The following is a 461,373-nucleotide window of genomic DNA, read 5'->3' on the forward strand; positions in this document are numbered from 1 at the left end:
CCATCGCCATCGTTGCCGAGCTGAAAAACCTGTCCAAGCCATGCGCCGACACCAAGGCCATCGCTCAGGTAGGCACCATCTCCGCCAACTCCGACAGCTCCATCGGTGACATCATTGCCGAAGCCATGGAAAAAGTCGGTAAAGAAGGCGTGATCACCGTTGAAGAAGGCTCGGGCCTGGAAAACGAACTGTCGGTTGTAGAAGGCATGCAGTTCGACCGTGGCTACCTGTCCCCGTACTTCGTCAACAAGCCAGAGACCATGGTTGCCGAGCTGGACAACCCGCTGATCCTGCTGGTCGACAAAAAGATCTCCAACATTCGCGAAATGCTGCCAGTACTGGAAGCCGTTGCCAAAGCCGGCCGTCCATTGCTGATCGTTTCCGAAGACGTTGAAGGCGAAGCCCTGGCGACCCTGGTTGTGAACAACATGCGTGGCATCGTCAAGGTTGCAGCCGTCAAGGCTCCAGGCTTCGGCGACCGTCGCAAGGCCATGCTGCAGGACATCGCCGTATTGACTGGCGGTACCGTTATCTCCGAAGAGATCGGCCTGAGCCTGGAAAGCGCCACCCTGGAAAACCTGGGTAGCGCCAAGCGCGTGACCATCTCCAAGGAAAACACCATCATCGTTGACGGTGCTGGCGTTGAAGGCGACATCGAGTCCCGTATCGCGCAGATCCGTGCCCAGGTTGCCGAAACCTCCTCGGACTACGACCGTGAAAAACTGCAAGAGCGCCTGGCCAAGCTGTCCGGCGGCGTTGCAGTGATCAAGGTTGGCGCTGGCTCCGAAGTTGAAATGAAAGAGAAGAAAGCCCGCGTTGAAGACGCCCTGCACGCAACCCGTGCAGCCGTTGAAGAAGGCGTGGTACCTGGCGGTGGCGTTGCGCTGATCCGTGCTCTGGAAGCCCTGACCAACCTGACCGGCGACAATGCCGACCAGAACGTTGGTATCGCTGTGCTGCGTCGTGCCGTTGAAGCACCGCTGCGCCAGATCGCTGCCAACTCCGGCGACGAGCCAAGCGTTGTGGTCAACGAAGTCAAGAACGGCAAAGGTAACTACGGTTACAACGCTGCGACTGGCGTCTATGGCGACATGATCGAAATGGGCATCCTGGACCCTACCAAGGTGACCCGTTCCGCGCTGCAGGCAGCAGCCTCCATCGGTGGCCTGATCCTGACTACCGAAGCTGCCATCGCTGACAAGCCGAAGGCTGAAGGCGCAGCTGGCGGCGGTATGCCGGACATGGGCGGCATGGGTGGCATGGGCGGCATGATGTAAGCCAGCCTTACCCGGCGCTATAAAAAGCCCCGCCTGCAGTGATGCAGGCGGGGCTTTTTTGTGCACGGCTTGCCTTCCTCTGTAGGAGCGAGCTTGCTCGCGAAAAACGTCAACGATAACGGCGTGCGTCCTGAATAAACGCGGCGCCTGTGCGTTTTTCGCGAGCAAGCTCGCTCCTACAGGAGAAGGCGATTAGGTCGGTACAGCAACAGGCAATACAACCCCAGGCAAATCAGCCAGCAAAAAATCGCTGTCCACACGTTGTGGGAAAAAAAGTGTGCCCCTTGCAGCATACGGCTGACTGAAAACACGCTGCCCAGGCTGACGGCGAATATGAAAGCGTAGCGCGCCAGCTTTGGTCGCCGATCCCTCAGGGCGAAGAACCAGGCGAACAAGGCAAACCCGGTGGCTGCATGTCCGCCGGGCCAACAGCGGCCAGGTTTATCGGTAGGTGGGCGCGGGCTGAGCAGTTCGCTGTAGGTTTCCTGGCCGCCGAACTCTTTGAGACTCCAGGGGCATTGCACGGCGGTGATGGTTTTCAACGGTGCCACGAAGGCCGTTGCCAATCCCAGGGAGAGTACCAGGCAGACCAGTTCGCGACGGTAAGGCTTGAGTCGTTGCAGAATGAAGCTGCCGAGCAGCCCCAGAATCGCCAACACCGAAAACAGGATCACCAGTTGCTTGGCCCGATCATGCAGGATGTCTTCAAGGAAGAAGCTATAGCGGCCGATGAAGCCGCCAGCCTCCGCGCTGTAGAAGCGCCTGGCCAGGTCCATGTCCAATGAGGTCAGTTCCAGCAACAGCAAGACCACTGCGGCGCCGGCAGGCAGGCCCAGGCACAGCCAGAAATTGAGCGGTTTGGAAACCGGTAAAGAGGAGGGGGATTTCATCACGAACCTTGGTGAGAAAGCCCCGTGCTCACCTGCACGGGGCTTTTTGATTAGCGTTTGCTTAAGACTGGCGCCTCTTCCTTGGGCGCTTTCCAGCTCAGCAGTTGCTGTTTGTAGCCGTAGCTGGCGGCCTGATAGTAGGTAATTGCCCGCTGGATCAATGGGTCATCGCTACCGACGCGCAACTCCTGGCTTTCTCCAAGGGCCTGATCGTGGCGACGCAAGCCTTGGCGCGGGCTGAGGATTGCCAGGTCCTTGCCGTCAAACAAGCCCAGATGCTGGTAGTTGCCCACCACGACTCGCGGTGGCAGCGGGTTGTCTTGCAACAGATTACGGCCGAAGAACGTCGACTCGTAGCTGAGGTTGATCAGGCCCAGCAAGGTCGGCGCAAGATCGATCTGGCTGGCCAGTTGCGCGGACTCCCGTGCGTCGATCAGCTTGGGCGCATAGATAAACAACGGGATCTGGTAGTTGGTGATCGGCAGGTCTTCCTTGCCTGCGCTGCCGGCCGTGTGGTCGGCGACGAACACAAAAATGGTGTTATCGAACCAGGGTTTCTGGCGTGCAGCCTCAAGGAACTGGTTGATGGCGTAGTCAGTGTATTTCACCGCACCATCGCGGCCCTTGCCGGATTTGATGTCGATGCGCCCATCCGGGTAGGTATAGGGACGATGGTTGGAAGTCGTCATCAGTTGCAGCAAGAACGGCTGTTGCTTGGCGTAGTCGGCGTCGGCCAGTTTAAGCGTCTGTTTGAACAGGTCTTCGTCGGCCATGCCCCAGGCATTTTTGAACGAGATTTCTGACTCGGGCACGCTGCTTTGGTCTACGACCCGATACCCGTTGCCGCTGAAAAACGCGTTCATATTGTCGAAGTAACCGCGACCGCCGTAGACAAACACACTGTCGTAACCGATGGCCGTGAGTTGTTGGCCGAGGCTCGCGAACCCGCTTTCACGGCCGATGCGCTTGACGATCGAGCGCCCTGGCGTGGGTGGGATCGCCAGGGTAATGGCTTCCAGGCCCCGGTCGGTTCGTGTACCGGTGGCATAGAAGTTATTGAAGTACAGGCTTTGTTTGCGCAATGCATCCAGGTTGGGCGTGAGGTTGCGTTGATCGCCGTTGCTGCCCATGTACTTGGCGCTGAAGCTTTCGATGGTGACCAGCACGATGTTGGGCTTGCGCAGTGTGCCCGGGTTGGTGATGGCGCGGCGAATATCCAGCGGGTCCGGGTCGATAAAGCGCGCGTTGGGCTCGCTGAGTTCGGCGCGCAGTTGCCGGGCGACCACATCGGTGGGCAGGCTCTGATAGAACTGGGTGTAGTCCAATTCGTTATTGCGGAACGCAGCGAAGAATTGATAAGGACCGTTGCTGGCCAGTTCGTTCTTGTAAGCGTTACCGCCCTGGGCACGTGGGCTGTCCTGGCTGATCAGTTGCAGGCTGAGGCCGGCGACCACCAACAGGCCCAGGGCATTGACCAAACGGCCACGCAGTGCCGGCAAAGGTGCCGCCATGGCGGCATTGAAGGGTTTACGCAGGGCCAGGCTCATGAGGATCGCCAGCATTGCCAGCAGGCTCAGCAGCTTGCCGATCGGGTAAGACTCCAGCAGGTTGTTCAGCACCTCATCGGAATACACCAGGTAATCGACGGCGATAAAGTTGAAGCGCACCCCAAACTCATCCCAGAACAGCCATTCGGCCACCGAGGTGAACAGCATGGCAAACAGGCTGATCGTCAGCAGCGCCTGCAAGAACCAGCGGTGGCCGCGGCGGCGCCACAGTGCGGGTGGGCATAGCAGCAAATACAGGCCCAGCGGCAAGGCCGCATAGGCGAGGAAGCCCAGGTCGTAGAGCAGCCCCACGCCAAACACCGGCAGCAAGTTGCCGCCCACTTCATTCAGGTGAGTCACGAGCAGCACGCTGCGAGTGAGCAGGAAAACCAATAACCAGGCACCGGTTATCAACAGCAAATAGCGCATTGGCGCTGTTTTGAAAAAACCCATGTCCAAGTTCCTTATATCAATGGGGGGCGATCTTCGCCCTGAAACTGTAGTCAGCTTGTGAAGCTATAGTGAAAAACTCGTTTGACCATACAAACAGTTGGAAACCCCTATCGACGCGCCTTTCAGCTCTATCCCTGAGCCTCGCTTGGCCTTAAGCTGCGTGAGCCAACAAGGCCGTTACCGCGTACGGAGACACTGCCCATGCGAATTCTATTGGTTGAAGACAACCGCGATATTCTGGCCAACCTGGCCGATTACCTGGGTCTTAAAGGCTACACAGTGGACTGTGCGCAGGACGGCTTGTCGGGCCTGCACCTGGCGGCCACCGAGCATTACGACCTGATCGTGCTCGATATCATGCTGCCTGGCATCGATGGCTACACCCTGTGCAAACGCCTGCGCGAAGACGCACGGCGCGATACGCCGGTGATCATGCTCACCGCACGCGATCAACTGGATGACCGCCTGCAAGGCTTCAAGTCCGGGGCTGATGATTACCTGCTCAAGCCATTTGCCTTGTCGGAACTGGCCGCGCGAATCGAGGCGGTGTTGCGGCGTGCCCAGGGTGGTGGCCGCCGCGCCCTGCAGGTGGGCGACCTGAACTATGACCTCGATACATTGGAAGTCACCCGCGAAGGGCGCCTGCTCAAGCTCAACCCCGTCGGCCTGAAACTGCTGGCAGTGCTGATGCAGAAGAGCCCGCACGTGCTACGCCGGGAAATTCTCGAAGAAGCCCTGTGGGGCGATGACTGCCCGGACAGCGACAGCCTGCGCAGCCACGTTCACCAATTGCGCCAGGTGATCGATAAGCCCTTTGCCAAGCCGTTGCTGCAAACGGTGCACGGGGTGGGTTATCGCTTGGCCGAGGGCCGTGATGGAGTTTAGACAAAGCCTTGCCCAACGGATCATCATCGCCTTTGCCTTGATGAGTGCGTTGGTGGCGGGGGCCTTCGCCATGGGGATCGTTGCGACGGTGCACCTGGTGGAAGAGAAGCTGATCTCGGCGGGCCTGGGCGGTGACCTGCAACGGCTGCTGTTGATGGACAGCATGGAAGACTGGCGACATCGGCCGGAGCCGGACCAGCTGTTTTACTTCAGCGGCGGGCAAGGCGATTTCGAGTTGCCCAAGGATCTTCGGCATCTGGACCCGGGCTTCCACGAAGTATTTCGCGAGTCTCTGTCGTACCACGCCATGGTCGAGGTGATCGACGGTCGGCGGTATGTGCTGCTGCAGGATCAAAGCGATTTTGAGGAGCGCGAGCGCGTGCTGTTTGCCGTGGTGCTGGTGGGGTTCGTGCTCAGCCTGGCGCTGGCGGTGTTCCTCGGCTGGGTGCTGGCCCGCAAGGTGATGGCGCCGGTAGTACGCCTGGCTCGCCAGGTACGGCATCGTGACCAGTTATTAGGGCTGGCGCCGCCCTTGGCTCCGGATTACGCAGCTGATGAAGTGGGCGAGCTGGCGGTGGCGTTCGATGCCACGCTGGGGCGCCTGCGGCAGGCGTTGTCCCGTGAGCAGTTGTTTACCAGTGATGTAAGCCATGAGCTGCGCACGCCCTTGATGGTGTTGGCCAGCTCCTGTGAGCTGCTGCTGGAAAACCCCGCCATTGATCAACGCGGCCGTAACCAGGTCCAGCGAATCGCGCGGGCCTGTGAGGAAATGCGTGAACTGGTGCAGACCTTCCTGATGCTGGCTCGTGCCAAGCACGATGATGCTGTCATGTCGGCTCAGGTCAACCTGACGCAGGTCGCCGAAGATTTGCTTGGGATCTGGCGTGGGCCCATCGAGCAAAAAGGCCTTGAGTTGATCTACTGCCCTGGCAATCCTCTGGATACTCGCTACAACACCACGTTCCTGCACGCAGTGATGGGTAACCTGTTGCGCAATGCACTGCATTACACCGAGCAAGGGTTTATCCGCCTCACGCTGGAGCCGAGTGGTTTTGTGGTGGAGGACTCTGGCGTGGGCATTCCTGAAGACAAGCGCGAAGCGATGTTCGAGCCTTTTGTGCGCGGCAGCGAGAACCGTGGCGAGGGGCTGGGGCTTGGTCTGTCGCTGGTGCAACGGATCTGCGAGAGCCAGGGCTGGAGCGTGAGCCTGACGACGATGGAGCCCAATGGCTGCCGTTTTCATGTCGAGCTGAGCCAGGTCAAAAGCTGACCGTTCAGTCTGTCGTTTTGCGGATGCAGACTGCCTGCTTTTCAGCGAAGATGGCCCGATGCTACTGAATGTTTCTGTAAAGTCTTGAAATGTATGCAGTTGGACAGGACAAGATTTTCACAATGAGTTGACCTGTTGATTACGTTTAGCTGCTTAAGGTTGCAGGCATCAGTTACCGGAGACGTACGATGCCTTCCCCAATCAAGTTGGAATTTTCCGAAAAGTACGACGATCAACACGCGCAACAATATTTGCTCAAACATCAGGACAATCTGGCTCGCCGGTTGTCCCACAAACGCGACGAGCAGCTGGCGCGTGGTGCACTGGCCATGGCCGGTGAGCCGGGCCTGGTGCTGGACCTGCCTTGTGGCGCTGGACGTTTCTGGCCGTTGCTGGCCGAAAAACCCAACCGTGTGATTATCGGGGCTGACAATTCGGCGTCGATGTTGAAGATCGCCACCACCGCTCAACCGGCGGAGGTGGTGAAACGGGTACGCCCTTTGCAGACATCTGCCTTTGATATCGATTTGCCAGATAACTCCGTCGACAGTATTTTCTGCATGCGCTTGATGCACCACATTGGTGAAGCGGAGCACAGGCTGACAATACTGCGTGAGTTTCAGCGAGTTACCCGCGACAGCGTGATTATTTCGCTGTGGGTGGACGGCAATTTCAAGGCCTGGAAGCGCAAGCGCAGCGAAGTACGTCGTCGCAAAAGAGGTGAGCAGGAAGGTTACCAAAACCGGTTTGTGTTACCGGCTGCTACTGTCGAGGCAGAATTCGAGCAGGCCGGTTTCCGTGTTCAGGAATCCCTGGACTTCATACCGCTCTACGCCATGTGGCGAGTGTATGTATTGCGCAAGAGGTAACAGATGGCAGTTGAGTGCGTAGCAGGCAGTCATGTAGCTCCCGAGGAGCGGTTTGATTATTTCTGGCGCCAGAAGGGTGAGTGGGTCGAAGAACCCAATCGCCGGCGTGGCGGTGAAAGTGGTGTGCAGCGAGTGGTCAGCCCTAATGGGCGTTTGCTGTATTGCAAGCGTCAGACCGGGCACATCTACCGCAGTTGGTTGCATCCATTCGGGCGTCCGACCGTGCTGCGTGAGCGTGATGCCTTGAAGGGCCTGCGTTTGCTGGATGTGCGCGTGCCGGAGTTGGTGTTTTGCGAGGCGCGACGCGACCCGGAGCATCAATGGAAAGCCCTGTTGGTGACCGCGTCACTGGACGGTTTCGACGAGATCGAAAACTGGTACGCCGCCGGTGGCCGTGAGCAGTACGGCGAGGCGGTCCACGAGCGTTTGCTCCAGGAGCTGGCCGGCACCCTGGCCCGTATGCACAAGGGTCGCTGGCAGCACGGTTGCTTGTATATCAAGCACATTTTCGTGCGGGTAACCGGTGAGCCTGATGCGGCGATTGTGGAAGTGGCCCTGCTGGATTTTGAAAAATGTCGCCAGCGTTTGACCGCTTATCGGGCCGCGTCCCATGACATGCTGCAATTGCGCCGCCATTCGTCGTGGAACGATACCGACTGGAAAAAACTCAGCTACTTTTACGAGACGGCGTTTGGCAGCGCTATCAAGGGTTTAACCAGATGAAGCTAGAAATAGCACGAGGTTTGTTTTTGGTCGGGGCGTTGGGCATTTCAGCCCTTGCCCTGGCAGCGTGGGAACAACCTCGCACACAAGTGCTCAGTGCGGTAGACGGTGGCGGGCAATGCCTGCTGCCGCGGATTGCCAAGGCAAGTGTGGCGGCCAGGCCTGATCATGATTTGCTGCTATTCATGTTCGGGATGTCTCAAGCAATGAGGCCGCAAAGTTGAAACGAGTAAAACTCCTGGAAAGGGCCTTGCGATGCGAGGCCCTTTTTTTACGCCTGACGCTTTAACGGTAGGAGCAAGCTCGCTCCTGCAGAGGGGCAATTTTCAGATCAGGTGCAGGTGGTTATCCCAAAACCCCGCCGGTAATTCCAATGGCTTGGCCATCAGTCGTTCCTGACGACAATCATAGAAGCGGCAACGTCCCTGTCCCGACGTAACCACAAACCCGTCCGCCACTGCACCCACACCGGCGCAGTCGGGCAACGGCCCATCCAGGCGCAGCTCGGCGCTGTCCATATCCCAGATGAAGAAACGATTGCCACGCGGCGCCGTGAGCGCTACCAGGCGCAGTTCGCTGTGCACCGCCACGCTGGCGGTGTAGTGCCCCATCGCTTGCAGTTGCTCATCGGCTACCGGGAACGCTATAAAAGGCTGGCCCGGGCGCTTGATTGCGAGCAACTCGGAACGCTCCTGGGACGGCCCCATGAACTGCTGCCCGGTGAGGATGGTGCCATCGCTGGCGATCCCCATATGGCGCACGCTGTTCATTTGCTGCCCCAACGTTTCCTTGCTGATCAAGGTGCCATCGCGCTGCATCAGCACCAGGCTCGGTTCCATGGCGTTGAGGTTCATCTCCACGCGGCTTTCGGCTTCGGTGCGAATGCCGCCGTTGGCCACCACCAGGGTTTCGCCGTCGGGCATCCAGGAGACCTGGTGCGGGCCGACGCCGTGGGTGGAAATCTCGCCGCTGTGTACCAACCGCTCGCCTTCGAACTTATACACACCCAACAACCCACGACCGGGATCTGAGGTGTCGTTCTCGGTGGCGTACAGCCAGTCGCCGCTCTTGTGGATCACCGCATGGCCGTAAAAGTGCCGGTTGGCCTTTGAGGTGATGGTTTGCAGCAGCGTGCCATCGCGCAGGTCGATCAGGTAGCTCTCGGTGCCCGGGCGACGGGCGACGAACAGCGCAATTGGCCGTGTGGGGTGGTTGATGATGTCGTGACAGCGCTGGCCGACCTGGGTGGCAAAGACGGGCTTGCCGTCCAGGCGATAGCCGACAGCGTAGTGCTTGCCGTCGGCATCATCGCGTGCCGAGAGCAGCAGCGGCCCCTTGTCTTTGCCTTTGAACAGCGTCCAGCCGCCCAACGTGAGGGCGCTGAGCAGCACGCTACCCAGCGCCAAAGCCTGTCGCCTGAGCATCATCAGTCACCGTCGTTGGCGTTGAAGCCCAGTTGGACGCCCAATGCTTTGGCCAGCTCGCCCTCGTGAAGGCGATGGACCACATTGAGGCTGTCGTAGATATCGTTGAGTTGCTGGCGCCCGGCGTCATCGTTCAACAGTTCATTGAGGGAGCGCTGGTTGCTGGCGAACAGTTTCAGCGACGCAGCATAGGCGGCGTCGATCTTCTCGGCCAACGGCTTCTGATCGCTCGGCAGCAGGCCGCGCAGGCCTTTGTTGTCGACACCGACCCATACGGTCTGGGCGGCGGCGAGGCTGGCCTCCAGGCTTTGCAGGGAGGACTGGCTGCGCCATGCATCGGCCTGGAAGGGTTGCGGGATGCCCTTGGTCTGGCGGCCCATCGGCGTGCCGAGTTTTTTCTTCAGGGTGTCCAGTGCGGTTACTTGCACGCGCAGCAGATCGGCAATGGCTTCGTGGGAATCAGCGTAGCGCTGGTTCGGAAACTTGGTCATCTGCGCGAGCATACCGTCGGTGCTGTTCCAGCTGGCGAGGATCTCTTCAGCCAGGGCTTTCTGACGCTCGCCGATGGCCATCAGCAGCGGGCAGTAGCGGGCTTTCTGGGTTTCGTCGGCAACGTCGGGCTTGGCGTCGTAGAGGATGTATTCGTAGGCCGACAGGCCCTGCACCACCACGCTCGATTTGGCCAGGGCGGCCGCATCGATCTGCGGCTGGGCGCTGACCAGTTGCTCGACCTGGCGACCTACCAGGTTCTTCTTGTCCGGCCAGAACTGTACCTGCCAGGCGCGGTTGCCTTCGGCCAGTGGGCCGATCAGCAACGGTTGCAACTCGGCCCAGGCTTTTTGTGCGTGCAGGAAGTCGGCGCGGGCGGTGTCCAGGCTTTCCTTGCCCTGGCAGTAGGCCAGGGCGCTGACGGCCAGCTGGCGGTCGGCTTCAACCCAGCGGCTGTAGGTCGGCAGGATCACCTGCTTGGCGATCGCCGCCGAGGTCACTGCTTGCGGGTCCTGGGGCGAGCACGCGCCCAGGGCAAGGGCGGCGAGGCTGGTGAACAACAACTTGGGACGAAACATGTCGAGCTCCCTTCTGTGAGTGGGGCAAAGCTTATAAAGAATTCAGGAACGCCAGCAACGCGGCCCGCTGTTCGGCGTTAAATGACAACACATGTTGCTGCGCCGCTTGTGCTTGCCCGCCGTGCCACAGCACGGCCTCAAGCAGGTTGCGGGCGCGGCCGTCATGCAAGAACTGGGTGTGACCACTGACGGTTTGCGTCAGGCCAATGCCCCACAGCGGCGGGGTGCGCCACTCGCGGCCGGAGGCTTTGAATTCGGTACGGTTGTCGGCGAGGCCTTCGCCCATATCGTGCAACAACAGGTCGCTGTAGGGGTGTATCACCTGGTTGGCCAGCTCGGGTTCGGCGGCGTTGGCGGCCGTGGTGAATGTCGGCTTGTGACAGCCCTGGCAGCCGGCCTCGTAGAACAGGTTCTTGCCGGCCAGCACCTGCGGCGTGTTGACGCCTCGGCGTGCAGGCACTGCGAGGTTGCGGGTGTAAAACAGCACCAGGCGCAGGATGTTGTCGCTGACTTCCGGCTCGCCGTCAGGGCCATTGCCGTTTGGCGCCTGCTTGCACGCCACTTGGGCGTCGGTGCAGTCATCAAAGGGTCTCAGGGAGGTCGTGAGGCCCATATCACCCGAAAACGCGTGAACATTTTGTTGGTTGAGGTTGGGTTGCCCGGCTTTCCAGCCAAAACGCCCGAGTACGGTTTTATGCTGGGCGTCATCCCAGACCCAATTAGCGCGGCCGACGATGGCGTCTCTGTCGGCGGTCTTGGGGTCGGTGTTGCGCAGGATATCGGCGTCGCTGATCGCTTCGAGCAGGCCCAGGCCGATCATCGGCGGCGCGATGCGTGCCGAGAAGCGTGTGTCGGGGTGCATCGGGCCGTAGCCGAGCTGGGTGATTTGCAGGTCGGGTTTGCGCAGTTCGACGACGGTGCCGTCCTTGAAGCTGACCTGGACAGGGCTGTAGTCGACCCGCACCTTGCCTTCCGGCGTTACGCCAGGCACGGCCATGTCTTGCAACTGCCCGCCGTAGACCGGCTCGGGCACCACGCCGAGCTGTTCGATCAGCTTGGCGTAGGGGGGCTGCTCTGTAATGGAGAGGGGAATGGAGAGGCGCACCAGCATCGACACGGCATTGGGTGCATCGGGCAGCGGCGGGTGGCCACGGCCGTCCTTGATATGGCAGTTCTGGCAGGCGTTGGTATTGAACAGTGGGCCCAGGCCATCCCGTGCCGTGGTGGTGGCCGGCGCGATCACCCAGGGGTTGCGAAAGAAGCTGTTACCGACGCTGAAATCCAGGCGACGGCTGGGTGCCAGGTTGGCCGAGGGCAGGGAAAAGGCGTTCTGGTCGCGCTTGTTTACCGTCGTCGCGCCACCGGATCGCGATTCACCCGGCTCGGCCTTGGTGAAGCGAGGGGCGTCGTCGCAAGCCGTCAGGCATAGAGCCAGCAACGCTGCAGACAGGTAGGAAAGCGAACGGAACATCGAGATTCCTGGACGAGGGGGCAAAATCTGGTCGCAAAGTCTAACAGGGCCGGGCGGTTTGAATAAGAGCAATTATCGTTTGGTGGCATCGCGATTCTTTCCCGCTAGAATGACCGCACATTTTTTTCTGGAGGTGGCCAATGCAGGCTCTCGACGCTTTGCTCAACCGTGTTTCCGTGCCGCGTTTACTCGACCCGGCACCGACCCAGGAGCAGCGCGACCTGTTGTTCGCTGCCGCCATGCGGGCGCCCGATCACGGTCAATTGCGCCCTTGGCGTTTCCTCACCGTAGAAGGCGCAGCCCGTGAGCAAATGGGCACGCTGTTGGCCGAAGCCGCCCGGCTGCAGGACGCCGACGCACCGCAAGCGGTCATCGACAAGGCGCAGAACGGCCCGCTGCGTGCGCCGTTGGTAGTTGTGGTGATTGCGCGTTTGCAGGAGCACTTCAAAGTGCCCAAGTCCGAGCAATTGCTGGCGGCGGCCTGTGCGGCCCACGGCATCCTGCTGGCGGCGTATGCCCAGGGGATTGGTGCAGTGTGGCGCACCGGTGAACTGTCTTACTCGGCCCACGTCGCCAAAGGGTTGGGGCTGACGGCGGATGAGGAGGTGATTGGCTTCCTTTATTTGGGTACACCGCAGAACCCGCCGCGTACCGCACCGAAGGAAGACCTGACGCCGTTTGTCCAGGCCTGGACCGGCTTTCAAGACAAAAAGTGATCTAAATGTGGGAGGGGCGGTGCGACGTTTCCACATTTTGACCCCAGTGTCTTTGAGATCGATTACACCCTGAACTGATCCATCAACTTCATCTGCTGGCTGGCCAGGGCATTGAGCTGGCTGCTGATCGCCGCCGACTCGGTGGCCTGGCCGGTGAGGGTTTCGGTCACGGTGCGAATCGCCGAGACGTTGCGGTTGACCTCTTCGGCCACCGCGCTCTGCTCTTCGGCAGCGCTGGCGATTTGCAGGTTCATGTCGCTGATCACCGTGACCGCGTCGCTGATCTTGCCCAGCGCCTGCACCGCCTGATGGATCTGCCCGGCATTGCTCTGGGCCTGGTGCTGGCTGGAGTGCATGGTCGCCACTACCCCACGGGTACCGCTCTGGATGCGTTCGATCACCACGCGGATTTCCTCGACCGAATCCTGGGTGCGTTTGGCCAGGTTGCGTACTTCGTCGGCCACTACCGCAAATCCACGCCCGCTTTCGCCGGCGCGTGCTGCTTCGATCGCGGCGTTCAATGCCAGCAGGTTGGTCTGTTCGGCAATGCTGCGGATCACTTCCAGGACTGAACCGATCTGCTCGCTGTTGACCGCCAGGGCTTCGACTTCGGTCACGGCTTTGCTGACTTCCTCGGCAAGGGTGGTGATGTCGCGGGTACTCTGCTCGATGATCGACATGCCTTCACGGGCCGACTGATCGGCGCCACGTGCCGCGCTGGCGGCATTGGAGGCGCTGTTGGCGACGTCGTGGGCGGTGGCGCTCATTTCATTCGACGCCGTGGCGACCTGGTCGATTTCACGGAACTGCACCTGCATACCTTCGCTGGTCTGGCGTGCAATGGCCGAGGATTGATCCGCCGTACCCCGGGCTTCGGTGATGCTTTGTTTGATCTGGGCGATGGTCGGTTGCAGCTTGTCGAGGAAGCGGTTGAACCAGTTCACCAGCTCGCCCAGTTCGTCTTTCTTGGTGTAGGCCAGGCGTTGGGTGAGGTCGCCGTCGCCGCTGGCAATGTCCTTGAGCATGGCCGCCACGCTGTTGATCGGACGGGTCACGCCGGTGGCGGTCAGCCAGATCAGCAACAGGCCCAGCAAGCCGGCGGCGGCTGCCACCAGCAAGGCTTTGACGGTGCCGGTAGCCTGGGCTTCGTCGAGCACGGCTTGCAGCTTTTCGTTATCAGCCAGCATCACGCTTTTAGGCAGTTTGATCACCACACCCCAGGATTTGGCATCGGCAATCGGCTTGACCGGGTACACGGCGCGAATCGTGTCGTCCTGTTCGCGGATCATGGGCCGATCATTGCCCAGCAGTTGCACGATCTCCTTGCCTTCGGCGCCGAGGGTGTCGACCAGGTTCTTGCCGACCCTGGCCGGTTCGCCGCTGTAGGCTGCAATCAGGCCGGTGCTGGACAGGATTTCCAGGTGAGCAGCACCGTTGAACACGTCCTTTTGTGCCGCATCGGTGGTGGCTTGCAGGGCAGTGAGGGCGATGTCGACACCCACGACGCCGATGACTTTGCCATCGACGATCAGGGGCAGGGAAATGGTGGTCATCAGCACAGGTTTGCCGGCCACCGTGTCTTCATACGGGTCCAGCAGGCAGGTGCTGCGGGTGTCCCGTGGGCAGGTATACCAAATGTTGTAAGGCGTGCCGCTGAGGTTGAGGGTGGTCTTGGTCAGGTCATCCTCGACCATGATGGTGTTCAGGCTTTCGCCGCCGGCACGGCTCCAGTAGCTGGAAAAACGGCCTTTTTCGTTGGAGACGCGGGCCTTGTCGTCAACGAATTCACTGTCCTTGCCATCCAGGCCGTTGGGCTCGAACGACAGCCAGATGCCCAGCACCTTGGTGTTGCGCTCGAACGCGGTTTTCACGCTCTGGTTGATTTCTTCGCGCAGGGCGCCGGCTTCAATGGAGCGCTTGGTCCCCAGCTGACGCAGGTCCTTGATCTGGTCGGCGAGGGCGGTAACCGCCAGCAGGTTTTCACCGAAGGTCTTTTGCAAGTGCCCGGCCTGTTCAGCGGCCTTGGCTTGCAGCAGCTGTTCCACGCTGGCGGTGAGCATTCGTGAGCTTGAATCACTGACCAACCGATCGTTCTGGTTGGTGTTGTAGATATTGATGCCGACCACCAGTGCGATCACTCCCAGCAGGCAGAGGCCGGACAGCAGCACGATTTTCAAGCGGATAGAAAGGGTGTCGAACATAGGTTCACTCACGAATGGACTTGTGGGTATGCACGCAGCAGAGCCAAGTCCATTCGGCGCCGTTCCTGAAACATCGGCGTCACAAATCAATTCATGAGTAATAGGCGATGAGCGGTAGGAAAATGCCTACGCCGGGCGTTATACGGGCCGTGCGAGCTGCTCGGGGCGGGACCAGATCCACAGATTGCCCAGGCTCATTCCGGCGATGGCCAGGTACACCGGCCAGCCATGATCAAGCATCACCAGCATCAAGACTGCACACAGGACCATGCTTACGGTGGCGCTGACCTTGGCCCGGCGCGCAATGATCTTGCCGTTGCGCCAGTTGAACAGGATCGGCCCGAACAGGCGGTGGTTTTCCAGCCAGGCGCTTAAGCGCGGTGAGCTTTTGGTGGCGGCCCAGGCGGCCAGCAGGATGAATTCGGTGGTCGGCAAACCCGGTATGACAATCGCGACCAAGCCAATCCCCAGGCTGACGTAGGCCAGCAGGCCATAGAGAAGTTGGGCGATCTTTGAGGTGGATTGGGTTTTGCCGGTCATGCTGCAGTTTTCTGGTGGGAGGGTTTACACATTATCTGCCATGAAATGCACTCAAATGTGGGAGCTGGCTTGCCTGCTCCCACATTGAGCCGATGTCTACCGGAACATTTACGCCATTTCTGGGGCGCTAGCGTACGCCTGTTCCAGCAACACGGTGAAGCGCACAAACGCATCGATCGCGCCTTTTTCTACCGCAGCTTCTTCTTCGGCGCTGAACTCCAGGCTGTCGAGGGTGCGGGTGAAGCTTTTCCAGCCTTCGGCGCGGCCACCGGCCGGTTCGCCCAGGTGGCGGGCCCCGAAGGTTTCGCTCAGGCCCAGGCCCACGGCGCGCTTGATCAGAAACGCGGCGCCCAGCTTGGAGCCTTCGGACACGAACAACCAACCCAGGGCTTCGGCCTGGCTTGGGTTTTTCACCGCGCCGGCGACCGGAGCCGGAACGTCGGTGTCCAGGTCAGCCAGGTCGAGCTTGGCGGCTTCGGCGCGGCAGCGGGCGGCCAGGTCGGGAATGATCGTGTTCAGCGCGGCATCGTTGTACAGCGCCACCAGTTCCGACTGGAACAGGTACTGGGCCACCACGAAGCGGGCGAAGTTGGCTTGGGTTTCGAACGGCGCATGAGCCTTCACCAACGCATCCAGCTTGGTGTGCGGTTCATTGGTGATCTGGTTCAGGCGCTGGGAGCGCAGGCTTGGGCGTTCTGCGGTAGGAGAAGCGGTCATGTAAAAAATCCTTGAAAGAGGGAGCGCCTGGGTGCCCTTAAAGAGAGCTGTTATCAACTAGACGAACAAGAAGACGTGGCACAGTAAAAAATCCTCACCCCGCCGCTGATGGATTCCGGCGAGGTGAGGCGGGTGGATCAGATGTCCCAGATCAGGTTGATCGCAAAGTTGCGTCCGGGCTGGGTCAGGCGGTCGAGGTTGGCCGGGCCGGTTACGCCAGCTTCGCCGACGCTGTCGTAACTGCGCACGTCATCCCAGTTCCAGTACTTCTTGTCGGTGAGGTTGTAGAGGCCACCATTGATGGTCACGTCGTTGGTGACCTTGTAGTAGGCGGTCAGGTCGAGGATGCCGAAGCCCGGGGTCTTGAACGGGCCGTCAGTGCTGCCGTCGGGAGCGTGGAAGGTGGTGCTGTCGACGCGGTTCTGTTTCTTCACCAGAGTCCAGCTCAGCAGGCCGCCGTAGTTGTCCTGGTCGTAGCCCAGGCCAAACACGCCCTTGAGCGGGTTGACGCTGTTCAATGGTTCGCCATTGTCGTCGTTGCGACCGTGGGCGTAGGCAATCGAACCCTGGGTGTACAGGCCCTTCGGCGCGCCGAACGCATCCAGGTTCAGGCGGCCCTTGGCTTCCACGCCCTTGATGGTGGCGCGCTTGATATTGACGGCCCGGAACTGCTCCACGGTGCCGCCGACCACGGCGTTGTCTTCGTCGATAAAGTCGCGGTACTTGTTGTAGTACACCGCGATGTCGAAGGAGCCTTCGTCAAACTTGCCGCGTATCCCGGTCTCGATGCCTTTGCTGGTCTCCGGCTTGAGGTCGGGGTTGGGTTCGACGGTGTAGCCAATGTTGAGGTTTTCGAAGCGGCCATACAGGGCCTTCGCCGAGGGGGTGCGGAAGCCTTCGGCGTATTGGCCGAACCAGGTGTAGTTATCGGTCAGGGCGTAGGTCAGGCCGAACTTTGGCGTGACGCGGTGCCAGGTTTTGTCCTTGCCATCGACGGCATATTCGCCAGTTGGGTTGACGGTGTTGAGGAACTCCTGGGTCAGCTTGGGCTTGAGCCGGGTGTAGTCATACCGCACGGCGGGCAGGAAGGTCCATTTATCCCAGCTGATCTGGTCCTGGGCAAACAACGAGTAAGTGTTGATGGTCGGGTCGGGGAAGTCGCTGGCCTTCTTCACGCTATCGCTTGCTTGCGGGCTGGGCGCGCCGATGGCGGTGCAGCCGCCACCAATGGCCAGGCACGAGGCCGAGCCTTCGCGCGAGCCGGTGACTTTCTGCTGCTTGAGGGTGGTGCCGTAGGTCACCTGGTGGTCGGTTTCGCCGACGCTGAACGCCTTGTCCAGTTGAGCGTCGAAGACCCACTGTTTTTCTTCGTAAAGGGTGTCGCGGGTACGCAGTACGCGGCGACCAGCCTGGTAGATCTCGGCGGTGGTCTGGTCGGTCTTGGCGATCTGGTAGTTGAGGCTGGTCTTGATGCGATCAGCGATCGGCGACTCCAGGGCGAAGGTGTTTTCCAGGCCGAAGCGCTCGCGGGTGATGGTGTCGTTGCCCGAGCGGGCACGGTAGAGGTTCATGCCTCGACCGCCGATGAACGGGCCGCCTACGGCATTCTTCAGGTTGACGTCGCGGTCATCCTTGAACTTCTCGTAGGTCAGGCCCAGGCGGTTGTCATCGCCATAGTTCCAGCCCAGCTTGGCCAGCACGTTGGTGGTGCGCGCGTCTTCCGGGTTGGCGCCGGTGCGGGCCAGGCCGGTGGCGTTGTTGCCGTCGTAGGATTCGGTTTCATGACCATTGCGCTGGCTTAGGTGCAGCAAGCCATCGAAGTCCTGTACCCGCCCGGCGAAGGTGCCGGAGGTCAGCCAGCTCTCGTCGGCGGAGCTGTAGCCGGTCTTCAGGCGGGCACCGACGTCCTTGCCGGGCTTGATGATGTCGTCCGGGTCGAGGGTGAAATAGCTCACCGCGCCGCCGATGGCGTTGCTGCCGTACAGGGCCGAGGCCGGGCCGCGCAGGATCTCCACGCGCTTGACGATTTCCGGGTCGACGTAGTTGCGACGGGTCTTGGCGTAGGGGCCGTTGAAGAAGTTGTTGGGCACTTCGACGCCGTCCACCTGGGTGAGGATGCGGTCGCCGTCGATACCACGGATGTTATAGCCCGCGTTGCCTGAGCGGGTGCCGGCGCCGCCGACGGAGACACCGGGCTCGTAGCGCACCAGTTCGCGGATGTTGTTGGTGTTCTGGCGGTCCAGTTCCTCGCGGTCGTGCACGCTGACGGTGCTGGGTACGCTGTTCACATCCTGTTCGTTACGGGTGGCGCTGATGGTCACCTGTTGCAGGGCGAGGGCGCCGCCCGCGGCGCGTTTCTCCAGTACGATGCTGTTATTGCCCAGTTTGCGGTAGCTCAGGTTGGTCCCCACCAACAACCGCTCCAGGGCTTTTTCCGGCGACAGCGGGCCGCGCACGCCAGGGGACGACACTCCCTGGCCCAGCTCTGCCGGCAGGCCGACTTGCCAGCCGGTCACCGCGGTAAAGGCGTTGAGCGCCGACACCAGCGGTTGCTGCTCGATGCTGAAGTTGTAATTACCGTGGCTGCGAGGGGCGGGTTCGGCGGCGGTGGCGCTCATGACGGGCGCGCCAGCCAGCAGGATCGCAGCGGTCAGCAAGGACAAAACGGGCGAAGAACACCGGCGGTTGAAACGAGAGGACATCGAGAGCGCTCCGGGATACGAATCTTATAGTTGCGAACTGAACCAAATAGGAATCAGTTGCATTGGCTATAACGAGACGTATCGCCGGTTAACATCGAGTAAAAATAATTCTCATTTAGTTCAGGATTACCAGCGCCGGGTATTCCGACAGCTTGGCCGAGGTGATGTGGGCCAGGGAGCGCACCACGTCCAGGGGCTGGTCGAGGCGATAGTTGCCGGTGACGGCGACGCTGGCCAGTTGCTCATTGTTGTTGACGATCCAGCCAGGGTAATAGCGGCGCAGTTCAGCCAGGACTTCGCTCAGCGGGCAATTTTCGAACACCAGACGACCCTGCACCCACGCCAGATCCTTGCCGACATCGAGCTTGGCCGGTTGGCCGAAACCCTTGGGGCCGATGCGGATGCTTTGCCCGGCACTCAGGCGTACGCGGGCATCGTCGAAGGTGTTGCTCAGGTCGACATCGCCACGCTGCACCTGTACCTGGGCCTCGCCATCGAGGTAGCGCACGGCGAAGGCGGTGTCGCGCACGCTGGCACGCACGGGGCCGGCGTCGATTTCCAGGGCCAGACCGCGGCTGGGGGCTATGTCGAAGAACGCTTCGCCCTGGTACAAGCGCGCAATGCGCTGGTGGTCGGTGATGCGGCTGGAAAATGCCGAGTTGGTGTTGAGCAGCACCTTGGACCCATCGTCAAGTTGCAGGCGCTGGCGCTCGCCGACCACGGTGAGGTGATCGGCCTGCAAGCGCATCGGCAAGTTGCTGAAGCTGAACAGACCGATCAACAGCACGGCCGCAGTGGCCAAGGGCTTCCAGTGCGGTTTGATCCGGCGCCAACCGCTTGGCTTGCGTGGCACCGCCAGGGCCACGGCGGCGCTGTGTACCGGTGCACCTGCCCAGGTCGCCTGGGCCTTGCTGAACGCGTGGACATGCGCCGGGTCCTCGGCCAGCCAGGCGTCGAACTCGGCCTGCTGCCCGGGTTGCGGGCACTGCAAGGCGATCAGCCAGTCGAGGGCTTGGTCCATGGCCGTGTCTTGCAGCACCTCATGAGCCAACGCATGGGGGCGCAGTTTATTCGGGTCCGTCACGGTGTTCCTCGGGTCTTCGCCACGTTCTATTCATTTTTTCGTACAGCGTGGATCGATAGCTCTGTCGGATGGAGCTTAAGGCTGATCCAGTCGTTCGGCCACACCTACACAGATGGCCATGATCAATTTCAGTTCCTTTTGTACGGTGCTCAAGGACACGTTCAACTGATCGGCAATCTCCTGGTAGCTGCAACCGTGCAGGCGGCTGAGGATGAAAATCCGCTGCTGACGAGCGCTCAACTGGCCGAGGCTGACGCTCAGATGCTCCAGCAGTTGCTCGGCCTGAATGGCTTCTTCAGGTGTGCTGGCAGGGGCGGCAACGCTTTGCAGCACGTCCAGCGGCACGTCTTCCTGCAACGTGCGGGCCTGGATCCGGCGCGAGCGCAGGTGATCCAGCGCCAGGTTGCGCGCGGTCTGGTACACAAAGGGTTCAAGGTGGTCGATCGGCCGCTCGCTCAGGGCCCGAGTGACGCGCAGGTAGGTTTCCTGCAACAGGTCCTCGGCAGTGCTGTGGTTATTCACCATCCGCTGCAAGGTGCGTAGCAGAATCACCCGTTGGGTGAGAAAGACTTGGTTGAAGCGAGATTGGCTCACAGTGATACCAGACCGATTTGCAGCGAATGATAATGCTTATCATCAACTGAAATGGCAAGTGGCTATTTCCCTGAACCTACTCTGGACAAAATGTAACTGTGGGAGGGGGCTTGCTCCCTCCCACAGTTGGGGTTACTCGGCGTTGCACAGCGCCAGGCAGTTATCCAGCATACGGTTGGAGAAGCCCCACTCGTTGTCGTACCAGGCCAGCACCTTGAGCAACTTGCCGCTGACCTTGGTGTGATTGGCATCGAAGATCGACGACAGCGGGTTATGGTTGAAGTCACTGGAAACCAGCGGCAGGGTGTTGTAACCGAGGATCTTCGAGTGCTGGCTGGCCTGTTTCAGCAGGGCGTTGACTTCATCGGCCGTGGCTTCTTTCTTCAACTGCACAGTCAGGTCCACCAGAGACACGTTGATCACCGGTACCCGCACCGCCATGCCGGTCAGCTTGCCCGCCAGTTCCGGCAGTACCAGGCCAACGGCTTCAGCCGCGCCGGTTTTGCTCGGGATCATGTTCTGGGTGGCCGAGCGCGCGCGGTACGGGTCGGTGTGGTAGACGTCGGTCAGGTTCTGGTCGTTGGTGTAGGCGTGAATGGTGGTCATCAGGCCGCTTTCGATACCCAGCTCACGGTGCAGCACCTGCGCGACCGGCGCCAGGCAGTTGGTGGTGCACGACGCGTTGGAGATGATCTGGTGGGATTGACGCAAAATGTCATGGTTTACCCCGTAGACCACGGTCGCATCCGCGCCCTTGGCCGGAGCCGAGATGATCACCTTGCGTGCGCCGGCGGTAATATGGGCGGCAGCCTTGTCGCGGTCGGTGAACAGACCGGTGCATTCGAACACCACGTCGATCTTGTGTGCAGCCCACGGCAGGTCGGCGGGGTTGCGGATGGCACTGACGGCAATCCGGTCACCATTGACGGTCAGGCTTTCCTGATCGTGGGCGACCTCTGCATCGAAAGTGCCGTGTACGGTGTCGTACTTGAGCAGGTGGGCGTTGATCGAGCTGTCGCCCAAATCATTGATGGCGACGATCTGCAAATCCTGGCGATAGCCTTGGGTATACAGTGCGCGCAGGACATTACGGCCGATACGACCAAAACCATTGATTGCGATACGTAGAGTCATTGGAAAAGTGCCTGTCGTCGATTTGTTGTAAGAATTACAAGATTATTCGCATAAAAATAGAAAACAAGCCTTTTTAGTGGCAATATTTTGTTCAATCTACAACGAGTGACCTGAATCAACTGGTCCGATGATCCAAACGACCCTCTGCCATCCCGTGAGCCGTGGGCGTTTGATCAGCATAGACACTCAGGTCGCCACATCCGTTAGCCTGGAGTTCTATACATGCATCCCCGCGTTCTTGAGGTCACCGAACGGCTTATCGCCCGCAGCCGCGCCACCCGCGAGGCTTACCTTGCGCTCATCCGCGGCGCAGCCAGCGACGGTCCGATGCGTGGCAAGCTGCAATGCGCCAACTTCGCCCACGGTGTAGCCGGTTGCGGCACCGAAGACAAAAACAGCCTGCGCATGATGAATGCCGCCAACGTGGCAATTGTTTCTTCTTATAACGACATGCTCTCGGCGCATCAGCCCTACGAACATTTCCCTGAACAAATAAAGAAAGCCCTGCGTGAAGTGGGCTCGGTCGGCCAGTTCGCCGGCGGCACCCCCGCCATGTGCGACGGTGTGACCCAGGGCGAGCCGGGCATGGAACTGAGCCTGCTCAGCCGTGAAGTCATCGCCATGTCCACGGCGGTAGCGCTGTCCCACAACATGTTCGACGCCGCGCTGATGCTGGGGATCTGCGACAAGATCGTCCCCGGCCTGATGATGGGCGCGCTGCGCTACGGCCATCTGCCGATGATCTTCGTGCCGGGCGGCCCGATGCCGTCGGGTATCTCCAACAAGCAGAAAGCCGATGTGCGCCAGCGCTACGCCGAGGGCAAGGCCAGCCGCGAAGAGCTGCTGGAATCGGAGATGAAGTCCTACCACAGCCCCGGCACCTGCACCTTCTACGGCACCGCGAACACCAACCAGTTGTTGATGGAAGTGATGGGCCTGCATTTGCCGGGCGCGTCATTCGTCAATCCGTACACGCCGCTGCGTGACGCGTTGACCCGCGAAGCGGCGCACCAGGTCACGCGCTTGACCAAGGCCAATGGCAACTTCACGCCGATCGGCGAGATCGTCGACGAGAAATCCATCGTCAACTCCATCGTTGCGCTAAACGCTACCGGCGGTTCCACCAACCATACGCTGCACATGCCGGCCATTGCCATGTCGGCGGGCATCATCCTGACCTGGCAAGACATGGCCGACCTCTCCGAGGTGGTGCCGACCCTGTCCCACGTGTACCCAAACGGCAAGGCCGACATCAACCACTTCCAGGCGGCGGGTGGCATGTCGTTCCTGATCCGCGAACTGCTCGAAGCCGGCCTGCTCCACGAAGACGTCAACACCGTGGCCGGCAAGGGCCTGAGCCGCTATATCCAGGAACCGTTCCTGGTGGACGGCGAGCTGGTCTGGCGCGATGGCCCGATCGAGAGCCTCGACGAAACCATCCTGCGCCCCGTGGCCCGTGCGTTCTCGCCGGAAGGCGGCTTGCGCGTGATGGAAGGCAACCTTGGCCGTGGCGTGATGAAAGTTTCGGCTGTCGCGCCCGAGCATCAGGTTGTTGAAGCGCCGGCGGTGGTGTTCCAGGATCAGCAAGACCTGGCCGACGCCTTCAAGGCGGGCCAGCTGGAAAAAGACTTCGTTGCGGTGATGCGCTTTCAGGGGCCACGTTCCAACGGTATGCCGGAATTGCACAAGATGACCCCGTTTCTCGGCGTGTTGCAGGACCGTGGTTTCAAAGTGGCGTTGGTAACAGATGGGCGAATGTCCGGCGCCTCGGGTAAGATCCCTGCCGCGATCCACGTCAACCCCGAAGCCCAGAGCGGCGGGCCGCTGGCGCGGGTGCAGGATGGCGATATCATCCGCGTCGATGGCGTCACCGGCACCCTGGAGCTTAAAGTGGACGCCGAAGTATTTGCAGCGCGCACGCCTGCCACGGGCCTGTTGGGCAATAACGTGGGGGCAGGTCGCGAGCTGTTTGCATTCATGCGCTTGGCCGCAAGCTCCGCAGAGCAGGGCGCCAGCGCCTTTACCTCTGCCTTGGAGACGCTTAAGTGAAGCTTGCGCTGGTCGGTGATATCGGGGGTACCAACGCCCGTTTTGCGTTATGGCGAGATCAGGAGCTGCATTCGATCCGCGTGCATGCCACAGCGGATCACCAAAGCCCTGAAGAAGCGATCAAGGTCTATCTCGCAGAGGAAGGCCTGGAAATCGGGGACATCGGTGCGGTGTGCCTGTCGGTGGCCGGGCCGGTGAGTGGCGATGAGTTCAAGTTCACCAACAATCACTGGCGCCTGAGCAAGACGGCGTTTTGCCAAGCCCTGCAAGTGGATGAACTGCTGCTGGTCAATGATTTCTCGGCCATGGCCCTGGGCATGACGCGTCTTAAGCCCGACGAGTTCCGCGTGGTCTGCGAAGGCACGCAGGAGCCGTTGCGCCCAGCGGTGGTGATCGGCCCGGGCACTGGCCTGGGCGTTGGCACCTTGCTGGACCTTGGCGCCGGGCGTTTCGCGGCATTGCCGGGGGAGGGCGGGCACGTCGACCTGCCCCTGAGCAGCCCGCGGGAAACCCAGCTGTGGCAGCATATTTACACGGAGATCGGCCATGTCAGCGCCGAGACCGTATTGAGCGGCGGCGGGTTGCCGCGTCTGTATCGCGCTATTTGTGCGGTGGACGGGCACGAGCCGGTGCTGGACACGCCCGAAGCCATCACCGCAGCGGGCCTGGCCGGTGACGCGGTAGCCATGGAAGTGCTGGACCAGTTCAGCATCTGGCTGGGCCGGGTCGCGGGCAATAACGTCTTGACCACCGGTGGGCGCGGTGGCGTGTACATCGTGGGTGGGGTGATACCCAGGTTTGCCGACTTCTTTATCGCCAGCGGTTTCGCCAAAAGTTTTGCGGATAAAGGCTGCATGAGCGACTACTTCAAAGGTATTCCGGTGTGGTTGGTGACAGCGCCGTATTCGGGGCTGACCGGGGCTGGCGTGGCGCTTGAGCAGGCTTTTGCATAGGCTGTGATGGCCTCTTCGCGAGCAAGCCCGCTCCCACATTTGACCCCGTTCCAACTTTGGAATGCAGGCAAATATGGGAGGGGGCTTGCCCCCGATGAGGCCCTACAGAACACCCCATAACAACAAGGAGGCCCCCGTGAGCGTAATCAGTAAATCCATTCTCCTCGTCGACGACGACCAGGAGATCCGCGAATTGCTGCAAACCTACCTCAGTCGCGCCGGCTTCCAGGTCCGTGGCGTGGCCGATGGTGCGGGGTTCCGCCAGGCGATGAACGAGGCGCCGTGCGACCTGGTCATCCTCGATGTGATGTTGCCGGATGAAGACGGGTTCAGTCTGTGCCGCTGGATCCGCCAGCACCCGCGCCAGGCGCAGGTACCGATCATCATGCTCACCGCCAGTTCCGACGAAGCCGACCGCGTGATCGGCCTGGAACTGGGCGCTGACGACTATATCGGCAAGCCGTTCAGCCCTCGCGAGTTGCAGGCGCGGATCAAGGCGCTGCTGCGCCGTTGCCAATTCGGCCAGGAGCGCAGCACTGGCGGTGATGTACTGGTCTTCGATGAATGGCGCCTGGACATGATCAGCCACCGCTTGTTTCACGTTGATGGCGAAGAGGTCATCCTTTCCGGCGCGGACTTTGCCTTGCTCAAGTTGTTTCTTGATCACCCGCAACAGATCCTCGACCGCGATACTATCGGCAACGCTACCCGCGGCCGTGACCTGATGCCGCTTGACCGTATCGTCGATATGGCGGTCAGCCGCCTGCGCCAACGCCTGCGCGATACCGAAAAACCCCCGAGGCTGATCCGCACCGTGCGCGGCAGCGGTTATCAACTGGCAGCCAGCGTGGTTGCCGGCAATGCCCACTGAACCTTTGACCGAGCGCCGCCGCCGCTTTCCGGTGCCACGTTCGTTGCTGGGGCGCATGTTACTGCTGACCTTGCTCGCCGTGCTGTTCGCCCAGGCGCTGTCCAGCGTGATCTGGGTGTCGCAATTGCGCGCCACCCAGCTTGAGGGCCTGGTGACCAGCGCCCGCAGCCTGGCGCACTCGATGACCGCCAGCGTGAGTTATTTTCGTTCGCTGCCGGTGGCCTATCGGCCTTTGGTCCTTGATCAGTTGCGCAGCATGGGCGGTACCCGCTTTGTAGTGACCCTCAATGATCGCCCGCTGGATATGGCGATCCTGCCGCAGACGCCACGCAAGCAAGCGGTGCTGGAGGCGGTCGATGAGGTGCTACGCCAAACCCTGGGCGCCGATGTACATATCTCGGTGGAGTTCGTCAGCGCCGAAGACCTGCGCATCTTCAATGCCGGCCTCAAGCTCGACGAACTGCCACGCTCCTGGGCTCATTACGCGTTAACCCTGGAGCCGGTTAACCCACCGGTATTGGTCACCCAGATTCAACTGGCTCCCGGCGAATGGCTGTACATCGCCTCGCTGTTGCCAGAGCCGTACACCAGCCTTGAAGAACAGGGTCTGCCGTCCCAGCAGGTGTGGTTTATCGTGCTGACCAGTGGTTTTTTGCTGCTCTTTATCGGTTTGCTGGTGCATTGGCAAAGCCGGCCGCTCAAGCGCCTGGCGCGGGCGGCGCGGGATATGTCGCTGGGCGCCGATGTAGAACCGGTAGCCGAAGGCGGCGGCAGTGAAGTGGTGGAGGTGGGCCGCGCATTCAACGCAATGCGCGAACGCATCAGCCGTTACCTGACCGAACGCAGCCAGTTGTTCAGCGCAATTTCCCACGACTTGCGCACCCCGATTACCCGCCTGCGGTTGCGTGTGGAATTGCTCGAAGACGAGAACCTGCAAACCAAATTCGGCCGCGACCTGGATGAGCTGGAACTGCTGGTCAAAGGCGCGCTGCAATGCGTGAAAGACACCGACATCCACGAAAACATCCAGCCGGTGGACCTCAACCACGTACTCGAATGCCTGGTGGAACCGTACCTGGCACCCAACGGCAATGGGCGGGTAACCCTTGATGGCGCGGCCCTGGCGGCCTACCCGGGCAAGCCGCTGGCGCTCAAGCGTTGCATCGGCAACCTGATCGACAACGCCTTGAAGTACGGGCAGAACGCACATCTGCATATCGAAGATGATGGTGTGCAGTTCGTCCTGCATGTGGATGACGAAGGCCCCGGTGTGCCGGAGCAGCGTCTGGAGCAGGTATTTGAACCGCACTTTCGCCTGGCCGGCCAGCAGCAGGGGTATGGCCTGGGGCTGGGGATCGCGCGCAACATTGCCCATAGCCATGGCGGTGAAGTGAGTTTGCAGAACCTGCGCGAAGGCGGACTGCGCGTCACCCTGCAACTACCAAGAACCTTGGACTAACAAACACCTGAGCTCAAATGTGGGAGCTGGCTTGCCTGCGATAGCGGTGGTTCAGTTGACTCATTAGTGACTGACACACCGCCATCGCAGGCAAGCCAGCTCCCACATTTTGCTCTGCGTACATCAGATGCTTTGGCGCAACCGGGCCAGGTCGCGCAGCGGCGGCGCCCCAAACAACCGGCTGTATTCCCGGCTGAATTGCGACGGGCTTTCATACCCCACCCGATACCCCGCAGCCGAGGCTTCCAGTCCTTCGGCAATCATCAAGCGCCGGGCTTCCTGCAAGCGCAGCTGCTTCTGGTACTGCAGCGGGCTCATGGCCGTAATCGCCTTGAAGCGATGGTGCAAGGTCGAGACGCTCAGGTTCACTTCCTTGGCCAGGTCGTCGATGCGCAGCGGTTGTTCGTAGTTGCCGTTCAGCCATTTGATCGCCTGGCTGACGCGATGGCTCTGGCTGTTGGCCACGGCAATTTCATACAGGCGATAACCCTGTGGGCCCCGCAGCAAACGATAGAGAATTTCACGGTTGATCAACGGCGCGAGCATGGCGATGTCTTTGGGCGTGTCCAGCAGGCGGGCCAGGCGCAGCACGGCGTCGAGCAACGGGGTGTCGATGCGGTCCACATACATGCCGCGAGAGGTGGGACGCGACGGCACACCCATAGGCCCGGCTTCGGCAATCAGCGCGGTGAGCTGGGCCGGATCGATATTGATGCGGACCGACAGGTTGGGGTCTTGCGGGGTGGCATCGATGATTCTGCCGGCTACCGGCATGGCGACCGAGAACACCAGATAATTGAGCGGGTCGTAGGCAAAGATTTCGTCGGCCAGGCGCACTTCCTTGCTGCCGCTGGCGAGGATGCACAGCGCAGGTTCCACCAGCACCGGCATGAAATCCCGTGGCGTGTTGTGGCGGTTCAGATACAGCGAGGTGATCGCCGTGCCGTAGGAGCCATCTTCCCAGGTGTGGCGGTGCACGATACTGGCCAGCTCGGCGCGTTGTTTCTCCATCTCGGCATCGACGGGGATGGGCTTTGGTTCGGGCGACGACATGGGGCGTCCTCTACACGCTGCTTTGATGGGCTCAGCTTAGCGGCAGCTTTTGAAAAAGTGTTACGTCGATTCTGCAGGATCCTTGCCTGATCCTGCGATAGGTAGTGAATCAGGCAAGCAGGCCGCCTGTCATCTCCCTGAAACACTGGACCGGTGCATGGAATAAATCCCGGGGGCCAAACGTCCTCTCTATGTTTCTCGCAGGATTGTGCAATAAGCCTGCAGGAATCGACTAACGGCATCCTCAGTCGGGCCGCTATCTTTGATCCTGTGGCAACACACCCTCACCGTGCTTGCCGAGCATCACTTCTCAACGGGAGAGTCGAACATGTCCACCCCCATTCCCGCGAGCCACATGGCCTTTATCCGCGCCCGTAGCGGGTGCAGCACCGAACTCGGTGCACGCTTGAGCAGTTTGATCGAACCGGGTCGCCAAGCCCCAGGTTGCCTGCAATTTTCGTTGCAGCATTCCCAGGTCGATACTGATGTATGGCTGGTATCAGGTTTTTGGAGCAGCGAAGAGGCCATGAGTGCCTACTTCAGCTCACCGGCCCTGATGATCTTTACCGAGCTGTTGAACGACATGGTGGTCCGCAGCATGGACTTCCAGACCTTCACCGATGCATCCGCCGCACACGCCTACGGCGAGTACCTGCAACTGGCCGGTTGAACCGGTTTACAATGGCCGACTTTTCCATTGGCCAGGACCTGCAATATGGCACGTAAAGAGTTTGCCCACCACGAAGCCGTTTCCGCCTTGGTGCGTGAAGAAGAGGGTGGCTATAGCGCTGCCATCGCCGTCAAGGCACTGGATGGCATGGGCGCCCCCAAGTTCCACAAGATCCTCGACGGGCAGAAGTTCAAGACGGCTGCTGACGCTGACGATGCGGCAATGCAGCAACTTGATCTGTTGAATGATGTGAATGCTGACGGCGAACTGAGCTGGGCCCCCGCCGTACTGTAGGAGCGAGCTTGCTCGCGAAAAACTCAAGAGCACCGCGTTCAGCCTGGTGCCCGCGTTATCGTTAACAATCTTCGCGAGCAAGCTCGCTCCTACAGGGGTTATTGAGGTCTGTGCATTTTGAACAGCGCTTGCGGCCCCAACTGGAAGTAATCCGCCGGGCCGCCGCCGCGCAAAATCGGCTCGGCGGCTGCGGTGTCGTAGATGCCATCCTTGAGCAACCACTTGGCGATATGCACCGCAACCACTTCGCCTAGCACCAGCCAACTTGGCACCAGCTCCTTGTCGGCGCGTTGCAGTTGGATGATCTGCGTCACTTTGCATTCAAACGACACCGGGCTCTCGCCGACGCGGGGTACAGCGACGACTTTCGAAGCCACCGGCGTCAGGCCGGACAACTCGAATTCATTCACATCCGCCGAGACCGCCGCGCAACTCTGGTTCATCTGCTCGGCCAACGGGCGAGTGGCCAGGTTCCACACAAACTCGCCGGTCTGCTCAATGTTATTCAAGCTGTCTTTGCGCCCGACACTGGAAAACCCAATGATCGGTGGGATGTAGTTGAATGCATTGAAGAAACTGTAAGGCGCCAGGTTCAGGCGGCCTTCGCTGTCGTGTGAGGAGATCCAGCCAATCGGGCGCGGGCCGACGATGGCATTGAACGGGTCATGGGGCAGGCCGTGGCCATTGGCGGGTTCGTAGAAGTGAATATCGTCGGACATGACCTGTTCTGCTCTCGATTCTGGGGCCCACATCATATCCAATGTGGGAGGGGGATTGTCCCCTCCCATATTTTTTAGTCCGTGGTAATCCGCGAGTGCTTGCGGGTGTCTTTCATGGTCACGTAGACCATCAGCGACACTGCGATACACGCGGTCACGTACCAGTAGTAGCCAGTTTCCATACCGATGCTCTTGAACCACAGAGCGATGTATTCAGCGGTACCGCCGAAGATCGACACCGTCAGCGCATACGGCAGGCCCACGCCCAGGGCGCGGATTTCGGTGGGGAACAGTTCGGCTTTCACCACGGCGTTGATCGAGGTATAGCCGCTGACGATGATCAGCGCTGCCATGATCAGGAAGAACGCGCCCCACCAGCTCTGGATGGTGTGCAGGGTGGTGAGGATCGGCACGGTGAACAGGGTACCCAGGACACCGAAGGCAATCAGGATCGGGCGACGGCCGACTTTATCCGAAAGCCCGCCGATGATCGGCTGCAGGCACATGAACAGGAACAGCGTGGCTGCCGAAATGGTGGTGGAGTCGGAGATGCTCATGCCGACCGTGTTCACCAGGTATTTCTGCATATAGGTGGTGTAGGTGTAGAACGCCAGGGTGCCGCCCATGGTCAGGCCGACCACGGTCATCAGTTCCTTGGGGTGGCGCATCAAGGTGCGCATTGCGCTTTCCTTGGCCTTTTCCTTCTTGGTGAACGACTCGGTTTCTTCCATGCCACGACGCAGATAGAGCGCGACCACTGCACACAAGGCGCCGATGGCGAACGGGATACGCCAGCCCCAGGCGTACAACTGTTCGGTAGTCAGCAGTTGTTGCAGCACGATCAGCACCGCCAGCGCGATGAGTTGGCCGGAGATCAGGGTCACGTATTGGAAGCTGGAGTAGAAACCACGACGTTCCTTGGTCGCCATCTCGCTGAGGTAAGTGGCGGAAGTGCCGTATTCGCCACCGACCGACAGGCCCTGCAGCAAACGGGCAAACACCAGCAGGATCGGCGCACCGATACCGATGAGTTCATAGCCAGGGCTCAGGGCAATCAGCAGCGAGCCGAAGCACATCAGGTAGACCGAGGCCATCAGGGCTTTTTTACGCCCGACCTTGTCGGCATACAGGCCCATCAGCCAACCACCGATAGGGCGCATCAGGAAGCCCACGGCGAAGATCGCGGCGGTGTTGAGCAGTTGGGCGGTGGTGTCGCCTTTGGGGAAGAACGTCTTGGCGAAGTACAGCGAGAAGGCGGCGTAGACGTACCAGTCGTACCACTCGACCATGTTGCCGACCGATCCACTGAAGATCGACTTGATGCGGCTGGAAGTGGTGCGTTCTTTTGCCGGCGCAGACGCCGATCCCAGAGGCAGGGAGTTGGAGTTATCCATTGAAGGATCCTTCATCTAGTTGTTTTTATGGAGCGTGCTTGAGCACTGCCTGGCTTGGGCTATAGCAGAAGCTGTGCCAAGTGGATGAAGGCCCGGAATAGAAGGGTCGCGAGGTTTTTTTGAGCGGAAAGTTGCCGATGATTTTTGGGGGATGAGCGGAAATCCGCTTATGGCTGCTCGCGAAGACGTCCTTACAATCGCTACATAAGCAGGATCAGAGGAACATTTCCCGCACCAACCCATGCCGCTGCATCTTTTCATTGAGGGTCCGTCGCGGCAGTTGCAGCTCGGCCAGCACCGCTTTGATATCGCCTTTATGCCGGGTCAGCGCGGCTTTCAGGCAATGCGCCTCGAAAGCCTCCTGCTGCGCGGCCAGCGATTGCCCAGGTTCAATACCTTCAGGTTCAGGCTCGCCAAGCCCCAGCACCTGGCGCTCGGCGACGTTGGCCAGTTCACGTACGTTGCCCGGCCAGTCATGGCTGAGCAGGCGACTCAGCTGCGGCCCACTCAATGGCTCAAGATGGCGGCCCAAACGCTCGGCAGCGCTTTGGGCGAAATGCTCATACAACAACGGAATGTCTTCGCGACGCTCGCGCAGGGGCGGCAGGCGCAGTTGTGCGACGTTCAGGCGATAAGCCAGGTCCTCGCGAAAACGCCCGGCGCGTGCTTCTTCGAGCAGGTCCGGCTTGGTAGCGGCGATGATGCGCAGGTCGACATTGATGCTCTGGTTGGAACCCAATCGCTCCAACTTCTGCTCTTGCAACACGCGCAGCAGTTTTACCTGTTGCGCCAGGGGCATGCTTTCAATTTCGTCGAGGAACACGGTGCCGCCATGGGCGTACTCCAGCTTGCCGATACGCTTGCCTTGGGCGCCGGTGAAGGCGCCGCTTTCGTGGCCGAACAGCTCGGCTTCAAATAATTGTTCGGGGATAGCCGCGCAATTGAGCGCCACAAACGGCTTCTTCGCTCGTGGGCCGAAGTCATGCAGGCAGCGGGCAACCAGCTCTTTACCGCTGCCGGTCTCGCCACGGATCAACACATTGACCGGCAGTGTCGCCAGGTCCAGCACCTGGCGACGCAGGGTTTGCAGGCCCTTGGACACCCCCAACAGGCTGGATTCCAGTTGTGCACGGTGATCGGCCTGTTGGTGCAGGCGGCGGTTTTCCAGGATCAGGCCGCGCTTGTCCAGCGCCCGGCGCAGGCTGTTGAGCAGGGCATCCGGGCTGAAGGGTTTTTCCAGGAAGTCGTAGGCGCCGTCGCGCATGGCTTCGACAGCCATTGGCACGTCGCCGTGGCCGGTGAGCAAAATCACCGGCAAGTCGGCATCGCGCCGCTGTACCTCGGCCAGCAATTCAAGGCCACTGAGCCCGGGCATACGCACATCGCTCAAGATCACCCCAGGGAAGTCCTTCGGCAGGTGCGCCAGGCATTCCTCGGCACGGCTGTACAGCTGAACGTCAAACCCCGACAGGCTCAGCCACTGTTCGACGGCCGTGCGAATGCTGGCTTCGTCATCCACCACAATCACTGCGTTCAACATAGGTCAGGTGTCTCCAGCGCGACGGGCAGGGTCAGGGTAAAGACTGCGCCGTCCCCATGATTGCCGGCGATCAGGCGCCCGCCCAATTCATGCACGATAGCGTAGGACACCGCCAGGCCCAAGCCGAGCCCGTCACCCACCGGTTTGGTGGTGAAGAACGGGTCGAATACGTTGTTCAGATGTTCTTCGGCAATCCCGCCACCGCTGTCGCTGACGCTTAACTGCCACAGCTGCTGATCGGCGTGCAGACGGATTTCCAGGCGTTTGCGCGGCTTGTCGGCCATGGCGTCCAGGGCGTTGCGCAGCAGGTTGATCAGTACTTGTTCCAGGCGGATCGCGTCGCCGCGTACCCAGGCCGGGCGGGCCAGGTCCAGCACCACGCCGATGGCCTCATCGCGCAGGCGCGCGTCGAGCAAGTGCAGGGACTGGTCGACCACGGTGGCCAGATCCAGGCGTTCGCGCAGGCCGCTGGGGCTTTTGCGCGCGAAGGTCTTGAGGTGGCCGGTCAGCGCGGCCATGCGCGTCAGCATGTCATCCAGCGGCGTGAGCGCCTTGTAGGCGTCGTCCACACGGCCATGGTCGAGCAACAGCCGCAGCGTGGCCAGCTGCATCCGTTGGGTGGTCAGCGGTTGATTGATCTCATGGGCAAGGGCGGCGGACATCTGCCCCAGCGCCGCCAGTTTGGCTGATTGAACCAGGCCATCCTGGGCGGTGCGCAGGGCCTGGGTGCGTTCTTCTACCAAGTGTTCGAGTTCTTCGCGGCTGCGTTGGCGAAGGCGAGCCAGGCGCCAGCGTTGACTCAGGAACAGCACAAGAAACACCAGCGCCAGCCAGGACCCGGCGGCGGCGAGGCCGGCGTTGCGTTGGTCTTCAAACGGGAACTGCGGTTTGCGCAGCAGGTGCAGGGTCCAGCCTTCGGCTTTCAGCGGCAGGGATTCCCAGATGTAGTTGGCGCTGCCGTCCGGGCCGTTGACGCGCATCAGGTGGCTGTTGTCGTCGAAGCGCTGCAGGGTCTGGGTATCCAAGGGTTGCAGCTGCTTCTTGTCGTATTGGCGGGTGGCCTTGAGTTCAGCCAGGTCACTCTCTGACAGCGGCCGCAGGTTGCGATAACGCCAGCCCGGCTGGTTGGCGATAAACACAATGCCGCGTGCATCGCTGACCAGCAGCAAGTCATTGCCCTGGGCCCATTCGCGTTCCAGTTCGGGAAACTCCAGCTTGACCACCATGGCGCCGAGGAACTGCTCGTGTTCATCGACCACCGCGCTGGACAGGAAATACCCCGGAATGCCGGTCGTCACCCCCACCGCGTAAAAGCGCCCGGTGCCTTGGCTCAAGGTCTGGCTGAAATACGGACGGAACGCGTAATTGTGGCCGACATAGCTGCTGGGCAAATTCCAGTTGCTGGCGGCCACGGCCAGGCCGGTGCGGTCCATCAGCTCCAGCGTGGAGGACTGGGCCGCGCCGTTGATGCGTTCGAGCTTGCGATTGAGTACATCCTGGGTGGCACTTTCGAGTGGGCCCTTCAGCGCGCTGATCATTTCCGAATCCAGCGCCAGCACGGCGGGGAGGGCGCGGTAGCGTTCGATCAAGGTATGCAGCGAGTTGGCATACAGCGCCAGCTGTTGATTGGCGCGAGCGGCTTCATCCACCAGGGCCTGACGCTCGGCGTGGCGGGTGGCCAGGGCGGCGGCCAGCACTGCGCCGGCGATGATCAGCAACGAGTAAAACGTCAGACGCAGAGGGCGAGGGATCACGATCATACGATGATGAACAGGCACAGTGAGGGGCGAGCACCATAGCATGAGCTGTCTGGATCTTGTGGCGAACGAGCTTGTGTGGGAGCTCCCACATTTCACAGCGTTCGCCATGGCAATCGCTTCAGGTATAAAAAAGGCGACTGGGCCATGGGCCGCAGTCGCCTTTATGCTTGTGGAGAAAGTGCTTACTGCACTTCCACCGCCAGGCTCTCACTGATCTTTTTCTGCCAGATGGCAGGACCGGTGATGTGTACCGATTCGCCTTTGCTATCGACTGCAACGGTGACCGGCATGTCTTTCACGTCGAACTCGTAGATGGCTTCCATGCCCAGCTCGGCGAACGCCACCACGCGGGATTTCTTGATCGCTTGGGCCACCAGGTAAGCGGCGCCACCCACGGCCATCAGGTACACGGCCTTGTGGTCCTTGATCGCTTCGATAGCGGTAGGGCCGCGCTCGGACTTGCCGATCATGCCCAACAGGCCGGTCTGCTCGAGGATCTGACGGGTGAACTTGTCCATCCGCGTCGCGGTGGTCGGGCCCGCTGGGCCAACCACTTCTTCGCGCACCGGATCAACCGGGCCGACGTAATAGATAAAGCGGCCCTTGAGGTCTACCGGCAGGGTTTCGCCCTTGTTCAGCATCTCGACCATGCGCTTGTGCGCCGCGTCGCGACCGGTGAGCATCTTGCCGTTGAGCAATACGGTTTCGCCCGGCTTCCAGCTCTGCACTTCTTCCGGGGTCAGGGTATCGAGGTTGACGCGGCGAGCCGATGGGCCGGCTTCCCAGACGATTTCCGGGTAGGCGTCCAGCGATGGCGCTTCCAGCGACGCCGGGCCCGAACCGTCGAGCACGAAGTGCGCGTGACGGGTGGCGGCGCAGTTGGGGATCATGCACACCGGCAGGGAAGCGGCGTGAGTCGGGTAGTCCATGATCTTCACGTCGAGCACGGTGGTCAGGCCACCCAGGCCCTGGGCGCCGATGCCCAGTTGGTTGACCTTCTCGAACAGCTCCAGGCGCATCTCTTCGATACGGTTCTGCGGGCCGCGCTTTTTCAGCTCGTGGATGTCGATGGATTCCATCAACACTTCCTTGGCCATCACCGCGGCTTTCTCGGCAGTGCCGCCGATGCCGATACCGAGCATACCTGGTGGGCACCAGCCGGCACCCATGGTCGGAACGGTCTTGAGCACCCAGTCGACGATCGAGTCGGACGGGTTGAGCATGGCCATTTTCGACTTGTTCTCGGAACCGCCGCCCTTGGCCGCCACGTCCACTTCCACGGTGTTACCCGGGACGATGGAGTAGTGGATCACCGCAGGGGTGTTGTCCTTGGTGTTCTTGCGCGCGCCTGCCGGGTCGGCGAGGATCGAGGCACGCAGAACGTTTTCCGGCAGGTTGTAGGCGCGACGCACGCCTTCGTTGATCATGTCGTCCAGGCCCATGGTGGCGCCGTCCCAGCGCACATCCATGCCTACGCGCACGAACACGGTGACGATACCGGTGTCCTGGCAGATCGGGCGATGGCCGGTGGCGCACATGCGCGAGTTGATCAGGATCTGGGCGATGGAGTCACGGGCCGCCGGCGATTCTTCGCGCAGGTAGGCTTCGTGCATGGCCTGGATGAAATCAACGGGGTGGTAGTAGGAAATGAATTGCAGGGCGTCGGCAACGCTCTGAATCAGGTCGTCTTGCTTGATCACGGTCATGAGTCGCGCTCCTCTATAAGGGAACATTCAATAAAGGTGGGCTCAGTGCTGCATCGGTCGGCTGAGCCCACCTTTCCAAGGCACGCCAAAGTGGTGCAGGCGCGACGCTAAAAAGGCGCGGCAGTATAACCCGGCACGGTGGCCGATACACCCGACTATGGTCAAACTGTCGCAGGCATGATTCCCTGTGCGCGCTCCTTATGCTTGAGACCCTGATATGCCTGAACTGTACGTCGGCGAACGCCACTGGTCGGTCACCACCGGCAGCAACCTGCTGGATGCCTTGAATCAGGCAGGTGTGGCCGTGCCCTACAGTTGCCGGGCCGGCAGTTGCCATGCGTGCCTGGTGCGTTGCCATGGCGAAGTCGACGACCAGCAGCCTGACGCGCTGAGCTCGGCGCAACGCCAGGACGGCTGGCGCCTGGCGTGTCAGTGCCGGATCAGCGCTGATCTGAGGGTCGAGGCGTTTGATCCGTTGCGTGATGGCCTGCCTGCGCGGGTGGAGGGTGCCGATTGGTTGAGTCCGACGGTGCTGCGCCTGCGCCTTCAACCTGAGCGTGGCCTGCGGTACAGCGCCGGGCAGCATCTGGTGTTGTGGGCAGGGCAGGTGGCGCGCCCCTATTCCCTGGCGAGCGTGCCCCAGCAGGACCCGTACCTGGAGTTTCATATCGATTGCCGTCAACCCGGGGAATTCAGTGATGCTGCTCGCCACTTCAAGGTCGGTGAGCCGTTACGCCTGGGCGAATTGCGCGGCGGGGCGTTGCACTACGACCCTGACTGGCAAGCCCGGCCCTTGTGGTTGCTGGCCTCTGGCACTGGGCTGGGTCCGTTGTGGGGAGTATTGCGCGAAGCGCTGCGCCAGGATCACCAGGGTGCCATCCGCGTCATTCACCTGGCCCATGATGCCCAGGCTCACTACCTGGCCGAACCCCTGGCGGCGCTGGCCGCGCAGCATCAGAACCTTGTGGTGGAGTTATGGACCGCAGATGAGTTGGCCCAGGCATTGGGGCAACTGCGGCTGGCTTCGCGACAAACCCTGGCCCTGGTCTGCGGGCATCCTGCCAGCGTCGAAGCCTTTTCCAAGCGCTTGTTTCTGGCGGGGCTGCCGCGTAATCAACTGCTGGCCGATGTGTTCCTGCCCCGTGGTTGAGTGCTGACTGTCGAGTACAGGCTTTGCGGGTGTACGCGATTAACTGTGGGAGGGGGCTTGCTCCCGATGAGGCCCGACGGTTTAACACCTGAGCCGGCATTTGAAATGCAAAAAGCCCCGCCATTCTCATGGCGGGGCTTTTGTTTTTTCAGCCTGTCACTCAGACCTGTGGGTCGCCCACATGCAGGATCTTCATGCCATTGGTGCCACCGGTGGTGTGGTAGCTGTCGCCCTTGGTCAGGATGACCCAGTCGCCTTTCTCCACGACGCCGCGCTTGACCAGCTCGTCGATAGCCTTCTGGCTGACTTCGTTCGGTGCCAGCGACGCCGGGTCGAACGGGATGGTGTATACGCCACGGAACATGGCCGCGCGGGCCTGGGCTTCGCGGTGCGGGGTGAACGCGTAGATCGGCACCGAGGAGCGAATGCGCGACATGATCAACGGCGTGTAGCCACTTTCGGTCAAGGCGATGATCGCTTTAACGCCCGGGAAGTGGTTGGCGGTGTACATGGCTGCCAGGGCGATGCTCTGGTCGCAGCTTTCGAAGACCTTGCCGATGCGGTGGCTGGAGGTCTTGCTGGTCGGGTGCTTTTCGGCGCCGACGCAGATGCGTGCCATGGCCTGGACGGCTTCCAGCGGGTACGGGCCGGCGGCACTTTCAGCCGAGAGCATCACGGCGTCGGTGTAGTCGAGCACGGCGTTGGCCACGTCGGACACTTCGGCGCGGGTCGGCATCGGGTTCTGGATCATCGACTCCATCATCTGGGTCGCGACGATCACCGCCTTGTTGTGGCGGCGTGCGTGCAGGATGATCTTCTTCTGGATACCGATCAGCTCGGCGTCACCGATTTCCACACCCAGGTCGCCACGGGCAACCATCACGGCGTCGGAAGCCTTGATCAGACCGTCGAGGGTTTCGTCGTCGGCCACGGCTTCGGCACGTTCGATCTTCGCTACCAGCCAGGCGGTACCGCCGGCTTCGTCGCGCAGTTTACGGGCGTATTCCATGTCGGCGGCGTCGCGAGGGAAGGACACCGCGAGGTAGTCGACTTCCATTTCGGCGGCGAGCTTGATGTCGGCCTTGTCTTTTTCAGTCAGGGCCGGTGCTGTCAGGCCGCCACCGCGGCGGTTGATGCCTTTATGGTCGGACAGCGGGCCGCCGATGATCACGGTGCAGTGCAGCTCGGTCGGGGTCGCAGTGTCGACGCGCATGACTACGCGACCGTCGTCCAGCAGCAGTTCGTCACCGACGCCGCAATCCTTGACCAGGTCGGGGTAGTCGATACCGACAACGTCCTGGGTGCCTTCGGTCAGCGGGTGGCTGGTGGAGAAGGTGAACTTGTCACCGATCTTCAGCTCGATCCGCTTGTTGGCGAATTTGGCGATACGGATTTTCGGGCCTTGCAGGTCACCCAGCAATGCGACGAAGCGGCCATGCTTGGCGGCCAGGTCACGCACCAGCTTGGCGCGAGCCTTGTGCTCGTCCGGGGTGCCGTGGGAGAAGTTCAGACGGGCGACGTCCAAACCAGCCAGAATCAGCTGTTCGAGGACTTCCGGCGAGTTGCTGGCCGGGCCAAGGGTGGCGACGATTTTGGTACGACGGACGGACATGCACAGACTCCTGAGTTCAAGCGCTGGGGAAGGCTACTATGCTCTTTCGTTGTAGTCATTGTTCGTTTGCACTACTTATCGACGATTGCCTTTGTTTTTGCTGCAGTTGGATGGGTAAACAGCCTTGAAGATTTTCGCCCGGGGGTCGATACACTGCACAAGACAGGAGAACCCCCATGCGAATTTTGCTTGTTGCTGCCCTGGCCGTCAGTGTTGTCGGCTGTACCCGCTGGTCGATGGACCACCATTTGAACAACGCCTACCGTGCCTATGGGGTGGGCGACTGCGCACGTGTCACCCTGGAGTTGTCCCAGGTCGATCGCGAAAGCCGTACCCGTCGCTATGTGCAACCGGAGGTTTCGATGTTGCGCGGGCAGTGCCTGGAGCGGCAGAAACTGTTTGTCGATGCCGCACAAACCTATCAGTTCATCATCAGTCAATACCCGTCGAGCGAGTACGCCTACCGCGCTCGCGCCCGGCTCGATACCTTGCAGCAGCTGGGGCATTACCAAGGCGGGAGCGCTGTAAAACCACGGCCCGCGTCTTTGTAATGATATTTGTCATTTCATAGCTGGCCCGTCGCCAGTCTTGGGCTATTCTTTGGAGGTCTGTTTGTATAGGTTTCCATTTGAACGGATGCAAGGCCCGGGTTCGGCAGCCGTCTGGTGAAGAGCGGTACCTGTTGTCAAACCGGGATCCAGGGAGAGCGAGCGGTTGCTCGTTCCGAATCACTGGCACAGTCAGACTCTTGGCTATTGGATGGCGACTTTCATCATGTTTACTGCGCGACGGATCGAACGGCATCAATTGCCTTATTTTTTGCAGGTGTTCAACCGTATCACCGACAAACCAATCGGTTTTTTGGGCAATGTGTCTGAAAACGGGCTGATGTTGATCAGCCAATTACCCATGATGATCAATGTGGATTTTGAGCTGTGCCTGAAAGTACCAACGGCACAAGGCGAATTTCAGACGATTGATCTCACTGCGACCTGTTTATGGAGTCATGAGGATGTCAATCCTCAGCACTATGACTCCGGGTTCCGGGTGCAGAATGCACCCGAAGAGTACGGGCAATTGATTGATGCCCTGTTGCAGTACTTCAGCTTTGACCCTCAACAGGCCTCCGTCTGAACACAGCAGTTAGAAAACCCCGGCTTTTTTCCATCCCAGGTAGCGCGTCACCAGCGTGGCGCCCATTTCTGAAGGCAACGTGTCCAATACTGAAAGCCCATGAGCGCTCAAGCGATCATGGAGCTGGTTTCGACTGTTGAGGTAATCGACGGTGCCACTGTAGGCCAGTGCTTCGGGCAATGTTTGCACAGGGGCCTGGCGCAGTTGATCGAGGATTTCCTCTCGCAGGCTGGCTACCAGTACGCGGTGTCGCCTACCGATTCGTTTGACGGCGCTCATCAGCGCTTCATCATCCTCATCCCGCAGGTTTGTGACGATGATCACCAGTGCCCGGCGTTTTTGGCGTGCCAGCAATTGATGGGCGGCAGCCTCATAGTCGGCGGTGTTTCGGGTGGCCTCCAGATCGTAGACAGCATTGAGCAAAGTGTTCAACTGGCCACTGCCCTTGACCGGCTTCAGGTAACGCGGTTGGTCGCTGGCAAAGGTGCACAACCCCACGGCGTCGCCCTGTCGCAGCGCGACGTAGCTCAAGAGCAGGCAGGCGTTGAGGGCGTGGTCGAAATGAGATAACTCGGCATCCTGGCTGCGCATGCGCTGGCCGCAATCGAGCATGAATACAATTTGCTGGTCGCGCTCGTCCTGGTATTCCCGGGCGATCGGTGTGCGTTGGCGGGCGGTGGCCTTCCAGTCGATCTGGCGCAGGCTGTCACCTTCACGAAACTCGCGCAGTTGATGAAACTCCAGGCCTAAACCCCGGCGTTGATGTTGGCGCACGCCCAACTGGCTAAGCCAGTTATCCACACCCAGCAACTGCGCGCCGTACAAGCGGGCGAAATCCGGGTAGACCCGGGTGGCGTCGTGGGTTTCGATGCATCGCCGTGCCGACCACAGCCCCAATGGGCTGGGCAGCCAAAGTTCGCAGCGGCTGAAGCTGAAATGCCCGCGTCGCAAGGGACGAACGCGATAGCCCAACTCGCCGCGCTCGCCAGGGCGCAATTCAATGGATTGAGGCAGGTTATCCACACTCAGGCCATCGGGCACGTGATCGAATACCTGCACGGTCAGTGGCTGAGGATAGTCGTGCTCCAGGCACAGGCGCACTTCTTCCCAGCGCCCCAGCGCCAGGCTGCCGGGCAGTTTCCTGTGGACGCGGGCCGTGGGGCGACGGTGCAAGCGTGCGGCATCCAGCAGCGCCAGCAGCAGCAAAGCCAGGAGCAGGCCCCAGGCCACTGAATGCAAGGTTTCAGGTACCTTGAGCTGCAACGCGACCGAAGCGCCCAACAAGGTGTTCAGGCCAAGCAGCACACCCAGCCAGATCAGGAGCAGACGGGTCGGTTTCATGGGCGTGTCATTGCCTTGGCGCCGCTACTTGATCCAGCAACTGCTTGAGCACCTGATCCACCTCCAGGCCGTCGATGTCCAGTTCCGGCGCAATGCGTACCCGATGCCGCAGCACTGCCAGGGCACAGCCCTTGATGTCATCGGGTGTCACGAATTCTGCACCACGCAACAGAGCCCGGGCGCGGCCGCCGCGTACCAGGGCGATAGAGGCCCTGGGCCCGGCACCGATGGTCAATCCTGGCCAACTGCGTGTGGCGCGCGCCAGGCGCACAGCGTAATCGAGCACCTGTTCATCCAGGGGCACGTCACTGGCGATCTGCTGCATCAGCACCACATCCTCGGCTTGCAGCACGGTGCGCAACGGCTGTACATCCAGCATGTCTGCCCTGGATGAGCGCGTCACTTCGCGGACCATGTCCAGTTCTTGTTGGGCGTCGGGGTAGTCCATGCGGACCTTGAGCATGAACCGGTCCAACTCGGCCTCGGGCAACGGGTAGGTGCCTTCCTGCTCGATGGGGTTCTGGGTCGCCAGCACCATGAAGGGCTCGCCGATGGGCAATGCCTCGCCCTCAAGGGTGACTTGGCGTTCCTGCATGGCTTCGAGCAACGCTGCCTGGGTCTTGGCCGGGGCGCGATTGATTTCGTCGGCCAGCAACAGGTGGGTAAACAATGGCCCCTTGCGCAGTTTGAACTGTGCGGTCTGCAGGTCGTACACGGCGTGGCCGGTGACATCGCTGGGCATCAGGTCCGGGGTGAACTGGATACGGGCGAAATCACCGCCAAAGCATCGGGCCAGGGCACGTACCAGCAAGGTCTTGCCGAGCCCGGGTACGCCTTCGAGCAGTACATGGCCGCCTGCGATCAAGGCGGTGAGCACATCGTCAATCACCTGATCCTGGCCAATCACTGCCTTGCGCAATTCCACACGCAGGGCCTGGGCTTGCTGGCTGGCACGTTGCAGGTTCTCGGCGGTCAGGGCGGTGACCATTGGAGAGTCGCTCATAAGGCATTCCTGAGGGTTTGCAGGCACGCAACCTGTCGGCTGAAGTCGGCGCTGGAGAGCCGTTTCTGCGTCAGTGGTTCGAGCGCCTGGCTGATGATATGAGGGGGTTGTCGCGTCAGGTGTTCCAGCACCTGCCACTGCTCTGCTGTATCGAGATGCTCAAAGCCTGGATGGCGTCGCCGGGCGGCGCGCAGGATGTCGTGCTGCAAGGCTTGCAGCAAGGTGCCCTGGCCGCTGCGGCGCAGCAGGAAATCGGCGCTGGCCTTCAAATGTTCCTGGAGCTGCCGACGTGCCTTGGGCGCCGGTGCCTGGATCGGGCCCTGGCGCATGGCGGCCTGCCATAGCGCCAGGGCAACCAGTGCCGCAAGGGCGACGAGGGCTTGTGGGAAATATCGAATCAACAGGGTAAACAGATCGTCCGTTTCACTGTTGAACAGCAAGGTGACGTCAGTCTCCTGGGTCAGGTACCACAGCAACCAGGCGTTATCGTGTTGACCGATGCTCGGGGTTTTCCACAGGTCGCTATCGGTAATCACAGTGACGCGGCCGTGCCCCAGGTTGAGTTGCATCAGGTGGCTTGAATGGGCGCTGTTGGCGGAAAACTGCGCCAGGTGTTTGGGGTCGATGAGGTTGAAGTCGGTGTCAAAACTGAAATACGCCGGGGCGGTTTCGTTGTCGACATAAAGCCTGGTCAAGTCTGCCGCAGGCTTTTTACGGGCAGGCGCCGGTTCGTCGAAGGTTTCGCTCAAAGCCTGGTGGATATCAAGGCGATCAAGCAGCAGGTCGCCGCTCTTGCTGGTCTCCTCGTCCCACAATGCCTCGGCGACCAGCAGCAAGTGCCCGCCGGCGTTTGTCCAACCCAGCAGTTGCTCGACCTGGCGCGGGGTCATGTTGCTGCGTTCCCCCAGCAGCAACAGGCTATGACCTTTGGCGGGTAGGTCCGCGAGCCGTTCAAGGCCGTTGGCGCGTTCCACCACCAGGCCTTGCTGGTGCAGGAAATGCTCGGCAGCCAGATAAGGATTGGCGAGTGCATCCGGCGATGGGCCGCGGTCCACCACTTCGTCATAGGGGATTGCCTTGTGCCAGGCGTACAAGCCACCCACGCCCAGCAGGCATACCAGCAGCAGTGCCACCCACAATAATGGCCGGTTCATTGGCTGGCTCCGTCATTGAACAGAGCGCGCCAATCGCTGCACAGCTTTTGTTGGGTCGAGGAGGGCGGCAGGCGATGACCATAGGCGAGGTTTTGCCAGTGACGCGTCAGTTCGTCACTGAAAGCCAGCAACTGCGGTTGTTGCAAGTGTCGAACGCGCTCCAGCACCTGGCCTTCGGTGTCGGCGCTTTTGAGCGGCAGGTCGAATTCATGCAGTAGCCGGCTGAGCAGGCCGCGATACAGCAGGCCAAGGGCTTGCCTTGGCTGAGTGGGCCATAGTTGTTCGGCGGCACTGGCGATATCTTGCGGCAATGTATCGAGCCCCAGCTCCAGCCCGAACAACTGAGCGGGGGTAGGGGTGGCGGTTGCAGGGCGGGCGCGCCGGCTGCGGCTGACAAAGGTGCGTAGCCACTCACGGTAACGCCACACCACCAGGGCCAGCCCACCAATCACCAGGCTCCACAATAGTATTTCCAGGGTTTTGGCGAGGGGTTTGAAGGTGTCGCTGTTGAGATTGTCGAGTAAGGCCTGGAGCCAACCGGGTAATTTACCGTCGCCACGGGCTGTGCTTTTAACCGGTGTTTTTTCTTCACCAAACCGATAACGGGTGACGGTTTCCGGGTTCTTGAAGGGCGGCTTGTCCAGCAGTGCCTTGATGGACTGACTGGCAGCCTGGGTATTGAGTGGCTTATGGCCCGTTGATTCATCGGCCATGGCGGGTGGGCTGAACGGTATGAGCGTCAGCCCGACGACCAGCAACAACAGCGACGCGGCACTGCTCAGGCGCTGACGCAAACGGCGGAATACCAACTCCAGGTCCCAGGCTTCCAGAGCCGTACGACGATTGAGGTACAGGCTGAAACCACAGGCAACGTAGATGGGTTCCCAGAACACCAGGATCAGCGCGTAAAAGGCATTGCCCAGGTGCTCCAGCCACAGCACGTTCGGGCTGGTTGCCAGTGCCAGGCGTTGCCAGTCCCAATCCATTTCCAGCTGCTGCGGGATGAATAAATAGAACAGCGCCATGGCGCCGAACCACAGGCCGATTTCCAGGTGTACGCCGATAATGGTCAGCCAGCGGGCGGCACCAGCGTTACGTTGCAGCAATATCCCCAGGCGCTGTTGCCGCGCCTGACCCTCGAGGCCTTCAAGTTGACTTACCGGCAACGTAAAGCTGCGGCTCATGCTCAGGCGTCGCCAGGTCAGGCTGGCGAACAGTTGCCCCTTGAGCAGTTGCGGCCACTGGCGAATGGCCTGTTTGAGACGGGGGGGGTCGCCAAACAGGGCTTTGGAAAGAATGTACAGCGGCAAGCGGTCAAAGGCCGGCTTGAGCCACCAGAACAGAAACATGGCCAGCGACGGGTAATTCCACAGCAGTACGGTCAGCGAGATAAACACCGGCAGGCTCACCATCGCCCAACTGCCCATCAGCAGCAAACGATGTTCCCTGGCCATCAGTACGCCCAGGTCCATGGCTTCCCAGGAAGTACGCGGGCGAATCACCACGCTGGCGTCAGTCAGGCGCATGGCGATTCCGTCCGGCGAAGATCAGGTAAACGGCCACCAGCAGCCAGAGCGCGGTGCCTACCAGGTATTTGAGCCAGGGCTCGATGTGGGTGGTGGAGGACCAATAGGCTTCGATGAACGCCGCGATCAGCAGAAACACCATGACGCCGCAAAGTATCCGCACACTTTTGTGGGCTGCCAGGCGCAAGGCTTCGCTGCGTGCCAGCCGCCCGGGAGCGATCAGTGACCAACCCAATTGCAAACCCGCGGCACCGGCCAGCGCAATGGCGCTCAATTCGAATGCGCCATGACCGATGACGAATGACCAGAAGGTTTGACCATAGCCAATGTCGGTCAGGTGCCCTGAGACCGCGCCGATGACCAAACCGTTGAAAATCAGGAAGAACACGCTGCCCAGGCCAAACAACAGGCCGGCGGCAAACGTCTGGAAGGCGATGCCGATGTTGTGCATCACGTAATAGCCAAACATCATCCAGTCCTCGCTGGCTGCACGCTCGGCGGCGCGCCCCAGACGACTGGCGGCGGGGTCGTACATGCCCTGCATCTCGGCCACCTGTTGGGCGCTGACGATGCTGTAGATAAGGTCGGGGAACAGGTAGACCAGCAGTGCAATGCCCACCAGGCTGCCGAAGAACAGCAGACCGGAGATCAGTACGAAGCGCCACTGTTCACGTACCAGGCATGGGAAATCGGCGAGCAGGAACGCCAGCATCTTGGCCGCCAGTTGGCTGCGATGGCGATACAACTGTTGATGGCCGCGCAGCGCCAGTTGCTGCAGCCGGTCTACCAGGTAGCTGCTGTAGCCACGCTGTTGGGCCAGGGCCAGGTGTTGGCACAGGCGTCGATACTGGTGAGGGAAGTCAGCCACTCCGCCAGCCTTGGCTTTGCCTTGCTCCAACTGCTCAAGTTGTTGCGCGAAGGTTTGCCATTGCTGCTGGTGGCGGCTTTCAAAAAGACTCTGCTTCATGTCGGCCCCAATAAGCCACGGGCCACACCGTTGAGTTGCTCCACGGCGCGTGCCGGAGGCACTTGCAGGGGCGTGGCGAGGATCGCCGCCAGTTCATGCACGCGTTCGGCAGACAGCTCGGCCTGGCGCTCGGCAAAACCGAGGATGGCCCGCTGTTCGCTCAACTCCAGTGCAAAGGGCAGCCGCAGCGCGGCGGCTTGAGGGATACGCGGGCGCACCAGCGGTAGTTCGCGGTAGACCACCAGTGTACCGGCGGCCAGATCGCCCAGACGCTTGAAGTGCGGGTGTTGCAGGCAGCTGATCGCACCGAGGAAGTAACCAAAAGGCAGCATGTCGACAAAGCGCAGCAGGTTGCGGATCAGCGACGCCGACCAGCCAATCGGGGTGCCGTCATCCTGCACCACTCGCAGGCCCATGACCTGCTTGCCCGGCGAGCAGCCCTGGTTGAGCACTTCAAACAGCACCATGTACCACCAGCTCACCAGGAACAGCAGAAGCGACCCCAGCCCGAGGCCAATATTGCCCAGCAGCGCCAGGGGCACCAGCAGGATGCCCATGATGATGCCACGCACACCCAGGTCGAATGCAAAGGCCAATGCCCGGGATGGCAGGCCGGCAGGGCGCAAGGGCAGGTCGATCCCCTCCGGGGTCTCGATTTGGTAATGGGTATCCAAAGGAGCTGGCGGCATTGCGATCCCTGGCAGTGCAAAGCGGTTAGGAGACACGGATGCTAGCAGTGTCGACGCTGGAAGCAACCATTCAAGGTTTTACTGGATATTTATACAGTAAAGGTATCGCTGGCCCCAGACACCTTGCAGCGCCTAGACTTTGTCGGTCTTCAGCACAGGAATAGCCCGTGACCTCGATTTTCTGGTACGACTATGAAACCACCGGCATCAACCCGCGCAACGATCGCCCGCTCCAGGTTGCCGGTATTCGCACCGATCTCGAACTCAACGAGGTCGGCGAGCCGATCAATCTTTATTGTCAGCCCGGCGACGATATTCTGCCCCATCCGGCTGCGTGCGCGATCACCGGTATCACGCCAGGCGTCCTGGCACAGAAGGGCCTTGCCGAAGCCGACTTCATGACCCGGGTGCACGCCGAGTTGGCCGCGCCAGGCACCTGCGGCGCCGGTTACAACACGCTGCGGTTTGACGATGAAATGACGCGCTACAGCCTGTACCGCAATTTTTTCGATCCTTACGCGCGCGAGTGGCAGGGCGGTAACAGCCGTTGGGATTTGATCGACGTGATGCGCACTGCCTACGCGCTGCGGCCGGAGGGTATTATCTGGCCTGAGCAGGACGGGCGCGTGACGCTCAAGCTGGAGCGGCTGACCCACGCCAATGGTATCGACCATGGTCAGGCACACGATGCGTTATCTGATGTGCGTGCAACCATCGCCCTGGCGCGATTGGTTCGGCAAAAGCAGCCCAGGCTGTACGAGTGGTTATTTCAACTGCGCAGCAAGCAGCGAGTTATGGATGAGGTGCGGTTGTTGCAACCGATGGTGCATATCTCCGGGCGTTTTTCCGCCGAGCGCCATTACCTGGGCGTGGTCTTGCCCCTGGCCTGGCACCCGCGCAACCGCAATGCGTTGATCGTCTGCGACCTTGGGCTCGACCCACAGGGGTTGCTGGAGCTGGATGCACAGACCTTGCGCGAGCGCCTCTATACGCGCCGTGATGAGTTGGCGGACGGTGAACTGCCGGTGCCCCTCAAGTTGTTGCATATCAACCGCTGCCCGGTGGTAGCACCGTTGAAGGTGTTGCGTGCGCAAGATCGCGAGCGTCTGCAATTGGATATGAGCACCTATCAGGCGCGGGCGCTGCGGCTAACTGACGCACAGGAAGTTTGGCGCGACAAGTTGGCGGCCATTTATGCCGAGGAGGACTTTGCCTCGAATGCAGACCCGGAGCAGCAGCTCTACGATGGCTTTATTGGCGATCGGGATCGCCGGTTATGTGAACAAGTTCGCATGGCAGAGCCCGCTCAATTAGCACATCAATCGTGGCCGTTCGATGATCATCGTTTGCCGGAATTATTATTTCGCTATCGTGCACGTAACTTCCCTGAAACCTTGAATACAGAGGAGCAACAACGCTGGAGACTTTTCTGTCAGCAACGTTTGTCAGATCCGCAGTGGGGAGCACCGAATACCCTGATGGCATTTAAGCAGGCGCGCGAGGAGTTGGCGCTTAGTGCCACCTCATTTCAGTGCCAGGTGCTGGATCAATGGCAGGAGTATGCCGATTCTTTAGCGGCCCGCCTGAGCCTGTAGGCTGGTAATTGCTGAGTATTCAGACAATAAAAAACGCCAGCAAGCTGGCGTTTTTAATGTGTAGCGTATCGGGTGAACGTCCGACCAGGCTTAGCCCAGCAGAGTCGCCCAACCTTCAACTACGTCACCGCCCCACTTGGCTTTCCACTCTTTCAGAGTTTTGTGGTTGCCACCTTTGGTTTCAATCACTTCGCCGTTGTGCGGGTTTTTGTATTGCTTGACTTTGCGAGCACGCTTGGTGCCAGTAGTTTTTACAGCGCCGCGCGGCGCTTTAACTTTCGATTCTGGATCCAGCAGCGCGATGATGTCACGCAGGGATTTGGAGTATTCACCCATCAGGGTGCGCAGTTTGCCTTCGAATTCCAGCTCGGTTTGCAGCTTGTCGTCTTGGGACAGGTTCTTCAAACGGGCTTGCAGCTCTTTGATTGCTTCTTCGGTGGCGCGGTATTCGTTGATCAGGGACATGTGGACTACCTTATGTAGAACGCTGATTGACAGGGTGAGTGGCCTAATAATAGTCAGGCAATTTCACCAAGTAAACATTTAAGAAGATATTTATGTGAAGCAGATTGAATGTTTGTGGCAACGCGATGCAAAAGTGTTAATTGGCAGCCGTTACGTCGAAAGATAAATACCTTAATTTTTCGCTAACTGTCTGGGCGTACCGTTGTACGGTCATATAGCGATGGTAAAGCCTTACGCTATTAAGGGCTGTTGCCACCAGGCGGCTGCAGAATAAGGCGCAAGGAATACTGCAGTTTTTCTGCGCAATCGCTAGAATAGCGGCCTTTGCGAAGTTCTGGAGTTTCCCCCTAATGCGCACTTTTCGGCTGGTGATTGCTTGCCCGGACCGGGTTGGCATCGTTGCCAAGGTCAGTAACTTTCTGGCTTCCCACAATGGTTGGATCACCGAGGCGAGCCATCACTCGGACGATCTCAGCGGTTGGTTTTTCATGCGTCACGAAATTCGTGCCGATACGCTGCCCTTTGGCCTGGAAGCTTTCCGCGAGGCGTTTGCGCCCATCGCTGAAGAGTTTTCGATGACCTGGCACATCACCGACACGGAACAGAAAAAACGCGTGGTGCTGATGGCCAGCCGCGAATCCCACTGCCTGGCAGATCTGCTGCACCGTTGGCACAGCGACGAGCTGGACTGCGAGATCGCCTGCGTGATCTCCAACCATGACGACCTGCGCAGCATGGTCGAGTGGCATGGCATCCCGTACTACCACGTACCGGTCAACCCGCAGGACAAGGAGCCGGCATTCGCCGAGGTGTCGCGCTTGGTCAAGCAGCACGAAGCGGATGTGGTGGTGCTGGCGCGCTATATGCAGATCCTGCCACCTGAACTGTGCCGCGAATACGCCGGCAAGGTGATCAATATCCATCACAGTTTCTTGCCATCGTTTGTTGGGGCCAAGCCGTATCACCAGGCTTCCCTGCGCGGCGTGAAATTGATTGGCGCGACGTGCCACTACGTCACCGAAGAGCTGGACGCCGGCCCGATCATCGAACAGGACGTGGTGCGTGTCAGCCACAGTGACAGCATCGAAGACATGGTGCGGTTTGGCCGGGACGTCGAGAAGATGGTGCTGGCGCGTGGCCTGCGTTACCACTTGGAAGATCGGGTATTGGTACACGGCAACAAGACCGTGGTGTTCTGATCGTTCGGGTTTGGTTGAATAAAAAAGGGCCTGGGAGTAAAACTCCTCAGGCCCTTTTTTATTCCTGCTCTCAAGGAGGCCTCTATGACCGATCCACTCGATAAAGCCACCTCCAGGGCGCCCGCTACGGTGGGCGAGGGTTGTCTGAGTCGCTACGACCCGCAGGCGCTGGGCGCCGAGGATGGTACTGAGTTTCCCGATGCGGCCCGTTTGTGGGAACAGCTGCAGGCGCAGGACGAGCCGCCTGTCGACCGTGTAAAAGACGCTTGAGCAGCGGTTTGCCGACCATCAGCACAAAGACCGGGGCGCCGGCCAGCAGATAGAAGTAATAGGTGACCGCCCGCCAGATCAGGATTGCCGCTGCCGCAGTGGACTTGCCGACCATGGGGGCCAGTAAGGCCGCTGATGTCAGCTCTGCTGCTCCCGCCCCGCCCGGCAACAGACTGAACTGCCCCGCCGTCAGGGACAGCATCTGGATCAGGAAGCTCAAGGCCCACTGCACATCCCCGCCCAAACCGCGCAGCGCCAGGTACAACACGCTGTAGCGCAACAACCAATGCAGGCTGGTCAGCGCGAACACTCCGAGCAACAAGGGCCAGGGTAATTTCAGTGTGGCAGTGAACGCCGCGAGAAAACGCAGCAACCTGCGAGCCCAGCGCCGACGGGCGGGGGCCCTTACCCTAATGGCCTTGAGCATCGCGCCGGCCAGGCGAATCAGCCGACGATGAAAACGCACCACCGCCAGGCCACTGATGATCCCGCCGATCATCGATATGACACTGAGCCCCAGCAACCATTCCAGGCGCGGGTTGAGGCTATGGAACAGCGCATACAAAACGATTCCCGCCAAGGCGCACAGAAAAAACAGCAAATCGCTCAACTGGTCCATGGCGAATACCGCGCTCGCACGGGCAGGGCGTATGCCATTGCGCGCCAGCAACGCCATCAGGGTCAGCGGTCCGCCGCTGCCGCCGGGCGTGGCGCACATGGCGAACTCGGTCGATATCACTGCCCCCAGGCTTTTGAGCCGTCCCAGTTGGCTGCCTTGCTCGCCCAGCAACAGGCGCAGACGCAGGCTGTTGATCAGCCAGCAGCCGATAATCATGGCAAACATCCCCACTAGTTGGGGTAAGGGAAACTGCCGCAGGCGCGTAACCGTTTCGCCGCCGCCCAGCCATACGGGTATCAACAGTGCGACCAAGAGGGCCAACAGCAGCCAGATCAGTCGGCCCATGACTGCGTCTTCAGCCAGGCGGCCTTGGTGTGGGGGCGACGACCCGCGTTGAGCAGGCGTTGCAGGGTTTGCAGCCAATAACCACGGGAAAACTCGTGGCGCATGTCCACCGGGTGCAATCCCAATCGGATCAACGGGGCCTCGCGCCAGCGCTGCTCGCGCCGGTCGCTGAGCACTTTGGACAGCCCGCGGCGCCAGGCGCTGCGAGCGCTCCAGACCAGACCCGGGGCATCGATAGGGGTGAAGTCAGGCAGGCGATAAAGATGCTGCGGGTCGCTGGTGTAGCAAAGCGGTAACTGGCGCAACGCCTGGCGGGTGCCTTCGCTCATCAACCAGGCCGGGGCGACAAAGCCGTGCAACGGCCAGTCATTGCGCTGGAATATTTCGATGCCGGCAGTAAGACGCCGCAACGCCTCGGCCTCGGACAACTGGTAAAACTCGCCTTCATGGGTGTAGATGCGCCGCATGAACCACTCTTTCGGCGAACGCGGCGCAGGTTGGTCGTCGCAGTGGTAATAGCCGTGCAAGGCGAGTTCGTCGCCCTTGGCGATGCGGCTGTCGAGCAGTTGGCGAAAATCGCGGTGGGCTGCCAGGGCATCATGGTGATGGAAGTCTGGCACCACCAGCCAGGTGATGGGCACGTTGCCCAAGGCATCGACGGCCTCGACAAAAGGCCGGTAGTCGGCCCAGGTGCTCGGTGCCACGTCGTGCAGCACCAGCATCAGCGCAGGTTCAGCCATGGGCGAGCATCGGCTTGTGACTGCCCAGCACCGCGTGGTAATGCCCCAGCAGGCTGTCGACCACCGTGTCCCACGCGTAATGCTGCTCGACATGGCGCCGAGCCTGGGCGCCCAAACGCCGGCTGTCGGTGCTGAACAGTTCGCGCACCGAATCGGCCATCGCCTTGGGGTCGTTGGGGGCACACAGCAGGCCACAGCGCTCATCGACAATCTCGGTAAAGGCCCCGGCCGCGACGGCGACGACCGGGATGCCACTGGCCATGGCTTCCAGAATCACCAGGCCGAAGGTTTCCTGGTCGCCACCATGCAACAAGGCGTCGGCGCTGGCCATCAGGCGGGCAACATGGTGGGCGGGGCGGAAACCATCTATCACAGTGACATTGTCCGGCACGCTGGCTGGCATACCGGAGCCCACCAGCAACAAGTGGTAGCCCTCGCCCAGGCGCTTCATGCAGTTGAGCAGTACCGGCAGGTTCTTCTCCTTGGAACCGCGTCCGGCGAAGATCAGCAGCCGTGTATCCTGGCCAATCCCCAGTTCGGCGCGCAGGCCGGGGTCGCGCACATCCGGGGTGAAGGTGTGCAGGTCAACCCCCAGAGGTTGGACGAAGACGTTTTTTACCCCGAGTCCACTGAGTTTGTCGGCCATTACCTGGCTGGGGGCGAGCACCCGGTCAAAATTCCCATAGAGTTTGCTTACATAGGCTTCAACGTTGGGAGTAAACCAGGGTCCCATGCGGTTGCTCACCAGCAGCGGCAGGTCGGAGTGGTAGAAGCCGATGACCGGCACATCCAACTGACGCCGGGCATCCAGCGCGGCCCAGGCAGTCAGGTATGGATCGCCGACCTCGATCAGATCGGGCTGTAAATCGTGCAGGACATTTCGCCAGGGCGCCAGGCGAAGGGGGAAGCGGTAACCCTTGCCAAAGGGCAGGGCAGGGGCCGGTACTTTGAAGACCCCGTCCTGTTCGCTCAAGTGCGCGCCGGGGATCAACAGGCTGTGGCGAATCCCGGGCTTGAGCGCCAGACGTCGATGCTTGGCATCGAGGTAAGTGCGTACGCCACCGCTTGCCGGGGCGTAGAACATGGTTATGTCAGCGATATGCACGATGAACATCCCTCCGATCCATTGCTCTCCCTAGATGGACCTGAGGTAAGGATAGATGTTCGGTTTAGATTCGCAGGATGAAGGTGGCGGGAGCGGACAAATGCACTGTGTAGGAGCGAGCAAGCTCGCTCCTACAGGTGGATTAAGGTGGGGGACCTCAGATCCGGAAGCTACCCACCAATTGCTTCAGGCGCGAGGCCTGTTGTTCCAGGTCCGAGCAGGCGCGCAGCGTCGATTGCAGGTTTTCCACCCCTTCCTGATTGAGGGTGTTGATCTCGGTGATGTCCATGTTGATCGACTCCACTACCGAGGTCTGTTCTTCAGTGGCGGTGGCGACCGACTGGTTCATACCGTCGATCTCGCCAATGCGCTGGGTCACGCTGTTCAAGCGCTCACCGGCCAAGTTGGCGATTTCCACGCTGTCCAGGCTGTGACGCTGGCTTTCACTCATGGTACTGACCGAATCGCGCGCGCCCACTTGTAGCTCCTCGATCATCGTTTGCACCTGTTGCGCCGATTCCTGAGTGCGATGGGCCAGGTTGCGCACTTCATCGGCCACTACCGCAAAGCCACGCCCGGCTTCCCCGGCGCGCGCCGCTTCGATAGCGGCGTTGAGCGCCAGCAGGTTGGTTTGCTGGGAGATGCTGGTGATCACTTCGAGGATCTGGCCGATATTCACCGTCTTGTTGTTAAGTGCTTCGATATTGCTGCTGGAGGCGCTGATCATGTTCGATAACTGCGTCATTGCCTTGATATTGCGCTCAACCACTTGCTGGCCGTCTTCAGCCAAATGCCGGGCGTCGCTGGCCTGATTGGAGGCTTGCGCGGCGTTGCGTGCGATCTCCTGGGCGGCGGCACCCAACTGGTTGATGGCAGCGGCGACGCTGTTGGTGCGGTTGGCCTGTTCGTCGGAGTTGACCATCGACGAATTGGAGGCGCTGACCACGCGCAGCGCCACTTCATTGACCTGCTCGGTGGCTGACGACACTTCGCGAATCGAGGTGTGGATGCGCTCGACGAAGCGGTTGAAGGCCGTACCCAGGGTGCCGAACTCATCGTTGTTCTGGATGATCAGGCGCCGGGTCAGGTCGCCCTCGCCGTCGGCGATGTCCTGCATGGCCCGGGTCATCAGGTGCAGCGGTTGCAGCAGCACGCGGATCAACATGCCCAGCAAGGCGATGATGATCACCACCGCGATGATCGTAGCGATCACGGCTGATGTGCGGAACTCACTGAGCATGGCGAACGATTTGGCTTTATCCACCGAAACACCCAGGTACCAGTTCACCGATGGCAGACCCTTGATCGGGGTAAACGTCACGATGTTGGTTTTGCCGTTGGCTTGTACTTCGCTGAAGTCGCTGCTGATCTTCGGCGTGTCCTTTGGATACACGTCAGCCAGGGTCTTCATCACCAGGTTTTTGTCCGGGTGCACGAGCACCTTGCCGTCGGCACTGACCAGAAAGGCATAGCCCATGCCGCCAAAATCCAGCGCGCCAATGTTATCCACCAGGGTTTGCAGGCTCAGGTCGCCGCCTACCACGCCGACACTTTGGCCGCCCTTGGCGCTGGGGGTGGCCACGGAGATGATCAGTTGCCCGGTGGCCGCATCTATATAAGGTTCGGTCAGGGTTGAGCCATTGCTGGCCTGGGCGCCCTTGTACCAGGGGCGAACACGCGGGTCGAAGCCGTCGGGCATCTTGGTGTCAGGGCGAATGGTGAAGGTGCCCTGGCTGTCACCCACGTAGGTCGCCATGAACGAAGACGTCAGCGCTTTCTGTTCCAGTAGGCCGGCAACCACAGACGGTTCAGGATTGATGGCAATGTTTTGCGCAGCGTTTTCCACCAGGGCGATACGCCCGGTGAGCCAGGTCTGGATATTGCTGGCGGTAACGTCGCCCATTTCGTGCAGGTAGTTATTGAGGTCGTCACGAATCGCATTGCGCTGCAGGTAGTCGTTGTAAAGGGTGAACAACGCGAAGGCGGCGATGACGATAAGGGAGGCTGCAAGCAGGATCTTGTGGCTGAAGCGCAGATTTTTATTCATGGCTTGTAGGGTCCGCTAAGGTCTTAATATCCGAGGCGCGTCCTATAGGGGAGGCGCAAAATGGCAGCGTTAAAAAAGGTGTGGTATTTCTGGTGATAGCTCCGTTGGTCCATATCGGAATTATCTGACCGTTTTTTAGTCTTTGTCGGGCTTACATCCGTCTATATCGACCTCGCGGCACTAAAGATTAACCATAGGTGACGAAATGCCTGACTCCACACAACTGCTTATCGGTGCCGGCCTTGACGGCCAGCCCATCGCCCAGTCCATGCGCCTGGCCAACCGTCATGGGTTGATCGCCGGCGCCACCGGCACCGGCAAGACCGTCACCTTGCAGCGCCTGGCCGAAGCCTTCAGTGATGCGGGCGTGGCGGTGTTCGCCGCCGACATCAAGGGCGACCTCTGTGGCCTGGGCGCCGCCGCCAACCCTCAGGGCAAAGTGGCCGAGCGCATTGCCGGTATGCCGTTCCTGGACTACACGGCCCAGGCGTATCCGGTCACCCTGTGGGATATCCACGGGCAGTCCGGTCATCCGCTGCGCACCACCATCAGCGAAATGGGCCCGTTGCTGCTCGGCAGCTTGTTGGAGCTGACTGACAGCCAGCAATCGGCGCTCTATGCGACCTTCAAGGTGGCCGACCGTGAAGGTCTGTTGCTGCTGGACCTCAAGGATCTCAAGGCACTGCTCAATCACCTGCGCTATCACCCGGAGCTGCTGGGTGACGACGCGGCGTTGATGACCACCGGTTCCAGCCAGGCGCTGTTACGGCGCCTGGCGGTGCTGGAGCAGCAGGGCGCCGAAGCCTTGTTTGGCGAGCCGGCCCTGCAACTTGAAGATATTCTGCAACCGGCCAGCGATGGCCGCGGGCGCATTCACCTGCTCGATGCCAGCCGGCTGGTGCATGAAGCGCCGAAGGTCTACGCGACCTTCCTGTTGTGGCTGCTGGCAGAGTTGTTTGAGCAATTGCCGGAGCGTGGCGATGCCGACAAACCGCTGCTGGCGCTGTTTTTCGACGAGGCGCATTTGCTGTTCGCGGATACGCCAAAAGCCTTGCAGGAACGTCTGGAGCAAGTCGTACGCTTGATCCGCTCCAAAGGCGTCGGCGTGTACTTTGTCACCCAATCGCCGGGCGACTTGCCGGATACGGTGCTGGCGCAATTGGGTTTGCGCATTCAGCATGGTTTGCGCGCGTTCACCGCCAAAGAGCAGAAATCCCTGCGGGCGGTGGCCGACGGTTTCCGGCCCAACCCGACCTTCGATACCTTGTCGGTGCTCACAGAGTTGGGGACGGGTGAGGCGTTGGTGGGAACCTTGCAGGAAAAGGGCACCCCGGAAGTCGTCCAGCGCGTACTGGTTGCTCCCCCGCAATCGCGGATCGGACCGCTCAGCGCAGCAGAGCGTGCGGCGTTGGTCGCCAGTTCGCCGCTGTTGGGCCGCTATGACAAGCCGGTTGACCGGGAGTCGGCCTATGAAGTGCTGATGGCTCGCAAGGAACTTGGGCCCACCGAGGAAACCGCACCGACCGCCGAAGAACCGAGCTTTACCGACAAGGCCGGTGCGTTCCTGGGGACTACTGCCGGCAAGGCGCTGAAGTCAGCCATGCAGCAGGCGGCCAATCAAATGGGGCGCCAGTTGGTACGTGGCCTGTTGGGCTCGTTGCTGGGCGGCAGCAAACGCAAGTAGTGTTCAGGCTTTGGGCCGGGCATGGGCGGCCAGCCGTTCCAGGGCTGCGCGCAAGCCTGGGTCGCTGATCCCTTCGGCGGTTGCCTGGAGGGTTTCGGCCGCATTTTCCGACAGGTCCATCGTATGCCCCACTGCGCCTTGCGGCACGGTGGGCGGCTGTACCTTGAACTGAATGCGCGTCAAACCGGCGAACTCATCAAAGACCATCAACTGGCGCTGCAAGCGTTTTTGCTGATAGCGCAAGCGTGTGGCCCAATGGCCATCAGTGACAATTAATAGCAGATTGCCTTCTCGCCAGGACGCCACATGACAATGCTCACGTGCGGCCGGTTGCAACTGGCTTTCAAGCAGGCGCTGCAAACGGCCCAAGCGTTGCGCATGGCCAAAGATGGCTTTCAACGGCTTGGCTTCGCGAAGCAACACGCCGGGAGCGCGGGCTGTAAGAGGGCGAAATGCCATGTTTAGACACCTTAGGTAACAGAGCGGTTATCTTACCAGAAAGCGCCGGTACGCCCCGCAGCCATGCGTTGGCTGGGCTTTACCCATGAAATCAATAAGTAACTTCTGCGCTCTATGGGTTGAAGTTCGCGCAAAAGCCCTTATTTTAAACAAGCCCTCTCATAGCGCCGCGCCTGCATCGGGAAACAACGTTACTTTCCTCACCCACGATTCCGGGTAGAATGCGCGTTCGCAATGCGGCCGTGAGGGCTGCTCGGGCCACTCACGGTGCGCCCTCCATCCCTATGTGTGGAAGAACCTGCCGATATGTTTGCGCCTTTGTTAAAGAAACTTTTTGGAAGCAAGAATGAGCGCGAAGTCAAACGCATGCTCAAGACGGTGCAGCTGGTCAATGCCTTCGAGGAGCAGATGGTTGCTCTGTCGGACGAGCAATTGCGCGCCAAGACCCAAGAGTTCAAGGCCCGCATAGCCAAAGGTGAAACCCTCGACAAGCTGCTGCCCGAAGCCTTCGCGGTCGCCCGCGAAGCCGGTAAGCGCGTTATGGGCATGCGCCACTTCGACGTCCAGTTGATCGGCGGCATGACCTTGCATGAAGGCATGATTGCCGAAATGCGTACCGGTGAAGGCAAGACCCTGGTGGCAACCCTGGGCGTTTACCTCAACGCACTGTCCGGCAAGGGCGTGCACGTTGTGACGGTGAACGACTACCTGGCCCGCCGGGACGCCAACTGGATGCGCCCGCTGTATGAATTCCTCGGCCTGACCGTCGGCGTGGTAACGCCGTTCCAACCGCCGGAAGAGAAGCGCGCTGCCTACGCCGCCGATATCACCTACGGCACCAACAACGAATTCGGTTTCGACTACCTGCGCGACAACATGGCGTTCAGCATGGAAGAAAAATTCCAGCGTGAACTCAACTTTGCCGTGATCGACGAAGTCGACTCCATCCTCATCGACGAAGCCCGTACGCCGCTGATCATCTCCGGCCAGGCCGAAGACAGCTCGCGCCTGTACACCGAGATCAACAAGTTGATCCCGCGCCTGGAGCAGCACATCGAGGAAGTCGAAGGCGTGGTGACCAAAGAAGGTCACTTCACCATCGACGAGAAGACCCGCCAGGTCGAACTCAACGAAGCCGGTCACCAGTTCGTCGAAGAGATGCTGACCCAGATCGGCGAGCTGGCCGAGGGTGAAAGCCTGTACTCGGCGCACAACCTGGGCCTGTTGACCCACGTGTATGCTGGCCTGCGCGCCCACAAGCTGTTCCATCGCAACGTCGAATACATCGTGCAGGACGGCCAGGTCGTGCTGGTTGACGAACACACCGGTCGTACCATGCCCGGTCGCCGTCTGTCCGAAGGCCTGCACCAGGCCATCGAAGCGAAGGAGCACCTCAACATCCAGGCCGAAAGCCAGACGTTGGCGTCAACCACCTTCCAGAACTACTTCCGTCTGTACAACAAACTGTCCGGCATGACCGGTACGGCCGACACCGAAGCGTTCGAGTTCCACCAGATCTACAACCTGGCCGTGATGGTCATCCCGCCGAACAAACCGTTGGCGCGTAAAGACTACAACGACCTGGTGTTCCTGACTGCCGAAGAGAAATACGCGGCGATCATCAATGACATCAAGGATGGCATGGCCAAGGGCCGCCCGATCCTGGTGGGTACCGCCACCATCGAGACCTCCGAGCACGTGTCCAACCTGCTCAACAAGGAAGGCATCGAGCACAAGGTACTCAACGCCAAGTTCCACGAAAAAGAAGCCGAGATCATCGCCCAGGCCGGTCGCCCAGGCGCACTGACCATCGCCACCAACATGGCCGGTCGTGGTACCGACATCCTGTTGGGCGGTAACTGGGAAGTGGAAGTGGCCTCGCTCGACAACCCGACCCCTGAGCAGATCGCCCAGATCAAGGCTGACTGGCAGAAGCGCCACCAGGCCGTGCTGGAATCCGGTGGCTTGCAGGTGATCGCCTCCGAGCGTCACGAATCGCGCCGTATCGACAACCAGCTGCGTGGCCGTGCCGGCCGTCAGGGTGACGCCGGTTCCAGCCGTTTCTACCTGTCGCTGGAAGACAGCCTGATGCGCATCTTCGCCTCCGATCGGGTGAAGAACTTCATGAAGGCCCTGGGCATGCAGTCCGGTGAAGCGATCGAGCACCGCATGGTGACCAACGCCATCGAGAAAGCCCAGCGCAAGGTCGAAGGCCGCAACTTCGACATTCGCAAGCAACTGCTCGAGTTCGATGACGTCAACAACGAACAGCGTAAAGTGATTTATCACATGCGTAACACGTTGCTGGCCGCCGACAATATTGGCGAGACCATCGCTGACTTCCGTCAGGACGTGCTCAACGCTACCGTCAGCGCCCATATCCCGCCACAGTCCCTGCCTGAGCAGTGGGATGTTGCCGGCCTGGAAGCCGCGTTGAAGAGCGACTTCGGTGTCGACTTGCCGGTTCAGCAATGGCTGGACGAAGACGACCACCTGTACGAAGAAACCCTGCGCGAAAAACTGATGGCCGAACTGCTGGCCGCGTACAACGAGAAAGAAGAGCAGGCGAGTGCCGAAGCACTGCGCACCTTCGAGAAGCAAATCGTGCTGCGCGTGCTGGACGACCTGTGGAAAGACCACCTGTCGACCATGGACCACCTGCGTCACGGCATCCACCTGCGCGGTTACGCCCAGAAGAACCCGAAGCAGGAGTACAAGCGCGAGTCGTTCACGCTGTTCTCCGAGCTGCTGGATTCGATCAAGCGCGATTCGATTCGCGTGCTGTCCCACGTTCAGGTGCGTCGCGAAGACCCGATCGAGGAAGAGGCACGCCTGCGTCAGGAAGCCGAGGCACTGGCTGCGCGCATGCAGTTCCAGCATGACGAGGCTCCGGGCCTGGAAGCGCCTGAAGCGTTGGGTGAAGAGGTCGACGTGGCCCTGGCTCAAAGCCCGGTTCGCAATGATCAGAAACTGGGCCGCAACGAGCTGTGCTTCTGCGGTTCGGGCAAGAAATACAAACACTGCCACGGCCAGATCGAATAAGATTTTCGCCTGACGCTGCAACACCCCCGCGCCGCGACCGGCACCAGCCGTCGCGGCGTTTTGCCATTAATTCCCACCGTCGATAGCGACGGCACAGACATCATCTATATTCAAGGAGCGCATACATGGCTGTTGGTCTTGGTCCTTTGCCCACATTGCACCCGGTCGCCGGTTTTGAACTCGGTATCGCTTCGGCCGGCATCAAGCGCCCGGGGCGCAAGGATGTGGTAGTGATGCGCTGTGCCGAAGGCTCGACCGTGGCAGGTGTATTCACCCTCAACGCCTTTTGCGCCGCGCCAGTGATCCTGGCCAAGCAACGGGTGGCCGGGTCGATTCGCTACCTGCTGACCAATACCGGCAACGCCAACGCCGGCACCGGCGAGCCTGGCCTGGTGGCGGCTGCGCGCACCTGCGCCAAGCTGGCGCAACTGGCCGGCGTGGACGCCAGCCAAGTGCTGCCGTACTCCACCGGCGTGATCGGTGAGCCGCTGCCAGTGGAAAAAATCGAAGGCGCCCTTCAGGCTGCGCTGGATGACCTGTCTGTGGATAACTGGGCGGCTGCGGCCACCGGCATCATGACCACCGACACCTTGCCAAAAGGCGCGAGCCGCCAGTTCGTGCATGACGGCGTGACCGTCACCGTGACCGGTATCAGCAAGGGCGCAGGCATGATCCGTCCGAACATGGCCACCATGCTCGGTTATATCGCCACCGACGCCAAAGTCTCCCGCGATGTGCTGCAGCGCCTGATGCTCGATGGCGCCAACAAGTCGTTCAACCGCATCACCATCGACGGCGATACTTCCACCAACGACTGCTGCATGCTGATCGCCACTGGCCAGGCCAACTTGCCGGAAATCACATCCACCGAAGGCCCGCTGTTCGCGGCGTTGAAACAGGCCGTGTTTGAAGTGTGCATGGAGGTGGCCCAGGCCATCGTGCGCGACGGCGAGGGCGCGACCAAGTTCGTCACGGTTGAAGTCAATGGCGGCGGCAACCATCAGGAATGCCTGGATGTGGGTTACACCGTGGCTCACTCGCCGCTGATCAAGACTGCATTGTTTGCATCGGACCCGAACTGGGGGCGTATCCTGGCCGCCGTTGGCCGTGCCGGCGTGCCGGACCTGGACGTGAGCAAGATCGACGTGTTCCTGGGCGACGTATGCATCGCCAGCCGCGGTGCCCGTGCCGAAACCTACACCGAAGCCCAAGGCTCGGCGGTGATGCAGCAGGAAGAAATCACCATCCGCATCGAACTGGGCCGCGGCGAGTGCAGCGAAACCATCTGGACTACCGACCTGTCCCACGAATACGTGAAGATCAACGCGGAATACCGTACCTGATACCAAGAGGAAACTGGTGGTGAAACGAGTGCATGTAGCAGCAGCGGTGATCCGCGGTGTCGACGGCAGGATCCTGTTGGCGCGCCGTGCCGATACCCAGCATCAAGGCGGCCTTTGGGAATTTCCCGGAGGCAAGGTGGAGGCCGATGAGTCGGTCGCCACGGCCTTGTCCCGTGAATTGCAGGAAGAGCTGGGCATCCAGGTCACCACGGCGCGGCCGCTGATCAAGGTGCAGCACGACTACCCGGACAAGCAGGTATTGCTGGATGTCTGGGAAGTCTCGGCTTTTACCGGCGAGCCTCATGGGGCCGAAGGGCAGCCGTTGGAATGGGTGTCGCCGCGGGACTTGCTCAACTACGAGTTCCCGGCGGCGAATGCGCCGATTGTTGCTGCTGCGCGCCTGCCCGCCGAGTACCTGATCACCCCCGGTGAGCTGGAAACCCCGATGTTGTTGCGCGGTATCCAGAAGGCCATCGCCGGTGGCATCAAGCTGGTTCAACTGCGTGCGCCCAACGGTTATGACCCCAAATACCGCGATCTGGCGGTGGACGCGGTGGGCCTGTGTGCCGGCAAGGCACAACTGATGCTCAAGGGGCCGTTCGAATGGCTGGGGGATTTCCCTGCCGCCGGCTGGCACATGACCTCGGCGCAACTGCGTAAGTATGCGAGCAAAGGCCGACCGCTGCCGAAGGATCGCTGGTTGGCGGCTTCTTGCCACAACGCCGAAGAGCTGGCACTGGCAGAGATGATGGACGTGGACTTTGTCACGCTGTCGCCGGTACAGCCGACCCAGACGCATCCGGATGCGCAGCCTTTAGGTTGGGAGCAGGCGGCTGAGTTGATCGCCGGCTTCAGTAAGCCGGTGTTTCTGCTGGGCGGGGTTGGGCCTGCGCAGCGGGAGCAGGCCTGGGAAGCCGGGGCGCAAGGCGTGGCTGGGATTCGGGCGTTCTGGCCGCAGGTTTGATGTTGCGCTGATGGGCCCTATCGGGAGCAAGCCCCTCCCACACTTGAATGTATTCACAATTCAAAATGTGGGAGGGGGCTTGCTCCCGATGAGGTCTTGCCAGTCACTCGATCAATCTCAGTGTGGCTTGGCAGCGGCCTGCCACAACACTTCAGCAACACCTTGGCGCCGGGCAATCACCCTGGCCGCCACAAACAGCAAGTCCGACAACCGATTGATATACGCCAATCCCACCCCCTCCAGCGGCTCCAGCGCATTCAGGTGCTGACACCGCCGCTCCGCACTGCGCGCCAGGCTACGACACACATGGGCTTGGGCGATCAACGCCGAGCCGCCAGGCAGGATGAAGTTCTCCAGCGGCCCAACCTCCTCATTCCAGCGATCAATCGCCGCTTCCAGCCGATCCACTTCCGCCGCATTCAATGCCTTGTACACCGGCATCGCCAGCTCGCCGCCCAGGTCGAACAGGCGATGTTGGCAAGGTGTGAGCACCTCAATCACATCCATTAGCGCCGGGTGCTTGCCGCTTTGCTCTTCAAGGTTGGCCAGCAGCAAGCCCAACTGGCTGTTCAGCGTATCCACCTCGCCAATCGCCTCCACGCGTGGGTGGTCCTTGGGTACGCGGCGGCCGTCGCCGAGGCCGGTCTCGCCCTTGTCGCCGGTACGGGTGTAGATCTTCGACAGGCGAAAGCCCATGGTCAGTGCTCCAGTTGGGTAAGTTCAGTGGGGGGCAATTGGCTGCCGGCAAGCGGCAGGCGCAAGGTAAAGCACGTGCCCTGGCCCAGGGTGGAATGCACTTCCATCTGGCCCTTGTGGTTGTTGGTAATGATGAAATACGACACCGACAGCCCAAGCCCGGTGCCCTGACCGATTTCCTTGGTGGTGAAGAACGGCTCGAACGTGCGTTTGCGCACGTTTTCGCTCATGCCGATGCCGTTGTCTTCCACCTGGATTTCTGCCCACGGCGGGTTGAGGCGGGTGCGCAGGATAATGCGCCCCGGTTCGCTGTCGTCTTCACGCAGGTGAATGGCCTGGGCGGCGTTCTTCAGCAAATTGAGCAGCACTTGTTCCAGCTCGTTGGCGGTGCCGGGCACGGGGCCCAGTTGCGGGTCGAACTGGCGGATGATCGCTTGGCCCTTGAAGTCGAAGCCGATGGTGAGGTCGAAATCGTTGCCGGCAATTTCCACAGCCTGGTCGATCAAGGCCGGCAAGTCGCAGGGGGCCATCTGACGATTACTGCGCCGGCTGAAGCTGAGCATGTGGGTGACGATTTTCGCGGCGCGGGCGCCAGCTTGCTGGATGCCGTCGAGCAACTGCGGGACTTCGCGGCCTTGCAGGTAGCGATTGACCGTGTCCAGTTCAATCCCCACTTGTTCGGCGAGCTCCAGGTTCTTGGGCAGGTCGGGGGACAGTCGGCGGCGAATGTTCTGCACGTTATGCAGGATGGCGCCCAGAGGGTTGTTGATCTCATGGGCCATACCGGCCGCGAGGCCGCCGACCGAAAGCATCTTCTCAGATTGCACCATCATTTCTTCCAGGGACAGGCGCTGGGTGATGTCGTCGATCCGGATCACCACGCCGCGCCCGGCACCGCCCATCAACGGATAGAACGTCAGGGCGTAATGCTTGGGCTCGTCGTCCTTGATCCAGGTGACCCGTTCTATCCGCTCCACCGAGTGTTGCTCTACCGTTGCCTTGATTTGTGGCAGGTACGGCTTGAGCGGCTGGAAGGCCAGAAAGATCGGCTGGTTCAGAGCTTCGTCCAGGCGCGTGCCGGAAAGGGCAGTGGCTTCCTGGTTCCACTGAGTGACGTAGAGCTGTTCATCCAGGGCGATCAGCGCCGAGGGCATCGAGTCGATGATGCTGTTGAGGTAGTTCTGGAAACCGGTGAGTTTTTTCTCGATTTTGCTGCGCACCTGAACTTCCAGTTCGAGCTTGCGGTTGGTATGCCGGGTTTCTTCGGCCAAACCCTGGGCCTGGTCGTAGGCGGCCTGGGAGTCGTCGCGGGCGCGCTTGAGTTGCTGCTCGCGGGCTTCGATACGCGACAGCATGGTGTTGAAAGCTTCGGCCAGGCTGCCGATTTCATCATGGTTGCCGGGCCCTGCGCGCAGGGCGTAGTTCTCTTCGCGGGTGACCTGGCGCGAAAGCTCTTCCAGTTCATGGATGGGGCGGGTAATCAGGCGTTTGATCTGCCGGGCGATGACCAGCCACAGCAACACACTGAAAATCAGGATGCCCAGGCTCGCGGTCAGCGTGCCGGTATAGAAGGCCACCGGCAGCTCACTTGTGGCCACCAGCAGCAAATGCCCGGAAGGCTGGTTGCCGCGGGGCAGGGTGATGACCTGGTTGCTGCGAAATTCGGTAACACGCCACGCTTCAATATGCCGGTAGTGGTCCGGCAGGTGCAGGCGGTCGCCGTGTTGCATCTGCGCCAGGCGGTTGCCTTCGCCGTCATACAGGGCGGCGGCGCGCAACGGTGAATAGCTGGTCAGTTCGTTGAGCAGTGCCTCGGCCTTGGCCGGGGATTCAAGCGCCTGTGCGGCAAGCGACGGGTTGGACACCAGCCGACCGATGGCCTGCAAGGCCTGGGGGGCCATGCTTTCCTGGGAGATCCAGTAAGCAGCGCTGATAAACGTCAGGTTGGCCACCAGCAATACGGTGGTCAACAGTACTAGCAGGGCCGCCAGCAGTTTCTGCCCTACCGGTAGATTTTCAAGACGCTGGCGCAATGGCATCAGGGTTTTCCCAGGTGATAGACAGGTAGGCAGGGTAGCGCGTGCCTCAGTCGCTGGCCAATCCGCGTGCGAGCAAATGCGTCACCAGGCGCGCATGCACCTGTTGCAGATGCGGTACTGCCAACTGATGGCGGGCCGCGGCCTGGCAAGCGTAGCCCAGCAGGTAGCTGATCTCGGTACGTCGGGCGTTGGCGACGTCCTGGTACATGGAGGAATAGTTGGCGGCGGTGGCCTGGATCACTCGCTCGACTTCGCTGTGCAAGTCCTGTGCAGCCGCAGGCTGGCCGCAGCGCTCCAGCAGTTCGGCCAGTTCGGCGCAGAGCGTGGCGACCTCGCAGTGGTGGGCGCTCAAACCGCCGTTGCGGCAGTGGTACAGCACGGTCAGTGGGTTGATGGCGCAATTGAGCGCGAGCTTGCGCCACAGGCGCGTCAGGATATCGGTGGCCCATTCATGGGGAATGCCCGCCGCTTGCAGATCATCCAGCCACAGCGGTGGGGTGGGATGGCTCGCGTCACCCAGCCAAGTGTAGCCATGGCCGGCGAATACCACGCGCCAATCGCCATCGCGAAATGCACCTTCAGTACTGGAGGCAAAGATGCAGCGCGCCGACGGCCATTGCGCAGCCACCGCGTCCTGGCTGCCGAGGCCGTTTTGCAGCAGGATCAATTCGGCGTCCGGCGCCAGCCGATGCTGCAACTGGGCGATGGCGCTTTGAGCGTCGTAGGCTTTGCATGCTACTAGCAGACGCCGAATCGGCTCCGGGCTGTCAGGCGTTTCGCCGATGACCGGATAAGTCTGTTCCACACCGCGTTCCACCAGGGTCAGCCCTTGGCTGGCGCGATAGCTGGCCAGGCGCGCCTGGTTACGAAGAATCAGCCTGACAGGCACGCCGGCGCGCGCCAATCGCGTGGCCCAGAGGGTGCCCAGGCTGCCGGCGCCAAGAATATGCCAGGGGGTCGACATCAGTGTGTGCTCCATAAGGTCGCCAGCGGTGAACGGCGCGAAAGAACCGCTATAATGCCCCGGCATTTTAGCTCGGGCGCGCTCCATCTCTACTGAGCCTGCCCCTTATATTGGAGAAATCACATGCCTTCGTTCGACGTGGTATCTGAACTGGACAAACACGAAGTCACCAACGCCGTCGAGAACGCCGTCAAGGAACTGGACCGTCGCTATGACCTGAAAGGCAAGGGCAGCTTCGAATTCAAGGAAAAGGAACTGACCGTCAACCTGACCGCTGAAGCCGATTTCCAGCTGGAAGCGATGATCGAGATCCTCAAGCTGGCCCTGGTCAAGCGCAAGATCGACGTGCAGTGCCTTGAAGTCAAGGACGCCTATGCTTCTGGCAAGCTGATGAAGCAGGAAGCCGTGCTCAAGGAAGGCATCGACAAGGAACTGGCGAAGAAGATCGTCGCCCACATCAAGGACGCCAAGCTCAAGGTCCAGGCCGCCATTCAGGGCGAGCAGGTTCGCGTCACCGGCAAGAAGCGCGATGATCTGCAAGAGGCTATTGCGGCCCTGCGTGCCAAGACTTTCGATATGCCGCTGCAGTTCAATAACTTCCGCGACTGATGGCACTTTGGGGAACCTGTGGGTGTTTTTGACGTCCCACGCCCCAGAATCAGTGCCTACAATTGAGCCCTTCGGGGCTCAATTGCGTTTTCAGGCAGTCAATAGAGCCCTATCGCCGCACCACAGGAGAAAGTAGATGGATTTGAACGCTGAAATGGATCACCTGATCAAGACCTCCCAGTCTTGGATCCCCATGATCATGGAATATGGCAGCCGGGTATTACTGGCAGTGATCACCCTGGCCATTGGCTGGTGGCTGATCAATGTCTTTACCCATCGTGTAGGCCGTTTGCTGGCCGTGCGCAACGCCGACCTGGCGCTGCAGCACTTCGTCACCAGCCTGGCGAACATTGCGCTGAAAGTCATGCTGATCGTCAGCGTGGCCTCGATGATCGGCGTGGCAACCACCTCGTTCGTCGCTGCCATCGGTGCGGCAACCCTGGCGATCGGCCTGGCATTGCAGGGCAGCCTGGCGAACTTCGCTGGTGGTGTGCTGATTCTGCTGTTCCGTCCGTTCCGCATCGGTGACTGGATCGAAGCCCAGGGCACCTCGGGTACCGTCGATAGCATCCAGATCTTCCACACCGTGATCCGCACCGGCGACAACAAGACAGTGATCGTGCCGAACGGCATCCTGTCCAATGGCATCATCACCAACACCAACCGCCAGCCAACCCGCAAAGTAGTGTTTGATGTAGGCGTGGACTATGAGGCCGACCTGCAAAAAGCCCGTGAAGTGTTGCTGGAGCTGGCCAAAGACCCACGCGTGCTGGCTGATCCTGCGCCTGTAGCGGTGGTATCGACCCTGGGCGACAGCTCCATCACCGTTTCGCTGCGCTGCTGGACCAATACCCCGGATTATTGGGACGTGGTGTTTATGTTTAATGAACTGGCACGTGACCGTTTGAAAGCGGCAGGGATTGATATTCCGTTCCCACAACGGGTTATTCGCGTGATGCAGGAAAGTGCGCCGAAATAACTTGGCGTACTGCTATCGAAGTTGGCCGAAAGGTCAGCTTTGATAAACTAGTTACTTAGCTTGCTAGTTGTTTTGCTGATTGAAATAAAACTGCAATAAAAAAGCCGCTCCCTGTTTAAACAGAGGAGCGGCTTTTTGTTTAAGGCCGAAGCCTCAAGCCATCGTTGTAATTAAACCGGCAATTACAAGATGTTCAGCGGGTAGTTCGCGATCAGACGCAGCTCGTCGATCGACGGCGAACCGTAGTACACGCCATCCCCGGAACGATAAGTCGCTTGACGCAGGCGCAGGCTCAGGTTTTTTGCCGGGCCGCTCTGGATCACGTACTTGGCTTCGATGTCGCGTTCCCATTCTTTGCCGTTGCTGGTAGTGCCGGTGTTGGCGCCGCTACCGGTAACGTAACGCGTCATGAAGCTCAGGCCAGGAATGCCGAAGGTTGCCATGTTGATGTCATAGCGCGCCTGGTAGGACTTCTCGCCTTCGGCGTTGAAGTCGGAACGGGCGATGGAGTTGGCCAGGAACACCGTGCCGCCGCCGTCTACGCCGTAGCCGTAGTCGCCGTCACCGGTAACCTTCTGGGCTGCCAGGGTGAAGGTGTGTGCGCCGATGGTGTAGGCACCCTGCAAGCTGAACGCGCGGTTGTCGAGCTTGGTCACGCCATCCTTCTCTGCACGTTGCAGGCCGGCGCCATCGCTCTTGGTGTCGTAGATGTTGAAGTCCAGCGCGAACGACTGGTCATCGCTCAGGGCGTGGGTCCAGTTCAGGTTGCTGTAGTACTTGCGGAAGTAATCTTCGGTTTTCGCGTAGTACAGGCTACCGGTGACTTCTGGAGTGAAGGCATAGACGCCGCCGACAAAGTCGGTTTTGGTCAGGCCCAGGCTGTCGTGGTAGGTCTGCGCCTGCGCGACGCTTGAGGTGAAGTGGCCGCCCTCAAGCTTCAGGCCCTTGATCTCGTTGCTGGTGATCGAGATACCTTGTGGCAGCTCCGGCAACAGACGGCTGTCATCAGAGGCGAACACCGGTGCGGTGGTGTATTGGTCACCCACTTTCAACACGGTATTGGAGATGCGGAACTTAACCGCGCCGCCGCCTTTGGAGTAGTCGTCCTGGGAGCGACCGTCGGAACCGGTAGGGAACAGACCCGTGCCGGCGCGACCCTTGCCGCTGTCGAGCTTGAGGCCCATCAGGCCGATCACGTCCACACCGACACCGATGGTGCCCTGGGTGAAGCCCGATTCGTACAGGGCATTGAAGCCCAGGCCGGTTTCTTCGGCGCGGCTTTTACGCTTGCCGTTGACGGTGCTGTAACCGCCCCCTGGCTCATTACGGAAGTCGCGGCTGAAGTACAGAGCGCGAGTATTGATGCTGAAAGTACTGTCTTCAACAAAGCCCTTGGAATCGTCCTGGGCGGACGCCATTGCGAACTGCGAGGTGCCTGCTGAAACAGCCAGGGCGATCATGCTCCACTTCATCACGCGCATCGTGATTTGCTCCTTTGGTTTTAGGAAGAGTACTGCCGTCCCACCTGTATTTTTATCTGGGCGGCTCTTTCTTTTTGTGCCGGCGCAAAGTTATCTCACGCAGGCTCTATTGACGATACTTACTCAATTATCCTTTCAGCTTCTTTACGAGGCTGTCGTAAATCGCTAGATCCATGTCGCAAATTCACAGCCCAAAATGTATCCAGGCTGACAACTTCAATGCTGTTTTCAGACTTCTTTCAAAGTTTGAACACTTCCTTGATACACACTGAAACGCCACTACTTTTATCGCGAAACACCTGCTTCCAGACGGGTGCCGTTGCCGACGATACGGGGGTGAATGCAACAAGCGTGCTCAAACCTGCGACCGAATGTCATTTTTTCGTGAAAAACGTGATGGGAATGTAAAAACCGCATAAGCACGGGCCTTTTACGCCGTTTGGTTTGGGCTTGACGTCCAGGGTGTTACCACTGTCGGGTGCCGCGCAAAACCTTCACTTGGGTAAAACGTTACCGGTTCACCCCCATCAGTGGGTAATTGGCGGATCCCTTTGACGCACGAATGGGTCATTTTGGTGCGTGCCGTAAAGGCCCGGTCTAGCGTAGATCAACTGTTTTTCTGCCTCCAAAAGGTGCATTTTTTACCCGCCTGCCTCAACAGTGCCAGGATTGGCCGTGAAGCCTTGGGCGTTCAAAGGTATGCTGGGCGCCTGTCCCGACCTGCCGAACGGAGTGTCCACGTGTTCGCCTTAGATCAACGCCTGCAACAAGACACCTTGGCCATTGGGGACTTCCCGCTCTGTCGCCTGCTAATGTCCAATGACGCCAATTACCCCTGGTTCATTCTGGTGCCACGCATCGACGGTATCAGCGAAGTGTTTCAACTGGATGTCGCAGATCAACAAACCTTGTGGCAAGAAACAACGGCCCTGGCGCAACTGCTTAACGAGGGGCTGGCCGCTGACAAGATGAACATCGGTGCGCTGGGTAACGTCGTCAGCCAATTACACGTGCATGTGATTGTGCGCAAACGCGATGACGCCGCCTGGCCGGCAGCGGTGTGGGGCAAGCACCCGGCCCGGCCCTATACCCAAGAGCAAGTGGCGGCGATTCGCGCTCGATTGCGTGCGCTGTTGCCTGCCGACTTCATCTTTACCCAGGACTGAATCATGGACCTGCAAGAGCGCGTTACCGACCTGGAAAGCCGCCTGGCCTTCCAGGACGACACCATCGAGACCCTCAACGACATCCTGGTCACACAGCAGCGGGCGGTTGAACGCCTGCAATTGCAAATGACGGCCTTGCTCAAGCGCCAGGAAGAAATGGGCGGCCAGTTCGAGTCATCTGAAGAAGAAGCGCCGCCGCCGCACTATTGAAATGCACAGGCCATAAAAAACCGCGATCCAGCCAACGCCGGATCGCGGTTTTTTTTGCTGCGAAGGCTTGGGATCAGCGACGCGGCAGGGCAGCGATGACGTCTTCGGCTTGCAGGCCCTTGTCACGGTTCATCACCGAGAACTCCACGCGCTGGCCTTCGACCAGCACGCGATGGCCTTCGCCACGGATAGCCCGGAAGTGGACGAAGATATCGTCGCCCGAATCGCGGGAAATGAAGCCGAAGCCTTTGGAGGTGTTGAACCACTTGACGGTACCGGTATCCCGGTTGGTCATGTCGTAGTTTTGCGACGCGGCCGCCGGAGACGAACGGTAGAAGCTGATGGCCAGGTGAAGAACAATGGCAACCACCGCAATCACCAGGCTGAGCAGGATAGCCGGATGGCCACCCACTTCAGGCATGGGCGCCAAAAGGGTGAGGGTTTGTACCACAACAGTCAGCACCAGCAGCGCACTGACCAGGTTTTGCAGTTGATGACGCGTGCCTTTGTTCCAGTAAGGGATTACCGGTGCGAGCGTCAGGTTAAGAAGGCCGAACAAGGCCAGGTACAGAGCGTCATGTTGTTGCAGGTAGGGCAGGCTTTCAGGCTGCAGGCTCGGGATAAAGGACAGCAGCAAAGCTGCAACGCCCGTTAGCAGGTGGACGATTTTCAACATTTTGATTAACTCACGTTAAGACGGATCACAAGGAAGAGCTGACTGGCACGGTTCGCTTCTGAACAATGGGAGGCGTTGAGCACGTGCGCGGGTATCAGCCTATGTGAAGTGCCGCAGAAATAAACGGCAGCCACACGGCGTCTATTTAACAGCAAAGGCTGTGCCTACTCAAATCAAGCATTTCGGGGTGTTGCGACGGCAACGGCATTTATGCGGCAAACGCTTGTCCTAGACAGGTGCAGGATTTTTGGGCGGGCATTGCGAGACCGTTCCTACGGCTAAAAAGGCTTGCCAATTCGCGAGTTGCAAGCGATGCGGGGCGATTTGCCGCAGGTCGCCTGGGTGTGACGGGCTGCATGCGGCTCGCTCTCTTGCTAGAGTGGTCCTGCACCTGATCAATGAATACTCGTCAATTGAAGGGGAAAAACATGGCAATCGATATTGGTATCAGTGAAGAAGACCGTAAGTCCATCGTCGACGGACTTTCACGACTGCTGTCCGATACCTATGTTCTGTATCTGAAGACCCACAACTTCCATTGGAACGTCACAGGCCCCATGTTTCGTACGCTGCACTTGATGTTCGAGGAGCAGTACAACGAATTGGCGCTGGCGGTGGACTCCATTGCCGAGCGCATCCGTGCCCTGGGTTTCCCGGCACCGGGCGCCTATTCGATCTACGCCCGTCTGTCTTCGATCAAGGAAGAAGAGGGCGTGCCGAGCGCCGAAGAGATGATCAAGCAACTGGTGGCCGGTCAGGAAGCGGTTACGCGTACCGCCCGAGGCATCTTCCCGCTGCTCGACAAGGTCAGCGATGAGCCGACGGCCGACCTGTTGACCCAGCGTATGCAGGTACACGAGAAAACCGCGTGGATGCTGCGTTCGCTGCTCGAAAACCAGTAACTGTCGAACCCGGGCGGCGCTGTTTCAGCGCTGCCTGCTTGTTTCCCTGCGCTTCCTGGCGTTGTCCTACGACTAACGACTCCCCGTCTTCTGGCTGCTGCACGCTGGGTGCTGTTTTATAGGCCCATCGTTCAATGGGAGAAGCCCATTGGCTGCTGTTTGGCAATGGAGTGTCGGGTGTATGTCACGTGGAATGGGTAAAGGAGTGATGGAAACCTGTGGTTTTCACAAGATAAAGGTCGACCCTTTTGCAAAAGGGTTCGATATGGGACTGGCCAAGCCGTTGTCGCGGTCGGTCAGGCTCAATGGGTTTTCGACCTGCCTGCGGCTTGAGCAGATCTACTGGAACATCCTGACGGAGATCGCCAGGATCAATGCCTGTTCGGTCAGTGCCTTGTTGTCCTATGTCGATCGGGAAGTGCATTTGCGTTACGGAGGCGTGAAGAACTTCAGTGGGCTGGTGAGGGTGGTGTGCGTGGTTCACGTGCTCAAGGGCCGGGTTGCTCCCGCCGCTGAGGGCACCTTTGCGTCGTAGCCCGGCGGCCCTGGGCCCGGCCTTCATCCTTGTGGGCCGGCCCCGGGGCAGAAAGCCGGCTGCGCTGTGTCGATTTACCAGATATAATCCCGCGCTTTGCTGCGCATGCCGGGCTTTATGCACAGGGCAGGGCGTGGCGCTGTAACGATCTGATCGCCGAGACATCTCCATGCCCATGTACGACTATCAATGCGCTTCCTGTGGTCACCAGTTGGAAGCCATTCAGAAGATCAGCGCAGCGCCGCTGGTCGATTGCCCTGCCTGCCAGGCACCTGAGTTGAAGAAGATGTTGTCCATGCCGGGCTTCCGCCTGAGCGGCAGCGGCTGGTACGAGACTGATTTCAAGACCGGTGCCAAGAAGAACCTGGCCGGCGGCGACAAAGCAGACTGAGTTGAACTCTACGCGCAGGCTCCTGCATTATCCGTCCCCTGCTTTAATGTACGGTGACGAGGCGGGCCTGCCACCGAATTTCGAATTACGAGAAGTGAAACCACGACCATGATGCGCAGCCACTATTGCGGCCAACTGAACGAGACCCTGGAAGGTCAGGAAATCACCCTTTGCGGATGGGTTCACCGTCGCCGCGACCACGGCGGGGTGATCTTCCTCGATATCCGTGATCGCGATGGTCTGGCCCAGGTAGTGTTCGACCCGGACCGCGCCGAGAGCTTCGCCGCCGCCGACCGCGTGCGCAGCGAATACGTCGTCAAGATCACCGGCAAGGTACGCCTGCGTCCGGCGGGTGCCGTGAACAAGAACATGGCGTCCGGCGGCATTGAAGTGCTGGGCTATGAGCTGGAAGTGCTGAACGAGTCGGAAACCCCGCCGTTCCCACTCAACGAATACTCCGACGTTGGCGAAGAAACCCGCCTGCGCTACCGCTTCCTGGACCTGCGTCGTCCGGAAATGGCCGAGAAGCTGCGCCTGCGTTCGCGCATGACCACCAGCATTCGTCGCTTCCTGGACGAGAACGGCTTCCTCGACGTCGAAACGCCGATCCTCACCCGGGCCACCCCGGAAGGCGCGCGCGACTACCTGGTGCCTAGCCGTACCCACGCCGGCAGCTTCTTCGCCTTGCCGCAATCGCCGCAGCTGTTCAAGCAACTGCTGATGGTGGCCGGCTTCGACCGTTACTACCAGATCGCCAAGTGCTTCCGTGACGAAGACCTGCGCGCTGACCGCCAGCCGGAATTCACCCAGATCGACATCGAGACCAGCTTCCTCGATGAAAAAGAGATCATGGGCCTGACCGAGCAGATGATCCGCAACCTGTTCAAGGAAGTGCTGGACCTGGAGTTCGGCGAATTCCCGCACATGACCTTCGAAGAAGCCATGCGCCGCTACGGTTCCGACAAGCCAGACCTGCGTAACCCGCTGGAACTGGTGGACGTGGCCGACCAGCTCAAGGATGTCGACTTCAAGGTGTTCAGCGGCCCGGCCAACGACCCTAAATGCCGCATCGCCGCCCTGCGCGTGCCTGGCGGCGCGAGCATGCCGCGCAAGCAGATCGACGACTACACCAAGTTCGTCGGCATCTACGGTGCCAAGGGCCTGGCGTACATCAAGGTCAACGAGCGCGCCAACGGCGTTGACGGCCTGCAATCGCCGATCGTGAAAAACATCCCTGAAGCCAACCTGAACACGATCCTTGATCGCGTCGGTGCGGTTGACGGCGATATCGTGTTCTTCGGCGCCGACAAGGCCAAGATCGTCAGCGAAGCCCTGGGCGCGCTGCGTATCAAGCTCGGTCACGACCTGAACCTGCTGACCTGTGAATGGGCACCGATGTGGGTCGTCGACTTCCCGATGTTCGAAGAGAACGACGACGGCAGCTTCAGCGCATTGCACCACCCGTTCACCGCGCCGAAGTGCTCCCCGCAGGAGTTGGAAGCCAACCCGGCAGGCGCACTGTCCCGTGCCTACGACATGGTGCTCAACGGTACTGAGCTGGGTGGCGGTTCGATCCGTATCCACCGCAAAGAGATGCAACAAGCGGTGTTCCGTCTGTTGGGCATCAACGAAGCGGAACAGGAAGAGAAGTTCGGCTTCCTGCTCGACGCCCTGAAATACGGCGCGCCGCCGCACGGTGGTTTGGCGTTCGGCCTGGACCGTCTGGTGATGCTGATGACCGGCGCCCAGTCGATCCGTGAAGTGATTGCCTTCCCGAAAACCCAGAGCGCTGCGGACGTCATGACCCAGGCCCCGGGTGTGGTGGATGCCAAGGCCTTGCGCGAACTGCACATCCGCCTGCGCGAGACGCCGAAGGCTGAGTAAGGCTGCAGCGTGAAAGCGCGATAAGGTTGTACGCAGTCAAAAAGGCGCATCTTCGGATGCGCCTTTGCGTTTAAAAGAGGGAAATCCCGCCGGGGGCGGGATTGATAAGGTTTCTAGAGAATTTCGGAGTTGTGTTATGGCTGGCCATTCCAAGTGGGCGAACATCAAGCACCGCAAAGAGCGTCAGGATGCCAAGAAGGGCAAGATCTTCACCAAGTGGATTCGCGAACTGACCGTCGCAGCCCGTCAGGGCGGCGGTGACCCGGGCTCCAACCCGCGTCTGCGCCTGGCGCTGGACAAGGCGCTGGGTGCCAACATGAGCCGCGACATCATTGACCGCGCCGTGGCCCGTGGTGCCGGTGCGGCCGACACCGACGATATGGTCGAACTGACCTACGAAGGTTATGGCCCGGGCGGCGTGGCGGTGATGGTCGAATGCATGACCGATAACCGCAACCGCACCGCCGCAGCCGTGCGCCACGCGTTCAGCAAATGCGGTGGCAACCTCGGCACGGATGGTTCGGTGGCCTACCTGTTCGAACGCAAAGGGCAGATCACCTTCGCGCCTGGCACCGATGAAGACGCGCTGATGGAAGCCGCGATGGATGCGGACGCCGACGACGTGGTCACCAACGAAGACGGCTCTATCGATGTGTTTACCTCGTTCGCCAGCTTCTACGCCGTGCGTAATGCCCTGCAAGCCGCCGGTTTCAGCGGCACCGACGCGGAAATCGTGATGCTGCCGACCACCAGTGCCGAGCTGGACCTGGAGGGGGCGCAGAAGGTGTTGAAGATGCTGGATATGCTTGAAGATCTGGATGATGTGCAGAACGTCTATTCCAATGCCGACATCCCTGAGTCTGTGGCCGAACAGCTTGCCTAAGCACGATGAGACCCGATGTGGGAGCTGGCTTGCCTGCGATAGCATCACCTCGATTTGACAGAAGTACCGAGGTGCCCGCATCGCAGGCAAGCCAGCTCCCACAGGGGTTCTATGCTGTTACACAAATGTGTGCCTGGCACATACCGTTGTAAATCCAACCCGCAGGCGTTATGACTTTAATCCTAGGTATCGACCCCGGTTCGCGCATCACCGGTTTTGGCGTGGTGCAGCAGACCCCGCGCGGCTGCATCTATGTTGCCTCGGGCTGCATCCGCACCGGCGCGGGGGAATTGGCCGAGCGGCTGCAGATCGTCTATCGCGGCGTACGTGAAGTCATCCAGACCTACGGCCCGGTCACCATGGGCATCGAAAAAGTCTTCATGGCCAAGAACGCCGATTCGGCGCTCAAGCTCGGCCAGGCCCGTGGCGCTGCCATCGTGGCGGGTGCCGAGGAGGGCATGGAGATCGCTGAATACACCGCGACCCAGGTCAAACAGGCCGTGGTCGGCACCGGTGCAGCCAACAAGGAACAGGTGCAGATGATGGTCATGCACATGCTCAAGCTCACTTCAAAACCGCAGATCGACGCCTCCGACGCCCTGGCCATCGCCATTTGCCATGCACATACCCGTTCCAGCCTGCTGCCTCACGGCTTGGGAACGGCACGTAGTCGTGGCGGGCGGCTGCGTCTCTGATAGCATCAGCGCATTGGTTATTTGCGGTCAGGCCCTGATCTGACCCCCAAGCTTTAAGGATCTGAACCGTGATTGGACGCTTGCGCGGCACCCTGGCCGAAAAACAGCCGCCGCACCTGATTCTGGATGTGAATGGGTTGGGTTATGAGCTGGAAGTGCCCATGACCACGTTGTACCGCTTGCCGTCGGTCGGCGAGCCGATAACCTTGCACACGCATTTGGTAGTGCGTGAAGACGCGCAACTGCTCTATGGTTTCATCGGCAAGCGCGACCGCGATTTCTTCCGCGAGCTGATTCGTCTCAATGGCGTGGGGCCCAAATTGGCCCTGGCCTTGATGTCGAGCCTGGAAGTGGATGAATTGGTGCGTGCGGTATCCGCCCAGGATACCTCGGCCCTGACCAAGGTGCCGGGAGTGGGCAAGAAAACCGCCGAGCGCCTGTTGGTGGAGCTCAAGGACCGCTTCAAGGCCTGGGAAGTGGTGCCGAGCATGTTCGCCCTGGTACCGAACCAGCCGGATATGCCGGCAGGCCAGATCGCCAGCGCCGAAAGCGATGCCGTCAGTGCGTTGATCTCCCTGGGCTACAAGCCTCAGGAAGCCAGCAAGGCGGTATCGGCCATCAAGGACAAGAACCTGAGCAGCGAAGACATGATCCGCCGAGCCCTGAAGGGAATGATTTAAGTGATTGAAGCTGATCGTCTGATCGCGGCCACCGGCCCGCGTGACCGTGAAGAAGTCCAGGACCGGGCCATCCGCCCCCTGAGCCTGGCCGAATACATCGGCCAGCCTACCGTGCGCGAGCAGATGGAGCTGTTTATCCAGGCCGCGCGCGGGCGCAGTGAGTCCCTGGACCACACCCTGATCTTCGGCCCGCCGGGTTTGGGCAAGACCACCCTGGCCAATATCATCGCCCAGGAAATGGGCGTGTCGATCAAGTCCACCTCCGGCCCGGTGCTGGAGCGTCCCGGTGACCTGGCGGCGCTGCTGACCAATCTTGAACCCCATGACGTACTGTTTATCGACGAGATCCATCGGTTATCACCGATTGTCGAAGAAGTGCTGTACCCGGCGATGGAGGACTTCCAGCTCGACATCATGATCGGCGAAGGCCCGGCAGCCCGTTCGATCAAGCTCGACCTGCCACCTTTCACCCTGGTGGGTGCGACCACGCGTGCGGGTATGCTGACAAACCCGCTGCGAGACCGTTTCGGCATTGTTCAACGTCTGGAGTTCTATAGCACCGCTGATCTGGCGACCATCGTCAGCCGTTCGGCGAGCATCCTTGGCTTGCCCCTGGACCCGGAAGGCGCCTTTGAAATCGCCCGGCGCGCCCGCGGCACGCCACGTATCGCCAACCGTTTGCTGCGCCGCGTGCGCGATTTTGCCGAAGTGCGTGCCAAAGGGCACATCACCAAGGCGGTCGCGGACCTGGCCTTGAACCTGCTGGACGTGGACGAGCACGGCTTCGATCACCAGGATCGACGTCTACTCTTGACCATGATCGAGAAGTTCGACGGTGGCCCGGTCGGCGTGGACAGCCTGGCGGCGGCTATCAGTGAAGAGCGCCATACCATTGAGGATGTGCTGGAGCCGTACCTGATCCAGCAAGGCTATATCATGCGTACACCGAGGGGCCGGGTGGTGACGCGCCATGCCTATTTGCACTTTGGGCTAAACATTCCGTCACGATTGGGCGAGATGCCTGCGGTAGACGAATTCCTTGATGCAGTGGACGATTAAAAAGCTGACGCCGGACGATTTATCCGAGCTTTGTGCTGTCCCAGTGTCTGGCGTCGTCATTTGAGTCACTGCAAAAGCGTTCAGGAATGAAAAAACAGTTGTCCAGCCGGATTGGCAACCTGAGGAGTAAGCACTAGAGTATGCGCGCGCAAAACGGGGATCAGTCGTTCGCACATCGCTGTCGCGTTTATTACGAGGACACCGATGCCGGCGGCATCGTGTATTACGTCAACTACCTGAAATTCATGGAGCGGGCTCGAACCGAGCGGCTACGGGAGCTGGGCTTTGCCCAATCCACGCTGGCAGGGGAGGACCTGTTATTCGTCGTGCATTCCAGCGAGGCGCGTTATCACGCACCGGCGCGACTGGACGATGAATTGCTGGTCAGCGCTGAGGTCATCGAATTGAACCGTGCCAGCCTGCGATTCAAACAGCAGGTCAGGCGGGCAACGGATGCAACGCTGCTCTGTGAGGGGCAGTTCCTGGTGGCATGTGTACGCACCAACAGTTTGAAACCTCGGGCCATTCCCGAAACTCTACGCGCGGCCTTTGCCGCCGTGAGCGGCGCGGGTAAACAATCAAAGCAGGAGATTTAGCGTGGAACCTACCGTCGTCGACCATTCCTCCATGTGGAGCCTGGTCAGCAATGCCAGTGTCGTGGTTCAACTGGTCATGCTGACCCTGGTAGCCGCATCGGTTACCTCTTGGGTCATGATTTTTCAGCGCAGCAACATGCTGCGCGCCGGTCGACGTGCCCTGGAGAGCTTCGAAGAGCGCTTCTGGTCGGGTATCGACCTGTCCAAACTGTACCGCCAGGCCGGCAGCAACCCGGACCCGGATTCGGGCGTCGAGCAGATCTTCCGTGCCGGTTTCAAGGAGTTTTCGCGCCTGCGCCAGCAGCCGGGTGTCGATCCTGAAGCGGTGATGGAAGGCGTGGCCCGCGCCATGCGCGTGGCCATCTCCCGCGAAGAAGAGAAACTTGAGCAGGGCCTGCCGTTCCTTGCCACCGTCGGTTCCGTCAGCCCGTACATCGGCCTGTTCGGTACCGTATGGGGGATCATGAACTCCTTCCGCGGCCTGGCCCAGGCCCAGCAAGCCACACTGGCCACCGTGGCCCCGGGTATTGCCGAAGCCCTGATCGCCACCGCGATCGGCCTGTTCGCCGCTATCCCCGCAGTAATCGCCTACAACCGTTTTGCCGCAACCAGCGAAACCTTGATCGGCCGTTACTACACCTTCGCCGATGAATTCCAGGCGATCCTGCACCGTAAAGTGCACACCAGCGAAGAATAAGCAGGTAATTCCCAATGGCTTTAATCGCTCGAGCTCGCAAAAAGCGCAAGCCGGTCGCCGAGATGAACGTAGTGCCCTACATCGACGTGATGCTGGTGCTGCTGGTGATCTTCATGGTGACCGCGCCGATGCTCAACCAGGGCGTGAAGGTTGATCTGCCCAAGGTTTCCAGTGAAGCCTTGCCGCAGGACAACAACACGCAGGTCCTGACCATTTCGATCAAGGCTGACAAGACCTATTACTGGAACCTTGGCAGCGAAGTCGACACCCAGAAGCAGCAGGACAAGGCCCTGACCTTGCCGGCGATGACCGATGCGGTGACCAAGATCATTCGCTCCGGCAACGAAGGCGGCAAGCACACCCAGGTATTTATCCGCGGCGACAAATCGGTCGACTACGGCTCCGTCATGGGTGCCATGGGCGGGCTGCAGAAAGCCGGCGTCGGTAACGTTGGCTTGATTACCGAGGCGCCCTGATGCAGCAACAGCGAGAGCCGTCCGCCTCGGAAAGCTACTTCTGGCCTGGCGTGTGGGCGATAGCCCTGCACGTCCTGGTGTTCGGCATGCTGTTTGTCAGCTTTGCCATGACCCCGGACCTGCCGCCAGCCAAGCCGATCGTGCAGGCGACCCTGTATCAGCTGAAATCGAAAAGCCAGGCCACCACCCAGACCAATCAGAAGATTGCGGGTGAAGCCCAGAAGTCGGCTGCGCGCCAGACTGAAGTCGAGCAGATGGAACAGAAGAAGGTCGAGCAGGAAGCGGTGAAGGCTGCTGCGGAACAAAAGAAAGAAGAGGCGGCTCAAAAGGCCGAGGAATCGAAAAAGGCCGACGAAGCCAAGAAAGCCGACGAGGCGAAAAAGGCTGATGAAGCCAAGAAAGCCGAGAAAGCTGCCGAAGCCAAAAAGGCTGAAGAGAAACAATTGGCTGATATAGCCAAGAAGAAATCTGAAGAAGAAGCCAAGAAGGCTGCCGAGGAAGAGGCCAAGAAAAAGGCCGCTGAAGAAGCCAAGAAAAAGATAGTCGAAGACGCGAAGAAGAAAGCCGCCGAAGACGCCAAGAAAAAAGCTGAAGCAGACGAGGCGAAGAAGAAAGTCGCCGACGAAGCGAAGAAGAAAGCTGCCGCCGACGCCTCCAAGAAAAAGGCCCAGGAAGCAGCACGCAAATCCGCCGAAGAGAAAAAGGCCCAGGCCCTGGCAGATTTGCTTTCCGACACGCCGCAGCGTCAGCAAGCCCTGGCCGATGAACGTGGTGATGAAGTCGCGGGCAGTTTCGACGACCTGATTCGGGCGCGGGCAGCGGAAGGCTGGACACGTCCACCTTCGGCACGCAAAGGCATGACAGTAGTGCTGCAGATCGGCATGTTGCCGGACGGTACGGTGACTTCGGTCAGCGTGGCCAAGTCCAGTGGTGACGGTACGTTCGACAGTTCAGCGGTTGCCGCGGTCAAGAATATTGGCCGGTTGACCGAGATGCAGGGAATGAAACCAAGTGACTTCGCTCCCTATCGTTCATTCAAGATGACATTCACACCTGAGGATCTAGCCTTGTGAGAAACCTTCTTCGAGGAATGCTTGTCGTTATTTGCTGTATGGCAGGGATAGCGGCGGCGGATGAAAAGAACATCCTGGTAACCAGCGGCAGCGATCGGGCTACTCCGATTGCGGTAGTACCGTTCGGTTGGCAGGGCGGCAGCGTGCTGCCGGACGACATGGCCCAGATCGTCAGCGACGACCTGCGTAACTCCGGTTACTACGCGCCGATTCCCAAAGGCAACATGATCAGCCAGCCCAACCAGGCCAGCGAAGTCGTGTTCCGTGACTGGAAAGCCATGGGCGCGCAGTACGTGATGGTCGGCAACATCACGCCGGCCGGTGGTCGCCTGCAGATCCAGTACACCTTGTTCAACGTGGCCACCGAGCAGCAGGTATTGACCGGCAGCGTATCGGGTACCGCCGAGCAACTGCGCGACATGGCCCACTACATCTCGGACCAGTCGTTTGAAAAGCTCACCGGTATCAAAGGGGCGTTCTCGACGCGCCTGCTGTATGTCACGGCTGAGCGTTTCTCTGTAGACAACACCCGCTACACCCTGCAGCGTTCGGACTACGACGGTGCACGTGCAGTGACCTTGCTGCAGTCCCGTGAGCCAATCCTGTCGCCGCGCTTCGCGCCGGACGGCAAGCGTATTGCCTACGTATCGTTCGAACAGCGTCGTCCACGTATCTTCGTGCAGCATATTGATACGGGTCGTCGTGAGCAGATCACCAACTTTGAAGGCCTCAACGGTGCGCCAGCCTGGTCGCCGGATGGTTCGCGCCTGGCTTTCGTGCTGTCCAAGGACGGCAACCCGGATATCTACGTGATGAACATGGCCTCGCGCCAACTGAGTCGCGTGACCAGCGGCCCGGGCATCAACACCGAACCGTTCTGGGGCAAGGATGGTTCGACCATCTACTTCACCTCCGACCGTGGCGGCAAGCCTCAGGTCTACAAGGCAAACGTGAACGGTGGTGGTGCTGAGCGTGTGACCTTTATCGGTAACTACAACGCCAACCCCAAGCTTTCGGCCGATGAAAAGACGTTGGTGATGATTCACCGTCAGGATGGTTTCACTAATTTCCGGGTTGCGGCCCAGGATTTGCAGCGCGGAACCGTTAAAATCCTTACAGATACCAACCTTGATGAGTCAGCCACTGTTGCGCCCAACGGCACCATGGTAATCTACGCCACCCGCCAGCAGGGCCGGGGAGTCTTGATGCTCGTGTCCATCAATGGACGCGTAAGGCTCCCACTTCCTACCGCACAAGGCGAAGTCAGAGAACCATCCTGGTCCCCTTACCTGAACTGACGCGGCGCTACAAAAAGAAGTACTTAACACACTGGGGTTCATTAGGAGTTTCACGATGGAAATGCTGAAGTTTGGTAAGTTTGCTGCTCTGGCTCTGGCTCTGTCCGTAGCCGTTGGTTGCTCCTCTAAAGGCGGCGACAATGCCGGTGAAGGCGCAGCTGTTGATCCAAACGCTGGTTACGGCGCTAACACTGGTGCGGTCGACGGCTCCCTGAGCGAAGAAGCTGCTCTGCGCGCTATCACCACTTTCTACTTCGAATACGACAGTTCGGACCTGAAGCCAGAAGCCATGCGCGCTCTGGACGTTCACGCCAAGGACCTGAAAGCTAACGGCGCTCGCGTTGTTCTGGAAGGTAACACTGACGCCCGTGGTACTCGTGAGTACAACATGGCACTGGGCGAGCGTCGTGCGAAAGCCGTTCAGCGCTACCTGGTACTGCAAGGTGTTGCTCCAGGCCAACTGGAACTGGTTTCCTACGGTAAAGAGCGTCCAGTTGCAACTGGCAACGACGAACAGTCGTGGGCTCAGAACCGTCGCGTCGAACTGCGTAAGTAATTCGTCATGCGAACGTGCCGTCGTGCTCTGACTGTATTGGCTCTCAGCCTCGCCCCGCTTGCGGTGTGGGCTGCGGTTCCTGTAACGGATAGCAACTCAGGCTATAACAATAGCGGGAGCAGTTATCCGCCAGCAGGTTATGGCACGAACGGCGCCTATGCGGGGGGAGCGGCTACGTCCGCTCCCTCGGCACAGGGCGAGCTGTTCAACCAGCTGCAACGCATGCAGGATCAATTGTCGCAGCAACAAGGCGCCATTGAAGTGCTGCAGAACCAGGTGAACCAGCTCAAGCAAGAAGGCCTGGAGCGTTACCAGGATCTTGATCGTCGTATTGGAGCCGGTGTTGCACCTGCCGCTACTCCTGATAATTCTGCTGCCGGTGGCGCGCCAAGCGCTGCTGCCGGTGGTGCTGCAGCTGGGGCCGCCGCGGCTGCCCCTGCCGCCAGCAGTGAACCGGGTGATCCGGCGAAGGAAAAACTGTATTACGATGCAGCCTTCGACCTGATCAAGGCCAAGGATTTCGATAAGGCCAGCCAGGCCTTTACCGCATTCCTGCGCAAGTACCCCAACAGCCAGTACGCGGGCAATGCCCAGTACTGGTTGGGTGAGGTCAACCTGGCAAAGGGTGATTTGCAGGGGGCAGGCCAGGCTTTCGCCAAGGTCAGCCAGCTGTACCCCAAGCACGCCAAGGTGCCGGATTCGCTGTACAAGCTTGCTGACGTAGAGCGCCGCCTGGGTCACACCGACAAGGTCAAAGGCATTCTGCAGCAGGTGGTTGCCCAGTATCCGGGTACCTCCGCCGCTCAGTTGGCCCAGCGCGATCTGCAACGCTTGTAAGCAATACCGCCCGTTTAGAAGAAACCCGCGCCTGGCGCGGGTTTTTTCGTTAGAATCCACGCCCTTTTATGAAACACGCTTCCTGGGGTTGGCGCGTTGGCGCAATCCCTTGAAGTGCCTGACGGAGGCGGACAGCCTGTTTAGCTGTTACGCCCGTGGCGACTATGCAAGACACATTACGTATTACCGAAGTCTTTTACTCGTTGCAGGGTGAAACGCGCACTGCTGGCCTGCCCACCGTATTTGTACGGCTCACCGGCTGCCCATTGCGCTGCCAATACTGCGACAGCGCCTACGCCTTCAGCGGCGGCACCGTGCGCACCCTCGACGACATCCTGGAACAGGTTGCCGGCTACCGGCCGCGCTACGTCTGCGTGACGGGCGGTGAGCCGTTGGCGCAACCCAATGCCATTCCCTTGCTCAAGCAGCTGTGTGACGCCGGTTACGAGGTCTCACTGGAAACCAGTGGCGCCTTGGACATTTCCGCTGTCGATCCGCGTGTAAGCCGGGTGGTCGACCTCAAGACCCCCGACTCCAAGGAAGCCCACCGCAACCGCTACGAGAACATCGACTTGTTGACGGCCAACGATCAGGTCAAGTTCGTCATCTGTTCCCGCGACGATTATGACTGGGCGACTTCCAAGCTGATCCAGTATGGCCTGGAGCGTCGCGCGGGCGAGGTGCTGTTCTCGCCCAGCCATCACGACCTGAACGCCCGTGAGCTGGCTGACTGGGTAGTGGCGGACAACCTGCCGGTACGCCTGCAATTGCAGCTGCATAAGTACCTGTGGAACGACGAGCCGGGGCGCTGATCCGGCGGCTGCGAGAGGCGTTCTGCTCACCGAATTACCGTTCAAATGCGTTTTTTCTGATTTATTTCAAATAAGGTGTTGAATAATCCTTAGAAATCAGTATTATACGCGCCACCACACAGCGGGTCGTTAGCTCAGTTGGTAGAGCAGTTGGCTTTTAACCAATTGGTCGTAGGTTCGAATCCCACACGACCCACCATTTTTGGCGGTTTAGAAAATCCGGAAGGCCCACGCAAGTGAGGATTTCCGGGTTTTTTTTTGCCTGTCATTTGGCCTGGCCGAGTCGACCTTGGGTCAGCGTCTGCTCAGATTTCCGTTGTCGTCCAGACATTCCTTAAATCAATCAAATACTCATACGCGAACCGGTGTTGGCCGAATAGTCCGATCGTTTGTGTGTGTTCAATGTGTATCAAATCTGATACCGCTGGTCGGAAAATCCTTCAAGAATTCAGTCGATATTTATTGCTTTTTAGTATTTACGTTAAAAATCATAAGGTTAGTAACGTGCAGGAAAATTCCTACGGTTTAGTCAGTTTGTTGGCGCGCCATTCCCACGATGTTAGTTTGCCATCCTTCGTCACGCGATGGATCGAACATGTCTGCCTCACTGCCACGGACTCGGTATTCACTGAGCATTGCCCTGCTTGCCTGCCTCGCTTCCCACTGCGTGATGGCGGCAACCCTGCCGGGGGATCAGGACCTGATCCGCGAGCGGCAAAACCGCCTGCTGGAAGACCAACAGCGCCGCCTTGAGCAGCTCAAGGAACTGCCTGGCAAAGAGGCCCGGCCCGAAGCGCCCGTAGCCCCGGTGGACAGCCGTTGCTTCCCGATCCAAACCATTGAACTCCAGGGTGCCGACCACCTGCCTGCCGCTGAACGCGAGCGTCTACTCAAACCGTACGCCGGTCAGTGCCTGGGCGTTGCACAACTCAATGCCCTGCTCAAAGACATCACCAACTACTACATCGACAAAGGCCTGGTGACCAGCCGCGCCTACTTGCCGCAGCAGGATATGTCCAAAGGGCATCTGCAAGTCCTGGTAGTGGAAGGCAAGCTTGAAGGCCTGAAGGGCGCCGGCACCGGCAAGCTGTCGGACCGCGAACTGGCCATGGCCTTTCCCGGCAAAAGCGGAGAGATATTGAACCTGCGAGAAATCGAGCAGGCTGTCGATCAACTCAACCGTTTGCCGTCCAATCAGGCACAGATGGAGCTGACGCCGGGCGAGGCCGTGGGCGGCAGCTCGGTATTGGTCAAAAACAACCCGCAAAAGCCATGGCGTGCCAGCCTGTCGCGCAACAACGATGGCCAGAAAAGCACCGGCGAACAGCAGTGGGGCACCGGCTTTGAATGGGACAGCCCGCTGGGCCTGGCCGATCAGCTGATTCTGCGCGGCGGCCACGACGCCGTCAGCGATCACCAGAAAACCTCCAGGAACGCGATGCTGTATTACAACGTGCCCTGGGGCTGGTGGAACTTTAGCTACAGCTACAACGAGAGCGACTATCGCTCGATTGCCCAAGGCGACGGTTTCAATTTCAAGCAAACCGGCGATAGCCAAAACCACCAACTGCGCGCTGAACGGGTGATCCACCGCGATGCCGTGAGCAAGACGTCGGTCAACGTCGGCCTGTCCCACCTGCGCACCAATAACTACATCGAAAGCAGCCGTATCAGACAGAGCAGTAATCGCCTCAGTGAACTGCAGCTGGGTATTAACCACGGCCGACGTATCGGCAGTGCGTTCGTCAACTTCGATATCGGTATGCAAAACGGCATCGGTGCCTTCGATGCCCAGAGCAACGATCAACAGCGCGACCGGCAAGGCAATCTCACCCCCACCCCGGACTACCGCAAATACACCGCCACCGTCAGCTACCTGCAGCCGTTCAAGCTGTGGGGTGAGTCGTTCAGTTTCACCAGCCTGGCCACTGGGCAGCGCAGTGAAGATGTGCTGTTCAGCCCTCAGCGTTTGAGCCTCGGGGGCTCCTCGTCGGTGCGCGGTTTCAAGGACCAGCAACTCTATGGCGACAGCGGCGGCTACTGGCGCAATGACCTGCGCTGGAGTCGCCCGGTGACCCTCGGTTGGCTGCGCCCGGTGTTCGGTGAATACGGTGCCAGCGTGGGCTACGACCAGGGCGTGATCCGCAACGGTCGCTACAACGGCGAAGTGCACGGCCGCGTCTCAAGCAACTCCCTTGAGCTGTTCGCCCGCGGCAAACACGTCAGCACCAGCGTGACCTTTGCCCACTCGCTGGAACGACCGGCTGCGCTGCTTGAGCGTGAAGCACCGATCTACTTCCGCATGGATTTCTTCCTGTAATTCAACGCCCAGTTGCAACGAGAATTTGAAATGGATGTTCGCCAATTTGCCTTCCTGGTTCGCCAGCCATCTGCTGCCCTGAAAAGCCGTGACGCGTTCCTCGGCCTGCCCAAACGTGGCCTGGCGCTGATCCTGGCCAATGCGCTGTTCTGGCAACCGCTGCTGGCCCAGGCCGAAGGCATCGTGGTCAGCGCGCCCGGCACCTCGGTCGGCCAGGCGGGCAATGGCGTGCCGGTGGTGAACATCGCCACCCCCAATGGCAGTGGCTTGTCCCACAACCAGTTCAAGGACTACAACGTCGGCACCAACGGCGTGATCCTCAACAACGCCACCGAACGCACTCAATCGACGCAACTGGGCGGCATCATCCTGGGCAACCCGAACCTGCAGGGCCGCGCTGCCAATATCATCCTCAACGAAGTCAACGGGGGCAGCCCGAGCCAATTGCGCGGCTACACCGAAGTGGCGGGCCAGTCGGCCAAGGTCATCGTTGCCAACCCCTACGGCATCACCTGCAGTGGCTGCGGCTTCATCAACACCCCCAACGTTACCCTGACCACTGGCAAACCCATCCTCGATAACGGCCGCCTGGATCGCTACCAGGTCGATGGCGGTGCCGTGACTATCGACGGCCAGGGCTTGAACGCCAGCAACGTCGACCGCTTCGAAATCATCACCCGTTCGGCCAGGATCAATGCGCAGATCAATGCGCGCAACTTGAGCGTGGTTGCCGGGCGCAATGATGTAAATGCGCAGACCTTGAACGCCACCGCCCGCGCCGATGACGGCAGTGCCAAGCCGGAGCTGGCGATTGACTCGATGGCGTTGGGTGGGATGTATGCCGGTGCGATCAGGCTGGTAGGCACCGAGGCGGGTGTGGGGGTGAAACTCGACGGTACGCTCATTGCCAGTGGCGGTGATATTCAGCTCGATGCCAAGGGTCAGTTGAAGATGGCGCAAGCCAAAGCCGAAACTGGCGCGATCAACATCAAGGCCGCCAGTGTGCAGACGCAAGGGCATGTACATGCTGGCACGACACTGGATGTGCAAAGCCTCGGTGACTTGAATAATCAGGACAAACTCAGTGCCCGCGACCGCATCACGCTGTCCAGCGGCGGCCAACTGACCAACAGCGGCATTGTCGAGTCCGGGGTCAACCTGGACCTCAGTCGCAATGCCACAGGAGATCTCAGCCTCAGTGGGCAGACCGTCAACAACAACGGCGGCAGCGTGGTCGCCAGCCGTAACCTGACCGTCACCGCCACACAAACCCTGAACAATCAGGGCGGAACCTTGAGCGCCAAACAGGCCGCCAATGTCAGCGCTGGCACCCTGGACAACCAGAACAATGGCCGAGTGTTGAGCACAGGCAGTCTTGAGCTGAACGCCAGCCAATTGCTCAACGCCCAAGGTGGGCTGGTCAACAGTAACGGGCCGCTGACCGCAACTGTCGGCCAGTTGAGCAACCGCAGTGGCGAGGTGTCCAGCCTGGGCGCCGCTACGCTGAATATCGCCACGCTGGACAACGTCGCAGGCTTAGTGACCGCCAATCAGGGGCTGCGCATCACTGCCAGCGGCGACATCAATAACCAGGGCGGCAAACTCACCAGCCTCGATACATTGAACCTCACCGCCAAGGCCGTGGATAACAGTGCCGCAGGGCGCATTACCAGTACTCAGGCCCTGACCGCCAACGTCGCCAGCTTGAACAACAACGCCGGACACTTGACCAGTACCACATCGCTGACGCTGGACGTAAACAAGGGCCAGTTGAACAACCAGAAAGGTTTGGTTCGTGGCCCGACCTTAGTCTTGAACAACTTGGCCGACGTCGATAACCAGGGCGGTGAAATCTCCAGCACTCAGGGCTTCACCGTCGCCGCGAAGAATGTGAACAACAGCGGCGGCAAACTGCTCAGTGAGCAGGGTTTGACCCTGCGGCTGGATGGGGCGTTGACTAACACAACAGGCGAAGTGGCCAGCGCCCATGCCACTGAACTGCATGCAGCCAGCCTGGATAACAAAGGTGGCAAGGTCACGGGCGATACCGGGTTGACGGTCGATGTAAGCGGTGCGCTGAACAACCGCCAAGGCGTGCTCCGTAGCGGTCAAGCGGCATCGATCAGCGCCGCCAGCCTGGATAACAGCCACACCGGCAAAGTGATCAGTGACGCCAGCCTTACCACGCGTATCGCAGGCCTGCTGGACAACCAGAGCAGCGGCTTGCTTAGCGCCAAAGCCAAGATGGATGTGCGGGCGGGCAGCCTCGATAACCGTGGCGGCAGTTTGAGCGGTAAAGACTTGCTGACCCTGACCACCGCCAGCCTCGACAACCGAGGTGGCAATGTCCGCGCTGACAAGGACATGCAACTCAACGTCGCCCAGTTGAATAACCAAGACAAAGGCCTGCTCATCGGGCAGGCGGCGGTCCGTTACCAGGGGGCGACCCTGAATAATCAGGGCGGCCTGCTCAGCGCCGTCGGGCCGGTGCGCCTGGACACGACGACCGTAGAAAACGCCCGCGGGCGTATCTCCAGCAAAGGCGATCTGATCGCCAATGTCACTCATTTCAATCAGCAAAAGGGCGAGTTGGTTGCGTCAGGCACCATGATGCTGACTGGCAGCACACTGGATAACAGTAACGGTGGCACGATAGGTGCGACACAAGCGCTGACGCTCACCGTCGATGACATCAATAACCAGGCCGGAGCAATCTCCAGCGCCATAGACGTCAACCTGGCGGGCACTTACCTCAACAACAGCCGTAACGGCAAGCTGCTGGCTGGCACTGACTTGGGTCTCAAGGTGGCGCAAGTCATCAACCAGAGCGAAGGCCTGTTGTTCGGTAAAGGCAAGGTGACCCTGCAAGGTAAGAGTCTGGACAACAGTGGCGGCACAGTATCCGGTGTACAAGGTCTGACCCTGACCCATAGCGGTGACGTGGATAACACCAGTGGTTTGCTCACCAGCGAAAGCGGCATCACCGCCACAACCGGCGGACTAAATAATACGTCAGGCAAAGTATCGAGTACCGGAGCTGTGGCACTGAGCGCCACGGGCGCGCTGACTAATCACAATGGGGCAGTGACTACCGATAAAGGGTTGACCCTCAACAGTGCCAGTCTGGACAACCGCAGCGGCACACTCAGCGCCAAGGGCGCGGTCAAAGTGACCACCGGCGCTTTCGACAATACCCAGGCCGGTAGCCTGATCAGCAAGGACACGCTGACCCTGACCGCTGGCCAGGTCAGCAACGGTGCGAATAGCCGCATCGTCAGCGACAACGCACTGACCGCCAGTGTCACCGGTTTTGACCAGCAGGGCGGGAAGCTTACCAGTGTGACGTCACTGAGCCTTGACCTGAACAACGGCCAACTGAATAACCAGCAAGGCATGATCAATGCTCCTTTGTTGGTGCTGAAAAACCTCAACGGGGTTAATAACCAGAACGGCGAGATTTCCAGTACCCAGGCGTTCACCCTGGCCAGCAAAAGCCTGGATAACAGCAACGGCAGGCTCATCAGCAACCAGGCACTGACCCTGCGCATCGACCAGGCCCTTAGCAACATCAAAGGCCTGGTTTCTGCGGCTGCGCTGCAGGTGCATAGCGCCAGTCTGGATAACAGCAGCGGCCTGCTCAGCAGCCGTGGCGAGTTGGGTATCACCGTCGATGGAGTGCTCAAGAACCAAGATGGCACGATAGTAGGCGACGCGGGCATGAAGCTGACGGCGGCCAGCCTGGAGAACAATGACGGGGAGATTTCCAGCAAGGGCGACCTCACCGCAGACATCACCAATATCACCAACCAGAACGGTAAGTTGATCGCACAAGGCGCGTTATCCCTTGACGGCCAGACGCTGGATAACCAACGAAAAGGCTACGTGAGCGCCACCCAAAAGACCGACGTCAAAATGACCAAGGTGGACAACCGGGGCGGCGAGATCTCCAGCAAGGCCGCTGTTCAGATAACCGGTCAAGGTTTGGATAACAGTGACGGCGGCATGGTGCTCGCCGCGACCGACTTGACGCTGAACGTCGATGACGTACTCAACCGTAACAAGGGCCAACTCAGCGGCCAGAGTGGTGTGACCCTGGAAGGCACCACGCTGGACAACAGCGGCGGCAGCCTTATCAGCCAAACAGACCTTGGCCTTGAACTCAGCGGCGAGCTGAATAACAACCAAGGTCGACTGAGCAGTGAAGGTCTTTTGACCGTCGAAGCTGGGAGTCTGAACAACCGTAAAGGCAAGCTGTCCAGTGCTGGGGCATTGGACGTCACCGCCCACGGCGCCGTCGATAACCAGGGCGGTGAGATGGTCACCGACGCAGGTCTGACCCTGAACAGCACCAGCCTGGACAACAGCCAGAAAGGTACGTTGAGCAGCAAAAGTGCGTTGGTCATCACCACCGGCGCATTCGACAACAGCCACTCCGGCAACGTCAGCACCCGCGACACGCTGAATATTACCGCAGGGCAATTGACCAACCACGACGGTGGCCGCCTGACCAGCGAAAAAGCGCTGACTGCCAATGTCACCGGCCTGGATCAACAAGGCGGGAAGCTGTTCAGCAACACGTCTGTCGCACTGGACCTGAAAAACGGTCAGTTGAATAACCAGGGCGGCCTGATCAACGGCCCGCTGTTGATGTTGAAAAACCTCAAGGGCGTGAACAACCAGGGCGGTGAAATCTCCAGTGCCCAAGCCTTCACATTGACCGCTGACAGCCTGGATAACAGCAGCGGTAAATTGCTCAGCTACCAGGCCCTGACCCTGCGCATCACCCAGGCCCTGAATAACGTTAAAGGCCTGATTGCCGCCCAGTCCGTCGACGGCCGCGCCGCCACCCTGGACAACAGCGGTGGCACCCTGACCAGCCGTGGCGACACGTTGCTTAATGTCGACGGCCAGCTCACCAACCAGGATAAGGGGTTGATCAACGCGGCTAATGCTCTAACCCTCAACAGCGCTGGTGTGAACAACCAGGGCGGTTCTGTGTTGGGCAAGTCGATTGCCATCGACCTGGGCGGCGGTGACCTGAACAACACCAAGGGCCTGATCACCACCGAAGGTCAATTGACCATCAAACGCCTGCGCGACCTGAGCAACCAGAGTGGTGAGATTTCCACCGCGCAAAACCTCACCCTCAGTGGCCGCACGCTGGATAACAGCTCAGGCAAACTGATCAGCAACACTGTGCTCACTCTGGACGGCACCCAGCTGACTAACCAAGGTGGCCTGATCTCGGGTTGGCAAGGTGTCAGTGTCAATGGCGTGGACTTGGACAACCGCAACCAAGGCACCGTCTCCAGCCGTTTTGGCAACGTCGATGTAACGCTGAGCAACAGCCTGCTCAACAGCGGCGCCGGTGCGCTGGTCAGCCAAAAAGCGCTGACCGTCAAAGCTGACAGCCTCGACAACAGCGACAAAGGCATCCTCTCCAGTGCGGGCGGGCAAACCCTGACTGTCACCGGGGTGCTCAAAAACGCCGGCGGTGGATTGATCGACAGCGGCGCGGCCCTCGATCTGAACGTGCATACACTCAACAACGCAGGCGGCACGGTCAATGCGCAACAGGCCCTCAGCCTTATCGGCACCAGCCTCGACAACAGCGCTGGCAACCTGATCGGCAACGGCAGCGTAACCCTCGACCTGCTCGGCGCCCTGACCAACACCGACGGCAAACTTGCCAGCGCCGGTGCGCTGCTGCTCAAACGCGCCACTGAGGTCAACAACCAAGGCGGCCAACTGGTCAGCCAAAGCTTGCTGACCCTGTTCGCGGGCAGCCTGGACAACCGCAAACGCGGCACCGTCGCGTCCAACGGCACGCTGCTGGCCACCACCACTGGCGCCATCCAAAACGATGGCGACGGGTTGATCTACAGCCAGAACGCCGACCTGAAACTCAAGGCCGCCAGCCTCGACAATGCCAAGGGCTCGATCCAAAGCCAGACCGCCCTGAACCTCGACATCAGCGGAGCCCTCGACAACCAAAGCGGCAAAGTCATCGCGCAAAACGGCGCTGTCGACATCAAGGCCACAACCATCGACAACCGTGGCGGCACCCTGGCCAGCCTCAAGGGCACTCTGCAAGCCAAAGCGCTGGGTGGCTTGCTGCGCAACGACTTTGACCTGAACAACAACCGTCAGGCCGGCATCATCCAGGCCCAAAGCCTGATCCTCACCAGTGCCAGCCTCAACAACAACGGCGGCCGCATCGCCGCGCAAACCGGCGACACCGACATCACCACCGGCGCCTTCGACAACCGCGATGGCGGGCTGTACGCCAAAGGGACGGTCAAGGTCATCGGCAGCAGTTTTGATAACAGCGGTGATGTACGCGGCCAGGTGGCAGGCGGGCAGGTTGACCTCAAGCTCAGTGGCGGGGCACTGAACAACCAGAAAGGCATTATTGAAAGTGACACCACGCTGAAGGTCGAGGCGGATAGCGTGGATAACCAGGGCGGGCAACTGCGGGCTTTGGGCAAGAACGGCAAGACTGACTTTCAGATTGGGGGTGTGTTTGATAACCGCAATGGTGTACTGGAAACCGCCAACAGCGATTTGACGTTGAAGGCCAGTGGCTTCCAGAACGTGGGCGGCAGTCTGTTGCATGTGGGCGCCGGTGCGTTTGACATCAGCACGGCCAACCTGACCAACGTGGGCGGCAACGTTGTCACCCGAGGCGGCCTGACCCTGACTGCTGATGACTGGACCAACAGCAGTGTAATCCAGGCAGGGCGGTTGACCGTTAACGTCAAGACACTTAACCAAACGGCAGAAGGGCAGTTGCTGGCTTCCGATAGTTTGGTGGGCAAAGGTATCAACTGGTCCAACGAGGGGTTGATTGCCAGCGATGGCAGCCTCAGCGTGACGTTGGACGGGACCTATAGCGGCGGTGGCCGAACCACCAGCCAGGGCATCTTTGGGTTAAGTGCGGCGCAGGTAAATCTGGCCAGTACCGGGCGCCTGGCAGGTGGTGGTATTACGTCGATTGATGTGGGGCAGCTCACCAACTACGGGCGGTTGACGTCCAATGAGGTAATGACCGTCAAGGTCAATACCTTGAGCAACTTCGGCACCCTGGGCGCCGCTCAGGACTTGACGATCAAGGCGTCGACGCTTGGCAATGAAGGTGGATTGATATTCAGCGGCCGTGATATGGATCTGCTGGTTAACGACTTCACCAACCAAAAAAAAGGCGCTGTGTATAGCTTCGGTGATTTGGACATTGCCGGGGTAAGCGGTGGGCGCGCGAATGAAGTTAATAATCTGGCGTCATCGATTAACGTTGATGGTGACTTCTCATTGTCTGCCAACAGTTTCAACAACAAAACTGACGGGATCTTGGGGGCAGAAAAATTTTTGTCAGGTGATATCCGATTCAGACTTTCTGGCACCTTTTACGTCGATGAGCGTTATGAGTCCCAATCGTCGATCACGGGAGAGCGGGCTACGGTTTCTGTGGCGGGGAGCTTGGGGGCAAATGTAGGACGATTTACAAATACGGCTTCGCTCATTTCTGCAGGCAAAAATATTACGCTAAACGTTGATACCTTCGAAAACTTAGCGTTGCAGTCGGGTAGTTTTACACGGTCCCGTGTATTTGACGGCGTTCGCAACATTGACCGCTTGGTAAGCGAGCGAGGCGAGGGGCCGCTGGAGGCGTATGCAAGGAGAAACTCTCGTAACTTATATTCCTACGGTGGAATGCGCCACGAGATCGACAAAGGCGGTACAAAGTTTGAGCTGAATGATTTTGATAGACAGGCGACCACTCGCCCCAATTCGCAGTTTGGGATTGGTGCCGAAGTCGCTGTGCCTGCACAGATACTCTCGGGCAGCCTGAAAAGTGACGTTAAAGTCTTCACGGATGGCGGTGGCAGCGTGCCGTCGATCATTCAGGCGGGGCAAACGATCGACATAAACGCCAAAACCACTATCAATAACAGCAGCCTGCAAGCCCATGCGGAGTTTGTGGGCACGGCCAAAGGGGTTGTCGATACACAGGTGGGCAAGGCCACCAGCGCGACTGTTATTCACTTAAATGCTCAATTGCCTGCTGACTTGGCGCAACAACAAGTAAATCCGCTGGCTCTGCCTGGGTTCAGCTTGCCAGAAGGTCAAAACGGACTGTTCCGCCTGAGTGGGCACGGTGCATCCCAAGCGAGCTCGAATGCACCGCAGAGTTGGGTGATGGGGGCTTCAGAAATCAGTGTTGAGCAACGCGAAAAAGAACTACCTCTCAGCAAAGGCGCTGATATTAGTGCTCTGAGCGCCTCCCGGTTGTTGGCGGCCACTACTGGCTTGAACACCGCTGCGCAGCCGGTGGAGAGTGTGGCCGGTGAAGTCAACATTATCCAGATAGATGCTCCCGCCTCCGGTGCAGTAGACCCTGAGATTCCTAATCGTAATCCGGGGAATATCGGAAGTACTTTGACACCAGTTGCGGCGCTTGCCAGTGCGGCTGATAGTCAGGCCATCAATCGTGTTCAAACCCTTCCGGACAGCCAGTTCCGCAGTCATCCAAATAAATACCTGATTGAAACCAACCCGGCCCTGACTGACCTCAAACAGTTCATGAGCTCGGACTACCTGCTGTCCAAACTGGGCTACAACCCCGATGACAGTTGGAAGCGTCTGGGTGATGGTTTTTATGAACAAAAACTTATCCAGCAAGCAGTGGTAGCACGCACGGGTCAACACTTCCTCGCCGGCATGAACACCGACGAAAAGCTGTTCAAGTACTTGATGGACAACGCCATCCAGAGCAAGCAACAGCTGAATCTGGCGGTCGGTGTCAGCTTGAGCGCTGCGCAGGTAGCGGCCTTGACCCATGACATTGTCTGGCTTGAAAAAAATGAAGTAAACGGCGAGCAGGTCCTGGTACCGGTGCTGTACCTGGCTCAAGCCAACAACCGTCTTGGCCCCAACGGCGCATTGATTGCAGCGAACGACATCAACCTGATTGCTGGGGAAAACCTGACAAGCGGCGGCACGTTGCGTGCCAGCCGGAATTTGTCGGCTGCTGCGGGACAAAATTTGGTCAATAGCGGCCTTATCGAAGCAGGCGGGCGTATCGACCTGCTCGCGGGTAACAACCTTGTAAACAAAGCCGGGGGCATCATTTCCGGGCGTGACGTCAAGATGACGGCGATCAACGGCGACGTGATCAACGAGCGCACGGTCAACCAGTATCAGACGATCTACAACGGCGTTAACCAGTTGAATGGTGTTGTAGATAGCGCAGCGCGAATTGAGGCGGCTAACAACCTGAGTATGGGAGCCGGACGCGACGTCAGCTCCGTGGGCGGCGTGATCAGGAGTGGCGCTGACACCGTTATTCGCGGTGGTCGTGACGTCAATGTGGCCTCTGCTCAGCAGGTCGATAGCTTTAATCCGGGCAGCAGAAACAGTAGTCAAACCATTACTCAATATGGCTCCACCCTTGAGGTCGGGCGCGACCTCAGCGTAGTCGCGGCCCGTGATATCAACGCCATCGCCAGCCAGATCGATGCCAAACGCGACGTGGCCATGGCAGCTACCGAGAATTTGCTGCTGTCCTCGGCGGCTGACGAACAGCACTCCTACAGTAAGAAAAAGAAAGTCACCCGCCAGGAAGACCATGTCAGCCAGGTGTCCACCACTGTTACCGCTGGCGGTGATGTGAGCCTCAGTGCAGGCAAAGATATGGCGCTAATTTCCAGTCGAATCACGGCGGGCGATGAGGCGTATCTGGTCGCGGGCGGCAATCTCGAACTTTTGGCCGCGCAAGACAGCGATTACTCACTCTACGACCGAAAGAAAAAAAGCGGTTTGGGAGGCAAGCAAACCAAGCGTGATGAAGTGACCGATGTGAAGAATATCGGCAGCGAAATCAAAACCGGTGGTGACCTTACTCTTGAGAGTGGCGGGGATCAGAAGTACCAGGTGGCGACGCTGGAAAGTGGCAAGGACTTGAGCATTGCCAGTGGTGGAGAAATCACATTTGAAGGCGTCAAAGATCTCCATCAGGAGAGTCATGAGAAAAGTAAAAGCAGCTTGGCCTGGAACAGTTCCAAGGGTAAGGGCAATACCGATGAGACGCTGCGTCAAACGCAACTGATTGCCCAGGGTAACCTTGCGATCAAAGCTGTCGATGGCCTGAAAATCGACATCAAACAGATCGACCAGCAAACCGTTAGCCAAACCATCGATGTAATGGTCAAGGCCGACCCGCAATTGGCGTGGTTGAAAGAAGCCGAGAAACGTGGGGATGTGGATTGGCGGCAAGTGCGAGAAGTGCATGAGTCGTTCAAGTACAGCAACTCCAGCCTCGGGCAAGGGGCGATGCTGGCGATCATCATCGTGGTGACGGTACTGACAGCCGGGGCCGCGAGTGCCGGAGTTGGCACCCTTGCAGGCGCGACCGCAGGATCGGGCTCAGCCATGGCCGCCGGTACCGCTGCTACAGCCGCAACGGCGGCTACGGCGACCACAGCTGCGACTGCGGCAACCTCTGCGGTGGCGGCCGGTTGGGGCAACGTCATGGCTTCGGCGGTGCTCACCTCGGTGGCGAGCAACAGCGCCGTCAGCTTTATCAACAACGGCGGCAATATTGGCGCGACGTTCAAGGACATTACTTCCAGCGATAACCTGCGCAGCTATGCCACGGGCGCGTTGACCGCAGGGTTCACTGCAAGTGTCCTGGACCCGGCATTTGGCGTGACCGGTGATAACGTCAACAAGGTCACGAAAGGCTTTAATCTCAGCTCGGCATCGGATGTCGGCAAGTTTGCGGCTTATTCAGGGGCTCAGGGCGCAGCACAGGCGGGCTTTGGTACCGCGCTACAAGGTGGCAGCCTTGGTGACAACCTCAAACAATCGCTGGTCTCCCAGGCGCAAGGTGTTCTGCGCGGGGTTGCCTTCAATGCGGTCGGCGACTTTGCGGATCATAAAGAATGGGATAACGCGAGCGTTGAGAAAACGACGCTGCACGCGCTGGTCGGTGGCTTGCTCAGTGAGGCGGCAGGCGAAGGGTTTGTCACAGGGGCGATGGCCGCGGGGGCAAACGAGGCGTTAAGCGAGCGTCTAAGTGCGTTGGTGAAGGGTGACAAACAGCTGGAGCTCGCTGCGTCGCAGTTGGTGGGGCTTACGGCCGCAGCGATAGTTGACGGTGATCTGCAAACCGGGATCGATATTGCCAAAGACGCCACGGCGTATAACCGTCAACTGCATCCTGAAGAAAAGCGTCTGTTAAAAGAAAAAGCCGCTCAACTTACCCGCGAGCGACAGCAGCCAACGCTGTCGGGATTCAGTTGGGAAGAGCTTCTGACACTGGCCAGCGACAGCCAACTGGATAACGCGACGGCACATAAATACGAAGCTTTGCGTGCCCAACTGAGCCAAGGTAATCAGCAAGGAAATCCACTGGTTGGAAAGTTCTCCGACGATATGGCTGTTGCCCAAGCCGTTGTAAACCAGATGAGCGCCCAAGGCACGCCGCTGCGATGGAAAGACGGCTCGGTTGTGACTGCGTACGGCAAACCGGTAATAGCTTTCCAGGCTACCGCCCAGCAAAAGGCCGACAGCGGATTATTTGCCGCTAACGGTGCCGGGTCTTATGGGCCGACAGGCGGAACGCTTCAGGCGGATGCCAATCGTTTTGGTGTTAATGCCGCAGTCAATCGTCATCCGGAAATCAGTGTGTTTGATGGATCAAGTGATGCATCGGATAGCACTCGCGAGCGTGTTAAGGATGCGACTGTCGGAGGGCTGAAGGACGTTACTTTACTCGACGTCATGCCGATTGGTCGGGCTGCTGTGGTGGGTCGCAAGGTCGCGGCTACTGTTGAGGCTGAGCTCGCCGAACAAGCGGGTGGTGCGGTATTGCGTGGTAGCGCGACTTATGTCGAGAGCAAGGTTGTGCAGGCCAATACCACGGTGCAATTGAGTGAGACGGTGACATTAGCCAGTGGCAATATTTTGCCGAAGGGGAGTGTCGTTACCGTTTCTGATGATGCTATGAAGGTTGTTTACCCGGATGGGGTAAGTGAAGTAGGCTCTTATAGCAAGGCGTTTTCTCAACCTCTGTTGCTTCCTGGTGCGGGTGCAAAAGCGGCAGGTGAAGTCGTGCCTCCCGCGCCTGTGGTTACTTCTGGTACGACTCGGACAGGTGTTGTTCGTACAAATGCCGCAGACTGGAGAGTACTACGTGATAACTGGGATGACCTTGGATATGGCCAAATCTTAAGTACTGAAAATCGGGCCGCGATTGCTAAAGGGAAGACTCCGAAGGTCGACGATGCATGGGTTAAAGTTTTTCCTGAAGATGCAGGGCTAAAGGGTGAGAGAATACCTATGCATCATGTTCAGGGTTCGCCACTTACTGTGCCCCTGCCTGATACACGGCATTTGGACGCGCATATGCCAGGAGGATTTAGATATAATCCGGGCGGTCCAGGGTCAGCTCTCCCGGCATACCCTCCGAAAAAAGGAGCTGAGTAATGCACTCCATACCGCTAGAGCTTGCGAAGCAAAAGTTAATTTTTTACGTGGCTCAGGATTTGGATCAGTCTATTAGATCTAATGTGCAGCAGCTTGTGAATGAGGTTGCTGCGTCAAGAATATGGAGCGTTACTCCGCCAAGCTTTATTGACGAGATAGACGAGAGTGGTACGGAAGTAGTAGGTGGGATTTTGGAAATTTATTCGGCTTTGCCGCCAAACCTACTTCCTATTGAGATGGACTCGAAAAACCTAGATGACGTAGAGGCGCTGGTAGGTGCCGTAAAAAAATTATCTGAAAATGAAAGTCTTTCCTTTGAGTTTCAGTTAGATACTACTTATGTTGGCGCTATTGAGGACGGTGTTATTGATCGAGTCCTGCTGGACGGTTTGCTAGTACCGTGGCGAAATCACCTCAAAGGGAAAATTTGAGTTGGTGCAAAAGAGGTGCTCGCTGTTAAATGGAGTGCTCAAGAGAAGCACTTTCCAGGTCATAATTCGTACACGCCAGGCCGTAGTGTTTTGAGCAGTGACCCCCGCAAGCTTGCCGAAAGTGCTGGAACTGGACAGCAGGTTGGTAATATTCCAGTTGGCATGCCAGGCTCGAAAGAAAGGGTGAATTTTGGTGGGCCTATAGGGACGTATATAGATGGAGCAGGCGTGGCAACACCTACAGCGAATGGAATAATTCACTACTCTAAGGATGGTATCCACATTGTGCCAGCGAGGCCGTGAATAATGTGTTCTCTTGATGATGTGATCGTGATGGCCCGTCTAAATATTCAAAGAGCATTGTTAGGTGAGGTTTCAGGGAAGCTTCGTGCTGTTATATTTTCAGTATCGGGACTGATTCTGAATATTAGATTCTATTTTGACGGAGAAATCGATGATGATGATTTTGAGTCTGCCTCCTGTGTTGAAACTGAGGTGATTGCTGATTACGAGGATGACTGGACGGTTATAGTGAAGTGCTTGCGGCTAGATGCCTCGGAGCCGATACTTGATCAGGGGATTTGGGTATTTAAGCGGCGTGAAATTTAAGAGTAATTAGGTTGGTGCAAAAGCGACAGGTGCCTCGCTAGGCAACGTAGCTAGTAGTATCCATGCAGGCCAGCAAGGCAAGCATATCCTGGGGCATAACAATTTTCTTCCAAAACGCAGTTATCTTAATGAGGGAGTCGATCCTCAAAAACTGTTGAATGGCGCTCATGCGGGAGAGTTTCCTGTCGTAGGTTATGGTTCAAGAGGGCAGCCAATAGTTGATTTTGGCAAAAATATTGGTGTTGATGGCACAACGGGCTTAGCGACAAAATATGGAACAATACATTCAGGTAAAAGCGGAGCGCATATTGTTCCAATAAATCCTACTACTGTCGGAGCGAAACCATGAAAGCTTTACCTGATTGGTTAGTTTTATGTATTTGGCATGCTCTGATTGGTGAGATATATCCGGCAATAAGGGCGATTGCTATTTCCCTGTCAGATGATAGGGAATTATTTATTCGTTACTATCTTGACAGGCCGTCTACAGCCTTTGACTGGGAAAGCTTAGAGGTTATTGCCACAAATATTTCAGCCTCAATTGGTCAAGACAAAATTTCTCACGTAGATTTAGATTGTAAATTTTTGCTTGATTCAATAGGGCGTCTTGAATGTCTCGACGGCTTCATCTACTGTCGCCGAGAATATGATTTGTAGGTGCAAAAGCGACAGGTGCCTCGCTAGACAACGTAACTAGCCGATAGGCAAAAGTAGGGGTTTGTTTTTTACTGTGTTAGTGGATCGTTCTTTAATAATGTGGCTTTGTTTTTGTGTGCTTGCATAGCTCGATGCTTAGCCAAGCTGGGCGGCTATAAAACGCCCATTTTATTTATGAAAACTCAAGTGTTTCACATATAAATGATGGATGGGGTAGGTCACGATTTCGTATAGAAGCGTGGTGGTCTACCCTCATCTACTTTCCTCTATTAATAATCAGATGGCTGCTGGGGGCGTTTTTCTCAGAGCATCGTTTACTAGAAGTTGCGCGTTTTCAATTAGCTGGGCCAGGCCGAAGGTTTGAAGCCGCTGTGATCCGCTTGAAGCAAATGCTTGTTCATTAGCCATGACTGACGCCGAAGCTAAAAGCTCACTTGCATTTACTAATGCTTCTTCGGAGCTCAAGCCAGGCCTCACATTGAAAACACTGTTAGTCATATCGTAATCATCTATTTGTGTTTTCATGAGCAACACTCCAATGCACCACACATTGAATGAGCGTTAACGGCAGAGTACAAACACCTCACCACGACCTTTACTTCAATATCTCGACAGTTTCGATTTGTAGAAAACATCCACTCGATCCTCAGACAGTTAAGAGGCCACCACCTTCGTTGCGACACGAGTGGGTGGTGGACCGTGCGAGGGTCGCAAACCGGTGTCCGAGGGTACCGGCCGGGCAAAAGCCCGCCTCACACGGTCCACCATAGATGCGGTAAGCAGGCATAAAAAAGCGCCTGCTACAGAGCTATGGCGCTACCGCGCCTCAGACTACTTCAGGTTGCGACACCCGGCCACAGGATTTACTGCGACGGCGAATCTTAGCCAAGTTAGTTCCTAAGGCTCAACCTCGTCAGGCCGTGGGAAAGTTCCGAAGCTCGGTAATACGGTAGAAAGGCTTCGAAAAATTCAGTTTCTAATCAACCATAACGATTTATTCCGCTTCTACGGAGGCTAGGCCGCAAAGGCTGGTCACCCAGGTTCGGCATCGGATGTCGGCAAGTTTGCGGCTTATTCAGGGGCTCAGGGCGCAGCACAGGCGGGCTTTGGTACCGCGCTACAAGGTGGCAGCCTTGGTGACAACCTCAAACAATCGCTGGTCTCCCAGGCGCAAGGTGTTCTGCGCGGGGTTGCCTTCAACGCGGTTGGCGACTTTGCGGATCATAAAGAATGGGATAACGCGAGCGTTGAGAAAACGACGCTGCACGCGCTGGTCGGTGGCTTGCTCAGTGAGGCGGCAGGCGAAGGGTTTGTCACAGGGGCGATGGCCGCGGGGGCAAACGAGGCGTTAAGCGAGCGTCTAAGTGCGTTGGTGAAGGGTGACAAACAGCTGGAGCTCGCTGCGTCGCAGTTGGTGGGGCTTACGGCCGCAGCGATAGTTGACGGTGATCTGCAAACCGGGATCGATATTGCCAAAGACGCCACGGCGTATAACCGTCAACTGCATCCTGAAGAGAAGCGTCTGCTAAAGGAAAAAGCGGCTCAACTTACCCGCGAGCGAGGGCAGCCAACGCTGTCGGGATTCAGTTGGGAAGAGTTTCTGACACTGGCCAGCGACAGCCAACTGGACAACGCGGCGGCACAAAAATATGAGGCTTTGCGTGCCCAGTTGAGTCAAGGCGCTCAGCAGGGAAATCCACTGGTTGGAAAGTTCTCCGACGATATGGCTGTTGCCCAAGCCGTTGTAAACCAGATGAGCGCCCAAGGCACGCCGCTGCGATGGAAAGACGGCTCGGTTGTGACTGCGTACGGCAAACCGGTAATAGCTTTCCAGGCTACCGCCCAGCAAAAGGCCGACAGCGGATTATTTGCCGCTAACGGTGCCGGGTCTTATGGGCCGACAGGCGGAACGCTTCAGGCGGATGCCAATCGTTTTGGTGTTAATGCCGCAGTCAATCGTCATCCGGAAATCAGTGTGTTTGATGGATCAAGTGATGCATCGGATAGCACTCGCGAGCGTGTTAAGGATGCGACTGTCGGAGGGCTGAAGGACGTTACTTTACTCGACGTCATGCCGATTGGTCGGGCTGCTGTGGTGGGTCGCAAGGTCGCGGCTACTGTTGAGGCTGAGCTCGCCGAACAAGCGGGTGGTGCGGTATTGCGTGGTAGCGCGACTTATGTCGAGAGCAAGGTTGTGCAGGCCAATACCACGGTGCAATTGAGTGAGACGGTGACATTAGCCAGTGGCAATATTTTGCCGAAGGGGAGTGTCGTTACCGTTTCTGATGATGCTATTAAGGTTGTTTACCCGGATGGGGTAAGTGAAGTAGGCTCTTATAGCAAGGCGTTTTCTCGACCGCTGTTGATTCCTGGTTCAAAAACAACCTTGCCTGTGGCAACCGATCTTGGGAAAGTTTCATTTGATGCTGCTAATGGGGTCGGAACCATATACTCCCCGAAAGTGACAATGAATGCCGGTGAGGTTATATTTGACGACTTTGCTGTAGGTACATCGAAAGGTTTTATTGGCTATGGTCCGGACGGGGCTTCCGAATTAGTGGGGCCGCTTAAGAAACTTCTAGAATACACTCAGTCTCAGGGAGCCAAGACAGTCACCCTTAAAGGTTATTACGCGTCAGAGGAAGGCGCAGCATTAGGGGCGGGGAAAGTGGGCGAGCAATTCTCTTTTAGTTTTCCTGCTACCAAGGAAGGACTTAGAGATTTTTTGAAGGGGCTAAAGTAGTGAGCCATCCAAAGTCAGTGAGCAAGCATCTGAAAAGCCTTAATGTATCTGGTTATGGAGGCTTTATACCTTTCAGTAGTGACCCCGAACTGGGTCAGGGCGTATATGAGGTTTATTTAGATGGCTGTGCCTTAAATATTTTTGAAAAGGGTGTGGTTATAAAATTTGAGGGGAAAAGTGTTGGTATTCTTTATTCTGATATATTAAATATTACTAGTCATCTATCTGCGGCGGTGTTTTCGCAGGCTTCGGCGACCCAGAATGTGAATATTTCAATTCCTTTAGAAATTCATCTTTCGGAGGGTGTTGTGGTTTTTGAGGTTCAGTTGCTTATCTATTCTAGGGTGTTGATTATTTTAAATGATATGCGGCAAAGTTTGAAAAAGTAAAGAGTCAGCCAGGAATAGCACTTACTTAGCAGTTAGCTAGCTGGCTGATGTAGCTGAAAACAATGAAAAAATTTTGACTTATTCTACGGTGGTAGCTGCGAGCGCACACCCTGTCTAGTCCTAAAATAGGTTTATGTCTCATCCTGAATAAAGTTTACGACTTCTGATCTGCCTTTCAGATGGATCAATGGAATCAAGTAAAAAGCGTAGTCAGCGTGACTACACGCTGAGTTTTAAATTGTCGGTCGTCGATCAGGTAGAAAAAGGGGCGTTGAGAAAAGGGGGCAGATTTGAATGGCACATGCTTAACGTCCACGATTATCCACGTTTCTAAAATCGACCCCTTCTGTCTATAAAAGCTGCACATACAGAGAGTATGGCATCCCCCGGCGTACCTCTTATTCCGCTTTCCCAAAAGTCACATTCAGACCAACCAGATCCCCCCAATAAGGACATTCCGTGCTCCAAACCCTCTTCAAAACCGCCGCACTCCTCACGGCATTGTCCCTGACCGGCTGCGTTTCCTACACCGTCACCGGTCCATTGAGTGCTCCTCCCCACCCCGCGAAAGTCAGCAGTCCCCGTACCGCACAAATCGCCGACGTTTCCGTCGCAATCCTAGACGCTGACGAGGCCACACGCACCGCCATCAGCCGTTCACTCACCCATCAGCTCAACCAATACGTCAAGGCCGGTGGCTATTTCAAGGACGTCACCGAATACCCCGTGCGCCTGGGCGAGAACGACGTGGTGCTCAAGTTCAACATGACATCGCTCAAGGGCCATCGCGCGCCGCACCCTGCTTACATCCCGGGGGCTTTATTGACCCTGACGATCTGGATTTGGGTAAACGGGCCCATCTACGTCGACAGTTTCGATATGGCCGGTGATCTGGTGATCGTTGACCGTAACGGTAAAGAACTGGCTGCCGCCAAGCAGCAGATCAAGTTTGAGCACAACGTGGGGCTTTACGGGCGGGAGTATTGGTCGCCGGTGATGGGGGTCAAGAAGTTGAATGAACTGGTGTCAACCCTGCTCGATAACGCCACGGCAAAGTTGGCACAACCACAACTTAAGGAAGAACAAAAATGATCGGTTCAATAAAGCACTGTGTGGTGCTCGCTGCGGTTCTGTTGTCTGGCTGCGTGACGTATTCGCAAAACGAGTTGCCTCCCGTGCAGAAGTGGCCACCCACGGCCAATGCGCCGCAGCAAAAGCCGAAGGTGTTCGTGCGCACCACGGTCATGAATCAAGTCAACGGTGGGCCGGCCAATACGGCTGCGGGAGCTGCGGCAGCGGTTGGGGAAGCGACGGTTACCGAGGGCTTTCGTGAATCTGGGCGTTTTGCGTGGGTGAGTACGGATAAGGCCGAGGCGGATCTCTATGTTGAGGCTACTTTGTACAACAACGAACAGTTCAGCATGGCGTCGGCCATCATTACCGGGGTGACGTTTTTCATAATTCCTTCTACCGCGAAGAACACCTTCACCCTGGAGACTGTATTCAAGGACAAGGACGGCAAGGAGCTTGGCCGCGTGCGCAAGAGTGAATCACTGCGTACCTGGATGCAGTTGCTGTTGATCGTTGCCGTGCCTTTCCGCCAGGACACCCATGAGGTGGTGCAAGCCCTGACCCGCAGCACGTTGGATGAGGCGGTGCAGCGGCGCTTGTTGTAGTCGATTGTTTTATACCTCTAATCGCCAGGGTTCATGGCGATGCCATCTGTCGTACATGGAGTTTTCAAATGAAGCGAAATCCGTTCAAGCAAAAACTGTTGGCCGTAGTGGTCGGTGCAATCAGCGGCCAGGCGTTGGCGGTTGAAGTGGATATTGGTCAAGGCAAGACTAATTGGATAAGCGAGACGTTCAATGAGTCATTAACGCTCACTGGAACACTGACTCAGCCCACGAATCTGACCGCCAACCAAGGCATTAGTAATTGGAGAGGGGTGAGTGTCGCCAATACCAATATCCAGGGATCTTTGGTCAGTCGCGCAGATATTGTGTTGGACGCCGAAAATCGTTTCATTCAAGCGTTTTCCGTGGATCCGGAGATAGTTCAAACCGTCAACCCTGGCCCCAGCACCATCACGGGTGACGTGATCCAGGCCGGAAAAATCACGATGAACAACGGTGGTTATGAAGGTTTTGAAGTCGGTGGGGCCACCATCGGTGGGAGCATTATCAATTCCGGCACCATTCAATCCACTCCGCCAGCCCCCGGCTTACTGGGCGGCGGCAATGGCATTTATTTGCATGGCACCAAGGTGGCGGGCGATGTCTCCAACACCGGTGTCATCGCATTGGTGGGAGATGACGCGCTGGGTATTGCTCTGGACCGGCGCGGTTCGCAGCAGACCAGTATTGCCGGCAAGATACTCAACTCCGGCACGGTCTCGGTGACCGGTAAAGAGGCCTGGGCGTTTGAGGTAGAAACTGCCACCACGCCTTTACGAATCGAAAACAGCGGCTTGATGTCAGCCTCTGGGGCTGACGCCAAAGGCATCGCTTTTTTTGATGGCAGCGTCGACTACATCCTCAATACCGGCACGCTCCAAGCCCAAGGCGCCGACGCCAAAGCGATCGATCTCCTGGGCGCCACCTTCACCCAAAACAGCCCCACCGGCTCCCGCGGCATCATCAACCGCGGCACGATCATCGCCGATGGCACGGCGATTTCCGTCGACGCAGCCGAGCAAACTTCCATCTTCGAAATCAACCAACAAGCCGGTGAAATCCGCAGCAACTCCGGCATCGCCATCGACGCAGCCAACCGCGCCACCCTGAACTGGACCGGCGGCAAAATCGTCGGTGATGTGCTCAACGTCAACGCGATCAACATCGCCGGCCAGGCTGACTTTTCCGGCAGCCGCATCATCGCGCCGGTGTCGATCAACTCGGGCTCTCTGAACCTGTCGGCCCCTGGCACGGCGCTCACCGGTGACCTCAACGTCGCCAGCGGTGCAGGCATTGATATGCGTCTGGCCAACAGCGTGGTACCAACCACGCCATACCTGACGGTCAACGGTGCGGCGAATTTCGCCCAGGCATCAAAAGTGACCTTGAGCGCCACCCCTGGCGATTTCACTGCCGTGCCGAGCGGCACCGAGTACACCTTGCTGCAAGCCAGCAGTGTGCAGAACAACGGTCTGTCGGTTGCCAGCACTTCGTCGTTGCTGGACGTGCTCAGTTACTCGGCCGATGCACAAACGGTCAAGGCCGTGGTGGGCTTGAAGAGCAATCAGCAGGTGCAAGAGGAGCTGACTAGCGCGGGCGCCACTGACCCTGTCGTGACTGTGGTCAACGAAGCAAAAAATGACGTGCTCGGGCAGTTGGCAACGGATGATCCGGTGTTCCAGGCCCTGGCCAACGCGGGCACGGCGCAGCAGTTGGCGCAGGTGGGCGAGCAACTCAAGCCGGACGTCAACCGTGGTGCGCTGGACGTGGCCTTGTCGGGCCAGACGGTGATCAATGGCGCGATCCTCAATCGCCTCTCGGGCCAGCGTGATAATCGCGAAGCCGTGGGTGTGTGGTTGCAAGGCTTGAGCAGCAACATGGATCAGGATGGCCGTAGCGGCGACAACGGTTATTCGGCCAACAGCAGCGGTATGGCGGTGGGTGTGGATGGTCGGTTGAACGACAGCACCACGGTGGGTGTGGCTTACAGCTACCTCAATTCCAACATCCATTCGGACCTGGGTACCAAGACCGACGTGCAGGGCCATGCGCTGTCGTTGTACGGCAACTGGTCGCTGCAGAACTGGTTTGTCGACGGCAGCCTGAGCTACGGCCATAACGACAATGACAGCAAGCGTCGTGTGGCGGGTACTACCGCCAAGGGCAGCTACGACAGCAATGTGTTGTCGGCCAGCGTATTGGGCGGCTACAGCTTCAAGCTGTCGGATGCTGCCGTGATAGAGCCGCGAGTGGCGGCACGTTATTCCAACGTGCGCATGGACAGCTTCACCGAGAAGGGCTCTTCGGCGGCACTGAGCACCGGCTCGCAACGCTATGAAGTGGGCGAGTTGGGCGCGGGTGTGCGCTTGGCCGGCAACTTCCCGTTGGCCACTGGCAGCCTGCAACCGGAAGCCACATTGATGGCCTACCACGACCTGATGGGCGACCGCGTGGCGCAAACCTCCAGCTTTGTGCTGGGCGGTTCGGCGTTTACCGTCACGGGCGCTTCGGTCGCACGTGACAGTTACGAAGCCAGCCTGGGCCTGAATTATCAGGTGTCGGCGCTGACGGTGGGCGCCAGCTATACCCGCCAGGCGCGTAGCGGGTTTGATGCTGATGGGGTGATGGTCAAGGCGCGTTACGCGTTTTAGGGTTCAACCCGAACAGGGGCTCTTTGCGAGCCCCTGTTATCCCCAAAAGCAATAATCTTTTTTTCTTGAAATTTGCTCGCCGATATTTTGTTTTTTTTAATTTTTACTCGACGTTTTTTCACAGTACCCACCCTAATACGCAATTCCCCGCACCCTTTCTTTGTTTAGTATTGGACCCAGTGGCCACTGAGGCCCAATGGGTCACTCTGTTCAAAAAAAGGAGAAGCGACATGATGCCCAAGGATCCTTCCAACAGTGGCCGGCCTGACCTGCTCGCGGCTTGCTGAAATGAACGCGCATACCCCATTGGCGGCCCTCGCCGGTAACTATCTTCACGGCGACATCGTGGCTGCTCACCGACATGACGAGGGCCAGTTGGTCTATGCCATCAACGGTGTGATGCTGGTGTCGGTGCAGCAGACAACCTGGGTGCTGCCTTCTGGGCACGCGCTGTGGGTGCCCCCGGCGATGGAGCATCAGATCCGCATGACCGGCGAGGTGCGTATGCGCACTTTGTTGATCTCGCCGGGGGCGCACGGTCGGTTGGCGCAGGCGTGTGAGGTGATCAGGGTTTCGCCCTTGCTGCGCGAGCTGATTGTGGCTGCGGGCGATGAGCCTGGCAGCCAGCCGGCGTCGTTGCGTCATGTGCAGATTGTCGAGCTGATTTTCTCGGAACTTGACCGTGCGCAAAGGGTGCTGGCGCATGTGCCGATTCCGGATGAGCCGCGGCTCAAGGCGCTATGTGCCGACTTTATCGACAACCCTTCCCAGGAATCGACACTGGAGAGTTGGGCGGCGCAACTCAATATGAGTTCACGCACCCTGGCTCGGTTGTTCCAGAAAGAACTGGGCATGAGTTATGGCGAATGGCGCAAGCGCACGCGCTTGTTGCTCAGCATGCAGCGGCTGGCCAGTGGCGTGTCGATCCTGGAAGTGGCGTTGGAGCATGGCTATCAGAGCCCGAGTGCGTTTACTGCAATGTTCAAACGCACCATGGGTTACACCCCGAGTAACTGTCGATTGGTGTGATTTGATTTGGCGATAGGCTTCCCTGTCAGCCTCGGTCCAAATGTGGGAGGGGGGCTTGCCCCGATGGCGGTGCGTCAGTTACAGATTTGCTGACTGATACTCCCTCATCGGGGCATAGGTATCTACACAACTTCGGTACGACCCTAAACCTGTGGCGAGGGATTTTTGAGGTTCACTCCGCCAGACAAACCACAGGCATTTGTCAAAAAAAAATGCACCAATGCATTAATGAGTTTGCGTATATGCATATGCGCGTCTAGGGTTACCTCGAGCCAGATCGCAACGCCCCCATCAAATATGGGCCACCTTGAACGTCGAAAGCTCAGCAACACCGCTACGCGCTTACCAGCAGGACGCTGGTTTTCATTCATGGAGGATTGAAAAATGTTATCCACTGAAACAACCCGACTCACCGGCGACACACCGCCCAATTGCCTGGTCGGCCATCTGCTCGATCCGCAACTGGTCGAAGTCAAAGCGGCTGCACAGCCCCAAGCAATGGCTGCCGCCAGTCTCAATTTCAGCATGCAGAGACAAACCCAGAGCAATTGGTGCTGGGCGGCGCTCTCTGCCTCGGTCGGCAACTACTATGGCACCGGGTCCTGGACCCAGTGCGGTGTAGCCAGCAGCGAGCTTGACCGCAACTGCTGCAACCAACCTGGACCGTGCAACGTCTACGGCTATCTGGATTCCGCCTTACGAACCACGCGCAGCTATAACGGCATGAATCAAGGCTCGTTGCAGATGTCGGCCATCCAGAACCAGATTAACAGGGGCCGCCCCATCGGTTTGCGTTGTGCCTGGTACGGTGGCGGTGCGCACTTTTTGGTGATCTATGGGACCAACGGCAACTACTTGTTGATCGCAGATTCGATCTACGGTTACTCGACCCGTGCGTTGAACGCGTTCCCCGGTTCGTACAACGGCGGCGGCAATTGGACCAACACTTACTTCACCGTAAAAAACTGAGGAGGGCTGCATCATGCAACTGATTTATCCAAAGGCGCCCTCAAACGGCGTACAGACACTGCGTCCGGCGTTGCAAGCCGCGCTGCAAACCCAGGGCCTGGGGCGCAATCACTCATTCGCGGCCGCCGCACCGGGCAACATCAGGCTGAGCGAAGCCTATCGTGGCTACTCGCTCACCCTCGAGGATTTGACTCACGGTAAAGGTCTGAAAGACGCTGAGGTCGGCGATTGGCATTACTTGGTGTTTGCCGATGGCGTGACGATTGCGGATGCGCAATTGGCCGACGTAGGCGGGCATGTCGAGTTCGCCTCGCTCAACCACGGGCCCCTGGCCGCGGCGACGGTGGATGCGCTGAAAATGGCGGAACAGTCCCCGCAATTGCAAGGTAAAACCGTTGAGCTGCGAGTGCTGTTCATCTCGGCATTGCACGTTGTGGCAATCTGGCTGCACGCAGACAGCGAAGATGTGCTGATCCCGATTGAGCCGACCCCCAAGGAACTGGCGGTCACTCAGTTGTACAGTGAGGCGGCGCTGCTCATGCTGCTCAAACCGGCGGCTGATCAGGCCCGCAAGCGCTTCGAGGCGGACACCAGTGGACTGTTGGGCAGTTGATCAACTCTTAGGTAATCACCGGACACTGTCCGGGTTTGCCTTGTAAATAAAGGCGCCGCCTGTAAAAAGGCGGCGTTGAATGGAGTTTTTCCATGATTCGTGCACCTTGGGGAAGTAAGCAGTATTGGGATGATCGTGAGGCAAAAGATCTGCAATGGATTGAGCGTGCCGGCAAGATTCTGTCGGAGCCTTCGGCTAATCCCGTATATAGAGCGCAATTTACGTTTGACTTTGCCAAAGATAATTTGCGCGCGGCTATACGGGGCTACTCGAGTGGTGGAAATATTACGACGATTGCAACATTCTTCCCCGGCGTTCTGGATGCATGGGAAATTTCCAACCGAGAGTCCGACAAAATATGCGCTGAAAATGATCTTAAGACTTGCCGAGACTGGACCTTCGAACTGACCGATTTAAACCATTACATCTATTGTTTCTGGCTGGTGGGGCTAGCGCTTGCTCTGGAAATTCCCGATGAGCAGTGGCTTCGATTGGTTGCGTTAATAGGTGATGGGGGGCAGGACATTCTGCTGGATCGGATCATTGCGTACCGCCAACCAGAGCGGGAAATTGGGGAGAAGCTGCTACACGCCAAGCCATATGCGAGACTGCTCAAGGCAATTGATGCGCAACAGGCGCAGCAAGCAACTCTACTGCTGGCGTTCGTGGAGCATTGGTATCCAGAGCTGAACAGGCGCGGTAAACAGCAACCGTGGTGGTACATTTATGGTGATCCGGTAATGCACCCACTTGAGATGGGAAGCTACTTCGGCCGCTGGTGTTTTGAGGCGGTCGCCGCCGTGAAAGTATTTGGGCTTGAGGACAGCGATTGCATTGGGCATGAGCACTATCCGGGTGATTTGCTACATCCCAATGAGAAAGTGATACCAACACCTGATTCAAGTGCCGAGTCTGGGTGGTGGGGGCGGTTGCTGGGGCTGAAAAGCCGTAAAGACAGCAAAGGGCACTAGTATTGGTGTGGCAGTGGGAGAAGGGGATATGGTCTCCAATCCGAAATAGGCTTACACCTGTTTCGGGACTAAATATCCTTTTATCCGTCATCTTGCTATATGGCGTGAAGCTAGTGCTGTTTATTCTTTTTTATTAAAAGTCTCGGTATGTATAATAAGGAGAAGTATGAAATCAAGGTAATAAAGTAAATAATAAATAGCACGCCCGAAGAGAATATTGCATATGTGAATATGTGTGTGCCAAACAATCGCCATTTCAAGTTGTGAGTCGCCAGATCATGCGGGTAAAAATAGCTCACGGATATGATCATATAGATAAAGCTCGATAAAACTATCAGGCCGAACAGATATTTGCTGATGGTCATGTTTGCATATTGATCGGCATCGATGATCATCCCCTTGCGGACCTTCAAGAAAAAGATCACCGCAAATATCGGTCCGAACAAGCCAATGTAGTTTGTTATGACTGTGGAGCTGAAAGGGAAGTTAGACGACCAAAACCCTACCACGCCGAGCAGGTAGGTGTTTATGAAGCTTTCAATATTTGTATAGGGCGCGGATGTGGCCTTTGCAGGAAATAAAAAAGCTATGAAAAATATAGGTGCCATGGTCATTGCAATGAATAAATAGGGCAGAGGTATGCACTGTTTGATTGACTTGTTCATTGCTCGGAAATCCTGTTGTACGATTTTTAATCCTAACACGCTGGGCCCGGACAAGACTCGGCTCGCCCGGACCCTTTGTTTTAGTTAAGAATCAGGTTGTTGATCTCATCGACTTTGGCTGCATCAAAATAGGCAGCGGTGGCTGCCATCATCAAGGCCACCACGACGACTCCAGCGGCAGCCGACGCAAAAACAGGAAAGAAGAACGCCATGCTGGTGGCGAGCAAAATTCCAGCACCTGTGCCGACTGCCATCGCTTCAAGTTCAAGCATCAGAGGCTTCCAGTCGCCGGTTTGAAAACCGGAAACGGTTTTCTCGCGGATGGCTTCTGCTTGTACGACTTTACCGACCACACCGAATGCTTTGCCCAAACGGGTGATGTTATCCGCAAAGCTCGCCTTATCCAGTGCATTCAGCGCATCAACCACTGCTTGGGTGTCCAACGCATTCAGTTTCATAGCGGGGTTAGCGCTGATTTTCTCAAAGGTCGCCATTGCTTCCGCATAACTTCTGACTTTCTTGCCAGCGATCTCAGCCTGCATGTCTTGGGCGACTTTGCTCAAGTTGGCACCATATTTTTGAAGCATTTGTTCGTTGGCGGTCGATACGAAGCTGACAGCGTCTGTATAGGCAGCCTTTTCATCGGGTGTGAGCTCTTTGGTAACGGTAACTGCGGTTTCGCCTTTGATCACGACCTCAAAGGGCATAGCGCCATGAGCGTCAAATACGCTTTGAAGCGTATTTGCAGCCGCTTCGCCGATGGCCGCTTTGAAACCGGCAGGCATCGAATCGTAGGTGTGGTTGGCGGCGGATACAGAGCCGTTAAATTGATAACTACCGTCTTGACCCTTATTGAGGGTGCCTTGCAAGGTCAGGGAAAGATTGTCTATCCACGTTGCAAGCTGCCAGGACGTGGCGTCTGGCGTAAAAGGAATATTGCCAATGGAAATCGGCGACGTTCCAATTGGCGCTGAGGCTAGAACATCATTGAACACAGCGCTTGAGATGCTCGGTGAGTTCAGCCCGAATAGGTTGATTGAGGTTTCGGTTGGAGTACCTTTGCCGTAAAGAAAGTGCCCAACGGCCGCGACCGGAGTCAGGTCACCGCCCGAGAGGCCTGGAGAGGAGGTTACGCCACCTGATTGGAAATATTGCTGGGCGTAATTCAGACCATGGCCAGAAGTCAGGCCCGGATTAAAGTAAAGATAGCTATCTGCAAACGGCACCGATTGCAAATCATGGACGATCCCTGGCGCTGGCCCCCCTGTCATTCCCCAGGTGACCTGTTCGTTGGCGATTTTGATTAGCATCTCGCGCCACAACCCCTGGCGATAATAAGCAAAGCGCTCCAGCATCTGCCCTTGGAACACAACTGCCGGGTTCGGCGCGGGAAACGGCAGGCCTCCAGGATTTGCCGGGTAACCGGGCTCGGTGGCAGTGACGACGATGGGTGGAAGAACGATAGTCATGAGTCGATATCCTTATCGATATATATTTCGGTCAATTGTTGGGAATTACCCCTCTGGCTCGGCCTCGCCGCGCTGCTCGTCGGTAGCGATGAATCGGCATAAGATGAGGCCTACTGATACTGTGTATTCATACAGTGAAGTTTTCAAGGAAAAATATGCATTTGTGCATTTTTTCTGATGTGCGGGTTATTTGCGCACTCAAGACGCGCCGAACGCTCCTGGCGGTCTGCCCTAAAAAGGAGAAACGATATGATGCCCACAACCTCTTCCTGCAATTGCCGACATAGCTCGCTTCCCCCAAGACGAGCAAACCCCGCGATGGCCTGCTACAGCGCCATGCCAGGAGTTGTGTAGAGACCTATGCCCCGATGGCGTTGGGGCAGTTACAGATTTGCTAACTGACACTCCCTTATCGGGGCATAGGTCTCTACACAACTTTGGCATGGCCCTGAACCTGTGGCGAGGGAGCTTGCTCCCGTGGCGGCCTGACAGCCACCGACTATCTAAATGATGCGACGCGATCCAAATGTGGGAGCTGGCTTGCCTGCGAAGGCGGCCTGACAGCCGACCAGGATGTTGGATCAGACCGAGTACATATCCGTTGCTGCGGTAACGGCCGCTTATGGTTTCGCTCTTACAGCGACTCACTTTTGGAGACGCCCAAAAGTAAGCAAAAGGCCTTCGCCCCACCACTCGGCACCTCGCTCAGGCTCGGTGTGCCCGTAATCCGACAGGGATTTGGGGGGCCGCCGCCACGCGCCATCCATGGCGCGGGGCGGCTAAACCGGCATCCCTGCCGGTTTACCCCCCAAATCCCTGTCGAATTCCGGCCAGCGTGGTTTGACGGGGCGCCTGAGATCAAAAGCAGATCAAGATCAAGAGCGGCTCGCTTCGCATCGTGGTTACTGATGGTTGCTACGTCAGAGTTGTGTAGATACCCATGCTTATCGGGGGCAAGCCCCCTCCCACATTTGGATCGAGTACTGCCAAGCCACCTCGCACCTTGTCCCAATCAAAACGATGGTTGTCCAGAACTCGGGAGATGCGCACCCCGCTGCGCTTTTACCCTGCGTCTCTACTTGGCCTTCTGGATTTACTCGATGGGTTCGCCTTCTTTTTCCCCACGGCATGGCCGTCTCTCGCTGCTCGGCGTGGCGGTGGCGTTGTTGGCGGGTTGTTCATCCTGGGTCGCGCATACGCCGGCACAGCCACATCCCGAACGAATCAATGCCCTGAGCCATCTGCCGCAAGGTGTTTCGGCCCAGGCATTACCCGAGCGCTGGTGGCAGTTGTACAACGATCCACAGCTCGATGGGCTGGTGCAGCAGGCATTGCTGCACAACCGTGACCTGGTAGCGGCCCAGGCCCATGTGCAGGCGATGCTGGCCGGGATCATGCAGGCTGATGCCGAGCGCTGGCCGTCCACCCAAGCGTCATTGGGTGCCGCTTACGGCAAGACCGCCGATGACCAGACCCTGGCCAAGGCCACCGATAGCCATGCACCGTCGGAATGGGCGTTCAACCCAGGCATGGAATTGGCGTATCAAGTGGATGTGTGGGGCCAGGTCCAGCGCACGATCGAACGAGCCCAGGTGCAAGCCGCGGCGGCGCAGGACGCCGAAGACCTGTTGCGCATCACGGTCGTGGCGCAAACCACCCGCGCCTATGTGAATGCTTGTGCCCTCGGTGTTCGTGCCAAGGTCCAGCGTCATTCGTTGGACGTGGTCGGGCGCAGCCTGGCGTTGATTGATCGCCAGCGCCAGGCCGGTGTGGTGACGGACCTTGAATACACGCGTATGCAAGCCTTGCAGGGCGAAACCCAAGCCTTGCTGCCGATGCTGGAGGCGCGTCGACAGGCTGCGCTGTACGAACTGGCAATGCTGACCGGCGTGGCTGATTTGGAGCAAGGCGCTGGCGCTGCGAGCTGTGAGGTGGTTCCACACCTCAATGCCGAACTGCCGGTGGGCGATGGCTGGCAATTATTGGCGCGCCGCCCCGACATCCGTCAGGCCGAGAGAGCGTTGCAGGCGGCCACGCTGCAAGTGGATATCGTCCAGGCCGACCTGTACCCCAAGGTCACCTTCGGCGCTTCAGTGTCTTCCTCAGCCAACAAATTCCATGAGCTGGGCGATAGCAGCGCGGTGATGTTCGGCATTGGCCCGCTGATCACCTGGCAGTTCCCCAATTGGCGCGCCAACCGCGCGCGGGTCAAGCAGGCCCGGGCGCTTGAGCAGGTAGAGGTGGCGCAATTCGAGGCCAGCGTGCTCAAGGCCCTCAAGGAGGTGCGCCAGGCCCTGGCGTTATACGACGGCGAACGCCAGCGCCACGCGGCCTTGAGCCAGGCACTGGACAGCAGCCGCCACGCCTACAGGTTGGCCCAATTCAACTACGCCGCCGGGTCTATCGACTTTCTGGACGTGCTGGACAGCGAGCGTGAACTGATCCGCTTGCAGGCCACTCGCGCCGACGCCGACGGCCAGTTGCTGCAACGCCAGATCAGCCTGTTTCGGGCGCTTGGCGGTGGTTGGCAGCCTTCAGCGCCCACCCACGCTCACACCACTTTTTCCGGTACCCAGCCATGAATATCGCCGTTGATGAAAAAACTGCTGTCCAGGATGAACAGGCGCATACGCGCAAGCAACGTCGCAAAAGGCATCTGCTCTTGCTGGGCGGCGCCGCGCTGTTGATCGCTGCGGTGGTGTTCGGCGTGTACTGGATGACGGTCGGCCGCTACCTGGAACAGACCGATGATGCCTATGTGCGGGCCGACTGGATTCCCATCAGCCCGAAGGTCTCAGGCTATGTGGCCGAGGTGGTGGTGGAGGACGATCAGCCCGTCAAGGCCGGGGACGTGCTGGTGCGCATCGAGGACCGTGACTACCAGGCGCGCTTGGCACAGGCCCGCGCACAACTGGCCGAAACCCAAGCCTCGGTGGCGGCGCAAGAGGCCAACCTGCACGTCACCGACAGCCTGATCGCCCAGCAGAAGGCCGGCGTTGCCCAGGCTGAGGCTCACGCCCGCAGTGTGGCCGCAGAATTGCGCCGCGCAAGCCTCGACCAGCGCCGCTACGAAGGCTTGGTGCGCGACCACGCCGCCAGCGCCCAGCGTCTGGAAACAGCCGCCGCCAGTTACACCCAGGCCAATGCCGCGGTGGAAATTGCCAAGGCCATGCAACGCCAACAGGAAACCCGCTTGACCGTGGCCGTCACCCGACGCCAATTGGCCCAAGCCTCGCTCCAGCAACAGATAGCACGGCGCAGCCAGGCCGAGGCGCAGTTGAACCTGGCGGCTCATGCCTTGGAGGACACCTTGATCCGCTCGCCCATCGACGGCGTGGTAGGGCAGCGCAAAGTGCGCACCCGCCAGTACGTCGCGCCAGGCTTGCCGCTGCTGGCAGTGGTGCCCTTGCAGCAGGCCTACGTGGTGGCCAACTACAAGGAAACCCAATTGCGTGACATGCGCGCCGGCCAACCCGTGGACATCAGCATCGACAGCTATTCAGGACGCAAGCTCAAAGGCCATGTGGTGAGTTTCTCGCCAGCTTCCGGGGCGGTGTTCGCACTGTTGCCGTCGGACAACGCCACCGGCAACTTCACCAAGATCGTGCAGCGCTTTCCAGTGAAGATCGTCATTGATGAGCATGACGAGGGCGGGCCAGTTTTGCCGGGCATGTCGGTGATCACCACGGTGGACACCCGCCCAGATGAGCAGGGCGCTGCACATGACTGAAGCCGCTGAAAAGAACGTCTCCTTTCGCGCCTGGGTGGCGGTAATCGGCGGGCTGTTCGGTTGTTTCATGGCCGGCATGAACGTGCACGTGACCAGCGCCGCGCTGCCGGAGATCGAGGGTTCCCTGGGGGCGACGTTCGAGGAAGGCTCGTGGATCTCCACCGCCTACCTGGTCGCGGAGATCGTGATGATCCCGCTCACCGCGTGGCTGGTGCAGGTGTTCTCCCTGCGCCGGGTGATGCTCGTCGGCTCGTTTGTGTTCCTGGTGGCGTCGATTGCCTGTTCCTGGGCGCCCAACCTTGCGGTGATGATCATCATTCGGGTGATCCAGGGCGCGGCCGGCGCCGTGCTGATCCCGTTGTCATTCCAGTTGATCATCACCGAGCTGCCGCCCGGCAAGATCGCAATGGGCATGGCCCTGTTCGCCCTGTCCAACAGCGTCGCCCAAGCCGCCGGGCCGTCCATTGGCGGCTGGCTGACCGATGCCTATTCCTGGCGCTGGATCTTCTACTTGCAACTGGCTCCCGGCATTCTTTTGCTGCTGGCGGTGGCGTGGTCCATCGATGCCAAACCCATGCAGTTGAGCCTGCTCAAGCGCGGCGACTGGAGCGGCATCATCGCCATGATCGTCGGCCTGGGGGGCTTGCAGATTGTGCTGGAAGAGGGCGGGCGCAAGGATTGGTTCGGCTCCGATTTCATCGTGTGGATGTCGCTGGTCGCAGGCGTTGCCCTGGTGTATTTCGTACTGTCGCAGCTGTATGGCACCCGCGCTTTTATCAACCTGCGCCTGCTCAAAAGCTACAACTTCGGAGTGGCCAGCGCGGCGATGTTCATCTTCGGCGGGGCCACGTTCGGCCTGGTATTCCTGGTGCCCAATTACCTCTCCCAGTTGCAGGGTTACAACGCTCGGGAGATTGGTATCAGCCTGATCGCCTACGGCATGGTGCAACTGGTACTGGCGCCGTTTATGCCGCGCCTGATGAAGTGGCTCAATCCGAAACTGATGGTCGCCAGTGGCTTTTTCATCATGGCGCTGGGGTGTTATCTGGGGGCGCATCTGGATGTGGATAGCGCCGCTAACGTGATCATTCCTTCCACGGTGGTGCGCGGTATCGGACAGCCGCTGATCATGGTGGCGCTGTCGGTACTGGCGGTGTCCGGGCTGGCCAAAGACGAAGCCGGCTCTGCCTCGGCGTTGTTCTCCATGCTGCGTAACCTTGGCGGTGCCGTGGGTACGGCGGGCCTGACGCAGATCGTCGCCCTGCGCGAACGCTTTCACTCCGAGCGGGTAGGGGAGTCGATCACACTGTTTTCCCCGTCCTTGCAGGAACGCCTGCGCGCCAGCATGGCTGACAGCGAGGGCTTTATCTTCAACCAACTGTTGCCCGCTCAACAGCAGGTTATCGAGGGCTTGATCCACATCGTGCGTCGCGAGGCGTACCTGATGGCCTATAGCGATGCGTTCTATGTGTCCTGTATCGCGTTGATCTTGTGTGGTGTCGCGGCCTTGGCATTACGGCAGTCAGCCAAGAACGCTTAACCACGCCAAGGAGGTGTTGAACTTGTACAGCCCACTGCGTTTGGTTGGAGCCCACTATCCGCCCCCCGGAAAAGAGGAGCTCTCTCATGCAACAACCCGATACCCTGGTCCGTAACCCGCTCGGCAATCCTGTAGTCGCCCGCGTCACCGTGAATGGCGATGCGCGCAGCGTGTGGAGTATCGTCGGAGATTTTGCGGGGTTCGCGAAATTCATTCCGGCGTTGTCCCATATCGAAATGACGGGCGAGGGCGTGCGTTCGGTCCGCAAGAAACTGTTCAAGGACGGCAACGTGGTGATTGAGCAACTCAACACCCGTGACGACCAAGCCATGACGATGACCTGGTCACTGATTTACACCTCACTGAATATCGGCAACCTGTGGGCGCTGATGGAAGTGGCGCCGCAAGGCCCGAGCCAGAGCCTGGTGACCTGGACCATCATTGGCCAGCCCTGCACTGGCGGCAAGGAGGATATGCCGGCGTTCGAAGCGTTCCTGCAAGGCTTTGCCGATGATGCGATGAAGAACCTGCAGGCGCTGTTCAACTGACATAGAACGAGCAGGCAGTGGCTGATTCCGTGGCGAGGGAGCTTGCTCCCGTTGGGGCGCGAAGCGGCCCTGAGAATAGGACTGCTGCGCAGTCCAGCGGGAGCAAGCTCCCTCGCCACTGAAGCATTCTGCTGTTTTAAGCGTTAGTTGACGGCCTGATCAATCCCCGCCTGCAAGGCCTGGCTCTCTCGATGGCCACCGGCGCGCAGAAGGCCCAGGTTCAAGGCTTGATCCTTGCGCGTGGCGTCGTCCTGTTTCTGGGTCAGTTCGTCCTTGGCCCCGAGTGCGAGGTTGACCGGTGATTTGGAGACATTCAGCCCGACATCGGCGCGGTAGTCGCTGCCTGCCAGTGTGGTTGCGGTGACCCTGGAACCGCCCAGCTCGACCTTGCCATGCTCGGCACTGATCCGCGCACCCGTGAGGCGCGTATCACCACCGACCTGCAGGCTGACGCCCTGGCTGCCGCGAATACCTGACGCCTGAGCGACGCTGTCCTTGATCACATGGCTGACGTCCAGGTTCAGGGTCGGGGTGTAGTTGGTGTTGCCACTCTTGTCACCGAACAACACGCTTTCAGCCGTATCGGCCACCTTGCTGCCGGTGGTGTTCTTGCCGCTGACAACGTAGCTGTCGCTGGTTTTTGGCCAGACCTTGTCCTTGAAGCCCGACAGGCGCGTGCCCAGCGCATCCGTCTTGTCTGCCAGGTAAGCCTTGGCCTTGTCCACGCGGGTGCCGAAGGCGCCGCGGGGCTCGGGGTTCACGTCGTAACTGGCGCTGCGGGTGAGTTTTTCTTCCAGGCGTTCCTTGACGTTGACCACGCTGTCGAGCACTTTGTCCTTGGCCGCAGCCAGGTGCCCGGTGCCCTTGTCGACCACGTTCTCCAATTTGTCGCGATGCTTGTCGAACGCGCCTTCGGCCTTGGCTTTTACGGTGTCCTTGAGTGGGCCGCTGGCTTTGGCGAGTTTATCGACCACGCCAGGCTGGTTTTTCTCGACATCCAGTTTGGCATCGACATGAACCTGGGTGCTGGTGACCTGGTCCTTGCGGCTTTCGACAACGAGGTCGCCACCCACCTTGCCGCTCACCTGCTCGGCGTCGATGCGTGCGCCCGCCAGACGGGTATCGCCGGCACTGTTGATGACCACGGTATCGGCCTTGATCAGGCTGTCGTGCTGGGTGGTGCCTTGCACGTGATCCACATCGACCTTGGCCCGCGCATTGATGCCGCGTTGGGTCTTGGGTGTCTCGTGTTCACCGGGGTCGGCCAAGGTGGTCTTGCCCACGCTGGCGCCCGCGCCCAGGGTCACGCCCCAGCTGTCATGAGCCTGGGTCGACTGTGCCGACTCCTGCAGGACGCCGCCGTTTTGTGCGTCGAGGTTGACGCTGGCCGCGCTGACCTGAGTACCCTGCAAGTGAATGGCATCGGCTGCATCGGCACCGCTGGCGAGGCTGACCTTGCCGGTGCTGTGCAGTTGCCCGACGACTACGGCCTGGTCATCTTCGGCCACCTTGCCGATGTTGAAATTGGCGCTGAGGTTGCCGGTCTTGCTGCTGCTTTCGGCGCTGCTGGTTTTGCCGGCGCCAAGGGTCAGGCCGCCGCCCAGGTTGCTGCCGTTGCTGACGTGGCGGTGGGTGGCGGCTTGCAGGTCCAGCTTGCCGCCGGCATTGAGGCTGATATCGCCGGTCTTGGCGGTGTCGGTACCGATCTGCGTGCCTTGCAGGGTCATGTCGCCGCCGCTACCGAGTTGGATCGGCCCGCTGCCCTGGAGCGTCGCGACGCGGGCCTGGCTGTCCTGGGTGTCGAGGCGCTGGTTATCCAATTGCACACCGGCACCGAGGTTGATGTTGGTGCCATTGGCGCCGGGCGCTGTGCCCACGGTCAATGACGCGTTACCGCGCAACGTGCTGCTGGTGTTGCTCTGGGTGTCGTTGGCCTGGTTGAGCGCCAACTCACCGCCGGTCTTGAGGTTGACGCTTGCCTGGCCGCCGTTGAACTGGCTGCCTTCATAACTCGCATCGCCCTTGGTCTGGAGGCTCACGCCCTGGGTGCCCGCGTAGCTGCCGACCAACGCCGTGCTGCTGGCTTGGCTTACATCACGGCTGCCGCCGCTGCCGCTGCCACGTACATTCACGTCCTCGCCGGTGGTGGTGTAGACCCGCACGCCGACCTTGGCGTCCACGCCTTGCTCGCTGCTGCTGTGGGTATTGGCTGCCGCCTTGGCGATATGCTCGCCGGCATTGATGGTCAGCCCGCCATCGGTGGCGCGGTATTGCGTGCCCTCATCCTGCAACTTGCCGACGCTATCGACCTGCACCGTGGCGCCACTGAATTGGCTGACCACGGCGGTGCTGTCCTGTTGTGTGCGGGTGCTGTGGGTATGCCCGACTTCCACATCCAGCCCGACATTGGGTTGTTCGAATGCGTCCAGCAAACCCGGCTGATGGAACTTGGCCTGGGCCACGCCTTCAACAGCTTTTTCGATCGGGCGGGTAATGCCTTTGTATTCCACATTGGCGCCGACATCGGCGGTCCAGCCGTTTTGCTTGTGGGTACTGGTCTCGGTGGAATGGGCGGCCAGGTTGTCGATCTGGCCCGCGTTGACGCGCAGCTCGGTGCCGGCCTTGGCCTGTGCACCCTCGCTGGTGAAGGTGTTGCCAGCATTGATGGTCAGCTTGCCGGTCGCGGCCACGGTGCTGGTTTGCGCGGTGGTTTTTTCAGCGGTGTCGTGGCTGCTCTGGTGGCTGAACTGAGCACCATTGCCTGCCCGATCAATGCCGCCGGTGTAGTAGAAACTGCCGCCGGTGGTGGTCTTGTCTACGGCTTCGGTGCGCTGGTCGTGGGCGGCCAACAGCTCGACGTTTTTGCCGCTCAGGCTCGCATCGCCATCGGTGGCCTGGAGGTTGGAGCCGCTGATGCTGACGTCACCACCGGCGTTAATCGCCACACTGGCGCCGTTGATGCTTGAAGCCTGCTGCCCGGTGGTGTCGGTCTGGCGGGTTTGCTGCTGGTCTTCATAGCTCAGGCCCGCACGGTACTGGCGGCTGACACCTTCAGTTTCCTTGGCGTAGCCATCGAAGCCGCGGGTATGGGTGCTGGTGGTGTCGTGGGCGGTGTTCTGCTCCGCAACGACCTTGATATCGCCCTTGGCATTCGCTTGCAGTTCACCCGCGGCGGACACCTGGGAGCCACTCACCGTGATGTCCTTGGCGCTTTGCAGCTTGAGGTTGCTGTCCGAGCGCAGGTTACTGGCAACCACGGTGCTGTCCTTGAGGTTCTTGCGGCTTTCATCCTTGGAGATGCCGAAGAACTTGCTGTCGTTGCTGTAGCGGTTGTCGTGGGAGGTGTCTTGTACGCCGTCGATCACCAGCGAGCCTTTGTCGCTGATGACACTGGCCTGCTTGCCGCCTCGGGCCTGGCTGCCGCTGATGCGCACGTCGTCGGCCTGGACGATCAGCTTGCCGTCGGCATTCACCTTGCTGGCGGTGTTCAAGGTCTTGCCCTGGTTGCCGTCGCCGTTCTTGCCGAAGAAGCTGCCGCCGGTGAGGTCGCCTGCGTAGGTATTGTCGCTGCTGCTTTGGGTGCGGCTGGCGCTGGTGATGTCCACTTGGCGGCCTGCCAATTGGATGTCCCCTGGGGTTTTCAGCTCGGCGCCCTGCAATTGCAGTTTCTGTTTACTGGTCAGCTCCAGCGTGTGGCCGGCCTTGAGGCTGCTGGTGATGCTGCGCTGTTCGCTGCTGGATTTGTCCCAGTTGGCTTTCCACAGGTGCTTGCGGTGGTTGCCCTGGTCGCGGGTCTCATGGGTTTCGGTAGCGGCGGTCACCTGCAGGTCGGCGCCGCTGTTGACGCGCAAGGCGTGGCCCGCTTCGACGTGGCTGGCTTTGATGTCGGCCTTGGCGCCGGAAGACAATGCCGCGTCCTGTTGGGCGACGAGCGTGTTGCCGTGCTGGCGGGAATCCTTGTCGGTGGTGGTGCGGTCGTAGGTTTCGTAGGTGAACAGGAAGTTGCTGTTGTCCCACTGTTCACGTTTTTCCTGAAGCTTGCGGCTTTCCAGGCTGCTGAGGGTCAGGTTGCGCCCGGCATCCAGCTTGACGTTGCGCCCGCCTACGTCAGTGGCGGCCAGGTTCAAGTCCTTGGCGCTGCGCAAGTCGACGTCGCCCTGGCGGCTCTGCACCCCGGCGCGGGTGGCGTCGAGGCTGTTGGCGTGGACTTGGCCGCTGATATCGAGGTCGCCGGCCGAGCTGATCTTTACACCGTCAGTGCCTTGCACCTGCACACCACCCACACGTACCCCGGCCCCCTCAGCGGTGCTGATGATATTGATGCGCCCGGCCTGCATCGCGCCGAACAGGCGTGCGTCGATGCGTTGCTCCTGGGTCTTGCCGGCCGGGTCGACCTGGCGTACTTCGCCGCTGGCGAAATCCACCTGGTTGCGACCGACTGTGAGGTTCAATTGATCACGGGCACTGAGGCGACCCTCGCTGTCGATGCGTGGCGCGATCAGCTTGATGGAGCCCTCGCGGTTGTGCAGGCCCTGGCCCTGGATCGTCAGTTGGCCGTTGGCATCGCGGGTGCTCAAGGCTTGCAGCTTGCCGTCGTTGAGTTCCGGGCGGCCCACCACCAGGTTGGCATTCGGGGTGTTGATGAAGCTGCCGCCATTGACCGAAATGCCGTTGGGGTTGGCCAGCACATAATCGGCGGCCTGGCCGAAAATCTCCTGGGCGCCGTTGAGGGCCGAGGCATTGCGGCTGATCACTTCGTTGAGGATCACGCTCGCCGCCTGGCCCTGAAACTGCGGGTTGGCCGCCAGTTGCCCGGCCAGTTGGGATTGGCCGGCCTGCAAGGCGTTGTTCAACACCAGGCCCTGGCGGTCGACGTTGTAGTCCAGAAACTGGTTATGGGACAGGCCGCCGGCATTCGGCGCGACAATGTTGACGATGGGTACACCGCCCTGGTCTTGCAGTTGCGGCGTGCCGCCTGGGCCTGTGACGACGGTCACGCCGCCAGCCAGTACCAACTGTGGCAGCAGAAACAGGCTGGCAATGGCCCAGCGCAGTTTGCCCTGGGGTGAAAGGTGAAAGCTGTGTGAAGTAGTCGGCATAAATAATTTCGCTCTGTGTTGGCTGATCCGCGACGTGCGTTGTTCGTTGCAACGCTGCTGTGGTGGTCAGGTACGGCGGTTGTCTCAGGCTAAAAACAGCGGTGGTTCATATTTGCAGGCTCAGGCGTGTCAGCCAGACCTCCGGCTCCTGGCGAAAACCTGTGGGGGTGTTGAGGTTGCGTTGGTAATCGATGTCCAGTTGCACGTTCTTCCAGCTCAGGTTGAGCCCAGCACTGGCACCGCTCAGGCGTTGGCTCTGGGCGCCGTGTTCGCGCTTGACCCAGCCGTTGTCCACGCCCAGGCGCGGGGTGATCTTTACCGGTAAGTCGCTGTTAAGCGGCAGGCGCAGGGTGTTGCGCCACACCGCGCCAAGCGCGCCGGAGCTGCTGTTTTCGCGGTAGCCACGCACGGCCGAGTCATCGGTGATCAGCAGTTGTTCGATGGCAGGCAGTGCATCCTCGCTGTATTGCACCGACAGCTGGCTTTGCCACTGCCACGGCTGCGCTGACCATTGGCCGTTGCGCCATTGGGTGAGGTTGGCGCGGTACTTGTGGAACTGCGCCTTGGGGTGTTTTTTTTGCACCTGGTCGGCATCCCGATCGGCGCCGAACCACGTCAGGCCCTGGGCGTAATTGACGTCCAGGTTCCACACCGCACTGTTGAGCCAGAACAGGTTGAGGCCCGCTTCGGCCACCGTCAGCGTCGGGCTCTGAATGTCCAGATGAACCTTTTGCAGGTAACTGTCGACGTCCTTGTAGGCCAGTTGCAGGTTGGCGCTCAGTTGGTGGCTCTGGTCGCGCCACAGCACGCGGTCGCTGCGCAGGCTGAGCTGATCGGTGCGGCCACTGTTGTAAAGCGTCGTGCGGCTGAGCTTGAACGGTGAGCGGTATTCGGCATGGCTGGCGAACAGGCTGTAGGTCCAGTAACCGTAAGGGATGGAATAGAACAGGCTGTGGCTGCGGCTGTAGCGTGGCCCATGGTTGAGCGTGTCACTGAAGCTCAGGTTGAGCGAGTCGTTGATTTGCAACGGGCTGTCCAGGCTCACGCTGATGGCGTTGCGATCACGCCCGGTGCCGGCGCTGCCGAGGTTATCGACCCCAAGCCCGAGCGCCCAGCGCGAGGCACTGCTGCGCGAGCGCAGGATGATGCGTGAGGCGCCGGGTGTGCTGCCGGGGGCGATGTCGGCGGTCAGGTCCACCGAGCGCAGGCGGTTGAGCTGGTCCAGGCCCTGCTCCAGGTCGCGCAGGTTCAGCGGTTTGCCGAGCATCCCGGGGAATGCCCCGCCCAGCGCCACCGGCAGGCTCTGATCGGCCAGCTCGATGGCCTCCAGGTAGCCTTCTTCGACATGAATATCCAACGGCTGCCCGGCGGCCGGCGCACTGATCAGGTACGGGCGGCTGGCGATGTAACCGGCCTCGACGTACAGCTGGGTGATCTGCGCCAGCAGGCGGTTGATCTGCGTGACGCCCATGCACGGGGCCAGGTAGGGTTCGATGTGTTTGTCCAGCTCGCTACGGGTGAACAGCGTAACTCCGGCCAGACGCGTACCGCTCAGGGGCCAGCAACCTTCATCCTTGGCAGTCTCTTTTGGCATGGCCGGCGTGGCCGGTTGCGTGCCGAAACTGCCGCGCTGCATTTGGCGCTGGCGTTGCTCCAATTGTAATTGCTGCAAATCGCGCTGCTGTTGCTGCTGCAAGCGCAGGGCTTCCTGGCCGGGCTGTGGGCCATCGGCGGCAGCCACTGGCAGTGCCCACAGGCAGAGCAGGGCGATGCCCAGTTTTCGGGTACAACACAGGTGTGCGGTTGAGAGCTGATGTGGCACTCGACTTCCTTAAACGTAGAAATACACGCGATGCATCCGCCCGAGCCAAACAGTGAACTCAGCGGGACTTGCCACACTTGAGTGAGTGGTAGACGGTTTGTTACATCACTGTAGGATTTATCACACAATACGTAAGAAAGGTCGCGTAATTAAGTGCTTTTATGCACATTTTTGGTGCGGCTTGAGGTGTGCAGGCCCGTCATTCCTGCGTTTAAAGGCGTTTAAGTGGCAGAGGGATGGTTTGGATTGTTGTCAAGACTTCGCCTAATCGGCTGGACCCGATCAAGGGACGGCAGCTCGCCTCGTTGCCAGATTAGGCTTTTGAATCCATTGGATATTCTGTAGCCTTGCGCAGCTTCAGCTTTACCCGTGCTTGATGAACAAAAACACTTCGTCCGGCGGCGCCCGAAGGGCTCCCGAGCCGGTGGTACACTCGACTTTCGCGCTACTGCGCCTGCAGGTCTTGCGAACATGACGCACATTTCCGAACGCCTACTGGTTCAAGCCCACCTCGACGCCAAACAGCCCAAGGTTCTCAGCGTTGCTGAAGAGGCAAGCTTGCGTACTGCCATCGCCGCCGAGCTCAAGGCTCAGGACGCGGTGCTGGTCGCCCACTTTTACTGCGACCCGGTGATTCAGGCCCTGGCCGAAGAAACTGGCGGCTGTGTTTCCGACTCCCTGGAAATGGCCCGCTTCGGCGCAGCCCACCCAGCCAAGACCGTGCTGGTGGCCGGTGTGCGATTCATGGGGGAGACCGCCAAGATCCTCACCCCGGAAAAACGCATTCTGATGCCTACCCTGGAAGCGACGTGCTCCCTGGACCTGGGGTGCCCGGTGGATGAGTTTTCTGCATTTTGTGATCAGCATCCCGAGCGCACCGTGGTGGTGTACGCCAACACCTCGGCCGCGGTCAAAGCCCGCGCCGATTGGGTGGTGACCTCCAGTTGCGCGCTGGAAATCGTCGAGAGCCTGATGGACAACGGCGAGACCATTATCTGGGGCCCGGACAAACACCTGGGCACCTACATCCAGCGCCAGACCGGCGCCGACATGCTGCTGTGGGACGGTGCCTGCATCGTGCACGAAGAGTTCAAGTCCAAGCAGCTGGAAGACATGAAGGCGCTGTACCCGGATGCGGCGATCCTGGTGCATCCGGAGTCACCGACTTCGGTGATCGAATTGGCGGACGCGGTGGGTTCCACCAGCCAACTGATCGCTGCGGCGCAGCGCTTGCCGAACAAGACCTTTATCGTGGCGACTGATCGCGGCATCTTCTACAAGATGCAGCAGCTGTGTCCGGACAAGATCTTCATCGAAGCACCCACCGCCGGCAACGGCGCCGCGTGCCGCAGCTGCGCGCACTGCCCGTGGATGGCGATGAATACGCTGGAGCGTACATTGCAGTGTTTGCGTGAGGGCAGTAACGAGATTTTCGTCGAGCCGTCGGTGATTCCGCAGGCGGTGCGGCCGCTCAAGCGGATGTTGGACTTTACCCAGGCTGCACGGTTGAAACTGGCCGGCAACGCCTGAACACAAATCAAAATGTGGGAGCTGGCTTGCCTGCGATAGCGGTCTTGCAGCCAAGCACCTGTGACTGTTACTCCGCTATCGCAGGCAAGCCAGCTCCCACAGTTGATCGGCGATGTGCTTGAGTTACTTCTTTTGCTTCGGGATCCGCACCAGTTGCGTATCCGAATAGATGTCATGCCAGCTGCGTTTGTGTTTATCGAACAACGACCAGATAAACCCCAGCCCCACGCACAACCACGACGCAATCGACACCACAAAACGCAGCAACGCCTGCCACAGGCTGATCCGCGAGCCGTCGGCGTTTTGCACGCGTACGCCCCACACCTGCATGCCCAGGGTTTGCCCCGAATGGGTCCAGAACTTGGCGAAGAAACCAAACAGTACAAACAACAGGATCGTCGACAACAACGGGTCACCGTCCAGCGCGCCGGACTCGGTGAGTGTGCGCATCTTCGCTTCGCCGATGAAGGCGATCCACACCAGCTTGTAGATGAACGCCGTGACGATCAGCAGGGCGGTGCATAACAGGAAGTCATAGAACATCGCTGCCAGGCGACGGCCCAGGCCAACGGCGGGGAATTCGCCCTGGGGGCTCAACAGGGGTTTGGACATGGCAGGGCTCTCTGGAGAAAGCACGCAGTTTACGCAATGGCGCCCATAAAAAAGCCCCTGATGTCATATCAGGGGCTTTTTGTCGCAGTAGGGATCAGCCTTCTGCTTGTACTTCGTCAGCCTGCAGGCCTTTTTGGCCTTGTACTGAAATGAAGGTGACCTTCTGGCCTTCCTTCAGGCTCTTGAAGCCATTGCCCTGAATAGCGCGGAAATGCACGAACAGATCCGGGCCGCTCTCAGGAGTGATAAAACCAAAGCCTTTTTCGTCGTTGAACCACTTGACGGTACCGCTCTGACGCTCAGCCATTTTCTTCTTTCCTTTGACGCTAAAAATTAATGACAGCCCCTTTCACACGAAAGAGTACTGGGCTGGGTTGCAGGAAAGTTAAGAGACGTCGAACGGGTTGTAGCAACTACTTCAGCTACTGCCCAGGTCCAGGTTCCAAGCGACCCATGCAAACACAGTGAGCAAACTCTACGCCAACTAATATGAAAAAAACAAGCCCCGCGCAAGGCCCCGGTTTTGCTGGGGTGCATGACACTTTGTTGAATGCTGAACGGCTGGCTTATTCGATAGAGTAGTTCACTTGTTATAGGGCTATTCCTATAAAAATGACTATCGTAAATGCACTGTTTTATGGCGGTTGCGTTACAGTTTAGTGCACGTTAACGCAACCGCGTTACTTATAGAAACAATCCCTCAGCCGCGATAGTAACGTTGCGGCACAAATGGCATTTTACTTACACGTAATGGCACCTTTTTCCCACGCACCAACGCAGACACTTCGGTATCCAGTGCAGTGAAGGCCGTGTCCAGGTAACCCATGGCCAGCGGGCCCCCCAGGCTCGGGCCAAAACCGCCGCTGCACACGGTGCCGATCACGGTGCCGTGTTCGTCGACAATCTCTGCACCTTCACGCACCGGGGTGCGCTCCTGAGGCAGCAAGCCCACGCGCTTGCGGCTGACGCCGGCTTGTTGCTGGGTGAAGATCCGGTCGGCGCCGGGGAAAGCGCCGGCACGCGGGCCATCCGCACGCCGGGCCTTGGAGATCGCCCACAACAGGCTGGCTTCGATCGGGGTGGTGTCGGTGTTCATGTCGTGGCCGTACAGGCACAGGCCGGCTTCCAGGCGCAGCGAATCGCGGGCGCCCAGGCCGATAGCCTGTACTTCGGCTTCGGCCAGCAGGCTGCGTGCGAGGCTTTCGGCATTTTCAGCCGGCACGGAGATTTCGAAGCCGTCTTCACCGGTATAGCCGGAGCGGCTGACATAGCAGTCCACGCCCAGCAAACGCAGGGTGGCGAATTGCATAAAGGTCATCCGGGTGACTTCAGGTGCCAACCGCGCCAGCACCTTCACCGCAGCCGGGCCTTGCAGGGCCAGCAGGGCGCGTTCTTCGAACAGCGGTTCGATGGTGCATTGGTCGCCGATGTGTTGACGCAGGTGTGCCAGGTCCTGGTCCTTGCAGGCGGCATTGACCACCAGGAACAGTTCGTCGTTGCCCAGGTTGGCCACCATCAAGTCGTCGAGGATGCCGCCTTGCTCGTTGGTGAACATGGCGTAGCGCTGCATGCCCACCGGCAGGTCGATGATGTCGACCGGCACCAGGGTTTCCAGGGCCTTGGCGGCATTGGCACCGGTCAGGCGGATCTGGCCCATGTGCGACACGTCGAACAACCCGGCCTGATCACGGGTGTGCTGGTGTTCTTTCATAACACCCAGCGGGTACTGCACCGGCATGTCGTAGCCGGCGAAGGGCACCATGCGTGCGCCCAGTTCGAGGTGCAGGGCGTGCAGAGGGGTTTTCAACAGGGTTTCGGTGGACATATTCAGCTCCTGAAAAACGTGCCGACGCGCTTGTGGGCGTCAGCACTCGATAATGTTGACCGCCAAACCGCCACGGGCGGTTTCCTTGTATTTGCTTTTCATATCGGCGCCGGTCTGGCGCATGGTGCGGATGACCTTGTCGAGGGATACAAAATGCTGCCCGTCGCCGCGCAGGGCCATGCGCACGGCATTGATCGCCTTCACCGAGCCCATGGCATTGCGCTCGATGCACGGCACCTGCACCAACCCGCCAATCGGGTCGCAGGTCAGGCCGAGGTTGTGTTCCATGCCGATCTCGGCGGCGTTTTCCACTTGGGACACGCTGCCGCCCAGCACTTCGCACAGGGCGCCCGCGGCCATGGAACAGGCCACGCCCACTTCACCCTGGCAGCCGACTTCGGCGCCCGAGATCGAGGCGTTTTCCTTGTACAGGATGCCGATGGCGGCGGCGGTGAGCAGGAAGCGCACCACGCCGTCTTCGTTAGCGCCCGGGATAAACCGCATGTAGTAATGCAGCACCGCCGGTACGATCCCCGCTGCACCGTTGGTGGGCGCGGTGACCACGCGCCCGCCATTGGCGTTTTCTTCGTTGACCGCCAGGGCGTAGAGGTTGACCCAGTCCAGCACCGACAGCGGGTCGCGCAGGGCGGACTCGGGGTTCTTGCACAATTGCCTGTGCAGCGCCGCCGCCCGGCGCTTGACCTTCAAGCCTCCGGGCAAGATGCCTTCGTTGCGACAGCCGGCGTCGACGCAGTCCTGCATGACCTGCCAGATTTTCAACAGGCCGCTGCGGGTTTCCGCTTCCGGGCGCCAGGCGCTTTCGTTGGTCAGCATCACCTGGCTGATGGACAGCCCATAGGTGGTGCAATGGCCGAGCAGGTCCTTGGCGTGCTTGAACGGGAAGGTCAAGGGCGTTGCATCTTCGACGATCCGGTCGGCGCCGGCAGCGTCTTCATCCACCACAAACCCACCACCGACCGAGTAGTACTCGCGGCTGCGAATCTGGATGCCGGCGGCGTCAAAGGCGCGGAAGATCATGCCGTTGGGATGGTAGGCGAGGGGTTTGCGAATCATCGCCAGGTGTTCTTTCTCGTTGAACGCAATGCTGTGTTCTCCGAGCAGGTTGAGGCGCCCGTCGCTGCGCATCTGCGCCAGGCGTGCAGCCACGGTTTCGGTATTGACGGTGTCCGGGTGTTCGCCTTCCAGGCCCAGCAGTACGGCCTTGTCGCTGCCGTGGCCTTTGCCGGTGGCGCCGAGCGAGCCATAGAGTTCCACTTTGATGCCGGTGGTGGCGCTCAGCAGGTTGTCACGCTTGAGGCCCTCGACGAATCGAGCCGCCGCACGCATCGGGCCGACGGTGTGGGAGCTGGAGGGGCCGATGCCAATCTTGAACAGGTCGAACACGCTTAAAGACATGAGTTGTTCTCCGGTTTCTTATTATTTTCTGAATACCGACTCGGTCAGTGTGGGAGCCGGGCTTGCCCGCGATCGCGGTGGCTCAGGCAACATCGCTGTCAACTGATACACCGCTATCGCAGGCAAGCCAGCTCCCATAATGACCGCGTTTCTCCAGTCAGATCAGGCGTAGCTCTCGATCGATGGGCATGCGCAAACGAGGTTACGATCGCCAAACACATTGTCGACCCGGCCAACCGGCGGCCAGTACTTGCCTTCGATCAGCGAAGCAACCGGGTACACCGCTTGCTCACGGCTGTAGGGGTGGCTCCATTCGCCCACCAGTTCAGCAGCGGTGTGCGGCGCGTTCTTGAGCGGGTTGTCGTCCTTGTCCAACGTGCCGTTTTCCACTGCACGGATCTCTTCGCGGATGGCGATCATGGCGTCGCAGAAGCGGTCCAGTTCTTCCTTGGATTCACTTTCGGTCGGCTCGATCATCAAGGTGCCGGCCACCGGGAACGACATGGTCGGCGCATGGAAACCAAAATCGATCAGGCGCTTGGCCACGTCGTCCACGCTGATGCCGCTGCTGTCTTTCAACGGGCGCAGGTCGAGGATGCATTCGTGGGCCACCAGGCCGTTGCTGCCGGTATAGAGCACGGGGTAATGCTCTTCGAGGCGACGGGAGATGTAGTTGGCATTCAGGATCGCCAACTGCGACGCGCGCTTGAGGCCGGCGCCGCCCATCATGCTGATGTACATCCAGGTGATCGGCAAAATGCTCGCGCTGCCGAACGGTGCGGCGCATACCGCGCCTTCCTTGCGTTCCATGGCCGCGTGGCCGGGCAGGAACGGCGTGAGGTGCGACTTGACGCCAATCGGGCCAACACCCGGGCCGCCACCGCCATGGGGGATGCAGAAGGTCTTGTGCAGGTTCAGGTGGGACACGTCGCCGCCGAACTTGCCCGGTGCGCAGAGGCCGACCATCGCGTTCATGTTGGCGCCGTCGATGTACACCTGGCCGCCGTTGTCGTGGATGATCGCGCAGATTTCGCGGATGCCTTCCTCGAACACACCGTGAGTGGACGGGTAGGTGATCATCAGCGCGGCGAGGTGCTCACGGTGTTCGATGGCCTTGGCGCGCAGGTCTTCGATGTCCACGTTGCCGCGCGCATCGCAAGCGGTTACCACTACGCGCATACCGGCCATGTTGGCGGTGGCGGGATTGGTGCCGTGGGCCGACGACGGGATCAGGCAGATGTCGCGACGTTCTTCGCCACGGCTCTGGTGATAGGCGCGGATGGCCAGGAGGCCTGCGTATTCACCCTGGGAACCCGCGTTGGGCTGCAAGGAGATCGCATCGTAGCCGGTCGCCGCGCAGAGCATGGCTTCCAGTTCGGTGGTCAGTTGCAGGTAGCCGGCGCTTTGCGCGGCGGGGGCGAAAGGGTGCAGGGCACCGAACTCGGCCCAGGTCACCGGGATCATTTCGCTGGCGGCGTTGAGCTTCATGGTGCACGAACCCAGCGGGATCATGGTGCGGTCCAGTGCCAGGTCCTTGTCGGCCAGCTTGCGCAGGTAGCGCATCAGCTCGGTTTCGGAGTGATAGCGGTTGAACACCGGGTGGCTGAGGATCGGCGACTGGCGCAGCAGGGCGGCCGGCAGGGTGCTGTCGGTTGCAGCGAAGGCCGGCAGGGTTTTGCCGTCGGCGAAGATGGCCCACAAGGCCTGGATATCAGCCTGGGTGGTGGTTTCGTCGACCGACAGGCCAACACGCTCGGCGTCCACGACGCGCAGGTTGATGCGCTGGGCGCGGGCCTTGTCATGCAGGGCGGCGGTGTGGGTGCCGGTGTTGATTGTCAGGGTGTCGAAGAAGTGTTGCTGCTCGACTTTCAAGCCCAGGGCCGTCAAGCCCTTGGCCAGGGTCGCGGTCAACTGGTGAATGCGCTGGGCGATCTGGGTCAGGCCCTTGGGGCCGTGGTACACGGCGTACATGCTGGCGATATTGGCCAGCAGCACTTGGGCGGTGCAGATATTGCTGGTGGCTTTCTCGCGGCGGATATGTTGCTCGCGAGTCTGCATGGCCAGGCGCAGGGCCGGCCTGCCGAAGCGGTCTACCGACACGCCGACCAGACGGCCTGGCATATCGCGCTTGAACGCATCCTTGGTGGAGAAGTACGCCGCGTGCGGGCCACCGAAGCCCAGCGGCACGCCGAAGCGTTGTGCGCTGCCAATAGCGACGTCGGCGCCGAATTCACCCGGCGGGGTCAGCAGGGTCAGGGCCAGCAGGTCGGCGGCCACGGCTACCAGTGCGTTGGCGGCGTGGAAGCGCTCGGTCAGTTCGCGGTAATCGAATACATCGCCGTTGCTGGCCGGGTATTGCAGCAGGGCGCCGAAGAACGGGCTGACGTCGGTCAGTTCGCGCTCATCGCCCACCACCACGTCGATGCCCAGTGGCTCGGCACGGGTGCGCAGTACGTCGAGGGTTTGCGGGTGGCTGTGCACCGAAGCGAAGAATGCGTTGCTGCCTTTGTTCTTGCTCAGGCGCTTGCAGAAGGTCATGGCTTCGGCGGCGGCGGTGGCTTCATCGAGCAGGGAAGCGTTGGCAATCGGCAGGCCGGTGAGGTCGCTGATCAGGGTCTGGAAATTGAGCAGCGCTTCCAGGCGGCCCTGGGAAATCTCGGGTTGATAGGGCGTGTAAGCGGTGTACCAGGCCGGGTTTTCCAGCAGGTTGCGCAGGATCGGCGACGGCGTGTGGCAGTTGTAATAGCCCTGGCCGATGTAGGTCTTGAACAGTTGGTTCTTTCCGGCAATGGCCTTGATCTTGGCCAGGGCCTCTGCTTCGCTCAAGCCGTCTTCCAGGCCGAGCACGCTGGTACCCTTGATGCTTTCCGGGATCACGCTGGCGCTGAGGGCTTCGAGGGAATCAAAGCCCAGGCTGGCGAGCATTTGCTGCTCATCTTCCTGGCGCGGGCCGATGTGGCGGGCGATGAATTCGTTGGCGGTGGTCAGATTAACGGTCATGGCGCGCTCCTCAGGCTTCTGCGTTGGCTTTGATCAGACGGTCGTACGCATCCTGATCCAACAGCTTAGCCACTGCATCGGCGTCGGCGGGTTTAAAGCGGAAGAACCAGCCTTCGCCCATCGGGTCTTCGTTGACCAGTTCCGGGCTGCCATCGAGTTTGTCGTTCACTTCCAGCACTTCACCGTCCAGCGGCATGTAGACGCCGCTGGCGGCTTTGACCGATTCCACGGTGGAGGCTTCGGCGCCCTTGTCGTAAGCCTGCAACTCCGGCAGTTGCACGAAAACCACATCACCCAGCGCGTTCTGCGCGAAAGCGGTGATGCCCACGGTGACGCTGCCATCGGCTTCGGCGCGCAGCCATTCGTGATCTTCAGTGAAACGCAACTCGCTCATGGAAACTCCTCAGGGCCAGAATCGTCTGGTGGACGGGATTGGAATAATGGGGAGTTGCTTAGCAATATTGCGGCCAAGGTTATTAAATCTTTATAAATCAGATACTTGATGAAAATAGCTATAACGTTGGCGTGTTTGGGTGTAGCGATTTCGCTACAGTCGAGTGCGTTAAAAAAAGCCTATGTGGATCAAAGCCTTGCATGGCGCGTAGAAAACAGGGTTGTAGCGATATCGTTACGCTGTAGCGCTTTCAGTACACTGAATGTCGTTCCTGGACCAAATTTTGGAATGCTCTCCAAATGTGGGAGGGGGCTTGCTCCCGATAGCGGTGTATCAGTCAAAGATTCATGGCTGACACACCGCTATCGGGAGCAAGCCCCCTCCCACATTTGTTTGTATTCCAACTTGAATCAGGGTTTGTTGGGGATGCCGTATTTGCGCAAGCGATGGGCAATTGCGGTATGTGAGGTCTGTAGGCGGCTGGCGAGCTGGCGCGTCGAGGGGTAGCTGGCGTAGAGCTTTTCCAGCAGATCGCGCTCAAAGTCTTCCACCGCCTGTTCCAGGCTGTCGACTTCGCCATCGCTCTGGCGCGCCACCGACGTACCGGCGATGTCCAGGTCGCCGATATCTACCAGGCTTCCTTCGCAGATGGCCGCAGCGCGGAAGATCACGTTTTGCAGTTGCCGCACGTTGCCCGGCCAGCGGTTGCCCAGCAGCGCCGGGTAAGTGCCGGGCGCCAGGCGGCAGACCGGGCGCTGGATCTGCGCGCAGGCTTGCTGCATGAAATAGCGGGCCAGCAGCAGGATGTCCTGGCCGCGTTCGCGCAGCGGCGGCACTTCAACGTTAAGCACATTGAGGCGGTAGAACAGGTCTTCGCGAAAGGTGCCCTCACTGACCATTTTTTCCAGGTCGCGGTGGGTAGCGCTGAGGATGCGCACATTGACCTTCACCTCACGGTCACCGCCCACCCGACGAAAGCTGCCGTCATTGAGAAAACGCAGCAACTTGGCTTGCAGGTACGGTGACATCTCGCCGATCTCATCGAGAAACACCGTGCCCTGGTTCGCCAGTTCCATCAGCCCTGGCTTGCCACCGCGCTGGGCGCCGGTAAAGGCGCCAGGGGCGTAACCGAACAACTCGCTTTCGGCGAGGTTTTCCGGCAGCGCCGCGCAGTTCAACGCCAAAAACGGCGCACTGTGGCGCGTGCTGATCGCGTGGCAGGCGCGGGCCACCAGCTCCTTGCCGGTGCCGGTTTCGCCCTGGATCAGCAGCGGTGCATCCAGCGCCGCCACCCGTTGTGCCCGGGCCTTGAGGGTGCGGATCGCCGGGGATTCGCCCAGCAGCGCATCAAAACCTTCAGCATGGTCGTGGTGCAGCGCCGATAGCTGTTCGCCGATGCGGTTGGGCTGGTAGAGGGTGAGCAGGGCACCGGCGTCGGTGATCGGCGTGGCGTCCAGCAGCAGGGTCTGGCCATTGACGCTGATCTCGCGCAACGGCAAGCGAAAGCCATGCTCCAGCAAGGTCTCCAGCAGCGCAGGGTCGTTGAACAACTCGGCGATGCTTTCGCCGGCAGGTTCGCGCCCGTACAGCGCGATCAATGCCGGGTTGGCCAGCAAAATCTTGCCCGCGCTGTCCAGGGCCAGCACCGGGTCGGTCATGGCTGCCAGCAGAGCGTCCAGTTGCAGGTGGCGGCGTTGGCCCGGGAGGATGTCGACCACCTTCACCGCTTGCACGCCGTGCACGCTGAACAACGCATCGCGCAGCTCTTCGAGCACCTCGGCGCTGAGGGTGGGGGCGTCGATATAGACGTTGGGCGGCACCATCTCCACCGCATCCAGGTTGAGATTGCGCCCACCGAGCAAGGCCAGGACTTCCTGGGTAATGCCGACGCGGTCGATGAAGCTGACGTGGATACGCATGGGGCGGTTGGCAATTCTGGAGAGCAGAGGTGGCAAGTATGCCTGAGAGGTGATGGAGATCAAAAATGTGGGAGGGGGGGTGCCTGCGACGGCGAACGATCAGTCAATACTTGCGGCGACTGATCCACCGCTATCGCAGGCAAGCCAGCTCCCACACTTGATCTGTTTTGGCTGTGGGGGCGGGGTTACTCCAGGTGTTCGGGTTTGACTGGATCACCTGATTTCACATCCAGCTGATGCCGCACATCCTCGAACATCAAGTCGTACTGCTTGTGCATCGAACCGTTCAACACCGCGACCTTCGGCATGCCGTATTTCTGCGCGATGTTCATTGCATGCCGCGCAAAGTCGAATGCCTGGTCCTTGGGCAGGAAGAACTCCTCCTTGAGGTCCTTGCCCTGCACCGAACCGTGCAGTTTGAATAACATGCCTTTGCCTTCCTTGGGGTCCTGGCTGACTTCATAGTCGATGCACAGGTTGTAGCTGTAGTCGTCCTTGTTGAGCGCGTGACGTTCGACGTGCAAGTGACCGGGTTCAAAGATAGCCATAGGCGTTTCTCCTCTACTTCACAGATAGGTGATGCCAGGTGTGGCCGTGCTGATGCGGGTGCCGGCGCTGCCCTGGACGATGGCTTCGATGTCCGAGAGTGAACCGATCACCGCGGTTTTGCCAGTCTGGCGGGCGAACTCGCAGGCTGCCTGTACCTTGGGGCCCATGGAGCCCGCGGCGAAGCCGAGTTTTTCCATGTCGTCCGGGTGGGCCTGGCCGATGGCCTTCTGGGTTGGCTTGCCGAAGTCGATAAAAGCGGCATTGACGTCGGTGGCGATTACCAGCAGGTCGGCGTCCAGTTGCGCGGCCAGCAGCGACGAGCACAGGTCTTTGTCGATCACCGCTTCAATGCCGCGCAGCTTGCCGTCTTCGCCATACATCGTCGGGATGCCGCCGCCGCCGGCGCAGATCACGATGGCTTTTTTCTCCAGCAGCCATTTGATCGGGCGGATTTCAAAGATGCGTTTGGGGCGCGGGCTGGCAACCACACGGCGGTATTTGTCGCCATCGGGGGCGATGGCCCAGCCTTTTTCGGCGGCGAGTTGTTCCGCCTCGGCTTTGGCATACACCGGGCCAATAGGCTTGGTGGGGTTCTGGAAGGCCGGGTCCTTGGCGTCCACTTCCACCTGGGTGAGCAGAGTGGCGAACGGCACTTCAAAGTCCAGCAGGTTGCCAAGTTCCTGTTCGATGATGTAGCCGATCATGCCTTCGGTTTCAGCGCCCAGTACGTCCAGCGGGTAGGGTGAGACGCTGGTGTAGGCCGCCGCCTGCAACGACAGCAGGCCGACTTGCGGGCCATTGCCGTGGGCGATCACCAGCTCGTTGCCGGCGTGGATCTTGGCGATCTGTTCGGTAGCGATGCGGATATTGGCGCGTTGGTTGTCTGCGGTCATGGGTTCACCACGGCGCAGGAGGGCATTGCCGCCCAGGGCTACGACGATGCGCATAGAGAATGTCCTTTCAGGGAACGCATGAACACCTTGGTCAATGTGGGAGCTGGCTTGCCTGCGATGGGGGCCTGGCAGGCGACCTGCTGTTGCCAGGCCCACCGCTATCGCAGGCAAGCCAGCTCCCACACTGACGGTGTTCACACCGTGGAAATTAAATGTCTGCCAACGCCGACACCAGGATCGCCTTGATGGTATGCATGCGGTTTTCCGCCTGCTCAAACGCGATATTGGCCGGCGACTCGAAGACTTCCTCGGTCACTTCCACGCCGTTGGCCAGGTGCGGATAGCGCGCAGCGATGTCCTTGCCGACCTTGGTTTCGCTGTTATGGAACGCCGGCAAGCAGTGCATGAATTTCACCCGGGGGTTGCCCGAGGCTTTCATCATCTTGGCGTTGACCTGGTACGGCAGCAGTTGCTCGATACGCTCGTCCCACGCTTCCACCGGCTCGCCCATGGACACCCAGATATCGGTGTGGATGAAGTCCACGCCCTTCACTGCTTCTTTCGGGTCTTCAGTGATGGTGATGCGTGCGCCGCTTTCCTCGGCAAACGCCTGGCATTGCTTGATGAAATCCTCGTGCGGCCACAGCGCTTTCGGCGCGCCGATGCGCACGTCCATGCCGAGCTTGGCGCCGATCATCAGCAGCGAGTTGCCCATGTTGTAGCGGGCGTCCCCGAGGTAGGCGTAGCTGATGTCATGCAGCGGCTTGTCGCTGTGTTCGCGCATGGTCAGGGTGTCGGCGATCATTTGGGTCGGGTGGAATTCGGCAGTGAGGCCGTTGAACACCGGCACACCGGCGAACTTGGCCAGCTCTTCGACGATTTCCTGTTCGAAGCCACGGTACTCGATGGCATCGAACATCCGGCCCAGGACACGGGCGGTGTCTTTCATGCTTTCTTTGTGGCCGATCTGCGACGACACCGGGTCGATGTAGGTGACGTGGGCGCCCTGGTCATGGGCCGCGACTTCGAAGGCGCAGCGGGTGCGGGTCGAGGTTTTTTCGAAGATCAACGCGATGTTCTTGCCTTGCAGGTGCGGACGCTCGGTGCCGGTGTACTTAGCGCGCTTGAGGTCGCGGGACAGGTCCAGCAGGTAGTTCAGTTCGCGAGTAGTGTGGTGCATCAGCGACAGCAGGCTGCGGTTGCGCATATTGAAAGCCATGATGGAATCTCCTTAATAGTCGATAGGGTCGCGGATGATCGGGCAGGTCATGCAGTGGCCGCCGCCACGGCCACGGCCGAGCTCACCGGCGCTGATGGTGATGACTTCTACACCGGCCTTGCGCAGCAGGGTGTTGGTGTAGGTGTTGCGGTCGTAGCCAATCACCACGCCCGGTTCCACGGCCACCACGTTGTTGCCGTCATCCCATTGCTCGCGTTCGGCGGCGAAGCTGTTGCCGCCGGTCTCGACCACGCGCAGTGCCTTGAGGTTGAGCGCTGCGGCGACGGTTTCGAGGAAGTTGGTTTTCTCCCGTTGAATGTCGATACCGTGAGGCTTGCTTTCGTCAGGGCGCAGGGTGAACGGCACGATCTGGTTGACCACTTCCGGGAAGACGGTGACCAGGTCGCGGTCGCAGAAGCTGAACACGGTGTCCAGGTGCATCGCGGCGCGGGATTTGGGCAGGCCGGCCACGATGACGCGCTCCACCGCTTTGTTCTTGAACAGGTTGCGCGCCAGTTGGCCGATGGCCTGGTGGGACGAGCGCTCGCCCATGCCGATCAACACCACGCCGTTGCCAATCGGCATCACGTCGCCGCCTTCCAGTGTGGCAGCGCCGTGCTCCTGGTCGGGGTCGCCGTACCAGATCTGGAAATCTGCGTTGGTGAACTCCGGGTGGAACTTGTAGATGGCGGAGGTCAGCAGGGTTTCCTGGCGTCGCGCCGGCCAGTACATCGGGTTGAGCGTTACGCCGCCGTAGATCCAGCAGGTGGTGTCGCGGGTGAACTGGGTGTTGGGCAGCGGCGGCAGGATGAAGCTGGCGTGGCCGAGGAAGTCGCGGAACATCTCGATGGTCTTGCCACCGAAACTGCTCGGCAGGTCATCGGCCGATACGCCACCGATCAAATACTCGCTGATCTTGCGCGGCTCCAGGCTACGCAGCCACGAGCCGACTTCGTCGACCAGGCCCAGGCCCACGGTGTTGGCGGTGATCTTGCGTTGCAGGATCCAGTCCAGCGCTTCGGGGATGGCGACGATATCGGTGAGCAGGTTGTGCATTTCCAGCACATCAATATCCCGCTCGCGCATCTTGGTCACGAAGTCGAAGTGGTCGCGTTTGGCCTGGGCCACCCACAGCACGTCATCGAACAGCAGCTCGTCGCAGTTGTTGGGGGTCAGCCGCTGGTGGGCCAAACCTGGGGAGCACACCATGACTTTGCGCAGTTTGCCGGCTTCGGAATGTACGCCGTACTTAACTTTTTCCGTGGTCATTACAGATCCTCCAGTGAACATACAATTACAGAGTCAGGAAGCCGTCGTAGAGCCCATAGGCCGCCACCAGGGCGCCAATGACCACTGCGGCGAAAATCAGCTTCTCGACGTTGGTGAAAATCGGTTTGCCCAGTTCACGCTTGGCCTTGGCGAACAGGATCGCGCCAGGGGCGTAGAGCAGGGCGGAGAGCAGCAGGTATTTGGTGCCGCCGGCATAGAGCAGCCAGATCGCGTAGATCAGGGCGATGGCGCCGATGAACAGGTCTTTCTTGCGCTCCTTGAGCGCGTTTTCGTAGGTCTCGCCGCGCACCGCCAGCAGCAGGGCGTAGGCCGCCGACCACAGGTAAGGCACCAGGATCATCGAGGTGGCGAGGTAGATCAGCGACAGGTAGGTGCTCGCGGAAAACAGGGTGATCACCAAAAATATCTGCACCATCGCGTTGGTCAGCCACAGGGCGTTGACCGGCACATGGTTGGCGTTTTCCTTGCGCAGGAACTCCGGCATGGTGTGGTCCTTGGCGGCGGCAAACATGATCTCCGCACACAGAAGCACCCACGACAGCAACGCGCCCAGCAACGAGATGATCAGGCCGACGCTGATCAGCACCGCACCCCAGTGGCCCACCACATGCTCAAGCACGGCAGCCATCGACGGGTTCTGCAACTTGGCCAGTTCCGGTTGGGTCATGATCCCCAAAGACAGCACGTTCACCAGCATCAGGAACAGCAGCACAGTGATAAAACCAATCACGGTGGCCTTGCCCACGTCGCTGCGTTTCTCGGCACGGGAGGAAAAGATGCTCGCGCCTTCGATGCCGATGAACACCCACACGGTGACCAGCATCATGTTGCGCACCTGGTTCATCACACTGCCCAGGTCGGGGTTTTTCACACCCCAGATGTCAGCGGTGAAGATGTCCAGCTTGAACGCGAACAGGGCGATGAGCACGAACAGCAGTAGCGGCACGACCTTGGCGACCGTGGTCACCAGGTTGATGAACGCTGCTTCCTTGATGCCGCGCAGCACCAGAAAGTGCACCGCCCACAGCAGTACCGAGGCACCTATCACCGCCGCTGGCGTGTTGCCTTCGCCAAAGATCGGGAAGAAGTAACCCAGGGTGCTGAACAAGAGTACGAAGTACCCGACGTTGCCCAGCCAGGCACTGATCCAGTAGCCCCAGGCTGATGAAAACCCCATGTAATCGCCGAAACCGGCCTTGGCGTAGGCGTACACCCCGCCGTCGAGATCGGGCTTGCGGTTGGCGAGGGTCTGGAACACGAATGCGAGGGTCAACATGCCGATGGCGGTGATCACCCAGCCAATCAACACGGCGCCTACGTCGGCACTGGCGGCCATGTTTTGCGGGAGTGAAAAGATCCCGCCGCCAATCATTGAGCCCACGACAAGTGCAACCAGCGCACCAAGCCTAAGTTTTCCGGGAGAATCAGACATTGCGTGACTCCAATGCAGGAGAAGAGAGATCACAGAATAATTCCGTGCGCTAATAAAACAGCTGACTCAGATCACTTCATTGGCACATTCCATTGTGAATTAACGACTTAGGGTGGCAGTTGCGGGGCGACACGGCCTGTGCAAAGGCGCTCGCTAGAGCGGTCTCCTACAATGTGGTTAATCATTTGGTCAGGGGCATGGATGTTGACGCTAGTTCGTATTTGCGGATGTGCAAACTTTTTGTACGTTGTCTGACGAGCGCTTCATAATTGCCGTATTTAAATTCTAAATAAGCCTAAACTTCCCGCGTTTACATACCCATATGTTATGAAGCGCTAGCGTCATTAAATTGAATTAGTTGAGTGCGCGGTGGTCGGCTCAAACATTTATTGCGAGGAACCTGCATGTCTCAACCAGCCCAGAAACTTCGGCTCAGTGCCCTGATCGCCCTGGTAGTAGGTTCGATGATCGGCGGCGGGATCTTCTCGCTCCCGCAAAACATGGCAGCCCGCGCCGAAGTGGGAGCAGTGCTGATCGGTTGGGCCATTACCGCGGTTGGCATGTTGACCCTGGCGTTTGTGTTCCAGACCCTGGCCAACCGCAAACCGGAACTGGATTCCGGGGTGTACGCCTACGCCAAGGCCGGCTTCGGCGATTACATGGGGTTCTCCTCGGCCTGGGGCTACTGGATCAGTGCGTGGATGGGCAACGTCGGCTATTTCGTGTTGCTGTTCAGCACCCTGGGTTACTTTTTCCCGGCGTTCGGTCAGGGCAATACACCACTGGCCATCGGTTGTGCATCGCTGTTGCTGTGGGCGGTGCATTTTCTGGTGATGCGCGGGATCAAGGAAGCGGCGTTCATCAACCAGATCACCACCGTGGCGAAGATCGTGCCGCTGCTGATGTTTATCGTGATTGCCGCCGTAGCGTTCAAGGCCGACATCTTCACCCGTGATATCTGGGGCCTGGGCAATCCGCAGATGGGCAGCGTGGTCGAGCAGGTGCGCCACATGATGCTGGTCACGGTGTTTGTGTTTATCGGTATCGAAGGCGCCAGTGTGTACTCGGCGCGGGCCGAGAAACGCTCGGATGTGGGGCGCGCGACGGTGATTGGTTTCCTGGGGGTGCTGGCGCTGCTGGTGCTGGTGAATGTGCTGTCGTTGGGCATCATGGGCCAGCCGGAACTGGCGCAGTTGCAGAACCCGTCCCTGGCGGGCGTGCTGGAACACATTGTCGGGCCCTGGGGAGCGATATTGATCAGCCTCGGCCTGGCGGTTTCGCTGCTCGGGGCATTGCTTTCGTGGGCGTTGCTCTGCGCGGAAATCCTCTATGCCACTGCCCATGACAAGACCATGCCGGCGTTCCTGAAAAAGGAAAATGCCAATCAGGTGCCGGTTAACGCGTTGTGGCTGACCAATGTGATGATCCAGGCATTTCTGGTGATCACGCTGTTTTCGGCCAGTACCTACACCACCCTGATCTACCTGGCGTCGTCGATGATTCTGGTGCCGTACCTGTGGTCGGCGGCCTATGCGGTGCTGTTGAGCGCGCGTGGCGAAACCTATCAAGGCGCTCAGCGCCGACGCATGAAAGATCTGCTGGTAGGCTTGATTGCTCTCGGTTACGCGGTGTGGCTGCTGTATGCGGGCGGTTTGAAATATCTGCTGCTGTCGGCGCTGCTGTATGCACCGGGTGTGATCCTGTTTGCCCTGGCCAAGCGGGAGCAGGGCCGCCCGTTGTTTACCTCGCTTGAAAAAGGCATTTTCGGTTGTGTGATCGCGGGCGCCGGGTTAGCCGCGTATGGGCTGTATAGCGGGGTATTGTCGCTGTGAGGTTGGCGTATCAACCGCCTTATGACTGGGCGGCGATGGTGGCGTTCTTATCGGCCCGGGCAATCACCGGGTTGGAAACCGTGGTGGCCGGAGTGTATCGACGCAGCATCAGTGTGGCCGGGCGACATGGCTGGATCAGCGTCGAGCCGGGGGCGGGGGATTGGCTGGAGGTGACGGTCGACTTTCCCGAGCCGACCGCGCTGCCCGAGATCGAGCGGCGCCTGCGCAGGATGTTTGATCTGGACGCCGTGCCCGCCGTGATCAACCTGCAATTGGCCAGGGACCCGTTGATGGCGCAACTGGTTGCGGCTCGACCAGGGCTGCGGTTGCCGGGTACATGGGACGGCCTGGAGTTGGCCATTCGCGCAGTGCTGGGCCAGCAGATCACGGTGGTGGCGGCGATCCGGTTGGCGGGCAAGCTGGTGGCTCAGTATGGCCAGCCGCTGCACACCCCCCACGCCGGTATTACTCACCTGTTCCCGGCACCCGAGGTGCTGGCAGCGGCGGACCTGGCGGCCCTGGGCATGCCCAAGGCGCGGGGCCGCACCTTGTCCGGTGTGGCCCAGGCGTTGTTGGATGACCCTCGGATTTTCGAGCCCAAGGCCAGTCTCAAGGACGGTGTTGCACGGTTGGTGGCGTTGCCGGGGATTGGCGACTGGACCGCGCAGTACATCGCCATGCGCCAGTTGCGCGAGGCGGATGCGTTTGCGTCGGGGGACATTGGCTTGATCAATGCGCTGACGGCGCTGGAAGGCGAGCCGGTGTCGGCACGGCAGTTGCTGGCGCGGGCCGAGGCGTGGCGGCCGTTGAGGGCGTATGCGGCGCAGCATTTGTGGACGTCTTTGGGGCGGGGGGATTGATGGGGGCTGTACTGGCCTCATCGGGGGCAAGCCCCTCCCACATTTGATGTGTGAATACATTCAAAAGTGGGAGGGGGGTTGCCCCCGATGGCGGTCTTCAGTTCACCACTGAGGCCGGTGCGCGCCCAATTCCCCTGCCGGCAAATCCCACTGCAACGGCGTGCCACTGATGCTCAGCGGCGCCAGTAACCGATGGGCCTGGCCCCAGGCGGTCTGCTCTACCACCAAGCCTTGATCATTGATGTCTTCGCCGCGCAACGCTGCCTGCTGCGGCACCTGTCCTGGGTCCACCAGCAACTTGGCCGTGCGCGCCAGTGACAACCGCGCCGAACCGCCCCGGCCTGACGCAAACCGCTCGCTCAAGGCCTGGATCGCACTGGCGGCCATCAGGTAACCGGTAGCGTGATCCAGCGCCTGCACCGGCAGCGGCACGGGCTTATCCGCTTGCTCGCAGGCCATGCCCGCCTCGGCGATTCCGCTGCTCATCTGCACCAGGCTGTCAAAACCGCGACGGTTGCGCCACGGGCCACTCCAGCCGTAGGCGTTGAGGCTGACGTCGATCAGCCCGGGGGCGAGGTGTTGCCGTTCGCCGAGGGTGTAACCCAGCTGTTCCAGTGCATCGGCGCGGTAACCATGGAACAGTACGTCAGCGTCCTTGAGCAAGGCTTCGAATACCTGCCGGCCTTCAGGGCTTTTCAGGTCGAGGCGGGCACAGCGCTTGCCCAGGGTCATTTCCGGTACCACGCCCGGTTCGTTCCAGGTTGGCGAATCGATGCGCAGTACATCTGCACCCAATCCGGCGAGGAAACGACTGGCCACGGGGCCGGCCAATACGCGGGTCAAGTCCAACACCTTGATACCCGCCAGCGGGCGCGCAGGTGAGCCAAGCCAGGGTTTGTCGATACCAGTGTCGAAGACCTGACGCTGTATCAACTCTTCGGCATTCACCGCCAAGCCTTGCGGATGCTGCTGCCAGGCTTGCCGCGTACGCATCTGCGCCGCACAACCGCCGGCGTCGACAATGGCCTGTTCCAGTTCTGCGGCGTTCCATGTAGCGACTTTGGTCGCCATCTCGGCGCGGTGGGCCACAGGCCCAAGCACCCGCTCGGCCGCTGCACGGTGATGGGGCGCGTTGGTGTGCAAACGAATCCAGCCATCGGCGCTGGCGTAGTCACCGGCCACCGGGTCCCACAGCGGCGGCACTTGCCAACCCACGGGGCGAATCGACGACGAAAACCACAGCGAGGCGAGACGCCGATCCACGCTGACGCTGGGCAGCCGCCCGGTCTGTTGCTGGATCAACTGGGCAACAGCCTGGCCAGCGGCGCCGATGCTGGCGACGGCCAGGTCGGTCACGGCGAAGGACGAGGGCAGCGCGCCTGCCGAGGTCTCGGGCAGCGCAATGTGCGGTAAATCGAGTGCAGCTTGGATGGGAGTCAGCAGGTCAGTCATCTAAGGCCCTCCGTAAGAGAAGGGCCACTATAGAAGAACATCACACCGCTGTGGCAGCCCCTGGGACCAAGGGCAGTTCGATGCTGGCGACAAAACCGCCGTCGGGATGATTGGCCAGGATCAGGGTGCCGCCATGGCGCTCGGCAGCACGGCGGGCAATGGCCAGGCCCAGGCCATGACCTTGCGCAGTCTGGCCCGGCGCACGGTAAAACGGCTCGCCCAGTTGGCCCAGGTGCTCGGCATCAACGCCGGGGCCGTGGTCGCGTACGCTGATCAGAATGCGCCCGTTTTGATGCTGGGCCTGCAATTGAATCGGTTGGCCGGCCGGGTTGAAGCGTTGGGCATTGCGCAGAAGGTTATCCACGGCGCGCTCGATCATGGTCGGCCAGCCCTTGAGCCGCAGGTCGACGTCGGTGCTGAGGTGCACCACTTGCTCCGGTGCGCCGAGTTGGGCGTCCTTTTGCAGGGTCTTGAGCAATGGGTTGAGGTCAATGTCTTCGGCGCTGGCGTTATCGGCGTCGACCCGCGCCAGTACCAGGATTTCGCTGATCAAGGCTTCCAGGCGGTCGCATTCGCGGGTCAGGCGCGGCCAGAGTTTTTCCCGCTCTTCGGGGCTGGCGCGCTCGGCCAGGGCCAGGGCGATACGCAAGCGTGCCAGGGGCGAGCGCAGTTCGTGGGACACATCGCGCAGCAACTGGCGCTGGCTACCGATCAGGCTTTGCAGGCGCGCGCCCATGCGGTTGAAATCGTTGGCCAATACACCGAACTCGTCGCGCCTGTTGGCCAGTTGCGCCAGGCTGTTTTGTTGATAGGTGGTTTGCCCCAGGTCATGCACCGCGCCGCGTAGACGGCTGAGCGGGCGGGTGATGGACAAGGTCACCAGCAGGCTGAACAGGGTCAGCACCACCAGGGTGATTGCCAGGGCACTGAGCGGCCACAGCAGGCTGCTGCGGTGCCACGCTTCCAACTCCGGGTGGGGAATACGGTAGATCAGCAGGTAGGTGTCGCCGGTTTTTTCGCTGGTGTACTCGGCGGTCAGGCGCCGCCAGGGCAGGTGGCCGTCCTGGCTGTCATTCTGCCGGGCTTCAAAGGCGGCGGCGCGACGCGGGAAGGTACCGCGCACTACCGGCTCGCCGCTCTCGTTAAGCACTTGCACATCGATGTGGTACTGGCGTTTGCGCTGTTGCAGCAAGTCCTGGGCGGCTTCCTCACCCTGGGCTTCGTAGAGTTGCGTCCACTCTTGCGCCAGGTTGTTGACGCCGGGGTGGCGGCTGAGAATCCAGGCGTCCTGGTTGAGCATATGCCCAAGCAGAATCGACAACCCGCCAACCAGGGCGATGGCCAGCCAGAAACTCGCCAGGATACGCCAGAACAATGAACGCACAGGAAACCCTCAAACAGGAAAAGCCCAGTGGTGTGAACCACTGGGCCGTAGGCATTACGTTCGCATTATTGCGCTTTTTGCGCTTGCTGGGCTTTCCATTCCTGGAATTGCTTCCACTCGGCACGGCGCTCGGCTTGCTTTTTGACGATCTCGTCGTATTGCTTCTGCTGGTCAGGCTTGAGCACGGCGCGGATATTGGCCTGGGTTTTCTGCTTGCCGGCGGCGATCTCGTCCTGCATGGCTTTCTGGTCAGCGGCCGGGAGTTTGTCCAGGTACTTTTGGGTCAGGTCTTTGCGAGCGTGCCATTGGTCACCCATCAGCTTGCGGATCTGCTCACGCTGTTCCTTGCTCAAGTCCAACTGGCTGAACGGGCCGCCTTTACCACGCGGGCCGTGTTCACCGTGGCCTGGGCCGCCCATCATGTGGCCTTCGTGACCGCCCATCGGGCCCGGGCCTTCAGGCATGGCCATGGCGACGGTAGGCAGTGCAGCGGCGAGCATCAAAGCGATAAGGGTCTTGCGCATGGTGATTCTCCTGTCTCTATTCCGGTGAGTCCGGATGTGAGTAGGTTACGCAGAGCAAGGTCAGCGGCGGTCAGGGGAGAGTAAAGCTTCGGTAAAGACGGGTTTGACAGGAGCTGACAAAACCCTTGAAGGTGATGAAATCAATGGTGGGAGCTGGCTTGCCTGCGATAGCGGTGTGTCAGTCCACCGTTATGCTAACTGGCCCACCGCTATCGCAGGCAAGCCAGCTCCCACAGGGTTAAGCGTGATGTTTAGAGGCTGTAGTAGTAGCCGCGACTGCGCAGCGCCACGATCCGCGGCCGGCCATCCGGGTGCGGGCCGATCTTTTTGCGCAGGTTGCTGACGTGCATGTCCAGGCTGCGATCGTAAAGGGTCAACTTGCGACCCAGGGCGATCTGCGCCAGTTCCTGTTTATCGAGGGGCTCGCCGGGCTGGCGCAGCAAGGCTTCGAGCAGGCGGCTTTCGGAGACGGTCAGGGTGAACTCCTGCTCATCGATACTCACCACGCCGCGCACCGGGCTGAAGCACAGGTCGCCCAGCTCAAGCTGGGTCGAGACCGCGGTCGGGTGGCTGCGGCGCAATACGGCACGCAGGCGGGCGGTCAGTTCGCGCGGATCGCAAGGCTTGGCCAGGTAGTCGTCGGCGCCCAGTTCCAGGCCGAGGATGCGGTCCAGGGGTTCGCCCCGCGCCGAGAGCATCAGCACCGGCAGTTCCGGGTGGTCGTTGCGCAGTTGCTTGAGCAGTTCCAGGCCGCTGCCGTCGGGCAGCATCACGTCGAGCACCACCGCCGCCGGGGCGGCTTCGGCCAAGGCTTTACGGGCGCTCAGGCCATCGTGGCAGGCGCGCACCTGGAAGCCTTCCTGGCTCAACCAACTGGTCAGCAGCTCACAGAGCTCCTGGTCATCATCTATCAGTAACAGCTCGCTCATGACTCACTCGATTTAGCCATTGTCGACGGCGACGACCCCACCGGTGACGCCGTGAGCCATTAGGAGTGCGCCGAAACGATTAGGTTCGACGCAGCCGGGTTCAAGGCAGGACTTGCTTGAACGGCTTGATCACCACATCAGCGTAGACGCCTGCTGCGACATAGGGGTCGGCCTTGGCCCAGGCCTGGGCGTCGGCCAGGGAGGCGAACTCGGCGACAATCAGGCTGCCGGTGAAACCGGCGTCGCCCGGGTCATTGCTGTCGACCGCCGGGTGCGGGCCGGCCAGTACGATACGGCCTTCGGCTTGCAGCTGTTTAAGGCGCTCGACGTGGGCCGGGCGTACGCTCAGGCGTTTTTCCAGCGAGTTGGCAATATCGGTGGCAATGATGGCGTAGAGCATGTCAGTCCTCGGTTTTCGGCGTGGTAGGCGCGGTGTCATGCAGGTGACGCGACAGGTAGATCCCCTGGCCGATCAGGAACAATACGGTCATGCCCAGGCTGCCGAACACCTTGAAGTCGACCCAGTAGTCCTGGAAGGTAAAGGCTACGAACAGGTTGGCGGCACCGCAGAACAGGAAAAACACGATCCAGGCCACGTTCAGGCGTACCCACACCGGTTCCGGCAAGGTCAGCGCGTGGCCCATGATCCGCTTGATCAGCAGGCGGTCACCGATGAAGTGGCTGCCGATAAAGACCAGGGCGAACAGCCAGTTGACCACCGGGGCTTTCCATTTAAGGAAGGTTTCGCTGTGGAAGGCCAGGGTCAGTCCGCCAAAGACCAGGCAGGCGATAAGGGTCAGCCATTGGCTTTTTTCCAGCTTGCGCTGGGAGATGAAGATGGCGCCGTAGACCACGATGGAGCTGATGATCAGTACGGCAGTGGCACTGTAGATACCCCCGAACGACAGCTCGTGACCGGCGATTTCGATGACCCTGGGGTCGAGTTTGGTAACGATGAAAAACAGCAACAGCGGGATGAAGTCGATGAATTGTTTCACAGTAAGAGCCAGAAGCTGGATGTGGCGGCATAATAACAAACATCCTTGGTTGCGATAGCGCCAGCTGACTTGAGGTTACATACCCACGTGAATGTTGATTTGCACTGCCACAGCACGGCCTCCGACGGCGCCCTGGCGCCCGCGGTACTGGTTGCGCGTGCGTTTGAAAAAGGCGTGCAAGTGCTGGCGTTGACCGACCACGACACCCTCGAAGGTCTCGATGAGGCCCGCGTAGCCGCGCATTCTTTGGGCATGCAACTGGTCAACGGGGTGGAATTGTCCTGCACCTGGGGCGGCGCCACCATTCATGTACTTGGCTACGGTTTCGATCAGAATGCCCCGCCGTTGGTGGCGGCCATTGCCCAATTGCACGATGGCCGCTGGCTGCGGTCCGAAGAAATAAGCCGCAAGCTCAGCCTTAAAGGTATGCCCGGCGCCCTCGACGGCGCCCGTGCCATCCAGCAGGAACTGGGTGACAGCGGCAACGCACCGGCCCGTCCGCACTTTGCCGACTGGATGGTGCGCGAAGGCTATGTCAAGGATCGCGCCGAAGCCTTTCGCAAATGGCTGGGGGCCGGCAAGTTGGGCGATGTGAAGCTGCATTGGCCGACCCTGGAAGACACCGTCCAGACCTTGCGGGCTTCCGGGGCCTGGGTCAGCCTGGCGCATCCCTGGCATTACGATTTCACCCGCAGCAAGCGCCGCAAGCTGATCAGCGACTATATTGGTGCGGGTGGCCACGCGATTGAGGTGGTCAACGGGCATCAACCGGCGGAACAGGTCGGCAGCCTGGCGATCCTTGCTCGCGAATTTGGTCTGCTGGTCAGTGCCGGCAGTGATTTTCATGGCCCAGGCGGCTGGTCCGAGATTGGCGAGTATCGCCAGGTCCCGGAAGATCTGCCGCTGTTGTGGGGGCGATTCAAGCATGACCCCATTATTGCCACCGTCTGAACAGGTAGAGCACGTGAGTCAATTCTTCCAGATTCATCCGGAAAACCCTCAGGCGCGCCTGATTAAACAGGCCGTGGAGATTATCCGTGCCGGCGGCGTGGTGATCTATCCAACTGATTCGTCCTACGCCATCGGTTGCCAGATCGGCGACAAGGGCGCGGTCGAGCGTGTAAGGCGCCTGCGCCAGCTGGACGACAAGCACAACTTCGCACTGATTTGCAGCGACTTGTCTCAACTGGGCCTGTTCGCCAAGGTCGACACCGGTACGTTCCGCCTGCTCAAGGCCCATACGCCGGGGCCTTATACCTTCATTCTCAATGCCACCCGCGAAGTGCCGCGCCTTTTACTGCACCCCAAGAAGCGCACCATCGGCCTGCGCGTGCCGGAACACCCGATAGCCCTGGCGCTGTTGGCCGAGCTGGGTGAGCCGCTGATGAGCGTGTCGTTGATCCTGCCCGGTGAAACCGAACCGTTGTACGACCCTTACGAAATGCGGCGCCTGCTGGAAAAGCATGTCGACCTGATCATCGATGGCGGCTACGGCGGCAACAAAGCCTCGACGGTGATCAACCTGGCTGACGGCGAGCCTGAAGTGGTGCGTGTGGGCTGTGGCGATCCGGCGCCATTTATGGTCGAGGCCTGAATGTCGGCCGTGGAAACCGCTGATCCCCAGGCCGGCGCCCAGCAGGAACTGCCGTTCGCCATGGTCTATGGCCAGGCGGTCATGGAAATGCCCCTGGACCTGTACATTCCACCGGATGCCCTGGAGGTCTTCCTGGAAGCCTTCGAAGGCCCGCTGGACTTGCTGCTGTACCTGATCCGCAAGCAGAACATCAATATCCTCGACATCCCGGTGGCAGAAATCACCCGTCAGTACATGGGCTACGTCGAGCTGATGCAGTCGGTGCGCCTGGAGTTGGCCGCCGAGTACCTGGTGATGGCCGCCATGCTCGCCGAGATCAAGTCGCGCATGTTGTTGCCGCGTTCGGAGACCGTCGAAGCCGAAGAGGATGACCCGCGCGCCGAACTGATCCGCCGCTTGCAGGAGTACGAACGCTTCAAGGCCGCCGCCGAAGGCATTGACGGCCTGAGCCGCGTGGGCCGTGATGTGGTGGTGCCCAAGCTCGACGCACCCGAGGCCCGTGCGCGCAAATTGCTGCCGGACGTGAGCCTGGAAGAATTGCTGATGTCCATGGCCGAGGTGCTGCGCCGTGGCGATATGTTTGAAAGCCACCAGGTCAGCCGCGAAGCGCTGTCTACCCGCGAGCGCATGAGTGATGTGCTGGAGCGCCTCAAGGGTGGTGGGTTTGTGCCGTTTGTCGAGCTGTTCACCGCCGAAGAAGGCCGACTAGGTGTGGTGGTGACCTTTATGGCGATCCTCGAACTGGTCAAGGAATCCTTGGTCGAGCTGGTGCAGAATGAGCCTTTTGCGGCTATCCACGTGCGGGCGCGAGCCGAATAACGAGCTGAATCGATGAATCTGACTGAACCCCGCGAACTGGCACCCTTGCTGGAGGCCTTTCTCCTGGCCTCGGGTAAACCGCAATCCCTGGAGCGCCTGTTCGAACTCTTTGAAGAAGCTGAACGCCCGGAGCCGCCGGTATTCAAGAAGGCGCTGGAGATCCTGCGCAAGTCCTGCGACGGCCGTGCCTTTGAGTTGCGCGAAGTGGCGTCGGGTTATCGCCTGCAGATCCGTGAGAAGTTTTCGCCGTGGGTGGGTCGCTTGTGGGAAGAGCGGCCGCAGCGTTATTCGCGGGCAATGCTGGAAACCATGGCGCTGATCGCCTATCGCCAGCCGATTACCCGTGGCGAAATCGAGGACGTGCGTGGTGTGGCGGTCAACAGCCATATCGTCAAGACCCTGCTGGAGCGCGAGTGGATCCGCATCGTGGGTTACCGCGACGTGCCCGGCAAACCGGCGATGTTCGCCACCACCAAGGTGTTTCTCGATCATTTCAATCTGAAGAACCTCGACGACCTGCCGCCCCTGGCTGAACTGCGCGAAATGGAAGCCGAGCCGGTGCTCGACTTCGACGATGCGCCGGTGCCGCAAAGCCTGCAGGAGCTGGCCGATGCCAGCGCCGAGCCGGAGGAGCCCAAGGACGAAACCAGCTTCCATACGCTGTTGTTGGAGCTCGATGATATGGAGCAAGGGATCAAGACTGATTTTGACGACCTCTTGCGTGATGCTGCCGACGAGCCGCAGACCGAGGTGAACGTTGAACCCGAGCCCGAAGTCGAAGCAGACATCCTCGGCGTCGCCGATGCCCGGGAAAAACTGCTGGCCGCCGTCGCCGCCCTGGAACAGCCGCCGCTGAGCGACGAAGAAGACGAAGCCCGGGCGCTGGCCGAAGCCATCGAAAACGAACGCCGCCAACTCGAAGACTGACGCAATAAAAACTGTGGGAGGGGGCTTGCTCCCGATAGCGCAGTGTCAGGCAGCAGATGCATCAACTGATCCACTGCTATCGGGAGCAAGCCCCCTCCCACATTGGATCTCCATTGGTCTGGATTGTCTGGGAGAAAACATGAGTTCCACCAAAGACCCCTGCATCAGCATCTGCAAGTTCAGTGACGACATCTGCGTCGGCTGTGGCCGCAGCAAGCGCGAAATCCGTGCCTGGAAGAAGCTCGACAAAGTCGACAAGCGCACGGTGCTGGCTGAAGCCGAGCTGCGATTGCTGGCGCTGGGTGCCACCGGTCGGCGGAAAAGCAAATGACTTGGGCGTTATCGACTAGTCTGTGATGCGCAACACGCGTCATGCGCGTATGATTCGCGACCCCTTGCCGACCTATTCGGCCAAGGCCCCGCTTTCAAGACCCCTCAGGCCACGCCTGAATCGACCCACCGGGAGGTGCTTACGATGAATGACCAAGACCAGAAAGACCAGGAAATCGGCCCAGCAGGCGAAAAGCTGCAAAAAGTGCTGGCGCGTATCGGTGTGGGCTCGCGCCGCGACGTCGAAGCCTGGATCACCCAGAAGCGCATCAAGGTCAACGGCGTCGAGGCTACCCTCGGCCAGCGCGTCGACCTGCACGATGCAATCACCATTGATGGCAAGGTCATCAAGCGTGAAGAGGCCGCCGAATCGGTGCGCCGCGTGATCATGTACAACAAGCCCGATGGCGAAATCTGCACCCGTGACGACCCGGAAGGCCGTCCGACCGTGTTCGACAAGATGCCCAAGCCCAAGGAAGGCCGCTGGATCAACATCGGTCGTCTGGACATCAACACCACCGGCTTGCTGATGTTCACCACTGACGGCGAACTGGCCAACCGCCTGATGCACCCGTCCTACGAGATGGACCGTGAATACGCCGTGCGTGTACGCGGTGAAGTCGATGACGAGATGATCGAACGCCTCAAGGCCGGCGTGGTGCTGGAAGACGGCCCGGCCAAGTTCACCGACATCAAGCAGGCGCCAGGCGGCGAAGGTTTCAACCACTGGTACCACTGCGTGGTGATGGAAGGGCGTAACCGTGAAGTGCGTCGCCTGTGGGAATCCCAGGGGCTGGTGGTCAGCCGCCTCAAGCGCGTGCGTTTCGGCCCGGTGTTCCTGAACTCCGACCTGCCGATGGGCCGCTGGCGCGAAATGAGCCAGTACGAAGTCGACATCCTCAGCGCCGAAGTCGGCCTGACGCCGGTCGCCATGCCGCAGATGAATGCCAAGAGCAAAGACAAGCTTGAGCGTATGCAGCGTAAATCGTCGCGCCCTGTTGCGCGTACCGAGCGCGTGGCTCGCACCCTTCGCCCGGCGCTGAATGCACCGGCAACCGGCGGTCGTATCTCTCGCGAGCCGCAGATCGAAGGTGAGCGTCGCCCAACCGCACCGTCCCGCCAGGAAGGTGATCGTGCGCCACGCACGCCGCGCCCTGCTCGTGGCGAAGCGCCAAGCGGCGGTCGCAGCAACCGTGGTGAAGCCGATCGCCCGGCCGACAATGCCAGTACCAAGCGTCCAGCCAAGCCGGCGGCGAACAAGCGCCCTGGCCCGAAACTGGTAGCTGATGAGCCGTCGGGCAAGCGCCGTGGCGCACCGGCAGGTTCGGGGCAGCGTCCTGGTTTTGGTCGCAAGAAGCCGCAGTGATGCGTTAAGCGCTGCATAAAAACGCCAACCCTAGGGTTGGCGTTTTTTTTGATCTGAATTTGAAATGCAATCAACTGTGGGAGCTGGCTTGCCTGCGATAGCGGTGTGCCAGTCACCTTTGTGCTAACTGACCCACCGCTAACGCGGGTAAGCCTGGCTCCCACAGGGATATCTACACGTCTGATGATCTTTTAAAAGGCAAAGGAGCCATCAAACACCGGCTTGTCATCCAGCGCCAACACCCCACTGGCAAAGATCAAATCCAAGTGATGACTGCCTTTCTGCCCGCCGCCCAGGCCCAGGTGCAGCCCGCAATGGCGCTCCTCGAACCCGGCATTGCGCGCATAAAGATCCTTGACCCCTTCGTTGGTGCCAATCCCTAGCTCCTCCACCCGACGGTTGGACGGGTTGGCATTCAGGTACTTGTTGAAATCATCCGCCAGCCCCGGCACGTCGCTGGCCACGCTGCAAATGGTCGAGTTCTCGATCCACAATTCCAGCGGTGATTGCAGCACGCCGTATTTGCGCGCAAACGGAATAGTGCTGAGGAAGGTACCCACAAACCGCACCTGGCCGTTGATGGCTTCACTGTGGGTGGCGATTTCGCCGGGGGCCAGGTCGTGGTTGCCGACGCCGTTGATATTGGTCCACTTCTTGATGCTGCTCATCGGCGCTTCAAGACGTGAACCGTGCTTGTCGGTAAAGCTCAGTACATTGGCCTGGGACATGCGTCGGATCAGCGTGGCGTTAAGGTCGGCAATACGCTGTGGCTCGACGCTGAAGGTGTCGTAGAAGTAATCACCATAATCCTTGAATAGCAGGGATTTCTTCCAGTGCTCGGCCATCACGCCGTGCAGGGCGCGGATAAAGTCCGGGCCTTCGGCGCGTGGGTTGGGCAGGGTGGAGGAGTCGTAGAGAAACAGGTACAGGTCACAGGCTTCGATGGCTTGCACCAAGGCTTCGCTGGGAGCCAGGTCCAGGCGTTGCAACTGGAAGTTGAAGCGGGCGGCGCTGCCGTGGGTGATTGCCTGGGCGATGGCGTCGTAGCGTTCGGTATGGCCCAGCAGCACGTTGGGGCGACTCAGGCCCTGGAGGGCCGGATGGTGAGCAAGATAGTAGAGAAAGTGTTCGACGGCGCGGGCCTTGTCCATGACGGGTGTCCTTCTGTGCCTTGGGTAAGGGGGCAGGTGCCGTGCACAGCACCTGCCGGATGCCTGCCGGGTATTAGAAAGGCCACATCGCGGTGCCGAAAGGCACAACGGCATCGGCTTGCATCATTTCAACGGCGGCCTCATGGGTCGGCGCTTCAAACCAATCGTCGAGTTGCAGTTCGGTTTCCAGGTCTTTTTCCAGTGCTTGCATGGTGTATCTCCTAGAGGACGTTGATTGAGAACGGCTTGCCCGCGGGCTTCGCGGGCAAGTGGAAAGAACCTAGAAGAGAGTGTTTCAAAATGCAAAAAATTTATTGACACGGTTTCATTTGGATTTTTTCTTCTGTTTTTGGCGAGCTATTTTTTATTCAGAAAAAACAGCTAATTGGCTGAACCGTTTATTCAGAAAATTCACACTGACAATTTTCCGTTGGCTGTCCGTAAAACCTGGCTGTAACGCAGCATTTCCGCATCGTAACGATAAGTTTACGCATTTGCCCCGAGAGTCTTGGGCGACCTGTAGCTGTAAGGATTAGCTGACAGTTTGTCGCGTGCACTCTGTTGGGGCGTGCCGAAGCTGTCGAGCGGTGTACAATGCGCCGCGTTTTACTGTGACTCCCCTTGCGTACCCACGCAAAAGGCCAAGACCTCAGGGTTCGATCCCCCTGATCATTCCGCCTGGCCACGAGCCGGACGGGTTCGATTTCGTCACAGATAAAAACAAACAGGTGACGCATGACCGTTAGAAAGACGCTGTACTCCTGGTGCCTGCGCCGGGGTTTGAGCGGCGCTGCTTGAGTCGGTAATTCAAGGCAGCAACCTGCATTCATATCCTCAAACCTTGCGTGAGACCCTTTCATGAGTGGAACCCATTCCTCTTCAGGCGAGCTGAAACGCGGCCTGAAAAATCGGCATATCCAGTTGATCGCCCTCGGTGGCGCCATCGGCACCGGCCTGTTCCTGGGCTCGGCCGGGGTGCTCAAATCCGCCGGCCCGTCGATGATCCTGGGCTATGCCATCTGCGGCTTTATCGCCTTCATGATCATGCGCCAGCTCGGCGAGATGATCGTCGAGGAGCCGGTAGCCGGTTCGTTCAGCCATTTTGCCCACAAATACTGGGGCGGTTTCGCCGGCTTTCTGTCGGGCTGGAACTGCTGGATTCTTTACATTCTGGTGGGTATGTCGGAGCTGACCGCTGTCGGCAAATACGTGCACTACTGGTGGCCGGAGATCCCGACCTGGGTGTCTGCGGCGGCCTTTTTCGTGCTGATCAACGTGATCAACCTGGCCAACGTCAAGGTCTTCGGTGAAGCCGAGTTCTGGTTTGCCATCATCAAGGTGGTGGCAATCGTTGGCATGATTGCCCTGGGCAGCTATCTGCTGGTCAGTGGCAGCGGCGGCCCGCAAGCCTCGGTGAGCAACCTGTGGGACCACGGCGGGTTTTTCCCCCATGGTGTTGGCGGGTTGGTGATGGCCATGGCGATCATCATGTTCTCGTTCGGCGGCCTGGAAATGCTCGGTTTTACCGCTGCCGAAGCCGATCAACCACGCACCGTGATCCCCAAGGCGATCAATCAGGTGATCTACCGTATCCTGATTTTCTACATCGGCGCTCTGGTGGTGCTGTTGTCGCTGACGCCGTGGGACAGCCTGCTGGCGACCCTCAACGCCTCCGGCGATGCCTACAGTGGCAGCCCGTTCGTGCAGGTGTTCTCGATGCTGGGCAGCAATACCGCCGCGCATATCCTCAACTTCGTGGTGCTGACGGCGGCGCTGTCGGTGTACAACAGCGGCACCTACTGCAATAGCCGTATGTTGCTGGGCATGGCCGAGCAGGGCGACGCGCCCAAGGCCCTGGCGAAGATCGACAAGCGTGGCGTGCCGGTGCGCTCGATCCTGGCCTCGGCAGCGATCACCCTGGTGGCGGTGCTGATGAACTACCTGATGCCCCATAACGCGCTGGAACTGCTGATGTCGCTGGTGGTGGCCACGCTGGTGATCAACTGGGCGATGATCAGCTTCTCGCACTTCAAGTTCCGCCAGCACATGAACCGCACCGGCCAGGTGCCGCTGTTCAAGGCGCTGTGGTATCCGTATGGCAACATTATCTGCGTGGCGTTCGTGGTGTTTATCCTGGGCACCATGTTGATGATTCCGGGCATTGACCGCTCGGTGTACGCGATCCCGGTGTGGGTGGCGTTCATGGGCGTGTGTTACTGGGTCAAGAACAAGCGGGCGCAGCAGTCCATGGATATGGCGGTCCCTGCGGTGAAGTAAGCGTCAATGTTGTTAAGCAGACCCGGCCTTGTGCCGGGTTTGTTGTTTGAGGGGATGGCCAAGGTGCATTCGCGTATCCTAGGGCTTCTTCCGGAGGACCGTGTTACTCATGCTGGTGATTTCCAACAACGTACAGTTGCCCGATGCCGAGATCGAGCTGACCGCGATCCGCGCCCAGGGCGCCGGTGGTCAGAACGTCAACAAGGTGTCGAGCGCAGTGCACCTGCGTTTTGACATTCCAGCCTCGTCCTTGCCGGAGTTCTACAAGGAGCGCCTGCTGGCGCTGCGCGACAGCCGTATTACCAGCGAAGGTGTGCTGGTGCTCAAGGCCCAGCAATACCGTACCCAGGAGCAGAATCGTGCCGATGCGTTGGAGCGCCTGGTGGAGTTGATCCAGAGCGCCACCAAGGTCGAGAAAAAGCGCCGTCCGACCAAGCCCACCCTGGGGTCCAAGAAGCGCCGCCTGGAGTCCAAGACCAAGCGCGGCAGCATCAAGGCCGGGCGAGGCAAGGTCGACTTCTAGGCGTCGCGCGTTTCCCGGGCCTTGGGTGCCTGGCGGTACAGGTACAGACTCAGCAGCAAACCGGCGGCGGCGGCGAGGGCGGCGAACAGGAAGATCGATGCAAAGCCGAAACCTGCTGCCACGGCGCCCGCCAGTGGCCCGGTGATGCCCAGGGACAAGTCGATAAACAGCGAATAGGCGCCTACCGCCGAGCCACGGCTGGAGGCGGGCACCAGGTTGACCGCCTCCACGCCCAGCGCCGGAAATACCAGGGAAAAGCCGAAGCCGCTCAACGCCGCGCCAGCCAGCGCCAGTTGGGCATCCGGCGCCAGCCACAGCAACAGCAGGCCGAGGACTTCTACCGACAGGCAAGCAATCGCGACACGAAAGCCGCCAATACGGTTGATCAAATTGCCAAACAGCAAGCGTGCGCCGATAAAACTGGCGCCGAACAGGCTCAAGGCCCACACCGCGTTATCCCAGTGCTGGGTGGTGTAATACAGGGTGATAAAGGTGGCGATGGTGCCAAAGCCGATGGAGCCCAGCGCCAGCGCGCAACCGTGTGGCAACACGCGGCCCAGCACATTCATGAACGGCAGACGTACGCCGGGCACAATCGGCGCGGCTTGTTTTTTCCAGGCCAACAACACGCCCAGCACGGCGAGCAGAATGATGCTCACGCCCATGCTCCACAGCCCGAAACGACTGACCAACAGCACCCCCAGTGGTGCGCCGACCGCCAGCGCGCCGTAGCTGGCAATACCGTTCCAGGAGATGACTTTGGCGGTGTTCGCCGCGCCGACGCGGCCGATGCCCCAGCCGATTGCGCCGGACCCCACCAGGCTTTCGGCGCTGCCCAGCACCAGTCGACCGATCAACAGGCTGCCCAGGCTCACTGCCGGCAGGCTGGAGAACCACGCCGCCAGCAACATGAACACGCCACTTGAACCGCAGCCCACCAGGCCAATCAGCACGGCGCGCTTGCTGCCCAGGTTGTCGATAATCTTGCCGGCATAGGGGCGGCTCAACAGGGTCGCCAGGTATTGCACGCTGATGACCAGCCCGGCGATCACGGCGCCATAGCCCAATTGGCTATGCACGTAGCCCGGCAATACAGCCAGGGGGATGCCGATATTCAGGTAGCCGATAAAGGTAAACAGCACGATGGAAACGACTTGCAGCGTGACGGCCATGGGTCGCTGGGTATCTGGCATGGGAGAGGTCCACTGTCGCAGCAGGTAAAGATAGGCTGCTAATGATACCGGCGCGCAGGCCGGGCAGGGCGGCAAAAATGTAAAACCTCGGAGCAAAGATGCATCAGGCGTGGGCGGGAGCCAGCAATTGAGTCGTCACCAGGGCTGCCAGGGCGTTTTCCTGGGTGCCGAAGCGCTTGAGCAGTGCCGCTTGCTTGTCGGCACTGAGGCGGTTCCAGACTTCGACCATCTGCAAGGCAGCGTCGAGCACGGCGGCGTCCGGCGTATCGGGAAGGGTTGTGGTCATGATGAGCGTCTCGAATGATTCAGGCAGTGTGGAAAGCGCTCAAAGGTGCGCTTTCCACACGGTCTGGTACGGCGTCAGTCTTGGCGTTTGCTGTCGACTGGTTTTGCTTCTTTGGTCGCAGGCTGCTTGTTGCTGGCCTGCTGCGGTGTTGGCTGCTCGGTTGGGTGCAGGCTTGGGAAGGGGAGATTAGGTATCTCGTGCATCGTCGTCGCTCCTCGCAAGGTCTGTTTTCAATCGCAGGTGATTGCGCGCTCTCAAAAAGCCTTGGCAGGATACAGCACCGTAAATGACAAAAAGACTTTTATCTCGGCGGATGCATAATTTTTCATGCTTGCGACGCAAGTGACATGAGGTCACACCCTAGAACGGTACCTTGCCCAGGATCATGTCGCGGTACATCACGAAATCCCCCAGCAAGCTATAGAACGGGTGCTGAAAGGTCGCCGGGCGGTTCTTTTCGAAAAAGAAGTGGCCTATCCAGGCAAAGGTGTAGCCTGCGATTGGCAGGGCCAGCAACAGGAGCAGTGACCCCCGGCCGATGGCGTATGCGAGGATGCCGATCACCAGGGTGGTGCCGATGAAGTGCAAGCGCCGGCAGGTGCTATTGCCATGTTCGCTCAGGTAGTACGGGTAAAACTCGGCAAAGCTGTTGAATTTCCTGGTGTTTTCCACGGTGCCCGGCCCTCTGGTTGTTGTGCCGCCCAACAGGTGTTCGGCGGGGAGCTTATTTGAGTCTAGAGTGATCACTGGTATCAGCCAGTGACAATAGATGCCACTTTAGTATCCTTGGCTTCCTGGCTGCCGTTTGAGCCTGCTTTCAATAAGAAGACGCCATGAGCGAACGAACAACTTCTGCAAGCTGGGCGATGGGGATAGTCAAGGCGTTGGAAATGGACGGCCTGGATTGCCGTGCGTTGTTCAAGCAACTGGGCCTGGACTATGCCGCCCTCAGTGACCCGGACGCGCGTTTTCCCCAGGATTCCATGACCCGCCTGTGGCAGCGGGCGGTGGAGGTGTCAGGCAACCCGGCGATTGGCTTGAACATGGGCAAGGTGGTGCGGCCGGCCTCGTTCCATGTGGCCGGTTATGCGCTGATGTCCAGCAACACCCTGGCTGAAGGCTTTATGCGATTGGTGCGCTACCAGCGCATCATCGCCGAAAGCGCCGACTTGAGCTTCCGACTCTTACCCGAAGGCTATGCGTTGATTCTGACAGTGCATGGCGATCATCTGCCGCCGACCCGGCAAAGCGCCGAAGCCTCGCTGGCCAGCGCGTTGGCGCTGTGCGGCTGGCTTACCGGGCGCACCCTGCAACCGCGCAAAGTGCTGCTGCAGGGCGATCAACCAGCGGACCTGGCGCCGTACAAACAGGCCTTCCATGCGCCGCTGCAATTCAATGCGCCCTATGACGCGCTGATCTTCGAGCAAGCCGACATGGATGCGCCGCTGCCCACGGCCAACGAGGCCATGGCGCTATTGCACGATCGTTTTGCCGGTGAGTACCTGGCGCGTTTCTCCGAAAGTCGCGTCACCCACAACGCGCGACAGGTGTTGTGCCGCCTGCTGCCCCAGGGGGAGCCCAAGCGCGAAGCGGTGGCCCAGACACTGCACCTGTCCCAACGTACCTTGCAAAGACGTTTGCAGGAGGAGGGCACCAGTTTCCAGGCCTTGCTCGATGACACCCGCCGCGAGCTGGCCGAGCAATACCTGGCGCAGCCGAACATGACCTTGCTGGAAATTGCCTACCTGCTGGGGTTCGCCGACCCGAGCAACTTCTTCCGCGCGTTTCGCCGCTGGTTCAATGCCACGCCCGGCGAGTACCGGGCACGGCTGCAGGAAATGTCGTCGGTCAGTGGCGCCAAAATGCCGGAATACACAGCACGAACACGGTAATGATCTCCAGTCTCCCCAGCAGCATGCCCAGCGACAGAATCCATTTGGCCGCATCCGGCAGGGTGGCGAAGTTACCGGCCGGGCCGATGGTTTCACCCAGGCCCGGGCCGACGCCGGACACGGTGCTGGCGGCACCGGTCAGCGCGGTCATCCAGTCCACGCCCAGCAGTGACAAGGCCAGGGCGATAACGCAGATGGTGATCGCGAAGAAAAACGAAAAGGTCAGAATCGACCGCACGATTTCTTCATCCAGGCGATGGCCGTTGTACTTCTGTTTGATCACCGCTCTGGGGTGGATCAGTTGGTTCAAGTTGGCCTTGAGCAGGATATAGGCGACCTGGAAACGGAAGATCTTGATGCCGCCTGCGGTGGAGCCCGAGCAGCCGCCGATAAAGCCCAGGTAGAAGAACAGCATCAGTGAGAAGTTGCCCCACAGGCTGTAGTCCCCCAGCGCAAAGCCGGTAGTCGTCACCACTGACGTTACGTTCAGCGCCACATGGCGCAAGGCATCGAGCCAATGCAGGTTGGTGGTCCACCAATACCAGGTGCCGAGTACCAGCCAGGTCACGATTAACAGGCCGAGCAAGCCTTGCACCTGCTGGTCCTTGATCAGCGCCCGTCGGTTGCCGCGCAACGTCGCCACATACAGGGCAAACGGCAAGCTGCCGAGGATCATCACCACCACCGCGACCCAGTGCACCGCAGGTTGTTTCCAGTGCGCGAGGGACTCATCCGAGGTCGAAAACCCACCCGTGGAAATTGCCGACATCGCGTGGTTGATCGCATCGAATACGCCCATCCCGGCCCACCAGAAGGCCAGGCTGCCGAAGATAGTGATGCCCACATACGCCGCCACGATCAGCCGCGCCACCATGTGCGAGCGGGGCATGACCTTTTCCGAGCGGTCCGAGGATTCGGTCTGGAACAGGCGCATACCACCAATACGCAGCAGTGGCAGGATCGCTACCGCCATGCCGATAAAGCCGATACCCCCGAGCCAGTGCAGCAACGAGCGCCACATCAGGATGCCCGGTGACATGCTGTCCAGGCCGCTCAGCACGGTGGAGCCGGTGGCGGTGATGCCGGACATGCTTTCAAAGAACGAGTCGGTGTAGCTGATGTGCTGGGTCAGCAAAAAGGGCAGGGCGGCGAAGATGCACACCACCACCCAACTGCTGACCGTCAGCAGGTACATGTCCCGGGGGCGCAAGTGCACATGCTCCGGGCGACCGGGGATGACCAGCGCCAACCCGGCGATAAAGGTGATCAGGCTGGCCCACAGGAATGAGGGCAGGTCGCTGGTGCGTTCGAAGATCACCAGGGTGGCCATCGGGATGACCATGGCGACGGCAAGGGTGATCAGGAAGATGCCGATGATGAAACCGATGATGCGTAGGGTCGGCAACGCCATGAAGTTCGCTCGGGTGATTGGGCAGAGGCGCCATTCTACCGACGGTACAGGGCATGTAAACCAGAGTGCTTCAGGTTATACGCAGCAAAATGTGGGAGGGGCGGTGCGACCGCCCCTCCCACGCGGGATCAGAACTCGTGATCAGCGCTGTCCGGGTTCAGGTCACTGATGCCCAGCTTGCCGGCAGCGGCCTCGATCGAACCGGTCTGCTTGACCAGGGCGGCAATCGCGTCGCGTACGATCTGGTTGCCCTTGTCGTTGCCTGCGGCGATCAACTGGTCGTAGTGCTCGCCGGCGTTGGCGCGGTCGACCATGACCTGGATCTTCGCTTCGGTTGCCGCCAGGTCCGCCTTGAGAGCGGCATCGGCAGCCGGATCGGCCTTGGCCACCAGGGACGACAGGCTGGCGCCGGTCAGCTTGGTGCCGTCAACGCGGGTGTATTCACCCAGATAAACGTTGCGGATGCCCTTGGCGTCGTAGAACTGCGAATTGTGGGTGTTATCGCTGAAGCAGTCATGTTCGTCTTCCGGCGAATTGGCTTCCAGGGACACCTTCATGCGCTCGCCGGCCAGCTCGCCCAACGACAGGCTGCCCATGCCGAACAGCATTTTACGCAGGCCGTCGGTAGCCGGATCCGACTCCAGGGTGGCGCGGTAGTTGTCTTCGACGTTGGGTTTCCAGTTGCCGACCATTTCTTCCAGGTCGCTGACCAGCAGTTGAGTCACTGCGCGCAGGTAAGTGCGGCGGCGCTCATTGTGACCGCCGGTGGCACCGTCACCCGTCAGGTAGTCCGAGGCCGGACGGTTGCCCGCGCCTGGGCCGGTGCCGTTGAGGTCCTGGCCCCAGAGCAGGAATTCGATGGCGTGGTAGCCGGTGGCAACGTTCGCCTCGGAACCGCCCAGCTCATTGAGGCTGGCGAGTTTTTCCGGGGTGATTTCCTTGACGTCGATCTTGTCTTCGCCGACCTGGATCTCGCTGTTGGCAATGATGTTGGCGTTGGCGCCCGGGTTACCCAGGGCGTGCTCGTAGGACTTGTCGACGTAGTCGATCAAGCCTTCGTCCAGGGGCCAGGCGTTCACTTGGCCTTCCCAGTCGTCGATGATGGTGTTGCCGAAGCGGAACACTTCACTTTGCAGGTACGGGACGCGCGCGGCGATCCAGGCGGTACGGGCCGCTTTCAGGGTTTCGTCGTTCGGGTTGGCGAGGAAGGTGTCGACCGCAGTCTGCAGGGTTTTCGCGGTGGATTCGGCATCGCTGTATACCGCAAACACCATGTCTGCGTAGTGCGCGACAACCGCCTTGGCGGCTGCTTCGTCGACCTGGCCGGCAGCCGGTGCGGTTGTGCTGGCGGCGGCGGGTGCTTGAGGCGCGGCGGCCTTGTCTTTACCTTCGCCACAACCGGCGAGAGAAATGGCAATGGCCAGCAGACTGGCGGTGGCCAGGGGCATACGAATCATGGCGAACATCCTGCTTCGAGTGTGAATAGGGCGCGCGGGGAGCGCAAAAGCTGCGACATAATGCGAAAGATTTGCATTTTGTGTAAAGGCTTATACGCGGGAAATATTTGGTATTGGTTGGTTAATTCACAGACTCACTGCGTTATTACGCTCGGACTGCTTCAAATAAGCCGCCAGCTCCCGCGCCTGCAGCGGTTTGCTGTAGTGATAACCCTGACCCTCATGGCAGCCTTCGGAGATGATGTACGCCTCTTGTTCGGCGGTCTCCACGCCTTCGGCAATCACCTGCATACCCAGGCTTTTGCCCAGTTGGATGATGGCGCGCACGATCGTTGCGTCATCGTCATCATCCTGCAGGTCCTGGACGAAGCTTTTGTCGATCTTGATCTTGTCCAGCGGCAAGCTTTTCAGGTAGCTCAGGGATGAATAACCGGTGCCGAAGTCATCAATGGCGATCAGCGCCCCGGAGCGACGCAGGCTCAGCAGGTGCTGGGCGGCGGTGCTGATATCTTCCATCAGGCCGGTCTCGGTCACTTCCAGTTCCAGGCTGCGGGGCGGCAAGCGATAGATCTGCATCAGGTTGTTGACCACCCGCGGCAACTCGGTGTGGTGCAGTTGCACGGTGGACAGGTTGACGGCGATGCGCAGCGTGGTGAAGCCCTGATCGTGCCATTCGCGCAGTTGCCGGCACGCCTGGTCCAGCACCCATTCGCCGATCGGGATGATGGTGCCGTTCTGTTCCGCCAGCGGAATAAACAGATCCGGCGGTACCAGGCCGTGTTCCGGGTGTTGCCAGCGCAACAGGGCCTCTACGCCGACTACGCGATGGTCGCGGTAGCTGATTTGCGGCTGGTACACCAGGTGGAACTGGTCGCGGCTCAGCGCATCGCGCAGGTCCTTTTCCAATTCGCGGCGCCGGCGCATTTCGCTGTCGACGCTGGCGATATAGAACTGATAGCGGTTGCGCGAGCGGCTCTTGGCCAGGGTCATGGTCTGCTCGGCTTTTTGCAGCAACTTCTCGGTGCTGTCGCCATCTTCCGGGAACAGCGTGATGCCGATGGTGGCACGCAGCCTGATCAGGTCATGCTCAAACGCGAACTCCGCCTCCAGGTCATCCAAAATGCTTTGCGCCAGTTCGGCGGCTTCGTAGGGCTGGTCGATATCGGCCTGCACCAGGGCGAACTGGTCGCCGCCCAAGCGGGCAAGCGTGCCGAGGCGTCCGCTGTGGGCGCGCAGGCGATCGGCCAGGGCCAGTAGCAGTTTGTCGCCGGCCTGGTAGGTGAATTGTTCGTTGACGCTCTTGAAATCATCCAGCCCAACGCACAACACCGCCACCCGGCGCTGCCTGCGGCCGGCGTCAGTGAGGATCTTGTCCAGCTGTTCCTGCAGCTTCTGGCGGTTGGGCAGGCCGGTCAGGAAGTCATATTGAGCCATGCGCAACAGGCTGGATTCGGCCTCGTGGCGCAGGTGGGTATTGCGCTCGATGGATTCGAGCAACTGGTTGGCGGTGTTTATCCACTGCCCCAGTTCGTTGCGTTCGTGGCCCTTGAGCTGAGGGATCTTGTGTGCGCTGGGGCGGTCCGGGTTGATCGAGGTCAGGTGCTGGATAATCCGTGACAGCGGTTTGGTCAGCATCCAGTGATACACCAGGTACAGCACCAGCCCCATGGCCAGGGCGCGCAATACGCCCGAGATAAAGATGATGACCGAGCTGACCAGAAAACCTCTGCCATAGGTGGCGGTATCCAGGGTGATACTGAGGTCGCCGTAATATTCGCTGTAGGGGCCTTTGCCGACCAATGCGGTGGTAAAGGAGCGTTCCTGGCCGAGAATCAGGTCGGTCAGCCAGCGGCTGGGGGATTGCTGCAACGCACGGCTTTTTTCCGCCAGCATGGTCTCGTTGGGATGACCGATGGAGGCCATGCGCACGGCGTCGTCCTGGAACAATCCTTCGATCACCTGCATACCCATCTCGCGGTCCAGGCTGTAGACGGCCTGGGTCGAAGGGTCGCGAAACATGTCGAGGATGCGTTGCGCATCGCCAGCCACAGCCTGGCGTGTCTTGTAGGCATCAAAAACGATCTGCGCCACGCTCAACGCCACGCCGACGATCAAGGCCGACAGCAGCACAACCCGTAGCAACTTCACCGACAAGCTGTTTTTGAGTTCCAGCTTCAAAGGGGCATTCCTTGTCTCATGCGGGTGGCCGTCAATATGCCATGAGTATTGGCAATCTGAGGATGGCAGTCAAAGGGACATTGGGGCCGCAGCTTAATTGAGGTTTTGGCCGGATAAACGCAGGAAAGGTCAGGGGGCTCAAAGCCCTGCAGCGGAGAAGGCGGAGGAGGTCCGCCTTCGAGTGGGTGACGATTTAAGAAAAATCGATTTTACCCTGGGGCTTTGGCGCTTCCCCACCGATCTTGGAGCTTTCACCGGCCATGTCCAGGACTTTGCTTGCCATGTCCAGGACTTTGTTTCCGGCATTCATTGCACCGTTTGCCAGATCCAGCCCTTTATCAACAACACCCGCGACCATTGGGATCGCACCTGCAACCCCTGCTGCCATCGAAATAGGATCCATCGTTATTCTCCACATTGAATTAGAACCAGGAGGTTTATTCCTCCTGGCGTTTGTGTGGTGAATTGTTACTGTTGAGTTCCGCTATTTCTGGGCGGTCTGCCTGGCGCGCACAAAAAAGCCCGGCAATCGCCGGGCTCTCTTTACTGAACGCGCTGCTTAGGCAGTGAAGGTCTTGCCTTCGAACTGCTCAGCCACGAACTTCCAGTTGACCAGGTTCCAGAACGCTTCCACATACTTTGGACGCACGTTGCGGTAGTCGATGTAGTAGGCGTGTTCCCATACGTCGCAGGTCAGCAGCGGGGTGTCGCCGCTGGTCAGCGGGTTGCCGGCACCGATGGTGCTGGCCAGGGCCAGGGAACCGTCAGCCTTTTTCACCAGCCAGCCCCAACCGGAACCGAAGGTGCCGACGGACGTTTTGGTGAACTCTTCCTTGAACTTGTCGAACGAACCGAACGCAGCGTTGATGGCTTCAGCCAGTGCGCCGGTTGGTTGGCCGCCGGCGTTTGGCGCCAGGCAGTTCCAGTAGAAGGTGTGGTTCCAGACCTGAGCGGCGTTGTTGAAGATGCCGCCCGAGGAAGACTTGACGATTTCTTCCAGGGTCTTGCCTTCGAACTCGGTGCCAGGCACCAGGTTGTTCAGGTTCACGACATAGGTGTTGTGGTGCTTGTCGTGGTGGTATTCCAAGGTTTCCTTGGAGATGTGCGGCTGCAGGGCATCGTGTGCGTAGGGCAGCGGCGGCAATTCGAAAGCCATGATGATTCTCCTAATCAGGTCAGTTGCGGTGAGCGCAAGGCCGATCACGGGCGGCCAAACATGCGCCGGGGAGTTTGTACTCTTTGCGGCGCAGGGGTCCGATCATAGCACCGGGGGTGCGGCATAACCACGCAACAACTGTGTGGGATAGAGGTTCCAGCGCGTTTTCAACTATTGGTCAGGCGCTGATCAATTGGTAGGCCACCGAGAACATCATCACCGCCACCAGCAAGTCCAGCAGGCGCCAGGTGGCCGGGCGTGCCAGCCAGGGTGCCAGCCACGCCGCGCCGAGTGCCAGGGTGGTGAACCAAAGGAACGAAGCGCTGGCTGCACCGGCCACGTAGGCCCCCGGTTCGGTTTGTTGCGCGCCCAGGGAACCGATCAGCAGCACGGTGTCCAGGTACACATGGGGGTTGAGCAGGGTCACCGCCAGCGCGCTCAACAGGACCGCGCGCAATGAGCGGGTCTTGAGACTGGCATCCTGATCCAGGCTTTGTTTCGAACAGGCCCGGCGCAGCGCACATGCGCCATACCACAGCAGAAACGCCGCGCCGCCCCAGCGTGCCACCGCAAGCAGTATCGGGCTTTGTGCCAGCACGGTGGCCAGGCCGAACACCCCGGCGGCCACCAGCAGCGCATCGCAGATCACGCACAAGGCCGCGACGGGCAAGTGATGCTCGCGGCGCAGGCTTTGCGCGAGGACGAACGCGTTCTGGGTGCCGATTGCCATGATCAGCCCGAGGGCCACCAGCAAGCCATTCATATAGCTCTGCCACATACTGAGGAATCCTTGTTGATGCTTAAACGATGCTGGCTATGGTGCGGGTCGGGCCTGTATAAGAAAAACCAATATTGCTGATCGCTCATTAGGAAAACTGATGTTCGACTATAAATTGCTTTCTGCCCTCGCGGCGGTGGTGGAACAAGCCGGCTTCGAGCGTGGTGCGCAGGTGCTGGGGCTGTCGCAGTCGGCGATCTCCCAGCGCATCAAGCTGCTGGAGGCACGTATCGGGCAACCGGTGCTGGTACGGGCCTCGCCTCCAACCCCGACCGACATCGGCCGACGCCTGCTCAACCATGTGCAGCAGGTGCGTTTGCTGGAGCGTGACCTGCAAAGCCAGGTGCCGGCGCTGGACGAGGAGGGTATGCCCGAGCGCTTGCGCATCGCCCTGAATGCCGACAGCCTGGCCACCTGGTGGGCCGAGGCCATCAGCGACTTCTGCGCCGAACAGCACTTGCTGCTGGACCTGGTGGTCGAAGACCAGACCGTGGGCCTCAAACGTATGCGCGCCGGTGAGGTCGCGGCCTGTATTTGTGCCAGCGAGCGTCCGGTGGCTGGTGCTCGCAGTCTGTTACTGGGCGCCATGCGTTATCGGGCGCTGGCCAGCCCGGCGTTTATTGCCCGGCATTTTCCGGCGGGCGTGCGCGCCGATCAATTGGCGCGCACGCCGGCGCTGGTGTTCGGCCCGGATGATTTCCTGCAACACCGTTACCTGGCTTCCCTCGGGGTGGACGGAGGTTTTGAGCACCATCTATGCCCGTCGTCCGAAGGTTTTATTCGCCTGACGGAAGCCGGTCTTGGGTGGGGCCTGGTGCCCGAATTACAGGTGCGCGACCAGATGGAAACCGGCGTATTGGTCGAGTTATTGCCAGATAAGCCCATCGATGTGCCGCTGTACTGGCATCATTGGCGCAGTGGCGGGCAACTGTTGAGCTTGTTGACCGACCATCTGGCCCAGGTTTGTGGCCACTGGTTGGTGCCGTTGAAGTGATGGCGGGCGTCAAGGCCACAGCGATGAAAAACGAAAGAACACGGAGTACTACATGAAAATTCTGGTCACCGGCGCAAGCGGCTTCATCGGCGGGCGCTTTGCGCGTTTTGCCCTTGAACAGGGCCTGGATGTGCGGGTCAACGGGCGACGCGCCGAGGGTGTCGAACACCTGGTCCGGCGCGGTGCCGAGTTTATCCAGGGTGACTTGAATGATGCCGACCTGGTGCGTGACCTGTGCCGCGACGTTGAAGCCGTGGTGCATTGCGCCGGCGCCGTCGGGTTGTGGGGCAAGTATCAGGACTTTCACCAAGGCAATGTGCTGGTCACTGAAAACGTGGTCGAAGCCTGCCTCAAGCAGCGCGTGGGGCGCCTGGTGCACCTGTCGTCGCCGTCGATCTACTTCGACGGCCGCGACCATTCAGGCATCACCGAAGAGCAGGTGCCCAAGCGTTTCAAGCATCCCTATGCCGCCACCAAATATCTGGCCGAGCAGAAGGTCTTCGGTGCCCAGGAGTTCGGTCTTGAAGTGCTGGCCCTGCGCCCGCGTTTTGTCACCGGTGCCGGCGACATGAGCATCTTCCCGCGGCTGTTGAAGATGCAGCGCAAGAACCGCCTGGCCATTGTCGGCGACGGCCTGAACAAGGTCGACTTCACCAGCGTGCACAACCTCAATGAAGCGCTGCTCAGCAGCCTGCTCGCACCCGGTTCGGCGCTGGGCAAGGCGTACAACATCAGTAACGGCGCACCGGTGCCTATATGGGATGTGGTCAATTATGTGATGCGGCAAATGGAGCTGCCCCAAGTGACCCGTTATCGGTCTTACGGTTTGTCCTACAGCGTGGCAGCCTTGAATGAGGCGTTCTGTGCGATGTGGCCGGGGCGGCCGGAGCCTTCGTTATCGCGTTTGGGCATGCAGGTGATGAACAAAGATTTCACCCTCGACATCAGCCGTGCCAGGCATTATCTGGACTACGAGCCCAAGGTCAGCCTGTGGGCCGCACTCGATGAGTTCTGCAGTTGGTGGAAAGCCCAGGATCCGGGCCTCAAGTAAGCTCATAACCAGCAACACATCGGGAACCGAATTCGCCGGACCGTGTCGACCTATGCGTCTGGAGCACGGTTTATACTTGCGCCGCTCGGCCTCTGAGCAGCCACCTCATTGATTCAAGGTAGATTCATGCGTAACGATGCGAAAGACGACTTCGACAACGTGCCCAGCCTGCGGGCAGACCTCGGGGACGACGATGATTTCGTGCCGACTGCCGCCACTTCGGTGCGCTCGCGAACCACACCAGTGGTCAACGTTAAAAGTGCCAGCACCGGCCCGTTGTGGGCGTTGGTAGGCGCATTGCTGATTGCTTTCGCCGGCCTGGCCTGGTGGAGCTTCCAGCAGATTTCCCTGATGGGCCAGCAACTGGTCGCCACCCAGGAAAGCTTCGCCCGCATCAGCGAGGAAGCGGCGGGGCGCCTGCAGGATATTTCCGGCAAGGTCGTGGCCAGCGAAGCCAGCGTGAACAACGGCAGCGAGGCGCTGAAATTGCAGATCAAGCAGTTGCAAGCCCAGTTGCAGGAGCAGGGCAAGCAACAGTTGGGCGTCGCCGGCCAAGCCACCGAGCTGGACAGTCGCCTGGCCCAGATGAGCGCCAGTACCACCGAACTGACGGCTGCCAATGCCAAGCTGCAAGGCCAGGTGCAGGCCCTGACCGACGCTGTCGCCAGCCTCAAGGCGGCCCAAGGTGAGATCAAGGACTTGTCCACTGATGTGGCAGCCTTGAAGAAGCAGGGCAATCCAGGCGCCGCCATCGCCCGTCTTGAGCAGGATTTGCTGGTACTCAAGAGTGCCCAGGAAAACCAGCCTGCCAACGTCGATGCGCCGACCAACAAGGAGTTTGATGTGTTCCGCATCCAGACCACGCGCAATATCACCACCTTGCAGAGCCAGGTGCAGAATCTGAACCAGCGCCTCAATGCGCCTGCTGCGGCCACACCGCTGGGTCAATGAACGAAGTTATGGTCTTTGAATGAGATCTAAATGTGGGAGGGGGCAAGCCCCCTCCCACATTTCGGATTTTCACTTGGAGATTGATTGTCACCGGATAGTGACATTTCTTCTCTCCTTCGTTACTTGCCCTTGCCGCGCCCTTGTTTAGACTCCGGTCATCCCAAAAAAACAATAAGGGCCACCCATGACCACCCATCCACTGCCTGCCAGCAGTTGGCTGAACGCACCTGCCCACCACGCCTGGCTCGCCGCTGAAGGCCAGCGCCTGTTGGCGTTCGCCAAGGCATCGCGCCTGCCGGACGGGTTCGGCAACCTCGACGATAAAGGCCAGTTGCCCGCCGATGCCCGCGCCGAAACCATGAACACCGCCCGTATGACCCACAGCTTCGCCATGGCCCATGCCATGGGGCTGCCAGGTTATGCCGAGCTGGTGGCGCATGGCGTGACGGCTCTCAGCGGCCCGCTGCACGACAGTGAGCAGGGTGGGTGGTTCGCCGCGGCTCAAGCCCTGGATGGCAACACCGGCAAAGCGGCGTACCTGCATGCATTCGTGGCCCTGGCCGCCAGCTCTGCGGTGGTGGCTGGCGCGCCGGGTGCGCAAACCTTGTTGAACGACGCCATTCATATCATCGACCAGTTCTTCTGGAGCGAGGAGGAGGGCGTCATGCTTGAATCTTTCGCCCGGGACTGGAGTGGTGTCGAAGGCTATCGCGGCGCCAACAGCAACATGCACGCCACCGAGGCTTTCCTGGCCCTGGCCGATGTCACCGCTGACAGCCGTTGGCTGGACCGTGCGCTGCGCATCGTCGAGCGGGTGATCCACACCCACGCCGCCAGCAACCAGTTCATGGTGATCGAGCACTTTGACGCGCAGTGGAAACCTCTACTGGGCTACAACGAAGATAACCCCGCTGATGGGTTTCGCCCCTACGGCATCACCCCTGGGCACGGTTTCGAATGGGCGCGGCTGCTACTGCACCTGGAAGCAGCGCGCCTGCAGGCCGGGCTGGATACGCCGGCTTGGTTGGTTGACGACGCCAAAGGGCTGTTTGCCAGCGCCTGTGAATATGCCTGGGCCGTGGATGGTGCACCGGGCATTGTCTACACCTTGGATTGGAGTCGGCGCCCGGTTGTACGCGAGCGCTTGCACTGGACCCACGCAGAAGCCAGCGCCGCTGCTCAGGCACTGCTCAAACGTACGGGTGAACTGCATTACGAGATCTGGTATCGACGCATCTGGGAGTTTTGTGAAACCCACTTCATCGATCGGCTCCATGGCAGTTGGCACCACGAACTCAGCCCGCACAACCAACCCAGCAGCAAAATCTGGGGCGGCAAACCTGATCTGTACCATGCCTGGCAAGCTGTGGTGCTGCCTGCGTTACCCTTGGCACCCAGCCTGGCCAGTGCATTGGGCAGCGGACGTTATGTCACCAAGTGGTGACATTTGTGCGTCCCTTTGTTACCTGCGCCTGGAAAATCCCTGTTTAAACTCCGTGCAGCGCAAGCTCTAGACTTGCATGCATAACAACAAGAAAAGGTACTCAGATGAACGCGATTAATCGCCTCGCCGTTGCTATTTCCATTGCCTCGTTGTTTCCCCTCAGTGCATTTGCCGCCGACTCCAAAGGTACGGTGGAAGTGGTGCATTGGTGGACTTCCGGTGGTGAAAAAGCAGCTGTGGATGTCCTGAAGGCCCAAGTTGAGAAAGACGGCTTCACCTGGAAAGACGGTGCCGTTGCAGGTGGCGGTGGCGCCACCGCCATGACCGTGCTGAAAAGCCGTGCGGTTGCCGGCAACCCACCGGGCGTAGCCCAGATCAAAGGCCCCGACATCCAGGAATGGGCGTCCACTGGCCTGCTCGACACCGACGTGCTCAAAGACGTCGCCAAAGAAGAAAAGTGGGATTCCCTGCTCGACAAGAAAGTCTCCGATACCGTGAAGTACGACGGTGACTACGTGGCCGTACCGGTGAATATCCACCGTGTGAACTGGCTGTGGATCAACCCGGAAGTCTTCAAGAAAGCCGGTATCACCAAGAACCCGACCACCCTCGAAGAATTCTACGCAGCCGGCGACAAGCTCAAAGCTGCAGGCTTCATTGCGCTTGCCCACGGCGGCCAGCCTTGGCAGGACAGCACCGTTTTCGAAGCGGTAGTGCTCTCGGTCATGGGGGCTGATGGTTACAAGAAAGCCCTGGTCGACCTGGATAACGACGCCCTGACCGGTCCGCAAATGGTCAAGTCCCTCACTGAGCTGAAGAAAGTCGCGACCTACATGGACGTGGACGGCAAAGGCCAGGACTGGAACCTCGAAGCCGGCAAGGTCATCAACGGCAAGGCCGGTATGCAGATCATGGGTGACTGGGCCAAGTCCGAGTGGACTGCCGCCAAGAAAGTCGCTGGCAAGGACTACGAGTGCGTAGCGTTCCCTGGCACCGACAAAGCCTTCACCTACAACATCGACTCCCTGGCGGTGTTCAAGCAGAAAGACAAAGGCACTGCCGCAGGTCAGCAGGACATTGCCAAAGTCGTGCTGGGTGAAAACTTCCAGAAAGTGTTCAGCATCAACAAGGGCTCGATCCCTGTGCGTAACGACATGCTGACCAAGATGGATTCCTACGGCTTCGACTCCTGCGCCCAGACCGCCGCCAAGGACTTCCTGACCGACGCCAAGACCGGCGGCCTGCAGCCAAGCATGGCGCACAACATGGCCACTACCCTGGCGGTGCAAGGTGCGTTCTTTGACGTAGTGACCAACTACATCAACGACCCGAAAGCCGACCCGGCCGACACCGCCAAGAAGCTGGGTGCTGCGATCAAGTCGGCCAAGTAACACTTGGTAGCGGATTTTTGTGGGAGCCGGGCTTGCCCGCGATGCAAGCAACTCGGTGTACCGGTTACACCGAGGTGATGCCATCGCAGCGGTGCGACGAATCGACAAGCCAGCTCCCACACAAACCGCGTTCGACAAGAGACTCACCTTGTAGTCCTTTTTCCCTGTAGTGGATTTTCCCATGAGTTCTGTTGCTGTGTTCAGCAAGGCCTCGCCGTTCGATGTGCTGCAACGCTGGCTACCCAAACTGGTGCTGGCGCCGAGCATGTTCATCGTGCTGGTGGGCTTTTACGGCTACATCCTGTGGACGTTCGTGCTGTCGTTCACCACTTCCACGTTCCTGCCCAGCTACAAGTGGGCGGGCCTGGCTCAGTATGAGCGGTTGTTCGACAACGACCGTTGGTGGGTGGCGAGCAAAAACCTGGCGCTGTTCGGCGGCATGTTCATTGGCATCACCCTGGTGATCGGCGTGACGCTGGCGATTTTCCTCGACCAGAAAATCCGCCGCGAAGGCTTTATCCGCACCATTTACCTGTACCCGATGGCGCTCTCGATGATTGTCACCGGTACCGCCTGGAAATGGCTGCTCAATCCGGGCATGGGCCTGGACAAACTTCTGCGGGATTGGGGCTGGGAAGGCTTCCGTCTCGACTGGCTGATCGACCCCGACCGCGTGGTCTACTGCCTGGTGATCGCCGCTGTGTGGCAAGCCTCGGGCTTTATCATGGCGATGTTCCTGGCTGGCCTGCGTGGGGTTGATCAATCGATCATTCGCGCCGCCCAGATCGACGGCGCCAGCCTGCCACGCATTTATTGGAGCGTGGTGCTACCAAGCCTGCGTCCGGTGTTCTTCAGTGCGGTGATGATCCTGGCGCACATTGCGATCAAGAGCTTCGACCTGGTGGCGGCGATGACCGCGGGTGGCCCGGGCTATTCGTCCGATCTGCCGGCGATGTTCATGTACTCGTTCACCTTCAGCCGTGGCCAGATGGGCATGGGCTCGGCCAGTGCAATCCTGATGCTCGGTGCGATCCTCGCGATCATCGTGCCGTACCTCTACTCCGAGCTGAGGACCAAACGTAATGACTAGTCTCGCCTCCAAACCTGCCATCAGCCTGAGTCGTATCGCGATCTATGCGGTGCTGATCCTCGCCGTGCTGCTGTACCTGGTGCCGCTGGTGGTGATGCTGCTCACCAGCTTCAAGACTCCCGAAGACATCAGCAGCGGCAACCTGCTGAGCTGGCCGACCGTGGTCAGTGGCATCGGCTGGGTCAAGGCCTGGGCCACTGTGGATGGCTACTTCTGGAACTCGATCAAGATCACCGTTCCAGCCGTGCTGATTTCCACCGCCATCGGGGCCTTGAATGGGTATGTGCTGTCGTTCTGGCGCTTCCGAGGTTCGCAACTGTTCTTTGGATTGTTGCTGTTCGGCTGCTTCCTGCCGTTCCAGACCGTGCTGCTGCCCGCGTCGTTCACCCTCGGCAAAATGGGTCTGGCGAGCACAACCACCGGCCTGGTGTTTATCCACGTGGTCTACGGCCTGGCGTTCACCACGCTGTTCTTCCGTAACTACTACGTAAGCATCCCGGATGCGCTGATCAAGGCGGCACGCCTGGACGGTGCGGGTTTCTTCACCATCTTCCGGCAGATCATTCTGCCGATGTCGACGCCGATCATCATGGTCTGCCTGATCTGGCAGTTCACGCAGATCTGGAACGACTTCCTGTTCGGCGTGGTGTTCTCCAGTGGCGACTCCCAGCCCATCACGGTGGCGCTGAACAACCTGGTCAACACCAGCACCGGGGCCAAGGAATATAACGTGGATATGGCGGCGGCGATGATCGCCGGGCTGCCGACCCTGCTGGTCTATGTGATCGCAGGCAAGTATTTCGTGCGCGGCCTCACGGCCGGCGCGGTCAAGGGGTAATCATGGCTACGCTTGAACTTCGCAATGTAAACAAAACCTACGGCGCCGGCCTGCCCGACACCTTGAAGAACATCGAACTGTCGATCAAGGAAGGCGAATTCCTGATCCTGGTCGGCCCTTCGGGGTGCGGCAAGTCCACGCTGATGAACTGCATCGCCGGCCTTGAGACCATCACCGGCGGCGCGATCATGATCGGTGATCAAGACGTGAGCGGCATGAGCCCCAAGGACCGCGACATCGCCATGGTGTTCCAGTCCTATGCGCTGTACCCGACCATGAGCGTGCGCGAGAACATCGAGTTCGGTCTGAAGATCCGCAAGATGCCGCAAGCCGACATCGACGCCGAAGTCGCACGCGTGGCCAAGCTGCTGCAGATCGAACACCTGCTCAACCGCAAGCCAGGCCAACTGTCCGGTGGCCAGCAGCAGCGTGTGGCCATGGGCCGAGCGCTGGCGCGGCGGCCGAAGATCTACCTGTTCGACGAACCGCTGTCCAACCTCGACGCCAAATTGCGCGTCGAGATGCGCACCGAAATGAAGCTGATGCACCAGCGTCTGAAAACCACCACCGTCTATGTCACCCACGACCAGATCGAAGCGATGACCCTGGGCGACAAGGTGGCGGTGATGAAGGACGGCATCATCCAACAATTCGGCACGCCGAAAGAAATCTATAACGACCCGGCGAACCTGTTTGTGGCAAGCTTTATCGGTTCACCACCGATGAACTTCGTGCCTTTGCGCCTGCAACGCAAGGACGGTCGTCTGGTCGCGCTGCTGGACAGCGGCCAGGCCCGTTGCGAGCTACCGCTGAGCATGAACGACGCCGGGCTTGAAGACCGTGATGTGATCCTCGGCCTGCGCCCGGAGCAGATCGTGCTGGCTGCGGGCGAGGGCAACGGCTCGTCGAGTATTCGTGCCGAAGTCCAGGTCACCGAGCCGACCGGCCCGGACACGCTGGTGTTTGTGCAGCTCAACGACACCAAGGTCTGCTGCCGCTTGGCGCCGGACGTCGCGCCGCAGGTGGGCGAGACCCTGACGCTGCAATTCGACCCGGCCAAGGTGTTGCTGTTTGACGCCAAGACCGGTGAGCGATTGGGGACTGCTGGCTCACTGGGGGCATCTGTGGGAGCCGGGCTTGCCCGCGATGGCGTCACCGCGTTGTAACTGCAGGACCGAGGCGCCTGCATCGCAGGCAAGCCCGGCTCCCACAGGAAAAAGAAGATAACCAGTTGTTTTAATTAAAAAATGTAACCCGCGTTAGATAAAAACAGTTTAATAACAATAAAGACGAGGATGTAGGGATGAAAAAGCAACACAACAACACCCGGCTGATCTGCCAGCTGTCAGCGGTAGCAGCCCTGGTTTTGTCCGCCAATGCGATGGCGGATGAAGCCTTCAGTGCCGATTCCAAGTGGATGACCGGCGATTGGGGCGGCGAGCGTACCAAGCTGATCGAGCAAGGTATCGACATCAAGGCCGACTACGTTGGGGAGATGGGCTACAACGCTCACGGTGGCTACAACGACGACAAGACCGGTCGCTACTCTGACCAGTTTGGTCTTGGCGTGGCACTGGACCTGCAAAAACTGTGGGGCTGGGATAACACCCAGGCCAAGATCCAGTTGACCAATCGTAATGGCGAGAACATCTCCAACGACCGTATTGGCGACCCGCGTGCCGGCACCTTGAGTTCATCGCAGGAAGTGTATGGCCGTGGCCACATGGTGCGTCTGACCCAACTGTGGATCCAGCACCAGTTCCTCGACGGCAAACTGGACGTCAAAGCCGGTTACTTCGGTGAAGGCGAAGACTTCAACACCTTCCCCTGCGAGTTCCAGAACCTGGCGTTCTGCGGTTCGCAAGTGGGTAACTGGGCCACCAACATCTGGTACAACTGGCCCGTCAGCCAGGCCGCTCTGCGTGTGAAATACCACATCACGCCTGAACTGTATGCGCAAATTGGCGCGTACAACCAGAACCCATCGCAAACCGAAATGGGCAACGGCTTCAAGCTCAGCGGTAGCGGCACCAAGGGCACCGTGTTGCCAGTTGAATTGGTGTGGTCGCCGAAGGTCAATGGCCTGCCGGGCGAGTACCGCGTGGGTTACTACAAGAGCACGGCTGACGCTGATGATGTGCGCGAAGACGTCAACGGCGGCGACGCTGGCGCCACTGGCGATGCCCTGCGCGTTCGCAACAGCAAAAGCGGCTACTGGGGCGTGGTGCAACAGCAACTCACCACCCACAACGGTGATGCCTCCCGTGGTCTGAACGTTGCGGCTAACGTCACCTTCCACGACAAGGACACCAACTTCATCGACAACTATCAGTCGCTGATGTTTGTGTACAAGGGCCCGTTCGATGCGCGTCCAAAGGATGACATCGGCATCGGTTTTGCCCGTATCCATGTCAACGATGACGTGAAGAAAACCGCAGAGCTGCGTAACGCGGCGGGTGGTTTCACTGACTACAGCCAGGCCGGTTACATGCCGCTGCAAGGTACCGAATACAACTACGAAATCAACTACGGCTTCCATGTCACCAATTGGCTGACCGTACGCCCTAACCTGCAATACATCACCCACCCAGGTGGTGTGGATCAAGTCGACAACGCCTTGGTCGCCGGCCTGAAAATTCAGTCTACCTTCTAACGCTGTTGCGATAAGCTCCTCTCTCTGTGCGCATTTGCGGGTAGCCATGGCTATCCGCTTTTTTTTGGCTTGCACTGTGATATTCGGAACCTGTGCACATGCATGAGCAACCGCTGCAACGCTTTTTCAAATCCCTGCGCGAGCGGCCGGTGTTCGCCTGGGAGCGCTTTCAGATGCGCGATGTGTTGGTGATCGACCACCCCCTGTGCCAGGCGGTGTTCAGTCGCCAGGGTGCGCAATTGCTGCACTTTCAACCGACGGGCCAGAAGCCGTGGCTGTGGTGCGCCGCCAGATGGCCGCAAGTCGGGGCTATCCGTGGTGGCGTACCGGTGTGCTGGCCGTGGTATGGCCGTCACCCCAGCGAAAACGCATGGCCGTCCCATGGCTGGGCGCGCTTGATCGACTGGAAACTGCTCGATAGCAGCACCGATGACGATGGCGTGCGCCTGCACTGGCAATTGCAATTGTGCGACTGGCAGGTGGACTTGCACGCACACCTGGGTGAAACCCTGGAACTGCGCCTGAGCACCGAGCATCAGGACGAGTTGCCGTGCCAGTTGAGCCATGCTTTGCACGCTTACTGGCGTATTGGTCACGTTGACGAGGTAGCGCTGTCTGGGCTCGACGGCGCGCAAGGTTATGATCAGCTCAACCGTCAGGTCTGCCAGCAGGAAGGTGAACTGCGGGTCGATGGCGGTTGCCAGCGGGTGTTCCAGCATGAGGGCGAACTACAGCTCAAGGACCACGCCTGGCAGCGTGAACTGTGCATCGACACCGGCGACAGCGCCGACACGGTGGTGTGGCATCCGGGGAGCCGGCCATTACTGGGCGTGAGCTTTAACGAGGCGTCGGGGTTTGTGTGTGTGGAGTCGGCGATGGCCGGGGCGAGCCTGGCGCCGGGGGAGAGGGCGCATTTGAGTCTGCAGGCTCGGGCTGGAGCTTAGCGGTGTGGCTGATGGCGCTATCGCAGGCAAGCCAGCTCCCACATTTGAAGGTATTCACACATCAAACTGTGGGAGGGGGCTTGCTCCCGATGGGGCCAGTGCAGCCACCACAGGTCCAGTCTTAGTTGAACTCATCCCCTACCGGATACCGGCTGTCATTCAAGCTCTCTTTGATCTTGCGCAAATGCGGCTGGAAATCTACCCCACGGCGCAACGTCATGCCGGTCGCCAACACATCCAGCACCGTCAATTGAATGATCCGCGAGGTCATCGGCATATAGATGTCGGTGTCTTCCGGCAGCGGGATGTTCAGGCTTACCGTACTGGCCTTGGCCAAAGGCGAGTTCTCGGCGGTTACGCCCAGCACCGACGCACCGTTTTCCCGGGCGATACGCGCCACTTCCACCAGCTCGCGGGTACGCCCGGTGTAGGAAATGATCACAAACAACTCACCGGTATGCGCCACCGAAGCGATCATGCGCTGCATCAGCACATCCGCATGAGCGGTCACTGCCAGGTTGAAGCGGAAAAATTTGTGCAGCGCATCCATGGCCACCGGCGCCGAGGCGCCCAGGCCGAAGAAGTGAATCTGGCGCGCCTGGATCAACAAATCCACGGCTTTGCTGATCAGCGCCGGGTCCAGGGCCTGGCAAGCGCTGTCCAGGGACGCGATGGCGCTGCCAAAGATCTTCTGGGTGTAGGCCTCGGGGTTATCATCGGCCTCCACGGCACGGCTGACATACGCGGCGCCACTGGCCAGGCTTTGCGCCAGCTGCAATTTAAGTTCAGGGTAACCGCTGACGCCGAACGAACGGCAGAAGCGGTTGACCGTCGGTTCGCTGACCGAGGCGGCCTGGGCGAGGGCGGCGATCGAGAAGCGTGTAGCCTGCTGCGGGTTGAGCAGGATGACTTCAGCGACTTTGCGCTCGGCCTTGTTTAATTCTTCGAGGCGGTTCCGGATCTGTTCCAGAAGATTTCGCACGCGGTCCATTCAGTCTTTCCTTCGGGCGACGATGCAAATAAAGGGCGGCAACCAATCGACGACTGGCTTTTCGCGGTGGCCTATCCTACTGAGGGTAGCTGAACACCACCACTCGCAATGCGTATTTCCGGAAAATGTTGTGGTTATTACTACATTTTTCCTTGAGTGATGCCTTGAAAAAAGGTATTTGTAGCTTAACTTGATAAAAGAACAAACATCATGCCTTCGATAACCGTAGAACCCTGCACCTTTGCCCTGTTTGGCGCCTTGGGTGATCTGGCGCTGCGCAAGTTATTTCCTGCCCTCTATCAACTCGATGGCGCCGGGCTGCTGCACGACGATACGCGCATCCTGGCCCTGGCCCGTGAAGCCGGCAGCGAGCAGCAACACCTGGCCCATATCGAAAAAGAATTGCGTAAATACGTCGGCAAGGAACTCGACGAAGCCGTGGCCGTGCGCTTCCTTGCGCGCCTGGCCTACGTGCATGTCGACTTCATGAAGGCTGACGACTACGTCGCCCTTGCCGAGAAGGTCGGCAGCGAGCAACGCCTGATCGCCTACTTCGCCACCCCTGCGGCGGTGTACGGGGCTATCTGCGAGAACCTGTCCAAGGTGGGCCTGGCGGAAAACACCCGCGTGGTCCTGGAAAAGCCCATCGGTTCGGACCTGGAATCCTCGCGCAAGGTCAACGACGCCGTGGCGCAGTTTTTCCCGGAAAACCGCACCTACCGTATCGACCACTACCTGGGCAAAGAAACCGTCCAGAACCTGATCGCCCTGCGTTTCGCCAACAGTTTGTTCGAAACCCAGTGGAACCAGAACTACATTTCCCACGTGGAAATCACCGTGGCCGAGCAGGTCGGCATCGAAGGCCGTTGGGGTTACTTCGACAAGGCCGGCCAGCTGCGCGACATGATCCAGAACCACCTGCTGCAGTTGCTGTGCCTGATCGCCATGGACCCGCCGGCCGACCTGTCCGCCGACAGTATCCGCGACGAGAAGGTCAAGGTGCTCAAGGCCCTGGCGCCGATCAGCCCCGAGGGCCTGACCACCCAGGTGGTACGCGGCCAATACATTGCCGGCTACAGTGCGGGCAAAGCCGTGCCGGGTTATCTGGAAGAAGACAATTCCAACACCCAGAGCGACACCGAAACCTTCGTCGCCCTGCGTGCCGATATTCGCAACTGGCGTTGGGCCGGGGTGCCGTTCTACCTGCGTACTGGCAAACGTATGCCGCAAAAGCTGTCGCAGATTGTCATCCATTTCAAGGAACCGTCCCACTACATCTTCGCCCCCGAGCAGCGCCTGCAGATCAGCAACAAGCTGATCATTCGCCTGCAACCGGACGAAGGTATTTCCTTGCGCGTGATGACCAAGGAGCAGGGCCTGGACAAGGGCATGCAACTGCGCAGCGGGCCACTGCAACTGAATTTTTCCGACACCTATCGCAGCGCACGCATCCCGGATGCCTACGAGCGGTTGTTGCTGGAAGTGATGCGCGGCAATCAGAACCTGTTTGTTCGCAAAGATGAAATCGAAGCCGCGTGGAAGTGGTGTGACCAGTTGATCGCCGGCTGGAAAAAGTCCGGTGATGCGCCCAAGCCGTATGCGGCGGGGTCCTGGGGGCCGATGAGCTCGATTGCACTGATTACGCGGGATGGGAGGTCGTGGTATGGCGATATCTGAATTGAAACTGCCTCAGGGCGTTACTGCCCATGAGTACCGTACGCCCACGCTGCTGGCCGATGGCCTGGCCCATGACGTGGCCGAACAACTGCGCGCTGCCATCAGCGCCCGTGGCGAGGCGACGCTGGTGGTGTCCGGTGGACGCAGCCCCGTGGCGTTTTTCCAGAACCTGGCCAAGCAGGGCCTGGACTGGTCCAAGGTCACCATCTCCCTTGCGGATGAACGCTGGGTGCCGGTAGAGCATGCCGACAGCAATGCCGGCTTGTTGAAGAAGCACCTGCTGCAAGGCCCGGCGGCCAAGGCCCAGTTCCTCAGCCTTTACAGCGCCACGGCCAATCTTGAAGACGCTGCCGAGCAGGCCGATCGCCTGCTGGCCGAACTGCCCGGCATTGATGTGCTGGTGCTGGGCATGGGCGATGACGGCCACACCGCCTCGCTGTTCCCCAACAGCCCCAACCTGGCAGAAGCACTGAAGGCCGACGGTACTCGCCGTTGCTGGCCGATGCTGGCGCCAACCGTGCCGCACCAGCGCCTGACCATGAGTCGTGCGCTGCTGGCGACGGCCAACTACACCGTGCTGTCGATTTCCGGCAGTTCGAAATTGACCACCTTGAGCGCAGCGCTGGCCAGCGACGATGTTGCTGCCATGCCGATTCGCGCGTTTTTGCAACCTACTCTCGAGATTTACTGGTGCCCATGAGCCAAGGATCAGCCGCTATGAAAAGCCCTCAACCGACCGTGTCCATGGCGGATAAAGTTGCCTTGATCGACAGCCTCTGCGCCAAGGCGCGGATCCTGCCGGTGATTACCATCGCCCGCGAGCAGGACATCCTGCCGCTGGCCGATGCCCTGGCAGCTGGCGGTTTGACCGCGTTGGAAGTGACCCTGCGTTCCGAGTTCGGCCTCAAGGCCATTCAGGTCTTGCGTGAGCAACGTCCTGAGCTGTGCACCGGTGCCGGTACCGTGCTTGATCGTCACATGCTCGAAGCGGCCGAAGTGGCAGGTTCGCAATTTATCGTTACCCCTGGCATTACCCGCGACCTGCTGGAAGCCTCGGTACACAGTCCGATCCCGCTGCTGCCAGGCATCAGCAACGCCTCCGGCATCATGGAAGGCTACGGCCTGGGTTATCGCCGCTTCAAGTTGTTCCCGGCCGAAGTCAGCGGCGGCGTCGCGGCCATCAAGGCGCTGGGCGGCCCGTTTGGCGAAGTGAAATTCTGCCCGACCGGCGGCGTTGGCCCGGCCAATATCAAAAGCTACATGGCGTTGAAAAACGTGATGTGCGTGGGCGGTAGCTGGATGCTTGATCCTGAGTGGGTCAGGAACGGCGACTGGGCACGCATCCAGGAAGTTACCGCACAGGCGCTGGCGCTGCTGGACTGAGCGGATTTACAGAATCGTTGTTGCTGTGCTTAACGGCATTTTTGCGGTGCACTTGGTCGGTGTGCCGCTTTTTTTTGCCTCTGGAAAATCCCCCGGCTCACCAAAAAACAGTTTAATCCTTGCTCAGCTCGGTAATGGCGTTGACCAGTACGCCGATATCCGCCGCCGTTGTCACCAACCCCGGCGTCACCCGAATACAGGTGCCAAACGCCGCTCCTGTTCGCGTGGTGGTGAACAGGTCGTATTCCTTGAGCAGCCTGTCCACCATTAACTGCTGATCGCGCCCGATGAACTTGAATGCAGTGATGCCGCAATACAAGCGCGGATCATCCGACGTCAGCACTTCAATCCCCGCCAATGGCCTCACCTGGCTTACCCACAGATCTCGCAGGTAATTGACCCGTGCGCCCTTGGCCGCCGCGCCACCCAGGTCTCGATGCTCTTCAAATACCAGCGGCAAAGTCATCAGCGCTGGGAAGTTGGGTGTGCTGTAGGACGTACGAGCGCGCACGTCAGTGGCGGGGTAGTGAAACTCGCCCATGTCCGGGTCGATATCGGCCAGGCGCTCCGGGGCGATGTACATAAAGCCCAGCGTCAGCGGTGCGCCAATCCATTTGTGCAGGTTGAAGCCCGCAAATTGGATGCCCAGTTCGGCGAGGTTGAACTCGATCTGGCCGAGGGCGTGAGCGCCGTCGAGGATCACGTCGATCCCCTGTTCCCGCGCAGCCTGGGCGATGGCCGCAACGGGCATCACCAGGCCGGTGCGGTGAGTGACATGCGTCAGGGCCATCAGTTTAAGGCGCGGATACTGCGCGAACGCCTCGTTATACGTCTGCACCAGGCTGTCGAAACTGGCCGGGTGGGTGTGTGACACCTCGATCACCTCCACGCCGCGAACATCGGCAAGCCAGCGCATGGCGCCCTTGACCGTGTCGTACTCCAAATCGCTGATCAGCACCTGGTCGCCGGGTTGCAGGCGGTTGTAGTTGCGGATCAGCGACTGTAAGGCTTCGGTAGCGTTGCGCGTGAAGGCGATCGACTCGGGGTCGACGTCAATCAATGCCGCCAGCGTGCGGCGAATCTCGACGTTTTCACCTTGCTCGAAACGTTGGCGCACATGTACCGAGTTGCTGCGGTTGATAAAGCTGATGTGCTCAAGGTATTGCGCTTGCACTGCACGGCTCATACGCCCGAAGTAGCCGTTTTCCAGGTTGATCGGCCCGGGTTGCAGCTCATAGCGCTGGGCGATGGTGTGCCAGTGGCGTTCGTTGTCGGCATTCCTTGGCATGGCGAGTCTCTCAATGGCGGGGGGCGGGTTTGCCGTGTTTGGCACGCAGTGGTTCGAGCAGTTCGGCCAGGCCGTTGTGGTCGATTTCCTGCATCAAGGCCAGCAGACCGCCCAATTCGCCATGGGGGAAACCTTCACGGGCAAACCAGTTCAGGTAGGGGCCGGGCAGGTCGGCGATGATCCGGCCCTTGTATTTGCCGAAGGGCATTTCGCGGGTGATCAGCAGTTCGAGTTTTTCAGGATTCATGAGCTTCGCGGGATTGAGGCGAGGTCTTCGAAAATACAGGCATTCTGCATGAAGGCCAAATGACAGATCATGCAAATAACGCACATACAGATGGTTCAATATTTCTTAAGTTATTGAAATTAATAGATAAATTTGTTTTTTAAAACCTGGCACGGGCGCTGCAATAACCAAGACACCCTTCTAACCCGTACAAGGAATTGAAAAATGACTGACATCAATAAAGAATCGATCTCCGTACTGAACGACCTGATCGAAACCAGCATCGACGGCCAAAAGGGTTTCAAGGAATGCGCTGAAGATATCAAGCATCCGGAACTCAAGGCTCTGTTTGCCAAGCGCTCTGCTGATTGCGCCACTGCCGCCGCTGAATTGAAAACCGCCGTGCGTGCCCTGGGTGGCGATCCGGAAGATTCCGGCAGCGTAGCAGGTGCTCTGCACCGTGGCTGGGTCGACGTGAAGTCGATGGTCACTGGCAAGGATGAAGAAGCGGTATTGAACGAAGCCGAGCGCGGTGAAGACCACGCACTGAAGGCTTACCGTGAAGCGATCGAGAAGATCAACAAGCACAACCTGCTGGGTATTCGTGACCTGGTGGAGCGTCAGTACCACGGCGTACAGCGCAACCACGACCAGGTAAAAGCCCTGCGTAACCAGGCTCGTGCTCAGTCCTGAGACCTGCACAGTAACAATTGTGGGAGGGGGCTTGCTCCCGATAGCGGTAAGTCAGTCGACCTATTGAGTGACTGACTCACCGCGATCGGGGGCAAGCCCCCTCCCACATTTGTATTGTGTAAATGCTGAGATTGCAGTTAGCCTCAGCCGATGCTGATCGGCGGCAACTCGGTCAACGTCACCACCTGCTGCTTGCGCGGCGCCAGAATCTCTGCCTCGCCATCTACCACCAACTCATCACGCTGGTTGAATACGCGTGTAGCGATGCGTACGCGAAACTTCGGCAGTTTTTCAAGGATTTCCAGGCGCACGGTAAGGGTGTCGCCAATCTTGACCGGTTTCTGAAAGGTCATCTGCTGGCCGATATAAATCGTGCCCGGCCCAGGCAGCTCGCAGGCTACGGCCGCACTGATCAGCGCACCGCTGAACATGCCGTGGGCGATGCGCTCCTTGAACATGGTTGCCTTGGCGTATTCGGCATCCAGGTGCACCGGGTTGTGGTCGCCGGACATGGCGGCAAACAACTGGATATCACGCTCTTCGACGGTCTTGCTGAAGCTGGCGGTCTGGCCCACTTCGAGCGCCTCGTACGGGGTGTTGGTTACCTGGGTCATCTAAAGGTGCATCCTGTGGCTTATCGGTAATTAATCGGCTGATTTTAAAGCAAAAACTATTCGCAGCGGGTTGGCCTGCGCAACGTCAGCGCCTGTTCCAGCCAGCTCAGAAGGTCGGCGGTGACTTCATCACGGTTGGTTTCGTTGAATACTTCATGCCGCGCCTGCGGGTAGAGGTTCAATTGTATGTTCTGGCAGCCGGCCTCACGCAGGGCATGGGCCAAGTCCTTGAGACGCTTGCCTTCGCTTACCGGATCACATTCGCCGCCCATCACCAGGATCGGCAGGCCCGGGTCGATCTGCGCGAGATTGGACGCTTTGCTGATTTGCTGCAAGCCGCCCAGCAGGTCGATCCACAACTGGTTGGTGCAGCGAAAACCGCAGAGCGGGTCGTTGATGTACTTGTCGACTTCGTCCGGGTCGCGGCTCAGCCAGTCGCAGGCGGTGCGGTTGGGTTTGAACGCTTTGTTGAACGAGCCGAATGACAGGAACTCGATCAACGCACTGCGGCCGCGCAACCCCTGGCGCATTCGTTCGATACGTGCGATCAGGCGTGCCGCGCTATACAGCGCTACCGGCTGGAAATTCGAACCGCTGAGAATCGCGCCATGCAGGCTGGCGCTGTGGTGCAGCAAATAGCCCTGGGCGATGTAGCTGCCCATGCTGTGGCCGAGCAAAATAATCGGCAGGTCCGGTTTTTGCTGGCCGATATGCTGGTTGAGGCTGGCCAGGTCGCCGACCACTTTGTTCCAGCCATCCTTTTCAGCGTACAGCCCCAGGGTGCCCTCATCGGCAGTACGCCCATGGCCGCGCTGGTCCAGCGCATACACCCCGTAGCCGGCGCTGCACAAGGCGTCGGCCAGGCGAGCATAACGACCACTGTGCTCGGCCATGCCGTGGGAGAGCATCACCACCGCCTTGGGCGGGGTGTCTGGCAGCCATTGGTTGACGTACAGGCGGCTGTGGTCATTCGCGGTCAGCCAGAAGGTGCTGTGGGTCATGGCGGCTTCCTTTGCTCAGGGTCGTTGGAGTGTATAGCTCATTCGCAGAGTTGCGGGGTATCTGCCTACACGTTAGACGCAAGATTCATACAATCAATGACACGATTTAGCGTATTTGCCTGTTTGCTCATAGCTGCTAACGTCCCCAAAGCTCCGCTTTTTATAAACGCTTAAAGCGGCCGGACACACTCAGGTAAGAGGACAAGAATAATGCAACCTGATTTCTGGAATGACAAACGCGCGGCGGGCGTTCCCAATGACATCGACCTCACGACCTACAAGTCGGTGATCGAAGTTTTCGAGCGTTCCTGCAAGACCTTTGCCGACCGTCCGGCGTTCAGCAACATGGGCATTACCCTGACCTACGCCGAGCTTGAACGCCAAAGTGCGGCGTTCGCCGGTTACCTGCAACAGCACACCGACCTCAAGCCTGGCGAGCGCATCGCGGTGCAAATGCCTAATGTGCTGCATTATCCGGTTGCGGTATTCGGCGCATTGCGCGCCGGGCTGATCGTGGTCAATACCAACCCGCTGTACACCCCTCGCGAGATGCGCCACCAGTTCAAGGACGCAGGTGTGCGGGCGCTGGTGTACCTCAACCTGTTCGGTTCGCGAGTGCAGGAGGTCTGCACCGACACCGAGATCGACTACTTGATTGAAGCCAGGATGGGTGACTTCATGCCCGCCGCCAAAGGCTGGCTGGTCAACACTGTGGTCGACAAGGTGAAGAAGATGGTCCCGGCCTACCACCTGCCACGGGCCGTGTCGTTCAAGCGTGCGTTGCGCATGGGCGCGGGCCTTGGGGTGACGCGCCATCCGGTAACCCTGGAGGACATCGCCGTGCTGCAATACACCGGCGGCACCACCGGCCTGGCCAAGGGCGCGATGCTCACCCATGGCAACCTGGTGGCGAACATGCAGCAGGTGCGGGCGTGCATGTCGCAACTGGGTGAAGACGGCCACCCGCTGATCAAGGAAGGGCAGGAGGTCATGATCGCACCGCTGCCGCTGTACCACATCTATGCATTTACGGCGAATTGCATGTGCATGATGGTGTCCGGCAACCACAACGTGCTGATCACCAACCCACGGGACATTGGCGGCTTTATCAAGGAGCTAAAGCAGTGGCGGTTCTCCTGCCTGCTTGGGCTCAACACCCTGTTTGTGGCGTTGATGGACCACCCGGATTTCAAGAGCCTGGATTTCTCCCATCTCAAGATCACCAACTCCGGCGGCACCGCTCTGGTCAAGGCCACGGCGGAACGGTGGAAGGCGCTGACCGGTTGCTCCATCGGCGAAGGCTACGGCCTCACCGAAACCTCACCGGTGGCCAGCACCAACCCTTACGGCGGTCTATCGCGCCTGGGGACCGTAGGTATTCCGGTGCCGGGTACGGCGATGAAGGTGATTGATGATGCAGGGCAGGAACTGCCGTTGGGCGAACGTGGCGAGCTGTGCATCCAGGGCCCGCAGGTGATGAAGGGATACTGGCAGCAACCCCAGGCCACCGCCGAAACCCTGGACGCTGAAGGCTGGCTCAAGACCGGTGACATTGCCGTGATCGACACCGACGGCTATGTCAGCATTGTTGATCGCAAGAAAGACCTGATTATCGTCTCCGGCTTCAATGTCTATCCCAACGAAATCGAAGATGTGGTGATGGCCCACCCGGCCGTAGCCAGCTGCGCGGTGATCGGCGTGCCGGACGAGCGCACGGGGGAGGCGGTGAAGCTGTTCGTGGTAGCGCGAGCCCAAGGGGTGAGCCTTGAGGAGCTGAAGGCGTACTGCAAGGCCAACTTCACGGGGTACAAGGTGCCCAAGCACATTGTGCTGAGGGAGTCTTTGCCGATGACGCCGGTGGGGAAAATTCTGCGGCGTGAGCTTCGCGACATCGCCTGAATTGAAATAGGGTACAAAACTGTGGGAGCTGGCTTGCCTGCGATAGCAGTGTTTCAGTCACCTGTTGAATTGACTGATCCACCGCTATCGCAGCATGGGTATCTACACAACTCTGACGTAGCAACCATCAGTAACCACGATGCGAAGCGAGCCGCTCTTGATCTTGCTCTTGATCTGCTTTTGATCTGAGGCGCTCCGTTAAACCACGCTGGCCGGAATTCGACAGGGATTTGGGGCACACCGAGCCTGAGCGAGGTGCCGAGTGGTGGGGCGAAGGCCTTTTGCTTACTTTTGGGCCTCTCCAAAAGTGAGTCGCTGTAAGAGCGAAACCATAAGCGGCCGTTACCGCAGCAACGGATATGTACTCGGTCTGATCCAACATCCTGGTCGGCTGTCAGGCCGCCTTCGCAGGCAAGCCAGCTCCCACATTTGGATCGCGTCGCATCATTTAGATAGTCGGTGGCTGTCAGGCCGCCACGGGAGCAAGCTCCCTCGCCACAGGTTCAGGGCCATGCCAAAGTTGTGTAGATACCCATGGCTATCGCAGGCAAGCCACACACAGTGTATTTTTCGCCCTTGAGAGCCTGTTCCAGAGCCATTTCTGGCGTTATAGAATTTTTGCTCTAAAAGTGACCATTGGATATTCTTGAGTCATGTTTATGACTGTAGGGCCCTCTTTTGGCTCTAGGCGGCCCTCGGCAAAGCTGCTACTCTCGGCGCGCTTTGTGACGTCTCGGCCTGCTTGAAAGCGCCAGATTCACCTAAAAACATACACCAATAATAATCGCATCAAATGCGATGATGAATTCGCGTCGCTGAGGAGTGGGCTTCCATGAATGAAGACTTTTGGAAGGATAAGTACCCCGCCGGGATTGCTGCACAGATCAATCCAGACGAGTATCCGAATATTCAGGCGGTACTGAAGCAGTCCTGCCAGCGCTTCGCCAACAAACCGGCTTTCAGCAACCTGGGCAAGACCATCACCTACGGTGAACTCTACGAATTGTCCGGGGCATTTGCCGCGTATCTGCAACAGCATACCGACTTGAAGCCTGGCGATCGAATCGCCGTGCAACTGCCCAACGTCCTGCAATACCCGGTCGCCGTGTTCGGCGCCATTCGTGCCGGCCTGATCGTGGTCAACACCAACCCGCTGTACACCGCGCGGGAAATGGAACATCAATTCAATGATTCCGGGGCCAAGGCCCTGGTTTGCCTGGCCAACATGGCGCACCTGGCTGAAAAAGTCGTGCCCAAGACCGCCGTCAAGCATGTGATCGTCACTGAAGTCGCCGACCTGCTGTCGCCGTTCAAGCGCCTGCTGATCAACAGCGTGATCAAGTACGTGAAGAAGATGGTCCCGGCCTATCACTTGCCCCAGGCCATCACGTTCAATGACGTGCTTGCCAAGGGCCATGGCCAGCCGGTGAATGATGTCAGCCCGGCCAGCAGCGATGTGGCAGTGTTGCAATATACCGGCGGTACCACCGGTGTGGCCAAGGGCGCGATGCTGACCCACCGCAACCTCGTCGCCAACATGCTGCAATGCAAGGCGCTGATGGGGTCCAACCTCAACGAAGGCTGCGAGATCCTGATCACACCGCTGCCGCTGTACCACATCTATGCCTTCACCTTTCACTGCATGGCGATGATGCTGATCGGCAACCACAACATCCTGATCAGCAACCCGCGTGACCTGCCGGCGATGGTCAAGGAACTGTCGAAGTGGAAGTTCAGCGGGTTCGTCGGCCTGAACACCCTGTTCGTGGCGCTGTGCAACAACGAAGCCTTCCGCAAACTCGATTTCTCCGCGCTCAAAGTCACCCTGTCGGGCGGCATGGCCCTGCAATTGGCGGCCGCCGAGCGGTGGAAGGCCGTGACCGGCTGTGGTATCTGCGAAGGCTACGGCATGACCGAAACCAGCCCGGTGGCCACGGTGAACCCGATCCAGCATATCCAGATCGGCACCATTGGCATTCCGGTACCGTCCACAGTGTGTAAAGTCATCGCCGACGACGGTACCGAGCTGGCGCTGGGCGAAACCGGCGAGCTGTGCGTCAAGGGCCCACAAGTCATGAAGGGCTACTGGCAGCGCGAAGACGCCACCGCCGAGATGCTCGACAGCGAAGGTTGGCTGAAAACCGGTGACATCGCGATCATCCAGCCAGACGGCTATATGCGCATTGTCGACCGCAAGAAGGACATGATTCTGGTCTCGGGCTTCAACGTCTACCCTAACGAACTGGAAGACGTACTGGCAGGCCTGCCGGGCGTGTTGCAGTGCGCAGCCATCGGCGTGCCGGACGAGAAGTCCGGAGAGCACATCAAGATCTTCATCGTGGTCAAGCCAGGCGCCACCCTCACCAAGGACCAGGTGATGGAGCACATGCGCGCCAACGTCACCGGCTACAAGGTGCCCAAGGCTGTTGAGTTCCGTGATGCGTTACCTACAACTAACGTCGGCAAGATCCTGCGGCGTGAATTGCGTGATGAAGAACTGAAAAAGCTGGGTGTGAAGAAATAGCCCGGTAAAGCGTGTTTGCCACAATTGAAAAGTACCCCTCGCTGAGGGGTATTTTTTTGCCTCTGGCGCGGCGTAATGCCCGGCTTGTCACTCCACGGGCTTGTGTGATATCGACTAATAACGACGCACGCTCGCTGAATACGCGACGCTTGCAAGTTGACGGCTGATCGAGGAGTGATGATGGACTTAGGGATTAGAGGTAAATGGGCTGTCGTCTGTGCTGCCAGTAAAGGGTTGGGTTATAGCTGTGCCCAGGCGCTTGCGGACGAGGGTGTAAACATCGTGATTAACGCACGGGGCGCGCCTGACTTAGAGGCTGCCGCACAGCGCTTGAAACTCGGAAATCCTGAGGGAGAAGTCATCACGGTGGTAGGTGATATTACTGACCCTTCGATTCGCCAGGCATTGGTCGATGCTGCCCCGCAAGTTGATATATTGATCAATAATGCCGGGGGGCCCAAGCCTGGGAACTTTCGTGAGTGGACCGATCAAGAGTGGCGTGCAGCAATTGATACCAATATGTTGGCACCTATCGAACTCATCAAGTCAGTGATCGATTCCATGGCAGGTCGAGGCTTCGGCCGGATAATCAATATAACTTCCGGCGCGGTTAAATCGCCCCTGGATGCATTGGGGCTTTCAACCTCAGTCCGATGCGGGCTTACCGGTTTTGTGGCGGGCTTGGCGCGTCAGAAAGACTTCGCATCGAGAAACACCACGATCAATAATATTCTGCCCGGTGCGTTCAAAACCGAGCGATTGGAAAATACCTTTCAAGTGGCGGCAGAGCGTTCAGGAAAAACAGTGAACGCTATGGCTGAAAGTCGACTGGCAACCATTCCGGCGGGGCGCTTTGGTGACCCGGCTGAGTTCGCTGCATTGTGTGCTTTTTTATGCAGTCATCAGGCTGCCTATGTGACCGGTCAGAACATCCTTATCGACGGCGGCGCCTACCCGGGTATCTTCTAATGGTTAGCCAAAGATGTCGTTGTGCCATATGAAATAGTAGAATTTTTAAAATTTAAACCGCCAGCGATGGCGGTTTTTTTATGGGTTTCGCTTTTTTTTGTGTGCCGTAACGGATTGAAGTAAAACGAAAAAATTCAATGAGTCATAGATTGGATCCAATCTTATTCCATTTTGTTATTTGAAACGCGTTAAACCCTAGGATAGGTTTTTAGTGGTTGTAACAAGATATTTCTGTCGCGTCGGTGAGCGTAATGCCCGCTCGCCGATCACATTGGATCTACTGTCTTAGGGAGCAATGCATGTCGACCCAAAAACGCTTGAAAGTCTTTCCTACCTCATCGATCGGCACTATCGCCACCATCCCCTCCTCAAAACCTGAAACACAACGGGCAATTATTGCCGCCAGCCTCGCCTCGGGAACTTCTTATATTTACAATGACCTTCGTTGCCTTGAAACCGAAACAATGAAAAAGGCATGTCGTAGTATTGGTGCAATTATCGAGGAGCAACCAGGCAGGTTAGTGGTAACTGGCACAGGCGGCTTGATCAAGCCTGAAAAGAAGGTGATCGACGCTCTAGGCTCCGGGTTGGTATTTCGAGTGTTTGCTGCGTTGACGTGCTTTACAACGACGCCGGCGGTTATTACCGGCGATGAAGTTCTGCGGGGGCGTGTCATGGAGCCTTTGTTTGTCGCCCTGGAAGGGCTGGGGGCTCATATTTCATGCATCAACCACAGTGGCAAGGCCCCGATTGTGAACTGGGGTGGTTATAAAGGGGGAGAGTGTACGATTGAGGGCAATATCAGCTCGCAATTCATCACCGCGATTCTGTTCTGCGCCCCCCTCGCCAAACAACCTACGGTGGTGAATATCCGCGGTGAAATTCTGTCGCTTTCGTATATCAAGCAGACTTTGGAAACCCTCAGCACTGCGGGGATCAGCTATGACGTGAACGCTGACTATTCACAGATTACGGTGTATCCCGGCCACTATCGCAGCGCGAACTATACGATCGTCGGTGACTACACCTCATCGTCCTATCTGATCGCGGCCGGCATCATCTTTCCGGGCGAGTTGACGCTCAAGAACATGAACAGCAAGAGTTTGCAGGGCGAGCGTGCGATTCTCAAAGTGGCCGAGGCGCTGGGCGTCAATGTTGAGTTCAATGACGCTGCCAATGAAGTACGCATTGTTAATAAGTTGGCTGAGTTAAAAGGCAAGTATCATTTCGATGCGAGTGATTACCCCAATATTGTGCCGACACTGGCGGCGATCGGTGCTTATGTGCAGGGTGAGTTCAAAGTGACCGGCGGCTCCATTACGCGCTTGCACAAGTCGCCACGCATTGAGGCGATGGTGACCGAGCTGGTGAAAATGGGTGTGGACATACAGCCGTTGTTTAAAAACGGCGTCTACGATGGCTTCGTTATTCGTGGTGAACCGAGTTACGCCGGTGATGCAGTGTTGTCAGCCTGGGGTGACCATCGAATTTTCATGTCATTGTTTGTGGCTTCCTTGCGGTGCCAACAGCTTAATGAGTTGGATGGTTATCAGGACGTTCATTGTTCCTTTCCGGATTTCTTCCAGGAATTTGAACGTCTGGGCGTGTCGTTTGAAGAAAGCTCGACAGCCGCCAAGCATGTTGAAGTCTGACTTACTATCTTTGAATTAAAGGGAGGGTGGCCTGGGTCACCCTCTATATAACGGATTATAGATCATGAACTTTCGAGAAAAGCTTGAACGGGATGGGTACGTCGTTATTCCAGGAGTACTCTGCAACGAGCAGGTGGAAAAGTTGCGTAAAACGTATGTCAATAGTTTGGCAGAGACCGAGCAGAGCACGCTGTTGCCAACGGCGTTTCTGCAATTTAGTGATATGGTCAATGCACTGCTCCATCCTGGTGCTATTCAGGCGATAAAGGATATTTTTCAGTCGGATTTTTCGCTGTTACCGAATTTTACGGTGCGCGAGAGCGTTTATATACCATGGCACAATGATGCGTACTTTCTTCCCGACGAAGTGATTTCGCCTAGCGCATTTCCCGAATTCTTACAGTGTGCTTATTATCTTCAAGATAATGATCCTGTGTCGGGCGGCGGCATCACCTTACTGCCGGGGTCGCACAAGCTCAGTAAAGATGAAGTCAAGATCAGGCTCGCCGAACCGGTAAAATTCGAGCGCACGATCATGAGTAAGGCCGGCGATCTGGTTATTTGGGATAATCGAGTAACTCATCGCAGCAGTGCGCCGGATCAGACGCCTGTGGAAACAAAGCTGGCCATTCAATGGACTGTTTCTGCTTCGACCAAACATAACGCATCCTACATTACCTACCTGCGTGCCCGGGCTGAGCGCAGCCTGCATGTTTCGGACTATTTGCCCAACAGCCCCAAGCCATATTTTGCCGATATGCCCAATGTGCGCTACCCCTCTTCTTTTTCACAAGATGCCGTGTTGAAGATGAAGGGCGAGAACATCACATTTATCGAGATCTGAACAGGGGGTTTGCAATGGAATTGCAAAGTACTGGCGAAACCGGTGCACATTACATTCTTCGCCAACTTCAGTCTTTGGGGGTTACGCACTTCTTCATGGTGCCTGGCAAGTTGATCAATGCGTTTATGCGTTGTTATCCCAGTGATGGCTCTACAACGCTTGCCATTGAACCGGTGGTTACAGCGTGTGAAACAGGCGCGTCCTATATGGCCGAAGGCTATGCGCGTGCCAGTGAAACATTCGGGGTGTGCCTGGTGATAGGCGGGCCGGGTGTTACCAACGCGCTGACCGGGATCGCTTCCGCTTACACGGACCACCAGTCGGTCTTGCTCTTGTCGGGCCAGATTGCGTCATCGCTGGAAATGCAAAACGTGCTGCAGGACGGGAGCCAAACCGGCGTGAATCTGTGTGATGTATTCAAACCCATCACCCGCAGTGCCCTCGAGGTCAAGGCAGGGCAACCCTTGTCGGCGTTTTTGCGCGAATCGGTGCGGTTGTTGAAAGGCATGGAAAAAGGCCCGACCTACTTGGCCGTCAGCAAGGAAGCACTGTACGAGAAATCCACGAGCCGCGCCGATATCGCTGCCAACGTACTGGAGTCGTGGAGCAACCAAGCGCTTGCCGTTGAAAAGATCAAAAGCGCGGCGATCAAGGCCGTGTTCAAGCGCTCGACCAATCTCGTCATTCTCGCGGGGCTACGTTGCAAAAACTCCAAGGTTGGCGCTGCGCTCCTGGCATTTTCCGAGCGCTTTTCGATTCCGGTCGCGACCACCTTGAGCGCCAAAGGACTGTTCCCGGAGGACCATCCCAACGCCTTGGGCGTTTACGGTTATTCGGGAAACAAGCGCGCTATCGAGGCGTTCAAGGGCGGTGTGGACGGTGTGATTCTCCTTGGGCTCGATACCACTCAATGGAGCACCATGCTCTGGTCCCATGAGCTAAGGCCTCAATTTGGCGCGATCCAGGTGGATGAGAACCCAGATTATCTGGGACGGTATCTTGGTATTGATCACGGCGTGGTGGCGACGGGGGAGGGTTTCCTGAGGCTGGTCAGCGAGGTTCACGCACAAGAGCTGGAGGCCAGCCAGGAGAGTCGCTCCAGGTGGTCGAATGATCTTCAACGGGTGCCGCTGCATTACCCCGTCGATGCCAAAGCTACGGGCAATCTTGCCGACCATCCCGCCGCCTATATCCCGGTGCTGCAAGCGTTTTTCCCCAGTGATGGCGTGGTGTGTGTCGATTCGGGCTCCCATCGATCCTTCTTCGGCCACTACTGGACTGCGCGGGGGGCGGCGGCCTATTTATCGGCAACCACATTAGGCCCGATGGGCTGGAGTATCCCGGCAGGCATCGGTGCAAGTTTCGCCCGCCCCGAGGGCAAAACCATGGTGATTACCGGTGATGGCTGCATGCTGATGCAGGGCCTTGAGCTATCGACCGCCGCGAAACATGGGTTGAATATCGTCTTCGTCGTTTTCAATAACCGGTCCTATTCGGCAAGTTACTTCAATAACAAAGACAACTTAGCCGCGCTGACGCAAATTCCCGATTACAACTGGTGCCTGTTTGCCCAGAGCCTGGGCGTGAGTGCGACGTGCGTGGACTCGCCACAGGCCTTGCAAGATTGTATTGAAAGCATCATGAGCACCGCCGCCCCTCATCTGATTGAAATCAAATGCGACGGGCGACATACCACGCCCAACAGCGAATACGGCACACGCTTGAAAGACCATCCATTACTGTAAGGAGCCTGTCGTGAATTCTAGAATGGTGATCACCAACTCCTGCCTGATCCTGGTATTGGGGTTGTTTTCCATTGACTTGTACAACCCCGCCTTGCCGGAGATTGCACGGGTATTTTCGGTAACTGACGCGCAGTCCCAAAACCTGGTGGTCTTCTATCTGGCAGGCTTTGCACTGTCCCAGTTGGTGTATGGGCCGATCTCCGATAGAAAAGGGCGGGTACCGGTGATTATGGTCTCCCTTGCCCTCGGCGCCTTGGGCAATTACCTGACGTCGACGGCGGACAGTATTCAGGCGCTCTATCTGTTTCGTTTGTTAACAGGCATCGGTGCTGGCGGTTGCCCCGTGATAAGCCGGGCAATATTGAGCGATACGTTCAAAGATAAAACCGAGTTGTCCAAATCGCTGACGGTGTTCTCCATGGCGTCCCAGGTCTCGCCTGCGCTTGCGCCGGTACTGGGTGGTTTTATAACTGCTGCACTTCCTTGGCAATATAATTTCTACGCATTGACCCTGATCACGCTGCTCGGCGCCGTATTTATCAAGGCCACACTGGTTGAAACAGCTCCGCTGCAGGGCGTGCCTTCCAAACGGCTTGAGGGTTTCAAAGTGCTGCTGCGCGACTTCAACTTCATGGTTTACAGCCTGGTCTCTGCGGTACTGTTTGCGATCACCATCGGCTACTTCACCGCGAGCCCATTCATCTATCAATTGCAGTTCCATCTGCAGAGCCAGGAAAATGGCCTGCTGTTCGTTGGCTACTCTGCGGGTATCGTCTTGGGTTCTTACCTGACCAAGCGTTTTTTGAATCGTTACTCGCCTGAGCGCATCCTGATGACGTCCTTGGTGGCGCTGACGGTGTTGGCGGCGCTCGCTCCGCTGGTTCTCCAGGCATTCAAGTTGGTCACGGCCCCGGCGCTGGTGGCGTATGGCTTTTTGGTAGCTCTCGGCTGTGGCCTGTCCTCACCCTTGTTGTTGGGGATCAGTCTGCATGGCCAGGCAAAACATGCCGGTACCGGGAGTGCGCTGCAAGGCGCGATCAAGATGGCGGGTGCGGCACTGGCGCTGTTCTTTTTCTCTGAGGGGCACACCAGCACCGCCATGGGGCTGATGATGGGGATACTGGTCATGTCGCTGTTTTGCCTGTTCGCCATCGCCCTGGCTCAGCGTATTGCCGGCCGGTCAGTGGCAACCGCCTGAAAGTGCGCGAGAGTGTGACTGCTGGTATAGCAGTCACGCTCTCGCCGGTTAGGGGCGATGGTTACAGAGTGAACTGGGCAAAGCTCACGCCGGCACCCGCCGGGCGCACATCCTTGAGGAACGAGTCCTTGTCGGCACTCAGTTCCAGGGTAATCTCCGGCTTGCGCTTGCCCGCATTGCGTACCACCAACCCTTCCAGCTTTTCGCGCAGAAACACAGTCGGCACTTTCAGGTGCAACAACTGGTCCGTCTCGGCGTTATGCATCAGCAGATGGATCCACTCGTACTGGCCCACGGCAATCCGCGCAACGGGCAGGTCGAACCACCAGATATTGCGCTTGTGGTCCAGGTCGGTGAAATGGCAGTTGTTGACGCCGAGTACGGCACCGCCCAGTTCCTGGTTTCTGCGGGCGATAGCCTGTGCTTTATTGAGTTTCATAACCTTCCTACGGGATCTGTTATTCAGCGTTGCAGCCTGAATGTGCCGGGCATTCTCGTGGGTTGGCCGCAAAACATAAAGCCAAACCTGCGGCAGGCGATAAAATGCCTCGCGAAAATAATTGAAACTCTGCCGAAGCGTCCTGGGTCAACCTCTACGTAATGACCAAAACCCTCGATTGTTCCAGGAGAAATACCATGAGCAGCACATCGGATAAGGCAAAAGGTTTGGCGAACGAAGCGGTCGGCAACATCAAGCAGGGTATCGGCAAAGTCACGGACAACGACAAACTGCGTGCAGAAGGCGTGATCCAAGAGAAAAAAGGTGAAGCGCAGCAAGCAGTCGGGAAAACCAAGGACGCGGTGAAAAAAGCCACCGAATAAGGCGTTCTGCTGGTTTTGCCCAGCAGTATGGCGGCCATCCACGGATGGCCGTTTTTGTGTGAACTGTTGCAACTAAATTTTGGAAATTGTTTCAAAGTCGCCAAATGGGCTACTTTGATGTAGAAAACGGCCCCTGAGTCGCCCACGAACTCAACCTCTTTGCGGCGAAAGGAGACGCTATGATTTTTCCGGTACTCGATGGTCTCAAGCTGCATAAGGTGCTGATACGCACCGTCACGGAATTCGTCGATGACGAGATGCCTACCTACGCCTCGGCACTGGCCTATCAGATGCTGTTCTCGTTGTTTCCCTTCCTGCTGTTCCTGATTGCCCTGATCGGTTTCCTGCATCTGCCGGACTTCTTCACCTGGCTGCGCTTGCAGTCGGAGCTGGTGTTGCCGCCCCAGGCGCTGGAGCAGGTCAACCCGGTCATCGACCAGTTGCAACAGTCCAAGGGTGGCTTGCTCTCGGTAGGTATCGTCATCGCGCTGTGGACCGCCTCTGCGGGCGTACGTTTGATGATGAGCGCGATGAACGCCGCGTACGACGTGGTCGAAGGCCGGCCGATCTGGAAGCGTTTTCCGCTGTCGATTTTCTACACCGTCGGCATTGCCGGCATGTTGCTGGCCGCCGCTGCGCTGATGGTGCTTGGCCCGCAGGTCATGGAATGGCTGGCCGGGCAGATCGGCATGCAGGAGTTCGTCGTCACCCTGTGGACCATCCTGCGCTGGCCATTGATCGTGATCCTGCTGATGTTCGCCGTGGCACTCATGTATTACGTGATGCCGGACGTCGAGCAGAAATTCCGCTTCATTACCCCAGGCTCGGTGTTGGCCGTGGTGGTGTGGATTGTGGCTTCCCTGGGCTTTGGTTATTACGTCAAAACCTTCGCCGACTACAACGCCATGTATGGCAGCATCGGCGCGATCATTGTCCTGCTCCTGTACTTCTATATTTCCGCCGCCGTGTTACTGCTGGGTGCGGAGATGAATGCCGTGATCGAACACATGTCAGCCGAAGGCAAGGACCCAGGTGAAAAGGAGTTTGACGAACCCGGTCATACCGATGAAAAACAGCACGTCTCGGGCCTAGGCCGGGACCACTCCAAGCCCACCCCTGAAGAAGTGCCACGATGATCCGTGAAATCCTGAAAATGGGCGACGAGCGCCTGCTGCGTATCGCTCCGCCGGTGCCGCCGGAAATGTTCGACAGCCCCGAGTTGTGGCAACTGATCGACGACATGTTCCAGACCATGGAACATGTGGGCGGTGTTGGCCTGGCTGCACCGCAGATTGGTGTCGACCTGCAACTGGTGATCTTTGGTTTCGAAGCCAGCGAGCGCTATCCGGAGGCGCCGCCGGTACCGCAGACCATCCTGATCAACCCGCTTATCACGCCCCTGAGCCCGGTGCTGGAAGAGGGCTTCGAAGGCTGCCTGTCGGTGCCCGGTTTGCGCGGCGCCGTGAACCGTTACCAGCAGATCCGCTACGAAGGTTTCGATCCCAAGGGCGAGCCGATTGTGCGTTTTGCCGACGGCTTTCATGCGCGGGTGGTGCAGCATGAATGTGACCATTTGATCGGTCGGCTGTATCCGTCGCGGATCACCGATTTCAGCAAGTTCGGGTTTATCGAAGTGATGTTCCCGGAGTTGGATCCGACAGCTGACGAATAAACACCAGGCTTCCTGAGGTCCCAATGTGGGAGGGGGCTTGCTCCCGATAGCGGTGGACCGGTCGACATTTCAGCGACGGACACTCCGCTATCGGGAGCAAGCCTCCTCCCACATGTTTATCCGGCATCATTCAGGTGATTGAGAACCCCATCGCAATCATCGGCTTGTTCCGTTTGTAGCGCACCAACCGCTCGCTGAGGGACTGCGGCAGCAGCGTGTCCTGACTGAACCCCATACGCTGATACAACCCCTCCAGGTCCGGATGGCACAGCAGCCACACCGTACCCTCCACTCCGGCTACCGCCTGTTCAATCAAGCGCGCCGCCAACCCCTGGCCGCGATAGGCCGGGTCGACAAACACCCCCGTCAGCCACTGCCCACCCACCACCGGGCTCAAGCATAAGCCGGCCACGATCTCGCCATCGCGAGCTACCCACAAACGGCCGCCCTTGAGGGCCTTCATCGAAGAGTTGTGGCTGCGGTAAAACTTGTTCAGCAGCGGCCACAGGGGCTCTGCCAGCGGTTCGATGTGCAATGGGGGCATGGGGTTCAGACAAGCGTTATCCAGGGCCGGGGATTATAAGCGCCTTCTGCCGGGCAATAGGTGGTATACCCAGTGCTACATCCCCTGTTAGTGGAGCACGCATCATGGCCAAAGGTATGGATTCAAAGAAAGCCGCGAAGAAAAAGCCGGCAAAAACCGCGGATGAAAAACGCGCCGACAAGAAGACCAAGAAATCCGAAGCCGGCCTGTTCGGTCACTGAGTTACAAGCTTAGAACCAAACAATCTGCAAGATTTTCCCGCCTCATTGCACAGAGCAGGAAACACCTGCTCTGAGCTGCCGATGGCCAACTACCTTGATCTGACCCACCGCCGGGAAATCGAAGCCCTGGCGACGACCTTTGCCGCAAGAACCGAATGGCCGACCTGGTTGCTGTTGATCGGTGTATATGCCGGTTGGTTCGCCGTGATCCTTGGCAGCCAGTGGCTAGGCCTGTTGCTGAGCACACTGTTGCTGATCCCGATCGTCACGCTGTGGCTGTCGGTGCAACACGAACTGCTCCACGGCCACCCGACCCGTTCGTTGTTGCTCAATAAACTCCTCGGCTATGCCCCTTTCGCGGTGTGGTTTCCCTACACGCTGTACCGCGACAGCCACCTGTTGCACCACAACGACGACGACCTGACCCTACCGGGCATCGACCCTGAAAGCCGCTACCTCAATCAGCAGCAATGGGACAACAGCTCGCTGTTCGAACGTGGCGTGCATTGGTTGACCAAGACCGTGCTTGGCCGCTTCCTGCTGGCTGCGCCGTTGGCCATTGGCCGGTTGGCCCGTCACGAGTTTCAACGCCTGCCCCAGGCATGGCCGATGTGGCTGGCCCACGGCGCCATCACTGTGCTGATGCTGAGTTTCATAGCCTGCTACAGCGCGCTTGCGGTGTGGCATTACTTGCTGCTGGTGAGTGTGCCGGCCTTGTCCCTGGCGTCGATCCGTTCCTACTATGAACACCGCCCACACCTGCAACCGGAGCAGCGCACCGTACTCAACGAAGCGTCCTGGCCATGGTCCTGGTTATTTCTCAACAACAACTTGCACCTGGTGCACCACGACTTGCCGAAACTGCCCTGGTACTTGCTGCCCACGGTCTACCGCGCCCGGCGCGAGCAATGGCTGATGCGTAGCGGCGGCTTCCTGGTGCAAGGCTACGGCCAGTTGATCAGCCGTCACGGCTTCAAGGCTATCGATAGTCCCCGGCATCCTTTTGCGTGAGAGATGTTCATGAGTGACCACTACGCCGAACTGCTGATGTATGTCGCGCCCGAACCTATCCAGCAGGCCAACCAGCAGTGGCTGACGCGCATCCTCGAACGCCTGGGCGTGCAGCGGCTCAATGCCGATCACCTTGACCTGCCCAGCCTATGGCTCGCGCCCGAGTTGCTCGTGACCCAAACCTGTGGCTATCCACTGATGACCCAACTGCGCGGCCAGGTCAGCGTGATTGGCCGCCCGCGCTATGAACTGCCCCACAGCAGCCACGGGCAACATTGCAGCCTGCTGCTGACTCGCGACGACAACCCACGCCAGACCCTGGCACAGTTCTACAACAGCCGCGGCGTGATCAACGGCCACGACTCCAACAGTGGCATGAACCTGCTGCGTGAGCGTCTGGCGCCGCTGCACCGCGATGGGCGTTTCTTCGCCTCTGTTGCCATCAGCGGCGCTCACCGCGAGAGCCTGCGCTGGCTGCGCGAAGACCGTGCCGACCTCGCTGCCATCGACAGTGTGACCTACGACTACCTTGCCCGTTTTGCCCCACAGGAAGTGGCGGGGCTGCGCATCATCACCCGCAGCGCGCCGAGCCCGACCTTGCCCTACATCGGCCCGCTGGGCATGAGTGACAAGCAGGTGGCCGAGATTCGCCAGGCAATGAATCAGGCGTTGCTGGCGTTACCGGAGATTGCCCAGACACTGGGCGTGCAGACCGTGCTGCCGGCCAGTGAAGACGACTACTACGTGCTGCTGGACTACCAGCAACAGGCAGCAAATGCTGGCTACGTGAAAATTCAATAAAGTTATATAAGGAAGACTTTTAAGTATTATTAAAGAATAAGAGGCTTTGCTAGGATCGCTCCACCGGAACACCGGACATAACGCGCAACCTACTCAAGAAGGAGCCACTATGTCCGGCGCCGACACTGCTCACAGCGACTACGTGGGCACATTGTTCCGCAGTCATTACGCGTGGCTGTGCAGCCGCTTGCACGGCCATCTCAAATCGCGTGCACACGCCGAAGACATCGCCGCCGACGCCTTCGCCCAGCTCCTGGGTGCTTCCGGCTTAGCGCCGATCCTTCAGCCCCGCGCCTTGCTGACCACCATTGCCCAGCGCCTGATCTACCAGCTTTGGCGTCGCCGTGACCTGGAGCGCGCCTATCTCGACTGCCTGGATTACGACGAAACCGCCAGCACGCTCTCTGCGGAAGACCTGGCGCAACAGCTCGAAACCTTGCAGACCATCGACCAGTTGCTCGATCGCCTGCCGGCCAAGGTCAAGTCGACCTTTTTACTCTCGCGCCTCCATGGTCTGACTTACCCCGAGATCGCCGCCGAATTGGGGATATCCCAGCGTTCGGTCAGCGACTACATGGCCCGCGCCGTCAACCGATTCTGAATACCGCATCGATCACGTGTTGTGACCGACTGACCAAGAGGCAATCGATGAAAAAACTGAAAAACCTGCTGGGTAGTTCGCTGCTGGCACTTACCGCCCTGGCCCAGCCGGCAATGGCCACCGAAGCCGGCAAACCCATCCACTTCGGCGATATCACTTGGGAAAGCGGCAGCCTGATCACCGAGCTGCTGCGCCTGATCGTCGAGAAGGGCTACGATCTGCCCACCGACACTTTGCCCGGCAGTACCGTGAGCCTGGAGGCGGCTCTGGCCAAGGACGATATCCAGGTGATCGGCGAAGAGTGGGCCGGGCGTAGTCCGGCGTGGGTCAAGGCTGAAGGTGAAGGCAAAGTGTTCGGTCTGGGTGACACGGTCAAAGGCGCCACCGAAGGCTGGTGGGTGCCCGAATACGTGATCAAGGGCGACGCCGAGCGCGGTATCAAGCCGCTGGCGCCGGACCTCAAGTCGGTGGCCGACCTGGCGCGCTATAAGGACGTGTTTCGCGACCCCGAAGACCCAAGCCGTGGACGTTTCCTCAACAGCCCCACCGGCTGGACTTCGGAGATCGTCAACAGCCAGAAACTCAAGGCGTATGGCCTGACCGACAGTTTCGTCAACTTCCGCACCGGGTCCGGCGCGGCATTGGATGCCGAGGTGGCGTCGTCGATCCGGCGCGGCAAACCGGTGTTGTTTTATTACTGGTCGCCTACACCGCTGCTGGGCCGTTTCAAGCTGGTCAAGCTGGAGGAGCCCGCGTTCAACGCCGAGGCCTGGAAAACCCTGGCTGACGCCAACCATCCACACCCCATTGGCACTCGCTCGTTGCCCGCGCACCTGGCCATTGGCGTGTCGGCGCCGTTCAAGGCGCAGTATCCGCAACTGGTGGCGTTCTTTGAAAAAGTCGACTTGCCGATTGATCTGCTCAACACCACCTTGGCGCGGATGAGCGAGAAACGTCAGCCGCCGCGCCAGGTTGCGCTGGCGTTCCTCAAGGAACAGCCGCAAGTCTGGCAGCCGTGGGTGCCGGCGGATGTAGCTGCCAAGGTAAAGGCTGGTCTGTAAGCGAGATTTGCGCTGCCAGCGCCCTGCTGGCAATGCTGGCTGATTAGTGGCCTTGCATAGCGCCAACCCCTGTCTATGCTCACCCAGGACCGTTAATGATGCTTGGCCTATAAAGCGTTTTGAATGGTTATTTCCCCGTGAAGGTTTACCAACACAAGAATGGAATGCGCCGTTCAGGCGCCGGGACTCAAGGGTGATCTGACCATGTTCAACCGCCAGCACAAATCCGACCTTCAAGAAATCCAGCGTTTTTCCTGTGCCCTCACCGAAGCCAATGCCAAGCTCGCAGCCATCAGCCGTTCCATGGCGATGATCGAGTTTGATCGCACAGGCGTGATCCTCGAAGCCAACGAAAATTTCTGCAAGAGCATGGGTTACAGCATCGATGAGATCCGCGGTAAACATCACCGCATTTTTTGCGATGAGGCCTACACCCACACCGACGAATACAGCAAATTATGGCGCGACCTGGCGCGGGGCGAAGCGCTCAGCGGCACCTTCATGCGTTTGAACAAGCACGGTGAAGAGGTATGGCTTGAAGCTAGCTACATGCCGGTGCTGGATAGCGACCATCAGGTGCGAAGTGTGATCAAGGTGGCGTCGGATATTTCCGCGCGAGTACACCATGAACACGAGAACCAAAGCCTGATCGACGCCATCAGCCGCTCCATGGCAGTGATCGAGTTCACCCCACAGGGTCAGATCCTCAACGCCAACGACAATTTCCTGCGCACCGTGCAGTATTCACGTGAGGAAATCATCGGTCAGCACCACAGCATGTTCTGTCATCGCAATGAAGTGGAGTCGCCGGCCTACAAGGCATTCTGGGCCTCGCTCAATCGTGGCGAATACCACTCCCATCGCTTCGAGCGTAAAAACAAATACGGCAAGACCCTGTTTCTGGAGGCGTCCTACAACCCGATCTTCGATACCAATGGGCGCCTGTACAAAGTGGTGAAATTTGCCAGCGACATCACCGACCAGGTCACCACCCTGCGCACCGCCGCTGATTCGGCCCACGCCACCTCCGTACAAAACGACGCCTGCGCCCGCAAGGGCTCGCAGGTGGTGCAGCAAACGGTACAGATTATCGAGGCCATCTCCAGCGACTTGAACCAGGCTGCCCACAGCATCGATGCGGTCAACAAACAGTCCGACATCATCGGCGCCATCGTGCAGACCATCCGCAGCATTGCCGAACAAACCAATATGCTGGCGCTCAACGCCGCGATTGAAGCGGCGCGGGCTGGTGAGCATGGACGTGGGTTCGCAGTGGTGGCCGATGAAGTGCGCAGCCTCGCGGCCCGCACCAGCCAGGCGACGGTGGAGATAGTGGAGGTGGTGCGCAAGAACCACGACCTGTCATTGAGTGCGGTGACGAGCATGCAGTCGAGCTTGAGCCGCACGGGGCTTGGGGTGGAACTGGCCAACGAAGCGGGGCAGGTGATCCTGGAGATCCAGGAAGGCTCGCGGCATGTGGTGGATGCAATCAGTCAGTTCAATTCGACGCTGCAACTGCAATAGCAGCAAAGCCGTCTGTAGGAGCGAGCTTGCTCGCGAAAAACTCAAGAACGCCGCGTTCATTCTGGATGTGCGCGTCATCGTTGACGACCTTCGCGAGCAAGCTCGCTCCTACAGGGGATGGCCTTAGATTGCAGCCAGGGTTTCTTTGACTGCCTGTGCCTGCGGGTCAGCCGTCTTCGCCGCTACCTGTTGCTGTTGCTGCTGCTGGAGCCGCTCGGACACTTGCTTGGCAAACGCGTTTTGTTCCTCCACCGGCAGGGCGTTCAGTTCCTCCAGGGTCAGGCCCCGTTCTTTGAGCAACTGGTCGCGGATGCGCTCGGCCGGGGTCTTGGTCATGTAGTCGGTGAACTCACTGCGTGCTGACCCGGCAGCGTTGCTTGCCGGTACATCGCTATTGGGCGCCGTGGCTTGCAGTTGCACACGGGTCTTGGCGAAGGCCTCGTCGATACGGTCGCCGGCCTTGTCCAGCGCCTTCTGCGCTGCCGGTAGCGTGACGCTTTGCTGCGCAACTTGCAGGGCACCGCTGTAAAGCGCGCTGGCGGCGGCGTTGGCGGGGTCCATGTCGGGGCGCTTGAGTTGCTGGACGGTCGATATGGCTTGAGTGTTGTTGTTAACCAGCATGATCGGTCACCTGTGCAAATGGTCGGTGCGACAGCTGGAGCAAAAAGTGTGCCGACGATCCAACACAGTAGCGGCGGGTAGGCGGACGCTTCAGGCGGCAAGCGATGACCGCGTAGAGACCAATCGTTGCCGCTGGCTAGCTGTTTTGTACGGTGCGAATATCAAACGAGCCATTGAACGAATGGTCCGTGCCTTCGACATCAGCAGTGATTTCGAAAGTGCCGGCTGCATAGCCTGTATTCCCGTCATAGCTGCGCAAGTCAAGCGTGCCGCTCTTTGCACGGTAGGAGGTGCGATGGCCGAAGGCTGTTTCTCGGAAATAGCTGACGTTAACGTCTCTTGGCCAAGGTTGAGGCACGGTAATCGGACCTGGGGGCTGATCCTTGGGAAAGTCGATTTGAATGCCAATAAAGTCGCCACCCTGACTGGGCTGGCGTCCATCCAGGGCGATCCAGCGTCCGGTACTGGATTGGCGATACACGACGTTGCTGGTATCTATTTCACCTTCGAACCCTGTGGATTTAAGCCATCCTGCTGAAGCGTGTTCGCTCTGGTCCATGTTCAATCCGGGTTACCTTCCAATGGCGGCCCACCACGGGAACGCCTGGTCATCAGTAAAGCGGCAATGGGGCATTACGATCTACTGTCAAAGTTGACAGTAGAGTCACTCCACTGACGGACGGTATCGAGCGCCGACGGTGGTCAATGGGCAATATTTTCCAACGCCAGATTACGCGTACGCGGCCCGAACCAACTGATGGTGATCATCACGATCAACATGCTGCTGGCGATAAATGCCAACACCCCCGGCGTGCCTAAGTGTTCGAGGATGAAACCGATCAGCAAACTGCTGAACACCGTAGACAAGCGGCTGAACGAATAGCAGAACCCCACCGCCCGTGCGCGGATATTGGTGGGGAACAATTCGCTCTGGTAGGAGTGGTAACTAAAACTCAGCCAGGCATTGCAGAAGGTGATCATCACCCCGCAGAACACCAGCCCCAGCGCGGTGGTTTGCAGGGCGAACAGGCTACCGAATATCACGGCGCCCATGGCCGAGCCAACGATCTGCCATTTGTTTTCAAAGCGGTTGGCCACCTTCACAAACAGCAACGGCCCCAGCGGGTAGGCGAGGGTGATGATAAAGGCGTACATCAAGCTGTGCGTCACGCTCACGCCCTGGCCCGACAGCAGTGCCGGCAACCAATTGCCAAAGCCGAAAAAACCGATGGCCTGGAACACATGGAACACGATCAGCATCAAGGCGCGGCGCCGGTAGGGCGGTTGCCAGATATCGGCGAAACGCCCGCTGCCCTGAACGCTGATGGCTTCGGGTTGCGGCTCATCCAAGGGCTTGCCGTGATCTTTCAGGCAGCGTACTTCCAGTTTGTCCATGATCGCACCGGCTTCTTCGAAGCGGCCTTTCTGCGCCAGCCAGCGGGGTGATTCCGGCAGGCGCTTGCGCAGTTGCCAGATAAACAGCGCAAACACTGCGCTGCTCAACACCACCCAGCGCCAGCCGGAGATGCCGAACGGCGCCTGGGGCACCAGCCACCACGACATCAAGGCCACAGCCGGCACCGATAGAAACTGGATAAAAAACGCGAAGGCAAACGCCGAACTGCGCATGCGCTTGGGCACCAGTTCCGAGAGGTAGGCGTCGATGGTCACCAGTTCGATGCCCAGGCCTATGCCCACCACAAAGCGCATGCAGATGATGCCCAGGGCGGAGGTTTGAATACCCATCAGCACCGTGGCGACGGTGTACCAGATCAATGCAAAGGTGAAGATTGCCCGGCGTCCGAAGCGGTCGGCGATGGGGCTGAGCAGGCTGGCGCCGAGGAACAGGCCGAGGAAGGTCGCCGAGGCGAACGCGGCCTGGTCCGAAAAACCAAACACGCCCTGGCTGCCGGTATGGAAAATGCCGTCGCTGATCAGCCCGGGGCTGATATAGGCGGTCTGGAACAGGTCATACAGCTCGAAAAAACCGCCGATGGACAGCAGCGCCACCAGGCGCCACACGGTGGCCACGGCGGGCAGGCGATCAATGCGTGCGCTGATATGCGCGGCGCGGAGTGGGTCGAGGCCGTCGGTGGTGGATTGGGCGGGCATGGTGAAAACTCAGTAAGTGATGGGGATTTCAAATACCTGGAACGCATCATCCAGCGGTTGATAGCCCAGCACACGTGTGGTTTCGCTCAAATCCAGACGCTTGAAGCGGTTGTTGGAAATACCGTGGGCGATCAGGTGCTTCACGCCGACGGCTTCCACTGAGCGTTGCAGCAGTTGCACGGCATCCCGCGGGCTGAGCCAGGCGCTGAGGTCGCGGGCGTTGTTCAGGTCGTGGGTTTCGGAGAGTTCAAAGGCACCGATACGCAGGGCGATGGTCGACAGCGGCGTCTTGGCTGCGTAGTAGCCACACAGGGCCTCGCCGTAGCATTTGCTTACGCCATACAGGTTGGCGGGCATCACCGGCATACCGGGGGTGATCTGGCGATCCACCGGGTAGCCTTCGATGGTTTGCGCGCTGCTGGCAAATACCAGACGCTGCACGCCGGCGGCCACGGCGGCTTCGAACAGGTAGGTGGTGGCGAGGATGTTATTGGGCAGCAGTTCGTCGAACGAGGCGCTGGCATGGGGGATGCCCGACAGATGCACGATCACATCGATGCCTTCGAGCAGGGTCGCCAGGCTGGATTTATCGCTGAGGTCGGCGTGTACGAAGCGGTGTTCACCCAGGTCGAAATCCGGCGCGATGCGGTCAGTGAGCGTGAAGCAGTAGCGATCTTTCGAGGCCTGGAAAAATGTCTTGCCGATTCTGCCGCAGGCGCCGGTGAGTAGTACGTTGAGTCCGTTCACGTGGTGATCCCTGTGCTTAGTTGTGGCCGTCGAGGGCAAAGGTCTTGAAGCCGGCGTGCTGGCTGAGCCGCTGATAGTAGGCGGCAATGGCGGGGTAGGGTGGACGCTGCATGGGCGTTGCCTGCCAGCGGTGTACCGAGAGGCCGATGAGGATATCGGCGAGGGTGAATTCCTCCCCGGCCACATAGGCACCGGTCCTGGCCAGTTGTTGTTCGAGAATGCCCATCTTGTCGTTCCAGAGCTGCACTGCGGCGGCGATTTGCGCTGCGTCGAGACCGTCGGGGTTGTTGCGTACCAATGCGGTGAAAGCGTCGCTCCAGGCGCGATTGAGTTCCACGGCTTGCCAGTCGATCCATTGCTCGACACGCGCCCGGGGGGCGGGTTCGACAGGCAGCAGGTCGTGGCGTTGGTACAGGCCGACAAGGTAGCGGCAGATGGTGTTGGATTCCCACAGCACGCCGTGGTCGTCGATCAAGACCGGGATCTGGGCGTTGGGGTTCAGGGCGAGGAACTCGGTGGACTGCGTGGGCTTGAAGCCGATGCCCCAGTCTTCACGCACGTAGTCGATACCCAGTTCCTGGCAGGTCCACAACACTTTGCGCACGTTGATGGAGGAGGTGCGGCCCAGGATTTTCAGTGAGTGTGCCATTGAGCTTCCCTGCGATCATGAGTGCCAGGGGCCAATTTACCAGACGTTTGGGAGCTATAGCGAGGATAGGCAGTGATCAGAAAAGGCAGGCACTTGCCTGACTATGCGCAGTGCTGCCTTGAGGTGGACGGATGTGTAAGCGGTTATGGAGTCGCATTGAAATTTTTAATGTAGTACTCACCGCGTTCGACGGTAATAATTTTTTCTCGGTCGTCGGCTTTGGCGGCTATGAAGGCAAATTTTGCTTCAAGGATATTATCTTCGTTGCTGACAATTTCAAATGTTCCCGAGATGGCCGGATATGGATCCGAACCCCCGTTAGGGTTAGGCACGTTATAAATAACTTGAACATGCTCCTCCTTCTTGGAATGGGAAAGTTTATAGCGGCCTGGTGTGAAGCTCTTGTCTATTTCGAATGCAATAAAATGGCTGTTTTGTATGAATGCCAGTGTGGTGTTTTTTGTGCCAGGGAATGTATTCAGGTGGAGAATGTTGTGAGAATCAAAACTCTCGTTAGTCTCTTTCAGGAAGCCAGTGATTTTATTGGGTAAATTCATAATGAGTCTCCTTGAGGGCAATGAGTATGCGAGGGGGCTGCCCCTGATATTTAGGCCGCATACACCATGCAGGTCTACTGTCATTTATGACAGTTCTCTGGAGCGACCGATGAGCGGTAAGCGTACGTTGAAAACCGCCGGTTGAAAGGCGCTGGTGATTTGGTCGACGTTTGTCTGTCCTCTGAGTCGACAGATACAGGGAGGCTGCTTTACATCAGGCTGACGTGCTTATTGGGCCGAGCCTCCCCTTACTACTAGGCCAGCGGTACTTGTTGGTTCATGGCTTTGCCTACCAGCAATACACTCAGCTCGCTCAATTGATGCATGGCCAGCGCTACATCACGGTGCTTGCCGGTGAGGTCATCGGACAGGTCAAGCAGCAAGGCACTTGCCGCGATGTCAGCCGCTTCCTACAGCCGTCCTACGTACTCTCGCGCACCTGCAACTCAAACCCCATATCCACCACCGGTTTGGCAATCTTGTTGCCCGCCATGATCGTCAGCAAATGCTCCGCCGCACGTCGACCAATCGCCTCGCGTGGCGTGCTGATGCTGCTTAGGCGCGGCACCATGAATGACGACGCGGGCAAGTCGTTGAAGCCCAGCACCGCGACTCGCTCCGGCACCTTGATGCCGTGGCGCAGGGCTTCGAGCAGGGCGCCCTGGGCCAGGTCGTCGTTGCCGAAGAAGATCGCATCCACATCCGGATGCGCTGCCAGCAATTGCAGGAACAGTTCGCCGCCCAGGCCCACGGAGGAGGGGCGGGGTGTCAAAAGCTCCAGTGCCGGATCGTACATACCCGCCTGCTGCAAGGCGCGGCGGAAACCTTCACCGCGCAACAACGTGCGCTGATCCAACTGCGCGCCGATGTAGGCCAGGCGCTTGCGCCCACGGGACAGCAAATGCGCCGCCGCCGTTTCGCCTGCGGCCAACTGTGAGAAGCCCACGCAGTTCACCCCGGCATTGGGGTCCAGATCCATCATGTACACGCACGGGACATTGCTGGCCTCGACCATTCGTCGCGCGCTTTCGGTGCGGTCGAACCCGGTCAGCAGCAAACCCCGTGGCTGGTAGGCCATGTAGTTGCGCAGCAGGTTTTCTTCTTCATCGCGCGAATAATGGGAGTTGCCGATCAGCACTTCAAAGCCCTTGGGCCGCAGTACCTGATGGATGGCTTCCAGTGTTTCGATAAACAACAGGTTGGACAGCGACGGCACCAGCACCACCACCGATTGGCTCTGGGCCGACGCCAGGGCACGGGCGGCGGGGTTGACCACGTAGCTGAGTTCGGCGGCGGCCTGCTGGACTTTTTCCACCAGTTCGGTGGCCACGGTGCTGATACCGCGCAGGGCGCGGGAGGCGGTGATTGGGCTGACCCCGGCCAGGCGTGCAACTTCATTGAGGGTAGGGCGGCCCGTCGTGCGGGTATTTTTATCGTTCTTGGAGGTCATCAGGCGGCTTGCCAAACAAAAATCGAGGCACTAAGGTAGCGCTGTCTCCAAAGGGCTGCAAATTATTGAACCCAGGGTTGCCTGATCCGGTTCGAATGATTGGAGCAGATGCACGCGTCACTCCATAAAAATGACAAGTCGGCGCGGGAAAAGCCTGTTTTTGCACTAGCCTTATGCTGTGCAAAGGTAGCGCTATCTGCGTCCTGAGGTGTTTCATGAGTCAACCTGTTACCGCCCTGGTCATCATGGGTGTTTCCGGCTGTGGCAAGTCCAGCGTCAGCGAAGCCCTGTGCCGCCTGAACGGCGCCACTGCCATTGAAGGCGACAGCTTTCACCCCGCCGCCAACATCGAAAAGATGAGCGCCGGCTACCCCCTTAACGACGACGACCGCGCCGGCTGGCTCGACATCCTGTGCGATGAACTGCGCCGGTCGCTCACAGCGGGCGAGCATCCTGTGCTCACCTGTTCAGCCCTGAAAAAGAAATACCGCGACCACTTGCGCGAAGCCGCGCCGGGCCTGGGCTTTGTGTTCCTGGAGCTGACCCGCGAAGTGGCCGCCGACCGCGTGTCCCACCGCCCCGGCCATTTCATGCCGGCAAGCCTGATCGACAGCCAGTTCGCCACCCTCGAATCGCCCAAGGGCGAACCGCTGACCCTGGCCCTCAATGCCAGTGAAGACAGCGTCGAGGAGCTGGCCGAGCAGACCAACGCCTGGTGGCGCAAGCACGGCTTTGAACCTACTCATTAATTTTTTGCCGGAAAAGATAGCGCTATCCCCGGCAGAAAATTCAACACCCGCTTTAATAACAACAACAAACAGGAGAGACCCCCCATGTTTGGCATGTCCCACGAGTCTTACCTGCTGCTAGATGCAGTAGTCACTATCATCGGGTTGATCGTACTGATCACCAAGTTCAAGGTGCACCCGTTCATTGCACTGATCATCGCGGCCGGTTTCCTGGGCCTGACCTCGGGCATGCCCGTGGACAAGATCATCAAGGCGTTCCAGGACGGTTTCGGCGGCGTGCTCGGCTTTGTTGGCATTATCCTCGCGCTGGGCACGATGCTCGGCAAGATGATGGCCGAATCCGGCGGTGCCGATCAGATCGCCCAGACCCTGATCCGCGCCTTCGGCAAAGAGAAGGTCCAGTGGGCCATGATGTTCGCCGCGTTCCTGGTGGGCATCCCGCTGTTCTTTGAAATCGGCTTTGTGCTGCTGATCCCGCTGGTGTTCATCGTGGCACGGCGTACCGGTGTATCGCTGATCAAGATCGGCATCCCGCTGCTGGCCGGCCTGTCGGCGGTACACGGCCTGGTGCCACCGCACCCGGGCCCGCTGCTGGCGATTGGCGTGTTCGGCGCGGACATCGGCAAGACCATTCTGTACGGCCTGATCGTCGCACTGCCGACCGCCATCATCGCCGGCCCGATCTTCGGTACGTTTATCGCCAAGTACATTCCGGGCAACCCGTCCCAGGAACTGGTGGATCAACTGGCCCGCGAGACGGATAACAAGTCGCTGCCAAGCTTTGGCATCACTCTGGTCACCGTGCTCTTGCCGGTGTTCCTGATGCTGCTCAAAACCTTCGCCGACATCGCCTTTGCCGAAGGCAACGTGGTGCGCAACTGGATGGACATGATCGGTCACCCGATCACCGCCTTGCTGCTGGCATTGCTGCTGTCGCTGTACACCTTTGGCCATCGCCAGGGCATCCATTCCAAGCAGATCCTCAAGCTGCTCGACGCCAGCCTGGCGCCGACCGCCGCGATCATCCTGATCATCGGTGCCGGTGGTGGCTTCAAGCAGATGCTGGTGACCAGCGGCGTGGGTGACGTGATCGGCCATATGGCAGTGAACGCACAGATCAACCCGATCCTGCTGGCGTGGCTGGTGGCGGCGGTGATTCGTATCGCCACCGGTTCAGCGACGGTCGCGACCATTACCGGTGCAGGCATTGTGGTGCCGGTGGTCGGCATGATCCCGGGCGTCAACCGCGAGTTGCTGGTGCTGGCGACGGGCGCGGGTTCGTTGATCCTGTCGCACGTCAACGATGCCGGGTTCTGGCTGGTCAAGCAGTACTTCAACATGACCGTGGCCGAGACGTTCAAGACCTGGACGGCGATGGAGACCATCCTGTCGATCGTGGCGCTGATCTTCATCATGTTGCTGTCGTTGGTGGTGTAACAGGCACCGCAAAACACATGTGGGAGCTGGCTTGCCTGCGATGGCGATGGTGAATCCAACACCGCTATCGCAGGCAAGCCAGCTCCCACATTGATTGGCTTTCTTCAGGTGGATCAGGTCAGGCTTTGCTGACCAACCCATCCGCCCTGAACATCCCGCGAATCCCGCGCACCGCCTGGCGAATCCGGTCCTGGTTCTCGATCAGCGCAAAGCGTACGTGATCATCGCCATACTCGCCAAAACCGATCCCAGGCGACACACACACCTTCGCCTCCAGCAGCAACTTCTTGGCAAATTCCAGCGAGCCCATGGCGGCATACTGTTCGGGGATTTTTGCCCAGACGTACATCGACGCCTTGGGGTTCTCCACCATCCAGCCCAGCTCATGCAAGCCCTTGACCAGCACATTGCGGCGCTGGCGGTACTGCTCGGCGATGTCTTTGACGCACTGCTGATCGCCTTCCAGCGCAGCAATCGCTGCGACTTGCAGCGGTGTGAAGGTGCCGTAGTCGTGGTAGCTCTTGATCCGCGCCAGGGCGTTGACCAGTTCGGGGTTGCCCACCATGAACCCGATGCGCCAGCCGGCCATGTTGTAGCTCTTGGACAGGGTGAAAAACTCCACTGCGATGTCCTTGGCGCCGGGTACCTGCATGATCGAGGGGGCTTTCCAGCCGTCGTAGACGATATCGGCGTAGGCCAGGTCGTGCACCACCAGCACGTCGTATTGCTTGGCCAGGGCGATCACTCGCTCGAAGAAATCCAGCTCCACGCACTGCGCAGTGGGGTTGGACGGGAAGCCCAGGATCATCATCTTTGGCTTGGGGATCGAGCCGCGAATTGCCCGTTCCAGCTCGGCGAAAAAGTCCACGCCCGGCACCAGCGGCACTGAGCGTACCTGGGCACCGGCAATCACCGCACCGTAGATGTGAATCGGGTAGCTGGGGTTGGGCACCAGCACGGTGTCACCCTGGTCCAGGGTGGCCAGCATCAGGTGCGCCAGACCCTCTTTGGAACCGATGGTGACGATGGCTTCCGACTCGGGGTCGATATCCACTTCATAACGGTCCTTGTACCAGCGCGAAATCGCCCGGCGCAGGCGTGGAATGCCTTTGGAGGTGGAGTAGCCGTGGGTGTCTTCACGCTGGGCGACGGTGACCATTTTTTCCACAATGTGCGGTGGCGTGGGGCCGTCGGGGTTACCCATGCTCAAGTCGATGATGTCTTCGCCGCGCCGACGCGCAGCCATCTTCAGCTCGGCAGTGATATTGAAAACGTAAGGGGGGAGTCGATCTATGCGCGCAAAGCGGCGCGGCGAACCTTGGTCGGCCATTGTTGCCTCGAGAGTACGTAAGCGCCCGGAACCGTCCGAGCGACGTCGGCCACTGCGGTGGCCTGCGAGGCAGACAATACGGGCGATGATGGCAAGTTGTCCAGATGCGTAGGAAAAATTTCTACATGGAGTGTGGCGCGGATATGCCCCTATACTCGTTGCGGGTTTGTTCCCTCATAAGAAGGAGACTGTTCGTATGGATCAGCAGACAAAACAACCGTTGGAGCCACGCATGGAAGCCGGCAAAGCGCTGGTGATCGCCGGTGTGCAAGGGCGGTATTCGAAGGCCACCGTGGGTGATATCCCACGGTTGTGGGAGTTGTTCGACACCTGTATCAAGGACATCAAGAAGCGCGTGGGTGGGGTGACCTATGGGGTATGCCACAACCCCCATCAAGGCGAATTCGATTACATGGCGGGGGTTGAAGTCCCGGCCAAGGGCGATGTGCCCAGCAATTTCGAGTTCATCGAAATCCCGCCGCTCAACTATGCCGTGTTCGCGCATTACGGGCCGGTGCAGGCACTTGAGCAAACCTACGAACGCATCATGTTCGAATGGCTGCCGCATTCGGGCTACAAGGTGATGGGGGCGGATTTCGAGCGCTATAGCGCGGATTTCGATGGGAAGAAGGGCACGGGGACGGTGGAAATCTGGCTACCGGTTGGAGAGCGGGGCTGACTGCGCATTCGATGTCACGTAAACACGACAGGCACGCGTGAAAGTCCTGTTTACGTGACATTACCGTTATGAACTGAATATCCAGCGCAACCGGCGCTCATACCCGACCCGTCCCTTGTAGGCCTCGCCGCTGTCCACCCATCCCGCCCCGAGATACAGCCCCATCGCCGCCAGGTTGTGCGTGTCCACAGACAACTCCAACCCTTTGATCTGCGGCCACGTCTCAAGCGCCATGGCCGGCAGCGCCTGCAAACACGCTTTGCCGAACCCACGCCCTTGCCGATGCCGATCTACTTGCAACGCATGCAGCGTGGCGCTGTGTTCATCGGCCCAATGGGGCAGGCACGGTGGGCGCTTGAGCAGGAGGAAGGCGACGGGAATGTCGTTGGCTAAAAACGCAAAGCCCTTGACCCCAGGGCTTGGGTTGGCCAGCAAGGTATTAAGGGCGCAGTACATATCCCCGCAAAACGGCAATTGTTCAGGATGAACTTCGATGGCGCTCACTTGCTGTTGTTGCACAGGGTTGAGCGCCTCGTAGGCAACAAGGCGGGTTTGCATCGGGCTATCCGAACGGTTGCAAATAAGGGCGCAGTTTATCGGGTTTGAGGTATGGGAAATTATTTTTCCGAGGTGTGTCGATTGGTGCGACGGCCATTCGACTAAGGGTGACCTACGTGATTTTCCACCCCAAGGAGTCATCGCCATGAGCACTGCCATCAACCACCTGATCGAGCAATGGAAACACGCTGTCGTCAGTCGCGATATCGACAAGATTGTCAGCTTTTACGCCGACGATATCGTCTCGTTCGATGCCGTAACCGCTTTGCAATTCAAAGGCAGGGCTGCCTACCGCGCACACTGGGAAGAATGCATGAAGCATTGCCCCGGCCCCGGTATCTTCGAGTTTCATGAACTGCATATCGTCCAAGCTCCAGACAGCGCGTTCGCTCACTGGCTGGCCCACTGCGGCGGTGCCGGGCCCGATGGTGAGGTGAAAGCCTGCTGGATGCGCGTGACCGCCGGGTACCAGCGCATCAATGGCCAATGGAAGGTGGTGCATGAACACTGGTCGGCGCCCTTTGATATGCAAAGCGGCACAGCGTTGTTCGATCTACAACCCTGAGCGCCGCGAACTATAGTCAGTCATCCGAACACGGAGAACGCCATGAAATACCTGTGCCTGATCTACAGCGACGAACAGGTGCTGCACACCTCGCCCGACAGCCCCCACGACTCGGAGTGTTTCGCCTATGCCCAGGCCATCCAGGCCAGCGGGCGGATGCTGGCCGCCGAGCCGCTGGAGCCGGTGGCCACCGCCACCACCGTGCGTATGCGCAATGGCAAGTTGTCGATCACCGACGGGCCGTTTGCCGAAACCAAAGAGCAGCTCGCCGGGTTCTACCTGATCGACGCCAGGGACCTTAACGAAGCGATCCAGGTGGCAGGTGACATTCCGGCGGCCCGAGTCGGCAGTGTGGAAGTGCGCCCGGTGCGCGAACTGAACGTGCCGCAATGACGCTCAGTGGTCAGGTCGAAGCCATCTACCGCAGCGAGTCACGGCGTGTGCTTGCCACGCTGATTCGCGTGCTGGGTGATTTCGACCTGGCCGAGGAGGCGTTGCACGAGGCGTTTTTTGTCGCCGTGCAGCGCTGGCCCGAGGACGGCATACCGGATAACCCACGAGCCTGGCTGGTATCGACCGGCCGCTTCAAAGCCATCGACCGCCTGCGCCGCCAGGCGCGGTTTACCCCGTTGCTGCAAGAGCAGGCCGACACGCTGCAAGCAGCTGACTGGAGCGATGACGACGTGGAAGATGACCGCCTGCGCCTGATCTTCACCTGCTGCCATCCGGCGCTGGCCCCTGATGCCCAGGCCGCGCTGACCCTGCGTGAGATCTGCGACCTCAGCACCGAGCAAATCGCCCACGCGTTCCTGGCCACACCTGCCACCATCGCCCAGCGCATCGTGCGCGCCAAGGGCAAGATCCGCGATGCGAAAATTCCTTACCAAGTGCCGTCCCGAGCCGAATTGCCCGAGCGATTGGACAGCGTGTTGCGCGTGATTTACCTGGTGTTCAACGAGGGCTACACGGCCTCCACTGGGGCGGACCTGACCTGTGCAGACTTGACCCTGGAGGCCATTCGCCTGTGCCGTTTGCTGATGCAATTGCTGCCGGAGCCGGAGGTGATGGGCTTGTTGGCGTTGATGCTGTTGCATGAGTCGCGAAGGCCCGCACGCACCTCGGCCAACGGCGAACTGGTGCTGCTGGATGCTCAGGACCGTGGGCTGTGGGATACATCGTTGATAGCTGAAGGCTGCAACCTGGTGGAGCAGGCGCTGAGCACCCGGCGCTTCGGGCCCTATTGCTTGCAGGCGGCGATTGCGGCGGTGCACGCCGAGGCGCCTAACGCAGGGGAAACCGATTGGCGACAGATTATCGGGCTCTACGATGTACTGCTCAGAGCGGTACCCTCGCCGGTGATCGAATTGAACCGGGCAGTTGCGGTGGCGATGGAGCAGGGGGCACTGGCGGGTTTGGCGCTGGTGGAGGGCATTTTGCAACGCGGTGACTTGCACGATTACCACTTGGCGCATTCGGCCCGCGGGGAGTTTTGCCGGCAGTTGGGACGGGTTGAAGAGGCCCGTGCAGCTTACGAAAAAGCTCTGTCGCTGACCCAACAAACCCCGGAAAAGCGCTTCATCATGCGCCGCCTCGCCGAACTCAATTCCCCCAGACAATGACTATCCAAATATGGGAGGGGCTCAGTCGAGCATCTTGCCCAGCAACCAACTCCCAGCAGGCCCCGGTGGGTGTTGGCGCGACCATAGAGCATCCACCGCCACCGAGCGCGGCCAGCTGCGAACCTTGAGTTCAACCAGCTGATTGCCGCCAAAACGTTCCACCAGCCAGCGTGGAATCGGTGCCCAGCCAAAACCCAGTTGCGCCATCTCCATCAACATCAGGTAACTCGGTGCCGACCACACACGCTGAGTGCTGCGGCTTTCATTGGGGTTGATGATGCTCGCCAGCCGCAGCTCCCGGTGTTGCTGCAAGACGTGCGGGAGCACCCTGTCCAGGCCAGCCAACGGGTGTTCAGGCGAAACGAACAGCGCGATTTCAGTACGTTCTTCCACGCAGGAGAAGGTCAGATCCGGCGGGTAAATCTCTTGTTTCTCGATAAACGCAATCTGTGCCCGGCCGCTTTGTACCAGCGCGATCAGGTCTTCGCATTCGGCGATCAGGCATTCCAGCTCAAGGTCCGGATAGCGTTGCTCGAAGGCTGTGAGGGCGATTTCGAATCGATCCGATTGGTAAGTATCGGACATGGCGATACTCAACTTCGGCTCCAACCCTTGGGATAGCTGACTGGCGGCCAACTCCAGGCGACTGCTGGCCTCCAGCACCTGTTCGGCCCGTTGCAGCAGTACCTGTCCCGCCGCAGTCAAGGTGGGTTTGCGGCTGCTGCGATCAAACAGCACAACGTCCAGGTCAATCTCAAGGCTGGCCACCGCCGCGCTGACAGTCGACTGGCTTTTGCCCAGCTTGCGCGCAGCGGCGGAAAACGAGCCTTGGGTGGCGGCCTGGACAAACGCCTGGAGCACTTCGTGGGAGGCCATACTATCGCCTTGGTCGATGGTTATTGGTTATGAAGTATCGAGACAAAACCTGATCATGGCAACCATCGTCATTCACGGAGCCGGGTCATGAACCCTACCAAGTCGATTACTGAACGTGTTTTCCAAGCCCTGGGTTTTGAAGGGTTGGCCTTGTTGATCTGTACGCCGCTGCTGGTTTGGATCACCGGCAGGCCGGCACTGGAGATGGGCGCAGTGACCCTGGGCATCAGCCTGTTGGCCCTGAGCTGGAACGTGGTTTTCAACAGCCTGTTCGACCGCCTCAAAACACACCTGCAACTGGCCAACAGTGGCTGGACCCGGGTGCTGCACGCGCTGCTGTTCGAGGGCGGCCTGATCCTGCTGGCAGTGCCGTTGATTGCGACCTTGATGAAGATCAGCCTGTTGGAGGCGTTCATCCTCGACATTGGTGTGCTGCTGTTCTTCCTGCCGTACACCTATGTGTACCACTGGGGTTATGACGTGTTGCGCGAGAAAATCGTCGGTAAAACCCCAGTAGCCCTGTAGGTGGGCGCCTACAGGAACATCCCGCCCGACGCCTCGATCCGCTGGCCGGTGATCCAATGGCTGCCATCGGCCAGCAATGTCGAAATCGCACCGCCAATGTCGTCCGGCAAACCGGCGCGGCCCAGGGCCGTGTTATTGGCGACCATGGCATTCACATCGCTGTTGTCGCGCACCGCGCCGCCGCCGAAGTCGGTGGCAATCGCGCCCGGTGCCAGGGTGTTCACGGTAATACCGCGTGGGCCCAGCTCTTTGGCCTGGTAGCGCGACAGCACTTCGACCGCTCCCTTCATCGACGCATAGGCTGCATACCCCGGCAGGCTGAACCGCGCCAGGCCGCTGGAAATGTTGATGATGCGTCCGCCATCGCTGATCAACGGCAGCAGTTTTTGCGTGAGAAAAAACGGCGCCTTGACGTGGATCGCCACCAACTGGTCGAACTGGGCTTCGGTGGTCTCGGCGAAGCTGGCGTGGGCAGCGATGCCTGCGTTATTGATCAGAAAGTTGAAATGATCCTGAGCGAAAACATCCTTGAGCAGCGCGCCGACCTGGCCGACGAACCCATCGAAGCTTGCGCTTTGGCTGACGTCCAGTTGCAGCATGGCGGCGCGGCCACCCAATGCCTCCACTTGGGCAACTACGGCTTGGGCCTCGCCTGCGGCGCTGTGGTAGGTGCCGATAATGTCTACGCCTTGCGCAGCCAGGTGCAGCGCAGCGCTTTTGCCCAGGCCACGGCTAGCGCCGGTGATGAGTGCGATTTTACGGGTCATGGTGCAGTCCTCAGTGATAGTTAGTGGAACTGAGTGTATTTGTCCGGTCATGACGTGATAAACAGGCTGATATCGGAATCACTGGCCGGATAAGGCGAACAATCCAATGAACAAGCTTGAGCTGCTGCGCACCTTCGTACGCGTCACTGAGTTATCGAGTTTTACCCAGGCCGGCCAAAGCCTGGGTTTGCCACGCTCTACGGTATCCGAGCATGTGCAGGCGTTGGAGGAGTTGCTCGGCGCACGGCTGTTGCAACGCACCACGCGCAAGGTGCAGGCGACCCAAGACGGGCGTGTGTTGTATGAGCGCAGCAAGGATCTGCTGGCGCATATGGAAGAACTGGAAGGGTTGTTTCGCCAGGATGAAACCCAACTGGCCGGGCGCATACGGGTGGATATGCCCAATGTCATGGCGCGGGGTTTGATCGTGCCGAATTTGCCCACGTTCATGACGCGCCATCCCCTGATCGACATCGAGATCAGCGGCTCGGACCGCCAGGTGGACCTGATCGCCGAAGGATTTGATTGCGTCGTGCGCGTCGGTGCCCAGCCAGACCAAACAGTGGTGGCGCGACGGGTGTGCAGCATGCCGATGGTCAACTGCGTGAGCCCGGCGTATCTGCACCGTTACGGCATGCCTGCGACATTGGCTGACCTGGCGAATCACCAATTGGTGCATTACGTGCGGCCCCTGGGCGCACGCTCGGCAGGGTTCGAGTACCTGGTGGGCAACAAGGTGCAACGGTTGCCGATGGCAGGAAGGGTGACCGTCAACAGCACCGATGCGTATCAGTCGGCGTGCCTGGCAGGTTTTGGCATTACCCAAGTGCCCCAACTCGGGATTCGCGATTTATTGGCCAGTGGCGAGTTGGTAGCCGTGCTGCCGGATTACCAGGCACCGCCTCTGGACGTGTATTTACTGTACGCCGGCCAGCGGCATTTACCGCTGCGGGTGCGGGTGTTCATGGACTGGTTGACCGCCACCCTGCAAGCCCACCTTTAACGGCGCGCCGACAACTGCTGCGGCGCCAGGAACGCATCGTGGAAGTAATCGCGGAAGGCTTGCATCGCCGGGGTAAACGCGCGCTCGCGGTGCCAGGCCAGGCCGACGCTCATGGGCGTGACCGGGTCGGTGACGGTCAGGGTTTCGATGCGCTTGCCTTCCAGCGACCAGGGCCGGTGCACCAGGTCCGACAGAATCGCCACGCCGCTGCCATTGGCAACCATGCTGCGCACCGCTTCCACCGAGCTGGTGCGCAGCCGCACCCTGGGGGTTTGCCCGGCCTGTTCCCAATAGCGCATGGCACTGTGTTCGGCTTCATCGACGGTCAGCAGGATGTAGGGCTCTTGCGCCACGTCCGCTAGGCTGACGGCGCCGCGTTCACACAATGGGTGATGGCTGGGCAGCCACAGGCGGCGTTCGGAGTTGAACAGGATTTCAGAGACGATATCCGCGTGGGTGAGGTTGGCGGTAAGCACCACGGCCATGTCGAACTGGCCATCGAGCAGGCCCTGTTCGATGGCCTGACGTTCCTGCTCGAACACCTCGATGGTCACGTCCGGATGCCAATGCTCCATGCGCTGCAAATGGTGCGGCAGGAAATAACCCAGCACGGTGTAGCTCGCCGCCACCCGCAACACGCCGCTGGCGCGGTAATCCGGCAGCGGGCTGTTCAGGGCGTCTTCTACGCTGCGCACAATCACATAGGCGCGGTTGAGAAAATGCCGACCGGCGTCGGTGAGGTTCATGCCCTGGGCCGAGCGCACGAACAACTGTACGCCGAGCATGGCTTCCAGCTCCTTGATCGCCGTGGTCACCGCCGACTGGGAAATGTTCAGGTGAATCGCCGCCTGGGAAATCTGGCCGATTTCAGCGGTGGCGACGAAGTAGCGAACCTGGCGCAAGGTAAGGGACATGGTCGGTATCTGATTTTCAGAAGATGGGTCATCTGATAATAGATCTTCCCAAGGGGTCAAGCCCCAGCCTACTTTCCTGGCATCACTTATGGCGGAGCAACCTTGATGCGGGCAGTGGATTTCAATTCGGACATGGGCGAAAGCTTCGGCCCCTGGACTATCGGCGACGGCGTCGACGCAGAGCTGATGGCTCACATCAGCTCGGCCAATATCGCCACCGGCTTTCACGCCGGCGACCCTGGCACCATGCGCCGCACTGTTGGGCGCGCCAAGCAATTGGGCGTGGCCATCGGCGCTCACCCGGGTTTTCGCGACCTGGTGGGCTTCGGTCGTCGGCATATCCATGCATCGGCCCAGGAGCTGGTGGACGATATGCTCTACCAGCTTGGCGCGCTGCGTGAAATGGCTCGTGCCCAAGGCGTGACCTTGCAACACATCAAGCCCCACGGCGCGCTCTACATGCACCTGGCCCGCGATGAAGAGGCTGCGCGGCTATTGGTGCAAAACCTGCAAATCATTGAGCCGACGCTGTTGTTGTACTGCATGCCCAATTCGGTGATCTGGCGCATTGCCAGGGAGCTGGGGCAGCCGGTCGTGCGCGAGTTCTATGCCGACCGTGAGTACGATCTGAGCGGCTCCATCGTGTTCACCCGCAATGTGCGTGCCCTGGACGCAGCCACTGTTGCGGCCCGTGTCCTGCGCGCTTGTCAGAGCGGGCGGGTACGTACCGTAGAAGGCGAAGACCTGGTGATTGAATTCGATTCCATCTGCCTGCACAGCGATACCCCTGGCGCCCTGGACTTGGTGCAAGCCACCCGCGAAGCGTTGGATCAGGCCGGTATCGAAGTCCGGCCCCCCCAATAAGAGCCTTACCTCACTTTTTTGCCTGCCTTTCTACAATGATTCCAAGAGGAACAGACATGGCTGAAACGTCCCCCATCCGCTACAGCTTCGGCGGTGATGAACACCTGTTTGCCGAGGTCAGCGACAGCATGTCCCTGGAGGCTTTTTTCAAGGGCATGGCGGTGACCCGCGCCGTGGAACGCCTGGCGCTGGAAGGCGTGCTGGATGTGTGCCTGGCCAATGCATCCTTCCAGATTCGCTTCGACCCCGACCGCATCGCGCCTCACGTGCTGCTCGACGCGGTGCAAAGCGCCGAAGCCCAGGCGGTGGCCGAGCGCACGCTGCACACGCGCATCATCGAGATCCCGGTGCTCTATAACGACCCCTGGACCCACGAAACCCTGATGCGTTTTCGTGACCGCCACCAGGACCCCGGCGGCACTGACCTGGAATACGCCGCCCGTATCAACGGCCTGGCCGACGTGGACGCGTTTATCGCCGCCCACAGTGGCGCACCCTGGTTTGTGTCGATGGTCGGCTTTGTCGCGGGGCTGCCGTTCATGTTCCAGATGGTCGAGCGCGACCGGCAATTGCAGGTGCCCAAGTACCTGCGGCCGCGCACCGACACGCCGAAACTGACCCTGGGCCATGGCGGCTGCTTTGGGTGTATCTATTCGGTTCGCGGTGCCGGCGGTTACCAGATGTTCGGCGTGACCCCGGCACCGATCTACGACCCGCAGCAGCAGTTGGCCTACCTCAAGGAGCACATGGTGTTCTTCCGTCCTGGCGACATTGTGCAGTTCAAGCCGATGGACCGGGAGGCTTACGACCTGGCCGTCACCGAAGTGGAAGCCGGGCGTTTCGATTTGCGCATTCGCCCGGTGGAATTTTCCCTCGATGCCTTTCTCGCCGATCCCATTGGCTATCCGCAAACCCTGCAGGAGGCGCTGGCATGATCAAGGTGCTCAAACCCGGCCTCGCCACCTCCGTGCAGGACCTGGGCCGCGAAGGCTATTACCACCTGGGCATTCCGCCATCGGGGGCGCTGGACCAATACGCGCTGAGTGCAGCCAACCATCTGGTCGGCAATCCCGTGGGCGCGGCTGGCCTGGAATGCACGCTGATCGGGCCTGAGCTGGAGTTCCAGCAAGACGCGCTTATAGCGCTGAGCGGCGCCTTGATGTCGCCGCGCCTGGACGGTGAAGTGGTGCATCAGGACACCGCCTTTAGCGTGCGTGCCGGGCAGGTGCTGCGCTTCGAGTTTCCCGTGGCCGGCGCGCGGACTTACCTCGCCGTTGCCGGGGGCATCGACGTGCCGTTGGTGCTTGGCAGCCGCTCCACCTACACCCTTGGTGCTCTCGGTGGGTTTCACGGGCGGCGCTTGCAGGAGGGCGATCTGTTGCCTATCGGCACGGCCAGCGGTGCGGGGCGTGCGGGCAACAGCTTGCCGATGGCGTTGCGTCGTTCGGTGGGCGGTGATGTCACGTTGCGCGTAGTGCCGGGGCTGTACTACGAGCGCTTGACCGACGCGGCAAAAAGCAGCTTTTTTGCCGAGCCGTGGACGGTGGGCTCCGAGGCTGATCGCATCGGCTATCGCTTCAAGGGCGGCAGCGCATTGAGCTTCCAGCCGCGGGAACAGCCGTTTGGCGCGGGCTCCGACCCCTCCAACATCGTCGACAGTTGCTACCCGATTGGTTCGATTCAGGTACCGGCGGGGTTGGAACCGATTGTGCTGCATCGCGATGCGGTGTCGGGCGGTGGCTACGCGATGATCGGCACGGTGATCAGCGCCGACCTGGACTTGATCGGGCAGATGCAGCCCAATCAGCGAGCGGGGTTCGTGGCGGTGACATTGGAGCAAGCGCTGGAGGCGCGGCGGGTCTACAAAAAGCGCCTGAAGGCCATGGCCGGACTCTTCACACCCTGAAGAAACACAAAACCGAATGTGGGAGGGGGCTTGCTCCCACATTTTGATTTTCTGTGTGTCAGAACAATTGGGTAAAAAGCCAGTAGAGGCTACCCGACAGCAATATCGCCGCCGGCAAGGTCAACACCCACGCCATCAACAAATTGCGGATGGTCTTCATCTGCAACCCCCCGCCATTGGCGACCATGGTCCCGGCTACACCCGAGGACAATACATGGGTGGTCGACACCGGCAGCCCGAACATATCCGCCGCGCCGATGGTCAGCATCGCCACCGTTTCGGCTGAAGCGCCTTGAGCGTAAGTCAGGTGAGTCTTGCCGATTTTTTCGCCCACCGTCACCACGATGCGCTTCCAGCCGACCATGGTGCCCAGGCCAAGGGCAATGGCCACGGCGATCTTCACCCACAGCGGGATAAAGCGCGTGGCGTTGTCGATCTGTTGCTTGAACAGTTGAAGCTTGCCCTGGGTGTCGGCGTCGAAGTTGCCGACCTTGTCTTTGTCCATCAGGCGAATGGTTTCGCTGGTCAGGTACATGTCGTTACGCACGTTGCCGACGGCTTCGGCCGGTACGGCGGCGAGGGAACCATAGCTTTTCACTTCTTCGCCGATATGGCCGGTGATGGCGGCGAGTGCGGGCACCAGTTCCGGCGTGGCCTCTTTGGTGCGAACGTAGGTCGACAAGGTTGCACGTGAATCGCCCGGTGCCGGCTGCGGCGCTGCTTTGACCAAGGCAGCCTGGGTCACTTCAGCGACGGCGGCAAATTGCAGCGACTGATCGGCAGGCATGGTGCGGTTCAGCGCGTAGGCCATCGGCAAGGTGCCCACCAGGATCAGCATGATCAGGCCCATGCCCTTTTGCCCATCGTTGGAACCGTGGGCGAACGACACGCCGGTGCAAGTAACAATCAGCATCCCGCGAATCCACCAGGGCGGCGGCGTGTCGCCTTTGGGCGCCTTATACAGCGCACGGTTTTTGACAAAGGCGCGCAGGGCCAGCAACAGCAAGGCGGCAAACGCAAAGCCAATCAGCGGCGACAGCAACAAGGCATAACCGATCTTGATCGCCTGGCTCCAATCCACACCGCTGGTGCCGTCACGTCCGTGCATCAGAGCATTGGCCACGCCTACGCCGATGATCGAGCCGATCAGGGTGTGGGACGACGAGGCCGGCAGCCCCAGCCACCAGGTGCCCAGGTTCCACAGGATCGCGGCGATCAACAGGGCGAAAATCATGGCGAACCCGGCCGATGATCCCACCTGCAAAATCAGCTCCACCGGCAGCAAGGCGATGATGCCGAATGCCACCGCGCCACTGGAAAGCAACACGCCGAGGAAGTTGAAGAAGCCCGACCACACCACCGCAAAATGCGGTGGCAGCGAGTTGGTGTAGATCACCGTCGCCACCGCATTGGCGGTGTCATGGAAGCCGTTGACGAATTCAAACCCCAGGGCGATTAACAGCGCCACGCCGAGCAACAGGAACGGCGTCCAGGTAGTGAGCTGGGCGCCCATTTCGTGCATATCGTGCATCAGGCTGTAAGCGGTGAACAACAGACCCATGGCAAGTACGGCGAAGAACATGATCACCGTCAACAAGCCTGGTTTTGTGTCCAGCCGGGGTTGGGAGGAGGGTGAAGCGTGGGGGGAGGCAGTCAGGGAAGGGGTGGCCATGCCGGAGCATCCAGTGTGAGGAGGATGGCCTTAATGATCATTGCAAAATATTACAGCGATGCTGCGGCAGGTCAGTGTTTTCGGAAATCGAGTGCACCGCCGGTCTACCAAACGCAGAAGAACCAATGTGGGAGGGGGCTTGCTCCCGATGGCGGAGTGTCAGTTAATAAATTATTGACTGACTACCGCTATCGGGAGCAAGCCCCCTCCCACGTTTTGACCGCATTTCAGGTCAGTAGTCTTTGCGTTTTCGGAAGGCCCACCGCCCGGCAATCAAGGTAAAGGTCGCCACCAGCGCCACTAATATCCAGAAGCCTTCCGGGTCCTGTGACAGCGGCACTCCACCCACGTTCATGCCAAAAAAACCGGCAATGATATTGATCGGCAACGCCAGCACTGTCACCACAGTAAGGGTGAATAACGTGCGGTTGCTTTGCTCATTGAGGTTGGCGGCGATTTCCTCCTGCAACAGCTTGATGCGTTCGCCCAGGGCCGTCAGGTCGTTGATGATCAACGCAAACTCCTCGGTGGATTTGCGCAACTCCTTCACGTCTTCCTTTTGCAGCCAGTGCGGCGGACGGTTGAGCAGGCGTAACAACGAGCCTGGCTCCAGCGCCAGCAGGCGTTGCAGGCGCACCAATACGCGGCGTGCAGCGCCCAGTTCGGCGCGGTTGGTAGACAGGCGTGAGGACAGCAACTGATCTTCGATATGGTCGACGCTGATACTGGTCTTGCGCACGATCTGGGTCAGCACTTCGCCTTGGTCGCGCAGTAAATGCACCAGCAGTTCCAGAGGCGAGCGAAAGTGTTCACCGGCTTTTACCGACGAGCGCAATTTGTCTACCGAATGCAGTGGTTGCAGGCGCGCACTGATCAGCAAGCGGCTGCGCGCGCACACCCACAGCGTGGAAATATCCGACGACACCATGCTGCTGAAGTTGAACACCACATCGTTGACCACCGCCAACAAGGCCGAGTCCACATGCTCGATGCGTGTAGAGCGTGAGCCCTCATGCAAAGCTTCAAAAAACTCTTCCGGCAGCGACAAATGCGCCTGCATCCAGCGCTCGCACGCAGCGTGGGCGAGGTTCAAGTGCAGCCACAGAAACTCTTCCGGATCTTGTGGTTGCTGCAAGGCGGCGAGGGCGGTGGCTGAGTCAATTTGCTGGCCTTTTTCGCCGGGGCGAAAGCGGAAACCGTAAAGCAGGCCAAACAGGTCGGGGTCCTGATGGGCGTGGTCGATGCTGTGGTTCATGGCGGCTCGCAGGGAAAGGGCCTGTAGGACGTTTCATAGGCACTCAGGCGCGAATCATTGCAAGGTGGGATGACGGTTATGTGACGGTTGGGTGTCGCGCATAAAAAAACGCGCCACCCGAAGGTGGCGCGTTTTTTGGGAGATTCGACTCAAGTGTCGAGCTTGTCTGCGAGCACTGCGCCAGTTTTGGCGTCGAGCTTCACTTCGAATTGCTTGCCGGCAGTGTCGGTCAGTTCAACTTCGTAGACCAGGACGCCGCTATTGTTGTGGTCCAACTCGGTGTCATTGATAGTGGCGCCCGCGTGCTTGTCCAATGCGGCAGCGTTGAGTTTGTCGAAAGGCATCACGGCGCCAGACTTGAGCAGGCTAGGAATCTGGTCTGGACGAACATCCGCCTGCGCCAGGCCGGCAGTCAGGGTCAAGGCAGTGGCGGCGAACAAAGCGGTCAAGGTTTTCATGGTGTGTGTCCTTCTTGGGTTGAGCTGTTTAAGTGGCGCCAGATTAACCGGCGCAACTTAACTCATCCTTAATGGCTCACTGACACCAATGCCCTTAGTACTTATGGTCGTTGAGCAGGTCCTGAACGCTGGACGACGGCCAGCGTTTGTAGAACTTCAGCAGCTCGGCGGCACGGTTGGTGAAGATGCCATCGACGCCGGCCTTCATGACTTTCTCGAAATCCACCGGCTCATCCACGGTGTATACATGCACCAACAGGCCCTTGTCGTGGGTCAGCTTGTTCATTTCAGGTTTCACCAGATCGGTGTAGCTCTGGTCGCCGTGGTCGGTCAGCTCAGCCGACGGGCCGGTGCCGATGGCGCCAAGGCTTTTGGCCTGGTCGACCCATTTTTCAAATTCGGCGGCGTCCTTCGGTTCTTGCTTGGCGTAGTAGGCGGCCTTGGTCGGTTCACCGGATTCGGCGAAGGTGACTTTGGATTTGGGTTCGATGCTGCCTTCGCCGACCCACAACAGCAGGATCTTCGGGGTGTTGGGCATTTCTTTCTGCAACTCTTGCAGGCTTGCAACTTCAAAGGTTTGCAGCACCACGCGGCCACGGCCTTGGCCGACGCCGGTGTTGCTTTTGCCCAGCTTGGAGCCGGCGGAACTCAGCCAGCCCTTGTCCAGCAGCTTGTTTTTCAGGTCGGCTTCGATCCCCGGGAACTGCTTGGGCTCCTTGGTTTCGATGTACAGGCCGGGTTTGTGCGAGGGGTTGCCTTCGGCGATCTTGATGATGTCGTCCAGGCTCAGGATCTTCAGGCCAACGAAGCCTGGGCGCGCGCGGTCCGGGTAGGCGGCGTTGAACCAGCTGCCGGCGTCGAGGGTTTGCAGTTCTTTCCAGGTGAACTCGTTGGCAGGCGCGTCTTTGCGCTCGGGGAACTTGGTGGCCACGTCGGTGGTGCGCTGCAGGTTGTTGTCGTGCAGGGCAAACAGCACGCCGTCCTTGCTGCGTTGCAGGTCCAGTTCCAGGTAGTCGGCCCCCAGGTCGCGTGCCACCTTGTAGGCGGCGGCGGTGGATTCAGGTGCGTCGTAGGAGGCGCCACGGTGAGCGATCACGGCAGGGTAGGGTATGCCTTCGTTTGTCGCCAATTCAGCCGGGCTGACCGGGTCGGCAGCCTGTGCCTGGCCAAGGCCGAGCATCAACGCCAGCAGCAAGGCGCTCTTGGTAAACGTGACAGGCATATGCGAAGTCCTTTCGTGGAGGTAACTTTGAGAAGGTGTCCTTTTTAACAATTGATTGCGAAAGGCGCTATCACCAAACCGACATTAACGTGCGCGCGAGCCAATTTTGTCGGTTTTTTTGTGCTGCATTGCAGTATTCTTGGCCATAGCTGCCCCGTCAGAGGGCAGTATTTTTTGCCACGCGTGTAAACCATCTTTCCAGTCCCGATGGGACTTTTCAGTGAGGTTTACCATGCGCATCACTTCAGAACTTATCTGCCAGGCCGCCGACCAACTCCAGGGTTTTGTCGGCCTCAATCGCAAGACCGGCCAGTACATCGTGCGTTTCAGCGAAGATGCCTTCGGCATGGACGTGGCCGATGACGGCATCATCCCCACTGCCGAATTCGTCTGGCTACCGGCCGCCGACCACACCATGACCCTGTGCCGCGAACGCATACAGTTGCTGCTGGACCAGAACATCGATGACCGCATCAACATCACCGAACCGTTGCGGGTGTATATGCGCCGGGTGGAGATCCCGCAGATCAGTGCGTTGCGCAGTTTGGTGAGCTAGCCCGCAGCTTTTTTCTGGTCGGTGAGGGGCAAATGAGGGTTAGTGTTTCAACGAGGGTAGGTGTACGCCCGCTCTACCTTGCATACCCGCGTGTGAAACGCGGTGTACCAAGTGGCCCGCCCTCGCTCACGCGCCTGCCGATGCTCGGCCTGCTGTTTCCAGGCCAGGATCGCCGCTTCGCTGGTCCAGTAGGACACTGTGATCCCCAACCCATCTTCTCGCGCGGACTCCACCCCGAGAAACCCAGGTTGTTCCGCCGCCAGTGCCAGCATCCGCGAGGCGGCCTCGCCATAACCCTGGTCGCCATCGGTACGCAGTGAGCTGAAAATCACCGCGTAATAAGGCAGGGCCGGTGTCTTGGCGATCATACCAATGCCCCTCGACACGCCTTGAGCAGGGCCAGTGCCAAGGGCGGGGTGATGCCGTTCAGCGCAGCGCGTTCAGGCTGGAACAGGGTGGCGACGAAGAACGGATGGTCGAGCAACTCCACGGCGCGCAGATCGCCCGCTGAATCGTGGCCGGTGGGAATCAGGTTGCCTTCAAGCAGTGCACCAGCAAACGTGGGGTTGATGCCGTAGCGGCATCGATAGCCTTCGTGGATATCCACGCTGGCGTAGGCTTGGGCAATACGGGTGTAAGGGGCCAGGCGCACGGTGTCGTTCACTTCTACCAGGGAGCAGCTCAGTGGCGTGATGACGGCGCGTTCAGCGTCTGGAGCCAACTCGCCATGCTCTGCATCGGCCCAACCCAGTACGTTGCGGGCATATTCCAATACAGCATGTTGAAAACCACCGCATGTGCCGAGAAAAGGGCGTCTTTGCTCGCGAGCAAAACGGATTGCCCGCAGCGCGCCCTCGGTGTCGCGGTAGGGGCTGGCGGGGACGCACCAGAAGCCGTCAAAACCGTGCAGGGCAGAGGTGCAGGTGAGTGTGTCGGTGTCGAGCCATTGTACCTGGGCGCTCAGACCCAGGGCGGCAGCGGCCTGCTGTAGCGCCAGCGGGATAGCCCGGTGGGCGATCACATCAGGATTGTAGTCGCCGATCAGGGCGAGGTGCAGGGCGGGGGCTGTCATCGTGTATGTCCCATGGCTTGTGGTGTGCTGATACCCACTATAAATTGGCGTTTGCGCAATCAATATTGGCATTTACGCACATGCTCAATGCAGCCACGCACTATCAACTTGACTACCCCGACCTGTCATTGATCCTTGCCCTGGTGCGTGGCGGCACCCTGGCGCGGGCGGCAGCGTTGCTGCGGGTGGACGTGTCCACGGTGTTCCGTGCGGTGCGGCGGTTGGAGTCGGCCCTGGGCCAGACCTTATTTGAAAAAAGCCGCGCCGGATACTTGCCCACCAGCCTGGCGAGCAACCTGGCGCAACAGGCCGAACGCGCAGAACTCGCATTGGAGGCAGCGCGCATTGGTGTGGAGCAGGGTGGAGAAGTGATCAGCGGCACCGTGCGCTTGACCTGCACCGACTCGGTGTTGCAAGGGTTACTGCTGCCGGCCCTGGCGCAGTTCATGCCGGCCTATCCAGCACTGGTCCTGGAACTGAGCACGTCCAATGACTTCGCCAACCTCAGCCGTCGTGATGCGGATATTGCCCTGCGCCTGACCAGCAAACCGCCGGAGCATCTGGTCGGACGTTGCCTGGGGACTGTGGCGTACCAAGTGTATGCCAGTGCCGACTATGCTCATCGGCATGCAGGCCAGGCGCTGGCCGACCTGGCCTGGATCGCTCCGGACGACTTTTTGCCCGACCACCCCACGGTAGTCTGGCGCCGTGAACAATTGCCAGGCGTGCGTCCCAGTTATTGCTGCAACAGCATGCAGTCGGTGACTGAACTGGTGCGCGCCGGGCTGGGTGTGGCGGCGTTGCCGGATTTTCTAATGGGCGAAGGCTTGCAAGCACTGAGCCCTGCATTGGTAGGGTACGACACCGCGCTGTGGCTGTTGACGCGGCCTGATTGCCGGGCGTTGCGCTCGGTGGTGACGCTGTTTGATGAACTGGGGCGGCATGTGCGCGGGCTGCGAGATTAGGCTTTACGCACAAACTGTGCATGCATTTCGCACGTCAGGGTCTCGATGCGCTCGGTCAGTTGCTTGGTCATTTCCGTCAGCCGGGTATTCTGCTCCAGCAGTTCCATCAATTGCTTGGTGGTCTGGGCCGCCTGGGCCTGGCGTTCGGTGTTGGCGGTGGCGAGGGCTTCGCGATGCTGTGCGTCGGCGTCGGACTGAGCTTTATCCCGCGCAGCCTGGCGCGTCTGGGCCAGCAGGATCAGCGGCGCGGCATAAGCCGATTGCAGGCTGAAGGCCAGGTTGAGCAGGATGAACGGGTAGACGTCGAAGTGGGTGACGCCGGTCATATTCAGCACCACCCACAACACGACGATCGCGGTTTGTGCGCCCAGAAAGGTCGGGGTACCAAAAAAGCGTGCGAAGGCCTCGGCTTTGAGGGCAAAGGTGTCGTTGCCAAAGGTCGGCGCCAGGTGCGCGTGACCACGGTGGAAACGCAAGTGGTCAGTGGGGGCGGATTCGGGTTTGTCTGGGGTCATGGCGGGCTCGAGTGCTTAGCGTAAAGACAACCAACACTATAGACCGAGCCCACCAGCCACCGACATGAAGAACCGGTCAGCGATTGCCCCGGTCGTTGGCGAACGCGCTCACCGCCTGGACCGCTTCGCCGGTGCCTTCGCGAATCTGCAGGATCACTGTGCCCGCCTGGTTGGCCAGTTCTACGCCGTGGGCGGCACGGTCGCGGGTGGCGTCCATGCTGTCGATGGCTTGGCGGGTTTCGTCCTGGATCATGGCGATCATGCCGGAAATTTCGGCGGTGGAGCCGCTGGTGCGCGCCGCCAGCTGCCGCACTTCATCGGCAACCACGGCAAAGCCACGGCCCTGCTCGCCGGCGCGTGCGGCTTCGATGGCGGCGTTGAGAGCCAGCAGGTTGGTCTGGTCGGCGATGCCGCGAATGGTGTTGACGATGGCGGTGATCTGCTGCGAGCGCTCGCCGAGCTTGGCGATCAGTTGCGAGGATGTGTCGATATCCCGAGCAATTTCGCGCATACCGGTGGCGGTTTTCTGGATCACCTCGGCGCCTTTTTCGGCCATCTCCTGGGTGCTCAATGACAGGTGATAAGCCTGGGCCGCGCTCTGTGCCTCGGTGGCATGTTGTTGTACCCGGGCGGTAACATCGGAGGCGAACTTCACCACTTTGCACAGGCGCCCGCTGGCGTCGTACACCGGGTTGTAGTTGGCTTCCAGCCACACCACCTGGCCGTTTTTATCCACCCGCTCGAACTGGCCATTGAACAGCTCGCCCTGGTTCAAGCGTTTCCAGAACTCGCTGTAGGCTGCACTGTTGGCCAGTTCGGGTGTGCAGAACAGGCGGTGATGCTTGCCCTGGATCTGCGCCAGGCTGTACCCCATGCGCTGCAGGAAGTTTGCGTTGGCTGTGATAATGGTGCCATCGAGGTTGAACTCGATCATCGCCATGGCGCGGTCGATGGCTTGCAGCTTGGCGTTGGCTTCACTTTCAGCTTGCAGGCGTGGGGTGACATCCATGGCGTACTTCACCACTTTGGTCACGTGACCGGCTTCATCGCGTACCGGGTTGTAGCTGGCTTCCAGCCACACCGAATCACCGTTGGCACCCACCCGCTCAAAGGTGCCTGACTGAAATTGGCCGTTGCGCAGCTGCGTCCACAGTTGGTTGTACTCGGCGCTGCGGGTGAACGCCGGGGTGCAGAACATCCGGTGGGACTGGCCCAGGACCTGTTCTGCGCGGTAACCCATGGTCTTGAAGAAGTTCTCATTGGCCCGCAGCACAGTGCCTTGCAGGTCGAATTCGATGACGGCCATGGAGCGCTCGATGGCATCCAGCAGGCTGGCCTGTTGGGCAATGCTGTGTTGCAGGGTGCTGATGGTTTTCTTGTGGGTGTTAAATAGCATGTTAGAGGGCTCGGGCATGCAAGCATATGCGGTATCCATGTATTTGCGCCTGACCCCGTAGGGCCCCAGGCCTTACGGTTGACTTGCTCATTGCCAGCTTCCTGATGCTGACAGAGGGGGTGGAACAAGGGGTTCAGAGTGATCGGCCGGTCCAGAAGTTCGCTGCTTGAGCAGGGGCATTTTCGGGTAGCCGACCAATGGCGGCATTATGCTATTGCGGCAGGCTCGCCGACGAAGATTCGGACGAGGTGTTATCAGACAACTGCGGCTGAACAGGCGATCTTCGATCGCTGGTCCTGACGCGGTTGCGGCCGCTGTTCTTGGCAGCGTACAGCGCGCGATCCGCAGCGTTGAGCCACATGACCGCATCCTTGAAGGCCGGTTGAAAATCCGCCAGGCCGATGCTCAGGCTCACGCGTAATTCGGGGATCTGCGCAGTGCGGTAGTTACTGAATTTTTCGCGTATCTGTTCCATGAGTCCTGCAGCATCTTGCAAGGGCATTTTCGGAAGGATCACACAGAACTCGTCACCTCCGTAGCGGCCGGCGAGGTCTTCTTCGCGCAGGTGCTGGCGTAATTCCTGGCTCAACTGGCGCAGTACCGCATCCCCGACGGTATGGCCGTGCATATCGTTGATGCGCTTGAAGTGGTCGATATCGATCAGGGCAATGGTCGCCTGGCTTTGTTGCTGTTGACACTTATGGAACTTGAGGTTCAGCAGGTCTTTCCATGAGCCATGGTTGAGTAGGCCGGTCAGGCTGTCGATACGGCTCAGGGCGCTGAGGGCGCGTTTATGTTGCGACAGTTTGATTGCCAACTGATAACAGACCATGCCGATGGCCATCGGGTAGAGCGTCAGCATCGGCAAGCAGGTGTAGACCTCGGAAAGGCTGACGCTGGAATCGAACTTGACCCCGAACAGGCTCCAGGCTATCGCGATGCCGGCGGCTTGTGCGAGCAGCCCATGCAGGAGCAAGTGTGTGCCACCGGCAGCGACGTTATTCATGGCCATCATCGACAGAATGGTGACGGCCGTCAGTGGCGAAAACTGGGTGGCCGCTGCCCAGAAACCGCCCGACAATGAGTCATACAGCAGATTGCGCCGTTCGGCCTGATAGGGAAACGGCGAATGGGTCGAGATCAGATAAGCCACGTGCGGCCAGGCAAGGCCATTGAACAACAACAACGCCCATACCCAGCCTGGCATTGACAAGGGATACAACGCGCCGATTACGCTGATGCTACCGATACCCAGGCCGATGATCCTTGGCTTGTAGATACGTCTGGCAAATGAAAGCCCTTTGCCTCGTCTGTTTTCCATAGTGTCCTGGGTCAGCTGTTTTTTGCAGATGCGACAGCGTGCGTCAACGGTCGGCGTCGATGATCGGATAATAGCGGCCAATATTGTCGATTATTCCCGTAGGAATAATCAGTGTCCTTTCAGGCCATTTGCGCAAAACAGCGGGTGAATGCGCCAAAAGCGACCTTTAATGTCGCCCCGGCAACAGGTCCTAATACAGGGGTGGGGTGCGCACTTCGTAGCCGGCGAGGAACAGGTCGATTGCAGATTCGATGACGTTGGCCTGGGCGGCCACATCGAGGGTGGGCTGGCCGAGCGTGATTTGCGGCCAGAAGGCAAAGGCCTTGAGCAGGCTCTGGATCTGGTGAGCCGCGAAAGCTGGATCGGTACAGTTGAGGCGGCCGTCTTCCTGGGCGGCGCGCACCCATTGGGTAAAACCTTCTTCCCGTGCGCTGAGGCGATTGACCATATCTTGCGCACGTTCGGGCGAATGGATGGTGGCAGCAATGGCCACGCGCGCCAGGTCGAGGAAGTTGGCGTCCGACATCATCTTCATTTTTGCTTCCAGCAACTTGCGCAGTTGATCGCGCAGCGGCTGGTCGCTGGCGTAGTTCACGTCCAGTTGGGCAACGCTACTGGCCCACAGTTGGCTCAGGATCTCGGCGAACAGCTCTTCCTTGCTGGGAAAGTGGTTGTACACCGTGCGCTTGGAAACGCCGGCGGTGGCGGCAACTCTGTCCATGCTGGTGACCTCGAAACCGTTCTCGCGAAATTCGGCAATCGCCGCCGCCACGATGGCGTCGCGTTTACGCTCGGTGAGGCGCTTGGGGGCAGTCATGGATGGCATTCGACTCAATCAGGAAATTACACTCAGAAGTTTACTTGCTCCGGATTTTGTTGCAATCTAGAAACTACACTGTGCAGTGTAATTCTTCTTCGTACTGTAGGAGTCACTCGGTAATGGCCACGATTTCAACCCGTGTCGACCCTGCGCCTGCAGCGCTCCAGCCTGCCGGGCAGGACCAGGGGCACTTCACCAATGACGCCCCGGTACAACACGGCGGTTTTGGCAAAACCTTGCGCATTTTCTGGAACATGTTGTTCAACAAACCACGCACTACGCGGCCAGTGGGACCGATTCCGGTGCAGCCATTGACCCGCGAGCAGTTGTTGGCGGCACCCGACCACACGGTGTTCCGCCTTGGGCATTCGACGGTACTGCTGAAGATGCGTGGTAAATTCTGGGTCACCGACCCGGTATTCGCCGAGCGCGCGTCACCGTTCAGTTGGGCAGGCCCCAAGCGTTTCCACGCCCCACCTATCAGCCTTGAAGCGTTGCCACCGCTGGAGGCGGTGATTCTTTCCCACAACCATTACGACCATCTTGATCGCGAGGCTGTGGTGCAACTGGCTGACAAGACACGCTACTTTTTGGCACCCCTGGGCGTGGGCGATACGTTGGTCAAATGGGGGGTCGACGCCAATAAAGTCCGTCAGCTGGATTGGTGGCAGGGCACGGAGGTCGATGGCATCCGTTTTATCGCCACCCCGGCACAGCACTTCTCCGGGCGTGGCCTGTTTGATAGCAACCAGACCCTGTGGTGTTCCTGGGTGATGATCGACGATGCGCGGCGCATCTTCTTCAGTGGCGACACTGGCTATTTCGATGGTTTCAAGCGCATTGGCGAGCAGTACGGCCCGTTTGACCTGACTTTGATGGAGACCGGCGCCTACAACGTCGATTGGCCCCATGTGCACATGCAACCGGAGCAAACCTTGCAGGCGCATATCGATCTCAAAGGGCGCTGGTTGTTGCCGATTCACAACGGCACCTTCGATCTGGCATTCCATGCCTGGCACGAACCCTTCGACCGCATCATGGCCCTGGCCTGGGAGCGCAATGTATCGATCACCACCCCGGCGATGGGGCAGGCGTTTCGCTTGAACCAGCCCGAGCGCGGCCATGCGTGGTGGTTGGAGGTGGAGACTGAGGGTACGCAGGAGCGCCTCGCCAGCTGACAGCAACGGCCGCGGAAAAAGGATTTTTCAAGCTGTTTCAAGGCTGCGACAGGCGCCAGTCAAGGGTGCGATGATCTCCGAGAATCTATTTTCGGGGTAGTTCCGATGGAAAGTAAATGTAGTAAGTATTGGCGAGTCGGCATGGCGTGCCCAGCCAAGCAACTGGCGCCTGGGCTTGAGGAGCCCGCTGCGAGTATCCATCCTGCTGCTGGCCCTGCAAACTCACGCAGCATCGCTTTTGGTGCCGATCCTGCTTCGGCCACCAGCATACCAATCCCCGGCTATAACGCACCGGCTCTTCCCCTGAAACCTACGCGCGATCCCTCTTTGTCGTTGATTGCCTTGAGCGGCCTGGAGCCCTCAGGGCCGGTGATGGTCGAGGTGCCGCTGGTACAGAACAACAGCACTTTCAGCGCTGCCTCGACGTTGAGCGGCAGGCGCGTGGGGTTCGCCCAGCGGTGGGGGCATGATCAAACACCGATCGAACACGGGGTGACATTCTTGCGCGCGTTGGATGTTCTGTGCCGGGCCGGAACCAACTTGGTGCCGGTGCCTGCGCGCCACGCCGATGACCCGCGCCCTGGCGGCAATGAAATCGATGAGCTTGTGCACGCGTACCAACTGGACGCTCTGGTGGCCGATAGCCAGAACGTCGCCTTCCACGACGCATGCTGGAGTGGCTACCCAAGGCTTAACGAACCGCTTGAGGATGGTGCAGTGTTGTGGTTCTACGGTGCGCGGTGGTCGAAGGACTCCCTTACGGCACTCGTACTGGGGTACCGCAGTGCTCGACGTCTGGGAGTACAGAAGGTGCTGAACAATCCCACGGGATGAACTAACTATGTCGTGCTTCTTGGCGGGAGGGGAGTTTTTAGACTGGCGCCTGGATCAACGAGGATCCTTCGCCATTTCTTCCTCTCGCAGGAGATGTTTCATGTTTGGTATCGGCTCTGGTGTAAGTTTTTTTGTTAACTACTCGCATAACACTTTACCTGTTCAATCGTCGCCAGCGATTTCAAAACCGATCCCCGCCGGGACGGAATATGCCAGTGTGCGCGAACTGGCTGAGCAGATGTCGCGACCGGGGGGCATCACCTCGCAAGGGCTGGTCAATTATTTGCAGGAGCGCATTCGCACGCTGGATCCGCAACTGAGTTCTGTTATTGAACTCAACCCGCAAGCGCTTGAAAGCGCCCGCGCGCTGGACCAGGAACGGGCCAATGGCAAAGTGCGCGGACCACTGCACGGAATACCTGTCTTGCTCAAAGACACCATTGAAACCGCGGGCATGCAAACCAGCGCAGGTGCCTTTGCTCTGGTAGGGGAGGCGGCGGGTAAAAACGCTCCATTAGTTGAATACCTGATCAGCCAGGGCGCCGTGATTCTCGGTAAAACCAACATGACGGAGCTGGCCGGTTTTCGCGGCGCTCCCGATGGCTGGAGCACCCGCGGTGGTCAGACTCGCAACCCACATCATCCGGACGCGCAGGTGGGTGGTTCCAGTTCCGGCTCTGCCGCAGCCGTCGCCGCAGGGTTGGCACCCTTGGCGGTGGGGGCCGAAACCAACGGCTCGATCATCGTGCCCGCTGCATTCAATGGTGTGGTTGGGCTCAAGCCGAGCGTCGGTTTGTTGGACCGCAATGGCATTATCCCGGCTAGCCAGCACCAGGACACACCGGGCCCGATGGCACGGTCGGTGTTCGATGCGGCGCTGATGCTCAACGCCATGTCTGGCCGCGACCCTCACGATCCGGCGAGCGTGGGCGCTCCCGAAGGGGTTGATTACACGCAGCTATTGGTACCTGGTGCGTTGAAGGGCAAGCGTATTGGATATCCCGCGACGTTTTCTGCAAACGGTGAAGTTCAGGCTGTGGAAAATAGTGCGCAATTCAGCAAAGCACTGGAGGTGCTTGAGGCACAAGGGGCGGTTTTAGTGCCGATTAACCTGCGTATGGCAGATGAGTCACGCTATGAAGAACTGTTGTTATCGGATGTAAAGGAAGAGTTGAATGGCTATTTGGCCAAGCGCACGGGATTGCCAGTCAAGTCACTGGCTGAGCTGATCAAGTTCAACGAAGACCGTGACGGCACGGATACCGATCATCAGCCCCTGCTCAAGCAGATCAATGCCTCCACACTGGCGCCAGAACAGCGCGAAACGGCGTGGGAAAAACTGATCGAGGATTTTCGCAGCAGCGTGGATGAGCCGATCAAGAGTTACAAACTGGACGCCATAGTGTCGGATTTTGATACCAACAGTTACTTCGGCGTAGCAGCGGCCGGCTACCCAGGTATCACCGTACCCTCCGGCACGAACGAAGACGGTTTACCCACGGCCGCCCACTTCTTCGGCACCCGTTGGAGCGAGCCCACGTTGTTGGCGGTGGCCCACGGATATGAGCAGGCCGCACAAACGGCAACCAAGCCTGGGCTTTGATCGGTCAGGTCATTTTGCGTCGCAAAAGGAGTGTCGGGCACTGAACCTGCCGGCCTGAAACTTCACGGTTTACACTCAATGCCATGGAGGGACGCCATGGCATACAGAATTCATATCCTCGGCGCAGCGGGCACCGGTTGCACTACCTTGGGCAAGGTATTGGCCGAGCACCTGAATATTGCCTGTTTCGACTCCGATTTCTATTACTGGCAGCAAACCCTCGAACCCTTTTCCATCTCCCGGCCCCGGGACGAACGCCTCCACCTGCTGCAGGAACACACCGCCGGCCATCAAGGCTGGGTATTGTCGGGGTCACTCTGCGGCTGGGGCGACGCGATGATCCCGCTATTCACCCATGTGGTGTTCCTGCGCGTGGAACCGCAAGTGCGCCTGCAACGCCTGCGTCTGCGAGAAGCGCAGCGCTACGGGGAGCAGATCCTGGAAGGTGGCAGCCGCCATCAAAACAGCGTCGCCTTTCTCACCTGGGCCGCACGCTACGATACTGGCAATCACAGCCTACGTAGCCTGCGTCGGCATGAAACCTGGTTGAAGCCGTTGAGCTGCCCGGTGATCCGGCTGGACGCTACGCACCATTCGGTTGAGGAGTTGGTGAATCAACTGACGCCGTTGTTGAACCCATCAACCGAGAAATGAGGCCTGGTGCTGTGGGCTCGGCGGTTACGGTGTCAAACCGGCGTACACTCATGCCCCACCCCGGCGCAAACCCCGGGAAGAACACCAGCCCTTGCGCCTCCAGGCAAAACGCCAGGATCAAGCGGGTTTCATCGTCGACTTCGCCGTGGGCCTCCAATTGTTGAATCGCCTCTACCGCCACGCCCGCCTGGCGAGCCAGATGTTCGCGGCTCCAGCCCAGCATAACGCGAGCCTGTGCGCAGTGTTTGGCGGTGAATTGGTGCAGCACGATCTGCTGTTCTACGAAAGAGCTCATTGCCAGAGAGGACATGGGGGTTCTCCAGGTTCGACGGGGGAGGCGCAACTATACTGTGTTTTTGTACAGTTGTTTATACCGCTCATCATCTGGATTTTTTCGTCGCGGTTTCAATGCCCGGTTATTCCATCCCCGACGCCTCCCGGATAATCAGGTGATCCAGGTTCTCGATATTCGCACTGAATACCCCGAACGTTTGCTCGGGGTTTTTCTTGCTGGGCACCTGCTTGAGTTCCGGTGTCACTCCGTAGAAGAAACAATACAGCGGTCGCTCGCTGCTGGCCGCCGCCTTGATCTGCTCCAGGAAAACCGTGCGCTTGCGGTAGCTTTCGATGAGCTTTTTGCTCAGGTATACATTGACTGAATAGGGCTTTTTATCGAGCCACACCTTCTTTTCGAAGTCGATGCGAAAGCTGCTTGTGTAGTCTTTGATTTCCTTGATCTTGCCCCAGTAGATCAGGCCCTTGTTGTCTTGCAGGTATTCGATTTTCTTGAAGAACGACCAGTAAGTCGCCGCGTGCTCACCAATCTTCAAGGGCATGGCCTTGAGCTTGTCCTTGTCATCGATGTTCGACACATAGCATTCCACCGGATGGGCGAACACACTGGTTTTGTCCGGGGTTGTGTCGCTGCTGACATGGGATTTCTCAACGCGATTTGAAGGCGTTTTCGTTGGCTCTTGTGGGGCGCCTCCATCGATGCCGGCAGCAGGTGTTTTACGTTCGTACTGACGGCGTGTCAGTACCAATTCCGATGGGAAGTTGTCCTCGCGCTCGTCGTCACTTTCACCGGTCGCAGTCTTTTGGCTGCTGGCATAGCGACAGCCTTCGATATGCCGGGTGCCGGGTTTGTTCTTGAAGTGTGGGGTGCGCAGGTAATTGACGTTCTTGGCGTTGAAGGTGCTCAACACATTGCCGGCATCGAACGCTGCGCGGCACGCGTCGTTGGGGCAGAGGAAGCGGTCCTTGTCGGAATCGAAGTTGGTGGTTTCGTCGAAATTCAGCTCTCGTACGTCGTAGATCGACAACTTGTCATCGAGAGCCAGGCTGTAGGCCGTGTCGAATTTCATGGGCATCGGTCCGTGGGGATTTGGCTATTAATAGCCGGATCCTGTGTAAATATCAGCAAGAACCTGCAACGCGTCGTCCGCTCAAGAAGCCTGACGGTAAAAGCGTCTGCAACGGCTCTCGGCGTAGGCCTCAAAACCACGACGTAAACACCATTCCACTGAGATGCACGGATCAAATGTGGGAGCTGTCGAGCCCCAGCGAGGCTGCGATGGGATCGACTTTGTTCCCAGTCGATTCCCACCCACCCGCATCACCGCTGCAACCGAGCCCGCTTTTTCTTCTTCGCATGAAAGTGCCGAAAATGCGCATCCTGCGCCGCCGCCAACAATTCCCTATCCCCCCGCGTATCGCCCCAGGCCCGCAGCCGATACTCGCCCAAATCCCCATACACCGCCTCAAGCCGCAGTACCTTGTTCTCACAACGGCAATTATTCCCGGTGAGCTTGCCGGTCAACACCCCGTCGACCACCTCAAGCTCAGTCCCAATCAACTTGATCCCAAGGCGATTGGCAAACGGCTGCAACACCAACGCCGGCGACGCCGAACACAGCGTCACCACCGCCCCTGAGCCCAACTCCTGCTCCACCGACAACACCCCCGCCGGGCGCATCAACCGCGCCCAATTGCGCTGGCAATACTCCTCGGCCTTCTGTTGCACCCACGTCTTCTCAACACCGGTCATAAAGGTGCGGATCAACTGCGCCTTCAACTCATCCCGGCTGATCTGCCGCACCAAAAAGCGCAGCCCAGGCACTGCCAGCTTGACCATCCGGCCATAAAACTCACCGGGGCCAAAGGCAAACTTGAGGAAGGGCACGAAACTGTCGTGGTGGGTGAGGGTGCCGTCGAAGTCAAAGACGGAAAGTACTTTGGCGTCTGCGGGGCCGGCTTCGAGCATTTCTGGGTTCACGGGTTGGCCTCGGTCCTATCTAATAGTTTTAAGCGTGCATCAGCTGTGACAGCAGGAGTCTGCTCCCGTGCCCGATGAGAACACTGATGGCAATTGCGGCACAAGGCTACAGCATTGGTGATGCGATCCGAACCCTTCTGGGCAAGGTGCTTGACGCGATATGCTTCAAAAAGTGGCAATTCACCGTGCATAAAAAAGCCCTGAACAAGTCAGGGCTTCATCGTGTTGCTTGGCTTAGGGATCAATCCCAGCTCAGCGCGCCGCCGGTCTGGTACTCGATCACACGGGTCTCGAAGAAGTTTTTCTCTTTCTTCAAGTCCATGATCTCGCTCATCCACGGGAACGGGTTGGTGGTGCCTGGGTACTCTTCCTTCAAGCCAATCTGCGACAGGCGACGGTTGGCGATGAACTTGAGGTAATCCTCCATCATCGCCGCGTTCATACCCAGAACACCGCGAGGCATGGTGTCGCGCGCATATTCAATCTCCAGCTGCGTGCCCTGCAAAATCATCTGGGTCGCTTCTTCCTTCATCTCGGCATCCCACAAGTGCGGGTTTTCGATTTTGATCTGGTTGATCACATCGATACCGAAGTTCAGGTGCATCGACTCATCGCGCAGGATGTACTGGAACTGCTCGGCCACGCCAGTCATCTTGTTGCGACGACCCATGGACAGGATCTGGGTGAAGCCGCAGTAGAAGAAGATGCCTTCCAGTACGCAGTAGTAGGCGACCAGGTTACGCAGCAGTTCCTTGTCGGTCTCGACGGTGCCGGTTTCGAACTTCGGATCGGAGATCGAGCGGGTGTACTTGAGGCCCCAGGCTGCCTTTTTGGCGACCGATGGAATCTCGTGGTACATGTTGAAGATCTCGCCTTCATCCATGGCCAGCGATTCGATGCAGTACTGGTAGGCGTGGGTGTGGATCGCTTCTTCGAAGGCCTGGCGCAGGATGTACTGGCGGCACTCCGGGTTGGTGATCAGGCGGTACACGGCCAGCACCAGGTTATTGGCGACCAGGGAGTCGGCGGTGGAGAAGAAGCCCAGATTGCGCATGACGATGCGGCGTTCGTCGTCGGTCAGGCCTTCGGGGTTTTTCCACAGGGCGATGTCGGCGGTCATGTTGACCTCTTGCGGCATCCAGTGGTTGGCGCAGCCGTCGAGGTATTTCTGCCAGGCCCAGTCGTACTTGAAAGGCACGAGTTGGTTGAGGTCGGCGCGGCAGTTGATCATGCGCTTTTCGTCAACGGCGACGCGGGCGGCGGAGCCTTCCAGCTCGGCGAGGCCTTCGGCGACGTCAAGTTTGTCCAGGGCGGCCTTGGCGCGCACGATGGCGGCCGAATCACTGGCGGTGACGGCGCGGGCTTCGATGGCGGCAGCGGCGCCGGCACCGTCGAGGCGGTCCATGTTGGCTTCGGTGGCGTGGCCGGCGTTGGCGCCTTTGGTGGCTACTTCGCCTTCTTCTTCTTTGTCGAATTCGTCCCAGCTCAGCATGACGTGTCGTCTCCTGCGTGAGGGCTCAAAGGTGCCCGTGTGAAACCGGATGGTTGGGTGTTCACACGGCCCTTGGGCCGCGGTGGATCTTAAGGAATCGTTTGTTGCAGCTAGCGCACGCATTAAACGGAATAGGGCTACGGGTGCTCTGCGTGAGGCTTGAGGTGCGCAGCGGTAGGTGCAAGCTCGCGCGGGATGCCTCAGGTCTGGCTCTTCGTCCCAGTGTAAAGGGATATTGCAGGCCCGATTTACCCGCGCATTATAGGGAAAAATTTGGGTTTGTGTTGCGGCGGATGGTCACTTGAGCGCGCCAAAATGACGTGGTTTTCGGCCAGAGCGAGTGTTTGCAAGGCTTTGCTGGGGATGGAAATTTCTGGCGGGTGTTGGGAGAAATTTTATGGGGAGGGGAGGGAGCAGGTGAGAAGGGCTGTATGGGACGTCGTGGCTGAAACCGCCATCGCAGGCAAGCCAGCTCCCACATTTGATTTGCGGTGTATTCGAGGTGGGTTCTTGGCCGCAAGATTGATTTCTTGCGGCGACCAAGATCCGGGTTGAATCTAAATAACCAAGTTGTTATCCGTTAGAGCAACCATTGCCCATCACTTGATAGTTGAGGATGTGTCGTTGACCTTGGGAGTCTTCATATTCCATCTTTACCGGAACAACTTCACAGACTTCCGGAATACTGCTCATGGACAATACTTTAGCCACATCCAAGTGAGTGCTGTAGGTGTAATCCTCAACAATCGGGGCGTTGTGGCCGGCCAGCTCAGTCGGGGCTTCGTCGGCCAGGGCGGCGGTGGCGCACAAGCTGCTGAGGGCCATAACTAATAGAGCTTTCATTTCTTCATTACCTTCTTCAGGGCGAAAGGGGTCACGGGGCCCTTGTGAGGCCGCGTGTGTAACTTAAAAGTTGGGAAGTTCGGATTAACCTGCCTTCGTGGGGGCTGTTACGTTGTTAATCACAGTGCCTTGGTTGGCGGAAGTGATTCTAAGCCTGCGCGTTATATTCATATACCCGTGCTTTTGATAAACACCTTTGGCGGTTTTTGTAACAATCGGTCGATCAAAGTTTTTTCAGTTACCCGCAACGCACCGCAGACCGCGGGCCAGAGCAGCAAGCAGGCATAGCAGGGCAATTTGTAGGGTCTTGTTACTACCATCGTCGAATGGTTCTATAGGTCCACCCCGGCTACAACAGGGGCCATACAACAACAACTATTGTCACCGAGGTAAGAAAGATGAGTGCGGCTTCCCTGTACCCTGTTCGCCCCGAAGTAGCAGCCAACACGCTGACCGACGAGGCGACCTACAAGGCCATGTACCAGCAGTCGGTGGTCAACCCCGATGGCTTCTGGCGTGAGCAAGCCAAACGCCTTGACTGGGTCAAGCCTTTCACCGCGGTGAAGCAGACCTCGTTCGACGACCACCATGTCGACATCAAATGGTTTGCCGATGGCACCTTGAACGTTTCCTACAACTGCCTGGACCGTCACCTTGCCGAACGTGGCGATCAGATCGCGATCATCTGGGAGGGCGATGACCCAGCCGAGAGCCGCAATATCACCTACCGCGAGCTGCATGAGGAAGTCTGCAAGTTCGCCAACGCCTTGCGTGGCCAGGATGTGCACCGCGGTGACGTGGTGACTATCTATATGCCGATGATTCCCGAAGCCGTGGTCGCCATGCTGGCCTGTACCCGCATCGGTGCGATCCATTCGGTGGTGTTCGGCGGTTTTTCCCCGGAAGCCCTGGCCGGTCGCATTATCGACTGTAAGTCGAAAGTGGTGATCACCGCTGACGAAGGCATACGTGCGGGTAAGAAGATTCCGCTTAAGGCTAACGTCGACGACGCCCTGACCAACCCGGAAACCAGCAGCATCCAGAAGGTTATCGTGTGCAAGCGCACCAATGGTGCGATCAAGTGGAATCAGCATCGCGACATCTGGTACGAAGACTTGATGAAAGTGGCGGGCACCGTGTGTGCGCCAAAAGAGATGGGCGCCGAAGAAGCGCTATTCATCCTCTACACCTCCGGTTCCACCGGCAAGCCTAAAGGCGTGCAGCACACCACCGGCGGCTACTTGCTGTATGCCGCCCTGACCCACGAGCGTGTGTTCGACTACCGCCCGGGCGAAATCTACTGGTGCACCGCGGATGTCGGCTGGGTCACCGGCCATACCTATATCGTCTACGGCCCGTTGGCCAATGGCGCGACTACGCTGCTGTTCGAAGGCGTGCCGAACTACCCGGACATCACCCGGGTGGCGAAGATCGTCGACAAGCACAAGGTCAACATCCTCTACACCGCACCCACTGCGATCCGCGCCATGATGGCCTCCGGCACTGCTGCCTGCGAAGGCGCCGACGGCAGCAGCCTGCGCCTGCTCGGTTCGGTGGGCGAGCCGATCAACCCGGAAGCCTGGGACTGGTACTACAAGAATGTCGGCCAATCCCGATGCCCGATTGTCGATACCTGGTGGCAGACTGAAACCGGCGCGACCCTGATGAGCCCATTGCCGGGCGCCCACGCGCTCAAGCCAGGCTCGGCCGCGCGGCCTTTCTTTGGTGTAGTGCCGGCGCTGGTGGACAACCTCGGTAACATTATTGAAGGCGCTGCCGAAGGCAATCTGGTGATCCTCGATTCGTGGCCTGGCCAGGCGCGTACCCTGTACGGCGACCATGACCGTTTTGTCGATACCTATTTCAAGACCTTCCGCGGCATGTACTTCACTGGCGATGGCGCCCGTCGCGATGAAGATGGCTACTGGTGGATCACCGGTCGTGTGGATGACGTGTTGAACGTGTCCGGCCACCGCATGGGCACTGCCGAGATTGAAAGCGCCATGGTTGCCCACCCTAAAGTCGCCGAAGCGGCGGTGGTGGGTGTGCCGCACGACATCAAGGGGCAGGGCATCTATGTGTATGTCACGCTCAAGAATGGCGAAGAGCCCAACGAAGCGCTGCGCCTGGAGCTGAAAAACTGGGTGCGCAAGGAAATCGGCCCGATTGCTTCACCGGATGTGATCCAGTGGGCGCCGGGGCTGCCTAAGACACGGTCGGGGAAAATCATGCGCCGCATTTTGCGCAAGATCGCTACGGCTGAATACGATGGGCTGGGGGATATTTCCACCCTGGCGGATCCAAGTGTGGTGGCGCATTTGATTGAGACGCACAAGACCATGAACGTCGCGTAAGCGCGGATAGTCAAATAAAGCCCCATCCGGTTTAAGCCGGATGAGGCTTTTCTACGGGATCTAACAATCACCAGATATCCAGTGGGAGGGGGCTTGCTCCCGATAGCATCAGGTCTGTGCCAAATATACTGGCTGACCCGCCGCTATCGGGAGCAAGCCCCCTCCCACATTTGGAGCGCACTTCAACCACCAAGCCAATAAATATCGGTTTTTGCTGTGGGACGTTTCAGAATGTTACCGGCTGGTGCAAATGTGTAACCCCGCCCCCAAACCTGAGGCAATGGACCACGCTCGCGCCCCTGAAAACCGCGTTTTAGACCCCCTGATAAATTAGATTAAACGCCACACTTGCCGTGCTAGAAGGGTTTGCGAATAATAGGCCCGCAATTTGCAGCATCATCAGGTTTAATATCTTTTGTCTCTGCATAAAACTCAGAGGCTGTCAATGAGCTGGAACCGCTTTCTCAGTGCTTCTGTAAATAGTTGTCGCATTGAGGAAATATCGGCTTCCGGCCTGTCGTTAGAATGCCGATCACTCGCTCGTCGTCGCAGGTGTTGCCCGCGCAGGACGCAGCCCCGCTATTCGGTTACACCTTCGCGCATCGTGGGCCATGGCTCATACTGCTGTTTTTGCCCTATACCGATGGAGTCCCAAGATGAAGAAACTCGTGCTGTTGGGCGCCCTGGCGCTGTCCGTGCTGTCCATGCAGGCTTTCGCCGAAGGCAAGCCACTGAAAATTGGTATCGAAGCGGCTTACCCTCCATTTGCTTCGAAGGCACCGGACGGCAGCATCGTCGGGTTTGACTACGACATCGGCAATGCGCTGTGCAAGCAGATGGACGTCAAGTGCACTTGGGTCGAGCAAGAGTTCGACGGCCTGATCCCTGCGCTGAAAGTGCGCAAGATCGACGCGATCCTGTCGTCCATGTCCATCACCGAAGACCGCAAGAAGTCCGTGGACTTCACCACTCGCTACTACCTGTCCCCAGCGCGCCTGGTGATGAAGGAAGGCACCACCGTCAGCGACAGCCTGGATGAGTTGAAGGGCAAGAAGATCGGTGTGCAGCGCGGTTCGATCCACGACCGTTTCGCCCGTGAAGTCCTGGCGCCAAAAGGTGCGGATATCAAGGGTTACAGCACCCAGAACGAAATCTACCTGGACGTGGCCGCCGGTCGTCTCGACGGTACCGTGGCTGACGCTACCCTGCTGCAGGACGGCTTCCTGAAAACCGACGCCGGCAAAGGCTACGCGTTTGTAGGCCCGTCGTTCACCGAAGCCAAATACTTCGGCGACGGTATTGGTATCGCAGTGCGCAAAGGCGACAAGGAAAACCTTGACCGCATCAACGCAGCGATTACCGCGATCCGTGCCAACGGCGAATACAAGAAAATCCAAGACAAATACTTCGATTTCGATATTTACGGCGCTGATGCCAAGTAAATAGTCGCAGCTGTCTGTCCGAAATGGCGCAAGCACCAGTCATCCTGAAGTTTGCGCCATTTTTTCATCCCCCTTTTCGAGGACCTGAATCATGTTGAAAGGCTACGGGGCCGTTATCCTCGATGGCGCATGGTTGACGCTTCAGCTCGCCTTGTCGTCCATGGCCTTGGCCATTGTTCTGGGTCTGATCGGGGTCGCGTTACGCCTGTCGCCGGTGCGCTGGTTGGCCTGGCTGGGTGACCTGTACTCCACGGTGATCCGCGGGATCCCCGACCTGGTGCTGATTTTGCTGATTTTCTATGGCGGCCAGGACTTGCTCAACCGCGTCGCGCCGCTATTGGGCTTTGACGACTATATCGACTTGAACCCCTTGGCCGCCGGTATTGGCACATTGGGTTTCATCTTTGGCGCCTACCTTTCGGAAACTTTCCGTGGCGCCTTCATGGCCATTCCCAAGGGCCAGGCTGAAGCCGGCCTGGCGTATGGCATGAGCAGCTTCCAGGTGTTTTTCCGGGTGATGGTGCCGCAGATGATTCGGCTGGCGATCCCCGGGTTTACCAACAACTGGCTGGTATTGACCAAGGCCACCGCGCTGATTTCGGTGGTGGGTTTGCAAGACATGATGTTCAAGGCCAAGCAGGCGGCAGATGCCACCCGCGAACCTTTTACCTTCTTCCTCGCAGTGGCGGCGATGTACCTGGTGATCACCAGCGTGTCGTTGCTGGCCTTGCGTTACCTTGAGAAGCGCTACTCGGTAGGCGTAAGGGCGGCTGATCTATGATCTTCGACTACAACGTCATCTGGGAGGCCATGCCGCTGTACCTTGGCGGCCTGCTGACCACCCTGAAACTGCTCGCCATCTCGCTGTTCTTCGGCCTGCTTGCGGCCTTGCCCCTGGGCTTGATGCGGGTGTCCAAGCAGCCGGTCGTCAATGGTGTGGCCTGGCTCTACACCTATGTGATCCGCGGCACGCCGATGCTGGTGCAGCTGTTTTTGATCTACTACGGCCTGGCCCAGTTCGAAGTGGTGCGCGAGAGCTTCCTGTGGCCGCTGCTGTCCAGCGCGACGTTCTGTGCGTGCCTGGCGTTTGCGATCAACACCAGCGCCTACACCGCCGAGATTATCGCCGGCAGCCTCAAGGCCACGCCTAACGGTGAGATCGAGGCGGCCAAGGCCATGGGCATGTCGCGCTACAAGCTGTACCGCCGCATCCTGTTGCCGTCGGCCCTGCGTCGTGCGCTGCCGCAGTACAGCAACGAAGTGATCATGATGCTGCAGACCACCAGCCTGGCGTCCATCGTCACGCTGATCGACATCACCGGTGCCGCGCGTACGGTCAATGCCCAGTATTACCTGCCGTTCGAAGCCTATATCACCGCCGGCGTGTTCTACCTGTGCCTGACCTTCATTCTGGTGCGCCTGTTCAAGTTGGCCGAGCGCCGCTGGCTGAGCTATCTGGCTCCACGGAAGCACTGATATGGAACGTATCGATCATCTGCTGCCCTGGGGGCACCTGGGCTGTGAGCGCCAACTGAGCGTATTTCGCTTCGGCAGCGGCGAGCGCAAAGCCTATATCCAGGCCAGCCTGCACGCTGATGAGTTGCCGGGTATGCGTGCCGCATGGGAACTGAAAAAACGCCTCACCGAGCTGGAACAGCAGGGCGCCCTCAACGGCGTGATCGAGCTGGTGCCGGTGGCCAACCCGATGGGCCTTGGCCAGCTGTTGCAAGGCAGCCACCAGGGGCGTTTCGAAGTGGGCAGCGGCAAGAACTTCAATCGCGACTTCGTTGAGTTGAGCGAGCCGGTCGCTGCATTGCTGCAAGACAAACTGAGCGATGACCCGCACGCCAATGTGCGCATGATTCGCCAGGCCATGAGCGATACGCTCACCGCCTTGCCCGAGCCGAGCAGCCAGTTGCAAGGCATGCAGCGCATTCTGCTGAGCCATGCCTGCACCGCCGATGTAGTGCTGGACCTGCATTGCGATGCCGAAGCCGCGCTGCACATGTACGCTTTGCCGCAGCACTGGCCGCAGTGGCGGTCGCTGTCAGCGCATTTGAATGTGCAGGTCGGCCTGCTGGCGGAAGATTCCGGCGGCAGTTCGTTTGACGAGGCGTGCTCGTTGCCGTGGTTGCGTTTGTCGCGCCTGTTCCCCGAGGCGCAGATTCCGCTGGCCTGTCTGGCGACAACGCTGGAATTGGGCGGCCAGGCCGACACAGGCCGTGATGAAGCGATCTTCCACGCCGAAGGCATTCTGGCATTCCTCGCCGAACAGGGCTTGATCAGGGGCCAATGGCCCGCACCGCAACATGAACCTTGTGAAGGCATGCCCTTCGAAGGCACCGAGTTGCTGTTCGCCCCCCATGCCGGAGTGATCAGTTACCTGCGTAAAGCTGGCGACTGGGTAGAAACCGGCGACGAGATTTTTGAAGTGATTGACCCCCTGACCGACCGCGTAAGCACCATTTGTGCGGGCACCTCGGGGGTGTTGTTTGCCGTTGAACGGCTACGTTATGCCCAAGCGGGTTTCTGGCTGGCCAAGGTGGCGGGGCGCGAAGCGCTGCGTCACGGGCGCTTGCTCAACGACTGACCACCTGTTTTTGTGAGAACCGACCGCATGTACAAGCTTGAAGTCCAAGACCTGCATAAACGCTATGGCAGTCATGAAGTGCTCAAAGGTGTGTCCTTGGCCGCAGCGGCCGGTGATGTGATCAGCATCATCGGTTCCAGCGGTTCGGGCAAAAGTACCTTTTTGCGCTGCATCAACCTGCTGGAGCAGCCCCACGCCGGCAAGATTCTGCTCAATAACGAAGAGCTGAAACTGGTGGCCAACAAGGATGGCGCCATGAAGGCTGCCGACCCCAAGCAACTGCAACGTATGCGTTCACGCCTGTCCATGGTGTTCCAGCATTTCAACCTGTGGTCGCATATGACCGCGCTTGAAAACGTGATGGAAGCCCCGGTGCACGTGCTGGGCATGTCGAAGAAAGAAGCCCGTGAAAAGGCCGAGCATTACCTGGCCAAGGTCGGCGTGGGCCATCGTAAGGACGCGTTCCCGGGCCACATGTCCGGTGGCGAACAGCAGCGTGTGGCGATTGCCCGTGCGCTGGCGATGGAGCCCGAGGTAATGCTGTTCGATGAGCCTACTTCGGCGCTGGATCCGGAGCTGGTGGGCGAAGTGCTCAAGGTCATGCAGGACCTGGCCCAGGAAGGCCGCACCATGGTAGTGGTGACCCACGAAATGGGCTTTGCCCGTGAAGTGTCGAACCAGTTGGTGTTTTTGCACAAAGGCGTTGTTGAAGAGCGTGGTAATCCGCGGGAAGTGCTGGTGAACCCGCAGTCCGAACGGTTGCAGCAGTTCCTCTCTGGCAGTTTGAAATAGTCAAGGCTGCTTTTGTGCACCGGGATAGTGCATGCTCCGCAGTCTTGAGGTTAGCCCCGATCTCCTGTGGGAGCTGGCTTGCCTGCGATAGCGATGCATCAGTCAATGATGTGTTAACTGACCCACCGTCATCGCAGGCAAGCCAGCTCCCACTTTTGATCTCTGTTTGTTTTGGGATTTGTAGTTGATTACGGGCTAGCATTGGCCCACGGCTTCTTTCACTGTTTTCGCTCCGGATAGCACTCCATGACCGCCCACAAAATTGGTTTCCTGATTTGGCCCAGCACAAAAGCACTCACGCTTGCGCTGGCTGAGGAGGCCTTGCGCGTTGCTCAGCGGGTGCATCCGGATGTGGTCTACGAGTTGTCTTTTCTGCAGGCCGAGCCGCAAACCGAGGGGGCCTGGCAGTTGCCGGGCGAGCCGTGGGCCGGCAAGTTGGAAGGCTTTCAGAAACTGTTCCTGTTGGCGGATGAACCGCCTACCGTCATCGCGTCGCAGCTCAGCACTGCGCTCAAGCAGCTGGTTCGGGCTGGGTGCGTGATCGGTGGGTTATCGGCGGGTGTGTACCCGTTGGCCCAGCTTGGTCTGTTGGATGGTTATCGCGCTGCCGTGCATTGGCGCTGGCAGGACGATTTTGCCGAGCGCTTCCCCAAGGTCATCGCCACCAGCCATTTGTTCGACTGGGACCGTGATCGCCTGACCGCTTGTGGCGGCATGTCGGTACTCGACCTGCTGCTGGCGGTGCTGGCCCGCGATCACGGCGCGGAGTTGGCCGGTGCTGTGTCCGAGGAATTGGTGGTGGAGCGCATCCGCGAAGGCGGTGAGCGCCAACGTATTCCACTGCAAAACCGCCTGGGCTCCAGCCATCCCAAGCTGACCCAGGCGGTGCTGTTGATGGAAGCCAATATCGAAGAGCCGCTGACCACCGACGAGATCGCCCAGCACGTGTGCGTGTCGCGACGACAACTGGAACGGATCTTCAAGCAATACCTCAATCGCGTCCCCAGCCAGTACTACCTGGAACTGCGCCTGAACAAGGCGCGCCAGATGTTGATGCAAACCAGCAAGTCGATCATCCAGATCGGCCTGTCGTGCGGCTTCTCCTCGGGGCCGCATTTCTCCAGCGCTTACCGCAATTTCTTTGGCGCCACGCCGCGCGAAGACCGCAACCAGCGGCGCAGCAGCAGCCCCTTCGAGTTGTCGTCGGTGCCCTCAGAGCGCGGCTGATTAAACAGTTAGTCTTCTTCTGGTACTGGCAGAGCTGCTACCAGCGGCGTGCCTTGGGAGTCCACGGTGGCGGCCGCGACCTGGAAGTCCACACCTGTGCGTTGGTAGTACTGACGCAAGCGCTCCATGCTTTGCGCCGACAGTGGGTTGCCGCTCAAGTCGCTGTCGCCATTGAAGGTTGCTGACGTCTCCAGCAAGTCCTGTGGTATCTCCCGGATCGCGTTATTGCTCAGGTCCAGCGTTTGCAGTTGATCCAGGCCAAATACGCCCTCTGGAACTTCGCTCAGTGCCGCGTTGCTCAGATACAGCACAGCCAATTTTTGTGTTCGAAGTTATGCAAGGCGGCGTCAAGCAGCGAGACGGTCCAGGTACGTGTGGCGCCCGAACGTATCGGGAACCATGGGATGTTGAGGGCAATACACAGGCGCAAATAGGTGGCCTCGACATCCAGCTCCAGGCCGAAGTTGGCTTTCAGGGCCTGTTCAAGCAGAGGCGTGGCGAACGCCTTGACGTCCTGCAGGCATTTGTAATGCCTGGTCTACCGTATTTGCGCATTCCAGTGGGCGCCCGTCAGGCGCTTGAGTGCGGTTGAGCATTTTCTATTCATCCCCCTCTTCTTCGGACGGAGTGTCGTCGAGTGTTGGAGGGGGCTGTCGGGCTTCAGGCACGCCAAAGTCCACGGCCGTACGACGGTAGTAACGGCGCAGTTTGGCTATCGTTTCTGGCAAGAAGGGGTTGCCGCTGAGATTGAAGCCGTCAGCCATGTCCGCGTCTAATTCAAACAGGTCGTCGGGAAGCTCGGTCATTCGGTTGTTGCTCAAGTTCAGGGCATCGAGCCGTGGCAGGTTGAACAGCTGGTGAGGGGGCTCGGTAAGGCCGGCGTTTTCGATCATCAAGGTTTCTAACCTGGACATTTTGCTGACGTCGGGGGCGATTCCCAAGTTGGGGTTGTGACTCAGAACCAGGTATTCAAGATTGTGCAGGTCGCTCAATTCTGCGGCGCTCGTTGGTGTCAATCGGATATTGCTTTGCGTCAGGTTGAGTGCCTTTAGCTTCGGTAATTTGAATACGCCCGGGGGAATGTCTTGCAATGTATACCGGTGGATAAACAGGCTCTCCAGGTTGGGAAAACGTTCGAGAAATCCCTCGGGGATTGATGTGGTGTCCTCTCCCTCGAGTTCCAGCTTTGAAATATGGTCGAAATTGGCCCTCGGTACCGGTAGATCGCCGAGCAGTGGCGTCGTTAATTTCATTTGATGGAAGTTTGCCGGTGGCACATGTGCTAAATCCTGGCTGGTTTCCCGTCGCCAGCCTTCCTCCAGTAACGTCTTGAACTGGTCTCGAAGGATTTGTTGTCGTGCCCGAGTGTCCTCGTCCAGGGGGGCGCCCGAGTGCTGTTCAGGGACGTTTGCCACCCATTCTCCCAAGCCTGCTTGCAGGCTCTCGTAGTCTGCTTTCAGGCGTACAAGTATTGCCATTGAGTCATCCAGGCCACCGGGCAGCCGGTAAATAAAGTTGTTGGCCTTATCGACGGTGAAGGTGGGGTAGAGCGCCTGGGCCAGCGAACGTTCGGTAGGAAGGGCGTCTGCACCAAAATGTTCGCTGGTCCTCTGGCAATAGCTTTTGATGTGCTCCCGTGCCGTGCGGGAGAGTTCATTGCCTGACAAATTAATCGTTCTGGCGGTTGCTTTGGACACGTTGAAGAGGTTGGCGGGCAGTCTGCTCAAGTAGTTGTTGCTGAGGTTGGCACTCGTCAAAAGAGGGCGACCGATCAAGCCTTCGGGGAACAGGGAGATGTTGGTGTGGCTCAGGTTCAGCGTCTGCAAGTTGGCCATGCGCCTAAGGTCGGGGCTGAGTGACAGTTGGGGGTTGTTAGAGAGGTCCAGATGTCGAAGCCCGGTCAATGTGGCAAGGTCTGCACGGTTTTGAGCGGTCAGGTTGAGGTTGCAATTGCGCATCGTCAGGCTGTTGAGATGGGGAAGCCCTATGACCTCAGAGGGGATTGTGTTGAGGGCAATATCGCTAATCTCCAGCGTGCGCAGGTTGGGGAAGTGAGTCAGGAAGTCGGGTGCGCCTCGGGTGGTGTGGTAGCCCGCCAGTTTCAGGTTGGAAATGTGAATGAAGCGCATATTCAGTGTCGGGAGCTCGCCATATACGGCGTCGAGCTGCAATAGGTGGCCTTCTCTGAAGCCAGGGTCCGGGGGCAGTTCATGACGCCAGGCGCTGATCAGCTGGCGTGTCCATTCCCCGCGAATGAGTTGCTCATCCGCGATTCTCGAGGGAGGGAGTGGGACTTGGGTATCAATAAGGGTTTGCGGGGTGTTGAAATACCAGGCCGAAAGGCGATTTTCGAACTGTGAAAACTCCATCTTCATGGATTGAAGCGTTCGTAGGGGAGAGCCGGGCAGAGTTCGCAGGAAGTTCAGTGCACCGCTCACTTGTGTCGGGAGCAGGCGGGGGTATAGCTCATGTAATAACTGAGCCTCCAGGCTGTTACCTGGGGTTGCCGGGGTGGCACCGTAGCCCTCCATGCCGCCGGGCAGGCGCATCAGCGTCGGGTCGTAAAAGGGTTTGCGCACGGGGTGCTCGGCCAGCAGCGCGCCAAGCGCTTCACGCGTCAATGTGTGCTGACGCAAGGTTTGCCTCAGCAGCGGGCCTTGGCCGATATGAATGCCCAGTGCATCGCGCTGCGCGTCAGGTAGCGCCTGGAGGACGGCAGTGTAGAAGTCGGTTTCTCCAAACAGGGTGCCCTTGCCGTCTTCGGGGATGTAACCACCGTCGACAGCCACGAGAATGCGTTGGATCGGCGCTTGGGGGCTACCGATAGCATCTCGTACCTCGCCGGTACGGCTGAAATCGGTGACTACCAGGCGTACCTGTGGCGACCATCCCGGCAGGTTTTCCAGCGAATGCAGGGCGAGTCGATGTGTATCGCTGCTTTGCAGGGCGTCCATGTACAGCCCTTCATGGGCCCGGCTGATTCGCGCCTCATGGGCGGCCCAGCGTGCGCGATCAATCACCGGTCTGGGCACGCGGCCTTGATCGATATCCAGCAGCTCTTGGCCGGTGGCGCCGCGTAATACTTCTTCGGCAACACTCGTTGGCAGGCCATCGGTGGTGTCGATGATTTTTTGCAGGCGTGCGTTATCGGTTGTTTCAGCTTTTCGATAGCGCGAGTCAAACATGGAGGCACGTTTGTCTTGGGCTTGGCGTGCCAAGCGTTTGCGCAGTGTGGCGGTGCGCACGTGCATTTGGGGAGTAGTGCCGAACTCTTCCTCAAGCAAGGTTTTGCGCTCTGACTCGTCCAAGGTTTCCAGCAGGGTTTTCAGCAGGTCGCCATTGTGCATCTGGGCTTCGTGTATTTGCGCCACGGCGGCGTTTTCCCGGCCTTTATGCTCCCAGACAGTTTCACCTTTTGCATTGAGAAACCGCAGCGTCTTGGATTCGGGCCACAGATGGGTCTGGCTCAGTAGCCACAATTGGGTCTGGGGGTCGGCTTTTTGATAAACCAGGGGGGCGTCACTGTTCATCTGGTCGATGAAGTCTTGTAACTGCTCATCAATCTTTATGCGCTTGAGTGTGTCTACCAGCAGTGGGGGCGGCGGTTGGCGGTCCATGTACGTTTTGCGCAGGACGCCTTCGTCGGTTCCGCTGATGCGATAGGCTTGTTCAAGGCCCGCCTCACTGATGGTGTCGGCCGGCGGGCCGAGGCGGCGCAGCAGGGCGGTGCGATCCCACGTCAGTGGGCGATCCAGTGGTGTCAGCCAGGCGCCCTTGCCATTGCCGATTATCTGCGGACGGTAGGCATGCGCACGGGTGGGATGCGCAAGGTAGGCGTTGCCCGACTGTTGCTCGACAGAAAAATGCAGCCCATCGAGTGGCAGGATCTGTTTGTCTTCATGGGCATGCAATCCCTGCGGGTCGGGGCGTGACCCGGCGACGAGTTGAATGTCATGGGCGTAGGGCGCCAGATCTGGCTTCCACAGGCGGGTTTTGCCGGTGGTGGTGACCGGCAGGAGCGAGTCAAAAAAGTCCCACACCTCCTTCGGTAGCGCCTGTCGCAGCAGGTCTCTGGCAATTGGTATGCCGACCACAAACATGCCCAGTTGAATCATTTGTTCAAGGAAAGACATCAGATGCCCGAATGCCTGCTTCTTGAGCCCTTCGGCCCAATCGATGATGCCTTCGAAAGCATCATCGAGCATTTGATAGGCGGTATAGCCGAGCATCGCCAACCCCAGCGGTGGAATGAAGGGCGCGGCGATGAACGCGGCGATTTCAAGAATGGCTTCACCGATTTTTTGCGCAATACCCCAGCGCTTCCATCGTGCGTTGCTATCGGCGTCGGCGGTGGGTATAGCTGTCACCCGTGCGTCATTGAGCAGTTTGTTGAGCTTGTTCTCATACAGATGCTCGTACAGGTCGCCAGTGATTTTTGTCGCGTAAAATTGCAGGTTGGGTTTGGTCACCGGCTCGTCGCGCCAGGTGGGGCGTGGGTCGCCGGCGACCTGCTCGTGCCACACCACTTCTGACAAGCGGTTGTTGAGGTCGGCGAAGAAGTAGCCTCGATGTTCATGGTTGACGAAACGGCTGAAAAACGCCTGGTAGTCGGCGCTGCGCAGCTTGTTTGCCAGGTCCTGCATGAATATTGTGCCGTTGGCGTAATACTTGAGGGGGGACTGCGGATCGCCGGGAATATAGGCCACCACCGGGACTGCGCTTCGGTGTAACTCCAGGTCGGGGGCGAGCAGTGCAATGCCGGTCAGTGGCGCGTTCATCAGGCTAAGGTCATGGCTGAGCAGCGTTTTGCCATCGAGCTCGCCGTTAAAGTCTTTTAGAAAGCGGCTAAGTGTATAAAAGTCCGGGCGTGTCACATCCTTTTTCAGAAGTGCCATCTGAAGGCTGGCTTGCGCTTCGGCTTTCAGGCTTTTGATGACCTTATCGCGCAACCGGGCTTTGAGAACGGCGTCGTTGAACCCGAAAAACTGCTTCAGGTAGCTTTGATATTCCTTGCCGATATCCAGCTTGCGGCACAGCTCGATGAATTGCGCGATGCTGATTTTGTCGCGCATCTGAGGTAGCGTGTCGAACGGTCCAGTGAGGGACGATTGGGTGATGCCGTTCGACTTTGCAGTACACGCCGTTGTTTCGCTGTCCGGGGTCAGAGTGTCGGGCTGCTCTGTGACGGGCGATTGGATGAGGTAGGTCGACTCTGTGGTATGCGCCGCTGGTTTGCTTTCATCCGCATCGAAGTTGTGCAGCGCCGCCTCCACCAGTGACACGGTCCAGGAGTCGGCGCCCGTCTCGATGGGGAGCCCGGGCAGGGTCCGAGGGGTATACAGGCGCAGATAGGTGGTGCTGACATCGGACTCAACGCCAAACTGCTTTTTGAGGGCTTGTTGCAGTAACGGGGCCGCAAATGCTTGCGGCGACTTGAGCGTTGCCAGGGCCGCATCGACTTGGTTTTGCGCCTCCCAACTGGTCTGCACTGCATTTTTGAGGGGCGCATGTTGCGAGCGATCGGCTTCGCCATACCAATCGGCGAATTCAAGCTTGATGTTTTTCAAGGCTTGGCGCTTATCGCATGAGGCGTTTCCAAGCCATTTCGGAAGGTTGGTGTAGGCCCCGGCGGGCACTCTGCGTGCTGCATCTGTAAGGGCTAGGTTGATAGGCGTTAACGTAGGTGTGTGCACGTGGCTGATCCTTCAGTGAATAACGTCACCGTCATCACAGCAAGCTTGAGGGGCACAAAGGTCACAGATAGTTAAGGGCGTGAGGAAAAATCAGCGCGTCGTACCTCTGCCTCTCAAATGGCGCAGCGTTTACACTGCGCCATTGCGACGCAATATGTCGCATTGCCGTAAACCCGCGTAAAACCGGGGTTGGCGCTATAAGAAGTTGTCGCTTGGCGACAAGGTGGCGCTGAAAACTGTCCTTACAATCCCTGCATCGCCCGCCAGTTCCAGGCAGGCGTTCCTCTTCAGGAGACTCCGATGTCCGTTGAGCAAGCCCCGGTGCAACGTGCCGATTTCGACCAAGTAATGGTGCCTAACTATGCACCTGCCGCCTTTATCCCTGTGCGTGGCCAAGGTTCGCGCGTGTGGGATCAAGCAGGTCGTGAGCTGATCGACTTTGCCGGCGGCATCGCGGTCAACGTATTGGGCCACGCCCACCCGGCGCTGGTCGGTGCACTGACTGAACAGGCCAACAAGTTGTGGCATGTGTCCAACGTCTTCACCAATGAGCCGGCCCTGCGCCTGGCCCATAAGCTGATCGACGCAACCTTTGCCGAGCGTGTGTTCTTCTGCAACTCCGGCGCTGAAGCCAACGAGGCCGCGTTCAAGCTGGCCCGTCGTGTGGCCTTTGACCGTTTCGGCAGCGAGAAATACGAGATCATCGCCGCGCTGAACAGCTTCCACGGCCGTACCCTGTTCACCGTCAACGTCGGCGGCCAGTCCAAGTACTCCGATGGTTTCGGGCCTAAAATCACCGGCATCACCCACGTTCCTTATAACGACCTGGCAGCGCTGAAAGCTGCTGTGTCGGGCAAGACCTGCGCCGTGGTGCTGGAACCGATCCAGGGCGAAGGCGGTGTACTGCCGGCTGAACTGGCTTACCTGCAAGGTGCCCGCGAACTGTGCGACGCGAACGATGCGCTGCTGGTGTTCGACGAAGTGCAAACCGGCATGGGCCGCAGCGGCCACCTGTTTGCCTACCAGCATTACGGTGTGACGCCGGACATCCTCACCAGCGCCAAGAGCCTGGGCGGCGGTTTCCCGATTGCGGCGATGCTTACCCGTGAAGACTTGGCCAAGCACCTGGTGGTCGGCACCCACGGCACCACCTACGGCGGCAACCCGCTGGCGTGCGCAGTGGCCGAAGCGGTGATCGACGTGATCAACACGCCAGAAGTGTTGGCCGGTGTTAACGCCAAGCATGACGTGTTCAAGGCGCGCCTGGAGCAGATCGGCAAGCAATACGGCATCTTCACCGAGGTGCGTGGCATGGGCCTGTTGATCGGTTGCGTGCTCAGCGATGCCTTCAAAGGCAAGGCCAAGGACGTGTTCAACGCGGCCGAAAAAGAGAACCTGATGATCCTGCAAGCTGGCCCGGACGTGGTGCGTTTTGCGCCGAGCCTGGTAGTGGAAGAGGCGGACATCAACGAAGGCCTGGATCGTTTTGAGCGTGCTGTGAAGACGTTGACCCAAGCCTGATACAAATCTATCTGCCGGACCGGATCAAATGTGCGAGGGGGCTTGCCCCCTCCCACATTAGGAACAGTGTTGTTCCTGACCTGTCCGGTATTTTTTTCCATGAGTTTTTCGAGTTAAGGAGTAACACCATGCTGGTGATGCGCCCCGCGCAAATGGCTGATCTGGGCGAGGTACAGCGTCTGGCTGCAGACAGCCCGATTGGTGTTACTTCCTTGCCGGACGATGTTGAACGCCTGAGCGACAAGATCGCCGCCAGCGAAGCTTCTTTCGCGGCCGAGGTAAGCTTCAACGGTGAAGAGAGCTATTTCTTCGTGCTCGAAGACACCGATACCGGCAAGCTCGCCGGCTGCTCGGCCATCGTTGCTTCAGCCGGCTACTCCGAACCGTTCTACAGTTTCCGTAACGAAACCTTCGTGCACGCCTCCCGAGAGCTGAAGATCCATAACAAGATCCACGTGCTTTCCCAGTGCCATGACCTGACCGGTAACAGCCTGCTCACCAGTTTCTACGTGGTGCCGGAATTGGTCGGATCGCCCTGGTCGGAACTCAACTCCCGTGGCCGCCTGTTGTTCGTTGCCAGCCACCCCGAGCGCTTTGCCGATTCGGTGGTAACCGAGATTGTCGGCTACAGCGACGAAAACGGTGATTCGCCGTTCTGGGACGCCATCGGTCGCAACTTCTTCGACCTCAACTATGCCGCCGCCGAGCGCCTGTGCGGGCTGAAAAGCCGCACCTTCCTCGCCGAGCTGATGCCGCATTACCCGATCTACGTGCCGCTGTTGCCGGACGAAGCCCAGGAAGCCATGGGCCAGGTGCACCCGCGTGCGCAGATCACCTTCGACATCCTGATGCGCGAAGGTTTCGAGACCGACCACTACATCGACATCTTCGACGGTGGCCCAACGCTGCACGCACGGGTTTCGGGTATTCGCTCGATCGCCCAGAGCCGCGTGGTACCGGTGAAGATCGGCGAGATGGTCAAGGGCGTCGGTCGCCAGTACCTGGTGAGTAACGCGCAGTTGCAGGATTACCGCGCGGTGATGCTGGAGCTGGACTATGCGCCAGGCAAGCCAGTAACCCTGGACCTGGCGGCGGCCGAAGCCCTGGGCGTTGGCGAAGGCGCGAGCGTGCGTTTGGTAGCGGTATAAAAACAGAGTTTCGCGGGTGGCTGACAACAGCGGCCCGTTCGAGGAGATAGCATGATCGTTCGTCCCGTACGCAGCAGCGATTTACCGGCCCTGATTGATCTGGCGCGCAGCACCGGCACCGGCCTGACCACCTTGCCGGCCAACGAAGAGCGCCTGACCCACCGGGTTGGCTGGGCGGAAAAAACCTTTCGCGGCGAAGCCGGGCGCGGCGATGCCGACTACCTGTTCGTGCTGGAAAACGATGAAGGCCGCGTGGTCGGCATTTCTGCCATTGCCGGTGCCGTGGGCCTGCGTGAGCCCTGGTACAACTTCCGGGTCGGGCTGACCGTCAGCGCCTCTCAGGAGCTGAATATCTACCGCGAGATTCCGACGCTGTTTCTGGCCAACGACCTCACCGGCAATTCCGAATTGTGCTCGTTGTTTTTGCATGCCGATTATCGCAACGGTCTTAACGGCCGCATGTTGGCCAAGGCGCGCATGTTGTTTATCGCGGAGTTCCCGCAATTGTTCGGCAACAAGATCATTGCCGAGATGCGCGGCGTATCCAACGACGCCGGGCGTTCGCCGTTCTGGGAAAGCCTGGGTCGACACTTCTTCAAAATGGAGTTCAGCCAGGCCGACTACCTTACCGGTGTGGGCAACAAGGCGTTTATCGCCGAGCTGATGCCGAAGTTTCCGCTGTACAGCTGCTTCCTGTCCGAGGATGCGCGCAACGTGATCGGCAAGGTCCATCCGGACACCGAGCCGGCCCTGAGCATGCTCAAGAGCGAAGGGTTCAGCTATCAGGGCTATGTCGATATCTTCGATGCGGGCCCGGCGGTGGAGTGTGAAACCAGCAAAATCCGTGCGGTGCGCGACAGCCAGTCGCTGGTGTTGGCCATTGGCACGCCGGGGGACGACGCCACGCCGTTCCTGATCCATAACCGCAAGCGCGAGGAGTGCCGTATCACTGCTGCTCCGGCCCGGCTGGCGGCAGGTACCCTGGTGGTCGATCCGCAGACCGCCAAGCGCCTGCAACTGGTGGTGGGTGATCAAGTGCGTGCCGTACCGTTGTCCGCTGCTCGGGAGTCCAAGTAATGAATTCGCTGTATATCGCAGGTAGCTGGCTGGCTGGCCAGGGTGAGTTGTTCGAATCGCGCAACCCGGTGACCCAGCAGGTATTGTGGGCCGGCAATGGCGCCACCGCCGAGCAGGTCGAGTCCGCCGTGCAGGCGGCACGCCAGGCATTCCCTGCGTGGGCTCGTCTGCCGTTGGAAGAACGCATCAGCGTGCTGGAAGCCTTTGCCAACACCCTGAAAAGCCGTGCCGATGAAATCGCCCGCTGCATTGGTGAGGAAACCGGTAAGCCTTTGTGGGAATCGGCTACCGAAGTCACCAGCATGGCCAACAAGATCGCCATCTCGGTGCAGAGTTATCGTGAGCGCACCGGCGAAAAGAGCGGCCCATTGGGTGATGCCACCGCGGTATTGCGTCACAAGCCTCACGGCGTGGTGGCGGTGTTCGGCCCGTACAACTTTCCGGGGCATTTGCCCAACGGCCATATCGTCCCGGCCTTGCTGGCGGGTAATACCGTGCTGTTCAAACCCAGCGAGCTGACCCCGAAAGTTGCCGAGCTGACCGTGCAATGCTGGGTCGAAGCCGGCCTGCCGGCGGGCGTGTTGAACCTGCTGCAAGGCGCGCGGGAAACCGGCATCGCCCTGGCCGCCAACCCCGGCATAGACGGCTTGTTCTTCACCGGCTCCAGCCGCACCGGCAATCATCTGCATCAGCAGTTTTCGGGGCGCCCGGACAAAATCCTCGCTCTGGAAATGGGCGGCAACAACCCGCTGGTCGTGGATGAAGTGGCCGATGTGGATGCGGCGGTCTACACCATCATCCAGTCTGCGTTTATCTCGGCTGGTCAGCGTTGCACCTGCGCCCGTCGCTTGTTGGTACCGGAAGGCGCCTGGGGCGATGCATTGCTGGCGCGGCTGGTGGCGGTGAGCGCAACGATTGAAGTCGGTGCGTTCGACCAGCAACCGCCGCCGTTCATGGGCTCGGTAATCTCCCTTGGCGCGGCGAAAGCCTTGATGGACGCCCAGGAATTGATGTTGGCCAATGGCGCCGTAGCGCTGCTGGAAATGACCCAACCACAGGATCAGGCCGCATTGCTGACCCCAGGCATCATCGACGTGACCGGCGTAACCGAGCGCGAAGACGAAGAACTGTTCGGCCCGCTGTTGCAGGTGATTCGCTACGCGGATTTCGCCGAGGCAATCGCAGAGGCCAACAACACCCAATACGGCCTGGCCGCTGGCCTGTTGTCGGATAGCGAAGCGCGTTACCAGCAGTTCTGGCTGGAAAGCCGTGCCGGTATCGTCAACTGGAACAAGCAGTTGACCGGCGCCGCCAGTACCGCACCGTTTGGCGGGGTAGGGGCCTCGGGTAACCATCGGGCCAGTGCGTATTACGCGGCCGATTATTGTGCGTATCCGGTGGCGTCGCTGGAAACGCCGAGCCTGGTGGTTCCAGCCACGCTAACCCCCGGCATTACACTGATCTGAATGTAGGAGGGGGCTTGCGCCCGATGGCGGTGTGTCAGTCACCTGATTAGTCAACTGACACCCTGCTATCGTGAGCAAGCCCCCCTCCCACATTTGAACTGTGGTGTGTTCAAGTAATTTGATGCCTATAAAAACAGATGTTCGTGGAGCCTCGCCGATGAAATCCTGTGAAGTCAATTTTGACGGTCTAGTGGGGCCGACCCATAACTACGGCGGTTTGTCCTTTGGCAACGTCGCCTCCCAAAGCAACAGCCAGCAGTCTTCCAACCCGAAGGAAGCGGCGTTGCAGGGCCTGCAGAAAATGAAAGCCCTGATGGACATGGGCTTTGTGCAAGGCGTATTGGCGCCCCAGGAGCGCCCGGATGTGGCCGCCTTGCGCAACTTGGGTTTCAACGGCACCGACGCCCAGGTGATCCAGCAGGCGGCCAAGCAGGCCATGCCGTTGCTGGTAGCCAGTTGCTCGGCATCCAGCATGTGGGTAGCCAACGCGGCCACGGTCAGCCCAAGCGCCGACACCGCAGACGGCCGCGTGCATTTCACCGCCGCCAACCTCAACTGCAAGTACCACCGCAGCATCGAACACCCCACCACCAGCCGCGTGCTGGGGGCGATGTTCGCTGACGGCAAGCACTTCGCTCACCACGCCGCGTTGCCGGCGGTGGCGCAATTTGGTGATGAAGGCGCAGCCAACCACACGCGTTTCTGCCGTGAGTACGGTGAGGCGGGCGTCGAGTTTTTCGTGTTTGGCCGCAGTGCCTTCGACCCCCGTTACCCGGCCCCGCAGAAGTACCCGGCACGCCAGACCCTCGAAGCCTCCCAGGCCGTTGCGCGCCTGCACGGTTTGAAAGATGACGGCGTGGTCTACGCCCAGCAGAACCCGGCGGTGATCGACGCAGGCGTGTTCCACAACGATGTGATTGCAGTGGGCAACGGTGAAGTGCTGTTCTATCACGAGGATGCATTCCTCAATACTGAACAGATGCTCGCCGAACTGCAGGGTAAGTTGGGCAAGCTGGGCGGCAACTTCCAGTCGGTGTGTGTGCCCCGCGCGCTGGTCAGTGTCGAAGACGCGGTGCGTTCCTATCTGTTCAACAGCCAGTTACTGACCCGCGCTGACGGCTCGATGCTGCTGATCGTGCCGGAAGAATGCCGTGCCAACGAGCGTGTGTGGCACTACCTGCAGGGCCTGACCAGCTCCGGTGGGCTGATCCGCGAAGTCAAAGTGTTCGACCTCAAGCAAAGTATGCAGAACGGCGGCGGCCCGGCGTGCCTGCGTTTGCGCGTCGCCTTGAACGAAACCGAACTGGCGGCGGTGAACCCAGGCGTTATCATGACCGCGCCGCTGTACGAAACCCTGACCCAATGGGTTGGCAAGCACTACCGCGACAGCCTGCGCGAAACCGACCTGGCTGACCCGCAGTTGCTGCTTGAGTGCCGGACGGCACTGGATGAACTGACGCAAATCCTTAAACTGGGCTCGGTTTATCCTTTCCAGATCAATTAACGCCATACGGCTGAGATATTTTATTTATGACCGACACCCTGAAGCTGATCCTTGAAGACACCGACGGCACCCAGCTTGAAACTTCCTGCACCCGCGTTGCCGTGGTCTGGCAGGGCAAGGAGATCTGGATCCAGCACGACGGCCGTGGCCAACTGCTGATTGGTGTGGACGTCGAAGAGGGCGACGCCGAGTACGCCAACCTGCTGATGCGTCCCTTGGCGACCAACCTGATGAGCCTGCAACTGGAAATGGAACCGGCCGACGTTGAGGGTGATGACGACGATCACGTCCATGGTCCTGGCTGCAACCACTAAGGAAGCTGCTTATGCTCGCCCTCGGCAAACTGCTTGAACTGACCCTCGCCGGTCGCGAACCGGCGCAAAAAATTCAACTGACTGTCGACGGCGTGCAGATGCGCTGGCTCAGCGAGGGCGCGCTTGAAGTACGTCCTCCTGAAGCTTTGGACAACGGCAGTGACTTGCTGCTGTCGTCCGGCATCCATGGCAACGAAACCGCGCCGATCGAACTGCTCGACCGCCTGTTGCATTGCATCGCCCGTGGGGAAATCAAACCCCGCTCCCGTATTCTGTTTCTGTTCGGCAATCCCGAGGCCATGCGCCGCGGCGAGCGTTATCTCGAACTGGACATCAACCGGCTGTTCAACGGCCGGCATGAACAAAACATCGGCCCCGAGGCCATGCGCGCCGCCGAGCTTGAGCAATTGGCCCGCAGCTTTTTCAGCCTGCCTGGCCGCTCGCGCCTGCATTACGACCTGCATACCGCGATTCGTGGTTCGAAAATCGAGCAGTTTGCGTTGTACCCGTGGAAGGAAGACCGACAGCATTCACGCCGAGAGCTGGAGCGCCTGAACGCTGCCGGCATGCAGGCGGTACTTCTGCAGAACAAAACCTCGATTACCTTCACCGCGTTCACCTACGAGCAACTCGGCGCCGAGGCTTTCACCCTGGAGTTGGGCAAGGCGCGCCCGTTCGGGCAGAACGAGGGCGTGGATGTGTCGCGCCTGGAAGCGCGTTTGAAGCAGATCATCGAGGGCAACGAGCCTGAGACCGGCAGCCTGGACGGCCTTCAACTCTTCGCCGTTGCACGCGAAGTGATCAAGCACAGCGACGCCTTCGTGATGCACCTGCCGGCGGACGTGGAAAACTTCTCGTCGTTGCCCAAGGGGTACCTGCTTGCCGAAGACGTGGCCAAGACACGCTGGGTGATCGAAGAAGAGGGGGCGCGCATTATCTTTCCCAACCCGAAAGTGAAGAACGGATTGCGCGCAGGCATATTGGTCGTGCCGAGCGATGGTAAGGAGCTGGTCTAGTTACATCAGGTTGTAATGCTGGCGCAGTGGAAGTCCTAGCTCCTGGCGTAACCTGTTTTCACTGAACAGCGGGGGCTCGAAGGGCGCAGGCGGGGCCGAGGGCGCTGAATTGTCATCCGCATCGGCAGACGTTGTCGCTACAGGCACGATGGGTAAGCCTGTGGCTTGCACCTCCGCATTGGACACTTTTCGATTGCGGCTGCGTGGATAATTTTCTTCGCTGAGCCCGCTTTCCACCATGCCAGTAACGTAGTAGTAGGCGTGGCACAACTCGTGAAATAGGCTAATGATGCTCGGGGTTGCTTTAAATAGAACGCCTGTGTTGTACCAGATATCTCCACCGTAAGAGGGTGTGCCCGGTTTGTCCCCCTTCATCAAGGCGTCTGGGGCGGTGTCTGGGTCTGGAATGAACTCGCTGTTGTTACGATCAATCAGCTCATGGATGATGATCGGTCGCCCGCTTTTGCGCTCTGCGCGGGTGAGTTCAGCCAGGAGTCGCTTGCCGGTAGGCGAACAGAGCAGCAGGCGTAGATCGTCATTCACCCGGCTGATAAATGAAGGGCTACCCTGTACCTCAACTCCGGTATGCAACAAGCCGCCAGGCTCACTGTGGACAATGTGGGAGGCGAATTCATTAGAGGCGGGTATTTGCGGTGTGTCGGCGTGCGTCATCACGGCACAGTCAGCGGTGAGTGTGGTGTTCTGGCTGTAGTAAGTGGTGTCTTTAGCCTTTAGCCGAGTGACGTCGTCAAGCCCGCGGCCGGTATAGATAACGTTTGTTCCGCGGCCTGCCTCAATTCGGTCGCCGTCCTCGGCACCACTGAGAATGTTGTGCCCTTCGCCGCCGATAATATGGTCCTGGCCGTCTCCACCGTCGATAAACGTATCGCCGTCACCACTGAGTATGTCGTTGCCAGGCCCTCCGTAAATGAAGGTGTAACTGCGTTTGTGAACATGCACCTCGTCATCGCCATCGCCGGCCTCAACATGACTGTTGCCGTCGAGAATAGTGACTAAATCGTCCCCTGGGCCGGTATCTATGCGTGTGAAATGACCTGCGCTGAGGATTCGATCCTTGCCATCACCGCTGCGGACAGTGATATGGGTTGTCACGTCATCATCGATGTGAATGCGGTCATCGCCACCCTGAGTGATCAACATCAGTGTCTGGAGTGGGGCAAGACGGATCAAGTAAACCGTCTCGTTGATACGCATGGCCAGGGACGGTAAGCGCGGAAGTTCGATAGGTCGACGAGGTTTTAAAATCGTCGGCTGGTTCACTGATGAATGCAACGCGCTATGCAGATGTGCGAGCGACCTGATGCTGATAGTGTCAGGCTTGTCGGAAGTGGTGAACCACAATTGATCGAGTTGGCTGGGGCTAAAGATCTGCCGTTCGATAACGACGTTTTCGTCCTTGAAGATCGGATGGATTTCGATTACGCCGTCACCGGCGGGGTTGTCATAGGGGACTTGGCGCACATGTTGCGAGTGTCGCTCGCCGTCGACGCCTTTGTGAACTTGTGCATCCCATGCCTGTGAACTGGCCTCCAGGTCGGGTGAGCGTGGTCGCGGGAATGTGGAGGCCGAAGTGCCTTCACTCTCTATCGTTTTGGTCATGATTCAATACCTGATCGTTTAGGTTAAGAGAGACCCAATGAGGTCTGCGCTTTAACTAAACCAGATACGCGTGTTGCCAAAACGGTAGATATGCACGGAGGGAGTAGGACGCCTTGGGCAGGCTTTTTCACATGTTGAAATGCTATCTGTTCAGGCAAAAAAATGCCCCGCCAATCGAAAATGGGCGGGGCAGATTTTCTTGCGCTTAAACGGCTCGTTTGTGCTGCTCTTCACTGCGACGGATCGCCCGTACTTTATGCAGAGTATCGGCGCAGGTGCGCGCAGCTTCCTGACCCTTGTGCACAAAGTGCTCATAGAAGAACGTGGTGTGCTCGCTGCCGGCGTGGAAGTGATGCGGCGTCAGGGACACCGAGAACACCGGCACTTCAGTTTCCAGTTGAACCTGCATCAAACCGCTGACCACTGACTGGGCGACGAATTCGTGCCGGTAGATGCCACCATCCACCACCAGCGCGGCGGCGACGATGCCGGCATAGCGACCGGTCTTGGCCAGCAACTTGGCGTGCAGGGGCAATTCAAAGGCACCGCCGACTTCAAAGAAGTCGATGTCTGACTCCTGATAGCCCTGGGCGATCATTTCGGCAAGAAAGCCTTTGCGCGATTGGTCGACGATATCCTTGTGCCAGCAGGCCTGGATAAACGCGACGCGCTCGCCGTGATGGTTTTTGCTTTTGCTGTCGATTGCGGTGGGTTGCATGTTCTGACTCCTGTTTAAGAAAAAAACAGGGCGTTATGAATCGAATGGGATTTAAGGGTACGCAAGCACGCCTGGTGCGCGGCCCTTAGGTGCCAATCCCGTTCTCTCTTCATCCGGACTATGACCGTCGGCCCCGGGATCACACCGGGTCTGCTGACCTTGTCGCCGTCCTGCCGGAGCAGTTCGAGACGCCAAGCGCTCGCGGGCTATGCACATTGCGTGCAATTACCGCCGGTGGGGAATTGCACCCCGCCCTGAGAACGTTGCCGCCAGAACCCTGGCGGCGGAGAGTTTTTAACACGGTTTTTCAAAAACTGCACGACTGCCGTATCGATAAGCTATATCGGTTTGTTTGGTTGGTATTCGATTGAATGCAGTGGGGGCTTGATATTGCGTGGCTTTGCCCGCAGTAATCACACACGAAAGGACTTATCCATTCCGTTAGAGGCCCCCTTCATGACCGTGATTGACCTGCGCAGCGACACCGTGACCCAACCCACCCCCGGTATGCTCGACGCGATGGCCGGCGCCGTCAGCGGTGATGACGTCTATGGCGAAGACCCCAGCGTCAACAAGCTGGAGGCAGAACTGGCCCAGCGTCTGGGCTTCGCCGCCGCGCTGTTCGTGCCCACTGGCACCATGAGCAATTTGCTGGCATTGATGGCCCACTGTGAGCGCGGCGAGGAATATATCGTCGGCCAGCAGGCCCATACCTACAAATACGAAGGTGGCGGGGCGGCCGTGCTGGGTTCGATCCAGCCGCAGCCGCTGGAAGTGCAAGCGGACGGTTCCCTGGACCTTGACCACGTGCTGGCGGCGATCAAGCCTGACGATTTCCACTTTGCCCGCACGCGCTTGCTGGCGCTGGAAAACACCATGCAAGGCAAGGTCCTGCCGATGGAGTACCTGGCCAAGGCGCGTGCGTTTACCCGTGAGCATGGCCTGGCCTTGCACCTGGACGGGGCGCGGATCTACAACGCAGCGGTCAAGCTGGGGGTGGATGCGCGTGACATCGCCAAGCATTTCGATTCGGTGTCGGTGTGCCTGTCCAAGGGCCTTGGCGCACCGGTCGGCTCGGTGCTGTGCGGTTCCACGGCGTTGATCGCCAAGGCCCGGCGCCTGCGCAAGATGGTCGGTGGCGCAATGCGCCAGGCTGGTTCGTTGGCGGCAGCGGGGCTGTATGCCCTGGATCATCAGGTACAGCGCCTGGCCGAGGACCACGCCAACGCGCAGTGGTTGGGGGATGAACTGCGCAAGGTCGGTTACACGGTGGAGCCGGTGCAGACCAACATGGTCTATGTGCAAATTGGCGAGCAGGCGCAGGCGTTGAAAGCCTTTGCCGCAGAGCGCGGGATCAAGTTGAGTGCCGCGCCGCGCCTGCGTATGGTCACGCATCTGGATGTCAGCCGGGCACAGATCGAGCAAGTCGTGCAGACATTCGTCGCATTTTCGCAGAAATGACAGTGCAGACCGTCTAATTGACTGTTTCTATCACATAAACACGCTGTACCACCGGCGAAGGGCCGATATAATGCGGCCCTTTGCCGTCGCTCCGTCTGATGATGTTGCGCACTGGCCTTTGGCCGCAGCCTCCGTGGAAGAACCTAATGAAAAGCGCAGAAATCCGTGAAGCCTTCCTTCGCTTCTTCGAAGAGCAAGGTCACACCCGTGTAGCCTCCAGCTCCTTGATCCCAGGCAATGACCCCACCCTGCTGTTCACTAACGCGGGGATGAACCAGTTCAAGGACTGTTTCCTGGGCCAGGAAAAGCGCGCCTATACTCGCGCCACCAGCAGCCAGAAGTGCGTACGCGCCGGCGGCAAGAACAGCGACCTGGAAAACGTCGGTTACACCGCGCGTCACCACACGTTCTTCGAAATGCTGGGTAACTTCAGCTTCGGCGACTATTTCAAGAAGGATGCGATTACCTTCGCCTGGACCTTCCTGACCGGCGTGCTGAAACTGCCCAAGGAAAAACTCTGGGTTACCGTCTACGCGACGGACGACGAAGCCTATGACATCTGGACCCAGCAAATCGGTGTACCTGCCGAGCGCATGATTCGCATCGGCGACAACAAGGGTGCACCTTACGCTTCCGATAACTTCTGGACCATGGGCGATACCGGCCCGTGCGGCCCTTGCACCGAGATCTTCTACGATCACGGTGCGGACATCTGGGGTGGCCCACCGGGCTCGCCGGATGAAGACGGTGACCGCTACATCGAAATCTGGAACAACGTGTTCATGCAGTTCAATCGCACCGCCGATGGCGTGTTGCATCCGCTGCCGGCGCCGTCGGTGGACACCGGCATGGGCCTGGAGCGGATCAGTGCGGTCATGCAGCACGTTCATTCCAACTATGAAATCGACCTGTTCACCAACCTGCTGAGCGCTTCGGCTGCGGCCATTGGTTGCACCAATGAAGGTCAGTCGTCGCTCAAGGTGGTATCGGACCACATCCGTTCCTGCGGCTTCCTGATTGCCGATGGTGTGTTGCCGTCCAATGAAGGGCGTGGCTACGTGCTGCGTCGCATCATCCGTCGTGCCTGCCGTCACGGTAACAAGCTGGGTGCCACCGGCAGCTTCTTCTACAAAATCGTGGCTGCACTGGTTGCCGAGATGGGCGATGCCTTCCCGGAACTCAAGCAGCAGCAGAGCAATATCGAGCGCGTACTCAAGGCCGAGGAGGAGCAGTTCTCCAAGACGCTGGAGCATGGCCTGAAGATTCTCGAGCAGGACCTGGCTGAACTCAAAGGCTCCGTGGTACCGGGCGACGTGGTGTTCAAGCTTTACGACACCTACGGTTTCCCAATGGACCTGACCGCCGATATCGCCCGCGAGCGCGAGCTGACCATCGATGAAGCCGGGTTTGAGCGTGAGATGGAAGCCCAGCGTGTGCGTGCGCGTTCCGCCAGCTCCTTTGGCCTGGACTACAACACCCTGGTCAAGGTTGACGTGCCAACCGAGTTCATCGGCTACAAGGCTACCGCCGGCTCGGCCAAGATCGTTGCCATCTATAAAGACGGCAAGTCGGTCGATGTATTGAATGAAGGCGAAGAAGCCGTGGTGGTGCTGGACCAGACCCCGTTCTATGCTGAATCGGGTGGCCAGATTGGTGATTGTGGTTTCCTCAGCTCGACGTCCGGCCGTTTCGAGGTACGCGACACCACCAAGACCGGCGGTGCTTTCCTGCATCACGGTGTGTTGGTGCTGGGCAGCCTGACCGTCGGCGCGCCAGTGGATACCCAGGTCGATGCCGACGTACGGCACGCAACTGCGTTGAACCACTCGGCCACTCACTTGCTCCACGCTGCCTTGCGTCAAGTGCTGGGCGAGCATGTTCAGCAAAAGGGCTCGTTGGTCGACAGCCAGCGCCTGCGGTTTGACTTCAGCCACTTTGAAGCAATCAAGCCTGAGCAGATCAAGGCGCTGGAAGATATTGTCAATGCCGAGGTGCGCAGGAACACGCCGGTAGAAACTGAAGAAACCGACATCGAAACCGCCAAGGCCAAGGGCGCCATGGCGTTGTTTGGCGAGAAGTACGGCGACGAAGTTCGCGTGCTGAGCATGGGTGGTAGCTTCTCGGTCGAGTTGTGTGGTGGTATCCACGCTAACCGTACCGGCGATATCGGCCTGCTGAAAATCATCAGCGAAGGCGGTGTGGCGTCCGGTGTGCGTCGTATCGAGGCGGTGACCGGTGCTGCGGCCCTGGCTTACCTCAATGCCGCCGAAGAGCAACTCAAGGAAGCGGCCAGCCTGGTCAAGGGCAGCCGTGACAATCTGATCGACAAACTGTCTGCCGTGCTGGAGCGTAACCGTGCGCTGGAGAAGCAACTGGAGCAGTTGCAGGCCAAGGCGGCCAGTGCTGCGGGCGATGATCTGTCGGCCTCGGCGGTTGACGTCAAGGATGTGAAAGTTCTGGCGGCGCGCCTGGACGGGCAGGACGGCAAGGCGTTGTTGGCCTTGGTCGATCAGTTGAAGAACAAGCTCGGCCGCGCAGTGATCCTGCTCGGCAGTGTCCATGAGGATAAGGTCGTTCTGGTTGCCGGTGTAACCAAAGACCTGACTGGCCAACTCAAGGCCGGTGATTTGATGAAGCAAGCCGCTGCGGCAGTGGGCGGCAAGGGCGGTGGTCGTCCGGACATGGCACAAGGCGGTGGTGTAGACGCCGGTGCCCTGGACGCGGCCCTGGCCTTGACCGTGCCGTTTGTCGAGGCAGGTATTTAAGGCACTGTTAATCGGCCCGTGGTCTAGTCACGGGCTTGTTCAGTGCGGGTGGATTGGATATTAGGCGCCCCTTTACGGGCTGAGGCGGCTTGGAAATGGCTTTGATCGTACAGAAATTTGGAGGCACCTCGGTCGGCTCTGTAGAAAGAATCGAGCAGGTCGCCGACAAGGTTAAGAAATTCCGCGATGCCGGCGATGACCTGGTAGTGGTGCTGTCAGCCATGAGCGGCGAGACCAATCGCCTGATCGACCTGGCCAAGGCTATCAGCGGGGATCAACAGCCGTTGCCACGTGAGCTGGATGTGATTGTGTCCACGGGCGAGCAGGTGACCATTGCGCTATTGGCCATGGCTCTGAACAAGCGTGGCGTGCCAGCGGTGTCCTACACGGGCAGCCAGGTGCGCATTCTCACCGACAGCGCGCACACCAAGGCGCGCATCCTGCAGATTGATGATCAGAAAATTCGTACTGATCTGAAGGCAGGGCGCGTGGTAGTTGTAGCGGGTTTCCAAGGTGTGGACGAGCAAGGCAACATCACCACCCTCGGGCGTGGCGGTTCTGACACCACGGGTGTGGCACTGGCGGCAGCGCTCAAGGCTGACGAATGCCAGATCTATACCGATGTGGATGGCGTCTACACCACTGACCCGCGCGTCGTGCCAGTGGCCCAGCGCCTGGACAAGATCACCTTTGAAGAAATGCTGGAAATGGCCAGCCTTGGTTCCAAGGTGCTGCAGATTCGCGCGGTGGAGTTCGCCGGCAAGTACAACGTTCCGCTGCGCGTATTGCACAGCTTCAAGGAGGGTCCGGGCACCCTCATTACTATTGATGAAGAGGAATCCATGGAACAGCCGATCATTTCCGGCATCGCTTTCAACCGCGATGAAGCCAAGCTGACGATCCGTGGCGTGCCAGACACCCCGGGCGTGGCTTTCAAGATTCTGGGTCCTGTCAGCGATGCGAATGTTGAAGTCGACATGATCGTGCAGAACGTTTCGCACGATAACACCACCGATTTCACCTTCACCGTGCACCGCAACGAATACGATGCGGCATTGAAAATCCTGCAGAACACTGCGAGCGAAATTGGCGCCCGTGAAGTGGTTGGCGATACCAAGATTGCCAAGGTATCGATCGTAGGGGTGGGCATGCGTTCCCATGCCGGCGTTGCCAGCCGTATGTTCGGGGCCCTTGCCAAGGAAGGCATCAACATCCAGATGATTTCCACTTCGGAAATCAAAGTCTCGGTAGTGCTCGAAGAGAAGTACCTGGAACTGGCTGTACGCGCGCTGCATACCGCTTTTGAGCTTGACGCTCCGGCCCGACAGGGCGAGTGATGTATTGCCAGGAAGGCGCGGTTTACCGCGCCTTTCATTTTTTTGTGGGGCGCATGTTCTTTTGCGTGGGCTCGACAATACTTAGGTGTGTAGGGCTACGGCTTTTGGGTTGTAGGTCGAATGCCTTTTTTTTGCAGACTGTTGTTCCTGAACTGAAATGCGTGAGGAGAAAGGCATGCTGATTCTGACTCGTCGTTGCGCAGAAAGCCTGATTATCGGTGATGGCGAAATCACCGTGACCGTGCTCGGCGTCAAAGGCAATCAAGTGCGTATTGGGGTTAACGCTCCAAAAGAGGTAGCGGTTCACCGCGAGGAAATCTACCTGCGGATCAAGAAAGAGAAGGACGAAGAACCAAGCCTTTAATTTTTATCGTTTTTTATGTTTGCAAACGGGGATGAACGTGGTTAATATACGCCCCGTGTTGCGGAGAGCTGGCCGAGTGGCCGAAGGCGCTCCCCTGCTAAGGGAGTACACCTCAAAAGGGTGTCGGGGGTTCGAATCCCCCGTTCTCCGCCATTATTTGCTTAGTACGTTGCAATCTGGTTTTTTCGGTAAGTTGTTGAAAATACTCGAAAAAATAGCTTTACATAGAGATTGAACGGCCTATAATGCGCGGCAACAAATGCACTCGTAGCTCAGCTGGATAGAGTACTCGGCTACGAACCGAGCGGTCACAGGTTCGAATCCTGTCGAGTGCACCATTTAAGAGTTAGTTGCAGCGATGCAGGTAACTCGGCTTCAACCAGTTGTGATCTGGTCTAAAAACACAATCTGCACTCGTAGCTCAGCTGGATAGAGTACTCGGCTACGAACCGAGCGGTCACAGGTTCGAATCCTGTCGAGTGCACCATACAAACAAAAAGCCCGCCTAGTGCGGGCTTTTTGCCGTCTGGGGTTTATGTAGGTTTTATCCTGGTGTGGGTCTTTTTATCTTTCCCATGTGTTTTCCCTCTCGTGCGTGTCGTCGCATTTCTATAGGTGCAGCCAATACTGAACATTGGCTCGCAAGCGCTTGTTCTTTCCAGTTTTTTAACGTTTAAAACGGCCGGGCGGTGTATCATGCGCCCGTCAGCCCCGTCGGGGCTTGTGGAATACCTCCATGGACTTACCCAGTAGTGACTCAGTACCCCGTTTTACCAATCATGAATTGACTGATTGATCCTTCCGGCGTGCCCCGCTGCTGGGAGTGGAGTTCGCCTATGACCGAAGTAGAAGTAAAGAAAACACAAGAAAGCCTGCAGGATCGTCTGGCTCAAGTCATCGAGCTGCTGCAGCGCCAGCGCGTGGTCGAAGACCTCACGCACCGCCAGGAAGGTCCGAACCACGACCGCGTTGAAAACCTGGTTCACCGGCAAAACCTCGTGGAGTTACAACGCAAGCTCGATGACCTGCACTCCGCCGACGTTGCCTACATCCTCGAAGCTTTGCCGCTGGATGATCGACTGACACTTTGGCAGTTGGTCAAGGCTGATCGCGACGGTGACATCCTTCTGGAAGTGTCTGACTCGGTTCGTGAGACTCTGATCGCCGACATGGATGATCATGAGCTCCTGGCCGCCGCCAAGGAGATGGATGCCGACGAACTGGCCGACCTGGCACCTGAGCTGCCCCGGGATGTTGTCCATGAGTTGATGGAGGCGCTCGATACGCAGCAGCGTGAGCGCGTGCGATCGGCGCTGTCCTATGACGAGGACCAGGTCGGTGCGCTGATGGATTTCGAGATGGTCACCATCCGCGAAGACGTCAGTCTGGAAGTGGTACTGCGTTACTTGCGTCGCCTCAAAGAGCTGCCGGGCCATACCGACAAGCTGTTCGTGGTCGACTACGAGGGAATTCTCAAGGGCGTGTTGCCGATCAAGCGTCTGCTGGTCAATGATCCCGAGAAGAAAGTAGCTGACCTGATGGCCAGCGATACCGTCAGCTTCCATCCTGACGAAGATGCCTACGACGCGGCCCAGGCTTTTGAGCGTTACGACTTGATCTCGGCTCCGGTGGTCGACAAGAACGGCAAGTTGATCGGTCGTCTGACCATCGATGAAATCGTTGACTTGATCCGTGAAGAGAGTGAAACCGAAGTCCTCAACATGGCGGGTTTGCGTGAAGAGGAAGATATTTTTGCGTCAGTCTGGCGTTCTCTGCATAACCGCTGGGCCTGGCTGGCGGTTAACCTGATCACGGCATTTATCGCATCTCGTGTAATCGGGTTGTTTGAAGGCTCAATCGAAAAGCTGGTGGCATTGGCGGCGTTGATGCCGATTGTTGCGGGTATCGGCGGTAACTCCGGCAACCAGACCATCACCATGATCGTGCGGGCCATGGCGCTGGATCAGGTGAGTACGGCCAACTCTTCACGCTTGCTGCGCAAAGAGCTGGCTGTGGGCCTTATCAACGGTCTGGTGTGGGGTGGAGTGATTGGTGTGGTGGCCTATCTCCTGTATGGCAGTTGGTCTCTGGGTGTGGTGATGACGGCCGCCATGACCTTGAACTTGCTGCTGGCTGCCTTGATGGGGGTATTGATCCCTATGACCCTGGCGCGCCTTGGTCGCGATCCCGCCATGGGAGCCAGCGTGATGATTACCGCCATGACTGACAGTGGTGGCTTCTTCATCTTCCTGGGCTTGGCAACGATTTTCCTGCTCTGATCCTTTCTGCGGGGGCATGTCTGCCCCCGCTTTGCGCCCCATCTCCAAAATTCAGGCAAAAAAAAGCCAGCACATGGCTGGCTTCGGCTTTCAGTGTCAATCAATTGGCTTCTGCGGCCGCCTCAACATCGTGAGCGATAAGCGAGACGAGGGCGTTTTGCTGGCGGTGGGAGAGCTGACGAAAACGCTGCAGCAGTTCGCGTTCGTGCAGTGACAGCTCTGGGCTATCCAGTCGCATGCTCAACTCTTCACCCAAGGCACCTTCCTGAATAAGGCTTTGTTCCAGGCGTGCGATGATTTCAGAGTTCATGCTGCGGTGATGATTGCGAGCCACCTCGGCAATGCGTTCCCGCATTCCGTCTGGCAGACGTACGACGAATTTGTCAGCCGTACGGCTGGAATAAATTGCCTGTTTCAATGGGCGCATATATTTAACCGGTTAGTTCAGGGGAGCGGTTTCTGGAATTGGCCGCAAGATGAGTGTTAAGACAAGGCTCACGACCAAAGTTCAACCCGAATTGCAAAGAGGCCGCATCATGCCTCAGATTTGCCATTTCATTGGCGTCAATTCTGTGACAAATATTGAACCGCCTAAAGGCTTTGTGCCAGTACTGATTTGCATTTTTGCGGACTGGTTTGAAAACTTTGGCGCTGATGCAGTGCTAGTCCATCAACGCGCAGGGCTGCGGCGCATCTGGGTTGAAGGGCGCAGTGCAATATGGCCTTTTGCCCTCAGTCTTAAGCCTAGTGGCAGTTTGCCGATTTGCTAGGGTGATTCGACATAAGGTAGGGGAGGGGGTCAGCGAAGCAATGGATCGAACTTGATTCGGCGACCGGCGATGAGTGCCAACATCAATAGGCTACCAAACACGGCGCTGACGATGAAGGCGGTGGCTTGAGCTCTAGGGCAGTCAGTAGCTAGGCCCAGAAAGCCTGCCATCAGGGTCAAACATAGAAAAAACCAGGCAGGTTTGGACATTGATAGCTATCTCAGAAAACCCAGTACTCGGATGTAGGTGCAGCTTGTGTATCTTGGGTCAGGAGGACGGGCGACTGCTGGGTAGCAGTGACTACCGCCAGCTGGGGGCGTTGTTGCAGATGATGGGGAACTGCTTGGCTGATCAGTGCGGCATCTTGAGTATTGACTGGCTGGAAATGAAATATCACCAGTGCGGCCAGGGCCACGGCATTGAGAGCTAATAGTAGTACGCTATTCATGGTCATGTTCTCCGTGGTGCTTGGTTCGCTTGGTTTATGCAAAGAGCATTGCAGATGCCGTGCCAAACTATTTTACCTTTAAAATCAATTAGTTGATTTGCCTGCGAGGGGGCTTTGGGTTGCAGTTTGCAATGATGGCATTTTGAGGTAGTGCAATTTGCACGATCCCTGCAAGTGCCCGTGTTTGCTGGGTGAAGCTATAAAGGTATGTGCAGGGATCGCCCTACAAGCAAAATGCCTAAGGACGACATGACAAAACCTACCTCGGCCGTTAAGATGCACGCCGTCTGTCGCTGGTCTTATCCGTGACGCGCTTGTCATTTGTCCCAGTAGCTCAATTGGATAGAGCATCCCCCTCCTAAGGGGAAGGTTGGCCGTTCGAACCGGCCCTGGGACACCATCTTTATAGGCTGAACGCCTGCCATGGCGTTTACTGCTATCTACAAGCCATCCGCCTTTCTCTCTGCTGCATTTCCTTCGATCTGAATCCAGCTATCTGTTGATAGCCTGGCATTTGTTGCAGGTTGTTTTTTGCGTCAGGAGGATCCAGTGCGGGCAATGCGCTGGCTCCCTTCTTTATATGCAGAGATTCACAGAGGGCTCCAGGCCTGGTGCACGGCAGGCCAAATGGGCGTTTTGAGTTTTTTGATTTAAGGGGTTGACGCACATGCAAATCCCTGTAGAATTCGCCTCCCGCTTCGGAGAGATCTTAAGCGCAAGTGGTTGAAGTTGTTGAAGAAATCTTCGAAAGCTTCTGAAAATAATCACTTGACAGCAAATGAGGCTGCTGTAGAATGCGCGCCTCGGTTGAGACGAAAGATCTTAACCAACCGCTCTTTAACAACTGAATCAAGCAATTCGTGTGGGTGCTTGTGGAGTCAGACTGATAGTCAACAAGATTATCAGCATCACAAGTTACTCCGCGAGAAATCAAAGATGTAACCAACGATTGCTGAGCCAAGTTTAGGGTTTCTTAAAAACCCAAAGATGTTTGAACTGAAGAGTTTGATCATGGCTCAGATTGAACGCTGGCGGCAGGCCTAACACATGCAAGTCGAGCGGTAGAGAGAAGCTTGCTTCTCTTGAGAGCGGCGGACGGGTGAGTAATGCCTAGGAATCTGCCTGGTAGTGGGGGATAACGTTCGGAAACGGACGCTAATACCGCATACGTCCTACGGGAGAAAGCAGGGGACCTTCGGGCCTTGCGCTATCAGATGAGCCTAGGTCGGATTAGCTAGTTGGTGGGGTAATGGCTCACCAAGGCGACGATCCGTAACTGGTCTGAGAGGATGATCAGTCACACTGGAACTGAGACACGGTCCAGACTCCTACGGGAGGCAGCAGTGGGGAATATTGGACAATGGGCGAAAGCCTGATCCAGCCATGCCGCGTGTGTGAAGAAGGTCTTCGGATTGTAAAGCACTTTAAGTTGGGAGGAAGGGTTGTAGATTAATACTCTGCAATTTTGACGTTACCGACAGAATAAGCACCGGCTAACTCTGTGCCAGCAGCCGCGGTAATACAGAGGGTGCAAGCGTTAATCGGAATTACTGGGCGTAAAGCGCGCGTAGGTGGTTTGTTAAGTTGGATGTGAAATCCCCGGGCTCAACCTGGGAACTGCATTCAAAACTGACTGACTAGAGTATGGTAGAGGGTGGTGGAATTTCCTGTGTAGCGGTGAAATGCGTAGATATAGGAAGGAACACCAGTGGCGAAGGCGACCACCTGGACTAATACTGACACTGAGGTGCGAAAGCGTGGGGAGCAAACAGGATTAGATACCCTGGTAGTCCACGCCGTAAACGATGTCAACTAGCCGTTGGAAGCCTTGAGCTTTTAGTGGCGCAGCTAACGCATTAAGTTGACCGCCTGGGGAGTACGGCCGCAAGGTTAAAACTCAAATGAATTGACGGGGGCCCGCACAAGCGGTGGAGCATGTGGTTTAATTCGAAGCAACGCGAAGAACCTTACCAGGCCTTGACATCCAATGAACTTTCCAGAGATGGATTGGTGCCTTCGGGAACATTGAGACAGGTGCTGCATGGCTGTCGTCAGCTCGTGTCGTGAGATGTTGGGTTAAGTCCCGTAACGAGCGCAACCCTTGTCCTTAGTTACCAGCACGTCATGGTGGGCACTCTAAGGAGACTGCCGGTGACAAACCGGAGGAAGGTGGGGATGACGTCAAGTCATCATGGCCCTTACGGCCTGGGCTACACACGTGCTACAATGGTCGGTACAGAGGGTTGCCAAGCCGCGAGGTGGAGCTAATCCCATAAAACCGATCGTAGTCCGGATCGCAGTCTGCAACTCGACTGCGTGAAGTCGGAATCGCTAGTAATCGCGAATCAGAATGTCGCGGTGAATACGTTCCCGGGCCTTGTACACACCGCCCGTCACACCATGGGAGTGGGTTGCACCAGAAGTAGCTAGTCTAACCTTCGGGAGGACGGTTACCACGGTGTGATTCATGACTGGGGTGAAGTCGTAACAAGGTAGCCGTAGGGGAACCTGCGGCTGGATCACCTCCTTAATCGACGACATCAGCTGCTCCATAAGTTCCCACACGAATTGCTTGATTCATTGAAGAAGACGAAAGAAGCAGCCCGAAATTGGGTCTGTAGCTCAGTTGGTTAGAGCGCACCCCTGATAAGGGTGAGGTCGGCAGTTCGAATCTGCCCAGACCCACCAATTTTGTGTGGGAAACGCCTGTAGAAATACGGGGCCATAGCTCAGCTGGGAGAGCGCCTGCCTTGCACGCAGGAGGTCAACGGTTCGATCCCGTTTGGCTCCACCACTACTGCTTCTGTTTGTATAAAGCTTAGAAATGAGCATTCCATCGTTGTGATGGTGAATGTTGATTTCTAGTCTTTGACTAGTTCGTTCTTTAAAAATTTGGGTATGTGATAGAAAGATAGACTGAACGTTACTTTCACTGGTAACGGATCAGGCTAAGGTAAAATTTGTGAGTTCTCTTAACTGAGAAATTCGAATTTTCGGCGAATGTTGTCTTCACAGTATAACCAGATTGCTTGGGGTTATATGGTCAAGTGAAGAAGCGCATACGGTGGATGCCTTGGCAGTCAGAGGCGATGAAAGACGTGGTAGCCTGCGAAAAGCTTCGGGGAGTCGGCAAACAGACTTTGATCCGGAGATGTCTGAATGGGGGAACCCAGCCATCATAAGATGGTTATCTTGTACTGAATACATAGGTGCAAGAGGCGAACCAGGGGAACTGAAACATCTAAGTACCCTGAGGAAAAGAAATCAACCGAGATTCCCTTAGTAGTGGCGAGCGAACGGGGACTAGCCCTTAAGTGGCTTTGAGATTAGCGGAACGCTCTGGAAAGTGCGGCCATAGTGGGTGATAGCCCTGTACGCGAAAATCTCTTAGTCATGAAATCGAGTAGGACGGAGCACGAGAAACTTTGTCTGAATATGGGGGGACCATCCTCCAAGGCTAAATACTACTGACTGACCGATAGTGAACTAGTACCGTGAGGGAAAGGCGAAAAGAACCCCGGAGAGGGGAGTGAAATAGATCCTGAAACCGTATGCGTACAAGCAGTGGGAGCCCACTTTGTTGGGTGACTGCGTACCTTTTGTATAATGGGTCAGCGACTTATTTTCAGTGGCGAGCTTAACCGAATAGGGGAGGCGTAGCGAAAGCGAGTCTTAATAGGGCGTCTAGTCGCTGGGAATAGACCCGAAACCGGGCGATCTATCCATGGGCAGGTTGAAGGTTGGGTAACACTAACTGGAGGACCGAACCGACTACCGTTGAAAAGTTAGCGGATGACCTGTGGATCGGAGTGAAAGGCTAATCAAGCTCGGAGATAGCTGGTTCTCCTCGAAAGCTATTTAGGTAGCGCCTCATGTATCACTGTAGGGGGTAGAGCACTGTTTCGGCTAGGGGGTCATCCCGACTTACCAAACCGATGCAAACTCCGAATACCTACAAGTGCCGAGCATGGGAGACACACGGCGGGTGCTAACGTCCGTCGTGAAAAGGGAAACAACCCAGACCGTCAGCTAAGGTCCCAAAGTTATGGTTAAGTGGGAAACGATGTGGGAAGGCTTAGACAGCTAGGAGGTTGGCTTAGAAGCAGCCACCCTTTAAAGAAAGCGTAATAGCTCACTAGTCGAGTCGGCCTGCGCGGAAGATGTAACGGGGCTCAAACCATACACCGAAGCTACGGGTATCACGTAAGTGATGCGGTAGAGGAGCGTTCTGTAAGCCTGTGAAGGTGAGTTGAGAAGCTTGCTGGAGGTATCAGAAGTGCGAATGCTGACATGAGTAACGACAATGGGTGTGAAAAACACCCACGCCGAAAGACCAAGGTTTCCTGCGCAACGTTAATCGACGCAGGGTTAGTCGGTCCCTAAGGCGAGGCTGAAAAGCGTAGTCGATGGAAAACAGGTTAATATTCCTGTACTTCTGGTTATTGCGATGGAGGGACGGAGAAGGCTAGGCCAGCTTGGCGTTGGTTGTCCAAGTTTAAGGTGGTAGGCTGAGATCTTAGGTAAATCCGGGATCTTAAGGCCGAGAGCTGATGACGAGTTAACTTTTAGTTAACGAAGTGGTTGATGCCATGCTTCCAAGAAAAGCTTCTAAGCTTCAGGTAACCAGGAACCGTACCCCAAACCGACACAGGTGGTTGGGTAGAGAATACCAAGGCGCTTGAGAGAACTCGGGTGAAGGAACTAGGCAAAATGGCACCGTAACTTCGGGAGAAGGTGCGCCGGTGAGGGTGAAGGACTTGCTCCGTAAGCTCATGCCGGTCGAAGATACCAGGCCGCTGCGACTGTTTATTAAAAACACAGCACTCTGCAAACACGAAAGTGGACGTATAGGGTGTGACGCCTGCCCGGTGCCGGAAGGTTAATTGATGGGGTTAGCTAACGCGAAGCTCTTGATCGAAGCCCCGGTAAACGGCGGCCGTAACTATAACGGTCCTAAGGTAGCGAAATTCCTTGTCGGGTAAGTTCCGACCTGCACGAATGGCGTAACGATGGCGGCGCTGTCTCCACCCGAGACTCAGTGAAATTGAAATCGCTGTGAAGATGCAGTGTATCCGCGGCTAGACGGAAAGACCCCGTGAACCTTTACTATAGCTTTGCACTGGACTTTGAATTTGCTTGTGTAGGATAGGTGGGAGGCTTTGAAGCGTGGACGCCAGTCTGCGTGGAGCCAACCTTGAAATACCACCCTGGCAACTTTGAGGTTCTAACTCAGGTCCGTTATCCGGATCGAGGACAGTGTATGGTGGGTAGTTTGACTGGGGCGGTCTCCTCCTAAAGAGTAACGGAGGAGTACGAAGGTGCGCTCAGACCGGTCGGAAATCGGTCGTAGAGTATAAAGGCAAAAGCGCGCTTGACTGCGAGACAGACACGTCGAGCAGGTACGAAAGTAGGTCTTAGTGATCCGGTGGTTCTGTATGGAAGGGCCATCGCTCAACGGATAAAAGGTACTCCGGGGATAACAGGCTGATACCGCCCAAGAGTTCATATCGACGGCGGTGTTTGGCACCTCGATGTCGGCTCATCACATCCTGGGGCTGAAGCCGGTCCCAAGGGTATGGCTGTTCGCCATTTAAAGTGGTACGCGAGCTGGGTTTAGAACGTCGTGAGACAGTTCGGTCCCTATCTGCCGTGGACGTTTGAGATTTGAGAGGGGCTGCTCCTAGTACGAGAGGACCGGAGTGGACGAACCTCTGGTGTTCCGGTTGTCACGCCAGTGGCATTGCCGGGTAGCTATGTTCGGAATAGATAACCGCTGAAAGCATCTAAGCGGGAAACTAGCCTCAAGATGAGATCTCACTGGAACCTTGAGTTCCCTGAAGGGCCGTCGAAGACTACGACGTTGATAGGTTGGGTGTGTAAGCGCTGTGAGGCGTTGAGCTAACCAATACTAATTGCCCGTGAGGCTTGACCATATAACACCCAAGCAATTTGACTACTCTAACGAGCATCAGATTGCGGTGTGTGAAGACGCAATGAACCGAAAGTTCGACGCTCACAAAACACCGAAAGCTGTCACATACCCAATTTGCTGAAGCGAGGCCAACTGGTCACGACTCAGTACCCGAATTTCTTGACGACCATAGAGCATTGGAACCACCTGATCCCATCCCGAACTCAGCAGTGAAACGATGCATCGCCGATGGTAGTGTGGGGTTTCCCCATGTGAGAGTAGGTCATCGTCAAGATTAAATTCCGAAACCCCTGTTTGCTAACGCAAACAGGGGTTTTGTTTTGGGCGGTTGAAAAGTACCGAGCTATTCAATACCCACAGCTTTTTGCAAAGCCTCAAAGATCAGTCGAACCTTGCAGCGCTTCAGGGTTCACAGCAGGGGCGTCATGTATTTATCTCTACCGTTGTGTACCTACAGACACAGGTGCAACGTCTGAGCTCTTATGCAAAATAATCCCCGGAAACAGGCCGCACCGCCTGTCCGGACCCGACCACCCGGACTATCATGCCGATAGCCCAATCCCTTACCGCAAGGAGCCGCTCGGAACGCCGATGCGCCAGATCTGGAAATCTTTTCGAGCCCTTTATTTCGCCTCTTTGATGATGCTGATTGGCTCCGGCCTGCTCAGTACTTACCTGGCCTTGCGCCTGGCGGCAGACAATGTCGACAGTTTGTGGGTCGGTGCGCTGATGGCCGCCAACTATTTTGGCTTGGTACTGGGCGGCAAGATCGGGCATCGCCTGATAGCCCGCGTTGGACATATTCGTGCCTACGCGACTTGCGCCGGAATCGTCGGCGCGGCAGTGCTGGGTCATGGCTTGATTGATTGGCTACCTGCCTGGATCGTGCTGCGGATAATCGTCGGCCTGGGGATGATGTGCCAGTACATGGTTATCGAAAGCTGGCTCAATGAACAGGCGGATGCCAAGCAGCGTGGCGTAGTGTTCAGCGGCTACATGATCGCGTCCTACCTCGGGTTGGTACTGGGGCAGTTGATCCTGGTCATGCATCCTCACCTTGGGCTTGAACTGCTGATGTTGGTCGCGTTGTGTTTTGCGTTGTGCCTGGTGCCTGTGGCCATGACCCGACGCATTCACCCCGCGCCCCTGCACCCGGCCCCGATGGAGCCCCGTTTTTTTATAAAGCGTGTGCCACAGTCTCTCAGTACGGTGCTGGGCGCGGGCTTGATCGTTGGGTCGTTCTACGGTTTGGCGCCGCTCTACGCGTCTCAGCAGGGGCTGACGACTGAGCAAGTCGGCTTGTTCATGGGTAGCTGCATTTTTGCCGGCTTGGTCGTTCAGTGGCCGCTGGGATGGCTATCGGACCGCTATGACCGCGCGCTGTTGATTCGCTGCTTTGCGTTGTGCCTGGCCGTAACAGCGTTGCCGCTGGCGATCATGACTCAAGTACCGCTGGAAGTGCTGTTTGTGGCAGGCTTCTTCTGTTCGCTGGTGCAGTTCTGCCTTTACCCATTGGCAGTGGCTTTTTCCAACGATCATGTAGAAGGTGATCGTCGGGTTTCGCTGACGGCCATGTTGTTGGTGACCTACGGCATAGGCGCCAGTATCGGCCCACTGTTGGCGGGTGTCGTGATGAAGTTGTTCGGCAGCCAGATGCTCTACGCGTTTTTCAGTTTGTGTGCGTTGATCCTGGTATGGCGCATCCGTCCCAAAGCAGTGACCAACCTGCACCAGGTCGACGACGCCCCGCTGCATCACGTAGCGATGCCTGACAGCATGTCCAGTTCACCGCTGGTAGCAGCGCTCGACCCACGGGTGGATGAGCAAGTGGTGCAGGAGCAGATGCAGGTCACTGTCCCTGACCCGGAACCCGAGCCAGACCCGGTAACTGATGAGCCAGCCAATGAAGAGCCGCAGGAGCCGGTAGACCCGGATGAACATCCCCATGACTTGAGCAGGGCACGCCCCTGAATGAAAACGGGCAGTTCCTATCAGGAACTGCCCGTTTTTTATTTCAGCGTCTAAACCTTAAAGATCATCGTCCTTGTCGAAGCGCCGAGCCTCGCGCTGCAGCTGGTAGACAAAACGCTCCACCTGGCGCTGCACCAAACCACTCATGTTGTGAAAACGCACGCCAGCAAAGGTCGTGTTGATCTTGTCTTCGAAGTGCAGGTAGCGCAGTTCGACGGAGGTGGTCATGCTGCCAAAGGGCAGGGCGGCGATAAAGCGGTCATAGACCTGGCCCAACTGAAGGCGCTCGGAGATATCGCCTTCAAAGCGCAATTTGCAGCCAGTGGCGGAAATGTCCAGAAGTTTGCCGCTGATCGGTGCCTTGAGCTTCTCGCCGCCCAGTTCGATATTCACCAATTGCGCAAGTTTCAGTGCGGCGCGAAATGCATTGCGCCGCTGATGATAAACCACCTCGTCAGGCATGCTGCCGCTATAGATACGGTGGCCGTCTTTTTCGCTGATGTTCAGCGTGCCATTGCTTTCCCAGGCAACCCGTACACCTTCATGGAAGCCTTCGATACGAAAGGGTTCGCCGTTCTCGAGGTAGCGCTCACCGTCTCGGGGGATCATTTCATCCAGGGCCAGCGTTTTGCTGTCCCGATCAATATCCACCAAATAGCTCTGAAAGCGCTGGCTGCGTTCGTGGAAAGTGATGATCAGCGGATCATGGCTTTCTTGCAGCATCCGTAATGTGCTGGCGACTTCCAGAGGCGTAGTGAGCACCTTCGGTGGCTGCGGTGCATCTTCCGCATTAGGGGCGTTGAACACGGTTCTTCCATCTCCAGACAAAGTACGACTACACGCAAGAACCGGCATTTTGCCAGTATGTAGCGCTCCTTGGATAGGTCGCGCTGTAAACCGGTGTCAGGCTTGGCTGCGGGTACTTGGCTTGACCAGGCGAGAGGTGGAGCCTTGGGCGTTGTACAGGGCCGGAGGCTCACCACCGTGCAGTATGCGCAACTGATTGGCGGTCGTGGCTTGCTGAAGCTGGATTGATTGGCCGTTGAGCAGGTTGGCTTCCTGGCACTGGGCAAGCAATTGATTGAGTTCTTTGCTTTGCGCCAGTAATTGATCACCGACCGAGGAGTGGCTAGCCAGTTGTGCCAGGCCTTCGTGATCGGCAGGCAGGCCCAGGCTGATGAGTATCTGGCTGCGCTTCTTGCCGTGTTGTTCGAGCAACACAATCAGCGACTGCTTGCGCGCCAGGATTTCTTCGAGCAAGGGCATGTCCCGGCCGTACAGGGCCAGGGATTCTTCCTTGAGCAGCTCAAGCAACTGGTGCGTTGGCGCCAGATCATCAATGATCAGTTGAAGCAGATGTTCGTCGGGGTGCATGGCTGGCCTTGGGTTTTAAGCGTCCAAAAGCCCTGCGCAGGCTTTTGCCTAGCGCTCGGCTTCGAAGTTAAGCAGCTTATTGGCTACACGGCTGCTGTCGACTTTATAGCTGCCGTCGGCGATGGCCTGTTTCAACTCAGCCACGCGAGCTTTATTGACAACCGGCTGATCACGCAGCGAGTCAGTGACCTTCTGCAACTGTTGAGCCTCATTGCTCAGGTGTACCGATTCCCCGCTCTGGCTGGCGCTGGCCTGCTCTGCCTTGGCGGGCAAGGGCTGGGACTTGGCTTCTACGCTGTCCTTGACACCGTTGGTGCGCGTATTGCCCGGCAAAGCCTGGGTGTTATTCAAACGACTGAAATCAATGACCATGGTGAAAAAACCTCTGGGTATTTGGACGCTTGCCATGTTTTCGGCCATACCCGGGCAAACTTTAGGCTCGATTGACAATAAACCTGTACCGCTCGACATCCAACACACAGTGTAGGAAAAGCCGGCCTGTGATTCCAGTGATCTATAAAGCGACCTCGACCTGACCAGGCGCCGTGACCCGCGCCTTGATCACGCGATTGGAGTTGAGATTCTTGACGCGAATCTGCTCGCTCATGCCGCCATTGGACAGTGCCTCCCCTGGCATCCTTACGTTCAGCCCGCCACTGCTGGCCGAAATCACCACCTGGTCACCCTTGCGAATCACTTCAGCCTGTTCCAGGTGAACCAGTGTGATGACCTGATCGGTGACCATTGGTCGGGTGAGTCTCTGCCCGATAGCCTGATCCACTGAGGTCAGGTAGCCCTGGTTGATCAGGCTGATATCGCGCTCGCGCAGGGCCACATCCTCGTAGCCGATGATGCCGGTGCGTTTCAACGGCCGCGCGACCACTACCACATCGCGGAACAGCTTGACCTGAGCCGGCACGAATACCGTCCAGGGCGAGGCGCCTTCACAGCGAACTTTTACCGTTACGCGTCCGATGGGCTGGGCAGGGCTTTCCAGCGTGGCTGTCAATTCCTTGTCGCACATCGGCATGCGCAAGCGCGGGTCCAACTGGCTGACCTGAATTTCATAACGTCCCGGCGTCTGCGTGGTCGCCAGATAATCTTCTACAGTGAATTCAAGAAAACCTTGGGTGACGCCGATAAGGAGATCAGGCAGGGTGACATTGTCGGCGCGTGCGGTAGCGCCAATGCTCAAGGCAAGCAGCGCCATCACGGCGCAGAACAGCCTGCGGTGGCTAGGGCGTCGGGAAACTGTCGTTTTAATATCCATATTTAATAAATAGCAAAGCTCGTGCCGTTTAGTGTTGGGTGCGCGTCGTACCCCCAGGATTTAGGAGTCAGGGCATGGCAGGTGTAATGGATTCAGTAAACCAGCGCACACAGCTGGTAGGGCAGAATCGCCTGGAGTTGTTGCTTTTTCGCCTGGATGGCAAACAGTTGTATGGCATCAACGTATTCAAAGTGCGGGAAGTGCTGCAATGCCCAAAGCTGACGATCATGCCCAAGTCCAGCCCAGTGGTGTGTGGTGTAGCCAACATCCGTGGCGCAACTATTCCCATTCTTGACCTGGCGATGGCCACGGGCTCGGCGGGTTTGCAAGACCGCCAGAACCCCTTTGTGATCATCACCGAGTACAACACCAAGACCCAGGGTTTCCTGGTGCGCTCGGTGGAGCGTATCGTCAATATGAACTGGGAAGAGATCCATCCGCCGCCCAAGGGCACCGGGCGCGATCACTACCTGACGGCGGTGACACGGGTCGATAACCAGTTGGTCGAAATCATCGACGTGGAAAAAATCCTCGCCGAAGTGGCACCCACCTCGGAAACCATCTCTGTGGGTGTGGTGGATGCCGAGACTGCACACAAGGCGGTGTCCCTGCGCGTATTGACTGTGGACGACTCCTCAGTGGCGCGCAAGCAGGTCACACGCTGCCTGCAGACCGTTGGTGTAGACGTGGTGGCCCTCAATGATGGTCGTCAGGCCCTGGATTACCTGCGCAAACTGGTGGACGAAGGCAAGAAGCCCGAAGAAGAATTCCTGATGATGATCTCCGACATCGAGATGCCGGAAATGGACGGCTACACGCTCACGGCCGAGATACGCAACGATCCACGCATGCAAAAACTGCATATCATCCTGCATACTTCGTTGTCGGGGGTATTCAATCAGGCAATGGTCAAGAAGGTTGGTGCTGATGACTTTCTGGCCAAGTTCCGTCCTGATGACCTCGCATCCCGGGTAGTCGACCGGATCAAGGCAGCAGATCACGGCTAGGGGATTTCCCCCGGCGATCACACGATTTAAGAGGCGGTATCATTGTCTACGGGTAATTTGGATTTCGAACAGTTCCGGGTCTTCCTGGAAAAAGCCTGTGGCATATTGCTCGGTGAAAACAAGCAGTACCTGGTATCCAGCCGTCTCAACAAACTGATGGAACAGCAGGGCATCAAGTCCCTGGGTGAGTTGGTCCAGCGGATCCAGGGGCAGCCGCGCAGCGGGCTCAAGGAAATGGTGGTCGATGCAATGACCACCAACGAAACCCTGTGGTTTCGCGATACCTACCCCTTTGAAGTGCTCAAGAACAAAGTGTTGCCGGAAGCCATCAAGGCCAGCCCGGGCCAGCGCCTGCGCATCTGGTCGGCGGCCTGTTCGTCGGGGCAGGAACCCTACTCGATCTCGATGTCCATCGACGAGTTCGAGCGAACCAACATGGGCCAGTTGAAAGCCGGCGCGCAAATTGTTGCTACCGACTTGTCCGGCACCATGCTTACCAACTGCAAGACCGGTGAGTACGACAGCCTGGCCCTGGGCCGCGGTTTATCCCAGGAGCGCCTGCAGCGTTACTTCGACCCCAAAGGCGCCGGGCGCTGGGCGATCAAGGCACCGATCAAGAACCGCGTGGAGTTTCGCTCGTTCAACCTGCTCGACAGCTACGCCAGCCTGGGCAAGTTCGACATGGTGTTCTGCCGCAACGTGCTGATCTATTTCTCGGCCGAAGTGAAGAAAGACATCCTGCTGCGCATCCACGGCACGCTCAAGCGCGGCGGTTACCTGTTCCTCGGCGCTTCCGAAGCCTTGAATGGCCTGCCGGACCATTACCAGATGGTGCAGTGCAGCCCGGGGATCATCTACCAGGCCAAGTAAGTCGCACGCAGTTAAAGTGTGGGAGGGGGCTTGCTCCCGATAGCGGTGGTTCAGTTGATGTCTTTATCACTGATACACCGCTATCGGGAGCGAGCCCCCTCCCACATTTGTTTCTGCGGCAACGTTGAAGAAAGCGGCAACTCCCCATTGCCGCTTTACTGGCGCCACGCGGAAACCCGTTGCCGCTTTTCTGGCATAGTCGCCGGCACCTACCCTCGAAACCCTTGATATACGGGCTCCTGAAAGACTGGCACGCACCTTGCTATAACCCTGCTAACGAACAGCAGGTCAGCCTAAAGGTTTCCGCCATGAGCATCAGCTTCGATAAAGCGCTCGGTATCCATGAACAAGCCCTGGGCTTTCGCGCCCAGCGTGCCGAAGTCCTGGCCAATAACATTGCCAACGCCGATACCCCGAACTACAAGGCTCGGGACCTGGACTTCTCTGCCGTGCTCGCCGCACAGCAAGACAAGACCAGGAACGGCACCTTCGCCTTGAACATGACCAACAGCCGTCATATCGAAGCGCAAGGCCTGAGCAAGGGTGACGAGTCGTTGCTGTATCGCACGCCGATGCAGCCGTCGATCGACCAGAACACCGTCGACGCGCAGTTGGAGCAATCGAACTACGCCGAGAACTCGGTGAATTTCCAGGCCAGCTTTACCCTGCTCAACAGCAAATTCAAAGGGCTGATGTCAGCCCTGCGTGGAGAATAAGCCATGTCCCTGTCCAGTGTTTTCAATATTGCCGGCAGTGGCATGAGCGCGCAGACCACGCGTTTGAACACCGTCGCCAGTAACATCGCCAACGCCGAGACCGTCTCTTCGAGCATTGACCAGACTTACCGTGCCCGTCACCCGGTGTTTGCCACCATGTTCCAGGGTGGCCAGGCCGGTGGCAGCGATTCGTTGTTCCAGAACCAGGACGCAGCCGGCTCCGGCGTGCAGGTGCTGGGTGTGGTCGAAGACCAGAGCAACCTGGAGGCCCGTTACGAGCCCAACCATCCGGCCGCGAACGAAAAGGGTTACGTCTACTACCCCAACGTCAACGTGGTCGAGGAAATGGCTGACATGATCTCCGCCAGTCGTTCGTTCCAGACCAATGCGGAAATGATGAACACCGCCAAAGCCATGATGCAGAAGGTCCTGACCCTGGGTCAGTAATAAGGGGCGCCAAATAATGGCCATCGTTGATACGTCAAACAACACGGCAGTCCAGGACCTGTTCAATTCCAAGGTCAAGGACGCTTCGAACAATGTCTCGAATGTTTCCAAAGCAGCCACTGGCAACCAGGCGTTGGGCAAGGACGCATTCCTGCAGTTACTGGTAACCCAGCTGAAAAACCAGAACCCGCTGTCGCCCCAGGACAACGGCGCGTTCGTGGCCCAACTTGCCCAGTTCAGCAGCCTGGAAGGCATCAACACCCTGAACGACTCGGTGAATAACATCTCCAGCAACTTCAGCTCTTCGCAAGCGCTGCAGGCTTCATCGCTGGTGGGGCGGTCGATCATTATCCAGACCGACAAAGCCATGGTTGATACCAGCAAGAGCATGAACGGTTCGGTAGAGGTGCCATCGGCGGTGGGCAACGTTTCCGTCAAAATCACCGACAAGGACGGCAACGTCGTGCGCACCGTGGATATGGGCGCGCAGAGTGCCGGCAGCCAGAGCTTTATCTGGGACGGCAAGAACGACAAGGGCGAGGTCGCCCCCGCCGGCACTTACACCTTCAATGCCAGCACCAAGAACGACAAGGGTGACTCGGTTTCCCTGGCCACCTCGCTGCCAGCCACCGTAACCAGCGTGACCTTGAGCAAGACCGGCGGCGAAATGCTGCTCAACCTTGCAGGCGGCATGGGCAGCGTCAAGCTGTCGCAAATTCAGACTATCGGTACATAGAGCCGGCTAAATACGGCAGAGGGAGAGAAACATGTCTTTTAATATCGGCCTTAGCGGCCTCTATGCGGCCAACAAACAACTGGACGTGACCGGCAACAACATCGCCAACGTTGCGACCACCGGCTTCAAGTCATCTCGTGCGGAATTTTCCGATATTTATGCGGCTTCCAAACTTGGCACTGGCCAGAACACCATCGGCAACGGTGTGAACCTGGCGGCGGTGTCGCAGCAGTTCACCCAGGGCGACGTCAACGGCGGTGGCGGCATCCTCGACATGGCGATCCAGGGCGGTGGTTTCTTCGTGCAGAAGGGTGGCGACGGCTCGCTGGAATACACCCGAAGCGGTGCTTTCCGTGCGGACAAGGACGGCTACATCACCAACAACACTGGCACTTCGCGTCTGCAGGGTTACGCTGCGGACGAGAATGGCAAGATCAACAAGGGTGGTCTGGTCGACCTGCAACTGAACCTGGCGAACCTGCCACCGAAGGCGTCCACCAAGGTGGATTCGGCCAGCAACCTTAACTCCTCGTCGCCGGTAATCGACCAGACCAAGAACCCCTTTGACCCAACCAAGTCAGAAACCTTCACCACGCAATACGGCACTACATTGTATGACTCCCAGGGCAACGCGCACCCGATGGTTCAGTACGTGGTGAAAACCGGTGCCAACGAGTGGCAGTCCTACACCTTGATCGATGGCCGTAACCCTGACGGTTCGCCTCCGACCGGTACCGGGCCTGATGTGAAAGCGCCAGTGCCGTCGACCCTGGCTTTCGATGGTGCCGGTAATCTCAAGAGCATCGTGACCGGTGGTGTTGCCGGCAACACCCTGACCATTAAGGATTGGGTACCCGGTACAGTGACCGACGGTGTCTGGAAGGCCAACGATGCGTCAGCGAACAAGGATGGCATCGCTATCAACATGGGCAATGTCACCCAGTACAACTCGGCCAGCTACCGCAACCCGCCGGTCACTGACGGTTATGCCACTGGCCAGATCACTGGCCTGAAAGTCGACGGCAGCGGTGTATTGTTCGCGACCTTCAGCAACCAGCAGAGCAAAGCCATCGGCCAGATTTCCCTGGCCAGCTTCAACAACGAGCAAGGCTTGCAGCCGGCTGGCGGTACTACTTGGAAAGAGACCTTCGCATCGGGCCAGCCGGGTTACGACGCGCCGGAAGCTGGCACGCTGGGTTCTATCAAGGGCTCCTCTCTGGAAGCCTCCAACGTCAACCTGACCAACGAGCTGGTTGACCTGATCAAGGCCCAGAGCAACTACCAGGCGAACGCCAAGACCATCTCCACCCAAAGTACCATCATGCAGACCATCATTCAGATGACCTGATACCGTCGCTCAACACGCGCACAAAAAAAGCCCCTCGATCGAGGGGCTTTTTTTGTGCGCGTGTTATTTGTTTACCGCCTGTTTCATCTCGCCTTGCTGCTGGAACGCCCAACGCCCATTGCGCCACGGACGAGTCACGGGCGCATGCCGCCCATGGATCAGCAGGGAGAGATGCATGGCGATTTACGAGCAGTGGGAAGGGGCACCATCAGGAAGTTATTGGTTTGTCCTGAATAACGATAGTGCGGGCTTATACGGACGCACGAGTCAGCCGGATGATCCCGGAAAAACCCAAGACACCGACGCTGAGTCAGTCAGGCAACTACTCAGCGAATTGATGGATGCCGAAAAAACCTCCAAGAGCCAGACCGCTCAAGACCTTCGCGACAAGCTGAACGATAAGCGCGAAGAACTCGGTGACGAAAAATTCAAAGAGATCATGAACGAGCTGATGGAGAAGGCTGACGTCTCTTGGTTGGACTTTCTGCGGCGCTTGATGAAATTGTGGTTCCCGGAACAGGATGATGCATCGCCAACTCCCTCACCGCCTTCCCCTGGCCCATCGCCAGGTGGTGGAGGTGGCGGCGGTAGGCCGAACCCCGACAATTTCGGCCCCAGCGAGCCCATGAGTAATCTGCCGATTACCGAAGGCTCCAAGCACTTCAACTACAAGCCTGATCAAAGTAACCCAGGGAAAAAACCATACAATATCTGGAGTGGCTTCAGCCAGGGGCCGGACGGCAATTGCGTCACCGTTTCAGCGATCAAGGGCGCAATGATGAAGTTTGGTCAGAAGCCCACTGACGTTTTCAAAGAGGTTAAAGAAACGGCGGATGGCTATCAGGTGACCATGCGCGATCAGTTCAAACTTGATTTGTCCAAGGATGAGTTGAAGCAGGCGGCCAGGTACGCACAGTTCAAGGGCGATAATCCGCAGATGTTGACTGATGCTAACTTCATGTTTGCTGCAAGTGCCAAGCGTGCACAGCTGGAAGGGAATGGCCTGGATGACAACCCGAATACCTCGAAGTTAAGTTTCGCCCATGCGATGCAAAGTCTGAATAACGGCGAAATGCCCCACGAAGCGTTGAATCGCCTGGGGTTGAAAGGGCTTTACAGGCAGTCTTCGAGCAGTGAGCTGGCGAGCGGTAAGCTCGGTGTCGTGGCCTATGATCGCCACTCGATGGCGGTCATCGATGGGCGAGTGGAGTTGTGGGGAAGACGAGGTGGCGCGCCGAAGCAGGGTATTGCCTACGCCTTTCTCTAGGGCGATAAACGAAAAAGCCCGATAAACCCTGTGCAGTCGGGGTCTATCGGGCTTTTTCAATCCAGGGCGTTCAAGCCCTGGACTGATTCAGCTTATTGGCAAGCTTCGCAATCCGGCTCGTCAATCGCGCAGGCCTTTGGCACAGGTGCCGGACCGGCAGGAGCTGCGAGAACCGAATCATCACCATGGTTGCCGCTGGAAACAGCGTTCAACTTACCGGTGTTGATGGTCGACTTCTCGGTGCTGGTCGCGGCCAGGGCACGGAGGTAGTAAGTGGTTTTCAGGCCACGGTACCAAGCCATGCGGTAGGTCACATCCAGCTTCTTGCCCGAAGCGCCGGCGATGTAGAGGTTCAGCGACTGAGCCTGGTCGATCCACTTCTGACGGCGGCTGGCGGCGTCAACGATCCACTTGGTATCCACTTCGAAGGCGGTCGCATAGAGCTCTTTGAGTTCTTGCGGGATGCGTTCGATCTGCTGCACGGAACCGTCGTAGTACTTCAGGTCGTTGATCATGACCGAGTCCCACAGGCCGCGGGCTTTCAGGTCACGAACCAGGTATGGGTTGATCACGGTGAATTCGCCCGACAGGTTCGATTTCACATACAGGTTCTGGTAGGTCGGTTCGATCGACTGCGACACGCCAGTGATGTTGGCGATGGTGGCGGTCGGTGCGATGGCCATGATGTTGGAGTTACGAATACCTTTCTGCACGCGGGCACGAACCGGCGCCCAGTCCAGGGTTTCGTTGAGGTCAACGTCGATGTACTTCTGGCCACGGGCTTCGATCAGGATCTGTTGCGAGTCCAGCGGCAGGATGCCTTTGGACCACAGCGAACCCTGGAACGTCTCGTAGGCGCCGCGCTCGTCGGCCAGGTCGCAGGAAGCCTGGATCGCGTAGTAGCTGACCGCTTCCATGGATTTGTCGGCGAACTCGACCGCAGCATCGGAACCGTAAGGGATGTGCTGCAGGTACAACGCGTCCTGGAAGCCCATGATGCCCAAGCCAACTGGACGATGCTTGAAGTTGGAGTTCTGCGCCTGTGGCACCGAGTAGTAGTTGATGTCGATCACGTTATCGAGCATGCGTACGGCGGTGTTGACGGTGCGTTCCAGCTTGGCGGTGTCCAGCTTGCCGTTGACGATATGGTTCGGCAGGTTGATCGAGCCCAGGTTGCAAACGGCGATCTCGTCCTTGTTGGTGTTCAAGGTGATCTCGGTGCACAGGTTCGAACTGTGGACCACGCCCACGTGCTGCTGCGGGCTGCGCAGGTTGCATGGGTCCTTGAAGGTCAACCATGGGTGGCCGGTTTCGAACAGCATGGACAGCATTTTGCGCCACAGGTCTTTGGCCTGGATGGTCTTGAACAGCTTGACCTTGCCTGGGTACTCGGTGAGGGCTTCGTAGTACTCGTAGCGCTCTTCGAAGGCCTTGCCGGTCAGGTCGTGCAGGTCCGGTACTTCGGATGGCGAGAACAGGGTCCACTTGCCGTCATCGAAGACGCGCTTCATGAACAGGTCAGGGATCCAGTTGGCGGTGTTCATGTCGTGGGTACGACGACGGTCATCACCGGTGTTCTTGCGCAGCTCGATGAACTCTTCAATGTCCATGTGCCAGGTTTCCAGGTAGGCACACACAGCGCCTTTGCGCTTGCCACCCTGGTTAACGGCGACGGCGGTGTCGTTCACCACTTTCAGGAACGGTACAACGCCCTGGGACTTGCCGTTGGTGCCCTTGATGTAAGAACCCAGTGCGCGCACCGGGGTCCAGTCGTTACCCAGGCCGCCGGCGAATTTGGACAGCATGGCGTTGTCGTGGATCGCGTGGTAGATGCCCGACAGGTCATCCGGCACGGTGGTCAGGTAGCAGCTCGACAGCTGAGGACGCAGGGTGCCGGCGTTGAACAGGGTCGGGGTCGACGACATGTAGTCGAAGGACGACAGCAGGTTGTAGAACTCGATCGCACGGTCTTCTTTGTTCTTCTCTTCAATCGCCAGGCCCATGGCCACGCGCATGAAGAACACTTGCGGCAGTTCGAAGCGGATACCGTCCTTGTGGATGAAGTAACGGTCGTACAGGGTTTGCAGGCCCAGGTAGGTGAACTGCTGGTCGCGCTCGTGGTTGATCGCCTTGCCGAGTTTTTCCAGGTCGAAGGTTGCCAGGATCGGGTTCAGCAATTCGAACTCGATACCCTTGGCGATATAGGCCGGCAGGGCTTTGGCGTACAGGTCAGCCATCTCGTGGTGAGTGGCGCTGTCGGCGACTTTCAGGAAGCCCAGGCCTTCGGCACGCAGGGTGTCCATCAACAGGCGCGCGGTCACGAACGAGTAGTTCGGCTCGCGTTCAACCAGGGTACGGGCGGTCATCACCAGCGCGGTGTTGACGTCGGTCAGGGCCACGCCGTCGTACAGGTTCTTCAGGGTTTCGCGCTGGATCAGGTCACCGTCGACTTCTTCCAGACCTTCGCAGGCCTCGGTGATGATGGTGTTCAGGCGGCCCAGGTCCAACGGCGCAAAGCTGCCGTCAGCCAGGGTGATGCGGATCGACGGGTGCGCTTGTACGGCAGCTTCTTCGGCCGGGGAGCGTACGGCACGTTCCTTGGCGCGCGAATCGCGGTAGATCACGTAGTCGCGGGCCACTTTTTGCTCGCCGGCACGCATCAGGGCCAGTTCAACCTGGTCCTGGATTTCTTCGATGTGGATGGTGCCGCCCGAAGGCATGCGACGCTTGAAGGTCGCGGTGACCTGTTCGGTCAGGCGGGCAACGGTGTCGTGGATGCGCGACGAGGCAGCAGCGGTGCCGCCTTCAACTGCAAGAAACGCTTTGGTGATGGCGACGGTGATTTTGTCATCGGTATAAGGAACGACAGTGCCGTTACGCTTGATCACGCGCAGTTGGCCAGGTGCGGTGGCGGACAGATCCGGATTCGAATCAGCGGCCTGCGGCACGGAGCCTTGCGGGTTCTCGCGAGTTGTGTCGGTTTGCATGGGGGGTTGTCTCCACATTCTATATTTATTTGGGCACCATCAAGGTGCCCACCGTTCCGTCCTGAAGCACTTACAGCAGGCCAGGGCCTGGCATAACAACTTCGGGACAGGAGGAAGGGAGCTCATCGCGCCGCTTCCATGCCGAAGTCTTTGGCTTGGGGCCGGGAGCCCTTCGCCGTATTCCTGCTGGGTGACAGTGGCCTGGTTCAAGCCCTGCAACACCCGTACCGTCTTCAGCCAAGCGGGCTTGAAAACGGCTGCCATCCGCGTGCGCGGTTTGGGCTTTGAAAAAATGCTTTGGTTCAACCAAACGTGAGCAAGAAAGCGCTTGAGTTTCTGGTCTGACTTGTGTTTGGTTTTTTCGCTTAAAACCCTACATGTAGGGTTTTTTTAGCGCCGAGGTACAAGATAATGCGTTTTTGGGGGGTTAGCAACGCACTACCTGTGGATAACGCTGTGAGTAAAATGTGTATGAATCGTGGAACACCCGTGTAGGCCGCATTACTACTGGATCACACCGTTTGTCACCGAATATTCCAAGGTGTAAACCGTTGGTGGGAATTTTGAGGGCGCGAACCCTATCACAAAAAAACGCCATCACCGAATGGAATTCCTGGCTTGTATTTATGGGTTGGGGCATGGCTACAATCGGGCTTTGTTATGCCCTTAAAACATGACAAACAGGGTATGGGTGGTGGAGGCCGCGTGAGCCGAAGAATTTCTAATAATAATGAGGTAGCGCATGGAGCAAGAAGCCTGGCAGATACTGATCATCGAGGACGACGAGCGACTCGCCGAGTTGACCCGTGAGTACCTGGAAAGCAACGGCCTGCGCGTGTCGGTGGAAAGCGATGGCGCCCAGGCTGCGGCGCGCATCATCGCCGAGCAGCCGGACCTGGTGATCCTCGACCTGATGCTGCCCGGCGAAGATGGCCTGAGCATCTGTCGCAAAGTTCGCGAGCGTTATGAGGGCGTGATCCTGATGCTTACCGCGCGTACCGACGACATGGACCAGGTGCAGGGCCTGGACATGGGCGCCGACGACTATGTGTGCAAGCCTGTGCGCCCGCGCCTGTTGCTGGCGCGTATCCAGGCGCTATTGCGGCGCAGCGAGCCGGCGTTACCGGCGGCGGGAGAAAACCAGCGCCGCCTGCAGTTCGGCCCGCTGGTGGTGGACAACGCGCTGCGCGAAGCCTGGCTGCACGATGGCGGGATCGAACTGACCAGCGCCGAATTCGACCTGCTGTGGTTATTGGTCGCGAATGCCGGGCGCATCCTGTCCCGGGAAGAAATCTTCATTGCCCTGCGCGGCATTGGCTACGACGGCCAGGACCGCTCCATTGATGTGCGCATCTCGCGCATTCGGCCGAAAATCGGCGACGACCCGATCCACCCGCGCCTGATCAAGACCATCCGCAGCAAAGGCTACCTGTTCGTCCCCGAAGCCGCTGCCGACATGCTGCTGTGAATTCGATCTTCCTGCGCATCTACGGCGGCATGTGCGCGGCGCTGATCCTGGTGGCGTTGCTCGGCGCCCTGGCGTTGCATCTGCTCAACGACGTGCGCAGCGGCCAATACCGCGAACGCCTGGCCCACGGCACCTTTGCCTTGATGGGCGATAACCTGCAAGCCATGAACGCCATCGAACGGCTGCGGGCCTTGGCGGTATGGGAGCGTTTGCTGGGCATTCCGCTGGAGCTGCGCACGTTTACAGAGGCGCAACTGGACCTGGGCCAGCGCAACCGCTTGCAACGCGGCCAGGTGCTGGTGGAACAGACCGGCCCTCATGCGGCGCGGGTACTGCGACTGGTCAGCGAGCAGGAACAGCTGGTGCTCACCGGTGAAGTGCAGCAGATCAGCGAGCAATTGGCCCGTGCAACTATCTACCTGCTGGCCGACGAACTGGTGCGTTTTCCGGTGGCCGAGCAGCCGCAACGCCTGGCCGATATCAAGCAGGCCAAGGGCTTTGGTTTTGAGATGCACTTGATGGCCCTTGACCAGGCCGATATGGACGACGACCAGCGCCGTCGCGTGGCGGAAGGCGATACGGTGATGGCCCTGGGCAAGGGCGGCGATTCGATCCGCGTATTTGCCGGCATGGTCGGTACGCCGTGGGTGCTGGAAATCGGCCCGCTCTATCAAATGAACCCCTATCCGGCGCAGTGGCTGATTCTGATCACCTTGATCGGCCTGACCCTGATCGGCTTGATCGTTTATCTGCTGGTGCGCCAGCTGGAGCGTCGGCTCAAAGGCCTGGAGGCGGCAGCAACGCGGATCGCCAAGGGCAACCTGGAGGTGCGCGTGCCGGCCCGGGGCGCCGATTCGGTAGGGCGCCTGGCGGCCGCGTTCAATGGCATGGCCGAGCACTTGCAGCAATTGCTGGCGATTCAGCGCGAACTGGTGCGTGCGGTGTCCCATGAGCTGCGCACGCCGGTAGCGCGCCTGCGTTTTGGCCTGGAGATGATTGGTGACGCCGCCACTCCCGAGGCACGGCGTAAATACCTGGAAGGCATGGACGGCGATATCCAGGACCTCGATGGCCTGGTGGATGAAATGCTCACCTACGCGCGCCTGGAGCAGGGCGCGCCGGAGTTGAATTTCCAGCGCGTGGACCTCGATGCGCTGCTTGACCAAGTCATTGGCGAATTGTCGCCACTGCGCCCGCAGGTCACCGTGGCTCGCGGTGTCTGCCTGTCATCGGCCCACTGGGAGGACGCCTGGGTCGACGCTGAGCCGCGTTACCTGCACCGCGCCCTGCAAAACCTGGTGAGTAACGCCATGCGCCACGCCAAGGGCCAGGTGCTGATCAGTTATCAGGTCGGCCAACTGCGCTGCCGTATTGATGTGGAAGACGATGGCCCCGGCGTGCCGGAGAGTGCCTGGGAGCGAATTTTCACGCCGTTCCTGCGCCTGGACGACAGCCGTACCCGCGCCTCGGGGGGCCATGGCCTTGGCCTGTCGATTGTGCGGCGGATCATCTATTGGCATGGCGGGCGGGCGTTGATCAGCAAGAGCAACAACCTGGGCGGGGCGTGCTTCAGCCTGAGTTGGCCAAGGGATCAAGACAAACCCTGACACCGCTATCGGGACCAAGTCTATCTAGCGCCGATGGCCACCAGGCTCAACAGCTGCTCCCCTTCCACCCCAAACTGCCCCTCCAACTCTTTGCCATCACCCCATTCTTCAGAAAGATCCGTGAGCAACCGCAGCCGCACATGGCCCGCCTGTGACCACTCCAACAGCTCGGCATGTTCAAAGTAAAAGCGCTTTTGCACGATGGGGTAGAGCGCCTTGAACAGACTCTCCTTGACCGAAAACGTCAGCGTCACCAGCAACCCATGCAGCTCACGCGGTATGGTCGCCATACGCTGCAGCTCGTTGGCTGTCAGAATTTCCCCGGCCAGGCGCTCCGCCCGCTCCAGGGTCAGCAGGTTTTCCAGGTCCATGCCCAGCCCGCGCCATTGCGCCTTGTGCCCGACAATCGCTGCGGCGTGCCCGGTGCTGTGGGTGATGGAACCACTGATATGCCCTGGCCAGACCGGCGCGCGGTCTTCACCGATGGCTGGAATGCAGTTGAGGTTATCCAGGCGTTGCAGCGCTTCTCGGGCGCACAGGCGCCCTGCGAGGAACTCCGCCTGACGCTTGGCAACCGAGCGCTGGATGCTCGCCGGCGGCGGCACAGCGCTGCGTTGGAAATCGCCTGCGTCCAATAAGGCCGGATCGAATCGGGTGCTCAAAAACACCGTGCCAGGTAAGGCGACAGGCAGCGGCCAACGGGCATCGAGCGGGGTGCAGCAAGAGGGTAGGGGCGTCATGCGCGGTATTTTGCCGAGTTGGCGCGCCAGTGCATAGTCCGGCGCGGTTCAGGTGTGGTTAAGAGCCTGTTCAGGGGGAGTTCAGGGGCGCCTGCGTAGTCTGGACCTCACAGCCCAAACGCGTATGAGGTAATCACCATGACTGCGATCAAGAAGCTGATGTTGGCGTTAACCATGCTCGGTGCCACCGCGGGCGTGCAGGCCAGCGATGGCGCCTTTGCGGCCTTTGGCGGCGAAAAAACCAGGAAATCCGGCAACCTGATCCATCGTGTCAGCTTCGAAGACGTCGGCACCCAGGCCGCGCCGTGGGGTCAGGCCCTGGGCGTTACCGCTGCGCAACCCGACTATCGCAGCGGCTACACGCACCTGACGGGCCAGTACAATGGCATTAAACTGCGCCCGCAAGACGTGCAGGGCCGCTATGATATCCCTCTGTCGGACAGTTGAATTGCCTTGGAGAGCCTTATGAAATTGCTGGTGGTGGAAGATGAGGCGCTGCTGCGTCATCACCTGTTTACCCGCCTGACCGACAGTGGGCATGTGGTCGAAGCCGTGGCCAATGCCGAGGAAGCCCTGTACCAGACCGGCCAGTTCAACCATGACCTGGCGATCATCGACCTTGGCCTGCCCGGCATGGGCGGCCTGGACCTGATCCGCCAATTGCGTACCCAGGCCAAGACTTTCCCGATCCTGATCCTGACCGCTCGCGGCAACTGGCAGGACAAGGTCGAAGGCCTGGCGGCCGGTGCCGACGACTACGTGGTCAAACCCTTCCAGTTCGAAGAGCTGGAGGCGCGCATGAATGCCTTGCTGCGCCGCTCCAGCGGCTTTACCCAGTCCACCATCATCGCCGGGCCGTTGCTGCTGGACCTCAACCGCAAGCAGGCCTCCCTGGATGAACAGCCGCTGGCGTTGACCGCCTACGAATATCGGATCCTTGAGTACTTGATGCGTCATCATCAACAGGTGGTGGCCAAGGATCGCTTGATGGAGCAGCTCTACCCTGATGACGACGAGCGCGATCCGAACGTGATCGAAGTGCTGGTCGGTCGCCTGCGCCGCAAACTGGAAGGCCCCGCCGGGTTCAAGCCGATCGATACCGTGCGCGGCTTGGGTTACCTGTTCAATGAGCGCTGCCGTTGATTCGCTCGTTACGTGTGCGCCTGATGCTGGCGGCCGCCACCCTGGCCGTGCTGTTTATGCTCGGCTTGTTGCCGGCCATGCAAGGCGCCTTCAGCCTGGCGCTGCAGGATTCCATCGAGCAGCGTCTGGCGTCGGATGTGACCACCCTGATTTCTGCGGCGCGGGTGGAAAATAACCGCCTGCTGATGCCGGCGCAGTTGCCTGACGAACGTTTCAACCTTACCGACAGCCGCCTGCTGGGCTATATCTACGACCGCGAAGGCCATCTGGTGTGGCGTTCGCGGGCGACCCAGGAAGAAAACATTAACTACAAACCGCGCTACGACGGGCGCGGTAATGAGTTTGCGCGCATCCGCGAGGCCAATGGCCAGGAATTCTTCGTGTATGACGTCGAGGTCCGGTTGCTGGGGGGCAAGAGCGCCGCCTTCAGTATCGTCGCCCTGCAACCGGTGCGTGAGTACCAACTGACCCTCGAAGGCTTGCGCGAGAACCTTTACCTGGGATTCGGCGCGGCCCTGCTGGTGCTGTTGACGCTGCTGTGGCTGGGCCTGACCTGGGGTCTGCAAGCCTTGCGGCGCCTGAGCCAGGAACTTGACCAGATCGAAGGCGGTACCCGCGAAAGCCTCAGTGAAGAACATCCCCGCGAACTGTTGCGGCTGACCGGCTCGCTCAACCGTTTGTTGCACAGCGAGCGCGAGCAGCGTACGCGCTACCGTGACTCCCTTGATGACTTGGCCCACAGTTTGAAAACCCCGCTGGCGGTCTTGCAGGGGGTGAGCGAAGACATGGCCCAGCGTCCCGAAGAGCGCAGCCAGGCGTGGGTATTGCAATCGCAGATTGAGCGCATGAGCCAGCAGATCGGCTACCAATTGCAGCGTGCCAGCCTGCGTAAAAGCGGGCTGGTGCGTCACCAGGTACGTCTGGAGCCCGTGCTGCAAAGCCTGTGCGATACGTTGGAGAAGGTTTACCGCGACAAGCGTGTCACCGTCACCTTTGATCTGCCACCTGAGTGCGACGTGCCCATCGAGAAAGGCGCGCTGCTCGAAATGCTCGGCAACCTGCTGGAAAACGCCTATCGCCTGTGCCTCAAGCAAGTGCGAATCAGCCTGGTGGAAAACCTGGACGGCCTTGAGCTGTGTATCGAAGATGATGGCCCAGGCGTGCCACCGGACCAGCGCGCCCGGATCCTGCAAAGGGGCGAGCGTCTGGACCGCCAGCACCCGGGGCAGGGCATCGGGTTGGCGGTGGTCAAGGACATCATCGAAAGCTATCACGCGCGTTTGACGTTGGGGGATTCAGCGTTAGGGGGGGCTGCGTTCAGGATTCATTTTCCGGCCTTGTGATCTGCACTGGCCTCATTGCAGGCAAGCCACACAATTGAATGTATTCACACATCAGATTTTGTAAACCCGATCAACTGTGGGAGCTGGCTTGCCTGCGAAGAGGCCATCCCAGGCGCTATACCTTTAACTCTCCTGCGCCCTGTAGGCCCCCGGCGTCAACCCCGTCCATTTCTTGAACGCCCGATGAAACGCCGACGGTTCGGAGAACCCCAACTGTTCGGCAATTTCCTGCAAAGACAAATCCGCCCGTCCCAGGTGATAGATAGCGATGTCTCGCCGTAACTCATCCTTCAGAGCCTGAAAACTGCTGCCTTCTTCGCGCAGGTGCCGGCGCAGGGTTTGCGGGCTGATGTGCAAATGCTGGGCGACGGCTTCCAGGTCCGGCCAGGGCGTGCGGTCGCGGCTGAGCAAGCGGCGCAACTGGCTGCTCAGGCTGTCGCCTTCATCCGGGCGCGACAGCAAGTCGGCAGGGGAGCGCTGCAAAAAATGCTTGAGAGTGCGTTCATCCTGCAACAACGGCAGGCTCAGGTAGCGGCTGGGAAACACCAGGCTGCTGGTCGGCGCACCGAACACCAAGGGGCAGGGGAACAGCAGGTCGTACTCGCCAGCATGGTCCGGCATCGGGTAACTGAAGGTGGCCTGTTGCAGCCGGATTCTCTGGCCGATCAGCCAACTGCCCAGGCGATGCCAGATCACCAGCAGGCATTCACTGAGGAAGTGATCCGGGTCCCATAGCTGCGAGTCATCCAGGCTCAGCCGCGCCATATCGCCTTCTTTCGTCAGCTGCCAGCGCGGGCCCTGTGGGAATAGGCTATAAAACAATAAGCCGCGTTCCAGAGCCTTCTCCAGCGTGCGGCAGTGGATCAGGGCGTGGCACATCATGGCGAAGGTGCCACGCTTGCTCGGGCCTTCGGCGAACCCCAGGTATTCGTCATCCAGCCCCAGCCAAAGCATTTGCAGCAACCGCGTAAATTGCTCCGGTGCGATACGGGCGCGGGGCTCGGTCAGCAGTTCGGGGCTGATGCCCACCTGCTGCAACAGCCCTGAGTAGTCGTAACCCACACGACGCGCACCGCCGAGGGCGGCTCGGGCGTAGTGACTGGCGATGGTACGTTCACGCATGAAAGGGCCTCATCCATGGAGTGGCGGATGGTAGTCAGCCCCCGGCGCGACGGCAAGGCGGATATCCGCCAAATTGTAGGACGAGACGGGATGGGCGGGCGGAAATCCGCCACCTTGTTCCACGGCTCAAGCGCGCCAATAAACGCCAAGCCCTGATGTCGAAGGGCCTTCAGGGTGTTTAAGCAAAGTGGCACGCTGTTTGCGATAGGTATTGCAGCGCAGGCTTTCTCCTACAGGCTTCGCAAACAACAAATCCCTCCAGTGCAGGAGGGTTCGCAATTCAAGTGTCGTGGGCAATGGCGGATATTTGCCACACGGGACGATTGAGGAACTTTGCAATGACGACTCGTCAGCCAATCTACAAATCCCTGTATTTCCAGGTGATCGTTGCAATCGTTATCGGTATTTTGCTCGGCCACTTCTACCCGCAGACCGGCGTGGCCCTCAAGCCACTGGGTGACGGCTTTATCAAGCTGATCAAAATGGTCATCGCCCCCATCATCTTCTGCACCGTTGTCAGCGGTATCGCTGGCATGCAAAGCATGAAATCGGTCGGCAAAACCGGTGGCTACGCACTGCTGTACTTCGAAATCGTGTCCACCATCGCCTTGCTGATCGGCCTGGTCGTGGTCAACGTTGTGCAGCCGGGCGCCGGCATGCATATCGACGTCGCCACCCTGGACGCCTCCAAAGTGGCGGCCTACGTCACCGCCGGTAAAGACCAGAGCATTGTCGGCTTTATCCTCAACGTCATCCCGAACACCATCGTCGGCGCCTTCGCCAACGGTGACATCCTGCAAGTGCTGATGTTCTCGGTGATCTTCGGTTTCGCTCTGCACCGCCTGGGTGCCTACGGCAAGCCGGTGCTGGACTTCATCGATCGCTTCGCCCACGTGATGTTCAACATCATCAACATGATCATGAAGCTCGCGCCAATCGGTGCCCTGGGCGCCATGGCGTTCACCATCGGTGCCTACGGTGTGGGTTCGCTGGTGCAGTTGGGCCAGTTGATGATCTGCTTCTACATCACGTGCATCCTGTTCGTCGTGCTGGTACTGGGTGCAATCTGCCGCGCTCACGGTTTCAGCGTGTTGAAACTGATTCGCTACATCCGTGAAGAGCTGCTGATCGTACTGGGTACATCGTCTTCCGAATCCGCACTGCCGCGTATGCTGATCAAGATGGAGCGCCTGGGGGCGAAGAAGTCCGTCGTTGGCCTGGTGATTCCAACCGGTTACTCCTTCAACCTCGACGGTACGTCGATCTACCTGACCATGGCTGCCGTGTTCATCGCTCAGGCGACCGACACCCACATGGACATCACCCATCAGATCACCCTGTTGTTGGTGCTGCTGCTGTCCTCCAAGGGCGCTGCAGGTGTGACTGGCTCGGGCTTTATCGTCCTGGCTGCCACCCTGTCGGCTGTCGGCCACCTGCCGGTTGCCGGCCTGGCGCTGATCCTGGGTATCGACCGCTTCATGTCCGAAGCCCGTGCCCTGACCAACCTGGTGGGTAACGCCGTAGCCACCATCGTTGTGGCCAAGTGGGTCAAGGAGCTGGACACCGACAAGCTGCAAAGCGAGCTGGCATCCGGTGGTACCGGTATCTCCGAAACCCGCGAGCTCGATGACCTGGGTGTGGCCGAAGGCCCTGCCCCTGTGGTCAAGTAAGCCGCTGATGGCGTGATCTGACGCCAAGGCAATTGGCAAACGCCCCGACTGGTTCGGGGCGTTTGCGTTTGTGCGCGGCCACTTTTTGATTATTTTGCTTTACAGTAAACGACGATTCTTCAACGCTGGCAGGAAGGTTTGATGGACAGTGTGGATTTGAATGTCCTGCGTAGCGTCCTGGAATGGCGCCGCGCCGGGCAGCGCGTGGTGTTGTACAGCGTGGTACAGACCTGGGGCAGCGCGCCGCGCCCTCCGGGGGCGATGCTGGCCTTGCGTGGCGACGGGGTGGTCATTGGTTCTGTGTCCGGAGGCTGTATCGAAGATGACTTGATCGCACGCCTGCAGGACGGGCGGCTGGCGGACGACGGACCACCAGTGCAACTGGTGACCTACGGCGTCACCCGCGACGAAGCGGCACGTTTTGGCTTGCCGTGTGGCGGCACGCTGCGCCTGACCGAAGAGCGGGTGGATGATTGGGCCTGGGTCGAGCAACTGTTGGCGCGCTGTGAAGACCACCAGGTCGTCGCACGTGAATTGGACCTGGCCACGGGCGCGGTAACCCTGAGCGCTGCGAGCAAGACTGATGTGGTGAGCTTCGACGGCGAACGCCTGCGCGCCATTTACGGCCCGCGCTGGCGGCTGTTGCTGATCGGCGCCGGGCAACTGTCGCGCTACGTCGCCGAAATGGCGCGCTTGCTGGATTTCGAAGTGCTGATCTGCGACCCCCGCGAAGAGTTCGTCTACGGCTGGGAAGAGCAACATGGCCGCTTCGTGCCTGGTATGCCCGACGAGGCGGTGTTGAACATCCACACCGATGAGCGCACGGCCATCGTTTGCCTGACCCATGATCCGCGTTTGGATGATATGGCGCTGCTGACGGCGCTGAACTCCGCTGCCTTCTACATCGGCGCCCTGGGTTCGCGGGTCAATACCCAGAAGCGCCGGGAGAACCTGGCGGCGCTGGGCTTGTCGGCGGATGCGATTGCGCGCTTGCATGGGCCGATTGGTTTGCATATCGGCAGCCATACACCGGCGGAGATTGCCCTGTCGTTGATGGCGGAAATTGTCGCGATCAAGAACGGCGTGGCACCGATGCAGAAAAAGCCCCTGGCGGTAGCGGCGCAGTGACCGTTACAGCGATTGTGCTGGCAGCGGGGCAGGGCAGTCGCTTTCGCGCCGAAGCCGGGGCGGATCAAGACAAGTTACTGGCTGCTTGCGTGGGGCTGGATGGCGTTATCCGGCCGGTCATCGAGCAGGTGCTGCGCAACTTGCCTGAGCGTGTTGTAACGCGCTGGCTGGTGACGTCGCCGGGGCGCGGGGAGGTTATCCGCCTGGCAGAGGCTTATGGCTGTCAGGTTGTACTGCTGGACTCGAGCGGGATGGGCGACAGCATTGCGGCGGCGGTCAAGGCCAGCGGTGCAGCGGATGGGTGGCTGGTGGTGTTGGGAGATATGCCGTTTATCCAGTCATCGAGTATCGAGCGGGTTATTGCCAGCGTGGAGGGCATCACTGTGCCGGTATCTGCCGGGCAGTATGGGCACCCGGTGGCTTTCGATCACACGTTTGGGCCGGCGCTGATGGCTCTTGGTGGGGATCGTGGGGCCAGGCCGTTGTTCGCACAAACACAGGTGCGAGAGGTGCAGGTAGATGATCCTGGTGTGCTTTGGGATGTGGACGTGCCGCAACGGTTGAGTTTTACTGCAGGTTAAGTGTGGGAGCTGGCATTCCAAGTAGCCATAAAAAAGCCCCGCCTGATTGCTCAGGCGGGGCTTTTTTATGGCTGATGGAATCAGACGAGGGGTTTAGGCTCTTCTTCCACGGCCTTGTGCTCTACCGCCTGGGCAGCCGCTGCGGCAGCTGCTTCGGCTTCCTTGCGGCGACGACGCACTTCACGCGGGTCGTTCGGCGCACGGCCATTTTCGGTAAGGGCGCTGGCAGGTGCAGCTTCAACTACAGGGGCGGACACTTCGGCAACCACTGGGGCTTCAACTTCAACCACGGGTGCAGGCTCCACAACCGGCGTCGGCTCAACCACTGGGGCTGGCTCGGCGACGACTTCAGCAACCGGCGCAGGCGCTTCTTCTACCGCAGGGGCAGGCGTTGGCGCTTCAACCGGGGCAGCTGGCTCAGCGGTCCACTGGAAGGCGGTCTGTTCTTCGCGAACTTCACGCACAACCGGGGCGGCTTCTTCGGCAACCGGTGCTTCTACGGCCGCTTCAACCACTGGTGCAGGCTCGATAACCGGTGCGGGCTCAACAGCAACCACTTCGGTTTCTGGCTGTGCGTCGCGAACCGGAGCAACTTCCACTTGCGCAACCACTGGGGCTTCGATAGGGGTCGTGGCTTCAACAACTGGCGCTTCAACAACCGGCGTTTCAACCACTGGGGTCTGGACAACGGGTGTTTCTACGGCAGCAGTTTCTTCGACGGCGGCGGTAGCGCGCTCGGCTTGCTCGTGAGCCTGGGCTTCAGCAGGTGCGCTGATGACCGAGCTGGCCACGGCAGCGGTAACGGCCAAGCCGGCAGCCAGTTCGGCGCCCGTTGGTTCGTTGCTGGCAACTTCTGCGTTTTCGCCGGCTTCTTCCGAGCCTTCGATCACGTTGCCGTTGGCGTCACGCTGACGCTCACGACGGTTGCTGCGACGACGCTGGCCACGGGAGCGGCGGCGTGGACGATCGCCTTCGGCGTTGTCCTGGCCGTCTTCCTGCAGTTGCTCTTCGCCGGTCAGTACTTCTTCTTCGCTGGCGGCAGCGGCTTGCTCGGCGCGTGGTTGACGCTCCTCACGCGGTGGGCGCGGCTGGCGCTCTTCACGTGGGGCACGCTCTTCACGCGGCTGGCGGGCCGGGCGTTCTTCGGTGGTTGCGGCAGCGGCAGCAGCAACGGCAGGTGCCGCATCCAGCGGCTCGCGCAGTTCACGCACACGCTCTTCACGCTCGCCACGCGGCTTGCGATCTTCGCGCGGGGCACGCGGGGTACGTGGTGCGCGCTCTTCACGCGGTGCACGTTCTTCGCGGGCTACGGCCGGGGTTTCTTCACGGGCTTCGCGAGGAACACGCTCTTCACGGGGGGCGCGTTCTTCACGCGGTGCACGTTCTTCGCGAGGCTTGCGCTCTTCGTCACGGCGGCCGTTGCGGTTGCGGCTCTGCTGGCGGCCGTTGCGACGCTCTTCGTTGCGCGCCGGGCGCTCGGTGGCAGGCTTTTCAACCACAACCGGGGCGGCAGGCTCTTCCTTGGTGGCGAACAGGCTGACCAGCGACTTCACCAGGCCCTTGAACAGGCTTGGCTCAGGCAGGGCGGCCGGTGCGGCAACCGGGGCGGCGGCTTCGGTCGGGACCGGTGCGTTGGCACGTGCCGGCGCGGTCTTGACGGCGGCTTCCTGGCGAACCAGGGTGCGGGTCGCGGCGGCGGGCTGAACTTCTTCCACTTCGGCCGCGGCAGCAGCGATTTCGTAGCTGGACTGCCCGCTATGGGCTTCCGGGCTGTCATCACGCAGGCGCTGTACTTCGAAGTGCGGCGTCTCGAGATGATCGTTCGGCAGGATGACGATACGAGCACGGGTGCGCAGTTCGATCTTGGTGATCGAGTTGCGTTTTTCGTTGAGCAGGAAGGCGGCAACCGGAATCGGCACTTGTGCGCGAACTTCGGCGGTGCGGTCTTTCAGGGCTTCTTCTTCGATCAGGCGCAGGATTGCCAGGGACAGCGATTCAACGTCACGGATGATACCGGTGCCGTTGCAACGCGGGCACACGATACCGCTGCTCTCACCCAGGGACGGGCGCAGGCGCTGACGGGACATTTCCAGCAGGCCGAAGCGCGAGATACGGCCCACTTGTACGCGGGCACGGTCGGCTTCCAGGCACTCGCGGACTTTCTCTTCCACGGCGCGCTGGTTCTTGGCGGGGGTCATGTCGATGAAGTCGATCACGATCAGGCCGCCGATGTCACGCAGGCGCAGCTGGCGGGCGATTTCTTCAGCCGCTTCCAGGTTGGTCTGCAGGGCGGTTTCTTCGATGTCGCTGCCTTTGGTCGCACGTGCCGAGTTGATGTCAATGGACACCAGAGCTTCGGTCGGGTCGATCACGATGGAGCCACCGGAAGGCAGTTCGACCACGCGCTGGAAGGCGGTCTCGATCTGGCTTTCGATCTGGAAACGGTTGAACAGCGGCACGCTGTCTTCGTACAGCTTGATCTTGCTGGCGTACTGCGGCATTACCTGGCGGATGAAGGTCAGGGCTTCGTCCTGGGCTTCAACGCTGTCGATCAGCACTTCGCCGATGTCCTGGCGCAGGTAGTCGCGGATGGCGCGGATGATCACGTTGCTTTCCTGATAGATCAGGAACGGCGCGGAACGGTCCAGGGACGCTTCCTTGATAGCGGTCCACAGTTGCAGCAGGTAGTCGAGGTCCCACTGCATTTCTTCGCTGCTGCGGCCCAGGCCGGCAGTGCGAACGATCAGGCCCATGTCGGCCGGTGCGATCAGGCCGTTCAGCGCTTCGCGCAGTTCGTTGCGCTCTTCGCCTTCGATGCGACGGGAAATACCGCCGGCACGCGGGTTGTTCGGCATCAGGACCAGGTAACGGCCAGCGAGGCTGATGAAGGTGGTCAGGGCAGCACCCTTGTTGCCACGTTCTTCTTTCTCGACCTGGACGATGACTTCCTGGCCTTCGCTCAGGACGTCCTTGATGTTCACGCGGCCTTCGGGGGCTTTCTTGAAGTATTCGCGGGAGATTTCTTTGAGGGGCAGGAAGCCGTGGCGCTCGGAGCCGAAATCGACAAAGGCAGCCTCAAGGCTTGGTTCGATGCGAGTAATACGGCCTTTATAGATGTTGGCCTTCTTTTGCTCGCGTGCACCGGATTCGATGTCCAGGTCGTAGAGGCGTTGGCCATCTACCAGTGCAACACGCAACTCTTCGGGTTGAGTTGCGTTAATCAGCATTCTTTTCATGTTGTACCGTCGGTTTCCGGGCTGCCGGAAACGGCGTTCGGCACACACGACTTCTCACGGTCGGTGTCAGGTGCGTCAAGAGTGGTTGGCCACTCCAGTGTCCAGCAAAACCTGCCAATTGGGCCGGTATCGCGACGGACGCGTCCTGCTCGTTAGCGGTGGTGACAAAGGCACCACTTCAACAAAAGCTAAGGTCAGGAGGAGGAATCAACCGGCGACTGTGGACGAGATGAAGCGTCTGAAACAAGCCTAGTGCTACACAGTCCGACGGTTGTGCATCTCCACCCTACACGTATCCCTGATAATTCGGGTGCTGCCGCGCGCAGAATCCGCAGCGGGTTGGCATTTACCGTGGGCTCCAATGGGGAGTCCACGCTCATGGCTAAACAAGACTAGGTGTGGGCGACTGCGCTCTCACTCAGCTCTTAACAGGCGTTGTTTCCGAAGCATCTGCCATGGTCTGGCTCAAGACTGACTGCACTTTGTGAACTGGCCGTAAATATCGGCGCAAAACGCGAGTATTCACTCTGCTTTTTGCACTCGCTTCAGGCCTCATGTCACCTGCGCTTGTTACAATCCCGAGCCTTCCAAGGTGGCCGAAGCCCCGTAGGACGGCCTCGCGTCCTGATGAATTGCGATGGTCAGGGCCGGCAATTTGCCGCATGTCCTCTGTCCAGGCCGCTTTTGGCGGCGTTCGCGACTATAGCAGCAATGATTAAGTGCTTCAATTCCATAAAAAATTGTTATCATCGCGGCCATGACGACTACCACCCCCCCGACCCCCAGCGTCCAGCTGCTTGAGGTCTCGCCGGAATATGCCGGCCAACGCATCGACAATTTTCTCCTGGCCCGGCTCAAAGGCGTGCCCAAGACCTTGATTTACCGCATTTTGCGTAAAGGCGAAGTGCGCGTGAACAAGGGGCGGATCAAGCCTGAGTACAAGTTGCAGGCGGGCGATATTGTCCGTGTGCCGCCCGTACGCGTGCCTGAGCGCGACGAGCCTGTGCCCTTGGCCCAGGGGCTGTTGCAGCGCCTGGAAGCCTCGATTGTCTTCGAAGACAACAAACTGATCGTGATCAACAAGCCGTGCGGCATTGCAGTTCACGGCGGCAGCGGCCTGAACTTCGGCGTGATCGAAGCCTTTCGCCAGTTGCGCCCGGATGCCAAGGAGCTGGAGCTGGTCCATCGCCTGGACCGTGACACCTCCGGCCTGTTGATGATCGCCAAGAAGCGCAGCATGTTGCGCCACCTGCACACCGCCCTGCGTGGCGACGGGGTGGACAAGCGCTACATGGCGCTGGTGCGTGGCAATTGGGCCAGCTCGATCAAGAGCGTTCGTGCGCCGCTGCAAAAGAGCAACCTGCGTTCCGGTGAGCGTATGGTCGAGGTGGACGAGGAGGGCAAAGAAGCCCTGACCCTGTTCAAGGTACTGCGCCGCTTCGGCGACTTCGCCACCATGGTCGAAGCCAAGCCGGTCACTGGTCGTACCCACCAGATACGCGTGCACACCCTGCACGCGGGGCACTGCATTGCCGGTGACACCAAGTACGGTGATGAGGGTTTCTCCAAGGAGATCCGCGATCTGGGCGGTAAACGTCTGTTCCTGCACGCCTACATGCTCACCGTGCCGCTGCCCGATGGTGGCGAGCTGAAATTGCAGGCGCCGGTCGACGAGATGTGGGCCAAGACCGTGGAGCGTTTGAGTGTCGCACCTTGACTACAAGCTGCTGATCTTCGATTGGGATGGGACGCTGTGCGATTCCATTGGTCGGATTGTCGAGTCGATGCATATGGCTTCGACCCGCTCGGGTTTTGAGTTGTGCAGCGACCTCGCGGTCAAGGGCATCATTGGTCTGGGCTTGCCTGAAGCAATCCGCACGCTTTATCCGCAAATTGCCGACGACGAGCTGATAGCGTTCCGCGAGCATTACGCCGATCACTATATTGCGCTGGAGGCCGAGCCTTCGCCGCTGTTCGACGGTGTGGTGCAGTCGCTGCAGGCTTTGCGTGCCGAGGGCTATCAGCTGGCGGTCGCCACCGGAAAAGCCCGTCGCGGGCTGGATCGGGTGCTCAAGGCGCATGGCTGGGAAGACTATTTCGACATCACCCGTGCGGCCGATGAAACCGCCAGCAAGCCCCATCCTCTGATGCTGGAGCAGATCCTGGATCATTGCGGTGTATCGCCGCGCCAGGCATTGATGGTGGGTGATGCATCTTTCGACCTGATGATGGCGCGCAATGCTGGCATGGACAGCGTAGCGGTCAGCTATGGCGCCCAGGCTGCGGAGGCGTTGCAGCAATACGAGCCGAGGCTCACGATTGATCATTTTTCTGAATTGCAGGCCTGGCTCAGCCGGGCCCGATAAGTCTTTGCTGGGGTTGATGGCATGAGTGACGAGTGGAAAGCGCCCGAAAAGGCCGAAAGCAGTGATGATAAAAGCTGGAAACTGCTGGAGAAGACCCTCCTGGCCAGTGTCCAGGAGCAGCGTCGTTCGCGGCGCTGGGGGATTTTTTTCAAGCTGCTGACCTTTGTTTACCTACTTGGGATGCTGGCGCTATTCAGTCCGCTGATGGATATGGAAAAAAGCGCTACCCGCGGTAGTCACTACACCGCCCTGATCGAGGTGCGCGGTGTGATTGCCGACAAGGAGCCCGCGAGTGCCGACAATATCGTCACCAGCCTGCGCGCCGCCTTCGAAGACCCCAAGGTCAAGGGCGTGATCCTGCGTATCAACAGTCCTGGCGGCAGCCCTGTGCAGTCGGGCTATGTGTATGACGAGATTCGCCGGCTGCGCGCACTCCATCCGGATACCAGGCTCTACGCGGTAATTTCCGACCTGGGCGCCTCGGGGGCCTATTACATCGCCAGTGCCGCTGACCAGATCTATGCCGATAAGGCCAGCCTGGTGGGCTCCATTGGTGTGACGGCGGCCGGTTACGGTTTTGTCGGCACCATGGAGAAGCTGGGGGTGGAGCGTCGCACCTACACCTCGGGTGAGCACAAGGCGTTCCTGGATCCTTTCCAGCCGCAGAAGGCGGATGAAACCGCGTTCTGGCAGAGCGTGCTCGATACCACTCATCGCCAGTTCATTGCCAGCGTCAAGCAGGGCCGTGGGGATCGTCTGAAAGATAAAGACCATCCGGAATTGTTCTCCGGGTTGGTGTGGTCAGGCGAGCAGGCGTTGCCGCTGGGCTTGATTGACGGATTGGGCAGTGCCAGCTCGGTGGCGCGGGATGTGGTTGGCGAGAAGGAGTTGGTGGATTTTACGGTCGAGGAATCGCCGTTTGATCGCTTCTCCAAAAAGCTCGGCGCCAGCGTGGCTGAGAAGCTGGCCCTGTACATGGGCTTCCAAGGCCCGACGCTACGCTGATACCCCGAGCCTGCTGTAGATCAAAAGGTGGGAGGGGCCTGCTCCCTCCCACATTTGGCCGGTGGTGTATTTAAGGGATTTGCGCGCCCTCGGCGAGCAGCATATCCACCAGCCGAATCAGCGGCAGCCCGACAAGGCTGGTCGCATCCGGCCCTTCGGTGCTTTGAAACAGGCTCACGCCCAGCCCCTCGGCCTTGAAGCTGCCCGCGCAGTCATAGGGCTGCTCGATCCGCAGGTAGCGCTCAATACGCTCTGCATCCAGCTCGCGCATGGTTACCGTGAAAGGCACGCAGTCGACCTGGCAATGCCCTGTGTTGCTGTTGAGCAGTGCCAGCCCGGTAAGAAAGCTCACACGCTTGCCGCTGGCCGCCAACAATTGCTCGCGGGCGTTTTCAAAGGTGTGAGGCTTGCCGATGATCCGGCCTTCCAGTGCAGCGACCTGGTCAGAGCCAATGATTAAATGGCCAGGATGGCTGGCGGCGAGGGCGCGGGCTTTTTCTTCGGCCAGGCGCTTGACCAGTTCGATGGCGGATTCGTCCGGGCGGTGGCTTTCGTCGATATCCGGCGAGCTGCAGGTGAAAGGCAGGTGCAGGCGGCTCAGTAATTCCCGGCGATAAACCGAGCTGGACGCGAGTAATAAAGGCAGCATATACGTCTCCTCAAGGCAGTCACCGATTCTAGCGACGCGACCGGCTGACGCACAGGGCTGAATTTCCTTTGACATGGCTGGGTGCATCCCTATAATGCTGCGCCTATGTTGAATGACCCGATTCCACCTCACGTTGACCCGCGCAAATTGGCTGATCGTGGCACCACCCTTCAAGGTGAAGTGCTGCTGGCCGATTTGGAGAGACTCTGCGACCCGCTTTCCGACACTGTCGGTACGGTGCAGGCTAAATTCGTTTTTGAACGAGATGAACGTAAGTCTGTGGTAATCCACAGCTTTATCGACACCGAAGTCAAAATGGTTTGCCAGCGTTGTCTTGAGCTGGTCACCCTGCCGATCCACAGCGAATGCAGTTATGCTGTGGTGAAAGAGGGTGCGAATACCCAGTCGTTGCCGAAAGGTTATGACGTGCTGGAACTGGGCGAAGATCCATTGGATCTGCATGCACTGATCGAGGAGGAGCTTTTGCTCGCCTTGCCCATTGTGCCTGCTCATCATCCGGAAGAATGCCAGCAGCCGGAGGGTCTCGATGACGAGGCCGAGCCGAGCGAGGACGAGGTAACGCGGTCCAACCCGTTCAGTGTATTGGCGCAGTTAAAGCGTGACCCAAACGTTTAGGAGTTAATCAATTATGGCTGTTCAGCAGAACAAAAAATCCCGCTCCGCCCGTGACATGCGCCGTTCGCACGACGCTCTCGAGGCTAGCACCCTGTCCGTGGAAAAGACCACTGGTGAAGTTCACCTGCGTCACCACGTATCGCCAGAAGGCGTATACCGTGGCCGTAAAGTGATCGACAAGGGCGCTGACGAGTAATCACTTGTCTGCCCAAGTCATCGCGATTGACGCAATGGGCGGGGACTTCGGTCCCCGCAGCATTGTTCAGGCCTGCATTGCCAGCCTGTCTGCTACGCCCTCGCTGCACCTGACCCTCGTCGGTCAACCTACCCTTCTTGAAGAACTGATTGCCAGCCATCCGGCGGTGGATCGCGCGCGCCTGACCATTACGCCCGCCAGCGAAACCATCAGCATGGATGAAAAGCCGGCCGCAGCCTTGCGCGGCAAGCCCGACTCTTCAATGCGTGTGGCGCTTGAGCTGCTGCGTGATGGCAAGGTGCAAGCCTGTGTCAGTGCCGGTAATACAGGGGCGTTGATGGCCTTGTCGCGGCATGTGCTCAAGACCTTGCCGGGTATCGACCGCCCGGCGATGGTGGCGGCGATCCCGACGCAGAAGGGCTATTGCCAGTTGCTGGACTTGGGCGCCAATGTCGATTGCAGTGCCGAGCACCTGTTGCAGTTCGCCGTGATGGGCTCGGTGGCCGCTGAAGCGCTGGGCGTAGCCCGGCCAAGGGTCGCCCTGCTGAATATCGGCACCGAGGACATCAAGGGCAACCAGCAGGTCAAGCTCGCCGCCACGTTGTTGCAAGGCGCGCCGGGCTTGAACTACATAGGTTTTGTCGAAGGTGACGGCTTGTACCGTGGTGAAGCCGACGTAGTGGTGTGTGACGGGTTTGTCGGCAACATCTTGCTCAAGTCGAGCGAGGGCTTGGCAACCATGATTGCCACGCGTATCGAAGCCTTGTTCAAGCAGAGCCTGGTATCGCGCATGGTCGGTGCCCTGGCGCTGCCGTTGATGCGCCGCTTGCAGGCCGACCTGGCACCGGCACGGCACAACGGAGCGAGCTTTCTCGGCTTGCAGGGCATTGTGGTCAAAAGCCACGGCTCGGCCGGCGTGCAGGGGTTTCAAAGTGCGATTGCGCGGGCGTTGATCGAGATACAGGAAAACCTGCCGCAACGCCTGCACGGCCGTCTTGAGGATCTGTTGCCTTAGGCGAATTGGCCCGGGAGTGCTTAAATGTGACCGGCCAGTTCAATTGACCATCCAATCTGTCAGTTTCGCGCGCTCCCAACGTTGGAGTGCGCATTTTTGACGACCAGATCATTAGGGGCTTGTTACATGTCTACATCCCTCGCATTCGTCTTTCCAGGGCAGGGTTCGCAGTCCCTCGGCATGTTGGCCGAGCTGGGCGCGCAATACCCGCTGGTCCTGGATACCTTCAAGGAAGCTTCCGATGCCCTGGGTTACGACCTGTGGGCGCTGACCCAGCAGGGGCCGGAAGAGCAGCTCAATCAAACCGATAAAACCCAGCCGGCCATCCTGACCGCTTCGATCGCCCTGTGGCGCTTGTGGCTGGCAGAAGGTGGGGCGCGTCCGGCATTTGTTGCCGGACACAGCCTGGGCGAATACAGCGCCCTGGTGGCGGCGGGTAGCCTGACCCTTGGTGAAGCGGTCAAGCTGGTCGAGCGTCGTGGCCAGTTGATGCAAGAAGCCGTTCCGGCTGGGCAGGGCGGCATGGCCGCGATCCTGGGCCTGGACGATGCGGTAGTAATCGAGGCCTGCGCCGAAGCGGCGCAAGGTGAAGTGGTCAGCGCGGTGAACTTCAACTCCCCGGGCCAGGTGGTGATCGCCGGCGCCAAGGCGGCTGTTGAGCGCGCCATCGAAGGCTGCAAGGCCCGGGGTGCCAAGCGTGCACTGCCGTTGCCGGTGAGCGTGCCGTCCCACTGTGAACTGATGCGCCCGGCTGCCGAGCGCTTTGCCGAGTCTATCGCGGCCATCAACTGGCAAGCGCCGCAGATCCCGCTGGTACAGAACGTCAGCGCGGCCGTGGCCGCCGACCTCGACACCCTCAAGCGCGACCTGCTGGAGCAACTGTACAAGCCGGTACGCTGGGTTGAATCGGTCCAGACCCTGGCCGCCAATGGCGCCACTGAGCTGGTCGAGTGTGGCCCGGGCAAAGTCCTGGCCGGCCTGAACAAGCGCTGCGCCGACGGTGTGTCGACCGCCAACCTCAATACCCCTGAAGCCTTCGCTGCCGCTCGCGCGGCACTGGCCTGAATCCCGTACTTAGGAGAAGCCTGCATGAGTCTGCAAGGTAAAGTTGCACTGGTTACCGGCGCTAGCCGTGGCATTGGCCAGGCGATCGCCCTGGAGCTGGGCCGTCAGGGCGCCGTTGTGATCGGCACCGCCACTTCCGCCTCGGGCGCCGAGCGTATCGCCGCGACCCTGAAGGAAAACGGCGTGCAGGGCACCGGCCTTGAGCTGAATGTGACCAGCGATGAGTCCGTGGCTGCCGTACTGGCCGAGATCACTGCACAGTTCGGTGCGCCGGCGATTCTGGTGAACAACGCCGGTATCACCCGTGACAACCTGATGATGCGCATGAAAGACGACGAGTGGTACGACGTGGTCGATACCAACCTGAACAGTCTGTTCCGCCTGTCCAAGGGTGTTTTGCGCGGCATGACCAAGGCGCGTTGGGGCCGAATTATCAATATTGGCTCCGTAGTGGGTGCCATGGGCAACGCAGGCCAAGTAAACTACGCTTCCGCCAAGGCCGGTCTGGAAGGTTTCAGCCGTGCACTGGCACGTGAAGTCGGTTCGCGGTCGATTACGGTCAACTCGGTGGCCCCAGGGTTCATCGACACCGATATGACCCGCGAACTGCCGGAAGCACAGCGTGAAGCGTTGCTGACGCAGATTCCGCTGGGCCGTCTGGGCCAGGCTCAAGAGATCGCGAATGTGGTCACTTTCCTGGCATCCGACGGTGCGGCATACGTGACTGGGGCTACAATCCCGGTGAACGGCGGGATGTACATGAGTTAAATTGTGACGGATCGCTTCAAAAAAATGTCATACGAGCTGTCTAAAATCCGTTATAAAGCTGCAACTTAATTTATAGGCAGGTGGCCGACCGGGTACAGGGTGAAGCTTTCAGTTGAAAAGCTGAAATGGCTTTCTATACACTTACCCACTGGCCAGCTGCCTGAATTTGTCCATTAGGAGTTAAACAAGGTATGAGCACCATCGAAGAGCGCGTCAAGAAAATCGTTGCCGAGCAACTGGGCGTTAAGGAAGAAGAAGTGGTCAACACTGCTTCCTTCGTAGAAGACTTGGGTGCCGATTCCCTTGACACCGTTGAGCTGGTGATGGCTCTGGAAGAGGAATTCGAGACCGAAATCCCGGACGAAGAAGCTGAAAAAATCACTACTGTTCAAGCTGCCATCGACTACGTTACCAGCCACCAGGCGTAATAGTTTGTAGTCGTCGCTTGCTGTCAGGGAAAAACCGCACTGCTGTAACGGCGTGCGGTTTTTTCTTTAGGCGGTGATGAAAAGTAAGCTGCGAATCGAAGTGTCGTCATTAGAAAAAGGAGAGTGCTGTGTCGCGTAGACGCGTCGTAGTCACCGGTATGGGTATGTTGTCGCCACTGGGTACGGATGTGCCGAGCAGTTGGCAGGGCATTCTGGCTGGCCGCAGTGGTATTGGTCTGATCGAACACACGGACCTTTCTGCCTATTCCACCCGTTTTGGCGGCTCGGTAAAGGGCTTCAATGTCGAGGAATATCTCTCGATCAAAGAATCCCGCAAGCTCGACCTGTTCATTCAATACGGCTTGGCAGCCGGTTTTCAGGCGGTGCGCAACGCCGGCCTGGAAGTCACCGACGCCAACCGTGACCGCATCGGCGTGGCCATGGGTTCGGGGATTGGCGGTTTGACCAATATCGAAGAAACCAGCCGCACGCTGCACGATTCCGGCCCGCGTCGAATTTCACCGTTCTTCGTGCCCGGCTCGATCATCAATATGATTTCCGGCTTCCTGTCCATCCACCTGGGTGCACAAGGGCCTAACTACGCCATCGCAACGGCGTGCACCACGGGCACCCACTGCATCGGCATGGCGGCGCGCAACATCGCTTATGACGAAGCGGATGTGATGATCGCCGGTGGCGCTGAAATGGCCGCCTGCGGCCTGGGCATGGGTGGCTTCGGTGCATCCCGTGCGTTGTCGACCCGCAATGACGAGCCGACCCGGGCCAGCCGTCCATGGGACAAGGGCCGTGATGGCTTCGTGCTGTCTGACGGCGCCGGTGCCCTGGTGCTCGAAGAGCTGGAGCACGCCAAGGCGCGTGGCGCCACCATCTACGCCGAGTTGATCGGCTTTGGCATGAGCGGCGATGCCTATCACATGACGTCGCCACCGTCCGACGGTGCCGGTGCTGCGCGCTGCATCACCAATGCACTGCGCGATGCGAAGGTCAACCCTGACCAGGTGCAGTACATCAACGCCCATGGTACTTCGACGCCGACCGGCGACCTGGCGGAAGCCGAAGCCATCAAGTCGGTGTTCGGTGAACATGCCTACAAGCTGGCCGTCAGCTCCACCAAGTCCATGACCGGCCACCTGTTGGGTGCGGCGGGCGCGGTCGAGGCGATCTTCAGTGTCATGGCGATCAAGGATCAGGTCGCTCCGCCGACCATCAACCTTGATGAGCCGGACGAAGGCTGCGACCTGAACTTCGTGCCCCACGAAGCGCAACCGATGCCGATCGACGTGGTGATCTCCAACTCGTTCGGGTTTGGTGGCACCAACGGCTCCCTGGTGTTCCGCCGGTTCGCCGAGTGATGCACAGCTGGGTCGACGGTCAGCCAGCGGGCAGCGTGCCCCTGAAAGATCGTGGCCTGGCGTATGGCGATGGGGTATTCGAGACCATCGCCGTCAAGGCCGGGCAGCCGTTGCTGCTCGACCGTCACCTGCAACGCCTGGAAGAGGGTTGCAGGCGCTTGGCACTGGTGGCGGATCACGGGTTGATTCGCAACGAAGTGCTTGGCTTCGCCGCCGCGCTGGGTGACGGTGTCCTCAAGTTGGTCCTCACCCGTGGCGACAGCCTGCGCGGTTATGGCATCAACCCCGGCGCCCCGGTGCGTCGTATCTTGCAGGGCAGTGCGCCCGCTGCTTACCCGCCCGCCCATGCAATCGAAGGCATCCGCCTGTTCCCCTGTTCCACGCGTTTGGCTGAACAGCCGCTGCTGGCCGGTCTCAAGCACCTCAACCGCCTGGAGCAAGTGATCGCCCGTGCCGAATGGCAAGATACCGAACATGCCGAAGGCTTGATGCTGGATATGTCCGGGCGGGTGATCGAAGGCGTGTTCAGCAACCTGTTCCTGGTGCGCAACGGTTTGTTACTAACCGCTGATCTGACTCGTTGCGGCGTGGCCGGGGTGATGCGCGCCGAGCTGCTGGCCCAGGCACAAGCGCTGGGCGTCCCGGTGGCCGTGGCCGACATCAATATTGAGCAGTTGCAGCAGGCCGATGAAGTCTTCGTCTGCAACAGCGTATATGGCATTTGGCCGGTGCGTGGATGCGCTGCGATGAGCTGGCCGGTTGGGCCGCTCACCCGTAAACTGCAGGGTATTGTTCGCGCGCTATTGGATATTTGAGTTGATACGAAAACTGGTGTTACTGCTGCAGATCAGCCTGGTCTCGGCAGCGTTGCTCGTGGGCTTTTCGGCCTGGAAACTCGACTCTGCCCTCAAGCAGCCCCTGAAGCTGCCCCAGGAGCAGTTGCTCGACGTGCCGGTTGGCGCTACCCCAACAGGTACTTTCAATCGTCTGGAAGCCGACGGTGTACTCGACGATGCATTCTGGTTGCGCCTGTACTGGCGCTTCAACCTTGAAGGCCAGCCACTGCACAGCGGCGAATATCGCATGACACCCGGCCTCACTGCCGAAGGCTTGATCGGCCTGTGGCAGCGCGGCGAAGTGGTGCAATACAGCCTGACCCTGGTGGAGGGCTGGAATTTCCGCCAGGTGCGCACCGCCCTGGCCAAGCATGAAAAAATCGTACAGACCCTTCCTGGCCTGACTGACAGCGAAGTGATGGACAAGCTCGGCCATGCGGGTGAGTTTCCGGAAGGGCGTTTCTTCCCTGACACCTACCGTTTTGTGCGCGGCATGACCGATGTCGAATTCCTGAAAAAAGCCTACAACCGCCTGGACGATGTGCTCGCCCAGGAGTGGAGCAAGCGTGCCGACGATGCGCCGTACACCGACCCTTATCAGGCACTGATCATGGCGTCCCTGGTGGAAAAGGAGACCGGCGTGCCGCAAGAGCGTGGGCAGATTGCCGGAGTGTTCGTGCGCCGCATGAAGATCGGCATGATGCTGCAGACTGATCCCACCGTGATTTACGGCCTGGGTGAGCGCTACAACGGCAAGTTGACCCGCGCCCACCTCAAGGAAGCCAACCCCTACAACACCTATATGATCGCCGGCCTGCCGCCCACGCCTATTGCGATGGTCGGTCGCGAGGCGATCCATGCAGCGCTGAACCCGGTGCCGGGCAGCAGCCTGTATTTTGTCGCCCGTGGCGACGGCAGCCATATTTTCTCGGATAACCTGGATGCCCATAATGCCGCCGTGCGCGAGTTCCAGCTCAAGCGGCGTGGCGATTACCGCTCCAGCCCGGCTCCAGTGGTGAAACCGCTGGAAGATGCAACCGCACCTGCCGAGGCACCGATTGAGCCCGCGCCGGACAGTACCGCGCCGCAAAGCCCGCAATGACTCTGACTAAGGACTGCCTGTGACTGGCTTGTTTATTACCCTGGAAGGCCCGGAAGGTGCCGGTAAAAGCACGAACCGCGACTACCTGGCCGAGCGCCTGCGTGCGCAGGGCATTGAAGTGGTGCTGACCCGCGAGCCGGGCGGTACGCCGCTGGCCGAGCGTATACGCGAAGTGCTGTTGGCCCCGGGTGATGAGCCAATGAACCCGGACACCGAGCTGCTGCTGGTATTTGCCGCCCGAGCCCAACACCTGGCCGAAGTGATTCGCCCCGCGCTGGCCCGCGGCGCCGTGGTGATTTGTGATCGGTTCACGGATTCCACCTACGCCTACCAGGGCGGTGGCCGAGGTTTGTCAGTAGAGCGTATCGCCACCCTTGAAACCTTCGTACAGGGCGATGTGCGTCCGGATTTGACCCTGCTGTTCGATCTGCCCGTGGAAGTGGGCATGGCCCGCGCCAGCGCTCGCGGTCGTCTGGATCGTTTCGAACTGGAAGGCCCGGTATTTTTCGACGCGGTGCGCAGCGCTTTCCTGCAGCGCGCCAAGGCTGAGCCGGCGCGTTATTACCTGCTCGATGCGGCGCAGCCGTTGAACCAGGTGCAACAGGCCATCGACGCGCTGTTGCCGACTCTGCTGGAGCGCACTCGTGGCTGAGTCCTACCCGTGGCAGGACAGCCTGTGGCAGCAACTGGCCGGTCGTGCCCAGCACGCCCATGCCTATTTGCTGCATGGGCCAGTGGGCATCGGTAAGCGTCACCTCGCCGAGCGCTTGATGGCCAGCCTGTTGTGCCAGCGCCCGGTCAATCTGCAGGCGTGTGGCGAGTGCAAATCCTGCCTGCTGCTCAAGGCCGGCAGTCACCCGGACAACTATGTGCTGGAGCCCGAGGAAGCCGACAAGGCGATCAAGGTCGACCAGGTACGCGACCTCGTCAGCTTCGTAGTGCAGACCGCGCAGATGGGCGGGCGCAAAGTGGTGCTGATCGAGCCAGTCGAGGCGATGAACATCAACGCCGCCAACGCCTTGCTCAAAAGCCTTGAAGAACCGTCCGGCGACACCGTGCTGTTGCTGGTGAGCCATCAGTCCAGCCGTTTGTTGCCGACGATTCGCAGCCGCTGCGTACAGCAGGCGTGCCCGTTGCCGAGCGAGGCCATGAGCCTGCAATGGCTGGCGCAGGCGTTGCCGGAGTGCACCGAGCAGGAACGGGTCGAGTTGTTGACCCTGGCGGCCGGTTCACCCCTGGCGGCAGTGAAGCTGCAAACCCAGGGCGTGCGTGAGCAACGGGCACTGGTTGTGGAGGGTGTGAAGAAGCTGCTCAAGCAGGAGCTGTCCGCCACGCAACTGGCTGAAAGCGCCTGGAAGGATATTCCCCTGCTGCTGTTGTTCGACTGGTTCTGCGACTGGTCCAGCCTGATCCTGCGCTACCAACTGACCCAGGATGAAAACGGCCTTGGCCTGGCGGATATGCGCAAGGTGGTGCAATACCTGGCGCAGAAAAGTGCCCAGGACAAAGTGCTGAATATTCAGGACTGGATCCTCGCGCAGCGCCAGAAGGTACTCGGTAAGGCCAACCTCAACCGCGTGCTGTTGCTTGAGGCGCTGCTGGTGCAGTGGGTTGGCCTGCTCGGGCGCCGTTAATTTTCGCGGCCGACAGGTGTATGGTCGGCCAGACCCTTTTTGTGAATTAAGCCCTGACTTCCTATGCTCGTAGATTCCCATTGCCATCTTGATCGCCTTGACCTTGCCCAGCACGGCGGTTCCCTCGACGCCGCCCTTGAAGCTGCACGCCAGCGTGGGGTAGGGCACTTTCTGTGCATCGGCGTCAGCGCTGAAAACGCCGGCGACGTCAAAGCCCTGGCTGATCGCTACGCCGATGTGGATTGCTCGGTGGGCATCCACCCGCTGGACCTCAAGCCCGGCGAAGCCCCGGCTCTGGATTGGCTATTGGGCGAACTCAACCATCCACGGGTGGTGGCCATTGGCGAAACCGGCCTGGACTACCACTACGAGCCTGAAGCCGCCGAGTTGCAGCAGGCCTCTTTCCGCCTGCACTTGCAGGCCGCCCGGCAGACCGGCAAGCCGGTGATCGTCCACACCCGGGGTGCCCGCGCCGATACCTTGACCTTGCTGCGCGAAGCCGCGCTGCCGCAGGCCGGTGTGTTGCATTGTTTTACCGAAGACTGGGACATGGCCAAGGCTGCTCTGGACCTGGGGTTCTATATTTCCCTGTCGGGTATCGTCACCTTTCGCAACGCCGACGCGCTGCGCGACGTGGCTCGCCAAGTGCCAGCCGACCGCCTGCTGGTGGAAACCGACTCGCCGTACCTGGCACCTATTCCCCACCGCGGCAAGCCAAACCTGCCTGAATATGTGCGTGACGTGGCCGATTACTTGGCGATGCTGCGCGGCGAGTCGTACGAGCGCTTCGCCGAGCAGACCACCGAAAACTTCAAACGCCTGTTTCCGTTGGCCCATGTAGCCGGATAGCACGGCTGAATCGCAGGCAAAAAAAACCCGGGTTCTGGGGGGTGAATCCGGGCTAAGACCATTAGGAGTAAAACAAGGGCACGCAGTCCGTCGGTACCCAGGTCGTCGCGTCACTTGGGGGAGATGTCGCGGCGACAGTTGAAGTATTGATCAGTATCCGATTCAGTCCAGTCAGATCTGATCGTTTTTTAAACAGATTTGGAATACGCCCGCTTAGCTTGAGTTCTCATTGAGCAGGTGAGCAGCTTCAGGCGGCGCGTCTATTTCTGACTGATATCGATAAAAACGTTGGCGTATTGAAAGTTAAGTGCATCGCGGGTTCACATAGACATTGCCCAACGACCGTTCAGTCGGGATAATCCCTCGCATCGGGTAAATCGTATCGCCACGTATCTGTGGCCCTGCGCAACCCTCCCTATTCCGACCTTTGCAGACTTCTTCCTCATGCACAAAGAACCCCGTAAGGTCCGTGAGTTTCGCCGCCGTGAGCAGGAAATTCTCGACACCGCACTCAAGTTATTCCTCGAACAGGGCGAAGACAGCGTCACGGTAGAGATGATTGCGGATGCCGTGGGTATCGGCAAGGGCACCATCTACAAGCACTTCAAATCCAAGGCCGAGATCTACTTGCGCCTGATGCTCGACTACGAGCGCGACTTGAACGAGCTGCTGCACTCGGCCGATGTCGACAAGGACAAGGAAGCGCTGTCCCGCGCTTACTTCGAGTTCCGTATGCGTGACCCGCAGCGCTACCGCCTGTTCGACCGCCTGGAAGAGAAGGTGGTCAAGGGGCACCAGGTGCCGGAAATGGTCGAGGAGCTGCACAAGATCCGCGCCTCGAACTTCGAACGCCTGACCCTGCTGATCAAGGGGCGTATCAGTGAAGGCAAGCTTGAAGACGTGCCGCCGTATTTCCACTACTGCGCCGCCTGGGCCCTGGTGCATGGCGCCGTGGCGCTGTATCACTCGCCGTTCTGGAGCAATGTGCTGGAGGATCAGGAAGGTTTCTTCCAGTTCCTGATGGACATCGGCGTGCGCATGGGCAACAAGCGCAAGCACAGCACTGAACTGCCTGGGCCTGAAAAAGGTAATGAGACCGCGGCTACGTAAGTTATTCGCCGCAGTGATGGGGCAATGATTTACTGCCAGGGGTATTAACCCAGGAATATACTCAGGCAAGGACCTTGCTAAAAGCTGATTTATGAGTCAGCTTTTAGCGCGCCCGAATTATCTTCTGCCGGAGTGATCCATGATCGTTGATCGTCAAGGCAGGCGTTTTCGCAATTTGCGGATCAGCCTGACCTCAGCCTGCAATTACGCGTGTACCTACTGCGTGCCTGACGGCAAGCGGCTGGTGGCTGCCCAGGACGAACTCTCGGCCGCTGCCATGGCCCGGGGCGTGGCTTACCTGATTGAAGCGGCGGGCATCGAACGCTTGCGCATTACCGGCGGCGAACCGCTGGTGAGCCCCAAGCTGGAAGCGTTCATGGACGCGGTAGGGCAGATGGGCCTCAGCGACATCAGCCTGACGACCAACGGCCAACTGCTGGCGCGCAAACTGCCGTTGCTGGTGGATGCCGGCATTCGGCGTATCAATGTCTCCCTCGATACCCTGGATGCCGATGCCTTTCGCAGCATCGCTCGTGGCGGCGACCTGGCCACCGTGCTCGATGGTATGGACCAGGCCAGCGCGGCCGGCATCAAGATCAAGGTCAACATGGTGCCATTGCGTGGCCAGAACCTGGATCAGGTGATGCCTCTGCTCGATTACTGCCTGGAGCGTGGCTACGAGTTGCGCTTTATCGAATTGATGCGCATGGGGCACCTGGCGAAAGACTCCAACGCGTTCCTCCAGCAATTTGTCAGCTTGCAGCAATTGCTCAGCCTGATCGGTGAGCGCCACGAATACCTGCAAGCCAACGCGCCCGTTGACGCTACCGCCGTACGCTACGAAGTACCGGGCAAAGGCTTCTTCGGCGTGATCGCCAACGAAAGTGTACCGTTCTGTCGTACGTGTTCGCGGTTGCGGTTGTCCTCCACGGGCTGGCTGCATGGTTGCTTGTCCTCAAGCAATCGCCACTACGTCGGTGACTTGCTTGATCAACCGCGCCACCAGGCATTGCCGGCCTTGCAGGGCTTGTTGATGAAGGCGCTGGGCGACAAGCAGGAAGTGGCGTTTTCGGGCGGCGCGACGATCATGAAGATCATTGGCGGCTAAGGTCGCGCATGCCTCAATGTGTTGGCCTTCAAGCTGGCGCAGAACCTGCATCTCACGCCCATTCGCCGGTTTTCCGTCACCGGCTTCTGGAGGATTAGGATGCGTAGTCTGGTTTTACTGCTGGCGGCGTTGGCCCTGAGTGGTTGTATGACCGTCAGCGATATGGCCGAAGGCACTCGCTATCAGATGAGCGATGCCGGGCTGCTGGACCATAGCGACACCCGGCGTACGGCCTCGGTGCGCATACAGCCGGATTCCTTTGTGTTTATCGCCCAAGGCGCCTTCGTGCCGCCGGGCAGCGCGTACCCGCGACCCAACGTGGTCGCCGAGGAAGCGTTCAACGGTTTCGTCGAATATTTCCCCATGGTTCGTCGTGCTCGCCAACCCGAAGGTCTTGAGCAGGCCATGGCCGAAGCCCGCGGGGCGGGGGCTCACTACCTGCTGTATTGCCGTTTTGCGGCAGCCGATGACCGTATCGGCAATGCCGATGAGTGGACCGACCAGCAAGCTCTGGACCGCCTGGGGCTGGACAGCGGTGTGATCCAGGTCATGTTGATCGAGACCAGCACCCAGTATTTGATTGATACTGCACGTATTCGCAGTCGTGGCGGTTTACTGACGTTCCACGACACATCGCCACAAGATCTGATTGCCCGCCCCCTGGCGCAATACGCCCGAGGCTTGCTGGGTATGAGCAATCAGTAGACCTGAGGAGAGCCCCATGACCGATTCCGCCAAGGCCAATGACCTATTGGCCCAACTGCCCAAGGGCAAGGGGCCGGCACCGGTGCATCTGTGGAACCCGGATTTTTGCGGCAACATCGACATGCGCATTGCCCGCGACGGCACCTGGTTTTACCAGGGCACGCCTATCGGGCGAAAGCCGATGGTCAAACTGTTTTCCAATATCCTGCGCCGTGATGGCGATGATTATTTCCTGGTGACGCCGGTAGAAAAAGTCGGCATCAGCGTCGATGATGCGCCATTTGTGGCGGTAACACTGGACGTGCAAGGGCAGGGCGAAAGCCAGGTATTGCGCTTTACCACCAACGTCGACGAGCAGGTCGAGGCCGGCCTCGAACACCCGTTGCGGGTGGTGACGGACCCTGTCACCCAGGAACCTGCACCCTACGTGCGAGTTCGCACCAACCTTGAAGCCCTCGTGCATCGCAACGTGTTCTACCAATTGGTGGAGCTGGCGGTGACTCGTCCGATAAACGGTCAGAACTGGCTTGGCGTATGGAGTGCAGGGGAGTTTTTCCCCATCGGCCTGGAACCCTGAGGCTGATTCTGCCTTCACCCTGAAATAATTCCCTTGCTGTAAATGCCCGCTTTCGGTTATCAATTTGTACATGATTAGACATGTTCGATTTGATAAGAAAAAACGCGTCGTCGACGAGCTCATCCGCCGTATCGAAGGTGGGGTCATGGCCGACGGTTTGCTGTTGCCGGGTGAGCATCAGTTGGCCGAGGAGTTTGCGGTCAGCCGTGGCACGCTGCGCGAAGCGTTGGCCGAGCTCAAGCGCCGTAACTATATCGCCACCCAGAGTGGTGTCGGCTCCATCGTCACCTTTGATGGTATGGTCCTCGACCAACGCAGCGGTTGGGCCCAGGCCCTGGCAGACACGGGGGCTCAGGTGAGCACCGACGTGCTGCGTTTCGAAGCCGTGACGCGCCCGGACCTGTTCAGCCGTTTCGGCACCGATCAATTTATTGCCCTGGATCGCCGCCGGAACACGGCCGATGGCGTTGCGGTGTCCCTGGAGCGTTCGTTGATGCCAGCAGTGGGCGGCCTGGAAAGCCTGCCCCGCATTGGCCTGATCGATGATTCCCTGACTATCACCCTGGCGGCCTACGGTTATGTGGGCGCCGAAGGTGACCAGTGGATCGGCGCCGAGCCCCTGAGCGATGAAGATGCTCAATTGCTCGGGCGCGCTACCGGCACGGTATTTCTCAAAGCTTCGCGCACCACCTACGACCGTCGCGAACGCTTCATGGAGCATGTCGAAAGTTTGCTCGACCCGCTGCACTTTCGCCTGCATCTGCAGTTTGGAGCCGCCAAATGACCCGGGAAGATCGCGCACTCGGTGCTTTCTATGGCTTGGCCCTGGGCGATGCCTTGGGTATGCCCACACAATCCTTGAGCCGCGAACAGGTGAAAGCGCGCTTCGGAACTATCACCGCCCTGGAAGACGCCGATGCCGACCAGCCCATCGCACCGAACATGCCCGCCGGTTCCATTACCGATGACACCGAGCAGGCCATCCTGGTCGCTGAGTTGCTGGTGCAAGGCCAAGGCCGGATCGAACCTGCCGTGCTTGCCCAGCGCCTGATCGACTGGGAAGCGGGAATGCGCGCCAAGGGTTCCCAGGACCTGCTCGGGCCGTCGACCAAACGGGCGATTGATATGATCCTGGCTGGCCATACGCCGCAAGAGTCCGGACGCTACGGCACCACCAATGGTGCGGCCATGCGCATCACCCCGGTGGGCATCGCCGCCGATGTGAGCGAGACAGCCTCGTTTATCCAGGCGGTGATCCAGGCTTGCCAGGTCACCCATAACACCAGCCTGGGTATCTCCAGTGCCGCGGCCGTGGCGGCGGTGGTCTCCGCCGGCATCAATGGCGTGGACCTCGGCGAAGCCTTGAACATCGGCATTCAGATTGCCCAGCAGGCTGAAAGCCATGGCCACTGGGTGGCCGGTGGACGCATTTCCACTCGCATCAGTTGGGCCCGCACCCTGAGTGTCGGCAGCGATGACAAGGCCCTGTTTGCCGATTTGCTCTACGAATTGATCGGGACGTCTGTTGCCTCGCAAGAGTCGGTGGTGGTGTCGTTCGCCCTGGCGCAGCAAGTCGCGTCCGGCGATATGAATGCCTTCGAAGCGCTGTGCCTGGCCGCCAGCCTGGGGGGCGACACCGACACGATCGCCGCGATCCTGGGGGCCATGCTCGGCGCGTGCCTGGGGATGCAGTGCTGGCCAGAGGCGCTGATCGAGCAGGTCAAGCAGGTCAATGGCCTGGACTTGCAGCCGCTGGTCCAAGCGTTATTGGCCTTGCGATAAACACGGAACTAAATGTGGGAGCTGGCTTGCCTGCGACAGCGGTTTTCCAGTTGCTGCTGGGCTGGTTGACACACCCCAATCGCAGGCAAGCCATCTCCCACATTAAAAAGCGTTGAGTCAGGAAGACTGCATAAAGATTCGACTCGCTGCCACAACCACAACAATACAGGCACCAGGAGCACCCCTTCATGAGCAGCACCTCTAGTGGCCAAAGCGCCGGGCAGTTGGAAACACGCGGCATCGAGCCGGTCCCGGAAGGCGAGTGCAACGGCCATCCGCTGCAACTGTTCTGGGTATGGTTTGCCGCCAATATCAGCATCCTCGGCTTGCCGCTCGGCGCAACGTTGGTCGCGTTTCGGGGCCTGGCCATCTGGCAGGCGATCATCGTCGCAATCCTTGGCGCAGCGGGCTCCTTCGCGGTAGTGGGCATCATCTCCATCGCCGGCCGCCGTGGTCGCGCGCCCAGCCTGACGTTATCCCGCGCTATCTTTGGCGTACGCGGCAATATCGGCCCGACGGTGGTCTCGCTGATGTCGCGCCTGGGTTGGGAAACTGTCAACACCACCACGGCGGCCTTTGTGTTGCTGTCCTTGTGTTCGATCCTGTTCGGTTCGGCGGTAGAGGCGAAAAGCGCCCCCGTACTCACGTTGATCTTCATCGCCATCTTTGTACTGCTGACCCTGGCAGTGTCCGGCCTCGGCCACGCCACGCTGCTGGTGATCCAGAAGTGGGCCACCTATGTCTTTGGCGGTTTGAATATCCTGGTGGGCGGCTTTCTGTGTGCCACTATCGACTGGAGCGCGGTGTTCAATGCCACACCTGCGCCGTTGAGCGCGATGATCATCGGCGTCGGCACCATGGCCGCCGGCACCGGCATTGGGTGGGCCAACGCCGGTGCCGATATGTCGCGCTACCAGCACCGCAGCGTCAAGGCTGTGCGCCTGGTGGCCAGCGCCGCCTTTGGCGCGGGCATCCCGCTGGTGTTGCTGATTACCCTTGGTGGCCTGCTGTCAGTGGGTAACAACGACCTGGCGTCGGCCACCGACCCCATCATCGCGATCCGCGACATGCTGCCCACCTGGATGGCGGTGCCTTACCTGATCACCGCATTCGGCGGGCTGTTGCTGTCGAATAACCTGTCGGTGTATTCGGCCGGTCTTACCACCCTGACCCTGGGTTTGAAGGTCAAGCGCGTGCACGCGGTGATTGTCGATATCGTGGCGATCTTTGCCGGTTCCATCTATTTCATGCTGATCGCCGACAGCTTCTATGGCCCCTTCATCACCTTCATTTCGTTGCTGGCGGTGCCGATTACGGCGTGGGTCGGGATCTTCGTGGTCGACCTGATGCACCGGCATTACTACAGCCCCAAGGACTTGCTGGATGTCAGTCCGAGCAGCGCTTACTGGTATCGCGGCGGTGTGGAGTGGCGTGCGTTCGGCGCCTGGGCCGTGGCTATCGTGCTGGGGTTCTGCTTCACCACCATCGGCACCACCGCGCAAAATATCTGGTTCGCCGGGCCGCTGTCCGACTCCTGGTTGGGCCACAACGGCCTGGGCTGGATCGTCACATTCCTGGTCGCAGGCGGCCTTTATGCGGTACTGGGCGGCGCGTCTGATCGTCGCCCGGCTTTGGTAGAGGGTACCCATGCCTAGATTACTGCATACCGGCCAGGTCATTGTCGACTTGGTCATGGCCCTCGACACCCTGCCGGCAACTGGCGGTGACGTACTGGCCAAATCTGCCAGTTTCGAAGCGGGTGGTGGCTTCAACGTCATGGCGGCGGCGCGGCGCAATGGGATGTCGGTGGTTTACCTTGGGCGCCACGGCAATGGCCGGTTTGGTGACTTGGCTCGCGCCGCGATGCAGGCTGAAAAGATTGAAATGGCATTGACTGCGAGCAGCGAGAAGGACACTGGTTTGTGTGTGTCCCTGACCGAGGCCACCACTGAGCGTACGTTCATTTCTCATATCGGCGCCGAAGGCGAATTGAGTGCCGAAGATTTGGCCAGGATCGTCCCGCTCGCCGATGACTACGTGTACGTCAGTGGCTACAGCCTGCTCCTTGAGGGCAAGGCGCAGCCGTTGATCGACTGGCTGCTGGCGCTGCCGCGAGAGATCGTAGTGGTGTTCGATCCTGGACCGCTGGTCAAGGCGCAGGATTCAGTCTTGATGCGGGCGTTGTTGGCACGTATCGATATCTGGACCAGCAATGGCCCGGAAGCTCTGGCGTTTACCGGTGCCCTTGAGATCGCCGCGGCGTTGCCTGAGTTGAGTCGACATCTGCCTGCGCAAACCTTGCTGGTCGTACGTGATGGGCCCAATGGTTGCTGGGTAGGGCGCACAGGGGGCATCGAGCATGTGCCCGGTTTCAAAGTGCAAGCGGTCGACAGCAACGGTGCGGGGGATGCGCACGCAGGGGTGTTTATTGCCGGCTTGGCGCAGGGCTTGAAACCTGTCGAGGCGGCGCGTCGAGCGAATGCTGCGGCGGCGTTGGCGGTGACACGTTGGGGGCCGGCTACTTGCCCAGGCGCAGCCGAAGTCGATGCACTAGCCAACGAATACACACCAACCTAAATGTGGGAGGGGGCTTGCTCCCGATGCAGTCGTGTCAGTTAAAGATAAGCAAACTGACATGCCACCATCGGGAGCAAGCCCCCTCCCACATTTCGGATCGATGTTTAACCTGCTTTTTTCAGCGCTTGGACCAACTCATCCTTACTCATGGTCGAGCGCCCACGAATATCCTTGGCCCGTGCTTCTTTCAACAAACTTTCCTTGGATTGCTTACCTAATGAAGCCCTACTGCTGCGCAGGTGCCCCTCACGGTTGGTCGCCGCGCGCTTGGGCGACTCCTTCTGGCCCCGGTCGCAGGGCCAGACCAGAAATGACTTACCGAGGGCCTGCACCGTCGAGCTTGCGAGCCTCATCCACACCCGAGGCGGTGAGCTTGATCGGCAGGTTCAACGAGTATTCACCGGCGTCGTCGGTGGTCACATGCCCATCCTTGATCAACCCGCGATCTTGCAGAAACGCCAAGACACTGGCGACTTCTTTCTCACCGCGGTAGTTGTCCAGTACCTCCTTGCCCAAGCCCTGGGGATGAGCGTGCAACAGGCGGGTGAGGACTTCTTTTTCAAGGTTTCTATCGACGTTCATGTGTACCTCTTCACTGGGAAATGATCGGGTGTTGGTGTTGCCAGGGATCTATCAAGGCGCTGGTTGTTTCGGTGCACCTGGCAGATTCGAGTCGTCGCCTTTATTGATCTTCGGCTCATTGACCGACGGGCCCATTTTGCCGTTGCCGACCGCAGCCGGGGCCTGGCGCTGGGTGTCATGGCCCTGGGTGTGAGGGTCGGCGCCGTTGGTATTGTCGATGATCGCGCCGCCGTTGGTATCCAGGCCAGTGCCCATGGATTTCTGCGATTCAGTCGTCGCGTCGGGCGTCGGGTCGGTGGGGCCGGTCGACGAAGTCGCCGCAAAGGCGCTCAGGGACGCCGCGGACAGCAGGCCGGTGAGGGCGAGGGCAGCAAATTTGGAATTTTTCATGAGGGTGTCTCCATATGATTAATGTCCTTACCCTTTATTGGTCAGCCACCCTTTGCTGTTCGTGCCTTGATGGCGACGAACGGTATCAGCTCACCTGTATCACTTTATGTATCGATACTCGCCGCACGATCAGGCGCGCCACGGTGATCGACCAGTTCAGTGCCGCGATGACCAGTACGCTCAACAGCATCGTCGACAGGCCGAATTCGACAATCATCTTGCCCGCGAGCCACGGGAACCCGAAGACGCCGATAAAGTACGCCAGGCTGAACAGCAATAATGCCTGGGACATGGTGCCGCTGGGTGCTTCATTGGCCACCAGCCCATTGATCACCGAGTACGTCAGGCCATACCCGACCCCCAGCGTGGCGGCAGCCACCAGATAGCTGAAGTTACCGCTCACCCCGAACGCGAATAGCGCAACCGCGCCAAACATGACGCCGGACAATACGCACGCAGCCTGATAGGCATCACGCTTGACCACAAAGCCGGCGATCAGCAGCCGGCTGGTGATCGCAGCAGTCAGGAAACCCGCGAAGAACAGTGAATAATCCAGCTGATGGGCCAGCGCATAGCTGGTCTGGAATGACGACAACCCACCAAACACGCAGCCACCCAGGCCGACCATCAAGATGGCGAACGCTGCCTTGGACGTCAGCACGCGGCGGCTTGCTGTCCAGGTAATCTTCGACGCCGGCACGTTTGCGTGCTGTTTGAACTGCGCGCCCATGCGCCAGAACATCACAACCCCGGCAAGGCTGGCCAACCCGGCAATGTAGAACGCTGTCGTCAGGGGCAAGCCCAGCGCGGTGGCGGCGCGCCCGAGCAACGGGCCGGAACCGATCCCGCTCAACATGCTGCCGGACAGCAGGGCAAAATACTTGGCGCGCTGCTGGGGTTGCACCAGCAGGGTCACGATGATCGGCCCCAGGGTATAGAACACGCCCCAGCCCAAGCCCAGGGATAGCCCGAACAACATCAGGCCCTGGCCAAACCCGGGGGACAGGGCAAACCCGAGGCAGGCCACCACCAGCATTACACCCGTGCCCGCAATCGCTCGCGCTGCGCCCAGCGCATCCGCCAGGTGCCCGGAAACGACCACCGCCACAAAAGTGCTGAGCATTGCCGTGGCAATAACACTGCCGGCGTCGTGCTCGTTGCCGCCGCGTGAATGAATCAGCAGCGACAGCAAAAAGGTCGAGCCGTAGGACAGCGACAATAAGAAACTGGCGAGGCAGAACAGCGCGAATGTCTTCGTGCCAACTGCAGACGTGGTGGGCATGAGCAGGACCTGAATGTTGGAATTATGCAGCTTGTTTACCATGGGCGCTCATTGGGATTGTTCTGTGATTACTGGTGCTGGCATTACTCTGGGGCGGAGTAAAAAGACTTGCGTCGGCATGAGATTGCGCTGCAATCGGTCATCAAACCGCCTTAATATGTGGCCTTTGAAATTGCCCAAGGCGCGCCCATGACCATCGAGATTCGCCCCGCCGTACCCAGCGATGCTGCGCAGATCCTGAGTTTCATCACCGAGCTTGCCGAATATGAGAAAGCCCGGCACGAAGTGATCGCCAGCGTGGTGGATATCGAGCGCAGCCTGTTCAGCGAGGGCGCTACCGCCCATGGTCTGATCTGCCTGCGCGACGGTTTGCCGATTGGTTTTGCCGTGTTCTTTTTCAGCTACTCCACCTGGCTGGGCAGCAACTGCCTGTACCTGGAAGACTTGTATATCAACCCGGAGCAACGCGGCGGCGGAGCGGGCAAGAAGCTGTTGCGCCACCTGGCGAAGATTGCCTGTGATAACGGCTGTGGGCGTTTCGAGTGGAGCGTGCTGGACTGGAATGAACCAGCGATTGCCTTCTACAAATCCATCGGTGCCCAGCCTCAGGAGGAGTGGGTGCGCTATCGCATGGAAGGCGAGGCGCTGAGGGATTTTGCCCAAGGCTGACCGACATTCCAAACCGGCTATCAATGGCCGGTTTTTTTTGTCTTTGTTCACAATATGGGATGCAAATTTATATATTGAGATATTTCAAGGTCTGGGTTTATAGTCGCTTGCATCAGCACTCACTACCAAAAATAAAACAGGTGAAGCGATGCAGGCACAACCGTTGTCCCTACCCGCCGTGCCCGAGCCGACTTACGGCGAGCGGCTGAAGAACAAGGTGGTGATCATCACCGGCGCTGCGCAAGGCATTGGCGAGGCGATCGTGGCTTGCTTCCAGGCCCAGCAGGCGCGGTTGGTGATTGCGGACATCCAGGGTGAAAAAGTCGAGAAAGTCGCCGCCTGTTGGCGCGAACGTGGCGCCGAGATTTGCGCACAACCTGTAGATATCACCTCCAAAGAGCAATGGCAGGCGCTGGTCAATCTCGCCATCGAGCGTTTTGGCCGGGTGGACGTACTGGTCAACTGCGCCGGGGTCAATGTGTTTCGCGACCCGCTGGAAATGACCGACGAGGATTGGCGCCGCTGTTTCGCCATTGACCTTGATGGCGCCTGGTTCGGTTGCCGTGCAGTGCTGCCGCACATGATCGAGCAGGGCATCGGCAACATCATCAATATTGCCTCCACCCATTCCAGCCACATCATCCCCGGCTGCTTTCCTTATCCTGTCGCCAAGCATGGCCTGCTCGGCCTCACTCGCGCCCTGGGCATCGAATACGCGCCCAAGGGGATCCGCGTAAACGCTATCGCCCCGGGCTATATCGAAACCCAGCTTAACGTCGACTACTGGAACGGCTTTCCCGACCCCCGCGCCGAACGCCAGCGCGCGTTTGACTTGCACCCGCCCAAGCGCATCGGCCAACCCATTGAGGTGGCGATGACCGCGCTGTTCCTGGCGACCGACGAGGCACCCTTTATCAACGCCACGTGCCTGATGATCGATGGCGGGCGTTCGGTGATGTACCACGACTAAATCGTTTTCCAATAACAAGAAAGAGGTGGTTCATGTTCAAGAAGACTCTTGGCGCTGTGGCGCTGGCAATGGTGTTCAGCGGCTTTGTATCGGCTGAAGAAGTGAAGATCGGCTTCCTGGTCAAGCAGGCCGAAGAGCCGTGGTTCCAGACTGAATGGGCCTTCGCCGAAAAAGCCGGCAAGGAGCATGGCTTCACCGTGATCAAGATCGCCGTGCCCGATGGCGAGAAAACCCTCTCGGCCATCGACAGCCTCGCCGCCAACGGCGCCAAGGGCTTTGTGATCTGCCCACCGGACGTGTCCCTGGGCCCGGCCATTGTCGCCAAGGCCAAGGTCAATGGCCTGAAAGTCATGGCCGTGGATGACCGCTTTGTCGATGCCAAGGGCAACTTCATGGAAGACGTACCGTACCTGGGCATGGCCGCGTTTGAAGTGGGCCAGAAACAAGGGGCCGCCATGGCCGCCGAAGCGAAAAAACGCGGCTGGGACTGGAAGGACACCTATGCGGTGATCAACACCTTCAACGAACTCGACACCGGCAAGAAGCGCACCGACGGCTCGATCAAATCCCTGGAAGACGCTGGTATTCCCAAGGATCACATCCTCACCGCCGCGCTTAAAACCCTCGACGTACCCGGCAGCATGGACGCCACCAACTCGGCCTTGGTCAAGCTGCCGAGCGGCGCGAAGAACCTGATCATCGGCGGCATGAACGACAACACGGTACTGGGCGGCGTGCGCGCCACCGAAAGTGCCGGTTTCAAGGCGGCCAACGTCATCGGCATCGGCATCAATGGCACCGACGCCATTGGCGAATTGAAGAAAGCCGACAGTGGTTTCTTCGGCTCCATGCTGCCGAGCCCGCATATCGAAGGCTATAACACCGCGCTGGCGATGTACGAATGGGTCACCACCGGCAAGGAACCTGCGAAGTACACCGCCATGGACGAAGTCACCCTGATCACCCGCGAGAACTTCAAGGAAGAGTTGACCAAAATCGGGTTGTGGAAATGACCGCTGCGGCCCTGCGTTTTGACGCGATCGGCAAAACCTTTCCTGGGGTCAAGGCGCTGGACGGCATCAGCTTCACCGCCCACCCCGGGCAGGTGCATGCCCTGATGGGCGAGAACGGTGCGGGCAAGTCGACGCTGCTGAAAATCCTCGGCGGCGCCTACATTCCCAGCAGCGGCAGCGTGCAGATCGGCGCGCAGGTCATGGCGTTCAAGAACGCTGCCGACAGCATCGCCAACGGTGTCGCGGTGATCCACCAGGAACTGCATCTGGTGCCGGAAATGAGTGTGGCCGAGAACCTGTTCCTCGGGCACTTGCCGACGCGTTTCGGTGTGGTCAACCGCGGCGTGCTGCGCCAGCAGGCGCTGGCATGTCTCAAGGGCCTGGCCGATGAGATCGACCCCGACGAGAAGCTCGGGCGCCTGTCCCTGGGCCAGCGCCAACTGGTGGAAATCGCCAAGGCGCTGTCCCGCGGTGCCAACGTGATCGCCTTCGATGAGCCGACCAGCAGTTTGTCGGCGCGGGAAATCGACCGGCTGATGGCAATCATTGCGCGCCTGCGCGACGAGGGCAAAGTGGTGCTCTACGTGTCGCACCGCATGGAAGAAGTGTTCCGTATCTGCGATGCGGTGACGGTGTTCAAGGACGGTCGCTACGTGCGCACGTTCGAAGACATGAGCACGCTGACCCACGACCAGTTGGTGACCTGCATGGTCGGTCGCGATATCCAGGACATCTACGACTACCGCCCACGCGAGCACGGCGAAGTGGCGCTCAGGGTAGACGGCCTGCTCGGCCCGGGCCTGCGCGAGCCGATCAGCTTTGCGGTGCGCAAGGGCGAGGTCCTTGGGCTGTTCGGGCTGGTGGGGGCAGGGCGCACCGAGCTGTTTCGCCTGCTCAGTGGGCTGGAGCGCACCAGCGCCGGCAGCCTGCAGCTGTGCGGGCAAACCCTGCAATTGCGCTCACCCCGCGACGCCATCGCCGCCGGTATCTTGCTGTGTCCGGAGGATCGCAAAAAGGAAGGCATCATCCCGCTGGGCAGCGTCGCCGAAAACATCAACATCAGTGCCCGGGATGCGCATTCCACCTTTGGCTGGCTGTTGCGCGAAGGCTGGGAGAAAGCTAACGCCGACCGGCAGATCCAGGCGATGCGGGTCAAAACCCCGAACGCGGCGCAGAAGATCCTATACCTCTCCGGCGGCAATCAGCAGAAAGCCATTCTCGGCCGCTGGCTATCGATGCCGATGAAGGTCCTGCTGCTGGACGAGCCCACCCGCGGTATCGACATCGGCGCCAAGTCGGAGATTTACCAGATCATCCATAACCTGGCGGCCAGCGGCATTGCGGTAATCGTGGTGTCCAGCGACCTGATGGAGGTGATGGGCATTTCCGACCGCATCCTGGTGATGAGCGAAGGCGCCCTGAGCGGTGAACTGCGCCGTGCCCAAGCGGATGAAGCGCGCCTGTTGCAACTGGCGCTCCCGCGTTCGCGGGCTTGAAGAAATAAGAGGGGTTGGCTATGTCTGAAGTTAAAACTGCAAAGGGTTTCTGGCCGGGGTTCAACCAGCGCAAGTTTCTCGACGACTGGGTGATGCTGCTGGCAGCGTTGAGCATCTTTGTACTCAGCGCGGTATTTATCGACAACTTCCTTTCGCCACTGAACATGCGCGGCCTGGGGCTAGCGATATCCACGGTGGGCATCGCCGCGTGCACCATGCTGTTCTGCCTGGCGTCGGGGCACTTCGACTTGTCAGTGGGGTCGGTGATCGCTTGTGCCGGGGTGGTGGCGGGCATCGTGATCCGTGACACCGACAGCGTGGTTCTCGGCGTGTCGGCGGCACTGGCCATGGGGCTGGTGGTGGGGCTGATCAACGGCATCGTGATTGCCAAGCTGCGCATCAATGCGTTGATTGCCACCTTGGCGACGATGCAGATCGTGCGCGGCCTGGCGTACATCTTCTCCAACGGCAAGGCAGTGGGGGTGATGAATGAAGATTTCTTCGTATTCGGCAATGGCCAACTGATGGGCGTACCGGTGCCAATCATCATCACTGTGCTGTGTTTCGTGTTCTTCGGTTGGCTGCTCAATTACACCACCTATGGGCGCAACACCATGGCCATTGGTGGTAACCAGGAAGCCGCGCTGCTGGCCGGGGTGAATGTCGATCGCACCAAGATCATCATCTTTGCCGTGCACGGTTTGATCGGCGCATTGGCCGGGGTGATTCTCGCGTCGCGCATGACCTCGGGCCAGCCGATGATCGGCCAGGGTTTCGAGCTGACGGTGATCTCTGCGTGCGTGCTGGGCGGGGTATCGCTGAGCGGCGGCATCGGCATGATTCGCCATGTGATTGCCGGGGTGCTGATCCTGGCGATCATTGAGAATGCGATGAACCTGAAGAACATCGACACGTTTTACCAGTATGTGATCCGGGGTTCGATCCTGCTGCTGGCGGTCATCATCGACCGCATGAAACAACGCTGATGTTCGCCCTGTGAAGAGCAAACTGTGGGAGCTGGCTTGCCTGCGATAGCGGTGTGTCAGCCAGCCAATCTTTAATTGACCCACCGCCATCGCAGGCAAGCCAGCTCCCACCTTGGATCTCCTGTGTTCAGGAGGGCGGTATTTGCCATAATGCCGCTCGTTTTCGTACTACCACATAGGCCCGATATGCAGGAAAACGCCCACACCCCCGTCAAAGACGCCGCCCCCACCGGTACCCAAACCCTGTTGCGTGGCCTGGGCGTGGTGCACGCGGTGGCGGCTGGTGCGCGGGATCTGAAAGAGATTGCCCGGCGTATCGGCACCACGCGCAGTACCACGCACCGCCTGGCCAGTTGTCTGGTGGACGAGCGTTACCTGCGTGTAGTGCCGCAAGTCGGTTACCTGCTGGGGCCCAAGCTGATCGAGTTGGGCTTCCAGGCCCGTGAAGAGCTACCGTTGGTAAGCCTGGCGGTACCCTATCTGGACGAGTTGTCAGCCCTGACCGGCGACACCATCCACCTGGCGATCCGTGAATACGACGATGTGCTTTACCTGCACAAGAACCCTGGCCGCAATGGCCCGGAAATGCGCTCGCGGGTCGGCCACCGTATGCCGCTGGCGCGCACCGGTATCGGCAAGGCGTTGTTGCTGGATGATTCGCCGCAGGAGTGGCAGCGCCTGTACCACGCCAGCTTGCCGGCGGCGGGCAAAAGCCTGCAATGGCCGCAGCACCCGGAGCAATCCTGGGCGCAGTTCGAACAGCGCATGGGCGAGTATGTAGCGGGCGGGTATGCGTTCGACCTGGAAGACAACGAACCGTCGATTCGCTGTGTGGCCGCACCGGTGCGCGATGCCGGCGGGCGAATTGTCGCCGGCATCAGCATCGCCAGTACCGTGCCCTACATGCCGCTGGAGAAAATGGCCGAGCTGATCCCTGTGATCAAACAGGTCGCAGCCCGGCTGTCAGCGGAGTTGGGCGCCAAAGCCTGATCAGGCTTTGAGGCTCGCCATGTCGATAACGAAGCGGTACTTCACGTCACCGGCGATCATGCGCGTGTAAGCCTCGTTGATCTTGCGGATGTCGAGCATTTCGATGTCGCAGGTGATGTTGTGCTCGGCGCAGAAATCCAGGACTTCCTGGGTTTCGGCAATGCCGCCGATCAGCGAACCGGCCAGCACTTTACGGCCCAACACCAGTTTCGCGGCATTGACGGGCGGGTCCACCGGCTCGATCAGGCCGACCAGGATATGCACGCCGTCAAAGCGCAGTACATCGAGGTAGGGGTTCAAGTCGTGCTGCACCGGGATGGTGTCGAGCAGGAAGTCGAAGTGCCCGGCAGCGGCTTTCATCTGCTCGGCATCGGTGGACACGATCACATGGTCGGCGCCCTGACGGCGGCCTTCCTCAGCCTTGCTCGCCGAGCGTGTGAACAGCGTCACCTCGGCGCCCATGGCCTTGGCGAACTTGATGCCCATATGGCCCAGGCCGCCCATGCCGAGAATCCCGACTTTGTCGCCGGCCTTCACGCCGTAGTGCTTGAGCGGCGAGTACGTGGTGATGCCTGCACACAGAATTGGTGCAGCGCTGGCCAGGTCGAGTCTGGCTGGGATCTTCACCACAAAATGCTCGCTGACCACGATGCTGTCGGAGTAGCCGCCCATGGTGTTGCTGCCATCCACGCGGTCCGGGGTGGCGTAGGTCATGGTCGGGCCTTCGAGGCAGTATTGCTCAAGGTCTGACTGGCAGGCTTCGCAGTGGCGGCACGAATCCACCATGCAGCCTACGCCCACCAGATCACCGACTTTATGCGCGGTGACGTTGGCGCCGACGGCGGTGACCTTACCGACAATTTCATGGCCCGGCATCAGCGGGTACACGGCAATGCCCCACTCGTTGCGAGCCTGGTGGATATCGGAGTGGCACACGCCGCAGTAGAGGATCTCGATGGCCACGTCATCGACACGCGGGCTGCGGCGTTCAAACGACATAGGGGCGAGGGGAGTGGTGGCCGACTGGGCGGCATAACCGATGGCGGTGTACATGAAGAAACCTCGCAAAAAAGCAATGACAAGTGAGGCGAGCCATTCTGCGTACCGAGCGCACCGGCGGCCATGGCGATTGCTCCGAGTCTCATGCCTATTCGTCCGGCACTGCCTCAAGTTTGGATGTATTGGTCGCCAGACCTGCGATGATGCTCTCATCCCTAATTCGCGAAGTTTTTTACCATGTTGCTGACCCGCCATCTCGATGCCAACGCCACCCTGGTCGCCTTGATTGAGGGCCTTGCATCCCGCGACGGTTTTTCCCCGACTCACCTGCCCGGTGTAAAGGTATTGCGCGCCAGTTGCGATGTGGCGCGCGGGCCACAGATCTACGAGCCGAGCCTGATGTTCGTGGCCCAAGGCAGCAAAGTCGCGTACCTGGGCCCGCGTACCCTGGAGTATGGCGCCGGGCATTATCTGATCCAGGCGATGCCGGTGCCGTTCGAGTGCGAGACCTTTGCCATGGCGCCCGATGCGCCGCTGTATGGCGTGACGGTGGGCATCGACCGGGTGGTGTTGGGCGAGTTGGTGATTGCTATGGGTATGCAGACCGGGCCGCCGCCTACGGCGCAGACGTTGGAGTCGATGAGTTCGGTGGTGCTCGATGACGTCATGCGTGGATGCGTCGAACGGCTGTTGCAGTGCCTGCACGATCCGCTGGAAAGCCGGATCATGGGCCCGGCGCGGGTGCGCGAATTGTTGTTCACCGCCTTGCGCGGGCCGCAGGCGGATGTGCTGCGTGCATTGGTGGAACAACAGGGGCAGTTTTCGCGCATCGCCACCTCATTGAATCACCTGCATGCCCATTACGCCGAACCGCTGAATATCGAGACGCTGGCCGGGTATGCGCACATGAGTGCGTCGACCTTCCATGAGCATTTCAAGCGTTGCACCTTGTTGTCGCCGGTGCAGTACCTCAAGCGCCTGCGACTATTGAAGGCCCAACAGTTGCTGCTGGTGGAGGGCATGAGCGTGGCGCAGGCGGCGCACAGCGTGGGGTATCAGAGTACGTCGCAGTTCAGTCGCGAATATAAGCGTTACTTTTTGCGTAACCCTGGTGAAGAGCGAGCCGCCTGAGTCTACCGGGTACGCCTGTCAGATAAGCCTTGCTTGCATGAAGATCGAATAGGGAGGCAATACCTGATAACTGTTTCAGCGCGGTGGCAACGGAACTGCTCTGGCTCGTTATGCACTCACGATTGCACCAGGCGAATTAGCGTCTGGGACCAAGGAGGTAGTGCGCGTGAAAGTTCAGCCCCTCACTCATACGATGCTTATCAGCACTCAGCAATCCGCTTCTGCGCTGCCTGCAAACACTGTAACCGCAGGTGAGGTTAACGGTTCGGCAGGCATGAAAGTGAGTGTTGCCAACAACACGACAGTCACCCCTGACCCGAATCACGAACTTGATTTTTCCAAGGGTGTAATTTACGGCTCGCTCGATGTAACACCGCCTACTGCGAGGTATACGTTTGGCGAGCGTGAACGGCGAATCAATGCCTATGCTGGTCGCGTTGTTGCGCAGATCCAGACTATGGAAACTGGCGACGAAGGCCAACGCAATATCAGATTCCAGCACTTGCGTCCGTTCTTGGAGCCTGCAGGTTATTTCAGCGGTGGATTGCTGGCGGCGGGGTACGACCCACATCAAAAAATCACGGTGACGTTCCAGTCTTACGTCAAGGAACTCAATGGTGTCTCGCATCTGACTAATCAGGATGAACGCACCTACTTGGCATGGCAAATTGCAGCCGGTGCGTTGAAGCACGATAAAGTGGCGCCGGGGGGCCAGTTGAACGCCCAAGACATGCATATCAATGCGCAGGCCAAGGATATGATCAACGAACTTGAGGCCCTGGGCAGCGTACTTCAACGTCCTTGGGGGCAAGAAGTAGCCAAGCCGATGCGCGACCCTGAGGGCAAGCTAGCAGAACGCTCGGGGAAAGCGGACGCCTATGTGGTCAAGGGAACATTGCAAGGTCTGCATGACGACAAGGCTACGTTCAGTCAGCTTACGCCGGCGGGCCAGAGAGCCATCATTCGTACACTTGGGGACAATGGAAACGTCGTTGTTCCAAATATATACGGTTACTCTCTGGCCGGTTATGCCTTTGTTCCTTATGTCCATTATCACGGTGATTATGACCATCGACCTGATAAAGGCTTAATGGTTGATTTGAGACGCGGCACTGTCAGTGAACTGCACGGGGATGATGACTTTGCCAAATGGGCTGAAAGAAATCGTGCTCATGTGCAGAACAGTTTCAACGCCCGTGACCGGCAAGGCGGCAAAGACGCGCACTGGCCAAGGGCAGACTATGTTCTGGGGGCGCTTATTCACGGTAATAGCGCCACCTTCCCAGGCAGAAAAAATCTGCTTGCGGATAGGGCCGTACCCGTTCGGGAGACATTCAATTACACCCAATCGAGAGACAGCGATTATTACCTGAAGTTTGGCGATCTGAAGAGCGGCATTGCCTCTCACTTTCAGGCTGTTAACGCAAAAGACGCACGGTGGGCCGACCAGACTGAGGTCTTTGGTGCGTCGCAGCAGAACTGGAAAGCCGCGAAAGAATTTTGGGGCAATACCTTCGGTTACCTGCCCATCATCGGTAACACCGGCAACATTGTCTTCGGGGTTCATGACGCCATTGATGGCATGACGCAAAATGATCGAGTAGCCGGCGGTGCCGCAGCGGTGATCTCAGGTCTGCAACTGGCCCATGAAATTGTCATGGCGAAGGCAGATGTAGAGTTGGGAGAACCCTCGTTAACCAATAACGCTGGCGCCCAACACTACCGCTGGGAACTTGACTCACAGACAAACGACCTGCAATTGATGAGGGCACCCAATACTGGCGCGTCTTTTCCAGGTATGCGGGAAATCGAGTTAGGTGGCAAACCCTATTACGTCGCCAATGCCCCTGATGCCGGGGACGGCATGCATTACATTTTGCGTGTAGTCGATCCACATGACCCCGACCAGTTGGCCAGTAGCGCCATTGTTGCCAAGCCCGATGCTCAGGGTGTTTGGCGTCGAAGAGGAGTCATGGGCGGTGGGCTGGATGAACTTGAGGGACGATTGAAAGACCCCGTCGGGTTTGGCTCCCGTGCGATGGTGTATGCCGACCCGGACGATGCTGATTATGTGATCAAAGTAACGTTCCCTTTACCGGCTGCCAAGCGCATTGCCGATATGAAAAATGAGGTGGCGTTATTTAACCGATATTATGGAGAACAGCGTGCGACGTTCCTTGGCAGCAATGCTGCTGACACCGTTTCCTATATGCGTATGCCCAAAGTGCCGGGAGAATCGCTTGAGCAACTGATGGCCGGGGATAAAGCCTTGCCCGAGGGCTTATCAGCCAGCGTGTTGAATATGCTGGTCGAATTGGAAAACGCCGGCATTGCTCACAATGATTTGGCCGCAAGAAATATTCTTTACGACGCCAATACTCGCAAGTGTTATCCGGTGGATTTTGGTTCGGCGAAGACGGCAGGGGTTAACCTGGCACAGTCCGATGACCGCTACAGTATTTGGGAACTGAGGGAGCAGATTCAACCGGATAACCAGTCTCTTGAAGAAATGGTCGAATTGTTGGAGTCGTTGAAAACCAATGCCGTCAGTTGAACCGATCAGCGATTTCAGCACCGCTGACAGCGCGTCCACCGGCTGAATCGAAGAAGCCATTGATTCAGCCGGTGCAGCCTGATCGTAGAACCACTGGTCAAGCGGCCTTACATATTCGGGTAAGTCGGCCCGCCCGCACCTTCCGGCGTTACCCAGGTAATGTTCTGCGAAGGGTCCTTGATGTCACAGGTCTTGCAGTGCACGCAGTTCTGGGCGTTGATCTGGAAGCGCTTCTCGCCGTCCTCCTTGGTCACCACCTCATACACGCCGGCCGGGCAGTAGCGCTGCGCCGGTTCATCGTAGAGCGGCAGGTTGGTGCCGATCGGGATGCTCGGGTCTTTGAGCTTCAGGTGGCACGGCTGTTCTTCTTCATGGTTGGTACCGGAGATGAACACCGAGCTCAGTTTGTCGAAGCTCAGCTTGCCGTCGGGTTTGGGGTAGGCGATCTTCTGGCTGTCTTTGGCCAGCTTCAGGCAGGCGTAGTCCGGCTTGGTGTCGTGCAGGGTGAAAGGAATCTTGCCGCCGAAAATGTTCTGGTCGAGCCAGTTGAAACCGCCGCCGATGATCGCGCCGAACTTGTGCACGGCCGGGCCGAAATTGCGGCTGGCGAACAGTTCTTCGTACAGCCAGCTGGCTTTGAAGCTGTCGACGTACGCGGTCAGTTCATCACCCCCTTCGGATTCGGCAAACAGGCGGTCGGCCACGGCGTCGGCGGCGAGCATGCCGGACTTCATGGCGGTGTGGCTGCCCTTGATCTTGGCAAAGTTCAGGGTGCCGAGGTCGCAACCGATCAGTGCGCCGCCCTTGAAGACCATCTTTGGCAACGAGTTCAACCCGCCTTTGCAGATCGCGCGGGCGCCGTAGCTGACCCGCTTGCCGCCTTCCAGGTATTGGGCCAGCACCGGGTGGTGCTTGAGGCGCTGGAACTCATCGAAGGGCGACAGGAAGGTATTGCTGTAGGACAGGTCGACGATCAGGCCGACCACGACTTGATTGTTTTCCAGGTGATAGAGGAACGAGCCACCGGTGTTCTCGTTACCCATGATATCCAGCGGCCAACCGGCGGTGTGCACTACCAGGCCTGGCTGGTGCTTGGCTGGATCGATTTCCCAGATTTCCTTGAGGCCGATGCCGTAGTGCTGGGCGTCGGCGTCGCTGTCCAGGTTGAAGCGCTGGATCAGCTGCTTGCCGATGTGCCCGCGGCAACCCTCGGCGAACAGAGTGTATTTGCCACGCAGCTCCATACCTGGGGTGTACAGGCCGTCTTTGGGCTTGCCTTCGCGGTCGACGCCGAGGTCGCCAGTGATGATCCCGCGCACCACGCCGTTTTCATCGAACAGAGCTTCCTGGGCGGCGAAGCCTGGGTAGATTTCCACGCCCAGGTTTTCGGCCTGCTGGGCCAGCCAGCGGCACAGGTTGCCCAGGGAAATGATGTAGTTGCCTTCGTTGTGCATGGTCTTGGGCACAAAGAAGTCGGGAACCTTGGTGGAAGTATCGCCGCTGCGCAGTACATAGATGTCATCGCGCACCACCGGGGTGTTGAGCGGGGCGCCGAGCTCTTTCCAGTCCGGGAACAGTTCGTTCAGGGCGCGGGGTTCAAACACGGCACCGGAGAGGATGTGGGCGCCGACTTCGGAGCCTTTCTCGACCACGCAGACGCTGATTTCCTTACCGGCTTCGGCGGCCTTCTGCTTCAGTCGGCAGGCGGCAGACAGGCCAGCCGGGCCGGCGCCGACGATGACCACGTCGAATTCCATGTATTCGCGTTCCACAGGCTATCTCCTACTCAAGGCTCAACAGGCTTTTTTTTCTAATGGGTGGAGGTTCGGTAGCGTCATGCACAACGGCAGGACCCACCTGTCTCTCTAGGTGGCGCATTATATATAGACCACTGGCAGCGTCCAATACAAACGTTTGTTTGAATTGCCCGCAGCCTAGGTAAATCAAAGCAACGGGGCTTATGACTGACCATTTTGCCGTATTGACCAGAATAGGCGTTCCGGTCAAGATACGGTCGGTTTCGCGCTTCCCGTAGGCAGACTGCAGGTTTCAAGAGCACGTCCAAAGGTAAGCTGGTGTGCAGTTTACACGCCGCGATAAAGAATGACCTCTCAGTCACCGCTGACGAACGGTCATCATTTTCCCGTGTGCAAGGCCACTGCCGAGGTCTTTGGAGGTGCCCTTGTGTGCCGATGAGCATCAACCGCCAGGTTCGCCTAGGCGACTTTCTTTTCACCGGAGAGTAACGAGGAATCCATGAAGGTTCTTGTAGCTGTCAAACGCGTTGTCGATTACAACGTGAAAGTTCGCGTCAAGGCGGACAATTCCGGCGTCGACCTTGCTAACGTCAAGATGTCGATGAACCCTTTCTGCGAAATCGCTGTGGAAGAAGCCGTACGCCTGAAAGAGAAAGGCGTTGCGACTGAAATCGTCGTGGTGTCCATCGGTCCGACCACTGCCCAAGAGCAGCTGCGTACCGCTCTGGCCCTGGGCGCCGACCGCGCCATTCTGGTGGAGTCCGCTGAAGAACTGACTTCCCTGGCGGTTGCCAAACTGCTCAAGGCCATTGTCGACAAGGAACAGCCTCAGTTGGTGATCCTGGGCAAACAAGCCATCGACAGCGACAACAACCAGACTGGCCAGATGCTGGCTGCACTGACCGGTTACGGCCAGGGTACCTTTGCTTCGAAAGTCGAAGTCAGTGGCGACAGCGTTGCGGTCACCCGTGAAATCGACGGCGGCGCCCAGACGGTTTCCCTGAAACTGCCGGCCATCGTCACCACCGACCTGCGTTTGAACGAGCCGCGCTATGCGTCCCTGCCAAACATCATGAAAGCCAAGAAGAAGCCGCTTGAATCGGTGACTCCGGATGCTTTGGGCGTTTCCACCGCCTCCACCAACAAGACCATCAAAGTTGAAGCGCCGGCTGCACGCAGCGCAGGCATCAAGGTCAAGTCGGTGGCTGAACTGGTCGAGAAACTGAAAAACGAAGCGAAGGTGATCTGATCATGGCTATCCTCGTAATCGCTGAACACGACAACAAGGTGCTGGCCCCGGCCACCCTGAACACCGTGGCTGCCGCCGCTAAAATCGGTGGTGACATCCACGTACTGGTTGCAGGCCAAGGCGCTGGCGCCGTGGTTGAAGCCGCTGCAAAAATTGCAGGCGTGAGCAAAGTCCTGAACGCTGACAATGCCGCCTACGCGCATCAGTTGCCAGAAAACGTTGCCCCGCTGGTTGCAGAGCTGGGCGCTGGCTACAGCCACATCCTGGCTGCCGCTACCTCCAACGGCAAAAACATCCTGCCACGCGTTGCCGCGCAGCTGGACGTTGACCAGATCTCCGAGATTATCTCGGTAGAAAGCGCCGACACCTTCAAGCGCCCGATCTACGCCGGTAACGCCATCGCTACCGTGCAGTCCAACGCCTCGGTCAAGGTCATCACCGTACGCGCCACCGGTTTCGATCCGGTTGCCGCCGAAGGGTGTTCGGCCGCCGTTGAAGCCGTCTCCGCTGCCCACGACGCGGGTACTTCCAGCTTTGTTGGCGAAGAGCTGGCCAAGTCGGACCGTCCTGAACTGACCGCCGCCAAGATCGTCGTTTCCGGCGGGCGTGGCATGCAGAACGGTGACAACTTCAAACACCTGTACGCCCTGGCCGACAAGCTGGGCGCTGCGGTCGGCGCTTCCCGCGCAGCCGTGGACGCAGGTTTTGTACCCAACGACATGCAGGTCGGCCAGACCGGCAAGATCGTTGCGCCACAGCTGTACATTGCCGTCGGTATTTCCGGCGCGATCCAGCACTTGGCCGGTATGAAAGACTCCAAGGTGATCGTTGCGATCAACAAGGACGAAGAAGCACCGATCTTCCAGGTGGCCGATTATGGCCTGGTGGCAGACTTGTTCGAAGCCGTACCTGAGCTTTCGAAGCTGGTCTAATCCAGCTGCTTCACTTATAAAGAGCCCGGTCTTATGACCGGGTTTTTTTTTACTTATCAGGAGAACCTTGCCATGGAGTTGCGCCCCTGGACTTTACTGCTGGGCCTCACGCTGCTGCCGAGCCTGTCATTCGCCGCCGGCAAATGCGAACGCCTGGTGATCACCGGCAGCCCGGACGCACCGCCCTTGCTGTGGCGCGACCCCCAGGACCCCACGCACCTGATCGGCGCTACCGCCGACGTGTTGCAACAAGTGGGCAAGGACCTTGGGTTGAAAATCGACCTGCTCTACGGCGGCAAGCGCTCCCTGGCCTTGGATGAGGCGCGCAGCGGGCGCATGGATATTCTCGCTGATGCTCCACTGAATCTCGGTGAGCTGGACAACTTCGACTACATCCATCCGGCGTTGATGCAGACCGACTACCTGGTCTGGACGCGCAAGGATTCGCCGCTGGCCTACACCACGGCGGCTGACCTGCACGGCTACAAGGGCGCGGTATCGGAGCGCGCCCGTCTGAGCACTGAATTCGAAACCTTCGCCGGCCAACAGCTCAGCCTGCAACGCCTGCCGAATCTCACGCCGGCGTTCCAGAAACTGTTGCTGGGGGAGGTGGACTACGTGCTGGCGGGACGCTATTCCGGCATGGCCATGGCCCAGACCTTGGGCATGAGTAACGACTTGGTCGCCCATGAGGTGCCTGTCGATCAGCCCGGGCTGTACCTGGCGATTTCCCATAACTCGGCGTGCAATGATCCTTGGCTGCGCGGACAGCTGACCAAAAAGATGACAGAATTGCCCGCGTCCGGTGTCGCGCAAGCCGCGCTGCAGCGCAATCTGGAGCGCTGGAAAGCGCAATTGCAACAACCCGTCGGCACCCCAACAAAGTAGGGATTTACAGTGATTTTTCGACCTCTTTTCGCGGCCCTCGCCGTTGTCGCTCTGGCGGGATGTGCAACCGATCCTGCGCCGAATGAACAAATGCGCCTGACCCAGCAAGCCCTGGAGCAAGCCAACGCGGTCGGGGTCAACGCCGATGAATCGCCCGAACTGAAACTGGCCGAAGAAAAGTTCGCCAGGGCCAAGTCCAACATGGCCGACCAATCGTACAAGCGCGCGCGTATGCGGGCCGAGCAGGCCGAGCTGGATGCGCGCCTGGCCGAGGCAAAAGTGCTGACCGCCAAGAGCCAGGAACAATTGAACGTGCTTAATACCCGTATCACTCGCCTGCGCAAGCAACTGCAATTGGGAGACGCGCAATGAGCCCGATGATCCGTGGTTTGAGCTGTGCGTTGCTCTTGGGTAGCGCGGCACTGGGCGGATGCGCCAGCCAGCCCAGCAGCGAGCAGGCATTGCAACAGGCGGGCGACGACTTCCAGAAGGTCAAGGAAGACTCCAATGTGCTGCGCTTTGCGCCCAAGGATGTGATCCGCGCCGGCGAGTCCCTGGCCCGTGCCGATCGCCTGTCCAGCTACTGGGGCAGCGGCTCCGACGTGGTGCATTACGCCTACCTGAGCCAGCGCTACAGTGCCATCGCCCGCGAACACACCGAGCAGGGCCTCAATGCCGAGCGCGGTACCCAGCTCGAGCTGGAGCGTCAGCGCCTGCAACTGGCCCTGCGCGAAAACAAGCTGGCCAGTGTGCAGCAGCAGGGCAAGTGGGTTGAAGCGCAGATCGCCAGCCTCACCACCCAGACCGACCGAGGCTTGGTGATGACCCTGGGGGATGTGTTGTTCGATACCGGCGAAGCCGAACTGCAAAACTCGGCCAGCCGCACCGTGCTCAAGATCGTGCAGTTTCTGCAACTGAACCCCAAGCGTCGGGTGCGTATCGAGGGCTATACCGACAACACCGGGGGCGAGCAGGAGAACCTCAAACTTTCTCGTGACCGCGCCCAATCGGTGGCAGACCTGTTGATGGACCTGGGTGTCGACGACAAGCGTATCGAGGTTCAGGGTTATGGCGATCAATACCCGGTAGAAGCCAACGCCTCCGAACGAGGCCGCGCACAGAATCGCCGGGTGGAAATCGTATTCTCCGACGAGAAAGGCCAACTGGGCGCCGCTCGCTAAAGTCTGACGCAATTGCATGTGGGAGGGGGCTTGCTCCCGATAGCGGTAGTTCAGTTGCAACATCTTCGACTGATACACCGTCATCGGGAGCAAGCCCCCTCCCACATTTTGTCACGCGTACTCCCTTCACAGTTTTTGCTGTCACTACGGTTCGCGCTCGATTATTGTGTTAACTGTCCCCGTACACTTCTAAACTGTGCTGGTATGTTTCACACAAAAATAAAATAGCCGTGAAATCGAGTGCTGCGTCATGACCAATCTGTTGCTTTACCAACGTATTGCCCAGCAACTGGCTGAAGACATCCGGCGCGGTGTCTACCAACCGGGAGAGCGCGTGCCCTCTGTGCGCAAGATGAGCTCCCAGCTCAATGTGAGCCATGCCACGGTGTTGCAGGCCTACGCCAACCTGGAAGACCAGGGGTTGATTCGGGCGCGGCCGCAATCGGGTTATTACGTGCACCAGACCCCGGCACTCACGGCGCCGACGCCAGACATCGCCCGGGTCGAGCGCCCGGGGCTGGTCACCCGCAGCAGTATCATCCAGCAGGTGTTGGTCGAGTCACGTCGTGAAGGCGTATTCCCCCTGGGCGCTGCGGTGCCGAGTGTGGACTACCTGCCGGTACGGGCGCTGCACCAGCAGTTGGCCAAGGTCACGCGGTTCCAGAGCCCACGGGCCTTCAGCTACATGTTCAGCCCCGGCTTCGAACCGTTGCGTCGCCAGGTGGCGATCCGAATGCGCGATGCCGGCGTAGTCGTGGATCCGTCCGAAGTGGTGATCACCCACGGCTGCGTCGATGCGTTGCAGATGTCCTTGCGCGTGCTGACCCGGCCCGGCGACTTGATCGCCGCCGAATCACCGACTTACTACGGCTTGCTGCAACTGGCCGATTTGCTCGGCCTCAAAGTCATTGAGATCCCCAGCGACCCCGCCACGGGCATGAGCCTGGAAGCCCTGCAATTGGCGGCCAACCAATGGTCGATCAAAGCGTTGGTGCTGACCACGCGCCTGAGCAACCCCTTGGGCGGCACCATGCCAGAGGAGCGACAGAAGCAATTGCTGCGCCTGGCGTCGGATTTCGATATCCAGATCGTCGAGGACGATATCTATGGCGAGCTGATGTTCGAACTGGGCCGCACCAAGGCCCTGAAAGCCTATGACCGTCTTGACCGGGTCATCTATTGTTCGAGTTTTTCCAAGACCTTGTCTCCGGGCGTGCGCATCGGCTGGATGATCGCCGGCAAGTACCAGCAGGAGATTCAGCGCCTGCAAATGTTCAGCACTCACTCTGCCTGCAGCGTCACGCAGATGGGCGTGGCGGCGTACCTGGAAAACGGCGGCTACGACCGTCACCTGCGTTACATTCGCCAGGAATACCGCAAGAACCTCAGCGCCTTCCAGCTGGCGGTACAGCAATATTTCCCCGAAGGCACCCAGATGACCCGTCCGACCGGCGGCTTTATCCTGTGGGTCAGTTTGCCGGGGCGGGTCAATACCCAGGAGCTGCACGTGCGTGCCTTGCAACAGGGCATCAGCATTGCACCAGGGCTGATCTTCAGTAATACCGAACAGTTCAACCACTGTATCCGTCTCAATTGCGGCACCCCGTGGAACCGCGAGGCAGAGCGGGCGTTGATGACCCTGGGCATGCTTGCCAGCCAGCTGTGCCAGGAAACTGCAGCAGGCTTTTGAGGGGGGCAGAGGGGACAACATTGATCTGCGCCCTTGTCATGCCACGCACAACAAGCGAGCATATGGCCTTCTGCCGTTAATGCTGTTGGCGATATGACGTCTATTTTCCGTGTAACTTTGGTGATTGGCCTGTTAAGCCTGTGCAACGTCTGCACGGTGCTGGCTGCAACGCCGGTGGCTGACGTTAAACCCGCCGCGAGTGCCGAGCAAAAAACGTCGGCCAAGCAGCCAACGCCCGCAAAAAAAGCCCCAGCCACCGGGAAAAAAGCGGTGAAGACCAAAAAGCGCGCACCTGTGGCGAGCAAGTCCAAGTCGGCCCATGAAGTGGCCCAGACCAAACTGCCACCGGCACAGTTGGACCTGTCCCTGCCTTCGGACATGGTCAGGCACTTGCAACCGATCGGCACCATGCCCAAACCCAAGAGCGTGCCCTTGCTGCCGCCGATGTTTGGCGAAAAGCCCACCGATAACAGCGCGTTCCAGATCAACGGCCGCTTGCTCAGCAATGAGATGAAGCTGCAACTGCGTAACGATGAGCGTCGCGATGTAGAAGGCGCCGCGCTGGATTTCGAATTCAAGCAATAAACTGTTCAGTCACAGGTGACCCGGGTTGCCGACCATCTGTCGCAGACTGGTCGGTCATCTTTGTTTTGTGCGAAAAACCCCTGTTGGACCATTTTAAAACGGCTGTTTAAGGGCGTACTCTAGCCCGGCCATCCCTATTGAGTCGTCGAGGACCTGCTGGTCATGAAATGCCGTGAAGGCTGTGGCGCATGCTGCATCGCCCCCTCCATCAGTTCACCGCTGCCGGGAATGCCCCAGGGCAAACCCGCAGGCGTGCGTTGCCTGCACCTGTCGGTGGAACAACTGTGCCAGCTATTCGGTCAACCGGAACGTCCGGCGGTGTGCAGTGATTTCAAGGCGGATATCGAGGTCTGCGGTAACGACCAGGCCGATGCGATTCGCTTGATCGGCTGGTGGGAGCAAATGACGGCGGCTTGATGGGCTTTACTATCGGAACTTCAACAACAAGGAATACAACGATGGGTTCGCTGAAACGAATGGCTGTGGTGTGCGGTTTTACGATGATGTTCGCGGCCACTGCCCAGGCTGAGGATTGGCAAGTTGCCAAGGACGAAGACGGCATCAAGATTTCGCTGAGCGAAATGGCCGGCTCCAAGTACAAAGCCTATCGCGGTGTCACGGTAATCAAGGCGCCTGTCGCCAAAATCCAGGCTTTGCAGGAAGACGTCGCGGGGGCCTGCGCGTGGATCCATGAATGCAAATCCCAGAAACTCGTCGACAAGAAAGGCGACGAGGCATGGACCTACACCCAGTTCAAGGCGCCGTTCCCTGTGACGGATCGCGATTCGTATATCCACGTCACCACCACCAAAGCCGCTGACGGCAGCGTTACGCGCAAGTTGGAAGGCGTGCCGACTTACAAGCCTGAAGAAAAAGGCTACGTGCGAGTGGCCCAGGTCGATGGCTTCTGGAAACTGGTGCCCAAAGGTGCCAACGAAACCGAAGTGACCTACCAGGTACACACCGAGCCAGGCGGCAGCGTGCCGTCGTGGTTGGCCAACAAGTTCGTGGTGGACGCGCCGTTCAACACCTTGAAAGCCTTGAAGGAACACGCTGAAAAATAAGCGCTGTTGATCAGGTGCCTCCGGGCTTGAGTGGAACGTTTGGCGAGCCCTCAAGGTCCAGATAAATGTAAGCCCACCAATGGGTTTTATCGAGGAGGCACCGATGCCGAAGTGGAATGTTTCTTTCATCAATGACCGCGGCGAGCCGGTAGTCGAGCAATTCGAGTGCGAGCATGAGCCGACGCTGGAAGAAGCCGCACAGATGGTGCGGGTGCGTGTGTCGCCGGTGTTGGAAAAGCTGGACCTTAACGATCTTGCCGATCGTGTTCCCGATCCCACGGTCAAGAGCCTGCATGATCAAAACGGTATCAAAAATCTCAAGGTCGAACCCGCGGCCTGAATATTTCCGTTATACCCATCCAAGCACCTCTGGTGGAGGTGATAGCTTCGCGCTACTCTGCAATCGAGATCAGCGAACGAATCGCTAAGGTCTGGTCTTGTCAGCTACATGCTTGTTTTCCAGCGGTGTTGTTCCTGCCGTAGTACTCGCGCCAGCAGGGCGCGAGCTTCGGGAAGCACGGAAAGTCTATCCATCATTTGAGGAGCACTTTTCATGAGCACAGCCTATCAAGAAGACATCAGCACCAACGTTCTGCGCCGCATGAAAGAAGGCGGTTTTGATTTTTCGCGTTTTCACCCCATCGAGTTCTACGCCATTTTCCCGGATGAGGAACGGGCGCGCAGGGCTGCGGGTCGATTTCGTGGAGAGTCCCTGAATGCCCAGGTCAGTGCGCGCGACGATGGCGCCTGGTACCTGGAGTTGAGCAAGGTCATGTTCGCCACCTACGATGGTATAGGCGACTTTGAGCAAGACTTTGAAGCGGTGGTCGAACCGCTCGGCGGCATCATCGAAGGATGGGGCGTCAAGCAGGAGGTGCGTGGGTTACCCATGTAGCACGTGTTATGAGCAGCGCAGCGTATCGGCTGACCTTTGGGTCGGCCGTTTTTGTTTGCAGGGCTGCACATCGCAGTCTTGCGCGCAAAAAAAACCACCCGGATAGGGTGGCGGAAAGGGAACCTTGAGGAGTAAATCAGTACAACAGGTAACACATTACCGATTGCGCAAAAGCGTTGGCTGTAGGACATCTCCTGATCAGCTGATGGAAGCGATTATGTGCGGTGTCCGCCGAGCCGTGAAATCAACTCTGACTATGCTGTTGATAGTCAAAGCGCGCGTTGCAATGAAGCACTCCACATCACAGCGGGCGTTCTGCGCACCAGGACGGTGCGGCGAAACCGCTTGGTTTATTCAACTCATTGATAACCAGGTGTTTATGTCGATGGCACGGGCCTTGCGAAGGTCCTTGCGTCCCAGTGACAAGGAGTACGGCATGATCCGCACTTATTACGATGAAATGTACGATGGGGCAGGGCAGGTGCGCGCCCATTACCGCGAGTTCGCCCGCTGGCTGGCCGATACCCCTGCCGAACTGCTGGCCCAGCGTCGGCGCGAAGCCGATTTGCTGTTCCACCGCGCCGGCATCACCTTCACCCTCTACGGAGACGAGCAGGGCACCGAGCGCCTGATCCCCTTCGACACCATCCCGCGCAGTATTCCCGCCAGTGAATGGCGGATCGTCGAACGTGGATGTATCCAGCGGGTCAAGGCGTTGAACATGTTCCTCGCCGACCTGTATCACGAGCAGCGCATCATCAAGGCCGGTATCGTGCCCGCCGAACAGGTGCTGGCCAACGAGCAATACCAGTTGGCGATGCAGGGGCTGGATCTGCACCGCGATCTGTATTCCCACATCTCTGGGGTAGACCTCGTACGTGATGGCGATGGCACCTACTACGTGCTGGAAGACAACCTGCGCACGCCCAGCGGTGTCAGCTACATGCTTGAAGACCGCAAGATGATGATGCGTCTGTTCCCCGAGTTGTTCGCCGCCCAGCGCATCGCGCCCATCGACCATTACCCCAACCTGCTGCTCGATACCCTCAAAAGCGCCAGCCCTCTGGATAACCCCAGCGTGGTGGTACTGACCCCGGGGCGCTTCAACAGTGCGTTCTTTGAGCATGCCTTCCTGGCTCGGGAAATGGGGGTGGAACTGGTGGAGGGCGCGGATTTGTTTGTGCGTGATGATCGCGTGTTCATGCGCACCACCGACGGCCCCAAGGCTGTCGATGTGATCTACCGCCGCCTCGATGATGCCTTCCTCGACCCGTTGGCATTCAACCCCGACTCGATGCTCGGAGTCCCTGGCCTGCTTGCGGCCTATCGCTGTGGCAATGTGGTGCTGGCCAATGCCATCGGCACCGGGGTTGCGGACGATAAATCGGTGTATCCGTTCGTGACAGAAATGATTCGTTTCTACCTGGATGAAGAACCGATCCTGCAGAACGTTCCGACCTTTCAATGCCGCAAGCCTGACGAACTGTCCCACGTACTGGCTAATCTGCCCGACCTGGTGGTCAAGGAAACCCAGGGCTCCGGTGGCTACGGCATGTTGGTTGGCCCGGCGTCCACGACGGCCGAAATCGAAGCGTTCCGTGCGCGTATCAAGGCCAAGCCCCACGCCTATATCGCACAGCCGACCCTGTGCTTATCCACCTGCCCGACCTTCGTCGAAAACGGTATCGCGCCCCGGCATATCGACCTGCGCCCGTTCGTGTTGTCCGGCAAGGAAACCCGGGTGGTGCCTGGCGGCCTGACCCGCGTGGCGCTGCGCGAAGGTTCGCTGGTGGTCAACTCGTCTCAGGGCGGCGGCACCAAGGACACCTGGGTGGTCGAGGACTGATGCCATGCTGAGTAGAACTGCCTCGGATCTGTACTGGATGTCTCGCTATCTGGAACGCGCAGAAAACCTCGCGCGTATGCTGGATGTCAGCTATTCGTTGTCGCTGATGCCTCAGGATGGGCGCGGCGATGGCCTGCACGAACTGGCCATGCCGTTGTTGATCACCGGCACGCTGGAGGATTATCACGAGCGTCATGGCGAACTTCATGCCGAACGCCTGCTGCATTTTTTCGCGCTGGATGCGGCCAACCCGGCCAGCATCTACAGCTGCCTTGGCGCCGCGCGGGCCAGCGCCCATGCGGTGCGTGGGCGTATTACCGCCGACATGTGGGAAAACATCAACGCCACTTGGCTGGACATTCGTGACATCGCCCAGCAAGGGCTGAGCCACTACGGTATGAGCCGGTTTTGTGAGTGGGTCAAGGAGCGTTCCCACCTGTTCCGCGGCGCCACCTACGGCACCATCATGCGTAACGATGCCTTCCGCTTTATCCGCCTGGGTACCTTTATCGAGCGCGCCGATAACACCCTGCGCCTGCTGGATGCCCGCTATGAAATGGCCGGCGACCAGGCGGCGGTCAGCGATGGCACCGCTCACGCGTATTACCAGTGGAGCGCATTGCTGCGTGCGCTGTCGTCATTTGAGGCGTACACCGAAATTTATCGTGATGCCCCAGGTGCCCGGCAGGTTGCCGAGCTGCTGCTATTACGTGCTGATGTCCCGCGTTCACTGCGGGCGTGCAGTGAAGAGATCGACCAGATCCTCGCCAGCCTGCCCGGTCTCAACGGCCGCCCGGCCCAGCGCCTGGCCGCCGAGATGGATGCGCGCCTGCGCTTCACCGCCATCGACGAAATCCTTGAGGAAGGCCTGCACGCCTGGCTGACCGACTTTATCCCCTTGGTCCGCCAGTTGGGCGACGCCATCTACAGTTCCTACCTGGAGGCGGCATGAGACTCTCCATCAGCCACGAAACCACCTACCACTACGAAGACCAGGTACGTGCCAGCATTCAATACCTGCGCCTTACACCCCACGACAGTGAGCGCCAGCACGTGCTCAGCTGGCAACTCGACCTGCCGCGCCCGGTGCGCGCCCAAGTGGACCCCTTCGGCAACATCCTGCATGTGCTGACCCTGGATGAACCCCACGACGCCATCATCATCGGCGCCCGCGGCCAGGTAGAAATTGATGAGTTGCGCGAGGCCGAGCACGAAAGCCAGTCGCCCTTTCCGTTTTTGCGCAGCACGCGCCTGACCGAGCCCGACGAAGCCTTGCGCCGGTTTGCCGAACAACACTGCCATCAGCGTCGCGACCGTACGGCGTTGATCGACCTGATGCAGGCCCTCAACCAGGCGATGATCTACACGCCAGGTGCGACTGCCGTCGATACCTGCGCCGCCCAAGCCTTCGCGGGCGCGGCGGGCGTGTGCCAGGACCACACCCATGCATTCCTGGCCTGCGCGCGCAGCCTGGGGATTGCTGCGCGGTATGTGTCGGGGTATTTGTACACCGAAGACAGCGCGCACCTGGCCAGCCATGCCTGGGCCGAAGCCTGGCTGGATGGCGCCTGGTACAGCTTTGACGTGACCAACCAACTGGCCCGTCCGGAGCGGCACTTGAAGCTCGCCGTGGGCCTGGACTACCTCGACGCCTGCCCGGTACGCGGTATGCGCCGCGGCGGTGGGCATGAGCAGATGCATGCCAAGGTATTTGTAGCCCCGACCTTGGTTTCCGTGCAGCAGCAATAAACTTCCTGAGCACAGCAGGCCAGATGTGGGAGGCTTAAGGTTGCTGTTTACGCCCCGCCATATGCTGCAAATACCCCACCAGCAAATCCAGCTCGTGGTCTGGCAACACGCTGGCCGCAAACGCCGGCATCTTGGCCTGTGACCAGTGCCTCAGGCTTTGTGGGTCGCGGATGTAGCGCTTGAGGAAATCGCCGCCGAAATACTCGGTCGGGTTATAGGGAATATTCAGGTCCGGCCCCATTTGCGCATCGCCGGCACCATTGAGGCGATGGCAAGCCAGGCAGTTCTTCTGGAATAACGCAAAGCCTTGGTTCACCGGGTCATCCGCCGCCAGCTTCGGGTCGGGCAGCAAGGCTGGAAAGCGCTCGGCGACCGTCTGCAATTGCTTGATCGTGGAAATCTGGAAGGGCCATTGTTCCGGGCTGATATGCCCGGCTTGGGGGTTGGTCCACACCAGGTAAAACGGCCCGGCGCTGGGTTTGCCTTGCGCCAGCGCCGGCCACGGATGGGCCGGGTCTTCCACGGCCAGCCAGGCGCGTGCACCGGTTTTTTCCAACAAGGGCGCGGCGGTGAGTTCGGCGGCAAAGCCATCAAGGGCAACGGCTTGCAGGTGGTTCGCAGGCTTCAGGCCCGGCAGGAGTACCGCCAGGGGCACCGCGCGATAGGTCATGTTGCGCTTGTAAGACACGTCGTCGACGATTTGTACGTCCTGCGCCTCGGGGTGCTTGAGCAACTGCGCGGTCTGCCAGGTCTTGCTGGCGTGGTCCAGCTCAATGGTCAATTGCGCAGCCGCAGCGGGTAGGCTCAGCAAAGCAGTAAAAAAAGCGAGGATCAGTTTCACGGCACAGGCCCGACGATAAATGGCGATAGCGCACAAGATACCCGAAACGCACAGGTAAAAAGACAGCGCCCGCAACGGGAACGCTAAGCGCAATATCCCGGCAGGTGCTGCCAAACGCTGCTGGCCCGATGCTGTGTGAGCACGAAGACCGGATGCTGGATCGTCACCCGATAACCTTGGTTAAATTGGGCAAGATCAGAATCAGTGTGGTGGCGAACAGAATAAGTCCCGCCTGACGTACTTTCGAATGTTTGAACATGGCTGACTGCCTATTTGTTGTTATTCCTGAGCGTCAAATGCGTGCCGGTTTATTTCAGTATCGCGAGATGACATTGCACTTTTCTTACAACTGCTCCAGCAAAACCCGGCAGCAGTGTCCTACAGGTTCAACCTTAGAGCGCCCGATCTTCTTCGCTTAGATCCATTTCATATCAACTAATCAGCATTTGCGCTAAAAACGGCATGAGGCTTATTGCCATCTTGGCGCGAGCCCTAGGGCTAGACAGCTAAAACGATTAATCAGGTAATTCCCGTAGCTACCTACCGTTCGTCCGAGCGAGGGGGTCAAAAGCAATGAGCGCATCCGTCATTGAAACCGTGTCAATCGGGCCTAAGGTAGGGGCATACACCCACAGCGGTTCGAGGATGTCATGACCCAAGCTTTGATCTTTGATGCGATACGCACGCCCCGGGGCAAAGGCAAGGCCGATGGTGCCTTGCACAGCGTCAAGCCGGTAAACCTGGTGGCCGGCTTGCTCACGGCGCTGGCACAACGCAGCGACCTCGACACCCGCCAAGTGGATGACATTGTCCTGGGCTGCGTCACGCCGGTGGGCGACCAGGGCGCCGATATCGCCAAGACCGCCGCCCTGGTAGCGGACTGGGACATCAGCGTCGCCGGCGTCCAGGTCAATCGCTTCTGCGCCTCGGGGCTGGAAGCAGTCAACCTGGGGGCAATGAAAGTGCGTTCCGGCTTCGAAGATCTGGTCGTGGTGGGTGGCGTCGAATCCATGTCCCGCGTGCCCATGGGCAGCGATGGCGGCGCCTGGGTGCTCGACCCGCAAACCAATATGCACAGCCACTTCACCCCTCAAGGTATTGGCGCTGACCTGATTGCCACGCTGGAAGGGTTCACTCGCCAGGATGTGGACAGCTTTGCCCTGCAGTCACAACAGAAAGCCGCCAGGGCCCGAGCGGACGGTTCCTTCAGCAAGTCGCTGATCGCGGTGCAGGATCAGAACGGCATCGTGCTGCTGGATCATGACGAATTTATCCGTGGCGACTCCACCCTTGAAGGCTTGGGCAAGCTCAAGCCCAGCTTCGAAATGATGGGCCAGATGGGCTTTGATGCTACCGCGCTGCGGGTCTACAGCCATGTGGAACGCATTGACCATGTGCACACGCCGGGCAACAGCTCCGGCATCGTTGATGGCGCGGCATTGATGTTGATCGGCTCCGAGGCCAAGGGGCGCGAGTTGGGCCTGCAACCGCGGGCGCGCATTGTGGCCACGGCAGTCACCAGCACCGACCCGACCATCATGCTCACCGGCCCCGCACCGGCGACCCGCAAGGCACTGGCCAAGGCCGGCCTGCGGGTAGAAGACATCGACCTGTTCGAAGTCAACGAAGCGTTTGCCTCGGTGGTGCTCAAGTTCATCAAAGACATGGGCATCGACGCCGCACGGGTCAACGTCAACGGCGGCTCCATCGCCATGGGTCACCCATTGGGCGCCACCGGTTGCGCAATTCTCGGCACCCTGCTCGACGAGCTGGAGGTGCGCCAGCAACGCTACGGCCTGGCCACCCTGTGTGTCGGCGGTGGCATGGGAATCGCCACCATCATCGAACGCCTCTGAGCCCAAGGAATTTGTCATGACCGATGCCATTCGTTACGAAAAAGGCCAGGACCAGATCGTGGTACTGACCCTGGACATGCCCGGCCAGAGTGCCAACACCATGAACGCCGTCTACCGCGAAGCGATGGCGGCCACCGTCACGCGCCTGGAAGCAGAGAAGGACCAGATTGCCGGGGTGGTGATCACCTCGGCCAAGAAGACCTTTTTTGCCGGTGGCGATCTCAATGAACTGATCAAGGTCGACAAGGCCCACGCCAAGGATTTCCATGACAGCGTGCTGGTGTTGAAGGCGCAGTTACGCCGCCTGGAAACCCTCGGCAAGCCGGTGGTGGCCGCGATCAATGGCGCGGCCTTGGGCGGCGGCTGGGAAATTTGCCTGGCCTGCCATCATCGGGTCGCGCTGGACGACAAGTCCGTACAGTTGGGCCTGCCCGAAGTCACCCTTGGCCTGTTGCCGGGCGGCGGCGGGGTGGTGCGCATGGTGCGGATGCTGGGCCTGGAAAAAGCCCTGCCGTATTTGCTCGAAGGCAAAAAAGTCCGGCCAGCCCAGGCCCTGCAAGCCGGCTTGATTGATGAACTGGCAGCCGATCGCGAGCAACTGCTGAGCAAATCCCGTGCGTGGATTCTCGCCAATCCCGAGGCCAGGCAACCCTGGGACAACAAGGGGTATCAGATCCCTGGCGGCACGCCGTCCAACCCCAAAGTCGCGCAGATGCTCGCCATTGCCCCGTCGATTTTGCGCAGCAAAACCCATGGCTGCTTCCCGGCACCGGAGAAAATCCTCTGCGCCGCCGTTGAAGGTGCCCAAGTGGATTTCGACACCGCACACCTGATCGAAACCCGCTACTTCACCGAACTGGTGACTGGGCAGGTGGCGAAGAACATGATCGGCACCTTCTGGTTTCAGCTTAATGAAATCAATGCCGGCAGCTCACGCCCACAGGGTTTTGCCCCTCACGTCACCCGTAAGGTCGGTGTACTCGGCGCTGGGATGATGGGTGCGGGCATCGCCTATGTCAGTGCCTGTGCGGGGGTCGAGGTGGTGCTCAAAGACATCAATCTCGCCGCCGCCGAAAAAGGCAAAGCCCATAGCTCTGCCTTGCTGGACAAGAAAGTCAGCCGTGGGCAATTGACCGCCGAACAGCGCGAAGCCATCCTGGCGCGCATTCACCCTACGCAGGATGACGCTGACCTGGCCGGCTGTGACCTGATCATCGAGGCCGTGTTCGAAGAGCGCGAACTCAAGGCCAGGGTCACGGCGGCTGCGCAAAGCGTGGTCGGTGCCGATGCGGTGATCGCCTCCAACACTTCCACCTTGCCCATCAGCGGCCTGGCCACGGCGGTGCCGGCCCCATCCAGGTTTATCGGCCTGCACTTCTTCAGCCCCGTGGACAAGATGCCCCTGGTGGAAATCATCAAAGGCACCCACACCAGCGACGAGACCCTGGCCCGCGGTTTCGATTTCGTCCTGCAAATCAAGAAAACCCCGATTGTGGTCAACGACAGCCGTGGCTTCTTCACCTCGCGGGTCTTCGGCACCTTCACCAACGAAGGCATTGCCATGCTCGGCGAAGGCGTGGCCGCGCCGATGATCGAGACCGAAGCGCGCAAGGCCGGGATGCCGGTGGGGCCGCTGGCGGTGTCCGATGAAGTGTCCCTCAGCCTGATGAGCCATATCCGACAGCAAACCGCCAAGGATCTGCAGGCCGAAGGCAAGGCCCTGCCGAACCATCCGGCGACGGCAGTGATTGATTTGCTGGTGAATGAATACAAGCGCACCGGCAAGGCGGCGGGCGGCGGTTTTTACGATTACCCCGCCGGTGGCCAGAAGCACCTGTGGCCAGAGTTGAAAACCCGGTTCGAACGGCCCGGCAATCGAATTTCACCCCAGGACGTGCGCGACCGCTTGCTGTTTATCCAGGCCATCGAAACCGTGCGCTGCGTGGAGGAGGGCGTGTTGATGTCCACGGCTGACGCCAACGTCGGTTCGATCTTCGGCATCGGCTTTGCCGCGTGGAGTGGCGGCGCGCTGCAGTTTATCAACCAATACGGGCTGAACGATTTTGTCGCCCGCGCTCGTTATTTGGCCGAAGAGTATGGGGAGCGCTTCTCGCCACCGGCGTTGTTGCTGGAGAAAGCGGCACAGGGCGAAGTGTTCGGCTGAGCAAAATGTGGGAGCGGAGCTTGCCTTGAGGGTGTATTTCAAGGCAGGCTCTGGGGTGTGCAATATTCCCATCGCCGTGTCAGGTATTTTTTATGTCGCTACGCGTCTGCATCCTGGAAACCGATATCCTGCGTCCAGGCTTGATCGATCAGTACCAAGGTTACGGGCAGATGTTCAAGCGCCTGTTCGCCAAGCAACCGATTGCCGCCGAATTTGTCGTCTACAACGTGGTGCAGGGCGAATACCCGCCGGATGACGAGGTGTTTGACGCGTACCTGATCACCGGCAGCAAGGCCGACTCGTTCGGCACTGACCCCTGGATCCAGACCCTCAAGACCTATGTGCTCAAGCGCTACGAGCGTGGTGACAAGCTGCTGGGTATCTGCTTCGGTCATCAACTCCTGGCATTGCTGCTCGGCGGCAAGACCGAACGCGCGAGCCAAGGCTGGGGCATGGGCATCCATGATTACAAGCTGGATGCCAAGGCCCCATGGATGAGCCCCCAGGTGCCGGAACTGACGCTATTGATCAGCCATCAGGATCAGGTCACTACCTTGCCGGAAAATGCCACGGTCATTGCCTCCAGTGAGTTTTGCCCGATTGCCGCTTACCACATCGGTGACCAGGTGTTGTGCTTTCAGGGGCACCCCGAATTTGTCCGGGACTATTCCCGCGAGTTGTTGGAGATTCTTCAAACAACCCTGGGGGAACAGGTCTACACCAACGGCGTTGCCAGCCTGGACCGCGACCACCACGGCGCAACCGTGGCGGAGTGGATGATGCGCTTTGTCGCGCACAAGCCGGATACCGCGGCCTAAAGCCAGCCTGAACGCTTGAAGCTGGCCCACAAACCGCCACAGCCCACAGCGATAAACCCGAGCACCGCAAAATAGCCGTAATGCCATTGCAGCTCGGGCATGTTCTGAAAGTTCATCCCGTAGATCCCCGCCACCGCCGTGGGGAACGCCAGGATCGCCGCCCACGCGGCGAACTTGCGCTGCACCACGCTCTGGCGCGACGCCTCCAGCAACACACCGATCTCGATGGTCTGGCTGGCAATGTCGCGCAGGGTGGTGAGGTCTTCCATCTGCCGCGTAACGTGGATTTGCACATCGCGGAAATACGGGCGCATGTTCTTGTCGATAAACGGGAAGCTCAGCTTCTGCAACTCCTGGCTGATTTCCACCATCGGCGCCACATGACGCTTGAGCCGCAGCACGTCACGACGCAGGCCGTGGAGGTGCTGGATATCGCGCTCATTGAGTGAGCTGCACAATACGTTGCGCTCCAGCTCATCGATCTCGGCGTGGATCGCTTCGCTGACCGGCTGGTAGTTTTCGGTGACAAAATCCAGCAGCGCATAGAGTACGAAATCTTCCCCATGCTCCAGCAACAGCGGCCGCGCCTCACAGCGTTGGCGCACAAAACCGTAGGACGCCGAGTGACCGTTGCGTGCGGTGATGATGTAGCCGTTGCCGGCAAAAATATGGGTTTCGATAAACTCCAGCTTGCCGTTCTCGCGCACCGGTGAGTAGGTGACGATAAACAGCGCATCGCCGAAGGTTTCCAGCTTCGGGCGGCTGTGTTTTTCCATGGCGTCTTCAATCGCCAGTTCATGCAGGTTGAACTGGTGTTGCAGGTTGTTCAATTCCTGGGCGCTGGGCTCTTCCAGGCCGATCCACACAAAGTGACCGGGCTTGGCTGCCCAGGCCGCGCCTTCATCGAGGGTGATATCCGAGACTTTTTTTCCGGCGCTGTAGACGGCCGCCGCAACAACTCTACCCATGGTGCTGATCACTTCTTATAAGAGGACAGATGTTGGGCAGCTTAGCCTGAATGGCGTTCCGTTGTTGCTGACTGACATTGCCCATTCCTTTGTAGGAGCGAGCTTGCTCGCGAAGATCATCAACGATGACGCAGCGCTATCAGATGACTCGCGTCGCTTACACGGTTTTCGTGAGCAAGCTCGCTCCTGCAAGTTCACGGTCCATTGTTTCAATGCATGCGGTCATTTGCGCGTGACAGTCCAGCATCAATTGAGGGATGTCATCTACCGTCATGCCAGTGGTAGGAATCGGCGGCAACGACCGTATCAGCAATTCCCCGCTGTTCCAGCGGTTGAGCTGCATCTGCGTTACATAATTGCTGACACACACCTGCACGATAGGCACGCCGGCCGCAATCGCCATATGAAACGCACCTTTCTTGAACGGCAACAGCCCTTTACCCAGGTTGCGCGTACCCTCCGGGAACACCCAGATCGATGTGTCCTTGTGTTGCAAGGTCTGGGTGGTGGTGAGCATGGCGCGTCGGGCCTTGTGCGCATTGCCGCGGTCGATCAGCACATTGCCCGCCAGCCAGAACAACTGGCCGAACAGCGGCACCCATTTCAGACTTTTCTTGGCGATACATACGGTGCGGTGCGGCACTACATTGCCAAGTACAAACAGGTCGTAGTTGGACTGGTGGTTGGCGATCACCACACAGGTGCCGGGCTTGTTGCGCAGCGAGTCGACATCCGTCTTCACCTTCAGGCGCAAGATCCACATGGCTGGCAATGCGTAAAGGCGGGCGCAGAGGCGGCTGTTGTCCGGATTGAATGGCCGGCATACCCCTAAAAGTACGCCCAATACCCCGGCGATCATAAAGTGCAGGCCCATCAACAACATACGTAACAGAAAAAGCATCGAAACGGCCCATCGGAACAAAAGGTGGCGCAGTGTACGGATGTGCACTGTATTGGGCAATTGCCCCACAGATGTAGGAGATAGGCGATGTTTAAGCGTATGTTTCTACGCATGCCAGTAGCGGCTGCCCAGAGCGGCTACAGATGTTTCGGGTTTATTTGTAAGAAAAAGCCCGATACTAGATCGGGCTTTGATAAAGCAGGCGTAGGAGTTAACTCAGGTTATGGCCTTGATCCTGGATGATTGCTTCGTCCAGAGCCTCCAGCAGCGCCCGGCGCACTTTTAACTTGGTGTGCTTGTGAGCGTTCATGTTGATCTTCTTCAACTGCCGCGCCGCCTCCAGGGCTGCCGCGTGCAATTCTTCCGGTGCCACGACCTTATCGAGGAAGCCTGCTTGCAAGGCGCCTTGCGGATCAAACATTTCGGCATTGATCACCGACCGATGAAATGCCGACTTGCGCAGACGATCCCGCGCCAGCTCGATACCAGCGTGATGCATGGTCATGCCGATTGCCACTTCATTCAGACCAATGCTGAACGGGCCTTCCACGCCAATGCGATAATCCGCCGACAACAATAAAAACGCGCCCTTGGCCACCGCATGCCCAGGGCACGCCACGATCACCGGGAACGGATGCGCCAACAAACGCCGCGCCAGGGTCGAGCCCGACGTCACCAGGCTGATCGCCTCTTTAGGGCCGGCGGTCATCACCTTCAAATCATAGCCACCCGACAAAATTCCCGGCGTACCCGTGATGATCACCACTGCCCGATCTTTCTCGGCCTGATCCAGCGCAGCGTTGAATTCGCTGACCACCGCCGGAGAAATGGCATTGACCTTGCCGTTGCTCAAGGTCAGGGTCGCGATACCGTCTTCGAAATGGTAGGCAATCAACTCACTCATGACGCGGTTCCTTGTAGGGCTTGTTATAGAGAGAATGCAGCAGACGTTACCCACCGCGCCCGCCTGGGTAAAGCGCCGTGACTGACTACCCGGTCAGGCTTTTCCTCAATCCCCAAGGGTAGACGCCCCGCGGCACAGCGCAGCAGTCCCGCAAAACTGGTGCCGGGCCTGCCCAAGAATGGCAGAAACACCGCCCGTTATCAGGCGCGCCACGGCATAACCGTCTAACCGCATGAAAATTCTGAAAAAAACCTTTGCCATCAGAAAGGCTTTCGACTACATTAGCGCGCCTCGACAGACTGAACTGGTTTGCCGAGATACGGTGAAGTGTCCGAGTGGCTTAAGGAGCACGCCTGGAAAGTGTGTATACAAGAAATTGTATCGAGAGTTCGAATCTCTCCTTCACCGCCAAATTCGATGTAAACAAAACCCCTGGTTTCGAGAGAAACCAGGGGTTTTGTGATTTCTGGGGTTTGAAAGTCCAGCTTTATCAGGTCATGCGCTTGGCATATCCATTCGCCTTCCTATGACGTCCAGCAAATCGCAGCCGTCGCGCAAAGGGATTGAACAAAGCAACGCAAAATCACTGAGTACAACCGCATCACTACTGATCTCACTGCGTAGTGCGAGGTTCTCAAGGACTTGTGCAACGGCACGAAGTCGATAGGTCGCAGCATCGAGAAGTATTTCCAGTGGCACGGTGGTGTCGACAAAAAGGGCAGGTGTGGCGCTGTCGTTGCTGGTGAGGGCCATGTATTGGTTCATGAGTGATTCCACAAGACAAATATAAATACAACGAGGCCTTTTCACGCTAAGCCGTCAAAAAACGTCAGTTGCTCGAAAATAACGTCGTCTACGTTCCGCCTTGTCATCGAGTCGCCAAACCCGGTCGCTATGTGAGCGACCGAAAGACTATAGGTGTGGCGATTTTAAAAAGGCAGCCTGTCGCTTCTGAATGGAGCGTAGGACGTTGCCCAAAGCCACCAGCATCCGCGTTCAATGCCTATGCCGATGATGCACATCCGGAAAATGCGCATGGCTGTGCTTCATCACCGCATGCACATGCACATGGCTATGAGGCTGCGCCGGATCCCACTCAAACCCATGCTCATGCTGATGATGCTCATCATGCACATGCCAATGCCCATGTTCCGTTGCCTCATGCACATGCTCATGGGCATGTCGCTCCGTCAGGTGCAGCCACACGCCTACGGCCATCAGCGCCGAGGCAATCCAGAACGCTACGGTCACCGACTCGCCAAATACCAGCAGCGCCACTGCGGCACCGAGGAAGGGTGCCGTGGAGAAATAAGCCCCGGTGCGCGCACTGCCCAGCCCACGTAGCGCCAGCACGAACATCACCAGGCTGATGCCATAGCCCAGGAACCCCACCACCAGGATCGGCGCCAATTGCGCCACGCCCGGAATCCGCGCCCCGAGGTAAAGCGCCAAACCGCAATTCACCAGCCCCGCAATCAAACCTTTGGCACCGGCGATAAAGAGCGCGTCAGACGCCGACACCTTGCGCGTCAGGTTGTTATCTATCCCCCAGCACAAACACGCCAGCGCAATGGCGAGCGGCCCGGTCCAGTCCTGGCCGCCGCCGCCGGCGCCCGTCCATGACAACACCACGCCGCCCAGCGCAATGGCGATCATGCCGAGCACGATGCGCCGATCTGCGTTTTCTCTGAATACGACCCAGGCGATCACGGCGGTGAGCACTGATTCGAGGTTGAGCATCAAGGAGGCGGTGGCGCCGGCGGTGCGAATCAGGCCGAACATGAGGGCGACGGGGCCGAGGATGCCGCCGAAGGCGATGGCGCCGAGCAGCCAGGGCCATTGCGATGGGGTCAACCCGGTGGGTTTCCAGCCGCGATCACGGATCAGACGTACGCCGGCAAGGCCAATGCCGCTGCCCAGGTAAAGCAGGCCGGCAAGCAATATAGGCGAGAGGCCCAGGCCAAGGCTTTTGGCGAGCGGAGTGCTGGCGCCAAACAGGGCGGCGGCTACGAGGGCGTAAATGATGCTGAGTTTCATGGGCCATCCTCGAAGGTCAGGCCCATGATACGTCGCTTGCCGGGGTCAGCGCCCTGGCAGTTTCATACTTTATTGCGCGGTTTTCAGCTTGATCACATCACCGGAAATCTTGGTGGTGTAGCCGTTCAATACCCAGGCCCAGAACCACTTTTCTTGCACTTGGGTGTTGATCAGCGCGTCGCCGCCTTTGGCTTTGATGGCTGCATCCTGAGCGCGCACGAAGCGGTTGTTCTGGCCGATCGGGATGACGCCCAGCAGCATGATGCCGGTGGCGCTGGCTTCGCTGTGGCCGAGGACGGTGTATTGGCTGGCGTCGTATTGCTGGGTTTTCATGGCGGTGCCGGTGCAACCTGCCAGGGTGAAACCAAGAACGGCTGCTGCAACTGCTTTAATGACGTATTTCACTTGAAACTCCATGGACTCAACCTCAAGATTCAATTCCCGAGGGGGCGACACTTTAAGCGCTCGGTTGGCAGATTGAAAACAATCTGCCCAGGTTTCATGTTCAGGCTTGTGCGTGCGCCCAGGCGATCAAGCTCGGGTCTGAAGGTTATGCGCTTCTGCGTGCCAGCAAACTCCGGATCAACCGTCCATACACCACGGCGTTGATCAATATCACCACCGCCCCCAGCAGCAGTTGAATATTCGCCGTCAGCCCGGCGGGGTAGATCAGCGTCAGGATGTAGTGCTCGATAAACCCGCCGCCATAACCGTCCTGCCCGGCCAGGTGACGAAACAGGTTTTCCCAGCGGGTGAGCGGGCAGGGCAGGTGCAGCACCTCTACCGCGATCCCCCAGGCCACGGCGGGCAAGTGCAGCCACATTACCCTGGGCCATTTCAGGGCGAGCAGGCCACCGAACAGTACGAACAGGATAAAGGTCAGGTGAAACAGCACGAGGCCGTCGGCGACGAGTCGGTAGAGCATTGTGGGCACTTCGAATGGAGGGGCAAACAGTCTAAAGGGTTGCTCGCCGGCAAGGGTGGCCGTTATTGTGCTGAATCCATTTAGTCCTTGCCCCAAGGTTGTGTCGTGATGAATGCACCGCGTACCGCTGTCCCGATCAAAGCCGTGATTTTCGATATGGACGGGTTGTTGCTGGATACCGAAGGCATCTACACCGAAGTCACGCAGATCATCGCCGAGCGCTATGGCCGTACCTATGACTGGGGGATCAAGCAGCACATCATCGGGCGAGGCGCTCAGGATCTGGCCGATTACGTGGTCAAGGCGCTGGAGTTACCGATCACGCCCGCCGAGTTTCTGGAAATTCGCGAACCGCTGATGAGCGAGCGCTTTCCCAAGGCCCTGGGTATGCCGGGCGCCGAGGCGTTGGTGCGGCATCTGAAGGCGCACAATATTCCGATTGCGGTGGGCACCAGTTCATCGCGTAACTCGTTTGGCCACAAGACCACCTTGCACCGCGAATGGTTTGGCCTGTTCGACACCATCGTCACTGCCGACGACCCGGAAGTCGGTGCGGCCAAGCCGGCGCCGGATATCTTCCTCACGGCTGCGCGCCGTCTGGGTGTGGCGCCTGAGGATTGCCTGGTGTTCGAAGATTCGCCGTTCGGCGTGACTGCGGCGAAGGCTGCCAACATGACCGCCATCGCCGTGCCCGATGAGGCCATGGCGGACAGCAAGTACCAACATGCCGACCAGATTATCCGCAAGCTCGCGGATTTTGATCTGGCGGCCTATGGTTTGCCACCTATGTCCTGACCCAACACAGGGCAAAATGTGGGAGGGAGCAAGCCCCCTCCCACATTGGGTTATGCGCTGAAACCACCATCGATGGTCAGGCTGGCGCCCGTGATATACCCGGCTTCCGGCCCGGCCAGATACGCCACAAAGCTGGCAATCTCCTCCACGTGCCCATACCTGCCCACCGCCATCAACCCGATCAAGCTTTCGGCAAACTCACTGTTCGCCGGGTTCATATCGGTATCCACCGGCCCGGGCTGCACGTTGTTGATGGTGATACCCCGGGGCCCCAGATCCCGCGCCAAACCCTTGGTCAACCCTACCAGCGCCGCCTTGCTCATTGCATAAGGCCCGCCACCGCCAAATGGCATACGCTCGGCGTTGGTGCTGCCGATATTGATCACGCGGCCACCTTCGCCCATGTGCCTGGCGGCTTCCTGGGTGGCGATAAATACGCTGCGCACGTTGATTGCCAGGGTCTGGTCGAAGTCCTCCAGCTTGAAGTCTTCCAGCGGCGCGATGGCCAGCACGCCTGCGTTGTTCACCAGGATATCCAGGCGCCCAAACGCATCGACCGTGGCGTTGACGGCATTGCGAATTGCCGTGGCATCGGCGCTGTCGGCTTGAATCGCCAGGGCTTTGCCGCCTTCGCTGATCACGTCGTGCTGCAACGCCTGGGCCTTGGCGGCCGAACTGACGTAGGTAAAGGCGACAGCAGCACCCTGCGCGGCGAGGCGCTTGACGATGGCGGCGCCGATGCCGCGGGAACCGCCTTGAATCAGGGCGACTTTGCCGGTGAGGTTTTGTGTGGTCATGTCGATCTCCAAGTAGTTGATGGGCTGAGTATCGACCTGCCTCCGGCACGCCGGTAGACCGTGATTGCTATAGTCTGTGTAAACCAAAAGTTTAGAGTGGCCGATATGGAGAGCTTTGGCAGTATCGAATGCTTCGTGCGCAGCGCCGAGGGTGGCAGCTTTGCCGAGGCGGCCCGGCACTTGAGCCTGACGCCCGCAGCCGTAGGCAAAAGTGTCGCCAAACTGGAAGCGCGCCTGGGTGTGCGGCTGTTTCAGCGCAGCACTCGGCGGCTTACGTTGACTGAAGCCGGCAAGTTATTTCTGGAAGAGGTCAGCGCCAGCCTCACCACTATCCAGAATGCCGTGGCCAACCTGGCCAGCGCCGAAGGGCGACCGGTGGGCACGCTCAAGGTCAGCATGGGCACGGTGGTCGGCTGTATGTATATCGTGCCGCTGCTGGGGGAGTTTCTGAAACGCTACCCCGATATCAGCCCGGATTGGCATTTCGACAATCGCCAGGTCGATCTGATTGGCCAGGGCTTCGACGCGGCCCTTGGCGGCGGCTTTGAGCTGCCCCAAGGCGTCGTGGCACGCAAGCTGACGCCGGCTCACCGCGTGTTGGTGGCATCGCCTGACTATTTGGCGGCACGCCCAGCGGTGTTGCAGCCAGAAGACCTGGAGCACTGCGACGGCATCCTGATTCGCTCACCGCAAACCGGGCGAGTGCGCTCCTGGCAACTGACTCATCGCAATGGCGAGCACGGCCCGCTGAGTCTCAAGCCGCGCATGACCATGAGCGACTCGCAGGCCGCCTGCATCTGCGCCGAACAGGGCCTGGGCATTGCACTGGTGAGCATGCCGTTTGCCGTACCCTGGCTGGCGAGCGGCAAGTTGCTGCGGGTATTGCCGGATTGGTATGTGAACGACGGCAATATTTGCATCTACTACGCCGAACATAAACTGCTGCCAGGCAAGACTCGGGCGTTTGTGGATTTCATCATCGAGCAGTTTGCCGAGCAGCAGTTAGGCCAAAGATTCAGCGCAATCTAAAACCTTGTGATCAAAATGTGGGAGGGGGCTTGCTCCCGATAGCGGTGTATCAGCCAGCTATAGATAAGCTGGCTGATACACCGCTATCGGGAGCAAGCCCCCTCCCACATTTGATCTTCAGTGGCCGAACTTGCCGGGCCAACCAATGATCTTCTTGGGTCTTGGCTGCGCATACGTCCTGACTTTGGATGTCGACAACCCCAACCTCACCAACGATTCGGCAACCATCACCGCCGCCGTCACCCCGTCCACCACCGGCACTCCGGTGCGTTTGCGAATCTGCTCATCCAGCCCGGCCATGCCGCCGCAGCCCAGGCAGATCACTTCGGCCTTGTCGTCGTGAATCGCCAGTTCCGCCTGCTGCACAATGGCCTCCATAGCGGCCAGCGGGTCTGCTTCCAGTTCCAGCACCGCCATGCCGCTGGCGCGCACCGAAGCACAGCGCTGGTACAGGCCGGCGAGTTTCAGTCGGTCTTCAATCAGTGGCACGGTGCGGTCCAGGGTTGTGACCACCGAGTAGGCATGCCCCAGGAACATCGCGGTGCTGGCCGCCGCTTCGGTGATATCAACCACCGGCACATTGAGTAATTCCTGCAAGCCTTCACGGCCATGCTCGCCATAGCCGGCCTGGATCACCGCATCAAACGGCTGGTCGTAGGCCATGACCCGGTCCATGACGGCGATGGCCGCCAGGTAACTTTCAAAATTGCCCTCCACTGACTCGGCGCCGAAGTAGGGCGTGAGGCCGACTATCTCGGTGCCCGGTGACGCCACGGCCCGCGCTTGCTGAGCGATGGTGTCGGTGATCGATTCAGTGGTGTTGACGTTGACGACGAGGATGCGCATGAAATGTCCCTATTCAATGACTGACGTTATCGACGGCAATGCTTTCGCCGCTGACATCGGCGTAAACCGGCTGACGCTTGGCGATCAGCATGTACAGCAACCCTGCGATGCCGGCGCCGAACAGCCAGGAAAACGGTGAAACGCTGGCAAACCCTGGCAACAGCGCCAGCAGGATCGCGATCACTGCGGCAGGAATAAACGCCGCCACGGCGCGCATATTCACCCCCCGGCTGTAGTAATAAACGCCATTGGGGTCTTCGCTATACAGCTGCGGCACGTCCACCCGGCTTTTACGGATCAGCCAGTAATCGACCATGATCACCCCGTACAACGGCCCCAGCAGCGCGCCCAGGCCAGAAAGGAAGTACACAATCACCAGCGGGCTGTTGTAGAGATTCCACGGCAGTATCAGCACCGCCACGAAGGCGCTGATCAACCCGGCGCGGCGAAAGTTCAGGTACTTGGGCGCCAGGTTGCTCAGCACAAAGGCCGGGGCGACGAAGTTGGCCATGATGTTCACCGCCACGGTAACGATCAGGAAGGCCAGGCAACCGAGCACCAGGAAGAAGGTATTGGGGATTGCCGCGATGATTTCGGTCGGGCTCTCGATCACTCGGCCATTGAGCTGGAACTGGCCGCCGCACAGCAGCACGGTAATGGCGGCAAACACCAGGATATTCACCGGCAGGCCCCAGAAATTGCCGACCTGGATGGTCCTGCGGCAGGGCGAAGAGCGGGCGAAGTCGCAAAAGTTGAGGATCAAGGTGCCGTAGATCGCCAGCCACAGCGCGCCACCGGCAAAGATATTGCGCCACATCTCGCCGCCGCTCAGCGGTTCACGGATCGACCAGGCGATATGTCCGCCCGCCTGGAAGTACATCCAGCCGGCCAACGCAGCCACCGTGAGCAAAATCACCGGCCCGGCGAAGCCCTCATAGCGGCGTACCATTTCCATGCCATAGGCGAGGATCACCAACTGCACCAGCCAGATCGCGACAAAACATGCCCAGCCCAGGCTCGACAGGCCCAGGATCGAGTTGTGGTCATAATCGGCAAAACCCGGATGAATCGCCGTCAGCAATACGCGGAAAACCACCGATGCCAGGTACGTCTGGATACCAAACCAGGCAATCGCAATCACCGCCCGGATCAATGCTGGAATCTGCGCCCCATGGATACCGAAACTGATGCGGCTGATCACGGGAAACGGCACACCGGTCTTCTGTCCCATGTACCCCGACAAGTTCATGAAGAAGTACACCAGCGCCGCGCCGATCCCCAGGGACAGCAATATTTGCCAGCCGCCCAAGCCCAATGCATATAAGCCGATGGCAAACGAATAGTTGGCGATGTTGTGCACGTCATTGGTCCACAGCGCAAAGATGCTATAGCGCCCCCAGCGTCGGCCCTCGATTTTGGTGGGGGCCAGGTCCTTGTTGTGCAGGCGCGGGCTGAGGACCAGTGGGCCGGGGCTTGCAGCCTCGGGGTGGAGGGTGGAGGAGGGCAGATCCAGCGCGATATTGCTCGAAAGACTTGTACGCATTCCGGCAGGCTCCAGCGCATCGGCAGCAAAGCGGCGGATGGCAAAGTGTATGTAGGTTTTGTATTGATTGTATACAAAGCGTACTTTTCACTAAGCCACATGCGTGCCAGTTTTCAATATATGAAAAGCAGTGTTAATTTCGTTTTTATAGGAGTGTTAAATAAATTGCTGAATTACAAGCAATATAAGTTGACCGCTTGAACAGGTATTTATTTTTTAATCGGGAATGGCGAAATTCGTATACGAGTAAATCAACAAAGAGGGATGTTACGTTTTGGTGCGCTGAAGCTTAAGCTGCACACAAAAATGGCACCGATAGTTACATAGTTGTGTACATTTTTAAGCTATACACAAAACAAGCCCCCTCCCACATTTTTTACCGCATCAACTTTCTGGCCTCAGGCCTTGCTGATGATATTCCCCGCATGCAGCCCGCATTCCTTCTGCGTGGCTTCTTCCCACCACCAGCGGCCTTCGCGCTCATGCTGGTTAGGCAATACCGGGCGGGTGCAGGGCTCGCAGCCGATGCTGATAAAGCCGCGCTCATGCAGGCTGTTGTAAGGCAACTCCAACATGCGGATATAACCCCACACCTCTTCGCTGGTCATCTGCGCCAGCGGGTTGAACTTGTACAGGGTACGTTCCGGGGTGGAGAAAGCCGTGTCGATTTCCAGCGCAGCCACCTGGCTGCGGGTGCCGGGGCTCTGGTCGCGGCGCTGGCCGGTGGCCCAGGCACTCACACCGGCGAGCTTGCGGCGCAGCGGTTCGATCTTGCGGATGCCGCAGCATTCGCCATGGCCGTCCTTATAGAAGCTGAACAGGCCCTTTTCCTTGACGAAGGGTTCCAGCTTGCTCTGGTCCGGCGAGATCAGTTCGATATCGATCTTGTAGAACTCACGGACCTGCTCGATAAACCGGTAGGTTTCCGGGTGCAGACGGCCAGTGTCAAGGCTGAATACCTTGACGTTCTTGTTCAGCTTCCAGGCCATGTCCACCAGCACCACATCCTCGGCACCGCTGAAGGAAATCCACAGGTCATCGCCGAACTGGCTGAACGCCAGCTTGAGAATATCCTGGGCAGACTTGTTGGCATAAGTCGCGGCGAGTTCAGCGACGTCGAAGGCTTGGTTCATCAGGACGGTTCCTACAGGTCAGTGGCGCTGAGCGCTCTATAGGCGGCGATGGTATCAAAATCTGCCGTGCGTTGCGGCGGCGTGCTTGAGTCGCTAGAGTTCGGCAGTCCTTTTGCCCGCTCAACTAATAAATCCAATGGAGTGTCTTGTGGAAATTGCCTGTCTTGACCTGGAAGGGGTGCTGGTTCCGGAAATCTGGATCGCCTTCGCCGAAAAAACCGGTATTGAATCCCTGCGCGCCACCACCCGCGACATTCCCGATTATGACGTGCTGATGCAGCAGCGCCTGCGCATTCTCGACGAACACGGGCTCAAACTGGCCGATATCCAGGCGGTGATTGCTACGCTCAAACCGTTGGACGGGGCCGTCGAGTTCGTCAACTGGCTGCGCGAACGCTTCCAGGTGGTCATCCTGTCCGACACCTTCTACGAATTCTCCCAACCGCTGATGCGCCAGCTGGGTTTCCCGACCTTGCTGTGCCACCGGTTGATCACTGATGAAAATGATCGGGTGGTGAGCTACCAGTTGCGCCAGAAAGACCCCAAGCGCCAGTCGGTATTGGCGTTCAAAAGCCTCTACTACCGCGTGATCGCTGCCGGTGACTCGTACAACGACACCACCATGCTGGGTGAAGCTGATCGTGGGATCCTGTTCCATGCGCCGGAGAATGTGATTCGCGAATTCCCGCAGTTCCCGGCGGTGCACACCTTTGAAGACTTGAAGAAAGAGTTTATCAAGGCGTCGAATCGGCAGTTGAGCCTGTAAGTTATGCGGCGCGACTGATTGCCCCATCGCAGGCAAGCCAGCTCCCACCTTTGATCGCGGCGCGGTCGAAGGTGGGAGGGGGCTTGCCCCCGATAGGGCCGGTACAGCCCCTACAAACTTTCCAAAGTCTGTAACAACACCCGCACCTTCGTCAGCGACTCCTGATACTCCGCCTGCCACTGCGAATCCGCCACAATCCCACCGCCACCCCAGCAACACACCTGCCCGTCCTTGACCAGCAAACTGCGGATGGCGATGGAGCTGTCCATCTCGCCGCGCACGTCCAGGTACACCAGCGAGCCGCAGTACAGCCCGCGGCGGGTGGGCTCAAGCTCGTCGATGATCTGCATCGCGCGGATCTTCGGCGCGCCGGTGATGGAGCCGCCGGGGAAGCTGCCGGCGATCAGGTCGAGGGCGTCTTTGTCGTCGGCCAGTACACCGGTGACACTGCTCACCAGGTGGTGCACGTTGGGGTAGCTTTCCAGGCTGAACAGTTCCGGCACTTTCACCGAGCCTATGCGGCAATTGCGACCGAGATCGTTGCGCAGCAGGTCGACGATCATCAGGTTTTCTGCGCGATCCTTGGGGCTGGCGAGCAATTCGGCGGCGTTGGCGGCGTCTTCTGCAGGTGTTACGCCGCGAGGGCGGGTGCCCTTGATCGGGCGGGTCTCGACCTGGCGTTCGCTGATGCGCACAAAGCGTTCCGGTGACAGGCTCAGTACCGCACCGTCATCGGGCAAGCTCTGGAACCCGGAAAACGGCGTGGGGCAGGCTTCTCGCAGGGCGCAATAGGCTGCCCAGGGATCCCCCATGCAGGGTGCGCGAAAGCGCTGGGCAAAGTTGACCTGATAGCAGTCGCCGGCCTGGATGTAATCCTGGATACGCGCGATGGCTTGGCGGTAGGCCTCTGCGGTGAGGTCGGGTGCCATCGGGCCCTGGAGTTTGAACGTCGCAGAGGTGTCGACAGTCCCGTGGCTGAACAGCGCGATCAACCGTTGTCGTTCGCTATCGGCCAGCGTGGGATGAAACACCAGTTGGCTGCTCCGGGCCTGGTGGTCGCTGATCAGCGCCCAGGCGTACAGCCCGAAGCGCGCGTCTGGCAGGTGCAGGTCATCCACTGCCAGGTGCGGCATGTTCTCAAGGTGCCGGCCGAAGTCGTAGCTCAGGTAGCCGATCAAGCCTCCGGCGAACGGCAACTGTAAATCGGCGGGGATTGCGGCTTCACCCAATCGCGCGAGGTTTTTCCGCAAGTGTTGCAGGAAATCACCGCCGCTTTCGTCCGGCTCTACCGTCAATGTCGCTTCGGGCCAGGCACTGAGCAGGTCATACCGGCCGCGATCAGCCGTCGGCCGGCCGCTGTCGAGCAGTACCGCGCCTGGAGCATGGCGAATCGCCGCAAAATACTCGGCGGGGTTGGCCCGGTAGGGCAATGGGTGTACGGAGCAGGTCAACATGCGGGGTTGGATCAGCCAATGGCGCGGGGGAGGGGGATTGTAGTCCCCTGTAGGATTTGCTCCTAGAGGGGATGTAGGGGATAGACAGTTTGAAGACCGGATCAGCCTTCCACGGGCGGTATATGCCCAAACATCTCCTGCACGAACTTCACCCGCTCTTGCGGGGTTTCCGTCACGCCGGCAGCTTTGAGTTCTTCCAATCGCGCTTCCACCGCATGGGTGCGCAAAGTCAGGCCGCAGTCGTTGGCAATCTGGATGTTCAGCCCAGGCCGTGCGTTCAACTCAAGGATCAGCGGGCCTTTTTCCTGGTCCAGTACCATATCCACGCCGATATAGCCCAGCCCGCACAGCTCATAGCAGCCGGCCGCAAGCTGCATGAAACCGTCCCAGTTGGGCAGTTGCACACCATCGACCGCATTGGTGGTGTCAGGGTGCTTGGTGATGATGTTGTTCAGCCAGGTACCGCGCAGGGTCAGGCCAGTGGCAAGGTCGACGCCCACGCCGATCGCGCCCTGGTGCAGGTTGGCCTTGCCGCCGGACTGGCGGGTCGGCAAGCGCAGCATGGCCATCACCGGGTAGCCCATCAGTACGATAATGCGAATATCCGGCACACCCTCGTAGCTGATGCTTTTGAAGATCTGGTCGGGCACCACACGGTACTCTATCAGCGCCCGGTCGCGGTGGCCACCCAGTGAATACAGGCCGGTGAGGATGCTGGAAATCTGGTGCTCGATCTCTTCATGGCTGATGATCTTGCCGGACACCGTGCGATAGCGTCCTTCAAACCGGTCGGCCACTACCAGGATGCCGTCGCCGCCGGCACCCTGGGCGGGCTTGATCACGAAGTCGCTGCGCCCACCGATGATCTCGTCGAGCTTGTCGATTTCCTTCTCGGTGGAGATCACCCCGTACATTTCCGGCACATGGATACCGGCGGCCAGCGCCCGTTCCTTGGTGATGATCTTGTCATCCACAATCGGGTACAGGCTGCGTTTGTTGTACTTGAGCACGTAGTCGGCGTTACGCCGATTGATGCCCATGATCCCGCGCGCTTCCAGGGCCTTCCAGGTTTTCCAGAAGCCAAACATCAGGAGTCAGCCTTCAGGAATGCCTTGAAACGCACCAGCTCGGTGAGGCGATAGCCGCGATAACGACCCATGGCCAGCATGAAGCCCACCAGAATCAGCAGGATCGCCGGGAAGGTGAACACGAAGTAAACCAGCTCCGGAACGCTCATGATGAGGTGGGCCAACGAGGCGGCGAACAGGGTACCAATCGCCACTTTCAGTGCATGGTTGGCGCCGCGCTCTTCCCAGGTAATCGACAGGCGTTCGATGGTCATGGTCAGGATCACCATCGGGAACAGCGCCACCGACAAGCCACGCTCCAGCCCCAGCTTATGGCTGAACAGGCTGATGGCGGCGATCAGCACCACCACGAAGGTCAGCACCACCGACAGCCTCGGCAGCATCTGCAGTTTCAAATGTTCCAGATACGACCTGAGTGACAGCCCCAGTGCCGTGATAATCGTGAACAGCACAATGCCGAAGCCCAATTGCGTCTCGCGGAACGCCAGGGCGATCAGCACCGGAGTGAAGGTGCCCAGGGTCTGCAGGCCGATCAGGTTGCGCAGGATCAGAATCACCAGCACGCCAATCGGGATCATCACCATGATCATGAAGGTCTGCTGGGTTTGCAGCGGCAGGCCGTACAGAGAGTATTCGAGGAAGTTGGCGTCGGTGTTTTCGTCGGTCAGCTTGGCCAGGCGAATCGCGTTCATTTCGCTGTTGTTGAGGCTGAAGGTCACCATGGCCTTCTTGCCGCCATCGACCGTGATCAGGTTTTCATCGCCGGTCCACCACAGCAGGCGGTCGGCGGGCAGGCCCTGTTCACCGGTCTCCGGGTTGAAGTACAGCCAGTCGTTGCCGTTGAAGCTGCGCAGCCACAGCTCCGGGGTTTGCGGCTGGTCGGCTACCAGGCGGATGGTGTGGACTTTCTCCACCGGCACATGGGCAATGGACAGCAGCAGCTCGACGATCCTGGCCTTGTGCGGCGTCGACGGGTCGCCGGCCAGCAGCAGCTTCACATTGTCGTCGTTGAGGTTGTTGGTGCGCTTGATGGCTTCGCTGATAAAGGTCTCGACGTCGGCCGAGTGCTGGCGGATCGGCGCCAGCAAGGCTTCGGCGGCGATTTTTTCCGGGCCTTCCACGGCGATGCTGTCGCGGAAGGTCGGGCCCTTGATCTTGATCTTTTCGCCGCTGTAACGCTTGGTCAGCACCAATCGGTAATACAGGGTCTGGTTACCCTTGGCCCGGCGCGCTGACCAGGTGACCTTGCGGTTGCCGTCGATGCGGTTGACGCTGACTCCATAGTTGTTGGAGATAAAGCTTTCATTAAGGCTGACGAAGTCGCGGCTCAGAGGCGGCACGAACATCTGGATCTTGACCGGGTCCTTGGGGTTGGCGACGAACTCGACCTTGGCGTCGATGTTCCACAAGTCGTCGGTGGCATCCTCGGTCACGGGGATCCCCAGCACGAAAATCTGATAGGCGGTGACCGAAATGCCGAGCACCACCAGGAAGGTGATCAGGATTTTCAGGTGCAGGGTCAGAGAGCGCATTCGGTTTACTCGGCGGTATGAGCGTCGGCGACGCAGGCGGGTTTGCCTGCTGCATATTTAAGACTGGGGTCGACCAGCGCATCAAAGCGTTTCAGCGCTTCGGAGCCGATCAGCAGCGGGTATTGGAAGCTGCTGCGGTCAGTCAAGTTCACTTCGATGCTGCGTAAAGCAGTGCCCATGCAGATATCCAGGGCAACCACCGGACGGGCGGTGTAGTTCTTGTCCTCATCGGGGTCGTAGTCGCCGGCGCGGCGCTTGATCTTGCTGACGCGGGCCAGGGGCAGTTCGATGGGGTGGGAGTGGGCGGTGTCGATGGCCAGGTAGAAGCGTACCCAGGTTTCGCCGTTGCGCTTGAAGCGCTTTATATCGCGGGCGCTCAACGAGGCGGTCTTGGCGCCGGTGTCGAGCTTGGCCGCGACTTCCAGGTCGATACCGTCCAGCTTGGCGTATTCATTGAGGCCATACACCGTTTTCTCGGCGGCGAAGCCAAGGCTGGGCAGCAACAGTAGGCAAATAAACAGGGGGAAGGGCTTGAGTCTCATAAATCCTGAGGCGGTGCCGTGCGATGTTCAATTCAAGGCGACTGGCATTGCTGCGCAAACTCCCTCGTGCGCCGTTTCATCCAGGGATGTCAGGCAAATACGCCGGGCATTCTAACATGATGCTTTTTTGGCGCCAGCGCTGGCAGGCGGCCATGCCTTGGATGGGTTATTCAGGCGTATTAGACGATTGTCGACAATGTGTATTTATTCTTTGACTGTTAAGGGGTAATTAGCTAGTTTTTGCGGCATTGCTTTTAAAGGTGTCGACAATATGCTGGATCAGGCGGAAATTCCGATAGCGGCGTCAGACGATTCCCAAACCATGTCCGAGAACGTCTTCCGGCGTATCCAAGCCGCCATCGTCAAAGGTGAAATTGCCCCCGGCAGCAAGATTTCCGAGCCGGAACTGGCGCGTACCTACGGCATCAGCCGCGGCCCGCTGCGCGAGGCGATCCACCGCCTGGAAGGCCAGCGCCTGCTGGTGCGCGTGCCTCACGTTGGCGCACGGGTTGTGTCGTTGAGCCACGCCGAGCTGATTGAACTCTATGAGATCCGCGAGTCCCTGGAAGGCATGGCCTGCCGCCTCGCCGCCGAGCGCATGACCGACGCGGAAATCGAAGAGCTGCGCCAGGTATTGCACACCCATGAGCGCGATGCCGCGTTCCAGGCCGGTGTCGGCTATTACCAGCAGGAAGGCGACTTCGACTTTCATTATCGGATTATCCAGGGCGCCGGTAACCGCACCCTGACCCAAATGCTCTGCGGCGAGCTGTACCAACTGGTGCGCATGTACCGCATCCAGTTTTCCGCCACCCCCAATCGTCCACGCCAGGCCTTTGCCGAACACCACCGCATTCTCGACGCGATTGCCGATCGCGATGGTGAACTGGCCGAACTGTTGATGCGCCGGCATATCGGCGCCTCTAAACGCAACATCGCCCGTCACTTCCCGGACGGCGCTCCTTCATCACGAGGTGAGTCATGAGTAATAACAACAGCACTCCCGGCCAGCGTTTCCGTGACGCAGTCGCCAGCGAACAGCCTTTGCAAGTTGTTGGTGCAATCAATGCCAACCACGCGTTGTTGGCCAAGCGCGCCGGCTTCAAGGCTATTTACCTGTCGGGTGGCGGGGTTGCCGCCGGCTCGCTCGGCGTGCCGGACCTGGGTATTACCGGCCTGGATGACGTACTCACCGACGTGCGCCGCATTACCGACGTCTGCGACCTGCCGCTGCTGGTGGACGTGGACACTGGTTTCGGCTCCTCGGCATTCAACGTGGCGCGCACCGTCAAGTCGATGATCAAGTTCGGCGCCGCCGCCATCCATATCGAAGACCAGGTCGGCGCCAAGCGCTGCGGGCATCGCCCCAATAAAGAGATCGTGTCGCAGCAGGAAATGGTCGACCGCATCAAGGCTGCCGTGGATGCGCGTACCGATGACAGCTTCGTGATCATGGCGCGCACCGACGCCCTGGCGGTCGAGGGCCTGGAGTCTGCCCTTGAACGTGCCGCCGCGTGTATCGAAGCCGGTGCCGACATGGTCTTCCCGGAAGCCATCACCGAGCTCGAGATGTACAAGCTGTTCGCTTCCCGCGTAAAGGCGCCGATCCTGGCTAACATTACCGAGTTCGGCGCGACGCCGCTGTACACCACCGAACAGTTGAAATCTGCGGATGTTTCCATTGTGCTGTACCCGCTCTCGGCCTTCCGTGCCATGAACAAGGCTGCCGAGAACGTCTACACCGCGATCCGTCGCGACGGCACCCAACAGAACGTGATCGACACCATGCAAACGCGCATGGAGCTCTACGATCGCATCGACTACCACACCTTCGAGCAGAAGCTCGACGCGCTGTTTGCCGCGAAAAAATAATGCGGTGCGCCTCCCTAATAAATTCAAGATTGGAGAACGAACATGGCTGAAGCAAAAGTATTGAGTGGCGCCGGCCTGCGTGGCCAGGTTGCCGGGCAGACCGCACTGTCGACCGTGGGCCAGGCCGGTGCAGGCTTGACCTATCGTGGCTACGACGTGCGTGAACTGGCCGCCGATGCGCAGTTTGAAGAAGTCGCCTACCTGTTGCTGTACGGCGAGTTGCCGACCAAGACCGAACTGGCCGCCTACAGCGCCAAGCTGAGCAAACTGCGTGACTTGCCCCAGGCATTGAAAGAAGTGCTCGAACGCATCCCCGCCGACGCCCACCCGATGGACGTGATGCGCACCGGTTGCTCGTTTTTGGGCAATATCGAGCCGGAAAAAGATTTCAGCGTACAGCGCGATGTCACCGACCGCCTGCTTGCCGCATTCCCGGCGATCATGTGCTACTGGTACCGCTTCAGCCACGACGGCAAGCGCATCGACTGCGTGACCGACGAGCCGAGCATCGGCGGCCACTTCCTGCACCTGCTGCACGGCAAGAAACCCAGCGAGCTGCACGTCAAAGTCATGAATGTGTCGCTGATTCTCTACGCCGAGCACGAATTCAACGCCTCGACCTTCACTGCCCGGGTATGCGCCTCGACCCTGTCCGACCTGTATTCCTGCGTCACCGCCGCCATCGGTTCCCTGCGCGGCCCGTTGCACGGCGGGGCCAACGAAGCGGCGATGGAAATGATCGAGCGCTTTTCCTCGGCCGAAGAAGCGGTCGAAGGCACCCTGGGCATGTTGGCGCGCAAGGACAAGATCATGGGCTTCGGCCACGCGATCTATAAAGACAGCGACCCGCGTAATGAAGTGATCAAGGGTTGGTCGAAAAAACTCGCTGATGAAGTGGGCGACACGGTGTTGTTCCCGGTGTCTGAAGCCATCGACAAGACCATGTGGGAACAGAAGAAGCTGTTCCCCAACGCCGACTTCTACCATGCCTCGGCGTACCACTTCATGGGCATCCCGACCAAGCTGTTCACACCGATCTTCGTCTGTTCACGCCTGACTGGCTGGGCTGCGCACGTGTTCGAACAGCGCGCCAACAACCGCATCATCCGTCCAAGCGCCGAGTACATCGGCGTTGAGCAGCGCAAGTTCGTGCCAATCGAACGTCGCTGAATGGGATGGGCTGTGTTCGCTGGCTAATGTGCTTTTTTGTGGGAGCTGGCTTGCCTGCGATGGCATCACCTTGGTGTACCTGTCACACCGCAGTGATGCAATCGCAGGCAAGCCAGCTCCCACAGGAAACAAAGCCAGTGTCGACAGTTCACCTTTCGAACTTACCGTGACCGAGTCCTGACGATGAACACTGAATTTCGCAAACCGCTCCCCGGCAGTCGCCTGGATTTCTTCGACGCCCGTGCGGCTGTCGAAGCAATCACCCCCGGCGCCTACGCCACCTTGCCTTACACCTCGCGCGTGCTCGCCGAAAACCTGGTGCGCCGTTGCGACCCGGCCACCCTCAACGCATCCCTGAGCCAACTGATCGAGCGCAAACGCGATCTCGATTTCCCCTGGTTCCCGGCGCGCGTGGTGTGCCATGACATCCTCGGCCAGACCGCCCTGGTGGACCTTGCCGGTCTGCGCGATGCCATCGCCCTGCAAGGCGGCGATCCGGCGCAGGTCAACCCGGTGGTGCCGACCCAACTGATCGTCGACCACTCCCTGGCTGTCGAGGCTGGCGGCTTTGACCCGCAGGCGTTCGAGAAAAACCGTGCCATTGAAGACCGTCGCAATGAAGACCGCTTCCACTTTATCGAGTGGACCAAAAAAGCCTTCAAGAACGTCGATGTCATCCCGCCGGGCAACGGCATCATGCACCAGATCAACCTGGAGAAAATGTCGCCGGTGATTCAGGTCCGTGACGGCGTAGCCTTCCCGGATACCTGCGTCGGTACTGACAGTCACACTCCCCACGTCGATGCCCTGGGCGTGATCGCCATTGGCGTCGGCGGCCTGGAGGCCGAGAGCGTGATGCTCGGCCGTGCGTCGTGGATGCGCCTGCCGGAAAGCGTCGGCGTGGAACTGACCGGCAAGCTGCAACCGGGCATCACCGCCACCGATATGGTGCTGGCACTCACCGAGTTCCTGCGCCAGCAGAAAGTGGTCGGCGCCTGGCTGGAGTTCTTCGGCGAAGGGGCCAGTGCACTGACCCTGGGCGACCGTGCGACCATCTCCAACATGGCTCCTGAATACGGCGCCACCGCAGCGATGTTCTATATTGACCAGCAGACCATCGCCTACCTCAAACTCACTGGCCGAGAAGACGAGCAAGTCGCCCTGGTCGAACAGTACGCACGCCACACCGGTCTGTGGGCCGATGACCTCAAAGGGGCTCAGTACGAGCGTGGCCTGACCTTCGACCTGTCCAGCGTCGTGCGCAACATGGCCGGCCCCAGCAACCCCCACGCCCGTGTTGCCACCCGCGACCTGGCGTCCAAAGGCATCAGCGGCCAGTGGGACGAAGTGCCAGGGCAAATGCCCGACGGCGCGGTGATCATTGCGGCCATCACCAGTTGCACCAACACCAGTAACCCGCGCAACGTCATCGCCGCGGGGCTTCTGGCACGTAACGCCAACAAGCTTGGCTTGGTCCGCAAGCCGTGGGTCAAGTCGTCGCTGGCGCCGGGCTCGAAAACCGTGGCCATGTACCTGGAAGAGGCCGGTCTGGGCCATGAGCTGGAAAAACTCGGTTTCGGCGTAGTGGCCTTTGCCTGCACCACCTGCAACGGCATGTCCGGCGCGCTCGACCCGGTGATCCAGCAGGAAATCATCGACCGTGACCTGTACGCCACCGCCGTGTTGTCGGGCAACCGCAATTTCGACGGGCGCATTCACCCTTACGCCAAGCAAGCCTTCCTGGCTTCGCCGCCGCTGGTGGTGGCCTATGCGATTGCCGGCACCATCCGTTTCGATATCGAGAAGGACGTGCTCGGCCTGGATGCCGACGGCAAGGAAATCCGCCTGCAGGATATCTGGCCGAGCGACGAAGAGATCGACGCGGTGGTCAAGGCATCGGTCAAGCCCGAGCAGTTCCGTGCGGTGTACATCCCCATGTTCGCCATTCACGAAGACACCGGCCCCAAAGTCACCCCGCTGTATGACTGGCGCCCGCAGAGCACCTACATCCGTCGCCCGCCGTACTGGGAAGGCGCACTGGCCGGCGCGCGGCCGCTCAAGGGTATGCGCCCGCTGGCGGTGCTGCCGGACAACATCACCACCGACCACCTGTCGCCGTCCAATGCGATCATGCCGGGCAGTGCCGCCGGGGAATACCTGGCGAAGATGGGCTTGCCGGAAGTCGACTTCAACTCCTACGCGACCCACCGTGGTGACCATCTGACGGCGCAGCGCGCCACCTTCGCCAACCCGAAACTGTTCAACGAAATGGTGCAGGAAAACGGCAAGGTCAAGCAGGGCTCGCTGGCGCGTATCGAGCCGGAAGGCAAGGTCACGCGGATGTGGGAAGCGATTGAAACCTACATGGAGCGCAAGCAACCGCTGATCATCATTGCCGGTGCCGACTACGGCCAGGGCTCGTCCCGCGACTGGGCCGCCAAGGGCGTGCGCCTGGCCGGTGTTGAAGCGATTGCCGCCGAAGGCTTCGAGCGCATTCACCGCACCAACCTGGTGGGCATGGGCGTGTTGCCGCTGGAATTCCTGCGGGGCACCGACCGCCACACCCTCAAGATCGACGGCAGTGAAACCTATGACGTGGTCGGCGAGCGCACCCCGCGCGCGCAGCTGACCCTGGTGATCAACCGCAGGAATGGCGAACGTGTCGAGGTGCCGGTGACGTGCCGCCTGGATACCGCCGAAGAAGTGTCGATCTATGAGGCGGGCGGCGTGTTGCAACGTTTTGCCCAGGATTTCCTGGAATCGGCGGCCACCGCCTGAAGAGGACTACCATGGCACACGTAGCGCAAATCAAGATCCCCGCCACCTACATGCGTGGCGGCACCAGCAAGGGCGTGTTCTTCAGCCTCAAGGACCTGCCCGAAGTCGCGCAGGTGCCGGGGGCGGCCCGCGATGCCTTGTTGCTGCGGGTCATCGGCAGCCCCGACCCTTATGACAAGCAGATCGACGGCATGGGCGGTGCCACTTCAAGTACCAGCAAAACCGTGATCCTGGCCAAAAGCACCCGCGCCGATCACGACGTGGACTATCTGTTCGGCCAGGTCTCCATCGACAAGCCGTTTGTCGATTGGAGTGGCAACTGCGGCAACCTGTCGGCAGCAGTGGGTTCGTTCGCCATCAGCGCGGGCCTGGTTGACCCGGCCCGCGTGCCCGAGAACGGGGTGGCGGTAGTGCGGATCTGGCAGGCCAATATTGGCAAGAGCATCATCGCCCATGTGCCGATCACCAACGGCGTGGTGCAGGAAACCGGCGACTTCGAACTGGACGGTGTGACCTTCCCGGCCGCCGAAGTCCAGCTGGAATTCATCGACCCGGCGGCGGAAGAAGAGGGCGGCGGTGGTTCGATGTTCCCCACCGGCAACCTCATCGACGACCTGGAAGTACCGGGCGTGGGCACCTTCAAGGCCACGTTGATCAACGCCGGTATTCCGACCATTTTCATCAACGCTCAAGACCTCGGCTACACCGGGACCGAACTGCAGGGCGCGATCAACAGCGACCCCAAGGCCCTGGCCATGTTCGAGACGGTACGGGCTTATGGCGCGTTGCGCATGGGCCTGATCAAGCATCTGGACGAAGCCGCCCAGCGCCAGCACACACCCAAGGTCGCGTTCGTAGCCAAGCCTGCGGATTATGTGGCCTCCAGCGGCAAGGCAATCAAGGCCGGCGATGTGGATCTGCTGGTGCGTGCCCTGTCCATGGGCAAACTGCACCACGCCATGATGGGCACGGCGGCGGTAGCGATCGGCACGGCGGCGGCGATTTCCGGCACCCTGGTCAACCTGGCGGCGGGCGGTATCGAGCGTAACGCTGTGCGTTTCGGGCACCCCTCCGGCACCTTGCGCGTCGGCGCCGAAGCCACCCAAGTGAACGGCGAATGGGTGGTGAAAAAAGCCATCATGAGCCGCAGTGCACGGGTGCTGATGGAAGGTTTCGTCCGCGTTCCGGGTGACGCTTTTTAGCTTTATGTGGGAGGGGGCTTGCTCCCGATAGCAGGGTGTCAGTCGCCCCATCCATTAACTGACCCACCGTCATCGGGAGCAAGCCCCCTCCCACACGGATACAAGCAGGCAATCAGACCTGCGCAACGATTAACCCTGACCCTGAGGATGGAACAACCCAACTTTTAGGAGAACTGCCATGAGCGCCAACGTCGACCAGAACAACCGCCCCGGCTACGACCAGGTTTTGCAGGACATCGCCGACTATGTCCTCAACTACCGCATCGATTCCCGGGATGCATTGGACACTGCCCGCAACTGCCTGATGGACACCCTTGGCTGTGGCCTGCTGGCGCTGCGGTTCCCCGAGTGCACCAAGCACCTGGGGCCGATAGTGGAGGGCACCGTGGTGCCGTTCGGCGCGCGCGTGCCGGGCACTTCGTTTCGCCTCGACCCGGTCAAGGCTGCCTGGGACATTGGTTGCATCGTGCGTTGGCTCGACTACAACGACACCTGGCTCGCCGCTGAATGGGGACACCCTTCGGACAACCTCGGCGGCATTCTCGCCGTGGCCGATCACCTTTCGCAAAAACGCGTGGCCAATGGCGAGGCGCCGCTCACCGTACGTGCGGTGCTGGAAGCGATGATCATGGCCCACGAAATCCAGGGAGTGATCGCCCTGGAAAACTCCTTCAACCGCGTCGGCCTTGACCACGTGCTGCTGGTCAAAGTCGCCTCCACCGCTGTCACCGCCAAGCTGATGGGCGCCAATCGTGAACAACTGCTGTCGGCCTTGTCTCACGCTTTCGTTGATGGGCAGGCGTTGCGCACCTATCGCCATGCACCGAATGCCGGCTCGCGCAAATCCTGGGCCGCAGGCGATGCATCGAGCCGTGGTGTGCGCCTGGCGGATATCGCCCTGCGTGGCGAAATGGGCATTCCCGGTGTGTTGAGCGCGCCGCAGTGGGGGTTCTACGACGTGTTGTTCAGCCACACCAATAAGGACCTGGCGCTCAAGCCCACAGACAAGCGCGCCTTCAGCCTGCCTCAGGCCTACGGCACCTACGTGATGGAAAACGTGCTGTTCAAGATCAGTTTCCCGGCAGAATTCCACGCGCAAACCGCCTGCGAGGCGGCGGTGACCTTGCACCCGCAGGTCAAGCATCGTCTGCATGAAATCGAACGTATCGTGATCACCACCCATGAGTCGGCGATTCGGATTATTTCCAAGGTTGGCCAATTGGCCAACGCTGCCGATCGCGACCACTGCCTGCAATACATGACGGCCGTGCCCTTGGTGTTCGGCAATCTGGTGGCCGAGCACTACGAAGATGATTTCCACGCGGCCCACCCGATCATTGATGAACTGCGCGACAAGATGGTCATCGTTGAAGACCCACGTTATAGCCGCGAATACCTGGAGGCGGACAAGCGTTCTATTGCCAATGCGGTGCAGGTGTTCTTTATGGATGGCACCTGCACTGAGCAGGTAGCGGTGGAATACCCGATTGGCCATCGCCGCCGTCGGGTGGACGGTATCCCATTGCTGGAAGACAAGTTCAAAGCCAACCTGGCGACGCGGTTCACTGCGCAGCGCAGCGCCGAGATTGTTGCGTTGTGCAAGGATCAGGCACGGCTTGAGGCGACGGCTGTGAACCGTTTCATGGATCTGTTGGTGATCTAAAAAACAACGCGGCCAATGTGGGAGGGAGCAAGCCCCCTCTCACATTTGTCCTCCATTGGGGCAACTATCGGGTCAGGCGCAAGCTTGTTCAAACCGCAGTATCACCCTGCGGTTGTGCTTGCTCTTCTTTTCGATTTTCTCGCAGAACACCCGGCCGATCTCCTCGGTGTTGAGCACATGGGTGCCGCCGCATGGCTGGATGTCGATCCCGGGGATCTCAATCACCCGTACCGAGCCCGACACCACCGGTGGCGCAACCGCCTGGGTGCGGGTGATCTGTAGCAAGGTCGCGTATTCGGTGGCGGGCATCGACAGGGTCTTCACCGCGTGGGCCTGCTCGATCAGGGCGTTGAGGTCACGGGTTAGACCGTCTTTGTCCAGGGTCATTTCCGGCAGGTCGAAATCCAGTCGGCCTTTATCCGCACTGATGCTGCAACCGGTCACGGGCGCGTCAATGAGCGAGCACAACAAATGCAGGCAGGTGTGCATTTTCATGTGCTGGTAGCGCCGCTCCCAATCCAGGCCGGCGTCTACCTGGATGCCCGCCGTCAACTGCTCGGGGCAATGGTCCACCTGATGCCAGATGATCGAGCGCAACACCGGATCGCGCACGGTACCTGTCACCTCGACCCGCGTGCCATCGGGTAGGGTGAAATGGCCGGTATCGCCCGGTTGCCCGCCGCCGGTGGGGTAGAACAGCGTGTGCTCCAGGGCGATGCCCTGTTCACTGACCGCAATAACCCGGGCGCTGAACGCGTTCTGATAGGGCGCGCTGTCGAACAGCGCCAGGGTTTCCATGGTATGCACGGACATGTTCAACCTCCAACGATCAGTGGGCTGGCTTGCAAGAGATGGCGCACCATCGCGCTCAAGCCAGGGGGAGAGAGCAGGGTGATTTCAAATTCCGGCCCGCAGACTTTCAGGTTCAGCGGCAAGCGCGGCAGTTGTTCGCCGGTATCGACACGGTGCAGGCGAAATTGCAGGTGGTGGCGCTCTTTCACCGTGGGTTCGAGCATTAACCCTTGCAGCGGATGAAAGTCGGCATCCAGCACCGTAACCTTATGACCGGCACTCACCTCACCGACGACGTGCAAGCGCTCATCCAGGGCAAAGGCACCGAGGTAATTGCTGCGGTCCGATTCGTCGTTTTTTTGCAGCTGGATCTGGTTGACTACCTTGACCTTGGTGCCTGCCGGTACGTCCTGGGTGATCACGCAGGAGGGGCTGATAAATACGTTGTCGCCGATCGACACGTAGCCCAGCACCCGGGCACCGGCGCCCACCTCGACGTTGTTGCCCAGGCGCGGGTGGCGTTTGCCGTCCGGATTGTTGGCGATGCCGCGGGCTCCCAGGGTCACGCCGCACAGGATGTAGCAGTCGTTGCCGATCACGCAGGTTTCGCCGATGACGGTGCCGTAGCCATGGTCCAGTACAAAGCGTCGGCCGATACGCGCCGCCGGATGAATCTCGGCACCGGAGAGAATCTTGCCCTGGTTGCTGAGCTTGAGCGCCATGCGCGAAAACATCCCATGGCCAGGGTCGGGGAAATTCCACACCTGGTGCGCAAGGCGGTAGAACAGCACTGCCTTGAACGAGGCATAGGATTCCAGGATCAACTCACCGCGCCCGCGCGATGCCGGGTCGCGATAGGCGTAGGCGATCAGGTCCTCGGCCACTGCTTGGGCGGCGTTCTGGATCAGTGGCGCCAGGTGTGGTTCCAACTGCTTCATCTGCCCGGGCGTCAGGGTCGTGATGAGATGGGTAAGCAACTCATCGTGCAGCAGTTGCATGTCGATAAAGCCCCCCATGGAGGCACCCCCGCATTCTGGATGATTGAAAAACCCGTTACTCGAAACTGGGCAGGTAGCTGTCGGCATTGTCGTAGACCATGGTCAGCACCACCGTTTCAGGCGGCAGTTCGGGGGCGAGTTGGGCGATGGCAACCATGTTGGCGGCGGAGGACAGCCCCAGGCTGATGGCGTCGGTGCGCATGATGCGTTTGATCATGTCCAGGCACGCCGAGTGCGACACCTTGAGCATGCCGTCGATCACGTCCAGGTTGAGGATGCTCGGGATCAGGCCAATCGACAGGCCCTGGATTGCGTGCGCAGCGTGCTGGTCTTTGAGCAGGTCGCATTCCTGCGGCTCCACGCCCATCACGCGGATCGCTGGCCAGGCGGCCTTGAGGGTTTCGCCAATGCCGGTGATATGGCCACCGGTGCCGATGCCGCTGACGAAGTAGTCCACCCGCTGGTCACCGAAGGCGCGGATGATCTCCGGCGCGGTGGTGTCGCGGTGGGTCTGCGGGTTGGCGCCATTGCGCTGCTGGTTGAGCATCACGAAGTTGGGGTTTTCCAACTGCAGTTCCATGCACTTTTCGCCGTGGGAGTTGTTGCCCAGGCGGCTGTCTGACAGCACCACTTTGGCACCATACAGGCGCAGCAATTTCTGCTTTTCGGGGCTGTAGTTGTCAGGGATCACCAGCACTACTTTATAGCCCAGGACATTGCCGGCCATCACCAGGCCAATGCCGGTGTTTCCACCGCTGGGTTCGATGATGGTTTGCCCGGAGTCACGGATCAGCACGCCACGGCGCTCGGCATCGAGGATCATGCCCAGGGCGATGCGCGCCTTGTGGCTGCCACCGGGGTTGAGGGATTCCAGCTTGGCGTAGACCTCGATGCCGAGGTCTTCGGAAAACTGGGCCAGGCGCACGATAGGCGTTTGGCCGATGACGTCGAGAATGGAGTTATGCAGCATCAGCAAGTCTCCACGATCAGTACAGAGGCATGTCGGGTTCGACGTCGCGAACCCAGTGCTTCATGCCGCCCTGCAGGACTTTGGTGTTCGCGAACCCGGCTGCCAGCAGGGTGCTGGCGGCCTGTTCGGCGCGGGTGCCCGCGTAGCAGATCAGGTAATGGGTGTTGTCTCGGCTGAGGTTGTCGAGTTGACCATCCAGTTCGGCCAGGGGAATGTGCAGCACGCCTGGCAGCTTGCACACTTCCAATTCGCTGGCGTCGCGCACGTCCAGCAATACATCGGCGCTGCTGGGGTGCTCAAGCACCTGCTTGAGGTTCTGAGGCTTGATGTAGCGTTCTGCCGCCAGCGACGGTTGGCTCGGTACGGTATCGGCACATACCGTGGGGGCGGCGCTTTCGCTGCTGCGCAGCTCCGAGCAGCAGGGGCAGTCGACGCGGCGCTTGAAGCGGATCTCGCTGAACTTCATCGCCAGCGCGTCAAAGCGCATCAAGCGGCCGGATAACGGTTCGCCAATGCCGATCAGCAATTTGATCGCCTCGGTAGCCTGGATCATGCCCACCACACCGGGCAGCACGCCGATCACGCCGCCGGCGCTGCAATTGGGCGCCAGTTCAGCGGGCGGGGCCTTGGGAAACAGGCAGCGATAGCACGGCCCGCCTTTGTAGTTGAGCACGCTGATCTGCCCGTCGAAACGGTAGATGGCGCCATAGACCAAAGGTTTGCCCAACTGTACGCAAGCATCGTTGACCAGGTAGCGGGTATCGAAATTATCGGTACCGTCGATCACCAGGTCATAGGCGCCTACCAGTTCCAGAGCGTTGTCGGTGTCAAGCGCGGTGTTGTGCGCATTGATCCGGATATGAGGGTTGAGGTCCTGCAGGCGTTGCTTGGCGGACTCGACCTTGGGCATTCCCAGGGTGCTGTTGCCATGGACAATCTGGCGCTGCAGGTTGCTGCTTTCCACCACGTCAAAATCCACCAGCCCCAGGGTGCCGATGCCTGCCGCTGCCAGGTACAGGCTGATGGGCGAGCCCAGGCCCCCGGTGCCGATGACCAGAACTTTGGCTTTCTTCAGGTTCAACTGGCCCTCGCGACCGACGCCGGGCAGGGTGATGTGGCGCACGTAGCGCTGCACTTCTTCGTTGCTCAGGGTGTCGATGTCCATGCCGCCTGAGGTGGCGAGCAACACTTCGATCCGGGATTTTGGCGGCAGGACTTCATCGGCTTCGATCAGCGCCTCCTCGGCGGTAAACAGGAAGTGTTCCTTGAGCTGGTTGTTCTTTTCATGGAACAGGTGCTGACGCAATTGGGGGTGATTGGTGCAGAGATTTTCAATGACTTCGCGCAATGTCGATCCGGCGCCCTCAAGGGTCGATTCCGGCAGCTTGGCCACGCGAACCAGAATGTCGGGGAAAGAGACAGCGTTCATGGACAACTCCGTGTGCAGGTCGTTGAAGGGTTGAGGTGCGAAATGCTTGCCATCCCAGGCAAACAGTTTTGAGCCCAGGACCTGGCGCTGGCGAACATCCACCACCAGATAGCTGACGGGGTAGATCGGCTCCCCCATGAACAGCGCCTTGTCCTGGTCTTCATCACTGAAATAGGCGCCGACATCCGGGTGGGAGTGATAGATCACCACCACCGGGTTGTCGCTGCGAAACGCCTTGTTCAGCAGCAGGGTATCGGCCACCGAGAAGGTGTAGCCGTTGGCCGCGCTGCGGGGGTACATCTGGGGGTTCTTGCGGTGCAGCTCGTTCTGAATATTGCTGCCCAGGTACACACTGCCGTCGGCGAAGACGAAGCCGCAGCACTCTTCTGGGTAGCTGCGGCTGGCGTGGGCGTAGATCTGTTCCAGGGCGGTGGGGCGGAGGACTTCCATGTTTCTCTCGCGTTGGTTGAGGGTCATTTTTTCTTGGCCAGCAGTTTTTCAACCGGCAGCTTGGTGATCGCAAAGCCGGCCAGCAGAATCGCCGAATACAACATAAGGTCGCGGGAAATTTCCACGCCTTCGTACCAGGCACCGATGATCACCGCGAACACCGGGAAGATGATGAAGACGAACGACAGGATGATCGGGCTCAGACGCTTGAGCAGCATGAAATACACAATAAACCCGCCTACCGAGGCCACCAGCCCGAGGTAGAACAGTGCAGTCCAGGAGCGCAGGGTGATGTCATTGAAGGCTGGCGTTTCAAACCACAGGCCGGCGACAAACAACATCAGCCCGGCGATGCCGATGGGCAGGGTGTTGTAGGTAATCACGCTGATGGCGCTGCCTTTCTGCTTGGTAATCACGTAGCACAAGGCGTGCATGATCGCGGCGCTCAGTATCGCCAACACCCCGAAGAACTCGGCGTGGTCCAGGTGCAGGCCCTGGCTCTTGATGATCATGTAGAGGCTGCCAAACCCGATACCGATGCCAACGACCTGGGAGAAGTAGATGCGCTCACGCAGGAACAGCGCCGAAAAGATCAGGATGAATACCGGCATGCAGCTGAACAGCAGGGCCGTCAGGCCGGATGACACGTGCATCTCGCCATAGTTGAGCAGGTAGTAGGGAACGCTGAAGTACGACAGGGTCACAAACACAAAGAACCAGCGGCTTTCCCGTGGGAACAGGATCGGCTCGCGACGCACCATGGCAAAACACAGGAACAGCGGAAACGCGATCAGAAAGCGCAGCCCGGCGGATGTCAGCGGCGGCACGCTCTCTACGGCGATCTTGATGCCCAGCCATGTAGTGCCCCAACTCAGGCACACGATCAGAAACATCACGCTGGTCACCAGCCCGGCGAGCCACTGTTTTTGAGTTTTTGTTTTTGCAGTGTTTTCGAGAACGGCGGACATTGGCATCTTTTATTGCTTCCCTGAGCCGGAATTGAACTCTATATTGAACTTGTAATGAGTTATGTTTATCGGCGATTGAACCCGTAAAAGCACACTATTAGGGCGAAAGATGGCTGTCAAAACAAATATTGACATGGTGTCAATTATGCGTGAGGGCCTGTCCAATGGGCAGGGCGTGAAGTACAAGCGCCTGTCTGATGTGATGGAGCGGGGCATCCTCGAAGGCTTGATTGAACCGGGACGAAAACTGCCGCCCCATCGGGTGCTGTCCGACAACCTGGGGGTGACCATTGGCACCATCAGCCGGGCCTACGGTGAGCTGGAGCGCCTGGGCTTGGTGGTTGCGCGGGTCGGTGACGGAACCTTCGTGCGCAAGCGTGGGATGGAGCGTCAGCGTGATGAAGGCTTTCGCAATTTCAGCGAGGAGCCGCGCCAGTACTTCGACATGAGTCGCAACATGCATATTCCGGGGCAGGAAACGGTGTTTCTTGCCCAGAGCTTCCAAACGCTGTCGACCAACGCCAAGTTCCTGCAGGACATCAGCGCCTATACCCCCGACGCCGGCTTGCCGCGTTACCGTGAAGCCGGGGCGCAATGGCTGGTGCAGCGCGATTTTCATCCGATTCCAGAGCAGGTCATCTGCGTCAACGGCGGCCAGCACGGTTTGCTGTGCGCGATGATGGCGCTGCTGCGTGCTGGCGATACGGTAGTCACCGAGCAACTGACTTATCCTGGACTGATTACGGCTGCGCGCATGTTGGGCGTGCGCCTGATTGGCCTGGAAATGGATGAGGAGGGCGTGTTGCCCACGGCGCTGGATGAGGTCTGTCGTAATCACCGGATTTCGGCGTTGTACTGCACGCCGACTATTCAGAATCCCACGACGGCGGTGTTGTCGGTGGCGCGTCGCGAAGCCTTGGCCAAGGTGTGTCGTGAGCACAACCTGCTGATTCTCGAAGACGAAGCCCACGGCGTGCTGGTTGAAGATCGCCCGCCGCCCCTCAGCTATTTCGCGCCTGAGCGTACGATTTTGATCAGCAGTCTGAGCAAAGCGGTGTCGGCAGGGTTGCGGGTAGGCTACGTCCATGCACCGCCCGCGCTGGTCAGTCGTATTTCCGCGGCGTTGCGCTCGACCTGCTGGATGGCGACGCCTGTGACCCTGGAACTGGCCACCCAGTGGATCGAAAACGGCACGGCGGAATATCTGTTGCGCCAACAAATCAACGAAATCAGCCGCCGCAAGACCTTGGTCGAGGATTTATTGACCGGGCTGGCGTATCGCACCCACCTCAACAGCCCGCATTTCTGGATCGAGGTACCAGAGCCATGGCGTGCGTCGGAAATCGAGGCAGAGCTCAGGCAGAACAATTACCTGATCGCCACCGCAGAGGCGTTTGCCGTGGGGCAGACCGCGGTGCCGCAGTTTATACGGGCGAGTATCTGTAATACCTCGGGCGATGATCAGTTATTGCGCGAAGGGTTTGATGCGCTGGCGACGGCGCTGGGGCAGGGGGGCGGGCGGTTTCATCTGTAAATCCGCGTTACCGTTCATCGCAGGCAAGCCAGCTCCCACAGGGGAACGCATTCCAACTGCGGGAGCTGGCTTGCCTGCGATAGCGTCAGATCAGGCGCCAGAGATCACTTGAAGCGCCGCTCCACACCCTTCTCCACCAGAATCTTCGCCGAAATCTCTTCCACCGAAAAATGCGTGGAATTGATGTGTGCAATATTCTCGCGACGGAACAGATTTTCCACTTCACGCACCTCGAACTCGCACTGCGCATAGCTGGAGTAGCGGCTGTTGGGCTTGCGTTCGTTACGGATGGCGGTCAGGCGGTCCGGGTCGATGGTCAGGCCGAACAGTTTGTGCGAATGGGCGCGTAGGGCGGCGGGCAGCGTCAGGTGTTCCATATCGTCTTCGGTCAGCGGGTAGTTGGCCGCACGGATACCGAATTGCATGGCCATGTACAGACAGGTCGGGGTCTTGCCGCAACGCGACACGCCCACCAGGATCAGGTCGGCCTTGTCGTAGTAGTGGGTGCGGGCGCCATCATCGTTGTCGAGGGCAAAGTTCACCGCCTCGATACGCTCCATATAGTTGGAGTTATGCCCGATGGAGTGGGACTTTCCGACAGAGTATGAAGAATGCTCACTCAACTCCTGTTCCAATGGCGCCAGGAAGGTCGAGAAAATGTCGATCATGAAACCATTCGACGTTGCGAGAATCTCACGAATGTCTTGATTGACGATGGTGTCGAAAATGATCGGGCGAAAACCGTCTTTCTCAGCCGCCAGATTGATTTGTTGTACCATGGCCCGCGCTTTATCCACGCTGTCTATATAAGGCCGGGTGAATTTGGCGAAGGTAATGTTTTCGAACTGCGCAAGCAGGCTCTGGCCCAGTGTTTCGGCTGTGATGCCGGTGCCGTCGGAAATAAAGAAAGCAGATCGTTTCATTTGAGCCCTGGGCCTTAAGCTGATGGCGAATCTTGGATATGATAGGCGCGATTTTGCCGTCCCGCAGTGGGCCGCATTCTCACTTATTTTCCAGGTCCAGGCCACAAGCGCTGGCGTTAGCTCCTACTGAGCAACCCGCGTCCTGAGCTTTTCCAACACAGAAAGTGGAGAGATCACCTTGGTAGAGTACGTAGTTTCCCTCGATAAGCTCGGCGTCCATGATGTAGAGCATGTGGGGGGCAAGAACGCATCCCTCGGCGAGATGATCAGTAATCTTGCAGGCGCTGGTGTCTCGGTGCCCGGTGGTTTCGCCACCACGGCCCAGGCTTACCGCGACTTCCTCGAGCTGAGCGGCCTCAACGCCCAGATCCACGCCGCGCTGGATGCCCTGGACGTCGACGACGTCAACGCCCTGGCCAAGACCGGCGCCCAGATCCGTCAGTGGATCATGGAAGCCGAGTTCCCCGAGAAGCTCAACGAAGAAATTCGCACCGCCTTCGCCACCCTGTCCGCCGGCAACCCGGACATGGCCGTCGCCGTACGCTCCTCGGCCACCGCCGAAGACTTGCCGGACGCCTCCTTTGCCGGTCAGCAGGAAACCTTCCTGAATATCCGTGGCGTGGAAAACGTCATTCGCGCGGCCAAGGAAGTATTCGCCTCGCTGTTCAACGACCGCGCTATTTCCTACCGTGTACACCAGGGCTTCGACCACAAGCTGGTGGCCTTGTCTGCCGGTGTGCAGCGCATGGTGCGTTCGGAAACCGGCACTGCCGGCGTGATGTTCACCCTGGACACTGAGTCGGGCTTCCGTGATGTGGTATTCATTACCGGTGCCTACGGCCTGGGCGAAACCGTCGTACAAGGCGCGGTCAACCCTGACGAATTCTACGTGCACAAACATACTCTTGAGGCCGGCCGCCCGGCCATCCTGCGCCGCAACCTGGGCAGCAAGGCGATCAAGATGATCTACGGCGACGAGGCCAAGGCCGGTCGCTCGGTGAAAACCGTTGACGTCGACAAGGCCGAGCGCGCGCGCTTCTGCCTGACCGATGCAGAAGTCAGCGAGCTGGCCAAACAGGCGATGATCATCGAGAAGCACTACAAGTGCCCGATGGACATCGAGTGGGCCAAGGACGGTGACGACGGCAAGCTATATATCGTGCAAGCGCGTCCGGAAACCGTGAAGAGCCGCACTTCGGCCAATGTCATGGAGCGTTACCTGCTCAAGGAAACCGGCACCGTACTGGTGGAAGGCCGTGCCATTGGCCAGCGCATCGGTGCTGGCAAGGTGCGGATCATCAAGGACGTGTCGGAAATGGACAAAGTCCAGCCCGGCGACGTGCTGGTTTCCGACATGACTGACCCGGACTGGGAGCCGGTGATGAAGCGCGCCAGCGCCATTGTCACCAACCGAGGCGGGCGTACTTGCCACGCGGCGATCATCGCCCGTGAACTGGGGATCCCGGCGGTAGTCGGCTGCGGCAACGCCACCCAACTGCTCAAGGAGGGCCAGGGTGTCACCGTGTCCTGCGCCGAAGGCGACACCGGTTTCATCTTCGAAGGTGAGCTGGGCTTCGACATCAAGCAAAACTCCATCGACGCCATGCCCGACCTGCCGTTCAAGATCATGATGAACGTCGGCAACCCGGACCGCGCCTTCGATTTCGCGCAGTTGCCGAACGCCGGGGTGGGCCTGGCCCGCCTGGAGTTCATCATCAATCGCATGATCGGCGTGCACCCCAAGGCCTTGTTGAACTATGACGGCCTGCCGCTGGATATCAAGGAAAGCGTCGACAAGCGCATCGCCGGCTACAACGACCCGGTGGGCTTCTATGTCGAGAAGCTGGTGGAAGGCATCAGTACGCTGGCCGCGGCGTTCTACCCGAAAAAGGTCATCGTGCGCCTGTCGGACTTCAAGTCCAACGAGTACGCCAACCTGATCGGCGGCAAGCTCTACGAGCCGGAAGAAGAAAACCCGATGCTGGGCTTCCGTGGCGCCTCGCGTTACATCAGCGAAGCGTTCCGCGACTGCTTCGAGCTTGAGTGCCGTGCCCTCAAGCGCGTGCGCAACGAGATGGGCCTGACCAACGTCGAGATCATGGTGCCGTTCGTACGCACCCTGGGCGAAGCGAGCCAAGTGGTCGACCTGCTGGCCGAAAACGGCTTGACCCGTGGCGAGAACGGCCTGCGCGTGATCATGATGTGCGAATTGCCGTCCAACGCCATCCTGGCCGAAGAATTCCTGGAGTTCTTCGACGGTTTCTCCATCGGCTCCAACGACCTGACCCAGCTGACCCTGGGCCTGGACCGCGACTCCGGGATCATCGCTCACCTGTTCGACGAGCGTAACCCTGCGGTCAAAAAGCTGCTGGCCAATGCCATCCAGGCGTGTAACAAGGCCGGCAAGTACATCGGTATCTGCGGCCAAGGCCCTTCCGACCACCCTGACCTGGCCAAATGGCTGATGGAGCAGGGCATCGAAAGCGTCTCGCTGAACCCGGACTCTGTGCTGGAAACCTGGTTCTTCCTGGCGGAAGGCCAAGCGTCCGCTTAAAGTCGCAACGTCAAAAGTGCCGGTCACTCGTGAGGGTGACCGGCATTCTTATCTGTACTGGGCGGGAACTCCTTGCGGACGCCGCCCTTTTTTGTGCAAGAGCATTATGCAAAGCAGCAGCAACCTGTTTCCCGTCGCCTTGATCAGCGCTGAACGTCGTGGCGACCTGAGTGAAGACGTCTACCGGCTCAAGCCCGGCAATAGCCCTGATGGCACCGTCGAGCTGGCGGTTACCCGTTTGGGCCTGGCCGATGTCCCGGAAAACCGGGGCACGCCGATTATTTTGTTGCATGGCAGCTTTTCCAATCGGCGCTTCTGGTACTCGCCCAAGGGGATCGGCCTGGGCGCGTACCTGGCGCGCCGGGGTTTTGATGTGTGGATCCCGGAAATGCGCGGCCATGGGCTGTCCAAGCGCAACCATGAATACGCCAGAAACCGCGTCGCCGATTACGCCCGCTACGATTTGCCGGCCGTGGGTGCCTTTGTGCGTGAGCAAAGCGGGCAGGTCCCGCACTGGATCGGGCACTCCCTCGGTGCCACGACCTTGGCTGCGGCCCTGGGCGGGCAACACTTGGGGGCGCCTGAGGTGGCTTCGGTGGCATTGTTTGGCTGTCAGGTCAGCCGCACCCATTGGCCGTTGAAAATTCCACCGCTGGAGTGGGGTACTCGGTTGATCCTCAAGCGCCTTGCCCATGTGTCTGGCCCACGCTTCAAGCGCGGCCCCGAGGATGAGCCGGCGGGAGTGATGATCGAAGCGATGCGCTGGAATGGCCTGTTCGGCCGCTTCGGCGATGCCGAATGTGACTGGTGGAAAGGCTTGGCGCAGATCGATGTGCCGTTGCTCGCGGTCAGTGCGGCGGGCGATCGGCAAGACCCGGACTGGGCGTGTCGCAAACTCTTCGAGCAGGTCGGCAGCGAGCATCGCCAGTATCTGTGCCTGGGGCGCGAGCAGGGTTTCAGCGAGGACTTCGGGCATGTGCAGATGCTGGTCAGCAAAGCTGCGCAGGCCGAAGTATGGCCACTGGTGGAACGGTGGTTGAACGACCCACTGACACCATTATTCGGGACTCGGCCCCAAGTAGCCGCAGCAGTTTGAGCAAACGCTCTACCAAGGGCGTTTCACTCTTGAGTGGTTGCGGCTAAGATATGACGCGCTGGGCGCTTCTGGTCATATTCAGTCGCGCAACGTGTATTGCGTTGCGCTGATGCGGGTCCGATCATGGCGGCTCACCACTGGCAGGCACTTAAAGAATGCCTGTCGCGGCGCGTTTTTCTGATGTACACCGTGGATGTTCGATCTCTTCTTTGACGACAGGAGCTTCTCGATGAACCATTACGTGACCCCCGACCTGTGTGACGCCTACCCGGAACTGGTGCAGGTAGTGGAGCCGATGTTCAGCAACTTCGGTGGCCGAGATTCTTTTGGGGGTGAGATCGTCACCATCAAATGCTTCGAAGATAATTCCCTGGTAAAGGAACAGGCTGACCAGCCGGGCGCCGGCAAAGTGATGGTCGTTGACGGCGGAGGCTCACTGCGCCGCGCGTTGCTGGGCGATCTGATTGCCGATAAAGCTGCGAAAAATGGCTGGGAAGGGTTGGTGATCTATGGTTGCGTCCGGGATGTGGATGTTCTCGCCCAGACCGACTTGGGTGTGCAGGCCCTGGCCTCCCACCCGATGAAAACCGACAAGCGGGGCCTCGGTGACCTGAACGTCGTCGTGACATTCGCGGGTGTGACGTTCCGTCCGGGTGAGTACATCTACGCCGACAATAACGGCGTGATCGTGTCGCCCAGCCCGCTGAAAATGCCTGAATAAACCCAAGGAGTCTGGATGTTCGAGGAAGAGAACGCGCAATGGGGGCTGGTGCATGCCCTGGTGCTGGATGGTAAAGGCGGTGCGCGTTCGATTGCCCGGACTGAGCTCGACGATCTGCAGTTGCAACCCCAGGAAAGCCTGTGGCTGCATTGGGATCGCAGCCATCCCCAGACCCAGACCTGGCTGCGCAAATCCAGTGGCCTGAGCGAATTTGCCTGCGACCTGCTGCTGGAGGAGAACACCCGCCCACGGTTGTTGCCGTTGCCCGACGCCGAATTGCTGTTGTTTCTGCGCGGGATCAATCTCAACCCCGGGGCAGAACCGGAGGACATGGTTTCGGTGCGTATCTTCGCCGCCGCCAATCGTGTGATCTCCCTGCGTTTGCGCCCGTTGCGCGCCACCGATGAGCTATTGGTGCAACTGGCGGACGGCAAAGGCCCCAAAACGGCGTCTGAACTCATCCTTTATATGGCTCAGTACCTGACCAACAAAGTGCAGGATCTGGTGACAGGGTTGTCAGAAATCGTCGATTCCGAGGAAGAAAAACTCGATGCCGACGAACGGTATACCCCGGAGCACGGCAGCGTTTTGCAGATCCGTCGGCGCGCGGCCGGGCTCAAGCGGTTTTTGGCACCACAGCGGGATATTTTTGCCCAGCTGACGCGAATAAAATTGGCATGGTTCTGCGATGACGATGCTGACTATTGGAACGAGTTGCACAACAGTCTGACCCGTTACCTGGAAGAGCTGGAACTGGCCAGAGAGCGCGTGGGGCTTGTGCTTGAGGCCGAAGACCGGCGCTTGAGCCTGCGCATGAACCGCACCATGTATCGCTTCGGGATCATCACCGGGATCTTCTTGCCGATGAGTTTTCTCACCGGTTTGCTCGGTATAAATGTGGGTGGCATTCCGTTCTCCGAGAGCCCCTACGGATTCATGATTGCGTGCCTGTTGATGGTCTCGGTGGCCCTGGGACAATGGTGGCTATTTCGACGATTACGATGGGTTTGAGCTGAATATGACCTGAACGTAGGAAAGGGTCGATGTGACCCGATGAATTTTACCCTCGTCTTTTAATTCACTTGCGAGAGGTCTCTATGCACGATCCGTTCGAACAGTCTTTGCGTGACATGCTCAATGCTTCGCCATCCAACCGTGATGACGATGCTTGCCTGGGTCGCGTATTGAAAACCGCCAACCGTCAGGTCGGTGCGGGTGATCTGTTCGGTCTGCTCGGGCGTTGGTTGCCGGCATTGATGATGGCCCTGAACAACGGTTCGGCCCATGTGTCACCGGTTTCCCGCCGTAAACCTCTTGCTCGCACTGCTGATAAGGCTGATTGAATATGGAACTTGATCTCTGGACCCAGAGCCTGGTCACTGCGATGACCGCATTGTGGACCAAGGTTGCGAATTTCATTCCCAACCTGTTTGGTGCCCTGGTCCTGGTGTTGCTGGGCTTTGTCGTGGCCAAGTTGCTCGACACCCTGTTGTCCAAGCTGCTCGCCAAACTCGGGCTGGATCGCCTGATGGCCGGCACCGGTTTGACCAAATTGCTGGGTCGCGCCGGGCTGCAGGTGCCGATTTCTACCTTGATCGGCAAGATCGTCTACTGGTTTGTTCTACTTATTTTTCTGGTTTCTGCAGCGCAATCCCTTGGACTTGAGCGAGTTTCAGCTACGCTCGACATGCTGGCACTGTATTTGCCGAAAGTTTTCGGCGGCGCGCTGGTGTTGCTGGTAGGTGTTTTACTCGCGCAATTGGCCAATGGGCTGGTGCGCGGGGCCGCTGAAGGCGTGGGGTTGGACTACGCGGCAGGCTTGGGGCGAATCGCACAGGGGCTGGTGATCATCATCAGTATTTCCGTCGCGATCAGCCAGTTGGAGGTCAAGACTGACCTGCTGAACCACGTCATTGTGATTGTTTTGATTACCGTTGGTCTGGCCGTTGCACTGGCCATGGGTTTGGGAAGCCGGGAAATTGCCGGTCAGATTCTTGCGGGAATCTATGTGCGTGAGCTATATCAGGTTGGGCAACAAGTGCGTGTGGGCGAGGTTGAAGGGCAGATCGAGGAGATCGGCACGGTCAAGACGACAGTGCTGACCGATGACGGAGAACTGGTTTCGCTGTCCAACCGGATTCTCCTGGAGCAGCAGGTCAGTAGCCGCTAATCCGGCAAACCCTGCTAATGTACGCCGCCGCAAACCCGGGTGACCGGGTTGCAACGGACATTGACCTGACTGCCGGCACGACTTGTTTTGAATAAAGCCCAAACGCTGTCCACGCGCTATGACCCCCGTGAGCTCTCTGATGAGGAGTTGGTCGCGCGCTCGCACACGGAGCTGTTTCACGTAACACGCGCGTACGAAGAATTGATGCGCAGGTATCAACGCACTCTGTTCAACGTTTGTTCAAGGTATTTGGGGAACGATAGAGACGCGGACGATGTCTGTCAGGAAGTGATGCTCAAGGTGCTATATGGCCTGAAGAACTTCGAGGGCAAATCGAAGTTCAAGACCTGGCTGTACAGCATCACGTACAACGAGTGCATCACGCAGTATCGGAAGGAACGGCGAAAGCGTCGCTTGATGGACGCATTGAGTCTGGACCCCCTTGAGGAGGCGTCTGAAGAAAAGGCGCCGGCACCCGAGGAGAAGGGCGGACTTGATCGCTGGTTGGTGCATGTGAACCCGATTGACCGGGAAATTCTGGTGCTTCGCTTTGTCGCAGAGCTGGAATTCCAGGAAATCGCTGACATCATGCATATGGGCTTGAGTGCTACAAAAATGCGGTACAAACGTGCTCTTGATAAATTACGTGAGAAATTTGCGGGCGAGACTGAAACTTAGTGCGTAGCAAATATCTCTTACGTGTAGGCAAGTTCTGTTAGACTTGTCGCCGAGTTGTCCCCCGGTTTGTGGGACTGCTTTACAATCACCAGATGGGGATTTAACGGATGAAACTGAAAAACACCTTGGGCTTGGCCATTGGTTCTCTTATTGCCGCTACTTCTTTCGGCGTTCTGGCACAAGGCCAAGGCGCAGTTGAAGGCGAGCTGTTCTACAAGAAGCAGTACAACGATAGCGTTAAGCACATCGAAGACGGCTTCAACCCAGGCGCTCGCATTGGTTACTTCCTGACCGACGATCTGTCGTTGAATCTGTCGTACGACAAGACCAACCACACCCGTTCGAACGACGGCACTGGCAACCAGAAGATCAAAGGTGACACTGGCAGCCTCGTTGCTCAGTACCACTTCGGTCAGGCTGGCGTTGATAGCCTGCGTCCATACGTTGAAGGCGGTTTCGGCCACCAGAGCCGTACCAACGTCAAGGCTGATGGCCACAGCGGTCGCGACCAGACCACTTTCGCCACCATCGGTACCGGCGTGAAGTACTACTTCACCAACAACCTGTACGCACGTGCTGGTGTTGAAGCTGACTACGGTCTGGACAACGGCAAGTGGGACTACTCCGCACTGGTTGGCCTGGGCGTGAACTTCGGCGGTAACGCTGGCGCAGCTGCTCCAGCTCCTACCCCAGCACCAGCTCCAGAGCCAGTTCCAGAGCCAGAAGCTCCGGTTGCTCAGGTTGTTCGTGTTGAGCTGGACGTTAAGTTCGACTTCGACAAGTCGGTTGTTAAGCCTAACAGCTACGGCGACGTGAAAAACCTGGCCGACTTCATGGCTCAGTACCCAGACACCAACGTAGAAGTTGCTGGTCACACTGACTCCGTCGGTCCAGACGCTTACAACCAGAAGCTGTCCCAGCGTCGTGCTGACGCTGTTAAGCAAGTCCTGGTTAAAGATGGCGTAGCTCCTAGCCGCATCACTTCCGTTGGTTACGGTGAGTCCCGCCCAGTTGCTGACAACGCAACTGAAGCTGGCCGCGCTGTTAACCGTCGCGTAGAAGCAGCTGTTGAAGCCACCGCTAAGTAATTAGCCTGGCTTTACAAAAAAACCCGGCTTAGGCCGGGTTTTTTTCGCCTGGAATTTGCCTCAGGCACTGGCCGCCGTCGCCAGGCAAGCCGCCTGCGCAGCATCAGCAACGCTACCAATCACCAGGATAGCCGGGCTCTTCAGGGCGAACGCTTGCGCATCCTCATGCATCCGCTCCAGATCGCTGCGGCATTCGCGCTGCTGGGGCAGCGAAGCATTTTCGATCATCGCCACGGGCATGTCCGGGGTCATCCCACCTTCGAGCAACTGCTGACGAATCTCCTCCAGCTTCGCCACGCCCATGTACACCACCAGTGTGGTTCCACTTTCCGCCAGTGCGCGCCAGTTCAACGGGCTGTCGTCCTGAGTATGAGCAGTGACCAGCGTCACCCCACGGCTCACACCGCGTAACGTCAGGGGAATATCGCAGCTCGTCGCCCCGGCTAACCCCGACGTGATGCCGTTGACCAACTCCACCTCAATGCCACGTTCGCGCAGCCACAGCGCCTCTTCGCCACCGCGACCAAAAATGCACGGGTCGCCGCCCTTGAGCCGCACCACGCATTTGCCCTGGCGGGCATAACGCAGCATCAGGCGATGGATAAAATCCTGAGGGGTGGAGCGGCAGCCACCGCGTTTACCGACGGTAATCACGCGTGCATCGCCGCAGTGTTCGAGCACGGCCGGGTTGACCAGGTCATCAATCAGCACCACGTCCGCTTCATGCAGGGCTCTGACTGCCTTGAGGGTCAGCAACTCCGGATCACCGGGCCCCGCGCCTACCAGCCACACTTTTGCACTCATGTTGTTCCCCTTACACACTGATGGCGATTGGCTGCGGGTTGCTGGCCAAAAGACGTTTGATTTCCGGCACGCAGGAGCCGCATTGGGTGCCGCAGCCCAGGGCCTGTTTGAGGCCATCCAGGTCCAGGCCGCTGCCGATACCGGCACACACGGCGTTTTCGCTGACGTTCTTGCAGTTGCACACAATCTTGTTGCTGGCCGTGGTACCGCCCGGTGGCGCGCTCAATGGCGCCAGCAACCAGCGCCGCAGTTGCTCGTCGGCCCGGCCTTCCAGCCACAGGCTTTGCAACCAGTGGCGGGCCAGGGTTTCGCCGGCCAGGCGCAGGGCGGTGATACGGCCTTTTTCGATTTTCACGCGCTTGCCGATTGAGCGGCGCGGGTCGTCGTAGGCCATGACCGGACCGTCGTTCAGGCCCAGCAAGTGGTCAATCCGAGTCAACAAATGCAGGTCCGGCGCCTCGGTATGGGCTGCCCGTACCAGCAACGCAGGGCGTTCACGGCCGGCCAGGCTCAGGCTGACGTAGGCGAATTCCTCACACAGCGGGCGCAGCGCTTCGAAATGCTGCTGCACATTGCCCTCGATCAACGCGAACAGCTGCCACGGCAGTTGCACGGCTTCCAGGCGCACCCCGCTGTGCTTGAGTTCAGGCTGTTTGGACAGTGGGTCAAACGCCGGTTGGGTGATCACATTGACGCCGCCCTTGAGGAAGCGGTCGCCCCAATGCATCGGCAGAAATGCCTGGCCGGGGCGTACGCTGTCATCGCTGCTGACGGCGACGATCACGCTGCCGCGACGGCTTTTCAGGCTGACCAGGTCACCTTCCTGGAAGCGGTGGCGGCGAAGCTCGTCCGGGTGCAGGCTCAACAGCGCTTCACTGACATGCCCGAACAACTGTGCGGCCGTGCCGGTGCGGCTCATGCCGTGCCATTGGTCACGCAGACGGCCGGTGATCAAGGTCAGGGGGAAACGCGCGTCCCTTTGTTCTTTGGCCGCGCGGTAAGGGTCGGCCACAAACCGCGCCCGGCCATTGTCGGTGGGGAAGATGCCATCGCTATATAGGCGCGCTGTGCCCGCCTGTGCGCCTTTAGGAAACGGCCATTGCTGCGGGCCGAGCTGGTCGAGCAGGCCATGGCTGATACCGGACAAGTCGAGGTCACGCCCGTGGGTGAGCCCCTTGAACTCGTCAAACAGTTGCGCCGGCTGTGTGAAGGCGAACAGGCTGGGCAACCCCGGCCGCAGGCGACGCTCTAGGCGCTGTGCGAAATCTACGGTAATTGCCCAGTCCGCCCGCGCCTCTCCCGGTGCGTTGATGGCGCGGCGTACGTGGGAAATACGCCGCTCGGAGTTGGTGACCGTGCCGTCTTTTTCGCCCCAACTGGCGGCGGGCAACAGCAGATCGGCATAGGCGGCGGTTTCGGTGGTACGAAACGCCTCCTGCAACACCACGAACGGGCACGCCGCCAAGGCCGCACGCACGGCGTTCTGGTCGGGTAAGGATTGTGCAGGGTTGGTGCAGGCGATCCACAGGGCCTTGATCTTGCCTGCCTGTATCTGTTCAAACAGTTCGATCGCGGTAAAGCCGGTGGGTGCAGGCAGTTGCTCCACACCCCAATAGGCGGCCACTTCAGCGCGATGTTCCGGGTTGGATGCCTCGCGGTGGCCCGGCAGCAGGTTGGACAGGCTGCCGGTTTCGCGACCGCCCATGGCATTCGGTTGACCGGTCAGGGAAAACGGCCCGCACCCCGGCCTGCCAATGGTGCCCGTGGCCAAGTGCAGGTTGATCAACGCGCTGTTTTTTGCGCTGCCGGCAGTGGATTGGTTGAGGCCCATGCACCATAGCGACAAAAAGCTGCTGGATGTGCCGACCCACTGCGCACATAGGCGCAGTTGTTCGACGCTGATCCCGCACAACTGCGTGACCATCTGCGGCGTGTAGTCATGCACCAGGCGTTTGAGCTCGGCCAGGCCATCGGTGTGGGCCTGGATGAACGCACGATCAACCCAGTCCTCCCACAGCAGCAGATGCAAAATCCCGTGAAACAACGCCACGTCCGTCCCCGGCAAGATTGCCAGGTGCAGGTCAGCCAAATCGCAGGTGTCTGTACGCCGCGGATCAATCACCAGTACTTTCATCTGCGGGCGCTGCGCTTTGGCCTGCTCCAGGCGTCGGAACAATACCGGGTGGGCGTAGGCCATATTGCTGCCGACGATCATCACGCAATCGCTGTTTTCCAGGTCTTCATAACTGCACGGCGGCGCATCGGCGCCCAGGCTGCGCTTGTAGCCGACCACCGCCGATGACATGCACAGCCGAGAATTGCTGTCGATATTGTTGGTGCCCACCAACGCCCGGGCCAGCTTGTTGAAACTGTAGTAATCCTCGGTCAGCAGTTGCCCCGAGATATAGAACGCCACGCTGTCCGGGCCGTGCTCGGCGATGGTCTCGGCGAACACGTTGGCGGCGTGATCCAGGGCGGTGTCCCAGTCGGTGCGGGCACGGGCCAAGCCTTTGCCCAGGCGCAACTCCGGATACAGGGCGCGGGCGCTCACGTCGCCGGTCAGGTGCAGGCTGGCGCCTTTGCTGCACAATTTGCCGAAGTTGGCCGGATGGCTCGGATCGCCTTGCACCCCCAGGATCTGCTCGCCGTCATGCTCGATCAGCACGCCGCAGCCCACGCCGCAATAACAGCAGGTGGACGCGGTGGTCTGGCGGTTCATCAACCCGCGTCCCGCAGGGCCAGCATCACCCGGCCGTTTTCTACCCGGGCCTGATGATGGTGGGCGCAGCCGATATCCGGCGCCTGGGCTTCGCCGGACGCCAGGTCAATCTGCCAGTTGTGCAGCGGGCAGGCGACGCGCTTGCCATAGATTAAGCCTTGGGAGAGCGGGCCGCCCTTGTGCGGGCAACGGTCGTCAAGGGCGAAGACTTCGTCGTCACTGGTACGAAAAATCGCGATGTCGCCTTTGGGCCCACTGATGATGCGCGAGCCCAGGGTATTGATTTCATCAAGGGCGCAGATATCCAGCCAGTTCATAGCGACACCTCCAGTTGTTTGACCGGGATAACGTCGAACTCCTTTTTCAGCAGCGGCTGTTCCAGGCGTTCCTTCCACGGGTCCTGTTCGAATGACAGCGAGAACTGCAAACGCTCATTGAGCGCCTGGCGGCGGGCCGGGTCTTCGAGTACGGCCTTCTTGATGTGTTCCATGCCCACTCGTTGCAGGTAGTGCACCGTGCGTTCCAGGTAGAACGCTTCTTCGCGGTACAGCTGCAGAAATGCGCCGTTGTATTCGCGCACTTCATCGGCGGTCTTGAGCTTGACGAAAAACTCCGCGACTTCGGTCTTGATGCCGCCGTTGCCGCCGATATACATCTCCCAACCGGAGTCGACACCGATAATTCCCACGTCCTTGATGCCCGCTTCCGAACAGTTGCGTGGGCAACCGGACACCGCCAGCTTGACCTTGTGCGGTGACCACATATTGAACAGGTCATGCTCAAGCTCAATGCCCAATTGGGTGGAATTCTGCGTGCCGAAACGGCAGAACTCGCTGCCCACGCAGGTTTTCACGGTGCGGATGGATTTGCCGTAGGCATGGCCGGACGGCATGTCCAGGTCCTTCCACACCCCTGGCAAGTCCTGCTTCTTGATGCCGAGCAAGTCGATGCGCTGGCCGCCGGTGACCTTGACCATCGGCACGTTGTACTTGTCGGCCACATCGGCGATGCGGCGCAGCTCCGAAGGATTGGTCACGCCGCCCCACATCCGTGGGACTACAGAGTAGGTGCCGTCTTTCTGAATATTGGCGTGGGCCCGTTCGTTGATCAGTCGTGATTGCGGGTCGTCCTTGGCCTCGCCCGGCCAGGTTGAAATCAGGTAGTAGTTGAGAGCGGGGCGACATGTTGCACAGCCATTGGGGGTACGCCAGTTCAGGTAGCGCATGGTGCTGTCGATAGTCAGCAAGTGCTGCTCGCGGATAGCCTGACGGATCTGCCCGTGATTAAGGTCGCTGCACCCACAGATGGCCTTTTCGCTTTTGGGTTTGACGTCAGCCGCGCCGCCCACGGTGTTGATCAGGATCTGCTCAACCAGCCCGGCACAGGAACCGCAGGAGCTGGCGGCCTTGGTGTGTTTTTTCACCTCATCGACGCTGAACAGCCCTTGTTCCTGGATTGCCTTGACGATGGTGCCTTTGCACACGCCGTTGCAGCCGCAGACTTCGGCGCTGTCGGCCATGCTCATGGCTTTGTCCTGGCCTTGATGGCCCACATCGCCCAAGGCGTTCTCACCGAACATCAGGTGATCGCGGATCTCGCCAATTGCATGGTTCTCACGGATCTGGCGGAAGTACCAACCACCATCCGCGGTATCGCCGTACAGGCACGCACCGACCAGGATGTCGTCCTTGATTACCAGCTTCTTGTATACGCCGCCGATCGGGTCGGAGAGGGTGATGGTCTCGGTGCCTTCACCGCCCATGAAGTCGCCGGCAGAAAAGAGGTCGATGCCGGTCACCTTCAGCTTGGTCGAGGTCACCGAGCCTTTGTAAGTGGCAAAGCCCAGTTGGGCCAAGTGGTTGGCGCAGACCTTGGCCTGTTCGAACAGCGGCGCCACCAGGCCATAGGCGATCCCGCGATGGCTGGCGCATTCGCCGATCGCGTAGATGCGCGGGTCGTAGGTTTGCATCGTGTCGTTGACCAGGATCCCACGGTTGCAGGGGATGCCGGACTTCTCCGCCAGTTCGGTGTTGGGGCGGATACCGGCGGCCATCACCACCAGGTCGGCCGGGATGATGTCGCCATTTTTGAATTGCACCGAGCCGACGCGACCATTACCGGCATCATGCAAGGCCTGGGTTTGCTCGCACAGGCGAAACACCAGGCCACGGCTTTCCAGTTCGGTTTGCAGCAACTGGCCGCTGGTCTTGTCCAGTTGCCGTTCCAGCAGCCATTCGCCGATATGCACCACCGTGACGTGCATACCGCGCAGTATCAGGCCGTTGGCCGCTTCCAGGCCGAGCAGGCCGCCACCGATCACCACCGCGTGCTTGTGGGTCTTGGCGGTGTCGATCATCGCTTGGGTGTCGGCAATGTCACGGTAGCCAATCACGCCCTGCAAGGTGTTGCCGGGAATCGGCAGGATAAACGGCGTAGAACCGGTGGCGATCAGCAGGCGATCGTACTCGGCCTCGGTGCCGTCTTCGGCAATGACTTTGCGCTTGACCCGGTCGATCTGCACCACCTTGCGGTTGAGCAGCAGCTTGACGTTGTTATCCAGGTACCAGTCGAGGTCGTTGAGCACGATCTCTTCGAAGGTTTGCTCACCGGCCAGCACCGGCGACAGCAGGATGCGGTTGTAGTTGGTGTGGGGCTCGGCGCCGAACACGGTGATGTCGTACAGCTCGCTGCTCAGCTTGAGCAATTCTTCAAGGGTGCGAACCCCGGCCATGCCGTTGCCGATCATCACCAGTTTGAGTTTTTTCATGTCGTTCTCCGCAATGGCTCGACAAATCATGCGCAAACAAAAAAAGGCGTCCCCGCTAGTCAGCTAGCGAGGACGCCTTTGTCCTGGTCCCGTTCTCTCGGGAAGCTCGACCCTTCGACGTTGAAGGGGCGGCTATATGTGGGTTGTTGGAAGACCTAATGCAGCAGCTGTGCCAAGTTGCAAACCCCCAGTTTTATTGGGCGTTTAAACAGGAGAGAGGTGGATTTTGCTCGTTAGTGGTGCAGCAGCCAGTACAGCAGCACCAGATTGATCAACAGTGAGGCCACTGCCAGGGTTTGCCAGACCTTCAGCGGCTCGCGCTCCAGCAGCGGCCTTGGCCGTACGCTCAGTTCGCGGCGGTCGGCCTGTTCCAGTACCAGCAGCCATTCTTCGGCAGTTTCATAGCGCTGTGCGGGCAGGGCGGCCACGGCGCGCTCCAGGCTGTGGGGCAACCAATCCGGCAGGTCGGGGCGATAGCGGCTGGCGCTGACAGGCTGGTTGAAACGCGGGCGTTGGAAGGCTTCGATTTCGCCGTAGGGGTAATGCCCAGTCAGCAGGTAATACAAGGTCACACCGACACTATACAAATCCTGTTGCGCAGTAGGATGCTCGCCTGCGAAAGCTTCGGGCGCGATAAAACTCGGGGTGCCGGGCAGTAAGTGGGCACGGTCTTCAGAAAGGCCAGGGCAGTAGGCCAGGCCAAAGTCCAGCACCCGCAGTTCCCCGTCATCGCCCAGCAGCAGGTTTTCCGGCTTGATGTCGCGGTGCAGAATCTGTCGACGATGCAGCAGGCCCACGGCGCGCAGCAAGCGTTCGGCGATCGACTGCCATTGCGCCAGTGGCAGCGGGCCTTGTTGTTGAAACAGCTGGGCGAGGGTCTGCCCGGGGTATTCGCGCATCACGTAGTACAAATGCTGACGACCACTGGCGGCATGCACCTCCGGAAAGGCACGGCCAGCGACGCGGCGCAGAAACCATTCCTCCGATAACAAGGCTTGGGCGGCGTCAGTGTCATCGTCTTGGCGCAAGGGCAAGGTCTTGAGCAGCCAGGATTGCCGCTGCGCATCGTGCACGCGATACAGCAACGACTGCCGACTCTGCGCGAGCACGCTTTGCACCTCCCAGCCTTCAAAGATCTGCCCAACCTTCAGCGGCGGCGGCAGTGGCCATTGCTGCAACTGCACCAAGGCGTCGCCGAGGGTGGCGGCGCCGAGTTGGTCGATGCGCACCAGCAAGGCGCTGGCGTTGTCTTGGCTGCCGGCCAGGTGGGCGGCGCTGACCAGGGTGCTGACGGCCAGGTCGAGGTCGTCTTGCTCACGCAGAATCGCGCCAATGCTGTGATCGCCCAACGTTGCCCACACCCCGTCGCTGAGCAAAAGGAAACATTCGCCCTCGCGCAATTGGCCGTCGAGGAAGTCCAGCACCAGGTGCTGATCCAGGCCAAGGGCGCGTTTGAGTACGTGCTGCATACCCGGCTGTTCCCACACATGGTCTTCGCTGAGGCGTTGCAACTCGCCGTCGAACCAGCGATATGCACGGCAATCACCGACATGGGCCAGCGTGAAGCGTTGGCCGCGAAACACCAGGGCGCTGAGGGTGGTGAGCAACGGTTGCCCACCACCGTTGGCTTGCAGCCAGCGATTTTGCGCGACCAACAGACGTTCGAGCGCCTGGGCCACGCCCCAGGTCTGCGGCGTGGCGTAGTAGTCCAGCGCCAGCGCCTGCAAGGTCGAGCGCGCGGCCAGGCCACCGTCGGCGCATTGGCTGACGCCATCGGCCAATGCGCACAGGTAGCCTTTGCTCGCCGCCAGTTCCGCCATCGGTGTGACCACCCGCAGCGCATCCTGGTTTTCACTGCGTGGGCCAATGGCGCTGGCCTGGGCGACGCTCAGTCGAAGGCTCATCAGACGCGGGCGGCGGTGACTGCAGCCGAGCCCCAGGTAGTTCTCCAGCGGCGCTTGACGCCATGCAGGCCAAACCAGGCCAGCACTCCGAGGCTGGCGAACAACCACAGCGCCAACTGGTAACTGCCGGTGCTCTGTTTGATCGCGCCCATGCCGGCGGCGAGGGCGAAGCCGCCGATGCCACCGGCCATGCCGATCAAGCCGGTCATTACGCCGATCTCACTGCGAAAACGCTGCGGCACCAATTGGAATACCGCGCCATTTCCGGCACCCAGGCCGAGCATGGTGCAGACGAAAAGCGCCAGCGCCGCGTAGGAGCTGGGCAGGTTGAAACCCACTGCGGCAATACAGATCACCGCCACGCTGTACATGCCGAGCAGGGTCTTGATCCCGCCAAAACGGTCGGCCAGGGCGCCGCCCAGCGGGCGCATCAGGCTGCCACCGAACACGCAGGCTGCGGTGTAGTAACCGGCGGTCACCGGGCTCAGGCCGTATTGGTCGTTGAAGTAGCCGGGCAGGGCGCTGGCCAGGCCGATGAAGCCACCAAAGGTCACGCTGTAGAAGAACATGAACCACCAGCTGTCGCGGTCGCCCAGGGCCTTGAAGTAGTCGGCCATGGACTTGGCTTTCGGACGTTGTGGCGCGTTGCGTGCGAGCCAGGCGAATACGATCAGGGTAAGGACCAGCGGAATCAGCGCAAAGCCGAACACATTGCTCCAGCCGAACGCAGCCGCCAGCACCGGTGCCAGCAAGGCGGCAAATACGGTGCCGGAATTACCGGCACCTGCGATGCCCATGGCCTTGCCCTGGTGCTCTGCGGGATACCACTGCGATGCCAGGGGCAGAGCCACGGCAAAGGAGGCACCGGCCATGCCCAGAAACACGCCCAGCAGCAAGGCTTGCTCGTAACTGTGGATCCCCAGCTTCCAGGCGCAGAACAGCGCCACGATCACAATCACTTGGCCTATCAGCCCGGCAGTCTTGGGTGACAGCTTGTCGGCCAACATGCCCATCAGAAAACGCAGGACCGCGCCCGCCAGGATCGGCGTGGCCACCACCAGGCCGCGCTGCTGGGTGGTCAGGTGCAGGTCGGCGGCAATTTGCACCGCCAGCGGGCCCAACAGGTACCAGACCATGAAGCTCAGGTCGAAATACAGGAACGCGGCAAACAGGGTCGGGGTGTGCCCGGATTTCCAGAAGCTTGATTTCATCACGCACCTCAACGGTTGGGGGTCTGAAACGAAAAAACGCCGCCACCGGGTTCGCGAGGGCAAACCGGGTGGGCGACGTCTTTGTCGTGGAGGGGCAACCGCCGTTGGTTACCTGTGAGGATTCTTTAGCAAGAGCTGAGCCAGATCAGCCGAGCAACTCGCTCATGGCAATAATCTGCTCTGCCACCTGGATCAGTTTCTGCTGGCGACTCATGGCCTGACGGCGCATCAGGGTGTACGCCTCTTCTTCATTACAGCTCTTCATTTTCATCAGTAGGCCCTTGGCCAACTCGATGCGTTTACGTTCGGCCAATTGCAGGTCGCGGGCCTGCAACTGCGCGCGCAGGGCCTGGTCACTCTCGAAGCGGGCCATGGCCACATCGAGGATCGGTTGCAGGCGTTGGGCCTGAATGCCTTCGACGATATAGGCACTGACGCCGGACTTGATTGCCTGGCGCATCACATTCGGGTCATGCTCATCGGTAAACATCACGATAGGCCGGGGCTGGTCGCGGCTGACCAGCACCACTTGCTCCATCACATCGCGGCCGGGTGACTCGGTATCGATCAGGATCACGTCCGGGCGCACCGTTTCGACGCGTGCGGGCAGGTCGATGGTCAGGCCGGATTCATCGATCACCTCGAAACCGGCTTCGGTCAGCGCGGCCTTGAGGCGCCCGACCTTGCGCGGGGTGTCATTGATCAACAGGATTCGTAGCATCATTGAGCTCCTGTCAGCGCAGCGCTTGACGGTGGTTGTCATCGCCCAGGGCATTGAGGCGGAAGCTGCGGGCGTAACCGGCGGGGTCGGAGCCGTCCCAGATTTTGCCGTCGATCAATTGGCTGCTGCGCATCGGCGCGTCGCCAACGCTGAGGCCCAGCGCATCGGCGGCCTGGCGATACAGCGCCAATTGCTGGACCTGGCAGGCGACGCCGAGGTAGTCAGGGTCTTCACGCAACAAACCCCAACGCCGGAACTGGGTCATGAACCACATGCCGTCGCTGAGGTAGGGCAAATTCACCTCGCCACCGGCGAAAAAGCGCAATGCATGAGGATCCTGCCACTGGTTACCCAAGCCGTCGTCGTAATGACCCAGCAGGCGCGGCTCGATGCAGTCCAACGGGGCGTCGAGGTAGTCGCGAGCGCTGAGCAACTGCGCGGTGGAACGGCGGTTTTCAGTGCTCTGTTCGATAAACCGGCTGGCTTCGAGAATCGCCATGACCAGTATACGGGCGGTATTGGGGTATGCGTCGACGAACGCCTGGGTGCAGCCCAGGACCTTTTCCGGATGATTGGGCCAGATCGCCTGGGTGGTCGCCAAGGTAAAGCCTTGATGATGTTGCACTGCACTGGCACTCCAAGGCTCGCCGACACAAAAACCATCGATGCGTCCGGCCTGCAGGTGCGCCACCATTTGCGGCGGCGGCACCACCACGCTGTTCACATCCTGCAATGGATGAATGCCTTGGCTCGCCAGCCAGTAATACAACCACATGGCATGGGTGCCCGTGGGAAATGTCTGGGCGAAGGTCAGTTTTGTCCGGCTTTGGTGCACGTGGCGTTCCAGCGCCTCAGGAGTGACCACTCCCTGGTGTTGCAGGCCGTGGGACAGGTTGATGCTCTGGCCGTTCTGGTTGAGGCCCATCAGTACGGCCATGTCGGTAGGCGCAACGCCGCCGATGCCCAGATGCACGGCATAGATCAGCCCGTACAGCCCGTGGGCGGCGTCCAGCTCGCCACTGACCAGCTTGTCCCGCAGGTTGGCCCAGGATGATTGGCGCTTGAGGTTCAGTGTGAGGCCGTAGGGCTGGGCGAAGCCCTGGGTGGCCGCGACCACCAGCGAAGCGCAATCGGTCAGGGCCATGAACCCCAGGTCAAGGCTGCTCTTTTCCGGGGCATCGCTGCCGTTTACCCATGCCAGCGGATCGTTCATCAATACCTGCCTTTTCTGAAAAAAAAGCGTCGTTTCCCGGCTTGGCGTGACAGGCCATTGCGGGGTAACGACGCCTTTGTCCGTAGGCCCGCGCCGCCTTTGGTGCGGGCCAGATACAAAGTGCAAAGCAAGGCACATGCCACGGGGGCGTGGTGCAGTCTGCCGTCAACTTTCCATCATGATTGAACCTCTTGCGCCTCGCAGTATGGCCGCTTCTTCAGGCCAGATCGCCCAGGAATACCCACGGTGCACACTGATTCCCCGAACCCCATGAACTGCCGCTGGCTGCACTGCGGGTTACTGTGTGCCGCCCTGTTGCTGGGCAGCCCCGCAGCCTGGGGCCAGGCGTACCAGGCGCAGGATGAAGCTCTGGATACTTTCTTTACCGCGCTCTCGGGGCCATTGGGCCTGCCTGTGGTCACCAGCCGTGCGGTGGCGCGCAGGCGCATCAGCGGAACCTTCGACTTTGCAGCGCCGCAACGGGTCCTGGAAACCCTCGCTGAGCAGCAAGACCTGATCTGGCACCGCAGCGGGCAAGTGGTGCATCTCTACACCGCCGATGAGGTGCGTAGTTCTGCGGTAGTGCTGCGGCATATCTCGGTCAATCGGCTGCGCGGCATCATGCGGCGTGCGGGGCTGGATGAGCCGCGCTACCCATTGCGTGAGAGCGGGGCACGTACGTTCTACGTTTACGGGCCACCGAGCTATGTCGATCATGTCTTGCGGCTGGCCAGCCTGATGGACCAGCCACGCCGCAAGCAGCCCGAAGGCGCAACGGCATTCGGCGTTGTCCAGGTGATCAATGCAGCTGTTCAGGACCGCGAGCAAGGAGCGGGTGCCAATAAGGTCCGCGTACCGGGTATGGCTTCCATGATCGAAGCCCGGCTATCCCCTGAGCAGAAAGGCCAATTGGCAGACGGTAGCCTGGTGTTGGTGGCCTATTCGGATACCAACAGTTTGTTGATCAAGGGCCAGCCTGCTCAGGTGACTCTTATCGAAAAGCTGGTGGCGCAGCTGGATAGAGCCACGGTCCAGGATGACGTTTCGTCAGGCCCTGAGCCATTACCGCCACCTCTCGCGCCTGCGCAATTGAGCACAGCACAACATGAGCGTGTGCAGCGTGCGTTCCTGCGCACGGATCGTGAGTTTTCCCCATGAAAAAGGCGTTTGTCCATGCACCTGGAAATACTGCTGCAGGAGCAATTGATCAGCCGCAAGCGTTTGGCTGCGTTCGCACCGGGGAAGGTGCTGCCTCTGGATCCAGGGGCGACTCGATGTGTGGAGGTACGGGTCAATGGGCAACTGATGGCGTTGGGTGAGCTGGTGCAGCTGGAGGATCGGCTGGGGGTTGAGTTGCAGGAGACGTATCAGGAATGGCTACCCCAATAAATGCGTCAGGAGAATTGTCTGACCGAAAGTTTCCAAAAAAGGGCGTCCGAATGGGCTTTGTCCTAGCGCGAGCCGTAAGCCGGTTTTTTATAGTCGTGACATTGGCAGGTGTGCCGGTACGGAAACTAAGGATGTGAATGTCAGTAGTCCAAAGCAGAGGTACGTATGGCCGTCGTGATTGATGAATCGACGGCCTCCCTGGTCTTCGCTCGCTGGACCTTGCATGGCGATGGCCGGTTGACGGACGGCGATGCGGATATTCAGTTGCCGCCCAAGGAGTGGCATGTGCTGCGACTGTTGCTGGCCTCCGGTGGCACGCTGATGACCAAGGATCGCCTGCTGGAGCTGGCCTGGCCCCGAGGAGAGGTGGCCGATGAGTCACTCACGCGCTGTATCTATTCCCTGCGCAAACATTTGAGCGCCGACAAAGGGTTTATCAAGACGATTTATGGCAAGGGGTATCGCTTTACGTGCCCGGTGCGGGTAGGGGAAGCACCACGGGGTGTCGTGCATGTGTGCTCTGTGTGTGGCCAGGCCAGCAATGCTTAAGGTTTGGAGCGTGGTACTGCTGCTCGGTGGGCTGATGGGCAGTCACCAGGCACTGGCCTATTGCTGGGACGAGGCGGCCAGCCGGTACGATCTCGAACCGGAACTGTTGCAGGCTATCGCTGATGTCGAATCGGGTTCGCGCGCGCAGGCGATCAACTACGCCAACCGCAATGGCACGCGTGATATCGGCTTGATGCAGATCAACAGCATCCACCTGCCGCGTTTGCTCAAACAGGGCATTACCGAGGAGCGGTTGTTGAGCGAACCTTGTTTGTCGGTGCAAGTCGGTGCCTCGATTCTGGCCGAGTTTATTCAGCGTTTCGGCTACAACTGGATGGCGGTGGGTTCCTACAATGTTGGGCCGGGCCCTGGCTCGCAGCGTGAGGCGTTGCGCCAGCGCTACGCCGAAAGGATCTGGGTGCGTTATCAGGCGTTGATTGCTCAGCGCCGATGAGCGCAGCACGCCTCGCATGAGGCGCGCCACCCCGGCTATAATCGCGGCACCTTTTGCCGCCATCCGAGTCTAGCCCGCCCATGTATACCTTGGCCCGCCAGCTGTTGTTCAAACTCTCCCCGGAAACCTCCCACGATCTGTCCCTGGACTTGATCGGTGCCGGTGGCCGCCTGGGGCTCAATGGCCTGGTATGCAAGGCTGCGGCGAAAGTGCCGGTGTCGGTGATGGGCCTGGATTTTCCCAATCCGGTCGGCCTGGCAGCCGGCCTGGACAAAAACGGCGCGGCCATCGACGGGTTTGCACAGTTGGGGTTCGGCTTCGTTGAAATCGGCACCGTGACGCCACGGCCACAGCCGGGAAATCCCAAGCCACGCATTTTCCGCCTGCCGGACGCAGAGGCGATCATCAATCGCATGGGTTTCAACAACCTCGGCGTCGATCACCTGTTATCGCGGGTTCAAGCGGCAAAATACACAGGCATCCTCGGGATCAATATCGGCAAGAACTTTGACACGCCGGTAGAGCGTGCAGTGGACGATTACCTGATCTGCCTGGACAAGGTTTACGCCCACGCCAGCTACGTCACCGTCAACGTCAGCTCGCCCAATACCCCGGGCCTGCGTAGCCTGCAGTTCGGTGACTCCCTCAAACAACTGCTCGAAGCCTTGCGCCAGCGTCAGGAAGACTTGGCCGTGCGTCATGGCAAGCGCGTACCCCTGGCAATCAAGATCGCCCCGGACATGAGCGATGAAGAAACTGTACTGGTGGCCCAGGCCCTGGTGGATGCGGGCATGGACGCAGTGATTGCGACCAACACCACCCTCAGCCGCGTGGGCGTCGAGGGGCTGGCCCATGGCGACGAGGCGGGCGGCCTGTCGGGCGCGCCGGTACGGGACAAGAGCACCCATATCGTCAAGGTGCTGGCGGCCGAGTTGGCCGGGCGTTTGCCGATCATCGCGGTGGGCGGTATTACCGAAGGCAAGCACGCGGCCGAGAAGATCGCGGCTGGCGCCAGCCTGGTGCAGTTGTACTCCGGCTTTATCTATAAGGGGCCGGCGTTGATTCGCGAGTCGGTGGATGCCATCGCTGCCCTGCGCTGACAATCTGCCAGGCAATAAAAAGGGCTCCATAAAGGAGCCCCTGGGCCGAAGCCCGCCGCCCGGATGGGGCGCGCGTGGTTAAGTCGTTACTCATTCAAAGATGTGTGTCGGAATAAAATGCCCCTGATTAGCCGACGGCGTGAAGTTCGTTGAGTCTGTGGATGCCCGCAGTGCCAGTCATACCGTCCCAGTTGTCGCCGCGTCCTTCTCGCCAGCCGTTGATCCAGGCTTGGCGTACCGACGGTAGAGTAAATGGGCAAAGCTCACGGGATTTTCCATGAACGCCATATTGATATCCGCGTAAAAATGCTCTTTCCAACGGATCACGCTTAAGTCTTCTCATAGGGTGTTTCCCTCACTTGTTGACTGTCTAGATATCCTTCGGCCTTGTCCAAGGCCGGGCAGAGTTTTTCTGCCGTTGGTGGGCTCGCTGCCGGCGTGGCGAGCCGATGTGTCGGCGTCGTTACGGCGCCAACCTGTGTTGAGTTCTAACCAATAGGTCACATGTATTCAATGATCGTTTTGTCATAAGCACGTAACGATAACGATGCTATAGCCATAAGCTGGGATGGTTTTTCGCCCCTTTTATGCAGCAAAGCCAGCTATGATGTGCCCTGCACAGCGAAGCGGGTTAATCCTTTAGTGAGAATGCCCGCCTGTTGCAGTCGGTTATTATTCGACGAAGGGTCTGAATATTTCCTTTTGTTGCTTCACATTGTTTCTCTGCCCCGTCAAACAAGGCTCAACGGCCCGGAAAGCGGGGTGGGACGGCACATTCGTGTCACGCGAGCACTCTTCAAGAAAAGTGCTTGATTGAAAACCGAGCCGGCGATGCGTCGCCCGTTCATTTATTGCTGAAAAGCCTGGAATGCCCCATGTCGGACCGTTTTGAACTCTTCCTCACTTGCCCCAAGGGCCTCGAAGGCCTGCTGATCGAGGAAGCCGTCGGGCTTGGCCTTGAGGACGCCCGCGAGCACACCTCGGCCGTTCGCGGCATGGCCGACATGGAAACCGCCTACCGCCTGTGCCTGTGGTCACGCTTGGCCAACCGTGTGCTGCTGGTACTCAAGCGCTTCCCGATGAAGGACGCCGAAGACCTCTACCACGGCGTGCTGGATATCGAATGGGCCGACCACATGGTTCCCGACGGCACCCTGGCGGTCGAGTTCAGCGGTCACGGCTCGGGCATCGACAACACCCACTTCGGCGCGCTGAAGGTCAAGGATGCGATCGTCGACAAGCTGCGCACCCCAACCGGCGAGCGTCCATCCATCGACAAGATCAACCCGGACTTGCGCATTCACCTGCGCCTGGACCGTGGCGAAGCGATCCTGTCCCTGGACCTTTCCGGCCACAGCCTGCACCAGCGTGGCTACCGCCTGCAGCAGGGCGCGGCACCGCTGAAGGAAAACCTGGCAGCGGCGATCCTGATTCGCGCCGGCTGGCCACGCATTGCAGCCGAAGGCGGTGCGCTGACCGACCCGATGTGCGGCGTCGGCACCTTTCTGGTTGAAGGCGCGATGATCGCCGCCGACATGGCCCCCAACCTCAACCGCGAGCTGTGGGGTTTCACCACGTGGCTGGGCCACGTCCCGGCGCTGTGGAAAAAGCTGCACACCGAGGCCAGCGAGCGTGCGGCCATTGGTATGAACAAGCCACCGTTGTGGGTCCGCGGTTACGAAGCCGACCCGCGCCTGATTCAACCCGCCCGCAATAACATCGAACGCGCCGGCCTGAGCCACTGGATCAAGGTGTACCAGGGCGAAGTGGGCACGTTCGAGCCGCGCCCGGACCAGAACCAGAAAGGCCTGGTGATCTGCAACCCACCCTACGGCGAGCGCCTGGGTGATGAAGCCAGCCTGTTGTACCTCTACCAGAACCTCGGCGAGCGCCTGCGCCAGGCCTGCATGGGCTGGGAAGCGGCGGTGTTCACCGGCGCGCCGGACCTGGGCAAGCGCATGGGCATCCGCAGCCACAAACAGTATTCGTTCTGGAACGGCGCGTTGCCGTGCAAATTGCTGCTGATCAAGGTCAACCCGGATCAGTTCGTCACCGGCGAACGTCGCACGCCGGAGCAGCGCCAGGCTGAGCGTGAGCAAGCGGCTTACGACCAGGCGCCGACCGAGCCCGTTGAGCGCCAGTACAACAAGAACGGCAACCCGATCAAGCCAGCCCCGGCCCCGGTGGTCGAACAGGCGCGCTTGAGCGAAGGCGGGCAGATGTTTGCCAACCGCCTGCAAAAGAACCTCAAGCTGCTGGGCAAATGGGCCAAGCGTGAAGGCGTGGATTGCTACCGTGTGTATGACGCCGACATGCCCGAGTACTCCATGGCCATCGACCTGTACCACGATTGGGTTCACGTACAGGAATACGCCGCACCAAAATCCATTGACCCGGAAAAAGCCTCGGCGCGCATGTTCGACGCCCTGGCAGCGATTCCCCAGGCCCTGAACGTCGACAAGAGCCGTGTGGTGGTCAAGCGTCGCGAGCGTCAGAGCGGCACCAAGCAATACGAACGCCAGAGCGCCCAAGGCAAGTTCACCGAGGTCAGCGAAGGTGGCGTGAAGCTGCTGGTCAACCTCACCGACTACCTGGATACCGGCCTGTTCCTCGACCACCGCCCGATGCGTATGCGCATCCAGAAAGAAGCGGCCGGCAAGCGCTTCCTCAACCTGTATTGCTACACCGCCACCGCCAGCGTCCATGCTGCCAAGGGTGGAGCGCGCAGCACCACCAGCGTCGACCTGTCCAAAACCTATCTGGACTGGGCGCGTCGCAACTTCTCCCTCAATGGTTTCTCCGACAAGAACCGCCTGGAGCAGGGTGATGTCATGGCGTGGCTGGAGGCCAGTCGTGATGAGTTCGATATGATTTTCATCGATCCGCCGACCTTCTCCAACTCCAAGCGCATGGAAGGTATCTTCGACGTGCAGCGTGACCACGTGCAGTTGCTCGACCTGGCCATGGCGCGCCTGGCGCCGGGTGGCGTGCTGTACTTCTCCAACAACTTCCGCAAGTTCCAGTTGGAAGACAACCTCAGCGAACGCTATGCGGTCGAGGAGATCAGCGACAAGACCATCGACCCGGATTTTGCGCGCAATGCGAAGATCCACCGGGCCTGGAAAATCACTGCTCGCTGATTAATATCAGCAGTTCTGAATGCGCCGAGTATCCAGTGTGGGAGGGGGCTTGCTCCCGATAGCAGAGTATCAGTCACCAATGTATTGGCTGATCCACCGCTATCGGGAGCAAGCCCCCTCCCACATTAAGCCCCTGCAGTTTTTAGGCTGGTCAAACACCCGACCAATGGCTATAACTTAAACCCCAGCCAACGTGACACCCCCGCACACTGGCGTTGTGAGTGTTGCCTATGCCGATGCAAGCTGTCCGCCCGAAAATCCTTGGTTTTATCAGTGAGCAGGCGTCGGCTTGGCTGGTGGCATTGGTGGTGTTGTTGGCTGGCAGTGCGTTGACGATGGTTGTCGCGTGGGCGACTGCCGACCTGTATCAGCAACAGGTGCGCCAGCGTTTCCAGTTGCTGGTCAATGAGCGCTACACCCGCATCCAGGAGCGTTTTGAGGATCAGGAGCTGCGCCTGGGTAGCCTGCAGCGTTTCTTCATCAACTCTGGCGATGTCTCCCGTGCCGAGTTCGACGGCTTTGCCCAGCCTCTGTTGCTCAATGCGCGTGCCTACGCCTGGGCACCGCGCATATTTCGTGAGCAGCGCAGGGCGTTCGAGCAAGAGATTTCCCGTCAGCGTGGCATCCCTTTCAGCATCCGTGAACTCAATGGCTTGGGTGAGTTGGCGCCCGCGCCCGAGCGCGATGAATACGTACCGGTGTTGTACAGCCAGACGCAAAGCCTGCTGGGTTCGCCCTTGGGGTTTGACCTGCTGGCCCAGCCCTTGCGCCGTTCAGCCCTGGAGCGTGCGCAAAAAAACGCCAGGCCGGCAGTGTCACAGCCCATGCAACTGGTGGGCGTGGAGCCTGCCTACGCGGCCGGCGTGCTGCTGGTGGCGCCAGTGAGCAAAACCGTCGGCACCGAGCCCTACGGCTTTGTCATGGCGGTGCTCAGCATGCGCCAACTGGTGGCCGATGGGTTGCCCAAACCGAATCGCGACAATCTGGTCATGCAGATCGTCGACACCTCCGATACGCAGCAACGGGTGTTGTATGCATCCAGCAATACGGTGGGCAACAGCGACCTGACGGCGACACGCCGCCTCACCCTTGGCGATCACGTCTATGCCCTGAGCCTGCGTGCCAGCGAGGTGTTCGACAAGGCCAATCATTCCTCGATGAACACCATTCTGGGCATGGGTGTGCTGCTCAGCGCCTTGCTCAGTGCCTTGCTCTACGTGCTGGTCAGCCAGCGTCAGCGTGCGCTGAAACTGGTGGAACAGCGCACCGTGCAGTTGCGCTTGCGTGAGCAAGAGTTGCGTGGGGCTCACGGGCAATTACGCAGTGTGCTGAATGCGGCGACTCAGGTCGCGATCATCGCCACCGATTTGCGCGGTGTGATCAACACCTTCAATGCCGGTGCCGAACAGATGTTGGGTTTCAAGGCCGAAGAGGTGTTGGGTCGCCTGACCCTGGAAAGCCTGCACCTGGCCGTGGAACTCGAAGCGCGGGCTGCGCCGTTGAGCCTGGCGCTAGGCAAGCGTATTGCGCCGAGCCAGGCAATGCTGGTGGAGAGCCCTGACAGCCTGCATGAAGCTCGCGAGTGGACGCTGGTGCGCAAGGACGGTACCCAACTGACGGTCAACATGCTGGCCACCGTGCTCCTGGACGACTTTGGCCTGTGGGTCGGGCACTTGGCAATTTACCTGGATATCACCGAGCAAAAGCGCGCCTATGAAGCCCTGGCCGCCCGGGACCGTCTGCTGAAAAAACTCAGTGCTCATGTGCCTGGCGGGATTTTCCAGTTCACCCAGGACCTGCAGGGCAATGGGCGTTTCATCTACGCCAGCGAAGGTATGCGCGATATCTATGAAATCGAACTTGGCGCATTACAGCAGGATGCAGGCAAGGTGCTGGAACGCATTCACCCCTTGGACATCGAGCGAGTGCGTGCCTCGATACGTTTGTCGGCGCTGCAACTGAGCCATTGGCGCGAAGAATATCGCGTGCAGTTGCCTCAGCGAGGCTTGCGCTGGATTCGCGGCGAAGCGACACCTGAAGAGTTACCTGGAGGCGGTACGCTTTGGCACGGCTATGTGTCGGATATTTCCGATCTCAAACGGGTCGAGGAAGAACTGCGCGCGCTTTCCATCACTGACTCTCTGACGGGCATCTATAACCGTCGTTATTTTCAGGATCGGCTCAAGGGCGAGATGCTGCGGATCAACCGCACCTCGGGTGCGCTGTCGTTGATCATGCTCGATATCGATCACTTCAAGCGCATCAACGACCAGCATGGTCACGCCGTGGGCGACGGGGTGTTGCAGGAGTTGTGCAAGCGCATAGGCCAGCGCTTGCGCCGTACCGACGTGTTTTGCCGCCTGGGTGGGGAAGAATTCGTGGTGCTGTGCCCAAGTACCAATGGTGCCCAGGCCTATAGCCTGGCAACTCAGTTGTGGCAGTCGTTGCGCGATACGCCGATGGAACCGGTGGGCATCGTCACTGCCAGCTTTGGCGTAGCCAGTTGGCGGACTGATGAAGATATTGATGGGTTGCTGCTGCGCGCTGATTCGGCAGTGTATGTGGCCAAGCAGGCGGGCAGGGACCGGGTCGAGGCGTGTGGGAGCGAGCAAGCCCTACTGCCTGTAGGAGCGAGCTTGCTCGCGAAAAAACCATAGACGCCGCGTTTGTTCAGGAGACACGCGTTATCGTTGACGTTTTTCGCGAGCAAGCTCGCTCCAGCAGGGTAGTGTGATGCTTTACAGAACCGGCGCGGCTGCAACGGCCTTCGGCTGGCGATACAGGTCCAGGAGCACCTGGTCCAACACCGATGACGCGCCCCAAGGCTTGGAGTCGTTGAGAATCGCCACCACCGCCCAAGTGTTGCCGTTGTTGTCACGGCTGAACCCGGCGATGGCGCGTACGGTGTTCAGGGTACCGGTCTTCACGTGAGCTTCGCCGCGCATCGCTGTGGTCTTCAGGCGTTTGCGCATGGTGCCGTCAGTGCCAGCGATTGGCATCGAGCTGATGTACTCCGCCGCGTAGGGGCTTTTCCAGGCGGCTTGCAGCATGGCCGCCATCTCGCGAGCGCTGACCCGTTCGGCGCGGGACAGGCCGGAGCCGTTCTCCATTACCAGGTGCGGTGCGGTGATGCCTTTTTTGGCCAGCCATTGGCGCACGACGCGTTGCGCGGCCTTGGCATCGTCGCCATCGGCATCGTTGCGAAATTGCGCGCCCAGGCTCAGGAACAGTTGCTGGGCCATGGTGTTATTGCTGTATTTGTTGATGTCGCGAATGATCTCCGCCAGGTCCGGCGAGAATGCGCGGGCCAGCACCTTGGCATCCTTGGGCACTGGCGCCTGGATATCGCGGCCCTGGATGGTGCCGCCCAGCTCCTTCCAGATCGCACGCACGGCGCCGGCGGTGTAGGTGGCATGGTCGAGCAGTGACAGGTAAGTCTGAGAGCTGCAGCCATCAGCCAGTTGGCCGCTGACGGTCACAGTCACACTGCCGTCGGCGGCGGTCACCGGGTTGTAACGCACGTCACCGGTGCACTGCTTGGCGTTGGTGACTTTCACCTGGTTGTCGATGCGAATGCTGGCAATCGGAGGTTCGACCGACACGATCACGCGTCCCGAATCATTACGGGTCACGAAGCGCAGGGCCTTGAGGTTGACCAGCAAGGCATCGGGCTTGACCAGGAACGGCTTGTTCTCGTCGTTGCCGTCGTCATTGAAATCAGGCAACAGCGGCTGGTTGAAGAAGTTGCGATCCAGTACCAGATCACCGGTGACCTGCTGCACGCCATTGGCACGCAGGTCGCGCATCAGCAGCCAGAGCTTTTCCATGTTCAGCTTGGGATCGCCGCCGCCCTTGAGGTACAGGTTGCCGCGCAACACGCCACCGCTGAGGGTGCCGTCGGTGTAGAACTCGGTCTTCCACTGGTGGTTGGGGCCGAGCATCTCCAGGGCCGCGTAAGTGGTCACCAGCTTCATGGTTGAGGCCGGGTTCACCGACACGTCGGCATTGAATACGGTTGGCGTACCGGGGCCGTTAAGAGGCAGCATCACCAGGGACAGCGCGGTATTGGGCAGTTTGGCTTTCTGCAGGGCCTGCGCGACGCTGGGGGGCAGGGCAGTATTGATGGGAGCGGCGGTGGCCGAAAGGGCCAAAGGCAAAAGGACACTGGCAAGTAATACAGAACGCAACGATTTGATCATAAGAAATAAAACCCTACTGCTGAGAAGGGTGAAAAAGGCGAGGGGTATATAAGAAAATCCCTCAATGGTCACGAAAGTGTCGGCATTATGCCCCAAGGTGGCTTCACTTGTAGCTGAACGATAGCTGCTAATCAGGTTTTTTTAACGGCCGATGTGCCGCCCGTCCCAGAGAGTCGGGCAATTGCCGCCTTAAACTGCTAAAGTGCCGCCCGTTATTACTTATGAGGATTGTTCCAATGGCGACTAACCGTTCCCAGCGTCTGCGCAAAAAACTGTGCGTTGATGAATTTCAAGAGCTGGGTTTCGAACTGAACCTGGACTTCAACGAAGGCCTGAGTGAAGAAGCTATCGACGCTTTCCTCGAAGCATTCATCAAAGAAGCCATGGAAGCCAATGGTCTGGGCTATGTCGGCGGCGATGACTACGGTCTGGTTTGCCTGCAGAAGCGTGGCTCGGTGTCCGAAGAGCAGCGCGCTGCTGTCGAAGCCTGGCTGAAAACCCGTTCCGAGCTGACCAAGGCTGAAGTCAGCCCGTTGCTGGACGTGTGGTATCCGGAAAAGCCGATCAACGCGGCTAAGTGATACTAAAAAAACGGCGACCTGAGGGTCGCCGTTTTTTTATGCCTTGCGCCAATTCAGAATCAGCAGCGTCAACACCCCCGCGACAATCCCCCAGAACGCCGAGCCGATGGAAAACAACGTCAAGCCTGACGCGGTGACCATAAAGGTGATCAGCGCCGCTTCCCGCTCCTTCGGCTCATTCATGGCAATGCTCAGGCCGTTGATGATCGAGCCAAACAACGCCAGCGCTGCAATCGACAGCACCAGTTCCTTGGGCAGGGCTGCGAACAATGCCGCCAGCGTGGCTCCGAATACCCCGGCAATCCCATAGAACACCCCACACCACACCGCAGCGGTGTAGCGCTTGTTGCGGTCTTCATGGGCGTGCGGCCCGGTGCAGATCGCCGCGCTGATCGCCGCCAGGTTGATGCCGTGGGAGCCGAACGGTGCCAGTACCAGCGAGGCCAGGCCGGTGGTGGTGATCAGCGGCGAAGCCGGCACGGTGTAGCCGTCGGCCCGCAGCACGGCGACACCAGGCATGTTCTGCGAGGTCATGGCCACCACAAACAGCGGGATACCGATGCTGATGGTCGCCGCCAGTGAGAAATGCGGCGTGGTCCATACCGGCGTCGCCACTTCCAGATGAAAACCGCTGAAGTCCAGCAACCCCATCAGCCCCGACAGCGCTGTGCCTATCAGTAGCGCGGCAAGCACGGCATAGCGCGGCGACAGGCGCTTGATGATCAGGTAGGTGAAAAACATCCCCAGTACCAGGCCGGTGCGATGCTGCGCGGCGACGAAGATTTCGCTGCCGATCTTGAACAGGATCCCCGCCAACAACGCCGCCGCCAGCGATGCAGGGATGCGCTTGACCAGTTTTTCAAAGCTGCCGGTCAGCCCGCATAGGGTCACCAGCACCGCGCAGGTGATGTAGGCGCCGATGGCTTCGCCATAACTCACGCCGCCTAAACTGGTGATCAACAGCGCCGCGCCGGGTGTGGACCAGGCGATGGTGATGGGTGTGCGATAGCGCAGGGACAGGCCGATGCTGCACACCGCCATGCCGATGGAAATCGCCCAGATCCACGAAGAAATCTGTGCGGTGGTCAAACCGGCGGCTTGGCCGGCCTGGAACATCAGCACCAGGGAGCTGGTGTAGCCGGTCATCATGGCGATAAAACCGGCGACGATGGCCGAGGGGGAGGTGTCGGCCAGCGGGCGCAAGGGCGCTTGGGTGGCGTCGGTCATGGAAGGGTGTTCCTTTTACCTGGGATTTGCCGGTGACGGCGCAGATTCAAGCCTAAACTCAAACGTAACCAGTCATTGCAATACAGCCGGGGCCGCAAACAGCCGTACAGTGTGTTGGCGCATTGGGTTGTGTACAATGTGCGCTGTTTTTAGGTGATACTTGCCAGCGACCCGTAGTTGCCGTATTACCTTGAATTTGCCGTATTACCGTTAATTCGCCGCCGTTCTCCCTACCCGAGTGCCCATGAACGAACAGTTGCAACCTCTCAAGAAACAACCGCGAGCCGGCAAGACCGGTCGCAGCGGAACCCAGGACGATATCGTCTATGCGCATATCTTCGAGGCGATCCTCGAACAACGCCTGGCACCCGGAACCAAATTGAGTGAAGAGGCACTGGGCGAAATTTTTGGCGTAAGCCGTACCATCATTCGCCGCGCACTGTCGCGCCTGGCCCATGAAGGCGTGGTACTGCTGCGGCCCAATCGCGGCGCAGTGGTTGCCAGCCCCAGTGTGGAAGAAGCGCGCCAGGTGTTCATGGCCCGGCGTCTGGTGGAGCGAGCGATCACGGAGTTGGCGGTGCAGCACGCTACCGCTGAGCAATTGGCCGAGTTGCGCCAGATGGTCAATGACGAGCGCGACAGTTTCTCCCGCGGTGATCGCGGTGCCGGTATCCGTCTTTCCGGCGAGTTCCACCTGAAACTGGCCGAAGCGGCCAAGAACGCGCCGTTGATCAGCTTCCAGCGCAGCCTGGTGTCCCAGACCTCATTGATCATCGCCCAGTACGAAAGCGGCAACCGCTCGCACTGTTCCTACGATGAGCACACCCAGTTGATTGACGCGATCGAAGCCCGCGATGCGGTGCTGGCGGTGAACTTGATGATGCATCACATGGATCATATCGACAGCAAACTCAACCTCGATGAAGAGAGCGCGTCGGATGATTTGCATGCGGTGTTTTCGCACCTTCTACAGACTAAAAAACCTGGGCGCACGTCTGTAAAGTTGTAAACCCAATCAAATGTGGGAGCCGGGCTTGCCCGCGATGCAGGCGCCGCGGTGTATCAGTTACACTGCGGTGATGCTATCGCAGGCAAGCCAGCTCCCACATTGGTTTTGTGGTGTCTCTGAGATCAGCGCTGGTGCACCAGCTGGCCGGCTGCATAGGTTTGCAACACTGCCCGATCATCCCCCAGCGTCATCAGCACAAACAACGTCTCGGCAATGTTATTGGCCTGCTTCAAGCGATAGCTGAGCAGTGGCGTGGCGTTGTAGTCCAGCACCAGGAAGTCCGCGTCCGTCCCCGGCTGCAATGTGCCGATCCTGTCTTCCAGGCGCAACGCGCGCGCACCGCCCAGGGTCGCCAGATAGAGCGACTTGAACGGGCTCAATCGCGCTCCCTGCAACTGCATGACCTTATAGGCTTCATTCAGTGTTTGCAGGAGCGAGAAGCTGGTACCGCCGCCCACGTCGGTGCCCAGGCCTACGTTCAATTTGTGTTTCTCGGCCATGGGCAAGTTGAACAACCCACTGCCGAGGAAGAAGTTCGACGTTGGGCAGAACGCCACCGCCGAGCCGGTCTCCGCCAGCCGTGCGCATTCGTCGTCACACAGGTGCACGCCGTGGGCAAACACCGAGCGCTCGCCGAGCAGTTTGTAATGGTCGTACACGTCCAGGTAGCCGTTGCGCTCGGGAAACAGCTCGTTTACCCACTCGACTTCCTGCTTGTTCTCACTGATGTGGGTCTGCATGTACAGGTCCGGGTATTCGCCCAGCAATTGCCCGGCCAGCGCCAGTTGCTCAGGCGTGCTGGTGGGGGCGAAGCGTGGCGTAACGGCATAATGCAGGCGGCCTTTGCCGTGCCAGCGTTCGATCAACGCTTTGCTTTCTTCATAGCCGCTTTGTGCGGTGTCGGTCAGGTAGTCCGGCGCGTTGCGGTCCATCATTACTTTGCCGGCGATCATGCGCAGGTCGAGTTTTTCCGCAGCTTCAAAGAACGAATTCACCGATTGCGGATGTACGCTGCCGAACACCAGTGCGGTGGTGGTGCCGTTGCGCAGCAACTCCTTGATGAAGATATCCGCGACGTCATCGGCGTGGGCCTTGTCGGCGAACTGGCTTTCACAGGGGAAGGTGTAGGTGTTGAGCCAATCCAGCAATTGCTCGCCGTAGGCGCCGACCATACCGGTTTGCGGCAGATGGATATGGGTGTCGATCAGGCCGGGGGTGATCAATGCGTCCTGGTAGTGCGTGATGTCGATGTCGGCGGGCAGCGTCGGCAGCAGTTCGCTGGCGTGGCCGAGCGCACTGATCTGGCCGTTATCGATCACCAGCAGGCCGTCTTCGAAATACTCGTAGGAGGCGTCGATGCCAACGATGGCAGGGTCGTCGATGCTGTGCAGGATGGCGGCGCGGTAGGCTTTGCGAGTCAAAGGCATGGTTATCTCAATTGATAGCTTGGCTGCGGCGCGAAGCCGGCAGCAGTTTGGCAATGGGTTCGGCGCCGGCGGTGTGCTGGCCGAAATTGGCGTTATAGGTGGCGATGATTTCGCCGGCGATGGAGATGGCGATCTCTACCGGCAACTTGCCCTTCACCTCGGTGAGGCCCATGGGGCAGCGCATGCGTTGCAACCGTGCGGTGTCGAAGCCGCGGCCACGCAGGCGGTGTTCGAATTTGACGCGCTTGGTTTTCGAGCCGATCAGGCCGAAGTAGGCGAAGTCATTGCGCTTGAGCAGGGCGGCGGTGAGTTCCAGGTCCAGCGCGTGATTGTGGGTCATGACGATGCAGTAACTGCCCGCGGGCAGGTCGGCAATTTCATCGACCGGTTCTTCACTGACGATTTTACGCACGCCTTGCGGGATGTGCTCCGGAAACTCCTGCTCACGGGAATCGATCCAGCGCACCCGGCAGGGCAGGCTTGCCAGTAACGGCACCAGCGCACGCCCGACATGGCCGGCGCCAAACACCGCGATCTGCGCCTGCACCTGGCCCATGGGTTCGAACAGCAATACCGCCACGCCACCGCAGCACTGGCCCAGGCTTGCGCCGAGGCTGAAGCGCTCCAGGTGGGTGGTTTGCTGGCCGCGCACGAGCATGTCGCGAGCGAGCTGCATCGCCTTGTATTCCAGGTGCCCGCCGCCGATGGTGTCGAAGGTGTGCGCGGCGCTGATCACCATCTTGGAACCGGCATTACGTGGCGTGGAGCCCAGCTCTTCGATGATGGTGACGAGCACGCAGGGTTCGCCCTGGTTTTGCAGGGTGGCGAGGGCGCTGATCCAGTTGTCCATGTCTACCTCAACATTTCTGCTGTTAGTTCGGCCACTATCGCAGGCAAGCCAGCTCCCACATTTGATTGGGTTCGCACCTTAAAATGTGGGAGCCGGGCTTGCCCGCGATGGCAGCGCCTGGGTCTAGAGCGAAGCCAATTCAGTGTCAGCCTCGACAGCTTTCGCCACCTGCAACTGCCGCATCTGCTCACACCCCCACAACACCCGCTCGGGCGTCGCCGGCGCATCAATTTGGGGTTGATGGCGATAATCGCCGAGGCTCGCCACCGCATCCTTGATCGCGCACCACGAAGCAATCCCGAGCATGAACGGCGGCTCACCCACGGCCTTGGAATGGAACACCGTGTCCTCCGGGTTCTTGCGGTTCTCCACCAGCTTCACCCGCAGGTCCAGCGGCATGTCCGCTACGGCCGGGATCTTGTAGCTGGCCGGGCCGTTAGTCATGAGCTTGCCCTTGTTGTTCCACACCAGTTCTTCCATGGTCAGCCAACCCATGCCCTGGATAAAGCCGCCTTCGACCTGGCCGATGTCGATGGCCGGGTTCAACGAAGCGCCCACATCGTGGAGGATGTCGGTGCGCAGCATCTTGTATTCGCCGGTCAGGGTGTCGACGATCACTTCGCAACAGGCGGCGCCGAACGCGTAGTAGTAGAACGGTCGTCCGCGCGACTGGCTGCGGTCGTAAAAGATTTTCGGGGTCTTGTAGAAACCGGTGCTCGACAGCGAGACCTGGCCGAAATACGCCTGCTGGATCAACGCTTCGAACGTCAGGATCTGCTCGCGTACACGCACATGGCCGTTGCGGAACTCTACGTCCGCTTCACTGACGTCGTACTTGCGCGCAGCGAACTCCACCAGGCGCTGCTTGATGGTCTCGGCGGCATTCTGTGCCGCCTTGCCGTTCAGGTCGGCACCGCTGGAAGCCGCAGTGGGCGAGGTGTTGGGTACCTTGTCGGTGTTGGTGGCGGTGATCTGCACGCGGTCGATGTCCACCTGGAACACTTCGGCCACCACTTGCGCGACCTTGGTATTCAAGCCCTGGCCCATCTCGGTGCCGCCGTGGTTCAGGTGGATGCTGCCATCGGTGTAGATATGAATCAGCGCGCCGGCCTGATTCAGGAAGCTTGCGGTGAAAGAAATGCCGAATTTCACCGGGGTCAGCGCCAGGCCCTTTTTCAGGATCGGGCTGTGGGCGTTATACAGACGGATCGCTTCGCGGCGTTCGGCATATTGGCTGCTGGCTTCGAGCTCGGCGGTCATCTCTTCGAGCATGTTGTGCTCGACGGTCTGGTAGTAGTGGGTGACGTTGCGCTCGGTCTTGCCGTAGTAGTTGGCCTTGCGCACTGCCAACGGATCGAGGGCCAGATGGCGAGTGATGGCGTCCATCACTTCCTCGATGGCGACCATGCCTTGGGGGCCGCCGAAGCCGCGATAGGCGGTGTTGGAGGCGGTGTTGGTCTTGCAGCGATGGCCGTTGACCGTGGCATCGCCCAGGTAATACGAATTGTCGGCGTGGAACATCGCGCGGTCGACAATCGAGTTGGACAGGTCTGGCGAACAGCCGCAGTTACCCGCCAGTTCCAGGTTGATCCCGTGCAGGCGACCGTTGTCGTCGAAGCCCACGTCGTACTCGATATAGAACGGGTGACGCTTGCCCGTCATCAGCATGTCTTCAACCCGCGGCAAACGCATCTTGGTCGGCTGGCCGGTCAAGCGTGCTACCACCGCGCACAGGCAGGCGGGGCTGGCGGCCTGGGTTTCCTTGCCGCCGAACCCGCCGCCCATGCGACGCATGTCCACAACAATCTTGTTCATCGACACGTCAAGCACTTCGGCCACCAGCTTCTGCACTTCGGTAGGGTTTTGCGTAGAGCAATAGACGATCATGCCGCCGTCTTCGGTGGGCATTACCGAAGAGATCTGGGTTTCCAGATAGAAGTGTTCCTGGCCGCCGATATGCAAGGTCCCCTGGATACGGTGCTTGGCACTCGCCAGCGCAGACGCCGAATCGCCGCGTTGGTGCGTGTGGCTGTCGAGCACGAAATGCTTGTTGCGAAAGGCTTCGACCACATCCAGCACCGGCTCCAGGTCTTCGTATTCGATCACCGCCGCCATCGCCGCCTTGCGCGCGGTCTCCAGGTCACGGGCCGCCACGGCCAGCACCACCTGGCCGACGAACTGCACGGTGTCGATGGCCAGCAATGGGTCGCCGGGCATCAACGGTCCGATGTCTTTCAGGCCCGGTACGTCTTCGTGGGTGATCGCAATGCGCACGCCGTCGAAGGCGTAGCAGGGCGCAGTGTCGATACTGAGGATGCGGGCGTGGGCACGGTCGGACAGGCGCGCATACAGGTGCAACTGGTTGGGAAATTCCAGGCGGTCATCGATGTACTGCGCTTCGCCGCTGACGTGCTTGGCGGCGCTGTCATGCTTGACGCTGCGCCCGACCCCGGAGGTGAGGTCCTGGGCAAACAGTTCGGCAAGTTCGGCTTGGGTCTTTACGACGGCGTGATGGTTAGACATAAGCGGTCACCCGAGTCTCGATGTGCGGCGTTTGCAGTTCGATGAAGTACTTGCGCAGCAGGTTCTGCGCGCTGAGCAGGCGATATTCCTTGCTGGCGCGGAAGTCCGACAGCGGGGTGAAGTCCTGTGCCAGGGCGGCGCAGGCTTTCTCGACCGTGGCCGAGTTCCAGATGGCGCCCACCAGCGCGGCCTCGCAACTTTTTGCGCGTTTTGGTGTGGCAGCCATGCCTCCGAAGGCAACGCGCGCCGCGCTGATCACACCGTTGTCGATGTTCAGGTTGAACGCCGCGCACACGGCGGAAATATCATCGTCCAGGCGCTTGGACACCTTATAGGCACGGAACAGTGCGTGGCCTTTGGGCACGATGATCTTCTCGATGAACTCGCTGTCCTGGCGGGCGGTGACACGGTAATCGATGAAATAGTCTTCCAGCGCCAGCGTGCGGCGGGTGTTGCCTTTGCACAGTACGATCTGGGCGCCGAGCGCAATCAACAGTGGCGGCGAATCCCCAATCGGTGAGGCGTTGCCGATATTGCCGCCCAGGGTGCCCTGGTTGCGGATTTGCAGGGAGGCGAAGCGCTGCAGCAGTCCGCCGAAGTCCGGGTATTCATGGTGTAGCGCGGTGTAGCAATCGGAGAGAACGGTGGCCGCGCCGATCTCCAGGCGGTCGTCGAAATGTTCGATGCGCTTCATGTCTTCAATGTTGCCGACGTAGATCATCACCGGCAGGGTGCGGTGGAACTGGGTGACTTCCAGCGCCAGGTCGGTGCCGCCGGCCAGCAGGCGGGCTTGCGGATAGGCGTCGTAGAGGTCGGCCAGGTCGGCGACGGTCAAGGGCACCAGGCAGCGTTTGTCACCGCTGTTGAGCTCGCCGGTCTGGGTGGGCGCGATGCTTTTAAGGCGAGCGATGGTGTCGGCCTCGCGGCTGTCGAACTGATCCTGGGGCTTGTTGCAGCAGGCTTGTTCGGCGGCGGCCAGGATCGGGCGATAACCGGTGCAGCGGCACAGGTTGCCGGCCAGGGCTTCATGGGCTTTGTGGCTGTCGGGGGCGTCGCTGTTCTTTTGCAGGGCAAACAACGACATCACGAAACCCGGGGTGCAAAAGCCGCACTGCGAGCCATGGCACTCGACCATGGCCTGTTGCACGCTGTGCAGTTGGCCCTGGTGCTTGAGGTCTTCAACGCTGATCAGTTGTTTGCCGTGCAGCGACGACACGAACGTCAGGCAGGAATTGAGGCTGCGATAACGAATCTGCTCGGCGCCTTGCTCGTCGGTGTGCAGCTCGCCGACCACCACCGTGCACGCACCGCAGTCGCCGCTGGCGCAGCCTTCCTTGGTACCGGATTTGCCCACATGCTCACGCAGATAGTTGAGCACGGTCAGGTTGGGGTCCAGGGCGTGCTCGCTACGGAGTTCCTGGTTGAGTAAAAACTGGATCACGGAAGGCCTCGCAGACTCATTATTGTTGTTAACCGCTTTGCGCCGAATCTAGTCATGTCTGACTTTTCGGTCAATGGTTTTCTGACCTAAGGGTCAAGAAAATGCGATCGCAACACTTTCAATTATGGTTCAGTCTTCTGGAACCGGTGTTTTTGGCGGCGCGTGGGCTGTTAACGTTGCTTATTTCATGCCAAATTCGCCACGGTGGGCGTAGCGCCATCAGCGGGCCAATGCGCTACACTGCCGCGCTTGTACCGATAGAAGATTTTGAAGGGAAAACATGACGTTCAAGGCGCCGGACAGTCTCGCCGAGCAAATCGCTCACCACCTCGCCGAACGTATCATTCGCGGCGAACTCAAGCCTGGAGAGCGGATCCAGGAGCAGAAGGTCACGCTGGCGCTCAACGTCAGTCGCGGTTCCGTGCGCGAAGCCTTGCTGATCCTCGAACGCCGCCATCTGATCGCGATCCTGCCGCGCCGTGGCGCCCACGTTACCGAGCTCACCGCGCACAAGGTGCAGAGCCTGTGTACGTTGATGGGCGAGATGTACATCCTGCTCGGCAATGCAGTGGCCGAAGGCTGGCAGACCCAGGCCGATATGGCGCCGTTCCTGCAGATCCAGCAACGCCTGCAGCTGAGCTTGGAGCGCGAGGACATCCGTGCCTTCGTCGAAGAAAGCTTCAGCGTGATGCGCGCCGCGTACCCCTTCGCCAACAACCCGTATTTGCAGGAAACCGTTGAAAACCTGCAGCCGGCGATGAACCGCGCCTATTACCTGGCCCTGGATCAGCGCAAGGCGTCCATGAGCGAGTTTCAGGCCTTGTTCGAGCAATTGCTCGCCGCGGTGCTCGCCCGTGACCTGGTACAAATTCGCCTGGTGCTGTCGGCCTACTGCCAGCGCAGTAGCTCGCTGGTCATCGCTGCGTTGGCGGACGCCTAAGCGTGCGGCTCAAGTGCATCAAGTTGGCGGGGTTCAAATCCTTCGTCGACCCGACTACCGTGAACTTCCCCAGCAACATGGCAGCGGTAGTGGGACCCAATGGCTGCGGCAAGTCGAACATCATCGACGCCGTACGCTGGGTGATGGGCGAGAGCTCGGCGAAGAACCTGCGTGGCGAGTCGATGACCGACGTCATCTTCAACGGCTCCACCAGCCGCAAGCCGGTGAGCCAGGCCAGCATCGAACTGGTGTTCGACAACTCCGACGGTACCTTGGTCGGCGAATACGCCGCTTACGCGGAGATCTCCATTCGCCGTAAAGTCACACGCGACAGCCAGAACAGTTACTTCCTCAACGGCACCAAATGTCGCCGCCGGGACATCACCGATATCTTCCTCGGCACAGGCTTGGGCCCGCGCAGCTATTCGATCATCGAACAGGGCATGATCTCCAAGCTGATCGAAGCCAAGCCCGAAGACCTGCGCAACTTTATCGAAGAAGCAGCCGGCATCTCCAAGTACAAGGAGCGCCGCCGCGAAACTGAAAACCGCATCCGCCGTACCCATGAAAACCTCGCCCGCCTGACCGACCTGCGCGAAGAGCTGGAGCGCCAGTTGGAGCGTCTGCACCGTCAGGCCCAGGCCGCCGAGAAGTATCAGGAATACAAGGGCGAAGAGCGCCAGCTCAAGGCGCAACTGTCGGCCCTGCGTTGGCAGGCGTTGAACGATCAGGTGGGTCAGCGCGAAGCGATCATCGGCACTCAGGAAGTCAGCTTTGAGGCGCTGGTGGCCGAGCAACGTAATGCTGACGCCAGCATCGAACGCTTGCGTGACGGGCACCATGAACTGTCCGAACGCTTCAATCTGGTGCAGGGCCGTTTCTATTCGGTGGGGGGCGATATCGCTCGGGTCGAGCAGAGCATCCAGCACGGCCAGCAGCGTTTGCGCCAGTTGCAGGACGACTTGAAGGAGGCCGAGCGCGCCCGCCTGGAAACCGAGTCGCACCTGGGCCATGACCGCACCTTGCTGCTGACCCTCGGCGAAGAGCTGGACATGCTCACCCCCGAGCAGGAAATCACCAACGCCGCCGCCGAAGAGGCCGCCGCCGCGCTGGAAGAATCCGAAACCACCATGCACGCCTGGCAGGAGCAGTGGGATACCTTCAACCTGCAATCGGCCGAGCCGCGTCGCCAGGCCGAGGTGCAGCAGTCGCGCATCCAGCAACTGGAAACCAGCATGGAGCGCCTGGCCGAACGCCAGCGTCGCCTGCAGGAAGAGCGCGTATTGCTCGCCGCCGACCCCGAAGACGCGGCGATCATGGCGCTGAGCGAGCAACTGGCCGAAAGCGAAATGACGCTGGAAGAGTTGGAAGCCAGCGAAGAACAACAGGTGGAGCGCCTGGAGCAGTTGCGCCAGCAATTGCAAACGGCAACCCAGGCGCAGCAGCAGGCCCAGGGCGATCTGCAGCGGCTCAATGGGCGCCTGGCATCTCTTGAGGCCTTGCAGCAAGCTGCGCTGGACCCTGGCACCGGCACCGCCGAGTGGCTGCGCGACCAGCATCTGGCCGAGCGCCCGCGCCTGGCCGAAGGCTTGAAGGTAGAAGCCGGTTGGGAGCTGGCGGTGGAAACCGTGCTCGGCGCCGACCTGCAAGCGGTGCTGGTGGACGATTTTGGCGGCTTCGACCTGGCCGGTTTCGCCCAGGGCGATTTGCGTTTGCTCAGCCCGGCGGCCGACGGCACGCGGGTACCAGGCAGCTTGCTGGACAAGGTCGAGGCGGCGCTTGATTTGTCGCCATGGCTGGGCCAGGTCAAGCCGGTTGAGACACTGGAGCAGGCCCTGGCCCAACGTGGTCAACTGAGCGCCGGCGAAAGCCTGATCAGTCGCGACGGTTATTGGATCGGCCGACATTTCCTGCGCGTGCGCCGCGCCAGCGAAGCGGAAAGTGGCGTATTGGCCCGCGGCCAGGAAATCGTCAACCTGATCGCCGAACGCGAAGAGCGCGAAGCCACCCTCGAAAGCCTGGAAACCGAACTGCAAACCCTGCGCGCCACCCAGCGCCAGCAAGAGACCGGCCGCGAACACCTGCGCCGCTTGTTGCAAGACGAAGCGCGCCAGCAAGGCGAATTGAAAGCCCAACTGTCGGCGAGCAAAGCCAAGGTCGAACAACTGACCCTGCGCCGCACCCGCCTTGACGAAGAAGTGGCCGAGATGGGCGAACAGCGCGCCCTTGAACATGAGCAGGTTGGCGAAGCGCGCCTGCAATTGCAGGAAGCCCTCGACAGCATGGCGCTGGATACCGAGCAGCGCGAGTTGCTGCTGGCCCAGCGTGACAGCCTGCGCGAACGCCTCGACCGCGTGCGCCAGGAAGCTCGCCAGCACAAGGATCACGCTCACCAGTTGGCGGTGCGCCTGGGCTCTCTGCGGGCCCAGCATGATTCCACGCGCCAGGCCCTTGAGCGCCTGGAGATGCAGTCCGAACGCCTCACCGAAAAACGTGAGCAACTGAGCCTCAACCTGGAGGAGGGCGAGGCGCCGTTGGAAGAGCTGCGCCTCAAGCTTGAGGAACTGCTCGACAAGCGCATGACCGTCGACGTAGAGCTCAAGACCGCGCAGATCGCCCTGGAAGATGCCGACCGCGAACTGCGTGACGCTGAAAAGCGCCGCACCATGGCCGAGCAGCAATCCCAATTGATCCGCGGCCAACTCGAACAACAGCGCATGGAGTGGCAAGCCCTCACCGTGCGCCGCAAGACCTTGCAGGACCAGTTGCTCGAAGACGGTTATGACCTGCATGGCGTGCTCAACACCCTGACCGCCCAGGCCAACGAGAAGGACGCCGAAGAAGAACTTGAGCGGATTGCCGCGCGCATTCAACGCCTTGGCGCCATCAACCTTGCGGCGATCGATGAGTACCAGCAGCAGTCCGAGCGCAAACGTTATCTGGATGCTCAGGATGCCGATCTGGTCGAAGCCCTGGACACCCTGGAAAACGTGATCCGCAAGATCGACAAGGAAACCCGCAACCGCTTCAAAGATACCTTTGATCAGATTAATGGCGGTTTACAGGCGTTATTCCCAAAAGTTTTCGGTGGTGGCAGTGCCTACTTGGAACTGACGGGCGAAGATCTACTCGATACAGGGGTAACGATCATGGCGCGGCCTCCGGGCAAGAAGAACAGCACCATCCATTTGTTGTCCGGTGGCGAAAAAGCCCTGACCGCATTGGCCTTGGTATTTGCCATCTTCAAGTTGAACCCGGCGCCGTTCTGTATGCTCGACGAAGTTGACGCGCCGCTGGATGACGCTAACGTTGGACGCTACGCTCGGTTGGTCAAAGAGATGTCCCAGACTGTGCAGTTCATCTACATCACCCACAACAAGATCGCCATGGAAATGGCGGACCAGTTGATGGGGGTCACGATGCACGAGCCGGGCTGTTCGCGTTTGGTCGCAGTGGATGTGGAAGAGGCGATGGCAATGGTGGAATCCTGAACCATGCCAGGAGAGAGAATTTACGGCACGTCGTAGGGCGATTTACCGGTCTGGCGAAAGTGGCAAATGGACATATTTGTTCAAGGCATTTTGACAGACGGTGTAAAGTTATCTTTGGTCGTGCTAGTTTAATGTCAATTTTTCGTATGCGTGGGCAAAACGTCAGTCAGAACATAGAGTTGGCGCCACGTTTTAAAGCGGTTTGCACGGTGCTAAACCCCTTATTTTTCAGCATTTTTTATTAGAGGCACGGGATTACATGGAAATCGGTCTGCGCGAGTGGCTGATCGTCATCGGCATCATTGTCATTGCCGGTATTCTTTTCGATGGCTGGCGCCGCATGCGCGGTGGAAAGGGCAAGCTCAAGTTCCGTTTGGACCGAAACCTGTCCAACTTGCCTGACGACGACGGCGCCGCCGAGCTGCTGGGGCCGCCCCGTGTGCTGGATACCCACAAAGAGCCGCAACTGGATGAGCATGATTTGCCGTCAATGAGCGCGCCGTTGCGCGAAGCCCGCGAGCCGTCCTCCAAGCGCGGCAAGCGTGGTGGCGCGGCGGTTGCCGAGCCGCATCAAGGTGACCTGAACCTGGACGTCGATGACGGCCCGAGCTTCAGCAGCCGTGATGACGACTTCCCCGACGAGACCCCGACCAAAAGCGCGCCACGCCAATCGGTAAACGATCAGCCGGCCGCCGAGGAAGTCCTGGTTATCAGTGTGATCTGCCGCGATGCCGGTGGCTTCAAGGGCCCTGCGCTGTTGCAGAACATCCTTGAGAGCGGCCTGCGCTTTGGCGAGATGGATATTTTCCACCGTCACGAGAGCATGGCCGGTAACGGTGAAGTGCTGTTCTCCATGGCCAATGCGGTCAAACCCGGCACTTTCGATCTGGACGATATCGACCTGTTCAGCACTCCGGCGGTGAGTTTCTTCCTCGGCTTGCCAGGCCCGCGTCACCCCAAGCAAGCGTTTGATGTGATGGTGGCCGCAGCTCGCAAGCTGTCCCAGGAATTGAACGGCGAGCTCAAGGACGACCAACGCAGCGTCCTGACCGCCCAGACCATCGAGCATTATCGTCAGCGCATCGTCGAGTTCGAGCGTCGTGCCCTGACACAGAAACGCTGAGGTTCGATCATAAGCGTTGTCTGTAGAATCCATGCACTAACATATTGAGCAGCTTCGGCTGCTCTTTTGCTTTATGAGAGAACACCCATGACCGCCGCCCACACCCGCATTCTCGAACTGCGCGCTGAACTGGATCAGCACAACTATCGCTACCACGTGCTTGACGAGCCGAGCATTCCGGACGCCGAGTACGATCGCTTGTTCCACGAGCTCAAGGCCCTGGAAGCCGAGCATCCGGAGCTGGTGACGCGTGATTCACCGACACAGCGGGTCGGCAGTGCGGCGCTGTCGGCATTCACCCAGGTCAAGCATGAGATCCCGATGCTCAGCCTGGGCAACGCCTTTGATGAAACCACCATGCTGGAGTTTGATCGCCGGGTGACCGAGGGCCTCGACCTGCCGGTAGGCGATCTGTTTGGCGCGGGTGCGGCAGTGGAGTACAGCTGCGAGCCAAAGCTCGATGGCCTGGCGGTCAGCCTGCTGTATCAGGACGGTGAACTGGTACGCGGCGCCACCCGGGGTGACGGCACTACCGGTGAGGACATCAGCGTCAACGTGCGCACCGTGCGCAATATTCCGCTCAAGCTGCACGGCAGCGGCTGGCCGGCTACTCTGGAAGTCCGTGGCGAAGTGTTCATGTCCAAGGCCGGGTTCGAACGCCTGAATGCCTCGCAGCTGGAAGTCGGCGGCAAGACCTTCGCCAACCCGCGCAACGCCGCGGCGGGCAGCCTGCGCCAACTGGACTCGAAGATCACTGCCAGCCGCCCGCTGGAATTCTGCTGCTATGGCATCGGCCAAGTGACTGCCGACATCAGTGACACCCATATCGGCAACCTCAAGCAGTTGCAGAAGTGGGGCATGCCGATCAGTCACGAACTGAAGCTGGCCAAGGGTATCCAGGAGTGCCTGGACTACTACCGCGACATTGGCGAGCGCCGTAATGCGCTGGGCTATGAAATAGACGGCGTGGTGTTCAAGGTCAACAGCATCGCGTCCCAGCGTGAACTGGGCTTCCGCGCCCGCGAGCCGCGTTGGGCGATTGCGCATAAATTTCCGGCGATGGAAGAGCTGACCGAGTTGCTCGACGTGGAGTTCCAGGTTGGCCGTACCGGTGCTGTCACTCCGGTGGCGCGCTTGAAGCCGGTCAAGGTGGCTGGCGTGACGGTGTCCAACGCGACCCTGCACAACATGGACGAAGTGGCGCGCCTGGGGCTGATGATCGGTGACACGGTGATCATCCGCCGCGCTGGTGATGTGATTCCGCAAGTGGTCTCGGTGGTCACCGAGCGTCGCCCGGAGCACGCCCGCGCGGTGCAGATCCCCGAGAACTGCCCGGTGTGCGGCTCCCATGTGGAGCGCACGCAACTGGTCAAGCGCAGCAAAGGCAAGGAAACCGTCAGCGAAGGCGCGGTGTACCGTTGCGTCGGGCGCCTGGCCTGTGGCGCGCAGCTCAAGCAGGCGATCATTCATTTCGTCTCGCGGCGTGCCATGGATATCGACGGCCTGGGCGACAAGACCATCGAGCAATTGGTGGATGAGAAACTCATCGGTTCGCCGGCAGACCTCTACAAGCTCAAGTACGAACAGATCATCGACCTGGAAGGCTTTGCCGATATCTCCAGCAAGAAGCTGATCAGCGCCATCGAAAACAGCAAGACCCCGACCCTGGCGCGTTTTATCTACGCCCTGGGAATTCCCGATGTGGGCGAAGAGACCGCCAAGGTGCTGGCACGCTCCCTGGCCTCCCTTGAGCGTGTGCAGAACGCTTTGCCTGAAGTACTGACCTACTTGCCCGACGTCGGCCTGGAAGTGGCGCACGAGATTCATAGCTTCTTTGAAGACAGCCATAACCAGGATGTGATCGGTGCACTGTTGTCGCCGGACGAGTGTGGCCTGCAATTGCAGGAGCAGGGCGATCTGAGTGCCGAATTTGCTGCCAGCACCACCTTGGGCGGCTTGCTCGACAAGTTGCATGTGCCTTCCGTCGGGCCCGGCGCTGCGCAGAAATTGGCAGACAAGTTCGGCTCGCTGGAAGGCGTGATCAAGGCCGATTGGCTGGATATGCGCCAGGCCCTGCCCGAGAAGCAAGCCAAGGCCGTGCGCGAATTCTTCGACAACCCTGACAACGCCCACCATGCCCTGGCCATCGAGCAGCAGCTCAAGGACTTCGGCATGCACTGGCAGAGCGAGAAAAAGGTCGTTGAAGGCTTGCCGGAAGCCGGGCACACCTGGGTACTCACCGGCTCCCTGGAGTTGATGAGCCGCGACGTCGCCAAGGACAAGCTCGAAAGCCTGGGCGCCAAGGTGGCCGGTTCCGTCTCGGCGAAAACCCACTGCGTGGTCGCCGGGCCGGGGGCCGGTTCCAAATTGGCCAAGGCCAGCGAGTTGGGCCTTAAAGTGCTGGATGAGGAGGCCTTCGTCGCCTTCTTGGCCAGCCACAACATCAGCGTCTGACCTCTTCCTGTGGCGAGGGAGCTTGCTCCCGTCGGGCTGCGCAGCAGCCCCTCAAGAAAGCGGAACGATCTCGAGCGAGAAATGATCTAGTCTCTGTCACCCCAGGGAGAGATCGCCATGTTCCGTTACTTCGAGCAACTCAGTTCGCGCATCGCCGCCCCGTTCATGGCTCAAACCTCGCGCAACAGCAAGGTGTGGCAATGCCGCTGCGGCCAGTCTTTATTCTTTCGCAACAGCCAATGCCTGGCCTGCCAGGCAGTGCTGGGTTATCTGCCGCAGCAAAGCCGCCTGTCTTCCCTGCAACCCGGCCCTGTCGTTGACACTTGGCTGGCGGATGACGCGCCCGATGCCGGCACCTGGCGTCGCTGCGCCAACCTCGACTCACCGGCCGCGTGCAACTGGCTGATCCCCGCCCACAGCACTGGGTCGCTGTGCGTGGCCTGCAGCCTGAATCGCACTATTCCTGATCTATCCATCCCGGAAAACCCCGAACGCTGGCGCAAGGTCGAAACTGCCAAGCGTCGGCTGGTGGCACAACTGATCAGTCTGGGCCTGCAGGTGGTGCCCAAGAGCGTTGACGAAGACACTGGCCTGGCCTTCGACTTCATCGGGACTGACCTGGCAGGCAATGCGCCGACCACTGGCCATGCCAACGGCCTGATCACCCTCGATATCAAGGAAGCCGACGATGCTCACCGCGAAAAAGTCCGCGTACAGATGCGCGAGCCTTACCGCACCTTGCTCGGTCATTTTCGCCATGAAGTCGGCCACTATTACTGGGATCGGCTGATTGCCAACAGCCACTGGCTTGACGCTTTTCGCACCTTGTTCGGCGATGAGCGCGCCAGTTACGCCGAAGCGCTCGACCAGCATTATCAGAACGGCCCGCGCCCGGACTGGCAGCAAACCTGCGTCAGCGCCTATGCCACCATGCATCCCTGGGAAGACTGGGCTGAAACCTGGGCCCATTACCTGCACATGATGGACGCGGTGGACACCGCGTTGGGCTTTGGCATGAGCGCCCGCGAGATGGACCTGGACTACCAGCCGTTCCCGCTGACAACGCTGTATGACCCGGCACACCCCGGCGGCCCGGCGTTCCTCTCGTTCGTCAATGCCTGGATCGAGCTGGCCGGTATGCTCAACGAACTGTCCCGCGCCATGGGCCAGCCGGATTTCTACCCCTTCGTGCTGCCGCCGGCGGTGATAGCCAAGTTGCACTTTATCCACCTGGTCATCCAGGAAGAGGGCGGCAGAGCGGACAAGGTTCTGCAGGCTCAGTGATTGCTTCCGTGGGAGGGGTAATTGCAGAGGGCCATGGCAAGTACTTGAAGCTTCTCATTTTTTACGGTTGTAACTTCCGATCAGATCGGTACAATGGCGCGGCTTGCCGAGAGGCTTGCGTCGTTATGGTGACCCCATCGGTCCCCCCGCAACGATTACCCGTGAACCTGGTCAGAGCCGGAAGGCAGCAGCCACAGCGGGAACATTGTGTGCCGGGGTGTGGCTGGTGGGGTTGCCTCCATAACGCTCCCTTCTGTTTTACCTATTCCTGAATCCATATAGTCAGCCAGTCATCTGTGACCCTTATCGCACAGTGCACGACGGCCACTCCACGACTAGTGGCATACTCCCAAGCGTCTCTTTCCCCTGGCTACGAGGCTGTATGCACTCGGAACATTTTGATTTGTCCAGCCCTGTGTTCTTGCCGATCACCGAGCAAGCCTGTGCGGGTTTGCTGAGCGGTGACGGTGCAGCAGCGCTGGTAGCCCTGAGTGAACCGGAGTTGGCGGCGGTGCTGGTGATCCAGAACCTGGCTCAGGTGCCCGAAAGCGACCTGAGCGCCAATGGTGCCGAAAAAGTGTTGGCCAAGCTGATTGACTGGGCGGTAGAGGCCAGCCATTCGGCAAGCGTTTCCCTACTCTCCGAGGCGCAGCGGCTGTTCGACCAAAGGAAGCTGTACTTCGGCCTCAATGTGGTCAAAAGCCTGAAGCTGCGTTTTCTGTTAGCGGAGGAAGTGCAGGCGCGCGACTATCTGTTGCCTAGCGGCAAGTGGGACTTTGAATACAAAGTCCGCCATCTCAAGGCCAATGATCCCTTCAGCAAGCAGATGGTCACGCCCAGGCATCGCGAGCGCTGGTTGAGTGCCGAGCAAGACAAGTTGGTCAGAACCTTCCGCGCCAACTTGAACGAAGACCTGCATGTTCAGGGCTATGCAGGTATCGGCAAGAGTCACCTGCTGGTGGCGCTGATGGAGCACCTGCGCCCGGAAAAGACTTTGTTGCTGGCGCGTACCCCGGCAAAGCTGGAAACCCTGCGTGCCCGTATGGTGGGTGTACGCGAGCGAAAGGCCGGGCACACCTTCCATGCATTCGCCCACGCCTTGATGCAGGGGCCCAGAGCCAAGCCGCTGACTGCGCAGGTGAGGGCGCCGAGCAAGCAGGCACTGGCTCAGGAGCTGAATATCTTCGGCTTTCGTGGCCTGCAAGGGCCGGCTGTGGTCGACGTTTGCCTCAACGTATTGCAAGCCTACTGCCGCTCCTGGGAATACAGCCTGTCGGCGAAGCACTTGCCGCATTTCAAACAGCCGCTGTCCAGCGTTGATGCCAGGGCACTGCTCGAATATGCCAGCCGGCTATGGAGCTATCTCGAAGCGAATCCGGCCTGGGGCAGCCAGACTGGGTTTGAAGCCTTGCTGATGATCAAGCGCGCCAGCCTCGCCGGCTGCGTGGTGCCCGAGCGTTATACCCACGTCCTTATCGACGAGAGCCAGGATATTCCGGCGCCGCTGCTGCAAATCATCGAGCGGGGCCGGCAGGTGCTGATAACCCTGGGGGATGAGTATCAGCAGGCCAGTGGAGTCATGGTCAGGCGCGCCCGTGAGGTGCGCCATACGGATGTGTGTTACTCCGTGCGCTCCGGACGCAATGTCGAGCGCCTGGTCAATCCCTTGATCAGCCAGCATTCGGATAAGAGCAAAGTGCTTTTCGAGGGGGCTCGGGATGCCGACGTCGGTATCGAGTTTTATCCGCTGGGCTTTGTACCGCCGCAAGGCTGCGTGGTATTGACCGCATCCCACTGGGACACAATGAAGTGGGCCATCCAGTTGAGCGAAGCCCGTTGTGCGTTCAGCCTGGCCAGTAAAGAAGCGCAGCAATCGCTCAAGTACTTTATGGACACCGTGGTCGCGTTGTTCAAGCCTGACTTCTACAGCAGCGAGTTCAATGACAGCGGGCCCCATCCGTTTTTCAGCGATATGGCCGATTGGCAGCAAGTACGCGCGGCCTGCCAGTTCGATGAGGCGTTTCTCTGGGTCGAAGCTGAGCTGCAAAAAGGCTTTAATCTGGCGGATGTCACGCGCTTGAACAGGCAAAGCGGCCATCCGGATGAGCGCTGCCTCTTGATGTTGGCGCAAGACGCCGGTGGCATGGAGTTCAACCGGGTGTTGCTCACACCAGCGTTGTTGACCAACGTAAAGTTCCAGGATGCCTACGCGTTCGACCAGCGACTGTGTGCGGTGTACATCGCAATTTCGCGAGCCACCCAGCAGCTCTATCTGCCCTACGATGTGGTTGAGTGGCTCGACTATCACAAGTATCAGAAAACCCGCGAATTACACGGTTACTGAAGGGTTTAATCCAGCTGTTTCACAACTTTGGAAAAGCCCTCTGGACAACCCCCAGACCGCCTTGTTAGCTTGCGCCGGCCACTTGTTTCAGAGCATGACAAGGGCATGGACTTGATATTGAAGTGCTATCGCTTCTCTAACTTACAAGGATGTCTGTCATGAAAAGCCTGCAAGGGTTGCCTCGACTTATCAGTGCCTCAGTCGGCGCTCCCGGCAAAGCCCGCAACTTGCCCGCCGATGTGCAGTGCATCCAATACTTATTCAACCTGATCATTCCCAAAATGGGCTTTGCCTTGCTGGAAAACGGCAAGTGCGATGGCCAGTTGGTGCAGTGCATCAGCCAGTATCAGTTCCGCCATCTCAAATATGCTCATCCCGATGGGGTGATCGACCCCACGGGGCGTACGTTCAACAGCTTGATCGAGGAAGCGGTGAAAGTCCCGGTACGGGCCTTCCCGACCATGCGTATTCCGAGCTTTCTCAACGCATTGGGTAATAACAACGTTGATGCGGTGCAAGCCACGGTCAATGTCTACCTGAACCAGGTGCGTGCGGTGATCGAGGCCGAGCGGCGCAACCGCCAATTAATGTTGCAGGCCACCTGCGATGGCGGCACGACGCTGAGCGATACGGACTTCCAGAATGCTGCCAAGCAATTGGGCAACGGCATCTCGGTGAATGTGGTCAAGGCGTTCGCCACCATCGAGTCGGGCGGGAAGGTGGGGTTCGGGCCGGCCAGGCTGCCGATCATCGCCTTCGAAGGTCATCACTTTCGCAAGTACACCAAGCATATCTACGACCAGTCGCACCCTCTGCTGTCGTACATCTACAAGAAAAAAGCCGGGCCGCAGTGGCAGACCAACAACAAGGACCAGGTCAAGGCCTGGGAAACCATGGCCACCGCTTTTGCTCTCGACCAGGAAGCGGCACTGATGTCGGCGTCCTGGGGGATGTTTCAGGTCATGGGGTTCAACTTCGCGTCGTGCGGGTTCAAGACGGTGTTCGAGTTTGCAGCGGCGTTAAAAGTAAACGCCGGTAATCAACTCAAGGCCTACCTCAGTTTTTGCAGCAAGAGCACGGCGCTGATGAGTGCGATGAAAAACAAGGATTTCACAGCCATGGCTCGTAACTATAACGGCGAGGACTACGGCAACTATGACGTGCTGATGAAACAAGCCTACGAAGCCTTTGAAGGGAAGAAATAAGATGATTCGTTTTCTGGCGATGGGAATGCTGTCGTTGTGCGCCGTGGCCCCCGCGTTTGCGGGTTCGGCCGCTTTGCATTCAGGCAAGTACGAAGGGTTGATGCTGGCGGTGACGCCCGCGAATCAGGTTGAAGGCTTTTATTCCGAAGCGATGGGCGAGGGCGTTAGCCGCCGTTGCACCTTCTACCTGCAAGGCAAGCCAGAGGCGCTTACCACCTGGCTGGATGCTGCCTACCCTGGGAGTGTGGCAGTGGCGTCCGACGGTGTGGTCCTGACAGTGGAGCAGGGCCGGCAACACCCCGGCTGCATCAACGTGTTGATGCCGGAAATCGCCACGGGTCTGGACCTGACCCAGACTGCCAGCAAAAAGTGGATCGGGCTGGTGACGGTGTCTGCCGACAAGGCTTACCTGCTGAAAACTCCGGGGGCCAAGGCGGTCAAGCGTCCCTATATCGTCAAGGGTGATGTAGTGGGTGTGCTGGCGTTCAAGGACGGCTGGGCGCAGGTGGAGTTTATCAACGCTGACGACCGTTCGTTCACGGGGTGGATCAGCCAGGGCCAGTACGCACGGTTGGATGCGCCGAAGCCCTGAGAAGCTCTGAAATGTGGGAGGGGGTGTTAGCCGAAGGTTTCGCGCAGTAGCCCGGAGAATGCATCCCGTGCCAGATGCCGCTGGGTATCTTTGTGCCAGAACAGCAAGTTGTCTACCGCTGCCAGTTCGTCGAACCGATACGATGCCAGCTGATTGGCCTGCTCATAACGCGCCAGGATGCCCTCCGGCGCCAACGCCACGCCAATCCCCGCGCTGACGCAGCCGATGATCGTGCCCCAACTGGTATAGCTGGCAATCGCCGGCTTGAAGTCCTGGGGCTTGAGCCAGTGTTCCAGTGCTGCGCGATAGGGGCAGCCGGGCGGCCACACCAATAGTGTGCGGCCAGCCAGGTCTTCGGGGCTGTGGATGGGCGCGCTGGACGCGCTGGCGATCAGTACCAGGCGTTCGCTGTAGACCACGCTGTGCTCCAGCTTCGTGTGTTTGCCACTGGCGGCCACGAGCGCCACATCCAGACGATGGTGTTGCAGGTCGTCCAGCAGTTGCGCCCAGGCGCCGGTCACCAACTCCAGGCTGACCTCGGGATAACGCCGGTGATACTCCGCCAACAGCGGCGGCAGGCGGCCGCTGGCGCTGGATTCCACCGCGCCGATGCGCAAGGTGCCACGGGGAATCGCGCTGGCATCCACCGCACGCTTGGACTCATCCACCAACGCCAGGATGCGCTCGCAGTAATCCAGGAAGATCTCACCCGCAGCACTGATCGCCAGCCCGCGGCCGGCGCGGATAAACAACGGTGTGCCCAACTCGCTTTCCAGCTGCTTGATGCGCGTGGTGATGTTGGACGGCACACAGTGCAGTTGCAGGGCGGCCTGGGCCACGCTGCCGGTTTGCGCCACGGCTCGCACCATTTTCAGTTGGGCCAGTTCCATTGCTCAGCTCCAGTGATTTCAGAAGTCAGAAACGCTTAATTGTCCTACGCCGGGCCCGGGCCAAGACTGACGGCACTCCTTCTTTTATGGATGCCATCGATGAGTACCCCGTCACCGCTCAAGCTTACGCTAGTCATTGCCAGCGTCATCCTCTGTTGGGCTTATTCACCCATAGGCGTGCATATGGGGCTGCACAGCTACAGCCCTGGCCAATTGGCGTTGCTGCGTTTTTTGATTGCGTCGCTATTCATGGCGGCTGTGGCCTGGGTAGTCGGCATTGGCCGGCCCCAGGTGCGCGACCTGCCGTGGCTGCTGGTGCTGGGTTTCTTCGGGGTGTTCCTGCACCACACCAGCCTCAATCACGGGCAGCAATGGGTGACAGCGGCGGCGTCGAGTGTGTTGGCACAATCGGCGCCGCTGTTCAGTGTGTTGATCGCTTTTTTCTGTTTGCAGGAGCGCGTCAGCATGTGGCGTTGGAGTTGTGTGCTGTTGGGGTTGGTCGGCGTGCTGGTGGTGATCTGGGGCGATCATGGCGTAGGCGATATCGACCCGCGCGGCTTGTTGATCCTGCTGGCGGCCTGCTCATGGAGCGTGTACTTCGCCATCCAGAGGCATTACGCCCATCGCTACAGTCCGTTGACGATGGCGTGCTACATGGTCTGGTCCGGCACCTTGATGCTGTGCGTGAACCTGCCGGGCCTGCCTGCCGCTATCGTGCAGGCGCCGTTGCGGGAGAACCTCGCGGTGCTGGTGCTGGGCATCTTTCCCAGCGCGTTGGCCTATCTGGCCTGGGGTTATGTGCTCAAGCACGTCGAAGTCAGCCGCGCTTCGGTGGCGATGTACCTGATTCCGCCGGTTGCCATGGTGATGGCCGCCACCCTGCTCGGTGAACAGGTGACCCTGCAGGTGATGCTGGGTGCGGTGATCGTGCTGACCAGCGTCGCCGCTATCAGCCTGGAGGGGCGCTGGCGCTCAATCGTGCGGCCAGCACACCCGCAGACGCCATCTGGACGGGCAATCAAGCCAGCTTCGTCAGATTAGACGAGCGTGCCGGATGCAATTTCCCCCCTGCTCCGCTAGCATTACCGGCTTCCGCTTCCCAGTTGCGACGGTTTTCGATGAGTTATCAGGTTCTTGCACGTAAATGGCGCCCGCGCTCGTTCCGCGAAATGGTCGGCCAGACCCATGTGCTCAAGGCTCTGATCAATGCCTTGGACAGCCAGCGGCTGCACCACGCCTATCTGTTCACCGGTACTCGCGGGGTGGGCAAGACCACGATTGCGCGCATCATCGCCAAGTGCCTGAACTGTGAGACCGGTATCACGTCAACGCCTTGCGGCACCTGTTCGGTCTGCCGCGAGATCGACGAAGGGCGTTTCGTCGACCTGATCGAGATCGACGCCGCAAGCCGCACCAAGGTCGAAGACACCCGCGAGCTGCTCGACAACGTGCAGTACGCGCCGAGCCGTGGGCGCTTCAAGGTCTACCTGATCGACGAAGTGCACATGCTGTCCAGCCACTCCTTCAATGCGCTGTTGAAAACCCTGGAAGAGCCGCCGCCCTACGTTAAGTTCATCCTGGCCACCACCGACCCGCAGAAACTTCCTGCAACCATTTTGTCGCGGTGCCTGCAGTTCTCGCTGAAGAACATGACGCCCGAGCGCGTGGTCGAGCATTTGACCCATGTGCTGGGTGTCGAGAACGTACCGTTCGAAGACGACGCCCTGTGGTTGCTGGGCCGCGCCGCCGACGGTTCGATGCGCGACGCCATGAGCCTCACCGACCAGGCCATCGCCTTTGGCGAAGGCAAGGTGATGGCTGCCGATGTGCGCGCCATGCTCGGTACCCTGGACCACGGCCAGGTCTTCGACGTGCTGCACGCGCTGATCGAGGGCGACGCCAAGGCATTGCTTGAGGCCGTGCGCCACCTGTCGGAGCAAGGCCCGGACTGGAATGGCGTGCTTTCGGAAATCCTCAATGTGCTGCACCGCGTCGCTATCGCCCAGGCCTTGCCGGAAGGCGTGGATAACGGCCATGGCGATCGCGACCGCGTGTTGGCCCTGGCCCAGGCATTGCCGGCCGAGGATGTGCAGTTTTACTACCAGATGGGCCTGATCGGCCGCCGTGACCTGCCCCTGGCGCCGGACCCGCGAGGTGGCTTTGAAATGGTGCTGCTGCGGATGCTGGCGTTCCGGCCGGCGGATTCGGCAGACGCGCCGAGACAGCCGCTAAAGCCAGTGGGGATCAGCCAGGCCACAGTTGATTCCGCCAAACCAGTGGCTGGCGCGGCCGTTGTCGCGCCAGCAGTGGCTGCGCCTGCGCCGGTGGCGCCGGCACCTGAGCCCGAATCCGCGCCGGTTGCAGTGGCACCTGTGGTTGAGCCCGAGCCGGTTATCGAGCCCGCCCCCGTG

Annotated in this window: 402 protein-coding genes, 8 tRNA genes, 3 rRNA genes, 1 other RNA gene, 8 pseudogenes and 1 riboswitch (2 of these 423 cut by a window edge); of the genes and pseudogenes, 254 read left to right on the top strand and 168 right to left on the bottom strand. The window is 59.4% G+C overall.

The genetic code is table 11. The features are described 5' to 3' along the window. Positions 1-1,277 carry the 3' portion of a chaperonin GroEL gene (gene groL / locus QMK52_RS12835; protein WP_005791041.1) on the top strand. Its footprint begins 370 nt before the window's first position, so 1,277 of the gene's 1,647 nt are visible here — the last part of the coding sequence; its start codon lies beyond the left edge, outside the window; it ends in the stop codon at positions 1,275-1,277. A gap of 176 nt (positions 1,278-1,453) precedes the next feature. On the opposite strand, the gene QMK52_RS12840 is transcribed toward groL, so the two are convergent. Then, positions 1,454-2,167 (bottom strand): phosphatase PAP2 family protein, encoded by a 714-nt coding sequence (locus QMK52_RS12840; protein ID WP_194439112.1) that lies wholly within the window; start codon positions 2,165-2,167, stop codon positions 1,454-1,456. A 50-nt stretch (positions 2,168-2,217) separates the two neighbouring features. Further along, entirely contained in the window at positions 2,218-4,167 is a 1,950-nt protein-coding gene (locus QMK52_RS12845; RefSeq protein WP_320404153.1) for an LTA synthase family protein, read from the bottom strand. Between the two features lie 201 nt (positions 4,168-4,368). Between QMK52_RS12845 and colR the strand changes: the two genes are divergently transcribed. From colR to QMK52_RS12870, 5 genes are all read left to right on the top strand, one after another. Continuing rightward, the gene (gene colR / locus QMK52_RS12850; RefSeq protein WP_003208587.1) at positions 4,369-5,052 is read left to right on the top strand and encodes a two-component system response regulator ColR; all 684 of its coding nucleotides are present in this window, start codon (positions 4,369-4,371) and stop codon (positions 5,050-5,052) included. Next, positions 5,042-6,322, top strand: a complete 1,281-nt coding sequence (locus tag QMK52_RS12855) for a sensor histidine kinase (protein WP_005791031.1) — start codon at positions 5,042-5,044, stop codon at positions 6,320-6,322. Before colR ends, QMK52_RS12855 begins: the two co-directional genes overlap by 11 nt. Before the next feature lie 188 nt (positions 6,323-6,510). Beyond that, positions 6,511-7,191, top strand: a complete 681-nt coding sequence (locus QMK52_RS12860; RefSeq protein ID WP_005791029.1) for a class I SAM-dependent methyltransferase — start codon at positions 6,511-6,513, stop codon at positions 7,189-7,191. 3 nt (positions 7,192-7,194) lie between these two features. Beyond that, positions 7,195-7,914, top strand: a complete 720-nt coding sequence (locus QMK52_RS12865) for a lipopolysaccharide kinase InaA family protein (protein ID WP_005791027.1) — start codon at positions 7,195-7,197, stop codon at positions 7,912-7,914. Further along, on the top strand, positions 7,911-8,138 hold the full coding sequence (locus QMK52_RS12870; RefSeq protein WP_005791025.1) for a hypothetical protein: 228 nt from the start codon (positions 7,911-7,913) through the stop codon (positions 8,136-8,138). The genes QMK52_RS12865 and QMK52_RS12870 overlap by 4 nt, the downstream gene beginning before the upstream one ends. Before the next feature lie 102 nt (positions 8,139-8,240). Here the strand turns inward: QMK52_RS12870 and QMK52_RS12875 are convergent, their stop codons facing one another. From QMK52_RS12875 to QMK52_RS12885, 3 genes are read right to left on the bottom strand one after another with little or no spacing between them, the layout of a single operon-like run. Next, on the bottom strand, positions 8,241-9,338 hold the full coding sequence (locus tag QMK52_RS12875; RefSeq protein ID WP_005791023.1) for a DUF1513 domain-containing protein: 1,098 nt from the start codon (positions 9,336-9,338) through the stop codon (positions 8,241-8,243). 2 nt (positions 9,339-9,340) lie between these two features. Further along, the gene (locus tag QMK52_RS12880) at positions 9,341-10,405 is read right to left on the bottom strand and encodes an imelysin family protein (protein WP_005791021.1); all 1,065 of its coding nucleotides are present in this window, start codon (positions 10,403-10,405) and stop codon (positions 9,341-9,343) included. A gap of 31 nt (positions 10,406-10,436) precedes the next feature. Beyond that, positions 10,437-11,876 carry a di-heme oxidoredictase family protein gene (locus tag QMK52_RS12885; RefSeq protein ID WP_320404154.1) on the bottom strand — a complete coding sequence of 480 codons (1,440 nt, stop codon included), beginning with the start codon at positions 11,874-11,876 and terminating at the stop codon, positions 10,437-10,439. A 140-nt stretch (positions 11,877-12,016) separates the two neighbouring features. On the opposite strand from QMK52_RS12885, the gene QMK52_RS12890 reads away from it, so the two are divergent. Further along, positions 12,017-12,592, top strand: coding sequence for an NAD(P)H nitroreductase (locus tag QMK52_RS12890; protein ID WP_005791016.1), 576 nt, complete (start codon positions 12,017-12,019; stop codon positions 12,590-12,592). A 62-nt stretch (positions 12,593-12,654) separates the two neighbouring features. Here QMK52_RS12890 and QMK52_RS27375 read toward each other — a convergent pair whose 3' ends face one another. The 8 genes and pseudogenes from QMK52_RS27375 to gap form a co-directional block, all read right to left on the bottom strand. Continuing rightward, entirely contained in the window at positions 12,655-13,410 is a 756-nt protein-coding gene (locus tag QMK52_RS27375; RefSeq protein ID WP_372804199.1) for a methyl-accepting chemotaxis protein, read from the bottom strand. 102 nt (positions 13,411-13,512) lie between these two features. Next, positions 13,513-14,793, bottom strand: a pseudogene (locus QMK52_RS27380) (HAMP domain-containing protein); the annotation flags it as partial. Positions 14,794-14,931: 138 nt separating this feature from the next. Further along, a complete protein-coding gene (locus QMK52_RS12900) occupies positions 14,932-15,333 on the bottom strand; it encodes a YbaN family protein (protein WP_005791013.1) in 402 nt (133 codons plus the stop codon). A gap of 108 nt (positions 15,334-15,441) precedes the next feature. Further along, a complete protein-coding gene (locus QMK52_RS12905) occupies positions 15,442-16,050 on the bottom strand; it encodes a biliverdin-producing heme oxygenase (protein ID WP_078822215.1) in 609 nt (202 codons plus the stop codon). A 137-nt stretch (positions 16,051-16,187) separates the two neighbouring features. After that, positions 16,188-18,752, bottom strand: coding sequence for a TonB-dependent receptor (locus QMK52_RS12910; protein WP_194439108.1), 2,565 nt, complete (start codon positions 18,750-18,752; stop codon positions 16,188-16,190). 115 nt (positions 18,753-18,867) lie between these two features. After that, a complete protein-coding gene (locus QMK52_RS12915; protein ID WP_320404155.1) occupies positions 18,868-19,836 on the bottom strand; it encodes a FecR family protein in 969 nt (322 codons plus the stop codon). 75 nt (positions 19,837-19,911) lie between these two features. Next, complete coding sequence (locus QMK52_RS12920; RefSeq protein WP_005791005.1) at positions 19,912-20,430, bottom strand: RNA polymerase sigma factor; 519 nt, start codon at positions 20,428-20,430, stop codon at positions 19,912-19,914. A 132-nt stretch (positions 20,431-20,562) separates the two neighbouring features. Further along, complete coding sequence (gene gap / locus QMK52_RS12925; RefSeq protein WP_005791003.1) at positions 20,563-21,564, bottom strand: type I glyceraldehyde-3-phosphate dehydrogenase; 1,002 nt, start codon at positions 21,562-21,564, stop codon at positions 20,563-20,565. A 222-nt stretch (positions 21,565-21,786) separates the two neighbouring features. On the opposite strand from gap, the gene edd reads away from it, so the two are divergent. The 4 genes from edd (at position 21,787) to QMK52_RS12945 (ending at position 26,896) form a co-directional block, all read left to right on the top strand. Further along, entirely contained in the window at positions 21,787-23,613 is a 1,827-nt protein-coding gene (edd, locus tag QMK52_RS12930; RefSeq protein ID WP_005791001.1) for a phosphogluconate dehydratase, read from the top strand. Next, positions 23,610-24,566 carry a glucokinase gene (locus tag QMK52_RS12935; RefSeq protein WP_005790999.1) on the top strand — a complete coding sequence of 319 codons (957 nt, stop codon included), beginning with the start codon at positions 23,610-23,612 and terminating at the stop codon, positions 24,564-24,566. The genes edd and QMK52_RS12935 overlap by 4 nt, the downstream gene beginning before the upstream one ends. 94 nt (positions 24,567-24,660) lie before the next feature. Next, on the top strand, positions 24,661-25,437 hold the full coding sequence (locus QMK52_RS12940; RefSeq protein ID WP_282443035.1) for a response regulator: 777 nt from the start codon (positions 24,661-24,663) through the stop codon (positions 25,435-25,437). A gap of 31 nt (positions 25,438-25,468) precedes the next feature. Next, a complete protein-coding gene (locus tag QMK52_RS12945; RefSeq protein ID WP_198287294.1) occupies positions 25,469-26,896 on the top strand; it encodes an ATP-binding protein in 1,428 nt (475 codons plus the stop codon). Positions 26,897-27,019: 123 nt separating this feature from the next. Here QMK52_RS12945 and QMK52_RS12950 read toward each other — a convergent pair whose 3' ends face one another. After that, positions 27,020-27,949, bottom strand: coding sequence for an AraC family transcriptional regulator (locus QMK52_RS12950; RefSeq protein WP_032879669.1), 930 nt, complete (start codon positions 27,947-27,949; stop codon positions 27,020-27,022). A 328-nt stretch (positions 27,950-28,277) separates the two neighbouring features. Here QMK52_RS12950 and QMK52_RS12955 point away from each other — a divergent pair, with 328 nt between their 5' ends. Together QMK52_RS12955 and QMK52_RS12960 are read left to right on the top strand one after the other, a co-directional pair. Beyond that, positions 28,278-28,619, top strand: a complete 342-nt coding sequence (locus QMK52_RS12955; protein ID WP_320404156.1) for an antibiotic biosynthesis monooxygenase family protein — start codon at positions 28,278-28,280, stop codon at positions 28,617-28,619. Between the two features lie 45 nt (positions 28,620-28,664). After that, positions 28,665-28,913 carry a hypothetical protein gene (locus QMK52_RS12960; protein WP_005790989.1) on the top strand — a complete coding sequence of 83 codons (249 nt, stop codon included), beginning with the start codon at positions 28,665-28,667 and terminating at the stop codon, positions 28,911-28,913. A 98-nt stretch (positions 28,914-29,011) separates the two neighbouring features. Here QMK52_RS12960 and QMK52_RS12965 read toward each other — a convergent pair whose 3' ends face one another. From QMK52_RS12965 to QMK52_RS12985, 5 genes are all read right to left on the bottom strand, one after another. Next, positions 29,012-29,632 carry a flavin reductase family protein gene (locus tag QMK52_RS12965; RefSeq protein ID WP_005790987.1) on the bottom strand — a complete coding sequence of 207 codons (621 nt, stop codon included), beginning with the start codon at positions 29,630-29,632 and terminating at the stop codon, positions 29,012-29,014. Positions 29,633-29,706: 74 nt separating this feature from the next. Next, positions 29,707-31,026 (bottom strand): MFS transporter, encoded by a 1,320-nt coding sequence (locus tag QMK52_RS12970; RefSeq protein ID WP_005790985.1) that lies wholly within the window; start codon positions 31,024-31,026, stop codon positions 29,707-29,709. Positions 31,027-31,240: 214 nt separating this feature from the next. Then, on the bottom strand, positions 31,241-32,566 hold the full coding sequence (locus QMK52_RS12975; RefSeq protein ID WP_078822208.1) for a sigma-54-dependent transcriptional regulator: 1,326 nt from the start codon (positions 32,564-32,566) through the stop codon (positions 31,241-31,243). Continuing rightward, positions 32,560-34,326: an ATP-binding protein gene (locus tag QMK52_RS12980; protein WP_320404157.1), complete on the bottom strand. Its 1,767-nt coding sequence runs from the start codon at positions 34,324-34,326 to the stop codon at positions 32,560-32,562. Before QMK52_RS12980 ends, QMK52_RS12975 begins: the two co-directional genes overlap by 7 nt. A gap of 182 nt (positions 34,327-34,508) precedes the next feature. Further along, positions 34,509-36,032 (bottom strand): fumarate hydratase, encoded by a 1,524-nt coding sequence (locus tag QMK52_RS12985; protein ID WP_005790979.1) that lies wholly within the window; start codon positions 36,030-36,032, stop codon positions 34,509-34,511. A 217-nt stretch (positions 36,033-36,249) separates the two neighbouring features. Here QMK52_RS12985 and QMK52_RS12990 point away from each other — a divergent pair, with 217 nt between their 5' ends. Beyond that, positions 36,250-37,182 carry an iron-sulfur-binding ferredoxin reductase gene (locus QMK52_RS12990; protein ID WP_320404158.1) on the top strand — a complete coding sequence of 311 codons (933 nt, stop codon included), beginning with the start codon at positions 36,250-36,252 and terminating at the stop codon, positions 37,180-37,182. 160 nt (positions 37,183-37,342) lie between these two features. On the opposite strand, the gene pyk is transcribed toward QMK52_RS12990, so the two are convergent. Further along, positions 37,343-38,794 (bottom strand): pyruvate kinase, encoded by a 1,452-nt coding sequence (gene pyk / locus QMK52_RS12995; RefSeq protein WP_005790976.1) that lies wholly within the window; start codon positions 38,792-38,794, stop codon positions 37,343-37,345. Between the two features lie 176 nt (positions 38,795-38,970). On the opposite strand from pyk, the gene QMK52_RS13000 reads away from it, so the two are divergent. Next, the gene (locus QMK52_RS13000; RefSeq protein WP_005790974.1) at positions 38,971-39,345 is read left to right on the top strand and encodes a tetratricopeptide repeat protein; all 375 of its coding nucleotides are present in this window, start codon (positions 38,971-38,973) and stop codon (positions 39,343-39,345) included. A gap of 223 nt (positions 39,346-39,568) precedes the next feature. Beyond that, positions 39,569-39,928 carry a PilZ domain-containing protein gene (locus QMK52_RS13005; RefSeq protein WP_005790973.1) on the top strand — a complete coding sequence of 120 codons (360 nt, stop codon included), beginning with the start codon at positions 39,569-39,571 and terminating at the stop codon, positions 39,926-39,928. A gap of 9 nt (positions 39,929-39,937) precedes the next feature. Here QMK52_RS13005 and QMK52_RS13010 read toward each other — a convergent pair whose 3' ends face one another. The 6 genes from QMK52_RS13010 to QMK52_RS13035 are packed head-to-tail and all read right to left on the bottom strand — an operon-like array spanning position 39,938 to position 46,608. Continuing rightward, positions 39,938-41,269 carry a DUF58 domain-containing protein gene (locus QMK52_RS13010; RefSeq protein WP_194439097.1) on the bottom strand — a complete coding sequence of 444 codons (1,332 nt, stop codon included), beginning with the start codon at positions 41,267-41,269 and terminating at the stop codon, positions 39,938-39,940. Positions 41,270-41,276: 7 nt separating this feature from the next. Then, positions 41,277-42,272: an AAA family ATPase gene (locus QMK52_RS13015; protein ID WP_122733586.1), complete on the bottom strand. Its 996-nt coding sequence runs from the start codon at positions 42,270-42,272 to the stop codon at positions 41,277-41,279. Continuing rightward, on the bottom strand, positions 42,269-43,426 hold the full coding sequence (locus QMK52_RS13020; protein WP_005790968.1) for a DUF4350 domain-containing protein: 1,158 nt from the start codon (positions 43,424-43,426) through the stop codon (positions 42,269-42,271). The genes QMK52_RS13015 and QMK52_RS13020 overlap by 4 nt, the downstream gene beginning before the upstream one ends. Then, on the bottom strand, positions 43,423-44,952 hold the full coding sequence (locus tag QMK52_RS13025) for a DUF4129 domain-containing protein (protein WP_194439094.1): 1,530 nt from the start codon (positions 44,950-44,952) through the stop codon (positions 43,423-43,425). Before QMK52_RS13025 ends, QMK52_RS13020 begins: the two co-directional genes overlap by 4 nt. Further along, complete coding sequence (locus tag QMK52_RS13030; protein WP_005790967.1) at positions 44,939-45,919, bottom strand: stage II sporulation protein M; 981 nt, start codon at positions 45,917-45,919, stop codon at positions 44,939-44,941. Before QMK52_RS13030 ends, QMK52_RS13025 begins: the two co-directional genes overlap by 14 nt. Continuing rightward, positions 45,916-46,608, bottom strand: a complete 693-nt coding sequence (locus QMK52_RS13035) for an RDD family protein (protein WP_005790966.1) — start codon at positions 46,606-46,608, stop codon at positions 45,916-45,918. The genes QMK52_RS13030 and QMK52_RS13035 overlap by 4 nt, the downstream gene beginning before the upstream one ends. Before the next feature lie 167 nt (positions 46,609-46,775). Here QMK52_RS13035 and sbcB point away from each other — a divergent pair, with 167 nt between their 5' ends. Beyond that, positions 46,776-48,203: an exodeoxyribonuclease I gene (gene sbcB / locus QMK52_RS13040; protein ID WP_005790965.1), complete on the top strand. Its 1,428-nt coding sequence runs from the start codon at positions 46,776-46,778 to the stop codon at positions 48,201-48,203. Between the two features lie 90 nt (positions 48,204-48,293). Here sbcB and mvaT read toward each other — a convergent pair whose 3' ends face one another. After that, positions 48,294-48,668 carry a histone-like nucleoid-structuring protein MvaT gene (mvaT, locus tag QMK52_RS13045; protein WP_005790963.1) on the bottom strand — a complete coding sequence of 125 codons (375 nt, stop codon included), beginning with the start codon at positions 48,666-48,668 and terminating at the stop codon, positions 48,294-48,296. A gap of 350 nt (positions 48,669-49,018) precedes the next feature. Between mvaT and purU the strand changes: the two genes are divergently transcribed. Further along, a complete protein-coding gene (gene purU, locus QMK52_RS13050; protein ID WP_005790961.1) occupies positions 49,019-49,867 on the top strand; it encodes a formyltetrahydrofolate deformylase in 849 nt (282 codons plus the stop codon). A gap of 124 nt (positions 49,868-49,991) precedes the next feature. Here the strand turns inward: purU and QMK52_RS13055 are convergent, their stop codons facing one another. The 5 genes and pseudogenes from QMK52_RS13055 to QMK52_RS27390 all read right to left on the bottom strand — a co-directional run. Next, complete coding sequence (locus QMK52_RS13055; RefSeq protein ID WP_320404159.1) at positions 49,992-51,101, bottom strand: lysylphosphatidylglycerol synthase transmembrane domain-containing protein; 1,110 nt, start codon at positions 51,099-51,101, stop codon at positions 49,992-49,994. Then, entirely contained in the window at positions 51,089-51,841 is a 753-nt protein-coding gene (locus QMK52_RS13060; protein ID WP_320404160.1) for a polysaccharide deacetylase family protein, read from the bottom strand. Before QMK52_RS13060 ends, QMK52_RS13055 begins: the two co-directional genes overlap by 13 nt. Continuing rightward, positions 51,834-52,955 carry a glycosyltransferase family 1 protein gene (locus QMK52_RS13065; protein ID WP_320404161.1) on the bottom strand — a complete coding sequence of 374 codons (1,122 nt, stop codon included), beginning with the start codon at positions 52,953-52,955 and terminating at the stop codon, positions 51,834-51,836. Before QMK52_RS13065 ends, QMK52_RS13060 begins: the two co-directional genes overlap by 8 nt. Positions 52,956-53,103: 148 nt before the next feature. After that, entirely contained in the window at positions 53,104-53,868 is a 765-nt protein-coding gene (locus QMK52_RS27385) for a methyl-accepting chemotaxis protein (protein WP_413817845.1), read from the bottom strand. Positions 53,869-53,961: 93 nt separating this feature from the next. Next, a pseudogene (locus QMK52_RS27390) lies at positions 53,962-54,993 on the bottom strand (cache domain-containing protein); the annotation flags it as partial. Positions 54,994-55,198: 205 nt separating this feature from the next. On the opposite strand from QMK52_RS27390, the gene QMK52_RS13075 reads away from it, so the two are divergent. Continuing rightward, a complete protein-coding gene (locus QMK52_RS13075; RefSeq protein ID WP_005790951.1) occupies positions 55,199-56,677 on the top strand; it encodes a helicase HerA-like domain-containing protein in 1,479 nt (492 codons plus the stop codon). Positions 56,678-56,680: 3 nt separating this feature from the next. Here the strand turns inward: QMK52_RS13075 and QMK52_RS13080 are convergent, their stop codons facing one another. Continuing rightward, positions 56,681-57,136, bottom strand: coding sequence for a DUF721 domain-containing protein (locus QMK52_RS13080; RefSeq protein WP_005790949.1), 456 nt, complete (start codon positions 57,134-57,136; stop codon positions 56,681-56,683). Positions 57,137-57,442: 306 nt separating this feature from the next. On the opposite strand from QMK52_RS13080, the gene secA reads away from it, so the two are divergent. The 3 genes from secA to QMK52_RS13095 all read left to right on the top strand — a co-directional run bounded on the left by secA (position 57,443) and on the right by QMK52_RS13095 (position 62,485). Continuing rightward, the gene (gene secA, locus QMK52_RS13085; protein WP_005790947.1) at positions 57,443-60,178 is read left to right on the top strand and encodes a preprotein translocase subunit SecA; all 2,736 of its coding nucleotides are present in this window, start codon (positions 57,443-57,445) and stop codon (positions 60,176-60,178) included. Between the two features lie 125 nt (positions 60,179-60,303). Further along, on the top strand, positions 60,304-61,521 hold the full coding sequence (argJ, locus tag QMK52_RS13090; protein ID WP_005790945.1) for a bifunctional glutamate N-acetyltransferase/amino-acid acetyltransferase ArgJ: 1,218 nt from the start codon (positions 60,304-60,306) through the stop codon (positions 61,519-61,521). Between the two features lie 19 nt (positions 61,522-61,540). Next, positions 61,541-62,485, top strand: coding sequence for a Nudix family hydrolase (locus tag QMK52_RS13095; protein WP_005790943.1), 945 nt, complete (start codon positions 61,541-61,543; stop codon positions 62,483-62,485). A gap of 117 nt (positions 62,486-62,602) precedes the next feature. Here QMK52_RS13095 and QMK52_RS13100 read toward each other — a convergent pair whose 3' ends face one another. From QMK52_RS13100 to QMK52_RS13110, 3 genes are read right to left on the bottom strand one after another with little or no spacing between them, the layout of a single operon-like run. Next, positions 62,603-63,181: a cob(I)yrinic acid a,c-diamide adenosyltransferase gene (locus QMK52_RS13100; RefSeq protein ID WP_005790941.1), complete on the bottom strand. Its 579-nt coding sequence runs from the start codon at positions 63,179-63,181 to the stop codon at positions 62,603-62,605. Positions 63,182-63,183: 2 nt separating this feature from the next. Then, on the bottom strand, positions 63,184-65,220 hold the full coding sequence (locus tag QMK52_RS13105; protein ID WP_148852627.1) for a sensor histidine kinase: 2,037 nt from the start codon (positions 65,218-65,220) through the stop codon (positions 63,184-63,186). 46 nt (positions 65,221-65,266) lie between these two features. After that, positions 65,267-66,184 (bottom strand): putative 2-dehydropantoate 2-reductase, encoded by a 918-nt coding sequence (locus QMK52_RS13110; protein ID WP_194439082.1) that lies wholly within the window; start codon positions 66,182-66,184, stop codon positions 65,267-65,269. A gap of 123 nt (positions 66,185-66,307) precedes the next feature. On the opposite strand from QMK52_RS13110, the gene QMK52_RS13115 reads away from it, so the two are divergent. Together QMK52_RS13115 and QMK52_RS13120 are read left to right on the top strand one after the other, a co-directional pair. Next, positions 66,308-66,793 carry a YajQ family cyclic di-GMP-binding protein gene (locus QMK52_RS13115; RefSeq protein WP_003193880.1) on the top strand — a complete coding sequence of 162 codons (486 nt, stop codon included), beginning with the start codon at positions 66,308-66,310 and terminating at the stop codon, positions 66,791-66,793. A gap of 136 nt (positions 66,794-66,929) precedes the next feature. Next, positions 66,930-67,772, top strand: coding sequence for a mechanosensitive ion channel family protein (locus tag QMK52_RS13120; protein WP_005790935.1), 843 nt, complete (start codon positions 66,930-66,932; stop codon positions 67,770-67,772). A 182-nt stretch (positions 67,773-67,954) separates the two neighbouring features. Here QMK52_RS13120 and QMK52_RS13125 read toward each other — a convergent pair whose 3' ends face one another. Next, positions 67,955-69,253 carry an OprD family porin gene (locus tag QMK52_RS13125; RefSeq protein ID WP_005790933.1) on the bottom strand — a complete coding sequence of 433 codons (1,299 nt, stop codon included), beginning with the start codon at positions 69,251-69,253 and terminating at the stop codon, positions 67,955-67,957. 740 nt (positions 69,254-69,993) lie between these two features. Here QMK52_RS13125 and QMK52_RS13130 point away from each other — a divergent pair. After that, positions 69,994-70,419 (top strand): HIT domain-containing protein, encoded by a 426-nt coding sequence (locus QMK52_RS13130; protein WP_320404162.1) that lies wholly within the window; start codon positions 69,994-69,996, stop codon positions 70,417-70,419. A 3-nt stretch (positions 70,420-70,422) separates the two neighbouring features. Beyond that, positions 70,423-70,629, top strand: a complete 207-nt coding sequence (locus QMK52_RS13135) for a SlyX family protein (protein WP_005790924.1) — start codon at positions 70,423-70,425, stop codon at positions 70,627-70,629. Between the two features lie 73 nt (positions 70,630-70,702). Here QMK52_RS13135 and QMK52_RS13140 read toward each other — a convergent pair whose 3' ends face one another. Then, positions 70,703-71,305, bottom strand: coding sequence for a cold-shock protein (locus QMK52_RS13140; RefSeq protein WP_005790922.1), 603 nt, complete (start codon positions 71,303-71,305; stop codon positions 70,703-70,705). Positions 71,306-71,733: 428 nt separating this feature from the next. On the opposite strand from QMK52_RS13140, the gene QMK52_RS13145 reads away from it, so the two are divergent. From QMK52_RS13145 to QMK52_RS13250, 24 genes are all read left to right on the top strand, one after another. After that, positions 71,734-72,207: a Dps family protein gene (locus tag QMK52_RS13145; protein WP_003193874.1), complete on the top strand. Its 474-nt coding sequence runs from the start codon at positions 71,734-71,736 to the stop codon at positions 72,205-72,207. 181 nt (positions 72,208-72,388) lie between these two features. After that, a complete protein-coding gene (locus tag QMK52_RS13150; RefSeq protein ID WP_032803701.1) occupies positions 72,389-72,742 on the top strand; it encodes a ribbon-helix-helix domain-containing protein in 354 nt (117 codons plus the stop codon). A 169-nt stretch (positions 72,743-72,911) separates the two neighbouring features. Next, complete coding sequence (locus QMK52_RS13155) at positions 72,912-73,133, top strand: FmdB family zinc ribbon protein (protein ID WP_003193872.1); 222 nt, start codon at positions 72,912-72,914, stop codon at positions 73,131-73,133. A gap of 108 nt (positions 73,134-73,241) precedes the next feature. Then, a complete protein-coding gene (gene aspS, locus QMK52_RS13160) occupies positions 73,242-75,017 on the top strand; it encodes an aspartate--tRNA ligase (protein ID WP_005790914.1) in 1,776 nt (591 codons plus the stop codon). A 136-nt stretch (positions 75,018-75,153) separates the two neighbouring features. After that, positions 75,154-75,900: a YebC/PmpR family DNA-binding transcriptional regulator gene (locus tag QMK52_RS13165; RefSeq protein ID WP_320404163.1), complete on the top strand. Its 747-nt coding sequence runs from the start codon at positions 75,154-75,156 to the stop codon at positions 75,898-75,900. 170 nt (positions 75,901-76,070) lie between these two features. Further along, positions 76,071-76,595, top strand: coding sequence for a crossover junction endodeoxyribonuclease RuvC (gene ruvC / locus QMK52_RS13170; RefSeq protein ID WP_005790910.1), 525 nt, complete (start codon positions 76,071-76,073; stop codon positions 76,593-76,595). Between the two features lie 68 nt (positions 76,596-76,663). After that, positions 76,664-77,275: a Holliday junction branch migration protein RuvA gene (gene ruvA / locus QMK52_RS13175; RefSeq protein WP_005790908.1), complete on the top strand. Its 612-nt coding sequence runs from the start codon at positions 76,664-76,666 to the stop codon at positions 77,273-77,275. After that, complete coding sequence (gene ruvB / locus QMK52_RS13180) at positions 77,276-78,334, top strand: Holliday junction branch migration DNA helicase RuvB (RefSeq protein WP_005790907.1); 1,059 nt, start codon at positions 77,276-77,278, stop codon at positions 78,332-78,334. Between the two features lie 140 nt (positions 78,335-78,474). Next, positions 78,475-78,930, top strand: a complete 456-nt coding sequence (gene ybgC, locus QMK52_RS13185; protein ID WP_003175800.1) for a tol-pal system-associated acyl-CoA thioesterase — start codon at positions 78,475-78,477, stop codon at positions 78,928-78,930. Position 78,931: 1 nt separating this feature from the next. Further along, complete coding sequence (gene tolQ / locus QMK52_RS13190; protein WP_003193865.1) at positions 78,932-79,627, top strand: protein TolQ; 696 nt, start codon at positions 78,932-78,934, stop codon at positions 79,625-79,627. Between the two features lie 23 nt (positions 79,628-79,650). Then, positions 79,651-80,103 carry a protein TolR gene (tolR, locus tag QMK52_RS13195; protein ID WP_161793227.1) on the top strand — a complete coding sequence of 151 codons (453 nt, stop codon included), beginning with the start codon at positions 79,651-79,653 and terminating at the stop codon, positions 80,101-80,103. Further along, positions 80,103-81,176 (top strand): cell envelope integrity protein TolA, encoded by a 1,074-nt coding sequence (tolA, locus tag QMK52_RS13200; protein ID WP_005790902.1) that lies wholly within the window; start codon positions 80,103-80,105, stop codon positions 81,174-81,176. The genes tolR and tolA overlap by 1 nt, the downstream gene beginning before the upstream one ends. 17 nt (positions 81,177-81,193) lie before the next feature. Next, the gene (gene tolB / locus QMK52_RS13205; RefSeq protein WP_320404164.1) at positions 81,194-82,474 is read left to right on the top strand and encodes a Tol-Pal system beta propeller repeat protein TolB; all 1,281 of its coding nucleotides are present in this window, start codon (positions 81,194-81,196) and stop codon (positions 82,472-82,474) included. A gap of 55 nt (positions 82,475-82,529) precedes the next feature. Further along, positions 82,530-83,030 carry a peptidoglycan-associated lipoprotein Pal gene (gene pal / locus QMK52_RS13210; RefSeq protein ID WP_003193861.1) on the top strand — a complete coding sequence of 167 codons (501 nt, stop codon included), beginning with the start codon at positions 82,530-82,532 and terminating at the stop codon, positions 83,028-83,030. 6 nt (positions 83,031-83,036) lie between these two features. Next, positions 83,037-83,867, top strand: a complete 831-nt coding sequence (ybgF, locus tag QMK52_RS13215) for a tol-pal system protein YbgF (RefSeq protein ID WP_005790895.1) — start codon at positions 83,037-83,039, stop codon at positions 83,865-83,867. Between the two features lie 164 nt (positions 83,868-84,031). Next, complete coding sequence (gene queE / locus QMK52_RS13220; RefSeq protein WP_005790893.1) at positions 84,032-84,679, top strand: 7-carboxy-7-deazaguanine synthase QueE; 648 nt, start codon at positions 84,032-84,034, stop codon at positions 84,677-84,679. A 123-nt stretch (positions 84,680-84,802) separates the two neighbouring features. After that, positions 84,803-84,878 (top strand) — tRNA-Lys (locus QMK52_RS13225). Positions 84,879-85,274: 396 nt separating this feature from the next. Then, the gene (locus tag QMK52_RS13230; protein WP_320404165.1) at positions 85,275-86,999 is read left to right on the top strand and encodes a ShlB/FhaC/HecB family hemolysin secretion/activation protein; all 1,725 of its coding nucleotides are present in this window, start codon (positions 85,275-85,277) and stop codon (positions 86,997-86,999) included. A gap of 30 nt (positions 87,000-87,029) precedes the next feature. Beyond that, positions 87,030-99,485, top strand: coding sequence for a filamentous hemagglutinin N-terminal domain-containing protein (locus QMK52_RS13235; protein WP_320404166.1), 12,456 nt, complete (start codon positions 87,030-87,032; stop codon positions 99,483-99,485). After that, complete coding sequence (locus QMK52_RS13240; protein WP_057006052.1) at positions 99,485-99,916, top strand: hypothetical protein; 432 nt, start codon at positions 99,485-99,487, stop codon at positions 99,914-99,916. The genes QMK52_RS13235 and QMK52_RS13240 overlap by 1 nt, the downstream gene beginning before the upstream one ends. Positions 99,917-99,931: 15 nt before the next feature. After that, the gene (locus QMK52_RS27395; protein ID WP_413817839.1) at positions 99,932-100,219 is read left to right on the top strand and encodes a polymorphic toxin type 50 domain-containing protein; all 288 of its coding nucleotides are present in this window, start codon (positions 99,932-99,934) and stop codon (positions 100,217-100,219) included. A 30-nt stretch (positions 100,220-100,249) separates the two neighbouring features. Beyond that, complete coding sequence (locus tag QMK52_RS13245; protein ID WP_192984039.1) at positions 100,250-100,525, top strand: hypothetical protein; 276 nt, start codon at positions 100,250-100,252, stop codon at positions 100,523-100,525. A 58-nt stretch (positions 100,526-100,583) separates the two neighbouring features. Next, on the top strand, positions 100,584-100,874 hold the full coding sequence (locus QMK52_RS27400; RefSeq protein WP_413817846.1) for a polymorphic toxin type 50 domain-containing protein: 291 nt from the start codon (positions 100,584-100,586) through the stop codon (positions 100,872-100,874). Next, entirely contained in the window at positions 100,871-101,182 is a 312-nt protein-coding gene (locus tag QMK52_RS13250) for a colicin (protein WP_320404167.1), read from the top strand. Before QMK52_RS27400 ends, QMK52_RS13250 begins: the two co-directional genes overlap by 4 nt. A 276-nt stretch (positions 101,183-101,458) precedes the next feature. Here the strand turns inward: QMK52_RS13250 and QMK52_RS13255 are convergent, their stop codons facing one another. Then, positions 101,459-101,707 carry a DUF6124 family protein gene (locus QMK52_RS13255; RefSeq protein ID WP_320404168.1) on the bottom strand — a complete coding sequence of 83 codons (249 nt, stop codon included), beginning with the start codon at positions 101,705-101,707 and terminating at the stop codon, positions 101,459-101,461. 574 nt (positions 101,708-102,281) lie between these two features. On the opposite strand from QMK52_RS13255, the pseudogene QMK52_RS13260 reads away from it, so the two are divergent. The 10 genes and pseudogenes from QMK52_RS13260 to QMK52_RS13305 form a co-directional block, all read left to right on the top strand. Further along, a pseudogene (locus QMK52_RS13260) lies at positions 102,282-102,455 on the top strand (DUF637 domain-containing protein); the annotation flags it as partial. A gap of 9 nt (positions 102,456-102,464) precedes the next feature. Further along, a complete protein-coding gene (locus QMK52_RS13265; protein ID WP_320404169.1) occupies positions 102,465-103,925 on the top strand; it encodes a hypothetical protein in 1,461 nt (486 codons plus the stop codon). Beyond that, positions 103,925-104,314 (top strand): hypothetical protein, encoded by a 390-nt coding sequence (locus tag QMK52_RS13270; protein WP_320404170.1) that lies wholly within the window; start codon positions 103,925-103,927, stop codon positions 104,312-104,314. The genes QMK52_RS13265 and QMK52_RS13270 overlap by 1 nt, the downstream gene beginning before the upstream one ends. 459 nt (positions 104,315-104,773) lie before the next feature. Continuing rightward, a complete protein-coding gene (locus QMK52_RS13275; RefSeq protein ID WP_122733607.1) occupies positions 104,774-105,406 on the top strand; it encodes a hypothetical protein in 633 nt (210 codons plus the stop codon). After that, on the top strand, positions 105,403-105,990 hold the full coding sequence (locus QMK52_RS13280; RefSeq protein ID WP_216092030.1) for a hypothetical protein: 588 nt from the start codon (positions 105,403-105,405) through the stop codon (positions 105,988-105,990). Before QMK52_RS13275 ends, QMK52_RS13280 begins: the two co-directional genes overlap by 4 nt. Positions 105,991-106,058: 68 nt before the next feature. Next, positions 106,059-108,641 (top strand): autotransporter outer membrane beta-barrel domain-containing protein, encoded by a 2,583-nt coding sequence (locus tag QMK52_RS13285; RefSeq protein ID WP_320404171.1) that lies wholly within the window; start codon positions 106,059-106,061, stop codon positions 108,639-108,641. A gap of 288 nt (positions 108,642-108,929) precedes the next feature. Then, positions 108,930-109,670, top strand: coding sequence for a helix-turn-helix transcriptional regulator (locus QMK52_RS13290; RefSeq protein ID WP_320404172.1), 741 nt, complete (start codon positions 108,930-108,932; stop codon positions 109,668-109,670). Positions 109,671-110,054: 384 nt separating this feature from the next. Then, positions 110,055-110,639 (top strand): papain-like cysteine protease family protein, encoded by a 585-nt coding sequence (locus QMK52_RS13295; protein ID WP_005790869.1) that lies wholly within the window; start codon positions 110,055-110,057, stop codon positions 110,637-110,639. Positions 110,640-110,652: 13 nt separating this feature from the next. Beyond that, on the top strand, positions 110,653-111,252 hold the full coding sequence (locus tag QMK52_RS13300; RefSeq protein ID WP_005790867.1) for a hypothetical protein: 600 nt from the start codon (positions 110,653-110,655) through the stop codon (positions 111,250-111,252). Between the two features lie 92 nt (positions 111,253-111,344). Continuing rightward, entirely contained in the window at positions 111,345-112,223 is an 879-nt protein-coding gene (locus QMK52_RS13305) for a PoNe immunity protein domain-containing protein (protein ID WP_005790865.1), read from the top strand. Positions 112,224-112,968: 745 nt separating this feature from the next. On the opposite strand, the gene QMK52_RS13310 is transcribed toward QMK52_RS13305, so the two are convergent. Further along, positions 112,969-114,357 carry a lipid II-degrading bacteriocin gene (locus QMK52_RS13310; RefSeq protein ID WP_005790861.1) on the bottom strand — a complete coding sequence of 463 codons (1,389 nt, stop codon included), beginning with the start codon at positions 114,355-114,357 and terminating at the stop codon, positions 112,969-112,971. Between the two features lie 1,100 nt (positions 114,358-115,457). On the opposite strand from QMK52_RS13310, the gene QMK52_RS13315 reads away from it, so the two are divergent. The 4 genes from QMK52_RS13315 to QMK52_RS13330 all read left to right on the top strand — a co-directional run bounded on the left by QMK52_RS13315 (position 115,458) and on the right by QMK52_RS13330 (position 120,175). After that, positions 115,458-116,939, top strand: coding sequence for a TolC family protein (locus QMK52_RS13315; protein WP_005790859.1), 1,482 nt, complete (start codon positions 115,458-115,460; stop codon positions 116,937-116,939). Beyond that, positions 116,936-118,087, top strand: coding sequence for an HlyD family secretion protein (locus QMK52_RS13320; protein ID WP_005790857.1), 1,152 nt, complete (start codon positions 116,936-116,938; stop codon positions 118,085-118,087). Before QMK52_RS13315 ends, QMK52_RS13320 begins: the two co-directional genes overlap by 4 nt. After that, the gene (locus QMK52_RS13325) at positions 118,080-119,627 is read left to right on the top strand and encodes an MDR family MFS transporter (RefSeq protein ID WP_005790856.1); all 1,548 of its coding nucleotides are present in this window, start codon (positions 118,080-118,082) and stop codon (positions 119,625-119,627) included. The genes QMK52_RS13320 and QMK52_RS13325 overlap by 8 nt, the downstream gene beginning before the upstream one ends. Before the next feature lie 86 nt (positions 119,628-119,713). Beyond that, complete coding sequence (locus tag QMK52_RS13330; protein ID WP_320404173.1) at positions 119,714-120,175, top strand: SRPBCC family protein; 462 nt, start codon at positions 119,714-119,716, stop codon at positions 120,173-120,175. A gap of 143 nt (positions 120,176-120,318) precedes the next feature. Here the strand turns inward: QMK52_RS13330 and QMK52_RS13335 are convergent, their stop codons facing one another. Both QMK52_RS13335 and QMK52_RS13340 read right to left on the bottom strand, forming a co-directional pair. Then, positions 120,319-125,274, bottom strand: coding sequence for a hemagglutinin repeat-containing protein (locus tag QMK52_RS13335; protein ID WP_320404174.1), 4,956 nt, complete (start codon positions 125,272-125,274; stop codon positions 120,319-120,321). Between the two features lie 106 nt (positions 125,275-125,380). Further along, complete coding sequence (locus QMK52_RS13340) at positions 125,381-127,096, bottom strand: ShlB/FhaC/HecB family hemolysin secretion/activation protein (RefSeq protein WP_320404175.1); 1,716 nt, start codon at positions 127,094-127,096, stop codon at positions 125,381-125,383. 471 nt (positions 127,097-127,567) lie between these two features. On the opposite strand from QMK52_RS13340, the gene nadA reads away from it, so the two are divergent. After that, positions 127,568-128,626 (top strand): quinolinate synthase NadA, encoded by a 1,059-nt coding sequence (gene nadA / locus QMK52_RS13345; RefSeq protein WP_005790851.1) that lies wholly within the window; start codon positions 127,568-127,570, stop codon positions 128,624-128,626. A gap of 123 nt (positions 128,627-128,749) precedes the next feature. On the opposite strand, the gene QMK52_RS13350 is transcribed toward nadA, so the two are convergent. From QMK52_RS13350 to arcD (QMK52_RS13405), 12 genes are all read right to left on the bottom strand, one after another. Continuing rightward, entirely contained in the window at positions 128,750-129,238 is a 489-nt protein-coding gene (locus QMK52_RS13350) for an RDD family protein (protein WP_005790850.1), read from the bottom strand. Positions 129,239-129,332: 94 nt separating this feature from the next. Continuing rightward, positions 129,333-129,545 carry a cold-shock protein gene (locus QMK52_RS13355; protein WP_005790849.1) on the bottom strand — a complete coding sequence of 71 codons (213 nt, stop codon included), beginning with the start codon at positions 129,543-129,545 and terminating at the stop codon, positions 129,333-129,335. A 393-nt stretch (positions 129,546-129,938) separates the two neighbouring features. Next, positions 129,939-131,063, bottom strand: a complete 1,125-nt coding sequence (gene gcvT / locus QMK52_RS13360; RefSeq protein WP_005790848.1) for a glycine cleavage system aminomethyltransferase GcvT — start codon at positions 131,061-131,063, stop codon at positions 129,939-129,941. A gap of 39 nt (positions 131,064-131,102) precedes the next feature. Next, positions 131,103-132,479 carry an L-serine ammonia-lyase gene (locus QMK52_RS13365; RefSeq protein WP_005790847.1) on the bottom strand — a complete coding sequence of 459 codons (1,377 nt, stop codon included), beginning with the start codon at positions 132,477-132,479 and terminating at the stop codon, positions 131,103-131,105. 162 nt (positions 132,480-132,641) lie between these two features. Beyond that, positions 132,642-135,479 (bottom strand): aminomethyl-transferring glycine dehydrogenase, encoded by a 2,838-nt coding sequence (gene gcvP, locus QMK52_RS13370; RefSeq protein WP_320404176.1) that lies wholly within the window; start codon positions 135,477-135,479, stop codon positions 132,642-132,644. Between the two features lie 10 nt (positions 135,480-135,489). Beyond that, the gene (gene gcvH / locus QMK52_RS13375) at positions 135,490-135,873 is read right to left on the bottom strand and encodes a glycine cleavage system protein GcvH (RefSeq protein ID WP_005790845.1); all 384 of its coding nucleotides are present in this window, start codon (positions 135,871-135,873) and stop codon (positions 135,490-135,492) included. Positions 135,874-136,283: 410 nt separating this feature from the next. Further along, complete coding sequence (locus tag QMK52_RS13380; protein ID WP_005790844.1) at positions 136,284-137,792, bottom strand: sigma-54-dependent transcriptional regulator; 1,509 nt, start codon at positions 137,790-137,792, stop codon at positions 136,284-136,286. A 185-nt stretch (positions 137,793-137,977) separates the two neighbouring features. After that, a complete protein-coding gene (locus QMK52_RS13385; RefSeq protein ID WP_194439052.1) occupies positions 137,978-138,340 on the bottom strand; it encodes a DUF5064 family protein in 363 nt (120 codons plus the stop codon). An 18-nt stretch (positions 138,341-138,358) separates the two neighbouring features. Next, the gene (gene arcC / locus QMK52_RS13390) at positions 138,359-139,288 is read right to left on the bottom strand and encodes a carbamate kinase (RefSeq protein ID WP_005790840.1); all 930 of its coding nucleotides are present in this window, start codon (positions 139,286-139,288) and stop codon (positions 138,359-138,361) included. A 154-nt stretch (positions 139,289-139,442) separates the two neighbouring features. Further along, on the bottom strand, positions 139,443-140,453 hold the full coding sequence (locus tag QMK52_RS13395; protein ID WP_005790837.1) for an ornithine carbamoyltransferase: 1,011 nt from the start codon (positions 140,451-140,453) through the stop codon (positions 139,443-139,445). Between the two features lie 12 nt (positions 140,454-140,465). Further along, positions 140,466-141,722, bottom strand: a complete 1,257-nt coding sequence (gene arcA, locus QMK52_RS13400) for an arginine deiminase (protein WP_005790835.1) — start codon at positions 141,720-141,722, stop codon at positions 140,466-140,468. Between the two features lie 25 nt (positions 141,723-141,747). Next, positions 141,748-143,175, bottom strand: coding sequence for an arginine-ornithine antiporter (gene arcD / locus QMK52_RS13405; RefSeq protein ID WP_005790833.1), 1,428 nt, complete (start codon positions 143,173-143,175; stop codon positions 141,748-141,750). A gap of 404 nt (positions 143,176-143,579) precedes the next feature. On the opposite strand from arcD (QMK52_RS13405), the gene arcD (QMK52_RS13410) reads away from it, so the two are divergent. Together arcD (QMK52_RS13410) and QMK52_RS13415 are read left to right on the top strand one after the other, a co-directional pair. Beyond that, positions 143,580-145,007, top strand: a complete 1,428-nt coding sequence (gene arcD, locus QMK52_RS13410; protein WP_005790831.1) for an arginine-ornithine antiporter — start codon at positions 143,580-143,582, stop codon at positions 145,005-145,007. Then, complete coding sequence (locus tag QMK52_RS13415; RefSeq protein WP_005790829.1) at positions 145,004-145,867, top strand: DNA-3-methyladenine glycosylase family protein; 864 nt, start codon at positions 145,004-145,006, stop codon at positions 145,865-145,867. Before arcD (QMK52_RS13410) ends, QMK52_RS13415 begins: the two co-directional genes overlap by 4 nt. Positions 145,868-145,969: 102 nt before the next feature. Here the strand turns inward: QMK52_RS13415 and QMK52_RS13420 are convergent, their stop codons facing one another. The 6 genes from QMK52_RS13420 to QMK52_RS13445 form a co-directional block, all read right to left on the bottom strand. Then, entirely contained in the window at positions 145,970-147,319 is a 1,350-nt protein-coding gene (locus QMK52_RS13420) for a CoA transferase (RefSeq protein ID WP_320404177.1), read from the bottom strand. Between the two features lie 40 nt (positions 147,320-147,359). Beyond that, the gene (locus tag QMK52_RS13425) at positions 147,360-148,703 is read right to left on the bottom strand and encodes a sensor histidine kinase (RefSeq protein ID WP_194439044.1); all 1,344 of its coding nucleotides are present in this window, start codon (positions 148,701-148,703) and stop codon (positions 147,360-147,362) included. Positions 148,704-148,768: 65 nt separating this feature from the next. Next, positions 148,769-149,227, bottom strand: a complete 459-nt coding sequence (locus QMK52_RS13430; protein ID WP_005790823.1) for a hypothetical protein — start codon at positions 149,225-149,227, stop codon at positions 148,769-148,771. A gap of 251 nt (positions 149,228-149,478) precedes the next feature. After that, a complete protein-coding gene (locus tag QMK52_RS13435) occupies positions 149,479-150,156 on the bottom strand; it encodes a response regulator transcription factor (RefSeq protein WP_122733628.1) in 678 nt (225 codons plus the stop codon). Between the two features lie 100 nt (positions 150,157-150,256). Continuing rightward, a complete protein-coding gene (locus tag QMK52_RS13440; protein WP_005790820.1) occupies positions 150,257-150,556 on the bottom strand; it encodes a YciI family protein in 300 nt (99 codons plus the stop codon). Position 150,557: 1 nt separating this feature from the next. Further along, a complete protein-coding gene (locus QMK52_RS13445) occupies positions 150,558-151,154 on the bottom strand; it encodes a septation protein A (RefSeq protein ID WP_005790819.1) in 597 nt (198 codons plus the stop codon). Between the two features lie 87 nt (positions 151,155-151,241). Here QMK52_RS13445 and QMK52_RS13450 point away from each other — a divergent pair, with 87 nt between their 5' ends. The 6 genes from QMK52_RS13450 to rluB all read left to right on the top strand — a co-directional run bounded on the left by QMK52_RS13450 (position 151,242) and on the right by rluB (position 156,190). Then, complete coding sequence (locus QMK52_RS13450) at positions 151,242-152,105, top strand: PHP domain-containing protein (RefSeq protein ID WP_005790818.1); 864 nt, start codon at positions 151,242-151,244, stop codon at positions 152,103-152,105. Positions 152,106-152,118: 13 nt separating this feature from the next. Further along, positions 152,119-152,748, top strand: coding sequence for an L-threonylcarbamoyladenylate synthase (locus tag QMK52_RS13455; RefSeq protein ID WP_003193796.1), 630 nt, complete (start codon positions 152,119-152,121; stop codon positions 152,746-152,748). Positions 152,749-152,868: 120 nt separating this feature from the next. Next, the gene (locus QMK52_RS13460; protein ID WP_164365898.1) at positions 152,869-153,567 is read left to right on the top strand and encodes a segregation and condensation protein A; all 699 of its coding nucleotides are present in this window, start codon (positions 152,869-152,871) and stop codon (positions 153,565-153,567) included. Between the two features lie 12 nt (positions 153,568-153,579). Continuing rightward, positions 153,580-154,494: an SMC-Scp complex subunit ScpB gene (scpB, locus tag QMK52_RS13465; protein ID WP_005790816.1), complete on the top strand. Its 915-nt coding sequence runs from the start codon at positions 153,580-153,582 to the stop codon at positions 154,492-154,494. Between the two features lie 139 nt (positions 154,495-154,633). Continuing rightward, entirely contained in the window at positions 154,634-154,825 is a 192-nt protein-coding gene (locus QMK52_RS13470; protein WP_005790815.1) for a DUF1289 domain-containing protein, read from the top strand. 144 nt (positions 154,826-154,969) lie between these two features. Beyond that, positions 154,970-156,190, top strand: a complete 1,221-nt coding sequence (rluB, locus tag QMK52_RS13475) for a 23S rRNA pseudouridine(2605) synthase RluB (protein ID WP_005790814.1) — start codon at positions 154,970-154,972, stop codon at positions 156,188-156,190. A 191-nt stretch (positions 156,191-156,381) separates the two neighbouring features. Here rluB and QMK52_RS13480 read toward each other — a convergent pair whose 3' ends face one another. Beyond that, positions 156,382-157,341, bottom strand: a complete 960-nt coding sequence (locus tag QMK52_RS13480) for a hypothetical protein (protein WP_005790813.1) — start codon at positions 157,339-157,341, stop codon at positions 156,382-156,384. A gap of 73 nt (positions 157,342-157,414) precedes the next feature. Continuing rightward, positions 157,415-157,552, bottom strand: coding sequence for a hypothetical protein (locus QMK52_RS13485; RefSeq protein ID WP_003237751.1), 138 nt, complete (start codon positions 157,550-157,552; stop codon positions 157,415-157,417). Between the two features lie 647 nt (positions 157,553-158,199). Between QMK52_RS13485 and QMK52_RS13490 the strand changes: the two genes are divergently transcribed. Both QMK52_RS13490 and arfB read left to right on the top strand, forming a co-directional pair. Continuing rightward, complete coding sequence (locus QMK52_RS13490; protein ID WP_005790812.1) at positions 158,200-159,618, top strand: amino acid permease; 1,419 nt, start codon at positions 158,200-158,202, stop codon at positions 159,616-159,618. Positions 159,619-159,727: 109 nt separating this feature from the next. After that, positions 159,728-160,141: an alternative ribosome rescue aminoacyl-tRNA hydrolase ArfB gene (gene arfB / locus QMK52_RS13495; RefSeq protein WP_003193787.1), complete on the top strand. Its 414-nt coding sequence runs from the start codon at positions 159,728-159,730 to the stop codon at positions 160,139-160,141. On the opposite strand, the gene QMK52_RS13500 is transcribed toward arfB, so the two are convergent. The 3 genes from QMK52_RS13500 to QMK52_RS13510 form a co-directional block, all read right to left on the bottom strand. After that, positions 160,138-161,334 carry an MFS transporter gene (locus QMK52_RS13500; protein WP_005790807.1) on the bottom strand — a complete coding sequence of 399 codons (1,197 nt, stop codon included), beginning with the start codon at positions 161,332-161,334 and terminating at the stop codon, positions 160,138-160,140. The genes arfB and QMK52_RS13500 overlap by 4 nt on opposite strands. A 103-nt stretch (positions 161,335-161,437) precedes the next feature. Continuing rightward, positions 161,438-161,620: a hypothetical protein gene (locus tag QMK52_RS13505; protein ID WP_005790805.1), complete on the bottom strand. Its 183-nt coding sequence runs from the start codon at positions 161,618-161,620 to the stop codon at positions 161,438-161,440. A gap of 360 nt (positions 161,621-161,980) precedes the next feature. Continuing rightward, the gene (locus QMK52_RS13510; RefSeq protein ID WP_005790802.1) at positions 161,981-162,292 is read right to left on the bottom strand and encodes a DUF962 domain-containing protein; all 312 of its coding nucleotides are present in this window, start codon (positions 162,290-162,292) and stop codon (positions 161,981-161,983) included. Positions 162,293-162,453: 161 nt separating this feature from the next. Between QMK52_RS13510 and QMK52_RS13515 the strand changes: the two genes are divergently transcribed. After that, the gene (locus QMK52_RS13515) at positions 162,454-163,512 is read left to right on the top strand and encodes an AraC family transcriptional regulator (protein ID WP_005790800.1); all 1,059 of its coding nucleotides are present in this window, start codon (positions 162,454-162,456) and stop codon (positions 163,510-163,512) included. On the opposite strand, the gene QMK52_RS13520 is transcribed toward QMK52_RS13515, so the two are convergent. From QMK52_RS13520 to QMK52_RS13545, 6 genes are all read right to left on the bottom strand, one after another. After that, positions 163,469-164,923 (bottom strand): TrkH family potassium uptake protein, encoded by a 1,455-nt coding sequence (locus QMK52_RS13520; RefSeq protein ID WP_005790797.1) that lies wholly within the window; start codon positions 164,921-164,923, stop codon positions 163,469-163,471. The genes QMK52_RS13515 and QMK52_RS13520 overlap by 44 nt on opposite strands. A gap of 128 nt (positions 164,924-165,051) precedes the next feature. Further along, a complete protein-coding gene (locus tag QMK52_RS13525; protein ID WP_078822164.1) occupies positions 165,052-166,380 on the bottom strand; it encodes an imelysin family protein in 1,329 nt (442 codons plus the stop codon). A gap of 126 nt (positions 166,381-166,506) precedes the next feature. Next, positions 166,507-168,558 (bottom strand): putative bifunctional diguanylate cyclase/phosphodiesterase, encoded by a 2,052-nt coding sequence (locus QMK52_RS13530; protein WP_005790793.1) that lies wholly within the window; start codon positions 168,556-168,558, stop codon positions 166,507-166,509. Positions 168,559-168,751: 193 nt separating this feature from the next. Then, positions 168,752-168,961: a hypothetical protein gene (locus tag QMK52_RS13535; RefSeq protein WP_143508477.1), complete on the bottom strand. Its 210-nt coding sequence runs from the start codon at positions 168,959-168,961 to the stop codon at positions 168,752-168,754. Between the two features lie 156 nt (positions 168,962-169,117). Beyond that, positions 169,118-169,714: a superoxide dismutase gene (locus QMK52_RS13540; protein ID WP_003212997.1), complete on the bottom strand. Its 597-nt coding sequence runs from the start codon at positions 169,712-169,714 to the stop codon at positions 169,118-169,120. Between the two features lie 178 nt (positions 169,715-169,892). Then, positions 169,893-170,492, bottom strand: coding sequence for a LysE/ArgO family amino acid transporter (locus tag QMK52_RS13545; RefSeq protein WP_005790791.1), 600 nt, complete (start codon positions 170,490-170,492; stop codon positions 169,893-169,895). Between the two features lie 100 nt (positions 170,493-170,592). On the opposite strand from QMK52_RS13545, the gene QMK52_RS13550 reads away from it, so the two are divergent. The 10 genes from QMK52_RS13550 (at position 170,593) to QMK52_RS13595 (ending at position 181,848) form a co-directional block, all read left to right on the top strand. Beyond that, positions 170,593-171,486: a LysR family transcriptional regulator ArgP gene (locus tag QMK52_RS13550; protein WP_194439042.1), complete on the top strand. Its 894-nt coding sequence runs from the start codon at positions 170,593-170,595 to the stop codon at positions 171,484-171,486. Positions 171,487-171,538: 52 nt separating this feature from the next. Continuing rightward, positions 171,539-172,537, top strand: a complete 999-nt coding sequence (locus tag QMK52_RS13555; protein WP_194439040.1) for an NAD-dependent epimerase/dehydratase family protein — start codon at positions 171,539-171,541, stop codon at positions 172,535-172,537. A gap of 126 nt (positions 172,538-172,663) precedes the next feature. Next, positions 172,664-173,488 carry an ATPase gene (locus QMK52_RS13560; protein ID WP_194439038.1) on the top strand — a complete coding sequence of 275 codons (825 nt, stop codon included), beginning with the start codon at positions 172,664-172,666 and terminating at the stop codon, positions 173,486-173,488. Positions 173,489-173,672: 184 nt separating this feature from the next. Beyond that, positions 173,673-174,932 carry an AGE family epimerase/isomerase gene (locus QMK52_RS13565; protein WP_320404178.1) on the top strand — a complete coding sequence of 420 codons (1,260 nt, stop codon included), beginning with the start codon at positions 173,673-173,675 and terminating at the stop codon, positions 174,930-174,932. 104 nt (positions 174,933-175,036) lie between these two features. Further along, the gene (locus QMK52_RS13570; protein WP_078822160.1) at positions 175,037-176,323 is read left to right on the top strand and encodes an ABC transporter substrate-binding protein; all 1,287 of its coding nucleotides are present in this window, start codon (positions 175,037-175,039) and stop codon (positions 176,321-176,323) included. A 181-nt stretch (positions 176,324-176,504) separates the two neighbouring features. Further along, positions 176,505-177,413: a carbohydrate ABC transporter permease gene (locus QMK52_RS13575; protein WP_005790780.1), complete on the top strand. Its 909-nt coding sequence runs from the start codon at positions 176,505-176,507 to the stop codon at positions 177,411-177,413. Further along, entirely contained in the window at positions 177,406-178,251 is an 846-nt protein-coding gene (locus QMK52_RS13580) for a carbohydrate ABC transporter permease (RefSeq protein WP_005790778.1), read from the top strand. The genes QMK52_RS13575 and QMK52_RS13580 overlap by 8 nt, the downstream gene beginning before the upstream one ends. A 2-nt stretch (positions 178,252-178,253) precedes the next feature. Then, positions 178,254-179,417, top strand: coding sequence for an ABC transporter ATP-binding protein (locus QMK52_RS13585; RefSeq protein ID WP_103734747.1), 1,164 nt, complete (start codon positions 178,254-178,256; stop codon positions 179,415-179,417). A gap of 137 nt (positions 179,418-179,554) precedes the next feature. Further along, a complete protein-coding gene (locus QMK52_RS13590) occupies positions 179,555-180,904 on the top strand; it encodes a carbohydrate porin (RefSeq protein ID WP_005790775.1) in 1,350 nt (449 codons plus the stop codon). A 98-nt stretch (positions 180,905-181,002) separates the two neighbouring features. Continuing rightward, positions 181,003-181,848 (top strand): D-hexose-6-phosphate mutarotase, encoded by an 846-nt coding sequence (locus tag QMK52_RS13595; RefSeq protein WP_194439033.1) that lies wholly within the window; start codon positions 181,003-181,005, stop codon positions 181,846-181,848. A gap of 121 nt (positions 181,849-181,969) precedes the next feature. Here the strand turns inward: QMK52_RS13595 and QMK52_RS13600 are convergent, their stop codons facing one another. Further along, complete coding sequence (locus QMK52_RS13600) at positions 181,970-182,830, bottom strand: MurR/RpiR family transcriptional regulator (RefSeq protein ID WP_169856377.1); 861 nt, start codon at positions 182,828-182,830, stop codon at positions 181,970-181,972. Between the two features lie 219 nt (positions 182,831-183,049). Here QMK52_RS13600 and zwf point away from each other — a divergent pair, with 219 nt between their 5' ends. From zwf to QMK52_RS13615, 3 genes are read left to right on the top strand one after another with little or no spacing between them, the layout of a single operon-like run. After that, positions 183,050-184,516 carry a glucose-6-phosphate dehydrogenase gene (gene zwf / locus QMK52_RS13605; protein WP_005790770.1) on the top strand — a complete coding sequence of 489 codons (1,467 nt, stop codon included), beginning with the start codon at positions 183,050-183,052 and terminating at the stop codon, positions 184,514-184,516. Further along, a complete protein-coding gene (pgl, locus tag QMK52_RS13610; protein WP_032803690.1) occupies positions 184,503-185,216 on the top strand; it encodes a 6-phosphogluconolactonase in 714 nt (237 codons plus the stop codon). Before zwf ends, pgl begins: the two co-directional genes overlap by 14 nt. 17 nt (positions 185,217-185,233) lie before the next feature. Further along, on the top strand, positions 185,234-185,899 hold the full coding sequence (locus QMK52_RS13615) for a bifunctional 4-hydroxy-2-oxoglutarate aldolase/2-dehydro-3-deoxy-phosphogluconate aldolase (RefSeq protein ID WP_032803689.1): 666 nt from the start codon (positions 185,234-185,236) through the stop codon (positions 185,897-185,899). 112 nt (positions 185,900-186,011) lie between these two features. Here the strand turns inward: QMK52_RS13615 and QMK52_RS13620 are convergent, their stop codons facing one another. Beyond that, complete coding sequence (locus QMK52_RS13620; protein WP_005790763.1) at positions 186,012-187,187, bottom strand: aminotransferase class V-fold PLP-dependent enzyme; 1,176 nt, start codon at positions 187,185-187,187, stop codon at positions 186,012-186,014. Positions 187,188-187,197: 10 nt separating this feature from the next. Then, the gene (locus tag QMK52_RS13625) at positions 187,198-187,434 is read right to left on the bottom strand and encodes a DUF3820 family protein (protein ID WP_005790761.1); all 237 of its coding nucleotides are present in this window, start codon (positions 187,432-187,434) and stop codon (positions 187,198-187,200) included. Positions 187,435-187,638: 204 nt separating this feature from the next. Here QMK52_RS13625 and QMK52_RS13630 point away from each other — a divergent pair, with 204 nt between their 5' ends. Next, a complete protein-coding gene (locus QMK52_RS13630) occupies positions 187,639-188,106 on the top strand; it encodes a ferritin-like domain-containing protein (protein ID WP_003175720.1) in 468 nt (155 codons plus the stop codon). A 143-nt stretch (positions 188,107-188,249) separates the two neighbouring features. Here QMK52_RS13630 and QMK52_RS13635 read toward each other — a convergent pair whose 3' ends face one another. Both QMK52_RS13635 and QMK52_RS13640 read right to left on the bottom strand, forming a co-directional pair. Then, positions 188,250-188,720: a MaoC family dehydratase gene (locus QMK52_RS13635; protein WP_003193747.1), complete on the bottom strand. Its 471-nt coding sequence runs from the start codon at positions 188,718-188,720 to the stop codon at positions 188,250-188,252. Positions 188,721-188,776: 56 nt separating this feature from the next. Then, a complete protein-coding gene (locus QMK52_RS13640; protein WP_005790758.1) occupies positions 188,777-189,721 on the bottom strand; it encodes an alpha/beta hydrolase in 945 nt (314 codons plus the stop codon). 210 nt (positions 189,722-189,931) lie between these two features. Between QMK52_RS13640 and fadD2 the strand changes: the two genes are divergently transcribed. The 7 genes from fadD2 to QMK52_RS13675 all read left to right on the top strand — a co-directional run bounded on the left by fadD2 (position 189,932) and on the right by QMK52_RS13675 (position 200,552). Next, positions 189,932-191,620 (top strand): long-chain-fatty-acid--CoA ligase FadD2, encoded by a 1,689-nt coding sequence (fadD2, locus tag QMK52_RS13645; protein WP_005790757.1) that lies wholly within the window; start codon positions 189,932-189,934, stop codon positions 191,618-191,620. An 832-nt stretch (positions 191,621-192,452) separates the two neighbouring features. Next, positions 192,453-194,144: a long-chain-fatty-acid--CoA ligase FadD1 gene (gene fadD1, locus QMK52_RS13650; RefSeq protein WP_005790755.1), complete on the top strand. Its 1,692-nt coding sequence runs from the start codon at positions 192,453-192,455 to the stop codon at positions 194,142-194,144. 180 nt (positions 194,145-194,324) lie between these two features. Continuing rightward, the gene (locus tag QMK52_RS13655) at positions 194,325-195,113 is read left to right on the top strand and encodes an SDR family oxidoreductase (protein ID WP_005790752.1); all 789 of its coding nucleotides are present in this window, start codon (positions 194,325-194,327) and stop codon (positions 195,111-195,113) included. A gap of 299 nt (positions 195,114-195,412) precedes the next feature. Next, positions 195,413-196,765: a 3-phosphoshikimate 1-carboxyvinyltransferase gene (aroA, locus tag QMK52_RS13660; RefSeq protein ID WP_005790750.1), complete on the top strand. Its 1,353-nt coding sequence runs from the start codon at positions 195,413-195,415 to the stop codon at positions 196,763-196,765. A 64-nt stretch (positions 196,766-196,829) separates the two neighbouring features. Next, positions 196,830-197,609 (top strand): phytanoyl-CoA dioxygenase family protein, encoded by a 780-nt coding sequence (locus QMK52_RS13665; protein ID WP_005790748.1) that lies wholly within the window; start codon positions 196,830-196,832, stop codon positions 197,607-197,609. Between the two features lie 14 nt (positions 197,610-197,623). Continuing rightward, positions 197,624-199,354 (top strand): thiamine pyrophosphate-binding protein, encoded by a 1,731-nt coding sequence (locus tag QMK52_RS13670; RefSeq protein ID WP_005790746.1) that lies wholly within the window; start codon positions 197,624-197,626, stop codon positions 199,352-199,354. A gap of 10 nt (positions 199,355-199,364) precedes the next feature. Next, positions 199,365-200,552: a multidrug effflux MFS transporter gene (locus QMK52_RS13675; RefSeq protein WP_005790744.1), complete on the top strand. Its 1,188-nt coding sequence runs from the start codon at positions 199,365-199,367 to the stop codon at positions 200,550-200,552. A 61-nt stretch (positions 200,553-200,613) separates the two neighbouring features. Here QMK52_RS13675 and QMK52_RS13680 read toward each other — a convergent pair whose 3' ends face one another. Further along, entirely contained in the window at positions 200,614-200,991 is a 378-nt protein-coding gene (locus tag QMK52_RS13680) for a hypothetical protein (protein ID WP_005790741.1), read from the bottom strand. Between the two features lie 197 nt (positions 200,992-201,188). Here QMK52_RS13680 and QMK52_RS13685 point away from each other — a divergent pair, with 197 nt between their 5' ends. From QMK52_RS13685 to def, 3 genes are all read left to right on the top strand, one after another. After that, positions 201,189-201,374 (top strand): CsbD family protein, encoded by a 186-nt coding sequence (locus QMK52_RS13685; protein ID WP_005790739.1) that lies wholly within the window; start codon positions 201,189-201,191, stop codon positions 201,372-201,374. Positions 201,375-201,553: 179 nt separating this feature from the next. Next, entirely contained in the window at positions 201,554-202,510 is a 957-nt protein-coding gene (locus QMK52_RS13690) for a YihY/virulence factor BrkB family protein (protein WP_005790736.1), read from the top strand. Further along, positions 202,507-203,046, top strand: coding sequence for a peptide deformylase (def, locus tag QMK52_RS13695; protein WP_005790734.1), 540 nt, complete (start codon positions 202,507-202,509; stop codon positions 203,044-203,046). Before QMK52_RS13690 ends, def begins: the two co-directional genes overlap by 4 nt. Before the next feature lie 130 nt (positions 203,047-203,176). Here the strand turns inward: def and QMK52_RS13700 are convergent, their stop codons facing one another. After that, on the bottom strand, positions 203,177-203,590 hold the full coding sequence (locus tag QMK52_RS13700) for a GNAT family N-acetyltransferase (RefSeq protein ID WP_122733650.1): 414 nt from the start codon (positions 203,588-203,590) through the stop codon (positions 203,177-203,179). A gap of 302 nt (positions 203,591-203,892) precedes the next feature. Here QMK52_RS13700 and QMK52_RS13705 point away from each other — a divergent pair, with 302 nt between their 5' ends. The 6 genes and pseudogenes from QMK52_RS13705 to QMK52_RS27410 form a co-directional block, all read left to right on the top strand. Next, positions 203,893-204,822, top strand: a complete 930-nt coding sequence (locus QMK52_RS13705; RefSeq protein ID WP_005790730.1) for a fatty acid desaturase — start codon at positions 203,893-203,895, stop codon at positions 204,820-204,822. Between the two features lie 9 nt (positions 204,823-204,831). Continuing rightward, positions 204,832-205,623, top strand: coding sequence for a phosphate/phosphite/phosphonate ABC transporter substrate-binding protein (locus QMK52_RS13710; RefSeq protein ID WP_320404179.1), 792 nt, complete (start codon positions 204,832-204,834; stop codon positions 205,621-205,623). A 109-nt stretch (positions 205,624-205,732) separates the two neighbouring features. Further along, positions 205,733-206,224, top strand: a complete 492-nt coding sequence (locus QMK52_RS13715; protein ID WP_005790727.1) for a sigma-70 family RNA polymerase sigma factor — start codon at positions 205,733-205,735, stop codon at positions 206,222-206,224. A gap of 47 nt (positions 206,225-206,271) precedes the next feature. Then, positions 206,272-207,285 (top strand): ABC transporter substrate-binding protein, encoded by a 1,014-nt coding sequence (locus QMK52_RS13720; protein ID WP_005790725.1) that lies wholly within the window; start codon positions 206,272-206,274, stop codon positions 207,283-207,285. A 204-nt stretch (positions 207,286-207,489) separates the two neighbouring features. Next, a pseudogene (locus tag QMK52_RS27405) lies at positions 207,490-208,266 on the top strand (PAS domain-containing protein); the annotation flags it as partial. A 117-nt stretch (positions 208,267-208,383) separates the two neighbouring features. Continuing rightward, positions 208,384-208,809: pseudogene (locus QMK52_RS27410) on the top strand (methyl-accepting chemotaxis protein); the annotation flags it as partial. A gap of 123 nt (positions 208,810-208,932) precedes the next feature. On the opposite strand, the gene QMK52_RS13730 reads toward QMK52_RS27410, so the two are convergent. The 8 genes and pseudogenes from QMK52_RS13730 to QMK52_RS13765 all read right to left on the bottom strand — a co-directional run bounded on the left by QMK52_RS13730 (position 208,933) and on the right by QMK52_RS13765 (position 214,948). After that, complete coding sequence (locus QMK52_RS13730; protein WP_194439020.1) at positions 208,933-209,430, bottom strand: hypothetical protein; 498 nt, start codon at positions 209,428-209,430, stop codon at positions 208,933-208,935. 136 nt (positions 209,431-209,566) lie between these two features. After that, positions 209,567-209,989, bottom strand: coding sequence for a hypothetical protein (locus tag QMK52_RS13735; protein WP_122733657.1), 423 nt, complete (start codon positions 209,987-209,989; stop codon positions 209,567-209,569). 143 nt (positions 209,990-210,132) lie between these two features. Continuing rightward, positions 210,133-211,542 (bottom strand): MFS transporter, encoded by a 1,410-nt coding sequence (locus tag QMK52_RS13740; RefSeq protein ID WP_122733658.1) that lies wholly within the window; start codon positions 211,540-211,542, stop codon positions 210,133-210,135. 9 nt (positions 211,543-211,551) lie between these two features. After that, the gene (locus QMK52_RS13745) at positions 211,552-212,289 is read right to left on the bottom strand and encodes an NAD-dependent epimerase/dehydratase family protein (protein WP_194439018.1); all 738 of its coding nucleotides are present in this window, start codon (positions 212,287-212,289) and stop codon (positions 211,552-211,554) included. Positions 212,290-212,305: 16 nt separating this feature from the next. After that, positions 212,306-212,938, bottom strand: coding sequence for a glutathione S-transferase family protein (locus QMK52_RS13750; RefSeq protein WP_122733660.1), 633 nt, complete (start codon positions 212,936-212,938; stop codon positions 212,306-212,308). 143 nt (positions 212,939-213,081) lie between these two features. Further along, a complete protein-coding gene (locus QMK52_RS13755; protein ID WP_194439016.1) occupies positions 213,082-213,495 on the bottom strand; it encodes a hypothetical protein in 414 nt (137 codons plus the stop codon). Positions 213,496-213,749: 254 nt separating this feature from the next. Continuing rightward, positions 213,750-213,890 (bottom strand): annotated as a pseudogene (locus QMK52_RS13760) (DUF6124 family protein); the annotation flags it as partial. A 26-nt stretch (positions 213,891-213,916) separates the two neighbouring features. Further along, complete coding sequence (locus tag QMK52_RS13765) at positions 213,917-214,948, bottom strand: LacI family DNA-binding transcriptional regulator (RefSeq protein WP_164365902.1); 1,032 nt, start codon at positions 214,946-214,948, stop codon at positions 213,917-213,919. A gap of 212 nt (positions 214,949-215,160) precedes the next feature. Between QMK52_RS13765 and QMK52_RS13770 the strand changes: the two genes are divergently transcribed. Together QMK52_RS13770 and QMK52_RS13775 are read left to right on the top strand one after the other, a co-directional pair. Further along, a complete protein-coding gene (locus QMK52_RS13770; RefSeq protein WP_194439014.1) occupies positions 215,161-215,694 on the top strand; it encodes a gluconokinase in 534 nt (177 codons plus the stop codon). 84 nt (positions 215,695-215,778) lie between these two features. Next, entirely contained in the window at positions 215,779-217,131 is a 1,353-nt protein-coding gene (locus tag QMK52_RS13775; RefSeq protein ID WP_005790708.1) for a GntP family permease, read from the top strand. A 118-nt stretch (positions 217,132-217,249) separates the two neighbouring features. Here QMK52_RS13775 and alaC read toward each other — a convergent pair whose 3' ends face one another. Continuing rightward, positions 217,250-218,461, bottom strand: coding sequence for an alanine transaminase (gene alaC / locus QMK52_RS13780; protein WP_320404180.1), 1,212 nt, complete (start codon positions 218,459-218,461; stop codon positions 217,250-217,252). Positions 218,462-218,657: 196 nt separating this feature from the next. Here alaC and QMK52_RS13785 point away from each other — a divergent pair, with 196 nt between their 5' ends. Next, positions 218,658-219,140: a GyrI-like domain-containing protein gene (locus tag QMK52_RS13785; protein ID WP_320404181.1), complete on the top strand. Its 483-nt coding sequence runs from the start codon at positions 218,658-218,660 to the stop codon at positions 219,138-219,140. A 66-nt stretch (positions 219,141-219,206) separates the two neighbouring features. Here QMK52_RS13785 and QMK52_RS13790 read toward each other — a convergent pair whose 3' ends face one another. After that, complete coding sequence (locus QMK52_RS13790; protein ID WP_194439010.1) at positions 219,207-219,698, bottom strand: GNAT family N-acetyltransferase; 492 nt, start codon at positions 219,696-219,698, stop codon at positions 219,207-219,209. A gap of 145 nt (positions 219,699-219,843) precedes the next feature. Between QMK52_RS13790 and QMK52_RS13795 the strand changes: the two genes are divergently transcribed. From QMK52_RS13795 to QMK52_RS13805, 3 genes are read left to right on the top strand one after another with little or no spacing between them, the layout of a single operon-like run. Continuing rightward, positions 219,844-220,263 carry a YybH family protein gene (locus QMK52_RS13795; protein ID WP_005790700.1) on the top strand — a complete coding sequence of 140 codons (420 nt, stop codon included), beginning with the start codon at positions 219,844-219,846 and terminating at the stop codon, positions 220,261-220,263. 42 nt (positions 220,264-220,305) lie between these two features. Next, positions 220,306-220,656: a YciI family protein gene (locus tag QMK52_RS13800; protein WP_320404182.1), complete on the top strand. Its 351-nt coding sequence runs from the start codon at positions 220,306-220,308 to the stop codon at positions 220,654-220,656. After that, positions 220,653-221,882: an RNA polymerase sigma factor gene (locus QMK52_RS13805; protein ID WP_320404183.1), complete on the top strand. Its 1,230-nt coding sequence runs from the start codon at positions 220,653-220,655 to the stop codon at positions 221,880-221,882. Before QMK52_RS13800 ends, QMK52_RS13805 begins: the two co-directional genes overlap by 4 nt. Positions 221,883-221,903: 21 nt before the next feature. Here the strand turns inward: QMK52_RS13805 and QMK52_RS13810 are convergent, their stop codons facing one another. Next, positions 221,904-222,758: a LysR family transcriptional regulator gene (locus QMK52_RS13810; protein ID WP_005790694.1), complete on the bottom strand. Its 855-nt coding sequence runs from the start codon at positions 222,756-222,758 to the stop codon at positions 221,904-221,906. Between the two features lie 87 nt (positions 222,759-222,845). On the opposite strand from QMK52_RS13810, the gene QMK52_RS13815 reads away from it, so the two are divergent. Next, positions 222,846-223,283, top strand: coding sequence for a multidrug/biocide efflux PACE transporter (locus QMK52_RS13815; protein ID WP_005790692.1), 438 nt, complete (start codon positions 222,846-222,848; stop codon positions 223,281-223,283). 8 nt (positions 223,284-223,291) lie between these two features. On the opposite strand, the gene QMK52_RS13820 is transcribed toward QMK52_RS13815, so the two are convergent. Then, positions 223,292-224,050, bottom strand: a complete 759-nt coding sequence (locus tag QMK52_RS13820) for an SDR family NAD(P)-dependent oxidoreductase (protein ID WP_005790690.1) — start codon at positions 224,048-224,050, stop codon at positions 223,292-223,294. Between the two features lie 106 nt (positions 224,051-224,156). On the opposite strand from QMK52_RS13820, the gene QMK52_RS13825 reads away from it, so the two are divergent. Further along, a complete protein-coding gene (locus QMK52_RS13825) occupies positions 224,157-225,053 on the top strand; it encodes a LysR family transcriptional regulator (RefSeq protein ID WP_005790688.1) in 897 nt (298 codons plus the stop codon). Here the strand turns inward: QMK52_RS13825 and QMK52_RS13830 are convergent. Then, positions 225,050-225,967 (bottom strand): LysR family transcriptional regulator, encoded by a 918-nt coding sequence (locus tag QMK52_RS13830; RefSeq protein ID WP_005790687.1) that lies wholly within the window; start codon positions 225,965-225,967, stop codon positions 225,050-225,052. The genes QMK52_RS13825 and QMK52_RS13830 overlap by 4 nt on opposite strands. Positions 225,968-226,072: 105 nt before the next feature. Here QMK52_RS13830 and QMK52_RS13835 point away from each other — a divergent pair, with 105 nt between their 5' ends. The 3 genes from QMK52_RS13835 to QMK52_RS13845 are packed head-to-tail and all read left to right on the top strand — an operon-like array spanning position 226,073 to position 228,737. Beyond that, positions 226,073-226,831: a 5-oxoprolinase subunit PxpA gene (locus QMK52_RS13835; protein WP_320404184.1), complete on the top strand. Its 759-nt coding sequence runs from the start codon at positions 226,073-226,075 to the stop codon at positions 226,829-226,831. Between the two features lie 56 nt (positions 226,832-226,887). After that, positions 226,888-227,766 (top strand): allophanate hydrolase subunit 1, encoded by an 879-nt coding sequence (locus QMK52_RS13840; RefSeq protein ID WP_320404185.1) that lies wholly within the window; start codon positions 226,888-226,890, stop codon positions 227,764-227,766. After that, on the top strand, positions 227,763-228,737 hold the full coding sequence (locus QMK52_RS13845) for a biotin-dependent carboxyltransferase family protein (protein WP_194439003.1): 975 nt from the start codon (positions 227,763-227,765) through the stop codon (positions 228,735-228,737). Before QMK52_RS13840 ends, QMK52_RS13845 begins: the two co-directional genes overlap by 4 nt. Before the next feature lie 58 nt (positions 228,738-228,795). Here the strand turns inward: QMK52_RS13845 and QMK52_RS13850 are convergent, their stop codons facing one another. The 4 genes from QMK52_RS13850 to QMK52_RS13865 form a co-directional block, all read right to left on the bottom strand. Continuing rightward, complete coding sequence (locus QMK52_RS13850) at positions 228,796-230,409, bottom strand: inorganic phosphate transporter (RefSeq protein ID WP_320402985.1); 1,614 nt, start codon at positions 230,407-230,409, stop codon at positions 228,796-228,798. A gap of 232 nt (positions 230,410-230,641) precedes the next feature. Further along, positions 230,642-231,664 carry a transporter gene (locus QMK52_RS13855; protein ID WP_005790679.1) on the bottom strand — a complete coding sequence of 341 codons (1,023 nt, stop codon included), beginning with the start codon at positions 231,662-231,664 and terminating at the stop codon, positions 230,642-230,644. Between the two features lie 149 nt (positions 231,665-231,813). Then, a complete protein-coding gene (locus QMK52_RS13860; RefSeq protein ID WP_005790677.1) occupies positions 231,814-232,122 on the bottom strand; it encodes a PepSY domain-containing protein in 309 nt (102 codons plus the stop codon). Positions 232,123-232,216: 94 nt separating this feature from the next. Next, positions 232,217-233,344, bottom strand: coding sequence for a glycerophosphodiester phosphodiesterase (locus QMK52_RS13865; protein WP_005790676.1), 1,128 nt, complete (start codon positions 233,342-233,344; stop codon positions 232,217-232,219). A 232-nt stretch (positions 233,345-233,576) separates the two neighbouring features. Here QMK52_RS13865 and QMK52_RS13870 point away from each other — a divergent pair, with 232 nt between their 5' ends. Continuing rightward, positions 233,577-233,900, top strand: coding sequence for a DUF2025 family protein (locus QMK52_RS13870; RefSeq protein WP_005790675.1), 324 nt, complete (start codon positions 233,577-233,579; stop codon positions 233,898-233,900). 47 nt (positions 233,901-233,947) lie between these two features. Here QMK52_RS13870 and QMK52_RS13875 read toward each other — a convergent pair whose 3' ends face one another. Together QMK52_RS13875 and QMK52_RS13880 are read right to left on the bottom strand one after the other, a co-directional pair. Beyond that, positions 233,948-234,268 (bottom strand): antibiotic biosynthesis monooxygenase family protein, encoded by a 321-nt coding sequence (locus QMK52_RS13875; RefSeq protein WP_194439001.1) that lies wholly within the window; start codon positions 234,266-234,268, stop codon positions 233,948-233,950. Further along, entirely contained in the window at positions 234,265-234,972 is a 708-nt protein-coding gene (locus QMK52_RS13880; protein WP_320402986.1) for a CTP synthase, read from the bottom strand. The genes QMK52_RS13875 and QMK52_RS13880 overlap by 4 nt, the downstream gene beginning before the upstream one ends. 80 nt (positions 234,973-235,052) lie before the next feature. Between QMK52_RS13880 and QMK52_RS13885 the strand changes: the two genes are divergently transcribed. Continuing rightward, positions 235,053-235,937 (top strand): LysR family transcriptional regulator, encoded by an 885-nt coding sequence (locus QMK52_RS13885; protein ID WP_194438999.1) that lies wholly within the window; start codon positions 235,053-235,055, stop codon positions 235,935-235,937. On the opposite strand, the gene QMK52_RS13890 is transcribed toward QMK52_RS13885, so the two are convergent. The 4 genes from QMK52_RS13890 to QMK52_RS13905 all read right to left on the bottom strand — a co-directional run bounded on the left by QMK52_RS13890 (position 235,934) and on the right by QMK52_RS13905 (position 239,986). Beyond that, positions 235,934-236,452, bottom strand: coding sequence for a DUF1003 domain-containing protein (locus QMK52_RS13890; RefSeq protein WP_005790669.1), 519 nt, complete (start codon positions 236,450-236,452; stop codon positions 235,934-235,936). The two genes, QMK52_RS13885 and QMK52_RS13890, sit on opposite strands and share 4 nt — an antisense overlap. Positions 236,453-236,528: 76 nt before the next feature. Continuing rightward, positions 236,529-237,848 (bottom strand): methyl-accepting chemotaxis protein, encoded by a 1,320-nt coding sequence (locus QMK52_RS13895; RefSeq protein WP_005790667.1) that lies wholly within the window; start codon positions 237,846-237,848, stop codon positions 236,529-236,531. 211 nt (positions 237,849-238,059) lie between these two features. Continuing rightward, positions 238,060-239,169 carry a diguanylate cyclase gene (locus QMK52_RS13900; protein WP_320402987.1) on the bottom strand — a complete coding sequence of 370 codons (1,110 nt, stop codon included), beginning with the start codon at positions 239,167-239,169 and terminating at the stop codon, positions 238,060-238,062. 190 nt (positions 239,170-239,359) lie between these two features. Further along, a complete protein-coding gene (locus QMK52_RS13905) occupies positions 239,360-239,986 on the bottom strand; it encodes a TetR/AcrR family transcriptional regulator (RefSeq protein WP_005790662.1) in 627 nt (208 codons plus the stop codon). Positions 239,987-240,108: 122 nt separating this feature from the next. Here QMK52_RS13905 and QMK52_RS13910 point away from each other — a divergent pair, with 122 nt between their 5' ends. From QMK52_RS13910 to QMK52_RS13925, 4 genes are all read left to right on the top strand, one after another. Then, positions 240,109-241,167: an MBL fold metallo-hydrolase gene (locus QMK52_RS13910; protein WP_005790661.1), complete on the top strand. Its 1,059-nt coding sequence runs from the start codon at positions 240,109-240,111 to the stop codon at positions 241,165-241,167. 327 nt (positions 241,168-241,494) lie between these two features. Then, positions 241,495-242,001 (top strand): hypothetical protein, encoded by a 507-nt coding sequence (locus tag QMK52_RS13915; protein ID WP_242462624.1) that lies wholly within the window; start codon positions 241,495-241,497, stop codon positions 241,999-242,001. 100 nt (positions 242,002-242,101) lie between these two features. Next, a complete protein-coding gene (locus QMK52_RS13920) occupies positions 242,102-243,604 on the top strand; it encodes an amidase family protein (protein ID WP_320402988.1) in 1,503 nt (500 codons plus the stop codon). Positions 243,605-243,700: 96 nt separating this feature from the next. Then, the gene (locus QMK52_RS13925; protein ID WP_005790655.1) at positions 243,701-244,258 is read left to right on the top strand and encodes an AAA family ATPase; all 558 of its coding nucleotides are present in this window, start codon (positions 243,701-243,703) and stop codon (positions 244,256-244,258) included. Here the strand turns inward: QMK52_RS13925 and QMK52_RS13930 are convergent. The 6 genes from QMK52_RS13930 to QMK52_RS13955 form a co-directional block, all read right to left on the bottom strand. Beyond that, positions 244,188-244,568 carry a helix-turn-helix domain-containing protein gene (locus QMK52_RS13930; protein WP_032803685.1) on the bottom strand — a complete coding sequence of 127 codons (381 nt, stop codon included), beginning with the start codon at positions 244,566-244,568 and terminating at the stop codon, positions 244,188-244,190. The two genes, QMK52_RS13925 and QMK52_RS13930, sit on opposite strands and share 71 nt — an antisense overlap. A 106-nt stretch (positions 244,569-244,674) precedes the next feature. Further along, on the bottom strand, positions 244,675-245,622 hold the full coding sequence (locus QMK52_RS13935) for a hypothetical protein (protein ID WP_005790653.1): 948 nt from the start codon (positions 245,620-245,622) through the stop codon (positions 244,675-244,677). A 251-nt stretch (positions 245,623-245,873) separates the two neighbouring features. Next, positions 245,874-246,521 carry an HAD-IB family hydrolase gene (locus QMK52_RS13940; RefSeq protein WP_032803684.1) on the bottom strand — a complete coding sequence of 216 codons (648 nt, stop codon included), beginning with the start codon at positions 246,519-246,521 and terminating at the stop codon, positions 245,874-245,876. Positions 246,522-246,529: 8 nt separating this feature from the next. Then, on the bottom strand, positions 246,530-246,724 hold the full coding sequence (locus tag QMK52_RS13945; protein ID WP_087945261.1) for an HNH endonuclease: 195 nt from the start codon (positions 246,722-246,724) through the stop codon (positions 246,530-246,532). Positions 246,725-246,774: 50 nt separating this feature from the next. Next, the gene (locus QMK52_RS13950; protein ID WP_005790649.1) at positions 246,775-248,025 is read right to left on the bottom strand and encodes a ribonucleotide-diphosphate reductase subunit beta; all 1,251 of its coding nucleotides are present in this window, start codon (positions 248,023-248,025) and stop codon (positions 246,775-246,777) included. A 573-nt stretch (positions 248,026-248,598) separates the two neighbouring features. Further along, entirely contained in the window at positions 248,599-248,868 is a 270-nt protein-coding gene (locus QMK52_RS13955) for a DUF2790 domain-containing protein (protein ID WP_032803681.1), read from the bottom strand. A gap of 398 nt (positions 248,869-249,266) precedes the next feature. Here QMK52_RS13955 and acs point away from each other — a divergent pair, with 398 nt between their 5' ends. The 7 genes from acs (at position 249,267) to QMK52_RS13990 (ending at position 257,273) form a co-directional block, all read left to right on the top strand. After that, on the top strand, positions 249,267-251,222 hold the full coding sequence (gene acs, locus QMK52_RS13960; protein ID WP_005790645.1) for an acetate--CoA ligase: 1,956 nt from the start codon (positions 249,267-249,269) through the stop codon (positions 251,220-251,222). Positions 251,223-251,878: 656 nt separating this feature from the next. Then, a complete protein-coding gene (locus QMK52_RS13965; protein ID WP_005790643.1) occupies positions 251,879-252,664 on the top strand; it encodes an ABC transporter substrate-binding protein in 786 nt (261 codons plus the stop codon). 91 nt (positions 252,665-252,755) lie between these two features. Further along, a complete protein-coding gene (locus tag QMK52_RS13970; protein WP_003193627.1) occupies positions 252,756-253,445 on the top strand; it encodes an ABC transporter permease in 690 nt (229 codons plus the stop codon). Further along, positions 253,442-254,140, top strand: coding sequence for an ABC transporter permease (locus tag QMK52_RS13975; protein WP_005790641.1), 699 nt, complete (start codon positions 253,442-253,444; stop codon positions 254,138-254,140). The genes QMK52_RS13970 and QMK52_RS13975 overlap by 4 nt, the downstream gene beginning before the upstream one ends. 1 nt (position 254,141) lies before the next feature. Then, entirely contained in the window at positions 254,142-255,254 is a 1,113-nt protein-coding gene (locus QMK52_RS13980) for a succinylglutamate desuccinylase/aspartoacylase family protein (protein WP_005790639.1), read from the top strand. A gap of 27 nt (positions 255,255-255,281) precedes the next feature. Then, complete coding sequence (locus QMK52_RS13985; RefSeq protein WP_320402989.1) at positions 255,282-256,046, top strand: ABC transporter ATP-binding protein; 765 nt, start codon at positions 255,282-255,284, stop codon at positions 256,044-256,046. Positions 256,047-256,292: 246 nt separating this feature from the next. Next, positions 256,293-257,273 (top strand): GlxA family transcriptional regulator, encoded by a 981-nt coding sequence (locus QMK52_RS13990; RefSeq protein WP_005790635.1) that lies wholly within the window; start codon positions 256,293-256,295, stop codon positions 257,271-257,273. A gap of 8 nt (positions 257,274-257,281) precedes the next feature. Here the strand turns inward: QMK52_RS13990 and QMK52_RS13995 are convergent, their stop codons facing one another. The 3 genes and pseudogenes from QMK52_RS13995 to QMK52_RS14005 all read right to left on the bottom strand — a co-directional run bounded on the left by QMK52_RS13995 (position 257,282) and on the right by QMK52_RS14005 (position 262,840). Continuing rightward, a complete protein-coding gene (locus tag QMK52_RS13995; protein ID WP_005790633.1) occupies positions 257,282-257,584 on the bottom strand; it encodes a leucine-rich repeat domain-containing protein in 303 nt (100 codons plus the stop codon). Between the two features lie 14 nt (positions 257,585-257,598). Continuing rightward, positions 257,599-257,793: pseudogene (locus QMK52_RS14000) on the bottom strand (dermonecrotic toxin domain-containing protein); the annotation flags it as partial. A gap of 79 nt (positions 257,794-257,872) precedes the next feature. Further along, positions 257,873-262,840, bottom strand: a complete 4,968-nt coding sequence (locus QMK52_RS14005; RefSeq protein WP_320402990.1) for a leucine-rich repeat domain-containing protein — start codon at positions 262,838-262,840, stop codon at positions 257,873-257,875. A 426-nt stretch (positions 262,841-263,266) separates the two neighbouring features. Here QMK52_RS14005 and QMK52_RS14010 point away from each other — a divergent pair, with 426 nt between their 5' ends. From QMK52_RS14010 to astE, 7 genes are all read left to right on the top strand, one after another. Further along, the gene (locus QMK52_RS14010; RefSeq protein WP_005790630.1) at positions 263,267-264,487 is read left to right on the top strand and encodes an aspartate aminotransferase family protein; all 1,221 of its coding nucleotides are present in this window, start codon (positions 263,267-263,269) and stop codon (positions 264,485-264,487) included. 128 nt (positions 264,488-264,615) lie between these two features. Beyond that, entirely contained in the window at positions 264,616-265,635 is a 1,020-nt protein-coding gene (gene aruF / locus QMK52_RS14015; RefSeq protein WP_005790628.1) for an arginine/ornithine succinyltransferase subunit alpha, read from the top strand. Positions 265,636-265,686: 51 nt separating this feature from the next. Continuing rightward, complete coding sequence (gene astA / locus QMK52_RS14020; RefSeq protein ID WP_005790626.1) at positions 265,687-266,712, top strand: arginine N-succinyltransferase; 1,026 nt, start codon at positions 265,687-265,689, stop codon at positions 266,710-266,712. Then, the gene (gene astD, locus QMK52_RS14025; protein ID WP_320402991.1) at positions 266,712-268,178 is read left to right on the top strand and encodes a succinylglutamate-semialdehyde dehydrogenase; all 1,467 of its coding nucleotides are present in this window, start codon (positions 266,712-266,714) and stop codon (positions 268,176-268,178) included. Before astA ends, astD begins: the two co-directional genes overlap by 1 nt. 157 nt (positions 268,179-268,335) lie before the next feature. Next, entirely contained in the window at positions 268,336-269,682 is a 1,347-nt protein-coding gene (gene astB, locus QMK52_RS14030; protein WP_320402992.1) for an N-succinylarginine dihydrolase, read from the top strand. A gap of 26 nt (positions 269,683-269,708) precedes the next feature. Continuing rightward, on the top strand, positions 269,709-269,996 hold the full coding sequence (locus QMK52_RS14035; protein WP_003175651.1) for a hypothetical protein: 288 nt from the start codon (positions 269,709-269,711) through the stop codon (positions 269,994-269,996). An 11-nt stretch (positions 269,997-270,007) separates the two neighbouring features. After that, on the top strand, positions 270,008-271,012 hold the full coding sequence (astE, locus tag QMK52_RS14040; protein ID WP_005790619.1) for a succinylglutamate desuccinylase: 1,005 nt from the start codon (positions 270,008-270,010) through the stop codon (positions 271,010-271,012). Here astE and QMK52_RS14045 read toward each other — a convergent pair whose 3' ends face one another. Beyond that, positions 271,013-272,632, bottom strand: a complete 1,620-nt coding sequence (locus QMK52_RS14045) for a M91 family zinc metallopeptidase (protein WP_005790617.1) — start codon at positions 272,630-272,632, stop codon at positions 271,013-271,015. A 205-nt stretch (positions 272,633-272,837) separates the two neighbouring features. Continuing rightward, the gene (locus QMK52_RS14050; protein ID WP_005790615.1) at positions 272,838-273,350 is read right to left on the bottom strand and encodes a 6,7-dimethyl-8-ribityllumazine synthase; all 513 of its coding nucleotides are present in this window, start codon (positions 273,348-273,350) and stop codon (positions 272,838-272,840) included. 96 nt (positions 273,351-273,446) lie between these two features. Next, positions 273,447-273,616: riboswitch (FMN riboswitch) on the bottom strand. A gap of 190 nt (positions 273,617-273,806) precedes the next feature. Between QMK52_RS14050 and ltaE the strand changes: the two genes are divergently transcribed. The 8 genes from ltaE to mgtE all read left to right on the top strand — a co-directional run bounded on the left by ltaE (position 273,807) and on the right by mgtE (position 281,556). Beyond that, the gene (gene ltaE, locus QMK52_RS14055) at positions 273,807-274,811 is read left to right on the top strand and encodes a low-specificity L-threonine aldolase (RefSeq protein WP_248752565.1); all 1,005 of its coding nucleotides are present in this window, start codon (positions 273,807-273,809) and stop codon (positions 274,809-274,811) included. Between the two features lie 146 nt (positions 274,812-274,957). Next, positions 274,958-277,576 carry an alanine--tRNA ligase gene (gene alaS / locus QMK52_RS14060; protein ID WP_320402993.1) on the top strand — a complete coding sequence of 873 codons (2,619 nt, stop codon included), beginning with the start codon at positions 274,958-274,960 and terminating at the stop codon, positions 277,574-277,576. Between the two features lie 95 nt (positions 277,577-277,671). Continuing rightward, the gene (locus tag QMK52_RS14065) at positions 277,672-278,913 is read left to right on the top strand and encodes an aspartate kinase (RefSeq protein WP_005790609.1); all 1,242 of its coding nucleotides are present in this window, start codon (positions 277,672-277,674) and stop codon (positions 278,911-278,913) included. A 175-nt stretch (positions 278,914-279,088) separates the two neighbouring features. Continuing rightward, positions 279,089-279,277: a carbon storage regulator CsrA gene (csrA, locus tag QMK52_RS14070; protein WP_003175645.1), complete on the top strand. Its 189-nt coding sequence runs from the start codon at positions 279,089-279,091 to the stop codon at positions 279,275-279,277. Between the two features lie 62 nt (positions 279,278-279,339). Continuing rightward, positions 279,340-279,430, top strand: a tRNA-Ser gene (locus QMK52_RS14075). Positions 279,431-279,538: 108 nt separating this feature from the next. After that, positions 279,539-279,615 (top strand) — tRNA-Arg (locus QMK52_RS14080). Positions 279,616-279,687: 72 nt separating this feature from the next. Continuing rightward, a tRNA-Arg gene (locus QMK52_RS14085) sits at positions 279,688-279,764 on the top strand. 349 nt (positions 279,765-280,113) lie between these two features. Further along, entirely contained in the window at positions 280,114-281,556 is a 1,443-nt protein-coding gene (gene mgtE / locus QMK52_RS14090; protein ID WP_005790606.1) for a magnesium transporter, read from the top strand. A 100-nt stretch (positions 281,557-281,656) separates the two neighbouring features. Here mgtE and QMK52_RS14095 read toward each other — a convergent pair whose 3' ends face one another. From QMK52_RS14095 to QMK52_RS14105, 3 genes are all read right to left on the bottom strand, one after another. Next, on the bottom strand, positions 281,657-281,983 hold the full coding sequence (locus tag QMK52_RS14095) for an Arc family DNA-binding protein (RefSeq protein WP_003193592.1): 327 nt from the start codon (positions 281,981-281,983) through the stop codon (positions 281,657-281,659). Between the two features lie 372 nt (positions 281,984-282,355). Continuing rightward, positions 282,356-282,535 (bottom strand): PA3371 family protein, encoded by a 180-nt coding sequence (locus QMK52_RS14100; RefSeq protein WP_242462622.1) that lies wholly within the window; start codon positions 282,533-282,535, stop codon positions 282,356-282,358. Positions 282,536-282,546: 11 nt separating this feature from the next. After that, positions 282,547-282,774 (bottom strand): hypothetical protein, encoded by a 228-nt coding sequence (locus QMK52_RS14105; RefSeq protein WP_194438987.1) that lies wholly within the window; start codon positions 282,772-282,774, stop codon positions 282,547-282,549. 323 nt (positions 282,775-283,097) lie between these two features. Here QMK52_RS14105 and QMK52_RS14110 point away from each other — a divergent pair. The 7 genes from QMK52_RS14110 to QMK52_RS14140 all read left to right on the top strand — a co-directional run bounded on the left by QMK52_RS14110 (position 283,098) and on the right by QMK52_RS14140 (position 290,677). Next, a tRNA-Arg gene (locus QMK52_RS14110) sits at positions 283,098-283,174 on the top strand. Positions 283,175-283,767: 593 nt separating this feature from the next. Then, positions 283,768-285,304, top strand: a 16S ribosomal RNA gene (locus QMK52_RS14115). Between the two features lie 81 nt (positions 285,305-285,385). Further along, a tRNA-Ile gene (locus QMK52_RS14120) sits at positions 285,386-285,462 on the top strand. Between the two features lie 30 nt (positions 285,463-285,492). After that, positions 285,493-285,568 (top strand) — tRNA-Ala (locus QMK52_RS14125). 247 nt (positions 285,569-285,815) lie between these two features. Next, positions 285,816-288,707 (top strand): 23S ribosomal RNA (locus QMK52_RS14130). A gap of 157 nt (positions 288,708-288,864) precedes the next feature. After that, positions 288,865-288,980 (top strand): 5S ribosomal RNA (gene rrf / locus QMK52_RS14135). Together the 16S, 23S and 5S rRNA genes with 2 tRNA genes alongside form the textbook arrangement of a ribosomal RNA operon. A gap of 317 nt (positions 288,981-289,297) precedes the next feature. Next, positions 289,298-290,677, top strand: a complete 1,380-nt coding sequence (locus QMK52_RS14140) for an MFS transporter (RefSeq protein WP_005790600.1) — start codon at positions 289,298-289,300, stop codon at positions 290,675-290,677. A 57-nt stretch (positions 290,678-290,734) separates the two neighbouring features. Here QMK52_RS14140 and QMK52_RS14145 read toward each other — a convergent pair whose 3' ends face one another. The 4 genes from QMK52_RS14145 to flgA all read right to left on the bottom strand — a co-directional run bounded on the left by QMK52_RS14145 (position 290,735) and on the right by flgA (position 293,321). Next, on the bottom strand, positions 290,735-291,484 hold the full coding sequence (locus QMK52_RS14145) for a flagellar brake protein (RefSeq protein WP_005790597.1): 750 nt from the start codon (positions 291,482-291,484) through the stop codon (positions 290,735-290,737). A 96-nt stretch (positions 291,485-291,580) separates the two neighbouring features. Then, the gene (locus tag QMK52_RS14150; RefSeq protein WP_320402994.1) at positions 291,581-292,051 is read right to left on the bottom strand and encodes a flagellar protein FlgN; all 471 of its coding nucleotides are present in this window, start codon (positions 292,049-292,051) and stop codon (positions 291,581-291,583) included. Positions 292,052-292,099: 48 nt separating this feature from the next. Beyond that, a complete protein-coding gene (flgM, locus tag QMK52_RS14155; RefSeq protein ID WP_005790593.1) occupies positions 292,100-292,423 on the bottom strand; it encodes a flagellar biosynthesis anti-sigma factor FlgM in 324 nt (107 codons plus the stop codon). Between the two features lie 142 nt (positions 292,424-292,565). Beyond that, on the bottom strand, positions 292,566-293,321 hold the full coding sequence (gene flgA / locus QMK52_RS14160; RefSeq protein ID WP_005790591.1) for a flagellar basal body P-ring formation chaperone FlgA: 756 nt from the start codon (positions 293,319-293,321) through the stop codon (positions 292,566-292,568). Positions 293,322-293,395: 74 nt separating this feature from the next. On the opposite strand from flgA, the gene QMK52_RS14165 reads away from it, so the two are divergent. From QMK52_RS14165 to QMK52_RS14195, 7 genes are all read left to right on the top strand, one after another. Continuing rightward, positions 293,396-294,328: a chemotaxis protein CheV gene (locus tag QMK52_RS14165; protein WP_005790590.1), complete on the top strand. Its 933-nt coding sequence runs from the start codon at positions 293,396-293,398 to the stop codon at positions 294,326-294,328. A 42-nt stretch (positions 294,329-294,370) separates the two neighbouring features. Then, on the top strand, positions 294,371-295,198 hold the full coding sequence (cheR, locus tag QMK52_RS14170; protein WP_005790588.1) for a protein-glutamate O-methyltransferase CheR: 828 nt from the start codon (positions 294,371-294,373) through the stop codon (positions 295,196-295,198). A gap of 308 nt (positions 295,199-295,506) precedes the next feature. After that, complete coding sequence (flgB, locus tag QMK52_RS14175; RefSeq protein ID WP_122732292.1) at positions 295,507-295,914, top strand: flagellar basal body rod protein FlgB; 408 nt, start codon at positions 295,507-295,509, stop codon at positions 295,912-295,914. A 3-nt stretch (positions 295,915-295,917) separates the two neighbouring features. Continuing rightward, positions 295,918-296,361: a flagellar basal body rod protein FlgC gene (gene flgC, locus QMK52_RS14180; RefSeq protein WP_005790586.1), complete on the top strand. Its 444-nt coding sequence runs from the start codon at positions 295,918-295,920 to the stop codon at positions 296,359-296,361. Between the two features lie 16 nt (positions 296,362-296,377). Then, the gene (gene flgD / locus QMK52_RS14185) at positions 296,378-297,097 is read left to right on the top strand and encodes a flagellar hook assembly protein FlgD (RefSeq protein WP_005790585.1); all 720 of its coding nucleotides are present in this window, start codon (positions 296,378-296,380) and stop codon (positions 297,095-297,097) included. 31 nt (positions 297,098-297,128) lie between these two features. Next, entirely contained in the window at positions 297,129-298,445 is a 1,317-nt protein-coding gene (gene flgE / locus QMK52_RS14190; protein WP_320402995.1) for a flagellar hook protein FlgE, read from the top strand. A gap of 175 nt (positions 298,446-298,620) precedes the next feature. After that, positions 298,621-299,712, top strand: coding sequence for a hypothetical protein (locus QMK52_RS14195; RefSeq protein ID WP_320402996.1), 1,092 nt, complete (start codon positions 298,621-298,623; stop codon positions 299,710-299,712). A 92-nt stretch (positions 299,713-299,804) separates the two neighbouring features. Here the strand turns inward: QMK52_RS14195 and QMK52_RS14200 are convergent, their stop codons facing one another. Then, on the bottom strand, positions 299,805-302,699 hold the full coding sequence (locus QMK52_RS14200) for a ribonucleoside-diphosphate reductase subunit alpha (protein WP_005790579.1): 2,895 nt from the start codon (positions 302,697-302,699) through the stop codon (positions 299,805-299,807). Positions 302,700-303,441: 742 nt separating this feature from the next. Here QMK52_RS14200 and QMK52_RS14205 point away from each other — a divergent pair. Both QMK52_RS14205 and QMK52_RS14210 read left to right on the top strand, forming a co-directional pair. Further along, positions 303,442-304,167 carry a response regulator gene (locus tag QMK52_RS14205; RefSeq protein WP_005790577.1) on the top strand — a complete coding sequence of 242 codons (726 nt, stop codon included), beginning with the start codon at positions 303,442-303,444 and terminating at the stop codon, positions 304,165-304,167. Continuing rightward, positions 304,164-305,774: an ATP-binding protein gene (locus QMK52_RS14210; protein WP_194438978.1), complete on the top strand. Its 1,611-nt coding sequence runs from the start codon at positions 304,164-304,166 to the stop codon at positions 305,772-305,774. Before QMK52_RS14205 ends, QMK52_RS14210 begins: the two co-directional genes overlap by 4 nt. Before the next feature lie 20 nt (positions 305,775-305,794). On the opposite strand, the gene QMK52_RS14215 is transcribed toward QMK52_RS14210, so the two are convergent. After that, positions 305,795-306,514, bottom strand: a complete 720-nt coding sequence (locus tag QMK52_RS14215; protein ID WP_005790573.1) for a 4'-phosphopantetheinyl transferase family protein — start codon at positions 306,512-306,514, stop codon at positions 305,795-305,797. Positions 306,515-306,652: 138 nt separating this feature from the next. Here QMK52_RS14215 and QMK52_RS14220 point away from each other — a divergent pair, with 138 nt between their 5' ends. From QMK52_RS14220 to QMK52_RS14230, 3 genes are read left to right on the top strand one after another with little or no spacing between them, the layout of a single operon-like run. Beyond that, positions 306,653-306,961, top strand: coding sequence for a hypothetical protein (locus QMK52_RS14220; RefSeq protein WP_005790571.1), 309 nt, complete (start codon positions 306,653-306,655; stop codon positions 306,959-306,961). Between the two features lie 18 nt (positions 306,962-306,979). Next, positions 306,980-307,657, top strand: a complete 678-nt coding sequence (locus QMK52_RS14225; RefSeq protein WP_005790569.1) for a response regulator — start codon at positions 306,980-306,982, stop codon at positions 307,655-307,657. After that, positions 307,654-309,000 (top strand): ATP-binding protein, encoded by a 1,347-nt coding sequence (locus QMK52_RS14230; RefSeq protein WP_005790567.1) that lies wholly within the window; start codon positions 307,654-307,656, stop codon positions 308,998-309,000. Before QMK52_RS14225 ends, QMK52_RS14230 begins: the two co-directional genes overlap by 4 nt. A 123-nt stretch (positions 309,001-309,123) precedes the next feature. On the opposite strand, the gene QMK52_RS14235 is transcribed toward QMK52_RS14230, so the two are convergent. Further along, positions 309,124-310,122, bottom strand: coding sequence for an AraC family transcriptional regulator (locus QMK52_RS14235; RefSeq protein WP_005790566.1), 999 nt, complete (start codon positions 310,120-310,122; stop codon positions 309,124-309,126). A gap of 338 nt (positions 310,123-310,460) precedes the next feature. On the opposite strand from QMK52_RS14235, the gene QMK52_RS14240 reads away from it, so the two are divergent. From QMK52_RS14240 to QMK52_RS14250, 3 genes are all read left to right on the top strand, one after another. After that, on the top strand, positions 310,461-311,792 hold the full coding sequence (locus QMK52_RS14240) for a dicarboxylate/amino acid:cation symporter (protein WP_003189258.1): 1,332 nt from the start codon (positions 310,461-310,463) through the stop codon (positions 311,790-311,792). A 141-nt stretch (positions 311,793-311,933) separates the two neighbouring features. After that, positions 311,934-312,920, top strand: coding sequence for an XdhC family protein (locus QMK52_RS14245; RefSeq protein WP_194438976.1), 987 nt, complete (start codon positions 311,934-311,936; stop codon positions 312,918-312,920). Next, positions 312,917-313,501: an NTP transferase domain-containing protein gene (locus QMK52_RS14250; RefSeq protein ID WP_005790562.1), complete on the top strand. Its 585-nt coding sequence runs from the start codon at positions 312,917-312,919 to the stop codon at positions 313,499-313,501. The genes QMK52_RS14245 and QMK52_RS14250 overlap by 4 nt, the downstream gene beginning before the upstream one ends. 80 nt (positions 313,502-313,581) lie before the next feature. On the opposite strand, the gene rne is transcribed toward QMK52_RS14250, so the two are convergent. After that, positions 313,582-316,728 carry a ribonuclease E gene (gene rne / locus QMK52_RS14255; protein WP_194438975.1) on the bottom strand — a complete coding sequence of 1,049 codons (3,147 nt, stop codon included), beginning with the start codon at positions 316,726-316,728 and terminating at the stop codon, positions 313,582-313,584. Between the two features lie 766 nt (positions 316,729-317,494). Here rne and rluC point away from each other — a divergent pair. From rluC to QMK52_RS14270, 3 genes are read left to right on the top strand one after another with little or no spacing between them, the layout of a single operon-like run. Continuing rightward, the gene (rluC, locus tag QMK52_RS14260; protein ID WP_005790558.1) at positions 317,495-318,454 is read left to right on the top strand and encodes a 23S rRNA pseudouridine(955/2504/2580) synthase RluC; all 960 of its coding nucleotides are present in this window, start codon (positions 317,495-317,497) and stop codon (positions 318,452-318,454) included. After that, positions 318,441-319,103: an HAD-IIIA family hydrolase gene (locus tag QMK52_RS14265; RefSeq protein ID WP_005790556.1), complete on the top strand. Its 663-nt coding sequence runs from the start codon at positions 318,441-318,443 to the stop codon at positions 319,101-319,103. Before rluC ends, QMK52_RS14265 begins: the two co-directional genes overlap by 14 nt. A gap of 21 nt (positions 319,104-319,124) precedes the next feature. Continuing rightward, on the top strand, positions 319,125-320,108 hold the full coding sequence (locus QMK52_RS14270) for a S49 family peptidase (protein WP_005790554.1): 984 nt from the start codon (positions 319,125-319,127) through the stop codon (positions 320,106-320,108). 70 nt (positions 320,109-320,178) lie between these two features. Here the strand turns inward: QMK52_RS14270 and QMK52_RS14275 are convergent, their stop codons facing one another. Beyond that, a complete protein-coding gene (locus QMK52_RS14275; protein ID WP_005790553.1) occupies positions 320,179-320,757 on the bottom strand; it encodes a Maf family protein in 579 nt (192 codons plus the stop codon). Between the two features lie 105 nt (positions 320,758-320,862). On the opposite strand from QMK52_RS14275, the gene QMK52_RS14280 reads away from it, so the two are divergent. From QMK52_RS14280 to QMK52_RS14375, 20 genes are all read left to right on the top strand, one after another. Beyond that, entirely contained in the window at positions 320,863-321,393 is a 531-nt protein-coding gene (locus tag QMK52_RS14280) for a YceD family protein (protein ID WP_005790551.1), read from the top strand. Positions 321,394-321,406: 13 nt separating this feature from the next. Continuing rightward, positions 321,407-321,589, top strand: coding sequence for a 50S ribosomal protein L32 (gene rpmF, locus QMK52_RS14285; protein ID WP_003179396.1), 183 nt, complete (start codon positions 321,407-321,409; stop codon positions 321,587-321,589). Between the two features lie 4 nt (positions 321,590-321,593). Continuing rightward, positions 321,594-322,604 (top strand): phosphate acyltransferase PlsX, encoded by a 1,011-nt coding sequence (gene plsX, locus QMK52_RS14290; protein WP_032879860.1) that lies wholly within the window; start codon positions 321,594-321,596, stop codon positions 322,602-322,604. A gap of 126 nt (positions 322,605-322,730) precedes the next feature. Beyond that, on the top strand, positions 322,731-323,669 hold the full coding sequence (gene fabD, locus QMK52_RS14295; RefSeq protein ID WP_005790546.1) for an ACP S-malonyltransferase: 939 nt from the start codon (positions 322,731-322,733) through the stop codon (positions 323,667-323,669). A gap of 24 nt (positions 323,670-323,693) precedes the next feature. Continuing rightward, positions 323,694-324,437, top strand: coding sequence for a 3-oxoacyl-ACP reductase FabG (gene fabG / locus QMK52_RS14300; RefSeq protein ID WP_005790544.1), 744 nt, complete (start codon positions 323,694-323,696; stop codon positions 324,435-324,437). Positions 324,438-324,628: 191 nt separating this feature from the next. Next, on the top strand, positions 324,629-324,865 hold the full coding sequence (gene acpP, locus QMK52_RS14305; protein WP_003175607.1) for an acyl carrier protein: 237 nt from the start codon (positions 324,629-324,631) through the stop codon (positions 324,863-324,865). A 128-nt stretch (positions 324,866-324,993) separates the two neighbouring features. Next, positions 324,994-326,238, top strand: a complete 1,245-nt coding sequence (gene fabF / locus QMK52_RS14310) for a beta-ketoacyl-ACP synthase II (RefSeq protein ID WP_005790527.1) — start codon at positions 324,994-324,996, stop codon at positions 326,236-326,238. After that, positions 326,238-327,053 (top strand): aminodeoxychorismate lyase, encoded by an 816-nt coding sequence (pabC, locus tag QMK52_RS14315; protein ID WP_122732278.1) that lies wholly within the window; start codon positions 326,238-326,240, stop codon positions 327,051-327,053. Before fabF ends, pabC begins: the two co-directional genes overlap by 1 nt. A 1-nt stretch (position 327,054) precedes the next feature. Continuing rightward, positions 327,055-328,176: an endolytic transglycosylase MltG gene (mltG, locus tag QMK52_RS14320; RefSeq protein WP_320402997.1), complete on the top strand. Its 1,122-nt coding sequence runs from the start codon at positions 327,055-327,057 to the stop codon at positions 328,174-328,176. 19 nt (positions 328,177-328,195) lie between these two features. Further along, entirely contained in the window at positions 328,196-328,828 is a 633-nt protein-coding gene (tmk, locus tag QMK52_RS14325) for a dTMP kinase (protein WP_122732276.1), read from the top strand. After that, positions 328,821-329,810 (top strand): DNA polymerase III subunit delta', encoded by a 990-nt coding sequence (locus QMK52_RS14330; protein WP_005790520.1) that lies wholly within the window; start codon positions 328,821-328,823, stop codon positions 329,808-329,810. Before tmk ends, QMK52_RS14330 begins: the two co-directional genes overlap by 8 nt. A 63-nt stretch (positions 329,811-329,873) precedes the next feature. Beyond that, the gene (locus QMK52_RS14335; RefSeq protein ID WP_005790519.1) at positions 329,874-330,659 is read left to right on the top strand and encodes a TatD family hydrolase; all 786 of its coding nucleotides are present in this window, start codon (positions 329,874-329,876) and stop codon (positions 330,657-330,659) included. A gap of 444 nt (positions 330,660-331,103) precedes the next feature. Then, entirely contained in the window at positions 331,104-331,769 is a 666-nt protein-coding gene (locus tag QMK52_RS14340) for a TetR/AcrR family transcriptional regulator (protein WP_320402998.1), read from the top strand. Between the two features lie 139 nt (positions 331,770-331,908). Further along, positions 331,909-332,877 carry a GTP 3',8-cyclase MoaA gene (locus QMK52_RS14345; RefSeq protein WP_005790516.1) on the top strand — a complete coding sequence of 323 codons (969 nt, stop codon included), beginning with the start codon at positions 331,909-331,911 and terminating at the stop codon, positions 332,875-332,877. 99 nt (positions 332,878-332,976) lie between these two features. Next, positions 332,977-333,582: a DUF4823 domain-containing protein gene (locus tag QMK52_RS14350; protein WP_194438971.1), complete on the top strand. Its 606-nt coding sequence runs from the start codon at positions 332,977-332,979 to the stop codon at positions 333,580-333,582. A gap of 16 nt (positions 333,583-333,598) precedes the next feature. Further along, positions 333,599-334,159, top strand: a complete 561-nt coding sequence (locus QMK52_RS14355) for a DUF1285 domain-containing protein (protein WP_032879868.1) — start codon at positions 333,599-333,601, stop codon at positions 334,157-334,159. A 70-nt stretch (positions 334,160-334,229) separates the two neighbouring features. Beyond that, positions 334,230-334,943 (top strand): GntR family transcriptional regulator, encoded by a 714-nt coding sequence (locus QMK52_RS14360; protein WP_005790512.1) that lies wholly within the window; start codon positions 334,230-334,232, stop codon positions 334,941-334,943. Beyond that, on the top strand, positions 334,940-335,941 hold the full coding sequence (locus QMK52_RS14365; protein WP_005790510.1) for an ADP-ribosylglycohydrolase family protein: 1,002 nt from the start codon (positions 334,940-334,942) through the stop codon (positions 335,939-335,941). Before QMK52_RS14360 ends, QMK52_RS14365 begins: the two co-directional genes overlap by 4 nt. A gap of 188 nt (positions 335,942-336,129) precedes the next feature. After that, complete coding sequence (locus tag QMK52_RS14370) at positions 336,130-337,596, top strand: purine-cytosine permease family protein (protein ID WP_320402999.1); 1,467 nt, start codon at positions 336,130-336,132, stop codon at positions 337,594-337,596. Further along, on the top strand, positions 337,589-338,518 hold the full coding sequence (locus tag QMK52_RS14375) for a PfkB family carbohydrate kinase (protein WP_005790506.1): 930 nt from the start codon (positions 337,589-337,591) through the stop codon (positions 338,516-338,518). The genes QMK52_RS14370 and QMK52_RS14375 overlap by 8 nt, the downstream gene beginning before the upstream one ends. 104 nt (positions 338,519-338,622) lie before the next feature. Here QMK52_RS14375 and QMK52_RS14380 read toward each other — a convergent pair. The 4 genes and pseudogenes from QMK52_RS14380 to QMK52_RS14395 all read right to left on the bottom strand — a co-directional run. Continuing rightward, positions 338,623-338,802 (bottom strand): annotated as a pseudogene (locus QMK52_RS14380) (termination factor Rho); the annotation flags it as partial. Between the two features lie 31 nt (positions 338,803-338,833). Further along, entirely contained in the window at positions 338,834-339,100 is a 267-nt protein-coding gene (locus QMK52_RS14385; protein WP_005790502.1) for a hypothetical protein, read from the bottom strand. A gap of 51 nt (positions 339,101-339,151) precedes the next feature. Then, a complete protein-coding gene (locus QMK52_RS14390; RefSeq protein WP_005790501.1) occupies positions 339,152-339,490 on the bottom strand; it encodes a hypothetical protein in 339 nt (112 codons plus the stop codon). Between the two features lie 85 nt (positions 339,491-339,575). After that, on the bottom strand, positions 339,576-340,772 hold the full coding sequence (locus QMK52_RS14395; protein ID WP_194438968.1) for an MFS transporter: 1,197 nt from the start codon (positions 340,770-340,772) through the stop codon (positions 339,576-339,578). Positions 340,773-340,961: 189 nt separating this feature from the next. Here QMK52_RS14395 and QMK52_RS14400 point away from each other — a divergent pair, with 189 nt between their 5' ends. From QMK52_RS14400 to QMK52_RS14425, 6 genes are all read left to right on the top strand, one after another. Further along, entirely contained in the window at positions 340,962-341,441 is a 480-nt protein-coding gene (locus tag QMK52_RS14400; protein WP_005790497.1) for a GNAT family N-acetyltransferase, read from the top strand. 148 nt (positions 341,442-341,589) lie between these two features. Beyond that, complete coding sequence (locus QMK52_RS14405; RefSeq protein WP_194438966.1) at positions 341,590-342,411, top strand: SDR family oxidoreductase; 822 nt, start codon at positions 341,590-341,592, stop codon at positions 342,409-342,411. A 32-nt stretch (positions 342,412-342,443) separates the two neighbouring features. Beyond that, positions 342,444-343,424, top strand: coding sequence for a substrate-binding domain-containing protein (locus QMK52_RS14410; protein ID WP_078822086.1), 981 nt, complete (start codon positions 342,444-342,446; stop codon positions 343,422-343,424). Then, complete coding sequence (araG, locus tag QMK52_RS14415) at positions 343,421-344,920, top strand: L-arabinose ABC transporter ATP-binding protein AraG (RefSeq protein ID WP_320403000.1); 1,500 nt, start codon at positions 343,421-343,423, stop codon at positions 344,918-344,920. The genes QMK52_RS14410 and araG overlap by 4 nt, the downstream gene beginning before the upstream one ends. A gap of 20 nt (positions 344,921-344,940) precedes the next feature. Next, positions 344,941-345,906, top strand: coding sequence for an L-arabinose ABC transporter permease AraH (gene araH / locus QMK52_RS14420; RefSeq protein WP_005790489.1), 966 nt, complete (start codon positions 344,941-344,943; stop codon positions 345,904-345,906). Positions 345,907-346,092: 186 nt separating this feature from the next. Beyond that, positions 346,093-346,896: an IclR family transcriptional regulator gene (locus tag QMK52_RS14425; protein WP_005790487.1), complete on the top strand. Its 804-nt coding sequence runs from the start codon at positions 346,093-346,095 to the stop codon at positions 346,894-346,896. On the opposite strand, the gene QMK52_RS14430 is transcribed toward QMK52_RS14425, so the two are convergent. Continuing rightward, positions 346,897-347,949: an NAD(P)-dependent alcohol dehydrogenase gene (locus tag QMK52_RS14430; RefSeq protein WP_005790484.1), complete on the bottom strand. Its 1,053-nt coding sequence runs from the start codon at positions 347,947-347,949 to the stop codon at positions 346,897-346,899. 183 nt (positions 347,950-348,132) lie between these two features. Here QMK52_RS14430 and QMK52_RS14435 point away from each other — a divergent pair, with 183 nt between their 5' ends. Next, positions 348,133-349,026, top strand: coding sequence for an AraC family transcriptional regulator (locus QMK52_RS14435; protein ID WP_320403001.1), 894 nt, complete (start codon positions 348,133-348,135; stop codon positions 349,024-349,026). A gap of 166 nt (positions 349,027-349,192) precedes the next feature. After that, entirely contained in the window at positions 349,193-351,580 is a 2,388-nt protein-coding gene (locus QMK52_RS14440; RefSeq protein WP_320403002.1) for a hypothetical protein, read from the top strand. A gap of 107 nt (positions 351,581-351,687) precedes the next feature. On the opposite strand, the gene QMK52_RS14445 is transcribed toward QMK52_RS14440, so the two are convergent. Further along, complete coding sequence (locus tag QMK52_RS14445) at positions 351,688-353,352, bottom strand: electron transfer flavoprotein-ubiquinone oxidoreductase (RefSeq protein WP_005790479.1); 1,665 nt, start codon at positions 353,350-353,352, stop codon at positions 351,688-351,690. Positions 353,353-353,836: 484 nt separating this feature from the next. Between QMK52_RS14445 and QMK52_RS14450 the strand changes: the two genes are divergently transcribed. From QMK52_RS14450 to QMK52_RS14515, 14 genes are all read left to right on the top strand, one after another. Further along, complete coding sequence (locus QMK52_RS14450) at positions 353,837-354,586, top strand: electron transfer flavoprotein subunit beta/FixA family protein (protein ID WP_194438961.1); 750 nt, start codon at positions 353,837-353,839, stop codon at positions 354,584-354,586. Between the two features lie 2 nt (positions 354,587-354,588). Beyond that, on the top strand, positions 354,589-355,518 hold the full coding sequence (locus QMK52_RS14455) for an electron transfer flavoprotein subunit alpha/FixB family protein (RefSeq protein ID WP_320403003.1): 930 nt from the start codon (positions 354,589-354,591) through the stop codon (positions 355,516-355,518). A 72-nt stretch (positions 355,519-355,590) separates the two neighbouring features. After that, positions 355,591-356,406, top strand: a complete 816-nt coding sequence (locus QMK52_RS14460; RefSeq protein WP_194438959.1) for a substrate-binding periplasmic protein — start codon at positions 355,591-355,593, stop codon at positions 356,404-356,406. A gap of 9 nt (positions 356,407-356,415) precedes the next feature. Beyond that, complete coding sequence (locus QMK52_RS14465) at positions 356,416-356,778, top strand: DUF4398 domain-containing protein (RefSeq protein WP_005790472.1); 363 nt, start codon at positions 356,416-356,418, stop codon at positions 356,776-356,778. Beyond that, positions 356,775-357,587, top strand: coding sequence for an OmpA family protein (locus tag QMK52_RS14470; RefSeq protein WP_005790469.1), 813 nt, complete (start codon positions 356,775-356,777; stop codon positions 357,585-357,587). The genes QMK52_RS14465 and QMK52_RS14470 overlap by 4 nt, the downstream gene beginning before the upstream one ends. A 250-nt stretch (positions 357,588-357,837) precedes the next feature. Further along, the gene (locus QMK52_RS14475; protein WP_005790467.1) at positions 357,838-359,277 is read left to right on the top strand and encodes a PLP-dependent aminotransferase family protein; all 1,440 of its coding nucleotides are present in this window, start codon (positions 357,838-357,840) and stop codon (positions 359,275-359,277) included. Positions 359,278-359,370: 93 nt separating this feature from the next. Then, the gene (locus QMK52_RS14480) at positions 359,371-359,862 is read left to right on the top strand and encodes a hypothetical protein (protein ID WP_005790464.1); all 492 of its coding nucleotides are present in this window, start codon (positions 359,371-359,373) and stop codon (positions 359,860-359,862) included. 162 nt (positions 359,863-360,024) lie between these two features. Next, positions 360,025-360,279 (top strand): YkgJ family cysteine cluster protein, encoded by a 255-nt coding sequence (locus tag QMK52_RS14485; protein ID WP_005790462.1) that lies wholly within the window; start codon positions 360,025-360,027, stop codon positions 360,277-360,279. Positions 360,280-360,320: 41 nt separating this feature from the next. Next, the gene (locus QMK52_RS14490; protein WP_005790460.1) at positions 360,321-360,926 is read left to right on the top strand and encodes an START domain-containing protein; all 606 of its coding nucleotides are present in this window, start codon (positions 360,321-360,323) and stop codon (positions 360,924-360,926) included. A 79-nt stretch (positions 360,927-361,005) separates the two neighbouring features. Beyond that, entirely contained in the window at positions 361,006-361,266 is a 261-nt protein-coding gene (locus QMK52_RS14495) for a hypothetical protein (protein ID WP_005790458.1), read from the top strand. 213 nt (positions 361,267-361,479) lie between these two features. Then, positions 361,480-361,821 carry a ribonuclease E inhibitor RraB gene (locus tag QMK52_RS14500; protein ID WP_005790456.1) on the top strand — a complete coding sequence of 114 codons (342 nt, stop codon included), beginning with the start codon at positions 361,480-361,482 and terminating at the stop codon, positions 361,819-361,821. Positions 361,822-362,257: 436 nt separating this feature from the next. Continuing rightward, on the top strand, positions 362,258-363,667 hold the full coding sequence (locus QMK52_RS14505) for a circularly permuted type 2 ATP-grasp protein (RefSeq protein WP_005790454.1): 1,410 nt from the start codon (positions 362,258-362,260) through the stop codon (positions 363,665-363,667). 4 nt (positions 363,668-363,671) lie between these two features. Further along, positions 363,672-364,619 (top strand): alpha-E domain-containing protein, encoded by a 948-nt coding sequence (locus tag QMK52_RS14510; RefSeq protein ID WP_005790452.1) that lies wholly within the window; start codon positions 363,672-363,674, stop codon positions 364,617-364,619. Beyond that, positions 364,616-365,416: a transglutaminase family protein gene (locus QMK52_RS14515; RefSeq protein WP_005790450.1), complete on the top strand. Its 801-nt coding sequence runs from the start codon at positions 364,616-364,618 to the stop codon at positions 365,414-365,416. The genes QMK52_RS14510 and QMK52_RS14515 overlap by 4 nt, the downstream gene beginning before the upstream one ends. 34 nt (positions 365,417-365,450) lie before the next feature. Here the strand turns inward: QMK52_RS14515 and QMK52_RS14520 are convergent, their stop codons facing one another. After that, positions 365,451-366,257, bottom strand: coding sequence for a cytochrome c (locus tag QMK52_RS14520; RefSeq protein WP_320403004.1), 807 nt, complete (start codon positions 366,255-366,257; stop codon positions 365,451-365,453). Between the two features lie 650 nt (positions 366,258-366,907). Here QMK52_RS14520 and QMK52_RS14525 point away from each other — a divergent pair. The 3 genes from QMK52_RS14525 (at position 366,908) to QMK52_RS14535 (ending at position 371,095) form a co-directional block, all read left to right on the top strand. Further along, positions 366,908-368,113: an acetyl-CoA C-acetyltransferase gene (locus tag QMK52_RS14525; RefSeq protein WP_194438953.1), complete on the top strand. Its 1,206-nt coding sequence runs from the start codon at positions 366,908-366,910 to the stop codon at positions 368,111-368,113. Between the two features lie 16 nt (positions 368,114-368,129). Then, the gene (locus QMK52_RS14530; RefSeq protein WP_320403005.1) at positions 368,130-370,277 is read left to right on the top strand and encodes a 3-hydroxyacyl-CoA dehydrogenase NAD-binding domain-containing protein; all 2,148 of its coding nucleotides are present in this window, start codon (positions 368,130-368,132) and stop codon (positions 370,275-370,277) included. A gap of 92 nt (positions 370,278-370,369) precedes the next feature. After that, positions 370,370-371,095, top strand: coding sequence for an amidotransferase (locus QMK52_RS14535; RefSeq protein ID WP_320403006.1), 726 nt, complete (start codon positions 370,370-370,372; stop codon positions 371,093-371,095). Here the strand turns inward: QMK52_RS14535 and QMK52_RS14540 are convergent. The 3 genes from QMK52_RS14540 to QMK52_RS14550 form a co-directional block, all read right to left on the bottom strand. Next, a complete protein-coding gene (locus QMK52_RS14540) occupies positions 371,092-372,063 on the bottom strand; it encodes a magnesium and cobalt transport protein CorA (RefSeq protein WP_194438949.1) in 972 nt (323 codons plus the stop codon). The two genes, QMK52_RS14535 and QMK52_RS14540, sit on opposite strands and share 4 nt — an antisense overlap. A gap of 157 nt (positions 372,064-372,220) precedes the next feature. Then, positions 372,221-372,964: a 1-acylglycerol-3-phosphate O-acyltransferase gene (locus QMK52_RS14545; RefSeq protein ID WP_005790438.1), complete on the bottom strand. Its 744-nt coding sequence runs from the start codon at positions 372,962-372,964 to the stop codon at positions 372,221-372,223. A gap of 211 nt (positions 372,965-373,175) precedes the next feature. After that, complete coding sequence (locus QMK52_RS14550; RefSeq protein ID WP_057014743.1) at positions 373,176-373,868, bottom strand: crotonase/enoyl-CoA hydratase family protein; 693 nt, start codon at positions 373,866-373,868, stop codon at positions 373,176-373,178. Positions 373,869-374,189: 321 nt separating this feature from the next. Here QMK52_RS14550 and QMK52_RS14555 point away from each other — a divergent pair. Next, a tRNA-Ser gene (locus tag QMK52_RS14555) sits at positions 374,190-374,279 on the top strand. Positions 374,280-374,363: 84 nt separating this feature from the next. Here QMK52_RS14555 and QMK52_RS14560 read toward each other — a convergent pair. From QMK52_RS14560 to QMK52_RS14575, 4 genes are all read right to left on the bottom strand, one after another. Then, on the bottom strand, positions 374,364-374,633 hold the full coding sequence (locus QMK52_RS14560) for a hypothetical protein (RefSeq protein WP_005790433.1): 270 nt from the start codon (positions 374,631-374,633) through the stop codon (positions 374,364-374,366). A 231-nt stretch (positions 374,634-374,864) separates the two neighbouring features. Continuing rightward, complete coding sequence (locus tag QMK52_RS14565; protein WP_320403007.1) at positions 374,865-375,905, bottom strand: DMT family transporter; 1,041 nt, start codon at positions 375,903-375,905, stop codon at positions 374,865-374,867. A 69-nt stretch (positions 375,906-375,974) separates the two neighbouring features. Then, complete coding sequence (locus QMK52_RS14570) at positions 375,975-376,310, bottom strand: hypothetical protein (RefSeq protein WP_148852824.1); 336 nt, start codon at positions 376,308-376,310, stop codon at positions 375,975-375,977. A 145-nt stretch (positions 376,311-376,455) separates the two neighbouring features. Next, a complete protein-coding gene (locus tag QMK52_RS14575) occupies positions 376,456-376,830 on the bottom strand; it encodes a DUF2784 domain-containing protein (protein ID WP_005790428.1) in 375 nt (124 codons plus the stop codon). A gap of 108 nt (positions 376,831-376,938) precedes the next feature. Between QMK52_RS14575 and QMK52_RS14580 the strand changes: the two genes are divergently transcribed. Beyond that, positions 376,939-377,625: an HAD-IA family hydrolase gene (locus QMK52_RS14580; protein ID WP_005790426.1), complete on the top strand. Its 687-nt coding sequence runs from the start codon at positions 376,939-376,941 to the stop codon at positions 377,623-377,625. A gap of 50 nt (positions 377,626-377,675) precedes the next feature. Here QMK52_RS14580 and QMK52_RS14585 read toward each other — a convergent pair whose 3' ends face one another. After that, a complete protein-coding gene (locus tag QMK52_RS14585) occupies positions 377,676-378,422 on the bottom strand; it encodes a 3-oxoacyl-ACP reductase family protein (protein ID WP_032879901.1) in 747 nt (248 codons plus the stop codon). 105 nt (positions 378,423-378,527) lie between these two features. Here QMK52_RS14585 and QMK52_RS14590 point away from each other — a divergent pair, with 105 nt between their 5' ends. Continuing rightward, the gene (locus tag QMK52_RS14590) at positions 378,528-379,451 is read left to right on the top strand and encodes a LysR family transcriptional regulator (protein WP_194440701.1); all 924 of its coding nucleotides are present in this window, start codon (positions 378,528-378,530) and stop codon (positions 379,449-379,451) included. Positions 379,452-379,568: 117 nt separating this feature from the next. Here QMK52_RS14590 and QMK52_RS14595 read toward each other — a convergent pair whose 3' ends face one another. From QMK52_RS14595 to QMK52_RS14605, 3 genes are all read right to left on the bottom strand, one after another. Beyond that, positions 379,569-380,297: an aspartate/glutamate racemase family protein gene (locus QMK52_RS14595; RefSeq protein ID WP_005790421.1), complete on the bottom strand. Its 729-nt coding sequence runs from the start codon at positions 380,295-380,297 to the stop codon at positions 379,569-379,571. A gap of 13 nt (positions 380,298-380,310) precedes the next feature. Further along, entirely contained in the window at positions 380,311-381,840 is a 1,530-nt protein-coding gene (locus QMK52_RS14600) for an NCS1 family nucleobase:cation symporter-1 (protein ID WP_194438943.1), read from the bottom strand. Between the two features lie 398 nt (positions 381,841-382,238). Then, a complete protein-coding gene (locus QMK52_RS14605) occupies positions 382,239-382,973 on the bottom strand; it encodes a phosphoadenylyl-sulfate reductase (RefSeq protein ID WP_005790417.1) in 735 nt (244 codons plus the stop codon). Positions 382,974-383,121: 148 nt separating this feature from the next. Between QMK52_RS14605 and thrH the strand changes: the two genes are divergently transcribed. Further along, the gene (gene thrH / locus QMK52_RS14610; protein ID WP_005790415.1) at positions 383,122-383,739 is read left to right on the top strand and encodes a bifunctional phosphoserine phosphatase/homoserine phosphotransferase ThrH; all 618 of its coding nucleotides are present in this window, start codon (positions 383,122-383,124) and stop codon (positions 383,737-383,739) included. 110 nt (positions 383,740-383,849) lie between these two features. On the opposite strand, the gene pabB is transcribed toward thrH, so the two are convergent. From pabB to QMK52_RS14630, 4 genes are all read right to left on the bottom strand, one after another. Beyond that, entirely contained in the window at positions 383,850-385,193 is a 1,344-nt protein-coding gene (pabB, locus tag QMK52_RS14615; protein WP_320403008.1) for an aminodeoxychorismate synthase component I, read from the bottom strand. 101 nt (positions 385,194-385,294) lie between these two features. Next, positions 385,295-386,281, bottom strand: a complete 987-nt coding sequence (locus QMK52_RS14620; protein ID WP_005790412.1) for an alpha-L-glutamate ligase-like protein — start codon at positions 386,279-386,281, stop codon at positions 385,295-385,297. Then, positions 386,281-387,813, bottom strand: a complete 1,533-nt coding sequence (locus QMK52_RS14625; RefSeq protein WP_005790411.1) for an inactive transglutaminase family protein — start codon at positions 387,811-387,813, stop codon at positions 386,281-386,283. The genes QMK52_RS14620 and QMK52_RS14625 overlap by 1 nt, the downstream gene beginning before the upstream one ends. Before the next feature lie 5 nt (positions 387,814-387,818). Further along, positions 387,819-388,355 carry an ATP-dependent zinc protease gene (locus QMK52_RS14630; RefSeq protein WP_320403009.1) on the bottom strand — a complete coding sequence of 179 codons (537 nt, stop codon included), beginning with the start codon at positions 388,353-388,355 and terminating at the stop codon, positions 387,819-387,821. A 271-nt stretch (positions 388,356-388,626) separates the two neighbouring features. Here QMK52_RS14630 and QMK52_RS14635 point away from each other — a divergent pair, with 271 nt between their 5' ends. From QMK52_RS14635 to prpD, 6 genes are all read left to right on the top strand, one after another. Continuing rightward, a complete protein-coding gene (locus QMK52_RS14635; protein WP_005790408.1) occupies positions 388,627-389,340 on the top strand; it encodes a GntR family transcriptional regulator in 714 nt (237 codons plus the stop codon). Continuing rightward, a complete protein-coding gene (gene prpB / locus QMK52_RS14640; protein ID WP_005790406.1) occupies positions 389,337-390,227 on the top strand; it encodes a methylisocitrate lyase in 891 nt (296 codons plus the stop codon). Before QMK52_RS14635 ends, prpB begins: the two co-directional genes overlap by 4 nt. A gap of 42 nt (positions 390,228-390,269) precedes the next feature. Then, positions 390,270-391,397: a 2-methylcitrate synthase gene (gene prpC / locus QMK52_RS14645; RefSeq protein ID WP_005790404.1), complete on the top strand. Its 1,128-nt coding sequence runs from the start codon at positions 390,270-390,272 to the stop codon at positions 391,395-391,397. A gap of 183 nt (positions 391,398-391,580) precedes the next feature. Beyond that, the gene (acnD, locus tag QMK52_RS14650) at positions 391,581-394,175 is read left to right on the top strand and encodes a Fe/S-dependent 2-methylisocitrate dehydratase AcnD (protein WP_320403010.1); all 2,595 of its coding nucleotides are present in this window, start codon (positions 391,581-391,583) and stop codon (positions 394,173-394,175) included. 11 nt (positions 394,176-394,186) lie between these two features. After that, the gene (prpF, locus tag QMK52_RS14655; RefSeq protein ID WP_194438936.1) at positions 394,187-395,377 is read left to right on the top strand and encodes a 2-methylaconitate cis-trans isomerase PrpF; all 1,191 of its coding nucleotides are present in this window, start codon (positions 394,187-394,189) and stop codon (positions 395,375-395,377) included. Between the two features lie 178 nt (positions 395,378-395,555). After that, positions 395,556-397,040 carry a 2-methylcitrate dehydratase gene (prpD, locus tag QMK52_RS14660; RefSeq protein ID WP_005790397.1) on the top strand — a complete coding sequence of 495 codons (1,485 nt, stop codon included), beginning with the start codon at positions 395,556-395,558 and terminating at the stop codon, positions 397,038-397,040. A gap of 72 nt (positions 397,041-397,112) precedes the next feature. Here prpD and QMK52_RS14665 read toward each other — a convergent pair whose 3' ends face one another. From QMK52_RS14665 to QMK52_RS14685, 5 genes are read right to left on the bottom strand one after another with little or no spacing between them, the layout of a single operon-like run. Then, positions 397,113-397,853, bottom strand: a complete 741-nt coding sequence (locus QMK52_RS14665) for an alanyl-tRNA editing protein (protein ID WP_005790395.1) — start codon at positions 397,851-397,853, stop codon at positions 397,113-397,115. Positions 397,854-397,855: 2 nt separating this feature from the next. Then, positions 397,856-398,848 carry a serine O-acetyltransferase gene (locus QMK52_RS14670; RefSeq protein ID WP_005790394.1) on the bottom strand — a complete coding sequence of 331 codons (993 nt, stop codon included), beginning with the start codon at positions 398,846-398,848 and terminating at the stop codon, positions 397,856-397,858. 37 nt (positions 398,849-398,885) lie between these two features. Then, the gene (locus QMK52_RS14675) at positions 398,886-399,800 is read right to left on the bottom strand and encodes a PLP-dependent cysteine synthase family protein (protein ID WP_057701141.1); all 915 of its coding nucleotides are present in this window, start codon (positions 399,798-399,800) and stop codon (positions 398,886-398,888) included. A 16-nt stretch (positions 399,801-399,816) separates the two neighbouring features. Next, positions 399,817-401,679, bottom strand: a complete 1,863-nt coding sequence (gene moeB, locus QMK52_RS14680) for a molybdopterin-synthase adenylyltransferase MoeB (RefSeq protein WP_194438934.1) — start codon at positions 401,677-401,679, stop codon at positions 399,817-399,819. Between the two features lie 23 nt (positions 401,680-401,702). Then, positions 401,703-402,647, bottom strand: a complete 945-nt coding sequence (locus QMK52_RS14685; protein WP_032803673.1) for a DMT family transporter — start codon at positions 402,645-402,647, stop codon at positions 401,703-401,705. Positions 402,648-402,756: 109 nt separating this feature from the next. On the opposite strand from QMK52_RS14685, the gene QMK52_RS14690 reads away from it, so the two are divergent. Beyond that, entirely contained in the window at positions 402,757-404,181 is a 1,425-nt protein-coding gene (locus tag QMK52_RS14690; protein WP_005790387.1) for a PLP-dependent aminotransferase family protein, read from the top strand. Positions 404,182-404,285: 104 nt separating this feature from the next. Here QMK52_RS14690 and QMK52_RS14695 read toward each other — a convergent pair whose 3' ends face one another. After that, positions 404,286-405,104 carry a pyruvate, water dikinase regulatory protein gene (locus tag QMK52_RS14695; protein ID WP_003193298.1) on the bottom strand — a complete coding sequence of 273 codons (819 nt, stop codon included), beginning with the start codon at positions 405,102-405,104 and terminating at the stop codon, positions 404,286-404,288. A gap of 178 nt (positions 405,105-405,282) precedes the next feature. Between QMK52_RS14695 and ppsA the strand changes: the two genes are divergently transcribed. The 8 genes from ppsA to QMK52_RS14735 all read left to right on the top strand — a co-directional run bounded on the left by ppsA (position 405,283) and on the right by QMK52_RS14735 (position 413,411). After that, complete coding sequence (ppsA, locus tag QMK52_RS14700; RefSeq protein ID WP_005790384.1) at positions 405,283-407,658, top strand: phosphoenolpyruvate synthase; 2,376 nt, start codon at positions 405,283-405,285, stop codon at positions 407,656-407,658. Positions 407,659-407,764: 106 nt separating this feature from the next. Beyond that, positions 407,765-408,754: an alpha/beta fold hydrolase gene (locus QMK52_RS14705; RefSeq protein ID WP_320403011.1), complete on the top strand. Its 990-nt coding sequence runs from the start codon at positions 407,765-407,767 to the stop codon at positions 408,752-408,754. 229 nt (positions 408,755-408,983) lie between these two features. Then, a complete protein-coding gene (gene rraA, locus QMK52_RS14710; protein WP_005790380.1) occupies positions 408,984-409,475 on the top strand; it encodes a ribonuclease E activity regulator RraA in 492 nt (163 codons plus the stop codon). Between the two features lie 15 nt (positions 409,476-409,490). Beyond that, the gene (locus tag QMK52_RS14715; RefSeq protein ID WP_005790378.1) at positions 409,491-410,486 is read left to right on the top strand and encodes a zinc transporter ZntB; all 996 of its coding nucleotides are present in this window, start codon (positions 409,491-409,493) and stop codon (positions 410,484-410,486) included. Positions 410,487-410,572: 86 nt separating this feature from the next. Beyond that, positions 410,573-410,818, top strand: a complete 246-nt coding sequence (locus QMK52_RS14720) for a hypothetical protein (protein ID WP_005790375.1) — start codon at positions 410,573-410,575, stop codon at positions 410,816-410,818. A gap of 2 nt (positions 410,819-410,820) precedes the next feature. Then, positions 410,821-411,645, top strand: coding sequence for a mechanosensitive ion channel family protein (locus tag QMK52_RS14725; protein WP_003193288.1), 825 nt, complete (start codon positions 410,821-410,823; stop codon positions 411,643-411,645). 87 nt (positions 411,646-411,732) lie between these two features. Continuing rightward, positions 411,733-412,323, top strand: a complete 591-nt coding sequence (gene sigX / locus QMK52_RS14730) for an RNA polymerase sigma factor SigX (protein ID WP_003193286.1) — start codon at positions 411,733-411,735, stop codon at positions 412,321-412,323. A 107-nt stretch (positions 412,324-412,430) separates the two neighbouring features. Beyond that, positions 412,431-413,411, top strand: coding sequence for an OmpA family protein (locus QMK52_RS14735; protein WP_005790371.1), 981 nt, complete (start codon positions 412,431-412,433; stop codon positions 413,409-413,411). Positions 413,412-413,471: 60 nt separating this feature from the next. Here the strand turns inward: QMK52_RS14735 and cobA are convergent, their stop codons facing one another. From cobA to QMK52_RS14775, 8 genes are all read right to left on the bottom strand, one after another. Next, positions 413,472-414,215, bottom strand: coding sequence for a uroporphyrinogen-III C-methyltransferase (cobA, locus tag QMK52_RS14740; protein ID WP_005790369.1), 744 nt, complete (start codon positions 414,213-414,215; stop codon positions 413,472-413,474). A gap of 10 nt (positions 414,216-414,225) precedes the next feature. Next, entirely contained in the window at positions 414,226-416,934 is a 2,709-nt protein-coding gene (locus tag QMK52_RS14745) for a molybdopterin-dependent oxidoreductase (protein WP_320403012.1), read from the bottom strand. Further along, the gene (gene nirD, locus QMK52_RS14750) at positions 416,934-417,251 is read right to left on the bottom strand and encodes a nitrite reductase small subunit NirD (protein WP_005790365.1); all 318 of its coding nucleotides are present in this window, start codon (positions 417,249-417,251) and stop codon (positions 416,934-416,936) included. The genes QMK52_RS14745 and nirD overlap by 1 nt, the downstream gene beginning before the upstream one ends. Beyond that, positions 417,248-419,701: a nitrite reductase large subunit NirB gene (nirB, locus tag QMK52_RS14755; protein ID WP_005790363.1), complete on the bottom strand. Its 2,454-nt coding sequence runs from the start codon at positions 419,699-419,701 to the stop codon at positions 417,248-417,250. Before nirB ends, nirD begins: the two co-directional genes overlap by 4 nt. 233 nt (positions 419,702-419,934) lie before the next feature. Beyond that, complete coding sequence (locus QMK52_RS14760; RefSeq protein WP_320403013.1) at positions 419,935-421,605, bottom strand: bifunctional protein-serine/threonine kinase/phosphatase; 1,671 nt, start codon at positions 421,603-421,605, stop codon at positions 419,935-419,937. After that, the gene (locus QMK52_RS14765) at positions 421,605-422,816 is read right to left on the bottom strand and encodes a nitrate/nitrite transporter (protein WP_078822055.1); all 1,212 of its coding nucleotides are present in this window, start codon (positions 422,814-422,816) and stop codon (positions 421,605-421,607) included. Before QMK52_RS14765 ends, QMK52_RS14760 begins: the two co-directional genes overlap by 1 nt. Before the next feature lie 145 nt (positions 422,817-422,961). Continuing rightward, on the bottom strand, positions 422,962-423,537 hold the full coding sequence (locus QMK52_RS14770; protein WP_005790358.1) for an ANTAR domain-containing response regulator: 576 nt from the start codon (positions 423,535-423,537) through the stop codon (positions 422,962-422,964). A 13-nt stretch (positions 423,538-423,550) separates the two neighbouring features. After that, a complete protein-coding gene (locus tag QMK52_RS14775) occupies positions 423,551-424,750 on the bottom strand; it encodes a CmpA/NrtA family ABC transporter substrate-binding protein (RefSeq protein WP_194438926.1) in 1,200 nt (399 codons plus the stop codon). 246 nt (positions 424,751-424,996) lie between these two features. Between QMK52_RS14775 and QMK52_RS14780 the strand changes: the two genes are divergently transcribed. From QMK52_RS14780 to QMK52_RS14800, 5 genes are all read left to right on the top strand, one after another. Then, on the top strand, positions 424,997-425,908 hold the full coding sequence (locus QMK52_RS14780; protein WP_320403014.1) for a secretin N-terminal domain-containing protein: 912 nt from the start codon (positions 424,997-424,999) through the stop codon (positions 425,906-425,908). A gap of 15 nt (positions 425,909-425,923) precedes the next feature. Then, positions 425,924-426,139 carry a FliM/FliN family flagellar motor switch protein gene (locus QMK52_RS14785; protein WP_005790352.1) on the top strand — a complete coding sequence of 72 codons (216 nt, stop codon included), beginning with the start codon at positions 425,924-425,926 and terminating at the stop codon, positions 426,137-426,139. A 165-nt stretch (positions 426,140-426,304) separates the two neighbouring features. After that, complete coding sequence (locus QMK52_RS14790) at positions 426,305-426,688, top strand: winged helix-turn-helix domain-containing protein (RefSeq protein ID WP_005790350.1); 384 nt, start codon at positions 426,305-426,307, stop codon at positions 426,686-426,688. Beyond that, positions 426,681-427,142, top strand: coding sequence for a transglycosylase SLT domain-containing protein (locus tag QMK52_RS14795; RefSeq protein WP_005790348.1), 462 nt, complete (start codon positions 426,681-426,683; stop codon positions 427,140-427,142). The genes QMK52_RS14790 and QMK52_RS14795 overlap by 8 nt, the downstream gene beginning before the upstream one ends. Before the next feature lie 80 nt (positions 427,143-427,222). Then, on the top strand, positions 427,223-428,242 hold the full coding sequence (locus tag QMK52_RS14800) for a quinone-dependent dihydroorotate dehydrogenase (protein WP_005790346.1): 1,020 nt from the start codon (positions 427,223-427,225) through the stop codon (positions 428,240-428,242). A 127-nt stretch (positions 428,243-428,369) separates the two neighbouring features. Here QMK52_RS14800 and rmf read toward each other — a convergent pair whose 3' ends face one another. Further along, complete coding sequence (rmf, locus tag QMK52_RS14805; protein WP_002553055.1) at positions 428,370-428,585, bottom strand: ribosome modulation factor; 216 nt, start codon at positions 428,583-428,585, stop codon at positions 428,370-428,372. Between the two features lie 532 nt (positions 428,586-429,117). Here rmf and rlmKL point away from each other — a divergent pair. Both rlmKL and QMK52_RS14815 read left to right on the top strand, forming a co-directional pair. Further along, complete coding sequence (gene rlmKL, locus QMK52_RS14810; protein WP_005790343.1) at positions 429,118-431,382, top strand: bifunctional 23S rRNA (guanine(2069)-N(7))-methyltransferase RlmK/23S rRNA (guanine(2445)-N(2))-methyltransferase RlmL; 2,265 nt, start codon at positions 429,118-429,120, stop codon at positions 431,380-431,382. A 230-nt stretch (positions 431,383-431,612) separates the two neighbouring features. After that, positions 431,613-434,039, top strand: a complete 2,427-nt coding sequence (locus tag QMK52_RS14815) for a diguanylate cyclase (protein WP_005790341.1) — start codon at positions 431,613-431,615, stop codon at positions 434,037-434,039. Between the two features lie 81 nt (positions 434,040-434,120). Here QMK52_RS14815 and dacB read toward each other — a convergent pair whose 3' ends face one another. Continuing rightward, positions 434,121-435,581, bottom strand: a complete 1,461-nt coding sequence (gene dacB / locus QMK52_RS14820) for a D-alanyl-D-alanine carboxypeptidase/D-alanyl-D-alanine-endopeptidase (RefSeq protein ID WP_005790339.1) — start codon at positions 435,579-435,581, stop codon at positions 434,121-434,123. Between the two features lie 236 nt (positions 435,582-435,817). Here dacB and QMK52_RS14825 point away from each other — a divergent pair, with 236 nt between their 5' ends. Further along, on the top strand, positions 435,818-436,162 hold the full coding sequence (locus QMK52_RS14825; RefSeq protein WP_003193255.1) for a YggL family protein: 345 nt from the start codon (positions 435,818-435,820) through the stop codon (positions 436,160-436,162). A gap of 36 nt (positions 436,163-436,198) precedes the next feature. On the opposite strand, the gene QMK52_RS14830 is transcribed toward QMK52_RS14825, so the two are convergent. Further along, positions 436,199-437,389, bottom strand: a complete 1,191-nt coding sequence (locus tag QMK52_RS14830) for a benzoate/H(+) symporter BenE family transporter (protein WP_005790336.1) — start codon at positions 437,387-437,389, stop codon at positions 436,199-436,201. A gap of 244 nt (positions 437,390-437,633) precedes the next feature. On the opposite strand from QMK52_RS14830, the gene QMK52_RS14835 reads away from it, so the two are divergent. Then, positions 437,634-438,398: a GntR family transcriptional regulator gene (locus QMK52_RS14835; protein ID WP_005790335.1), complete on the top strand. Its 765-nt coding sequence runs from the start codon at positions 437,634-437,636 to the stop codon at positions 438,396-438,398. A gap of 122 nt (positions 438,399-438,520) precedes the next feature. Here QMK52_RS14835 and guaD read toward each other — a convergent pair whose 3' ends face one another. The 4 genes from guaD to xdhA form a co-directional block, all read right to left on the bottom strand. Then, complete coding sequence (guaD, locus tag QMK52_RS14840) at positions 438,521-439,825, bottom strand: guanine deaminase (protein ID WP_005790333.1); 1,305 nt, start codon at positions 439,823-439,825, stop codon at positions 438,521-438,523. Between the two features lie 7 nt (positions 439,826-439,832). After that, positions 439,833-440,675, bottom strand: a complete 843-nt coding sequence (gene xdhC / locus QMK52_RS14845; protein WP_005790331.1) for a xanthine dehydrogenase accessory protein XdhC — start codon at positions 440,673-440,675, stop codon at positions 439,833-439,835. Between the two features lie 123 nt (positions 440,676-440,798). Further along, the gene (gene xdhB / locus QMK52_RS14850) at positions 440,799-443,198 is read right to left on the bottom strand and encodes a xanthine dehydrogenase molybdopterin binding subunit (protein WP_320403015.1); all 2,400 of its coding nucleotides are present in this window, start codon (positions 443,196-443,198) and stop codon (positions 440,799-440,801) included. Further along, positions 443,191-444,639, bottom strand: a complete 1,449-nt coding sequence (gene xdhA, locus QMK52_RS14855) for a xanthine dehydrogenase small subunit (protein WP_320403016.1) — start codon at positions 444,637-444,639, stop codon at positions 443,191-443,193. The genes xdhB and xdhA overlap by 8 nt, the downstream gene beginning before the upstream one ends. A 280-nt stretch (positions 444,640-444,919) precedes the next feature. Between xdhA and QMK52_RS14860 the strand changes: the two genes are divergently transcribed. From QMK52_RS14860 to QMK52_RS14900, 9 genes are all read left to right on the top strand, one after another. Then, complete coding sequence (locus tag QMK52_RS14860) at positions 444,920-445,579, top strand: GntR family transcriptional regulator (RefSeq protein ID WP_005790326.1); 660 nt, start codon at positions 444,920-444,922, stop codon at positions 445,577-445,579. A gap of 2 nt (positions 445,580-445,581) precedes the next feature. Next, positions 445,582-449,070 carry a chromosome segregation protein SMC gene (smc, locus tag QMK52_RS14865; protein ID WP_005790324.1) on the top strand — a complete coding sequence of 1,163 codons (3,489 nt, stop codon included), beginning with the start codon at positions 445,582-445,584 and terminating at the stop codon, positions 449,068-449,070. 259 nt (positions 449,071-449,329) lie between these two features. Then, positions 449,330-450,193 carry a cell division protein ZipA gene (zipA, locus tag QMK52_RS14870; RefSeq protein ID WP_005790323.1) on the top strand — a complete coding sequence of 288 codons (864 nt, stop codon included), beginning with the start codon at positions 449,330-449,332 and terminating at the stop codon, positions 450,191-450,193. A gap of 87 nt (positions 450,194-450,280) precedes the next feature. Beyond that, positions 450,281-452,647: an NAD-dependent DNA ligase LigA gene (gene ligA / locus QMK52_RS14875; RefSeq protein ID WP_005790321.1), complete on the top strand. Its 2,367-nt coding sequence runs from the start codon at positions 450,281-450,283 to the stop codon at positions 452,645-452,647. Positions 452,648-452,764: 117 nt separating this feature from the next. Then, positions 452,765-453,931 carry a putative zinc-binding metallopeptidase gene (locus QMK52_RS14880; RefSeq protein ID WP_320403017.1) on the top strand — a complete coding sequence of 389 codons (1,167 nt, stop codon included), beginning with the start codon at positions 452,765-452,767 and terminating at the stop codon, positions 453,929-453,931. Positions 453,932-454,066: 135 nt separating this feature from the next. Continuing rightward, an RNA gene (gene ffs, locus QMK52_RS14885) (signal recognition particle sRNA small type) lies at positions 454,067-454,163 on the top strand. 150 nt (positions 454,164-454,313) lie between these two features. Beyond that, entirely contained in the window at positions 454,314-456,275 is a 1,962-nt protein-coding gene (locus QMK52_RS14890) for an AAA family ATPase (RefSeq protein WP_320403018.1), read from the top strand. A 158-nt stretch (positions 456,276-456,433) separates the two neighbouring features. Continuing rightward, positions 456,434-457,480 carry an N-acetylmuramidase family protein gene (locus QMK52_RS14895; protein ID WP_005790303.1) on the top strand — a complete coding sequence of 349 codons (1,047 nt, stop codon included), beginning with the start codon at positions 456,434-456,436 and terminating at the stop codon, positions 457,478-457,480. Between the two features lies 1 nt (position 457,481). Then, positions 457,482-458,072 (top strand): hypothetical protein, encoded by a 591-nt coding sequence (locus QMK52_RS14900; protein WP_005790302.1) that lies wholly within the window; start codon positions 457,482-457,484, stop codon positions 458,070-458,072. 26 nt (positions 458,073-458,098) lie between these two features. Here the strand turns inward: QMK52_RS14900 and QMK52_RS14905 are convergent, their stop codons facing one another. After that, complete coding sequence (locus QMK52_RS14905) at positions 458,099-458,962, bottom strand: LysR family transcriptional regulator (RefSeq protein WP_005790300.1); 864 nt, start codon at positions 458,960-458,962, stop codon at positions 458,099-458,101. Positions 458,963-459,061: 99 nt separating this feature from the next. Between QMK52_RS14905 and QMK52_RS14910 the strand changes: the two genes are divergently transcribed. Both QMK52_RS14910 and dnaX read left to right on the top strand, forming a co-directional pair. Beyond that, positions 459,062-460,003: a DMT family transporter gene (locus QMK52_RS14910; protein ID WP_320403019.1), complete on the top strand. Its 942-nt coding sequence runs from the start codon at positions 459,062-459,064 to the stop codon at positions 460,001-460,003. A 77-nt stretch (positions 460,004-460,080) separates the two neighbouring features. Continuing rightward, positions 460,081-461,373, top strand: the 5' portion of a protein-coding gene (gene dnaX / locus QMK52_RS14915; RefSeq protein WP_194438914.1) for a DNA polymerase III subunit gamma/tau. It continues 774 nt past the right edge of the window; only the first 1,293 of its 2,067 coding nucleotides appear in the window; its start codon is at positions 460,081-460,083; its stop codon lies off the right edge, out of view.

It is taken from the genome of Pseudomonas sp. P9_2 (assembly GCF_034008255.1).
Classification (GTDB): Bacteria; Pseudomonadota; Gammaproteobacteria; order Pseudomonadales; family Pseudomonadaceae; genus Aquipseudomonas; species Aquipseudomonas synxantha_A.

Coding starts and splice junctions, on each gene's coding strand:
- QMK52_RS13950 (WP_005790649.1), bottom strand. CDS start 248,025: ATGCTGAGCTGGGACGAATTCGACAAAGAAGAAGAAGGCGAAGTAGCC.
- flgD (WP_005790585.1), top strand. CDS start 296,378: ATGGCCATCGTTGATACGTCAAACAACACGGCAGTCCAGGACCTGTTC.
- QMK52_RS14270 (WP_005790554.1), top strand. CDS start 319,125: ATGAGTGACGAGTGGAAAGCGCCCGAAAAGGCCGAAAGCAGTGATGAT.
- QMK52_RS14470 (WP_005790469.1), top strand. CDS start 356,775: ATGAGCCCGATGATCCGTGGTTTGAGCTGTGCGTTGCTCTTGGGTAGC.
- QMK52_RS12980 (WP_320404157.1), bottom strand. CDS start 34,326: ATGATCGTGATCCCTCGCCCTCTGCGTCTGACGTTTTACTCGTTGCTG.
- QMK52_RS14460 (WP_194438959.1), top strand. CDS start 355,591: ATGGAGTTGCGCCCCTGGACTTTACTGCTGGGCCTCACGCTGCTGCCG.
- ybgC (WP_003175800.1), top strand. CDS start 78,475: ATGCGCGCGCAAAACGGGGATCAGTCGTTCGCACATCGCTGTCGCGTT.
- QMK52_RS13490 (WP_005790812.1), top strand. CDS start 158,200: ATGAGTGGAACCCATTCCTCTTCAGGCGAGCTGAAACGCGGCCTGAAA.
- astD (WP_320402991.1), top strand. CDS start 266,712: ATGAATTCGCTGTATATCGCAGGTAGCTGGCTGGCTGGCCAGGGTGAG.
- QMK52_RS13750 (WP_122733660.1), bottom strand. CDS start 212,938: ATGGCACACTCACTGAAAATCCTGGGCCGCACCTCCTCCATCAACGTG.
- QMK52_RS14595 (WP_005790421.1), bottom strand. CDS start 380,297: ATGCGCATCCTCGTCGTCAACGTCAACACCACTGAATCGATCACCGAC.
- QMK52_RS12955 (WP_320404156.1), top strand. CDS start 28,278: ATGTCCACCCCCATTCCCGCGAGCCACATGGCCTTTATCCGCGCCCGT.
- QMK52_RS14165 (WP_005790590.1), top strand. CDS start 293,396: ATGGCAGGTGTAATGGATTCAGTAAACCAGCGCACACAGCTGGTAGGG.
- rpmF (WP_003179396.1), top strand. CDS start 321,407: ATGGCTGTTCAGCAGAACAAAAAATCCCGCTCCGCCCGTGACATGCGC.
- QMK52_RS13755 (WP_194439016.1), bottom strand. CDS start 213,495: ATGAATTTACCCAATAAAATCACTGGCTTCCTGAAAGAGACTAACGAG.
- QMK52_RS13855 (WP_005790679.1), bottom strand. CDS start 231,664: ATGAACCACAGCATCGACCACGCCCATCAGGACCCCGACCTGTTTGGC.
- QMK52_RS14480 (WP_005790464.1), top strand. CDS start 359,371: ATGACGTCTATTTTCCGTGTAACTTTGGTGATTGGCCTGTTAAGCCTG.
- QMK52_RS13850 (WP_320402985.1), bottom strand. CDS start 230,409: ATGGCCACCCCTTCCCTGACTGCCTCCCCCCACGCTTCACCCTCCTCC.
- araG (WP_320403000.1), top strand. CDS start 343,421: ATGACCGCTGCGGCCCTGCGTTTTGACGCGATCGGCAAAACCTTTCCT.
- QMK52_RS12990 (WP_320404158.1), top strand. CDS start 36,250: ATGCCTGAACTGTACGTCGGCGAACGCCACTGGTCGGTCACCACCGGC.
- QMK52_RS14425 (WP_005790487.1), top strand. CDS start 346,093: ATGCAGGAAAACGCCCACACCCCCGTCAAAGACGCCGCCCCCACCGGT.
- fadD1 (WP_005790755.1), top strand. CDS start 192,453: ATGAATGAAGACTTTTGGAAGGATAAGTACCCCGCCGGGATTGCTGCA.
- QMK52_RS14365 (WP_005790510.1), top strand. CDS start 334,940: ATGACCCGGGAAGATCGCGCACTCGGTGCTTTCTATGGCTTGGCCCTG.
- QMK52_RS13810 (WP_005790694.1), bottom strand. CDS start 222,758: ATGGCCTCCCACGAAGTGCTCCAGGCGTTTGTCCAGGCCGCCACCCAA.
- QMK52_RS14345 (WP_005790516.1), top strand. CDS start 331,909: ATGATCGTTGATCGTCAAGGCAGGCGTTTTCGCAATTTGCGGATCAGC.
- prpF (WP_194438936.1), top strand. CDS start 394,187: ATGGCACACGTAGCGCAAATCAAGATCCCCGCCACCTACATGCGTGGC.
- QMK52_RS14240 (WP_003189258.1), top strand. CDS start 310,461: ATGACGACTCGTCAGCCAATCTACAAATCCCTGTATTTCCAGGTGATC.
- QMK52_RS13820 (WP_005790690.1), bottom strand. CDS start 224,050: ATGACCCGTAAAATCGCACTCATCACCGGCGCTAGCCGTGGCCTGGGC.
- QMK52_RS13000 (WP_005790974.1), top strand. CDS start 38,971: ATGCGAATTTTGCTTGTTGCTGCCCTGGCCGTCAGTGTTGTCGGCTGT.
- QMK52_RS14535 (WP_320403006.1), top strand. CDS start 370,370: ATGTCGCTACGCGTCTGCATCCTGGAAACCGATATCCTGCGTCCAGGC.
- QMK52_RS14900 (WP_005790302.1), top strand. CDS start 457,482: ATGATTCGTTTTCTGGCGATGGGAATGCTGTCGTTGTGCGCCGTGGCC.
- QMK52_RS12845 (WP_320404153.1), bottom strand. CDS start 4,167: ATGGGTTTTTTCAAAACAGCGCCAATGCGCTATTTGCTGTTGATAACC.
- QMK52_RS13635 (WP_003193747.1), bottom strand. CDS start 188,720: ATGACCCAGGTAACCAACACCCCGTACGAGGCGCTCGAAGTGGGCCAG.
- QMK52_RS14860 (WP_005790326.1), top strand. CDS start 444,920: ATGACGTTCAAGGCGCCGGACAGTCTCGCCGAGCAAATCGCTCACCAC.
- QMK52_RS12865 (WP_005791027.1), top strand. CDS start 7,195: ATGGCAGTTGAGTGCGTAGCAGGCAGTCATGTAGCTCCCGAGGAGCGG.
- QMK52_RS14235 (WP_005790566.1), bottom strand. CDS start 310,122: ATGCGTGAACGTACCATCGCCAGTCACTACGCCCGAGCCGCCCTCGGC.
- QMK52_RS14220 (WP_005790571.1), top strand. CDS start 306,653: ATGACTGCGATCAAGAAGCTGATGTTGGCGTTAACCATGCTCGGTGCC.
- flgA (WP_005790591.1), bottom strand. CDS start 293,321: ATGGATATTAAAACGACAGTTTCCCGACGCCCTAGCCACCGCAGGCTG.
- QMK52_RS14815 (WP_005790341.1), top strand. CDS start 431,613: ATGCCGATGCAAGCTGTCCGCCCGAAAATCCTTGGTTTTATCAGTGAG.
- QMK52_RS13715 (WP_005790727.1), top strand. CDS start 205,733: ATGTCCGGCGCCGACACTGCTCACAGCGACTACGTGGGCACATTGTTC.
- QMK52_RS13330 (WP_320404173.1), top strand. CDS start 119,714: ATGCAACAACCCGATACCCTGGTCCGTAACCCGCTCGGCAATCCTGTA.
- QMK52_RS12905 (WP_078822215.1), bottom strand. CDS start 16,050: ATGACCGCTTCTCCTACCGCAGAACGCCCAAGCCTGCGCTCCCAGCGC.
- xdhB (WP_320403015.1), bottom strand. CDS start 443,198: ATGTCTAACCATCACGCCGTCGTAAAGACCCAAGCCGAACTTGCCGAA.
- QMK52_RS13980 (WP_005790639.1), top strand. CDS start 254,142: ATGGAACGTATCGATCATCTGCTGCCCTGGGGGCACCTGGGCTGTGAG.
- QMK52_RS13860 (WP_005790677.1), bottom strand. CDS start 232,122: ATGAAAACCTTGACCGCTTTGTTCGCCGCCACTGCCTTGACCCTGACT.
- QMK52_RS13740 (WP_122733658.1), bottom strand. CDS start 211,542: ATGCCCGCCCAATCCACCACCGACGGCCTCGACCCACTCCGCGCCGCG.
- QMK52_RS13295 (WP_005790869.1), top strand. CDS start 110,055: ATGTTATCCACTGAAACAACCCGACTCACCGGCGACACACCGCCCAAT.
- edd (WP_005791001.1), top strand. CDS start 21,787: ATGCATCCCCGCGTTCTTGAGGTCACCGAACGGCTTATCGCCCGCAGC.
- nirB (WP_005790363.1), bottom strand. CDS start 419,701: ATGAAAAAACTCAAACTGGTGATGATCGGCAACGGCATGGCCGGGGTT.
- def (WP_005790734.1), top strand. CDS start 202,507: ATGATCCGTGAAATCCTGAAAATGGGCGACGAGCGCCTGCTGCGTATC.
- pyk (WP_005790976.1), bottom strand. CDS start 38,794: ATGTCCGTCCGTCGTACCAAAATCGTCGCCACCCTTGGCCCGGCCAGC.
- acs (WP_005790645.1), top strand. CDS start 249,267: ATGAGTGCGGCTTCCCTGTACCCTGTTCGCCCCGAAGTAGCAGCCAAC.
- QMK52_RS13520 (WP_005790797.1), bottom strand. CDS start 164,923: ATGGCGTTGCCGACCCTACGCATCATCGGTTTCATCATCGGCATCTTC.
- QMK52_RS12910 (WP_194439108.1), bottom strand. CDS start 18,752: ATGTCCTCTCGTTTCAACCGCCGGTGTTCTTCGCCCGTTTTGTCCTTG.
- QMK52_RS13830 (WP_005790687.1), bottom strand. CDS start 225,967: ATGTCCCTTACCTTGCGCCAGGTTCGCTACTTCGTCGCCACCGCTGAA.
- QMK52_RS14215 (WP_005790573.1), bottom strand. CDS start 306,514: ATGACGCCCCTACCCTCTTGCTGCACCCCGCTCGATGCCCGTTGGCCG.
- QMK52_RS14370 (WP_320402999.1), top strand. CDS start 336,130: ATGAGCAGCACCTCTAGTGGCCAAAGCGCCGGGCAGTTGGAAACACGC.
- QMK52_RS13990 (WP_005790635.1), top strand. CDS start 256,293: ATGACCGCCCACAAAATTGGTTTCCTGATTTGGCCCAGCACAAAAGCA.
- pabB (WP_320403008.1), bottom strand. CDS start 385,193: ATGTTGACCTGCTCCGTACACCCATTGCCCTACCGGGCCAACCCCGCC.
- QMK52_RS14100 (WP_242462622.1), bottom strand. CDS start 282,535: ATGTCCAAACCTGCCTGGTTTTTTCTATGTTTGACCCTGATGGCAGGC.
- QMK52_RS14905 (WP_005790300.1), bottom strand. CDS start 458,962: ATGGAACTGGCCCAACTGAAAATGGTGCGAGCCGTGGCGCAAACCGGC.
- QMK52_RS14575 (WP_005790428.1), bottom strand. CDS start 376,830: ATGCTCTACCGACTCGTCGCCGACGGCCTCGTGCTGTTTCACCTGACC.
- gcvT (WP_005790848.1), bottom strand. CDS start 131,063: ATGTCCACCGAAACCCTGTTGAAAACCCCTCTGCACGCCCTGCACCTC.
- QMK52_RS13535 (WP_143508477.1), bottom strand. CDS start 168,961: ATGGATCCTATTTCGATGGCAGCAGGGGTTGCAGGTGCGATCCCAATG.
- QMK52_RS13890 (WP_005790669.1), bottom strand. CDS start 236,452: ATGACCCCAGACAAACCCGAATCCGCCCCCACTGACCACTTGCGTTTC.
- QMK52_RS12855 (WP_005791031.1), top strand. CDS start 5,042: ATGGAGTTTAGACAAAGCCTTGCCCAACGGATCATCATCGCCTTTGCC.
- QMK52_RS14625 (WP_005790411.1), bottom strand. CDS start 387,813: ATGCGCTCTCTGACCCTGCACCTGAAAATCCTGATCACCTTCCTGGTG.
- prpD (WP_005790397.1), top strand. CDS start 395,556: ATGAGCGCCAACGTCGACCAGAACAACCGCCCCGGCTACGACCAGGTT.
- arcD (WP_005790833.1), bottom strand. CDS start 143,175: ATGTCTGATTCTCCCGGAAAACTTAGGCTTGGTGCGCTGGTTGCACTT.
- QMK52_RS14630 (WP_320403009.1), bottom strand. CDS start 388,355: ATGAGACTCAAGCCCTTCCCCCTGTTTATTTGCCTACTGTTGCTGCCC.
- QMK52_RS14715 (WP_005790378.1), top strand. CDS start 409,491: ATGTTCGAGGAAGAGAACGCGCAATGGGGGCTGGTGCATGCCCTGGTG.
- QMK52_RS14550 (WP_057014743.1), bottom strand. CDS start 373,868: ATGAGTGAGTTGATTGCCTACCATTTCGAAGACGGTATCGCGACCCTG.
- QMK52_RS13880 (WP_320402986.1), bottom strand. CDS start 234,972: ATGACAGCCCCCGCCCTGCACCTCGCCCTGATCGGCGACTACAATCCT.
- QMK52_RS13540 (WP_003212997.1), bottom strand. CDS start 169,714: ATGGCTTTCGAATTGCCGCCGCTGCCCTACGCACACGATGCCCTGCAG.
- QMK52_RS13840 (WP_320404185.1), top strand. CDS start 226,888: ATGGCTGAAACGTCCCCCATCCGCTACAGCTTCGGCGGTGATGAACAC.
- QMK52_RS14835 (WP_005790335.1), top strand. CDS start 437,634: ATGAACGAACAGTTGCAACCTCTCAAGAAACAACCGCGAGCCGGCAAG.
- tolB (WP_320404164.1), top strand. CDS start 81,194: ATGCTTGTCGTTATTTGCTGTATGGCAGGGATAGCGGCGGCGGATGAA.
- QMK52_RS13380 (WP_005790844.1), bottom strand. CDS start 137,792: ATGCGTATCCACGTCAGCTTCATCGACCGCGTCGGCATTACCCAGGAA.
- QMK52_RS14540 (WP_194438949.1), bottom strand. CDS start 372,063: ATGGGTAGAGTTGTTGCGGCGGCCGTCTACAGCGCCGGAAAAAAAGTC.
- QMK52_RS14890 (WP_320403018.1), top strand. CDS start 454,314: ATGCACTCGGAACATTTTGATTTGTCCAGCCCTGTGTTCTTGCCGATC.
- QMK52_RS13250 (WP_320404167.1), top strand. CDS start 100,871: ATGAAAGCTTTACCTGATTGGTTAGTTTTATGTATTTGGCATGCTCTG.
- QMK52_RS13110 (WP_194439082.1), bottom strand. CDS start 66,184: ATGTCGACCCCCTGGCATATTCTTGGCGCCGGCAGCCTGGGCACCCTC.
- QMK52_RS13670 (WP_005790746.1), top strand. CDS start 197,624: ATGGAATTGCAAAGTACTGGCGAAACCGGTGCACATTACATTCTTCGC.
- QMK52_RS14790 (WP_005790350.1), top strand. CDS start 426,305: ATGGCCGTCGTGATTGATGAATCGACGGCCTCCCTGGTCTTCGCTCGC.
- QMK52_RS13505 (WP_005790805.1), bottom strand. CDS start 161,620: ATGACCACAACCCTTCCCGATACGCCGGACGCCGCCGTGCTCGACGCT.
- gcvH (WP_005790845.1), bottom strand. CDS start 135,873: ATGAGCGAGTTGCGTTTCACTGAAGATCACGAATGGCTGCGCGCCGAA.
- QMK52_RS12890 (WP_005791016.1), top strand. CDS start 12,017: ATGCAGGCTCTCGACGCTTTGCTCAACCGTGTTTCCGTGCCGCGTTTA.
- araH (WP_005790489.1), top strand. CDS start 344,941: ATGTCTGAAGTTAAAACTGCAAAGGGTTTCTGGCCGGGGTTCAACCAG.
- QMK52_RS13865 (WP_005790676.1), bottom strand. CDS start 233,344: ATGCCTGTCACGTTTACCAAGAGCGCCTTGCTGCTGGCGTTGATGCTC.
- QMK52_RS13620 (WP_005790763.1), bottom strand. CDS start 187,187: ATGCCAAGGAATGCCGACAACGAACGCCACTGGCACACCATCGCCCAG.
- QMK52_RS14800 (WP_005790346.1), top strand. CDS start 427,223: ATGTATACCTTGGCCCGCCAGCTGTTGTTCAAACTCTCCCCGGAAACC.
- QMK52_RS14760 (WP_320403013.1), bottom strand. CDS start 421,605: ATGAGCCTTCGACTGAGCGTCGCCCAGGCCAGCGCCATTGGCCCACGC.
- QMK52_RS13310 (WP_005790861.1), bottom strand. CDS start 114,357: ATGACTATCGTTCTTCCACCCATCGTCGTCACTGCCACCGAGCCCGGT.
- pal (WP_003193861.1), top strand. CDS start 82,530: ATGGAAATGCTGAAGTTTGGTAAGTTTGCTGCTCTGGCTCTGGCTCTG.
- QMK52_RS13015 (WP_122733586.1), bottom strand. CDS start 42,272: ATGAGCGACTCTCCAATGGTCACCGCCCTGACCGCCGAGAACCTGCAA.
- QMK52_RS13920 (WP_320402988.1), top strand. CDS start 242,102: ATGTTTGGTATCGGCTCTGGTGTAAGTTTTTTTGTTAACTACTCGCAT.
- QMK52_RS12900 (WP_005791013.1), bottom strand. CDS start 15,333: ATGACCGGCAAAACCCAATCCACCTCAAAGATCGCCCAACTTCTCTAT.
- flgC (WP_005790586.1), top strand. CDS start 295,918: ATGTCCCTGTCCAGTGTTTTCAATATTGCCGGCAGTGGCATGAGCGCG.
- QMK52_RS14405 (WP_194438966.1), top strand. CDS start 341,590: ATGCAGGCACAACCGTTGTCCCTACCCGCCGTGCCCGAGCCGACTTAC.
- QMK52_RS13325 (WP_005790856.1), top strand. CDS start 118,080: ATGACTGAAGCCGCTGAAAAGAACGTCTCCTTTCGCGCCTGGGTGGCG.
- QMK52_RS13515 (WP_005790800.1), top strand. CDS start 162,454: ATGAGCGAACGAACAACTTCTGCAAGCTGGGCGATGGGGATAGTCAAG.
- rlmKL (WP_005790343.1), top strand. CDS start 429,118: ATGTCGGACCGTTTTGAACTCTTCCTCACTTGCCCCAAGGGCCTCGAA.
- QMK52_RS14140 (WP_005790600.1), top strand. CDS start 289,298: ATGCGCCAGATCTGGAAATCTTTTCGAGCCCTTTATTTCGCCTCTTTG.
- QMK52_RS13120 (WP_005790935.1), top strand. CDS start 66,930: ATGGATTTGAACGCTGAAATGGATCACCTGATCAAGACCTCCCAGTCT.
- mvaT (WP_005790963.1), bottom strand. CDS start 48,668: ATGTCCCTGATCAACGAATACCGCGCCACCGAAGAAGCAATCAAAGAG.
- aruF (WP_005790628.1), top strand. CDS start 264,616: ATGCTGGTGATGCGCCCCGCGCAAATGGCTGATCTGGGCGAGGTACAG.
- QMK52_RS14880 (WP_320403017.1), top strand. CDS start 452,765: ATGTTCCGTTACTTCGAGCAACTCAGTTCGCGCATCGCCGCCCCGTTC.
- QMK52_RS13525 (WP_078822164.1), bottom strand. CDS start 166,380: ATGATTCGTATGCCCCTGGCCACCGCCAGTCTGCTGGCCATTGCCATT.
- pgl (WP_032803690.1), top strand. CDS start 184,503: ATGGCGATATCTGAATTGAAACTGCCTCAGGGCGTTACTGCCCATGAG.
- rmf (WP_002553055.1), bottom strand. CDS start 428,585: ATGAGAAGACTTAAGCGTGATCCGTTGGAAAGAGCATTTTTACGCGGA.
- QMK52_RS13585 (WP_103734747.1), top strand. CDS start 178,254: ATGGCTACGCTTGAACTTCGCAATGTAAACAAAACCTACGGCGCCGGC.
- QMK52_RS13665 (WP_005790748.1), top strand. CDS start 196,830: ATGAACTTTCGAGAAAAGCTTGAACGGGATGGGTACGTCGTTATTCCA.
- QMK52_RS14720 (WP_005790375.1), top strand. CDS start 410,573: ATGCACGATCCGTTCGAACAGTCTTTGCGTGACATGCTCAATGCTTCG.
- tolA (WP_005790902.1), top strand. CDS start 80,103: ATGCAGCAACAGCGAGAGCCGTCCGCCTCGGAAAGCTACTTCTGGCCT.
- QMK52_RS14225 (WP_005790569.1), top strand. CDS start 306,980: ATGAAATTGCTGGTGGTGGAAGATGAGGCGCTGCTGCGTCATCACCTG.
- QMK52_RS14830 (WP_005790336.1), bottom strand. CDS start 437,389: ATGACCGACGCCACCCAAGCGCCCTTGCGCCCGCTGGCCGACACCTCC.
- QMK52_RS14510 (WP_005790452.1), top strand. CDS start 363,672: ATGCTGAGTAGAACTGCCTCGGATCTGTACTGGATGTCTCGCTATCTG.
- QMK52_RS13365 (WP_005790847.1), bottom strand. CDS start 132,479: ATGTCTTTAAGCGTGTTCGACCTGTTCAAGATTGGCATCGGCCCCTCC.
- QMK52_RS14560 (WP_005790433.1), bottom strand. CDS start 374,633: ATGAACCAATACATGGCCCTCACCAGCAACGACAGCGCCACACCTGCC.
- QMK52_RS13935 (WP_005790653.1), bottom strand. CDS start 245,622: ATGAAATTCGACACGGCCTACAGCCTGGCTCTCGATGACAAGTTGTCG.
- QMK52_RS13815 (WP_005790692.1), top strand. CDS start 222,846: ATGAACCCTACCAAGTCGATTACTGAACGTGTTTTCCAAGCCCTGGGT.
- QMK52_RS13800 (WP_320404182.1), top strand. CDS start 220,306: ATGAAATACCTGTGCCTGATCTACAGCGACGAACAGGTGCTGCACACC.
- QMK52_RS13895 (WP_005790667.1), bottom strand. CDS start 237,848: ATGCTATTTAACACCCACAAGAAAACCATCAGCACCCTGCAACACAGC.
- astA (WP_005790626.1), top strand. CDS start 265,687: ATGATCGTTCGTCCCGTACGCAGCAGCGATTTACCGGCCCTGATTGAT.
- QMK52_RS13430 (WP_005790823.1), bottom strand. CDS start 149,227: ATGCGCAAGACCCTTATCGCTTTGATGCTCGCCGCTGCACTGCCTACC.
- QMK52_RS13335 (WP_320404174.1), bottom strand. CDS start 125,274: ATGCCGACTACTTCACACAGCTTTCACCTTTCACCCCAGGGCAAACTG.
- QMK52_RS13420 (WP_320404177.1), bottom strand. CDS start 147,319: ATGACTGACCTGCTGACTCCCATCCAAGCTGCACTCGATTTACCGCAC.
- QMK52_RS14505 (WP_005790454.1), top strand. CDS start 362,258: ATGATCCGCACTTATTACGATGAAATGTACGATGGGGCAGGGCAGGTG.
- QMK52_RS13075 (WP_005790951.1), top strand. CDS start 55,199: ATGCCTGACTCCACACAACTGCTTATCGGTGCCGGCCTTGACGGCCAG.
- QMK52_RS13825 (WP_005790688.1), top strand. CDS start 224,157: ATGAACAAGCTTGAGCTGCTGCGCACCTTCGTACGCGTCACTGAGTTA.
- QMK52_RS14095 (WP_003193592.1), bottom strand. CDS start 281,983: ATGCGCCCATTGAAACAGGCAATTTATTCCAGCCGTACGGCTGACAAA.
- QMK52_RS13590 (WP_005790775.1), top strand. CDS start 179,555: ATGAAAAAGCAACACAACAACACCCGGCTGATCTGCCAGCTGTCAGCG.
- QMK52_RS12885 (WP_320404154.1), bottom strand. CDS start 11,876: ATGTTCCGTTCGCTTTCCTACCTGTCTGCAGCGTTGCTGGCTCTATGC.
- QMK52_RS13165 (WP_320404163.1), top strand. CDS start 75,154: ATGGCTGGCCATTCCAAGTGGGCGAACATCAAGCACCGCAAAGAGCGT.
- cobA (WP_005790369.1), bottom strand. CDS start 414,215: ATGAGTGCAAAAGTGTGGCTGGTAGGCGCGGGGCCCGGTGATCCGGAG.
- QMK52_RS13615 (WP_032803689.1), top strand. CDS start 185,234: ATGAAAAGCCCTCAACCGACCGTGTCCATGGCGGATAAAGTTGCCTTG.
- QMK52_RS14690 (WP_005790387.1), top strand. CDS start 402,757: ATGGCTGTCAAAACAAATATTGACATGGTGTCAATTATGCGTGAGGGC.
- QMK52_RS14565 (WP_320403007.1), bottom strand. CDS start 375,905: ATGAAACTCAGCATCATTTACGCCCTCGTAGCCGCCGCCCTGTTTGGC.
- QMK52_RS13965 (WP_005790643.1), top strand. CDS start 251,879: ATGAAGAAACTCGTGCTGTTGGGCGCCCTGGCGCTGTCCGTGCTGTCC.
- QMK52_RS13470 (WP_005790815.1), top strand. CDS start 154,634: ATGAGTTCCACCAAAGACCCCTGCATCAGCATCTGCAAGTTCAGTGAC.
- QMK52_RS14280 (WP_005790551.1), top strand. CDS start 320,863: ATGTTGAATGACCCGATTCCACCTCACGTTGACCCGCGCAAATTGGCT.
- QMK52_RS14395 (WP_194438968.1), bottom strand. CDS start 340,772: ATGCCCACCACGTCTGCAGTTGGCACGAAGACATTCGCGCTGTTCTGC.
- alaS (WP_320402993.1), top strand. CDS start 274,958: ATGAAAAGCGCAGAAATCCGTGAAGCCTTCCTTCGCTTCTTCGAAGAG.
- QMK52_RS14705 (WP_320403011.1), top strand. CDS start 407,765: ATGCAAAGCAGCAGCAACCTGTTTCCCGTCGCCTTGATCAGCGCTGAA.
- QMK52_RS13775 (WP_005790708.1), top strand. CDS start 215,779: ATGTTTGGCATGTCCCACGAGTCTTACCTGCTGCTAGATGCAGTAGTC.
- QMK52_RS13955 (WP_032803681.1), bottom strand. CDS start 248,868: ATGAAAGCTCTATTAGTTATGGCCCTCAGCAGCTTGTGCGCCACCGCC.
- QMK52_RS13630 (WP_003175720.1), top strand. CDS start 187,639: ATGACTGACATCAATAAAGAATCGATCTCCGTACTGAACGACCTGATC.
- QMK52_RS13055 (WP_320404159.1), bottom strand. CDS start 51,101: ATGGGCCGACTGATCTGGCTGCTGTTGGCCCTCTTGGTCGCACTGTTG.
- QMK52_RS14360 (WP_005790512.1), top strand. CDS start 334,230: ATGATTAGACATGTTCGATTTGATAAGAAAAAACGCGTCGTCGACGAG.
- QMK52_RS13975 (WP_005790641.1), top strand. CDS start 253,442: ATGATCTTCGACTACAACGTCATCTGGGAGGCCATGCCGCTGTACCTT.
- QMK52_RS14450 (WP_194438961.1), top strand. CDS start 353,837: ATGAAGGTTCTTGTAGCTGTCAAACGCGTTGTCGATTACAACGTGAAA.
- QMK52_RS13255 (WP_320404168.1), bottom strand. CDS start 101,707: ATGAAAACACAAATAGATGATTACGATATGACTAACAGTGTTTTCAAT.
- gap (WP_005791003.1), bottom strand. CDS start 21,564: ATGACTCTACGTATCGCAATCAATGGTTTTGGTCGTATCGGCCGTAAT.
- QMK52_RS13305 (WP_005790865.1), top strand. CDS start 111,345: ATGATTCGTGCACCTTGGGGAAGTAAGCAGTATTGGGATGATCGTGAG.
- flgM (WP_005790593.1), bottom strand. CDS start 292,423: ATGGTCATTGATTTCAGTCGTTTGAATAACACCCAGGCTTTGCCGGGC.
- QMK52_RS13845 (WP_194439003.1), top strand. CDS start 227,763: ATGATCAAGGTGCTCAAACCCGGCCTCGCCACCTCCGTGCAGGACCTG.
- QMK52_RS14200 (WP_005790579.1), bottom strand. CDS start 302,699: ATGCAAACCGACACAACTCGCGAGAACCCGCAAGGCTCCGTGCCGCAG.
- QMK52_RS14895 (WP_005790303.1), top strand. CDS start 456,434: ATGAAAAGCCTGCAAGGGTTGCCTCGACTTATCAGTGCCTCAGTCGGC.
- QMK52_RS14620 (WP_005790412.1), bottom strand. CDS start 386,281: ATGTTTGGCTTCTGGAAAACCTGGAAGGCCCTGGAAGCGCGCGGGATC.
- QMK52_RS14340 (WP_320402998.1), top strand. CDS start 331,104: ATGCACAAAGAACCCCGTAAGGTCCGTGAGTTTCGCCGCCGTGAGCAG.
- QMK52_RS12975 (WP_078822208.1), bottom strand. CDS start 32,566: ATGTTGAACGCAGTGATTGTGGTGGATGACGAAGCCAGCATTCGCACG.
- ligA (WP_005790321.1), top strand. CDS start 450,281: ATGACCGCCGCCCACACCCGCATTCTCGAACTGCGCGCTGAACTGGAT.
- QMK52_RS13570 (WP_078822160.1), top strand. CDS start 175,037: ATGAACGCGATTAATCGCCTCGCCGTTGCTATTTCCATTGCCTCGTTG.
- QMK52_RS14455 (WP_320403003.1), top strand. CDS start 354,589: ATGGCTATCCTCGTAATCGCTGAACACGACAACAAGGTGCTGGCCCCG.
- QMK52_RS13595 (WP_194439033.1), top strand. CDS start 181,003: ATGCATGAGCAACCGCTGCAACGCTTTTTCAAATCCCTGCGCGAGCGG.
- QMK52_RS13795 (WP_005790700.1), top strand. CDS start 219,844: ATGAGCACTGCCATCAACCACCTGATCGAGCAATGGAAACACGCTGTC.
- alaC (WP_320404180.1), bottom strand. CDS start 218,461: ATGGCCGACCAAGGTTCGCCGCGCCGCTTTGCGCGCATAGATCGACTC.
- QMK52_RS13925 (WP_005790655.1), top strand. CDS start 243,701: ATGGCATACAGAATTCATATCCTCGGCGCAGCGGGCACCGGTTGCACT.
- QMK52_RS13025 (WP_194439094.1), bottom strand. CDS start 44,952: ATGCGCCTGACTGACGCCAGCGTGGTGATTCGCCCGCGTACTTCCTGG.
- QMK52_RS14010 (WP_005790630.1), top strand. CDS start 263,267: ATGTCCGTTGAGCAAGCCCCGGTGCAACGTGCCGATTTCGACCAAGTA.
- QMK52_RS13720 (WP_005790725.1), top strand. CDS start 206,272: ATGAAAAAACTGAAAAACCTGCTGGGTAGTTCGCTGCTGGCACTTACC.
- QMK52_RS13440 (WP_005790820.1), bottom strand. CDS start 150,556: ATGCTCTACGCCATCATTGCCACCGATATTGCCAACTCGCTGGAAAAA.
- QMK52_RS13930 (WP_032803685.1), bottom strand. CDS start 244,568: ATGTCCTCTCTGGCAATGAGCTCTTTCGTAGAACAGCAGATCGTGCTG.
- QMK52_RS14500 (WP_005790456.1), top strand. CDS start 361,480: ATGAGCACAGCCTATCAAGAAGACATCAGCACCAACGTTCTGCGCCGC.
- QMK52_RS14770 (WP_005790358.1), bottom strand. CDS start 423,537: ATGCTACGAATCCTGTTGATCAATGACACCCCGCGCAAGGTCGGGCGC.
- QMK52_RS14065 (WP_005790609.1), top strand. CDS start 277,672: ATGGCTTTGATCGTACAGAAATTTGGAGGCACCTCGGTCGGCTCTGTA.
- QMK52_RS14105 (WP_194438987.1), bottom strand. CDS start 282,774: ATGAATAGCGTACTACTATTAGCTCTCAATGCCGTGGCCCTGGCCGCA.
- QMK52_RS13555 (WP_194439040.1), top strand. CDS start 171,539: ATGAAAATTCTGGTCACCGGCGCAAGCGGCTTCATCGGCGGGCGCTTT.
- aspS (WP_005790914.1), top strand. CDS start 73,242: ATGATGCGCAGCCACTATTGCGGCCAACTGAACGAGACCCTGGAAGGT.
- QMK52_RS13985 (WP_320402989.1), top strand. CDS start 255,282: ATGTACAAGCTTGAAGTCCAAGACCTGCATAAACGCTATGGCAGTCAT.
- QMK52_RS13580 (WP_005790778.1), top strand. CDS start 177,406: ATGACTAGTCTCGCCTCCAAACCTGCCATCAGCCTGAGTCGTATCGCG.
- xdhC (WP_005790331.1), bottom strand. CDS start 440,675: ATGGACAACTGGATCAGCGCCCTCGCCACCCTGCAAAACCAGGGCGAA.
- QMK52_RS14670 (WP_005790394.1), bottom strand. CDS start 398,848: ATGGGGGGCTTTATCGACATGCAACTGCTGCACGATGAGTTGCTTACC.
- QMK52_RS13010 (WP_194439097.1), bottom strand. CDS start 41,269: ATGAAACCGACCCGTCTGCTCCTGATCTGGCTGGGTGTGCTGCTTGGC.
- csrA (WP_003175645.1), top strand. CDS start 279,089: ATGCTGATTCTGACTCGTCGTTGCGCAGAAAGCCTGATTATCGGTGAT.
- QMK52_RS13710 (WP_320404179.1), top strand. CDS start 204,832: ATGAGTGACCACTACGCCGAACTGCTGATGTATGTCGCGCCCGAACCT.
- QMK52_RS13060 (WP_320404160.1), bottom strand. CDS start 51,841: ATGGCTGAACCTGCGCTGATGCTGGTGCTGCACGACGTGGCACCGAGC.
- QMK52_RS13150 (WP_032803701.1), top strand. CDS start 72,389: ATGTCACGTGGAATGGGTAAAGGAGTGATGGAAACCTGTGGTTTTCAC.
- QMK52_RS14205 (WP_005790577.1), top strand. CDS start 303,442: ATGGAGCAAGAAGCCTGGCAGATACTGATCATCGAGGACGACGAGCGA.
- QMK52_RS13785 (WP_320404181.1), top strand. CDS start 218,658: ATGGATCAGCAGACAAAACAACCGTTGGAGCCACGCATGGAAGCCGGC.
- QMK52_RS13790 (WP_194439010.1), bottom strand. CDS start 219,698: ATGCAAACCCGCCTTGTTGCCTACGAGGCGCTCAACCCTGTGCAACAA.
- arcA (WP_005790835.1), bottom strand. CDS start 141,722: ATGACCACGGAAAAAGTTAAGTACGGCGTACATTCCGAAGCCGGCAAA.
- QMK52_RS14275 (WP_005790553.1), bottom strand. CDS start 320,757: ATGCTGCCTTTATTACTCGCGTCCAGCTCGGTTTATCGCCGGGAATTA.
- ruvC (WP_005790910.1), top strand. CDS start 76,071: ATGACTTTAATCCTAGGTATCGACCCCGGTTCGCGCATCACCGGTTTT.
- QMK52_RS14745 (WP_320403012.1), bottom strand. CDS start 416,934: ATGAACCGCCAGACCACCGCGTCCACCTGCTGTTATTGCGGCGTGGGC.
- QMK52_RS13355 (WP_005790849.1), bottom strand. CDS start 129,545: ATGGCTGAGCGTCAGAGCGGTACCGTCAAGTGGTTCAACGACGAAAAA.
- QMK52_RS14045 (WP_005790617.1), bottom strand. CDS start 272,632: ATGACCAAAACGATAGAGAGTGAAGGCACTTCGGCCTCCACATTCCCG.
- QMK52_RS14635 (WP_005790408.1), top strand. CDS start 388,627: ATGCTGGATCAGGCGGAAATTCCGATAGCGGCGTCAGACGATTCCCAA.
- arfB (WP_003193787.1), top strand. CDS start 159,728: ATGCTGGTGATTTCCAACAACGTACAGTTGCCCGATGCCGAGATCGAG.
- guaD (WP_005790333.1), bottom strand. CDS start 439,825: ATGCCTTTGACTCGCAAAGCCTACCGCGCCGCCATCCTGCACAGCATC.
- aroA (WP_005790750.1), top strand. CDS start 195,413: ATGTCGACCCAAAAACGCTTGAAAGTCTTTCCTACCTCATCGATCGGC.
- QMK52_RS14400 (WP_005790497.1), top strand. CDS start 340,962: ATGACCATCGAGATTCGCCCCGCCGTACCCAGCGATGCTGCGCAGATC.
- astE (WP_005790619.1), top strand. CDS start 270,008: ATGCTCGCCCTCGGCAAACTGCTTGAACTGACCCTCGCCGGTCGCGAA.
- astB (WP_320402992.1), top strand. CDS start 268,336: ATGAAATCCTGTGAAGTCAATTTTGACGGTCTAGTGGGGCCGACCCAT.
- QMK52_RS14585 (WP_032879901.1), bottom strand. CDS start 378,422: ATGACCACACAAAACCTCACCGGCAAAGTCGCCCTGATTCAAGGCGGT.
- QMK52_RS14725 (WP_003193288.1), top strand. CDS start 410,821: ATGGAACTTGATCTCTGGACCCAGAGCCTGGTCACTGCGATGACCGCA.
- QMK52_RS12860 (WP_005791029.1), top strand. CDS start 6,511: ATGCCTTCCCCAATCAAGTTGGAATTTTCCGAAAAGTACGACGATCAA.
- QMK52_RS13945 (WP_087945261.1), bottom strand. CDS start 246,724: ATGCACGGTGAATTGCCACTTTTTGAAGCATATCGCGTCAAGCACCTT.
- fadD2 (WP_005790757.1), top strand. CDS start 189,932: ATGCAACCTGATTTCTGGAATGACAAACGCGCGGCGGGCGTTCCCAAT.
- QMK52_RS13280 (WP_216092030.1), top strand. CDS start 105,403: ATGATCGGTTCAATAAAGCACTGTGTGGTGCTCGCTGCGGTTCTGTTG.
- QMK52_RS13885 (WP_194438999.1), top strand. CDS start 235,053: ATGCTCAATGCAGCCACGCACTATCAACTTGACTACCCCGACCTGTCA.
- QMK52_RS13435 (WP_122733628.1), bottom strand. CDS start 150,156: ATGAGCGAGCTGTTACTGATAGATGATGACCAGGAGCTCTGTGAGCTG.
- QMK52_RS13100 (WP_005790941.1), bottom strand. CDS start 63,181: ATGGGCTTTCGCCTGTCGAAGATCTACACCCGTACCGGCGACAAGGGC.
- QMK52_RS14035 (WP_003175651.1), top strand. CDS start 269,709: ATGACCGACACCCTGAAGCTGATCCTTGAAGACACCGACGGCACCCAG.
- rraA (WP_005790380.1), top strand. CDS start 408,984: ATGAACCATTACGTGACCCCCGACCTGTGTGACGCCTACCCGGAACTG.
- QMK52_RS13315 (WP_005790859.1), top strand. CDS start 115,458: ATGGGTTCGCCTTCTTTTTCCCCACGGCATGGCCGTCTCTCGCTGCTC.
- QMK52_RS13805 (WP_320404183.1), top strand. CDS start 220,653: ATGACGCTCAGTGGTCAGGTCGAAGCCATCTACCGCAGCGAGTCACGG.
- QMK52_RS12965 (WP_005790987.1), bottom strand. CDS start 29,632: ATGTCCGACGATATTCACTTCTACGAACCCGCCAATGGCCACGGCCTG.
- rluC (WP_005790558.1), top strand. CDS start 317,495: ATGACGACTACCACCCCCCCGACCCCCAGCGTCCAGCTGCTTGAGGTC.
- QMK52_RS13140 (WP_005790922.1), bottom strand. CDS start 71,305: ATGTTGAAAATCGTCCACCTGCTAACGGGCGTTGCAGCTTTGCTGCTG.
- QMK52_RS14495 (WP_005790458.1), top strand. CDS start 361,006: ATGGGTTTTATCGAGGAGGCACCGATGCCGAAGTGGAATGTTTCTTTC.
- purU (WP_005790961.1), top strand. CDS start 49,019: ATGCGCACTTTTCGGCTGGTGATTGCTTGCCCGGACCGGGTTGGCATC.
- argJ (WP_005790945.1), top strand. CDS start 60,304: ATGGCTGTTGGTCTTGGTCCTTTGCCCACATTGCACCCGGTCGCCGGT.
- QMK52_RS27375 (WP_372804199.1), bottom strand. CDS start 13,410: ATGCAGGTGCAGTTCCGTGAAATCGACCAGGTCGCCACGGCGTCGAAT.
- fabG (WP_005790544.1), top strand. CDS start 323,694: ATGAGTCTGCAAGGTAAAGTTGCACTGGTTACCGGCGCTAGCCGTGGC.
- colR (WP_003208587.1), top strand. CDS start 4,369: ATGCGAATTCTATTGGTTGAAGACAACCGCGATATTCTGGCCAACCTG.
- QMK52_RS14775 (WP_194438926.1), bottom strand. CDS start 424,750: ATGAACGATCCGCTGGCATGGGTAAACGGCAGCGATGCCCCGGAAAAG.
- QMK52_RS14695 (WP_003193298.1), bottom strand. CDS start 405,104: ATGAAACGATCTGCTTTCTTTATTTCCGACGGCACCGGCATCACAGCC.
- QMK52_RS14390 (WP_005790501.1), bottom strand. CDS start 339,490: ATGAAAAATTCCAAATTTGCTGCCCTCGCCCTCACCGGCCTGCTGTCC.
- QMK52_RS14795 (WP_005790348.1), top strand. CDS start 426,681: ATGCTTAAGGTTTGGAGCGTGGTACTGCTGCTCGGTGGGCTGATGGGC.
- QMK52_RS13900 (WP_320402987.1), bottom strand. CDS start 239,169: ATGGAAAACAGACGAGGCAAAGGGCTTTCATTTGCCAGACGTATCTAC.
- QMK52_RS13115 (WP_003193880.1), top strand. CDS start 66,308: ATGCCTTCGTTCGACGTGGTATCTGAACTGGACAAACACGAAGTCACC.
- QMK52_RS14525 (WP_194438953.1), top strand. CDS start 366,908: ATGACCCAAGCTTTGATCTTTGATGCGATACGCACGCCCCGGGGCAAA.
- flgE (WP_320402995.1), top strand. CDS start 297,129: ATGTCTTTTAATATCGGCCTTAGCGGCCTCTATGCGGCCAACAAACAA.
- QMK52_RS13565 (WP_320404178.1), top strand. CDS start 173,673: ATGACCACCCATCCACTGCCTGCCAGCAGTTGGCTGAACGCACCTGCC.
- QMK52_RS14350 (WP_194438971.1), top strand. CDS start 332,977: ATGCGTAGTCTGGTTTTACTGCTGGCGGCGTTGGCCCTGAGTGGTTGT.
- flgB (WP_122732292.1), top strand. CDS start 295,507: ATGAGCATCAGCTTCGATAAAGCGCTCGGTATCCATGAACAAGCCCTG.
- QMK52_RS13105 (WP_148852627.1), bottom strand. CDS start 65,220: ATGCCATTGCGCCAGCGTCTTGAAAATCTACCGGTAGGGCAGAAACTG.
- QMK52_RS13240 (WP_057006052.1), top strand. CDS start 99,485: ATGCACTCCATACCGCTAGAGCTTGCGAAGCAAAAGTTAATTTTTTAC.
- QMK52_RS13625 (WP_005790761.1), bottom strand. CDS start 187,434: ATGAATCCTGAAAAACTCGAACTGCTGATCACCCGCGAAATGCCCTTC.
- QMK52_RS12875 (WP_005791023.1), bottom strand. CDS start 9,338: ATGCTCAGGCGACAGGCTTTGGCGCTGGGTAGCGTGCTGCTCAGCGCC.
- QMK52_RS13700 (WP_122733650.1), bottom strand. CDS start 203,590: ATGCCCCCATTGCACATCGAACCGCTGGCAGAGCCCCTGTGGCCGCTG.
- secA (WP_005790947.1), top strand. CDS start 57,443: ATGTTTGCGCCTTTGTTAAAGAAACTTTTTGGAAGCAAGAATGAGCGC.
- QMK52_RS13560 (WP_194439038.1), top strand. CDS start 172,664: ATGCGTAACGATGCGAAAGACGACTTCGACAACGTGCCCAGCCTGCGG.
- QMK52_RS14665 (WP_005790395.1), bottom strand. CDS start 397,853: ATGTCCGTGCATACCATGGAAACCCTGGCGCTGTTCGACAGCGCGCCC.
- QMK52_RS13285 (WP_320404171.1), top strand. CDS start 106,059: ATGAAGCGAAATCCGTTCAAGCAAAAACTGTTGGCCGTAGTGGTCGGT.
- QMK52_RS14545 (WP_005790438.1), bottom strand. CDS start 372,964: ATGCTTTTTCTGTTACGTATGTTGTTGATGGGCCTGCACTTTATGATC.
- QMK52_RS13080 (WP_005790949.1), bottom strand. CDS start 57,136: ATGGCATTTCGCCCTCTTACAGCCCGCGCTCCCGGCGTGTTGCTTCGC.
- acpP (WP_003175607.1), top strand. CDS start 324,629: ATGAGCACCATCGAAGAGCGCGTCAAGAAAATCGTTGCCGAGCAACTG.
- QMK52_RS13065 (WP_320404161.1), bottom strand. CDS start 52,955: ATGTTCATCGTGCATATCGCTGACATAACCATGTTCTACGCCCCGGCA.
- pabC (WP_122732278.1), top strand. CDS start 326,238: ATGCACAGCTGGGTCGACGGTCAGCCAGCGGGCAGCGTGCCCCTGAAA.
- QMK52_RS13035 (WP_005790966.1), bottom strand. CDS start 46,608: ATGCCGCCAGCTCCTTTGGATACCCATTACCAAATCGAGACCCCGGAG.
- QMK52_RS14375 (WP_005790506.1), top strand. CDS start 337,589: ATGCCTAGATTACTGCATACCGGCCAGGTCATTGTCGACTTGGTCATG.
- QMK52_RS14590 (WP_194440701.1), top strand. CDS start 378,528: ATGGAGAGCTTTGGCAGTATCGAATGCTTCGTGCGCAGCGCCGAGGGT.
- QMK52_RS13970 (WP_003193627.1), top strand. CDS start 252,756: ATGTTGAAAGGCTACGGGGCCGTTATCCTCGATGGCGCATGGTTGACG.
- QMK52_RS14685 (WP_032803673.1), bottom strand. CDS start 402,647: ATGTCCGCCGTTCTCGAAAACACTGCAAAAACAAAAACTCAAAAACAG.
- moeB (WP_194438934.1), bottom strand. CDS start 401,679: ATGGAAGTCCTCCGCCCCACCGCCCTGGAACAGATCTACGCCCACGCC.
- QMK52_RS13155 (WP_003193872.1), top strand. CDS start 72,912: ATGCCCATGTACGACTATCAATGCGCTTCCTGTGGTCACCAGTTGGAA.
- QMK52_RS13005 (WP_005790973.1), top strand. CDS start 39,569: ATGTTTACTGCGCGACGGATCGAACGGCATCAATTGCCTTATTTTTTG.
- QMK52_RS13905 (WP_005790662.1), bottom strand. CDS start 239,986: ATGACTGCCCCCAAGCGCCTCACCGAGCGTAAACGCGACGCCATCGTG.
- QMK52_RS13680 (WP_005790741.1), bottom strand. CDS start 200,991: ATGAAACTCAATAAAGCACAGGCTATCGCCCGCAGAAACCAGGAACTG.
- QMK52_RS14195 (WP_320402996.1), top strand. CDS start 298,621: ATGGCGATTTACGAGCAGTGGGAAGGGGCACCATCAGGAAGTTATTGG.
- QMK52_RS13395 (WP_005790837.1), bottom strand. CDS start 140,453: ATGGCTTTCAATATGCGCAACCGCAGCCTGCTGTCGCTGATGCACCAC.
- QMK52_RS14580 (WP_005790426.1), top strand. CDS start 376,939: ATGAATGCACCGCGTACCGCTGTCCCGATCAAAGCCGTGATTTTCGAT.
- QMK52_RS13235 (WP_320404166.1), top strand. CDS start 87,030: ATGGATGTTCGCCAATTTGCCTTCCTGGTTCGCCAGCCATCTGCTGCC.
- QMK52_RS13875 (WP_194439001.1), bottom strand. CDS start 234,268: ATGATCGCCAAGACACCGGCCCTGCCTTATTACGCGGTGATTTTCAGC.
- rne (WP_194438975.1), bottom strand. CDS start 316,728: ATGCTGATTAACGCAACTCAACCCGAAGAGTTGCGTGTTGCACTGGTA.
- QMK52_RS14675 (WP_057701141.1), bottom strand. CDS start 399,800: ATGCTGCATAACTCCATTCTCGACGTCATCGGCCAAACGCCTATCGTG.
- QMK52_RS13940 (WP_032803684.1), bottom strand. CDS start 246,521: ATGCTCGAAGCCGGCCCCGCAGACGCCAAAGTACTTTCCGTCTTTGAC.
- QMK52_RS13230 (WP_320404165.1), top strand. CDS start 85,275: ATGTCTGCCTCACTGCCACGGACTCGGTATTCACTGAGCATTGCCCTG.
- QMK52_RS14825 (WP_003193255.1), top strand. CDS start 435,818: ATGGCGACTAACCGTTCCCAGCGTCTGCGCAAAAAACTGTGCGTTGAT.
- QMK52_RS14410 (WP_078822086.1), top strand. CDS start 342,444: ATGTTCAAGAAGACTCTTGGCGCTGTGGCGCTGGCAATGGTGTTCAGC.
- prpC (WP_005790404.1), top strand. CDS start 390,270: ATGGCTGAAGCAAAAGTATTGAGTGGCGCCGGCCTGCGTGGCCAGGTT.
- QMK52_RS13705 (WP_005790730.1), top strand. CDS start 203,893: ATGGCCAACTACCTTGATCTGACCCACCGCCGGGAAATCGAAGCCCTG.
- zwf (WP_005790770.1), top strand. CDS start 183,050: ATGCCTTCGATAACCGTAGAACCCTGCACCTTTGCCCTGTTTGGCGCC.
- QMK52_RS13640 (WP_005790758.1), bottom strand. CDS start 189,721: ATGACCCACAGCACCTTCTGGCTGACCGCGAATGACCACAGCCGCCTG.
- nirD (WP_005790365.1), bottom strand. CDS start 417,251: ATGAACTGGCTGGATATCTGCGCCCTTGATGAAATCAATACCCTGGGC.
- QMK52_RS13350 (WP_005790850.1), bottom strand. CDS start 129,238: ATGTCCAAACCCCTGTTGAGCCCCCAGGGCGAATTCCCCGCCGTTGGC.
- QMK52_RS13145 (WP_003193874.1), top strand. CDS start 71,734: ATGGCAATCGATATTGGTATCAGTGAAGAAGACCGTAAGTCCATCGTC.
- QMK52_RS14490 (WP_005790460.1), top strand. CDS start 360,321: ATGGGTTCGCTGAAACGAATGGCTGTGGTGTGCGGTTTTACGATGATG.
- QMK52_RS14600 (WP_194438943.1), bottom strand. CDS start 381,840: ATGCGTACAAGTCTTTCGAGCAATATCGCGCTGGATCTGCCCTCCTCC.
- QMK52_RS12950 (WP_032879669.1), bottom strand. CDS start 27,949: ATGTCGTCGCCCGAACCAAAGCCCATCCCCGTCGATGCCGAGATGGAG.
- QMK52_RS13135 (WP_005790924.1), top strand. CDS start 70,423: ATGGACCTGCAAGAGCGCGTTACCGACCTGGAAAGCCGCCTGGCCTTC.
- arcD (WP_005790831.1), top strand. CDS start 143,580: ATGTCTCAACCAGCCCAGAAACTTCGGCTCAGTGCCCTGATCGCCCTG.
- QMK52_RS14385 (WP_005790502.1), bottom strand. CDS start 339,100: ATGAACGTCGATAGAAACCTTGAAAAAGAAGTCCTCACCCGCCTGTTG.
- QMK52_RS13870 (WP_005790675.1), top strand. CDS start 233,577: ATGCGCATCACTTCAGAACTTATCTGCCAGGCCGCCGACCAACTCCAG.
- dacB (WP_005790339.1), bottom strand. CDS start 435,581: ATGATCAAATCGTTGCGTTCTGTATTACTTGCCAGTGTCCTTTTGCCT.
- QMK52_RS14050 (WP_005790615.1), bottom strand. CDS start 273,350: ATGCAACCCACCGCAATCGACAGCAAAAGCAAAAACCATCACGGCGAG.
- QMK52_RS13020 (WP_005790968.1), bottom strand. CDS start 43,426: ATGAACCGGCCATTATTGTGGGTGGCACTGCTGCTGGTATGCCTGCTG.
- QMK52_RS13320 (WP_005790857.1), top strand. CDS start 116,936: ATGAATATCGCCGTTGATGAAAAAACTGCTGTCCAGGATGAACAGGCG.
- QMK52_RS14150 (WP_320402994.1), bottom strand. CDS start 292,051: ATGCACCCCGACGAACATCTGCTTCAACTGATCATTGATGATCTGGCG.
- QMK52_RS13770 (WP_194439014.1), top strand. CDS start 215,161: ATGAGTCAACCTGTTACCGCCCTGGTCATCATGGGTGTTTCCGGCTGT.
- mgtE (WP_005790606.1), top strand. CDS start 280,114: ATGACCGAAGTAGAAGTAAAGAAAACACAAGAAAGCCTGCAGGATCGT.
- QMK52_RS13735 (WP_122733657.1), bottom strand. CDS start 209,989: ATGGACCAGAGCGAACACGCTTCAGCAGGATGGCTTAAATCCACAGGG.
- scpB (WP_005790816.1), top strand. CDS start 153,580: ATGAATCTGACTGAACCCCGCGAACTGGCACCCTTGCTGGAGGCCTTT.
- QMK52_RS13385 (WP_194439052.1), bottom strand. CDS start 138,340: ATGGCTATCTTTGAACCCGGTCACTTGCACGTCGAACGTCACGCGCTC.
- QMK52_RS13500 (WP_005790807.1), bottom strand. CDS start 161,334: ATGCCAGATACCCAGCGACCCATGGCCGTCACGCTGCAAGTCGTTTCC.
- QMK52_RS13730 (WP_194439020.1), bottom strand. CDS start 209,430: ATGCTGGTTAACAACAACACTCAAGCCATATCGACCGTCCAGCAACTC.
- QMK52_RS14485 (WP_005790462.1), top strand. CDS start 360,025: ATGAAATGCCGTGAAGGCTGTGGCGCATGCTGCATCGCCCCCTCCATC.
- QMK52_RS14355 (WP_032879868.1), top strand. CDS start 333,599: ATGACCGATTCCGCCAAGGCCAATGACCTATTGGCCCAACTGCCCAAG.
- ybgF (WP_005790895.1), top strand. CDS start 83,037: ATGCGAACGTGCCGTCGTGCTCTGACTGTATTGGCTCTCAGCCTCGCC.
- QMK52_RS14765 (WP_078822055.1), bottom strand. CDS start 422,816: ATGAAATCAAGCTTCTGGAAATCCGGGCACACCCCGACCCTGTTTGCC.
- QMK52_RS14735 (WP_005790371.1), top strand. CDS start 412,431: ATGAAACTGAAAAACACCTTGGGCTTGGCCATTGGTTCTCTTATTGCC.
- rluB (WP_005790814.1), top strand. CDS start 154,970: ATGAATGACCAAGACCAGAAAGACCAGGAAATCGGCCCAGCAGGCGAA.
- QMK52_RS13575 (WP_005790780.1), top strand. CDS start 176,505: ATGAGTTCTGTTGCTGTGTTCAGCAAGGCCTCGCCGTTCGATGTGCTG.
- zipA (WP_005790323.1), top strand. CDS start 449,330: ATGGAAATCGGTCTGCGCGAGTGGCTGATCGTCATCGGCATCATTGTC.
- acnD (WP_320403010.1), top strand. CDS start 391,581: ATGAACACTGAATTTCGCAAACCGCTCCCCGGCAGTCGCCTGGATTTC.
- QMK52_RS13835 (WP_320404184.1), top strand. CDS start 226,073: ATGCGGGCAGTGGATTTCAATTCGGACATGGGCGAAAGCTTCGGCCCC.
- QMK52_RS14475 (WP_005790467.1), top strand. CDS start 357,838: ATGACCAATCTGTTGCTTTACCAACGTATTGCCCAGCAACTGGCTGAA.
- QMK52_RS13690 (WP_005790736.1), top strand. CDS start 201,554: ATGATTTTTCCGGTACTCGATGGTCTCAAGCTGCATAAGGTGCTGATA.
- QMK52_RS14430 (WP_005790484.1), bottom strand. CDS start 347,949: ATGTACACCGCCATCGGTTATGCCGCCCAGTCGGCCACCACTCCCCTC.
- QMK52_RS13910 (WP_005790661.1), top strand. CDS start 240,109: ATGGCCACGATTTCAACCCGTGTCGACCCTGCGCCTGCAGCGCTCCAG.
- QMK52_RS14785 (WP_005790352.1), top strand. CDS start 425,924: ATGCACCTGGAAATACTGCTGCAGGAGCAATTGATCAGCCGCAAGCGT.
- QMK52_RS14530 (WP_320403005.1), top strand. CDS start 368,130: ATGACCGATGCCATTCGTTACGAAAAAGGCCAGGACCAGATCGTGGTA.
- prpB (WP_005790406.1), top strand. CDS start 389,337: ATGAGTAATAACAACAGCACTCCCGGCCAGCGTTTCCGTGACGCAGTC.
- QMK52_RS13685 (WP_005790739.1), top strand. CDS start 201,189: ATGAGCAGCACATCGGATAAGGCAAAAGGTTTGGCGAACGAAGCGGTC.
- QMK52_RS13655 (WP_005790752.1), top strand. CDS start 194,325: ATGGACTTAGGGATTAGAGGTAAATGGGCTGTCGTCTGTGCTGCCAGT.
- QMK52_RS13485 (WP_003237751.1), bottom strand. CDS start 157,552: ATGCAAGCACTGGAAAAAGACCTGGAAACCGAACTGCAACTCGACGAT.
- QMK52_RS13300 (WP_005790867.1), top strand. CDS start 110,653: ATGCAACTGATTTATCCAAAGGCGCCCTCAAACGGCGTACAGACACTG.
- QMK52_RS13245 (WP_192984039.1), top strand. CDS start 100,250: ATGGCCCGTCTAAATATTCAAAGAGCATTGTTAGGTGAGGTTTCAGGG.
- QMK52_RS13480 (WP_005790813.1), bottom strand. CDS start 157,341: ATGGACAAGGCCCGCGCCGTCGAACACTTTCTCTACTATCTTGCTCAC.
- arcC (WP_005790840.1), bottom strand. CDS start 139,288: ATGCGCATCGTCGTAGCCCTGGGCGGCAATGCCCTCCTGCGCCGTGGT.
- nadA (WP_005790851.1), top strand. CDS start 127,568: ATGACGCACATTTCCGAACGCCTACTGGTTCAAGCCCACCTCGACGCC.
- QMK52_RS13550 (WP_194439042.1), top strand. CDS start 170,593: ATGTTCGACTATAAATTGCTTTCTGCCCTCGCGGCGGTGGTGGAACAA.
- QMK52_RS14245 (WP_194438976.1), top strand. CDS start 311,934: ATGGACAGTGTGGATTTGAATGTCCTGCGTAGCGTCCTGGAATGGCGC.
- QMK52_RS13125 (WP_005790933.1), bottom strand. CDS start 69,253: ATGCGCGTGATGAAGTGGAGCATGATCGCCCTGGCTGTTTCAGCAGGC.
- QMK52_RS12960 (WP_005790989.1), top strand. CDS start 28,665: ATGGCACGTAAAGAGTTTGCCCACCACGAAGCCGTTTCCGCCTTGGTG.
- QMK52_RS14435 (WP_320403001.1), top strand. CDS start 348,133: ATGTTGCTGACCCGCCATCTCGATGCCAACGCCACCCTGGTCGCCTTG.
- ltaE (WP_248752565.1), top strand. CDS start 273,807: ATGACCGTGATTGACCTGCGCAGCGACACCGTGACCCAACCCACCCCC.
- QMK52_RS12840 (WP_194439112.1), bottom strand. CDS start 2,167: ATGAAATCCCCCTCCTCTTTACCGGTTTCCAAACCGCTCAATTTCTGG.
- QMK52_RS12970 (WP_005790985.1), bottom strand. CDS start 31,026: ATGGATAACTCCAACTCCCTGCCTCTGGGATCGGCGTCTGCGCCGGCA.
- QMK52_RS12880 (WP_005791021.1), bottom strand. CDS start 10,405: ATGTTTCGTCCCAAGTTGTTGTTCACCAGCCTCGCCGCCCTTGCCCTG.
- QMK52_RS13030 (WP_005790967.1), bottom strand. CDS start 45,919: ATGAAGCAGAGTCTTTTTGAAAGCCGCCACCAGCAGCAATGGCAAACC.
- QMK52_RS14910 (WP_320403019.1), top strand. CDS start 459,062: ATGAGTACCCCGTCACCGCTCAAGCTTACGCTAGTCATTGCCAGCGTC.
- gcvP (WP_320404176.1), bottom strand. CDS start 135,479: ATGACCGTTAATCTGACCACCGCCAACGAATTCATCGCCCGCCACATC.
- queE (WP_005790893.1), top strand. CDS start 84,032: ATGCAAGACACATTACGTATTACCGAAGTCTTTTACTCGTTGCAGGGT.
- QMK52_RS12940 (WP_282443035.1), top strand. CDS start 24,661: ATGAGGCCCTACAGAACACCCCATAACAACAAGGAGGCCCCCGTGAGC.
- QMK52_RS12985 (WP_005790979.1), bottom strand. CDS start 36,032: ATGACCGTGATCAAGCAAGACGACCTGATTCAGAGCGTTGCCGACGCC.
- QMK52_RS14515 (WP_005790450.1), top strand. CDS start 364,616: ATGAGACTCTCCATCAGCCACGAAACCACCTACCACTACGAAGACCAG.
- fabD (WP_005790546.1), top strand. CDS start 322,731: ATGTCTACATCCCTCGCATTCGTCTTTCCAGGGCAGGGTTCGCAGTCC.
- QMK52_RS14605 (WP_005790417.1), bottom strand. CDS start 382,973: ATGAACCAAGCCTTCGACGTCGCTGAACTCGCCGCGACTTATGCCAAC.
- QMK52_RS27385 (WP_413817845.1), bottom strand. CDS start 53,868: ATGGTCAACTCCGACGAACAGGCCAACCGCACCAACAGCGTCGCCGCT.
- QMK52_RS12870 (WP_005791025.1), top strand. CDS start 7,911: ATGAAGCTAGAAATAGCACGAGGTTTGTTTTTGGTCGGGGCGTTGGGC.
- QMK52_RS13290 (WP_320404172.1), top strand. CDS start 108,930: ATGAACGCGCATACCCCATTGGCGGCCCTCGCCGGTAACTATCTTCAC.
- QMK52_RS14335 (WP_005790519.1), top strand. CDS start 329,874: ATGCTCGTAGATTCCCATTGCCATCTTGATCGCCTTGACCTTGCCCAG.
- QMK52_RS13545 (WP_005790791.1), bottom strand. CDS start 170,492: ATGTGGCAGAGCTATATGAATGGCTTGCTGGTGGCCCTCGGGCTGATC.